We start from the raw sequence: 461,373 nt of genomic DNA, 5'->3' as shown, positions 1-461,373 counted from the left end.
TTAATTGATTTAATTAAGCCAAAAACAAAATAAAAAAGATTTTTACGAGTTATTTTTTCTATTTCTGCTTCAATTTTTATTCTTTACTCTGTTATAATTGCTTCTAAAGTTTAGCTTAATTATTTTATTGATTGGTTTCTGTCAGCTTCAGACTTTCACGAGACTTTGCATGGAAATTTTTGAGTTTGTTATGAATTCTCAAAACGATAGCACGCCTGGCTTTGAAATGATTTATGAATTAGCCTGCATCTTTGGAGTGTTCCGATACAGAAGAAGATGAAATAGAATAAGCTGCAGTCCGGTGAGGAGCTGTTGATCAAATCTGACAGAAAGGGCACATTCGTCCTGTTTTATCAGTTTCGATAAATAGTTTATGTCTACTTTCATGCACATATCCTCACAATCAATTGTGTTTATTTTAATGCATACAACCTCACAATCAAAGTTCCGGTGTCTCACTTCACCGCAATAAAACTGTATTTGACTGAAATCAAACACGGAAAGCGATAAAAGCCCATCAGATTCAAAAACATTATAAAGAATCAGGTGCTTATACACAATGAAGTAGTCCTCGATTAAGATATGCATGTTTTTGGTGTTCACAACATGGGTTTATTTGACGTTTTTAAAAACAAAGCAAAACGCTCTCAAAATTCCTCCGGATTGAGTTATTCGATAACTGACAACGTTCTATCAATCGATGATTTTACGGGAGAATATCACCAATCACCAAAAGGCAAATTCATTTTAGCGTGGAAAGATCAAAACGAAAACGGAAAATATATTTTATTGGAACGCGGGAAGATAAAACTTCAGGCTAAGATGAGACACCCCGGTAGTGGAATGGTTTCAAACTCCGGAGTGTTTATTCTAAGCGATTTGACCTCCAAGGGCATGTACGGGATATTCCATATAATAAATGCAGACGGAGAAACTCTGATCAAGCAAAGATGTAAGGCAAATCTGGGTCCTACCGGCATTTCGGATGACGGACGCTTTGCTGTTTGCCAGGCTTTAGAAAGCACCAGTAAGTCGGATAGCTGTAAACTATTTTTCTTTGATATAAAGAACAGAAAACTGTTATGGAAAAAATTGCCTGAGACGGTCGGAACTGAGCTTAACTGGGCAAAAAGCTACCGCTTTGACACTAAAAGAAAAGTCCTGTATTTGATACACGATAAGAATAGAGCTTACCGTTACACTTTCGAAGGGACTTTCATTGATTCCAAACAGTATAGACATGACTGCATCAATGCTGGAAGCGATATTGAGTTTCTCGAAGCCGTTAAAGAATTGAAAGTAGAGCTTTCTGAAAATACCGATCTCAAGGAATATGATGCACTTATAACTCCTCTAGAAAAAGGATTGAAAAGATTTTCTGACAAAGATACAAGATCAAAAATTCATAGGGTTTTGGGGGAAATCCTCCATTTACAGGGAAATGATGCCGAGGCAATAAAACATTTTGAAAACGCATTGAAACTTAATCCGAAGGTGGGAGTTAAAAGGACGCTCGAAAAATTAAAAAAGTCCCAGCATTAAAAACAGCTACATAGTTCTGTGTTTCAAGCCTTTGGACTAACTTCTTTATCAAACTGTCCTGCCTGACCAGTTAAAGCCGGCCTAAAAACAATCGGATTCTGTGTAAGCAAAAATATTTCCTAATTGGCTATTATTGGTTACAGTTGGCTACTATAACTCCGCGTCTGTTTCAACTGATGCAGTAGCTTTACCTTGAGCATATTTTTGTTGCAGGGCCCAAGTTTGTCGGGCTCTGGGATAAATACCAACTTATTATTATGAAAGGCCCGAAATTAAAAAAATTATTTTTAATCTAAGGCAACCCTTTAATATGCCCTTCTGAATTTGCAAAAATCACGAGTTTTTTAGTTTTCTTTTCTTAACTCTTGTGGACTTCCGTAGTACCCTTCAAAAGAGATTAACGTACATACATATGGAGAGGTTACCGGGAATCAGAGTAAAACATGGGTATGAAAGTTGAAACTGGTAAATTTAAACCTGAGCTCAAATAAAAGATGCACAAAGTAAATGAAAATTAGTAATGAGTTAAAAATTCTACTGACAAGTTTTATTAATGATATTTATAAATGCAGATAATTATAATTATTACTAAATTAAGTGGGGACTTCCGAACTCTATACAGATATGTCTGAAAGCTGTATGAAAGTTTATTACAGTAAGATGTATCGTTTGTTTTTTGAGCATATAATTTTTTGATATGTGCAGGGATTTTCGGAAACAGATCTGGAAGAATCAATATAGGGGTATTGAAATGGGTTTAAGGGGAGTAATGAGTTTCCTTTTTCTGGCCGGGATGGCGTTAATTTTCACTATGAATGGCAGCCTGGCCCGGGGAGAACTTACAGCGATTAATGTTATCCAGGGAGAAGGGCTGGCAAGTCCATTGATCGGGGAGAATGTTTCCGTAGAAGCAATCGTAGTCGGCGATTTCCAGGGCAAAGATAAGCTCAACGGATTCTATTTGCAGGAAGAAGACAGCGATGCAGATAACCTTCCGGAGACCTCAGAAGGAATCTTCGTCTATGATCCCGGAGAGCTGGGAAAAACAGAAAACATATCCGCAGGAGATACGGTGCAGGTTACGGGAGTGGTCGAAGAAACATCTTGTCTGACGCAGATCAAATTATCCGAAATTACGAAGTTAAATGAGACTGCAAGCTCGCATCAGGTTACTATTCTGCCAGTTACGCTGCCCGTGGCAGATACAAAATACCTTGAGAGATTCGAGGGCATGCTGGTTGAATTGCCACAGGAATTCGTCATCACTTCCAATGATCACTTTGCTCTTAATGGCGAAAAAACTCTATCTCCCTCCTCACGGTTACCAAACCCTACGAGTTTATCCGAACCCGGACTACCGGCCATTACCCTCCATGCCTTAAATCAGCGCAGTAAAATTATCCTCGACGATGGAAGCAAAAAGAAATACCCCGACCCCGGACCTTTCCCCCGGACGTTGCGTAGCGGGGATTCCGTTCAGGGTATTACTGGGATCCTGAGCTTTGGTTTCGGGGAATACAGGGTCTATCCCCTGAGCATACAGAATATTTCAGTATCAAACCCGCGCCCTGATAAGCCTGAACCCGCAGGAGGTACCGTAAAGATAGCCAGTTTTAACGTGGAAAACTACTTCAACGGTGATGGCCAGGGAGGAGGATTCCAGACTTCGAGAGGGGCTGAATCGCAAGCAGAATTCGAACGCCAGCGAGCCAAGATTTTCGATGCCATAACAGATATGGATGCCGATGTAATCGGGCTGATGGAGATTGAAAACGATGGTTACGGAGAATTCAGTGCCATCCAGGATCTGGTAAACGGCCTGAATGCCTGTGAAGGCAAACCTGATAATGTAACTTACTCATTCATTGATCCGGGATTACAGAAGCTAGGTTTGGATGCCATTTCAGTCGGGATCATCTACAATTCCCAGAAAGTAAGACCGGTCGGCACAGCAGCAACGATATCCACAGGGGCATTTTCGTCAAGAAACCGCCAGCCTCTGGCCCAGACCTTCGAGGAGATAGCTACTGGAGAGAGGTTTACACTGGTGATCAACCATCTCAAATCAAAGAACCCACCCGGACGGGGGCATGTGATAGATAGCGATGACAAAGATAAGGGAGACGGACAGGGTTACTTTAATGGCGTCAGGACAGAAGCTGCAAATGACCTGGTAACCTGGCTTGCCAGTGACCCGACACAAAGTGGCGATAATGATTATCTGGTCATGGGCGACATGAACTCTTATGCCCTTGAAGACCCGATTACCGCCATGAAAAACGCGGGCTACACCAACCTGGTTGCAGCTTTCGTTGGCCCTGATGCCTATACATATGCCTTTGATGATCAGTGGGGAACCCTCGATTATGCTCTTTCAAATACAAACATGACTCAGCAAGTCACAGGTGCAACAGTATGGCATATTAATTCCGACGAATCCCCTGCATTCGGTTACGGGGGCAAATGGAATAGTACTGATAAATACCGGTCCTCAGACCATGATCCTGTAATCGTCGGGTTTAACCTGTCCAGCAATGCAGGGTAATTCGACGAAATAATATTTCCCGGATGAAATTCAAAATACCGGAGGTCTGGAACGGGGTTCCAGAAGTTCCACAACCTTTACGGGGTGGAAATCAGGAAGTCAGGTTTGCGGTAATCGGAGCTCTGAAAATCGTTGGAGAAGCAAAAAGAATAACCACATGAAGTATGCGAAAAAAACCCATCCGTACCCTGGAAAAACCTCGCAGCATACGGGAGAAGTTGATCCGCGCTTACTTCGGAGTTAATCAAAAAATAAAAAAAGGTTTAACTCAGATCTCAATCAACTCGTAGTCCCTGCTTCCCATCCCGATTTTTTCGGCATATTCAAGCTGGTGGGTGCCGTCAACTCTGGGCCAGGTCCCTTTGAACTTATCAGCTCCTGCCTCATGGTTACACTGAAGAGCAGAGTCTGCAAGACCTTTTTGCCTGTTCACAAGATCGTAGCTTGCCTGGTCGAGGGCAACAGGGTCTTTTGAGGCAAGAATTCCTATATCAGGAACAATAGGTGCATCGCTCCAGGGCACACAGTCGCAGTCCGGGGTAATCCTGAGCAGGATATTGAAGTAGCCCACTCTGTTTTCCTTTCCTTTTACCGCCCCATATGCATATTCCGTCAGGTACTCGAGGAACTTAGGGATCTCGTTTTCCCAGTCTATATCAATTGCGCCTGCAGGACATACTTCCATGCACTGCCCGCAGCTTATGCAGGCTTCAACTTCAATCCTTGAGAGTTCACCTTCAAGAGCGGCTGCTCCTGTTGGGCAGACTTCGACACATTTCCCGCAGCCTATGCACAGTTCTTCGTTCACCTGCGGGCTTGTAGGGAAATGCTGGTCCTTCTTCCCGGCAGCAGGTGCACAACCCATTGCCAGGTTCTTGATCGCGCCCCCAAAGCCTGCCATGATATGCCCCTTGAAGTGTGACATCACGATCATGGAGTCGGCTGAAACGATATCGGACCCGATTTTCACGGCTTTGAAATGCTCCTGCCGGATCTCGACCTCTGCTATGTTCTGGCTCCTGAGCCCATCCGAAATAATAAGCGGAGCCCGAACCACGGAATAATCAAAACCGTGCTCAATGGCTGTTGTCAGGTGGTCAACTGCGTTATGCCTGCTTCCGGAGTAGAGAGTATTTGTATCCGTAACAAACGGTTTTGCTCCGGCTGCCCTTATTTTATCCACGACCTGACGGACAAAGACCGGATTGATGTAACCGTCGTTCCCGTATTCCCCAAAATGGACCTTGATTGCAGTCAGATCTTCTGCTCCAAGCAGTTCGACAAACCCTGCTTCGTCAAAAAGTCTCTGAATCTTGCTTATCTTGTTCTCACCGGGGTTTTTTGCCCTCAGGTCTGCAAAATATACTTTACTTGCCATTAAAGTACCTCCCTAAAATAAGTCGAATTATTACTCTTTACCCGTCCTGTGTAATCAAGAAAGCCTTTTTCATTTTTAGGTGTTGCGCTGTTAGGAGAAAAAAGAAAAAATAGTAAAGACCCTTGATTCTATTGCTTGCCCGTAAATTTCCTATACTTTTTTATATCCACTGCAATCTGCTTGAACTTCTCCTTTTCAAGTCTTTTCAGCCCGATTTCAGCTTTTTTTGACTGGAATATGAGTTCTTCAGTTAACCTGTGATAGCTGGCAAGCCTCTCCTCCGGAATAAGCCCGTCCTTTACCGCCTGAAGGACAGCGCAGCCCGGCTCGTCACGATGAGTGCAGTCCTTGAACCGGCAGTTGCGGGCTGCATCAACGATCTCTGAAAAAACTTTTTCAAGCCCTTCGGCAGAATCCCCAAGCTGGATTTCCCTGATCCCCGGGTTGTCTATAAGAACTGCTCCGTTTGGAAGCAGGAACATCTGGCGGACTGTAGTTGTATGCCTGCCTTTTTCATCATCTTCCCTGATACCCCCGGTTCTCTGGACGGTTTCACCAAGAAGAGAGTTAATAAGAGTGGATTTTCCTACACCTGAAGAACCTATAAGTGCAACTGTTTCTCCCGGGTTGAGGTAAGGGCTGAGCGCGTCAAGCCCTGTTTTCGAAAGGGCACTTAAGGGAATAACCGGCACGTCCCCCGCAACAGTCCGGATTTTTTCAACCAATCGGGCAGGATCATCCGCAAGGTCAATCTTGTTAAGCAAAATCACCGGGCTTGCTCCGGAAGAATATACAATGGCGAGATATCTTTCAAGCCTTCGAAGGTTGAGATCCTTCCCCGTGGCAGTTACGATGAAAATAGTATCAAGATTTGCAGCAATTACCTGCTCTCCGCCCCCATCCCCTGCTGCGCCTCTTGAAAGGCAGGTCCTCCTGGACAGGATATTCACAACCATGCGCGAGCCCATTTCCGGCTGGTCAAGCAAAACGATAAAATCTCCTACAACCGGCTGCTTCCCGATTCGCTGGAGGGCTCCGGAAATTCCCGCCTGTACGACAGCTCCCGGTACAAGGACCTCACAGATTGTTTTATGCCGGGATACGACTCTTCCGGCAAGATAGGAGCCCTGGTAGACAGAAAATGCCGATTCGAGATCTTCGTCCCAGCCTGGAATAGCCTTTATACGGTCATTACCTGAACTGTTTTCAGAATTGATATCTGAGCTATGATCTGGACTTTCTGCTTCGCAATGGTCGTTCATAAATTGACTATCAGTTTTACATGGTTAAGTCTTTTTCTTTTGATACTTTATCGGTTATCGGTCGATTCCGACCGGTTTCAACTGAAACTTTTTTCTTCACCAGCTGCAAATTTTCTTCGTCCGGACATTTGTCAATGTTTCAAACTCTTTTTATATTAAAATAGTAAGTTTAGATTGATGGACAATCCAGCAATTATCCCAATACTTATAATTTTGGCTGTCACAGCAGGAGCTCTTTTCTTCATCTCCTACCGGCTGGGAAAAAAAGTAAATCAGACTGGAAAATATACAAAGAGCTACGTGAACGAGAATGGAAATAAAAATGGTAATGAAAACGGAAAAGAGGATGCAATGGGATCAGGACTTGCCCTTGGCATGTCATTGGGTTTAATAATTGGCATTATGACGAACAATATAGCTCTGGGAGTTGCTCTCGGACCTGCTCTTGGAATGGCTTTGGGAGCAGCTTTTGGGAAAAAATGAGGTATAGAGTACGCGAAAAACAAATAGTACCATACATTCATGCCAAGTAATAAGATAAATATTGGAAACTTCTTAAAAGACCTCTCGCTCATTCTAAATTATTCTTATAATTCCAGCAGAACAGCCGGTTTCACTTTCATGTAATATTGGATATATAGCATTCAGTTTTGGATAGCTCCTCAAGATATCAAGCAAGCCCCTGAGAGTTATGAATCGCGGGGATATGAGCTAGGATGGGAGCAGTTACAACGTTTGATAAATCTGAAAAAGCTAAAAGAGTTTTATAAATAAACTATGCAATTGATAGGAAAAAGTAAGAAAATCTGGAGTAAGAATATGTATGAGTTCTAAATTATTTGGTGATTTAATATTGAGAATAAGCAGTTATGACAAATAAGGTCCATTTTTAATCGGATTTAGAATATTTTTATTAGCTTTTGCTCTAGTGTTTCGGGTTATTTTAGCTCAAATTTGGAATCCAACAATGAATGTTTTCAACCAAGTCAGGCAAGTAATGCTGAAAGGATACCTATCATTTTCGGTTCTGTAAAAGTGGCTGTGTGGAACCCTAGTTAACCTTTAAAACTAACACCGCTTTTTACAAATCGCCACGTGCCAAACATTTCATCGTGTTTTCCCAGTCCCATTACAAGATGGGCAACGAACCGATACAGTTTGTTTTGTACGATACGAGCGGCCTGGAATAAATTTAGGTTCTCTGCTTGGACCTCCGTGTAAGCCCGTATATACTGTTTTATACACGAACCGATCAGGTTCCTTTACCCATTTATACTCAGTCCGGGAGATTTGGTCCGTTCCACCACATTCCGGACAGTTCTTGAAGCTATTCTCAGATCCCATGAGTGAAAGATATTCAACCCATATATTATATTTTTATTCCTGGATAATTTTCTTTCTTTTTCTTACTCTTAAAGGTACAATCGATTCTGCCTTTACTTCTTCTTTAATAAAAGCATGAGTTTTTCCAGAATTGCACCCTTATCCATTACATAACATTCAGATTTTCTTAACTAATTGATGGTCTTATCAGAACTTTTGCATGTTTGACATTATGATCTGTTTTTTGACTGATTTCCTATCCTAATATAATTTTCTTATCTGTATCTACTGCTGTTGAAGTTTTCAGGAAGCTCCTTCGGAGCTTCCCTGTTCTTCGAAAATAATAATGACCCGCATAAGAACTTGTAAATCTGGTTGCTGTAAATCTAGTTGCATCAATTGCTATGATAGAGACATTTTCTCCATTAATTTAAGCTGAATATTTTAATTATAAATTCCCCCGTGCATATAATTACACTTCATCCAGGTATCTCTGCAGCTTATCCGCAAGTTTGCCAATATGAATGCCATCAACAAATGCATGATGAACCTGGACTGCAAGCGGCATCATAAATTTGCCTTCTTTTTCGTGATATTTTCCCCAATCAAATATGAGCTGCGCTTTTTCCCTATTTCCGAAATCCGTGTGTGAGATATGCGTAAATGTTATCCACTTACCGTTTCCTTAACCAGTTTTTCTTGGGAACTCTCTGGATGACCTGTAAGAGATCGGAGCCTTAGCCGAAGATACCGAAAGAAAAAGAAAAACTCTCTATGAGCCTTCGTCAGTATCTGAGATTTTTCCCTGGAAAATAATTTTAAACTAGCTCATAGTTATTTACTAACCAATAGTTATTTACTAACCAATAGTTATTTAATCACCAATAGTAATGATATACCTTAGAGTTACACAATTGCTGGAGTAAATGAAATGAAAATGGAATCTGTGAAATTAGTTTATTTTTCACCTACCGGAACAACAAAAGCGGTTGTTCAGGGCATTGCGCACGGTATTAATCCAGGCACTATGGAGTTAATTGATATTACCGGACCGGATGCAAGAAAACAACCATTGCAGACATCGGAAAATGAATTGCTTGTAGTTGGAGTTCCCGTTTATATGGGGAGAGTGCCGGCATTATTAATTGAATGGCTGAATGCAATTCAAGCTCATAATACACCGACGGTTTGTGTTGCGGTTTATGGCAATAGGGCATATGAAGATGCATTACTCGAACTAAGAAATATTGTAAAGGAATGTGGGTGTATTCCAATTGCCTGTGCAGCATATATCGGGGAACACTCATTCTCAAATTCCGAGACACCAACAGCACAGGGACGTCCCGATGAAGATGATTTGCGCCATGCAGAAGCATTTGGACAGAAAATACGTGAAAAACTGCAATCCGTTTTATCAATCTCTCAGGTTTCTGATGTGCATGTGCCTGGCACTTATCCTTATGGAGGAGTTACAAAATTGTGGATTGTTGATTTTATCGCAGTCAGTGATGAGTGTTCACAATGCGGAACCTGTGCAGAGGTGTGTCCTGTTGGTGCTGTTGATGCAGAAAATTCCCGTTTGATTGATATCGAAAAATGCATTACCTGCTGTGCGTGTATCAAAAACTGTCCGCAAAGTGCCAGATCGATGAAACCCGGGATGGTTAAAGACGCATCAGTGCGTCTCCATACGCTCTACAGCCAGCGAAAGGAGCCTGAATGTTTTATCTGATGAATATATCCCGAATATGCCCCGGTTGGTAAAAGCGGAAAATTGGAATACATTCAGTCCTTGAATCTTATAACTAACAGTCATAATATAAATATTAGTTTATAAATATTGATCAGGTGGAGTGGAACTATGGGAATCGCCGATAGAAGACAACGAGAAAAGGAACAGCGAAAGACCGAGATCATCGAGGCAGCCGAACGTCTCTTTTTTTCTCGAAGTTATGAAGATGTTTCCATGGAAGACATCGCCTGCGAGGTCGAACTGAATAAGGCTACTATTTATCTGTATTTTAAAAATAAGGAGACACTTTTCGCAGCCATTGTACTTCGTGGTGTCCGTATCCTTAAAGAAAAATACATGGAATGCATGGAAAAAGAGTTGCCGGGTATTGTCAAGGTAGCCCTGATGGGCCAGGCTTATTACCAGTTTTCACAGGAATACCCCGATTATCTTCGAATGATCCATTTTTACGGTTCTGAGCGTTTTTCCAGAGAAAACCCGTGTACCGCAGAGATCGGAAAGGGATACGGTACCTGCCGTCTGATGCTGCGGGATGCGATTCAGGAAGGTATCGATGACGGTACAATCCGGGCCGATCTCGATCCGTTCCTGACCTCGATGTACCTTATGATTTCCTTCATGGGTATTCTATCAATAGAAAATAAATGGAAACTGGTGATCGAGGCGGAGGGATTCAGCTACGAGCGGTTTGCCAGTGAGTTTTTCCGGTTCATCACTCCTGCTATCTCTTCCGATGAGAAATCGCACAAAATGGATGTCAAAGATTTCGCATCATTTGGATTCTTTTTAACCGAGCCTGTGGCACCTGAGAAGAAAAAGAGAAAAAAATCTTAAATTTTTTAGAGTTTTGAGGTTGAATTTTCTCACCTCTGTTGCATTTTACATTCTTGCTTCCCGCCTGCTCCATACGAGACAGGCGAGTTCAGCCCGAGATCATAAAAGTATACCAATAAAATTATCCGGAGGTGTAGCGGTTCTCTCTGCAAATGCCTCCGAAACAAAAAAGAAAGAAGAATAGAAGAAGGTCATAGAAGGATGAATAAAACTCTGAATCAAATACGAATCCGTCTTAAACTTCCATCCCTTCTTCTTTGAGGTAATGGTCAATCAGTTTCCTCGAAATGCTGATCTTTCCGGGCAGAGCAGGCAGCTCTTCTACCGAAAACCATTTTGCATCCTCAATTTCAAACCCGTCAGGCCGAATGTCCCCGGAATCATATTCTGCGGTAAAGCCGATCATGAGGGAATTCGGAAAAGGCCATGCCTGCGTTCCGAAGTAAGTTATGTTTTTTACTTTGAGCCCGACTTCTTCCCAGACTTCTCTGGCAACAGCTTCCTCAGCCGTTTCTCCGGGCTCTACAAAGCCGGCTATCAGGCTGTACACGCAGGGTGGGAAATTCGGGGACCTTGCAAGCAAAACTTCATGCCCCTTCCTGATAAGCACGATTATAGCAGGCGAGATCCGGGGATAGAAAAGTTCTCCGCATTCGGGGCATTCTTTTCCCCTCTCTCCGGGCTTCTGCAGGGTCTTTGTTCCGCACCTGCTGCAGAACTGATTTGTCCTGTCCCACTCCATTACCTGCACTGCCTTATTTACAAGCTCAAAGCACTCTTCACTGATCTCCGAATGTGCTTTTCTGAGGTCGAGGAACTCCATTCCCTCCGGAGCTTGCGTATCTGCAGGCAGCTCCACAGAGTAGCAGTGTATCCCCTCAAGAGTGCCTAGGTATTGTTCCCTTACAGCAGGAAACCCGAGTTCCCCGAAGTCCAGAAGCTTTGGAATAGCGCAGGGATTTTTCCTGACTTTGATAAGAATATCACGCCCCCGGAAAATGAACCAGAGAGCCTTTTCGGTCCTCCCGGCTGGCGGTTCTATGCCTACGATGAATTTCGGGTGATTGGGATTTTCCCTGTTTGTGAGGCTCATAATGCTCATACTATTGGATTTTGTTCTATATATGATTAGAGTAGCGTACGGTCTGAATTTCCCTGGTTAAAAAATATATTCACTATACAGGATCGTTCTTCCCTCATTCATATAATTTCTTTTAGCAGGGTGCCAGCAAGTCCGCGGGGGGCATTCCGAAATTTAAGGATAAAAATAGCTTACCGGATCAAAGGAAGGTTACTTAAGTTTTCCTCTGACCACCATCAATTCCTCAAATGAAATCTTTTTCGTTAGAACAACATCGACCTCAAATCCCGGTTTCTCCATCTTTTCCTTCACCGCTTCCAGTCCGGTAATTGAAGAAATCAGCACCAGAATTTTTCCTCCGGGTTTCAAGTAGTTTCTGACCTCGTCCAAAAACCGGTCAAGGGTTTCCCGCCCGCTGACCCCGCCATCAAAAGCATAATTCAGCCAGCCAGGGACTTTCTCTTCTTCGGATGTGGGTAGGTAGGGCGGGTTGAAGAGGATCAGGTCAAAAGAGGCTTCCCGGCTTCCCGGTTTCAGGCCCCTGAAAAGGTCGGTGCGGATTACCTCAACCCCGTTTGCTTTTGCACAGCTGGCGGCATGCGGGTTGATCTCGGTTGCAAGCACGCGAATGCCCTTAACATTTGTCCTGAGCACGGCTGATACAAAACCCGAGCCTGCCCCGATTTCAAGGACGTTCATGCCTGGTTTTGCCTCTTCAAGGGCGGCGTCGGCAAGCAGGAAGGAGTCTTCTGCAGGCTCGTAGACAAGGTCTGAGGCTCCGAGTTTTACCCGGGTGTTTTTGTACTCTATTTCAACCATGGCTTATCGGGATTTGAGGTCAAAAATCAGGTTTGCAACACTGGCAAGCTCTTCAGGAGTAAGGTTTTCAGCCCTTTTGTTCATGAAGTCATCCGGGAGCTGGTTTACGACCTCTTTGATGTCCGGAATTTTGAGCATGCTGTTTGTGTTCAGGATCGAATTTCTCAGCTTTTTTCGGCGCTGGCTGAAAACTGCAGCCACAAATTCAAGGAAGAAGGCTTCGTCCCGGACCTCGAATGGAGCAGGGCGGGGAACCAGCTTGACCACTGCAGAGTCAACTTCAGGGGCTGGCTGAAAAGCGCCTTTGGGGACTTTCATGAGGATGGAAGCATCGGCAAAGTAGTAGGTATCAACCGTCAGGCGGGAGTAGTCCTTACGCCCCGGAGGAGAGACCATGCGGGCTGCAAATTCGTACTGGTACATAAGGATTCCGAGCTTGAATTTGTGGTGCAGGAGCTTGAAGGTGATTTCCGAGGAGATGGAATAGGGGAGGTTTGAAACAACCTTGTCAAACTCGGGAAACTTGACTTTCAGGGCGTCACCTGCGATAATCTCCACATTTTCGACTTTACCGAAACGGTCGTGGAGGACTGAAACAAGGGCAGGATCGAGCTCGACTGCAATTACCTTTTTTGCCCGCCTTGCAAGTCTTTCGGTAAGGTTTCCAATTCCTGCACCGATTTCAAGAACCGTATCCTGCGGACTCAGCTCAGCAGCAGCAACTATCCGGTCCAGATAACCGATATCAATAAGGAAGTGCTGGTCAAAGGTGCCTCCTTTTATATTGTACTTTTTAAGAATAGAACGAACCAGGGCTGAAACCTCCTGAGTGGATTAAGTGCTTTTAATAGATAACATTTGGATAAATTCTTAAAATACTTGATAAATTCCCAAAATCTTGATAAATTCCCAAAATCTTGATAAATTCCCAAAATCTTGATAAATTTCTCAAAATGCTTAGATGAATTCCCAAAATACTTCAATAGCCCCCCAGAATACTTGGATAAATTCTCAAAAGCTAAACCTTCAGAAGTCAGATAGCCGGAAATAGGATTGAAAAAAAGAAAGGAAAAGGTTCACCGATCGCTCGGGGCCTGGCGGCGAGGGGGAGTGGTGAACAGCCTGTACTTGATGAAATCGTCCTTGAGTTCTTCTTCGATCCTGTGGGCAATGACTTTCGCAGGGTCATGAAGGCTCGGGATTCTCTCGCGGATATCCTGAAAGCTCTTGAAGTCCCCTTTCTTGCGTTCATCAATGATAGACCACATGAGTTTTTTCCCGATACCGGGAAGAAGTTCAAGCATATGCAGCCGGGTTGTGATGGAATGGGCATCGTTGAAAAACTTTACGAACCGCTCTTCTTTGTGCCTCACGACGGCTTCAAGGATGAAGGGCAATTCGAGGTTTGCTCCGGTAGTCAGGTCGGTATACCCTATCCTCTGCTTTACATGGTCTATTTTATCCCTGTCTCCGGGCCCGATATAGACTCTTGACTGGATATCAGGAATTACGCCGGCTTTTGGGACCAGTTCCATAAGAGTGAACTTTTTATCCCCTACAGCCTGCACGAGAGGCTTTTTCTGGTACGCTGACGTGCCATCAACGGATTTTCCATAGGGAAGATAATCGAGCACCCATACATATTCCTCCCTGTCCTGTGAACCCTCCATGCCTTTTCCGGATGAGCGCGGAGCTCTTTCTGACTGCCTTTCAGATTGTGATTTGCCTGTCGGCCGCCTGCCGCCAGAAGAAGGTCTTTCGGCAGATGATCTGCCAGTGTACGGTCTACCTGATTGCGACTTATCTACTTTCATCAGCACCCATCCTTAGATAATTATGAAACCCCATTGAGATCTGGCATTGTCCAGGGTATGCCATATCCGAGTATTGTCAGCCTTGATATACACAGCTTCTTTCACTCTGACCCGGTTCAGGCTCTTTCCCTACTACCGGACCTTTTGAACTATTCCCCGAACACCAGTTTCCATGAACTAAAGGTCGACCTGTATATCAGTATTCTCAGGTTCGGAATTTGGAGAACCATAGAATCCTCTGCACTAAATTCTTCAGGTCAGGGTTTTCCTTGATACTTTAAAGTACTCTAACCATATTTAGGGTACTTCCCTCATAAATAACAAGATAAACTACTATATAGCTTATCCTCTTTACTTTTTAATTATTCCATAGATGCAAATACACAGTTACTTTTTAATTATTCCATAGCTGCAAATACATAGTCAAGAATTTGATCCAGCTCTTCATTGCTCAGAGTATACTTTTCCTTCGCATAAATAGACCTGAGTTCGTCTCTGGATTGAGGCAAAATATCAGCTATCCGGATAGCAATAATAGGTTTCATTTTTTCAAGTTCAAGTAACTTATTCACGAGTTCTCTTGACTTTTCTCCACTGATTTTAGAGAACTGGTCTGCATGATGCAGGGCCTTTCTAAAGCTGTATGCTACCTCAAGCCCCTGCTCTCTGCGCTCTTCTGCGATCCTGGAAAGTATATCCTTGACCTCGGCCAATGTCAATAACTCTTCGTTGAGGACTTCCTTAACTATCATTGGAATACACTCTTTTAACTTAAAAATTTCAGGTAGTTTTGCTTCCTCTAGAACAACCTGTACTTGATATTTATTTGTGAACCCCTAATTTCTGCTGCAAGCAGTTTCTGCCTTTCAGTACCCGGCATGCGCCCGATAAGCCGGAACTGTTTTGAATAACGCTATCCTGAGCTATCTCAGCTATATGTTTTACAAATGATATATAATTATAGATGTTCCTTTACCGGGATAGAGACTGATTAAGAGACTAATTTTTAAAAAGCAGTTATTCCAGATCCCCCATAAGCGTGCCCTTTTAGCAGGTTTTTAAGGGACTTTATTTCGGTTGCATCAAACCTTAAACGGCGTTACACAGGTTGCTATTTGCCGGAATTTCCGGCAGGGTTTCAAACCTCCGGTCGGAAGCCTGAATACCTTAAATTTCGGAAGAAAAGGGAGATTAGGTTGTAAAACCTAACTGCCCAGAATCAGTACTTCTGCGGCTTCAGGTGCTGCGGAAGGGAAAAGACTTCCTTCATTGCGTTTCCGCTGCGGACTTCCAGCACATATGAGCGACCGCGCTGCCCGATAACCTTTCCGGTAGAGCCCTGGAACTTTGGATTTGGCATACCTTTCTGGACGCTCGGGTCAATGTCAATGTGGACCCTCTGTCCTTCTTCGAATTCCTGAATTGCCCTGCTTACAGGGGAAATTCCTCTTTCACGAACCGTCTTCTGTAATTTATACCTTGTACAGCGTTTTTCACCGTGGGAATTTGTCATCGCATGTTCCTCCGTTAGAATGCTCGATTAGTTTCTCTCTAATAAAGTTTCTCTTCAATAATTGATTTTCCTCTAAATAAGATGGATATTATTTAAATGAACCGTTCATTAAGCCACTCATTCCCTGTGGCTCGATCGGCTAATGAAACTGATTCAGATTGAAATCCAGATTGATTTAGATTGGATCGATTTGGTTTATTCAAAGTAGATTCAGATATTTGAGGCTTAAATTTCGACGTTAACCACATCGAGATCTTCCACAAGCGCCTGAACTCCTAAAAGCCCTGTAAGGCTCGGATTTGTCCTGCCTTCGTCCCCGGAAATCAGTTCCTTGACATAAAGCCCGCCTTCACAGTTTACAGTTATGCAGGCATACCCGTCATCTGTCAGCCTGTCAAGCGTGATGCTGTGCACGTACCTTTTCCGGACAAGATCTGCCCGCCTGTGGACCACACGCTTTGGAGTCTGCTGGGCAATCTCCTTGCCGTTCAAAGCCTCGAGGCAGGATTTAAGCTTTTCCTCTGAAACAGGCTCTTTAAATGTAACTTTAAGCTTATAAGTTTTATCCGCCTTGGAGCTTTTGAGGGTCTCAATCATGCCTTTTTCGACAAAACGAAGGTCCTTTACCTCAACTTTTCCTGCGGCATTTTCGTTAATTCGGACAGCAAGGGCTTCAAGGTCAGCGCTGCGCCTTACAGGAGACTTTGCTTCCACCACAAAAGGTCTGCCGCTTCCGAGCATCAGGGCATCTATATCCTCCCTGCCCGAGCCGTGAAAAGCCGTATCGATAGCCTCGAATACTTCGACCACAGGCCCTTTGATAAGCTCGTCTACGGACTCCTGATACTGTTTGCCGGTAAACCCACAGCTTTCACAGCCTCTGCCCTTACATTTCCTGCAGGGCCAGCGTGTCTGAGGGATCCCGCGGACTTTTTTGAGGTAGCGCCCGTAAACATAAACCGAACGGACCTGGAGCTCGAATTTGTTTGTTGCAAGGTCGAGGGTGATCACGATATCCGGGTTTTCAAAGTCCACTTCCTTTTCAACCTTTTCTGCAATCCGTTTGCCTACTTCCCGGTTAAGCTCGGTTTTCAACTGCTCGGCATAGGCAGTCCCTGCCTCAGCCCAGAGCATCTCTTCGTTTTCACTCAAAAGCCCGCTGACCTTCGTACCCACAAGGAAGGTGGAGTACTCAAGCCCTTCGAGAGCCTTTGCAGCCTCAGATGCCCAGTCGTCCAGTTTTTTGAACTGGTCCAGACAGACCCAACACTGCTCGTCTTCGCCCTCGATCCTGAGGGTTTTCCTTGCAAGGGCACTGCAGGGGACAAGTTCCTTTAAGAGGGAGTCATCATTTTCACTTTTGTAAATGCGGTCCCCTTCAAGGGCAAGGGCGAGTTTCATTGCCTTCCCGCGCTCTCTATTGCTGAGACCTGTAGATAATTTTGCAAACTGACGGCCCAGGCAGTGGTCACAGACAGGGCCTTCATGCAGAATCTTTTTTGAAATTTCAAGTACATCCATTTGGTTTCACTTTCTCTAAGCTCTTTGTTCGGGGAATAGACCTGGGAGTGGATAATTGAGATTAATTAAGAGTAATTGAGGGTTGAGATTGAAAGATAAGTTGAAAGCTGATATTGAGAGATGGCGTAGATATATTATGTTGACAGATTAGATAGATTGGTAGATCGGATTTGGATGATATTGACAGATTAAGTAGTATGGGCGGACAAGACTGAAAGATTACATTGAGGAGGATGCGCAAATTGAAGGAGTGTGCCCAAAAAGGAGCATCCAGAGAAGTTTCTAATCCGGATAAGTTTTTAATCCTGACAAGTTTCTTATCCTGATACAGGGAAGTGGGATATAACTTTTTGGATTAAAATCTGGAAAAAACGCAGCTCATTCTTCAGCCCTTAATTTTTCCCCTCCCGGAATTTCCCCTCTTTCCGCTTCGGCTCTGTCAAGTTCATTATGAATAAGGGTTATGCAGTGGTTGGAGTGAAGGGAAATGGGCCCGACCGAGATAATTTTTGCTCCGGCTTCAAGGAGTTGTTTTTCCTCTTCTTCCGTAACGCCTGTATGGTCGCCCAGGATAAAGACAGGGTCCCGGATTTCCCTGGCAAGCTCCCGGATATCCTCGCCGTCTTCTCGGAGGTAGAGGAGGGTTCTGCCTTCAAAGGAAGCCAGCAGGGTATTTAAGTCTCCATTCCGGATCCAGACTCCCGGAGTAGACCGGATGTCTTTTTCGGTTACGGTTTTCTGAAGGGCTTTCTGGATCAACGACCCGCTGCTTCTTTCGTCCGGGTTCAGATACCTCAGGTGGAGGCCTTCAAACCGGATAATTTTTCCGGGCTCAGGCTCTCCCAGAAGGAGCAGGTGCACGTTTACATCCCTGCGCATTCCGAAAGAGAGAAAAAGGGCAGAACTTACGCAGCGGCAGAGTATATCCATTCTTCCTGCAGACCCCGGAAGGTCGTTTAAAGAAAAATCGCCGCTCGTCTTTGCTTTATGCCCTATGATAACGATATCACGCATGCGGCAGTATATTACGTAAGGGATATAAAAGATGTATGCATGTTCACAGAAAAACACATAACGTAAAGTGTAAAAGAGATTGTATATAAGAATTCAAACCAGAATTAAAAATTCATAATTAGCCGACAAGAGAATTAAAAATCATAAATGACCGACAAGAGAATCAAAAATCATTAAGGATGGGATACGAATGAAGATACTCGCGATTTCCGACCCACATGGGGACTACTCGAAGATGAAAAAGATCATAGAAAAAGCCGGAGACTTCGACCTTGCCGTGGTCGTCGGAGACATTACCAATTTCGGGCCCGATGAGAAGGTAGACGAGCTGGCTGAGATGTTTGACAAGCCCGTGCTTGCAATTCCCGGGAACTGCGACCAGAGGACCATCCTCAAAGCCCTTGAAAATTCGAAAGCCGTAAACCTTCATGGAAAAGCCGAACAGATTGGTAAAATCCGGTTTATCGGGCTTGGAGGTTCAAACCCCACTCCTTTTAACACCCCCTTTGAGCTTTCCGAAGAAGAAATCGAAAAAGCCCTTGAAGGGATGGTCTGCTCTGCCGAAAACTCAGGAGAATGCGGGACAATAGTACTCCTGACCCATGCTCCTCCTCACGGAGCAAGGGACGAACTGCCTTTCGGGCATGTGGGCAGTAAAGCCATCCAGAAATTTCTGGGCAGGGTTGACCTGATCGTCTGCGGGCACATCCATGAAGCAAAAGGCAGTGAAAAAGTCGGGAAAACCATTGTTGTAAATCCTGGGGAAGCCTGCAAAGGGTCCTGTGCCCTTATAAGTATTGAAGAGGCAGGAAACAAACCCATTGAGGTTGAATTCGTGGAAGTCTGAAACAGATTCTTACCAGATTTTAATCTGCAAGATCGCAAATAATCAGGCTTAAAGGAGCCAGATATAAGTTAGGCAGACTTAAATCAATAGTATCTCAATCAAGCATGTCCGGTCAGGTTTTCAGAGGCATCGGGATAAGTTATTAGATATTTCCATGTGCTCTGAACCTTTTTCTCTTTGAGGAGTATATTCATTAGCAAGAACATCCTTACTATATAATTATATTTTGTTTTACATCATTTCAGATCAGATCTCCAGTATAAATAGAGTCAACGGATATCAAACAGGATATCAAACAGGATATCAAACGGGAAAATTATAGAACTCACTTTAACGACATTATTTTATCGCGTATGGAATGTGCAGCTAAAAAAAGACAAGAGGTTGAGCTACGGACGTAATTAGCGAGTTCGGTTTCGATCCGGTTTTCGTGGAATTCCTGACAAAACTTGCCATTGCCTTTTTGATAGGAATCATGGTAGGTGTGGAAAGGGAACACAGAGGCCTCGAACACGAGATTTTTGCAGGGGTCAGGAGTTACAGCATAACCTGCATAACAGGCATGCTGGTTGCTCTTGCAAGCGAATCGGCAGGTCCCGGTTTCGTTTACGTAGCCACGCTTTTCTTTGCAGTCATCTGTTCGATAATTACCTATTCCAAAATATTTCTCTACAGGCGGATAGGGGTTACAAGTCCTATTACCCTCTTCTTTATTTTCGTGATGGGAGTCCTTGTTGGCTATGACTACGGCATGTTTGCTATTGTCTCTTCAATAGTCGTAGCTTTCCTCCTGATCCAGAAGCAGCCTCTCCACCAGTTTGCAGGAAGCCTGACAAAAGAAGAACTGTATAATGCCGTACAGTTTCTGGCTGTCGCTTTCATACTTTATCCGGTAATGCCGGAAAAACAATTTTTCGGACTTGTAAACCTCAGGTCTGCAATTCTGATTGTAATTCTTGTTTCCCTTATCAGTTTTTTAAGTTATATCCTCCTGAGAAAATTCGGGGCAAAACGCGGCCTATGCTATTCGGGCTTTCTCGGGGGCTTTATAAACAGTGAAGCTACCACAGGAGCCCTCGCAGGGCTTTCAAAAAGGGCAGAAGCGATGGCCGATCCGGTCCTTACAGGCATTCTGCTCTGCAATATTTCCATGCTCATTCGGAACCTTATACTGGCCTTTATAGTTGACCCGACTGGAAAGACAACCCTGCTCATGCTCCCCCCCCAGCTTGTACTTATCGCTGTTTCCATAGCAATAGTCTTCAGGCACAGTAAGAAATTCTGCCCGACAGACGGAGGCGAGCTTAAGATCCAGTCTCCCTTCTCACTCGGTCAGGCATTTAAATTCGGTATTGCTTTTACCCTTATTCTTATCATAGGAAACTATGCCTATGACTTTGCAGGGACTCCAGGGATATACATAACCGCTCTCGGAGCTCTTGTCAGCAGCTCAGGAGTGATAGTCTCCGTAACTCTCCTCGCCGTTGGCGGAAATATCTCCTACGAAGTCGCAGCAAACACTGCAGTGCTCGCAAGCCTTGTAAGTACCGTAAATAAAATTTTGCTTTCAAGGATTTCAGGTTCTGAAAGCCTTTTTCTCCTTACCAGAAAAGCATTCGGAATTATTGCATTAACCGGAATCATTGCTCTGCTTTTATGGAACATCCGGTAAAATGAAGCAAAAGAGAGAGTAATGGATATTCAGGCGAATCAGTATCGGGCAGATTTTTACCTCTTTTCAAAATAAAGGATATTGAGTAATAGAATATAAAGTGCGGAATATATAATGGGAACGGACATCGATCCGTCAGCATAATAAATTTGAAGGATAGATGGCAGCTAATAAAAGTTTTAAACTCAGGATACTGGCAGTTTTTGTTATTGTCCTGCTTGTGGGCTTGACAACTGTGGCCCTATCTCAAGGGAAGACTACCGAAACCAAAGAGACGGACCAGAGCAGAGTCACTGAAGAAAATAAATATGAATCTCAGATGCATAATATTATCCTGATCAATAACGCTTTCAGTCCTGAAACAACAGAAATAGACCAGTGATACAGTTATATGGCGCAACCTGAACAAGCCAGAAAGAACTTTTGTCCTTGTAAGCGAAGACAAGCTCTGGGAAGATTTTTCCCTTGGTTATGGCCGAACTTTTGAGTATATATTTAAATAAACCGGAACCTTTGCCTTCAGCATTAAAGGGGAAAAAGACCTGAAAGGCACAGTTGTGGTTGGGGAATCCAGGGAAACTGCAGGAGCTTCACTCCCGGAAAAGGAAACTCGTCAGATACATGAGGGGGGGGGAACTGAACCAGAAGAGAAAGAAGAGGTAACTCCCGCCCCGACCGAGGAAATGACTCCCACGCCGAGAACAGAACAAACATAGAGTGCCGAAAACTCGGTATTGATACGCGGATCTGTCTTTTACCCGGAGACTCTTAAGTTTAACAAAGGAGAAACTCTGGTCTTGAAAAACCTTAACAGGCCTAAACAAACATTCGCGCTGGTAAGTGAAGAGGGACTTTTCGAGGACCAGATCATGGGTTATGGAAGAAGCTTCTCATATACCTTTGACAAAGCCGGAGACTACACTTTTAAGCTGGAGGAGATTCCTAATACCGAACTCACGATAGTAGTAAAATATCTGCTAAACTGAAGTTAGTTCAGGAAAGAATGGGGATCTGCTTTTCCAGAGGGGAACCATTTTTAGAAAATTTTACTTTTTCATATCAACCTGGAAAAATATATCTTACGGTATTGTGCGGGTTGTTTGAGTAATAAAGAATTTTGTAAGGTGAAAACTGTTTTATTCCACCCGGAATTGTAACCGAAGAAGTTTAAAATATCTATATATGCAAGCAAGGCACTTAAGTTCATTAAGAATTTTGCCTTGAAAACGGATAAATAAAAAGAAAGGTACAAAAATATATTTATATGTACCTGAACGTACATGAAAGGCTGAAAGCTTGAAAAGTCCATTAAAGCAGGAACTTAAAGTTAAATAACATTAGCTATTAAATAAACAAGAATAAAGAATTAATATTCGAAAGATTTAGAGATTTTAAAATTAAACATCAAAAAACTATTTTGGAACTTAGAATCATTTTACAGATTTCTAAATCCATAACCAAAAGAGATCGTGGGGAATAAAATGAAAACAAAAATCATTGTTCTGCTTCTAGTTTTAAGCGCAGTTTTGTTCTCGGGATGCGCTGGAAATGAACAAACCTCCCCGGAAGAAAACGTGACACCTGAAGAAAACGTAACCCCGGAGGAAATATCAACTCCAGAAGAAACTGAAACACCGGCAGTAACGGAAACCGAGGAAGAAATTGAAACCCCGGAGGAAAATGAAACAGAAGAAGTAACTCCGGTAGAAAATGAAACAGAAGAAGGGCCGACTATTAACACGTCCAATATAAGGAAAACTCCCTATACTATAAGGCTGGACAACTACAGAGCATATCCCACAAGCCTGGATATTAAACAGGGAGAAACTGTTGCCTGGCTGAATTATCAGGACAGTCCGAGAAGAGTCTTTACCCTTGTCAGCGAACAGGGCCTCTTTGAAAACGAGAGTTTGGTGTACAGGCGTTCCTTTGCCTATACCTTCAATGAAACCGGGGCCTACAACTTCACCGTTATCGGGCAGCCCAAAATGAATGTCGGCATAACTGTGAGTTAATCCTGAGGTAACCTCCTGAAGAAGTCTTCTGGATGGACTGACGGATAGAATAACTCAAAAGGTATTTACGGCTTTATCTGGGAAGGCAGCAAAACTTTCCAGTAAATTTACTTTTTTTAGCTCCTAAACTTTGCTCCTCATTTATATTTCTGAGACTTCTCTACCTCCCCTCCTGAAGAAACAGGATCTTGAGGCACGGCCAACCAACAAGCGGCCAATATGCCAGCCAATAAGCAGCAAATAGGTCAGCCAATAAGTGAGTTAGTCATTTTTCCGGAAAGTAGTTATTTCAGGTCAGAAATGGCAAAATCGCCTACAAACAAACTATTTTTTAAAATAAGGCTTAATATAAGAAAGTATTATTATTTAATGAGGATTATATTGGAATGGGAGTAAAAAAGGAAAACTTACACAGGGGGAAGTAATGGTGATAAAAAAGCTCATTCTGCTCCTCGTAATCCTGGCAGTGTTAGTGTTTGGCTATCTGAACTGGTGGGGAGGAAATCAGGAGCAGGGAGAAGAGGCACCGGGAGGTTCAGGCGATTCAGGCGGCACTTCAGGAGGAACACAGCCGCCTACAGTGGTGCAGACACCTGAAGAAGCAATAACGTCAGAAGAGATGGAAACACCTGCCGAAACGGAAACATTCGAGGAAGAGGAGACGCCGCAAGAAGCAGAAACGGCTGAAGAGGGAGGAACGCCTGAAGAAACGCTAACTCCGGGTATCGAGGAAGGAATTGAAGAGGAACAAACAGAAAACGTGACTGGTGAAGAGGAAGAACCCGGAATAGTGCAGCCTGCGGAAACCGAGCCAGAAATATATCTCGTAAGGCTCAAGAATTATCTCTTTATTCCCTCCGAACTGGAGGTAAATTCAGGGGACACGGTTGTATGGAGAAATTTCGATGAATCCGGCGTTTTTACCCTGCGCAGCAAGGAAGGGCTTTTTGAGGATCAACAGCTCGGATACGGAAATACCCTGAACTACACATTCACCGAAAACGGAAGCTATAGTTTCAGTGCAAACGGGTATCCGAACATGCAGATGACCATCACTGTAAAATAATAGCACAAAGTATAGCAACTTTAGATGATCTGTAGAACTATAGTGGAAGGGACAACAAAGATTTCGGTTCCGATCCCGCCTCCTGATGCAAATTTCCCTCCCTCAGCAGCACCGGTGTTCTATAACCCGGAGATGGAGCTGAACAGGGATATTAATGTTGCAGCAACTGCAGCATTCGTGGGGAGGCTTCTTTCGAGAAAAGACTTGAAGAGAGAGGAGGTCCGCTACGTAGATGCCTTCTCAGCGTCAGGAATCCGGGGGCTCAGGATTGCAGGGGAAGTAGGAATACATGCGACCATGAATGACTGGAGCCCTGAAGCCTTTGAACTGATAAAAGAAAATATAAGAATTAACGGGCTTGAGGAAAAAGCCCAGGCTACACGCAAGAACGCAAATGTCCTGCTCCATGAGCAGAAATTCCATATCGTGGATGTCGATCCGTTCGGGACCCCCTCGCCTTACCTTGATGCAGCCGCAACTTCGGCGCAGAGTATGCTCTCGGTTACTGCGACGGATACCGCTCCCCTCTGTGGAGCTCACCTGAACTCAGGGATAAGAAAGTATGCAGCCGTACCTCTGAACACGGAATACCACAGCGAGATGGGTTTAAGGGTCCTGCTCGGAGCCTGTGCAAGAGAACTTGCAAAACACGAAAAAGGGATGATGCCCCTGCTTTCCCATGTAACGCGGCATTATGTCCGCAGCTACCTTGAAGTGCTCCCGGGGACAAAACAGGTTGACAGGACCCTGAAATCTATGGGATTCAGCATCCACTGCCCAAAATGCGGGTTTAGGGGCCCTGTCTACGGGCTTGCCGTACATATCGAGAAGGAATGTCCTGCCTGCGGGGCCCTGACAAAAATTGCAGGTCCTCTGTGGCTCGGGCCCTTCAGGGAACCTGAGTTCTGCAATGAAGTGCTTGCCGAGCTTGAGACGCACCCTCTGAACACGAAAGATAAAGCAAAAAAAATAATTACATTCTGCAGGGATGAACTCGATATTCCCATGTTCTATGACCAGCATGTGATCTGTAAGGAACTCGGGGCTTCTGCAACAGGGATCGAGACTCTGATCGAGGCGCTTAAAGCCGGTGGATTTGAGGCTTCAAGGACTCATTTCAGCGGGACTTCGTTCAGAACAGATGCTCCCATTGCTGAAATAAAGAAAATAATCCAGGAACTCTCCGGCTGAAGCGAGTATCCCTTTGAAGCCCTGAGGTCGAAACCTGTTCAAATATTATATAAACTATAAAAGAATAATAAACGCCTGAACTCAGATCCGCAAATAAACCGTTAAAAAACTCAATGTGATATCATGTCCGACGATGATGCAGAAAAGCTGTTTTTGCAGGAAAAACCCACGCTTGCATTGCTATTTGTAGGTTCGATGGGAAAAACCTATGCCTCGGTTATTTCAAAGGAGATAGACTCGACCTTTGCCCACACTACGAGAATCCTTTCGAAGATGGAACAGTCCGGACTTATAAGATTCACATTTGAAGGACGGATAAAGTTTGTCGAACTTACGGAATACGGAAAGGAAGTGGAAACCGCCCTTAAAGAGTTCCGGGACATAATTGCAGCAGAAGCTCCTGCAAGCAAAGAAAGTCCAGAAACAGGAGACGAGGAACCGGCAGGAAAAGGCGGAGCAGAGGAAGGCAAAGAACCTGAAGAACAGGAAGAAGTAACCGAAATTGAGAAAGCAAAAGAGCTTGACCCTTTAAGTGTTGAGGTCCTTGAAAAGGTCCGGAATCTCAGAAATAAGATAGAAAGCCTCCACAGGGAAGCAGTTGAGAAAGGGCAGAGTAAGGAGATGGTTTCCAGAAAACTTGGCCCTTACAGCCGGGATGTTAAAAAACTGCAGAGCCAGATTGAAAAAGCTGAAAGCCCTGTTGACGAAGCAGTAGTTCTGGCTCTGGAAGAGACTGAAAGGCTCCTTGAGTCTTATCTGAAGAGCCCAAAACCGGAAAATGCGTAAACGGCAGACACAGGTAGAGAGAAAAGCGGCAGGAAGAAAATGAAAAAAGTAGTAACCCTTCAGCATCTTTATGGAAAAAACCGGGATAGAATGGCTGAGCTCCTGAAAAACCTGGTTGAGAACGAATTAAAAGACCTCGAGGTAAAAGTTGAAGTCTCCATTACCCCGGAAAACTGGGCAGAGTTCATTCTTGAGGGGGAAGATGAAGAGGTATCGGCAAATCTCCTGACATCAAGGTACGGAAGTCCTGCAAAAAAAGCCGAACCAGGGAAAGTATACCTGGGTTTTCTTCAGGCCTTTACGGAAGACGCTTTTATGGTCAACATAGGCGTCCCTTTGCGCGTTGAAGCGGAGGAACTCAAAGCCCTGGGCAGCGGAAAGCCAAAACAGCTTGCAGCAAGGTTTGGCCTTATCCCTCACCTGCCGATTGAGGTTGAGGTATCTGAGGCGAACAAAAAAATAAAAACCCGCTTCACTAAGAAACAGCTTGACCTCTGGTGGAGCTGGAAAAAAGCAAGCACTGACAGGGTTATCATTAATGCCGCCACCCGTTCGGAAATAAAAAATGCAGTAAAAAAGACAGGGCACGGCAGGGATATTTACGAAATCGAGCGCCTTGGCCTGCTTGAGCATGCAGTCGTGTGCCGCGAAAAAACCGATGGGCCCGGAATCGTGGCAGCAATAGGACCCCGGCTGAAATCCGAAATGGGAGTCGTAATCGGAGATTCCCGTTAACCATGTACCCAGGTTCAATTTTTATGATACAGTTTACGTAAAGAGAATCATTTCTTAAAAGATGGAGTTTATAATAAAAATAATTATGTAAAAATTGAAATATAAAAAAATAATTTATATTGTGATTTCAAAAAGACAGCGCTTGTGCCCGGTTCCATAACACTCGGTTTCCAGAACTCCACATTCGTTTCCCATTTTTTCTTTAAGGATGCCTTCAAGGATGCCTTCTCTGAGGGCACAGAAGGGTTTTCCTATTGCTGGCATATACCTGGCCTTGAAGTCATCTTCGACCTGAAGAGCAGGAGAATCGCCTATTAGCACCGAGACCCGGCACTCTCCGTGGAATTCCATAAAGACTGCAATTTCATTGAACAGAGCTTCAGGGGTGCCGGATTCAAAATTAGCAGAGAGGCACTTTCCAATGTCCCTCCCGATCATCCTGACAACAGGGGCATTATCAATCCCGTATGCTTCAAAACCAAACCGAAGCACGTGAAAGAGGGCTTCCATAAAACAGAACCTATCATTCCCATTTTCAGCAACTTTTTCCAGCAGGCTTCTGTAATGCTCCAGAAATGGCTCCCGAGAGCAGCCCATATACTGGGAAGTCAGGGAATAAATCTTCTTGCGACGGTCTTCAGGGTCCGAATTTTCTTCAACAAGCTCGCTTGCTCTGAGATTATTAAGATGAACGGAAATGGTTGATTTGGCTTTTGCCGTATATTTTACGATTTCGTCAAACGATTTTGGCTCTTCCCTGAGCAAATTCAGGATCTGGAGTTTAACGGGGCTGTCTATGGCTATGAGCCCTCTTTCGGTATAAAAGAATTCAGTTTTGGTCTCAGGTTTTGCCATAATATCTTTAGATAAGTTGTGTTTTGAATATATAAAACGTTCGCGTGACTACGAATAATCATGTTTAAAATATAATAATACAGGCATATAAGATTACAAATAAAGTGAGATGGGAAGGTAAGTAGAATCAAATAGAGTAAAGGGACGAAGTAAAGCGATGAAGCAAAGGAACAAATTAAAGCGAAACAGAGTTAAGTACCGATAAACTAAAAATAGGACTCCAGCTAAAAGATACAGGAAGAAAAGAGTACTCTTACATGAAGAAAAGAGTACTCTTACATGAAGAAAAGAGTACTGCAAAAAAATTTCAGGATTTTTCAAAAAACGTACTCCAGAAAAGAAGCATGAAATTCTTCAAATAACATGCACAAAGAAATGGAAGTATCTCTCAAATCACAGTGCTTTCATGTCAGAAAAAAGAAAAAAATGTCAGAAAAAAGAAAAAATATACCGGTCTGTTTACAGACCAATTTTTGAAAAAGCAATGGGGAAAACACATGGGACTATTAACACGGATGGAAACCGTATTCAAGTCAAAGATGAACAAAGTGCTTAACAAAATGGAAGACCCTCGGGAAACACTTGATTATTCCTATGAAAAGCAGCTGGAACTGCTGCAGAACGTAAAGAGGGGTGTTGCAGAAGTGACAACTTCTAAAAAACGCCTCCAGCTTCAGCGGGCAAAACTGATTCAGAGCAATGAAAAACTTGAGAGGCAGGCAAGGGATGCGGTTGCCGCTGACCGGGAAGACCTTGCAAGGATGGCTCTTGAGAGAAAAGCAGCCCTTCAGCAGCAGGTCGAGGGGATTGACAGAGAAATTGCAGAGCTCGAAAAACAGGAAGAAAAGCTCGTTGCCTCGGAAAAGCGGCTTTCTACAAAGGTAGAGATCTTCAGGACAAAGAAAGAATCCATCAAAGCCCAGTACTCGGCAGCCGAAGCCCAGGTGAAGATTAACGAGTCGGTCACCGGGATCAGCGAGGAGATGGCAGACGTGGGGCTTGCCCTTGAGAGGGCCGAGAATAAAACCGAAGAAATGAAGGCTCGCGCCGAGGCAATCGACGAACTTATGGAAGCCGGCACCCTCGAAGATCTCACAGGCAACAGGGACGACATCGAACGCGAACTCGCAAAAATCAGTGCCCAGACCAGTGTCGAATCCGAACTTGCAAAGCTTAAAGCCGAAGCCGGGAAGGGCTCCGAAAAAGAAAAAACAGGGGAAGAAAAGAAGGAGGTCTGAAGATGATAATCAGGATCATGGGAGAGGGACAGTACCGGGCACCCGAAGCCCTCTGCGATGAATTAAACAAGATAGATAACAGGATTGTAGTTCTTGTTTCGGAAGGAAAAACCCAGGAATTCAGAACAGAACTCGCAAAACTGATCTCCGAGATTAAGGAAAAAGGAGAAGCAATTGGCGCGGAAGAAATCCTGGAATCCGATATCATTGTCCCTCCGGAAGACCTGAGCCTTGAGGAAGCAAAAGCCATATTTACGGGTTCAGGGATTTTTGAGGACTGAGAGCTTTAAAAAGCTGCGATTTCCAGAAATATAAGATCAGGAATCTCTGTTTAGCCAGTCACCTGATTTTCAGCAGGCAACTTTCCTTAACCGGACGCCGGTCTTTATCTGAAGAACCATTCCTCTAACCAGGAGGGGCTGTTCTTTATCTGAAGAACCGTTCCTCTAACCAGCAGGGCTGTTCTTCTAACCGGAAGAAACTACCTTAACCTGAGCATCCTCCTATCCCGGACCCTTCAAAAAAATAGTTGACCGAATACCATGAACAGTTTCCGGATAATCCGGGTACTCCAGATAATCTGGAAACTGTTCCGGCGAATTTGTAATCCTATCGGCAAAAAAGAACTGGTAATTTGAATATCTGCATTACCTGACAATCATTACAGGGACTTTTGAGTGCCTGAGAACGTTTTCTGCCACACTGCCGATCAGAAACCTCTGGACTCCGGTCAGGCCCTGTGTGCCCATTACTATCAGGTCAATATCACTCTCCTCTGCATATTCAAGAATTTTTTCAGCCGGGACACCTTTCAGGTACACAGGTTCCACTTTAACTCCGGCTTCTTTTCCAAGTTTTTCTACATAACCGGTTGCAACTCCTCCTTTATTTGCAAGATATTCTTCAAATGCCTCAGTCCAGCCCATAACTGACCGGGCAGTTCCAGCGTGTTCGGTAGAAACAACATACAGGGCAGATACTTCAGCCCCTGTTGCCCTCGCAATATCGATTCCATAAGCAGCTGCTTTTTGAGCGTTTTCTGAACCATCCGTTGCAATCAGAATTTTTTTGAAAATATTTGCACTCATTTAACTACCCCCTTTATTTTTATAATTTAAAATATGCAGGTATTACTATTAAAATTTCATCCTGAACGAAACGTCAGTAATAAGGAAATTTAAAGAAAAAATAATGATCGACTTGCCCGAATTGCTGTCCGTTGAGTTGCTATCCGTTGAGTTGTTATTCGCCCAAGTTGCTATTTGCCCGGGTATACGGAACTATTGAATACATATTGTCCCAAATGTGGCAGTCTCCCTGGTAGGGCGGGAGTTCTATGGGAGTTGCACTGCAAATGCAACAGTCCACAGGGTTCAGTTCCGTGAGCTTGGATACAGCCACATGAGTCTTATTTCAGGTTGTTTCCCCAATTTTTTTCCTGAATTTAAGCGTAAATTTTGTGCCGTTACCTCTTTCAAGGTCTATACTTCCCTCAATCTGGTCCACAAGAGCATTTACAAGCTGCAGTCCAAGGGATTCCGTGTTCCTGAAATCAAGATCTTCGGGGAAGCCCTTCCCGTTGTCTGCGAAGATAAGAATGAGATTTTCACTGCTTCCAGATGCTTTAAGGAGGTTTTTAGCACCCGTGTTTTTGACGGCAGAAATTCGATCTGAGCTTTGAGTCACATTTATTTTTTCGCTGCCCACCCTCTCATTTATTGCTTCATTTATGCTCTCACCGGCCGTCTCATATGCATTTTCACCTGTCGTCTCATATACCTTTTCACCGGGCGTTTCAAATGCCTTTTCACGTATTATTTCAGGCATCTGTCCCCGGGCTCCCTCCCTTAACATGGAAATGTTGATCTCTCCTCCTTTCCCCGGAGAGAAGGCGTACTTCAGGGAGTTGGTAAAAAGTTCGTTGATTATAATGCCGAGGGATACTGCCAGATCAACTCCGAGGAAAACATTTTCCACATTAAGGTTTACCCGGATAGCGGAACTCCCGGTACTGTACGAATTGCAGAGGTCGCCTATTAGCTTGCGGATATAGGAGGAGAAATCAAGTACGTCAAGGTTTCCGGATTCATAAAGTTCTTCGTGTATAAGCGACATTGAAACAATCCGGCTTTCGCTTTCCTTGAAAGCTTCGATAACTTTTGAGTCGCTGAACTGTTCAGCCTGCAGGTCAAGCAGAGAAGAAACTATTTGCAGGTTATTTTTGATCCTGTGGTTGATCTCTTTTTTCCGGAGCTGCTCGGCTTTTGCAAGGGCTTCTTCTGCAGCTTTCCTTTCGGTAATGTCAATGACCACTCCCTGGAAATAAGTGGCATGACCCTCAGCGTCCCTCTGGATGTAAGTCCTCTCATCGACCCAGCGAAGTTCCCCCGTTTTTGTGCAGATCCGGTATTCCATCCTGAAAGCGTCGCATTCGCCTTCAATGCAGCGGTCAAGCTTTTCCTGAACGTTTTTTAGATCCTCCTTATGGACAATATCGCCGTAAGGGATCCTTCCGGAGGTGAAGTCTTCAACCTCATACCCGAACAGGGAGACATTTTCAGACACGAAATCCGCAGGCCATTTATCCTCGTTCCTCCATAAGAAAACGACAGCAGGACTGTTATTGATGACTATCCAGAGCACTTTCTGCACTTCAAGGGCAATTTTCAATGCCTCTTCACTTTCCCTGAACATGCTGCAGATACCCGGAATCATCCCCAAATCCTCCGAACACCCCGAAACCTCTCCTTTTTTCCTTTTGTAGATAGCTGTAAGCTCCTTTGGAATTACTTCTTCCAGCTCATGCATCGAATAACCCCAGGTTTTTCGATCAGGAAAGCGGGCATTTTTCCCGGTAAAAAGTTCACTGCAGTCCTGAAAACTCTGGCTGACATCTCTGAAATAAGCAGGGTTTGGAACATCCTCGAGCAGAGATTCCAAAAAATGTATCCGGCCCTGAATTTCGGTGTCAATCTCTTTACATTTCTGGACTTTTCGAATCAGAGAGAGGACATATCTCAAAAAACGTACTTCTTCAGGGGCAAACTCATCCTGCCTGGTTCTGTAAAGCGTTATGACCATGAGGGGTTTTCCCCGGCTTCTGATAAAAACACTGATCCCGCCGGCAAGCTCACCTAACCTGGAAGGCTGTCCGGTACATCCGATTTCCTGAATAGAAGGCGGATTTTCCGGGAGATGGATGCAGTAGTTAGGAAGCTTGAAAATTCTGCAGAATTCGGCTTTGAGAGCGGAAGCTACCATCTCCGCAGTCCGGTCCATCAGGGTTTCGGGAAAGGTCTCTTGCTGCTTTTCCTGCTTAAATAGTTTTTTCTTTCTTGCTGTCATAGAGGCAAGGTCCACTCCGTAAATATGCACATATCCATTTTCCACAGGATTAAAAGTGAATAAGTATTCTTTTTTATTCATTTTTACTTCAATGTTTAAAACTTCTTTCTTCCAGATCGCTTTTCGGACAAAAGGAAGAAATTGTAAAGGAAGTTTCCGGCCAATTCCTGTTCTCCAGATTTCAAGTTAAGGAACTGAGGCTTCATTTGCATAAAGTACAATTCCATCATTTCCAGCCCTCATTGCGGGATAAGGGCTTGTAGAAAAGAGATTAATCACCAATTGTGACCCACTTTCTCCGCTTTTTACTGTAGTAATTCCCATTACAAACTCTCCGTTTGCTACAAATTTACATGTTATTATGCATAGGTATTGATTAATCTGAATAAAAAGATTTCAGATAAGAGATTTTTATAAATAAAATGAAAATTCCAGTGCCCGAAAAATGGGAAAAGAATATTAATCTCTTAATGGAAAAACCATGCCGGATACTAATAAATTTTCATTTCCCCGTAAATATCCCGATTGTGGATGGCATAATGGAATAATTTTTATGGACTGATTCTTATCTTTACTTGGAAATGAAAACCAGGTGATATAACTTGTCAAAAAAACAGGGAATTATTATCTTGCTTCTCACAGCATCGCTTCTTGCTTCAGGCTGTATGGGAGACAGCGGAACGAAACTCTCAATTTCAGGCAACGATACCGAAATTAATGTAAGCATCTCCGAGCAAGCCGAGGGCAGCTGGTGCCCCGCAGGTTCTCAGGTCCAGATTAAAAATCCCACCACCGGAAAAGCCCTCAATATGACAGTTACCGGCACCGAAGAGTTCGAAAACGAAACCCTTTGCAAAGCTATGATAAAAACCGGAACCGAAGAGAACAACACCGGATACGAGTACATGTGGTCACAGGACAAAAACACCACAGTCTGGACAAAGTACGGCGAAGATGGAAATATATCAATAAGATACATCTACGCGGACGGAAAAAAGACGATCATTGATGGGGCGGGAAGGACACTTGAGTTCGGGGTACAAGCATAAGAAATAACATTCTACCCCTTCCCTTCGTTTACCCCTGAAAATCTTACCTGAAAATCTTACCTGAAAATCTTACCTGAAAATCTTACCTGAAAATCTTAAAAATTGCAGAACCTCTCCTGATGGAAATAAGGGACTGAGAGAAATACGGATTTAGTAATACGGGTTCGTAAAGAAAAGAAATTATGGAAGAAATAATAAAAACTAATCAAAAAGAAAAGAACAAAATAATGTCGGAATAAAAAAAAGTGGGTTGCCTGAATGTTGCCAGAAACGGCTGTTTCCATCTTTTTCATCCGAGCCCTCCCAGATCCGCCTCTTGATTTGGCAGGTAGCCGGATTGCTTTCCTGAAACCGCTGTTCCCTTGTTAGTTTCCGACACCCGCTTGAAACCAGTTCTCAGATTGCAAGAGGGTGGTGCGAATGTTGGCCAGAAGCCTTGTGGGCTCCCTTGTTTGTTTCGACACCGGTGCTGGGCGGCAAGAATGTTGGCCAGAAACACCTTTCGGGCTTCCTTGTTGGTTTCTGACACCCATGCCTTTTCTCTCGGGGTTCCAGACTTAAAGGTCTGCCCCAAGGATTCTCGCTTCGATAGATCCTTTTTCTGGACTCGGCTTTCCGATAGTCGTCCCGAGCAAAACGATCCAGCCAACAGGAAACAGTATCAGCAGAAGGCTATATGCAGCAATTGCTGTTACAATCGATTTTCCTGCAAGCTTCTTCAGAGCATCCATTGGTACTCCACCCCTGGCGTGGTTGTCTTTTTTTTTGCTTGCGTCGTTTCGATAGTTGGGCAATTTTTACCCAGTCTTACCCAATGTCTTCGATATTGTGCGTAGTACACAATAGCATACAATTCTATGCAAGTCCTAACTTATATAGATTTTCCAAAAATAATATTACGGTCTGTATATATTTTATACTGATTAACGATGATAGACTAAAAAGACAATTTTTCATGTTTTTTAATATTCTTTCATATATGTCCCGGCAATTCCCACAATCTCCAAAACATCCATGTATTTAAATGCTTCCCCATAACTCCCCCAGGTTGCCGCAATGTGTCTTTTTTTCCGGAAAAATTCTTTTTCCTGAAACCTTTAAACGCTTTGTTGCCCTAACCGTTAAGTATTCATGGCAGGCAATTCCGATGAGATAAAATCAAAAAATGAACCTGATGTTAAGAAAAAGACAAAAAGAGACAGCAAGAACATGCCAGATACTTTTACTGACACTACGGATAACCGGGGCTCAGGCCCTTCTCGCCAGGATTTCGAAAACCAGGCAAACGTTGTTATAGTTAGATACGGGGAACTTGCTCTTAAAAGCACAGGCGTTCGGAACTGGTATGAGAAAATTCTCATGAAGAACATTGCCGCAATGCTGGACTCAAGGAACATTCCATACTCCCTGCTGCGGAGAGAATGGGGCAGGATATTTATTGAGACGACAGATCCGAGAGCGGCTGTAGCGGCAGCAGATGTTTTTGGGGTTGTTTCAACTTCCCCCGCACTGGTAACGGAACCAGACCTTGAGAGTGCAGCCAGGACCTGTGCTCTTCTCGGAACAGGCCTCATTCGGGAAGGGGAATCTTTTGCTATCAGAGCGAGAAGAAGTGGAAACCATTCTTTTTCGTCAGCTGATATAGGGAGAAACTGCGGAGATGCTGTCTGGAATGCACTTGAACAGGAAGGAAAACAGCCCAGAGTGAATCTCAGTTCTCCAGATAAGGAAATTTTTGTAGAGATGCGCCAGAATCTGGCTTACGTTTACCTGGAGACGGTTAGAGGAGTAGGAGGGCTACCCCTTGGCACACAGGGCAGTATGGTAGTGCTTATGTCCGGCGGCCTCGATTCCCCTGTTGCTGCATGGCTGATGATGAAGCGTGGAGTAATGATCACCCCTGTCTACTGCAATAACTCTCCTTATGCAGAGGACGCGGCAAGGAAACGGGCTTTTGACTGCATCCTCCAGCTCCAGGCCTGGGCTCCGGGATACCAGTTCACAACTTATGAGATCCCTCACGGTCCGAATCTCAGGGCTTTTATCGGGACATGCGACCGAAAAAATACCTGTCTCCTCTGCAAACGCATGATGTACAGGGAAGCTTACGAAGTGATGAAAAAAGAAGGGGCAAGCGGGATTATTACAGGCTCGTCCCTCGGACAGGTAGCCTCCCAGACTGCTGCCAACATGCATGCCGAAATCTACCAGCTCGCTATCCCGATTTATCACCCATTAATCGCCTTTGACAAAAGCGAGATCGTGGATATCGCCCGCAAAATCGGAACCTATGAGATCTCTACAAGGCCAGCCGGAACCTGTACCGCAGTTCCGGAGCGACCTGAAGTTAAGGCGAACTTTGACCTTATTGTTCTTGAAGAAAAAAAGCTTGGGATTGAGACCATGGTTAGCGATGCTCTGAAGGCTGTAAAAATCCTCAAGCTCTGATTGGCGCCCCGGCTCTTGAAAAGAGAATTTTGGTATCGGATAAGGCCAGAATTCTCCAGCTTATTTTTAGGCCAGTTGACTTGCAAATAATATCCTGTTTAGTAATATACTTTGAAAAGTATATAAAATTGAAATGGTTTATATAAGATTTCTTACTTTTAATATTCTGGGCGTTATACTTCCAATGGAGTTCAAATCCAACCTCCAGTTCAATCCACAGGTTCAATCCACAATCACAGTTTTTATTTTATAGTTAACGCCCTTCTACTTATCAGAAATTGACCCGAAACATTCCAAGGAACTAATCATACCATACTTTACTATATTTTTCATGGTGAGGCGGAACTTTCTCCAAAACGAACTAATTTAAAAAATTATTTATTTTTACTCCTGCTAATCTATTCTATGAATAGTTTTTCCAGCTCAGATACAAAAGTTTCCAGAACAAGAACGATTTTGCTTTTATTTACGATTATAAGTTTCCTGTTGATGACTGCCGGCTCGCTGTATATCGATATGTTCCCTGATAATCCGGAAAAAGGCGAGTTTCTTATAAGCACGGCAGGTCCGGTATTCTGGTTTTTCTGCGGTCTGTGGCTCCTTTTTAATTTAGTCACTTTCCTGAACTCCAGGCGCTAGAGAATCCCTGCTGGAATTTCTCAGGCAGACATCCCGGAAAAGCTGGCATGAATAACTGATAATGTGAGTTAAAAAGAAGCTTGACGCATTCTTAGAACCGATAATGCAATTGAAAAGAAGCTTCCTGAGCAGGGAAAAAATTACTGAAGAGGTGCGGATTTATCTACAATATTCAGGCTCTCCATATAGTGTTGCGGGTTCGGACGTTGTTTTTACTCACCCAACCGTAAAACAGACTACGACCCGCAGGTATAACGTAGAAAGCCGAAAACTCTCCTCAAGGTAAAAATCGGTTTCTACTGGTTCCTTTCGCTTTTTTCTTTTGCCTTTTCCGACCTGTTTTTATAAAGAGCCATTTCTATATTGCTGATAAGGTCCTCTTCTTTGAAGGGTTTTGAAATATACCCTGCAGGTTCTGTTAGTTTTGCCCTCTCCAGAGTTCCGGTATCAATGCAGGAAGTAAGGTAAATAACGGGTACCGAAAAGCGCGAATTGATAACCCTGGCTGCCTCAATCCCATCCATACCCCCTTTTAACATAATATCCATCAAAACAAGATCAGGGTTTGTAAGCTCTGCTTTTCTTATAGCCTCTTCTCCCGAACTGGCAATTGTGGGAACGATATACCCTATTTTTTTTAATCTGTTTCTAAGGTTAAGAGCTACGATATTCTGATCTTCAACGACCAGAATCTTTGCTTTGTCCATTCTTTCACTCCGTTTTTTATCATCCCGTCTCCGGAAAACGTACTTAAATTTATAAATCAGTTAAACAATGTTTTATCGGATTAAATATTTAACCCTGTCGCAAATAAGCTCGGGTCTATTCTTTTTCTTGCCTGAAAAACAGATACGACCCGTACTGCCCGAAGAAATACTCATGTAACATTTTCATTTTTTAAAAAACGATGGAAAACAAAAGAGGTAAAAATGAAAAGCGGAATTCTTGAGAAAGGCTATTAAATTTTAGAATTTTTTAGGAAATATGTATCCGCCTTAGATTGGTTTTAGGCGGGTACGGGCTTTTGTGATATACGGAGGGGTTTTTATTCATCGACGCCGAAGAGTTATATTCGTCAACATGGGAGTGTTTTATTCGTCGCCGCCAGAGCTCTCAATCTCTTTTTTTTCGGCTCTGTGTTTATGGAGTGCCATCTCGATATTACTGTGCAGGTCTTCTTCTTTGAAAGGCTTGGAAATGTATCCTGCCGGTTCCGTCATTTTAGCCCTTTCAAGGGTTTCATCATCAGTGTAAGCTGTCAGATACAGGACAGGAATTTTAAGGCGGGCTTTTATTTCACGAGCAGCTTCAATTCCATCCATATCCCCTTTCAACATGATATCCATCAAAACAAGATCCGCATTTGTTAACTCTGCTTTTCTTATTGCTTCCTCTCCTGTGGATGCAGTACCGGGTACGGTATAACCCAGATTTTTGAGTTTATTTCTGATATTCAGAGCAACAATGTTCTGGTCTTCAACAACCAGAATTTTTGCTTTTTTCATTTTATCTCCCCTTTAACACTGGATACTCTTTCAGATGACTGGCAGGGCTCTTTAAACCAGATCTTGAACTTAGTTCCAGAACCATTTTCAAGTTCAATCGTACCCTCCAGTTGCTCAACAAGTATATTTACCAGCTGGAGACCCAGAGAGCTCGTGTTCCTGAAATCAGCATTTTCCGGAAAACCCAACCCATTATCCGAAACTACCAGTATGTACTGTGTATTTTTATCTACTGGACTCTTAGAATCCATATTATTGATGATATTACTTATACTTTTATTTTCATTATTTTCTTCTGTTCTGCAGAGACTGATGCAAACCTCACCTTTCCTGCCTGATGGAAACGCGTGTTTCAGAGAATTGGATACAAGCTCATTGATGATTATCCCGAGAGGAACCGCAGTATCCATTCCAAGGAAAATCTCTTCGATGTTGAGCTGCATATTGACGTCCCCTTTTCGGACAGTGTATGAGTGGAACAGGTCTGCAGTCAGTTTCTTAAGGTAAGCTGAAAAATCCAGAGTCTCGTTATCTCGGGACCTGTACAGTTCCTCATGAATTATCGCCATCGTAGCAACCCGGTTCTGGCTCTCCCGGAAGGCTTCAAGAACGTCGATATCGTTAAACTTCTCTGCCTGAAGTTCGAGGAGACTTGAGATTACCTGAAGGTTGTTTTTTATCCTGTGGTGTATTTCTTTTTTACGGATTTCTTCCGATTTTGTAAGAGATTCTTCAGCTTCTTTTTGCTTGTTAATATCATAGATTATCCCCTGGAGAATTCTTTTTTTTCCAGATGGATCGGAAACATTCTGGATAACCTCACGAACCCACCTTAGTTTTCCACCCCTGTGCCTTATCCGGTACTCATGCTCTATTAAGAGCCAGGGGTCGTTTACCAATCTCTCTCTATTCTCAAAAAGCCTGCCTACATCTACGGGATGAACAAGCTGGTACCAGCTGGTTTTTCCGGAGAGGAAGTCTTCTCTTCGGTAACCCGTAGTTTCTTCTGTATTGCCGTCTATGAGAATCAGAGCGAAGTCAAGTCCCAGCTGGAAGGCAATTCCTCGGAAGTTTTTCATGAAGGATCGATAGCGAGCTTCGCTTTCTTTCAGTTTTTCAGAAGCCAGTTTTATGCCTGTGATATCTTTTATTACACCTAAAGACCTTAGAATATTTCCGTCTTCGTTCCTCTGGTAAACCCCGCTGTCTTCCACATGGATATAGGTTCCATCCTTCTTCCTGAACCTGTACTCAATACGGAATTTATCGTCGGTTTTCTGAAATCTCCTTATTTCACCAAGGGTTCTTTCCCGGTCTTCAGGATGGATATGGTTTTCCCATGAAACGTAGTCGAATTTACTAAACTCATCTACTGTATATCCTGTGACATCCAGAATAGCTCCTGCCCACTTGATCATTTTCTCCCCGTGATCATGTTCAAACACTATCTGCCCGGTCTGTTCGGCAGCTATTCTGAACCTCTCTTCACTTTCCTGAAGTTTTTCCTGAACAGATCTCTTCTCTGTGATGTCTTTTATCACTCCGGCTGCCATATACACACAGCCTTTTTCATCTTTCAGGTAAACTCCTTCGTCCTCTACATAGAAGTAAGTTCCATCCTTCCTCCTGAACCTGTAGTTCTGGTGGAAATCCCCCCCATGCTGCAGACAATATTCGTGAACGTCCCTAATCTTTGGGAAGTCTTCCGGGTGGACCAGGTTCAACCACCCATCGACCCTAACTTTCTGGAACTCTTCCCTGCTATACCCTGTAATCTGGGGAATTGCTCCTGCCCAGTCAGTTTTGTCTTCCGCGTAATTATCATGATATAAAAGCATTTTAGTTTTTTCTGCAATCAAACGGTAGCGGTTCTCGCTCTTTGCCAGTTTCTCATGGGCAAGTTTTCGATCAGTGATATCTTTTATTACCCCAAGAACCCTGTATACGCCTCTACCCCCGGCTTTCAGGAAAACGCCGCCGTCTTCAAAACAGATGTAGCTTCCATCTTTTCTTCTGAACCTGTACTCTTCAAAGAATTTCCCTCCATTTTTAATGCACCTTGTATGGGCTTTTACTATTTTTTCCCGGTCATCAAAATGGATGTGCTGAGCCCATACTTTGGGAGTAAAACTCTGAAACTCTTCAAAACTGTAACCTGTAAGTTCTTCTATTGCTCCGGCCCAGGAAATTTGATTGTTCTCCGCATTATAATCATAAACAAGCTGCCCGGTCTGTTCCGTGCTAATGCGGAATCTCTCTTCACTTCTTTCAAGTGTTTCCCTGGCAAGTTTTCTTTCCGTAATATCTTTTATTACCCCCACGATTCGGTAAACCTGGGAAAGGTCATCCTGAAGATACACGCCGCTATCTTCTACATGGAAGTAGCTTCCGTCTTTTCTTCTGAACCTGTATTCTTCGAGATATTTTCCCCCGTTTTTCATACACTTTTCATGCGATTTCCATGCATTTTCGCGGTCTTCCGGATGAACGTTGTCTATCCACCCTTTCAGATCTACCCGACTGAACTCACCAGGGCTGTAGCCTGTAAGCTGCGAGATTGCTCCAGCCCAGTCAATTTTATTTGATTCGGCCTCATAATCATAAACGAGCTGTCCTGTTTGCTCGGCAGCAATCCTGTATCTCTCCTCGCTATTCCTGTAAGTTTTTTCAGCTTCTTTGCGCTGAGTAATATCCAGAATTACGCCCACAACTCCGGCAATCTCTCCGGAACTATCATCATAAGTGGCCTTGTGGAACAGGAAATCTCTGTTTACGCCGTCAGCGCAGATAACCCTGGTCTCGCAGTAATGATCCCCCCCACGATCAAGAAGTTCCCTGTCATGTTTATGGTAGATCTCAGCAAGCTCTTTTGGAACTCTCTTCTGAAACTCGGAGAACGACCCTCCTATGACCAGCTCCTTTGGAAGCCCCATGATTTGCCTGGCAAAACTCTCATTACAATTTACATAAGTTTCATTTCTATCCCTCTGGAATACAGGGCTTGGAATGTTGTCCAGAAGGGACTCCAGAAACTGGAGATTATTCCGGAGGGTTTTTTCAACTTTCGTTTTCTCGATTACTTCCCGTGCAAGTTTATCTTTTGCTTCTGCGCACTCAAGGGTTCTCAGTTCAACAAGTTTTTCCAGCTTCTCATGTCGGGACCTGAGTTCCTCTTCAGCCCGCACCCTGGAACTTATGTCAAACCCGTAGATGTCTATGCACTCGTCTTCCGGACGAGGATAAAGCATCAGAGTATACGTAGCTTTCTCTGTGCTGATTTCAAGATTTTCAGGCTTTTCCCGGGAAAAAATCCTTCTTATATCGTGCCTCAGTGCTTGAGGAAGCTCGTTTCCTTCTTTTATACCCCAGTGCTCAAGAAGAAAGCAGGCTGCCCCGTTGGCATAAATAACCTTGCCGTCCTTTTCTACTCTGAGGACGGGGTTAGGGTTCTCCGGAGGTAAAGGCTCTACTGTTTTTTCTTGCAGCTCTATTGAGGTTACCCTATCCAATTGCCCAGTCTCTTCCTTTTTCTCGGGCAAGCCGTTACATTTAATCTTCCAGTCCCCCATTTTTCACTTTTGCCTTAGTCTTCTGGATCACAGAGTGAGAACCACGTTTTAGCTTAAAAAAGGGTAAAAATAGCCTTGCGGATTTTCCCATTTTTCCGCTATTTACTCCCTTCAATCCGGCATCTCGGGATTTTATTGCAAAAAAAATATTTGTTGCTCTGTTATGTATCCATTATTTAAAAAGGATATGATGTAATACAGGATTTTGAAATGTTCGGATCTGTACGGCAAAAATACCAAATAGAGAAGTTCAATTGAAAGCTCTCCTTTAAAATAATGTATTATAGGTGGCCAGGGGGAGCTTCAACTTTCCCTGGCCATCTGAGGGGGTTATTCTAGCGTGGGATAACCACACTAATATTTAAAAAGAGTTATTTGTATTTAATTGTTTTCATTCTTTTGACAGTTAGTAAGAAATTTATGCAATAAAAGATGCCAGAAGAGCTTAAAACCTCATAAACAATATAAAAATATTTACAAAAATTGCAAAAAAAACTCCAATGTATGTAGACAAAATTAATTATTACTTACATAAATTTTAATCAATGAAACAGATATAAAAAAATAATTATACTCCATCCACTGAAAGCAGGTTTTAAATCCATTTATAATAAGTTGCTACTACCAAGCTAATCTTAAGTTCCCTCAAAATAAGCACAAAAAAAATCCACCCCCTATGATGTGCTCAATACCAGAAAAAAGATTTAAGGGTGTTATTCTGGAAAAAAAGATATTGTCAATTCTTTTTGCTGCAGCTCTTGCTCTCCATGCCTTTGCTGGGTGTGCCGCCGCCACAACCTTTACGGTTGATGATGACGGCCCGGGAATTACGCAACTATCCAGGCAGCTTTAAACGATGTCGTTGGTGGTGACATTATTGGTAACACTATAATAGTGCAGCCAGGGACATATCCGAACGATGAACGAATTCCGGTAAATGCGTCTGGATGATAAAAGAGCTTCCGGATATCCTTCCATCGGAGGGTTTACTATCCTGATGCGATCCAGGGTTGAAAGGTTGACTATCACAAAAGGAATCGATTTTGACACGGCGGAGGTAGATATCCAGAAAGGGAATGAAACTGAAGAACCTGAGGCAAGTGGGAACAGGAATTCTCTGTTGAGTATCGGGACTGTTACAGCGGGCCTCCCTGCCAGAGGAATTATTCTGAAGAGCATGAAGAAGTAGTCATTTCGAAGCTTTTATGAAAAAATTTCCAATCCTGTTCCATTTTCTTTTTTCAGGCATCTGAATTCCGTTTCATCCGGAGAAACGTATTCCATTAGCCTCTGGCAAAATGCATAGGATCTGTTATATCTTTTGCATTCTCCACACCTTGATGGCATATAATCCGTTGTTTTGCCTCCCTTACACTACATTTTAATTATATTTCACATTTAAAGAATATAACTTTTAAAAGTTATATATTTTACCCACACTTTAATATTTATTTTAATACGTGTATAAATTATTTTCATCCCTTTCCTGTTTTCCTTAAAATGCGGATCGCGTGAAGAACCGTTCTGGAATGTTCCCGGAAGGAACGCCATAATCAGGAACAAATACTGACCAGGTAGAGGGTTCTCCTTTGAGGCATGAGAATATGGGTTTTCCACAGGAGATAGTTTAAGAAAGTTCAGGGTTTATTTCAACAACCACACCAAGACCAGACCGTGAGGAACACCTTTCTCATTTTTGTGATATCACCCATTAATTTGCAAAGTGTTATATAAGATGTACAGAGAAATAGACAATGTACAGAATAAGGCATTATAGAACAAGGTTGGTGATTTTTATGGGTTTAAGGTCGTTGCTGACAGACCCTTCTAGGTGTACGGGCTGCAGGACATGTGAGATGGCTTGCTCCTTATATCACGAGGGTGAGTGCAATCCAGTGCTATCACGCATGAGGGTAGTAAAATACGAGGCCCTGGGGAGGAACTTTCCATCGGTGTGTTCCCAGTGCAATAAGCCCCAGTGTTTGGCAGCCTGTGACCAGGGGGCCATCAGACTGAACGAGAACACTGGAGCAGTTTTTGTTGAGGAATCCCTTTGCATAGGATGTCGTTCCTGTTTAATGGCCTGTCCTTCCATGGGCTTCCATCCTGTGAAAAAGGTGGCCTTCAAGTGCGATCTATGTGACGGAGATCCTCAGTGCGCCAGATTCTGCCCATCCGGAGCCCTCACTTTCCGGAGTGTGGACGAATTCCTCATGGAAAAGCGTCGAGAAATAGCAAATAAAGTAATTCTAACCACCGAGGAGAGATAAAGATGGTCGATGGTTGGACGGGCAGAAGGCTAAGAATAGACCTGAGCAAGGGTGCGGTTAAGGTTGAGGAGATCGAGAAATCTTATAGGGAAAAATGGCTTGGAGGTCGCGGTTTTAACTCCGAACTTCTATACCGTGAAGTGGGACCGGATGCGGACCCTATAAGCCCGGAGAACAAGCTGATCTTTGGCGTTGGACCATTAACTGGAACCTTCGCACCTTCGAGCGGCCGGACTACAGTAACCGCCAAATCACCATTAGGTGGGGGCTTTGGGGACGCGAATATGGGCGGCCACTGGGGTCCTGAGCTAAAGTTTGCAGGCTACGACCAGCTGGTAGTAGAAGGAAAAGCAACCAGACCTGTTTACCTCTGGATAGATGATGAGCATGTGGAGATAAGGGACGCCGGGCACCTCTGGGGCAAGACTATCCCGGAGGCGGACGCGATTATTAAGGAGGAGCTGGGATCAAAGGAGATCCACGTCGCTTTGATTGGTCCGGCCGGAGAGAACCTGGTCAGATATGCTTGCATCCTGAATGACATACATAGAGCAGCCGCAAGGGCAGGAATTGGCGCTGTAATGGGCTCCAAGAATTTGAAGGCAGTAGCCGTTCGAGGCACAAGACCTGTAACATTTTCCCGCCCGGAAGAGTTTTACCAGGTCTGTGCTGATATCCGCGAAAGACTGAAGCGAGATTTGATGGTTCAGATGCTCTATGATCAGGGCACCTGGCTTCTAACAATGCCCGCTAATTATGAACAGGGCTGGTTCTGCTGGCACAACTTTCAGAAAGGCTTCCATCCGGATGCCAGTAAGCTCAGTGGCGAAAACCATAGGGATAATTTCCTTTCTCACCGGGAAGGCTGCTTTGCCTGCCCTATATCATGCGGCAGGTTCAGTAAAATAAGGGAGGGCAAGTATGCAGGCGAAATCACCGGAGGACCGGAGTACGAGACTCTGACAGCCGTAGGGCCGCGCATCGGCCTCCTTGACATGGACAAGGTAGTGCATAATAGTAAGCTGGTCAATGAGCTGGGCCTGGATTCGTGTTCCTGTGGGGGAGCTATCGCCTGGGCTATGGAGTGCTGGGAAAAGGGCTTGCTGACCCAGGAAGACACGAACGGCCTTATACTTGATTGGGGAGATCAGACTTTAATCGACCGACTTATCAGAATGATCGCTTTCCGAGAGGGCTTTGGCAATATCCTGGCTGAAGGATCCAGTCGGGCAGCAGAGCTTATGAGCAGAGGTAAAGATTTTTCTATCTCTGTAAAGGGCCACGACATGTCCCAGGACGATCCTCGCGGGCTTGGCTTCGCCTTTGGAATAGGGTTTGCCACTGGCCGCAGGGGCGGTGACCATCTCCAGGGCCTGCCCTGCCTGGAGCTGACCGGTGCCTTTTATCCCGGCCTGGTAGAGAAGATCCTGGGAACAAGGGAAGCGGAGGACAGTTTGTCTCCAGTTAAAAAGCCGGAAATGGAGAAATATTCCGAGGACCTCAAAGCAGTAGGTGATAGCCTTACGCAGTGCACCTTCACACACAGCTGGTCTTTTGCCGTTCAGCCCGAAGACATGGTGCGGCTACTATCTGCGGCTACGGGCATGAACATCTCTACGGATGACCTGCTCAAGATCGGCGGAAGGATAGTACACCTGGAGAGAGCCTACTGGAACCGCCTCCTCGTAGGGTGTATGGAAGACCGGTGTCCAAAGAGGTTCACCCAGGAACCCATGCCTGACGGCCCGAATAAAGGCACGGTCTTCCCGGAGGCGGATCTGATTCCTCGCTACTATGATGTGCGTGGTTGGGATAGAAAGACAGGTTTTCCTCTTCCTGAAGTCCTTACGGAGTATGGTCTGGAGGATGTTACCGGAGACCTGGAGTCTTGCCGGGAAGAATACCGGAAAAAAGTGCAGATGGCAGAAAAACTGTAAAACACTTAGAGGCAGCCTGAACTCATGGGGTTAGGAAAAAATGCAGGTGACTGTTCGATACTATGGCTTTTTCTCTACAGTGACGAAGAAGCTGTATGAGACCCTGGAAGTAAAAGAAGGACAAAAGGTTAAGGATCTTATAGAAATCCTATCCGGGAGATACGGCTACAAATTCTCGCAACTTTGCTTCATCCGACCCCTTTACAGCGATAAGGAGTATGCGAATGTCTGTCTTAATGTCCTGGACCTGAATAATATCCAGAAGTTTCCCCGAGGATTGGAGACTGCCCTTAAAGAAGGGGACACGGTCTCTTTTGGTGTGATGGGAGGAGCTGCATGAGCCAGGATAGATGGTCCCGGCAGATCTTAATACCAGGTTTCGGGAATGAGGGGCAGCGTAGTCTTTCAGAAAGCCAGGTGGCTGTTCTGGGTCTGGGTGGTGTGGGTGGCCCTGCTGCCCTCTACCTGGCGGCTGCGGGTGTAGGGAGCCTGATTTTAGTCGATCGGGATGTTGTGGAGATCAGCAACCTTAACCGCCAGATACTCTTCTGCGTAGGAGACCTGGGTAGTCTCAAGGCAGAGGCAGCCGGTAAACGACTGCTATCTCTGAATCCCGACATGAAGGCTAAGGTCGTAGCCAAAGACCTGACAGAAAGTGATATGCTTACCCTGCTGAAAGGTTGTCAGTTCGTTCTTGACTGCTTCGATCGGAATGCTGATCGTCTGGCGGTCAACCGGGTTTGCCTGAGGCTGGGAATTCCTGCAGCCCACGGCTTTGCACAGGACTTCAGCGGCGAAATATTAACGGTGATTCCTGGCAAAAGTGCATGTTTGGCATGTGCACTGGACGAAAACTTTCCCGAGCTCGATATCACGCCTGTTATGGGAGTGACTACTGGCCTGGTCGGAACCGCTATGGCAGCGGCTGCTATCCTCAACCTGACGCAATTGGGAGACCCAGCAATCGGGGAGAGGATCATTTACGACCTGGCTTTCTCCAGGGTCCTGAAGATTCCCGTAAAGAAAAATATCCGCTGTCCTGCCTGCATGAATGTCCGGGCTGAAAGCTAAAAACTCTTCTTTACTTTTAGAAATATTAGAACTTTTTAAGTGGGTCGGTCAGGCCTTGCGAACGGCAGCCAAACCCTTCCAATCTTCCATGTCGAGCTCCGGCTTTTCGGCCCGATATTTCGCATACAGTGCTATTCCCACAGGGTCTTCAAGGATATCAACCTTGACGCCCCTCTTGCGCAGCATCTGTTCGTTTCCCGAGGCGTTTGTAACATCGCCGACAACCACGCAGTCGAATTGGCGCATATATGTCAACGTAGCGCAAATATCACATTGGCCGAGCGTTGTGAAAATCGTGGTATAGCTAAAGTCCTGCCGTCCCTCATCGCGTATGCCGAAGTTTCACCGTGGTTGTAAGGGGCGTTATCCTGCACAAGCGTATTATGCCCTTTTCCGACTGGCCGAGCGTTGTGAAAATCGTGGTATAGCTAAAGTCCTGCCGTCCCTCATCGCGTATGCCGAAGTTTCACCGTGGTTGTAAGGGGCGTTATCCTGCACAAGCGTATTATGCCCTTTTCCGACGATCCGGCGCGTTTTGTTATCAATGATTACGCCACCGATGGGACAGCCGCCTTCATCATAGCTTTTTTACGCAAGTAAAACTTCAATACGCATAATATTGTGGTCACTCATTTAACGAAGAATTTATCTTCAACTATCGTAGGGAGACTTTTCGTGGGTAAATATGCAATGACATTAAGCGCCTCTTCCGTAACAGGCGTGTCCTATGTAATGAAATGTTTCATAAGCTCTCCTTTTCAAATAACACCAGCACTATGCAAGATAATCATATTTATTTTGGAGCTAAATAAATAACTTGCCTGGAAAAAATATTGAGCATGGTATATTAAAATCACTAAGATGTTTCACGGGGCAGGGAAATGTATTATCCGACATTCCATGATCAGATGGTCATGACTCTGAAATCCATTTTTAAATCAGTCCATATGCATAAAAGATATAGTATAGAAAAGTAGTATTGATAATCACTATTAAAAGTTTTTAAGTGGACTCGGCGGGATTTGAACCCGCGGCCTTTACGTTGCGAACGTAACGATCTACCCCTGATCTACGAGCCCTTATTTTGAAAAGAGAATGATGAAAAAAGTCGGACACATTGTCCGGTTCTTTTTTCCCTTCTCAGATGCGGTAGGCTTCCTGAACCTGAACAGTCTCGACGCCGGAAACTTTTGCAAAGGCTTCTTCCGCAGGTTCGGTTCCGCCTTCTTCGTCGTTAACGATTAATGTTACAATCAGAGCCTTCAAGCCAAAAGCGATAGGTTCCTCAACAATATCTCCGTGAAGGTCTGCCCCTGCAGGAATTACGGCTTTTATTTTCTCTTTCAGCTCTACAAGGTCGGTGTCAACGCCTTCTGGCATAATCTTAATTTTTGCTGCAACATCACCCATTTCAATCCCTCTTGTTATCTATTATGGTTCCATGAACAAATTCAAACTGCTTTCAATATGAGCTTCTGGAGCTTCTGACACGCTTGCCAAAATCACGGAGCTTTAAATCCGCACTTCGGGCAGGTATATACGTTACCCTGCTGCCTGCAGCTTGTACATCTTCCGATCTCTGCTCCGCACTGGGGGCAGGGGAACTTCACGTAGCCTTTCTCCACAAGACGGGTTCCGCATGAGGTACAGTATTCAACTTTCTGTGATGACATTTTTATTCTCCTGAATTATTTCTATAGTGAACTGCAATGAATTAACCGGTAAATCAGGTACCTCCCTTAAGCTTCATGTCCTGCTTTTTTCGGCACCTGTGTTAACATCAACAAGTCTGATTAACTGAATGTAATGATGCTTTTTGGACACGGTTTGCTTCTCTCCCTAGTCATATACGATATACAATTTAAATATTCCCCTTTACCGCAGTACAGAGTACAGGCTTCCCGTATACCGCCTGAATCACCCTCTCAGGAAATTTCCCGTTAATAATTCTGCACTCCATTCTGTTTTTCAGAAGGAACCCGGGCAGGAAAGGGTCGATGCAGCTTTCATAATTTTCTGAAAAATCGTAGGCAAAAATCTCCCTGACCAGTTTTCCTTCTCTGAAAATTCCGTCAACATCCGTAACCTTGATGAAGAGGGCTCCGGTCTGCTTCGCAACCCAGGCAGCAATTGTGTCCGAAGTTACTTCCCAGGAGTGAGGCAGAGGATCTTCAGACTTCAGCAGCCTGTAGGGAAAAAGAATCGAAACTCCGTAATGTAGTTCTTTAATTGCATCCGTAACCCGAGCCCGGCTTTTGTCCTGCAGGTAGCAGGCGTATTGCTCCATGCCAAGCACAGCCATCCAGTGAGCTGCATCGTCTCCAAGCCCGAACCTCCTGTCAGCGCTCCTTACGGCGTCTGCAAATACCCCGCCTCCCGGTACGATAAGGATGGAAAAAAGAGGGCTTGCGGAAACCTGTTCCTCAGCAGCAGCTTCCGAAGATCCGGAGCCAAATTCTTTTACGAGCCTGTCAAGAAGCTCCGGGGCTTCACTGATCAGGCTTCCTCCCACTTTAATAACTACCCGCATGGCTTTCATGGAGATTTCTCTTTCGTTCAGGCTTTTTGGTTAAATTTTTCAGTTAAGGTTTTCGGAGAATAGTTTTCAGTTACGGCTAATTCATTAGGGAAAATTGACTCGAATTTTTAAGGGAAACAGATTTGATTTCTTAATGGGAACTGGTTCTCTGAATTTTACTTTTCGGACTTTTCGGCTGCCATCAAGCGAGCGGCAGCGTATGCCGGGAAAACCTTTGAGATTTCTTCTCCCCAGCGCCCGGAAACCGAAATGCATTCAAATCCGAGCCTTTCTGCAGCTTCCTTTATAAGGAATTCTCCCAGGCCCGCAGATACAATCCTGTTAAGCCCGTTTCTTTCCGCAACTTCGAAGATCGCTTCAGCCAGGGTAGAGACCTGTTTTTCTTTTACCTGCTCTGCAATCTCGTAGATTTCCCTGTCCCCTATCTCTGAAAGGTCTGCACAGACCACCCTTGCAATTCTGCGCATGGCATCCGTTCTGCCCCTGCCTGCTCCGTCAGCCGTCTCACAGGTGTATGCAGCTTCCTCGATTCTTCCGAGGATGAGGTAAGCATCTGCTGTCGTTGCAAAGAGCTCCGAGGAGGTCCTGCACACGCCTTTCTCAAGCTTTACCTTTTCAAGAAGGGCGGCGAGGTTTGTCCTGAGGGTGCCTGCGTATACAAGTTCGCTCCTGAGCAGGCGTTCAAAGTCCGTAAGCCCTGCCCTGTGTGCCCCAGATACGATAGGGATGATATCGCTTGTGGTACTGCCAACATCAACAAAAATACAGTCTCCGATCTCTTCTCCGATCAACCTCGCAGAAGCTGCCCAGTTTGCAGCAGCAAGCTCTCTCAGGGAATCGGCTTCATTCTGGAACCTTCCCTGACTGTTTATATACAAAATATTCTCAGAACCGAAAGCCGAATCAACGGTTTCTTTTATGAAACGGATGCCCTGCTCCTTGTCTTCAAAACAGTCCGCAAGCTCTCCTGTCATCACAACAGCTACCCCTTCAGGCTTCAGCCTTTGTGCAATCTCTTTTAAGACCTCAGGAAGCCTGGTGTTTTTCCAGAGAGGCAGGTAGTGAAGTTCCACAAGAGTCCCGTCCGCAGAAGCAAGCTTTGTGTTAGCCCCTCCAATGTCAAGCCCTATGATTTTTGAATTCATTTTAATTCCTTTCCCCGTATTTATAGTTCCGTAAATATTACACTTATAATTCTCCACACTTTTCCGTGTTTTAATTCTCCACAAGTTTCCTGTTATAACTCAATACACTTCCCCTGTTATAACTAACCATAATTCTTCTGTTATCGATTCCTTACGAAAAGCTCTCCAAGCATATCTTTTGAAAAATGATATTCCCCTTCGATCCGCACGGAATCTGGGAGTTCACCGAATCTATTCTTGAGAAGAAGATCGCCGATTTCTTCCTTCATGACCCTGCTAATCCCGAATAATGAAGCCGTAGGTCTTGGGTTCACATCAACGATGTACGGAAGATCCGAAAGTACGATATCCACACCCACATACCCAAAACAACCCAGACATTTTACCGCAGAGATAGCAGTTTCGTAGAGTTCCTCTTTTCTGGAGGTCTGGTACGGAGTCAGGCTGCCATTGTATTTTATGCCCGAGACTCCGATTATCTCAGAATTTTCGCCTTCCCGGTCCTTTTTCTCCCCAAACTCGATGAACTGGCGGTTTACAGTAAGTGGAAGCGGCTTTTTTCCTGCAATGAGGCTTACACTCAGGTGTTTTCCTTCAATATATTCGCTTGCGATGCAATCATTTGCAATGAAAGCTTCTGTCTTTTCGAATTCCTTAACAAGAGATGTTGCCTCTGCCCCGCACCCGAACCTTGGCTTTATGACGTACTTTTTGCCCTTTTCAGCTTTTTCCGCAATCCCGGGAGCTTTAATTTCGGCCTTTTTCAGGGCTCCTGTGCACAGGACTTTATCCGCACAGCAGGCTGCCGATTCAGGTGAACACCCCAGGTTTACGGTGTTTTCTTCAAGGATCCGGTTCAGCTCGGGAAGCATTCCGTCGGGGGCAATAAGCAGTCCGGCATCACATTTCCTTGCCTCCCTTTCAACTACCTGCCTGAAGTTTTCAGCCGTGGATTTCAAGGAAGTGCCTGCACCTATCTCCGTACCTGCAGACGGATAGTACACCTTATGCCCCACCCGGACAAAGCTTTCTGCAAGTGTTTTTAACATAGCTGCCCCTTCCGGGATAAGGGACTTTTCGATATCCGTACCGACAGCGAATTCTGCAATCAGGATTTTCATCGGAGAAGAAAAACCCGGTTATTTTATAATACTTTTTGTCTCCCGAGTTTCGCTTCCCGAGTTTCGCGTCCCGAGTTTCGCTTCGGGAGCACGAGGTCCTTTTCGCTCCACTTCGTTTCGCTCAAGAGGACTTACTTTTGGAGTAGATTCATAACTTCCTTTTCCGAGTTTCGCGTCCCGAGTTTCGCCTCGGGATCGCAGGAAATCGTAGATTTTCTGGGAGTTGCGATGTAATCGCAACAGCACGAGGTCTGTTTCGGCAGAATTGCGGCTCTGCAATGCGCGGTCTGTTTCGGCAGAGTTGCGGCTCTGCAGTACGCTGCCCTTTTCGCTTCGCTCAAGAGGGCCAATTTTGGGATAAAGTAGTGAGCTGCGCTCAAGCAGACTAAGTTATGGATTTGAGCAATAAGCTTTGCTCAAGAGGGCCAATTTTGGGTTATGGTAGTGAGCTGCGCTCAAGCGGACTACTTGATGGGTTTTTACAGTTAGTTTCGCTCAAGTGGACTAAATTATGGATCTATTTAACCAGTACAACCCTATTCACTATACTGAGTCGTTTTTGTCCCGCTTGATGCAGGAGAGCGGTCTTTCCCAAAAGACAAAAAGAAGAGAAAAAACAAGCATGAAATTCTTCAAATAACAGGCACAAAGGAATAAAGTACTTTTTAAATCACAGTACTTTCATTCCAAAAAAAATTGCAAGAATTAAAAGCTGGAAAGTAATAGTCAAATAAGGGCGCAGTGGAAATGCAGTCAGAACAAAATTCAATATCGACCTGAAAATTACCCTTTAAGCGTCTGATTTTATTGATTATCGCTGCGATCTCAGGACTTTTCTTTCTCCTTTATATTTCTTTCTTCTTATCGGGAGAAAGCCCAACACATGCGGGAGGAGGCATTATAGAAATTACAGATTAAAAAGGTTTAAAGAAGCGGGCTACGGAAAAATTAGCTAAGTAAACTGATGGAGGGAGTTGAAGGAAAAATGGGAAAGAGGTAACTAATCCTGTTACGTAAGTAAAGGTTTATATAATTTATATAGTTTATAGCATAAAAGGTAAATAAATAATCTTGATGGTGGCTGGTAAAATCAACAGCAGAAACCCGAATTCTCAGTCTTTGTTTGAAAATCCTTTTGTCAAAACTCTTGCTATTGCGGTTCTTATGGGCATATTCCTGGTTGATATGGGTTTAGGGGTATTTGACATATTTTCTACCAAATCAAGCCCCCTGCCGTCGGCATTTGTACTCATGATCTTTGCTGTTATGTTTATAGGAGGGATGGTCTTTTATGAGAGGCAGGGATTGGACACCCTGAGTTCCATTATAGGCGGGGCACTTGCAGGTTTTGGCCTTTCCTTCGTGTTTGTCTCCCTCGTTGGAGGTGTGCAGTTTGCTCTGGGAGGAGGAATTTCCGCAATTGGATGGGAACAGGTAATTTCGGCAGTTGCAGGCTGCATGATTGCAGGCGTCGTAATGCTTAAAGTACTATCTTATAAACTTCAGAACCACTTTTACTGATTTTTCTTTTTTTTACTTACTCAGGGAGATCGACTGTTCGATTGTCCGAAAAATATTTATAGAATTACAAACAATCACAGATCAAGGCGAGCGAACCGTTACAATAATTTCATGGGGATCGATAAATGAAGAAGTCCACTAAAAAGGAAAGTACGCATTCTAAAGAAGATAGCCAGACACAGGCTGAAAATTCCAAAGCCCGGAACTCTGGACCTTCTACTGAAAAAGCCGATGAAAAAACGACGGAACCTGAAAAAGAGCCTTCGGGTTCCGGCGCTGAAAAGAGTCAGGAGGCAGCCTGCAGAGAGGAAAACGAACTTCTCAAGGATCAGCTTTTCCGGCTTGCAGCGGATTTTGAGAACTTCAGAAAACGGACCGCCCGTCAGATGGAAGAAAACCAAAAAGCAGTGCTCGAACAGGTACTTCTTGACTTTGTCGAAGTGACGGATAACTTCGACCGTGCCCTTAAATCTGCACGGACTGCAGAAGACATGGGTTCGATTGTAAGCGGAATAGAGCAGCTTTCAAAGCAGTTTTTCTCTATCCTGGAAAAATACGGGCTCGAGAGAATAAAATGTGAAAAGGAAGGCGAGTTTGACCCTCACAAACATGAGGCTGTCCAGCACATAGAGACCTGTGAGGTTCCGGATAATACCATAGTCGAGGTTTACAAACAGGGCTATTCCCTGAACGAGAAGGTTGTCAGACCTGCTCTGGTTTCAGTTGCAAGAAACCCTGAAGAGCCGGAAAAATAAAACTGGTTAATTCAAAACCGGTGTATGTGTAAACCGAATTTGCATTTGCGCGGTTTAAACCGAACTTACATTTGAAATCTGCATTCAAACCCATACTAAATTCAATAATCCTTCTGGGCAGCTAATCTAATAAATAGAAACTGCCGATCAAGTAAAATAAGTTTATTAAGTTTTTTCCGGGCTCCTTGACCGGAAATTTAACTGATTAATCTGAAAAACAACCTGACAAGGTAACCTAACTAAATAATTTGATTGATAATTTACTATGAGGATATAATATGGCAAAGATACTGGGTATTGACCTTGGTACTACTAACTCGTGTATGGCAGTGATGGAAGGCGGGGACGCTGTCGTGCTCCCGAATGCCGAAGGCAGCAGAACGACTCCTTCAGTCGTTGGATTTTCCAAGAAAGGGGAGAAACTTGTGGGTCAGGTCGCAAAGCGGCAGGCAATTTCAAACCCCGAAAACACTGTTTATTCCATTAAAAGGCACATGGGAGAAGCCAGCTACAAAGTCACACTTCATGGAAAAGAATACACCCCGCAGGAAATTTCCGCAATGATCCTCCAGAAGCTCAAAACGGAAGCAGAAGCTTACCTCGGGGAGACAATAAAACAGGCTGTTATTACAGTTCCTGCTTATTTCAACGATGCGCAGAGACAGGCTACAAAGGACGCAGGTTCGATTGCAGGGCTTGAAGTCCTGAGAATCATAAACGAGCCCACAGCCGCATCCCTGGCTTACGGGCTTGACAAGGGAGATGTGGACCAGAAAATCCTTGTCTACGACCTTGGGGGCGGGACCTTTGACGTATCAATCCTTGAACTCGGAGGCGGAGTCTTTGAGGTAAAATCCACAAGCGGAGACACACACCTCGGAGGCGATGACTTCGATCAGCGCATTATCGATTACCTGCTCGCAGAATTTAAGAAAACCGAAGGAATCGACCTTTCCAAAGATAAAGCTATCCTCCAGCGCCTGAAAGACGCTGCCGAAAAAGCAAAGATCGAGCTTTCGGGGGTCGCCAGCACCAATATCAACCTCCCCTTCCTGACAGTCGGGCCTGATGGGGAACCAAAGCACATGGACGTTGACCTGACCAGGGCCCAGTTCCAGAAGATGACTGAGGACCTCCTGGAAAAGACCCTCGTATCCATGCGCCGCGCCCTTAGCGATGCAAAACTTACACCAAATGACCTTGATAAAGTGATCCTCGTCGGAGGTGCAACAAGGATGCCGGCTGTTGTCGAACTTGTGGAGAACTTCACAGGCAAGAAGCCCTACAAGAACATCAACCCGGACGAGGCAGTTGCAATCGGTGCAGCCATCCAGGCAGGAGTCCTGGGCGGAGAGGTAAAAGACGTCCTTCTGCTCGACGTTACCCCCCTTACCCTTGGCATCGAGACCCTCGGAGGCATTGCAACCCCGCTCATCCAGAGGAACACGACCATTCCGACCAAAAAGAGCCAGATCTTCTCAACTGCTGCTGACAACCAGCCCTCTGTCGAGATCCATGTCCTGCAGGGGGAGCGCGGAATTGCTTCCGAAAACAAGACCCTTGGCAGGTTTACCCTTGACGGCATACCCCCGGCTCCGAGGGGCATCCCGCAGATCGAGGTCGCCTTTGACATTGATGCAAACGGAATTCTGCATGTGAATGCAAAGGACCTGGGCACAGGCAAAGAACAGTCAATTTCCATCAAGAAGCCTGGCGGACTTTCCGATGCCGAAATCGAGCGCATGGTCAAGGACGCGGAACTCCACGCCGAAGAAGATAGAAAGCGCAAGGAAGAAGTCGAGAACAGGAACAACGCCGAAGCCCTTATCAATGCCGCAGAAAAGACTATCAAGGAAGCCGGCGATGTAGCTACTGAAGACCAGAAGTCAAAAGTCAATGCCGCAATCGAAGACCTGAAGAAAGCCCTTGAAGGCAAGGACGCAGAAGATATAAAGGCAAAGACCGAGGCTCTTCAGGAAGCCGTATACCCGATTTCAACAGCCATGTACCAGAAAGCCCAGCAGCAAGCTCAACAGGCTGCAGGCGAAGAGGGAAGCGCTGATGCAAGGGGTCCTGATGAGACCGTCGTTGACGCCGACTACGAAGTAGTTGACGACGAAAAGCGTAAGTAAATAAAGAAGAATTAACAGTAACAGAAGATGCCTGAGAATTCACAGGCCTGACCGGAAACCTGGGAACAGGTTCCGTCTCCTTTATTTTTTTTAAAACTACAGGGAATCCTGATGGCTACCACACGTGATTATTACGAAATTCTCGGATTACCTAAAGATGCCTCAGTCGAAGATATAAAGAAAACATACCGGAAGCTTGCACTGCAGTACCACCCTGACAGAAACAAGGATCCCGGGGCTGAGGAAAAATTCAAGGAAATATCCGAGGCTTACGCCGTTCTTTCAGACACGGAAAAACGGGCTCAGTACGACCGTTTCGGGCACGCCGGCATTGATAACCAATACAGTGCAGAGGACATCTTCCGGGGCGCGGACTTCGGCGGGTTCGGAGACATTTTTGAAATGTTTTTCGGAGGCGGCAGAAGAGGAGGGCCTATGGGCCCGAGGAGAGGTTCGGACCTCCAGTACGACCTTTATATAACCTTTGAGGAAGCTGCCTTCGGAGTTCGTAAAGATATCGACATTCCAAGGACGGAAAGGTGTCCTACCTGCTCGGGCACAGGGGCAAAAGAAGGTACAAGCCCGAAGCGTTGCCCTACCTGCGGCGGTACAGGACAGGTCCGCACCACCCGTTCAACTTTGGGAATGCAGTTCATAAGCACCACCACCTGCAGCACCTGTCACGGCAGAGGCCAGATAATTGAGTCCCCATGCCCGACCTGCAGCGGAGCAGGCAGAGTCCGGAGCAAGAGAACAATAACAGTCAACGTACCTGCCGGAGCGGACTCGGGCATGAGCCTCAGGCTCAGCGGAGAAGGCGATGCAGGAGAACCGGGTGCCCCTTCCGGAGACCTTTACATTATCATCCACGTGATGGAACACAGGCATTTCAAGCGGGTCGATTACGATGTAATCTCCGAGCTGCCAATTTCATTCACCCAGGCAGCACTCGGAGCGGATGTTATGGTTGATACCCTTTACGGCAAGGTCAAAATGAACATCCCCGCAGGGACACAGACTCATTCCGTCTTCAGGCTCAGGGACAAGGGTATACAGCGCCTTCACGGGCACGGCAAAGGAGACCAGCTCGTAAGAGTAATAATCAAGACTCCCACAAAGCTTACTCAGGAACAGAAAGACCTGCTCCACCAGTTCGAGTCCCTGAGCAAAGGAAAAAAGCCGGACGGCGAGGATAAGAGTAAAGCTGAAAAGCACAAAAAAAGCAAAGGGATTTTTGAAAAAGTAAAAGACGCCTTTGAAAGTTGAAAAAAGCTTCCGTCTAAATTTCAATTTTTCAGGTATTTTATAATTTTCTATTTTTCTTTTCCATTTTTCTATTTTTATTTTCCATTCTTCTATTTTTCTTTTCTATTTTTCTATTTTTCTTTTCCCGTTTACTTTCTGTTTTCCTTTTCTCTTTTACTCTCTATTTCTATGAAGAATTCTCGTTATAGAATTCCTTTTTTCTTTGTAAAATTCCCTTCTATCAAGATTATTTTCTACACCGGAAGCTTGAAAAGATTTATATATACCTGTTTAATTCTATGCTAAGAATCATATTTAATTCGCAAAAGCATAGGTTTGAAAAATTCTGGTTTGCAAAACGTTTAATATCCAGAGATGATAAACACGCGGATCAATTTTATTACAACAGATCATGTATCAGGCTGCATTTTACACTTCAGGATTATGCCTGAGATCTTCTTTTTGTTTATTTTACCTTTGTTTACTTTGTTTAATTTGACTACTTTCACTCCGGTTATTTTTATTTCTATTCTTTTCGTTCCATTCGTTTTAATCTGTCCTATGCTCATTGCTTCTGGTTCAATAATTTATGCAGTGATAGATTCATTAAAAACAGTTTTTTTGAAGGTGTTCCATGAAGGCTGTAATTATTGGTGCAGGGGAAGTAGGCTATCATATTGCAAAAGCCCTCTCCTCTAAAAATGATGTGGTAATTATAGAAAAAGATGAGGAAGCAGCAAAAAGAGCAGATGAGCTTGACGTGCTCGTGATTGAGGGGAACGGCGCGAATGCGGACATTCTTTCAAAAGTCCTGCAGAGTACTGACCTACTTGTGGCTGTCACGGGTGTTGATGAGGTCAACATTGTTACCTGTATGACCACCAAACTCATTACAAGAAACAAGCCCGGCTGGAAGGACACAAAGACCATAGCAAGGGTCAGCAATCCTGACTACATAGATTCCCCGGTTACGTCAAGGGCCCAGATTGGCGTTGACCTTATGATCTGTCCTGAACTTGCACTCGCATCGGAAGTTGCTGATGTGCTCTCAAGCCCATCTGCCATAGATGCGGAAATGTTTGCCGAGGGAAAAGTAAAGATGACTGAGTTTGCAATAAACCCTGGAAGCAGACTCGTGGGAAAGCAGATGCAGGACCTTCGGCTTGCGGACTGCTGCATTGTCAGTGCGGTTTTCCGTGAAGACCAGATCATAATTCCTCACGGAGACGACTTAATCAGGGAAAACGACCACATGGTAGTTGTGGGCAAGCCCGAAGCTATGGAAAACCTTGAAAACGTTTTCGGGAGCGAAGTACCCCACAGAAACAGAATTCTCCTTATCGGCTGCGGAACCGTGGGCTTCTATCTGGCAAAACTGATCGACAAAGAAGAGAACGCCGATTTGAGGATTATCGAGTACAGAAAGGGCCGCTGCATAGAAGTTGCCGAAATGCTGGAAAATGCCCTTGTGCTCAACGGGGACGGGACTGATGTCAGCCTTCTCAGGGAAGAGAATATTGAGGACATGGACGTTGTTGTTGCGGTTACGGACAGTGATGAAAAGAACCTGCTCTGCGCCCTGCTTGCAAAGCAGCTTGGGGCAAAAAAGGTAATTGCCAGAGCTGACCGCTCGGACTACCTGCCTCTTTTCGAAATGGTCGGAATCGACATGGCAGTAAGCCCCAGGGAAGCAACCGTAAACGAGGTTCTCAAACTTACCATGGGCAAAGGCATACAGACGCTCACGACTATCGAAGGCGAAAAAGCCGAAATCATAGAATACACGGCTTCCGAGAAGTCAAAGATTGTCGGCAAACCCTTAAACAAAGTAAAGTTCCCCAAAGGAGCTCTTATCAACATGGTCGTACGCGGAAAAGAGACTATAATTCCGAGGGGGGATTTCATTATCAACAACGGAGACCGTGTAGTTATTTTCTCGATGGCTTCTGCGGTTTCCGAAGTGGAAAAATTTTTCAGATAAGTTTTCCGGATAAGGAGTTTTTCCATGAATGATAAAGCTATTTTTAACGCCCTGGGGAAAATTCTGGTACTTCTGGCCCTTACCATGCTTTTTCCCCTTTTTGTGGCTTTTTATTACAGGGAACCCCCGGAGCCTTTTCTGATATCTACATTGATAACATTTCTTGCAGGTTTGCTCCTGACGCGCGTAAGTGAGAATGCCGATTGGCAGCAGAAGGAAGCGCTTGCAATTGTGGCTCTGAGCTGGCTTGCGGCAGCTATTTTCGGAGGGATACCCTTCCTTTTCGAGGGAGTCTCTTTTCTTGATGCTGTCTTTGAAACGATGTCGGGTTTTACTTCCACGGGTTCGACAATTCTTGTCGATATAGATAGCTATTCAAGGAGTCTCCTTTTCTGGCGGTCTTTTACGCAGTGGCTTGGAGGCATGGGGATTATTGTGCTTTTCATTGCCATCCTGCCAAAACTCGGTGTTGCCGGGCGCCAGCTTTTCCGGGCTGAAGCCCCGGGTCCCACCGAGGATAAGCTAAAACCGAGAATAAAAGATACGGCAAAGATCCTGTGGGCTCTTTATGTCCTTATTTCCGCTCTTGAGGTTGTAGCCCTGATGCTGGCAGAGATGTCCCTTTATGATGCCCTAACCCATACCTTTGCCTGTATGGCCTGCGGTGGTTTTTCCCCTTACGGAGCCGGGATAGAAGCTTTTGACAGCCCCCTTATCGAGTTTATCCTTACCTTTTTCATGTTTGTAGCCGGAGCGAACTTTGCCCTCTATTACCGGGCAGTCCGCATTGATAAGAACCTCCTGTACAGGGATGAGGAATTCAGGGCCTATGCTTCCTTTCTTCTGGGTTTTACAGGTTTGCTTGCCCTTGTCCTGTACAAAGATATGGGAGTTTCCTTTTTCAACTCCTTCCGCTACGCAGCTTTTCAGATCACATCGGTTATGACTGCTACGGGTTTTGCCTCTGTTGACTTTAATCGGTGGAAAGACTCCGCAAAGGTCCTGATCCTTGCAGTCATGTTTATAGGAGGTTGTGCAGGTTCTACCGGAGGTGGCATGAAGGTTGTGCGTTTCCTGCTGATGTTGAAATACGCAAGACGAGAACTCTTTAAATTTATTCACCCAAAGGTTGTAAGGCCCGTCCGCTTCAATGGAAGAGCAGTTTCTGATGACGTTTTGCAGTCGATACTCTCTTTTGTTGTGATCTACATCTCCGTCTTTGTCTTCAGCTCAATGCTCCTGACCCTGCTCGGGGTCGAGCTGATCAGCTCGGTTACAGCTTCGATCACGACCCTTGGAAACATCGGACCGGGCTTTAATCTCTTTGGCCCTATGGGAAACTTTGAGTCTCTTCTCCCACTGGGAAAAATTATCCTGATCAACAATATGTGGATTGGCAGGCTGGAATTATACACCGTACTGGTACTCTTTACAAGTGACTTCTGGCACTCCTGAACCGGAGATGTTCACAGACTAAAAAAACAACTGGCTCCGAACATATTCAGGTCCCCTGTTTTACAATTTTTCTGTTTTTCAGGTTGTTCGGGATTAATTGATTTATATTGACCTTGTGAACCTCATTTAAATTCACAATAAATATAAGCGCCTCCGCCAGCCTGTCTGGCGGCCCTGCACAAAAAGAAGGAAATACAGATTCGGAAGAGAAATAAAAACTGAAAAGTGAAAGAAAAATAAAGAATGAAATATCAGGCACTTTGACCTGTTTGGTTCTTGTCCTTTCTAACAGGCGTCCCAGGCAGCTGTAACTTTATAGCTTTTGTTTTTGTTCTTCTTTCCTTTCGATTTTTTGTATATTAAGAAGACCGCTCTCCTGCATCAAGCAGGACAAGAATGACATAGTGCAGCTAGTGACGTTGAATAACTTAGAGAAATCTATGAATCAGTCCTCTTGGGCAAAGATAACTGTAAAAACCCATCAAGTAGTCTGCTTGAGCGCAGCTCACTAATAACACAAAATTGGCCCTCTTGATCAAAGCTTATTGCTCAAATCCATAACTTAGTCTGCTTGAGCGAAGCGAAACAGACTGCGTACTGCAGAGCCGCAACTCTGCCGAAACAGACAGCGTACTCCCGAAGCGAAATTCGGGCTGCAGAGCCGCAACTCTGCTGAAATGAAACTCGGGTACCGGAGCAAAACCCGGTGGTACAACCGAGAATATCAATCGAGTAGAGGTGAGCGACCCCTTCTTTTGCAAGAGCTCAAATCTCAACCTCCTGACCGTCGATTAATAAGCTCTTAATCACGGCATTTCCGTATTTGTCAACAACAACCTTTACATCGACTCCTTCTTCCCCTGACCACTGTTGACGTTCGATCTCCATCCCCCTGCCTTCGGGAACAAAATAGCTCTCAATACCGTATTCAACCCTGAGTTCTTTAATGCGGGGCTCTTCAGTTATAAGCTCATCTTCGTTTTCTTCCCAGTCATAGATCAGCTGTTTTACCGTACCTCTGATATAAAGTTCATCATCGGGAGGATTCCTGTATATCTTTTTGGGTACCCCGTACCCCTCTTCCAGTGCCAGTGCAAGATATATCCGGTCATTATAATTAAAATAAGGATCTTCAGCCGGGACCCTGTCCAGGTCCAGGGTACTGATCTCGTAATTAAGGGTCACGTAGTCTCCCCTGAAAAGGTCTCTTGGGTCTACAGGCTCGGTTTTAAGCAGAATCTCCGTCCCGGTCCTCAGGGTATATTCTTTGAAAAGGATGAAACCCGAAAAGATCAGGAGCCAGAAGATTATCGTGAGATAAAAGATCTGCTTTTGTTTCATCCCTGGACCCTCCCGGTTCCTGAAAGAGCTGCAGCTTCACAACCCTTAAAGCTCAAACAGCTGCTTTTCATCATTCCCTTCATTGTTCCCCTCCTGAAAACTGGACTTTAAATTCCCTTCTTTTTCTTTCCAGTACAACACTTATGACCAGCAGGACAAGCCCCCCCAGCATGAAAAAGAGTGACCTTGGAAGCAGTTCCCAGAAGAAGTCAAAATATCTCGCAAAAATAAGGAGGACGAACCAGAACATCGTGGTATTGATAATCCCCATATTTTCGGTGCTGTACCCGGCATACAGGAGCAGGGTCAAAAGCCCGAGGAAAATAATATTGAAAAGGATCATGTAAGTTTTTTCCGATGCAGGGCTGTATATGGTTGTGAGCGTGATTCCTGCCATTAACAGAGGAACTACGGATATGCTTGCATCCGCCTGAAAACCTTTAAGCCTTTCTCGAAGTGGTTTTGGGAGCAGGACTGCAAGGAAAAGGATTCCAAGGATTGTGTAAATTACAGGAACGATTTTGTCAACCCGGTATTCTCCAAGCTCGAAAGTGTGCGCGAATAAGGCAAAGAGTGCAACCTGGAGCCCCATAAACTTAAACGAAGCTTCGGCATGTTTTACTTTTTCTGCCAGCCCGTGCAAAACCCCAAGGAAATAGATGGAAATGCCTGAGATAAGGTAGAGGTCCCAGATACTGATTAATTTACTAAAGTCAGTTCTCTCGAAGTACAGCAGGCTGACCCAGAGATAAAAGAGCAGGGAACAGAGCCCGGCAATTGAAGCGGACCGGTAGCCGTAGATCAGGGGAAAAACTCCAAGGATCCAGATAAGGACGAGGGTACTGTTGTTGGCATTGATATTGTAGATCTGGGCAATTAAAAAGAAGCTGGCTCCGAAGAGCAGGGCTGAGAGTAAAATAAGGGCAGAACCCAGCCGGGGATATTTCCGCTGCTCGTATTTTAAACGATAACCCGCATAATGTATGCCCACTGTACTTCCAACAAGCAGCAAAACCTTAACCGTATCCCCGATTTTCTCCCAGTTGGAAGCCACAAACAGGATGGCACCGATTCCGATTAAAATAGCTCCTATAGTCGAAAAGGCAACGATTTGTTTTTTTGACCTGCGCTCCCTCTTATACTCTGCAAGGTCTTCCTTCATCTTTTCTGCCTGAGCATGATCAATGGTGCCTTCATCCAGCCATTTCAGGATAAGGTCTTCATCGAACATATGTAAATAATATTAACAGGTTCTATATACTTTTTTTCAGGCACTTAAACCCGAAATTCCGGTTCTTGCTTCCTGTCCATATTTTCTGCTTTACTTTCAGCCCTTACTTTCAGCCCTTACTTCCTGTCCATACTTCCCATCGCGCTTGAAAATATGCCGAATCCTGTTTTTGTCCAGACTCCTTTTCTATCAAATTACGGTTCTCACATGGATTCTTGTTCTTATCCGGATTCCAGTTCTTATCCGGATTCCAGTTCTTATCCGGATTCCAGTTCTTATCCGGATTCCAGTTCCCACTTATTTTCTCCGTAACTCTTATATGTATTTGAAACCTTGAGGGCATTAGATTAGTTGCATATGAAACTATATTCCTAATCGCTTTTAACTCAAAAAAGACCCCTCAGTATCGAAAAATAGAGGATAAAATTATGGAAGATCCAAGAGAAATCTGCGGCCCGATCGCCCACATTTACCGGAGCCACCTGGCATACATGGCAAAGGAACTCGAGGCTTACCGGATCGGAAGCGGACAATTTGATTTTTTAATGGTGCTATACCGGAGGGACGGTATCTCTCAGGAAACCCTTGCAAGGATCCTGAAAGTCAGCAAAGCAACAAGCACAAGGGCAATCCAGAGCCTGGAAAAAGAGGGGTATGTGTACAGGCAGAGGGATAGAGACGACCTTAGGGCTTACAAGGTTTACCTGACCGAAAAAGGAAAGGAAATAAGAGAAGTGGTCCTTGAAAAGCTGATCTCTTTTGTGGATACTCTCCTTTCGGATTTCACCCCGGAAGAAAAAGAAATTTTCAGGCAGCTTGTCCAGAAGGCTGCATTTAAACTCCTTGAACCGGGGTTCGAACCTCCATGCCAGGAAAAGCCGGAAGACGCGAAATAAAAAACGAAACGGAAGCATAAAATATGGAAGAGAAGAGTGAATTTCTGGGAAAAGAGAGTATCGGAAAACTCCTGTTTAAACTTTCAACTCCGGTGATCATCGGGATGGTAGTGCAGGCTCTTTATAATGTTGTAGACACTCTATTCGTAGGGAGGGCATATGGAGTAGAAAGCGTCCAGGCCATAGGCGGGCTTTCGATAGCTTTTCCAATCCAGATGATAATCATGGCTTTTGGGATTGTCCTTGGGACAGGGGGCTCCTCCATTATCTCGCGCGCCCTTGGAGCAAAAGAGGCCAAAAAAGCCGAGAGAACGCTTGGAAATGTTTTTTCCCTGAGTCTGATCCTCAGTATACTTATTGCCATCCCCTTTTTCCTTTATCTGGATGCGATTCTGGAAATTTTTGGGGCAACTCCCGGAATCCTCCCCTATGCGCGGGAATATCTCGAATACATAATTGCAGGAGGGCTTTTCTTCGTCTTCGGAGTCTCGGTCCAGCACATTGTAAGGGCCGAAGGGAACGCACGCCTTGCAATGAATGCGATGCTGATAGGAGCTGGTATCAATATCCTCCTTGACCCGCTTTTTATCTTCGGCTTCGGAATGGGAGTGAAGGGAGCGGCAATTGCAACCGTTATCTCCCAGGCTGTGAGTTCCGGCTGGCTGCTGCATTACTGCCTTAAAGGCAAGGGAGCCGTGCACTTTAAAGCCGAAAACCTGAGACCGGACCCTGGTGTTATAACAGAAATAGGTGCTATAGGACTCGGGTCTTTTGTTATGCAGGCTTCGATGAGCCTTATGATGATCTTTGTGTACAATGCCCTTGCAAGCAATGGAGGAGATGTTGCAATTGCTGTTTTTGGCATTGTAATAAAGATTAATTCCTTTATCTTCCTGCCTCTCCTGGGCATGTCTTTTGGGCTGCAGCCGATTGTCGGGTTCAATTACGGGGCAAGGAAGTTCGAAAGGATAGTAGAAGCCGTAAAACTGGCTCTTATTGCGACAACGTCCTTCGGGCTCCTTGGCCTGCTTATCATCTATCTCTTTACAGAGCAGCTTCTCGTGCTTTTCAGCGCTGACCCCGAATACCTTGCTGTCGGGAAACATGCTGTAATGATTATGCTCATGGGGATGCCTTTGATAGGTCTTAATGTGGTCGCAACAACTCTTTTCCAGGCTCTCGGGCAGGCAAAACCTTCTTTCCTTCTCTCCCTCAGCCGGCAGCTCCTTTTCCTGATCCCGCTTGTGCTGATTTTGCCGAAGTATTACGGTCTGGATGGAGTCTGGGCAGCTTATCCCACCTCGGACCTCCTGTCATTTGTGCTCTCGGCATTTCTGCTTTTCAGAGTATACAGGACTTTTAAAAAACATGCAGCCCATTCGGGGATCGGTACAGGTAAAGAAATGGCGGTTTCCGGCGGGCTCGAATGAAGTCTGACACGCTGAACTAAGCAAAGACCTTCCCTTTTCCCTTTTCTTTTCTCCTTTTTCCTTTTAGCCTGCCATAGGAACTTTTCATTTTACAGATCAATCTTCAGAACCATTGTTTCAAAACCAGTTTGAACCCAAATTGCATAGTTTTTCTATCAAGCAAATCGAGGTGACACGAAATGAACTGCAGTGAATTGAAAGAGGGTCAGGTTCTTGTATGTGAAGAATGCGGGTTCGAACTTAAGGTAATAAAAGCGTGTGGAGAAGCCTGCTGCACGACCGAAGCTTGCTGTACAGGCGACATAACGTGCTGCGGAGGACCTATGAAATTAAAACAATAAGCAGAGAGCAGGACATACAGTAAATAAAAAAAGAATTGTAAAAGAGAGCGGAAGAAGAAAAGTATCTGAGTTTTTCTTTCGAAGCCGTATTGTTAAAGTGCTTTTTCCCTGCTGTCTTTTTTCTTTTTTCTTTTTTCCAGCAAGCCCTGCATCAGCATAATTGCTGCATACGAGCTGAAAAACCAGACTACAAGGGCGATTCCGAGAGACAGCCCCCATTTTCCGAGATGTTGCATGCAAAAGGTGGCTGTGAACACGCAGACGGTACAGCCCAGCATCCCTGCACTGGCTCCGAGGGCGATATCAGCTGCCTGCTCCGAGTTCTCGAAGTGCCCTGCCATAATCACAGCTGCAGCCATCACTGCCGGAAAAGCGGCAAAAATACCTGCAAAGGATTTCGAGGGCACGAGCTGGAGCACAACATAACAGGCAGCGACAGCCAGACCCCCGAAGACGAACCTCAAACCCAGGTCTCGGATATCGACTTTCATGATCGGCCCCGTGCTTCAGGACTTCTTTTGATTTTCATTGGTTAATCCTCTGTTGATTTTCTTCTTTGAAGATATTTTTCTTGACTGATTTATCCCTTTTTTAAAACCCGAACCAGGCGAGGTAAATCAGGGGAGCGAGCACCGCCCAGAGGAACAGGGCATAAGCAAGCCCTCTTTTCCACCCGTACCTGAGAATAAAATAGCTGGCGGCAAGTGCACAGCAGATGTCTGCTGCCATTCCCACCAGTGCCCCTTTCGAAAGCTGCTCGGTCACAGACAGCAGTTCACTGCCATTATATTCAAGGCTCAGGCCCACGACCGCTGCCAGGTACACTGCCGGAAAGGCAGCAAAGATTCCCCCTAACTTGCCCCCGAAAGTCCGGGCGATCAGGGTGGAAGCTAAAACCGCGCTTCCCCCGAACAGGAAGCGGAGGAATAAAGAAAAAGGATCGATGCCAAACATGATGATTCTGTCCCGGAGAGCTGAATGAACTGACTGACGGCTTTTACGGATATCAGGATACCAATGGATACCGGGATACCCATGCGATGAACTTTATTCTTCCCTGCCGTACTTTTCCCTGATCTCAGACTCTTTCAAGACTTCTAGCCCCAATTTGTCCAGAATTTCGGAGATCCGGTTTCTGTCCTCGCTTTTCATGGATTTCCGGTCAAAATAAGCAAATTCGGCATTTGATTTCTCAACCGCCTGCCGGATAAGAGACTCGTCCACGAATTCCAGCTGGTACTTCGGGAAATTGTGCCCGAAGGAGATCCCGGTTTCAAGCAAAAGCCCCGTCTGGCGCATGGCATAGTGCCCGCCTCCGAAACCTACTGCTGTCGGCACTTTTTTCAGGGAAACCGCAAGGATGGCTTTTGCAGCAACCTCCCCGGCTTCGGGGTCTACCCACTGGACTTCGGTGCTGCCGATCTCGGCATAGATGGAAGGGACCGAGAGTTCGGTCGGGCCGTGATGGGTCACTTCAAGGGTTACATCGTACTTCAGCCCTTTTTCCCCTGCAAGCCTTTTCATCTCGCCCAGGATCGATTTCATAGCAGCCGGGGAAGCAACGGCAAGGGATCTGGGCCTGCCTCCGAGCCTAGCTTCGTCCGAGGAGTTTCCGGTACAGTGCACGGTCAGGGAATTGATTTCCTCTTTGCTCCTGTGTTTGGAGGCGAAAATTATCAGGGAAGCCGGCAACCCCGCAGCTTCCAGTTTCTTATCAAGTCCATCCTGAAAGACATGCATTTCGTCAATATCTACAAGCCTGAATTTTCCATCCGCAGATTCTCTGGCTGCCGAAAATCCGGATTCCGGAGGGAGACGCAGGTTTTTCCATTCTCTCAGGTCCAAAAGATGAGTTTTGATGTTCTGGCTGGCAAGGTCGGGAGCAGAACAGATGATGGTGATTTTTGAGTTATTCGCATTTTCTGGATTTTTTTCTGGATTTATATCTGTCATTGTCGGATCAGTCCGGTTTTCTTCTGAATTTATCCTGAATCTATTCTGGACTTTCGTTCAGAAACAATTTCGTTCAATAACAATTGCCTTTAGAATTCGTAAAGATAGATAAAACCAACCCCAAAATTCCGGCTCTGACTAAAATTGCTGTTTTGTTTTTTGACTGCATGGTTTATTCAAAACTGATGCACTGCTCCCTGATTCATACATCCGCAGGGCCCGAACAGGTATACTTACGCACTGAGCAGTCCGACGAAGCATAATGAAAAGAACCACTCGTTTTATGGACGTCTCAACTCGTGTACTGAATGTTGATCTTTGCATGATATAGACCAAATTACAAACTGTAAGCCTGCTTCTTATCTTCAAATTGCCGATGCTACAGAACGTACAAACTCATACTATGGTAAACATCAGCACCAAAAACTGAATAAATAATTTTACAAATACTCTTCAATTTCCATATTTTGAGGGGCCTAAAACATCAAAAATATTTATGCACAGTAGCTAGCTAAAAGTAATTAATAAAAATCTAAAAGATCACTGAGGCCAATATTTTTGAAAGCAGGTGCCGTCTTGAAAGGGCTAAAGTTTTCAGTTTCAGATAACCTCAATTTAACAAAAAACACACATATTGAAAAATCTATTTATTACATATTAAATAAATAATTTATATTAATTAATATTATGCATAAAATATGGCTTATTTTTAGATTTTAAGGTTAAAAACAAAGTATTAACTAACTACAAAATATTTATTTTTTTAAATAGTATATTTTAATATACATTAATTTTTTATATAAGTATCTCCCTTTTTATCGAAGGGGTTTCTTCCCGAAAAGAAATGTTTTACATTTGTTTTATTTTTATGTTGAAAATATATCTAGTTGCCTCGAAAAAATGTATGCGTATTAAAAAATAAATTAAGAGATGTTTTCCATGGTACAACGCATTCCAATCCACATCAAAAGGCTGCTTTCAATTTTCATGATTCTTGTATTGCTCACACCGAATGTATATTGTCTTGAAAACACAGAGGCAAGCCAGGACGTAAGTTCCGAGGGTTCACAAGTTGATTCCGAGTCATACGAGGAAAATAATGAAAACATAGTAGAATCTGAGGAAGAAACGAGTGAAACAATTTCCGATCTTGATAGTGAAAACGCGGATGATGATACGGAAACTGTTTCTGAAGATACTATGTTAATTGCAACTACAGCTTCCGGAGATTATGTCGATATTTTTGAGGACACAAAAGCATATCTCAGTCCGACCCTGGAAAATGAAAACGATTACTTTGATACGAGCCTGTTCACCGGCTCTTTTGTTTATTCTTATCCGATTGAAACTTTAAAAGGAAGAGCTGGATTAGAGCCGGAGGTTTCTCTAACCTATTCCAGTGCTATGGGTTCTAAAGGAACATACGGTTCACTTGGAATGGGCTGGTCATTGAATGAGAACTGCATCATCAGGGATACCAGATATACCCCTGAAAACACAAATGACGACAGATTTATTCTTGTTTTGGACGGCTCAACATATAAACTCGTCTATGTGGAAAGTGACAACTCATATCACACCGAAACTGAAAGTTTTATAAAAATTGAAAAAAGTACGACCAGCAGCAATTCTTTTGGAGACTACTGGATCCTTAAAATGCCGGATGGAACAAAATATCGTTTTGGTTATAATAGTGATTCCGAACAAAGAAACTCCGTCGAATCAAGAAATTACGTCAGTAAATGGTGGCTCGATCTTATCGAGGACGTCAATGGCAACCAGATTAAATATACATATCTTGAAAATCCTGTAAGTGGTGAGGTCGGAAGCACATATCTTGACAGCATAACCTACAACGACAATCATGCAGTTATCGATTTTGAGTTCACGGAAAAACCACAAACCTTTAATTTATACGAGAATGGCAATAAAATATTAGAAAAGAGTTTGATTTCCAGTATTACAGTCACCAATGATGGTAGTACTTTGTGGATTTATAACCTAGAATACCAAAATACAAACTCAAAGTCATTTTTAACAAGTATTTCAAAGCATGGATTAAATGGTCAATCTCTTCCATCCGTTAATTTTGAATATAGTACAATAAGTGGATGGGAAAGTACCGGCACATGGAATCCGCCTACTGTTTTTTCATATGACGGAACAGACAGAGGAGTCCGTTTGGCAGACGTCAACGGAGACGGGTTAGTGGATATAATCAAGGGATACGGTTCTTCCAGTGGTAGCACATATGCCGCGTGGATTAATACTGGAAGCGGATGGGCAAGTACCAGTACATGGAATCCGCCTACTATTTTTTCATATCAGGGAACAGACAGAGGAGTCCGTTTGGCAGATGTCAACGGAGACGGATTAGTGGATATAATCAAGGGGTACGGTTCTTCCAGTAGTAGCACATATGCCGCGTGGATTAATACTGGAAGCGGATGGGCAAGTACCGGCACATGGAATCCGCCTACTGTTTTTTCATATCAGGGAACGGACAGAGGGGTTCGTTTGGCAGATGTCAACGGAGACGGGTTAGTGGATATAATCAAGGGATACGGTTCTTCCAGTGGTAGCACATATGCCGCGTGGATTAATACTGGAAGCGGATGGGCAAGTACCAGTACATGGAATCCGCCTACTGTTTTTTCATATCAGGGAATGGATAGAGGAGTTCGCTTGACAGATGTCAATGGAGATGGACTCATAGATATAATCACAGGATATGGTTCTTCCAGTGGTAGCACATACGCCGCGTGGATTAATACTGGAAGCGGATGGGCAAGTACCAGTACATGGAATCCGCCTACTATTTTTTCATATCAAGGAACGGACAGAGGAGTTCTTTTGGCAGATGTCAATGGAGACGGACTCGTAGATATAATCACAGGATACGGTTCTTCCAGTGGTTACACTTATGCCGCATGGATTAATACTGGAAGTGGATGGGCGAGTACCAGTACATGGAATCCGCCTACTATTTTTTCATATCAAGGAACGGACAGAGGAACTTATTTGGCAGATGTCAATGGAGACGGACTCGTAGATATAATCACAGGATACGGTTCTTCCAGTGGTTACACTTATGCCGCGTGGATTAACACTAACAAAGATTCACCGACTTTAGAATATAAAACACCTTATTTATTGAAAGAAATTCACCATTCAAGTGGTGCAAATACAACTATAAAATATGTACCTTCAACAATATTTGACAATACCGGTAACGATAATACTCCAGATTTACCTTTTAGTGTATGGGTCACAAGCAGTGTGACAAGAGATAATGGTATTACAGGCACGGGAAGCGTAGTTTCAACAACCGATTACACCTATAAAAACGGAATGCAGTACTTCGACCCACCGGAAGAAATCGAATTCAGAGGATTTGGCGAGGTCACCGTTGAAAACGAATATTCGATAGTAAAACACTTTTTCCATCAGGACGATGTGCTAAAGGGCATCGAACATCATACTGAAGTCCGGGACAAAAACGGAAACCTTTACAGTTCCTCGGACACGGAATATACTGCTCAGGAAATATACCCTGATGTCAACCTGATTTTGCTGGACTCGGAGTCCAAAACACAGTTTGACGGGCTTGTACAGAATCCGACAAGTTCAGCCGGCTGGTCATCTTTCATCGAATATGACGAATATGACGATTACGGGAACCCGCTTTCCATAACAGATTATGGGGACGTGAACACTACCGGAGATGGAAAATACTACCATTTTGAATATGTCAATGCAGTAAATCCGTGGATCCTCGGGAAAAAAACGCATGAATGGGTGGAAGACTCCGATCATGTAAAGAAGAGCGAATCATGGTACTATTATGACGAAACAAATGACAACAGTGCCATCAGCAAAGGGCAGCTCACTAAAACAGTATCATGGAACAATATGGGAGATAATCCCAATGTTCTGTACGATTATGATGCCTATGGAAACATAATCCGGATTACAAATCCGGAAGGGATTTCAAAGAACATAGGATATGATGCAAACCATTTATACCCTGTTTCCATTGAAAACTCCCTGGGTCAAAAAGAGCGTTATGAATTCAACGATCTTGGCAGGATAACAAAAATAACAGACAGTAATAGTGTTTCTACTGAATACGCCTATGATGATCTGCACAGGATAACAAAGGTGCTGAAGGTAAACGACACGACTGATTCTCCGTCTACAGAATATACATACTATCAGGACGGCGTAGCACCTGAAAAAATATTAACCAAAACAAAAGATTATGGTAGCGAAGCGAACAATTACGTCATTAATGGTTCTATATTCAGCAATTATAAACGTATCACAATTTCACCATCATCAGACGGAACCCTGACTGATTACCAGGTGAAGCTAAATATTAACTATGAATCCGAGATGCAATCCGATTTTGATGATCTTCGTTTTGTTGATGAAAATAGCATTCTGCTTCCATATTGGATCGAAGAAAAGGTTGATTCCAGTTATGCAAAAGTATGGGTAAAGGTTCCCGTAATCGATGGAATTGATGGTGCTACTATCAAAATGTATTATGGTAACTCATATGTTTCATCAGCAGAGAATGGCGATGATGTTTTTGAATTCTTTGATGATTTCGAAAGCGGTGTAATAGACAGTGATAAATGGAATGAAGTTGGCTCACCGACAATTGTTGACGATGACGGAGATAGGGTATTAAAGCTGACGCCAAACAACCACGTAAATACATTTAATAAGTTTTCCGGTACGGAGTACGTCGTCGGAGGGTTGATGAAGTTTTCGTCATTTGGCGACTATGGCCCACGTATGTCACTTGATGTCAAGCATTTCTCATACTTTATAGAATCATATGCAGATGGCACTGGATGGTCAGGTACAGCAATATTGCATAATCCGGGCTCAGGAAGTTTAATTACAGTTGCACAAGCCCGGCCATCATGGTCTACCGGAGTATGGAATAGATTCTCATTTTCTTCAACGAATAGTGTACAGAAATTGACTAGTGACAAACTCAACCTTTCTGGTACGTATGCAAACAACCTTTCAGGTTCGATATATATAACTACATGGGACAGCGGTAATGACGTTAGATTTTCATATTTATACGTCCGTAAATTCGCATCATCTGAACCCGCTGTTGTGGTTGAAGATAACGATCCCAGCTTCAATAATTATAAAACCATTACAATTTCACCATCATCAGACGGAACCCTGACTGATTACCAGGTGAAGCTGGATATTAACTATGAATCCGAGATGCAATCCGATTTTGATGATCTTCGTTTTGTTGATGAAAATGGCATTCTACTTCCATATTGGATCGAAGAAAAGGTTGATTCCAGTTATGCAAAAGTATGGGTAAAGGTTCCCGTAATCGATGGAATTGATGGTGCTACTATCAAAATGTATTATGGTAACTCATATGTTTCATCAGCAGAGAATGGAAATGATGTTTTTGAATTCTTTGATGATTTCGAAAGCGGTGTAATAGACAGTGATAAATGGAATGAAGTTGGCTCGCCGACAATTGTTGACGATGGAGGAGACAAGGTATTGAAGGTGACACCAAACAACGGTGTAAATACAATTAACAAGTTTTCCGGTACAGAATACATTGTTGAAGGGTTGATGAAGTTTTCGTCATTTGGCAACTATGGACCACGTATGGCATTTGATGTCAGGCGGTTGAACTATCAGGCAGCACATTTCCTGTACACTATAGAGTCATATGCAGATGGTACTGGATGGTCAGGTACATCAATATCATATTATCCGGAGTCAGGAAGTTTAGTTACAGTTGCACAAGCCCGGCCATCATGGTCTACTGGAGTATGGAATAGACTCTCGTTTACTTCAACGAATGGTGAACAGGGATTGACAGTCAACGACTTTGTCATGTCTGGTACATACGCAAACAACCTTTCCGGTTCAATAAACATATGTACATGGGACAGTGGCAATGACATTAGATTTTCATATTTATATATTCGTAAATTCGCATCATCTGAGCCCACTGTTGTACTTGAAGAAAAAAACTATGTCTCTACTTTCGACTCCACCGACTCATACGACGGCTTTGGTCAACTGATCCAGAAAAAGTATGAAGGGGAAGACGGCTGGATTATCCAGAATACCGCATACAATGAGCTGGGTCTTGTAGAAAGTGTTGAAGTCCCGCATTACTCAGAGCAATCCGGCTTATCCGTAACCTACGAGTACGATGCAACCGGACGGCCAACGGTTATCACCAATACTGACGGCACTACCCTGACATACGATTACGAACTTGACGACACCACGATTACCAACCAGAACGGAGTAGATAAAACACTAACAAGTGATGTTTTCGGGAATATTGTAAGGGTCCATGAGTTCAACGAAGGCGAAACTTACGTTACATCCTACAGTTACGATGCCCTGAATAATCTCATCGAGATTACGCCGGGCTTTAATGACCCTCAGGCTCCGCCCAGTGTTTATTTCACCTACGATTCCCTCGGCAGGAAAGTGGTAATGGACGACCCTGACATGGGCAGCTGGACCTATGAATACGACCTTAACGGCAACCTGATAAACCAGACCGATTCACGGGGAGTTTCGACAACCCTCAGTTATGATGACCTGGACAGGGTTACTGCAATAGATTACCCGAATGATGAGGACGTCAGTTTCACCTACGACCTTGAATTTAACGGTACGCTTTCCCGGGTAACAAAAGGATCCGCATCATCAAGTTACGACTACGACCTGCGCTACAGGGTAGAAAGCGAAACCTTAACCATTGACGGTACACCCTACACCACGTCCTATGATTATGACAGCATGGACAGGGTTACGGGAATCACCTACCCGAACGGCGAAGCCGTCAGCCTGACATACAATGCGCAGACCCTTCTTGAAAGCGTTGACGGCGTGATTGACGACCTTGAATACAACGCAAGGAACCAGATCACAAGAAAGGAATATTCCAACGGCGTAATCACAACCTACACCTACGACAGTCAAAAACTGCTGCTGGACAGAATCTATTCCGCAGGCCTCCAGGACCTCAACTACGATTTCGATAACGTCGGCAATGTCCTCGAGATCGCGGACAACACCCAAAATTCCGTAAAAACCTACGGATACGACGACCTTGACAGGCTGGTCAGCGCAGATATGTCGGTCAACAGCGTCCCGACCTACCAGAGAGATTTCACCTACGACCGGTATGGCAGTATCAGGCAGGTGGATAATAACGGCGTCACAATATCCTCTTATGGCTACTCTGCGACCCCGTCCCACGCACCTGCTACCTACAACGGAAACACCCTCGACTATGATGCAAACGGAAACCTGGTCGACGATGAGGATTTCATCTACGTCTACAACGATGCCAACCAGTTAAGCGAGGTCCGTTACTCCGCTAACAATTCCCTTGTGGAAAAGTACTGGTACGATGCAAGCGGCCAGAGAATCAAGAAACAGAACTCAGGTGGAGAATTCACTTACTACATCAACAAGTTCTACGAAATTGATAACGGTACATCCACAAGCTACTTCTTCCGCGACGACGAACGCGTAGCCAAACAAACATCCGAAAGCATGGAGTGGTACCTCTCCGACCACATAGGCAGCACTTCCCTGATGGTGGACGAAAACGGCCTTGAGATCGAACGCACCGATTACTTCCCATACGGACAGGTTCGGTCAGGCGGTCTGGAGAAATACGGGTTTACAGGACAGGAAAATGATGCCGATACAGGGCTGATGTACTACGGTGCAAGATATTATTCACCTGAGTACAGGGTTTTCGTTCAGCCGGATACGATGCTTCCTGATCCGTATAATCCGCAGGCGTTGAACAGGTATTCTTATGTGCTGAACAACCCGGTGAAGTATACTGATCCGAGTGGGCATATACCTGTAGATACACTTCTTGATGGGGCTTTTCTTGCATACGATGGAATAAAGTATTCACTTGATCCATCCGAAGAAAATTTGAGAAATTTAGAATGGAGTGCAGCGTCGACTGCATTACCATACGTGCCTGGACGATATGTAAAACCGGTCTTGAAATATGCACCAAACATAGTAAAAAATTCCTTGAAATTTGCAGATGAAGGCATTGAGGTTGCAGAAGCTACTGTTGAAGCTGAAAAAGTAGTTAGTAACGTCGTAGATACGCTAAAAGCTTCTGATAATGTTCCAGAGTCTTTAATGGCGGGAGAAGCAAACACATATGTATATTATGGTGTTCGAGACGGCGACAATGTCTATGTAGGAATTACAAATAACCTTGAAATAAGAAAAATACAACATCAAGCAAGATTCGAAGAATTAATTGCTTTAAACGATAAACCATTGACAAGAAAACAAGCAAGAGCTGTTGAGCAAGCTGAAATAGTGAATAATCCTGCGTTTGAAAACAAAATTAATAGTATCAGCTCTAGTAGAGATTTTTATGATGAAGCTGTGGAATGGGGACAAAATTGGTTAAAAGATCATGGCCTATGAGAGATGATGCGTAATGGATAATAAAAAACAAATGACTGATGAACTTCTTCCTATAAAAAGTTCAAGAAAAAAACCAAAAGTAGGAGATGTATTTGTAATCCAACCCAGAAAATCTCTATACTTTTATGGCAAGGTTATCAAAACAGATATTCAAGCCATAAATCCATTTCTAAAAGGAAAAAACACAGTCTTGATCTACAAGAAGGTTACATCTGAGTTAAAGGTGCCTGATAATTTAAACGTGAATACGCTTTTGATTCCTCCACAAATCGTGGATTTTGGAGGATGGACAAAAGGTTTTTTCTTTACAGTAGGAAATTTGGAATTAACAAACGAAGAAATAAACCTTGATTATGGATTTAAAGATACTCGTATGGCAACTGAATGCTATCGCAGTGAAGAAGGAGACGAATTAAATCATAAACCTTCAATAATAGGGATTTATGCAGTAGGAAGTTACGGTTCAGTAGCCTATAAGGTAACAAAAGCACTTGAAAAACATCCAGAACTTTTGGATGTTTAACTCTTCTTTCATTTTTACTTTAATACTTTATATTCATTTTTAAAAGTAATTAGATAGGCAACGTCACTGTATCAGCTACTCATCCGCGACGACGAACGCGTGGCCAAAGAAACATCCGAAGGTCTGAAGCGGCACCTCTCCGATCATATAGGCAGCACTTCCCTGATGGTTGATAGGAATAGCCGTGAAAAATTCAAAGTTTGTACGTAATGTAGTTAAAAATCCAAATGTAATTGCAAAAGTTGGTGATGAAGCTGTGGTGTTGCTGAAAGCTTGTATAATAATGGCAAGATTCTCTATAAAACACTTGATGAAAAATGAGTATGTTAATTTGTAGGAAAGTCAAAAATACTCATTTTTGATTTGAGTAACAATGCAGAAGATGTAGGCATGCTTCTTTATGATTCGCAAATTGAACTAGCAGGAGGCATATATGAATATGGGAAAAGTGAATAGCAAGCAGACAATAATAACATTCAAATGAATTCGGTTCATGAATATAGCATCATAACTGAAGAAATATTTTATACTGCTTTTTCTAAATTATATTCAATATGGGGAATTGATTATAGCAGTTAGAACTCGATAGTGAGCAGTCGATTGCACCATGATATGGGAGAAATACATGAGCCATAAACTGAGTAAATTTTTCGTTGACTTCTCTCCTTTTGACATGGAGATTATAACCAAAATTCCAATAGATAAACTTGTGAATATTATATGTAATTTTTATTGGGATATAGGGCATAAATCAATTAAAATCATTAGAAACCCAAGTGATTTAGAGACATATATAGATTACAGTCCAGATAAAAAGTTTGAAAAACTAGATGAAATAAGAAAGATTTCAGTTGCAACATACAAGAAAAAAGAAAATAAGCAAAAATTTGATTCCGTCATAATTCATTTTGAAGAAGATAAATCAAATAAAACCAAAATACTCTGGGAAACTAGTTTTGGTTTTAAAACTTGGAATACCATATATATAATCATTGCATTTTTCATTGGATTGGACTTTGCCGGAAAACAACATACAACGGGATTAATGGCAATGTTTTTGTTGTTGCTGATTCCTCTTTACCTAGCTATTTCTTTTAGGATCAAAAGAATTGAAAAACATCCGAGTGTTAAAAAATGCAAAAAAGAATTTGAGGAACTAATCAGGAAAAAAGAAAGGGAACTGTTTCCTGATGATTATTGAAACTTTAAGTTCTGTATTTTAAATTAATTTTAATACAGTTATTTATCAACTCGCAGCCTTTGGTAATTAGACTCCTTTCATGCATGCTTTGAACATAATGGACGTACTCTGACATTAGAATCAATTTTCAAAAATGGAAAAGTCCTGATTGAAACAAATTCTTACTCAGTTGATGTTCTTGTATGGAAAGGTATCCAAACTGGATCTACAACAATAGAGAAATAGAGAATCTGAACAATAATGAAAAACGAAGGTGAATATGACAATGAAGATGGATGAGCTTAGATTCATACCTAAAGAATTCGTATTTGCCGATATCTGGACTTCTGATGAAGTCCATACTCATTTATCACTTCATCAACTTTTAGATACTATAAAAGGATATGCTCCCGAATGTAACTATGATGAAAAAAAGAAAAGAATAATGCTCAGAAATAATTTTGCAATGAAGATAGTCACGACTAAATTTGCTACTGAAAATAAATTCTCATTGGAATTTTTTAGATATTATCATAGATTTTACGCTGTATATGTTATAATTGCATACATAGCTTCATTTGTTGTTCAATCTTATATTCCGATGATTGCCAAGTCGGGTTTTTTCGCCCTTGTAATATTCATGCTGCCGATTCCTATAATATGGATGGCTTTTGAAACTATTCGAGGGATTAAAGGAATAAAAGGTGTAGATTACTCAAAGGAAGCAGAAAGGGCTTACTCTGAAATACTTAATACAATAAAGGAAAAAGAAAAAGAGCTTGATATGATAGAGACCACAGATAATATTTGACTTCTTAAAAAATTGTTAAGTTGTATACTCAGTCCGAATCCTGATATAGTCATATTCAAATAACATTTTCTACGCCTTTGATCTCTTATTCCTCGTATTGATGTAGAGGGTAATAACCACCTCTCCAGAACCATCATAAATTTTATCAAAGGAAAAGATTAGTCTTCTTTTTTGATGACCTCTTCTTAATCCAGCGGATACGATGCTTTCTGATCCGTATAATCCGCAGGCATTGAACAGGTATTCTTATGCGTTGAATAATCCGGTGAAGTATACTGATCCAAGCGGACATTATATTGAGACTGCCATTGATGTAGCGTTCCTTGCAATGGACATTAACGATATTCGTGCCGGTTAATGCTGATAAATGGACATACATTGGTCTTGCTACTGATATCGCATGTGCTGCTCTTCCGGGTGTTACAGGCGGAAGGCTTGGAGTTCAGGCTCTGGAGGAAACAGTTACTCATACGGATAACGTTGGGGATTTGTTCAAGCTGCTGGATAAGACGGCGGATGCATATATTTCTCTTGATAAAAATCCAGATATCACAAATGCAATTTTGAACCGTTTTCATTATTTACGCTTACCCCGTAGAACCGTAAGGAGTTTTCAATATCTGAAAAATTTAACCCTTGAATTACCTGCTGTTGTATCAAAGATAGACGTGTTGAAAATTCCGGGATCCCGGAACAATTTTAGAATCGGACATTAAAGAAACGTTAACGCTTTGAAAGAATTAGCTTGAAATATAATCAAGTCAAAAGTTAGTGATATTATGGAGGAAGTTAAATATGGATTTTAATGATTGCACAAAATTTGCAAATGAAACGCCTGTTTGTTATCTTGCAACAGTAGAAGGAGACCAGCCTAGAGTTCGGGCTCTGGGGTTCTGGTTCGCTGATGAAAGCGGATTTTACTTCCAGACCGGAGCTATGAAAGACATGTACGGACAGCTTCGGACAAACCCGAAAGTAGAAGTATGTTTCTGGCAACCGGGAGAAGCAGCAGGGGCAATGATGAGGGTCGCAGGTAAAATAGAGTTTGTAGATGAACCGGAACTAAAAAAGAAGGTTCTGGAGGACAGGCCGTTTCTTAAAGACCTTGGTATGACATTTGACAGTCCGGAGCTTATAATTTTCCGCATCTCCAAAGGTGAAGCATATTTCTGGACAATGACAACCAATTTGGAGCCTAAAAAATTCATAAAATTCGGCGATTGAAATATTTGCCTGAAATAGTATTTTTGATTAATCACCATGCCAAAGCTCAGTGTTTTAACCCCTAAGGGCCATATTTTAAATATTCAGGTCTGGTTTTAAATATTCGGGTCCGATTTTAACTTTTGTTTCTTCAGCGCTTATATTTATATTTGCCAGTAGAGAAATATATAAAATCGGATTAATTTCTCTTAATCGGATATTCCATCATCACGGGTTTTTATATATATCTTTTTGCAACGTCCGTTATTATTTTTAGTACAATGCCTGCAAATATAACATATGTCCATATGTCTATATCTGTTCCGTCATAGAATGCTATCATTCTTGTCGCCTCAAACTTGTTAATGTCGCTTTATGTATGTACCTATGTTAAATAAATTTTTATGAGTATTTGCCTTGAAAGACGAGCCTTTCCCTCAATCAGGATAACTCCCGAATAGGTAGCCCGTTGAAGATCTTCGAAAATATTTCGATTCCTGCTTTAATGAATCTTGCCCACGAATCTGGAATGGTTTCCCACGACTGCACAGCGTATCTTTTTTTCACCACGGCGGCACAGCGGCACGGTAGAAACAACGACTTATAAAAAATGGACATCTCTTACCATTCTTTTAATGACCAATATACATATAAAGAAAGCATACCAAATTTTTTCCCCGAAGTGGTATTATGCTGGATATGCTCAGAGGTATCACGATCGATGACGTGACAACCCGGGACATGGATGATGCAATCCGGGTGGAAAGCACGGAAAACGGCGGCTGGCACGTCGTGGTCATGATTGCGGATGTTTCAAAGGTAGTTCACACGCATTCAGAGCTTGACCGAATTGCGATGTCCAGGGTCGAGACCAGGTATTATGCAAGCGGTAACAGCCCGATGCTGCCCCGGCGGCTAGCAGACGAGGAGCTATCCCTGTGGCCGGGGAAGTCGAAATATGTCCTTGCCGTGGATATCATCCTCGACGCGGACCTGTCGATCCTCGAAGCAAGGCTTTCACGGACTGCGATGACCAGCGAAGCCAAGCTCGCCTTCTCTGATATCCCCCGCATTCTCTCTGAGCGGGAGCACCCGCAGCACGCTCTCATCAAGCTCGCAAGCCAGCTCGCAAACGATCTTTTGACTCAGCGCCGCAACCGTGGAGCGCTGGCATTCTACGACCTGTGGCGGGGGTTTGTGACGAATGAGGAAGGATCGCTTCGGCAACTAAGACGCAGGGAGGATACTATCGGCTACGTCATCATCCAGGAGCTGATGATTCTCGCTAACATGGTCGTAGCAGAGTATGCGGTCAAAAATGACATTCCTATCCTTTTCCGCAACCATACGGCCCGGAGCGCTACCCCCGAGAGGGTGGACTTGCTGAAGCTGCTCGAAAGCATGGCTGTCATCCCCGAGATAAACATAGCTACCCTCAGGCATACCACGCACATGATGCTCAACAGAGCTGAATACGACCCCGTCATCCTGGGTCATTTCGGATTGAACCTGGGAGCTTATACCCACTTCACCTCGCCAATCCGGAGGTATGCTGATCTTGTAAACCACCGGCAGATCCGGGCGTACATCCGGAACGAACCCCTTCCTTATTCTAAAGAGGAGATTCGGTCAATCGCATCGCACGTCAACATGGTGCACTTCGAAAACGACAGGGCCAGAAGTGAGTACTTGAAGGAAAAAGCGTACAGGAAAGCCGAGTCGTTCATCCTGGAGGCCCGGATCGAGGATACGAGTGATAAAGAATTCGAGCACATCACCAAATTCCTGATCCGCAAGGGGGAAGACTGCCCCGAGGCCTACTGTGATGCTTTCCGAAAACGCCTTGGAAAGCTGCCTATCATCTGCGCAGAGCTGGTACTCCTGCAAGCCCCTGATGGCGAAAGATGGACAGGGCTTAAAAAAGCCCTGCTAGAGGAGATGGTAACCGCGCCTCACCGCGCAACCTCGATCTTCGATATCGCGCAACATATCCCCGGCTGGCAGGTGCCCGTATACGAAGTGACCGAAACTTCACGGGGCAACCTGCCCGTATTCACTGCCCGGAGCACCACAAAAGTCGGCAATAGAGAATACCGGTCCGCCGTATACGAGGACCTGACAAAGAAAGGCGCCGTGCAGCGGGCATCCGTAGACCTGCTCGCGGCCATCCTGGGCTTACCCGCTCCTGCCCTGAAGACCACAATAGCGGACCCGTCGGCAAGTAAGGAAGAGGTGACGATTAACACGTCGAAAGACCCGATTTTTGCCCTGCAGGAGTATTGTCAGGCAAAGAGACTCACCCTGCCAGCTTATTCGTTTGAGACAGAAGGGCCAATCAACAAGCCGACCTTTACCTGTACCTGCACCTTTGGCTCTTCGACCAGCACCGGACAGGCGGGAAACAAGAAAAGGGCCAAAAGGCTAGCGGCCAGAGCGATGATATACACTTTGGTGCCCAGAAATTGATCTTGAGTTTGAGGTTATAACGAGAAAAGCAGTGCAGCTGTGACGCCGTAGCTCTTTTAGTTTTGATTCTTGTTTTCGCGGGTCTTGCTCTCGAATAAATCGAATCATTGAGTTCGTCGAAATGTATGTCCTCTATAGATTTGCCGACACAACAAATTTATTGAACGACAGCGTGGACAAATGACTTCAGGATATCAACTGTTCTGTCTTTATTTACCCCCTGAAAATAGGCTTTTTTCCAATCTTCTCCCGTTATATTTCATACCTGTGTAAATCCGCGCTGTGTAAGGAATGTCTCAACCGTTCCTTCCTTGATACCGAACTTAAGAGTTTGTCCCAGATATGACACTTGATTCCAGAGATTCCTTCCCGCCTCAAGCTCGGAGTTCCCGCCATCTGTTTTTGAATACGGCTCCCTTACGGGGGCAGGAAAGTAGTTCCTGGATATCACCGGTCTATATGGGAGGAAGAGACAGGGGAATAAGGTTTGCGGATGTCAATGGCGACGAATTAGAAGATCTTCTCAGGGGTTATGTGGATGATGACGGTGATGTTTTTTGCTCGACCTGGATAAATACCGGAGATGGCCGGGAACTGAACAGTCCCTGGACAACACCGACATATTTCACGTATAATACTCATGACGGGGGTGCTCGCCTTGCAGATGCTAACGGAGACGGATTGGCTTACATAATCAGGGGTTGCAGAAGTGCCGGAACGGAACGATATGATGCTTATCTCAATACCGGTGAGGGCTGGATACAGGATAATTCATGGAACCCTCCAACTTACTTTGTAGATACCGAATATGATCAGGAACTGTTAATTGCTGACCTCAAGGGGGATGGACCGGTCGATCTCATTAAGTAAGGCTCTGCCTGGTTAAATACCGGCAGTGGATGGTAACAGGGTGATTCATGGGGATCACCTTTATCACTCAGGTCGTTACGTACCGGTACACGTTTGATGGATATTACCGGAGACGGTCTGGTAGACATTCTTAAGGGTTATTTTGGCAGTTCAGGATACGTTCACGATGCCTGGATAAACACGGGTGATGGCTGGGAACAGGATAATTCGTGGAATCCACCTGCACTGATAGCAAGCTATACTACCAACCAGGGAGTACAGTTTGCAGATTTGAATGGAGACGGGCTGGCAGACATTGTCCATGCAGAAGCACGTCTACAACGATGCCAACCAGTTAAGTAAGGTCCGTTACTCCGCTAACAATTCCCTTGTGGAAAAGTACTGGTACGATACAAATGACAAGAGAATCAAGAAACAGAACTTTGGTGGAGAATTCACCTATTACATCAACAAATACTGCGAAATCGATAACGGTATCTCTACCAGCTACTTCTTCCGCGATGACGAACGCGTAGCCAAAGAAACATCCGAAAGCATGGAGTGGTACCTTTCAGACCATATAGGCAGCACTTCTTTGATGGTTGATGAAACCGGGCTTGAGGTCGAACGCACCGATTACTTCCCATACGGCCAGGTTCGGTCAGGCGGGCTGGAGAAATACGGTTTTACCGGGCAGGAAAATGATGCCGATACAGGGCTGATGTACTACGGTGCGAGGTATTATTCGCCTGAGTACAGGGTTTTCTTTCAGCCGGATACGATGCTTCCTGATCCGTATAATCCGCAGGCGTTGAACAGGTATGCTTATGCGTTGAATAATCCGGTGAAGTATACTGATCCTACAGGGCATTTTGTAGATGTTCTTGTGGATGCAGCTGCATACTCCTGTAACCTGGTGACCAGGTCGAAAATTGAGACGGAAAAAAGATGCTTTTCATACAAGCAAAATATGTGATTGAATGGAGGGGGTTTCCTATTCCCAAATCCGGGGGATGGAGGGGTATGATATTATATTTGGGATAACTCCATTCAATCACGGGGCGTGTTTTTCTACTATTGGATGTTTCTATGCTTATTGCCTTGGTGTATTCAAGTCCTACTTTTCCACAAAGTGTGTCCATATGCTCAATAATACCCAACCCTGTCTAACCATTTCTATGTATTTATAAGTATCTCAAATTTATAATAAAGTAAAAAATTTTAACACGTTTATTTATATATGTTACAAAGTTGAATACTATAAGAGTTGGAATAACAGCGTTTTTATCTAAAGTTATCTTGCAATCAAAGAATCGTTATGAAAAACTTTTTATAATGTATAACTTTTTATCTGATGACCAGCTTCAAAATTAGCGATTCCCTCCTGGCAAAATATTGAAGCTGGTTAGGCTTCCTCTATATAAATCGGAATGAAAAATATACCTGTTTTTCAAAAAGATATATGTATAAAAACAAGAGAAAAGAGTGTGATTGAGAGTTTTAGGGGTGTGTTTCTCTCAATCACCGTTGCGTTCAAATCCTTTGGGAAGTGCATTTGAGAGTTTTAGGGAGTATCACTCTCAATCGCCATTGCGTTCTAATCCTTTGGGATTTATTCACAATTCTACTTTTTCAAACTAAGCAGAATCTATTTTTTGTAATGTTCCTCCTCATATAAGAAACTTACTTAAATTTCAGAATGAGTTTAATTTTTTTACACCCTCACTAATTTATTTTGGAAGGTTAACTAATTCTCTGGTATCCAGGTTAAAAATTGAGATGGGAATGTACTGCCCGGATCGCAGGCATCTGTACTATGTATATCCTACCCTCGCAGTGAGGAAAAAAAGAGATTTTACATCTGACATCGACAATCAACATATAAATTAATTTCTTATGTTGATTTTATGCACTCCATTCTTTATAATTAGAAATTTATGCTCCTTAATCAGATTTGATGTCAAACTATACTTACATAAATATAGAATTATATCTCTTATGTAAAAATGAGTAAGTTGAGTGCAGGAGTCTTATGGAAATGAATAGAAATACGGGGATAATGGTAGTATTAGTATTTGTTATTCTTGGAGGTGTTAAAGATTGGATGGATGAGAATTATATTCTTAGTGATACTTCAACTGTTTATCCATATGATCATGGCGCTCGGTTAATTGGCGCAGATGGTCATAGAATAACACTTCTCAACTACAAGAATGCAACTGACGTAACAAAAGACGAAGTTCTAAGCTTTATAACAAGCGATAAAACTGATCAGCATCCATACACTTCTCAGTATAAATGTGGTGATTTTGCTGAAGATGTACACAATAATGCAGAAAAAAGCGGAATCCGCTGTGGATATGTGTTGTTAGATGGAATCGATCATGTTTGTAATGTGTTTAATACTACGGATTATGGATTGATCTTTATTGATTGTACACACGGTACAACTATAATTCATTATAATTACGACAATCTTGAATGGAGTACAGTAGTAGAAGATTCTTCTTATGATTCGATTGTTAAAGTCGAAAAAGGGAAACAATACAAGCCGAAATCCATAACGACTGGAGAGTATTTTGACTCGATGGGCATTGTAACAGATTATACAATTTATTGGTAATGTTACCTTCAGTCTTCAAAATGACTTATTTATTTAGAGATGTTAGCTAATTCTATGGCAACCTGGTTGAAAATTGAGATGGGAATGTATTTCCCGGATCACAGGCGTCTGTACTATGTCTGTTCTTCTCCTCCGCAATGAGGAAATGAAGAAACAGTTTTATTGCAATCGTTAAAGAATAATATCAATTATTTTTTCTTTTTTTAAGAGGTATGATACAGTACTTTTAGGGGGAATACAACATTCAGCTTTACAAACATTCAGCCTGACATTCATTAAAAAATAGCTATTGTCTATCTTTCTCTTATAAATAGTGGTTTATAATGCTTAATTATAAGTGGGAATAACAACAATAACACTCAGCAGGATTGTGAAGATCAGGACTTCATCAAAAAGCTTGCCTGCAGGGGTATCGGCTTCAAATATTATTATATATAACTTATTTCGCCAGTTATTCTCAGGTGGCTTATTTTGCGTTTTGTCTATCATGGGATCCGACATTGTTAACATCCACCCTCACAGAAGAGGTTGATACGTAATCCGAATTTCCGAAGATGTGCTTATGATGCAGCACCCTGCAAAAAAGTCATGTTAACCTATGTTTCAAAAATCAATAAGTATTTTCTTGCAGTAGCTAATGTTACAGGTAAATAATCTGGTCTTTGACATGATCTCATAATTTGGGAAGATTTGAAGTTTCCGGTGCTCCTTTCAGGTCGTCCACCTTTACATGGGCGATACCCCTGGTTTCGCTCCGGGATCACAGGAAATCGGAGAGATTTATAAAAACGTGAACATCCGGGAAGGAAGCGGAAGCGTTGCAGGTCCGGAATTTGAGCATCAAAAAAGGTGTGACTAAAAAGGCAAAACTCAAAAATTAAGTGACTATACAAAACATTATCGTCCACAGGTTATTCTTGAGAAAAGTCCAGGTTGCGAATTGATAATCAAATGTGTTATTATTTAAAAATTTCAAACTCGCAGTTTTCAAATGCTCTTGTTTGTCCTTTTTACTTGTTTTTTCATATTATTGATTATTGCAATGTATTCAAATGATTCCGAAATATTTATCTATCTTAATGTAGTTTTATCTATTGGTAAATCAATTTTACTTGATTTGCCAACCGTTCTTCCTTGGGACCTAAAATTCGGAGAGTAATTTGCCATTTTAACTCTCTGAATAGGGAGTTGGGGGTTTAACCTCCATTAATTTCCTCCTTTCTTCCTTTTTCTCTATTTTTTCAATTTTTTATTATCCTACCTTATTTTAAAATTTATATTCTTCTAAAAAATAAGATACCTTAAAGCAGCGCATTCTTGTAAATCGTAGCGAAAACAGATATGAAAAGCTTGGTCAATATACCTGGCGATTTTCTCTGCTATTGGGTAATATACCTTGATTATGAATATTCAAATGCAATTATGGTCCAACCGGACCTGCTACAGGTATATCATAGTATATCATTTCTGCAAAAAGAATTATCATCAATATAAAAATTAAATCACCAAGAATCAACATAATTTTATCTTTAATATTATCAGTCACATCATTCTCTGTCTTTATTATTTCAGTATTTTCCGGACATTATGCAACTTTCATTTCAATTATATCATCATAAAATCCTAAAGTTACTAAAATATATTTTAATGAGTGTATAATAATATAAGGAACAAATATAAATATTATCATAATTGGTGCGCCTAATACTACTAACTCAAAAGACTGAGGGTCGAAAATAGCACATGTCTATCAGCCCTTTAGAAGCCCTACGAAGCATGAAAAACATGTCCGCAAGTAAGAACTGCTGAGGACGTTTGTGAGTTAGAAAGAAGCAAAAAAGGTTAAAACGGTAGAAATTTCAGTATAATTTCTCATTCATTTCTTCTTATTCCTTTTGTGAAGGGCCGCCAGTCAAGCTGGCGGAGGCGCTGATGTTAGCTACGGGTTTAAATGGGGTTTTCTGGTAATTTCAATCGCTTTCTTTTCTCTCTTTCCTTTCTCCTCTTTCCTGCCCTTCAAAATGAAATGTTCATTTGGAGCGCAGTCCGTTAATGATTTCTTCCAGGAGGAGGAGGGCGCCCGAAACTCCCATATATGTTTTCGGGATTATGTGGATGTAGCCTTCTTCCGGGAAGGCGATTTCGATGCCGGCTTTACAGCATCCCTTTGCTTTTAAAAGCTTAAGGGTAGGGCCGTCAGCTAAGGCAATGTCAGCCGATTCAAGGGAAGGGTCCCTCTCCCAGGCTTCGCAAAAGCCCTTTTCCTCCAGAAACATCCTGAGAGATTCTGCTGTTTCAGGGTCGCTTCCGGGAAGCAGTTTTACTGCAAGGGGAGCCATGCCCAGGTAGGAGTAAAGCCAGTGTGTAAGAGGGAAGGCAAGCGAGCTTTCTGCCCTGATTGAAAAACTGGCTCCTTTGGGAAGTCCTGAGTAAGAATGGAAGCGTGAAATCTGTCGGTAACTGGCCTGTCGGGCTCTCCGGACTTCCGCAAGGGCAGGTGCAGGGTCGATATCCAGGACAGTTGCAACTTCCCTCAACAGGCTTTCATTCGCATCAAACCCCAGGGGAGCCCCGAGAGGAGAGAAAATGGCAGGGGTCCCGAAGTGCTCCCGGTACCATTCTGCAATCCTTCTGCCATATTCGGGGAAAAGGACGATATTGCAGGCTGCATCGCCTGATTCCCTAATTTCGTCAAGGGAAGTTCCGGCAAGGAAAACGGTCCCCACTTCCAGGCCCAGAAAAGCCAGGAGCCGCTTCATTTCCGCAACCGATCCTTCCCAGTGTTTGTGGAGCAGGGAAAGCCCTATGAGGTTCACTTTTTTCTTTGATTCCGGGAGATGGAGGGGGCTTGAGGGAGACCTGATTTTCAGGTGTTTGAGCAGGGCAAGGGCAGTATTTTCAAACCCCCGGGCTGCGGGAAGAGAAAAACCCGGATTTTCCACCACAAAACAGCGGTCCTGCAGCCCTGCTTTTTTAATTACACTCTCCAGGTCGTCTCCCACAAGGCTTGCCCCAGGGGAATTAATCACCATAAGCAGGCCTTTTTCTTTTGCTGCTATTACTGTAAGCGCCCTTTCAAACTTTTCAAGGGAACCCCGGATGTAGTCTTCCCCGTCCAGGCAGGTGCAGGGGACCCTGGGCTGCCCGAAATAGAACTCGTCCTGGAAAGCCAGGGGGTCATGGGAACTTTCCCTGGGGAACTGCCTGTCCGAGAGAAAACTGTGGTATAACTTGCACCCTGTAGGCCCGTTGAGGATCACAGCCGCATCCCTGATTCCTTCTACCGCCAGGATTGAACCCGTAAAAGCGTCCGGGGAAAAAATCAATTTTCATCACCTCCGTCGTACTTCCACCCTTCCGTAACCGGCAGCCGCAGAAGAGTACTCCAGCGTTTTGCAAGTTCAAGCCCGCTCAGGAATCCTACCTGCGGAGAGAAGGGGATAGTATCGTAATGCACTCCGTCTTCAGGGACCGAAGGGGCATAATTCGAAAGGACCAGGTCCGGCATAAGAGTCCTGACATCCTTTGCCCTCTTTTCATCCGTATAATTTCTCTCCACAGGGAAGGCTTCGCAGGATAGGAAACCTGGGCTTCCCCTTCCGAAAAATGAGACCGAAATCCCAATTTTGACGATTTCCATCCCCAGATCCCGGATCGTATCCAGTATCCAGCCGATATCCTCGGTGTAGCTCACCAGAAGCACGCGCTTTCCCATGAGACGGGGAGCATATTTTTCAATCCCTGCTTTGTAAACCGTTTCCTGTTCCTTCAGCAGGAAAGAAGGGTCCTCTCCGGGAAGCAGACATGCTGCCAGGGCTTTTATCCAGAGGGAACTTTTCCGGAAACCCACAGGGAAGGGAAGCTCAAAAAACTCAAGTCCGAAACGCTCGGAAAGATACGCCTGTATGGCCCGGGTTTCGGGATCATCGCAGGCCAGCAGGTTTATTTCCGCTTTTTTAAAAGAACGAAGGGAAAGGGTGTCTGTCCCTTTTAAAAACCGGCAGTTTACCCTGTACCCCAGCTTTTTGAGCAGCCCTGCGATCGTACGGAAGTATTCCTCTTCCCGCAGGGAAAAGCTCCTTTCTCCGATAATATTGACCAGGCCTTTTTCGGGCTTTAAGGAAGGGTCAATCAGGTCAGCAACCCGTTTGTAACCCTCAAGCAGCCCGGTCGAAAAGTCTCCTGTAAGGACCCCTTCCACAGGGACTGGGATTACCCTTGCTCCGGAAAAACGGGATTCAGCTCTTGCACTTGCCCTTCCGATATCATCTCCTATGATTCCTCCGGGGCAGGTGCTCACTACAAAGACCGTTTGCCAGCCGGCTGAAAGGGCTTCTTCTATTTTCCTCTCCAGCATTTCAAGCCCTCCGAAGATGACATCCTCTTCCCCCATATCTGTTGGTAGGAGGCCCGGGACCTGCTTTTCCTCACCTGCAGGGACATTTATTCCACCTCCTTTTAAAAATGAGCAGGCAAGGGCATCGGCTGTGATATGGGTGCAACTTCTCGGCCCGTGCAGGACCGTGGCGGCATCGTTAACCTGAAAAGTCGCAGTCGCAGCCCCTGAAAAAGCACAGCCGTAAAGGGGTAGCCTGGAGGGAGGTGGTGCAGGGGGTTCAGGGAGTGGTGCAGATACTTCTTCGGGAGTTCCTGAGGACTTTGTTTCGGGAATTCCGGAAGGGATTTCTGCGGAAGGCCCGTTTTCCCGGTTGAGAGAACCAGGCTCGGTACCGGTTTTTTCATCGAGTGCAGAATCTGTGGAAAACGGTTTTCTGTTAGCCCGTTCCCGACTTCCCAGCACTAGAGCTTCAAGCTCAAGGTCACCGAGGGGGTTGGCAGGGTGGAGCAGGCTCCGGTCCTTTTCCAGGGTTTCAATATATCCTGCCAGCTCCCTGAAAATACCCGCAGGAGCAGAGGCAGGGAAAGCTTCGGCCAGGGTTTTTCCGACTTTTTCAGCCTGAGAAAAGACTTCGTCCCTGGGAATTGAAGCCAGCACGGGCAGCCCTACCGCCCTAGCAAAGGCAAAGACCCTTTCCTCTTCTGCGAAAAGCCCCCGCCCGTTGAAGATAATGCCTGCAACCCTGGGGGCTGCATCCTCGAAATTCCGGATCCCCCGGAGGATGTTGTTGGCTGCGTACAGGGCCATATATTCCCCGGAAGTCACCAGAAAAACCGCATCGGCATATTCTTTCCTCAGTGGGACTGCAAACCCGCCGCAGACCACATCCCCGAGTACGTCATAAAGAACGACATCAAAGAAAGAAGCCCTGAGTCCCAGGCGTTTTAAGACCTCAAAACTGCTCAGGATACCACGCCCTGCACACCCGATCCCGGGTTTCGGGCCTCCGGCTTCCACGCAGGCAGTACCTCCGTAGCCTTCAAAGACCAGGGCTTCGAGATGCTGCACTTCCATGGGAGTTGCACGTACATAGTCCAGCACCGTGGGGATGCCTGCCCCGCCAAGGAGCAGACGGGTGGAGTCGTGTTTCGGGTCGCAGCCGACCTGCAGGACCCGCTTTTTCGAATTAGCAAGGGCAGCCGAGAGGTTGGCAGAAACCGTGGACTTGCCTATGCCTCCCTTCCCGTAGAGGGCAATCTGGATCACTATTTTTCCCCCGCTGCCTTTCTTGAATTAAAAGGAAAAAATTCCGATAAAAAAGCATTAATTGTTTTTTCTGTTTTGAGGATCATATCTGGATCTTATTTGCTAGTAAGCAATTAAAGTTGTGCTTGACAACCATACCTCCATTGTTACCTACTGGTATGTCCGTTAAATGAGACAATAGCCCTGAACAATTTAGTTTGAGCAGGAGTTAACAACCAAAAATGGAATTGATAATTATAGTACCATTAACGGTTACAGGGGGAATTTTCCATGCCCACGGCAAGGCTCTTTAATCAGGCTAGATTACTGCCGAAGACTGGTCTTATTTTTCTGCAGGCCGGGAGAATTCCTGGTCTTCAAGGAGCACGAGCCCCTGCCTGGGGTGTGAATTTACTGCCCCGGGGGATAATGTCTCTTCCCTGTTTGCGATAAACCTGAAATAACCAAGCCCTATTAGAAAGACCGGATATATGATCTTCCAGGTAAATCCCGAAGCCAGAAAACTCAAAGACAGAAGTGAAAGAACCGAAAAGCCCCATTTCTGCCAGCCTGTTTCTGTTTTCCAGTAAGCAATTATGACGAAGCCGCAGAGGAAAATAAAGTTCTGGTTTACGAGCATCATCATAGCCGTAATAGGAATCTTGAAGAAATAACATCCTGTAATTATGGAAACGGACAGGGCGTATAGAGCCCCGAGGCTGGGAAGAGGCACGTTCCTTTTTGAGAGCTTTCCGAATACTGCAGGAAAAACCCCAGTCCTTCCAGCCGCATAGATCAGACGGCTTGCAGTAAAGTTCCAAGAACATGCATTTGCTGCAAGCACTACTAATATAAGCCACATCAGAAAATTTCCGCCTGGAATAAAAAGCACAAGACTGGAGAGCCCGGCAGCCCCTTTAAGGGAAAATCCCGTAGAACTGGCCCCTACGCTTATCAGGGCAAGTAAAACATAGACTGCAGCAACCAGAACAAAGCTTATCCAGTACAAACGGGGAACGTTTCTTTCGGGATCCTTTATCTCTCCAAGGGAAAAAGAAAGATTTTCCCAGCCCAGATAAGCCCAGAAAAGCAAGGCTGTAACATTCCACACTATGTTTGGCGCCACGTTTCCATTGCCGCTAAGAGTTTCTCCAGCAATCCTCAGCCCGGAACTGAAAAAATCGAAGTTAAAAACAATAATCAGCCCTATAAGCAGGAAAAGTGCTGTGAGGGCCAGATAGTTGACCAGGGTAATAGCTCTTATTCCAAAGAGGTTTGAAATAAACATCAGGCTTACAAGAAGGATCGCACAAAAGGTCCCTCCCAGTTCCGAGAGATTAAAAAACTGCCGCGCATATTCACTGCCAATAAAAGCAATAGCAGGAAGTCCGAAAAGGTAAGAACCGCTTACAAGATAAGAGACCGAATACCTGCCCCAGGGCCCGACTGCTTTTTCTGCGTAGCCGGCAAGCCCGGCTATCGAGGGAAATTTAAGACCAAGCCTTGAGCAGATCTGAATCCTCGGAATAGTAACGAAGGTAATAAGCAGCCATCCAAGGATTGCTTCATGGACGTTTCCCACGCTGAGAGCCAGGCCGGGCAATGCGAGGATTCCCGTACCTATGAGCATGCAGACTGCAAGCCCTATACCTCTCTTTAAGGTAATTGTTTTTTCAAGATCGGTCATTTTATCGTTACACTGACATTTTTGATTCTCGAGCAATAAATTACTATGTAAAAATAGTATGATTACTTACAGATAAGTAATCAATAGTTTTGGAAGAAATCAATCTTTCCACCCAAGATCGGCCTTAATTAGAGAAATTGACTTTGCAAGCGTCTTTCTTCCTTTAATGGTGGCCAATTGCCTGCTACCTATCAGGGTTCCAACGATCAGTTCTGCACGTGCATCTACAGGACCGGAGAAGTTAAACTCCCCCTGTTCCAGACCGGTTTTAAGAACTCTGGAGAACCAGTATAGTATTTCATCCAGTAGTAACAGGCTTTGCTTTTGAACCTTCTCCGGAAGTTCTTCATGATAGATGATTACCGAGCCCGGAGGGCAGATACATCTGCCTTCATCGAAGTCCCTCAATGTGTAATCAAAATAGGATTGAAGCTGCTCACGGGCTGAGCCTCCGGATTCCACTACCTGGGAAAAATTTGCAGCTATTTCCTTTCTGCTGTCTTCAAGCAAAGCCGCAACCAGATCTTCTTTTCTGGGATAGTAATTATGAATTGCGGCATTTTTTATTCCCAGCTTCTGAGAAATATCTCTATAACTAAATCCGTTATAACCCCTGGATTGAAGAAAAAGCCTTGCATAATAGAGTATCTGTTGATTGGTCTGGTTCATATTTTTCATAACAACGCATGTATCTGTTAATAAGTAAATTGATAGTGCTCATCTATATAATATCTTTTGGCGTCGGTTAATGGATTCTATGCATAAATTCAAGTGCTATTAACGGTGGTTTTTTCAAAGGGTCCGCTCAGATGTTGCATAAAAAATAGAATTTTTTGACATTTTGAATATTTCCTTGAAATTATTATTTTTGATTTTTATGTTTAAACCGGTACTTACTTATATGTAAGTAAGTATTTGAAATATTAGTAGATATCCATCAAATGATCGAATATTCAATGATTGAAACAAAAGGTGGCAAGTTGGCTGAATTTACTGTAAATTCCGCAGTCTGTGGCTTTGTTCACAAAATACGTGGAAGCAAAAAAGGAAACAAAATTATTGTTGACATAGATACTCCATGTGCAAAGGTAAAGAAAATTTCTCACATGGAAGTTCCCATGATGGAAATTCTGGATATCAAAAACAATTATGTTATTGATAGGGCACATGAAGCAGATTGTTCGTCAAATTGCCTTGTACCCTGTGCAGTACTCAATCTCTGCAGAATGGAGAGCGGTTTCCTTGCAAAATCCCTGGTAAAAAAAGCAGGCAGCATCAGTATAGAATTCAATGAAGTCTAAAATTATGTTTTAATGTGTTGATCAAAAACTGAGAATCGCTTTCCAAAAAATGATTTTGCTTAATTAAAAAAGGTGTAATCATGCCCCACATAATGGAATTAGTCGGAAAAGCAAGAGTAGTGGTGAAGGACGGAAAAGTCGTCGAAGTCAGCGAACCTGAAGTTGAATGGTGTCCTATCTTTGCCAAGTTGCGTGGAATTCAGAAGATAACTTCGGAAGAAGTCAGGAAGAACATGGAATTCAGGATCAGCGATTTCGGGATGTTTACCGACAAACGCAAGCTGGAACTCGAGGACTTTGTAGGGTTTGGAGCCAGCGAAATTATGATGACTGGTCTTCGCAGGGGTTTACTTAACACAACAGTAACAGCCTGTGAAGGTGCAGGAACCATTATTTCCAACAATCCTACCCTTGTCCAGGGTATGGGCGAAAGGATGTCCGGCCTTGTCGAAACCGAACCTATAGAAGGCATCATAAGAGGGATCACGGAACGCGGCGGAATTGTGCTTGACCCTTCAACTGCAAAACTGGACTCTATTGCAGGCGTGAAAAAAGCAGCCGAACTAGGGTACAAAAAAATCGCAGTAACCGCACCTTTCGGTGAAACCGCTAAAGAGTTAAGGAAGCTCGAAGCCGAACTGGGGCTTGATCTGATAGTAATTGGGGTTCATGTTACAGGTTTAAGCAAAGAGGATGTCCAGACCCTTGTTGAAAATGCAGACATCACAACCAGCTGCGCTTCAAAATATATGAGAGATCTTGTAAAGCCTCTTGCCCAGGTAGGAACAGCAGTGCCGCTTTTTGCCCTTACGCAGAAAGGAAAAGAACTTGTTATCGAAAGGGCAAAGGAGATAACAAGCCCGCTTTTGATCAATACCATGCCTCTGCCTGCACTGCCTGAAAACAAACAGCCCAGGAAACTGAAGTAAAACAGCTTTTCTGAAATAAAACAGCTTTTCTGAAATAAAACAGCTTTTCTGAAATAAAACAGCTTTTCTGAAATAAAACAGCTTTTCTGAAATAAAACAGCTTTTCTGAAATAAAACAGCTTTTTTGAAGCAAACCGGTAACAAGTCTGATGACATGGAGTAACTTTTTAGTTGAGGCCTAAATGGCCTCAATCAAAGTTGAACCGGCACATTCGTGCAAGCAAAGTGACTTCTTCACGTCAAAAAAAGATTTTTCCTTTTATTCCATTCACATTACCGGCACTCATATTCACAAATGAATCATTCAAAGGCTACTGTTCTTAAAGAGGAATTTCATGAGAATTATTTAATAACTGCACATGCAAAGTTCATATACCTAAGCGAATGTTGTATATCTGTGCATCTTTTTAAGTAACGTCTTTCGATGTCTGATGGGCTTAAGTTTTCCACAAGATTAAATCCTAAACTTGCAAGATCTTCGGCTAATCTCAATGAGTTGAAACCTCCTGTTTTTCTTGGTTCACCTACCTTTTCCAGATATTCCGTTGATTTTTGTAGTTGTTCAGACTGCTTATTGAGGTTAAGCTCATTAATATCTATATAATCGAAAACAAGGATGCTGCCAGAAGAAGTAATGTTAGCAATAGAACGCAGTGTTGTTTCCACTTCTTCCCGAGTTAAGTAATTAGTGACACCAAGCCAGCTAAAGAAGGTTTTAGCTTCAGGATCATAAGATGGTAAGTGAGTAAGTTCAGTTTCTAAATTTTGCTTAGTGAAATCAATTGGAACAAAATATAAATTTTCTGGAATTTTCCACCCCAACTCTGCATATCTTTGAAGCTTAAAATCTTGTGTTGTAGGCTGGTCAATTTCAAAAACTTTCAAATTTTCCATTAAATCTTGTCGTCGAAGTGCAAATGTATCCATCCCTGCACCAAGAATTACATATTGATTAACTCCCTGTCTGATAGTTTCTTCCAGGATATCTTCGGTGTATCGTGCACGGGTGACAATATTATTTGTTGCTGGTAAAAAAACCTCGGGGATAATCTGTTGTTCAATCTGTTCTCGCACATCTTCGGGAACTAAATCATAGGCTAAAAAGTCATCAAATATCTTGTCGGTAGCATGTATGCAGTGATAGGCACGCATGTAAGCTGTCCATAGTGAAGTATTGCTAACCTGGTTCTCGTTCATTTGATTCTCACCTTTTTTAGCTCATTTTCGAATACCAACTATCTATTTTCTTATCATCTATTCCGGGTCTTCCAGATCCCTTTCCAGGCTTGAGAAGGAGAGTAAAGGTTTTACTTAGTTTAAGGATTCCTCAGTCGATCTCGAAATCATGAACGATTTTACTTTTTGTCTTTAATACAAATTGCCATAAATTGCAGTTATCCTGCTCTTCGGATAGGCTCTTAGATCTCTGAAAAAATACTAAGACCTTCTGAAAAAGTCATTTAGAAACCTTATCTGTCTCACCAGGTAAGGTAAAAGAGATTCAAAAACCCATGGCAGGTACATGTGGTTGCAATGAAAAAGCCCTTTCTTTTCTCAGCTTTATTCCCTTATTTTTTTCGAAGGTTTTTCCTGTGAGGTTACGCCCTTAAAAGGAAAGTTATCTCGATTAAACATGTCTATAAATATAAAGAAAGTGATATGTATTCTGTACTTATATAATATCTCAAGCAGGCTGGTTTCTGTGAAGATTTCCAGCTTTGTTTGAAGAGATGTTCTTATGAATAGCAGTACAACAGTGAAAAATCTTGGCTCAGGGCTGGCAGTCATAGGCTTTGTCTTGCTTCTTGGATGTGGCTTTTATAGCTTTTTAACCACAGACTCCAGCCTGGTACTTAAAGTGTCAATCGGAGCAATTGTAGCAGGTATAGTACTGGTTTTATTGACCCTGATAAAGGAAAAAACGAGTGTCAAGGATAAGGAAACTGAAAGAAAATACTAGGTGAGCACATGATAATCGCAACCACGGATACGATAGCAGGAAAGGAGATCACACAAACCCTTGGAATGGCTCGCGGTAGTACCATTCAGGCCAAGCATATCGGCAAGGATATCATGTCAGGGCTGCGCAGCGTCGTAGGGGGTGAACTGACAGAATACTCCGAGATGCTTGAAGAGGCAAGGGAGAAGGCAATCAACCGTATGGTGGAAGATGCTGAAAGGATGGGAGCCGATGCCGTGGTAAATGTCAGGTTCATGACTTCCATGGTAATGGCAGGGGCAGCCGAGATACTTGCGTACGGGACAGCTGTTAAGATAATGGACAGGGAATAAAAGAAAGGGATGAGGAACGATCATTTTTCCTCAGATGTAAAACCTTATAATCTATTTTAACAGTACCATCGAGGTTTGTCTTTCTCTTTCAATTTATCTCTTTCAATTTATCTCTTTTAAATTATCTCTTTTAAATTATCTCTTTTAAATTATCTCTCTTTTAAATTATCTCTCTTTTAATTTTCAACCTGACGATCGTTTTCTGTAAGTAAAAAAGCCCTGATCTCTTAAGGTGTTCCGGGAAGAAACTCAAATGAAAGAAGCTCAAATACAATCAGCTCAAATACAATCAGCTCAAATGAAAGAAGTTCAAATGAAAGAAGTTCAAATTCAATCAGCGTGCCGGATAAAATCACAAAAAACAGGGAGAAATGTGGATTTTTACAGGGCTCTGCCGTGGCAAGCATGAGCCCTGCATTTTATGGAGATAAAGTTACCGGTTTGTTTTAAATTAATTCTACCGGACTCAGGCAATATGGATGTAAGAGTCCACAAGTTTCTTGATTTCTTCATTCTTGCCGTAGAGTCTCTCACTGAGCTGGTAGTCGTCAAGACTTTCAAGATATTTTACGGTGTCATTGATCATACCTTCAGTGAAGACATCGTACTGGGTGAAGATGTCCTTGTATTTCTTCAGGGCCTGGGCAGACTCATAGCAGGAAGCTGGGAGGTGTTCAAGCTGAGCAAGTCTGTCTTTGTGTTCTTCCTTGAAGATGTTCACGTCGATGTAAAGGTTCTTTGCAATCTCAAGAGCGTTGTCCATTTCAAATCCGTGGCGGATACCTACAGCAAAGGCTGCAAAGAGGAGGTAAAGGTCAGCAGAGGGGTCTGCAGCACGGAATTCAAAGGTAGACTTGTAGCTGTGGCTCCTGAAATCCTCGCAATAGTTGGGGTTGACATGAGCAATCATCTTGCTGCAGTCGTCAGAGAACCAGCCAAGAGGCACACGGATCAGAGCAGAGCGGTTCCTGTCTCCCCAGCAGATGTTGGTTGGGGCTTCCTGGTGAGGGACAAGGCGCAGGTAGGATGTTGGGATCCTGTTTCCAAAGGCGGTGATTCCTGCTGCAACGTCAAGAAGGCCGGCCATTGCACGCTTTGAGACGTCACTGACATCGCCGTTCTCGACCATGACACTCTTTCCGTCTTTCAGGAGTTTCATGTGGACGTGCAGTCCGCTTCCTGCTTTTCCGACAGTGATCTTCGGGGCAAAGCTGATGATCACACCGTACTGGTCAGCAAGCATCCTGAGCATCCACTTTGCAATAAGCAGGCGGTCAGCACTGTTTTCAAGGGTGTCGGTTTCGAATTCGATTTCGTTCTGCTCATAATAGTAGTTGTCATCAATGAAGTTCCCTACTTCAGAGTGGCCGTACTTGATTTTTCCGCCAGCTTCGGAGATGTACATCATTGCTTCCTTCCTGAGCTGGTCGTATTTGGTAAAGGGATTGGACTCGTGGTACCCTCTCTGGTCAACAGCCGGGAAACCCATGTTGACTTCACCCCTGTTGGCGATGATGTAGTATTCGAGTTCACCCATTGCCTGGAGTTCGTAGCCTGTCTTCTCGGTCAGGACCTGGGAAGCCTTCTTCATGACGGTTTCCGAAGCGCTTTTGAGGGGGGTTCCGTCCTTATCGAAGTAAGAACAGAGGATGTCCACAGTGGGGATTTCCTCAAAAGGATTCACGAAAGCAGTCCTGTATTTAGGGAGCACATAAAGGTCGCTTGTGTCTGCCTCGATGTATGAAAAAAGACTTGACCCGTCTACCCTCTCACCGGCAGAAAGTAAGTTGTCAAGGTGCTCTTCATCTCTGATCACGAAGGTAAGGGCTTTAAGTCTCCCATCGCCACCAACATAGCGGAAATTCAGCATCTTAATTCCGTTTTCCTTGATGAACCTTATAATGTCATCCTTAGTGAACTCGCTTGCTGGCTTATTGAGGTACTGTACCAGTTTGTTCGGATTCAGTTCTACATTTGATGTTTTCATAAATATCCCTTCTTTTGATTAAAAATGTCTGATTGGAGTATTCGAGTATTCAAAGCCTCATTTCAATACCGAATATTTATCAGGCTTAATGGTTGCCGTATCAAGCATGATCATGTGAATTTTGCCTGAATAGGAAAGTGATAACTTACTGCTGTCTATATAAAGTTTTTCATTTTTTTATTTTTTAAAAAAAATACTGCGTGTCGAAAATCAGAATGGGCTTGTGCTGTCGAACTCTTTTTGCCGAAAGAATGAACGGGTAAAAATGGAGGGGTTTTCCACCAAATATATTTAATTAATACAATAAATATATTGGATTAACATAGCTACAACAAATATTGTTTTGAGCTCGTGAGGAACAGCCAGAAATTTTTGTGTATTTTATTTTTGGTGTATTTTATTTCTAGAGAAAGTGATTCCAAAAGGGAGATGGAGGAAAAGTATGGAAACTTATAATATTCCGGAAATTGCAAGGAATGTTTTCGCTGTCGGGTCAAAAGACTGGAACCGCAGGATCTTCGATTCTTTAATCCCGCTGCCAGAGGGGACAAGCTACAATTCTTATCTCGTGATAGGTGAGAAAAAGACAGCCCTCATAGATACCGTGAATCCGGGTTTTGAAGAGGAATTGGAAGCAAAAATCAATATGGTTTCGAACCTGGAAAAACTTGATTACCTGATAATGAACCATGCCGAGCCCGATCATGCCAATGCAATTCGGTTTATCCTTGAAAAAGCTCCTGATGCCCTGTTTGTCACGACCGAAAAAGGAGTAAAGATGGCCAGGCTCTACCATGAACTGCCTGAGTCCCGTATCAAAGTCGTTGCTGAAGGAGATAGCCTCGAGCTGGGAGGAAAGACCCTTCGTTTCATAGAAGCCCCATGGCTCCACTGGCCCGAAACCATGTTCACATACCTGCCTGAAGATAAGGTCCTTTTCTCATGCGACTTTTTCGGGGCTCATACAGCTCAGGGGGTATACGATGAAGATATCGAGGAGCTTGTTTCTCTTGCAAAACGCTATTACGGGGAAATCATGATGCCCTTTGGGAAAATGGGGGCAAGAGCCCTTGAAAAAATAAAAGACCTCGAAATCGGAATAATTGCCCCAAGCCACGGGCCTGTTTACAAAAACCCGAAGCGAATCATGGGCCCGTATGAGAAATGGACTAGGGGAAAGACCGCGAATAAAGCCCTTATTGTTTATGTGAGTATGTGGGGCTCTACCCAGGAGATGATCCGGACAATTGCAGAAACCCTGCTAAAAGAAGGAGTGGATGTCAGGATGTATGACCTTGCAGCCTCGGACATAGGAGATGTTGGAAGGGAACTGGTTGATTCCCGAGCTCTGGTCCTTGGAGCGCCGACAGTTCTCGGAGGTATGCACCCTCTTGCCCTGTACGGCACTTACCTGGTAAAAGCCCTCAACCCCCCTGCAAAGTACGGGGTTATACTCGGGTCCTTTGGCTGGGGAGGAGGCGCACTGAAGCAGGCAGGCGAAATTCTGGCCCCTTCTAAAATGGAGGTTGTGGGGACTCTTCAGGTGCAGGGTAGAGCCAGCAAAGAAGACTTAAAAAAAGTTGAGGAAATAGGCCGAGAACTGGCTCGAAAAATGAAGACATAAATGCAAAAGTTAGTGGTTTAAGTTTTCTGGCTGGAGGGTCCTATTTTACTGAATTTGTCAGGCTTCTCCCGGGCAATCCGGCTCCGAAGCCTTGCCGAATCTTTTCAATAGCACGTTTAAATATCCATAAAGGGAAACGCCCAGAATTGCTCCCCATAAAGGCATAAGGCTTTCGGCCCCTGCCCATCCTTTTAGAGCTGTCAACAAACCCGCACTCAGCAGAGCTGTCAGCTGAGCTGCCTGCACCCGATAAGGATCCAAAGGAATTCCTGTCCTGTCTCCTGTTGATTTTATACTTCGGGAGCCAAGGACTGTGGGAACAAAAAGGAGAGCAGCTATCAGAATGAATAAAACAGATTGTACATCCGGAAAAGTGCCTTCCTGTCCTGCAGCCCGTAAGAAAGCAAATATTGAAACTACTAAGGCTGCCATTCCGAAAATGTGGTTTTGACGACGGGGTGCGGGGAATAAAGCGTCCAGAAAAAATGCCAGTGCAGCAAACAAACCGAAAGTCCAGTTTTCCTGCAGGGAAAGCCAGCCTGAAAGCAGAAATACTGCAAAAGAATCGGAAGCTCTTGAAGGCAGCCCCGTACTTCTGTTAACAATACGAAGGAGCAGGAGTTCCAGGATGAGGGCAAGCAGGATGGGTGAAGGAAAAAGCAGAAAGCCTGTGCAGCCCAGAAAAGCTGCAAAACAAGCAGAAAGCTCGTTATCCGGGTCCAGTTCCCTTGCAAAGGCCCAGGCAAAAAATACCGAGGCTCCTGCCCTTAAGCCGGAGTAAAAAGCTGCAAAAAGATCTCTTTCCAGGAAAAATTGAAAGCCTGAGATCCCCGAAAAGAACAGCAGCGTAATTATCACAATTGCCCTGTTTGTGGGATAATTAAAGTCTATCGAACGGGTAAGTGAACCTGGCCTTTCAACTGTCATTCCTGCTCCGCAAGCTGAAAACGCTTAATTTTTGCGTATTTTGTCCGAATTCAGAAGTACAATTTTGATTAATTTTTGCATACTTTATCCGAATTTAGAAATATAATTTCATCTAGTATATAATGTTTGAAGTTAAATATAATTCTGGAATATTATGGGAAGAGAAGCGGAGCTAAAAAGGAACCTGAGTTTATCCGAAATTACTCTGGTAGGAATTGGAAATATTCTCGGAGCCGGGATCTATGTACTCATGGGAAAAGCTGCAGGGCTTGCAGGCAACATGGTCTGGGCTTCCTTTCTGTTTGCAGGATTTACTGCTTCGCTTTCCGCGCTCAGCTATATGGAACTTTCTTCCATGTATCCTCGGGCAGGGGCAGAGTATGAGTTTGCAAGGAGAGCTTTTGGAGAGCGTACAGGTCTATTTGTAGGGTTGCTGGTCATCTATTATGTAGCAATTACCGCTTCTGCGGTTGCTCTCGGCTTTGGGAGGTACTTCAGTAATATTTTTGGAAGTGGGATTCTGATAGGGGCAATAAGTTTGTTTATTGTCCTGAGCCTTGTCATGGTTTACGGAATCAAGGAATCCGCCCGGCTGGCGATTCTCATGACCTTTATAGAACTTTCAGGCCTCCTGATAATTATTTACGTGGGGATTCCCTATCTTGGTACGGTAAATTATTTTGAGGCTCCGAACCTCTCGGGAATTTTTGAGGCTTCTGCCCTGATTATTTTTGCATTTCTGGGGTTTGAAGATATTGTGAGGTTATCCCAGGAGACAAAAGATGCGGAGAAAACAACTCCGAAAGCTTTGCTTATTGCCATCTTCTTCACCGTTCTCCTCTATATTTGTGTGTCAATAGCTGCCGTAAGTGTACTTGATTTTCGGGTTCTCGGAATTTCGGATATCCCGCTTGCTGAAGTTGCAGCTGTCGCTTTTGGGAAAAAGGCTTTTGTCCTTCTTTCCTGGATCGCGCTTTTTTCCACGATGAATACCGTACTTGTGGTTATGCTTGGAGGGTCAAGAATTATCTACGGTATGGCAGATTCGGGTTCGCTCCCGAAAGTCCTCGCACGGGTACACCCTAAACTCAAGACCCCCTGGACTGCAATTTTCGGAATTGCATGCTTTTCAAGCCTGTTTGTCTTCTTCGGAGATATAGCAACGGTAGCAAATATTGCGAATTTTATGATTTTTATTGTCTTTTTTATAGTCAACATCTCCCTCATAAAACTCCGATATACCGACCCGGAGAGAAGGCGCCCTTTCAGAATCCCTGTCAGCATAGGCCGTTTTCCCCTGTTTCCGGCTCTTGGGGCTCTGTCCGCGTTTTTTCTTTTTTCCCAGATCAGTAAAGAAGTCATGCTTTACGGGTTTTTCCTTGCAGGAATAAGTGCACTATTAGTGTTGCTTAAAACCAGAAAAAGGAAAGAGGAGCTTTTGACTGTCTGATTTATCTGATTGCAGTTTTTAATCGCAGTTTTCTCATTGCAGTTTTTCTCATCGCAGTTCTTCACGTTAATTTCTCATGAAAATAAACATTATTCTACAGTTGAGTGCAATAAAGGCGTTTTGGCCAGGTAAGAAAAAGAGATATAGAGGACTATTTAACCAAATAAAAGTTTATATGTGCTTTAATATCCAATTATTTCCTTAAAAATGGATTTTTTGTCTCATTTATTCGTTTAAGTTCTTATTTTACGCTTGAACAGCAAGCATATATTTCCGAAACATACGGACTTTTGTGGAAAATCTCAACGTATAAGTGGGATTCTAATGCTTTTAATAAGCGAAAAAAGAATATAGAGAGATTTAATTACCTAAAAAAGCCTAATAAAGCTTTTTTTAAAAATTTGACTATTTATAGTGAATATTTTTTGATTTTAGCTCTTTTTGGGTCTGAATATTCAACAAGAATTAGTTTTATATACATAAAATCCTATTTGGTTCGTTTTATTTCAGGGATTATCTATATTATTAATTGTAAATCTGAAAACTGAAATAAGTCCGGAATCTACTAAAAATTTATAAACAGAACTGTCTAAATATAACTCACCGGAATTATTACTCTATTCGTAATAAAGTTTCAAACCTGCTTACAAAGAATTTGAGGTTAAAAAGGGAGTAGATATGAGAAAAGAGCCTTATGAATTCCCGCTGGAGGATTTCATTCCAAGAGAAGACTTTAACAAGATCAAGAAATTCTCCCGGGATAAAGAAACACCATTCCTGATCATCGATCTTCAGAGAATAGAAAGAAGTTATGATGAACTTGTAGAGCACATGCCTTTTGCAAAAATTCACTATGCCGTAAAGGCCAATCCCATGGACAAGGTAGTGCTTGCTCTGAAGGACAAAGGTTCCAATTTTGATGTGGCAACGGTTTACGAACTTGATCAGGTGCTGAGGCTCGGGGTAGGGCCTGAGAGGATAAGCTACGGAAACACTATCAAAAAAGAAAAGGACATAGCTTATGCCTATGAGAAAGGAGTAAGGCTCTTTGTTACGGATTCAGAAAGTGATTTGAAAAAGTTAGCCAGAAAAGCTCCCGGCTCAAGGGTTTTTTTCAGGATCCTTACCGAAAGTGACGGTGCAGACTGGCCCCTTTCCAGAAAATTCGGCTCCCACCCTGACCTCATATACAAACTGATTCTGAAAGCTGAGAAACTCGGGCTTGAACCATACGGGCTTTCTTTCCATGTCGGTTCCCAGCAAAGAGATATCGGGCAATGGGACAATGCAATCTCCAAGTGCAAATACCTTTTTGAAGCAGTGGCCGAAAAAGGAATTCAGCTGAAAATGATCAATCTCGGAGGAGGTTTCCCCGCAAAATACCAGGCTCAAGCCAACGACCTTGAGACCTATGCCAGAGAAATTCGCCGCTTTTTACACGACGACTTCGGAGAAGAACTTCCCGAAATCCTTATCGAGCCCGGACGGTCTCTGGTTGCCGATGCCGGCATTATCGTAAGTGAAGTAGTCATGGTCTCCAAGAAGGCCAGATTCAACCAGTACAAGTGGGTTTATCTTGATATAGGAAAGTTCGGCGGCCTTATTGAAACCCTTGACGAATGCATCAAATACCCCATTTTCTGTGACAAAAAAGGCTGTGCAGAAGAGGTCATCCTTGCAGGTCCTACCTGCGACAGCATGGACATCCTCTATGAGCACCATAAATACTCCTTCCCCCATACTATGAGAGAAGGTAACCGCCTCTATGTCTTCACAGCCGGAGCCTACACCCAGAGTTACTGTTCTGTGAATTTTAACGGCTTTCCCCCTCTCAAAGCCTTTATTATCTAAAGGGCAGTTGCCCATTCTCTTTTTAAGCAACCGATGCGCTCCTGGTAAAGCAATGCAAATTGTAAGTCAGGAGCTCTTAGTTTTGCGAACCGAATCGATAGCCGGACCGAAAACGGATAATTATATGATCTATTTTTAAAATATATTTTTAATCAATTCTTAAAAAAATATTCTTAAGAAAGCCCCAGTATCTTCAGAAAAATCCTTTCAGCCCTGTGGTTGCAAAAGGTTTATTAAGTTGATTATAATATACTACCGATCGTTATAAAAGATCGTAGATTGAGAGTAATAGGGTTTCCTCTCAATCCAGGGTTGGATCGCGGTAGAGACCTCGAGGATAGGGACTCGAACTCTACCGTCTCTAAACTAAAATCATTTAATTAATCCAGTAATTTTTTAAGCAAAATTTACAAATAGACTTCCAAATTAACTTTTAAAATGACTTACTCTTTTTTATGACATATCTATTTTTTAATAAACCCTGTAACGCTCCCAAATTTCTAAATTTATTACATATTTTGAATTCGGCCGATACAGGTGAGAATACATGTGAAGAATTTTTTGCAAACTTTTAAAATCACTACTTTGATGTCTACAATATCCACTTTCATCTGTTAAAATTGAAAAATCAGTGACTATTCACCGGATTTGAGAATAACAAGATAAATTTCTACATAGTTATTTCAGTTATTGTTAGAATAGAGGACGAATCAATTCTATGGAATGATATACCGGTAAGATAGAATATGGTGTTTTGAGCAGGATATTCTTACCCTGATTTAATGATATTGAAAATTTGTTTTCCATCGTAATTTTCAATAGTCTCAAAAAAAAAAATCCCTGAAGGTTTTTTGGAGCGGTTATGATATATATGTCCACATGATTATAAAATAGATGTAGATTGAGGGTTAAAGGGTTTCCTCTCAATCTAGGGTTGGATCGCAGGTAGGGATTCCGAGAATAGGGACTCGGCCCCTACCAACTACTTCTGAACTAATGATCGTCTTTTACTGAAACCGATTTATTACTATTAACCATCCAGGACTATGCCAACACTCTTTAATTATTTTTTATATTCGCTCTTTCTTTTTCATAATGTCTTCAGCATAAATAAGCCTTATGATTGATCCTATTTTTATTTAATTAGTAGGAGGACACGTACCGGACAGCAAAAATACCGGGTAACCTGTTCATTAGTTATTGATGTTTTCGAATGAGCACGGTCGAGATATATAGTCAAACCTGGTTGATATAACAACCTGCTTGGTCTCTCTAATGTTTCATTTACCTTTTATATGGCTTATTTGCCTTTATATGGCTTTTTAGAGGTAAAGATAAAAAAGATAATTATGACCGGCTCGATCGTGCCATTCCTGGCTTGAGACAAAACAATTGCCTCGTCATGAAACAATTGCCTCGTCATGAAACTACTCGAGCCGAATCATTTTCCTTTATTTTGCCAGTACTTAATGAATACAGGAAGTATGTGATGGAAGTGCATATAGCCGGATTTTAAACAGGGCATCATTTTATGCCCTGTAAGAATCGTACCGCTGCACCATGCTATATGCATCCCTTTTTCCTGTTATTCATCATCAAGCGTCATCAGGAAAGCAACAATTGCTCTTTCTTCAGTATCATTAAGCCCGAGATTGCCCAGTTCATCAGTATTGACGTTCGCGGCAACTTCAGGAGCGGGCCATCCCTCTGATTCTACATCCCTTGTGTTATAGAAGTGTACAAGGTCTTCGAGATTGGTAAAGTATCCATTATGTGTGTAAGGAGCTGTCTTTCCGATGTTTCGGAGAGTGGGGACTTTCATTTTTCCCTCTTCACCCTCTGGATCGGTTATCTCGGTACGACCGCTTCCTCCCAGTCCAAGGTCTACATATGCACTCCTTAGAGGGTTATATACTCTTGGTATGCTATAAAATGGGTTATCAGGGTTTTTGGGTACACCCAGATTGTCATAAGTGAAGTCCGTAAATATCGGTTCACTTCCACTACTTATATGGCATCCTGAACACAGGGCTTTTCCATTAAATAATTCGAGTCCCAGTTGCTCTTCATCTGATAGGGTATACTCTCCTGCAAGATACTCGTCATACCTGGAACTGAATTTATTTACTTCTGCAGAATTTTCATAAACCGCGATCGCATCAGCTGCATAATCGAAAGCTTCATCTACATTATTCAGGGAACATGGTCCGTAGACTTCTTCAAAGAGACCTGCATAGTCCGATCTTCGGATACTCATAACCACGGTCCTTTTATTCGGGTTGTGCATTTCCAGAGGGTTCAGGAGCGGGCCTTTCGCCTGCTCTGTCAGGTTGTCCGCCCTGCCATCCCAGAACTGGCCTCCATAATAGATTATCTGGCCGCTGTCATCATAAGTATAGCTGAAATTTGGACTATACGTTGCATATGCAGCACTTGGTGCGTTTCTGTTCCCGAACAGTATTGGTATTACACCCTGTGAAACAGGAATGTCTTGATCAGGGTCAGTAAAACCAAAATCAGGATCGTGACAACTTGCACAGGACTGCCCTCTGGGCATTGATAAGCTTTCATCAAAGAATAGAAGCTTCCCTAGTTCCTCTTTCTGACTCAGCTGAACTTCTTCTGCTGAGGCAGTTACAGCTAATGCTGTTAAAAATAAAATTGAAATTAGTGTTGTTGTCCCAATTCGCATAATCTTAATCAGTAAAAAATCCCCCTTGATAAATTTCTCAGAAATTTCCTGAAGAACATGTTCTAAAATGGGATTTACTATATCTGATAATAATAGAAGTTTTATAGAAGTGTTCTCTGGAAATGGGCATATCACTTTTTTATGCTCGCCGACTCCAGACTGCACCAAACTCTATGACGTATCTAAAATTAAAGAGATATCGACAACCCTCAAGCTTTTTTATTCTCCAGGACAGATTTCATAAGGTTATCAAACCATAAGAAACCTGTAATAAATAGCATGTCTACATTATTTAATAATATCGAAAATTCTAGGAGAAGTTAAGCTCGCAGACTTTAACATAAAAATAAAACATTTTTGAAGTTTACATAATAATTATTTGTTTTTTATATTTGTGTTGAAATTTTTAATGGCATTGAAAGTTAGATTGCAACACAAAAATGTATCCAATTTAAAAATTTGAATTAAAAAAGGTTTTTTAGATCGGTTATGATATATATTACCGGATCGTTATAAAAGATAGGAGATTGAGAGAAAGGGTTTCCTCTCAATCCAGGGTTGGATCGCAGGTAGGGATCTCGAGAATAGGGACTCGACCCCTACCATCTACTTCTAAACTAAGATTAATTTTACGATAGCTAATTTTCAGCTAAGTCTTTCGTTTTTAGCCAAAATCCACTACTCTTAAAGTAATTTTCATTAAGACTTGCTCTTTTTTATAATGTCCTTATTTTTAATAAACCTTATGACCGTTCCTAAATTTCTGATATTCTTTAATTAGTAAACCGGCAGGCTGTGAATGTTCCGTTTCTTCAGCTACTTTCCGTTGAGCCTCTGCCCGGAAAAAAAGCTTGAAAAAAAGTATGCTATAGAAAGGAATTAAAGAACGGCAAAATAAAGCTGGAGAGGTGATGAATTTGGTTTTGCCGTTCTACAATAACTACGACTTTTCACAACTATTTTAATGTTTCCTTTAGCCTTATTGCCAGCAGGAAGATTAAGAGTAAAAGAAAAAAATACCGATTTTCTATTTTAACGACCCACTTCCTTTATAAGAACAAACAGGAAATTCGGGGGATAACAAACAAAATTAAATGTTAATGTTTCTCAAATCCCGGGGATTTTTTCCTATTCGCAGCCTTTTCCCAAAATCAAAGTACTCAAATAGATATTTAAATCACAATAATTTCCTGTTAAAAAGTGATATTCTTTAGCACTGCCCTTTAAGGGATGAGATAAAAGACAATGGTCTAAAAAAGAGCTTTAATCTTAAAAAAGAGTGTATACAGGCGAATTTTGTTTCTTTCTCCGCCTGCTTATTGGTGAAATATTTTACTTTTGCCGAAGATTTTTTTTCCTTCGTCTAAACCTTATTTCACCTTTTTATACCCATTTTCCTTTTACCTTATACCTTAAAGTGCTCTTTTGCCCATTCTGCACCGGCTTCGAGCATCTGCTTGTTGAACTCGATAACCTTTGGTTTGCCTGCGAAGTTTTCGGCAAGGGCTTCTTTGAAGGCTTCTTCTTCAAGGCCGGTTGCGTTCAGGCCCAGAAGGACTCCGAGCATAAAAGAGTTTGCGGCTCTCTCATCGCCTGCTTCCTTGGCTTTTTCGGTTGCAGGGACTGCAATTGATTTTACGCCTGCGGGGGTCTCGGCTTCGCCGATTGTAGAGTCGTAGAGGATGAAGCCTCCTTCTTTTACTGCCCCTTCGAATCTCTCGAGAGAGGGACGGTTCATGGCTATAAGGATATCAGGGGTGTAGACCGTAGGTGAGCCTATAGCCTGGCCTGAAATCACGACCGAGCAGTTTGAGGTTCCTCCGCGCTGTTCCGGGCCGTAAGAGGGGAACCAGGAAGCGTTGAGGTTTGCTTTGACTCCTGCCTGTGCAAGGATAAGGCCCATGCTAAGGACACCCTGCCCTCCGAAACCTGCAATCTTGGTCTGGATCGGGGCAAAGTCGGTCCTGGAGGGTTTTTCTCCGAATTCGGCTTCAATCCCGTAAAGCTTTTCAAGGGAACCGGTTGTGAAATCGCTGACTCCGCGGTGAAGGGGTTCGGCAGATTCGGAATTGTCCCTGAAGTTCCTGAGCGGGAATTCCTTTTCCATTTGCTCGTTAATGAACTGGATAGCCTGCTCTGCATCCATCCTCAGGTTGGTCGGGCAGGCTGCAAGAACTTCCACAAAAGCATAGCCTTTGCCGTCACGCTGGATCTCGAGCGCCTTTCTAACAGCTTTTCGGGCTTTTCGAATATGGGAAATATCGGAGACCGAGACTCTTTCGATAAAAACCGGAGCCTGCAGGTTGTCCAGGAGCTCACACATATGGAGCGGATAGCCTGCAAAGCGGGGGTCACGGCCTTCAGGGGTTGTGGTTGTCTTTTCCCCGATAAGGGTAGTCGGAGCCATCTGTCCGCCTGTCATGCCGTACACGGTATTGTTTACGAAGAAGACAGCAAGCTTTTCTCCTCTGTTTGCTGCCTGCAGCGTCTCGTTAAGACCGATCGAGGCAAGGTCCCCGTCGCCCTGGTAAGAGATAACTACAGCGTTTTCTTCAGCCCTTGAGACGCCTGTCCCAACAGCAGGAGCCCTACCGTGGGCTACCTGGATATTGCCTGCGTCAAAGTAATAGTAAGCAAAGACTGCACAGCCCACAGGGCTGATCATAACCGTCCTGTCCTGGATTCCGAGATCGTCAATTGCCTCGGCGATGAGTTTATGCAAAACCCCATGTCCGCAGCCAGGGCAATAGTGGGTGGCTGTTGGAGCTGCCCCTCCTTTGCGGGGGTATTCCGCGTACAGGGCTTTTGGCTTTCTGAGAACCTTTTCTCCGTCAATGATTTCTGCTGCCATTTTCATGCCTCCCCTGCTATCTTTCTGATTTTGTCCATAATCTGGTCGAGGGTGATCAGGTTTCCTCCCATGCGGTTTACCAGTTCCACGGGCTGCGAACAGCCGATTGCGAGCCTGATATCGTCTATCATCTGTCCGTTGCTCATCTCCACGGAGATGAAAGAAGCTCCCTTATCTGCAAGGGCTTTCAACTGCGCCTCCGGGAACGGGAAGAGAGTTTTTGGTCTGAAAAGTCCCACTTTTATACCTTCCTGCCTGGCAAGGTCTACGGCTGACCTGCAGATCCTGCTGCTTATGCCGTAAGAAACGAGCACGATTGAGGCATCTTCGGTCATGTATTCTTCGTAGTCAACCTCGTTCTGTTTAATCAGCTCGTACTTTGCCTGCAGCTTCTCATTGAATTGCCCGAGTTCATTGAAGTCCAGGAAGATCGAGGTTATCAGGTTAGGTCTGGTTTCAGCCGTACCGTTGACTGCCCAGCTTGTATCGATTTTTGGGTTAAGGGCTTTTTTCGGGAACTCAAGGGATTCGATCATCTGTCCGAGTACCCCGTCAGCAAGCACGACTGCAGGATTCCTGTACTTGAAAGCCAGCTCAAAGGCTTTCATGGTAAAGTCGCACATCTCCTGCACGGAGTTGGGGGCGAGTACGATATTTTTATAGTTCCCGTGCCCTCCGCCTTTCACGACCTGGTTGTAGTCCGCCTGCTCGGGTCCGATGTTCCCGAGTCCCGGGCCTGCCCTCATAATATCTACAAGCACACAGGGAAGCTCTGCGCCTGCAATGTAGGAAATCCCTTCCTGCATCAGACTGATTCCGGGGCCTGAAGAAGACGTCATTACCCTGTGCCCGGCTGATGCTCCTCCGTAGACCATATTAATTGCAGCCTCCTCGGACTCGGCCTGCACGAATTTCCTTCCAATCATAGGGAAGTATTTGGACGCATCGTGCAGAATTTCACTTGCCGGAGTAATGGGGTATCCGAAGAAACAGTCGCACCCGGCGTAAAGTGCGCCGACGACTATTGCGGAGTTACCTTTTACGAGTTGTGTTGCCATCTTTTTCTCTCCTTATCCTGCCTTATTCGGCTTCCTCCTTTTTCAGGGGTATATGGATTTCCAGTGCCAGGGGCTCGGGGCAGGTATAATAACAGCTTGCACAGCCTGAGCAACCCTCTCCCTTATACTTTACGTAGTGGTACCCCCGGGCGTTCAGTTCCTCACTCATGAAAAGCACGTCCTTAGGGCAGGCAAGAAGGCAGCGCCCACAGGCCTTGCATTCCAGAATGTTGATAACAGGGTACGGTTCTTTTTGATCATTTTTTGCCATATAGAATCCTCACGCTATTCTTCCAGTCCCTGTTTTTCTCCAGCCGGTATTGTATGGCAGACAGGAGAGCCTATCATTTTTAAGGGGCTTTCTGAATTCTTATAGGTTCTTGAATTCTTTTCTGTTCTTTAATTATAATATCCTCTTGAATTGCAGCAGCTTTTTGAGAGCAAATCCTAACTATATCTTCCTTGAGCAAACTTTTCAGAAAAAGTTTAAGGTACTTATTTCTTTCCTTCTTTTTCCTTTTTCTGATTTGATCGGTGTATTACTCTACAACTCCTGTTACTGGGTCTGGTCTTTATCCCTGATCTCGACCCTGCGGATTTTTCCGCTGATCGTCTTCGGGAGTTCGGGAACGAATTCCACAATCCTGGGATACTTGTAAGGAGCCGTGACATTTTTTACATGCTCCTGCAGCTCTTTCTTAAGGGCGTCGCTCGGCGTGTAGTCTTTTGTAAGTACGATGGTCGCTTTGATGACCTGACCTCTGACAGGATCCGGAACTCCAGTGATTGCACACTCGAGCACAGCCGGGTGCTGGATAAGGGCACTTTCCACCTCAAAGGGTCCGACTTTATATCCTGAGGTTTTGATTATATCGTCAGCCCTTCCCACAAACCACAGGTATCCGTCCTCATCCATCCAGGCCATATCTCCGGTGTGGTAGTAGCCGTCGTGCCAGGTTTCCTCTGTCCTTTCAGGGTCCTTTCCATAGTGTACAAAGAGCCCTACCGGTTTTCCGTCCTTAGTGTTGATGACGATTTCTCCTTCTTCCCCAACCTCGCAGAGCCTGCCGTCCCTGTCCATGAGCTCAATCTTATATCCGGGGGTGGGCTTTCCGATAGACCCGGGTTTGGGTTCCATCCAGGGGAAGGTCGCAATCGTTACAACGGTCTCGGTCTGCCCGAAACCTTCCATGAGTTTAATGCCGGTGAATTCGAGGAAGCGGTTGAAAACTTCAGGGTTGAGGGGTTCGCCTGCAACGACTGCATACTGTAGCGTACTGAAATTATAATGGGAGAGATCTTCTTTAATCAGGAAACGGTAGATCGTGGGTGGAGCGCAGAAGGTCGTAACCCCATATTTTGAGGCTTTTTCAAGCATGTTTTTGGCTTCAAACCGGTCATAGTCATAGACAAAGACCGCACAGCCGGCTATCCACTGCCCGTAGAGCTTGCCCCAGACGCATTTACCCCAACCGCTGTCTGCAACGGTGTAATGCAGTCCGTCATCCTCCACATTCTGCCAGTATTTTGCGGTAAGGATATGGCCGAGGGGGTAAGTGTTGTCATGTTCTACCATTTTCGGGAACCCGGCAGTCCCGGAGGAGAAGTAGACCAGGCAGATATCTTCGTTCTTTGTCGCACCCTCACCTGTTGGACGTTCGAAGATCGGGGAAACTTCCTCAAGTTCCTTTCTGAAATCAATCCAGCCCTCCCGGGCAACTCCTCCTACCATGGCTTTTTTGAGAGGGATATCCACACATTCGGCATGGGCTTCATCTACCTGTTCCGGGACGTCATCTTCGGAGATGCAGACGATCATCTTCAGTCCGGCTTTTTCGATTCTGTACACGATATCCCGGGTTTTCAGCATGTGGGTTGCAGGCACGGCTATTGCTCCGAGCTTGTGCAATCCCAGGATACAGTACCAGAACTCGTAGCGGCTCTTTAAGGTAAGCATCACATAGTCGCCTTTACCTATGCCGTGCTTTACAAAGAAATTTGCAGCTTTGTCACTGTAGTACTTCAGGTCTTTGAAAGTAAAGGTTTTCTCATTCCCGTAATCGTCACACCAGATCATGGCAAGCTTCTCAGGAGAAGCTCTTGCATAGGCATCAACCACGTCATAGGCAAAGTTGAAATTTTCAGGAACCAGGATTCTGAAGTTTTCCTGGAAATCCTCATAGGATTCGAAATCGGTTCTGGAAACAAATTGGCTCAGCAAGGAAGTCATTCTGGACACCCGTTTTAATTGATTTTCACATTTCTATAGTCTTCAGGCTTCAGGAGGCTGCATTTAATGTTCAGAAACTTTCAGGATTTTTCCCTTCGTATTGAGTTTCTTCGGATTTGACAAATTATTCAGGTCTGTGCAATATGGTTACATTGCAAATATGGTTACATTGCAAATATGGTTACATTGCAAATATGGTTAACATTGAGAATGCAGTTACACCCAATGTAATACAGTCACACTCATCGCAAATGTGGTTGCGTTGTAAATACAGTTACATTATGACTGCAAGGAACCTGGCGGGTTCTCCTCCCAGGGCTTCCATAGCGTGTTCATAGTTGGAATCGAAATAAATAGAGTCCCCTTCATTAAGAATGATCTCATTATGGTGGATGTAGACCTTCAGGCTTCCCTCGAGCACATAATTGAACTCCTGTCCCGGATGGGAGTTGGTTTCAGGTTTTGTTCCCCGGGGTTTGGGATCGACCGTAACAATGAAGAACTCCGCTTTCTTGTGGATGAATTTTTCAGCCAGGTTCTGATACCTGTACTGTTTTCTCCTCTCAACACTTACACCTTTTCCATCCCTTGTGACGGTAAAAATATTCATGCGAGGCTCTTCTCCTGTCAGAAGAGTAGCCATGTCTACCTGCAGCCTGTGTGCAATTTCAAAAAGTATGCTTGCCGAAATGTCCTCTGTTCCGCTTTCGTATTTCTCGTAGGTCTCAGGCGAGACCTGAAGATAATCTGCCATTTTTTCGACAGAAATTTCAGACAGTTCCCGCAATTCCCGGACACGGGCTGCAATTTCCTTTATTTTTTCCTGCATAATGAAATCTTCTCCGACTGAATTTATTTAAGAAACCTAACTTGAATATTTACTTAAAAACCTTTGCGCTCTGCCCAGGTTTTCCTGAACATGTGGGAAAAAAAAATTCTTCCAGAACCATTGAAAATTATCATTAATATACATTACCATTTGTTGTTACGGTTTACAGACTTTGAATTGTGTTTGATAATCACGGAAAATAGTTTATAATCGAGACAGAATGCGTAAAAAGAACTGGAGAACAGAAGGAAAAAAGAGAACAGAGAATAATGCTAGTGGGCCTTTTGGTGGATAATGGACTGTTTAGTGGATAGTGGACTGTTTAGTGGACAACGGGTCGTTTAGTGGATGGTGAACTGCTTGGTGATTAATTTTTTACCCAGTAAATGATTGTGAAACCGTTAACCATGAAGGAATCGTTGATCCGGGGGCGATCAACCCATACAACCCAAATAGTCTGCACAACCACGTCGTCCATCCAGTTCGTAGCTTATAACGCAGTAGCTCAACAACACAACAGGCTAACAACAAAATAACCTAACAACACAGTAGCCTAACAACAAAATAGCCTGACAAAACTGTGGCTTATACAATCTGTGGCTTATACAATCTGTGGCTTATACAATCTGTGGCTTATACGATCTGTGGCTTATACAACCTGTAGCCTGATAACCCGGTAACCCGTCCAACTCTCTACCATATATAATTCCTCAGCCCAATAACCCCATAGTTTATACACTCTATAGTCTGCTCAAGCCATAACCTGTCCAATCCTGTAACCTATACAAGCATATGCCTGAAAAAAATAGGCTTTTCTTTCCACATCATATTTATTGCTATTTTTTATCCTCTTTGATTTTTTATTCATTTTAATTTTTTATTCATTTTAATTTAAATCTCTTTTTTCTAATATTTCTTTAAACCAACAATTTTATATGCTTTCCTTATAAAAACTTGTTAAGTAAATTCCCGGATATTCATGGGGGCTAAAATGGCACAAACACAAACTTTCAGGCGAACCTGCTTTTTACTGGCAATTTTTATTTTGATTTCAGTTTCAGAGACTGGAACGGCGTCAGAATTTCGTGTTTGGCCGGGAGAATCCATCCAGGATGCGGTAGATGCAGCATCTCCTGGAGATATCATCCTTGTAGAGTCCGGAGAATTTAACGAAAGTGTCCACGTTAACAAGGAAAATTTAACTATTGAGTCAGCTTCCGGAAATCCTGACGATACCTTTATTGTGGGAGATACTCCCGCAAGTTACGTTTTTGAAGTTGTTGCCGACAATGTAAAAATAAACTATTTTTCGATAACTGATGGCCGATGTGGAATTTTTCTTAACAACGTTGAAAACTGTGTAATAAAGGGTAACAAAATTTCAAATCAGGAAGCAGGGATCTACCTGTTCAACTCCAGAAACAACCTGTTAATCAATAACATGGTATATTCAAATCAGGACTGCGGGCTCAAACTGCTGGCTTCTTCGGAGAACGTAATTTACGGCAATTACTTTGAGAACATAGAAAATGCCAGGGATAATAAATTCAATGTCTGGAATAAGAGCAAAGGCAATTACTGGAATGATTATGAAGGGACGGACAAAAGCGGAGACGGGATAGGAGATACCCCATATACCGTCAACTCAGAAACCGGGAGTATGGACTACAGGCCTTTAATGGAGTATATCCAGGCACCTCCGGTACTGCCCAAAGCCCGTTTCACTTCAGATTCTACAGAAGGTTATGCTCCCCTCGCAGTAAGGTTCAAGGATTTTTCCGAAGATGCCACCTCGAGGTTCTGGAACTTCGGGGACGGGAATTCCTCAAATTATCCGAATCCGCAGCATACTTATTCTAGTGAAGGCACTTATGTTGTCTCCCTGAACGCCAGCAACGAAAACGGAAGTGACTCGGCATCGGTAACGATATATGTTCGGGATGCTTCCGAACTGACCGGCCCCATGCTCCCGAAAGCCCAATTCATATATAACATCACAAGCGGACATGTCCCTCTTGTCATAAAATTTGTTGATATTTCCGAGAATGCAGATTGCATTGTCTGGTACTTCGGGGATGGCAAGACGTCCTGCTGCTCGGAGCCCGAGCATACTTTCTGCTGTCCCGGGAGTTATACGGTCTCCCTTGCAGCTACAAATGAAAATGGAACCTCTTCGGCATCTGTAGTCGTAAATGTCCTGCCTGCCGACAGCGTTGAAAGTTCGGATGGTATGGAAAACTCTGCAAACACAGGTAGCGGCTCTGATAAAAATGATGCATGCAATATCGTTAATGAAACATATGAAGGTGCATCAGAAAAAGCAGTGGACACGGAACTTACCGCCAGCCAGAAGAATACAGATAGTCTGGAAAATTCTATTGTAGAATATGCCAGCGGTACTGCGGATAAAATCGCCGATGCTGAGAATCTTATAAATTCAGAGGTAACTGAAAACTCCGAATCAGAGTCAAATGGCGGAGGCGAGGGGACCGGAAATGCCAGGATTATCCAAAAAGAGGAACTTGAAGCTATAAAAGATTCCGTTATCTCCACCAGCGGCTCAAAGATTCTCACGGAAACTGGACTGGCTCTGGAAAACGAAACGCTCAAGGTTCAGAAAAACATCGAAGATTTTGTAGATGATTCCTTACCAGAGTCCGTAGGGGACTCCTTGCCCGAAATGGAACAAAGAATTGCCCCCTGGATACCCTCTTTCCTCGGACTTGCCGGAATCGTTTTCATTGTTTCTTTAATGAAAAGAGGCAGAAGAAAACGAAAGTGATCCCTGACAAAGGAAGAGCATTCTCAACAACAGCCCACAATCAGGGCAACATAGTTGTCTTCGTGGTTTTTGATTTCTTCGTGCGTGGCATTTTTTAACCACTTTTTCCCCCCGTGAACGGCGTGATCCCCGCAAATGAAGAAAATGGTCCCTTTTTCGACATTCCGAAAGATCGCTTCAAGGTTTTCATCGATGGCTTTTGCAGCTTTTTTCATTTCCTCCCAGGTCTCTGCCCTGTGGGAGTAACGGTCAAGGGTCCTGAGATGCACTGCCAGAATGGCGGGCTTTTCCCTGAGGGATTGTAAAGCATACTCTGTTATCTGGCTGTCATAATCAAGGATATCCTCAGAGTTAGGGACCCCGTAAAAGTCCTTTATTCTGCCCCTGAAACTCTCGGCTCCTTCGGTCTCAATCACAGCCGCAACCTTCATCCCTGCCCTGTAAGCCCACTCCATGATGCTTCTGAGCTTCGGATTATCAGAGTTTTTTGCAGTCTCAGCATAGATATCCGCTGTCGAGTAGATGTGATGCTCCTCAGGAAGGTATCCCGTAAAGATTGAAGCGATTGCAGGAGACGTGATGTTTGCCGGAGACCTGCACTTAAACAGGAGCCCTTTTTCGGCAAATTCATGCAGGTTTTTCATCACCGGAGATAGATGCCGGTAAAGAGAATATCCAAGGCTGTCAACTACTATAATTACTGCTCTCTTGCAGTCTTTCTCACTTACGTATTCTTCGACCTCAGGAATCGGTCTTCCCGAAGGCGGAACCATAGGAACTTTCAACAATCTCGAGATTGTAGGGGCAATGTCAATGGTACTGCATTCCAGAACTTTCATGTATCTTCCCTATATGATATGGCATGACATTTATATTCATTTTCTGAACTACTTCCCGAATTGCGCCTCGGGAGTCCGCAGTCTGTTTCGGCAGAGTTGCGGCTCTGCAGTACGCTGCCCTTTTCGCTTCGCTCAAGAGGGCCAATTTTGGGATAAAGTAGTGAACTGCGCCCAAGCAGACTAATTTGCAGGTTAAAATCGGAAGCTTCACTCAAGAGGGCCAATTTTGGGATAGAGTAGTGAGCTGCGCTTAAGCAGACTATTTATGGGTTAAGAAGTGAACCGAGCTCAAGCGGACTAATCGATGGGTTGTAACGGTAGCCTAGCTCAAAAAAACCAATTCATAGATCTCTCTAACCTATTCAAGTCAATAGCTGCATCGTGTCGTTTTTGTCCCGCTCAACGCAGGAGAGAGGGCTTTCTAAAAAGACAAAAAAGAAAAGAAGATGAGAAAAGCCAAAAATAGAAGCTGTTATTAAATCTGTATGGATTAAGATAAAAAAGCCAGATAAGCTGGTGGTGACACTTTCCTGATACCTGGGTTGAAAAACGGTTTTCGGGACAGATGAAGCATTTTTCAGACATTCGGAAACAACATCAACCGATAACAAGGGAATATCACAATATTCCGGTTGAAGAAAAATGAGTTTGAGATGGGAATAAAATGGGCGCAACAGTGAAAGAGTTTTTTGAAGAATCTACCGAGGAAATACTTCCTGATGAAGGGTCTACTGAAGAGGAATTGCCGGGGGAAGAATTTTCCGAGCTTATAAAATATACAGTTCCTGGCTACATTTTAGGGCTTCTTGCAGGAGTTTTTCTGGATTTTCAGGGATATCAGCGGAGCGCTGCAGGGCAATGGCTTGTAAGGACTCTTGCCGGAGAAGGGGAAAGCATTTTTGAAGGAATCTTTTCCATCCGCCAGCGACTCCGAAAGGCTGAAGGGAGCATGGCAGAAGCTTATGGCTGGGGGAAGTTGTTCGGGATTGCCATTCCCTGGATAATTGACTTCGGGAGCAGGCTTGCCGGGATCGATGTTTATGGGGTTGAAGGCTTTTATATTCCGTATTTCTATGCCCTCAGTGACCAGATCGGAGCCAATATTTCAGGCATTCTCTTTCTCAAACGTACCGAAGGGTCATGGAAAGCGGGCTTTTCCAGATATGTCCGCCATCCGGTAATGCTTGCAAGTCTTTTTATAATCATAATTGTCCCTCTCGGGCTGCTTGGAGCAAGAATCATGGGGTTCAGCCCGACAACCCAGACCTTCACAGCCCTTGAGACCATTGCTGCAAATCTCTGCTGGGTCCCGCCCCTTGTTGGGTGGTTGAACGAGAAGTACCGCTGAATTTCAAGCAAAAACAGCAGTAGTGAGCACAAGCTATATATCGCATTACTACCACATATGTAGTATAACCACTACATATGGTGTGAGTATCTACCTACAGGGTAAATGTAAACAAAAACATGAACAAAAAGCAAAAATCGAAGGTGAAAAAATGAAGAAAGGTATAACCGCAATTCTCCTGGCCATACTGCTGATAGGTGCTTTCGGGGCAGCAGTTGCCAGTGCAGTTGTTTCGGATGATACGGGAACGACCTACGGACCCGGGTTAATGCACAGATGGGCTGCCAGATATACGGACTCAGGGTATGGTGCAGGCAATTACGCTTCTTGCCCTTACTACAGCGCAGACGGAACCGTAGAGCTTGAAGTTGAAACCATAGATGAGGCTCTTGAAATCGCACAGGCCAAAATTGATGAAGATATCACCGAAGACGACATATATCAGATGAACCGCTGGTGGATAGTCTCCTATGAAGACGAGGACGGTGTCTACGAGCAGGCGAGAATCGACGCAGTCACCGGTGAAGTATATACAGGATACGACGTTCCGGCAGGGTATCAGACAGGCGGCAGGTTTGGCCGAGGGTCCGGATACGCCCGTGGCTTCGGATACTGCATGGGGTATGGCAACTAAATTCCGACTATAACCCATCCTTTTTTATTTGTTTTAACTCCCCAGGTTGATTCTTCATGTTTTTAATTTTATAACAAATTCCCTTCCCTTTACCGGGTATTTTTTATATTTATGGTTGAAATCAGTATTTGAGAAAAAAAATCGATTGAACAAGGAAAAACGGATAAAACAGAAAATCTGGTCTTTTACGAGGTGAAAGTTTTGAACGGTATGGGGTACGGCATGTATGGCTCTTTCTGGGGCTTTTTCCTGAACCTTCTTATTATCCTTCTCATTGTAGGCGTGGTTATGGTGATGCTTAATAAATCAGGTTACACGGCTCCCAGGGATAACGAACGACTTGTTAAAATCGAAAAAGACATTGAAGAAATTAAAAAGACCGTCGAAGAGATAAAATCCAAACTGGAAGAAATCTAAAGTTTAATATGCTTGAAACGAGTTTCGGGAGTATTCCAGCCAGGAAATCGATGAACATATGAGGGTGCACCAGGTGACAAAATCACTTCAACAGATTGTGGACATAGGCGAGGCCCTCTCCCATCCGATCCGATTAAAGCTTCTCTACCTGCTGGCCGAAAGGGAGAGGTATGTGTATGAGCTTGCCAAGGATCTGGACCTCTCAAGGCAGGTGGTGAACCTGCATTTGAAACGCCTTGAAAAAGCCGGATTTGTTGAAAGTGACCTGCGGCTCGAAGATGATGACATGCGGGCCAAGAAATTTTACCGGTTAAAAGAGTTTGAGGTCTCTCTTGGCATGGAAGACCTGGAAAAGATTTTTGGATAATTAAGTTTCCCGAATCAGGTTTTTGACCAGTGTTACCTGGATCGGACTTTTGACCAGGCAGGTAGTTTTTACCTGACCGGATACCTCATCTTCATCCCTGGTGTTTCATTTTCCGAGATTTGAACTCAAATGGGTCACTCGAGGATTTCCTCATTTTCCACTCTCCAGGCAGGTTCGTTTATTGCAAGGAAGGTAAAGTTCACGCTACCGGTGTTATGGGTTGACTGAGTTGCATTTGCAGGGATGTAGACCATCTCCCCGGGCCTGAGGTCAACCGGCAGGTCTTCGATGTAGATTACCCCTTCCCCTTCGAGGACGTAGTGGATTTCAGGGTTTTTCATTCTGTGAGGCGCAAGAGCCTCTCCAGACGCGAGGATGGTGTGAGCGATGCTGTAATTGAGGTGCACATCCCTATCATACAGGTCCGGGTGAAAGAGATTGGTAATGTAAATGTTTCCTTCCCGGCTGAAGTGCTCGCACTCGTCAAGGTTTTTTGTCAGGATGTAGTCATCGGCATAGAACCCTGAGCCTACAAGGCAGTCCTCGCCGTCAGGCGAAACTCCCCTGATGAAGGCGTATTTAAGGGACGGTTCGGTTTCTCCGGGTTTTGGCCAGTAGTATGAAACCCAGCCTTCTCCCCCGTCGTTGAGAGCTGTTTCAATGAAGAGCCTACCAACAGGTTTTCCCATGGAGTCCTGAAGCCCACTCATGTTTTCCCCTTCCCCGCTCGTGTCGGGGGGATATACGAGACGGGTACCATCGGTTTTCCAAACAAAAATATAAAAGTCATCCATGAACCATTCACTCTCAGGCTGCCTGAACTCGGAAAATGATTCTTCTCCTTTTTCTTCGATAATAGCAGCAGCATCCCTGACCTTCGAAGCAATATACTCTTTCTGGATCAGGACTTCACTCGGGGCATCCCGGAGGTTTCCTGCCTGTTCTCCGGCAGCTGTCCCGATTACCTCGTCAGCCAGCGAGCTGCTCTCTTCATCTGCTACGGGTTTCTCTGAAATACATCCTGCAGATACCAGTATACAGGCAAGTAAAAAAAGAACTAAAATTTGTCTTTTTAACAGCTTCATTGATACACCTTTCTAATAACTGGAATCACTAATGGTTAAACAGTTTAATAGTCAAACAGTTTAACTTTTTTAATATATAAAAGTTAAGTTAAACGGTTTAGCTGCGTATTTTGAGGAATTCAAAAAAGTAGCCTTCTGGAGCTGCCTGTCCGTAACTTCTTAGTGTCTCTTAGAAAAAGGATAAAATGTGCCCAGGCATAAATTTAAGCGCTCCTCATTAATCGGTTGATATTCATGAGGTAGCGAATCTATTTTATTCAAGCCTATACTGTGACTGAATAACCCTTTAAAGTCTGCATTTTCTCTCTTTCGAACCTCATTTTATTTAACAGCCCAGATCCCTGAAGCCTTCAAATCTCTATATTTAAATAATTTTTAAACAGGCATATATCACAGGATGTCCAGATATTACTGGGGTTATTATGGCTAGTGGAGTTGGTGAGAAATTCGTGGTTTCGCCAGAGTACATTGTTGAAGAAATTCTCGGTTTGTATCGAGATATAAGAAATCTGCCTGATGAAGAAATCCTTTACGGGACCTCGAACCGAAACACCGAACTTTTTCGGAAACTGGAGTCTCTGATTAACCTGGAAATTGAAGACAGTGTTGCATGGGAAATCCTGAAGAAAAAAGAACTGGAGCCGGCATTTACTGAGATTAACAGGTTCAGGAACCTCTACACCGTGAAACTTGAAACCGAGCACGCAAACGAAATCCTTGTGAGTAACTCACCCGGGGCTGCCCTGGGAAACTTTCCCTTTTATGGGAATTATCTCAAACTGGTCCGCACGGAATATGAGGGCCTCGGGCTTTCCCCGGGAGACAGGGTTTTCTTTCTCGGAAGCGGCCCGCTTCCTCTGACCCTGATCGTCTTTTTCAGGCGGTACGGGATAAAAAGCGTTGGGATCGAACAGGACCCCACCCGAGCAGACCTGTCAAGAAAAGTACTCGAAAAACTTGGGCTTTCCGAAGCTATCACAATAATTAACGGAAATCATTTCTCGCTGAATGGAAAAGATTTGAGCTTAAGTCAGGAGATGGAGATAAAAGCCCTGATGATAGCCGCCCAGGCCGAACCCAAGAAAGAGATTTTCGAGCATCTTCTGGAGGTCATGCCTGCAGGAAGCAGAATCTCCTGCAGGATCTACGAAAAAGGGCTCCGTAAGTTGCTAAACGGGAACTGCCTTTTTGACCTTCCTGAGGGTTTTGAGGAGAAGGCAAGAGTATACCCCGAACCTCCGGTCTACAATACCGTCGTGCTACTTGAGAAAAAAAGATAAAAGCTTTACAGCCTTCGCTTTTTACACATTCAAGTTTTCTTTGTATTATTTTCTGAACTTTTATAGCAAAACATGTACCAAAAATAAAACCTGATTTTTATTTTTATCCGCTCGTTTTTCAATAATATTCTGAAGGCAATAACGTTTGTTTTTTTCTTTAGCTAATATCTCCGATTATATATTTTAAATCATACTACAGGAATGTTTTTATTAATACAGTCCATATATAATGCACAAATTTCGCAAAAGTATCTTGTGGAATTTTTTGCCGGGGATGATGGTTGGTGGCGTCTTTACTCAACGGTTTGCGTCATCTGATTTTTCCGGGATAAACCAGAATAACAAGGGGGATTTGTTTGACAAAAATAAAGCTATGGACACTTTTACTGGTTCTGCTCCTGACAGTTCTTGTTGGGTCAGCTTCTGCAGAATTAAATGGCGAGGAACAGCTTGGGAAAAAAATATTTTTTGACAGGATTTCGGATCCTGACAGCATGTCCTGTGCCGACTGTCATTCTCCGCAATACGGATTTACCGGACCTATCGCCGGTATTAACATCAAAGGTTCCGTATATCGCGGTGCTGTGCCTCAGCGTTTTGGAAACCGTAAACCGCCAAGTGCTGCGTATGCCACTTTGAGCCCGATTTTCCATTATGATGAGGATGAAGGACTATTCGTAGGAGGGAATTTCTGGGACGGAAGAGCCACAGGTGAAATGCTTGGAAATCCCGCCGCAGACCAGGCTATGGGTCCGTTTCTGAATCCGGTGGAACAGAACAATCCAAATAAGGAAGCTGTCCTGAAACAGATAGCCACATCGAAATATGCCGGGCTCTGGGAAAGTGTCTGGAGTGAACCTATAAGCTATGCGACCCCAGAAGAGATAGATATGAATTATAATAGGACTGCTCTGGCTATTGCAGCTTATGAGAATTCAAGTGAGGTAAACCAGTTTTCCTCCAAATATGACGCCTATCAGGATGGTATCGTCGAGTTAACGGAGGAAGAAGAATGGGGCCTTGAGCTGTTTAACGGTAAAGCCATGTGTAGTGCGTGTCATCCAAGTGAATCCGGTCCCTATAGTGATCACCCGTTATTCACGGATTTCACCTACGATAACCTGGGTATTCCCAAGAACCCGGATAATCCTTTCTACGATATGGATACGGTCTACCTTGATGACGGCTCTCCGATCAACCCTGATGGAGAGAACTGGGTTGACCCGGGGCTCGGAGGTTTCCTGGCAACAACAGGTTGGGCGGACCTTGCCGATGAGAATAAGGGCAAACATAAAGTCCCAACACTGAGGAATGTAAACCAGCAGCCTGGGAATGCTTTCCCCAAAGCATACGGGCATAACGGATACTTCAAGAGCCTGGAAGACATTGTCCACTTCTATAATACGAGGGATGTGGAGAACTGGCCAGAGCCTGAAGTTCCAGAAAATGTAAATACTGACGAAATGGGCGACCTGGGCCTGAACGAGTCGGAAGAGAAGGCAATTGTAGCTTTCCTGAAAACTCTCTCGGACGGCTACTACATCCCTGAATAACCCGAATCTTGTGCGTGCTTATCATAATGCATGCACTTAATTTTTTTGGGATTCTGTTTTTTGGGATTCTGTTTTTTGGGATTCTGTTTTTTGGGATTCTGTTTTTTGGGATTCTGTTTTTTGGGATTCTGTTTTTTGGGATTCTGTTTTTTGGGATTCTGTTTTTTGGGATTCTGTTTTTTGGGATTCTGTTTTTTGGGATTCTGTTTTTTTGGGATTCTGTTTTTTGGGATTCTGTTTTTTGGGATTCTGTTTTTTGGGATTCTGTTTGATGGAAAAAAAGTGCTGGACGGAAATTTTACCCTTCCAGCTTTCCTGTGTTCTACTTATTTCTTTTTTTGCCTGCACCTGAAATATTCCTGGATTTCTCTTCTGAAATCCGAAGATTGAAGGTGCTAGATTATTTTTATGTTGCCTTGTATTGTTCCATTACTTTCCGGTGCAGACCCTGACTATATAAGTTTTTGAGTTTATACCGTATTTATTGGCTGCTCTTAGTTTAACGGTGTAATTTCCTGCTTTTTTGTATACGTGCAGTGGGTTCTGCTTTGTTGAATATGTTCCATCTCCAAAGTCCCAGTACCATTTAGTTGCATATTTCGAACGGTCTGTGAATTGCACCGTGTAGATTACCTTGCTGTTGAAGTTTGCAACAGGACGTGGTTTTATTACCGGGAGAGGACACATGCATTTCCCAACAGGAACAGGAGTGCTTCCCACAGGCACCGTGGCTATTACAATGTTTGTAATTGTGTTAATTATTGTGACAGTATTGCTGATAACATTCGTCACATACACGTATGTTCCCACGACTTCAATTCCAGCAGGGTATTTGCCAACATCAACTGTGGCTACAACAGTGTTTGTAGCTACGTTAATTACGGAGACAGTATTGCTGATAACGTTCGTCACATACACATGTGTTCCATCAGGGTGCACTGCAATTCCAGCAGGATACTGACCAACATCAACTGTGGCTGCAACAGTGTTCGTAGCTGCATTAATCACAGAAACAGTGTTGCTGTTAATATTTGTCACATACACGTATGTTCCAGCCGGGTTCACTGCAATTCCGGAAGGATACTTTCCAACACCAACTGTGGCTGCAACAGTGTTCGTAGCTGCATTAATCACAGAGACAGTGTTACTGTTAATATTTGTCACATACACGTATGTTCCAGCCGGGTGCACTGCAATTCCAGCAGGATACTGACCAACATCAACTGTGGCTGCAACAGTGTTCGTAGCTGCATTAATCACAGAAACAGTGTTGCTGTTAATATTTGTCACATACACGTAAGTCCCAGCCGGGTTCACTGCAATTCCGGAAGGATACTCGCCAACATCGACTGTGGCTTTAACATCGTTTGTAGTTGCATCAATTACAGAGACCGTGTTGTTGTTTACATTCGTCACATACACGTTTGTTCCTGCAGGATTTACCGCAACTCCTCCAGCATCGGGACCTACATTCACCCTAGTTGTAGTGTTTGTGGATTCATTAAGTATAGAGACCTCGTTGCTGGTTCCGATTGTTCCCGGTACAAGGGTAATTGGTATAGTCTCGTTAGTTTCTGGTTCTGTTATGTTAATTTCCGGTAGGGTTAAATTAGCTTCGAGTTCTGTCAAGTTAGCTTCGAGTTCTGTCATGTTAGTTTCAGGTTCCGTTGTTTCTGGTTCCGTTACGTTAATTTCAGGCTCCGTTGTTTCTGGTTCCGTCAAGTTAATTTCTGGTTCTGTTACGTTAATTTCAGGTTCCGTTGTTTCTGGTTCCGTTACGTTAATTTCTGGTTCCGTTATGTTAATTTCTGGTTCTGTTACGTTAATTTCAGGTTCCGTTGTTTCTGGTTCCGTTACGTTAATTTCTGGTTCCGTTATGTTAATTTCTGGTTCCGTCGTTTCGGGTTCTGTTACGTTAATTTCAGGTTCCGTTGTTTCGGGTCCTGTTAAGTTATCTTCCGATTCTGTTGCGTTTTCACCTGGTGTTTCCCCGTTAACTGCGCTTACTGCTACGGTTGTTGCTGAGATTACAAAAATTAATGTGAAAACACAAAGTATCTTTTGTGTTATGCCAGATGTTTGTTCTCCCATTGTATACCCCCAGACTCTTGATCAATTTGATACAATTCAGATCTGGTTCTTGATCCATCCCTTCGACAGAGTCGCTGCGTAAATATTATTTTACCAATCAATCATCTGAATAATTTCTAAAAAAGATATTATTGGCAAAATTTTGTATTCATTTTGTATGGTCAGCGAAAGTGATTTCAAATTGTATCAGTAAAATATTATTATTTGAACAAATATAATATTTGTAGAAATATAAATACGAATTCTATAATAAAAAAAGTCTTGAATTATATAGCCAGACTCCTGTAGATATATCTGAAGTAAAAGTATACTTCACAGATTCTCCTGCTTTACGCAAAAGGAAACTAAATATTACATATCGATTCAATCAAACAGGAGGTTGAAAGTTCACATCGACTTTAGTAAAACATATTCGACAAATCAACAAATGTATTCTACAACTGCATATATTTCATGGAAACCGGGCTTTTTCTCACCGGGAATCTTATCTTTTCCTTAACTTTGATACTTATTTCCATTAACATTGATACTTACAATGCATTTTTTGAATTAGACAAAAAGAACTGCTCCAGAAATCTGGAGCTTCAAATGAATTATGGAAACAGGAATTATACTACAGAAGAATTCTTTTTTTCTTTGATTGGAATTTGGACCTCTGTCATCAGCTCTTCTTCCGGGACTTCGGCAGGGTCATTAAAGTATAATTCCCTGCTTGGTAGAATTGTTTCCAGATTATTTTCCTCCGTATAGGAGAAGATCCTGTTGTATGCTAGTTCAACTCCAGGGTACGGGCCCCGATAGACAACGGAAACAGCTCTCATAGCCAGCAATGTCTTTATTTCCATTTTCGGATCTTCCACCAGGACCCTGCCTGAAACCGGAAGGGCAATCTCGATATCTGCGCCTGTTTCTTTGTATTCCTCATCGTGACAGATGAACATTATCGGGCCTGTAGTTTTTACACGGTTCCTCTGGTTTTCAGGGCTGCTGACGCATGCACAGATTTCACCGATTAGCTTTCCTATAGTTGCCACAAAGTCCCCTTTTTCACGCTTGCTTAACACTCGTAGTTCGGGAATCTCTTTGATAACGGGTTCTGTAACTGACATTTTGAATATCTCCGTAACTTTTCCACTATGTTTGCAGGCGCCCTGCAAAATGCCCTCGATTTTCTGCAGCTGCTCGACTTTCAGCCGGACCTCATCAAGCCTTTTCCTGAAACAGGTCTCAATAAACTCAGGATCTTCTTTGCTTTCTGCGTCCAGAAGCATGGAAATTTCCTCAAGGGAGAATCCCAGGAAAGTAAAGGTCTTGATCTTCATTCCCTGCTCGATCTGGGAAACTGTATAGTAACGGTAACCTGTAAAGGAATCTTTTATTTCCGGAACGAGCAGCCCTTTCCTATCATAGAGCCTGAGCGCTTTCCGGGAGAGGCGGGTCATGAAGGAAAATTTACCAATTGGGATCTGATCGACTGACATCTTGCTCAACCAGTTAATTGCCCTGAAATTAGATAAACTGCCTCACTTTTCCCCGGGGTAAAGTTTGGTTTTATGAGGAAAATGTATTTTATTGGATATTGCAAGAAAGACATCATCTGAAATTCAGGGTATATTGCCGCTATTTTTAGGGGAACAGGGCAAATATCAGGTTATTAGGAGGAATAGAAGTTATGAGAAACACAAAAAATTCGAAATTTATCGGAGCTTGTGTTTATGGAGATCCTGCTCACAGCTTCCGGTTCTATTTCCCGATTTTACTTTTGCAACAACAGAGTTATCGTTTTCAGGAGATTCTTTGCGGCTCCGATCAGCGTCATCACCAGTACAAATCCAAGACCTGATTTTATAGCAAGCAGTGTACCGGAATTTAAGGCGGGATTGAAAGGAAAAACCATTAGAACAGCATATAACAGGACAGCTGAAGCAATACCGAGTGCTGTTTCTATGCCAAAGGGTATCCATTTGATCTTAATTACTAGATAGAGCAGGTTCGCGATAATTGTCAAAATGATAAGCAGGTTAAGGTATGGAAGAATTTCAGCAAATTCCGGTGAAAGCAATGGCACGATTTCAGAGGGCTTATCTCCTGAGATATTTACAACCACACGCACACTTGTCCAGAATAAATTTACCAGAACTAAAAATATCAGGTTCATGCCAATGATGATCGCAACTCTTAGAGCGTGTCTTAAAATTATTCTCCTTCTCTTTAATTCTTGATATTAGCGATTCTTTTAATCATTATTCTGATCATAGCCGCATATATCAATGCTTGACTTGATTCTGTTAATCCTTCGTAGTCTTTACTTAACCTTCGATATCTACCTAGCCATCCAAACGTCCGCTCTACTATCCATCTATGTGGAAGTACTTGAAATTCTTTGATATTATCTCTACGCTTAACTATTTCTAGTACCCATCCACATGTTATCTTGACCCACTCAATCAGTTTACCTGAATAACCAGCGTCAGCCCAAATAAGCTGTAATCGAGGGAATGCTCCATTAACTTGTTCCAGAACAAGTCTAGCACCATCTCGATCCTGGATATCTGCTGTATGAACCACAACCATCAACAGTAACCCTATTGTATCTACCAGAATGTGACGCTTTCTCCCTTTCACTTTCTTGCCAGCATCATACCCACGGACTCCTGGAGTTTCTGTGGTTTTAACAGATTGGCTATCTAAAATTGCAGCACTTGGCTCTGGTTCTCTACCATATGCAATTCTCAGTTCTATTCTCAGAACAGTATTGATATGTTCCCAAATTCCATAAATACGCCAAAGACGAAAGTAATGGTAAACAGTTTTCCAGGGTGGAAATTCGTGAGGTAGCATTCGCCAAGCACAACCAGAACGTAACAAATAGAAGATAGCATTCAATATTTCTCGATAAGAATGAACACGTTTTCTACCTCGATTTGTTTTGAGATCAGGAAAATAAGGATTAATTATTTTCCATTCTCTGTTGGATAAATCACTGGGATAAGGAAGCCTTATAGATCGTTTTGACATCGAAGAAAAACCAAGAGAAAAGGATTATTTAATTTTAAGACAGCCTCTTAGAGGCGATGAAGGCTGCTGGAGGCTGGCATTAATTTCCTTAAACTTTCCCCCATACCTCACCTTCAGCCTGGCCTCATAAAGATATATTACAAGAAAAATGAGTGCTAGCACACTGATAGCCATTATCATTGCAGGAAAGACCGTAACAAAAACATTCCCCATCAGAAGGCCAACTTCCGGCACCAGTATGAGCAGGATAATGGTTGCCATCACAAGTGCGAAAACTAGTGCTATAAGCACTTTTACTGCTTCTGTTAAACTTCCGGACCATTTTCTATTTTCAGCAGCAAGAGTTTCAATCTTCCTGGGGCCATTTGATCTTTGCTCGTCTCTCAAGTTATTCCTCTGTTCAGTACACATACCCCCTGCTTCATAAGGATGTTCACTCTTTAGAAGAACTAAGAAGATTCAACTTTAGTTCAAAATTTCATTAAGTCGATGCCAGGAAAAAAGAGTGAAATTGAAGAAGATTCCGAAAAACCCCGAATTTTTATTGATCGGTTACATGCTATTTACATGGACCGATCTACGGGATTTTCGAAATTTCCAATTCTATTTTTATTAGATTTAATCAAGACAGGATCCGTCTCTAAGGCGATCCTGGTTTTGATCCTGGTCCCGGTCACAGTCGCCGATACAGCTGGAAACCGCGCTGGATTGACAGGATCCGTCTCTAAGGCGGTCCCTGGTCTGGTCACAGTCGCCAGTGCAGCTGGAAACCACGTTGGATTGACAGGATCCGTCTCTAAGGCGATCCTGGTTTTGATTCTGGTCCGGGTCCTTGATCTGGTCCCTGTCCCTGAGCTGATCCGCTGCAGAGGCTCCTGTTGCGAGCAGAGCTAACAGCATCAAGAAAATAAAACCGGATGCTACAATCTTTTTAGTTGGCTTTCTCTTAAGATCCATATATTTTCCTCCTCATTTTTTACTTTGATACGAGAATACTCGTAATCAAAAAAGTATAGAGTGTGTAAAAATATAAAGATTCTTATAATAAAGATCCAAAAAAAGGTGAGTAAAAAAAGTTTAAAGCTTGATCATACTTTAATTTCTGCCATAAAACGTTATAACACTCTAAATTCAAAATTAACGTAGATCGTGTTATATATTCTCCAGATCCGATAGGGGTGTCATCTACCATTGCAGAGCTGCTATTTTTGAATAAAAAGCATTGATCTGGCTAGAAATCCCAAATCTGCTTCCGAAAACCAGAATTAACGATCTTGAGTCGTTTTTAGTCTCCTCAGGGCATCTGTTCAAGTCTGGGTCTGCCATCTTCAATCACTACGTAGGTAAGGCTGTCAATCATGTCCCCGCAGTCAAAGAGTTTACCATCATCTCCTACAGGCTCATGGGTATGCCCCATAATCAGATAATCCAGCCTTTCTTTGTTGATGAATTCTCTTGCTTTCTCATGGATCTTCTCAATGCGCTGGCGATAATTTTTGTCCTCAATTTTCAATTCAAAAGGAGATTTAATTAATTTTTGATACAGGTAAGGGAACCGGTCCACCAACCAGCCGTACAGCCAGTGCCCGAACATCTGCTGTAAATCAAATCGCCAGCCATGACAATAATAGATGTTGTTTGAAACAAAACTATCAGTAACCCGTACGGGGATTTTTACTTTTTTCCACAACTTATAATCATGGTTTCCCCAGACGATCGTGGTGGGAACAAACTCTGCTACCGAAAGTAACGCTTCATAAGTGCTTTTCATAGGTTCCGTGCTTTCGATAGTTTCAATGGGACAGCGCCACAAATCCAGGACATCCCCGCAGAGGATAAGTTCGTCTGCGTTTGCTTTCACCAGCTCAAAAAACTCCTTTATTTTCGAGTAGTTTGCATCTTCGTAACCGATGTGAAGATCAGATGCACAGTAGACTTTCATTTAAATTCCCCATTGCTTTCAATCTAAAGATTTGCCTTCCATTGCTAAACATAAGGATAGAGGAAAAAATAAGGATCAAGGAAAGGAGAAGTAAGGATACGGGAGAAAAATTTTGAAGGAAAAAATGCCCCTTCATGGCAGTACAATGCCTTCATTTCCTCCCGTGCACTAATATTCCTTTAAAACTCCTTTTCCGGTGAGATCACCTTTGGGTCATTTTTGGGGTCACTTTTGGGGTCACTTTCGAGGTCACTTTCGAGGTCACCTTTGGGTCACTTTTGGGGTCACTTTTCCTGTGTGTGCTCCGAAATCCAGTCCCCTATCACTTCTAAAGCAGTCGGGGAGATTGTTTCTTCAATATCCGCGTACTCGGAAGGAGACCCGGTCTGAGCGGTCTGGAATAAATGATTGAGCCCTGGCAACTCCTTTACCGTGTAATCTTTATTGCCTCCTGCTTTAAGAGCTTCCTCGATTGCCTGCAGGTTTTCTTCAGGCGGTACCTGGAGGTCTTTTTCGCCGTTTATTGCAAGTACCGGACATGTCACCTGCATTAAGGTCGGGCCTGGGTCATATGTCAGGAAAAAGCGCATCCAGGGAGAGATCAGGGTCTGGACCGAAGCGTTAACCCAGGTGTCAGAAGAAGCCTCAGAGTAGCCGGAATTCTGTTTTTCTTCTTCACTCATGTTTGCCGCTTCATCCATTATAAGCTTCCGAAGTTTTTCTGCGGCAATGGTATCATCCTGTTCCTCTTTTACCACAGAGTACATGCTTTTCATAAGAGCAATATTCAGGGTTATTGTTTCATTGTCTACCCCTTCTGCCCTGGAAATAAGGTCATTCTGGAGGTACAGAATCTCTTCTCCGGGAATGCCCGTACCTGCCATAAGCACTATGAATGCAACATCAGGTGACTCCACAGCCACTATAGGGGCAATCAAGCCTCCTTCACTGTGCCCTATAAGCCCGATCCGGGAAGGGTCTATTTCTTCGCGGCTTTTCAGGTAATCAATCCCTGCAAGCACATCCCCTGCAAAATCTTCGGTAGTGGCCCGCGAGAAGCTTCCGGTTGACCCTCCAACACCCCGGTCATCAACCCGGAGGACGGCAATGCCCCGGCGGGTCAGATAATCCGAAAGCACAAGGAACGGGCGGTGTCCCATAATCTCTTCGTCCCGGTTCTGGGCACCTGAACCCGTTATGAGAATTACTGCCGGAAACGGTCCCTCCGACCTGGGAAGAGTTAAAGTCCCTGCCAGCGTTACTCCTGCCGCTGTATTTTCATAAACGACTTCTTCCTCATCGTATGGATAGGGTTTAACAGGGTCCTGTTCTCTGCGAGTTTCAGGTTTTTCCTCAATACGGTCAAGCACAAGAGGAAGGGTTAATCCGGCCTGCTTCCATTCTCCTTCGAGAGTTTTTCCGTCCTCTTTAAGTGTCCCTTCAAAAACTCCCCCAACAGATTTCGCTCCCAAGCGCAGATTTCCATCCTTATAAGTAACTGTCTCTACAGGGATGCCACTAACTCCCTGGTCAAGGCTGTCCATAGTAGCATTAACAGAACCATCAGGCATGCTGGAAATATTAAACAAAAGTCTTAATTCGAGTCCTCCCTGAACCTCCAGACTTCCCATCCAGAGGCCTTCAACGTCTTCGATGTTTCCGATTTCCCCTCCAGATATGTTATCCTGCTGTGAATTCTCGGATTGTGAGAGACAGCCCGGGACAGTTACGGTCACAAGCAATAAGACTGCAAAGGTTACAATTTTACGATCCATTAAAAATTCCTTGAGATTCACTATAAGTCCCCATCTGTTTGTTTTTTACACCTATCTTTTGAAGAAACGCGATTTAACCCATCTGTGGCAAGAGCTGAGTCATCCTTTTTCAGGATGTCCAATTTTTACCTTCTTATTACTTTAATTCCTTTTTATCTGCTTTCTTACTTGATAAATTGAAACTATTTGTTTTTAAAAATCTTCCAGTTTCTTACTTTCGTAACTATTATAAATATCACTTTATGTTCCTGAATATATCTTAAAACAGTAAGCCTCCGAAAACTTATAGAGCCTTTCCCAGCAAGTTATTTAAGCAAATCAGGGGGTTTACCTGTCTTATGTTTCGGTGAAGAAAGGTGCCCATCTGGCAGTGTTGCTTGGCTGCATTCTTTACGGGATGACCGGCTTATTCCTTTCCCGGATTCACAACCTGCCCATAACTTCAATAATCTTTTATCGCCTGCTCTTTGGGCTTGCCTTTATTTTCACCTATCTTCTGACAACGAAAAGGCTTGGAGAACTGAAACCCGGAAAAAAGAAAGGGAGACTTCTCTTGCAGGACAGCTTTGTCCTTGTTAACATGTTCTTTTATTTCCTGTGCGTAAAAGAAACCTGTTTTTCCATAGCCATTCTGCTCGAATACACTGCCCCGATTTACGTAATGCTGGCCTCGCCTTTTGTTCTGAAAGAAAAGGTCGGAAAGGAGATCATTGCAGCCCTATTCCTTGCAATTACAGGCGTTTATCTGGTGATCCACCCGGAAGAGGGACTTGGAAACCTCGAGTTTTCCGGCAACCGTTTCATAGGGATCGCATCCGGGCTTTTTGCTGGAATGCTCCTTGCAGTTATCATTATGAACGTGCGGATCCTGAAAAAAGATCATTCCGAGTTTGCCATCGCTTTCTGGGGAACTGCGATCAGCTGCCTTCTGATGGCACCCTATGCTGTCGAGACCCCATTATCTTTACTCACCCCGAATTTCCCTGCTCTAATAATTTTTGGGACCGTTTCCGTGGGGATAGGGGGAGTTTTAACGACCATCGGATTTGCAAACCTTAAATCTCAGACCGGGAGCCTACTTGCTTTAATAGAACCGGTTGCAGGAGTTTTTTTCGATCTGGTATTCCTTGGAATCGCTCTTTCATCAGGTACACTTGCCGGATGTATTCTTGTGCTTGCCGCAGCTGTACTTGTCAGCCGCCAGAATTGTGATTCGGGAGCCCGCAATCCTGTTCGTTTCGCCACCCGAGTTTCGCTTCGTCACCCGAGTTTCGCTTCGGGAGCACGAGGTCCTTTTCGCTTCGCTCAAGAGGACTAAAAAAGACTAACTCACAGATATTCTGACCCGTACCACGTCATTCGCTGTATTATGTCGCTCCTGTCCCGCTCGACGCAGGAGAGCGGCCTTTCCCAAGAAGAAGGAAAAAAAGAAAAAAGTAGAGAAAACAAAAACGACTAATTGAGCCTGTAAGAAACTGACATTGAAAAGTGATCAAGGAATCGATAACTTCTGTTTCTTTTTTGCTTTTTTTGTTTATTTTTTCAGGGACTCCAGAAAAGCTGGCGGAGGCGCTGATAATTACTTGAATTGAAAACCAGTTTCCGGAGTTAAGGAAAGTATTCTCTTAATTGCAGTGCACCTTTGTCGGGCGATTATTCTCCAGACGACTGGCCGGCCGGGGTTTGGTGAGGCTCAGGGAACGAAAACTTAAAGCTTCCAGCACGGGACCCGGAATTGCTATACCAATCAATGATAACAGACCTGTAGCGTTCGGAAGAAGTGACGAAATAAAAAAGAAGATAGAATAAAAAAGTAAGATGAAATAAAAATGAAGGTTTACCTTCTGAGGATCATGGAACGCAGGCGATCGGCTGCGCTTGCGGACTTATCGGCAATGCCTCCTACCCTTTCAACAAGCCCCATAAGGTGGCAGACGCCTGCCCCTCCGATCTCGTCTTCGTGTTCGAAGATCTTTTTTAAGAGGGCTGTCTCAAGTACGTCCACATCGTGTTCCAGCTTTTCGACCTCAGGGACGATCTGCATGGTCTCTTTGATTTCTTCTTTGCTGAAAGAAGTGGCAAGAAGCTTGTAAAGCTCGCCCACAAGCTGGTCATATACCCTGGCAGTTTTCAGGGAGGTTGCCATGAGTTCCAGAAAACCTTCCTTGATTTCATCAGGGAGGTTTTTGCAGGGACGCAGGGTCATCCAGTAGGCTGAAGCCTGGGCAAAGTCAGCGATAGAGTCCTGCTGCTTGAGGAAAGAAAGGAGGTCTTTCTTGTTCACCGGCAGCCTGACGGAGGAGGGTATACTGGCCCTGATTTTCTGTTTGATTTTATCAGCGTCATGTTCCAGAATATCGATTTCTTCAGTACGCTCATCAAGAAGCGCCTGATCTCCGTTGCAGTAAGCTTCCATTGCTTCAGCGAGTTTCTCGACGGCAAGCACCCCTTTTCTGGCGTGCATTTCAAGGGGGACGAAGGGAGATTCTGCGACCACGTCGAGCACGGAACGGATGTAGTCTTTCATAAAAAGATCACCTCGAGCCCCACAAAGATTATTGCCGATGTCAGGGCAGCTATGGGGACTGTTGCTATCCAGGAAGAAATAATCCTCCAGATTACGCCAAGGTCAACGGCTGCAATACCTCCTGCAAGCCCCACGCCGATTACCGAACCTACAAGGGTGTGTGTGGTTGATATCGGAAGGGAACTGTAACTGTGGAGCAGGACAACCGACGCGGTTGCAAACTGTGCGGAAAAGCCGCGCGTCGGGGTGAGTTCCGTGATCTTTGACCCTATGGTTTCAACCACTTTATAGCCCCAGGTTGCCATACCTATTACCATGCCGAGACCGCCCATTACAAGCACCCAGATCGGGATTTCGGTTCCTGTTACCCCCATCACGTTAAGTGCGGCAGAGAGAGGCCCTACAGCGTTTGCGACATCATTTGACCCATGCGCAAATGCGATATAACAGGCAGTTATGAGCTGTAAGAATATGAATTTTTTCTCGACGCCAGGCAGATCCGATGCTCTGTGCAGGTAAAGGCTCCTTATTATAGTAAAGATCAGAAACGCAAGAACAGCTCCAAGAGCTGGAGATATAAACCAGCTGGCAATAATTCTCGTGAGTTCTCCCCAGTGGATGTCAGAAAAAGAGATGGTACCATTATAAGCTGCAACCAGCCCGAAGCCGAGTACCGAACCAACAATAGAATGGCTGGTTGAAACCGGGAGGTTATAAAAAGTTGCGAGAGTTACCCAGAAACTTGCGGCAAGAATTGCAGCCAGCATCCCCAGCACCACGATATCCGGGTGAATGCTGCTGATCATATCAATAGGAACGATTCCCTTCGCAATTGTTGAGGTTACCCGTTTTCCGAAGAACACGGCACCCAGGAATTCGAACACAGCGGCAATGACGATGACCTGCCTGATTGTCAGGGCTCCCGTCCCTACCGAAGTCCCCATAGCATTTGCGAGGTCGTTTGCCCCTATGTTCCAGGCCATATATAAGCCTGCAAGGATGATTGCTATGACAAGTAAATCCATTTTTCCTTACTCCGAGATTTTAAACTCCAAAACTGTTATAATTGTGACGATTTTTTGATTTATTCCACTTCATGCTTGATTTACGGAGTCTCAACGTGTTCTCCTAAATCCATGTCTCATCAATGTCTCTTATGGTATTCCAGACAATTTCATTATATTTTATGCTTTCCATATATTTTAGAGTACTCTATATAATCTATAGATCTATATATGCCTATTTTTAATATATTCTTATTTCTCTTTTCGATTGCGGAAATCTCTCTATAAGCAGTCTAACCTTCAGTGAGCCAATTTACAATGTCAGCACTTGAGTTCGATTTAAGCAGCTGGTACCTCGGAAGGAAATTCTATTTTTTACAGGAAGTGTATTGTGGAATGGAACGCCGTAAGGCGAGGAGAAATAGTGTCCGGAGAGCACATATTGTGATGACAACAAGGGCATTCCCAGATTTGAAATGCAAAGAATAGAAACCGTTATTGCATGGTTTGAACAAAGCGGAGCATTACAAGAAATGCTGTTAATCAATTTCTAAGAAATCCGATCCATACCCTGGTTTAAAAATTGAGAAAATTCAAAAGTTACCTGCAAAGCGGGCAACTGCGTAAGTTCAAATTATATAAGGGGCATTTTTAATTATATTAAGGTTATTTTTAATTATGAGTGCTTAATGCCTGACTACAAGTTCTGACTACGAATTCTGACTATTCTCTGCACACATATTTTACTAATGTATATAATAAATAATAAAGCCGCGTGCGATTACAAAAAAATCAATTTTTATGTAGCCGTAAACAGGCTAAAATGGAGATGAAAGAAGTGAAAGTCGCTGTTATTTCAACTGACGGAAAGGTTATCAATCAGCATTTTGGAAAAGCATCCCGCTTTTTTATATTTGAGATCGGCGGGGGCAAAATCCAATTCCTGGAAGTAAGAGAGTGCACACCTCTATGCGGCTCGGCGGATTACGGGAATCCGGAGGAGGTTTTGAATAAAACAATTTCTGTGATTTCGGACTGCAAGGCTTTACTTTGCGCCAGAATAGGAAGCCGACCGCAGGAAGAATTAAGGAAAAAAGGGATCGAACCAATAGAAGCTCCATATTTGATTGATGAAGCTTTAAGTAATCTCTCTATCGGGGAATAAACAGAGAGTCTAAACAGAGAGTCTAAACAGAGAGTCACGAATTTCCATCTTTAATGCACATTTTATTTTGCATGAAATCTTCATCACGCCTGGTTCCGGAAGGTTTCATGGGCAGTCCTGCAACCTATAGTGGATGTAAGATCAAAAAGAAGTAAATATTCCCTTTATAGCAGTCGATGAAATCCGCACGGAAGAACAGGTACGCCTTTTTAATTGAAAATGATTATGTGGATTTTGCTGCTATTGGCAGGGGCATGTTAGCCGACCCTGAGTTTGCCAACCACGTGATAAACAGCAAGCCTGTAAACAAGGTGTCAATTTCGTGATTTTCCTGGCTCCTTGCTGAATTCCCATTATAGGTAACAGTAGGGAGTAAAAAGTCTGGGTTAAAGAGACTAAATAAATTATAAATCCTGTTTTTATAGATTTGTCTTTTTTTATATATTTTATGAGTTAGAAAGTAATTAATTTTATCTGTGGTCGTAATGCAAATCCAGAGAAACATGATCTTGGCTCTACATTACATGGGGTTTTTAATCGGAAACTACATTGTCACTGAATACCCCCGATACACATGGATTTTTATTGTCTTATCAGCATTATGGGTATTTTTCTTTGAATGGGGACTTAATTATCTAAATAAGAGACATAATTTGGGAATTGAAATTCAGAGAAACACAATCGTACCTCTATACTACATGGCATTTATATTTCTAGACTACATTAAGCACCATCAGGACTCAGTGATACATCTATTCTTAATACCATCATGGACATTTTTCTTTGCACTGGGACTTGATTATTTGAACAGGAGATGCGATTCGAGGAAATCATATTATTTCTATTTGGCAGTTGCACTTTTGTCAAATGGATTCGTTGCTTTTGTTGTGGCCTGGATCATGGATACTATCGCTGCCGGAAAGGAAAGAAAAGAAGTTGAAAGAAATTTCCAAGAGAATTAAAAATATATATGAAGTTAAAACATGAAATGAACTGGATTTCGTTAGGCCTGAGTATGAAACTGAGAGAATTAATTCTCAAGAAATAAGGCAAAAAATCCTTAACATTTCTTATGTTAATTGGAAGAAACTGGGGTTTTTTAAAGGCATTTTGTATTATATGAAACAGAATGCCAAATCAGATAAACCGTTTACCCTTAACGCTCATGTTCTGGAAAGGTTAGAAATGTGGGAAGGTTGATGAAGACATGGAACGTGCTGGTTAAAAATATATACAGTTAAAAGAAATTATGTTTGGCCTGGTACACATGCTCTTTGTTGTTAATCATAGATTAATGCAGGGTAGATAGCAGAGAACCAGTAGATCCATAATACAATTGTGATCATGCTGATAAGTAATATTTTTGCAGTGTTTTTGGTGAATAATCTATACATTATTGCTGCAAGAATTCCTGAAGAAAACAGGACAAAAGGCGGTCTCAGTACATAAGGGAGATATTTGAAGAAACTGGACAGTATGTTTGTCTGAATTGCAAGAACATGATATATTACCATTGTTCCTACTATTACAGAGATTGCTACTATGATTTCTTTCAATTCTTTCTGTAAATTTTCTGTCATATGTTATCAAACGTTTTAACGACCTAAATAATTTATTTTTATTAATAACATTTCAAGTATGTGAGAGAAAGCACATTAAACTCTGAAATTAATACTTACTGTGACCAGGAAGAATCTTCCAATTGCTTATACGGAATGGAAGGAAATGGGATTCTCAAAAGGTACACTGCACGACATGAAACAGAATGCAAAGGCTGAGAAGCCTTTTACTCTTAATGCTCATGTTCTGAAAAGAGTGAATAAATGGGAAGTATCGGTTTCGGGCCAAAAGTAAAAATGTGTATGTTTTTACTGTAAAAATGGTAAAATTGTAAAAAATGTAAATTTTACAGTAAAATCGTAAAACGGAATCAATAGGAGTTGTAAGATTATTCATAACTTTACAGAAAAGTAACACTTTAAATTGTGTCAATAAGAACTGAAACATTTGATTCTTTCGTTAAGATAATTCTCTAAACGAATTGTGCTACTCAATTCCGATATAAATCCCCAGCTCCAATCAACTAATATAAAATCACTAAATTTTGATAATGTACAGAATATCTTTTGTGCGGATTCCTTATGGTGTTCATCATGTACATCTAATGTCAACCACATATTTTTTATAATGCTCTTTTCTTTGTCAGAGTCAAAAAATATAACTACATCATCACTATCACCATATGCCAGAGTATTCTGACATACTTCTCTATGACTGCCGTATCCTGTATAAACAATATCAAACTTGCAAGAAATGTTTTGTAGAGAAGAACAAAGTTTGCTAACAGATATGCGGAGTTCGGTTAAGGTAGTTGGATTTTCATCTCTAACATACATATCTGTCCAACCAATACCGTTATCAGCTTTGTGCTCTTCACTAAAATTAAGAATATTATTTATTTCTTTTTTGCAATAATTATAGTTCTGAACAGGCAGTATTTCTAATTGACAGTAATCATCTTCGTGAAAATAAATGCTTCTCATATTACAGCCACACTTTACCATTTGATTTCTGCTTTCTTATTGTGGAAAAATTTCTGTCGCTTGAAATATTTTTGTCGCTTTTTTGCTTTATGATTTTGTTATCGATTTTTAACGTCCTTAGAATTTTAGGAAAATAGCCCCGATTTTCAGTTTCTTGAAGCACTAAGTGACCATCAACTGTCATCCTGTGATTTCACTCCAAAACCGAATATGTTTAACTTTTGTATAGTCTATTTCCTCATGCCTTTTCATGCTGAACTCAATTTTTAGGTAAGTAAGCAGGTCTTCGCCATAATAAATATTGTCTGTTTGGTAAACTGAAAATACAGGATTACCCTTCTCTTCTGGTTCTGAGGAGATATATCTGTGCATAAATATGGGAATGAGCTTAGGTACCTTTTCCATCTCTTTTCTACAAAGTGCAATGGCTTCCAACTGATTGTTAGGTTTTAGCCCCCACCCTTCATACCAAAAATTATTGTGTTCAATGTCAAAGATCATGCCTTCAAGAGGCCAGCTCAACATCTTTTTAATTGAATTGACGTTATCTTCACTGAAGTTTCTCCAATTATAGAATCCTTTAGAGACAGGGAGAGCCGTTCTCAAAAAATCCTTAAGGTCCGGTGGAAAACGTATGTCATAAAACTGTTCGATATTATTGAATTCCTGTTCATCCAGGCCTTTTGAAAACGATACACCCTGTGAGGACAGTTTCTTGATTATCTCCGTGTAACACATGTCATATCTATGACAATATTTCATCTATAGTTATAAATTCTGTGATCTGTTGAATACTTTAATTTTTAAAATGTTGTGCATTATCTCTGCATTAGCGTACAAAAAATTCAAGTTACCATATCCCAAAAAATTAGTGTGAGGGGTGGGATTCGAACCCACGAACCCCTTTGTAAAAGTATCTTAGCTCATAGCCTTTGATATGTCTCGACAATCTTCGCATATTGAATGAAATACTTAATCTGCTTTTTGAGGGATACCATCCCCATAACTTTTGATATTTTTTCCAGACAAATCCACAAAAAACAAAGAAGAAAAGATACAAAAACAGAAAAACAGTCAGGTTAAAGGCGATAGGAACCTAAATCCTTTTATTACCCATCAAACGTGAACGATATGAAAATCTTTGGCATTCTTGGTAATCACCTTTGCAGTACTTTGATATCACTTCGGCAGGTAACTTACCCTTTTTCGGGGCAACTTTGCATGTGTAGGATTCGTTATCGGAATTTGGATTCACTGTTATGAGATAAGAACAATACATTCGAAACACCTCTAATATAATAATTTGAATTATCCGTACACACATAAAACAATATCTCTGCCGGAGTTTTAGTGTTTAATGTACCGGATGTTTACGTTTTCATAATTTAAAGCGAATCTGCTCCGGTGAATACACTTAGCTGAGAACCTAAAAACACCGGGAAGTACTAAACTCATTTTGTAAACAATACTCATTTTGTAAACAATATTAACCGAAAATTAAGGAATGGACGGTTTTTCTAACTTTCCATTTTTAACTTTTCTAAAAAAACTCTAATCTCTAGAGCACGCACCTGTAATTATAAATATCCTCTGATTTTATAATAATCACGGGATAACTTCATATTCACAACCAGAAGGGGAAATGGGGGATGGTAATAGATGAAAACTAAGGATAACTTATCCTTAACATTTTTGACTTCAACAGTCCTGCTTTGTTTTTTAATCATCGGTTCATTTGCTGCACTGGCATCCGGTGAACAAAACGCTTCGGATAACGGCTCATCGGCCAGTAATGAATTTCCGTATCCGCGTGGTACAGCTCCGGCATACGGGATGATGGGATGGGAGACAGGCACCCAATTTTTAACGGATAACGCTACGCTTGTCCACCTCGGATGGAGGACTTCCATAACGCCACAGCAGTTTGTTGATAACATTAATAGAGGCAAAGAACTGGGAATTTCGAAATATCTGGCAGCCACTAGCGGCCCGCAAATGGCTTCGGAAAGTTTCTGGAAAGATGTCAGGGATATGGGTGTTACTGATGATGATTTCTCTGGGGTCTATTTCCCTGACGAGGAAGGAAATCCTGCAACGCTTATCGCAATGTACACAGCTATGAAGCAATATTTCCCCAATGCTGTTGCCGGAGATTATTTAGGGGATATGGAGACCGGACTTGATGACGAAGAATTTATTCCGGGCCTGGATGTTAGTTATTTCACTACCTACACGAAATTTCATCCTGAACGCCCGCACGCCTGGGTATACGGGAATCTTATTGCCAATGCCCCTGACTGGAAAAATGCAGGAAAAACAGTATACGTAACAGCAGAAGCCTTTGGTCAGGCTATCGAGGTGAATGCTTCCGACCCGGATTTGAGCACTGCGAAAAAGGTGGCTGACCGTCATGAAAGTCAGATTGTGATGGGAATTTTGGGCGGAGCGCAGGGTGTTTTCTCATACGCTTACAAATACGCAGAAAATACTCCGAGCTATACAGGCTGGGCTAGCTTTAAGCCAAAATATGAACAGATCTGGCCCTGGATTATGGAAGGAAACCGGACACTTCTGGCAACAAACGTAACCAGCGGCAGAACAGGTATAACTTCGGACCCGGGAGGGAGAATCGATGCGGTTACGGCTTACATATTTACTGATGCGGACGGTAGAAAATTGGTTGCATCATCGAGCATGCTTGATTTTACTGAAGCAGATTGTACGGAAAATAATGCTACAATTACCGGCGTGCCGGGTGGAACGTATGATGTCCTGTGGGAGAACAGGACCGTGACCGTTACCGATGGGACCATCAAAGATACCTGGGAACCATATGAGTACCACTTTTACCAGCTAAGGAGGAATGACACCGGTACTGGATAAGCTCTAACTGTTACCAGCGGTTTCAGTATTCTATCACCAGCAGTACGGTTCGGTTTCTTTCACCGGGGGGTCAGCAGGTTACTATCTTTGCTGACTCTCAACTCTTTCTCTTCTGCTACTGATTATTTTCCCTTTTCTAGCTTTTAAGACAGATTACTTATCAACCAAAAATTATGCACATATACATATATTTTATAATACCAAATAAATAATATATGTTGCAAAACTAAATCAGAAATCTGTCAGACTTTTTTCAATGGTACATGTGGGGATTGCTTCACTGATACCAGTGAAGGGACACCGAATTCATGGTACTGGGACTTCGGGGATGGAGATATTTCAGACGGACAGAACCCGATTCATACTTATTTATCAGCTGGAAACTATACAGTCTGTCTGACAGTAAGCAATGTAAATGGTATGGATTCAAAGTTAGCTACAATAGGTGTAATATAAGTTCAATGAAAAAAGAATTCCAGCATAAAAGTAGTGGAAGAAGCAGTTACGGTAGCATAGTGGCGGTGCCGGAGTTCCTGACAGATAGGCAGATCCACCCATTAATTCATTTTTAATATCTGTCCTTTTTTCTATCCTTCTGCCAGTGTTTCTACGGAAAAGGTGGAATAGGAAAATCAACCGCTTTCTCTAATCTTTCAGCGGTGCTTTCGGACCTGGGCCACTAAACCCGTTTATTCTCTCGATCTTTGTCGTACGAACCGGAGTGAATTCGTTTTTGGGACAAAAAGTATTTTACCGATAAGTGCTCTCCTCAGCGTATTCACAATTGTGAAATCGGTTGAATATTCGAAGTCTCTGGGGCTGGCAAACAGAATAATCAACTGTCATCGTAGACGATCGGTATAAATGGTCAGTATAAACGGTCGGTATATATCCATGCAAAAAGAACATTTACATAATGCATGATCAAGCGATTTTCATGGATGGGAGACCTACTTCGTGGTTTTTTCCCAAACTGCTCCAACCTTAAAGGATACAGAAGCGGCAGCATGGATGAAATGTTATGAAAATTGAAGATTGCATGGAAGATTTCCAGATACCCCGGTACCTCCATTACATGGACAGTGCTGCGACCAGCCTTATCCCCGAGCCTGTCATAGCTTCCATGAACGAGTACGACCGGCATTACCGCGCTAACGTGGGCAGGGGGATGCACAGGCTCACAAGGGTTGCAACTCAGAGGTATCAGGACGCACATGATTCGGTCAGCAGTTTCGTTGGCGGAAAAGAGGGCACAACAGTCTTTACCAGGAACACTACGGAAGCCATCAACATGGTTGCAGCCGGACTGGACTGGCAGCCCGGAGACCGGGTAGTTACAACAATAGCAGAGCATCACTCCAACCTGCTTCCCTGGCTCAGGTTGCGCCAGAAAGGTGTTGAGGTCGTAATTCTCCAGCCGGGTCCGGGGGGCATCTTTGCTGCAAGGTCTTTCGATGAGGCAGTTACTGTTGATACAAAACTGGTTGCGGTCAGCCATGTTTCAAATGTACTCGGGACCGTTCAGCCTGTCAGGGAGATCGCTGCTATCTGCAAAGAGCGCGGAGCGCACTTTCTGGTTGACGGGGCACAGTCCGTACCTCATTTTTCAGTGAATGCTCAGGACATGGGATGTGACTTTCTGTGTTTTTCAGGGCATAAGATGCTGGGACCGACCGGTACAGGTGTGCTGTGGATGAAGGATGCGGTTATTTCTCCGTTTATGGTAGGAGGAGGCATGATTGATGATATAGATGCTGAAGGTGACACTGTCGAAGGATATTCCCTTGCAGCTGGTTATAAGCGCTATGAAGCTGGCACACCGAATATATCCGGAGCGATCGGGCTGGGACAGGCAGTGAAATATCTTGAAAGCCTGGGAATGGATGCTATATTCAGGCACGAACAGAAGCTAACCGAACGTTTTCTCGCAGGGCTTTCAGGGATAGATAATGTCACTGTTTACGGGCCAGAGGACCTGAAAAACAGGATCGGAGTTATCTCTTTTAACATAGGCAAGATCCATCCTCATGAGATAGCTTACCTGCTTGACGAAAGGGCAGCGATTCTGGTCCGTTCGGGAGACCACTGCTGCATCCCATTAATGAGGCATCTGGGGCTTGAAAACGGTACTGTGAGGGCAAGCCTTTATTTATATAATACTCTGGAAGAAGTCGACCTGCTTATTGAAACAGTCGAGGAAATCGCTCGTATGGTGTAAGGAGTTGGGTATAAGGATGTACAGCACGGTTTCCTGTATAAAATATGATAACGGGTCAATGGTCCCGTCATCGCATGATGTCGTAATGGAAGTGCCTCTTGCGGTTTTTGTTAACGGGCGCCATGCTCTGACCGCAATGGTGAGTCCTACAATGCTTGAAGAATTTGTAACAGGGTTTTTATACACAGAAAGGATCATCAAAAAACCGGAAGATATCGAATCATTGCGTATAGAAGAAAACCGAAAAGAAAAAGGTACAGATACATTGAGTGCCAGTGTACTGACAAAAGATCCGTTTTCGATTATGCTTTCGGGCAAAACCGTTCTTTCGGGATGCGGCGGAGATACCTCATACGTGGACGCTGACAGGCTTCCGAAAATCCAGTCGGATCTGGTCACTGATGTCTCAACAATAAAGGATATCATGAAAGAAACGCTGGTCTCGGACCTTCATACCAGAACAGGCGGCATACATATCGTAGGACTTTTCGGGCTGGATGGGAAGATCTGCATAATAGAAGATATCGGCAGGCACAACGCCTTTGACAAGGTAATAGGTTATGGACTGAAACACGGTGTTGACTTCTCCAGAACAATCGTGACCTGTTCGGGAAGACTTTCTTCGGAGATGGTAAGGAAATGTCTTATGGCCAATATCCCTGTTATCGCATCCCGAGGTGCGACCACCACGCTTGCCATAAGTATGGGGGAGCAGTCAGAGCTTACCATTATTGGTTTTGTCCGGAGCCGGAAAATGAACATCTACACAGGCACGGAAAGGATCAAAAATGAGGAGCGTTTTTAACCATGAGTCCTTAATGCTTTAGTAAGGGTCCTGCGTGCTTAACTGTAAATCTCAGTTCTCCTGGTGCTTATATTACCAATGCTTATTACGAATCCTAATGCTTATTACGAATCCTAATCTTATTACGAATCCTAATGCTTATTATGAAGCCTAACGCTTAACTAAGAGTCCTGCTAATTCTCCAAACGCAGGGCTTTCTGATGCATATAAACCGCGTACAATTTAAAACGTCTATTGAGGAATACTGATGAACGAGCCACTAAAAACAATAAGGGAAACAAAACCCCTGATTCATCATATCACCAACTGGGTAACTATTTACGACTGCGCCAATATGACAAGAGCTTTCGGTGCACTTCCTGTAATGGCACATGCCCCTGAAGAATGTGCTGACATGACAAAGATCTCGTCGGCTCTTGTACTCAATATCGGAACCCTGACATCCGAAATCATAGATTCCATGCTGTTTTCCGCTACCGCTGCAAACGAAAAAAATATCCCGGTGGTGCTTGATGCGGTCGGCGTCGGGGCTACGAAATTCAGGGATGAAATGGCTGCAAAAATCCTTGCTTCGGTCCATATTGACATCATCAAAGGCAATTACTCCGAAATTGCAAAACTTGCAGGCGAAAATGCCGAAACAAAAGGAGTTGAAGCAACCTCAATTAATGCCGACCCCGCAAAAGTTGCAAAAGCATTCGCAAAATCCGGACCTTACATCGTGGTAATGACAGGAAAAGAAGACATCATAAGTGACGGAAACAGGACCTTTATCGTAAAAAACGGGCATGAGCTGATGGGGTCAATTGTAGGGACCGGCTGCATGGCTGCCTCCATAATCGGTTTATTTGCTGCTGTTAATCGGGATTACTGTGATGCTGCAAGAGATGCTTTATGTTACTTCGGAGTTGCAGGAGAACTTGCAGCTGCAAAATCCAACGGGCCCGGAAGTTTTAAGGTCCACCTCTATGACGAAGTGTTCAACCTGTCAGATGAGAAAGTAAGGAGTAGGGAGACTGTCGAAGAAAGATGAAATTGAAAAATGGGACTTCCACAGGGTTTGATCGCAACATAACAATTTACCGGTTGGCTCCCAATTACTTTTACCAGCCGGCTTCGAATTACTTTTGAAACACGCACGCTAAACGGGCTGAAGCATTATGGACCAGAAAAACCCCAATCCGAAAAATTTCGATCCGAGAAATTCCAATCCGAGAAATTCCAATCCGAAAAATTCCAATCCGAGAAATCTCCCCCGGAAAATTTCGCTTTTAAAAGAGATCGACTATTACCTTGTAACCGACTCCGGACTCTCAAAGAAAGGGACTTTACCCGACGTAAAAGAAGCAGTTGAAGCAGGCTGCAAGATTGTTCAGTACCGGGAAAAAAACAAGAGCACGAAAGAAATGGTCGACGAAGCATCTGAAATCAAGAGTATTTGCGGTGATAGAGCAATATTTCTTGTAAATGACCGAATTGACGTTGCTCTGGCAGTTGATGCGGACGGAGTTCACATAGGCCAGGACGACATGCCTATTGAAATCGCAAAAAAACTCCTGGGCCCGGAAAAGATAATCGGCATCACCGTCCACAATGTCGGAGAAGCAATCGAAGCCGAGAAAAGCGGTGCAGACTATGTAGGTCTGGGCTCCATCTTTGATACCTCAACAAAAAAAGATGCAGGCAAGGGGATAGGCCCTGCCAGCATAAGGGAAGTTAAAAATGCAATAAAAATCCCGGTAGTCGCCATTGGCGGAATAAACAAGGAAAACTGCATATCCGTGGTTGAAAATGGGGCTGATAGCCTTGTTGCAATTTCTGCAGTTGTTTGCAGTGACGATGTAAAAAGGGAAACAAGAGAGTTTATTGATATTATTCGGGAAGTAAAAAACTCAAGCCGACAATAATCAGCCGGTTGATATATTCCCGGGTCTTCTGGAACTTGAATCTTCAATTTTTCTCTTCAACGCCGTGCAGGACTACTGGATCCCGCCTGTCAGCAGATAAAATACCTTTTTTGACCCGAAGAAGCCTCATGTTTCAAATTCCCATAATATAGAACGCCTCCGCCAGCTTGTCTGGCGGCCCTACCCAAAAAGCAGAAAAAGAGGCTCAAAAAAGTATTTTCCAGTAGAATTTAATTTGTTCGTTTCTGTTAGTGTCTTACCGACTTCATCGATAGTTTTCGCTTTATAAAATTTTCTACTCATTCCTTCTCTTTTTTTGTCTTTTTGGAAAAGCCCGCTCTCCTGCCTCTATTTACTTTACCATTGTTTTTAAGTTGGTCTGCTTGAGCGCAGCGAAAAAGACTGCGTACCTCCCGAAGCGAAATTCGGGAAGCGCAACTCGGGGAGCTAAACCAGGGTAGCCCGACTCGGTAGCCCGACTAAGGTTACTCAAACTTATTTTATGGCAGGCTTGATGGACGCCTGCCTGCTGGTCCTATCCCATTTCCAGGGCTCGTCAAGGATATTGACAGTAACGTTTTCTATCCCGTTAATGCTCAGGACCTTTCTCTTTACCTGATTTTTAAAGTATTCGATCATAGGACAGGCACTTGTTGTCAATACAAGGTTTACATCCACATCTGTCCCGTTCACGATGACTTCCTTGACAAAGCCCAGGTTGACGATATCTACTCCAACTGCAGGATCGATCACGTCCTTTAGCAGGGAATAAATCTGCTCGTCTTTTTTGAGCGGGGTTTTTTCTGAGGTCATAACGGCTACTGGCACGGGAGCGGTTGCTGCTATTTCATGAGCCTGTAACCGTTCCTCTAACCTGCTCATGCGGTCAAGCACCTGACTTATTACGGTAAGCACGGGGTCCGGTAGCTTATTGTGATCCAGCTGCTCTGAAGGTGCGGAAGGCTGTGGCGTTCCTGCAATCCTGGCAGGGACTCCGACTACGGTGGCTTCGGGTGGAACTGACCGAACCACAACCGAACCGGCACCTACTTTTGCCCCTCTTCCTATCGTAATCGGTCCGAGTACGATTGCCCCTGAGCCGAGAACCGCGTCATTTTCAACAGTGGGGTGTCGCTTTTTCTTCTCAAGGGCTGTCCCTCCGAGTACGACTCCCATGTATATGAGGACGTCATCCCCTACTTCGGCAGTTTCTCCGATTACCACTCCTGATCCGTGGTCAATAAATACTCGCTTCCCCAGCTTTGCTCCCGGATGAATTTCAACGCCAGTGAGCGCCCTTGAGATATGAGATGTCAAACGGGCAAGAAACAAGAGGTCTTTGTTCCAGAGCGAGTGCGCTACTCGGTGCATCCAGATAGCATGCAGGCCCGGATAGCAGCAAAGCACCTCGAGTGTTGACCTTGCTGCAGGGTCTTTTTCGAAAACTGTTTTTATATCTTCCCTGATTCCCATTTGAATCTTCCAGTATGGTTGTAAGTAGATCGGTCAAATAGTTCAGTCAAGTAAATCAGACAATATCTCAGTCAAGTAGCTCAGTCAATATCTAAGCCAAACAGATCAGTCAAACAGATCAGTCAAACAGGTCGGTGCTCAGATAACGCTCTCCCGTGTCAGGAAGGATGACAATAATCATCTTTCCGCTCATCTCTTCTCGGGATGCTACCTGCAAGGCTGCGTATGCAGCCGCTCCTGATGATATGCCTGCAAGGATGCCTTCTTCCCTTGCCAGCCTCCTGGCCGTGGCAATGGCATCTTCTGCGTTTACTTTGATAATTTCATCAACAAGGTCGAGCTGAAGCACATAAGGAATGAAGCCTGCCCCGATTCCCTGAATCCTGTGCGGGCCCGGTTTTCCACCGCTGAGAACCGGGGATTCTGCGGGCTCTACTGCAATTGCCTTGAAATTGGGTTTCCTTTTTTTGAGAACACCGGCAACACCTGTAATTGTCCCTCCCGTTCCCACGCCTGCTACAATCACATCCGCCTTGCCGTCCGTATCTTTCCATATTTCTTCAGCAGTTGTCCTCCGGTGAATTTCAGGATTTGCAGGGTTCTGGAATTGCTGGGGTAAATAGTAGAGAGCAGGATCTGCTGCTGCCATCTGCTCTGCTTTGTTGACTGCACCTTTCATCCCTTCGGATCCGGGGGTCAGGATGAGTTCTGCTCCCAGAGCTTTCAGCAGTTTTCTTCGTTCTACAGTCATTGTCTCGGGCATTACAAGGATGAGCTTGTAGCCACGGGCAGCACACACTCCTGCAAGAGCAATGCCGGTGTTCCCGCTTGTGGGTTCGATAATAGTGGTGCCCTCTTTGATTTTTCCCGCACGTTCGGCTTCTTCGAGCATTGCCAGTCCGATCCTGTCCTTCACGCTCCCCATCGGGTTAAAGGATTCCAGTTTAACCAGCACATCCGCATGCAGATCCTTTGTGATGCGGTTTAAGCGGACAAGGGGGGTGTTTCCGATTGTCCAGGTTATGTTTGAGTAGATTTGCCCCATCTTTTTCACCGTTTCATTTACCATTTTCCTGAAATTTGCCGTTCTCCGCAGTCCATGCCTGCCTGAATTAATCCTTCAATCATAAACTGATAAAAGGAGTGTGCAGGAAAATTCACAATTGTGAATTATATATGACCTCAGATATAAAGTTATCGAGCAGGCAGTATACTTCAATGAACTGCAAAGGAAAAAGCAGAAATAAAAAAGGCGCCCGAAGTCAGTACAATGGGTGCCGGACCGAGATGAAAGTTTAAAAATAGACTGATTAAATAGACTGATTAAATAGACTGATTAAATAGATTGATTAAATAGACTGATAAAATGGATTGATTAAATAGACTCATGAATAGACTTACAAAACAGACTAATTAAAGTGAACTTATTCAAAAACAGGATACTCATTTCTTTCAGTTTACTTTTCTTTTTCAGTTTACTTTTCTTTTTCAGTTTACTTCTCTTTTTCAGTTCACTTCTCTTTTTCAGTTCACTTCTCTTTTTCAATTCACTTTTTTTCAGTCCATTCTTCTTTTTCAGTTCACTTTTTAGTTTTCTTCTCTTCAACTGTCGGTTCTTCGGAAACACAGGTGCTACTGCAGCTGCCTCCAATTCCTCTTGCACTTGTACAGATCTTGCAGATCCTTGGGACAAAGTCGTCAACTTTGTTGTCGATTAAGTCCTGGGCAAGTTTTTCGATCAATTCTTTCGTCTCACCCTGGAACTCGATCCTGTATCCCCTTTTCCCCGAAATATACTGGGAAACTGCCGACGGGGCAATCCCCAGCAGCTTTGCGGAAGCTGCCTGCGACTGTCCTTTTTTTACAAGTTCGATTGCAAGACTGGCCCTTATTGCGGGGACCAGATCCCACACAATCTTCTGACACGGAGTTTCCATATTATCATCACTTATTGAGGTTTTACAATTGAGAACAAATATAACCCATGTACATATATATTTATTATCATTATCAAAAATAATAATAAGATCTCCCCGCGAAGCAATAATTTCAGGGCAACTGCTAAATTTAAGAGGTTTGGCTTTTTCTGGCAGGATATTTTTCAGGATAAAACTTAAATAGTCACAATTGTTAATATGAATCACAATTGTGAAGGTGTAGATGTGATAATTGAAAACAGAACCATTTACATGGACAACTCTGCTACGACTCCCGTAAGGAAAGAAGCGGTTGAGGAAATGCTCCCCTACCTGACCGAAAACTTCGGAAACCCTTCTTCCATCTATGAGCTCGGGAAAACCTCAAAACATGCGGTAGAAAAAGCAAGAAAAAGGGTCGCAGATGCCATAGGGGCTGAAGATAATGAAATCTATTTCACATCCGGAGGCACCGAGTCCGATAACTGGGCAGTAAAGGGGGTAGCCTTTGCAAACAAAAACAGAGGAAAACACATAATCACAAGCTCGATAGAACACCATGCAGTCCTGCATGCCTGTGCCTGGCTCGAAGGGCAGGGGTTTGAGGTAACATATCTTCCGGTTGACCGATACGGAATGGTTTCACCGGAAGATCTGAAGAATGCAGTCAGGGACGATACGATTCTCATTTCCATAATGCTTGCAAACAATGAAATCGGGACAATTCAGCCCGTCGAAGAAATCGGAAAAATCGCAAGGGAGAACAGGATATATTTCCATACGGACGCCGTGCAGGCGATCGGGCACATCCCTGTAGACGTCAGGAAAATGAATATCGACCTCCTGTCCCTTTCAGGCCATAAGTTCGAAGGGCCAAAGGGCTGCGGAGCACTTTATATAAGGAAAGGGACAAAAATCGAAGCTCTTCTCCATGGAGGGGCTCAGGAAAGGAAACGCAGGGCAGGCACCGAAAACGTGCCCTCCATCGTGGGCCTCGGAAAAGCTATAGAGCTCGCAACAGGCGAAATGGAAGAAACGAATAAGTCCCTGCTGGAAAAGAGAGAACGCCTGATTAAAGGCCTCCTGCAGATCCCGAAAACCCACCTGAACGGGCACCCAACAGAAAGGCTTGCAAACAACGTAAATGTCACTTTCGAATACATCGAGGGAGAGTCGCTCCTGCTGCTCCTGAACGCAAAGGGAATTTTTGCATCAACGGGAAGCGCATGTAACTCCACTTCTCTTGAACCCTCGCACGTGCTTACAGCCTGCGGAGTCCCGCATGAAATCGTACACGGTTCCCTGAGGTTGAGCCTCGGAAGGATGAATACCCTGGAAGATGTGGATAGGGTACTTGAGGTCGTCCCCGAGATTGTCCAGAAGCTCAGGAATATGTCGCCATTGACCCCTCAGGAATACAGGGATGTTTGAATAACCGGAATGCTTGAACAAAAAAATTAAGGAATATTGGAATGAAAATTAAGGGTTATTTAAACGAAAATTCGGGAATATTTAAACAAAAATTAAGGGATATATAAGCAAAAAGGAATCCGATAAGTAAACAGTTTTGGAAATCTGAAAATCAAAAACAGTACAAGAGGAAAATTCATGGATTACAGCGCTAAAGTGATGGACCATTTTTCAAACCCGAGGAACATGGGAAATATTGAGGACTGTGATGGAGTAGGAGAAGTAGGGAACGCAAAGTGCGGAGACATAATGAAGATCTTTCTAAAGGTTGAGGGAGACAGGATTGTGGACGTGAAGTTCCAGACCTTCGGGTGCGGGGCTGCAATTGCGTCAAGCAGCATGGCAACCGAACTTATCAAAGGAAAAACCCTGAAAGAAGCCTGGGAACTTTCGAATAAAGCAGTTGCAGAGGCACTTGACGGGCTCCCTCCGATAAAAATGCACTGTTCAATGCTTGCGGAAGAGGCAATCCATGAGGCGATCAACGACTATCTGCAGAAAAAAGGGCTTGAACCCTGGGACTGAATGAGTCTCGGCTGATTTGAGAAATGGATTCATTTTGAAAATCAGATCACTTTAGAAAAGGAAGCCACTTTAAAAAACGAAATTATTGCAGAAAAAAATTACTTTTAAGCTGAAATCACTTTAAAAAACGAAGTCGCTCTGGGAATTAAGTTATTTTAAAAATGAAATCACTTTGAAAACGGAATTATTATGGAAAACGGAGTTGTTATGGAAGACCGGTTAATTGCAGAAGAAATAAAAAAGCTCAAAGAAGAAAGAAACGCAATAATCCTTGCTCATTTTTACACCCGCAGGGAAGTACGGGAAGTTGCGGATTTCGTTGGGGATTCCCTTTCCCTCTGCAGGGAAGCAGTGAACTCAAAAGCTGATGTCATAGTTTTTGCAGGCGTCCATTTTATGGCAGAGTCGGCATCGATTATTTCTCCCAAAAAGTTAGTCCTTTTGCCGGTTCCGGATGCGGGCTGCCCGATGGCGGACATGGTTACCGTGGAGGCTCTCAGGAAAGAAAAAGAAAAGCACCCGGATGCAGCCGTCGTCTGTTATGTGAACAGTTCAGCCGCCGTAAAAGCGGAGTCGGATATCTGCTGCACCTCTTCAAATGCAGTAAATGTGGTAAATTCGGTTGAGAACAGGGAGATTATTTTTGTCCCGGACAAAAACCTTGGAGCCTTTGTATCCCTTCATACCGACAAAAAAATACACCTCTGGCCCGGGTTCTGCCATGTCCATGAGAACATAGGGAAAGAGGACATCGAAGAATTAAAAAACCTCCATCCTGGAGCGGAATTTCTTGCACATCCCGAGTGCAGACCTGAAGTCCTGAATTTTGCAGCCCATATCCTCAGTACTTCCGGAATTGTAAAGGAAGCAGGAAGGTCAGAGGCCACAGAGTTTATAATCGGGACCGAAAAGGAAATTGTTCAGAACCTGAAACGAAAATACCCGGACAAAAAATTCTATCCCGTATCAAAAAAGGCTGTTTGCTATAATATGAAAAAGGTCACCCTAGAGTCCATCCTGAACAGCTTCCAGAGTATGGAATATGAAGTCAAAGTCCCGGAACATGTGAGGACGAAAGCAAAAAAGGCTCTTGACCGGATGCTTGCGGTCAGCGGAACTTAACAAGAGAGAGGGAAGTTAAAGAGAGGAAGTTAAAGAGAAGAAAGGAGCCTCCTCTCTTATTTTTCAGTCCTGCTATCTTTTTTCCTGTAAACAGATATTTATTTATATAAGAATCACAATTGTGATGAGAGATTCACAATTGTGAATCTATGTAAAAAGCGGATTTGTCAGAATGGCAGAGTGGCTATGCTTCCGGCTGCAACCCGGAATTACGTGAGTTCGATTCTCACTTCTGACTTGAAAAATAAGGTCTTGAGGTAAGATAAAATGGGTAACAAAAATGAAAACCAAACTGGAGAAAAGGGGTTGAAGAGAAGAGCCCTTGAAAACCCGGGCATCTCAACTCTCGCGGTACATGCCGGAGCAAAACCTGACCCTGCCACGGGAGCAAGGTCAGTTCCGATTTATCAGACTGCAGCTTATGTATTCGATGATACGGAACATGCAGCCGACCTTTTCGGGCTCAGGAAAGAAGGCAATATTTATACGCGCCTGATGAACCCCACAACCGATGTCTTTGAGAAAAGGATCGCCGCCCTTGAGGGAGGGATAGGTGCCCTTGCGACCTCTTCTGGGATGGCTGCAATTACAACAGCCCTGCTCACCTTTACAGGCCCGGGGGATGAAATCGTTTCAGGCGATAAAATCTATGGGGGGACCTACGAGCTTTTCAATTACACATTTCCCAAACTCGGAAGGACCGTAAAATTCGTAGATTCCGGCAGTCCCGAAGAATTCAAAAGGGCTATATCCTCAAAAACAAAAGTCCTGTACGTGGAGTCAATCGGAAATCCCAAGCTTGACGTCCCCGATTTTGAAAAACTTGCAGAGATTGCCCATAAGGCAGGAATTCCCCTTGTCGTGGATAATACGGTAGCTCCGGTGATCCTGAGACCTATAGAACACGGGGCAGACATCGTGGTACACTCGGCAACGAAATACATAGGAGGGCACGGGACTTCGATAGGGGGAGTAATCATCGATTCCGGAAACTTCGACTGGAGCCCTGAGAAATTCCCTGAAATCTGCGACCCCGACCCCGGCTACCACGGGCTGAAATATAAGGAAGCTTTCGGAAAGGCTGCTTTTATTGCAAAAGCAAGGGTGCAGTTCATGAGGGATATCGGAGCCTGCCTTTCTCCTTTTAACGCATTCCTGTTCACGCTTGGGCTTGAGACTCTTCCCCTGAGAATGAAAAAACACTGCGACAATGCACTTGCAGTCGCCAGGTTCCTGCAGGCCCACCCGAAAGTTGCCTGGGTCTCCTACCCCGGCCTTGAATCCCACAGGAGCCATGAGCTTGCAAAGAAATACCTGAAATCCGGCTACGGGGCAATAATCGGGTTCGGGATCAAAGGCGGGACAGAGGCGGCAAATAAGTTTATCGAAAGCCTTGAGCTCTTTTCCCACCTTGCAAACATAGGAGATGCAAAAAGCCTCGTAATTCATCCAGCTTCAACAACCCATGAACAGCTTTCGGCAGAAGAGCAGAGAGCATGCGGAGTGACCGAGGACTTTATCAGGCTTTCCATAGGGATCGAGGACGAAAAAGACCTGATTTTCGATCTTGAACAGGCACTTTCTGAGGTATGAGATAGCATGGCGGTTTCTTCCGGGAATTCTTCCGTGAACTCTTCTAAAAAACTTTTTCCGGAAAAAAAAGGTCAGAGCATCGGGATAGTCCGCTCGATGAACTATAAAATCCCGGGGACCTTCGGCCTTGAGAGCGGAAAAACTCTTTCCGGCGTCAGTATAGAGTATGAAATGTACGGGAAGATGAATGCCGATAAGAGCAACGTTATCCTGATCTGCCACGCCCTTACAGGTGATGCCCACGCTGCCGGGTTTCATGAAGGTGACAAAAAACCGGGCTGGTGGGAGATCGTAATCGGCTCCAATAAAGCATTTGACACTGAAAAATACTGCGTCATCTGCTCAAATATCCTGGGCGGCTGTAAAGGCTCTACAGGCCCTTCCTCCATAGACCCCGAAACCGGAAAACACTACGGCATCTCCTTTCCCGTAATTACGGTCAAGGACATGGTAGATGCCCAGAAAAAACTGATAGAGAAGCTCGGAGTAAAACAACTTTTTGCAGTTGCGGGCGGTTCCATGGGGGGGATGCAGGTACTCCAGTGGACGGTCAGCTACCCCGAAATGGTAAGAAAAGCAATTGCAATAGCGACCACAGCCTCCACAACTCCGCAGCAAATCGCATTCGGAGCAATCGGCAGGAAAGCCATAACCGATGACCCAAAATGGAACGGCGGAGACTATTACGGAAAAAAGATACCTGCCGGGGGGCTTTCCCTTGCCCGTATGATAGGGCATATCACATACCTGAGCGACGCTTCGATGCAGAAGAAGTTCGGAAGGCTCCAGCGGGATACCGATAAATCAGGTACGAAAGCAGGTACTAAAGGCACGACGGGCATAGCGGATACAAATTTATCTGAGCTCTCCCCTGAAATCCCCTCCGAGCTCTCCCACGACTTTATCCCTAATTTCCAGGTTGAAAGCTACCTGAACTACCAGGGAGATAATTTCACAAAGCGCTTTGATGCCAATTCCTACCTGTACATTACGAAAGCCGTGGACTACTTTGACCTTGCAAAAAATGGCTCCCTTATAGAGGGCTTTTCCGGAGTTACTGCAAAATACCTTGTAATTTCCATCTCTTCGGACTGGCTCTACCCTCCTTATCAGTCTCAGGAGATCGTTTCAGCCCTTACCGCAAACGGAGTTGATGCCAGGTACGAAGAAATCAGGTCCCAGTACGGGCATGACGCCTTCCTGCTTGAAGAAGGACAGCTGAACTACCTGATAAGGAGTTTTCTCTCACATATCCTTGTCAGCGATGTCATGAACCGGAACTTCTATACGGTCTCGAGAGACGAAACCATCGAACACGCCTCAAAGCTCATGGTAAAAGAATGCGTAAGCCACCTGCCGGTTATCTCAGAAGACGGCAAACTCGAAGGCATAGTCACATCCTGGGACATCACAAAAGCAGTGGCATGCAAAATCAATGAACTGGACGAAATCATAACACGGGATGTCAGGTACGTATCAGAAGACGAAAGGATTGAAAAAGCGTCCTCAATAATGGAGGATTACTCAATTTCCGCACTCCCGGTCATTGATTCAGAGCACCGCATAATAGGCATTGTTACAAGCGAAAGCATAAGTGCCCTTATCGGCAGGTTCGGTTAACTGAAGGGAGATTTTGTTCCGGGATGACGGAATGATATCTTCCGCTTTCCTTGCCATACAGGATGTAAATGAGGCTCACCGGCTTAGAGTAATGAAAATTAAATAACAGATCGCGTCTACTGTTTATTTTTAAATAAGATATCGCGGCTTGAAATCCTGGTGTTCAAATCTGCTCCTTTCCTGGTGTTCAAATCTGCTCCTTATAACTCCACTCTCTACCTCGTGTCGTTTCTAGTACAAAAATTTGATTCGTTGCTTTTTCGATAATATTTCCGAGATCTTGATCTGAAAAAATGTAATTTTTGTAATAGTAGAATATTTTCAGTTTGCTTGGCAAAGCATAATGAGCTTGAAAACTTTTGGAAGTAAAGGTGAATAAAACAGTAATGGTATTCAAAGGGTTTTTTAAATGTGCTCAACATTTTGAATAACATAATCATTTACTCACCTTAACTGTAGAAATTTGCTTATAATTTACTGAAGTTTATTAAGGAGGTATAAGATGATTTGTGTATGTGGAGCAAATTGTGACGGATGTCCTCATCTGAATGACGAATGTGCCGGTTGCGATGCACTTGAAGGCAAGGTTTACTGGACTCAGTATATTGGCGCTGATATTTGCCCTGTTTACAAATGCGCCGAGGAAAAAGGTTATCAAAATTGCGGTGACTGTTCTCAAATCCCCTGTGAACTCTGGATTTCTTTAAAGGACCCTTCATGGAGTGAAGAGGAACATCAAAAATCAATTCAAGACCGGCTTTCCATTTTGAAAGGATCAAGGTGAACTTCAGAGCAGAATTCAAAACCATTCTAAAGTTCAATACGCAATGCAACAGCAGGCGACTTAAAAGGTTAAATGTTGGGTAAATTCCAATTCCATTTTGGTACTGTGGAATGATCATGTAAAATGAAACAAATTTGAAGTTGAAGTAAAAAGTGAGTCATCTGTATACGACATATAACTGCAATAAAAGAAATTAAAAAAGCGAAATAATTTTGGGATAAAACATAGTTAGACCGACTGTATAATTTCCTGGCGTTGTAAACGTATGGGTTGCATTCATGGCATGTTTTGACTTGGTAGAATCGCCGAAATCCCAATACCGGGAGTAGGTGCTTCGCCTTTAATTGTAGCTCTGTCTTTACTTGTGGCAGCGAATAACACCGTTAGAGGTGTTGTTTCAGAGTTACATTGGATGTAAATCCAGCTTATGGTTCTATGGGTCTAGCAGTGAGATCATACATATAGATATCACTAAAAAAAACACCATCAAGGGGTAATCTTTGGCGACTATCCTTCTTATACACAATCCTGTCTCCATAGATATCAGGATCTTGTGCACCTCCGCTAGTGGTAATCTGAGTCTCCTTCTGAGTGGAGAGATCGTACATGTAAATATTTATGTTTTCGTTGCGGAAATCTCCCCATACTATCTTATTACCATAAATAGCAGGATAGTATTGACTTGATTTATTGGTAGTAATCTGAGTCTTCTTGGAAGTGGATAAATCGTACATGTAGATATCGGTGGTGACATCTTCTCTGTGCCATTCTTGCCACACTATCCTGTTACCATAGACGTTAGGGAATGTTGCTTCTCCATTGGAGGTTATTTGAGTTTCCTTGGAAGTGGAGAGATCGTACATGTAAATATCCGGACTTATGTATCGAAGATCATGCCAGACTATCAAGTTACCTTGCATATTAATATATTGAGGTATTCCTTTTGAAATTATCCGAATTTCCTTAGAAGTGGATAGGTCGTGCACGTAAATACCTTTATTTCTAGTTCGATAATCCATCCACATTATCCTGTCACCATATATTTTAGGTCTCTGAGCGCGCCCGCTAGTGCTTATTTGAGTTTCTTTGGAAGTAGATATATTGTACATATAGATATCATACTGTCCATTACGATCATCTTGCCATACTATTCTATCACAGTAGAGTGAAGGATATGTCTGATTTGATTCATTAGCAGTAATCCTGGTTTCCCTGGAAGTGGAGAGATCGTACATGTAGATATCGTAGTTTCCGTTGCGAAGGTCTTGCCATACTATTCTGTTACCATAGATATCAGGATGGGATGCTAATTCGCTGGTTGTAATCCGGATCTCATTTTCTGTAAGTACAATTATTGTATCACTTTTTGAGGTAGTGCCATAAGCATTTCTTACTGTCAGGTTAACAGTATGGATTCCTGGCGTTGTAAATGTATAAACAGGATTTACATCGGTTGAGTCTGCTTTTCCATTACTGTCGAAGTCCCATACCCTTGACGTTGCATTTTGAGAAGTGTCATTAAACTGTACCGTCAGGGGAGCATAACCCTCGATAATGTTACTACTAAAATTTGCATCGGGGGCTTTTGGATCGATAACAACTATGTAATTTGGCATTGTCGCTGTACTATTACCCACAAAATTTCCTACGGTAAGATTTACTGTGTAAATCCCTGGTTTTGTAAATGTGTGGATTGCATTCGTGGTGTGAGATGTGTGGATTGCATTCGTGGTGTGTTTTGAATAAATGCCATCGCCAAAATCCCAATACCAGGAAATAGGTTCTTCGCCTTTACTTGTAGCTTTGCCAATAATTCTACCATAGAAAGACACCATTAGAGGTGCTTTTCCAGAGGTTACATTAGCATAAAAATCTGCCACTGGTGGCTGTGGGGGAGTTACAGTAATATAATTCGGTTTCGTTACCGCACTATTGCCTGCTTCATTTTCAACTGTTAAAGTAACGTTATACACCCCTGTCTTTGTAAACGTATGTGTTGCATTCATGGCATGTGTTGAGCAAATACCGTCACCAGTGTCCCAATGCCAGGAAGTTGGAACTCCGCCAGTGCTAGTATCGGTGAATAATACCGTTAGAGGTGCTATCCCGGAAGTCACATTGGATACAAACCCAGCTTGTGGTTCTATGGGTCCAGCAGTGAGATCATAAACATAGACATCACTAAAATAACCATCACCAGGGGGCAATCTTTGACGATTATCCCTATACACTATCCTATCTCCGTAGATATCAGGTCCCATTGCACTTCCACTGGTGGTAATCTGAGTCTCCTTCTGAGTTGAAAGATTGTACATGTAAATATTGTATTTTCCGTTGCTGTGGTCCTGCCACACTATCCTGTCACCATAGATAGCTGGAGACGAACCTAACGAGGACTGCCCACTGTAAGAGATCCTGCTTTCTTTCTCGGTTGAGAGGTTATACATGTAGACATCTCCTCTCCCCTTAGTAAAGTCTGAATTGCGACTATCCTGCCATACTATCCTATCACTGTAGATCACGGGATCATATGCTCTTCCGATAGTGTTGATCCTGGTTTCCTTCTTAGTGGAAAGGTCATAAATGCAAATACTATCTCTGCTAATGGAATTGTTATTTTTATCCATAATAGTTCCATTGCATCGAGAATCCTCCCAAACTATTTTGTTACCATATATCGAAGGGTTACTTGCAGATCCTCTTGTGGTTATCTGAGTTTGTGTATGAGTGGGAATATCGTACATATAGATGTCAGTCTTGTAGTTGCGCTCCGCAGCCCACACAATTCTATCACCGTAAATATCAGGAACACAATGGGACAAATTCTCTGTGATTAGTGAACTTGTAGAATTAAGTATATCATACACGTAAAGTCTGACCCTAACTGGATTCTCATTTCCATTATAAAGACAGTATACAATTTTATTATCATAGATAGCAGGACGTGCTACGTAATAATAATGTTCAGGCATGGTAATTATAGTATCATTTCCGGTTTTTAGGTCATAAAGATGAATTTTGTCCCAATATGACCACACCACTTTATCACCGTAAATAGAAGTCTCTCCATTTACTCCAATATCCTCTGAGAGCTTAATTTCCTGGGCAGCTAACGTTACAGCTGAGTTTGAAACCAAAAATACGAAAAATAATGCTATTAACACTAAAGGTATTGAATGTAACTTTTCCTTATTTGCCATTTATTTACCCTCACCGCCCCTCATTAAAAAAATATTATTACTTACCGTTTTTCAATAATTTTTACTATTTCCTTTGAATTTCAATCTGTGATTGACTGAATACTCTAAATATGACGACAATTTAGAGTTGTCAAAAACACAACGGCTAATTCAAATAAAAATGAAAAACACAATCAGTAATTGTAGTTAAAACAAAATAATTGCAAATAACGCCTGCCTAATGTAGATTCTATCCGGAAAGCAATAACTGGATGCTGAAAAAGTAAGTACTTTCCTTCAATTGTTTTTCTCTCTTTTCCCCCATATTGTTAATGATCAGCAATGTTGATGTAGTTTTCCAGTATTACATCCTTTATGGGGATTAATGTGGGGAATAAAATAATAAATCTAGCACTGGCTTTGATTTTTCTAATAAGCTTTACATCAATAGCAAATGCTGGCAAAGAGACTATGATCGTAGGTTCGAGGCTAACATTGAGTCCATCAATCTATGGCAACATTGTTACATGAGCTGATACTTTTGTTAACGGAGCTGCCATGTATAACTTGACTACTGGAAACATAACCGGACTAGGACATGCGGAAAGTAGCCCATCTATTCAAGGAGATAAAATTACATGGCGGGACGATGGAAGCGTGATAGTGTATAACATTTCCACTGGCAAAGAAATTAAAATCGTTAATGCAAGTACACCAGCGATCTATGGTGATAACATCGTATATGTAAGGTCAAAATATGAGAACGGTCAGCCTGCCGATTATCAAACTGCTCCGTATAATAGTTTATATTTATACAATCTCATCACCAACAAAGAAGTTCAATTAACTGATTATGAACATGCTACCTATGTTTTTTCCATTTATGAAGACAGGATTGTATGGGTACAGAAAAATAAAAACACGCGGCTTGGAAATATTTCTATATACGACATACCCACAAAGAGAGTAAGTGACATCAGCATAGATGGTAGATCAGGAAGTCCTGATATTTACGGAAACGTTGTCGTGTGGACAGAATATCAAAACGGATCAACGAACGTCTATATGAGGGATATTGCCAAACACAAGACTCTCAAGATTTATTCAAATTGCATAGGTGGTAAAGTAAGAAGTCCTGACATTTATGGAAACATTGTCATGTGGACAGAAGACCAAAACGGCTCAACGAATGTTTATATTCGGGATATTGACAAAAATAAGACTTCTCAAATTTATACCAATTGGACAGGATATTGTCTAAGTATATATGGGGATAGAATTGTGTGGATGAGTGGCTCTGGAAAAGGTGATAACTTCCATAGTGATATTTACATGTACAATATCTCAACTAATGAGACAACCCGCATTACTAACAACACTTATGCAAGAGAGCCCGCAATTTACGACGATAAAATTGTATACATTGACTCACGCAGTGATCCGGAATACCGGGAAGACAGAAACATCTATTTGTATAATCTTTCAGCTTGAAACTTAAGAAAAAGCCTTCTTTCGTTATAGAACGGAGTATAAAATCAGAAGACCCTGGACAAGTGATAATTGGAAGGTTTGGTTAACTAAAGGGGGATATTTACAACGCAGATAAAGAAGAAAAGAAAGTTTATGTTTTCGATATTCTCACAGCTGAACAGGCGCACAAGAAGTATGGAAGATTGTAAGCCGCTGTAGCTTTTATAAATACTTGATATGAAAAGCAAAGGCGACCTCAATCAAACCTTTCAATAACCTCCCAGGGATAATATACCCTTCAGCCATATGTGAGCTGTCTTTTTATGCTCTTTCTTTTTTAGATATCGTGTTTAAGGCCATCACGAAGCTGGAAATAAATATCAGAGCGATTATTCCGGAATTTAAAGGGTTATTTATAAATGTACTGGCAAAAGGACTGGCAATCGAATAATTCGCGGTACGCAGCCCATAGTAAGCCGATTCCAGAAGTAATGCTATAAGCGAGATTAAAAATGCTATCATAAAACTGCGGATTATAGTGTCAAGTCTCATTGTCTATCATCTTTTACAACTGCATTCTCAGATATAAATAAATTTATTTCAGTCGAATACCCTGTGAATTTTTTTTATTGCGAACAAAAACGGGCTTAAAATTATAGAGCTGAATATTGACCTGTACAACGTTATTTGCCTTATCACGTCGTTCTTGTCCCGCTCGACGAAGGAGAGCGGCCTTTTCCAAAAGACAAATAAGAAGAAAAAGATGATACAAATAACTTGAAAAATGCTGAAAAAGCTAAAAAGTGAAAAAAACCAAAACCCTGTCAAGGGGCAGATAAAAAGCTAAAACTATCTAAGAAACACTTCTTTTCAATATTTTCCCTTAGCCTCAATTTTCTCTCTTTTTTGCAGGGCCGCCAGACAAGCCGGCGGAGGCGTTAATATTTAATTGACTGACTAAAAGTTGGTGTCTCCTTAATCATAGGGGAATGGAAAACTCTAAAAGTTCACCCACCAAAATTAAACTGATTACACATAAAAATCCACGTCCTCCAGCACTCCGCCCTTAACACCCTCGGCACAATCGAGGAATACGCTAAAACCAGAGGCTACTTCCTTGAATCAACCCGCTTTTAAGAAACCGAAAAGCAGCCTGCTCTGGATTCTTTTGACCTCCTTATAATCATGGGCGGTCCCGTGGGAATCTACGACTACGCCAAAAACCCCTGATTGATAGTCGCAAAGCCGTTCATCAAGTTGAATGGAACCAAAACATCCATAGTCTTTTGATGAAGAGGTTGAACAATTTGGAATCGATGTACTAGCAAACGTATTTACCGCTGGATTTTTGAAAAAGAGTATAAGGAGATGGACCAGTTCTCAAAAAGGTATCCAGAGCCTGATCAGCGAATAAAAGAAAAATTGAGTCGGGTAACAATACCTGCTTCAACATGTGTTTGTCTTGTCTGTATACCATGGCTTTCGGAATTGACCAGAATTTCGTAATCTCCGGGGATGAGTTCGTCAAGTATATATTCACCCCGTTCATCCGTGACAGAGGCGATATCTCTATGAGACGGACTGCGGCCTGTGACCATAACCATGGCATCGACTACAGGTTCATTATTTGCATTTGTTACCCGACCGGCTATGGATCCTCTTTCCATCCAGCATTTCTCCTCTCGTTACCTCGTCTCTGATATTCCCATCTATATTTCGATACTTGCAGTCCTTTAGCTTCAAATCTTGCAAGATACCGAATTTATCTCAGGGGTTATTTTTCCACTGCTTTATGTTATCAAACACCGGCTTGGTTATGCGCGTAGCCGAGTTGCCCGAAGGGGAACCATTGGTATGGATGCCGACAGCATAGCGCTTGCCGTTTGTCAGCCACCAAACCGGGGATCCGCTTTGACCGCCGGCAGTATCGATATTGTAGACAATTGTTCTCACTGTGACCCATTTAATTCTGCGTGCGTGCCACCATTGAGTTCCCGAGGGTTTATCTCCCGGATAACCCGAAAGGTTTACCTTAAGTCCTTTAAGTGAAGACCGGTTTAAATTTGCATACCCGAAGTATCCAAGCCGGGTACCGTACTGGCAACTGCTTGGCAGGATGATTGCTCCATAGTCATGCGAGCGTTTCTTTTTCTTGGTCCAGCCTTTCACACTATGGAAATACGAAGAAGTGCAGGACTCGTAGGGACGTACAGAACCGTTCCTGCCGGGGATTACCTCTATACTCCTTGCCCATCCCCCACGGCTGTGCATGTACACAACATGCCCTGCGGTAATAACAGTGCGCGGACCGACAAGCCATCCCGTACCGATCCACCGGCTCCCATCTTTAGCTGTAATTTTCAAGGAACAGACGGCTCTCCATGGGAAAGCAGTGGTGTTTGTGATCTGCACACGGTCATCTTGTCCAATCACGACTTCCGCAGTGGTCCTGCTGAGATTGGGCTGCTGCCTCACCATTGCCACGGTAGCGGGATCGGCAAACTCTGCGTACCAGGCGTCCAGCAAATAGGTTTCGTCTTCCAGAGCCTCCACATCCTCCCGGTCCATTTCCAGAATTTTTTCGTCATAGCCTTCCTTCAGCCCGAATTCAAGCTCACTTTCCGTGATTGGAGGCATGCCTTCAAGCCCATATTCCGGAGCTTCCATTTCACCTTGATACTCTTCAGGTTTCCCGCTTGAAACTTCCATATGGTCTTCGAGTTCCTCGGTTTCTTCTTCAATCTCGTAATAGGCTGTTGTTTCCGGACCGGTTTCCAGGTCCAGCATTTCTTTCTCTTCGGAAATCCCCTTAAACCCTTCTTCAATATCTCCCAGATACTCTTTCGAAGAGATCGGGATTTCAGATTCCTTGGATATAGTCATTCCCCCTCTTATCCCTTATTTCAATTTGAAAATGTTTTGATTTGACAATTTTACTGCAGGCCAACCCTAATTACTGGCCCGATCCGATAAAAAAGATGAGATAGGTTTTAATTTGGCATTTTTATAATAATCATGATTTCACTTTTATCGTATATATTAAGGTAAGAACCAATAGTAAGTCCCCTGACATTATTCAAGTAGAAGCGACAGGAATACCGGGAAAAACTTATTTATTTATAAATTTTGGAAGTTTTGCACAAGAATTACATACGAAAGAGTGAATAAACTTTTACAAGAACCTTAAATCATAATTCAATAAAGCAAGTTACAATTCAAAAATTCGAAGCTGATCTTCCATGATAATCCACGTCCTCCAGCACTCCGCCCTCAACACCCTCGGCACAGTTGAAGAATACGCCAGAACCAGAGGCAATCCCCTTGAGTCGACCCGCTTTTACAAAACCAAAAACCCACCAGCTCTCGACACTTTTGACCTTCTCATAATCATGGGCGGACCCATGGGAATCTACGACTACGACGAAAACCCCTGGTTAAGAGACGAAAAAGCCTTCATAAAACAGGCAATCGAAGCAGAAAAGCCCGTGCTCGGGATCTGCCTGGGGGCGCAGTTGCTTGCTGACGTCCTCGGCGCCCGCGTCTATGAAAACGGGAACCGGGAAATGGGCTGGTTTCTTTTAAAGGCGGTCCGGACAGAAGAAAATAAACCAGAATTTCTCAAAGGGCTGCCGGAAGAGATCACTGTTTTTCACTGGCACTCCCGGACCTTTGACCTCCCTGAGGGGGCTGTACATCTTTTCCGGAGTGAAGGGTGTAAAAATCAGGGGTTTATTTATAAGGGCAGGGTTGTAGCGCTCCAGTTTCACCCGGAAATGAATGAAGAAAGGGTTGAATCCATGATCCGGCGGTTCGGGGAAGAAATTGTAAACGGGCCGTTTATCCAGAGAAAGGAAGAGATGCTCGGACAGGAGACATATCTGGCTGAGACAAAAAAATTCATGTTTGCGGTGCTGGATAAGTTTGAAAAAATAGCCGGGAAGGGAAAACTGGAATAAAACGGGATAAAGAATTACGTTCTTGAACACTTAGAAAAGATCCTTCATCCCTGAGATCAGGGCTGCAATATCTTTCAGGGCAAGGCTTTTCTTGAATCCTGTGGGGAGAGCGATATATTTCGGGTTCCAGGCCGGATTGAATTTTTCTTTATAAGCCCGCAGACCTTTGTAGTTATAAAGATAGTCCCCGTTGGCAAAGATCAAAGCCCCGACTTTGTGCCAGAGTGGGGCAAACTGTCTCTTTTCAAGGCCTGAAAGGGGAGCCATTCCGAGAGAAAAGTGTTTGTATCCGTTCTCTTTTCCCCAGAGGATGAGTTTGACAAAAAGGTAGTCCATTGCCGGGGCACTGGAATTGTAGCGCATAAGGTCGATGCTGAACTCTTCCGTATCCGCTCCTGTCCAGACGTTTGCAAAAGCCACGATCTCGTCTTCGTTCCTGACAATGCCAAGCGGAAAATTGCTGAGATATTTCTCATCAAAAAACCCGACTGAGAACCCCTTTTCTTTTCCGGTTTTCATTTCCAGCCAGGCATCAGAGACTTTTTTAAGTTCTGGGATGAGGATGATTACCTTTTCGGGCGGGATAATTTCAAACCAGTACCCCTTTTTTTCTACATTTTTCACGGCATAGCGGAAGTCCTTGCCGGATTTTCCTTCCAGAGTAAAGGAGTCCAGGGGGACTTTTGCTTCTTCCCCGATTTTGATCAGGGTCAGGCCAAGGTCGAGATAGATGGGGATGTATTTTTCGCTTATCTCGTAAAAGACGGCTCTTCCCTGGTGCAGTTTGCTCATTTCATAGAAGTCCCAGATCAGCTCTTTTATCTGGTCGCTCTCCCCGACCGGATCTCCCATAGCAATCCAGCTCTTTCCCGAGACTCCGTACATCAAAAATGCCTTTTTCCGGGCATCAAAAAGCAGGTATTTGTCTCCTGTAAGGGCAAGGTTTCCCCAGGTTTCCGGACTGGCTTTGAGGATAGCTTTTGCAAGCTCAAGCTCTTCAGGCCCGGGAAGGTGGATGTCTTTGGAAAAAGGGCTCAGCATTTTCATGACTCCGAAGACCAGAAGCATGAAAAAGATTCCCACGACAGCCCTTAAAAAGCTCGAAGCCTGGGAATTTACCCCGAACTGCCACCAGAGTTCGTTTGAGTACTCAACGTTTCTATAGGAAAACAGCCCGAGCCAGATGAAGCTTACAAGCACCAGAATTATGGCAATTATATTTTCCCTGCTGAAGGACTGGTGCAGAAGTGAGGACTTCCTGTAGAAGTGTTTCCTTGAGGGGAGCAAAAAGGCAGACAAAACCAAAAGCACCGCAGCCTCCTGGTAATTAAAATCTTTCAGGAGGGCAAAGATCCCGCCCAGTAAAAGGACTATAAGGGAGAGCACATAAGCCCCGTCGATCCTCTTCCAGAGCCCGTTTGCCAGAAGCAGGAGCAAAAAACCGATTATGCTTCCGAAAAACCTTGAAGCTTCGATGAGAGGAAGAGGGACAATGTATGGGAGTTCACGCAGGTATTCGGGGTTTGAAGGGAGAGCTCCGGAAAAGAGGAGAGAAATTCCTCCAAGAAAGATCAGGACCGAAAAGATCTGGGGAGTTACCTCCGAGAAGCTGGAATAAGTAACCTTTCCGGCTTTTTTCAGGAACTCTTTTCTAGCTTCAAATTCGCAGAAGATAAGAGCCAGGAACCCGAGCAGGAAAGGAAGGAAATAATAAACGGCCCTGAAGATCAAAAGAGGCCTTATCACATCAACCGTGCCGAAATAAGGTTTCAGCATAAAGAGCATCACGGTCTCGAATACGACAAGCCCTCCGGGGACCATGCTTATCAGCCCTGCCAGCTGGGCCAGTGCAAAGAATACAAGTACGTGAAGCAGGGTGAGCTGAGAATTTGAGGGCAGGAGGAAGTAGATTATGCTTCCTGAGAGCAGGTAGTCAGCTGAGGATAAAGCAAGCTGCAGGAAAGCAATTTTCGGTTCAGGGAACCTGATCCTGTAGCCTTTTATCTCAAAATCCCGTTTCCGGAATGAAAAAAAGAAATATGCAGCAAGAAGCAGCAGTAAAAGAATCCCGATGAGATTCAGCTGGACCGGGATCTCAGAGGAGTAAGCCGGAAGCTTTACAGAATAAAATGTGAAAAGCAGGCCTGCAATGAAACAAAACCCGACCCAGAAAGTGGAGACACAAAAAACTATAATTTCCCATATCTCAAGGAAAGTCAGCCCGTATATCGAATACAGCCTGTAGCGGAGAGAGCTTCCGGTCAGGAAATTAAACCCCGTACTGTAACTGATGGACGTGCTGATAAAAGAAGAACTGGCAGCCTGTTTATAAGAAAGGGGATGGTTGATATGGCGGGTTGCAAGGTAATCGTATCCCGTTAAAACCGTATAGCTCAAAATAGTGAAAAAAACGGCAATTCCTATATGGCTCAGGGGAACGCTGGCAATACTTTTCAGAATATAACTCGAACGCAGATGGTTCAGCTGCTGGTCCAGAGTCCATAAAGCCAGGGCAAAGATGATTCCCGGTAAAAGATAACTGACTACTTTAAGGGCTTTTTCCTGTATACTGCCGTTTTCTTTCATCAGGATCGAGCATCCTTTTACGTTAGAGATCAGAGTTCAGTATTTCAGTTCAAGACAGAGCTCAGGATTAAAATTTCTAATGTTGAACTATTCTTTTAAAGTTAATATATTTTTTGTCAGTAGCTGCCTGCTCACGCCTATAGTTGCTTAGGCAGAGTCGCTCCGGCAGAGTTGTGTTTCGGAATCACAGGAAATCAGCCTGGCCCGATAAAAAAAAAGAGAAAAAATAGAGAAGACAAAAGATAGGAAGTGAGAGTTGCTGATTGTACTTTTGAGTCCGAACGAGAATTCAAAAGATCGTCGGCACAAACTTCAGTCTAATCTCTCTTTCAATTCTGTTTTTCTTTCTTTTTTGGGAATGGCTACCAGACAGGCTGGCGGAGGCATACTATTTGTCCTGAAATTGAAAACTTTTCCAGGGGATGAATATCTGAATGGATGCCTGTCCCTGCGTGGAATTTTAATCCAGACTGAAAGAACTCGTAAGGGCGATGAGGAAAACGAGTATTCCCACTGAAAGGAAAATTATCTCTTTTATTGTAAGGGATTTTTCTGAAAGTTCAGGTGATTTTTCTTTCCAGTAAACGTTAAGGGAATTTAAAATCGGAATGAATGACAGAAAAGAGAGATGGGCAAGTAGCCAGATTGGTTCTTTCCATATGCTAGTAGTATTTATCCATATCCAGAAAATTATGAGAATTGCTGTTGGATAATTGACACGATGACCTTCTTTTTTAAGCATATCGGAAAACCTGTCGAATAAGGAAGACATGAAAAGAGGCATTAAGAGCGTTCTCCAGAAAGGCGAGACATCAAGATTATCTTTTTCTTTAAAAAATTTCCAGCTTTTATAATTCCAGTAAAACTCATAAAATCCCATTGATGCTATAGAAAAAAGTGCAAATTTCCAGACAGAAAGTACTCTGGAATAATTCTGCTTGTTCTCATTCATAATAACCCTTAACCCGATTTTTATTCAAGAATTAGTGTGCCCAATAAGATTATGAAAAAGAAAAATATTCCTGCCATTAGTAGAACTATCTGCCAGGCTGTAAGGAGTTTTTCAGGAAGTTCGGGAGATACGTCTTTCCAGTATACATTCAGATCGCTTAAAATAGGGGTGAGCGCCAAGAAAGATAGGTAGTAAGCCAGCCATATAGGACCTTCTGCATATGGGCAATATGTATTCAGAATGACCCATATAATTATTAAAAGCGGTGTTGGATAACTCGTCTGGTGGCCGTCTGCTTTAAGCATATCAGAAAACCTGTCAAATAGGGAAGACAGAAAAATTGGCATAAAAAATGTTCTCCAGAAAGGAGAAACTTCAAGATTGTCTTTTTCTTTAAGAAACTCCCAGCTTTTGTAGTTCCAGTATAGTTGATAAAGCCCTAAAGATGCTATAGAAAACAGCGCAAATTTCCATACCGGAATTACTCTGGAATATTCTGTTGTAGCCCTGGAATAATTCTGCTCATTATCAGGCATAAATAACCCTTAATTCATTTCCGGAGCCATATTTGGAACAGGTCCTTCTCTTGAGAGATCTTGCTCATGAAAGAATATGGTTCAAGCTATATATAAAGCGTCCGACTATATAAATTTTTGTCTTGAGTGATAAAAATTTAAATCCACCATTATTGGATAGAATCTGAAAAATAACTTTGTAGCTGAGAAAAAACAACTCCAGATAAAAATCGCGAAACCCCTGTTTAAAGTTTAGCTTACAGTTTTACTTCACTGAAGAGTAAGGAGCAGAAATGCTCCTTTTTCAAAATCAAAACTGCAGACATATTAAGTGCCATAAACGGTTGATTTAAGAGGCTTCTCTATCAGCATGCTTGAAAGGAATGAATCCTTTACCCTCTTCCCCCGCTTTTGCACTGCTTCTGGAAACTGATGTAACTGGTGTTACATGTTTTGTATCTGCTGGCTGCTTGCTTTCTGCTTTTTCACTTTTTCTGAGGAGCCCGAACTCCTTTGAAAGCATGATCATGACCAGTACCACCATAAGATATTCCGCAGCCGGAGAGGCAGACCAGACGCCATCGAGCCCGAAGAAAAGGGGAAGGACGAACAGGAGGGGGAAGAGGAAAACGAAGATCTTTCCAAGATTGATGAAAAGAGCTGCCCTGACCCTGTTTATTGACTGGTAATAGATGGAGCTGAGCAGTACGATTCCCTCAACAAGCAAAGAAAACATGCCAATATTCATTCCTCGCAGCGTGATTTCCAGAAGTTCGGAGTCGTCCTGGCTGAAGAGCTGCACAAGAGTCTCAGGGAAGAGGTAGATCAGCATAAAGCCGAAAGCTCCTACGAGGATACACGAAAGCATTGTCAGTTTCAGGGTCTTTGAAACCCTTTCGTAACCCCCTGCCCCGTAGTTGAAACCTATTATCGGCTGCACTCCAAGGGCTATTCCTTCAAAGAGCATGTAGAAAATTGAAAATACATACCCTATGATGCCGTAGGCTGAGACCGCAAGCTCGGAACCGTATCTGAGCAGCATGTAATTGTGTGCAAAGAGTACGAGAGCAAACGAAATCTGCATGGCAAATGAGGGAACCCCGGCTTTAAAGATCTGCAGGACTGTCCCGGTTTTGAAGCTCATGGACCTCAACCGGAGCTTAAGCTTTGTCTCGTTTCCGAAAAGGTAGCGCATAAGCAGGACTGCAGGCAGGACAAAGGAAAGTATTGTCGCAGCAGCTGCACCAGGCATACCCATTCCCATGCGCATGACAAAAAGGTAATCAAGTACGATATTTATGACCACCCCTGCAACCATGATATGCATGCAGAGCCTGGGTTTCCCGTCATTCCTCACCAGGGGGTCGAGGGCGATTGCAAGGACCATAAAGACCGAACCTGCAAAGATGACCCGGAGATATTCCCGGGCAAAGGAGAGGGCAGGCCCGTCGGTTCCGAGTAAACCTAGGGACGTTTCACAAAAAATCAACCCACCCACAGTAAAAATAGCTCCTGCAAGGAGGCTTAAGGGAAAAGCGTTATGCACAATCTCGAGAGCTTCCTTCTTATTTCCTTTTCCAAGTTTCAAAGCTGTAAGACTGGACGAGCCGATTCCGATAATTATACCTGCCCCGATTATGACCAGATAAGGAGGATAGGCAAGGGTAATCCCCGCAAGCCCCTGGCTTCCAACCGCATTTCCTATAAAGAAGCCGTCAATTATCTCCTGGATTCCGACAATGATGACGCCCACAACTGCCGGAAAAGTAAATTTCCAGAAAAGATTGAAAATATTCCCGGACCTTATTTCTTCATCGCTTACCATACCCTGAACCCCTCAGAATGCAAAGCCATTTTTTCAGGAGCTTTCGGAAAGGCTGCCAGTTCTTTGCGGTAAAGTAAAGCCTGAATTGTTTTATTGAAGAAATTGAAGATCTTTTTTTCAATTTCCTGAGCTATTTTTACTGTTTTCAGGTCGAAAAATCCACCCAATAGGAAATCGGGAATTTCATACTTTTTTGAAGCTCTGTATCCCTTCAAGGGGTTGTAAACCCTTAAAAGCCCGGGGTAAGAATCTTCAGCTATTACAAATAATTTAGACAAAGTCATCTTTCATCCTGACGAAGCTTCAGGAACATGCAAATTCACGAGATAGCTTCTATGTTGCAGTATTAATCAGAATGTTACAGAATGACAAAAATGCCGAATGACAAACATTCAGAATAACCGACATACGAAATGTCGCTCAAGCCGAATGCTATTTACACATATTCTGAGGCTGGTTTTGTGCTGCAGAGATGCAGTATCAACCCGTTTTACGAAGCTTCATCATTTTAATTGTAAAATAGGATTCAATTGAATCGAGAATCCTGTAGAATTATGCAACAAAGCAAGCAGAATCAACAAAGTAGATTCAATAATTAGATAGTCAGTGTGGTCAGCTAATTTTATATATTATACAATATTTAGATGATATTTATAAATTTACAGCCTTTTTTGTTTTAGTGGGTCGCCGGTTTCAGCCCGAAAAAACGGAGTTAATAGCTTCTTCTCAGATACCTTATCATAAAAAATCAAAATTGTTCTCCAGACCTTGCTGAGCTTTTAGAACCGGCAGTCCGTTATTAATCGGTTTATATTATTTCGGGTGAGCAAAGGGCATATGCAGCTCTTCCCCCATCCAATAAAAAGAAGTAATTAAAAACACTGCGAACAGATCGTCTTCGGATAACACGAAAACTCCAAACACACCGGAAAAAACACACTGGGAAATTCTGAGAAAAATGCAACGCACGAAATTAGAGAAAGCATGAAAATTAGCAAATATGAACAAAGGCTTAAGCCAAAAACTGACATACTTCCCAGGCAAAATATGGAGAAGTTTTTTCGCTGGCCGTACGTTTACTCAGGAGAGCACGAGCCAGGATTTTTTGAGGGGTATCAGGGCTCCCTTTCCCTGCATCTCTTTCTGCAGAGAATTGACCGTTGCCTTTAGGCGTCAACGCAATATTAAAGGCAGCGTTGACATCGGCATGGTCAACATGCCCGCAGTTGGGGCATTCAAACTGCTTGCTGCGTCGGTTACCTATATGTCCGCAGCGGCTGCACTTCTTGCTTGTCGCATGTGGATCAATATAGACTACCTCTACTCCCTGCAGCCTGGCTTTGTATTCAATAAATTGTTGAAGCTGATGAAAAGACCAGCTGTTCAGGGAGTATTCACTTGACCAGATGTGTTTTTTAGCTTTGCTTTCACTTTTGGCTTTACTTTCGCTTTTGGCTTTGCTTTCTCTCTCGGTTTTAATCTCTCTCTTGATCCTGATTTCGCTTTTGGTTTTGATTTCGTTTTTGAGGAACTTCTTGTTCATTTCCTTGCTTCGGTTTCTGCCTTCGTATTGACTTTTCTTTTTGTCCTCGCTTTTATTTTTCCTGCCTTTTTCCGCACTTGCGGCCTTGTTTTTGAGTTTCCTGACCCCTTTCAGGTTTTCGAGTTTAATCCCGCACCCGGAATACAGGGCAAGGTCCACAATCTTTCGGCTGATTTTATGGTTCAGGTCCTTTACAATGTTCTTTTCCCTGTTTTTCACAGCTTTCAGGCGTTTGTGTTTGCCCTTATTATTGTAGAGCCGCTTTTTTATGTTCTCGTATTTCTTATGCGTGTGGTAGCGCATTTTTCCGAACTTCCAGACCTTTCCGGACTCGGGATCTGCCACAACTGCAATATGCCCCTTGGTATTGCGGTCAACTCCTATATATCGCCCGGTACTTTCGGGTTTTTCGTCCGGGAAGACAACTGCTACATAGGCATAGACGTTATCTATTTCTATCTGGGAGATTTTCTTGAAGTTACTGGAAAAATGATAGTTCAGCAGGAGTTTGAGGCAGGGGATCTCCAGAATTTTTTCCTCCCTGTCAACGCTGACCGCCTTCGAAGGGACAATAAGTTTCACATTTTTTGCGGATTTGAGATCCCGGTTTCTGGAATATTTCCTTAGAATCTGGCCGGAAATCGTTGACTTCAGGCCTATGTGCCTGACATCCACGGGGAAAAGTGAATCTTTACCCGAAAATGAATCCTCCCCATGTAGAGAATCAGAAAAATAAGGAGCAGAAGAAAGAACTGAGGGGCCATTGGGAGGCTCAGAAGAGGAAATAGAGGGAGGATGAGAGGAGGCAGAAACCGAAGAAGGAGAAAGAGGAGAGGAAAGAGGAGAAACAGGAAAAGAAGCAGAAAGAGGAAGAGAAGAAGGAGAAGGGGGAAGTTTAGGGTCAGAAAAACAGGGTCTTTGTATCGGAGGCGGGTTACGGGTTCGATTTTGAGTCCGGTGTTCAATACAGAACTCAGCAACTTTTCGCGCCTTTCGGAGTTCTTCCGAAAAATCCCGATTGTGCTTGATTTTATAGGTCAGTAGCATCCGGGGTACTGCTCCACTTTCAATGTTTGTGATATGTCGTAAACAATATGCGTATTTTTTTAAAAAACTACAAATTATATATAACTTCTATATACATAAAATTATCCTAGATGTATTTAAACATTTTGTTAAAGTTTGCCCGAATAAGAGACAAGAGGATATTTCTACCTTCAAGCGAGGTTGAATGACTCCTCGTTAACTGGTTGATCTATTCCAGAACCCCGAGAGGAGATCTTTCAGTTCTGAACTCCCTGCGCCGCAATGGGCCTGGACAAGTTGTCAGCCAGATAAAAGCGGCTCAAAAAACGGCAGCGCAATTGAGAGAAATCTCGAAGGAAATGGACTCCTCAAAGGAAATGGACTCAGGACTGAAAGAATACTTTCCTTAAGCCCGGAAACGACTCTTCAATTCACAAATAAATATAAACGCCTCCGTCAGTTTGTCTGGTGGCCCTTCCCAAATATACAGATTTGATGTTTTAGGTTCTCGTTTTTACTCGCAAGCAACCTCAACAGTTTTACTTTTCGGCTTTTTTTCTTTATTTTCTTCTTTTTCTCTTCTTTTTCACGGGAAAGACCGCTCTCCTGCGTCTCTTTATTTTACCGTTGTTTTTAAGTTAGTCTGCTTGAGCTAAGCTTATTGCTCAAATTCATAAAATTAGTCTGCTTGAGCGCAGCGAAACAGACCTCGTGCTCCCGAAGCGAAACTCGGGATTCGAAAACCAGCTTATAAGGCGAAGAATAACAACCTGAAAAAGACAGAACCAACTAAAAAGATAAAACCAGCTAAAAAGACAAAACCCCGAATAGATAGAAAACTTATACTTAAAGCAACCTTATAATACATTTCATGAATCCTAAAACGGTCCTGCCCCTTATCCTTATCTTCACAGTTCTTTTCTCTGGCTGTACCGATTTTTACGGGGAAAAAACCTCTAAAGAATTCACCGAATTTTCCCTTGACTCCTCCCCTGTAAAGTATGTTTCCGTTAACGGAGTTGAGCTCGGATATAGGGAGTTCGGGTCAGGAGAACCTCTTCTGTTGATTATGGGTTTTGGGGGAAAAATGGATACCTGGAATGAAACTTTTGTATGGGAGCTGGCTCAGGATTACAGGGTAATTACATTCGATAACAGAGGAGTGGGATACTCTTTGGATTCGGGGGAAAATTATTCCCTTGAACTGTTTGCAAGTGATGCTGCAGGTCTGCTTGAAGCGCTTGAAATTCCGAAGGCAAATGTCTTCGGGACCTCAATGGGGGCATCGATTGCCCAGGAACTGGCCCTCAATTATCCGGAAAAAGTTGATAAGCTTATTTTTTCTTCGGCAGTCTACAGCGTTAATGCTCCCGGAGCCGAGCTTCTCAAAAATATGCTTGAGTCCTTTGCCGGCAATTCGGCAATGAGCCCCCCAATCCGGGAACAGGCAGATGCAAACCTGAGATGGAACGGAACCTACGAACGCCTGCCGGAAATAAAAAATAAAACCCTGCTTCTTGTCGGCACGGAAGATGAGTACACTCCCCCCGGAATTTCACTTGCAATGGCAGAGCAGATTCCGGAGGCAGAGGTTATTGTGTTTGAGGGGGCTAAGCACTCAGGAGAACGCTATTTCCCGGAGAAATATTCAAAGGCAGCCCTGGACTTCCTTGAAAAAGAAGAAGCGGCAGAAAATTGAAATCTGCTCCTGCTTCCGGAAAGATTAACGGGGAGACAGCTCGCCTCTGAATTTTCTATCCTATATCCCGTGAAGCACACCCAGAAGGGCTTCCCTGCTGACGTTTCCCTTCTGTATAACATAAGAGACATTCCTGTTAAGCAGCTCCTTCTCGTCAAAGCTCAGGTCTTTTGCGGTACATATGATGATAGGAATATCTACGGTCTCCGGATTTTCTTTAAGAGCCTTGATGACATCAAATCCCGAAAATTTCGGCATCATCAGGTCAAGGAGAACAGCATCAGGATGTCGGATTACGATTTTATCGATTGCTTCTCTGCCCCCGTATGCGCAGACGGGTTCGTATCCTTCCTGCTCAATAAAAGAACTGATGAGCTCTACCATAGCCGGCTCATCGTCTACAATCAAAATTTGAGGGGAAGAGTTTGAATTTCCTGTTACTTTTACCTTCTGCAGGCTGGAAAGGAGGTGATCTTTTTCCACAGGCTTGATCAGGTGGTCAAAAGCACCCCAGAGAATGCTGCAATTTTTGTCGTCATTCATAGAAATGACCAGGATAGGAATGCCGGAGGTTGCAGAGTCCTCTTTCAAGTTCTTCAGGATATCCCAGCCGCTGACCCCTGGCAGCATTATGTCAAGAGTAATTACAGAAGGCTTCAGTTTACGGGCAAGCAAAAGGGCCTCTTTTCCGCTGGAAGCCGAAGCAACCCGGTATCCTGCCTTGGAAAGCGTAATAATTAGAAGCTCCCTTGCCATTTCATCGTCTTCAACAACAAGCACCAGGGGCTCGTCTCCCGCGGCTTCCGCAGGCTCTACAATTACCGGAGTCTTGATTTCTTCAGGTGTTTCCGACATAAAGGTTTCTTTCTTTACTTCTGTCCTGGCGGTTGGCGGGGCCGTTTTTTCGGAAATGCTAGAACCATTCACACATATTTCGAGGTTTTTCCTGTACTTCAAAGGCAGTTCAAAAGTAAAAGTCGAACCTTTTCCGAGCTCGCTCTCGACCCAGACCAGGCCTCCGTGGAGTTCTACGAACTTCCTGACAAGGGCAAGCCCCAGCCCGGTCCCTTCATACTGGCGACTGATGCTGGAATCTACCTGTTTGAAGGGCTGGAAAAGGAGGTGCCGGTCTTCTTCGGAGATGCCTATCCCCGTATCCGAAATACTGACCCTGACAAAATCTCCCGCTCTTACGGCCTTAAACTTTACCGACCCGCCTTTTGGGGTGAATTTTATGGCATTGCTCAGAAGGTTGTAGATAATCTGTTTAAAACGGACTCTATCCGCATAGACCGAAAGCCCGGGGTCCACTTCATGCTTCATTGAGATGTCCTTTTTCAGGGCAAGAGCCGAGCTTACGGCCCAGGTGTCGCTAAATACCTCGGAAACGGAAAACATCTCCGGTTCCAGTTCCATTTTGCCGGCTTCAATCTTGGAGAGGTCAAGAATATTATTTATGAGGGTGAGGAGGTGCTTTCCGCTGTTAGCTATATTGTTGAGGAACTTTCTATTCTGCTCATTGAATTCTCCGCTCATCCCGCCGAGCATCACATCCGAAAACCCGATGATTGCAGTGAGAGGAGTCCGCAGTTCATGGCTCATGTTTGTCAGGAACTCGCTCTTGGCACGGTTGGCACTTTCGGCAGCAAGCTTTGCATGCAACAGCTCCTCTTCGGCTTTTTTGCGCTCGGAGAGGTCGATAAAGCTCTCTATAAGGTACTCTTTCTCTCCTATTTTTACAGGGACCACACTTTTCAGGACAGGTAACTTTTCTCCTTTTCCCCTGCTGATAAGTACCCTTTCAGACCTATCGACCGTCTGCCCCAAATCGGTTATAGGACACCTATTTTTCTCAGCAGGACAGACAAATTTATGGCAGACATGTCCTATCAGTTCACTTCTTGAAAGGCCTATTGCATCTTCAGCTGCCGAGTTTACTTCCACGATTTCGTGTGTTGTAACGTCTACCAGCAATATCCCGCAAAGGGCATTGTCAATTATTTTTTTCAACCTTTCCTGGCTTTCCTGCTCCATTTTTTCAGCTTTTTTACGTGAGGTGATGTCTCGAATAACAAACTGGACTTCCCTACTTTCAAGGCTAAGGGGAGAAGAACTGACCTCCACATCAACAACAGCACCGTCATGTTTCTGAACTTTCATTTCAAAACGTGCAGTTCCGGTTTCGAGCGTTGTTTTCAGGGCTTCCCGAACTGCAGGCAGATATTCTTCGGATACCAGGGAGTTCAGTGAGACATCTTCAAGCTCTCCGTCTCCCAGGCCGAAGGCTGAACGTCCTTTTTCATTAAGGTCCAGGACCTTTTCTCTGCTCAGAATCGCAATTGCATCATTTGATTGTTCAAACAGAGCCCTGTATCTTTTATCTTTCTCCCTGAGGGTCTCTTCTGCCTGTTCCTGAAACACCAGGGCATTTTCAAGTTCCAGCCAGCGCCGCAGGGAGAAAATCCCGAGAGCGAAGGTGAGATAGACCGAAAGAGTGAGCATCACCCCGAGTTCACGGTGATTGTATTCTTCAACAAAAAAAACGATAGACTCAAAAAGACCAAAGTAAGAGGCGAAGAAAGTGAAGAATAGACCCACAGCTAAAATGATTAACAACTCATCCGATTTTTTCCCAAACGTACCTCTGAAAAAATCTGACATTTTACAGTCCCCATAAAACAAAAAAATACTCCCACTTTCGGTTCCATTTCATGCGACTAACTGCTCTATAACCGATTTGAACCTCTGGATATCAATGGGCTTGGAAATGTAACCGCTGAATCCTGCTCTCAGAAACTTTTCTTCGTCCCCTCGCATGGCATGAGCTGTAAGGGCAATAACCGGAATCTCCCTTGTGGCAGGATCTTCTTTTAGAAATTTAAGTACTTCAGTCCCATCTATTCCGGGTAACTGTATATCTAATAAGATAATGTTTAATTTATTTTTTTTACTAAGTTCTATAGCCATAGATCCATCCACCGCCTCTAAGGGTTCATATCCGAATGAAACCAGTAGAGTCCTGACAAGTTCCATAATTAAAGGATTGTCCTCCACGACGAGTACACTTTTCATAGGCAACAACCGCTAAACAGTTCTATTTCAATTACGTTCTTAACCTTACGTGCATAGCCTCATTTACTGGAAAAAGCATTTTCCAAAAATAAAGAACTCTCTTAATAAAAGTAATATTTGTCAGTATATTTAACTTATTTATTTAAATAAGTTTCAGTATATTCCAGAATAGATAAATTAATAAAGTATTAAGGTTTCACCAAAACTGAAAAACTCCAGAATGAACTTCAATAAAAGCAGAATATAATTAATAAGAGTTGATTAAACTTTATAAGAGCAGAATAACCTCGATAAAAAGGGGAGCAAAGGAACACTAAAACAGGCTGAAGAACAATAGAACAGGCTTGGAAACAATATAAATGGGATAACAATTGCTGTCCCTCCCTGTTGACATTCCGGATTTTACCATCCATTTTTTATGCGAGAAGCACCTTTACGTTTTAAACCGGCTTCGAACTGATTTGCGTAAGCCCTTTTTCTTTACAGTTACCGTACTTTTCAGCTACCGATATTTTCCATTCACCAGAAACTACAGTTATCCGAAGAAAATACCCTCTGATCCAATATGTCTGACAATAATTTTTCCTGCAATCCCCCGGAAATCCTTTCCCCGGTAGGCGACAACGAAGCCCTTCTCGGTGCAATCAAGGGAGGAGCAGATGCTGTTTATCTCGGGGTTGGCGAATTTAATGCCCGCCAGGGTGCCAAAAACTTCACCATTGAAGGCCTGGAAGCAGCCGTTGACCTGGCCCACTCCCACGGAGTCCTTGTTTACCTTGCCCTGAACATCCCGATCAAACAAAAAGAGCTGCAGCATGCCCTTGAGATAGTGGACCGGGCATACGCAGCCGGAACCGATGCAATTATCCTGCAGGACCTGGGGCTTCTCAGGCTTTTAAAAGAGATCTACCCTGACCTTTCCCTTCATGCAAGCACGCAGATGACCATCCACAACAAAGAGGGAGTGGACTTTGCAACGGACCTTGGAGCAAACAGAGTGATCGTTTCCAGGGAACTGACCACTGCCGAAGTAAAGGATATTGTGGAACACTCAAAAGTGGGGATCGAGGTCTTCGTACATGGAGCCCTCTGCTATTCCTACTCAGGCAAGTGCCTCTTCAGCAGTTTCCTGCACGACCGGAGTGCAAACCGCGGAGCCTGTGCCCAGCCCTGCCGGCGCAGATACAGTTTCCTTGTAAACGGCAGGGAAATTGACGAAAGACACATCGGAGGCAGTTACCCCATAAGCTGTGCCGAACTCTCCACGCTCACAGGGCTTGAGGAGATAGTAAAGACCGGGGTCATAAGCCTGAAAATCGAAGGCAGGATGAAAAAACCCGAGTATGTAACCGCAAGTGCCGCAGCCTACAAAGCTGCGGTCGAAGGAATCTGCGGCCCCGGAGCTATCCCGACAAAAGAAGAACTTAAAGCAAAAGAAGCCGAGCTTGCAAAACTCTTTTACAGAGGCTTTACGCGGGGCTTCATCCTCGGGGAAAAAGGCGTTTCCCACCCCAAATACAGCTCAAACTACGGCGCCTTTCTCGGAAAAGTCCTGGACCTCTCCCGCTCAAAAGGAAATACAAAACTCACAGTCCGGCTTGAAGAAGACATCCAGGTAAAAGACGGCATAAGTATCTTCACGCGGGAAAGGATGCTCGGATCTGCAGTAACGGGCATTATCACGATTTCGGGGGAGCACGCAAAAAGTGCCGGAAAAGGCGAAAAAGTCGGACTCGAGATCAGCTCAAAGACAGGCAGAGCCGTCCAGCGAGGGGACGAACTCTACCTCACAACCGATACGCAGCTTCTTGATACTCTTCAGAAAACAAAACTGAAAGCTCTCCCCGTAAGCCTGAAGGCAAGGGCCGGAAAGGGGGAACTGTTTACGGTTGAAATCAGGACAGAAAACGGAAAAGCCAGCAGAGCAGAAGAACCTGCGTATGCGGAATTTACGGATGACTATATCGTCCAGGACGCCGAGAAAGCCCCAACAACAGTAGAACAGATAAAAAAAGCAATGGAAAGCCTTGGAGATACTCCTTTCGAAGCCGCCTCCATTGAGATCGAAGCTGACGAAAACATCTTTATCCCCGTCGGCGTGCTGAAGAATACGAGGCGAAAGGCTGCAGAGCTCCTGTTGGAAGAAACCCTGAAGGCAAAGAAAAGAAAGCAAAAATACCCCGACCTGGAAGGTTTTAATTACCTGTGCTCTTTAGAAAGTGATTCGGGGAGTAAAATTGAAGCAGGTATGAAAAGGACAGGGGCAGAGTCAAGAGGCCAGGCTTCAAAAAAACTCCTCCTGAGTGTTGAAGTGCAGAAAATCTCCTCTCTCATACAGGCAGCCGAAGCCGGAGCAGATATTGCTTATATCCCGGTCTCGCTGTTCGAAGAGCTGATGTCACCTAAAAACGAGGAGAAACTTGAAGACCTGAAAGCAGAAAGAATCGAACTTGTTTTCAGGATTCCCAGGATTACACATGACAGCGAACTGGCCGAACTGAAACCCCTCATCGAAAAAATAAGGGACGCCGGCTTCACTGTGGCATGTTCCAGCCTTGGAGCCTCCCGGCTTGCAAAAGAGCTTTCCATACCTTTTGTCGCCCAGAAGGACCTCAATATCTTCAACGCCTTTACTGCCAGCACCTTCTACAAGGCAGGCGCTTACAGGGCAACCCTTTCAAGCGAACTGAACCTGAGCGAAATAAAAAATGTCTGTGAAACCCTTCAGGCCTGCGGGAACTCAAGCCAGACCGAAATCCTAGTTTATGGCAGGGAACTGATGCTTATCACGGAAAATGACCTCTTAAAGCCCCTCGTTGACCGGAAAATCGTAAGAAAAGAGAGCGAAGTGCTCCTTGTTGACCAGAGCGGCTCCGAATTCCCCGTCCGGCGCCTTGGAACCCGGACCCTGATCTATAATTCAAAGGTGCTTGATATGCTGAAGTACGTCAAGAACATGAAAGGGTACGGTGTGGACGTTCTCAGGCTTGACCTTTCTTTCAACACCGATTCCGAGGTAAGGGAGATCACAGAAGCATATAAAGAAGCACTTGCAGGGAAAGAGGCAAAGCTGAAGCCTGTAAGAGGCGTCGAATATACGACAGGGCATTACTTCAAGGGAGTCTGAGTTAAGGAAATCTTTACTCTGACCGGGTACCACGTCGTTCGCTTTATCATGTCGCTCCTGTCCCGCTCGACGCAGGAGAGCGTTCTTCCCATAAACAAGAAGAGAAAAAAGAAGAAAAAGAGCAAAAAAATCAAATTGCGTGCGGCCAAAGGTAAAGAAAGAATAAATTCTACTTGAAGTACGCCCGTCTTAAAGCTCTTTTTTACTTTTTTTTGCAGGGCCGCCAGACAGGCTGGCGGAGACTTCCTGTAATGCATGGATTCAAAACCGGCTTCAAAAAGGTTAAGGGAAGTTTTATCTCAACCCAGAGCCTTTCTTATTTTTCCCATTTTCGTGAGGGTCGAGCATACGAGCTGTGATACCTCCTCATCCATACAGCTTCCTGCGGTCCCTGCCTGCAGGAGTTCGGGCTGCATCATCTCAAGCAAGATGCGGTATGAAGGTTCGGGGTGGGTTTCAAGGCCCAGGGTTTCGCGCAGGACCTCTATATCTTTGCTAACCTCCTTGAAGCATGCTCCGGAAAGGAAGCGGGAGGCTACGTTGAGGTCAAGGTATCCGGTTGCAAAACTCAGGTCGCTGGTAAGGGAGGGGAAATATTTTGCAAGCAGCCTTTCACAGGCCTCTTCACCAAGTTTTTCCCGGGCTTCTTTGAGAGCTGTCCCTGTACCTATGAATTCTGGAGGAAGGCCTATGGAGTAAAGGGCTCCGGTAAATTTGATAGCCCTAGGAAGGCGCAGGTCTTCTACAGGCATGCTTGTTTGTAGTTCTTTTCCGATGTCGTTGCGGCAGAGGCTTACTATACCTGAAATATCGGGAGCGCTCCGTGAGTAACCGCCGCTTCCCCTGTGCATAAGGCGATCCCGCTGCTGAGGGAGGAGGTCGGAAAGCCGGTTTATGGTGGAGGACAGTTCGCGGACGATGCGGCTGTACCTTGCCCCGAAAATTCCGATAAGGTTTACGAGTTCTTCTTTTTCTTCGGTGGAAAAGAGATCAGGAGTCTCGGGCAGCTTCTCTTTTGCAAGTTTTACCAGGGCTTCAGCATCTCCTTTTTCATGGCTGTACCTGACAGCTGACTGCAGGGTGATTGTCCCTACACCCCTGTATTGCCTGAAGAAATTTTCCGCATTTTTCAGGTCAAGGTGCCCCCTGAAGGGCAGAGTCCCGGCTCCGAAGATGATGCCTGTTTCGGTGTCGAGTTCGGAGTTCAGTTCGGAAATTCCATTTATGGCGTATTTGCAGGAGAGGGTGCTTGCCACATGCCCGAAAGAGAGGGCAGAGTCGGACTTTCCCAGGAAGACCCTGAATTTTTCGGGGGCTGCCCCAAAACGTTCTTTCCAGGCAAGAAGCGTGTTTTCGGCAAGTTCCCTTGCATGCAGAAGCGCGGGAGCGTCTTCTATGAGGGGAATTATGCGTGGGACCTCCATTGCAAACCCGAACTCTTTTTTTGCAAGCTCGCTTACGTCCACCATATGCTGCTGGGCATCAAGGATTTCCCTGACCGTACCTGTCATGGGATGCACGAATTCATTGATTGCCTGGACGTCCGAGTATTCAAGCGCCCCGTGGTTGGCTTCGGCAATGGACATCATGACCATAAGCTGCCTGAATCGGTTTTCCTGGACTGCGCTTGGGGCCCTCGGAGTGATAAAAACATCTTTTCCCGGCACAAGGTCTGTTTCTTCTATTAATCTGGATACGATCTGGACATTCTGATGATAGGGAGTTGCCTTTCCCTCATAATCCGGCATATACTCGTCACAGCCGAATACCACCGCAGCTTCAATGGCTTCCCCCGGCTCTTCCTGCGTGGAAATATACCTTGACGCAGAGTCCGGGTGCTGCGTGCACATGACTTTCGGATAAGTTGATTTTTTGCTCATGAAATTGAACCCTCACTGTTTTACAGGGCAAATTTTTAAATTTTATTTTTTCTTCTCGTTGGCAAGCGGGTCAATCGTCTTATCAGCCTTATTGTCAACCATGAAATGAACTCAAACTGATAGCGGAGAAAAATGTTTACTCCATGATAAATGTTTTCGTTGACAATAAGTTAACATTAAGGTATCGGCTTTGAAACTATTTGCTATATATGAAAAGCACAGCATAGGAAGAGTATCTAAAGTATATCGGTATCAAAAGGATACCTTAGTTTCCTTAAAAATGAATCCAGGAAAAAAACAAAAGAATCGATAAGACGAATCGATGATGAGCGTCAATGATAGGAATCATGATAAGCGCCAATGATACCGAAAAAAGTCTGAGGTAATAAAATGTACTGCGACCAGTGCCCTGAAGTTTTGAGTGGAAAAGGCTGTACAAAAAACGGGCCACGCAAAAGGCAGAGAGTAGAGCTCCCAAAAACCGAAAGCCAGAGAAAAGAAAGCGACTTGAGCCTTGCAACCCGGATAAAGGGTATGGTGGGAGTTTTTAAGAAAAAAAATTAAAAAAGCATTGAAAGGGGAAATAAGTCCATTAAATAAGTCTTCAACCGCCTTTTTGCCGACCAACTTTTTCTTTTCAGGACCTTTTCAGGACCTTTTCAGATGTTGTTCAGACTCTGACAGATCTGTCAGGTAACAGGCTCTGTCAGACTCTATTTTGCAGTTTCGGCTTCTTCGGGTTTTTACTCCTGTTTTTTCTTATTCGTCAGAAAGCCCGCTCTCCTGCGTCGAGCAGGACAAAAACGGTTCCGTATGGCGAATGACGTTACCCGGTTTAGAAGGATTTGTAATTCAGTCTTCTTGAGTGAAGCAAAGATTACCCTGTAATCTTCGAATTAGTCTGCTTGAGCGAAGCTTATTGCTCAAATTCATAACTTAGTCTGCTTGAGCGCGGCTCACTATTATATCCCAAAATTGGCCCTCTTGAGCGAAGCGAAAAGGGCAGCGTACTGCAGAGCCGCAACTCTGCCGAAACAGACCTCGTGCTCCCGAAGCGAAACTCGGGCAGCGAAACTCGGGCAACGAAATTCGGGATTACCAAAAGGAAGCGGAATTTAAAAAAGTAGAACCTGAAAAAGAAAATAGAAAACGGGCTTCGTTCTCATTGGCATCATACATGATAGAGCTTTTCTTCTCATATTCATACATAATAGGGGTTTTCTATTTCCTTGGATTTCCTTTTTCTCAGCTCCCCTTTTATCGCTTCATAGTATTTCATAGTGTCAGGAGTGACTGAAGGTCCAGTTTCTTCAATCGCCAGCAGGAAATGTTTCTGCCTGACATTTTTTGCGTGAAGGTCTTCCCGCAGCGCGTGCCGTCCTGCTTTTTTACACACAGCTGCAATGTCGGCACCTGTATACTGGTTCGTAAGAGATACGAGTTTTTCAATATCAACATCCTCTGCAAGCGACATATTTTTTGTATGGACCCTGAAAATTTCCCTGCGGGCTCCTTCATCCGGAACCGGGACAAGGATCAGCTCATCAAAACGCCCGGGTCTGAGGAGAGCAGGGTCTATTATGTCAGGACGGTTGGTTGCCCCTATCACCACAACAGCCCTGAGCTCTTCAAGCCCGTCCATCTCGGAGAGTAGCTGGTTAAGGATCCTGGCTGTAACCTGAGGCTCGCCTATGGAAGTCCCCCGGATGGGGGCGAGCGAATCAAGTTCATCAAGGAAAATAATGGATGGAGCAACCTGTCTTGCCCGCGTAAAGACCTCGGCAATCCTCTTTTCGGACTCCCCGTACCATTTGGAGAGAAGGTCACTGCCTTTGGCAGTTATAAAGTTAGCATCGGACTCATGGGCAATGGCTTTAGCAAGCAGAGTCTTTCCAGTACCGGGCGGTCCATACAGAAGCACGCCTTTAGGAGCTTCAACTCCTATATCCCTGTACGATTCCGGATTTTTAAGGGGCCACTCCACAACCTCTTTCAGAAGCTCTTTTACTCTGTCAAGGCCGCCCACATCCTCCCAGCTTACATTGGGGACCTCTATCAGGATTTCTCTTATGGCGGACGGCTGGACATCTTTCAGGGCATTTTCAAAGTCTTCTCTTGTGACCTGAAGGTCATCAAGAACCTTCTTTGGAATTTCGGGTTCGTTAAGGTTGATTTCTGGCAAAATCCGCCTCAGCGCACTCATGGCTGCTTCCCTGCAGAGTGCAGCGATGTCGGCCCCCACAAACCCGTATGTTATCTGGGCAAAATCCATCAGATCTACGTTTTCGGCAAGAGGCATGCCCCTTGTGTGGATCTGGAAAATCTCAAGCCTGCCCTCCGTATCCGGAACCCTCAGTTCGATCTCCCTATCAAACCTGCCCGGGCGGCGGAGTGCGATATCAAGGGCTTCAGGACGATTGGTTGCTCCTATGACAATCACGTTCTTGCGGGTTTTAAGTCCGTCCATCAGGGAAAGAAGTTGGGCAACAACCCTCCTTTCGACTTCTCCGGTTACTTCAGCCCTTTTAGGGGCAATCGAGTCAATCTCATCCAGAAAGATAATTGCCGGAGCATTTTTTTCCGCATCCTCAAAGATCTCCCGAATCGCTCTCTCGGATTCCCCGTAGTATTTGGACATTATCTCCGGGCCGTTGATGGAAATGAAATAAGCATCTGACTCGTTAGCAACTGCTTTTGCAAGTAGCGTCTTACCCGTTCCGGGAGGGCCTTGCAGCAGTATCCCCTTCGGAGCATCGATTCCAAGCCTGTCAAAGAGCTCAGGGTGCTTCAGGGGCAGTTCTATCATTTCCCTTACCTTGCTGATGGCGTCCTTGAGCCCACCGAGGTCTTCATACATGACAGTAGGGATATTTTGTTCAGGGATTATTTCCATAGCCTCCGGCAGGAGCTCTACCTGTGTCATATCCGTAATCTTAACGATCCCCGCAGGAACGGTAGATACCACCTGCAGTTTTATCTCTCCAAGCCCGAAAGATGATCCGAAGCCCTGCCCGAAAAAGTCCTGGAAGAAATCTTCAAACATGACCCCTTTCCCAAAATTTTCCCTCTCTCTGGACCTCCTGAGGCTTGTAGTGGAAATGAAATCTCCTTTTGAAACCGTGCGGTTCATAAATACGGCTTTGAGGGTTTCACTCGGGGCATAGATCTGCATACCCTTGGCCACAGGCGCTAGGGTTACATTCTTTGCCTCTTTCCAGTCTGCTTTCCGAATATCTACATATTCCCCTATACTGGTTTTTGCATTGGTGCGGATGAGTCCGTCCATGCGGACGATGTCAAGCCCTGCATCACTGGGATAGGGACGGCCTATAAGGGCAGAAGTTGATTTCCCGCCTTTGATCTCCACAACGTCAAAGGGCTTCAGGCCAAGTTTCTCCCTGAATCTTTCGTCGATTCGAACAATCCCTTTTCCGACATCCCGCTGATCGGCTTCTGCAACCTTAAGATTTATAATCGATTTATCCTCTCCAGTCAAATAACACCCTCCATCTCCTCAGTAAAGTATTCCCCTCATCAAAAGTATACGGTATTTTCTAAAAAACAATCCTGGTTTATGGTTTTTCAGGCTGGTCGGCTTCATTTGCTTACTTTCTTAGCCTCTTCGTCAAGTTTTCTCAAATTGGTAGGGATAGGATTCTCTTTAAGAAGTTTTGCGAAGTACACAAGATTATGTGCCATATATCTTACTGTCCGATTCGTATAAAGGTGCTTGTCTCCCCCTGCCTCTATATAACTGGGCCCGGGACCGGCATCCCCCACCCAGTAGCAGTCCACATTGGGAGGCACGGTACATCCGAGGTGCGTAAGGCTGAAGAGTATGGTTGAGCATACATCGTGTGCTCCGTCCTCGTTTCCCGTAACGATCACTCCTGCAACCTTTCCGTAAAGAGGGTACTGCCCTGTTTCGGGATCTCCTTCCATATATGTCCCATCCAGCCTCTCAATTACCAGCTTGGATACAGAAGAGAGCACCCCAAACCAGATGGGAGTCGCTATAACAAAGATATCGCAGGCTTTGATTTTTTCAAGGATAAAGGGCCATTCATCTCCGTTTCCTTCATCTGAAGAAATTCCGAAGGCTACTTTGTGGTCAACAATCCTTATGACCTCACTCTCAACCCCAAGTTCTTTAAAAATGGTCACAGCCTTGTCCACAAGCGCGCGGGTGTTCGAGACCTGAGGTGATCTTTTCAGTGTGCAGTTCAAAAAAAGTGCCCTCATCGCCATAGTAGATATGTTTCCAAATGCCGTTATATATACGGGGGCGCATAAATGTTCAGCAGTTTTATTCCTTAACTAATCCCTGCGGGACTACTGGTGGACTGCCGAATTCTTTCTCAAGCCACAATTTCTCCTTCTAATGTCATGCTTCACCTTTTGAAGCCATGGTTCGGCTTTTACCAGCCCCTATAGGTTTGGCAGCTTCCAATTTATTAAGGAACACATGGGAGAATAATGGAAGACGGCGACTCATAGATAAGCCAAGTCGAAAACCGGAAAGCTCGAAAAATAGGGATTAAAAAGAAAACAGATTAAAAAGAAAACAGATTAAAAAGAAAACAGATTATAAGAAAAACAGATTAAAAAGAAAAAACCTGAATGAGAAAAAGGAAAGTCCTTAAAGTTTAAGTTCTTTAGCCATTTCCTGGAAAACTTTTCCTTTATCTGTTGTAATGAAAACACCGTTCTCATGTCTGATGAGTTCTTTTTCCTTTAACATTTCAAGGTACTTCTGAGCAATGTTAAAGTTCAGATTTACCTCATACACGATATGTGTTTTCTTTGCCCCGTTCATCGCAACTCTTAAAATGTCTACTGCAATATCTGTCCTGCTTCTTCTCTTCAATACTAACTCCTCCCCCACTGTAGATTCAAAACAATCTTTGTAAGAGTCAACGCTTTCAAAATATATTAAAGCGTATCTTTTTGTAGGTAACAAAGATTCTAATCTTTATCGTTTCCCTTTCTATATAACAATATCAGTATTATATAAAGTATTAAGTTCTAAAATGGAAAGTTTAACCTGCGGTTACTATTCAATAATACAAATATGAGCTACTTCTATATAAAAAAAACTGATCAGTGATGAAAAATAATTTTACTAAAAAAAGATTAGTGGGCCCGCTGAGATTCGAACTCAGGATCCCCGCCGTGTAAAGGCGATGTCATGACCGACTAGACCACGAGCCCAGTTTGCTATTAGTGACATTTTTTAATGATTGCCTCACAAACAGTTGCTTGAAAAGCAACTCCAACATGTCACTAGTTATATATATGTCTTTTGTTCGAAGGAAGACTTCAGAACATTACTAGCAATGAAAAATCATTATATTTCCCCCAGTTATCCTTTCTTACTCCAGATCAAAAGCTGGCGTTTGGGAGACTGAGTTGAAGTATGATCTTAAGCGACATTTTAAGAATATAAAATGTTCTACTTTTGCAGGCATTCTTTCTGTACTTTTTAGAACAGAATTCTTACAAGCAAAATATATTTATACAAGATTAGCATGATGTAGTATGTGAGCGGGTCTCTCTTTTGTAAGATAACCCCAACCCCCCAACACCCCAATTCATACTCCCCAACCCGCTCATACTTGTTTTAACATTACTACTTATTTTGTCTCCTTATATTTTTTTCTTATATTGTGTTATTCATGATACTATCCAGAAGTTACTATTCTCAGGATACTGTTATTCGGTGGAACCGTAAAAACCGATCTATAAAACCATTCAGTTTAATCATTCAGTTTTGCCGGATTCAGGAGGACGTCAGGGTGATATCAGGTAATACTCCATTATCAATTGACCTAAAATTAGTTCCCTTGAGAGAAAATCGCTATCCTGGTCTATATACTGCCTTCCTGAACGAATTTCACTGCTATGGCCCAAAAATCAGTATTTGAACGAAGCTAACTGTTACAACCTGTCAATCAGTCCGCTTGAGCTCAGTTCACTTCTTAACCCATTAATAGTCTGCTTGAGCGCAGCTCACTACTATATCCCAAAATTGGCCCTCTTGAGCGAAGCGAAAAGGGCAGCGTACTGCAGAGCCGCAACTCTGCCGAAACAGACTGCGGACTCCCGAGGCGCAATTCGGGCTGCAGAGCCGCAACTCTGCCGAAACAGACCGCGGACTGTTGCACTTGCAGTGCAACTCCCAGAAAATCTCCGATTTCCTGTAACCCCTAATCAGGATTCGGATGGCTCAGATTTTAGCAAATTTAAGATCAGTACTATTATTTCTTACCTGTGTTTCTTCCAGTATCACCGAGAGCCCTGATATTCTTTGCAGGATTGTGCCTGTTTTCCAGAAGAAAACGATATTGGAGAACAGTTTAAAGACTTAGCAACAATTTGTCTGTAATTATAATATGTTATGAATAAAATCGAAAGCTATTTATAGTATGTAATGACTACTCATGCTAAGTGAGCGGGTCTCTTTTCCATAGTATAACCCCAAACCCATATTCCCCAACTATTCCCCCAACTATTCCCCCAACTCCCCAAGCCCGCTCACGAACTTTTCTCTCGGCTCTTTTCCAGGCTTTGTTCAAAAGTAGCATTATCACCATAACATTTCTTAATTTTGTTAGACTTTTCTCAACCTTGCCTTGCATTATCTCAACTTATCTTAACTTATTCTGCATGTTCTCATATAGGTACCAGGTTCAATGAACGGGAAATATCAGGAAGTCTGTAAAATCACTTTAAATTAGCTGTAAATTAGCCATAAATTAGCTGTAAATTAGCTGTAGATTAACTGTAGATTAACTGTAAATAGAACGAATAAAAAAAGAGAAATTTGCCTGTATGAAGCATGAAATAGGGAAGTAAGTAAGATATTATAAATATATTAAAAAAGTATTTATATCTAAAGTTACATACTAATATTTGTGAGCGGACTCCAGTCCAAACTTCCCAAGCACACCAACAACTTCTTCTTTCATTCAAGCCAACCTATCAGTTCCGCTCACATAAAACTTCAGTTTCTCTTTCGCAGCAGTTAAGCATACTTATAAGCTTCCGAATAGTCTGCCTGGCTGTAAGCCAGCAAAAAATCCGGGGTTCTGTATCCTTTTAAAACTCAAGGAGGGCAAAATAAAAAATCTAAACGTACCTGAGCTCTCCCAAAATAGGAAGTTTTAAGGAAAGTGTGGGCAAACAAAGAAGAACTTTTCCGGATTCTCTGACCCGGAAAAGAAAACTTGCGATTAGTACCTTATAATAATTCAAAAGTCGAAAAGTGTTTTCTGGTTTTTAGGCTCGGCTTTCCTAGCCACATTTCCTGCACTATCCTGCACTCCTTCGGAGGGTGGATCTTTATCAGATATCTTTTGTTTTGAAGGTTCATTGTTAGTCGAATTTTCCATTTTCAAAGGCGCAGAGAAAGTTCTCTGTTCTAAAGATTCGGAAAAGGGTTCCTTTTCCGGCAGAGGGGCGGAAAAAGAAAATAAGTTTTTTTCTGCAAGTTTTGGATCGTCAACCGGTAGATTCCCTGAATTTTCTTTTTTCTCTAAATTTTCTTTTTTCTCTAAATTTTCTTTTTTCTCTAAATTTTCTTTTTTCTCTAAATTTTCTTTTTTTTCGGGGACCCCAGATGAGGTGTCAAATCCCATGTTAAGGGTTTTCTGCTTTCTTTCCGAAGGCCGGAGATCCGGAGGATCAGATTTGCCGGCAATGGACTCCTTTTGAGGTTCTTCTTCCTCCTGAATCATAATGGGGCAGCTGAGGGTTCCCTGCTTGTTGTCCACTGCAGGGGCAGGTGTCTTAAAAAAGTCAGGCTCTTCAGTTTTATCCTTACTTTCATCGAGAAGCTTCTGTGCCTCGTCGTAAATTTTCTGCAACTTTTTGCTTGCCTTTGCACTTCCTGTGAGGTACATCAGCTCTTCAAGCTCAAGCCCGAGATTTGCAGTAACTTCAACTGCAGATTCTTCGTCCTTCAGCATGCGTGAATAAAGCCCGAGAAGGTTGTTCCTGGAATAATGCATAGACTCAAAGCTGTGTTCCCCGATTTTTGATGCAACATTGTCCCGCATATCCCGCTTCGAACGTGTCTGCCCTAACCTTCTCCAGAGTGAAGGCTGCTGGTATTTGATGAAGCCCGGGTACGGCTTTGTCTTCGAAAGGGCGGCCCCGCAGACCATAAGCATGCTGGCATACCTCCACATCCTGTAATTCTGGCGCTTTTTTACGCGTCCCAGATACATGTCAGCTTTTGAAAGGTAGTCAAACCCTGTCCTTATATCTTCGAGATTCCCGTCCTTACGGGCATACTGGATAGGCAAATTTTCATCGATCCAGTGCACGAGGTCTTCAGGACTTTCATCAAGCCCGTATGCCGATTCAAGCGCCTTTTTACAGTCAGTGCTTTTAAAGATCTTCTGCATCGCCTTAAAGATGTTCTCCTTTACATCCCTGCCTGCAGTCCCGATATCTTCAACTTCGAGCTTCTCTTTCCCGCTTGCTGCAGCCTGGAGGTCATTCATGGCACTCCTGAAGTCCCCTCCGGCATTTTCCGCAATCTGCAGGATAGCTTCCTGGCTGCAATAAACTCCCTCAGCCTCACAGACCTTCTTCAAAGCAGGGAGCATGGAACGGCTCTGCACGGACCCGAACTTTATTTCCAGGCAGAGGTTCCGGATCGTTGGTGTTAACCCGTAAATGTCATTTGCAATAAGCACAATCGGCTGAAGTGTGACTTTTATGATCCCGGCAATAGCCCTCATCCCACCCCTGTCTGCAGTCCCATGGATATTATCCGCCTCATCAAGGATGATAAGTCGCTTGCCTCCAAAAAGAGTGTTCATTGATGCTGCAGAGCCAGCAACCTTCTCAATAACCCCTGCAGTCCTCTGGTCGCTTGCATTGAGTTCGATAACATCCCATTCCATGTCCCTGGCCAGAGCATGAGCGCTTGATGTCTTTCCTATCCCTGCAGGCCCGTAAAGGATCACTGCCTTCTGCTCAGGAACCCCGGACTGCCATTCCTCAGCCCATGCCCTGAAATCCTGCACTGCCTTCTTGTTCCCCACGACATCTCCAAGAGTCCGGGGCCGGTATTTTTCAGCCCATTCGATTGCCGACATCATCTTAAACCATATCAATAAGTATAAGTTCTTATCCATAACCCTATCCATTATTATAAAGTTAGGGAGTTGGTAATAGTTTGAATTATAAGGAACTTAAAGACGACAAATATATTAAAGATTGGCTTTCCGGTATCGGTGCAAAGAAGACAACGAGAGAAGGATATACGGATAGTATGAGGGCTTTTACCGAATTTCTGGACAAAACCCCTGAACAAATTATTCTAGAATCGGAAGAAGATATCAGGTCCGGCAAGCTGATGAGAGAAAGGAGGATATTCAATGAATTGAGGGATTTCAGAGAAGACCTTGAATCATCTGGTACTGCTCCGATGTCTATTAAAGCCAGGTTAACAGGCGTCAGAAGTTTTTTCAACTTTTACAATATCACGTTGCCAGTTTTACCAAGATCCGCTACAAGTGCAAGACCTTTGATGGAGAACAGAGCCATACCAGAAAAGGAAGACATTCAAGAAGTACTTGAGGTAGCTGATACTTTAGAGAAAGCATTGGTATTGATGGGGGTTTCAAGTGGTCTTGCAGTGAACGAAATTTCAAACCTAACTGTAAAAAGATTCATGGACGGTTATGATAAAGAAACCGAAATAACAACTCTACATCTGATACGGGAAAAAGTGGGGTATGAATTTTACACTTTCTTAACTCCTGAAGCTTCCAGGGCGGTTTGGGCTTACCTGGAATATCGGGGCAGGACATCTGATAGCAAAGACAAGGTAAGGCAGAACCAGCTACTGAAACAAAGGGTAAGATACGATAGAAGAGGAAATCCTACAGGGTACTTGTTTATTAATCGTGCTATACCTAACGAATATCTGGAAATCAAAAACGAAAGAGAAGCCGAAGAATTAAGAAAGTTAACACCGAAGAGCATACAAAAAACATATAGAGAACTTAATGAAAAAGCAAGGAAGTCGAGTCCGTTCGGGAAACGGAACTTGGTGAGGTCTCACGGTATAAGGAAGTTTTTTAACAGTACAATGTTAGCGAACGGGGCTGAAATTTTCTTTGTGGACTTCTTGATGGGCCATCAAATTGACGGCACACGCGATGCATACTATCGGGCAGATCCAGTTGCACTTAAAAACAAATATGAAAAATACATTCCGTGGTTAACGATTAAAAAGGAACTGAACGTGTCTGAGTCTCCAGAGTACAAAAAGGTGATATCTGAGAATGAAATTCTTGCAAGGGAAACTGCAAAAGCAACTGTAGAAAGAGCTGAGCTGCAGGACCTCAGGAAAAAGATGGAGGCAGTTCCTCAAACCGTGGATGACCAAATTCAAAAACTTATGGAATCCAAACTTGAAGAACTTGTGGAATCCAGGCTTAATGATTTATTGAAAGGAGTAAAGTGAGCAATCACTTTATCATTTATTTGCCTTTTACTTTTTGACTCTTATATCCAAATATGCAATTTTTGATATTATTATGCAAAAAAATATATTATTTATCCATATTTCGTCAAGATAATCCATTTTATTATCATTTTATGCAAAAATATACAATATATAGCGTGGAATGTCCAAACTAAACCCTAATAGGGTTTATTTAGAGGAAATACTTTTATATTTCGTCAACCTATATTTACTGTGTGCAGTGCCTGACACTGCCGGGTATCGGATGTGACAACAAATGGATATAACATACAACGAAATGCGATCTAGGCTGCACGGAAAACGAGTTCAGTTTTGTGTTTCCGTAGACGGTGAGCTGTTTGATAAAATTGAAAAATCCCGAGGGTACATACCCAGAGCAAATTTTGTAGGAGAAATACTTAAGAAAAAATTTTCCGGAGAAAAAGAGCTTGAGTCTCTCTGAACTGGTCTGCCAACCAGTTCAGAGGGTATACTGTTTCCATAATTTTAGCGTTTCATAGTTGTCTATAATTCGTTATAAACAACTATTACCAACAATTAATGGCTCCGACTGCTTATAAAGCTTTCTGGACACAGTATACGCTCTCTTTTTTCTCCTCCTGCTTGGAGGAATAATAATGCAAAATTCAGTAGATAGTGTAAACTCTGGACAAATAAATGCAGAGTCAAGCGATTATATTCCAAAAACGTTTGAGTTAATGCTGAGGATTGAGGCTCTGGCCCAGGAACGGCTGACGCGAATATTAAAGGACATTGCAGACGGCAAAACAACACTTGACGCAGTGAAACGGCAACGGGGGCTGATTTAAACGAGATTAAAAATCAGAAAAATGGGCTCCCAGGTTCCAGACTGGAATCCAAAAACGCAACTCTCTTCATCTATAGGTAGATTTGCAGAGAATTTAAACTTTTCGGCTCACCCTTACAGGAATAGAAAATCCTATTTACTGTATGAGGAGATCTCAACGTGTGGGTACACATGGGGGGATATCGAATGTTCTGATTGTCCTATTCCTAGCCACTGTCCAAATCGGAGGCGGTTGAGGTGAGTTTGACAATTCCGGTGGCTGTCCTGGTTTATCATCGGGATACATTATTTTCTAGCTGGCAGGCCCTTGAGCGACAACAGGAGCTGACCACTGATCCAGAAATTCGTGAGAGGCTGGACCAGATTAATCAGATACTGTTTTCAGCCTGGGTAATGCTCAGATAGGGGGCATAAAAATGCCTTCTGATATTGATGATAAGCTTCGGGAACGATTCAATTTACTGCCTGAGAAAGTTGGAGATGGGACTAATCCTAATGCTCTCAGTCTAGATGAGGAAATTATTGAGGCTATCAGAGTAAACACCGATCTAGAATATGCCTTAAACGTTGATCCAGATACTGTAATTGATCCCGGGAATGCATATAGAAAAATAGCATTTAAATTAGCTCAAGCTGCCTTTGAACCTACAGAAATCAAAAAAATAATATCTGTATATGTTGGCGGGGAGACTTGGGAACAATGGAGTGAGGATGAACAGGAACAAATCATTACTACAAGTACAGAAGCTACAAGATTACTTGAGGAAGAAGCCGGTGAATCAACGAATGACGAATTTTCAAATCTTCCTATTAAGGTAAGGGAATTCACTGTGAATACATATGGAATCTATCAAGAGGTTTCTACTAAATCTTATGTGGGTGAAATCCGTATTTCTTCCACTCCTTGCATCATTACAGCGATAGGTGAAAATGTAGACAATGGGGAAATCCTCTACAAGCTTAAAATCAAGGATATCCGAAACCGTGAAAGGACCCTTTGGAAAACGACAAGTGATCTGATGAAACGGGCTGATGTTACAAAACTTCTTAAGGAAGGGATGCATTTTAAGGAAGCTGATGTTAACAATATCATAGAATATTTTGACATAGTCATAACCCGTAACCGTCACGAACTTCCTTCGTGTTTTGCAGCCTCTGTTAGTGGTTGGAAAAATGATTTTTCATTGTTCGTTGTTGGCAACAGGGGAATTACAGCAGATGGGGAAACTGAGGTATTGTCGCATAATAATCCCACTGCTGAACTGTATACACAGAACGGAGAACTTGACCTGTGGGTACAGGCAGTGAACCAATTAATTAAATATCCTGCTGTTCGTTTTAAACTATATAGTGCATGTGTTCCCCCGCTTCTCAAATGGCTAAACATTAAATCGTTTGTCCAAACACAGCAAACGCCATCAGGACGACTTAAAACAACTATGGGCTTGCTTGCAGCTTCTGTATGGGGAAATCCTGAAAAACTTCAATTAAATGCTGAGTCAACACCTGCAGGGATACAGAAAACCGTTGAATACTGTACGGACCTGCCTTTGTTTGTGGATGAAACGTCTATCACGGATAGAATTAAGGATTTAGTTTACTTAATTGCAAATGGTGTAGGTAGAAGCAAAAGTAATTCCGAAGGCGGCCTTGTAATGCCTTCCACTTGGTCTACTGTTTTGTTATCCACTGGGGAAAAACCCATTCTTCCTGAAAGTGCGTTAACTGGTCAGCAGGTGCGGGTTGTACCTTTAAGGGATGGAGTTTCAGAAAAATTGCCCGCTTTAGAGGTTAAACAAATTCAAAACGCCATAACAACAAATTATGGACATGTTGGGATCCTTTATTTACAGGAGCTATTTAAAGAAAAAGAAAATTTGACTTCTTTATTTAATTCTTTTTTTAGTAGCTTTCCAGTCGTTGAGGATATTACAAGTGATCGAGCCAAAGAGTATTATGCGGCCATAGCTCTTGCTGGATATTTGTTAGAAAGGGTTTTTGAAAAAATGGGTGTTGCAACTGAAAATTCTATGACAATTTGCAAACACTATTTCAATGAAAACGTAATATCAAACTGCTTCATCCCAGATCATATTAGAGCTCTCAGTGCTACATACTCATGGTTTAATGCAAATGAGGTATATTTCCAGGATGAGGACCCTGAGCATCCGCTTAACCATGAACGGTATGGATGGATCAGGGAGGATAAAAAATATGGTACTTGCATTTGTTTTATCCCTGACAAACTAAGCAAATATCTAAACACGGAAATAGGACCGAACACTTTTGAGGCCGTAACAGACGAATGGAAAACTCTAGACATTCTTATCCCTAAAGAGCAGACCGACAGCAAAACAGGCAATGTTGTAAAAATAAAGAAAAACCAAATTAGTGCTAACGGTGGAAAAAAGCAAGTAATTAAGGTACCTTTAGCAAGGTTTGAGGAGTATTTGAGGCTTGAGAAGGAGGATGAGAAGGCAGAGCCTACAGAGGATATTGAATTTGGCAATGATTCTGATAATGGAGTAGACAAGGTGACTGAGGCTCCTCAGATAAACGTAAATGCTCATCCATCTTCCGGAACAGGATTTAACCAAGTCTCTAGTGTTACAGCCGGATTAGATGAAAATATTATAATCCACACGAGTGGAGACGGTACCGGAATCTATGAGCTCATGAATGATCTCGGTCTTTTGGAGGGTGATCAGGGATGACCACTCTCTACTTAGATATTGAGACTGACAACTCCCCAGGCTATAACGGCCTTGATGTCTTCAATGGCAGAATTGTTACTATACAACTCCTCCTCCCCAATGGTAAGACCTACATCATAAAAGACCCTACTCAAATCGATATGGATAAAATAAAGCCTGCTCTTGAGAGCAGCCTCATAGTAGGACACAACCTGAAGTTTGACTGCAAATTCCTCAAGCAACAATTCGGAATTACTCTCAGATACGTCTATGATACTTATATTGCTGAGATAGCCTTATCGGGTGGAGTATACGCTTCTGTCAAGCAAAGGAAGATCCTTAAAATTGGTCTTGGTCTCAAAGATCTTGTGCTCCGCTATTGTGGGGAGCATTTGGAAAAGGAAGAACAGACGGGGTTCAGGTATGGAGTTGACCTTACCACTGAGCAAATTAAGTATGCTGCCTGTGATCTCAAATACCTTCCAGTTATTCATAAACAGCAGATTGCAAAAGCTAAGCAAATAGGGATTGAGAGAACAATAGACATTGAGATGAAATGTCTTCCTGCTATGGTTTGGCTTGAGCTTTCGGGTTTTAAAGTGGATGCAGACCTTATAAAACTTGCTGAAATAGAAGCCACTCAGTCAGTTAAGGAAACAGAGCAGTATATCCTTCGGGAGCTGCAGCCCTGCTGTGACAAGCCTTTGAACCTTAATAGCACTACTCAACTCCTGCCAGTATTGCAGGCTAGAGGCTTTGAGCTTGAGGGAACAGATGAGGACTCACTTGCAAAGTACAACGGAGACCCCTTAATCAAGAATATTCTTGAATACCGAGGCTTAAACAAGTTCCTGAACACCTACATACTGACTGCCTATGACTCTACTGACGAAAAGGGCAACCTAATCAGAGGCTATATCCATCCTGATGAAAGGACTTATGCAACCTTTAACCAGTATGGAACTGAAACCGGCAGGCTCTCAAGCGGGCAGGAGAACATTAAGAAGCTTCCTATTAAAAGCCTTAACCTACAAAACCAGCCTAGGAGAAAGTTTTGCATAGTAAAGGATTCAGACGGAAAAGAGGTTAGTTCCTACAATTGGAGAGACGTTTTCTGTGCTGAAAAAGGGCATAAGCTCGTTGTGTCCGACTATTCACAGATTGAACCTAGGATCATGGCTCAGGTGAGTGGCGACCCTAAGATGATTGCTGCTTACAAAGAAGGTAAGGACCTATATATACTGACGGCAGAGGCTATCTTCGGAATACCCTATGATCAGATCACGAAGGATAGCAAAGAAAGGGAAATTGCCAAGCAAATAACGCTTGGGCTGTGTTACGGTCTTGGTGTGCCTGGCCTCATCAAGAAGCTGAAAACTGACTCAAATATTGATATCACAAAAGCAGAAACAAGTCAATACATAAGGAAATTCAAAGAATCATACCCGGTAGTCTCAAATTTCCTATATCACATTGGAAAGAATGCTGTTAAGGATCTCATGGTTCGGAATGCTTGTGGAAGGGTCAGGAAGTTCCTTCCAGTAAGAACGGATGAAGAATGGAAGATCATAAACCAAGCAAAAAATGCTGTTATTCAATCCTTGAGTGCTGATATTACCAAGATTGCAATGGGAACCATTTTCCTGTTACTTGAACCAAGAGGTATAAAGTTTTGCAATACTGTCCATGATGAGATTATAGTAGAAGCTCCGGAAGAGATTGCAGAAGAAGTCAAAACAATTGTTGAGGAAGAGATGATTAAGGCTGCAAAAATCTTCCTGACAGATGTTCCCTGTAAGGCTGACCCTAATGTATGTGATAGGTGGAAGAAGTAAAAAATGTAGTTAAAACTGAATGGAAAAAGCCGGAGCTTTGTTCTTGATTGACCTTCAATGTGTTGCAGAAACCACGATAGGAGATGTCTGGGAAAAGGATTGAAGCCCATAAATTTATTATTTTTTATATTGTGTTGTTTTTTTCTTGCAGATTTTTCATATTATTTTGAGGATTTTTCTATTTTCTCTGTATTTTACCTTATCCAGATAAGGTATTCAATTTTTACTTTATCCAGCAAAAACAATGAATAGAGACTTTGTGGATAAGGTGGATAAGGTGGATAAGTGTAAAAAAGAGACAAAATTTTTGTGAGAAAAATTCCTGAAACACAGTATATTTTTTTTATAATTAAAGAAGAAAATAATTAGTTTTCTAAAATTTTTCAGATTTTTCTATTCTTTTCGGTGGAAAATAAAATATCAAATTCACCTTATCCACCTTATCCACCTTATCCAGGATGTACACTGTTATTGATTTTACCGGATAAGGTGGAAAAGTTATACTTTATCCACCTTGTCCAGGGAGAAAAACAATATCAGGAGATAGAAGATAAAGATAGATTATTATTATTATTATCATTGTTATTTATTCTCCTGTTATTGTTTTCTTTTACGTTTTTCATTTTTTTGATTCATGGATAAAGTGGTATTTTTTTACTTTATCTGGCTTATCCGCAAAGTCAAAATGCAGTTTAGCCTGGCTATAATCTCTTTTCTGTGCAATCTTCTCCGGGGAAAAAGAAAAATATGCTTTTCATTTTGTAAGCTTCTTGAGGACATACAGGATACTTCTTTTTTGACTCATTTTTCCTTTTTTCAGGTCCAATGTTTTTCTGGACAGGGAAACTGCATGTTTTGAGCACACGAATAGGAAATTCAAAGAATGAAACGTTTTTTCCTGCCCATAATTGACTTTTCAGAACGATTGCCTAGTAGTCCTATCTACCAAGCCAAAAAAATGGCTTAAATCGCTTTAAAATTACTTGGGAAAATATGTAAAAACCTTAAAATGTGCTAAACCCGCCTAGTCCGTTTTTTTGGCTGTTCGGGCGGGCGCGTTTTCTTGGCTTCTGATCAACCCATATATGAATATATATAGCGTCAATTTTAACCAATTTTTATTTACAATTATTTGTGTTTGTTTCACCGAATTTACTAATTTTGTTTCCATTTATTGATTTTTATTCTATGTATCAAATGCTTATTTTGCATATTATTGATTTTTATATGCATTTATATCTATTTATACACAAATATTGCAAAAAAATATATATACTTATATTACCTATACGCCTAGTATGCGAAAAAGATACGGGAGTGCTCCAAAACCAGAAAATAAGGTAGCGAAACGAGCGGTCATGTGTTTCAAATGCAAAAGGGTTTTTTTATCCGGTGCTGTTAAGCCATTATGCGGAAAATGTGGTTCACGCCGGATCATTGAATATTCTGCTGTCTCAGGGAGTATTGATGCTCTCCAGATCAGAGGAAGCATAGAGGAAATGATTTTGATGATCCGGAGGCATGAAGCCAGATTATTAAAATTTGAACAAATGTTGGAAATCCAAAAGTCAAGATTGGACGAACTCTCAAAGGGAATGAAAGAAACTTCTCTTTCCTCTACTCCTAAAAAAACCAGGCCCGGAGAACACCAAGGTCCTCTCAGAATGAAAACAGAAGAACTAAAACCAGAAACCAGTCAGGAGAAACGCTGGAGGGAATGGGATCAAAGCATGAAACAGAACCTAAAAAAAATAAATTCGCATTCTCTCAGATCAGTCTCAACAAGGACCTCAAAAAACCAAATGTAACCGGATCAAGTCCGGTAAACTCATTTTTCCTTTTGCCGCTGCTTCCATTTTCCTGACATGTAATACAGATTTTTGTAATTTTCAGACACTTCTGGGAGAGTCGGACTCTGATCAGCATATCTTTTTTTACTTGTTTTAGTTTGCACGTTGAATGATTCTAGGAGCTGTCTGGTCCTTTCGATTTCAGTGAGTACAGAGATCTTGTGCTGTGCTTCCAAAAGTTTGAGAAATTGTGCATAGGCTAGTTTCTGATCTTTTTCGTTTGCAGTGGGCAGAAACTCTTCTAAAAGAGTTTTTACCCTGTAATACTCCTCTTTGATAGCATCCAGGCTTTTTCCTTCTTCCAAGTCCACAGGGATAATTCCTTTTCTTTTCAGTACTTCTTCCCCTTCCCAGAGACCTGTTTGTTTTGAGCTTTTCTGGATCGGTCTCAATGTGAGATGAAATAGTATCAGTTGAAGTAAATTATACTTACTCACAACTATTTTCACACTTTCACTGTGAGTATTCCCCACGAAAGACATCTGGAGCCGCCCTCTACTATCGAATCCTAAATACGCTTTGGCTTTACAGAGTACAGATTGCTGATAGTGCCCTCCTCGCCTGCTTTTGAAATAAATAGCTGCAGGAGTAGAAGCTATGTAACCTCTTTTAGATAATTCAGGAGTGTTCATTCTCGTTCTCCTCTTTTTCTTTCTTCTCTTCCTGCTCTATTTTCACAAACAGCTCAGTTAAAGCAATGCCGGCCGCATCACTCGCTGATGAAAACAGCTTCCCCTTCCCTACATACTTAGCCAATTTGTTTTTTAAATAAGGGCTAATAGTGACTGTAATTCTGTCCTTGTTGCTCATATGCTTACTATAGTAAGCAAACATATATATACTTTTGAGCTGTATACAAAAGTGCATACTATAATATGCAAATAATACGCAATTAATGGAGTGAGGAAAAAATGAAAAATTTAAATTACGAAATGATTGAAATGCGTTTTTCGAGCAGCAGTTCAACATCTTTTAACACTCTGGAAAAAACGTCTACGTTCCTCCGCATCGTTTCAGATAAGTCTGTACCTGCAGACCATGAAGACAATTGTATAGTGGTCCCAAGGCAGGTCTTTGAATTTTTCTGTTCCATAATTGAAAACGGGAAAGTCGCCTCCGTTAATTCTCTATCTGCGACCCTCAAAGATGGCTCTGTGATTTTTTCTGGAAACATTTAAGAGGGGATGAAAATGGAAACAACTTATCGAATCTATCACGAAGAGCCCCCTGAGTACTTTGAAGAGTTAATACGAAAACAGGAGGCCACAAAAAAACTACTTCATGCACTATTGATTCAACCTGAGACAATCGAATCCTTTAAAATCCTTTATGGGATTGAAATTTTACCCGAAGTCGTAGAAATAACCAGAATTGATTTAGAAGGTTCCCCTGATCCAGAAGACGGCCCTGACCCAGTAAACGGTTTTGATGACGAGTTTGAGAGTGAATTTGAACTTGGAATGTATCAGCATTTTGAAGATAATACTGATTTAGAAGATGAAGGTGAACTGGAAGATTGCGAACCGGAAGACTTCTTTTTCAACGGTGTAGCGTTCAGAAGGTACGTTTTATTCGTTGCAAAACTGAACGAAAATAGCTCATATCAGATAGAATATGCCAGTGAGTTAGTAAATGAGCACATTTCTCTAGTCATTAGACCAACAGAATATAGTATTGATTTCACGAAGCCTATGTCTTCATAATATTCAGGAGGTTGGAAAGATGTCGGGTAATATCCCTAATTTTCCTCTTGAATCAATGTTCTTGGAATCGTGCAAAACACGTACGATTCCTCCACAAATTTTGAAAACTTTCAAAAAAATCAAATTTGTGACCAAGAAGAGCGAATCAAAGGGAGTGATATTAGAGTTGTCTGTTTTGGTAATTTGCATCCATCCTGATCAATACAAGAATATAATGAATGTATTCACCCGGAAAAACATGCGCAGAGATCAGAGCAAAGAGATCTGCCCCTAAGGAAACGTTTAAAAATTTAGTTTTTCAAGCCATTTAGGGCAAATTTTTTTAGTTTTTTCCTTATGTACCTGAGAATTTTCTATGAAAACGGTATGATTAGTGGGTACTAATCAAACTAAAAGATAACAGGTCAGACTATATAAAAACAAGACATGATACAAGATAAAAAACAAGACAAATTCGAAGGTCTAAGTTTGGTGGAAATAAAATGAAAATAAAAACCTCACTGTCTAAAAGAGGTAACTCAAATTCCTTCATTACAACTGTCCCAAGGAACTTATTGTTTCTTAGGGGAATCGACGTCACAAAAGGAAAAACTAAAGTTGTATGGGATATTGATTTAAAAACTGGAAAGTTTATTGTTGACTTTGAAAAAATTGAAGAGCAAAAAAGAAAATAAACAGGTAAATGGAATAAGGAAAATGGGTATTTACCAAGTTACTCATTGTTTAATAGAATTTATGTGGTTATCTACTTTTCATGTAACTTTTTATTTTCCTGTTCACATACTAGTACTGCGATTCTAAAGTATATTCCCAATCCTGGCTTTTGAATAGATCTATGGATCAATGAATTTTCCGTTAAGTAAGGGACTTATTTTGGAATCGATGCACTAGGTCGTACTTTTAACCTTTTAGAAATTAAATAACTCATTTTTTGTAATTATCTAGTCGTTTCAAATCATATAATTTTATATAAAAAGATTGCTAAATTTTTTCTTTAAATCACTGAACCTTTATAGAATGAAAAGTTATAACAATATTAAATCTCTTTAGGCGAAAAAACTTATAAAAGAAACAATTTGGTTTTGTCATCACATATAATAACATTTAGTACATTAATTATTAAAAATACAATATAGTTTAGAGAATAGACATCTTAAAAAAGGTGAAACCTAACATAGTTTTTGCATCTTCAGATACTCAAAAGAAAGTAAATGATTAGTGGTCTTTCCCATTTATCAGAAACTTGAATAATGGCATTAAGGGGCGGAGATGTCAAAGTCAATCCTAGATAAAGTAAAACAATCTCTTGAGTCCGCAGAAGACTTGTATCATAGGCTCATTTTAGTGGTTGGGAAGCCTGGATCGGGTAAAACCACCGTTCTTCGTGATGTTGCATCTCTATTTGATATCCCAATTATTAATGTAAATCTGGAACTTTCATCGAAGTTACTTGACTTGACAGAAAAACAGCGCGCTATTAGCCTCCCAAAAATTCTCTATGAAATTACCAAAACAGACAACTCTATCTTAATCCTTGATAACCTCGAGATACTTTTTGATAAAGAAATGAAACAGGATCCTCTGCGTCTCCTTGAGGGGATATCCAGAAATAATACCGTGGTTGCTTCCTGGAACGGGTCAGCAGAGGGAAAAAAACTTAGATATGCCGAAGCAGGCCACCCTGAATATCTGAATTACGACCATGTAGACACATTGATCGTGAGTATGGACGGCACGGCAACAGTCGATTTGGCAGAATAAACCAGAGAGGCAAAGAAAGCATGAAATATGGAGATCTTATCCAGTTTGACCCTATTGAATCAGTGGTTCAACTGCGTGATGCAGACAAATCAAGTGCTGCACGCCATTTAGTCAATACTTATGTCATTTCAGAAGAAATGGCGGAAAGGCTAATCGAACTTGTCATTCCACAGCTGCAGTTCGATCGGCCTGTAGACAATAAGGGGATACTTGTTGTCGGCAATTACGGTACCGGTAAATCACATTTGATGTCAGTAGTATCCAGTATTGCTGAAGATGCTTCTCTGCTGGAAGCCCTGCACCATGAAGGAGTATCCGATGCTTCAAGGCAGATTGCCGGTCGGTTCAAAGTGATTCGTACCGAAATTGGTGCGACAACTATGTCTTTGCGCGACATTCTGGTTGCCGAACTGGAAGAAAATCTTGACAAATTTGGTGTGGATTACATCTTCCCTGATATGGACACTATCAGTAGCCACAAGCGAGCTTTTGAGGAGATGATGTCTGCTTTTCATCAGGTTTACCCTGACAGGGGTCTTCTACTAATTGTTGACGAACTTCTTGATTATCTGCGTTCCCGTAAAGATCAGGAACTAATTCTTGACCTGAATTTCCTTCGAGAGATTGGAGAAGTCTGCAAAGACCTCCGCCTCCGCTTTGTGGCTGGTGTTCAGGAAGCTATTTTTGACAGCCCTCGTTTTGCTTTTGTTGCCGATAGCATTCGCCGGGTCAAAGACCGTTTCGAGCAGATCCTGATTGTCCGCAGTGATGTTAAATTCGTTGTAGCTGAACGTCTGCTCAAGAAAAATGCCGAACAACAGGCGAAGATTAGGGACTATCTGACACCTTTCGCGAAGTATTATGGAAATCTCAATGAACGGATGGATGAGTTTGTTCGCCTTTTCCCAGTACATCCTGATTACATCGACACCTTTGAAAGGGTAACTGCGGTTGAAAAACGCGAGGTGTTAAAGACCCTCTCTTTGGAAATGAAAAACATCATGGCCAAAGAAGTACCGATAGATCAACCCGGGCTGATTGCCTATGATCGTTACTGGAACACCCTGAATCAAAATTCCTCTTTCCGTTCAGTTCCCGAGATCCGGGCTGTGATAGACTGCAGCCAAGTCCTAGAATCCCGTATCCAGCAGGCTTTTACACGACCTCTCTATCAGCCAATGGCCCTGCGCTTAATCCACGCTCTTTCGGTGCATCGCCTCACCACCGGAGACATTTATTCCCCTCTTGGCGCAACAGCGGAAGAACTACGAGACAGTCTCTGCCTTTTTGAACCTATGATTGCCGAGATGGGCAGTGAAGAACCCGAAAAAGACCTTCAAACTCATGTGGAAACTGTCCTGCGCGAAATCCACAAGACGGTCAGTGGGCAGTTCATCTCTTTTAATTCAGAAAACGGCCAAGTTTACCTGGACCTTAAAAAAACAGACGACTTTGATGCTCTGATTGATAAAAGAGCCGAGAGCCTGGATGACTCCAAATTAGACAGCTTTTACTATGAAGCACTCAAGAGAGTGATGGAATGTCAGGACGCAACTTATACCAATGGCTATAAGATCTGGCAGCATGAACTGGAGTGGCAGGAACACAGGGCAGCACGCACTGGTTACCTGTTCTTTGGTGCACCTAACGAGCGCTCTACTGCTGTTCCACAGAGAGATTTCTACCTCTATTTCATCCAGCCGAATGATCCACCTCGGTTCAAGGATAAAAAAAAGAGTGATGAAGTATTTTTCCAATTGAAGACAACTGATGAAGAATTCCATATAGCACTCAAGAGCTATGCAGCTGCCTTGGACCTTGCAGGCACTTCCTCCGGCCATGCCAAAGCCACCTATGAGTCCAAAGCGAATGGGTTCCTGAAGAAGCTGGTTCAATGGCTGCAGAAGCACATGAATAATGCTTTCGAAGTAACTTATCAGGGACGTAGCAGGACTATGGTTGAGTGGGCAAAAGGAACTTCTATTCGAAGCCAGTCCCCTCACGAATCCATCAACTTCCGAGACATGGTGAATTCCATTGCAGGTTTTTGTCTGGCTCCACATTTTACAGACCAGGCACCCGATTATCCGTTTTTCTCAGTGCTGATCACAGGCAGCAACCGGCAGCAGGCAGCTCAGGATGCTTTGCGAGTCATTGCCAGGCAAAACCGCACCAAACAGGCAACATCTGTGCTGGATGCCCTGGAACTGCTGGATGGAGAGAGGATCGATCCTCATAGGTCCAGATACGCCAGTTACATTCTCGACGCATTCAAGACCAAGGGCCCCGGGCAAGTGGTAAACCACAGTGAGATAATTCTGGACGACCATGGGCTGGAATACATGAACCCCGAAGCGGCTCGGTTGGAACCGGAATGGGCAGTGGTAATCCTGACTGCGCTCGTTTATTCCGGGGACATAGTGCTTGCTATCCCCGGGGACAAATTTGACGCTACAAAACTCCAGAAACTGGCAGCAACTTCAATGGATGAGCTTATCCGATTCAAACATCTGGAACAGCCAAAGGAATGGAACCTTCCGGCGCTCAAAGCGCTGTTCGAGTTGCTCGGGATGACTCCGGGAAAGGCCCAGCTCATCGCCCAGGGTAAGGATGAACCTGTGCAGGACCTCCAGCAGGAGGTGGGAAAAATGGTCAAACGCATCGTCATGACCCAGCAGACCCTTCGTGACGGCCTCTCTTTTTGGGGCATGGATTTGCTTGTAGGAACTGACCTGTCTTCTAAGGCAGGTGGGCTGGACGAAGCAAAGAATTTCTTCGAATCCCTGCAGGCCTATTCAACACCTGGAAAACTCAAGAATTTCCGTTACAGTGCCCAGGAAGTCATGTCCCATGAAAAAGCAGTCAAAGCGCTGGACGAACTGAATTCCCTGCGTGAGTTCGTGATGGACTATGGCCCAACCGCTGCCTGGATCACCACAGCCGAATCGATACTGCCTGCAGACCATGAGTGGGTGGACCGTATAAAGACCACCCGGCAGGATATCCTTGACAGCTTAAAACAGGCGGATCTATCAAGGCTACCAGTCCAATCCAAGGATATTTCAGCAAAACTGCAGCAGCTTAAGAAAGACTATACTACCGCCTACATTGCTCTGCATACTAGGGCTCGTCTGGGAGTCAATGAAGAAAAAAGGAAAGTGGCACTCTTACATGACCCGCGTTTTAAGACACTGCTTAAACTGGCCGGGGTCGAATTGATGCCCAGGAAACAACTTACTGATTTCCAGAATATACTTGGTGATCTGAAGGAATGTTCTTATTTAACCGAGAAGAAGCTTGACTCTAACCCCGTATGCTCGCATTGCAACTTCCGTCCCTCAGTAGAAAAAGTCGAGATTGCAGTTTCTCAGGTTATCGATCAGATGGAGATCCGGCCCGACACCCTGCTCAAAGACTGGACCAGCACTATCCTGAGCAACCTTGAGGACCCAATCACCCGGGAAAATATGAGCCTTCTCAAGAGCGATGAGCGTGAACAGCTAGAAGCCTTCCTTAAATCCCGGAAACTGTCGATACCACTGGACAACGATTTTGTCAGTGCTTTACAGGAAGTTTTTTCAGGCCTAGTAAAGGTAACTTGCAAAATGCAGGACTTGCAAAATGCACTGAAGGTAACATCCAGTCCGGCCACCCCCGCGGAGATGAAAAAACGGTTTGAAGAATATATTGACCAGCTTACCAAGGGCAATGACCAGGCCAAAGTGAGGATAGTGATGGAGTAAGAGCATGAACAAGGATGAGCTGCTGGAGAAGCTCAATACTTTTGAGTGGAATGATTTCGAGCGCAAGAAGGCCCTTAGGGATGCTCCCAAAGACGCCTATAAAACCGTATCCGCATTTGCCAATACAGCAGGAGACTGGCTGGTTTTTGGTGTGCAGGAGAAGAATGGGAAGCTTGAAATTTTAGGTGTTGAGGAAATAGACCGTGTACAGAATAATTTTCTCAGCACACTTCGCAGCGGACAGAAACTTAATCGAGTAATTAAGGTTCATGAGCTAAAATACGAAGTGGAAGGCAAGCATTTGCTGGCTTTTTATATCCCGGAAAGCCCGAGTCATGAAAAGCCGATATATCTCAACGGTGACCCACGGCAGTCATATATCCGCCGGGGAGCCGGGGATGAACAGTGCACTCAGAGTGAACTTGAGCGTTTTTTGCGTGATGCTGCAGTACAGCGTTATGATAGTGAGACTATATATGATATATCTGCTGATCGCTGTTTTGATCAAGAAACTGTTAGCTGGTACCAGGCCCAGTTCTTTCGGCGTAACCCTGAACGCGATGAAATCAGCGATCCTATCGAGTTTTTGCTTAACTGGAACTATGTTGTAGAGAAGGACAACAAAATATTTCCGACAAGAGCAGGGGTACTGCTCTTTGGCAAAGCCAGATATGTGCGCCAGTTGCTTCCAAGGCCAGTGCTTGATTACCAGCGCATCGATACTACTTTTGAACTCTGGTCACCTGAAGAGCGCTGGCATGACTGCTATGTATTCGAGGAAAATATCTTCCAGACATGGCGAGGCCTTGTTGCACGCTATATGAGAATTGCAGAACATCCTTTTTCACTTGATCCTGATACTTTTCGCCGTATTGATGATCCTCCTGACTATATAGCCTTTCGAGAGGCGGCAATCAACCTTCTCGTTCATCAAAACTACGGAGACCACGGCCATAAAGCCTCAATCAAATTGTTCACTGACCGGACTATTTTCTGGAACCCAGGAGATGCCTTTGCTACCGAGGCTGAACTGCTTGACCCAACTGAAAAAGAGTTGAGAAACCCTTCCATCATCAAGGCATTTCGCCGGATCGGGCTGAGCGACCAGGCAGGCACAGGTATCCGGGCCATATACCGAAACTGGCATGAGCTGGGTAGGGTGCCTCCCAAAATCCACAACGACAAGGCGCGCAAACAGTTTGAGCTAATTCTCTTTAAAAAACCGTTGATTACTGAAAAAATGTTACAATTCCAGCATTCCCTTGGGGTTACGCTTTCGGCTGAGCAGGCTGAAGTAATGGCATTAGCTGTAGAACAGAAACGTGTTACCCTTGCCGACATCCGAGGACTTGTTGAAGGCAATTTCAGGGAGGCAAAAGCCGCAGCCGATTACCTTGTACATCAGCAATTACTTGAGATGCTTGATGATACTTTGTTTAAACTTCCCGATGACCTGATAAATCGATACGAAAAACTTACTTCAGCGGCTGTACAGGCGGGAAGTAAAACCCTTAAAGTCACAACGGAAGTCACAACGGAAGTCACAACGGAAGTTACCCCGGAAGTCCGATTAGTTAATGCTATCTTCGGAGAAATGACCAGGCAAGAATTGAGGAATGTTATCGGATTAAAAAATGACGAGCATTTCAGGAAAATGTACCTATTACCTGCTTTGAAAGCCAAACTTATCGAAATGACAATTCCCGATAAACCCCGCAGCAGTAAACAAAAATACCTCCTAACGGAAAAAGGCCAGGCGCTGCAGGCACAACTAATACATGGTGATGATCAAAAATGAGCACTCAGAAAACTCTGGTATTCGATTACAACCAGCCCCCCAAGGGAAACTCTGATCAGGTAATCTGTCTCGACATAACTTTTGAAAATGACGAGGAACGCCGCAAATACTTCACTGAAAAACTGCGCGAGAAGCTGCAAGACCCGGAGTTCCGCAAGATCGAAGGCTTCCCTATAGGTTCCGATGAAGATATTCTCGCTCTGAGCGATCCACCTTATTATACTGCCTGCCCAAATCCCTGGATTTCTGATTTTATTAAAGAGTGGGAGTCCCAGAAACCTGAGAAGCCTGCGGACTATACATATCATAGAGAACCCTTTGCAGCCGATGTGAGTGAAGGCAAAAATGATCCAATCTATAATGCTCATTCTTACCATACAAAAGTCCCGCACAAAGCTATTATGCGATATATTCTCCACTACACAGAACCCGGAGACATCGTTTTTGATGGCTTCTGCGGAACCGGGATGACGGGCGTGGCTGCACAGATGTGTGGAGACCGCAAGACTGTAGAGTCCCTAGGGTATCAGGTTCAGCCTGACGGGACAATTATGCAGCAGGAAACCAATGAAGACGGAAAAACCCACTGGATTCCTTTCTCAAAGCTCGGTGTACGTAAGGCAGTATTAAACGATCTCTCCCCTGCAGCGACGTTCATTGCTTACAATTATAATACTCCTGTGGATGTGAAAGCTTTTGAGAAAGAAGCAAAATGCATTCTGAAAGAAGTTGAAAAAGAATGTGGCTGGATGTATGAGACGAGACATTCTGACGGACAGATTGGAAGGATAAATTATACTGTCTGGTCGGATGTGTTTGTATGTCCAGAATGCGCAGGTGAAGTGTTATTCTGGGAAGTGGCTGTGGATAAAGAAGCTGAAGAGGACAGTAATAAATTTCTGTGCCCATACTGTTCAGCAAAATTGACAAAGCGAAATATGGACAGAGTGTGGACCACCGAATATGATTCAACTATTAAGGAGACTATCAGACAGGCTAAGCAGGTGCCTGTAATGATTAATTATTCAGTGGGTGGGAAACGGTTTGAGAAAGTACCAGATGAATTTGATTTCATGCTAATAGAGAAAATTGAAAACATTGAAATTCCTTACTGGTTTCCAATTGCAAAGATATTAAAAGGAGATAAAACAGGTGAACCGCTTCGCATTGGTATCACTAATGTTCATCATTTTTATACTAAGCGGAATCTGTGGGTTTTGGGATCTTTATGGAAGAATATTCTAACTAAGACTTTTGACCCTTTTTTAAAGCGCAACTTACTTAACTTTTTAACTGCCTCTCAGATAAACTTGGATAAAAGATATTCATTTAGAGAAAATAGAAAAGGTGGGATTATTAAAGGAACAATGTATATCCCGTCATTTTCGCAAGAGAATAATGTGTTCTCTGGAATACAGAATAAGTATTCTAGATATGTTTCCTTTATCTCACAAAAGAAAAAGTACGAAACTATATCTTGGATTGTTACAAGTAGTTCAAGTTCATCAATAAATTCTTTAGAAGATCTTTCACTAGATTATCTTTTTATTGATCCTCCATTTGGCTCAAATCTAAATTATTCAGAATTGAGTTATCTTTGGGAATCGTGGCTTAAGGTCTGGACAAACAATAAGTTTGAAGCTATTGAAAATAAAAGTCAGGGTAAAGGTTCCAGTGAATATCGTCAACTCATGACTACCTGCTTCAAAGAAGCCCATAGAGTCCTCAAACCAGGACGTTGGATGACTGTTGAGTTCTCGAACACGAAGGCTTCAGTATGGAACAGCATCCAAACTGCGCTAATGGATTCAGGCTTCATAGTGGCTAATGTCTCTGCTTTAGACAAAAAACAAGGTAGCTTTAATGCTGTAACAAACACAACATCAGTCAAACAGGATCTTGTAATTTCTGCCTACAAACCTAACGGCGGATTCGAGAAGCGTTTCCAAGAAGAAGCGCCCACCGAAGAAGGTGTTTGGGATTTTGTCAGGACGCATCTTGATTACCTGCCGGTCACAAAAAGCCAGGGAGCTCTTTTGCAGATGGTTCCTGAACGTGATCCACGTCTCCTTTTTGATCAAATGGTTGCCTATTACGTCCGCAAGGGATACCCGATACCAATTTCCAGTCAAGAATTCCAGCTCGGTTTGGCACAGCATTTCGTTGAACGCGACGGCATGTATTTCCTTCCAGAACAGGTTGCAGAATATGATCGGAAGAAGATGACAAAACAGGTATTCCAGGCAAAATTGTTCGTCTCAGACGAAGCTTCAGCTATCCAGTGGCTCCGCCAGCTTCTTAAAGAGAAGCCGCAGACTTTCCAGGATATAAACCCCTTATTCATGAAAGAACTCGGAGGGTGGAGTAAGAACGAGAAATCACTAGAACTTTCTACTCTTCTTGAGCAAAACTTCCTCAGCTATGATGGTAAAGGTCCAGTCCCGGATCAGATCCATTCCTACCTCTCCTCTAACTGGAAAGACATGAGAAATTTGGCTAAGGACGATTCGAAGCTGATCGCAAAGGCAAAGGACCGCTGGTATGTTCCAGATCCAAGTAAAGTAGGCGACTTAGAAAAATTGCGTGAGAGGGCTTTGCTCAAAGAATTCGAGGAGTACAGGCAAACTAAGAAAAAACTGAAAGTATTCAGGTTGGAGGCTGTACGTGCCGGGTTTAAGAAAGCTTGGCAGGAAAGAGACTATGCTACCATAGTTAGCGTGGCCGAAAAAATTCCCAATAATGTTTTAGAAGAAGACCCGAAATTGTTGATGTGGTATGATCAGGCAGTGACGAGGATGGGAAGTGAGTGAAATGCTTCTAAAAGAAATTGTTCTAAAAAATTTTAGAGGTTACCAAAATGAGCATCGAATACCAATAGATCAGTTAACAGCTTTCATTGGTAAAAATGATGCTGGTAAATCAACGATTTTCGATGCCTTAGCAATTTTTTTTGACCATTCATTAGGAAAGATTGATGCGAGTGATGTATGCGTACATGCAGACTGTTCGTGTGAAGTTATAATTGGCTGCGTGTTTACTGACTTTCCAGAAAAAATCACAATTGATGCAACCTCCTCCACTTCTTTATCAGAAGAGTACCTTCTGAATCCCAATAGAGAGCTTGAGATTCACAAGATCTATGAATGTTTTAATGGAGCAATAACTAAGCCTAAAATATTTGCAGTCGCTAATCATCCCACTGCGAATGGATGTAGTGGACTTCTTAGCAAAAAAAACGCTGACCTCAAAAAATTAGGAGATTCTGTTGGAATAGATACTTCTGTGGACAGGAGGTCAAACGTAGCTTTAAGGAAAGCAATTTGGGAAAAGTATGAAAACTTGCAGTTTCAAGTTGTCAAAGTACAGTTGGATAAAGAAGACGCTAAAGCAATCTGGGATAAACTCTTCAAATATCTTCCTGAGTATGCATTATTTAGAGCAGATCGTCCATCAACCGATGAAGACGCGGAAGTACAAGACCCATTGAAAGTTGCCATAAAGCAAGCGATACAAGAAGTTCAATCCGAACTGAATACCGTAAAAGATAAAGTCCAGTCACGTGCTCTTGATGTGGCAAGAAGAACAATAACAAAGCTTTCTGATTTTGATAGCGAACTCGCTTCCGAACTAACTCCTATTTTTAAATCAGACCCAAAATGGGATGGGCTTTTTAAATTATCACTCACTGGCGATGACGATATACCTATCAACAAAAGAGGAAGTGGTGTTCGAAGGCTTGTTTTATTCAGCTTTTTCCGCGCTGAAGCAGAAAGGCTGAGAGAAGAGCAGGGAAAAGGAAATATAATCTACGCTGTAGAAGAACCGGAAACAGCTCAGCACCCAGATAACCAACGAAAAATTATTGAGACACTCCAATCCATTGCAGAAGCTGATGGATGTCAAGTCTTGCTAACAACACATGTTCCGGCATTGGCCTCATTGCTGCCGGTCGATTCAATTCGTCACATTACACTTGATAATGAAAATGGACGGTCGGTTAGATTTGGCTCTAATGATGTAATTAAACAAGTAGCCTCTGACCTTGGGGTAATTCCAGATAGACGCGCTAAAGTAATAGTGTGCGTGGAAGGCCCCCACGATTTACAATTCTTCCGACGGATAAATCCTCTCCTTAGAGTTAACGATTCTTCCATCATCGATATATTTAATGATCCTCGGGTTGCTTTAGTTGTTCTTGGGGGAAGTACCCTTCAAGAATGGGTAAATCAACATTATTTGAAGAATCTCGGATTGCCAGAAGTGCATATCTATGACCGTGATGAGCTGCAGAGAAACGGGAAATACAAATATCAAGATGCAAGAGATGCTGTAAATGCTAGGAATGATGGTTCAATTGCATTTCTTACTAATAAAAGAGAAATGGAAAATTATCTCCATCTTGATGCAATAAATGAAGCATTACAGCCAGTAATTGGCACTCTTCTTACTTTCAACTTGACGGATGATTGTGATGTAGAAGGTGAGATAAAAACAGCTCGTAATGGTCAGGGAGTAATTCAACGAAGATCCCTCAAGCATTGGTTGAATGAAGACGCTGCAGACCACATGTCTTTGCCGCGTTTAATAGCTAGGAATAGTTATGACGAGATCCGAAGCTGGTTCCTCGAAATAGGTCAGAGAGTAAATTAAAAATGACAGATACATGGCAATACTCCACCATCCACAACTCCCCCTGCAAAATCATTGAAGAACAAACTCTCTGGGGCCAAACAGTCTGCAGGATCTGGCTGCCTAATCAGGATGCAGTGGTCAGGGTTTCACGTTCAACCCTGCGTCCCTTAACTTCCGAGCTTCAGCCGGAAATTGAAGCAAACCGCATTGTCTATGTAGCAGTGGCTGCTAAAGTGGCTGAAGTGCTCGAAGGAGGCTCGAATGCTGTACTTTTGGCTCCCATGGAATCAAATGTCATTCCTCTCCCACACCAAATTCACTCTTTGTCCCGTGCCATTTCCGGAGATAGAGTTCGCTACCTGCTGGCTGACGAAGTAGGCCTGGGAAAAACCATCGAAGCCGGGCTTGTGATTCGTGAACTCAAGCTCAGAGGGTTAGTCAGGCGCACACTTGTTGTTGCTCCCAAGGGCATTGCTACCCAATGGGCGGCTGAAATGCAGACCCACTTTAATGAGGAGTTCCAGCTCGTGTTTGGAGAAGACATCAGCACGCTGCAGCGCCTTGCTCCTGCAATTGGAGACAACCGTAACTCTCTCTGGTCCCTTTTCGATCAGGTAGTCGTATCCCTCGACTCCGTCAAGCCAATGGACAGACGGAGAGGTTGGTCTGCGGAAAAGATAGCAGAATACAATCGCAGCCGTTTTGAGGATCTGGTGACTGCTGGCTGGGATCTAGTTATCGTGGACGAAGCCCACCGACTGGGGGGCAGCACTGATCAGGTGGCCCGCTACAAGCTCGGCCGAGGGCTGGTGGAAGCCGCTCCTTATGTGCTGCTGCTCTCTGCAACCCCGCACCAGGGAAAAACCGATGCTTTTTACCGGCTGATGAGTCTGCTCGACAGCCAAGCTTTTCCGGATATGGAAAGTGTTTCCCGTGAACGAGTGGCTCCCTATGTGGTCCGCACAGAGAAACGCAGAGCTCTTGACTCCGAAGGCAAACCACTTTTCAAACCAAGACAGACCCGGATGGCTCCAATCAGGTGGGAAACCCGGCACCACCTGCAGCAGTTGCTTTACGAGTCTGTGACTAACTACGTCCGCGAAGGTTATAACCAGTCAATTCGGGAAAAAAAGCCGCATATCGGCTTTCTGATGATACTCATGCAAAGGCTGGTGGTCTCCAGCACCAGGGCTATCCGGACAACTCTGGAGCGACGGTTTGAAGTTCTGAAAACTAGCGAACTTCTGGCTTCCCGGCGGTTAGAAGATATTGAAAATGGCTCAGATAACCTGGAAGAGTTCTATGACATGGATGGACAGGAACTGCTCGATGAGCTTCTTAAGTCTAGGGTCTCTGCCCTGAAGAACGAAAGTAACCAAGTAGAATCATTACTTGAAGCTGCACGCAAATGCGAACAGGCTGGACCTGACGCAAAAGCAGAGGCCCTTATCGAATGGGTTTACCAGCTTCAGGCCGAGGAAAACGAGCCTGATATGAAGGTCCTGATTTTTACTGAATTCGTCCCTACCCAGGGAATGTTAAAAGAGTTCCTTGAAGCTCGCGGGATCTCCGTGGTCACACTTAACGGTTCCATGGATATGGATGAGCGCAAAAGGGTGCAGGATGCCTTCAGGAAAAATGCCCGGGTTCTGGTCTCCACTGATGCGGGTGGAGAAGGTTTGAACCTGCAGTTCTGCCATGTTGTAATCAATTACGATATCCCCTGGAACCCCATGCGGCTGGAGCAGCGGATTGGCCGTATCGATAGGATAGGCCAGACAAAGACAGTCCGAGCCATCAACTTTGTATTTGAAAATTCAATCGAGTTTCGTGTAAGAGAAGTACTTGAGGAAAAACTCGCGGTCATATTCGAAGAGTTCGGCATCGATAAAACCGGTGATGTGCTGGATTCTGCTCAGGCAGGTGAACTTTTTGAGGAAGTCTTTACCTCTGCGTACATGAATCCGGAAACAATCGAAGACTCAGTAGATCACACGGTATTCAGGATTCGTGATGAGATCCGCGAAGTCCGGGAGAGTTCTACTATTTATGGAATTTCGGAAGAGCCTGATATCCATGCGGCAGAACGCCTGCGTTCACATCCCCTTCCTCATTGGGTAGAAAGGATGACAGTCGGGTATCTTAACTCTCACGGCGGCAAAGCATCCCGCAAACGTTCCTGGTGGGAGCTCACCTGGCCCGATGGACAGGTCTTTCAGAAATGCGTTTTTACTCCGCAGGAGAATGAAAAGCTCAAAGATTCCAATAATGCAAATGATGCGAAGCTGCTCAACCTGGAGAATAGCCAGATTAGAGGGCTGGCTCTCAACCTGCCCCAGATCGCTGCCGGACAGCCCCTACCCTGTGTAGCTATAAATGGCCTGCCGCCCAGTATTTCCGGATTTTGGGGACTTTTTGAAGTGCGGCTCCAGGCTGGTTTGCAAAAGCACAGCCAGATCATACGGATTCCACTGGTAAGACGGCGATATCTCAGCATCTTTGTAACCGATAAAGGTAAGTTGTTTCTCCCTACAGCCCGCCACATCTGGGATGCTATGCAGACGGCAGAACCAAAAGTATTGCACTCCCTTGGCCACGAAGAGTCTCTGGAAGCTTATGAAAAACTCATTGAAGCTGCCGAGAAGGCTGGAGAAGAACCATTCAACTCCCTGCAGCAAGAACACCGTCTATCCATAGCTCGCGAAGAAGAGCGTGGGATGCATGCTTTTGGATCCAGAAGAAAAGCTATAGAGCGGGTTGGACTTCCAGAGGTCCGCCAGTATCGCCAGGCCCGCTGTGATGCCGAAGAAAAAGAATGGAGGAATGAACTGGAAATGGCAAAGCAGATTGTTCCGGAAATCAGGCCACTTCTTCTAATGCGGATAATCAAAGAAGGTGTTTGTAATCATGAGTAACTGGCGGGATACCATACTGAAAGAATTTGTTCCCAATGTCAGCAAGCTCACTCTGGTAGCTGATCCAGATGCTCTATTGACAGAAGAAAAGCTTGCACTTGAACTCAAAAATCTTGGGTTTGACCTGCTTGAATTCAATGACCCTGTTGAGTTCAGATACACATATGAATCAAAGTACAGGGTTAAATGGGATAATGGGGAATACATCGACCTTATAGTTGTCCTTCGCAAACCAGGCTCTGAACTTGAAAACCTTCCATATGATCTTCAAATGACGGCCGGAGGAAAGCTTGTCTTCAACCTTGGAGAACTTTTCCCCAATTTCAGCTACCTTGTAATCGAGAAGCTGGACCGCTGTTATCTTGACTCCCTGTTCGAGGCCCAGAAAAAATACTCACCTGATCGGATGGGAGACAACGCCAGTAAAGACTTCATTCTTAGTCATGTATTCGGCATTGAGCTGGAACACATCGGTAATGTGGTCGAACTGCTTCGTGCACTTCTCCGGTTCCACTATAACAAAATGACAATACCAAAACCTCTGTCTGACCGACTTGTCCAGGTGCTGAAACAACGTGTAGTTTTTCATGAATGGCCTCTGGAAGAGATTGTTCCTGACGAGAAGGCTTTCTTCGCATTCCTGCAGGAACGCTGGCCGGTTTTCCTCGACAGTCTTTCACCTAAAAAAGCATATGGGAAGTCTTCAGATACTGATTTCAAATATCCCGGTCCGGATGTTTTGCCCTTTGACCATCAGGATATTCGTGTTTACATTGACAATCTGTTTGTCGAAGGAAAACTCACTCCGGTTCAGAGGCCTGAAGTCAATTTCGAGGCACATTCCTGGATTAGAAGTGGAATAGCCGAGACAAAAACTGAATACGATGATCTCCGCATAAAGCGCCTTATAGAGCTTGTTGAAAAAGATGCACCACATAGGGATTCAAGGTACTCTGATTGGCTGGAATTCGCTATGAAGTGGGCCGAATTGGGGGCTCTCATTCACCAGGACTATCAGGCAAAGGAACGGAAGCAAACTCAACAAATTGGTATTAATTTCAACATGGTCTTTGCTGAATGGTTGGATGATTACTATGAAGGTTTGGCCAATCTCCCTCCAATGAATCTGGCCATGCTTCACCATGTCCCACGCATGCTTGCGAGGGAACTGGAAGATGAACCCGGCAAAGGAGTTGCACTGATTGTCGTGGACGGCCTCTCCTTTGAACAGTGGATAACCATAAGACAGATCCTTCATGAGCAGGACCAAAACATGGTAATGAGGGAATCGGCAACCTTTGCCTGGATTCCCACCATCACTTCAGTATCCAGACAGGCGATATTCGCTGGAAACATCCCCTACTACTACCCCTTATCGATCAATACGACGAACAAAGAGAGTAATCTCTGGCGGCAATTCTGGGAAGGAAATGGGTTGTCCCGACTCGACGTCGTATATAAAAGAGGGCTGGGAGAAGGTGATATTGTCAAAGCTATTGATGATACCCTGAACCCTGGAAAGACTAAGGTTATCGGTTTGGTAATAGACAAAGTTGACAAGATTATGCACGGAATGCATCTCGGTGCAGTTGGAATGCACAATCAGATCAGACTATGGTGCCAGGAAGGTTCCCTCAGTTCCCTTATTGGTTACCTCCTGGATCAAGATTACCAGGTATGGCTTACATCAGACCACGGTAATATTGAATGCTATGGTAAAGGAAAACCTTCAGAAGGAGCCATTGCCGAAACACGTGGTGAAAGGGTTCGAGTCTATCCGACTCCCGAACTTCGAGACTCTGTTGCCAGTTCATTTACTTTTGCTCTTAAATGGGAGCCAACTGGCCTTCCAAAAAACTATTTCCCTCTGGTTGCCGGAGGGAGCGATGCTTTCATCAATGAAGGAGAAAAGATAGTTAGCCATGGGGGCATCTCCATTGAAGAGGTTATCGTACCTCTGGTTAAATTTGAAAGGAAGACTCGTTAATGGGCAAAAGACATGAAAAAATCGGCATAAAGCAAGTTATCCGTCTTGAGTGGATGGATCATGTACTCAATATGCTCCTTGCCGGCATGGAACCTGACGCCATCAGAACCGAACTAAAAGACTACCTTGCCGATAAAAAACAAAGTGGTGGCATGGGTGAGAGAGGCGAAAAAACTTATTTGATGGCAATAGGTCCATTATCAGCCTGGTTTGATCCAAAACCCGAATTAGTTGATTTTCGCGATCATGCACTTATACTGGCATCCAAACTCCAACAAAAAGAGTGGATTCCCCTGCACTGGGCCATATTATCTGCTTCATATCCATTCTGGTTTAACGTTGCCACTCAAACTGGTCGACTGCTTAATCTTCAAGAGCAGATAACACAACGCCAGATATTCAATCGGCTTAAAGAGCAGTACGGAGATCGTGAAACAGTTTCTCGAAACGCTCGATATACGATTCGCTCTTTTGTTGCATGGGATGTTCTGAAAGACTCAGAGTCTAAAGGATGTTATGAGAAGTCCAATGTAATAGTTATCCAAGACATGGACTTGACTATTTTGTTACTTGAGGCAGCACTATACGCCGCTCCCGAGGGAAAAGGAACTTTTGCCATGATGATAAATTCTCCAGCTTACTTTCCATTTCATCTATTTCCGATAACTGGTGACTTTATCTCGCGGATTTCGCATCGTATCGAAGTGATTCGCTATGGGTTGGATGAAGAGCTTCTAAAACTAAGAGGAATAAATTAATTTTCCTCTATCTCGACTTCGTTTTTTCCACTTTGATAGTTACTGATTTATAGTTGTTCTTTTTTTAGGCATTAGACTGAAACAAACAGACCTCTTTTCTCTCTAAAACTTTCTGATGGACTTCCTAATAGATCAATGCTCTTTAATCATTATATCAAAAAGTAAGGGGTGAGATTTTATTCTTCACTCACCTGCAGTGCTTAAATTAACATAAAAAAGAGAAATAGTAGTATGATATCTTGTAGTTTTATATCATATATTACTACCTTCAGATAATCCCCTCCGTATATTTTATTGATTATTAAGAATGTTTTACGCCCATTCTCATACGGCGGGTATCTGTGGTTTCGTTTTCTGGTGGTTAATCTCCTTTAGTTACTCTGACCTACGCAATCGAGATAAGAACTCAACAGCATTAAATCTTTAGCTGTCCAGAGCGCATATTAAGCTGTAACGTCTTTTATATCTGACTTACACCCCAAGTGCGTATGGTACTATCATTAAATAAAGGTATTAGTTCTATAAAAATTTTGTGATGTTCAAGCTTTATACCGGAATTAACTTTACAACCAGACCTTAGGCGGTGAAAATTAAAACTTATCATAGCCTACAAAGATATAGTTACCAATAAGTATTTATTACAATAAAAAAGGAACTCATTCTTAACTTTATATGTTTTAATTTTTTTATTAAGTTTGCCACATGCACCCCTTTCAATTTTTTCCAGCTCCTTTTTAGAAAAAAAACGTAACATATAATTCATTCCTCCACCCTAAACAACGTTAACTGCCCAAAAGTTAGTCCTCTTGAACGAAACGAAGTGGAGCGAAAAGGACCGCGTACTCCCGAGGCGCAATTCGGGAAGGGCAAAATTAATTAATGTTCGTGTTTGTTTTTCTTTGAACTACTTCAAATCTTACCTATAAGTCTGGATAAATATGGAAAAGAACGGCATGTATGCCCTCCTTGAGGTCATCGAAGCACGAGCCCGGATGAACAGGGCAAGGGTAGCTATGGGAATAAGGGACCCGAGTCCTAAAACCCTTGAGAGTGCATGGAGAGCCCAGGAACTGGGATATGCACAGGTTGTCCTTGTAGGGGACAAAAAAGAGATTGACAGGATCGGGACAGAACTCGAGGTTGTGGATACTGATAACCCCGAAAAGGTCCTTTCCGAACTCCTGGTTTCAAGAAAGGTGGATGCAGCTATACGAGGTACTGCAAAGGCATCCGGTACCCTTTCTAACCTTAAAGAAGCCCTTGGCATGAAAAGGGTTTGCAGACTTGCCCTTCTCCTGACAGCAGACGGGGTACCCTTCTTCCTTGCTCCTGTCGGAATAGATGAAGGAAATACGATTACTGACAAGCTCCGTATGATTACCCTTGGCGCAGAGCATATAAGGAGACTGGGGGTCGAGCCTGCAGTAGGAGTACTTTCCGGAGGCAGGATAGGGGATATAGGAAGGGACAGGCGCGTTGACAGGACCCTTGCGGATGGGGAGTTTGTAGCAGGAAGGGCTCTGGAACTCGGGATTAATGCCAGACACTATACCATTCTGATTGAAGACGCCATAAAGGAATCGAACTTCATTGTTGCCCCTGACGGGATCTCGGGCAACCTTATTTTCCGAACCATCGCTTTCCTTGGCGGAGGCGACGGACTCGGAGCTCCGGTATTAATGGATGACTATGTGTTTGTGGACACATCAAGGGTAGGCGGGCATTTCACAAAAGCCATCATGCTTGCGAGTGCTCTCTCCTACCTTCATAAGGAAAGAAAAAAGGTGATTAACTGAAGACCATTGCAGAGAACTGGCCTCCTGTAAAAGGGGACTACGTCACAGGAAAACCGGATTCCAGAATTGCAGTCGTAACCCTCGCAAGCCACTTAGAGGCTTTCCCCGACGCAGCCATCTGGGGAAGTTCAAAGACTGAAAACCTGGGTGTGGAAAAAATAATCGTAAACGTAATCTCAAACTCCAATATCCGGTATGTGCTCGTCTGCGGGACCGAGTCAAGGGGCCATCTGGCAGGTCATTCCCTGCTTGCAATCCACGCAAATGGGATTGACGAAAAAGGTAGGATTATAGGTTCGCAGGGGGCAATTCCCTTTATAGAAAATATCTCCAGGGAAGCAGTCGAACGCTTCCAGAAACAGGTAACCCTTCTGGACAGAATAGGGTTGAATGACCCTGAAGAGATCCGACAGCTTGTTGAGGATTACAAAGATAATGTAGAAGCATACCCTGAAGAGCCCCTGGTTGTCTGTTCCCCGAGAAAGAGGCAAGCCTCTTTTGCAGTTCCTGCTTCGGGAGATGTAATTATATCCGGGGAACTTGTAATGGATTCGATTGCAGGAGTTATCTGCCTGGCAGAAAGCCTCTGAAGGCAGAAAGCCTCTGAAGGCGGAAAGCCTCCAAGCCTGCATAAGGAACATTCCTCCAACCGAAAAGATATTAGTTTGAAAATATATTTTTAATCGGTATGTTTTATATGTATATTTCGTAATTAAGAAAGTTAATTCGAGTCCTGAGATCACAAGAAAGAAATCGGGCATCCGGTTAAGCAAGTGGTCATAAGAAGTAAGAAAATTAATCATAAGAAGTAAGTATAAGAAGAAATGAATTTTGAGAAGTGTGGATTTTGAGGGCGTAAAGATGTTTAAGTTCCAGAAAGAACAGGAAATTGTTAACATTGCAGGGGTAAAGGTAGGCGGGCAGCCTGGAGAACTACCTACCTTACTCGCAGGGACTATTTTTTACAATAAACACGAAATAGTGGAAGATGCTGCAAAAGGACTTTTTGATAGGGCCGCTGCCGAGAAACTCGTAAACCTGCAGGAGGCGGGTTCGGATATGACCGGAAACCCCCATATGGTCCATATCTTTGCCACGACTCAAGAAAGCATCACTCACTACATTGATTTTATTTCAGATGTCTCGGATTCTCCTTTTATTATCGATTCTCCCGAAGGGGTCGTACGTGCACATGCGGCACGGTATGTGAGCGAAATAGGGCTTGCAGACCGGGCGGTTTATAACTCCATAAACATGAGCATAACTGCTTCCGAAATCGAGGCTCTTGCGCAGTCCGACATTGACAGTTCTATTATTTTAGGTTTTAACGCAATGGACTCCTCCCTCCAGGGCAGGATGGAAATGCTCGAGACAGGAGCAGGGCTGTTAGAAGAGGGTCTGCTCTCAATCGCAGACAGGTGCAGAATCGTAAACAAGCTAATAGACCCAAGCATCACTCCCATGGGAGACGGAGCCGGAATAGCCCTCAGGATGACCATTACCGCAAAAGCAAAATGGGGGCATCCTACAGGCTCGGGAATTCATAACGCTCCCTCAGCCTGGAACTGGCTCAACAGGCAGAAAGAAAAGGACCCGGTCCTCTATAAGATCTGCGACGTAGGTTCTACATGCCTCCAGCAGGCTGCGGCCGGGGACTTTATCCTCTACGGGCCGATAGAGTATGCCCGGTATGTTTTCCCTATGGCTGCAATGAGCGATATCATGATCGCAGAAGCCGTGTCTGACCTTGATATAGAGCCTTCAGGCAGGCATCCGATTAACCTGCTGGTTTAATTTGTTTGAATAACCGGCTTGATTTCCAATCTGACGGTGGATTACTGAGCCGCTCAGTCTAATGTCCGATGTCTGAAATGTCTGACCTTTGATGTCTGGCATGTCTGCAATACTGAATTCACCTGCCGGCTTTCCTTTAATTGCCGGTCTCCTTCTTTTTACTATGGTCCGCAACCAGTTGATTACTGACTAATTTCTCTTTTTTCGGCTGCAGTTGACTATATACTGGTGTTTCGGAATAAGAGTTGTCCGCAAACAGAACTTTTCTTTTTAGCTGCTATTCGCCAGTGGGATAAAGCGGCGTGCTGTGCTCTCGTAGTAATAAATAATCTGACTTTAAGGGAGTATATACGGTCAGATCTCGGTATATTTAAGCCTCTCAAAACCTTTCAAAAGTTTTGCAACCAAAAGTATTTACTTCCTAGAATTAGATACATTAGATGAAATTCCTTAAAATGGAAGATTCCCAGCGGATTAAGATAGGGGAGTAGTATAATGGCCATAATAAAGAATAAAACAAACCATACCATCCGTTTTGTAGCTTACCGGGCTGACGGGACCGAAATGGCTCAGAAAGCTACCAAGATTCCGCCAGACAACAGCCGTTATGTAAGCAAGGACTACGCAGGGGGCATTGACTGGTTCATCATTACGGCTTTCCTTCCGGAGAGCAGTATTCAGGATCATGTGGATGTGGACATCCTGCCGGCTGTCAGAGACGGGGACGATGCGCTTACATTTGCAAAAATAGGAATTGACGAGAAATTTGTGTTTGTAGAAGATGCCGATAAAAAAGAATTCCGTTTTTACCATGATGAGGAAGAACATGAAGGAGAGATTCACGGCTGGTAAGCTAATTGAAGTCTAACTAAAGCAGGCCTGATCAAAGTCTAACAAAGTAAGCCCTATATAAGTAAGCCGGTAGGTGGAGAGCCTCAAAATTCCGGCTACCCTTTCCTAAGTTCGTTTTCGATTTTTTATTTTTTACTTAAATGTCCCGGTCTTCCCCGGGCCGGGTACCGAACCTTTCCTCCCGCCCGCACAACTGATACAGATTCCTTTTCTGCGGTCCATGCACTGGCTGCATACTAGCTTTCCGCATAAAGGGCAGGTATGAAGTTTGGCCGGACGCCCGCAGATCGAACATAACCCCTCTACTTCCAAAATTTCGGCCTCCTGAATTTTCCCCGTAAAAATGGTTTTGAATAAATGTTGTTGAATAAATGTTGTTGAATAAATGTTGTTGAATAATATGACTGCATAAAAGATAGGTCTGGAGCATTATAAACGTTTCCCGGAAGCCTTATACGGATGCCTCAAGAGGTATATCTTCCGGCAGACGGTGCAGATCGGATACAGGAAAAAGTGAAACCCTGAAAAATCCCTAATCCAAAAAAAAGAAGAAAACGGAGGAAAAGACCTCCGTGAAAATAGAGCATCAAACGGTTTCAGTCAACTATTCCGCCAGTATTTGCGGAATGGACGGAACGCTGGTACCTGGCAAGATAACCCGTAACCTCCTTTTTAGGAGGTACAAAGGCAGCTCTACGCTTTTTTAGTTCTTCTTCAGAGACCTTCAGGTTAAGAACCCTTTCAGGGATGTTGATTTCTATAAGGTCCCCGTCTTTGACGAAAGCTATGGGCCCTCCTTCGCTGGCTTCAGGAGAAACGTGCCCTATGCATGGTCCGCGGGTCCCGCCGGAGAAGCGTCCGTCAGTGATCAGAGCTACGGATTCGAGCAGGCCCATGCCTGCAATTGCAGCTGTGGCTGCAAGCATTTCGCGCATTCCGGGCCCTCCCTTCGGGCCTTCGTAACGGATAACCACGACATTCCCGGGCTTCACATCCCCTGCGAGAATACCCTGCATGGCTTCTTCTTCACAATCATACACTTTTGCAGGACCCGTATGGACACGCATTTTCGGGTCAACTGCAGCCTGCTTGACAACCGAGCCGTCAGGAGCAAGGCTGCCTTTGAGAACTGCAATTCCCCCTTCGGCATGAATCGGGTTTTCAAGGGTTGCAATAATCTCCTTATTTAGCTTCGGGTTAACGATTTCAAATTCATTCAGGTTTTCCCCTATAGTTTTGCCGTTAACCGTAAGCTGGTCAAGGTGGAGCTTTGAGGCAAGCCTCTGCATAACTGCCTCGACTCCGCCTGCCCTATCAAAGTGAAGCATAAAGTTGGGACCTCCCGGTCTGAGGGAAATCAGATGCGGTGTTTTTCTGCTCAGTTCGTCAAAGGCTTCAAGAGGCAGCTCAAGCCCGAATTCATGAGCAAGGGCTGGAAGGTGAAGGGTTGTGTTTGTGCTTCCTCCCACTGCCATATCGACCATGATGGCATTTTCAAAGGACTTCTGAGTGACAATCTTTCTCGGGGTGATGTTCTCTTTTACAAGCTCAACAACACGCTCTCCGGATTCCTTGGCAATACGAACCTTTTTTGCGTCCACCGCATGGGCGGTTGCACAGCCGGGAAGGCTCAGCCCGAGAGCCTCGGTCATGCAGGCCATTGTGTTTGCGGTAAACATCCCGGCACAGGAACCTGCTCCTGCACAGGAAAGGTTCTCAAGCCTTTTAAGTTCGGCTTCGGAGAGCTTGCCTGCCCTGTAGGCTCCGACCCCTTCAAAGACCGAGATAAGGTCGGTGTATTTGTCATCAACATATCCAGGGAGCATTGGCCCTCCGGTCACGACAATTGCAGGAATATCAAGCCTGCCTGCCGCCATAAGATGTCCTGGCACAATCTTATCACAGGTAGGGATAAGGACCATTCCGTCAAACTGGTGGGCTCTGACCATCAATTCAATAGTGTCCTCTATAACCTCCCTGCTCGGAAGGGAATATTTCATACCCTCATGCCCCATTGCGATCCCGTCGCAGACTCCTATGGTATGGAACTCAAAAGGAACTCCTCCGGCGTTCCTGATTCCGGCTTTCACGGCTTCAGCAAGTTTATTCAGGTGAATGTGGCCGGGGACTATGTCATTCCAGGAATTGACAACCGCTATGAACGGTTTCTTCATTTCCGAATCCGTAACCCCGGTCGCTTTCAGGAGGGAACGGTTGGCAGCGCGTTCAGGCCCCTCTTTGATAATGGCACTTCTCATTGTAAGTCTCCTTGTGATCTTGATATTGAAAACTATCAGTGTAATTCATTATAATGTATAGATAGGAAAAAACTTCATAGTATAAACAGATTGGGGAAGAAAAAGCTGCAAAAAAGCTCCGGAGAAAAATATTGGAAATCCGAACATGGGGAGTCTGGCAAAAAAAGTACCGAGAAAGCCAATTGGAAAGAGTACCGATAGAAGCGACTGGAAAAAATATTGACTAAAGGCGGTGAAAAGGATACTGATTAATGGTAGCTGAAAATGGACAGATTAAAAAACATCTTTAAATGTGTTTTTTGGAAAGAATGCCCTCTTACTTGTGACATGAAAGGATAATTCCTGGATAAAAATATCCGTTTAAGCCACTAAAATTAGCATATGCTATCACAAAAAGGAGACTTAATATAATAGTATCCAAATATTTATATAGCCGGTCAGGAATTTTGAATTTAGCATAGTGAACGGACCTACCCGAGCTACATCTACAAGATCACACCCAAGAAACACACCACAAAAAATTTAACCACACCAGGGTAGCTCCCGTTCACCAGATTCCTTTTCCTGCCTGTATAACCTCTTCAGCCTGCATAGCTTTTTTCATTTTCATAGCTTTTTTCATTTTCATAGACTTTTTCATTTCTTTTAAAACCAGAAGTGAAATCCGAAGTTTCATTTTGGGACAGGGCAAAGTCTTTTCATGTATTGCTGGAATCCCGAACTTTATGTGTCCAGTTCTTCAGCCATCGAAACAATCCTGAAAGGTTCTTTGAAAAGCCTTAGAGGCCAGGAAGAAAGCTGCTTGTCCAGTTTGGGGCAGGGGAAATGCTGAAGAAGTTCCTTCTGGTTCTGGACTCGATGCTTGAGGGGGAGAAATGGAACCCTTATTTTAGAAATTTTGTTTTTCCATACGTTTTTTACAGGCCTGAAAAATATGGAAAATGGCTCAAAAATGCAGGTTTTTCGGCCAGGGAAGCGAAACTATACTCTAACGATATGGCTCTTAAGGGAAAAGAAGAGCTCTCTGGTTGGTTTACCTCAGCCTGGCACCCATTTTACACAGAAGGTGCCCTGGGATTTGAAGGAGGAATTCATAGATGAGCTTGCAACTCATTTTATCAAGCTTCACCCTCTGGAAAATAAAGGATATGTCCACATCCGGATGATATGACTGGAGATAGAGGCGGATGTTGAGAAGTAAAAGGAAAAAGGTAAAGACAATTTGAAGAAACTCCTGATAACCATCAACTAAAACAAAGAGAAACGGGAGAGGAAGCTGGCAAGAGGGCTGATGTAAACAAAACTAAGGGCAACGAAACTGAGGGCAACGAAACTGAGGGCAACGAAACTGAGGGCAACGAAATTAAGGTGAAAAAACTAAAGTAAACAAAACTAAGGTAAGAAAACTAAAATAAAAGATCTAAGGTACAAGCGATAGAAATAAGAATAACAGAAATACCTAAACTGATAGGAAAAGATAGTTTTAGGATCAAAGGAATCGCAGTAAGGTTCCCTCAAAACCTTACCGAGATCCTTTTATGGAGGTTTTATGTTTTTTGGACTATTTTTTCCACTCTAGCCTTTTCAGACTTTAGCCATTTTTTAGTTTTTAGCCATTTTTTAGTTTTTAGCCATTTTTTAGTTTTTAGCCATTTTTTAGTTTTTAGCCATTTTTTAGTTTTTAGCCATTTTTTTAGTTTTTAGCCATTTTTTTAGTTTTTAGCCATTTTTTTAGTTTTTAGCCATTTTTCAGGCTTGTGCCGTATTATGTATTCCGTATTCGCGGATGTTCACGGTACTGTATGTTTTCCTGAAACCCGCTTTAGCTTAATTTTTGGTCGGTTAACATCCGGATGGATGCTGTTATTCTTTTGTTGGGGTTCGTGAAGGGTTCATGACAGATCTTGCGGGTTCACAGTTTTTCTCCAGCCGGCTGTTTTTTTGGTGGTGTGGTAATGGAGTTTTCTGGCTGGCAGGTCCGCATCACAAATACGGAATACGGAATCTTATTACCTTTGAAGTAATATATATAGATTTCTATTATACTGCAAAAATGAATACGGGAGGCATATGCCGCTTTTGGACAGCGCTGTGATTTGTATATAAATACTTTTCGCCTTTGCCGAGTACCGTTAAACTGGAAACAGAACTTCCGGGATCAAAAAAACTGATATTTGATAAAAACGCAATTATATAAAAGTGAACGTAAACAAAAGGCAGACATGTACGGCAGATACACGGGCTGGAAAATTCGCATACAGGCGAAGACAGACAAATCTGTAATCCGACGTACCCTCCGGCGGATCTACAGTTTCCAGGGCATTATCCTGGAAGAGACTAGTGAAAACATCCCTGCACAGGCGGTTAGAAGAAAATGGACAGTGAAACTTCAGAAAATAGAGGAGAACTAGACACCTCTCCTCACATAGCAGATGCTGCGGACGGCGAAAGGGGAAAAGCCTTTCATGCAGTTCTGGAAAGGGAAGAAGCCCTGAAGACTATAATCAATAACAGTCAGATAGTTGTATTTCTCTGGAAAAACGAAGAAAAATGGCCTGCAGAGTTTGTTTCGGAAAATGTTGTGAACTTCGGATACACGGTAGAAGATTTCATCTCGGGCAGGGTACTTTACGGGGACATTATACATCCTGATGACCTTGGAAAAGTTGAAGAAGAGCTTGAAAAAAGAATACGGAGCGGAGCTCCGGATTTCAATATGGAATACAGGATTTTTACAAAAGCCAGGAAAATACGCTGGGTTAATGAACGGACCTTCATCCAGAGAGACCCGGAAGGAGCGGTAACTCACTTTCAGGGAGTGGTGCTCGACATCACCGAGCGGAAACAAAGCGAAGAAGAACTGGAAAAAGTCCTTAAGATGCAGGAGATGCTGACCACGGTGATCAACAACAGCCCGGCGGTAGCTTTTCTGTGGAGGGATGAAAAATACTGGCCTGCGGTTTTTGTCTCGGAGAATGTGGTACAATTCGGATATACGGTTGAGGATTTTATCTCACAGGGAGTCCTGTACGGGAAGATAATGCATCCCGAGGACCTGAAAAGAGTTGAAGAAGAACTCGATCGACGGATCCAGAAAGGGGAGGTAAGCTTCGATTCGGAATACAGGATTTTTACAAAAGCCGGAGACCTGCGCTGGATTAACGAAAGGACCTTTATTCAGAGGGATGGAGACGGGAAAGTGATCTGCTTTCAGGGGATAGTGCTGGATATAACCCCACGGAAAAAAATCGAAGAAGCCCTGAGAAAATCCCTCGAAATGCAGAAAATGCTGAAAACGATAATCAATAATAGCTCAGCAGTAGCTTTTCTGTGGAAAAATATGGAAAATTGGCCTGTAGAGTTCGTTTCTGAAAATATAACGCAGTTTGGGTACACCGTAGCAGATTTCACATCAGGTCGACTTCTTTACGGGGATATAGTTCATAAAGATGACATTAATTCGGTTTCCGAAAGTCTCGAACGCTCGATTCGCGAGGGATATGACTCTTTTGAGATGGAATACCGAATTTTAACAGGAGATGGTAAAATACGCTGGGTTGAGGAGAGAATGTATATCCAGCGCGATAGTGAAGGCATCCCGGTTCACTTTCAGGGGATAGTTGTTGATGTCACCGAAAGAAAAGAAGCGCAGGAGATGCTTGATATTCAGCGGGAACTCGGGATGTCCCTTAGCAGCACCCTGAACCTCAAGACTGTGCTTTCCCTTATCCTTGATGCCTGTCTGCAAATAAAAGAGATCGACGCCGGGGGCATTTACTTAAAAGACGAACTTCTTGACCAGATTAACCTTGTGGCGCACAGGGGGCTCTCTCCTGAGTTTGTGAAAAGGATTTCGACATACAGAGCCGATTCCCCGGAAGCGAAACAGGTCTGGATTGAGAAACCCATTTACAGATTGGATTTCTATGCTGAAGAGATGGCAGACCTGCTAAGAACGGAAAAGATCACCGCCGTTGCAGTAATTCCTATGAAGCACAGGGGTGAGATAATAGGCAGCCTGAACTTTGCATCCCATACGGTGAACAGGATTCCTCAGAACGTCCGCAATTTCCTGGAGAGCATTGCCCTTCAGGTAGTGAACTATATAGCTCCCATCCGCATAGAGGCATACCTTAGATAAAGGAAGCTGGATAAAGGAGGTTGTCTGAAGCCTGGACTACATCCGGGCGACGAAATCCTTATTTAAAATAATTTTTATAACTATTGCTGAATTGGGGAGCGAGAAAGCCCCAGGGCTATGACTTCAAGCTCTGAGCTTTAGATACGCAACTGCCGGTTTTTGCTCTCCTTTTTCCGGGGTTTGCTAATCAGACTTTATTAGACCGCTAGAGGGGGATACAGGTTGAAAGCAATAGTAGTCTATCTCAGTACTTCAGGGAATACAAAAGCTATGGCCGAGGCTATAGGAAACGGGATCGAATCAAAGAATGTGGATACAAAAGTTGTCAGTTTCTATGACGTGAAGCTCGAGGAACTCAAGGAAGCCGAAGCAATTGCCGTAGGTTCTTCGACTTTTTACTACAAAATGCTGCTGCCCATGGAAAAGTTCATGGATGAAACCCTTGTTGCCGCAAGCCCGCAGGGGAAGATAGGAGCCGCTTTCGGGTCTTACGGGTGGAGCGGAGAAGCCCCCATCTTGATAGCTGAAAAGATGCGGGAAATGAGAATGAATGTAATGGACCCCGTACTCCGTATCCTGCACAAACCCACTGACAAGGATCTGCAGGAATGCAAGCGACTGGGCATTGACATTGCAGAAAAAATGAAGCATAGAAGCAAAGGGGCGGAGTGAAAAGCAGCAATAAGGTAAAGATAGCAATAAAATAAAAGCTGCAAGCAAGTGAGAATAAAACTGTAGCCTTACTGGAGTAAGGATCTAAACCTTACGCCGAAAAGAGGAAAAAGGCTGAGTATAAAAGAAAACTTGACTTAAGAGAAAGCCCAGCTAAAAATGAAGACTTTTGAATTTCAAAAGTAACCTATCAAGGGCTATTAAAAAATGAGTGGCCTGGATTATTTCAGGGCCATTTCCACTCGTTTCTTAAATTCATCAGGATTTTCGGAAACCAGAATTACAGTCCTGAAAAAGCCCTTCTCTTTTCTGATTGCCACAGCTTTTGCGTGCTTTCCCGCAAAAATTAGCCTGCGGCCCCAGATTCTGACGCCCCACCCCATATACCAGGGGAATTCTTCCGTGAACTCTACCGAGCTGATCTCTGAAAAGGGAATGCTGTACCTGAACGGCGGAAAAATTGCAACCACACTGTCGGAACTTATCAGGAATCGCATGCCAAAAAAGCTCCACATTGCAGCGAGATAAATGAGAAGGATAAGAGGCAGAAAATGCCTTTCCTCAGGGTCAGTCCCAAAGCCGAAAAGCCCGGTTAGAGAAAAGATATAAAATGCCAGGATAAGAAGCAGCCCTGTAACCATAAGCAATCTTATTTGTTTACTGTAGGCTGCCTTCTGTTCGTAAAAGCCTATCATAGTCCTGCCTCCGCTGATCCTGCTTCATTTCTGGGATTTTTCTTCAATTTATCTATCCGGTTCATCATTTCGGAGGAATTTCGGTAACAAGGGCTGAATCCAGCAGCAGATCATTGAAAAGTTCGGTGCCGAACTGAATGGCTGAGGGCTCGTAGCTTACAAGGTTTTCTCTGTCAAAGTGCTTCTGGTTCTTCGGAAAAAGAGAAATCAGGAAAAACTTCTCTCCAACAGCAAGATTTGCAATCTTCAGTTCTCCCGAATACCGATAAAATTTCACATTATCAAGAGACATCATAAGTCGGAAGTCTTCTGTATAGTCTGTAGAGTACCTTTCAAGCACCGACTCCGACAAGAGAAAAGTGAATTCAGTCCCCTTTTTTGCAAGCTCCTGGCAGAGATAGATCAGCGGCTGGTGAAAGTAGGCTATGGCTTCAAGGACATGGCTGGACTTAGAAAGGTTTTCCACAGCTTCCGGGTCGAGTTCGAACATGCGGTCAAGGTCAGGCTGGATCAATTTACATTTCCCAAGTTCCCCCAGCCTCTTCCTGAAGGAAGGGGGGATTCCTTGAAGGTCTTTTTCCGACCAGTAATCAAAGTTATCTTCAAAAAGCTCTATTGTGCTGATCAGAGGCTGCATTTTTTCAACAAGGACCTTACCTATAAGAGAAAGAGTGTAGATCTTATCCTCCTGAACGACCAGGGACATATCTTTCAATTTTTTAATCTGGGGGAGGATAGAAGTGGAAGCTGCCTGAAGGGCTTCCGTGATTTCATCCATATTTTTAGGCCCGCTTTTCAGAAAAAGCAATAACTGTTTTCGCTTATCGGAGAGAAAAATCAGTTCTATCAGTTCCAGTTTCACCCTTCAGTCTCCTATGTTGTTATAAGGTTCAAAAGATTGCAGATAAGACTAAAAAGATTACAGCCACCAAAAATATATAAGTTATTACTTTTTCTCTCTTTCCACCTCAAAAAAGCAGAGTCTTTTAATAATCCCGGGTACCCGGAGTAAACACCGCCAAAAGGTCTAATCCGGTAAGTCCAAACTTGATAAGTCTGACCTGATAGGGCCAAGTTTGATGAATCTTACTTAATATGTCTAAACTTGATTCCGGAAAAGCATATAATCTTAATAAAACAGATTTTATGATATTAAAACAGATTTCGTAATATATAAAATTGACATATAAAATTACTAAAAGAAATTGAAGACTTAACATTTGCAGCTACATTGCTACACTTACAGTTACTTTTACAGTGAAAAAACTGATAGGGTTTACATGGAGTTCCCTGCCCTGATAGCTTTCGCTAATAGATATTAACGATTTTTCAAGCCAGGGAAACTTCAAGGCTCCTTAAACTCAAAGTCTAAGCTGGAGATTGTAATAACAAATAAGGGTTTGAAAGATCCGGAATCTTTCAACATTTCTTATCTGCATTGAAGAGTATAGGGAAAATCCCGTATAGGATAAAACCTGCGCTGAAAGGACTTCAGGCCGGAGCTTCCTTTGTCAGGATATAAGCAACCATTTCGGGGTTCAGCTTGCTTTCCCTTGAAACTTTTTCTTCGATTCTCTCAGCAGGTGTACCTTCCATCTTCAGTTCTCTGATCTTTTCAATCACTGAGGACGGGATACTGTAATATTCATTGATGTCTTTCCTGTGTCCCCAGACGTCACCCTCAATAAGCTGGACTCTCTGCATCTCAAGGAACATTTCTATGGACTTTGAAACCGTGCGCCTGTAAGATTTGGGTAGTTGAATAACCTCAATCTTCGGACAGGTTTCCACCAGTGCAAAAATGTCTTTGTTCGAAGGCCTGAAAGCCAGATGAACAACACGCTCATTAGGGTTAAGTGTAAAAATTTCTTCCCTAGAACTAACTACTCTAATTTTCATTATGTCTTCCCCCACTATAAAGTTCTTTTATGTTTTTACCTCATTATAAAGTACTTATACTTATTATAAATATTTGTCTACCACGCCCGCTAATTTTTAGGCAGTGCTCTGCATTTTCCGCCCTCTCTCATAACTCTAAAAGTTGATAGGAAAATTCCGGAAAGAGGATAAAAACAGGCCTGAAGTTTTCGGGATCAAGGAATCTTTAACCCATACGGTGAACCTCCCCGGAGAAGAATAAAGAAGAATAAAGAAGAATAAAGAAGAATAAAGAAGAATAAAGAAGAATAAAGAAGAATAAAGAAGAATAAAGAAGAATAAAGAAGAATAAAGAAGAATAAAGAAGAATAAAGAAGAATAAACGCAATTGAGATAAATTATTGAAACCATCCTGTAAACCTGGACTCATGATCTACTATTTTCAGGAGTTTTTCCTTTAACTTGAGATACAGTTCAACAGCTGCCCTGCCCTCAAAAATTGCAGGATACATGGCAGGGGCTGCTCAGGAAGTTTTTCATAAGATAGCTGCAGGTGCCGGACCAATTCCCAAAGTCCCCAGCCTCTCCAGAGCTTATCCAAAGAGGATCTCACGCTCCAGAAATCAAACCTGGCAAAACCTGGCAAAATCACAACTCTCCGGAGTGAAAGAAAATGAAATTTTCTCCACCCGGAATATATTTTGTCAGTCTGCTTATCCTGGAAAGACTCTCTGAAAATTATTGAAAAATTTCCAGTACTAACATTTTTACCACCTCAGTCCCTTCGCCCAGGTTTACATGTTCATGTTTGGGAGCAAGCACCTTTTTTCTCTGAATATTCTCAAGGGGACCTGTGCAGAGGAATGTACAGGGGATTATGCAGAAGACTGTGCTGAGGAGGATATCCTTCCGTATTTCAGCCGAAGAAGCACAAGAGATGAAAAATTGAGATGGAAAACTGGTAAGAAAGGGAACAAGTAGAAAAGGAGAATTGGTGGAAAAGAGAATTGGTGAAAGGAGAATTGGTGGAAAGGAGAATTGGTGAAAAGAGAAATTTGCAGAAAAGGAAGCTGGCTCCAAAAAGCCAGCAATCAGCCTGCCTCCTGAAAGGAAAAAAAATGGCTTAATGGAGGAAATAACCCTTATTTTCATTTCTCTTTCTGGAAGACCGTTGCCTCTATTTTTCCTGCCTTTCCGGCCCAGGAAAGAGAGCACATAGGACACTCAGGTCCGAAACCCGCGGCATTATACCCTGTCATCCCGCCTGCCGCGTTATTCACCCTGGAAAATCCGTGTTTCTTGAGGATGCTGCACCCCATACCTGACCTGTGCCCTGTGCTGCAAATAACTGCATACTCGGCTTCAGGGTCAAGTTCCCTGTACCTTTCCCTCAGTTCCTGGACCTGAATATTCAATGCATATTCTATATGGAAACTCTCATACTCGGAAGGAGCTCTGACATCCAGAATTACGGGAGGGTTCTTGCTTCGGACCCATTCATAGAGCTCAGGAATCGATATCTGAGGAACATGGGAAGCCCTCAATCCCGCGGTTGCCCAGGCAAACATTTCCCCTCCCAGAAAACCAGCAATCCTGTCAAGTCCCACCCTGTGCAGCCAGACCGCCGACTCTCTTGCATCTTCCTCATTATCTGAGACAAGCAGAATCTGCTTTTCCGGAGGCAAGAGCCAGCCTGCGTAGGTAGCAAAGTTACTCCTTAGGTCGATACACCAGGCGCCTGGGACATGCTCTCCTCCGAAACTATCATAATGGCGGCTATCAAGAACTTCTGTATCGTCCCTTCCGGCAAACCTGAAAAACTCTCCAGGAGGAAGTTCTTTCAGTGGCGGAATTTCTTTGAGTTTTGTGGGCCCTTTCCGGTTGATTTCGGAGCAACGACTGAAGTGGTCGGGAGCAGGAGGCATATCCGTTGTGAGGTCTTCTATGAACCTCTCCCTATCAGGGATCTGAAGGGCATAATTGTACTTGCGCTCATATCCGATCGTGCTTGAACGTTTGGCTCCCATCGCCCTTCCGCAGAGTGAACCTTCCCCATGTGCGGGATAGACCTCGCAGGAGTCAGGCAGAGAGAGCAGTTTTTTGTACAGGCTGTCGTAAAGCATGGACGCCAGTTCTCTTGCCTTTCCGGGAAAGAGGTCAGGTCTGCCCACATCCCCTACAAAAAGTGTGTCCCCGCAAAAAAGAGCCGCAGAATCCGGCCCTCTGGAAGTATCCGAAACCACATAACTGATATGTTCAGGGGTGTGCCCCGGGGTTTCCAGCACCCTTACAGTCATGTCCTCGATTTCGAACTTATCCCCTTCAACGAGCCCTACGTGTTCAAACTCACAGTTAGCAGCTTCAGGAGCGTAGATAGGTGCTCCCGTAAGCTCAGCAAGATCCATATGCCCGGAGACGAAATCTGCATGCAGATGGGTCTCCAGGATGTGAGTAATTTTCAGGCCTCTGGATTTCGCCTCTTTTATATAGACATCTACGTCCCTTTGCGGGTCAATGACCGCACAGCCTTGCTTTCCTGCAAGAATATATGAACTGTGTGCTATGCCTCTCACAAAAAATGGAGTTATTTGCATACTATTTTCCCCCGATAAACAGGTTGGCGGTTCACCAAAAGTTCTGTAAAATATGATTGACTCTGTATCATAAAAGATTATCTTTTCAATAAGGAAGATAGAATTCGCCAGCTATTTACGTGTTTTTTTCGGGTCATGCCCTGTTTCGATATTTTCTCGAACTTTTTTCCGAACTTTTTTCCGAACCTTTTTTTCCGAACCTTTGTTCGAAGTATTCCTTCCTGAAAGTATATGCCCGTTTAAAGAGAAACAATACTTAACTTTGCTAAATGTATTCTTGAATCCGATTCAAGTCCAATAGAATGGAATTTGGATCATTTTTAATATTGGGGGTGTCAGGCACAATGTTATTAATGGATATCATCACCTGGGAGCCGAAAGACTCTGAAAAGGTCAAGAGTTGCTACATGAACTACGAATACCCGAAGGATTTGAAAGTAATCGACGAGTGGATGGATCTTGCGGGCTACCGCATGTTCCTGATTTATGAGACTGACGACGAAAAGGTTTACGCGGCTGCAAACCTTCCTTTTATAGGGCTCTGCAGGTTTGAGACTTTCCCGGTCATGAAGGCAGAAGAGTACATGCAGATGGTCCAGGAACTTGCGGGAAAAGCCGGGGAAAAAGGGCTTGAAACTGCAGCTCAGGGCGAAGGAGCCGCAGGAGAAGAAATCCTGAAGCAAATAGAAAACCTTGAAAAGAGAATCTATCGCCTGGAACACCACTCTTTTATCCGGCAGGAAGACACGACCTGAACCCGGATGCATAATCCGGGAGGGGGCCGATTTCAGGAGCCGGGTGTCAACAGGGTAGGAGAGGAGAAGGGCCGGAAAGGGGCCTAAATGAACCCTTTCAAACTTATTTTTCAAGCGCACTTCCGAATTTGTCAGCCCCCATCCTGTAAATGTGCCAGCCATCAACAGGGTCTGCCCCGAAGTACTCATAGAACTCTCTGGCAGGGTTCCAGTCAAGCACTGCCCATTCCATTCTTCCGCAGTTCCTTTCTTCTGCAAGTTTTACACAGTGAAGAAACATTGCTTTTCCTATCCCTTTTCCCCGGAACTCGGGTTTTACGAAAATATCTTCGATATAGAGCCCCTGCCTTCCTACAAAGGTAGAGTAGTTGTGGAAAAAAACCGTAAAACCTGCAGGCACCCCCTCTAATTCGGCAAAGAAAACCTCGGCATAGGCTCTTTCCCCGAACATGGACTCTGCCAGGCTTTCTTCGGTGGCTTTGACCAGATGGGAGAGTTTTTCGAACTTAGCAAGGTCTTTGACAAATTCAAGAATAAGGGAAACATCTTCTTTTCGGGCAGTGCGGATACTCAAATCGGTTTTTGTCTCAGTTTCAACCATTTTTATTCCTTTTTTAAGTTGGTCGATTAATAGAATTTAGTAAAATCTGAAGAGGCTGTATATGCTTTATTTCAATATCCAAACGTGTAAACTATTAGATTGGAGATTATATTTTAATTTATTTTGTAGAAGTTTAATGCATTTTGTAGAAGGGAGCTTACCCTGCATGAGTCACGAAGACTAAATAATTATTTAGTAAAAAATTTTATTATATGGGGCTTTATAGGACTGACATATTATTAACACCCGAATAGCTGTCAGTGACCGAGCAACCGCCAGCGACTGAATATACCATTTCAATCTCAGCAATATTAATCAATAAAAAATGAGAGGACAGATGCAAACAACGGCAGATTCACATAGTACAGTTTCAGAGCATTTTATTCCTGTTTTCCAGGGTGGTCTATGATGCTTGACCCGGATGATTTCAAGCCGGTCACGCTTGCTGACAGGGCATTTTTCGAGCACCACTATGCGCTCTATCCGCAAACCCACAGCAGCAACACGTTCACAAGCATGGTCTGCTGGAACCATTTTACGCCTTACAGGTACGCTTATGTGAACGGAAATGTGATAATTTCGTGCACTACCGAAGGAGTTACCCGATTTCATCCCCCGATCGGTCCCAGGGACCCTGAACTTATGCGTGAGCTTATGCGACTGGCACTGGACGTGAGCGACGATACTCCCATTGAGCTTATTGATCCGGATACGGCACAGTGGATGAAGGAACTCGATCCCGGACTAGTGCTGGTGCCGGACCGGAACAATTTCGAATATGTGTACAGGGCATCCGACCTTGCGGAACTCCCGGGGAAGAAGTACCAGAAAATGCGCAGCCATGTAAACAGGTTCCGGAGAAACTGCCTTAACTCTGTCGAGCCGATGACTCCTCAAAACCTGAAAGAGGTAATGAAATTCCTTAAAAAATGGTCTGAGTGGAAGGGGTGCAGGAAAAATTTAGTTCTTGCCAGTGAGGTCGGAGCCGCTCGCTATGCGGTAGAACATTTCACCGAACTTCCCCTGCAGGGCCTTTTGATCAGGGTTGATTCCGAGATCGGCGCCATTTCCCTCTATGAGCGCCTCAACACGGACACGGCACTCATCCACTTTGAGAAAGGTCTCCCGGACTGCGAAGGGATATATAAGGCTATCAATGAGGAAACTGCAGCGGTTCTTGCAGGCGAGGTGGAGTACATCAACCGGGAAAGTGACCTCGGGGTAGGCGGTCTTCGAGAAGCAAAGCTGCGGTACCACCCGCACCACATGGTCGAAGTGTATTCGCTTAAACGCCCGAATTGCGCCTCGCCCGAATTGCGCCTCGGGAGTACGCGGTCCTTTTCGCTGCGCTCAAGAGGACTAACTTAAAAACAATGGTAAAGTAAGAGACGCAGGAGAGCGGTCTGTCCCAAAAAGACGGTAAAGAAGAAAGAAGAAAGAGTACAAATTTCGGAAAGTAAAAAATACTGCTAATGCCTGTAAATAAGAGAGAATCAAACAGATCAAAAAGATTGAAGTTTCTGTCTGATCTCTCTCAAATATGTATTTCTTTCTTTTTTGAGCAGTGCCGCCAGACAAGCTGGCGGAGGCGCTTATATTTACCTGTGGATTAAATACCGTTTTTCGGGTTACTGAGAAGTTTTTCGAGTAAGGGAGACTTTTTTTCCATAGTATTCAGATTCTCTTAATACCGGCCTGAATTCACCCGTTATTTTTTACCTCAGAAGGCCGGCTTGATTCCGGCAGGATGCAGAAAAGATAAATGAAAGTTTCATCTCCGTGTGCTCTGAATACTACTAAATGACCAATAAAGAACAGCCAATCCATTTGTGAAGGGAAAAAAAGGATTAAAAGAAGAAAAGGAATTGAAAGAAGAAATAGAATCGGAAGAAGAGGACATAAAAAAATTACTCTTCTGGCTTTACTCTTCTGGCTTCTTTTCTCCGAAAGCTTCTTTTACGATCTTAACTGCGCAGAGCTCGCCGCACATGGAACAGGCATCGCTTTCCGTCTTTCGGGCATCCCGAATTTTGCGGGCGCGGTCGCCGTCGATTGCAAGTTCGAACTGCTTTTCCCAGTCGAGGTCCCTGCGGGCATAGGCCATGGCCGTGTCCTGTTTCCAGGCACGTTCTCTCGGGCCTTCTTTTATGAGATCGATTGTGTGGGCTGCAAGCTTTGTTACGAGCAGGCCTTCTTTGATATCTTCGAGGGAGGGGAGGGCAAGGTGTTCGGAAGGGGTTACCATGCAGAGGAAGTCCGTGCCGTGCATTCCGGCAACTGCGCCCCCGATTGCTCCGGTGATGTGGTCAAAGCCGGGAGCGATATCGGTCACCAGGGGGCCGAGGAGGTAAAGGGGAGCTCCGTCGCAAAGCTCTTTCATACCCCGGACGCTAAGTTCGATCTCGTTTAGGGGTACGTGGCCCGGGCCTTCCACAAAGGTCTGGACATTGGCTGCTCTTGAGCGTTTTACAAGCTCTCCGAGAGTTATAAACTCCATGAACTTGGGGCGGTCGGAAGCATCGGCAATACAGCCGGGGCGCATGCCGTCTCCAAGGCTGAGGGTCATGTCGTACTCTTTTGCGATTTCAAGGAGATAGTCAAATTCGGCATAGAAGGGGTTGTCTTCCCCGTTGTGGAGCATCCAGGCAAGAGTAAACGAACCTCCTCGGCTGACCACGTTCATGATCCTGTCGCTCTGGCGCAGGCGTTCGAGGGAGTTTAAGTTGACCCCGGCGTGCACGGTCACAAAGTCCACGCCCTGTTCGGCATGTTTCCTGACAGCGTTGAACATGTCGTCCGAAGTCATTTCCACGACAACTTTCTGGGACGCTGCAGCCTGGTAGATCGGGACGGTGCCTACAGGGATGTTTACGGCTTTAAGGATGCGGGTCCGGATCTCATTCAGGTCCCCTCCGGTTGAGAGGTCCATTACCGCATGAGCCCCAAAGGCTTCCGCGGCTCTTGCTTTCTCGACCTCGGCATCAATGTCGATGCAGTCCCTTGATGTGCCGACATTGGCGTTGATTTTTGTGCTCATGTATTTGCCAATCCCGACAGGGAGGGTTTCTCGCCTGTTATTTTTCGGAATGGCTATCAGGCCCTTTGCCACGCAGGAACGGACAGTTTCGGCATCTATTCCTTCGGCTTTTGCCACGGCTTCTATTGAGGGGGTGACGATTCCCTTTTTAGCGTCTTCCATCAGCGTCATTGTTACTCCGTATGATGAGGGGGAATGGGGGTAAGTATAAGAATGTATCAGTTGTACAGAACGGTCCAGCTATAAGGATTAATTACGGGGATTAACTGCAATAGTCAGCTACAGCGATCAGCTACAGTGATTAATTTCAACGCTCCACTATTCCGATTAACTACAACGATTAAACGCAACGATCAATCTCTATGGCCCAGGGTTGCAAAGTAGAACAAACGGTATACTGATATATAACTTTTCATTTTGCGGAAAGCCACTCAATAATCTATAAATGGCGAAATATATAAATCATGTACGGGTACATTACATGATATAATGTGAATATTGTGTTTGATTTGCACATTACATTACACATTACATATGTGATGCGTATATTACGTGCATATTACTTGTATATTACATGTTTGCCTGAAAAGCAAAGAAAACTGGTGCAGGAATTGTATTTATAAAGATCCGTTATAATGAACTATAACGATCCATGATGATTATAACGATCCGGGTTTACGGAGCATGTACAGGCAAATTCTGTTAGAAAGACATAAAGAAATAAGTACAGAATAAATCGAGAAATAAGTACGGAATAAATCGAGAAATAAGTACGGAAAGAATCAAAGAAAGAAGCAAGAAAGAAAAACAAGAACGGAACTAAAAAGAAATCCTGAAATCTTTCCTCATTTCAGCTTTTATCCGTATCACAAAAATTCAGGTTTTTCACCATGACAGTTGTCGCATTTGCAGAAAAGAATAAGGCAGCAGCCCAGATAGCGAGCATCCTGGGCGATGGGGAAGTGGATAAAATTTCGGTAGAAGGGCTGCCTGCTTATGAGTTTAAATGGAAAGGGGAAGAATGGCTCGTGATGGGGTTGTCCGGGCACATCATGAACTATGATTTTCCTGAACAATATAACAAATGGAGTGAGGTTAACCCGGGTACGCTGCTCGGAGTTGACCCTGAAAAGTTCGTGACCAGGGCAGAGTATGCAGCTGCAATAAAAAAACTGGCAAAAAGGGCAGACAAAATTATCCTTGCATGCGACTATGACAGGGAAGGGGAAAACATAGGATTTGAGGCGAAGACCCTTGCCGAAGAGGTTACGGACGTGCCTGTTGCAAGGGCACGCTTTTCAGCCCTTTCCCCAAAAGAAGTCAGGAAAGCTTTTGAAAGCCCGGTAGACCCGGACCACAACCTTGCAATGGCTGCGGAAGCCAGGCAAATCCTTGATCTGAAAATGGGCGCGGCTTTTACACGTTTTGTCACGCTCTCGGTCCGGGAAAAAGCAAGGACAAAAGATGTCCTTTCAATAGGGCCCTGCCAGACGCCTACCTGTGGTTTTGTCTACGAAAGGGAAAAGGCGATCCGGGCTTTTGAGGCAAAGGACTTCTGGAAGATTACTGCGATTTTCGCAGCAAAAGGAGGAGACTTCGAAGGCACTCACAGGGCAGGAAATATCCACGACAAAGAGAAGGCAGCTGAGATCTTCAAAAGGTTAAAAGGAGCAAAAGAAGGGCTTGTCGTAAAGAAAACGGTAAAGGAAGCAAAGACCAGCCCTCCGAACCCGCTTAATACCACGGAGTTTCTCAAGCGGGCTTCAAAGTTCCTGGGTATCAGCCCGGAGGTTGCCCTTGAGGTTGCCGAACAGCTCTACCTTACAGGATTTACAAGCTATCCGAGGACAGAGACCAATAAATATGCAGACGACTTCGACTTCAAGTCCCTTGTCCTTGATTTTGCAAGGCCGAAAGAGTATAAGCCTTTTGCCGAGTCAATCCTCTCTGCTCCGATAGCTCCTAAAAACGGGGACAAAGACGCCCATGACCACCCTCCTATCCACCCTATCCGGGTGGCTGCAAGGGGAGAAATCAGCGCTGCAGTAAACATCCCGCAGGCGGCAGAGGTCTACGACCTGATAGCGAGGCATTTCCTGGCAAACCTGATGCCTGCAGCGGTTTTTGAAAAGACTCACCTTCACCTGCAGGTCAAGGAAGAGCCTTTCGACTCCTCAGGGACCGTGCTTAAAGATTCGGGCTGGCTCGAAGCCTATCCTTTTGAAAATAAAAAAGATAAGCTCCTCCCCTTTGTAGAGGAAAAAGAAAAAGTGGACGTAAAAAAGCTGAGCAACACCAAATCCAAAACAAGCCCACCGAAGAAGCTGACCGAAGCCGAACTCCTGACCCTTATGGACAAGCACGGGATCGGGACAAAAGCAACAGCTCCGACACATATCGAAACAAACAAGAAGCGCGGGTATTTCGAGACCAAAGGAAAAACCGTCTCGATCCTGGACACAGGTTTTACCCTGATGGAGGGGCTCTCCCTGACTGTCCCGATCCTTGTCAGGCCGGACATCCGCGCAAAGATCGAAGCTCTGATCCAGGAAGTGGAAGACGGGAAAAAAGAATTTGAAGCAGCCCTTGCCGAGGGTACGGCCCTGATCAAGGAGATGTACGCCCAGCTTGAGGCGAGCAAAAAAGAACTGACTTCAAGCATTGCTGGCACGATCAAAGACGAAGCCGCCCTCGAAGACAAGAAAAACTACATCGGGACCTGCAAGGCCTGCGGCCACGTACTCAAGATCGTTCAGACGGATACGGGGCGGTTTGTGGGCTGCACAGGCTATCCGGATTGCAGAAACTCGTTCCCTTTGCCGAAAACTGGAGCCCTCACGGTACTCAGGAGCAAGGAATGCAAAAAAGAAGGTGCAGCTGTCCTGAAGGTAGGCAATAAATACAACTGGGCTGTCGGCATAGGCCCCTGCTTTAAATGCGAGCTTGAAAAGGAATGCTATCCCCCCGAAACCGTAGGACCCTGCCCGGAATGTGACGGGAGCATGTTTCTGATCTCTTTTAAAGACAGCCGTTTCCTGGGCTGCACGAAGCGCTGCGGGTACACGCATTCGGTCCCGAAGGCCGGAAAACTGACCCTGCTCGATAAAACCTGTAAGACCTGCGGCTGGAAGCTGTTCCGGCTAAAAGAAGATGAAAGCCCGGAAGAGGATTTTTGTTTAAACCGGCGCTGCACGGAAGGCCAGAAATACTGGAAAAAAGCAAGCCTCAGAACCGAACCTCGGAGGCAGTCAAAAGCTCCTGCTACTTCTGCACCGAGGCCGGGAACAGGAAGAACACCGGAGGCAAGAAGTACGGCGAGAAAAACGGAAAGCTTGGCACCCGGTAGAGTTTCAAAACTATCCCCTGCTGCGGGCAGGCGGAAAGAAAGCAAGTGAAGGATTGTTAAAGAAGAGATCGGATACAAAAAGATCGGATATTAAGAAGAGATAAGATAAAATACTGAACATGGAAGGCGCGGAAACCTTGAAAGTGGGAAAAGGTGGGACTGCCTATCCATGTCATGAAATTAAAATCGATTTTTTGGATCTTCATTGCTTACATGCTTGATACTTTCCAAGAACTGCATTTCAGTAAAGTTTTTGAATTTCACTTTGAAGCCGTGTTTCGGACCTTATGGATATTTTTTGTTAAGAAAGAGGTCGTGGAGCTTAAATCTTCAAATACGCCCTTACAACAAGCCAGATAATAAACCATCCAATAGCTGAGAGCAAATTTTTCCTGAATTCTGTCTCCATATATTTACAAACACGATTATCATATTTAATTTTTTTTCTCTGTTTAAAAATCTTGAACGCCTTTAAATCTTAAATAGAAAATTTTCCGTTTTACACCGGAGATCCATTATCTTTATCAAGAGGCTATCTTTATAGAGATAAAGTTTGTTTTGTATATGGCAAACAGTTGTAAAAAATCAATGTTTATGAATATATATAAAAACCCAAACTTCACATCTAATGTAATATTTTTTATAAAGTTTGAAGCGGTCAGGAAGAGTGAGAGCTTTCATAAAGATCTATAAATAGCATCTTGAAGAGCAAAATCCGGAAAATAACTTTATACGACTTTATTCTTCCGATCTGATTATCTCAAGAACTTTTTTCTCCTTTTCCCCCAGAATTCCCACCGCCGGAATTCCCGTTATTGACATTGTTCCGTGTATGGAGCTGCCAGTAGCGGTCATAGAGAGTGATGATCAGGGTCAGGAGCAGGACGAAGAAGAGAGTGTTTTCGAGGTTTATTGAGCCGTTGTACATGGGGAGGAAGAAGTCAAAGAGGAGGACTAGGCCCAGGTTTACTATCGACATCACGATAAACTCCTGCATGATAGACTTCCAGTGTCTCCCGCGCCGGGACAGCCAGTGGCTAAGGGCTGTGTTAATCACGACAAAAACAGCTACACTAATAGATAGCTGGAGGCTATTTGCCCGCACACCGGGAAGTATCTGGGCAAAGATTATGGCAAGGAGGGATATCAGCGCTATTTTCTCGAGCACCTGTTTGTTAATGAGGAGTTCCCGCTCCCGCTTCACTTCCTCTGGCAGGGGAGCAAGAACCGGGGCAGCTGCCACGGGTAATGCTTCGATTTGCAGACCCGGGCGGGTGGGAGGCAGATCCCGGATTAGCCACCAGGCCAGGCCGAGCAGGAATATTGCATAGGCAAGCAGGATGAGGGCGTTTGAGGGATTGGCTTTGATCCAGTCGGTTGTGTCCATCTGGGCAACGTGGATCCAGTATTCCTGGGGAATCTTTATGAAAACCCAGATCAGGGCTGCGGCGGTTATCAGTTTGTTTTTTGTTAGCACCCTCGTGTCCCATTTCAGGCGGATGGCTTCATAGAAGATGAAGAAGTATTCAAAGGTATTGGGGAAAATAAGAAGCAGAGGACGCAGATGCACGAGTTCGAAGATCGCAACGCCTACCAGCCGGTAGTAGAAAAGGAAGCGGTCCAGTTTGAAGGCATATAGGTTCGACCAGTTGCGCAGTGTCGAAAGGTAGGTGATACTCAGGTAATAGATGTCAAGGGCTTTATCATAGCCCTGGTAGCCTTCAAGGGGCAGGTTCGTAAACAGCTGAAAGATCGTCTGGTCCACTGCATCAAGGATCAGGGAAGCAAGCACGCCGGGGAGAGGATATCGTGGAATGGAAAGCGGTATTAAAAAGCGGGCTATAACCACAGCCCAGAAGATCGCCAAATCCGAAGTTTCTACCATGAAGCCTGACCCCCGATCAATTTCAGCAATGTTAAGTTAGATCTGCTAAAGTAGACCCGTTAAAACAGATCTGCTAAAGTGAGCCTATTAATGGACCTATCAAAATAGATCTGTTGAAGTAGATCGCTAACTCAGACCCGCCATACCCCGGATGCAGGCCTGATTCACACCTTTTTTCTTCAGTTTCTTCTCCCACTCCCTACTGGCTAATTGCTGCCAGAAAATACTATGGGAATTGTAAGATTTTGTAGTGAGGTTGAATAATTCCTGTTTCAATAAAATATGAGCATATTTCTATAAAAGTATTTCATATTAAAATACTTGCTTTAAATGCATGGATGGCTGGCCTGAAACAGCTCCTTTCTTGAATGAAGCTTTTATATCCTCTTTTCCTGTTGAAAAATCTGTTTAAAAGGTTTGCTTTAAAATTAATGGTATTTGAGTGCAGAACAAATGTTCCTTGAAAGCCTTAAGATCCTAAAAATTAAGGATAAGGACATGGGGGATTCCACCCTAGTTGCGCTAGCAGAGTTGCGTTTCTACAGCCCGAGTTTCGCTTCGGCCCAAAATAATCAAACAATAAAGTAAGGAAATAATTGCAGACCTGAAATGAGCAGGGAAAATAGTCAGTTTGAGACTTTGTATAGAATTTTATAAAGAGCAAACTAAGAGAGTTTGTGTAGTTGGAATGAATCTCTATGACAAATCTGAATCTAGCACACTGGAAATTTAAGGAATGAATCAGATATAATGTCAAGGAATTTCGTTGCCGAGAATGGTTATCGGGAAAAGTGTAACGATCGATCAATTCCCAAGCTGAAATTTATAAGTTATATTTTCTTCATTCCTAAGTTAGTAAGCTGATTGAAATTTTTGTTTTTCTATTTTCAGTTGTCGTTGCTGCAGTTGTAGAGGAAAAAAGCAAAGTTGTCAAATATAAGCAAGCAGAAATATCTTCCTCGACATTGTTATACTCTTCTTTTAACACGTATCAAAAGAGTTTACTTAAGTTTTATGGCCAAATCATCAAACTATCAATCCAATAGTCCTATATATCTTAAAATGGCTCGAATTTGGATTTGGATCTACTTTCAGTTTGATGATTTGGCCATAAAGTATTTACGAAAGTAAGTTAATAGAAAAAAAGGAACATCTAAAATATGTTTAGTGGAGTTCAAATTATCTTTGGGAAGTCTATTTGAACTCCAGTTTACCCGAAGGCAAGGAAATTATAGCTTTAAGAGTCATTAAAGTTTGCCTGATCCTGCCTCCTGGAAAATGAACAGGAGTGAAATAAGTGATCAAGAACAAATTTAGAACAGGAATACTTCTTTTGGTAATGCTGCCGGCTGGTATGGTGTTAGTATCGGCTGTTATTGCACAAGAAAATAACAAATAAAGTATAACTGCAGAGGAAGCTTTTAAGCATGCAAATACGCATATGGTACATTTTATAGCAGCTGACGTACCAAACTTTAAAAATTGGACAGGGGTGTCTGTTATTTGAGCAAAATCAATAAAGAAATCGCTGTTTTTATTTTTTTTCTAGTTCTTGTAATACTGTGGGGATTATTTGCAAACTCATCAGCTGATATGAAAACACCAGTTGACACAAAGGTACCGGTTGATACGAAAACGCCATTCCAGGGAAAAAAAGTAGCTGGCTTTTTTATCGAATTTGAAGAGGGGACTACTGAGCCTGAAGTTAAAGACATTCTTGAAAACTACAACATGACTGTAAACACCATAGATTACAATTCTGATATTATGCCAGGCAGATACTACATGATATTGGATAGAGATAGAATAATGGACATAGAGGAATTGATAGACGAAGTAAATTTGACTATTCCTATAAAAAAAGGAAGTAATTATTTAGTGACGGTAACGGAACAAGCTATTGAGGATAAAAATTTCCTTGCAATACTGGAAAAAAACAATCTTCCGGTAAAAAAATCCGTCTATTGTTATATTCGTTTAGAAGATGAATCTGAGAATGGTAGTATTCCGCAGAAAGACGCATACCAAATTGCAAATGAACTTGAAAAGAATGAAAAGGTGCTGGCCGCATCTCCAGATACGAGAATAAATCATTTATTAATCGAATTTGAAGATGGAACTACTGAACAGGAAGTTAAATCCATTCTTGAAAAATATAATACGACTATGAACACCATAGAATATGACTCCAACCTTCAGCCAGAATGGTACTACCTGGTGGTAGATGCGGATAAAAGAATGGATGTAAGAAATGAATTGGGAAAAGATGAGAATTGGACTGATCCTATATACCATGATATCAAAAAAGGAAATCATTATATAATTACAGTAACGGAACAAGCTATTGAGGATAAAAATTTCCTTGCGATGCTTGAAAAAAATGATCTTCAGGTGAAAAACTCCGTTCTGTGTTGTATTACTCTCGGAAATGAATCTAAGAATTGGATTTGGGAGAGCGATGAAAGAAGAATAGAGAACGAGCTTAAAATAAATGAAAAGGTATTGACTTTATTGCGTTGCGGTAGTACCTAATGAGAGGCTTTATCTGGCTGTGCTTACCACCCGGCGAATTTGTCCCGGCAGGTTGAGACTCTGCAGTACGCTGTCTTTGGGGTTATAAAATATCCTCTCAACCCAGGGTTCATTTCTTCTGGATATAACTTCTCTTAATTGTGATGCTGGTTTGCAAATTATTTTTTTCTTGCCTTGCGGGCCGGCTCAGGTCCCTTGCAGCGGAGAGAAAGAAAACTGAAAGCTTCCAGTTCCTAGCGCCGGAACAGACCAATCATTAATCCGAGCTTACCAATGCTTTAAATAATTTCCAGAAAAACCCTGTTAAAGAAATATCCGGGGAATATGATCCATTCAAGGGGGTGACATGTATTCCCAGCGCATATGATAATCGAAGAGGTTCGGTAATAGTTGACACTGAGAAAGGAGTTTTACTTGTAAGCAGTTCGGGAGGCTACTATCGGCTTCCCGGAGGAAAACCGAAACGAGGGGAAGCAAGTATTCAGGCGGCGATCAGGGAACTGAGGGAAGAGACGGGGCTGCGGGCGTATGAGGTGAAATATTTGTTTAAATTTCATGCGTCCAAGATCTTCTGGATAAGGGCGAAAGGAACGCCGACACCGGAAAATGAGATACACCGCTTCGCGTATTTCAAGCCGGGTAAGGATATGAAAGTAAAGGTCTCCGACAACACAATAAAAATATTAAAAAAATATTATGATTGAATTCTGATCCGGATTCTTATTTAAATTCTAAGCTGGATTCTAAGATGACCGTGCCCCTTTCGAAGCTCTCGGTTTTGAAACGGGCCCGGTTTTAGGAAAGCAAAGGATCTCCAAAATTCATGAGGCTGGTTTGACCACAAGCTTAATCGCGGAACTTAATCGCGGAACTTAACCATGAAACTTAACCATGAAACTTAACCATGAAACTTAACCATGAAACTTAACCATGAAATTTCATTTCTAAATTTAGGGGAATGTTTAAGAAGGGCACAACTTTTTAATCTTCTTTTGTGTTTTTATTTCTGTTAATCTCTATTGAATGATATATTTTCGGCTGGTTCTGGTGTAGCTAAAACCTTTGCCGATTCTCACAGGATCTGATGAGGGTCCTTATAATATCCGCACAAGATCCGCACAAAAATCCGAGCTGATTTATCATGCACCCGAAAACCCGGCAAATCCTTGAAATTTTCGAGGAGATCAACAAAATTCCGCGCTGTTCGAAACATGAAGAAAAGCTTGCCCGCTGGCTACAGGAATGGGCAGCAGCCAGAGGCTTTGAGGTAAAAAACGATGCAATAAACAATGTCCTCATCAAAGTCCCGGCTACTCCGGGGTATGAGAGTTCTCCCGGAATTGTGCTGCAGGGGCACATGGATATGGTCTGCGAGAAGAGTAAGGACTCCAGACATGACTTTTCAAGGGACCCTATAAGGTGCGTATATGATGGAGACTGGCTGCGAGGAGATGGGACCTCAATAGGGGCGGACAACGGGATTGCACTTGCAATCGGGATGGCACTGGCAGAAGCCGGAAAAATGGGAGAGATAGGGCATCCTCCTCTCGAACTTCTTTTTACGGTTGACGAGGAAACCGGACTGACAGGAGCCAGCGGGCTTGACGAAGGTTTTTTTGAAGGCAGAATTCTGCTGAACCTGGACTCGGAGGATGAGGGAGAATTTATAGTCGGGTGTGCGGGAGGGCAGAATTCCCGGGTTACCCTGCCTGTCGAATGGGAGCCTTTTGACTATGGAAAGAAAGACGGGTTCGGACTCTTCAGGCTCTCTATTGAAGGGCTTGAAGGAGGACACTCGGGAGTTGAGATTCACAGACAGCGAGCAAATGGGATTCAGTTGCTTGCCAGGCTACTGGCAAGTCTCAATGAAAAAATTGAAAAAGAAAACCTCAGGCTTGTCTTTTTCAGCGGCGGGAGCGTCCACAATGCAATTCCTAACTATGCAGAGGCGTTTCTTGCCCTTCGCAGGAGTAAAAAAGAGGAGACTGAAGCTTTTATTGCCGAGTTTCAGCAAACGCTCAGGGAGGAGTATGCGGAATCCGATCCTGAAATCACCCTTGAACTTAAAGAGGTTGAGAATAGAGTTATCTTTGAGACTGCCGGAGGTAAGGTCACAAGAAAAGAATTGCCTGCAGACCGGGTCTTTTCGGCAGGGACTGAAGAGAGGCTTCTAGGAGTGCTCCTCGGGCTGCCGCATGGGGTCCACAGGCTCTCAGACACTATCCCCGGGCTTGTTGAGACCTCAAATAACCTGGCAGTAGTAAGGACGGGGGAAAATGAGATAAAGATTCTTTCGAGCCAGCGCAGTTCTGTTATGTCAAGGCTGGCTGAAATCACAGGAAAGGTGGAAACAGTTGTAAAGCTGGCAGGAGCAAAGGCCGAACATGAATACGGATACCCTGCCTGGGAACCGGACCTTGGGTCCGGGCTGCTTATGAAGTGCAGGCAGACTTATGCAGGGGCTTTCGGGAAAGAGCCGAAAATCAGGGTTGTGCACGCAGGGCTCGAGTGCGGGGTAATAGGCTCAAAATGCGAGTGCATCGAAATGATTTCCTTCGGGCCTACCATCAAAGACCCTCACACTCCGGCTGAAAGAATCTTTATTCCCTCGATTGAGAAGGTCTGGGTTTTCCTCGAAAAGCTGCTGAAGAGCTACCGCTAATTAAAAAATTACCTCACCTGTTATTTTGTGAAAAAGAGAAATTTTGTGAAAATGAGAAATTTTGTGAAAAAGAGAAACTGTCTTCCCGTTAACGCCTGCCAATCAGGGGTGTGCTCCAGCTCATTAGTCAAAATCGGCTGCTTCCGCAAGTCCGACTTTCCTGCGCCGGCATTTTCGCAATAACAAGAGGCCGTAAACGAATAGTACCGTAGAAAGGGAAAATGCCACCCATCCTGGGGGACCCGCCAGGAATGCCAGGCAGTTCCACAGCCAGTGGATAATGATTACGGGAATGATGGTGTCGAGGCGGACCCGCAAAACTGCCGTCCAGACCCCGAACATACCTGCAAAAAGAGCCTGAACTTCGCTTCCCCTGAAGTCTCCGGTGATTAAGCCGTTTAATATATGGACCGAACCGAAAAGAATCGCTGTGATCCACACCGCACGCCAGGTCCCGAATGAGGATGAGGCCCCGTGGAACAATACGCCCCGAAACATCAACTCCTCACTTATGCCTACCATCAGGGTATTGATGACCACGATCACAAATACCCTGGCTGGCGGCAGGCCTGTAAATAGAACAATCAGCAGCAGGATTAGAAGCGACAGAGCCGGTGGCAACAACAAACGCAAATCCCGTAAATTATCCGGGCCTTTCCACCCGACCTGAGCCCACCATTTCAAATAGGTAATAGCCAGGGGCAAAAAGATCACTGCACCCAGCACCCCAAAAGCTATCTGGTTTTTTATCAATTCATCAAGCTGCGTGGGTTGCCCCCCTACCTGCAGCAGGCCTATTCCCACTACGACAACCAGCCAGACTGCAAGTATTACCAGTGAAACAGACAAGGGTTTTCGTGATGTATTCATCTTTATCTTCTCCGATCCGACAATAAAAGATTCCGGTTCCCGGTCAAAGTTATGATAACTTGCCCGGTAGTATGTGAAAAACAAGCCACAAATAAGAGGAGAGGATAATTGATAATTCCAGATTTAATCTTTCTTTTCGTGTGATAACAGGCTTGATTTGTTGTTTGTGGAATTCGCTTCGTTCATATCTTTCAGACTTCCTCTCTGATCGTCCTTTACGTATGAACGTACCTTAATGAAATAAGCAAGAGCTGCGATAGGTAAGGCATATCCTATTCCATAGACAGCCAAGTTTGTTTCCGGGGGTTTAAAAATAACGCCCAGGAAGTTAACCCCCAGCACGACAACGGTAAGCCCCACCAGGTTCAGTTCCAGTTCCTCAATGTCATTTATCTCCAGCCAACCCGGTAAAGGGAGAGGCTGGATAAACAGCTGGTAGAGCCCGATAGATGTCAGGAAGAGTACCGTACCGACCAGGAAGAGATGTACTGTCTCCACAATTTCAACAATTATGTTCGCCTCCGGGCTTACATCTGTCATTCCGGTAACCAGTTCACCCATAAAGAGAACCAGATCTACGCCGCCTTTAATAAACAAAACACAGGCGGTAATTGCCAGCCCGATGACGGGAATCAGGACAAAGTATCTCATTCTGGCAATAAATTTCACAACTTTCATAAGCAGATCCCTCCTTCCTGGATTTCAGTTTTCCCAATCTCTGGATTCGATTCCTCTCATGGTTCATATTACTCATCAAGCTTTCAGACTCTACACAGGTTCAATCTTCTGGCTCTCCCTGGCCTCCCTCTTTTGAGGTTTCCCATTTTTCTGCTTTCAGTTCATTCTCGGAGTCCAGAAGGCTGAAGAGCTGGATGATATTTGCCACTAACCCTGTCCATCCGGTCTGGTGGCTTGCACCCACTCCTGCCCCGTTGTCACCGTGGAAGTACTCGTAAAAAAGGATATAATCACGCCAGTAGGGGTCAGTCTGGAATTTTTCGGTTCCGCCGTATACCGGACGTCCCCCCTTCTCGTCCCGCAGGAAGATCCGGGTAAGTCTGTCCCCGATTTCCTTAGCGACTTCAAGAAGATTCATCATCTTTCCCGAGCCCGTGGGGCATTCGATCCTGAACCCGTCTCCGTAGTACATATGGAACTGCAGGAGAGCCCGGATGATGAGGGCATTTACGGGGAACCAGATCGGTCCCCTCCAGTTTGAGTTACCCCCGAAAGTGCCGGTGTTTGACTCCGCAGGCTGGTAGTCTACCCTGTACTCCTGTCCGTTCAACCGGAAGATGTAGGGGTGCCTCAGGTGGAATTTGGAAAGGGAACGTATGCCGTAAGGGCTTAGGAACTCTTCTTCGTCAAGCATCTTCGAAAGGACTCTTCGGAGACTTTCCGGGTTGAGAAGGGAAAAGAGACTCCGTTCTGCAACTCCGAAATGTCCCGGACCCGTCGGATGGATAGACTTTGCAAGTTCAGGCATCTTCTGGAGGCGCTTCATGTTCAGGCTTACTGCACTAATAACCCTATCTCTCTGCCACTTTTCAGTCACAGTGGTCGCGCAGAGAGGCAAAAGACCAAACATTGAACGCACCTTCAGCCTTCTGGAACTGCCGTCAGGAAGCCTGAGGACATCGTAATAGAAGCCGTCTTCTTCATCCCACATCCCCGCGTCAGGTCTATTGATAGCCGCAGCAATCCACAGGAAATGTTCCAGGAATTTCTCAACCATGTCATCATAGACGGGGTCCTGAGAAGCGAGTTCCACAGAGAGCTCCACCATGTTCTGGCAGAAAAGGGCCATCCAGGCAGTTACGTCTGCCTGTTCCAGGTAGCCCCCTGTAGGCAAAGGTGAGCTGCGATCGAAGAATCCTATATTGTCCAGCCCCAGGAAACCACCCTCAAATACGTTTCTGCCGAATCGATCTTTCCGGTTTACCCACCACGTAAAATTCAAAAGAAGCTTCTGGAAGATGAGTCTTAGAAATTTGAAGTCCTCTTTCCTTCCCGTCGCCTTCTCGGTAAGGTGAAGGAACAGGGTTGCCCAGGCGTGAGCCGGCGGGTTCGCATCTCCGAAGTTCCACTCATAAGCTGGAATCTGCCCGTTGGGGTGCAGGTAGAACCCGCTAAGCATAATTTCCAGCTGCTCTTTGGCAAAGTCGGGGTCGACTACCGACAGTGCTATGGCGTGGACGGGGAGGTCCCATGCGGCGTACCAGGGATACTCCCACTTGTCAGGCACGGAGATTATGTTTTCATTGAGCATATGGAACCAATCTCGGTTCCTTGAGGGACGGCTCGAGGGATACAGAGGATGGGCATGGTGCTCTTTCAGCCAGCGATCAACATCATAGTAGTAGAACTGCTTTGTCCAGAGCATGCCGGCAAGAGCCTGACGCATAACATTTGCTTCGTCAAGGGAAACACCGGAAGGGCTCACTTCCCCGTAAAAGTCGTCGGCTTCCCTAAGGCGTTTCTCCATAATGACATCGAAACCGGCTGAAAAAATGGCTTCTTCCGGGGTATAATTTACAAGACGCAGGCGAAGGATTGCACTTTTACCGGCTTCCAGGATCATAGTATAGTGGGCTGCAGCTTTCGTTCCCTCCTTTTCAGGGTTTACTGCACCTTCCTGCCCGTTTATAATGTAGTTATGGAATGCATCTTTCACATAGGGTGTAGTATTCGGGGTACCGAAAATGCGCTTACAGCTTGTCTCATTTTCAGTAAAAAGGAGTTCCGGTTCACCTTCTGCGCAGAAAAAAAGCTCTCCCAGCTCAAGATGGGATACCCGGATAATTTGCGTACACCCAAAACTCTTTTCTGTCCGTAAGAGCGGTTTTGATACCTTCTCAGCCCATGCCCAGTTGTTTCGGAACCAGAGGGTGGGAAGGATATGAAGCTTTGCCTCTTCAGGCCCGCGGTTCCAGACTGTAATCCGAACCAGAATGTCTTCAGGGGTAGCCTTTGCATATTCCACAAACACATCAAAATAGCGGTCCTTATTGAAGATTCCAGTATCAATGAGCTCGTATTCTAACTCATTCCGGGATCGCTTTCTGTTGGTCTTCACCAGGTCAAGGTAGGGATAGGCTTCCTGAGGGTACTTGTAGAGATATTTCATATAGGAATGAGTCGGCGTACTGTCCAGGTAGAAGTAATATTCTTTTACGTCTTCTCCATGGTTACCTTCTCCATTGGTAAGGCCAAAGAGCCTTTCTTTAAGAATAGGGTCTTTACCGTTCCAGAGAGCAAGAGCAAGACAAAGTCTCTGCTTTTCATCCGAGATGCCTGCAAGGCCGTCCTCCCCCCAGAGGTAAGCCCTGGAACGTGCATGGTCGTGAGGAAAATAGTTCCAGGCGTCTCCTGACCTACTGTAGTCTTCCCGTACTGTCCCCCATTGTCTCTCACTGAGATAAGGTCCCCACTTCCTCCAGGGTACCTGTTTATCTCTCGCTTCAATCAAACGCAGCTGTTCAGAGTTCATACTTTTTCCCCTATTCTCCAAATTTGACTGCTATAGTCCGGAAGAAAACAGTTTTCAGCCTTGAAACGCTAGATCTGGATGGTCGGCTTTCAGTCAAAGTTTATTGTGCAGGAACCGACTCTTCTTCGGCAAAAATCTCACGTAGCTTTTCTTCCTGTTCGACAGAAAGGTTGGAAGCTATCATTTCAAAGTCCAGTCCCTTCACGATTTCAGCAACTTTATCCGTTACCGCGTCGCTGGTCATCAAGAAAAGGGCTGATGCGCCTTCTATCACTTTACTGCGAACAGATCGGATAAACTCATCCTTAATGCCCATATCGGACACGGACCCGGTGATTCCGCCCATTGTGGCACCAACAGCCACGCCAAGTACTGGAACTAAGAAGAGCAGGCCAAACAGCACACCCCAAAAAGCGCCGCTGAGTATACCTTTACTTGTCGCACTTTCCACCCGCTCTGTTTTCGGCTTCTTTTTTCCTCAGGCTAGGTGACTATAGCCGCATCATGAAGGGGGATCATTTGCCCCTTGCCTAAATTTTCAACCACACGAAGCACCTTTTCAGCACCGTTCGACCCGGATGCTGAGATCCATTAAGTTCTGCCTTTTAAGAATACTGCTTTCCAGGTATCTATCCATTAATCTTGGTGCTGTTAACCCCCCAGTTGAACCTTCGAGATCTCCCCCAAACTCGTTGTTCAATAATTGACTTTATATACATATTCTTTTACACATATCATTTTATGCTCATTGATTAATTTTATCGGGTCTACTGATAAGGATTATTTTAGGATTTGAAACTTTTTCATTTTTTTCTTGTTAATCTCATAATTTACTAAATTTTTATTATATCTGGAAATTGTCAGCTCATTTTCAATGTCAGCAAAATAAACGATATCTTCGGAAGTCAAAGATCGTAAATAAAAGACAAAGTCCTCTTTCCTGCAGCATGATCTCCTCCACTCCGGATGATGAAAAGCATTCCAAGTGATGAAAAATAGGAAAATGAATATTTTGCACCTTTAAATGTTCCCTGCACTCAAAAAATAGAAAATGAAATCCTCATCTTCTTCTTTTTCTACTAAAAATTCAGATAATGTAGAGGTCTGGTAAATACAGGTGAATAATCTCCTTTTTAGAGAGACTATCCTTGACTCAAATCCGATAAGCTCTCTTACAACGGCTCCGAAACCCATTCTCTCTTTTTTGTCCAGCTATGTTGTCTCCAGAGCGGTGGGATTTCCATCAGCGTCCTTCCACGGGAACGGCAGGTCAATGAGCCTGACTATTACTTTATTCATGACCGTTTCAAGTTCACGCCGGATTCGGATGTGAAAATCAGTGTTATCGAATACGATGACCAGGAGCTGCACTGATCCAGAGGTAAATTCATCCAGCTTATCCCACCATTAACAATTCTGCTCTACTTTCCAGTTCTCGTCGAGCTATTCCCGGACCGCAGGTACCATATGAATCATCCTTATAGATCTCCATATGCTCCCGGTATTTTTCTTCCTTTATTAAAGAACCCTGAAGGCCAAAAAACAGTTGCAGCATTATTAGTACGCACTACTGGTACGTATTATTGGTACGCACAATTGTTACAAAAGACCTATAAAATTTAAAATATATATTAATTAGAAGTATAATATTAAAATCAAGGTTTGATAAAGAAAACACAAGTTGACCAGTTTAATGTGAGTGGTATGGGAATGGTAGCAAATCCAGAAATACAAGTCTCAAAAGCTGACACGGCTCTGTCCGAGAAGCGACAACTGGTGGCAGGAGTTTTCGCCAGCAAGGCAGCTGCAGACGCTGCTATGGAGAAGATTAAGAGTCTCAGCTCCCAGCTTCGGATGGTAAACGCCAGCAATATCCTGGTCCTCGCTAAGGATGATAAGGGCAAAGTCGACATCAACATCATTGATATCGGTTCGACGTCCAGAGTGAATATTGCTGCTCTGGCTGAACGTATCGCAGAGGACATAATCACCATTGCTAGCAAGCCGGTAGGCAGCCCAACTGAGCTGAACGTACGGGCTACACATCTGGGTTATGCTCTAAACCCCGGCTCAGTGGCTATTGGTCTGTTTGTGGACCCGCAATATGCTGGAAAGGTCGAGGATGGCATAAGGAAAGCCGGCGCCCAGGTTCTTACTGTCGATGATTTGAAGCGGATAGGAGCAGGTTTTGGCGCGGCTGAGGGTACGAATGACCTGGCGGTTAAGGCAGCTGAAGTATCACAGGCAACTCCACAGACAGCACCACAGGCAGCTCCCCTGGTCCTGGACTGGCAGGAAGAATACGCATACTCACTGGGCTTGCAGGCACTTATCTATGGTTTCCCGTATGTCTATAACGCTATCACACGTTATAAGTGGACAAACATTCCCCAGGACCCAAAGCACGTTCCTTATGCGCCTGTCAATCATTTCTGGCACGCTAGCGAGCTTATAGATGCTACGTATCGTGACGGTGGCTGCCCGAACAACGACACACTGTACTCAATCGCCTGGGTAGATATCGGCAAAGAGCCAGTTATTCTCACCGTGCCCGAGGTCCCAGGTGATAGGTACTGGACATTTGAACTGGTTTCTTTTGCTTCGGACAACTTTGCCTATGTAGGCAAGAGGGTTGGCTCAAGAGCGGGCAACTATGCTCTTATTGGTCCCGGTTGGCGTGGTGATCTCCCCGAGGGTGTAACTGCCGTGACGCCGTCCTCCCCGACACCGTGGATATTGATCCTTGGCCGCACTCTGGCGGATGGCGTCGACGACCTGCCAGCTGTGCATGCTCTTCAGGCACAGTACAGGCTGACACCACTGAGTTTCTGGGGCAAACCAGAGGTACAACTTCCCGAAAGCTGCGACGTCTACAAGCCTGCTGTTGCTCTTGCCGGGTCCGAGGACCCGCTGGGGCCATGGAAGACGCTTAACGCCATGCTGGCTGAGAACCCGCCAGAAGCGCACCATGAGGTATTGCTCAAGCAGTTCGCAACAATCGGCATCGGACCTGATCTGGATGTAGAGCATCAGCCAGAGGTGGTTAAGAAGGCGCTACAGCGCGTGCTGGGAGTTGGCATACCGCTGCTAAGGCAGCAGTTCATGAGTGGAGTCTGGGCAGAGTTTGTCAACGGCTGGCGCTACCCTCCATCCAATGAGGGACGTTTTGGGGATGAGTTCCTGAAGCGTGCTGCAGATCAATCCCTGGCAGGAATTGCTGCCAACGACCCTGTAGAGGCAGTATACCTGGTCAACCTAACGGACAACTTTGGCGAGCCACTGACGAGCGCTCACAGGTACGAGCTAACATTCCCAGGGGGGTTTGAGCCGCCTGTGGATGCATTCTGGTCGATAACCGCCTACGGCACCGATTATAACTTAATCCCTAACCAGATTAACCGCTACTCCATCGGTAACCGTACACCAGGAGTCAAGAAGAATGATGACGGGGGAATAACCTTTTACTTCCAGGAAAAGTCCCCTGGCCCAGATAAGGAATCGAACTGGCTGCCAACTGGCAGTGGAGCGTGGTTTACTGTTCTACGGTTGTATATCCCACATCCCGAAGTGATCAATGCGGAATGGGAATGTCCGCCGATTACAAAACTAGGCTGAAAAGGACAAAACTCGATTCGATTAACTAAAACTAGAAATAGGGTGTTGAAATGAAATGGTGCTGATTGGAAAGGAAGAAGATGAGCGGGGTTGTGCCCTCGTCCTGAAAGATGGAGAGTCGGCCGAAGTTATTCACTTTGACAATTTGCGTGGCTTGCGATATTGCGAGGTATTTCTGATATGCGATACCGGATGGGGCTTCTACAATACATTGGGCCTGAATAACGAGAAGGATCCCAGAGACACATGCCCGGAATCAATCATGGTGAACTTCTCAACCGGGGCGGTGAAGGAGCAGTATAATGTTCCAAATGTGTCCTTAAACCCTCCACGTTACTTTGTGATTGATGGAGGGGATATACCTGTAGCACCGAAGGTGCGCGATTTCGACGGCTTGGAGGCACGGTGGATGGGTAATGTACAACCAGACGCCGCCTTTGGCAAGACGCCTTACATGCCGACAAAGGTTGAGCGCAAATCGGAGTTATTCTTTGAGAAAGGAAAGCCTGTTTTCATCCTGGATGACCCTACTGGTACAGCATGGGTCATGAAATCCTACACTGACTTTGTGGATAAAAATCTGAAGTATGAAAACCTCGAGACGCTCAACAAGAAGCTAAAGCTGCCGCCTGGATGGAGTTACAGGGTTAAGGTTCTGGATCAGGATCTTATACTTCGACCTTTTAAAGGCGTTGCACGGATAGTCCAGGATGAACTGCAAAATGTGTATGACGCACTCGATGAGGGAACAAGCAACTACAAGCCATAACCGGGGTTTAGTCCTGCATTTTTGAGTATAAAAATAAAAACGGGGAAGGAAACTTACTTTTTGTTCCTATTCCCCACCTCCTTCTAATCGAGAACAACTTTTCTGCCTTCAAGGCAGTTCCCTGAGCATTTTTTAAACTCTGGAAGAACCTTTTTCATTCAAAATTCAGTATTCAGGTGCTGTTTCCTCTTCTTCAAAGGCAGCACGCAGTTTGTCTTCTTTTGAGTCGGCTTTTGTGCACTAGTCGGCTTTACACATACATTCATTTGCATATATTATGTGTGTTGATTAGTTTTGTCGGGTCTGCCGAAAAGGATTGTTCTATAAAATAGAAGATGTTCTACTCTTTCTGTTACTCTTTCTGTTAATCTATTTCCCTTTATAATTCTCGTCCTTTCTGGAAATTGTTAACTCAGTTTCCCGGTCAGCAAAATGAATAATGACATCAGAAGAAGGCATTGCTATATTTGCATTTATCAGGGCTTTATAAATTGCCGTATTCAGTCGGTCTTCTGAAACCCTTGTCTCCACGTAATCCTCTATCCAGCACCTGGCTTTGAACTTCATTCCTGACCCTGTGAACTCAAGTAAGAGGACCTGTACAGGATTTTCATGCATGATCCAGTCTTCGCGCTTCACGGCTTCGATAATCAGGTCTCGTACATACTCTATATCCGGACCATAGGATACAACTACATCGGTTTCGACACGGTATATCTTATCAGGTATGGAATAATTAGTGATCAAATCCATTCCGATAATAGAATTGGGAATTACTACAAGCCGGTTGTCTCTTGTAAGAATGCGCGTTGACCTCCACCCAATCTCTGTCACGTCTCCCCATGTATCGAGTTTTTCGATTCGAATGCGGTCTCCGATTCTGAAGGGGCGGTCAATTAAAAGTACGATCCCGGTAATGATGTCAGCAAGAGTTGTCTGGGCTGCAAGTCCGATAATTATTCCACTGAGACCGAGAGCTGTAAGCGATGCGGTAAGTGCCGCTCCTGTTATCCCAAAATGTTTTAAAAGTATAATGATAGCTAAAAAACTGAAAACCAGCAGAAATATGTATTGTATGGAACGGATAATTCTCTGGTCGATCTCTTCTCTATCTCTAAGAGGCTGTCTTAAAATTAAATAATCCTTTTCTCTTGGTTTTTCTTCGATGTCAAAACGATCTATAAGGCTTCCTTATCCCAGTGATTTATCCAACAGAGAATGGAAAATAATTAATCCTTATTTTCCTGATCTCAAAACAAATCGAGGTAGAAAACGTGTTCATTCTTATCGAGAAATATTGAATGCTATCTTCTATTTGTTACGTTCTGGTTGTGCTTGGCGAATGCTACCTCACGAATTTCCACCCTGGAAAACTGTTTACCATTACTTTCGTCTTTGGCGTATTTATGGAATTTGGGAACATATCAATACTGTTCTGAGAATAGAACTGAGAATTGCATATGGTAGAGAACCAGAGCCAAGTGCTGCAATTTTAGATAGCCAATCTGTTAAAACCACAGAAACTCCAGGAGTCCGTGGGTATGATGCTGGCAAGAAAGTGAAAGGGAGAAAGCGTCACATTCTGGTAGATACAATAGGGTTACTGTTGATGGTTGTGGTTCATACAGCAGATATCCAGGATCGAGATGGTGCTAGACTTGTTCTGGAACAAGTTAATGGAGCATTCCCTCGATTACAGCTTATTTGGGCTGACGCTGGTTATTCAGGTAAACTGATTGAGTGGGTCAAGATAACATGTGGATGGGTACTAGAAATAGTTAAGCGTAGAGATAATATCAAAGAATTTCAAGTACTTCCACATAGATGGATAGTAGAGCGGACGTTTGGATGGCTAGGTAGATATCGAAGGTTAAGTAAAGACTACGAAGGATTAACAGAATCAAGTCAAGCATTGATATATGCGGCTATGATCAGAATAATGATTAAAAGAATCGCTAATATCAAGAATTAAAGAGAAGGAGAATAATTTTAAGACACGCTCTAAGAGGTACCTTGGATAGGTACCAGTTTGAAGTGATCGATATGAGGCGAAAAATAACATAAACTCCTATACTCCAGTAGAGAAGGAAGAAGAGGTCATCCACAAGTTTTGAATAGATACCTATGGACTCACCGAACAGACTTACTATCGCCTGCATACCCTGCAGAATAATATAAAGCAGCAGGAGATTTTCTAATAGGCGAAGAATTCTGTCGTCAACTCTTGTTTTTGTCCTTTTGATTGCCGGCCAAAGCAAGCGCTTCAGAACTAATCGGCTAACTATTATAGCTCCCGTCGTCAGTACCAGAATAATGGCCAGCCTCAGGAGAATTCTGCCAAGCGGAAGTATCTGTTCAATTTCAACCACTCACATTTCTCCCGGTCCCTAATTGTTCATGCCATAGAATTATCAGGTATATTCCTTCTTACTATTGTTAAGGACGTCTCAGTCCACCAGAAATCCATTTTCGCTTAAACCGGCGGACCAGTGCGAGCAAGACAATAACCGGCTAATCAGGTTGAATGGTCCACGTCACCGGATAAAGTTTGATTGGTTCATGCCTCCAGATAATGTATCCATCCCATATCCTTTACCTTCCCTCAGAATTATTTGATAAATTCTTGACAGTCATGTTGTCGGGGCTTGTAAGAGATTCTTCTACTTTCTTCCTCTCAAGGGCATCAGCAGGCAGCCCCGCTATTATGCGGGCATACCACTCACTTCCAGGGCCTGCCGTGGCTCCCTGGACAAAAACGCTTAGAAAAACAGTCGTGATCACGGCAAGACTTACAGTTTCGCTTCCCCCAATTCCCCCCGTTTCTTCCATAGCAGTTAATAGCAGAACAACGGATGCAAGGCCTCTGGGCCCAAACCAGCCCAGAAAAAGTACGGTTTTGGTATGCAATCTCATGCCTATCAGGGAGATTGCAACAGGTATCATACGGATAAGCGTAAGGCTCAGCACCGCATAGATAAATATTGGCCAGTTGATTGTAAAAATTCTTGTAGCCGCTATAATTCCGAATATGAAAAAAACTGCAAAACTAAGTATGCTCCCTTCAGCTTCCGTAAGGATGGCCTCTTCTTCCGTGGCTTTTATTTTACCTGCAGCTTGAGTAGTGATTAGACCACCTGTAAAAGCGGCAATGAATCCGCTGCCTCCTAGCAAGTCTGCTACAAGCCAGGAGATGATAGCCAGGGACATAAACCCGATTTTGCGGTAAAGCCCTGACATCCATCCGATCCTTACAGCTTTGCCGGAGAGCAATCCCCCTGCAAGCCCGATAACTGCGCCCACAAGCACCCCTATACCTATCTGTTCAAACGCCAGGACAATCAGAGTGCCTGCCGGCCACTTTAGTGCCTCCCCCCCTTCCAGTATCAGAAAAAAGAGGAAGAAAGGTATTGCACCCCCGTCATTAAGTCCGCTCTCCACATTAAGCGCCTGCCTGATTTTTGCAGGCACTTTTGTATTGTTAACTATCGCCTGACCAAGTCCTGCATCGGTAGGAGAAAGCATGGCCCCTATAAGACCTGCTTCTGCAAGTGTTATATCCTTCAAAAGAAAAGCAGCAACAATAGCCCCGAAAGCAATTGTAAGCGGGGTGCCAATTATAAGAAGCCGGCCTGGAAGTTTATCTTCGCGCATTAGTGCCTGCAGTTCAATTTTTGAAGCATCCGAGAACAAAGTCAGGACAAGTGCAAGCTCGGCTATACTGAGAATGAGAATGCTGCTTGAAGAGAGACTCACCAGGTCAAGCCCTTCCGGGCTGAGCAGCATTCCTGCTGCCACAAAGATCATAGGAGCTGTGACTACAGTGCCTGAAATCTTTCCGGAGACAAGGCCGGAGAGAAAGAGCAGCGCTGTAAAGGCAATGACAAAAATTTCAATTTCTGATGTCATGGAAGTTCCTTTTGTTTCAGGTTACACTCTCACTGTTTTATAGTCGACTGCTTCAGCCACCTGTTATTTCGTCTTTTGAGCTATTCCTTAAAGCACCCTTATCCAGGCCCCATCTTTTCAAATATCTTCATTCTTTTACTTTCCCGGTGCTGAAGAAAGTTTTTCTTGCTCCTGTGTCTCCCCTTCAGGCACTTCTGCCCTTTTCCCCAGTTCTCCCCCTATAAACATCAGCAGGATAAGGCCTGCCAGTGCTACTACCATAATCATGACCATTACATCCGGGTCTGTGAAGTTGAGCGTGGAAATTGCCAGGGCTGCCGAAAGGTTGCGCTGAGCAGTCCCGAGGGCAAGCACTCTCCGGATAGACTTGTCGGACCCTCCGAGGAAGTAGCCTATGACAAATGAAACAAGCAGAAAAACTACTGCCGCCATAACCGCTGTAGTCCCGATGACGTTAACGAGGTCAGAGAAGTAGACCACAAAGAAAGCCACGAAAAGGACAAGAAGGGAAAGATTGGTAGCCTGGGTCATCATGGGCAGGAGCCCATCGGCTACTTCTTCGTATCTGGCCCTGATGAACAGGGAAATTGCAAGGGGGAGGAGCATCAGAAGGATAAGGGACTTTGCTATATCCCAGGGGTTAATTGAAACCCCTGAGAGCAAAAATGGCAGGACTATCGGGACGTAAATAATAGTCACAACCATCAGGAGCACCATTAGCCCGACTGCGAATGCGGTGTCACCTTTCGCCACCTGCGCAAGTTTCGGAAGAAACGGAGCTCCTGCGGAAGTGCCTAGGAGGAAAAGCCCGATGGAAAGCCCTTTAGAAAGCGGGAAAATAAACAATACTCCAAGAGCGAGCAGCGGGACGAGTACAAAATTGGCTGCCAGCGAGAAAATAACCAGTTTCCTGTTCCTCAATGGGATGAGTATCTGCGGAACTGTGAGAGAGAAGCCCATGCCAAGCATGCTGGTGAGCACAAAGATCAGAGTTGCAAGAACACCAATGGTTTCAAGGAAATTCAAAAAGGAAACTGTCTCGACCATTCTTCTCCCCACATCCCTTTTCAGTCATGCCATCTGGTCAAGTGCCGCAGTGATTGCCAGGATCAGGGCAGCGTCCTGTCCCGGAGAAACCTCCACTCCATAGGTGTCTCTTATCCGGAACCATTTTTTCGAAACCTCTGCAACTTTTTCCCTTCCTTCCTTGATCTCGTATTCGTGATCCAGGATATTTCCCTGGACATCCATTTCGGGCCCATTTGCGACTTCAACCTTAAATCGGTCTCGGAGAGGTGTGATCAGGGCTTTTTTTATCGTTGCGGCTGTTTTTCCATCCGAATCCTGGATGTCCATCGTATCCTTTATCCTGAGAAGCTTCTCCTTGAGTTTATACAGTTCATTTCCCCGCACATCCTTGATAATCAGGGTATCGCGAATCCGGAGAGCTTTACCGTCAACATAGAATGCCCGCTCTCCGGCTTCATTTTCTATCCAGTAGTCATCTCCTATGGTAACAAGTTTTTCGCGCATTTTGTAGCGTTGTAAGCTTTCACCTTCATGGCCCCTTAGACCGCCCATGATTCGCCTCATCAAAATCACTCCCTTTGTTTTACTATATTCACTTACCTGCCTTGAGGTATCTATTCAGTGTCTATTTATTTTGTTATAGACCAGAGGAGGATGATACTGGTTAGCCTTTCAGCCGGAAACCGCAGTAATAATGGAACCTGCTTCCAAATCGGATCCGGGCTGCTGGCTCTTTGGATTATTCCAGATATGTTCCCCCCATCTGGATACAAAATACATAATATATACAATTATATATAATTATATTATTTATAATATACATGGGCTTTTCAAAGAAACAGACTGTATTAAGAGCATATCCGAAAAGTCAAATAAGTCGACACTGGCAATGTTAAAAATTACAAAAAATCAGTAATATCAATTGTCTTTTCCTGAGACGGTCAAAGAAAACTGTAATGACGCAGGATTTTTTTAAAGAACAAGGAAGATTTTTTTAAAGTACAAGGAAGTTACTGAATGGGATTTTGTATGTTGTTACGACAGCTGTACGTGGCAAGATGCTCCCCCCTATTATGGTTCCAAGTCAACAGTTCACAAATTCCATCTCTATCTGTGTGAACATGGTACCCATCAGGAAATCTTAAATGAACTTTTAAACAAAGGTTATGATTTGAAGAAAATAGATCCTTCCCATTGCTTTGCTGGTACGAAAGACGTTCCTGCTAAAAAGGGGGAAACATCGGTTACGATGACTACAAGAAAGTAAAAGGAGTAAAATTAAGCGTTTTAATAGATTTAGAAGGGCTTCCTCTCTCAATTATTGTTGTTCCTGCAAATGAGAATGACTAACTCTTTATGTACCTACACCTAAAAATTTTAAGATAAAGAGATCTAAAGGAAGGCTTGTAAACAGGCCTTCCAAAGTGGCAGCTGATGCAATATTAATGACACAGATAACATCAGAAAATATAATAGAAGAAGAGGAATAAAGTCCAATATACCAGTAAACGTAAGAAATAGAAAGAAAAAGAAGAGAGGAAGACCAATAAAAGTAGATTGGGACGATTTTAAAAAGAAAAGTGTAGTAGAAAGGTTTTTTAGCTGTATAGAGTCATGCAAGAAAGTATTGCCAAAGTATGAAGTCAAAGAAATATCATACCCTGGGGTCGTAATTTTAGCAGTAATAGTAAGGTTAAATCAAGTTTTGGGATGAGCTCGATATTTAATGGTGTTTAAAAAAATTTCTGTGTAGTCTGCTATTATATATTAAACTCGTATAATCTTATATATTTTTAAGTATATAAATGAGTAGATTATAAAATGCATACGGGGCTGAAGCAGTTGAATTGCAAAATCAGCAGCATAATCCTTTAACTAATTTGCGCGTGATTTTATACCTCAAGTGCGCAGCCCTGTTTATAATAACGTTCGGGTAATAGTGGGGGAATAGCTATTGTATATTTGATTATAAAGCACAGAATCGAAGACTATCCCAAATGGAAACCTGTTTTCGATGAAGATGCATCAAGGAGAGTAAAAGCAGGCTGTAGAGGCTGGCAGCTCTTTCACGGTTTGGATGACCCGAATGAAATCACTATCCTTTTGGAATGGGATACAAAAGAACACGCAACCAGGTTCATAGAATCCGAAGACCTGAAAAAAACAATGCAAGAAGCAGGAGTATCCACAAAGCCTGAAGTCCACTTTTTTGAGAAAATCGAGGATTTTTCGGTATGATTTGCAAAAGTTCAATGTGCTAGTGGAAGAAAATCCACTTTAATTGGTAATCAGTAAGGAATTTTCTTGCCTGTAGCTATTGATTTGACATGGAAGTGCTTTCAAGTACTTGAAAGTACTTTCATTTATTTGTGCCTGTTATTCGAAGTAACTGTATGAATTAATAAATATCAAGTATAACTCCAGCATCGAAAGAGACATACGTACTAAGAGCCTATCTGAAAAGCATGCGACTTAATATAACTTTATAATATGTCATTTATTGACTTTTTGGATGAGTTCTTGTTCGATTTCATAAATTCAATTAATCCACTAATCGATTTTGGGCTGGCTCAGATGTCTTATTCCCTGTTACATCAAACTTTATGGTAAATTCTGTCCCGTTGTTTATTTTTACTTCAAACTCTCCATCCGATTGGTCTGCAAGGGAAACTATGGGCTGGAATCCAGGTGTGATAAGATTTTCGATATCAAAGTCTTCGGGAATGCCAACTCCATTGTCGGAAGCGATTTGAGTGAAACCTGTGCTCTTACAGTCTTCATTTATGCAGTTTAGAGATTCTCCTTTTTCTTCTCTACATAGTTTAATTCGGATTTCTCCTTCTTGCTGCCGGGAAATTCGTGTTTAAAGGAATTGGTAACTAGCTCATTGACAATAATTCCTAATAGAACAGCAATATCCATATCAAAGAATACATTTTCCACCAAACCAGTCTATTTTTAGATAACTTTTAGGGTAAATAAATACTATATGCCAAAGCAGGTTCCACAATTTCTATACGTTGCATACACTCCACAGGCTATATACAAGCCCTTAATGCTTTTTAACTAAGCCAATTATAATTCTACTCTTTTCAGACTCGAATACACTTATAAAAAATTTTATCATTTTAAGAAAATATGTGTCTACGTGAATGTTTGATATGCATAAGTTGCGACACTTCTTATATCAAAAACGATACAAGTTAGGTTCTACTCGCATGGGTACATTAAATCAAAATCCTTAACGCACAATTTTTTCTGTTTCAAGTGAGGTGACCCCTAAATGATAATCAGCGCAGCACACATATATTCAAACGCGATACTTTACTAGGGGGTAATTAAAATGTTAGGCGATTTGATATATGAGGCGACGACCAAAGCGATAGGCACGCGAGTGATTGATGAAAATGGTACGATGGAGATAACACTTCAAGAACAAGGTAAAATTTTTGGGATTGAATGTACCGTCACAGTAACATTTGTGAACAAGCCTAGACATAATGGGGTAATGTATTCAGAAGGGTACGGAGTTTTGTTGACAAAGGATGGCGATACAGCCACTCTTACCTTATCAGGAATAACTATTCCGAAAGGGGCTCCTCCACTCGGTAGTGTTCGAGGGGTAGCGTTTTGTTGCACGCAGTCACCGAAACTCGGAGGTCTCAACAGCGTCGTCTGTATTTACGAAGCCGAAACGAACGATGGCATGATTTATAACGTGAAAGGCTGGGAATGGAAGTAAAGCATTCATCTACAGCTTTCCCAATCTGTTATCTATTTTTTTAGTTCCGGTTTTGCGCTTAAGTCTGTTTGCATCTGAAGTCTGGTACCTGTACCTAAAGTTGGGCTGAAAAGGCACTTTAGGTGCAAAGCTGATTTTCCGTATTTCCGAGTTAGTTAGACAGATTTGAGCTACTGAAAATCAAATAAGGGTAGCATACCGAAATTTATGTAAAATCTTGATCGACCCTTTACCTGCTTTCTTACCCAAATATGTCTTATGCAGTTGAGCTGAAAATCATAAGCAGAAAGCACTCTACTGTCTAAATCATAATTATTTTAGCGAGGCCGCATGCACCTGATTTCACTCCTTAAGTGAGTAAGTCCTACACAAAAACAGGTTTATTGTTGGTTCCGTTGCAAAAAAATTATGAGGGGAATTTACTGAAATAAGTAGAAATTTAGGAGTATATGTATGCCAGTAAATTCTTTCGACCATGTGATTTCTACAAAGCTGGATATTGTAGTCCTTTTCACCCAATTTCTTGTGGTTTTCATACCTTGTGCCTTCTTTAGCATTGAAATGAAACGTCTCAGAACACGGTCTTCCAATCATCTTTCATGCTAATCACGATCCAGCCACGTTCCTTTGCCATCTGTAGCGTCTTCTCGCTACCCTCGTCGTAGGCGTACTCGCGCTTTGCATCGTCATGGCGGAGCAGCAATGATAGAGAGCGGTAACCACTTTTCTGTGCCAGCCACAGCATATGCAGATCTCCATCCGAATTGCCGGCTACCAGGATGGGCTTGCGGCCAATATGCAGCTCGATATTTACCGGCTTGCCTGCTCCGTCGTCGATGGGATCGACCAGGCCTTTCTTGCGGAAAATTACCGGCCCCTCATCAGTCATCCGGGTCTCAAATGCGATGTTGCTGCCGATAACCCGTTCTCTTGGGATATTGTAGATCTCCTCCGAGACTGTACGCACAAAACTCATGCCGCCGCCGGACGCCAGGAAGACCTTAAAGCCGTTATCACCAAGGTAGCGCACAAGCTCAACCATTGGCTTGTACGTCAGGTCCCTGTACAGTACGTCAAAACGGGGATGTTTGGCGGTCTCCAGGAACTCTTTAGCCATAAGCATGAAGTCGTCCTGTGACATGCCGGCATGAGAATCAAAGACGATCTTCATCAGCTCTTTAATATCGCCGCCGGCATGGGGATCAATCTTGAGAAAGTAGGTCAGGTCTCCCGTTGCCGCTGCCTTAAAGTGTGGCTGGTCCAGAAGCGCAGGGTCTGCCTCAGCCAGTTGCTTCAGCCGGTCTATGATAAAGAAAACCTGAACATAGACGGGCTTCTCCACCCACATGGTTCCATCGTTGTCCAGGATGGCAATTCGCTCGGTCTCTGGCACAAAATCAGCACTCTCAGGATTTGTGACTGCGTTTACGTAATTGATGATTGCTTTCTTAGCCGGTGTTTCGTTCCATAATGAGAGTATTTCGGACATTATCAGTTCCTCTTACTTTATTTCAAATGAAATCATAAAATCCACCGCTCTTTGCTGCGGTGGAGACAAAATGCTGGAGTGTGCATTCACCGGTAAAGGCTGAAGCTTACTCTGTAATTTAACATCCTCCCCCTCCCGTATGGAACACATTCGACGCGATTGCCTATCCGACATCCTGCATGAGCGTTTCGCTCCCGCTTCGAACCGCCGTTGAATCGGAAGTCAGTTCGTATGGAAAGCTGGCAGAAGATCGACACACAGAGAGCAATTAATTGCACCAGCTCACAGCTCCCTATCCTATTATCGGGCCATCGGTCGAGTACTTGTAAGCAGCGCCTCCTCAACTAATGCCCGCTATCTATGCAGAAACCGGAGCGAGGCTCAAATGATGAGAGACTCCCGGAAATCCCGGATAGGCACTATCCGTTTTGAATTTCATCCTGAAAATCTGTTTTTGGTTCCGTAAAGAACAGTCTACTCATATTACTGAGCATTGCCTTGAAGGAGTAGAATGTTCCAGATAGAGGACTTCAACCATCAGGTGCTCCCGATCCCCTGCAAGAGTTTTTCCATTACCCGGTCCACGGTAAAACTTGCCGCTTTCTGACGTGGAGGGAATTCTTTAAATGTTTCCAGAAAGTCTCCTACCACACCCTGAGCAGGCACCAGCAAGAAGGCATGGTCGAGAAGCCAGTCGTAGTAAGTATTAGAGGTCTGGTCCGCCCTTTCATACGGGTCTGTACGCAGGTTGAATATTTTTGGTACACGCAGAGGGACAAAAGGTTCAGCCCAGATAAGGAGCGTACCGGCAGCACGCTGTTCCAAAAAGACCATTTTCCAGTTGTCGTACCGTAGAGCTACCATGTCTCCGTCGTCAGAGAAGTAAAAGAACTCGTTCCGGGGAGATTTTTCCTCCTTTCCGGTCAGGTAAGGAAGCAGGTTATAACCGTCAAGATGCACCTTGAAAGTTTTGTCTCCTGCTTTGTGGCCTTTTTTAAGCTTCTCTTTAACATCCGGTTCACCTGCTGCTGCAAGCAAAGTGGGCAGCCAGTCCAGGTGACTCACAATCTCGTTAGAAATTGTGCCTGCCGGGATCTTGCCAGGCCAGCGCATTACCTCCGGAACGCGGAAAGCTCCCTCCCAGCAGGAGTCTTTCTCGTTGCGGAACGGGGTCATAGCTGCATCGGGCCAGGAGTTCATATGTGGTCCGTTGTCCGTGCTGTAGATAACAATGGTATCGTCAGTAATGCCTATTTCATCCAGCAGGTCGAGAAGCACGCCTACCTGCCGATCATGCTCAATCATGGCATCATGGTACGCGGATTGCCAGCGCCCCGATTGTCCCCGTATCCTGTCCGGGATGTGAGTCCTGAAATGCATTTTTGTGGTGTTGAACCAGACAAAGAACGGTTTTTCCGCCTCATGCTGACGTTTGATAAAATCAATGGCTGCATCCAGAAATTCCTGGTCTACGTCTTCCATTCGTTTTTTGGTCAACGGGCCGGTATCCTCGATGCGGCCGTCGGCATAGCTGTGGATTACACCCCTGGGGCCATAGTTCTTCCGGAAATTAGGGAAGTCTTTTTCAGGTGGGTAATCGCGTTTTTCAGGTTCCTCTTCAGCATTAAGGTGATAGAGATTGCCAAAGAACTCATCAAAACCATGGTTGGTGGGCAGAAACTCGTCCCGGTCCCCGAGATGGTTCTTCCCAAACTGGCCAGTCGCATAACCCAGTGGTTTCAGCAGTTCGGCAACTGTAGGGTCTTCAGGCTGAAGTCCCACCTTGGCTCCGGGCATGCCCACTTTGCTCAGTCCGGTACGGAAGGCACTCTGTCCTGTGATAAACGAAGCTCTTCCGGCAGTACAGCTCTGCTCCCCGTAAGAGTCGGTAAACCTCATTCCTTCATCAGCAATCCTATCGATATTCGGTGTTCTGTATCCCATCAGCCCGTCGCTGTAGCAGCTGAGGTTGCTGATTCCTATGTCATCTCCCCAGATGACCAGTATATTTGGTTTCTTTTCTGCCATTCTTAACCCCCTGTGATTATTGCTCGTTTGATTGGTTGCTTGATTGGTTTTTTGATTGGTTTATTATCTCAGATCCTCACTTTTAAGCAGTTTTCCGATGCCGATGTAGCAAAACAGGATTTTTTTCCCTTCTCTACTCCCCTCTGTTCTTTTCAAAACCGCACAACATATCAAGACTGAGGCTGAAGCCTGTGTTTTACCCGGTTTCGGTCCTTCCTTTCAGTTTCTTTATTCCTTCGGCCGTGACAGCGTTTAAACTTGAGCCCGCTGCCGCAGGGACATGGGTCGTTTCTCCCGGCCTTTGCAAAAGCCTCTTCCAGAGCCAGAACCCGCATCACCTCCGCTGCCGGGTAGCCTCTGCGTATCAGGCCTGCAAGGATCTGCATAGGAAAGTCGATGTGCCGGAAGAAAGCTTTCCAGCCCTCACAGAGGTAGTTCAGGCCGGGTTCCCCGGGAGGAGTGGTAAGGAAGCGGTTTTTAGGACATTCCCCCCGGCAGGCAAAGAGTATCTCGCATTCCCGGCATACCCCCGGGAGAGTGTCGCGTTTGTCCTGCCCGAACCTGTGCTGCTTTTCCGAGAAGGCAAGTTCTGCTATTTCCTTTTCCATGATATTGCCCAGCAGGTAGTCAGGCTCCACAAAATGATCGCAGGAGTAGAGGTCTCCGTTGTGTTCCAGGGCAAGCCCCATCCCGCATGTTTCCTCAAAAACGCACATGCCTGAAGATAGCCCCAGCCATCGGCGTGCAGAAGCCTCAAAGGTCTGGACGAAGACCCTGCCCACATCCTTTCTCACCCACTCATCGAAAATGCGGCCCAGGAAATTTCCGAACTGATCGGGCTGTACTGAGCGTTCCGAGACCCTGTCCCCTTTCTGGTAAAGGGTACGTCCCTCTTCATTGATTCGTTCTACAACCGGAATAAACTGAATCCAGTCTGTTCCTGCTTCATCCCTGAGGAAACGGTAGACTTCCAGCGGATAATCGGCATTGACCCTGTTTACTGTTGTCAGGACATTATATTCCACGCCGTGCTTTTGAAGGAGGCGCAGCCCTTTCATGACCCTATCGAAACTCCCTTCCCCTTTTTTGTCCACCCGGTAGGCGTCATGCAGTTCTCGCGGACCGTCGATGCTGATCCCGATGAGAAAATTGTTTTCCTTAAAGAAGCGGCACCATTCGTCGTCCAGTAGCGTGCCGTTGGTCTGCATCGTATTTTCGAAAGCCATACCCGGTTTTTTGTACTTTTCCTGTAACTCGACGGCACGCCGGTAAAAGTCGATTCCCATCAGGGTAGGCTCACCCCCTTGCCAGGCAACGGTTACCTGCGGGCTGCGGTGATGGGCTGTGATGAGCTGCCGGATGTAGTTCTCCAGCACTTCGTCTGACATGCGGAACCTGCTGCCCGGATACAGCAGTTCTTTGTCCAGAAAGAAGCAGTAGGAACAGGCCAGGTTGCAGATAGCTCCTGTTGGTTTGGCCAGCACATGGATTCTGGGAGGTAGATAGTTTTGTCTCATCAGTATTTCCTTCTGAATCGGAATGACCGGGCTCAATATGCAGTGTGCTCCCGGTAAAGCCGTCCCGAATCTTTATCCGCAACGATTCCCGATTTGGCCTTTACCGTCTTGCCAGAGCCATGCGTATCTCTGCCTCACGGTCTTCGATCCGTTCGCGCTGACGTCAACTGCTACGCGAGAGACGGTGCCTGTAAAAGCAAAGGGAGGCTTGTAAATCTCGATGGTGGGAGACCCGGTGTCCTTGCCGAGGTAAGCCCTTCGCCTGGCTCGATCAAGAGAGGGATAGTTACAGGTATTTCTATCTGTCCTCCCACTTGCTTTGGAATTTTACAGTTAACGTATCCAAATAAAAATGGGAAGGGAAATTGACTTTCACTTCTCTCCCTTCACCCACCCTGTTCAAGGATGGTCTTTCTTGCCTTACAGCCAATTTCCGGGAATAGGTGTTTTCCCGGAGAGGCGTTTTTCTATCAAATTTTAGCGTGCCACGGCTACTTCTTCTTCGCCAAAGGCAGCCCGCAGCTTGTCTTCTTCTTCCTTGGACAGATTGGTAGCAATAATTTCAAACTTAAACTGCTTCATGGCATCTGCAACCTTATCCTCCACCATGTCACTGGTCATCAGAAAGAGAGCTGAGGTGCCTTCGGTTACTTTACTGCGGACAGACCTTATGAAATCTTCATCAATACCAACATGGGACATGGAACCGGCAAGAGCACCTATTGCGGCTCCAGCCACAAGGCCAAGTATAGGAATAAAAAAGATCAGCCCAAATAGCATGCCCCAGAATGCGCCGCTCAGTGCGCCTACCCCGGCCATGCTGGTTAACTGTTTCGTTTTTGGCTTCTTTTTTCCCTCAGGCCATGTAACTATGGCTGCATCATGCAGGGTAATCAGCTGTTTTTTGCTTAAATTTTCTACCGCCTCAAGAGCCTGTTCAGCCCCATCAGCGGTTTCGAACTTCAGAACTGTTAAAGTTGCTATAATTCAAACCTCCTTTTATGCGACATATTTGCTGGTTATTATGTTTTCACGTCAGTTATAGAGGAGAAAGCATCATCTCCACTATCGTTTTGTAAATCTTGAAAAAGCCGGGTTAATCTCGTCTTTATCTCTGGCTACACACTTTCTGCTGTCTCAACATGCAGCACAGCATAGTAGCCGGGAAGAGACTTACTTAAATCCCTCAAGCTTTTTGCAGCGGGGGTCAGGGAATAGCCAGTCTGTTACAGGAAAGCCCCTGGTATTATTTTCTTCATGCAGTGTGATCTTGCATATTTCGCATGCACTGATATCTTTCCATAGACTTCGCTGTCCAGAGTAGGCGAATCAATTAAAATTGTTTTTTGAATACCGGCGATTTCAACCTGAATGCTGAGATCTGTCAAATGTCTCTTTCATTACGAAAACCGCTTGCAGGCATCTACAGGTTAATTTCCGTACTGTCAACCCCCAATTGAATCTTCGAGATTTCCCCCAGGCTCGGTGTTCAATAATTTACTTTATATAATCGTTCTTTTATATATATTATTTTATGCATGTTGATTAACTTTATTGGGTCTGCTGAAAAGGATTACTCTTTTAAATTGAAGATGTTCTACTCTTTCTGCTAATCTTATTTTCCTTTTTAATTCTCGTCCTTTCTGGAAATTGTTAACTCAGTTCCCTGGTCAGCAAAATGAATAATGATATCAGAAGAAGGCATTGCTATATTTGCATTTATCAGGGCTTTATAAATTGCCGCATTCAGTCGGTCTTCTGAAACCCTTGTCTCCACGTAATCCCCTATCCGGTATCTGGCTTTGAACCTCATTCCTGACCCTGTGAACTCGAGTAAGAGGACCTGTATAGGATTTTCGTGCATGATCCGGTCTATTTCTTCTGCCTTTTCCCCTATCTCTCCTCCTATAAACATCAGCTGTATGCGGTCTGCCAGAACCTGCATCGAAGAGTCGATGTGCCGGAAGAAAGCTTTCCAGCCTTTACGGAGGTAGTTCGGACCGGGTTCCCGGCTCGAATTTGAGCTTTAAGATTCGGATAATTATCCGGGCCTGATTCGGGCTGCGTAAGGTCTGCCTGTATTTTCTGCCATTTGATATTCTCCTGTTGTCCCGTATCAGGACTTCCGGTCCTCCGCAAAAACTCCCTCCTCCCGTAAGCGGTGCACTGTTTGTACCACGACTGCAGTCAGCGGTACGGCCAGTATCATGGCCATGATCCCTCCTACGATACCGGCTGCGATCGTTACGAGGAAAACGACCAGCGGGTGTAGTTCGAGAGTTGTTCCCAGGACCCACGAATTTATGGCATTCTGCAGCGCCCCGTTGGATATGGTCACAGCCGCCGCGACAATCAGCGCCGTTTGCGCTCCCCCTGAACCAAAGGCGATAATCACGGCAAAGGCCCCGCCAATGAAGGCTCCTATGTAGGGGATAAATGAAGTAAAAAAGTACAGGACTAAAATTGAGCCCACCAGGGGCACCTTGAGGATGACCAGGGGAACGAGCACCACGACTGCCGTAATAGCTGCAGTGATTGCAGTACCCCGGAAATAGAGGCGTATGGAGCGGCTGGTATCGGCGACGATAGCCGTACCGGTCTCGGGTTTTAAGTTGAACTGTCGGGCCAGCCAGACCTCCATTTCAGGCCCGTCCCGCAGGATGAAAAAGAGGATGAACACACTGAAATAGGCTCCGATCAGGAATGCTGCGGCACTCGAAAACGTGCTGCTGAGAAGCCCTATGATGCCCTGGCCGAGTGCAGGCAGGGCATTGTGAGCTGTGGCGCTGATCGACTCCAGGGTCTCCTTCTCTACCTCGAACTGCAGCAACCAGGCCTGCAAGCTGCTCCATCCGGCATTGAGCTGGCTTACGATCTCGGCTCCCTGGTCAATGAAACCTCTGACCAGGATCAGAAACAGGATGGCAGCACCCAGAAATATAAGAAACATTGTCAGCACCGTGCCGGTATTGCGCTGAACATGCCGCCGTTCCAGCATGTCTACCAGCGGCCTGAAAACAATTCCTATCACCACCGCAACGAGTAGCGGGACGATGATACCGCTCACCGTCGCAATGATGCTCAGTATGGTGCTGGCAGCGAGCAAGATTCCCAGAAAGAGCCAGCTCATAATGCCTGCTCGACGCAGCCAGTACGGTGCGCTTCTGGAAAATTCGCTTTGAGAACCTTTGTCCGTGATGATTTCTCCCCCCTGCAAAAGAACTGGCAGTCCTCTGGTTGCTTTCCTGTTCTCTATTTGGTCTTTGCTACCTCGTCAGAGTCGTATATATGGCGGTTTAATGACTAGTTAAGCTGATTATTGCCGGGCCATGACCATCCGCATCCCAACTTCCTTATCCTCGATCAGTTCGCCGCTCACATCCACGGTCACACTGTAGATTTTGCCCGTGAATTTAAAGGGAGGCTTATAGTCGGGCGTAACCGGAGCTCCGGGGGCCGAACCGCAGGTAACACCGCTCGTTAGTCCAAGCATAAGCGGGGTCGTTACCGGAACCTCAGCCTGCCCGACCAGATTCCCGTCTATATAGAGCTGAGCCCTTCCAGGTGCGCCTTTTCCGCTGGCAACATCCGGCTCCCCGGTCACTTCAAACTCGAAACGGAGTTGATGCCGGCCCTCAGGCACCTTTTCACCGGATTCGACATGATAAAGAGCCCGAGCTACGTAGTTGTGTACCCAATGCAGCTTTCCGCCTTTCATATAGAACGAATAGCCGGCGTCAATACCCCCATGGGCAAGCAGGATCCCTTCAGCGCCTCCGGCAGGGATTTCCACATCGGCTGTGATGCTATGCGGGCGGTTGAGCACATTAACTGCTGCATTTGCTGGAATCGCCTGGGTTCCGGGATAATAAGTGTAACGCGTTCGATCCACTGCTATCTGCGGCCGCTCATCAGCAAGGCGCAGCACTCCCCTGGCATCGATAGGCAACACATTATATTTCCCTGCCTCTGCATACCAGGTAGCAATCATCTCGATCAACTTCGGCCGGTTTTCTGCAGCCACATTCTCGTTTTCTGTCCAATCCTTCTGAATATTGTAAAGTTCCCAGCCGGTTGCATCCAGCTCGGTTAACTTCTCTGCCGAAATCGGTTCTCCGAAGGGCTTTCCTGCTTCAGCGAACGAAGGGCCCGGCCACGGACATACTGCACGCCAGCCGTCGTGATAGAGGGAGCGGTGTCCCATCATCTCGAAGTACTGGGTATGGTGTCTGGAAGAAGCATTTGCATTCCCCAGGGTGTGTGCAAAACTTACACCTTCAATAGGCGATTGGGTTACCCCTTTAATAACCGTCGGGGTCTCGATTCCCAGGCATTCCAGAACCGTAGGGACCATATCGATAGCATGGGCGTACTGGGTGCGGACCTCGCTTCTGGCTCTGATCCCCCCTGGCCAGTGGACGATAAAGGGGTCGCTGATCCCTCCGCGATATGTCTCACGTTTCCAGCGGCGGAAGGGTGTATTTCCTGCCCAGGTCCAGCCCCAGGCATAGTGGTTGAAGGTCTCCGGGCCTCCCAGTTTATCCAGAAGGGCAAGGTTCTCCTCGAGTGATTCAGGCACGTTGTTGAAAAACAGGTTCTCGTTGACCGAGCCTGTAGGACCGCCTTCGGAACTTGCACCGTTGTCGGAAATCACCATGATCAGGGTGTTTTCGAATTCTCCGATGTCTTTCAGGAACTGCAGCAGCCTTCCAATATGGTAGTCGGTGTGCTCAAGGAACCCGGCAAAGACCTCCATCATACGGGCATAGAGTTTTTGCTCTTCAGGCGAGCATTCTTTCCAGGGCCTGACATCCGGGTCATGGCGGGAGAGTTTTGCGTCTTTCGGGACGATCCCCAGTTCTTTCTGCCGGGCGAATGTTTTCTCCCGGTAAGCTTCCCAGCCGTCATCGAATTTGCCTTTATATTTATCGGCCCATTCTTTAGGAACATGATGAGGAGCATGCATGGCTCCGGGACAGAAATACATGAAAAAAGGCTTGTTCGGAGCTATCTGTTTGGCATCGGCAACGAACTGGATAGCCCTGTCTGCCAGGTCCTCATTCAGGGTGTACCCTTCTTCGGGAGTTCCGGGAGGGTGTACGGGGTGGTTGTCGTAAACCAGTTCAGGATAATACTGGTGGGTTTCCCCTCCTAAAAAGCCGTAAAAGCGCTCGAACCCTCTTCCTAAAGGCCAGCGGTCATAAGGCCCTGCTGCCGAGATCTGGTCTGCAGGTGTCAGGTGCCATTTGCAGACGGCATAGGTATTGTAACCATGTTCCAGAAGCATCTCCGACAAAAAACCGTTCTCAAAAGGTATGTACCCGTTGTAGCCGGGATAGCCTGTCGAACCTTCGGTAATGCAGGCCATGTTATTCGAATGGTGGTTTCGTCCGGTCAGGATGCAGGTACGGGTAGGTGAGCAGAGCGCCGTTGTGTGCATATTGTTGTACAAAAGTCCTCCCTCTGCCAGGCTGTCCAGATTGGGTGTTTCGATAGGGCTCCCGTAGCAGCCGAGCTGTCCAAAGCCTGTGTCGTCCAGCACGATAAACAGAACATTTGGGGAGTCTTCTTTAGCTCTCCGGGGTTCCGGCCAGGCCGATTCGGACTGGTCAGCCGTCCGGCCTATGACCCCGGGGAAGGTGGTTCCGGGTTTGTATTCTTTTAATGGCATTTCTCCTCCTATCAGTGTAAGTATTTTCTGAAAAATACACAAAAATAAAAATACACAAAAATAAAAATGCTCAAAAAGAAAAATGGGGAAAGGAACCGACTTATTGCTCCTCTCCCCAAATTTCTTTTATTCAAGAATCTTTTATTCAAGAATCGCTATTTTTACTTTTCCGGCAATTTCCGAAAATATTTTACATTCCCGGAAAGACGGGGTTCCAGGCAAAACTCAGTGTGCTGGAGCTGCTGCTTCTTCTTCGGCAAACACTTCGCGCAGTTTGTCTTCTTCTTCCTTTGACAGGTTAGAAGCAATAAGTTCAAACTTCAGTCCCTTGAAGGCTTCGGCTACCTTATCCTGAACGGCATCGCTGGTAAGCAAAAAGAGAGCAGAGGTACCTTCTGTAACTTTACTGCGGACAGACTTGATGAAATCATCACTGATCCCCACGTCGGCAAAGGAAGCGGACAGCGCACCGATAGCTGCCCCGATTACCATCCCGAAGATCGGGACCAGGAAGATCAGGCCGAACAGCATGCCCCAGAATGCACCGCTCAGTGCGCCTACTCCGGTCATGCTGGTTAACTGTTTCGTTTTTGGCTTCTTTTTGCCCATAGGCCAGGAAACGATTGCTGCGTCCTGCAGGGTGATCAGCTGCTTCTTGCTCAAATTCTCTACCACTCCAAGTGCATGTTCTGCACCGCCAGCAGTATCAAATTTTAAAACGGTTAGAGTTGCTATATTCATGACCTCCTTTTATTTCAGATATTTTTCCGGTTCTTGTTTTTTGATGTAAACCTGTGTTTTAATGTCAGTACGCCAGAGAGGTGAAACTGTCATCTCCGCTACCGTTTTGTAAATCTTGAAATAGCCGGGGTAACATGTCTTCTTCTGCGACTTACACATTTTCTGCTGCTTCAGCAGCATAGTGGCCGAGAAGTCCTGCTCAAAGCTCACAAACCGTTTTGTGCCGGGGTCAAGGTAGTATAACTTCTGACAGGTAAATCCACAGTATACTTTTTTTCACCTGTCATTCCCATGTGTGTTTACACAGATATTGATATCCTGGCATAGCCAGAGCTATTCAGAGCGAGATGAATCCCATTTGAATGTCTTTCTGACTATTATCGGTTTGAACCTGAAGGCTTGAAATTCGTCAGGTGTTTTTTTATTATTCCTGAAAACTGCCATCCAGGCATCTACCGTAAATTTTGATATTGTTAACCCCAGAGGAACCTTCGAGACCACTTCCCCCAAGCTCGATGTTCACTAATTCGCTTTATATAATTCTTCTTTTATACATATTATCCTATGCATGTTGATTTATTTTATTTGGTTTACCGAAATGGATTGTTCCTTTCTGTTGAAAAATTGCGATGTAATTGCAACAATCCACCGCCTCCTTCTTGCTGAGGCGCTTATATCTATTATTATGAATTAAAAAGGAGCCTCGTGGGGTGAAGCAAAGTATTCTCTCAGCGTCTGGGGATTTTTTCCAGTTTATCGTTTATCCTGATTGGAGTATCGTTTTTCGGGTGCTTTTTATCCGGCTGGCAGTCCGGTACAGGCCACATGCGGGTCAGGGAAAGAAAACGGAAAGCTTCCGGCTCCGGCCACCGGACTGTCCTGCAACAGAAGTTTTCAGGTAAAAACAGTTCGGTTAACGAGAATAAAGAAAAAATTAGTAACTTTGGAAAAAATAAGTAATTTTTCGCTTTTTTGTTTCTTGCTATTTAAAGATAGAAAAATGTAAATCCTATCTTCTCCACTTTTTTATAATAATTTCGGATTTTTATTATGGCTTCGGATTTTAATTATGACTTCGGATTTTAATTATGACTTCGGACAGTTCAGAAATCCTGTAAACTGCAGGCGAACTATCTTCTTTTTAGAGGGGTTATCCCTCTCCAGATTATTTCCCAGGTTTCTTTTGTTTCCTGGCAGCGTTTCAGACCGCAGGTGCTGCATGAGATTTTTGTTCTTCCTCAGCGAATTTAACGGCTTCTGCCAGTTCCTCGCCTACCAAAGCCAGCAGCTCGGGGGTGAGCATGCCCTGAGAAACCAGTACTCCACCCTCATCTTTAATCGCCTGCTTGAGGTCTTTTGCCCAGAGGTGTTCGATGATAAGGATAGCAGCGGCTGTGCCTTCCGGAATCGCATCGGTAACCTCCATAATATCTTCCTCGGTGATTCCGTAGTTTTCCTGGGCTGCTGCCAGGGCTCCTTCCTCAATGCCTCTCCTGGCTCCCTCCTCACCTCCGGCTCCAAAGCCGAGGAGTCCGCCTACTACTGCCCCGAAACGCATTCTCTCCTTTTCGTCCAGCTGTGTAGCTTCCATAAACTTGGTGCTTCCATTTTCGTCTTTCCATACGAACAGCAGGTCGATGAGCCTGATAATTCCTTCTTCCATTACGGACTCAAGTTCACGCCGGATCTTGCCGTGGAATTCCGGATTATCGAATACTACTACTAAGAGCTGCATAGGTCCATACATTACTTCAGCCATTTGTTTTCCCCCTGTTGAAGTTTTCTTTCTTTCTCTTTTTCTTCCTCTGCTTCCCTGCCTTCCGTTTACCTTTCCGTTTCCCCGTACCCTATCATAAGGGAAGGGCTATCCAGATAAGCCGGGAAGCTCCTCACATTTCCGACGGCTATCTTACCTTTCCCATATCTGGAATTTTTCACTCGAAAAACAGTTTCAGCAGTATTGGCAATTCGATATATAAAATCCAGTTTATATAAAATTGAGCATATATAAAAATGCACATAAGATCAAAAAATGCCGGAAATAGGAATAAAGAAGAGCAAGTCAAATAAAAGGAATTTAAAAGAGAAAAGTGTAAGGAAAAACCTTCACTCTGAAATTTATTTCTCCTTCCCGTAGAGGCAGATGACTGCAAGGAGTCCTGGAAAACCAAGAACAACCCCGAATCCAGAAGCCTCTTCTCTTTTTTCAGTTTCGTTAGCCGGAGTTATCTCGGCTGTAGTTTCTTCCCCGGTTGTTTCTTCAGGAGTCTCAGTTACATTCTCTTCTGGAGTTTCGGTCTACAGGACCGGCTAACCTTCAGGGTTCTTTTTCAGGTCCGGTAGAATGGGAAAGTTGAACGTGCAGCGGCATTCCTCCGGCTTGCCGTTACAAGATTGCGATTTCTGGGAATACGTGTGTTGTTTCCAAAAGGTCAGCTTGCGGAACTGCTGCTTTTTACCCCTATAATCAAAGAGCAGGCAGTTCAGAAAGTCACCTTCGGTTCATACTCTTTTCCAGAATGAATATGGCTAGTGTGCCTCAGGACAGTATGTCCAAAGTAACGGCTGTTTCACTGTTCCGGAGGCTTTTCAACTTCTCCGGCTGCAAAGGTCGCAATCTCCTTCGAAAGCTCATCTCCCACAGTTAGCGTCACCACATTGGCGTTGTAACTGCTCATGCTGTTGATGACCTTTTCGCTGTAGATATTTTCGAGCAAGAGCAGGAGAGCCGAGCTGTCGGGCTTCAGGGCATTCCCGAGTTCTTCTAAGTTACCTTTCTTGATCGGGCGCCCGAGGTATTTCCCGGCAACGCCACCTACCACAGCTCCGCCCACGACCCAGGCCAGCACGCCTGCAGGACCCCCTATGAGAGCCAGAATTCCGCCGCCAACCGCTCCGATTGCTGCACCGAGAACCCCCCTGCCTGGCTCGTGGATGTGGACCTTTCCCTTTTCGTCATGTTCGACTACTGCCTGGGCAACTATTTCATAGTTGTCCAGTATGCCTTTAGACTTTACTTCCTTGAGGATTTCCTCTGCTTTCTTCTGTCCGTCAAAGGAAAGCGCCACAATATCATAAACTTTTGATGCGTCTTCTTTTCCCATTATATTATTCCCCACTCGTTTAGAAGTCTGAACATATAGTCCAGGCGGATTATATATATTATTCCTTTAATAAATACTATTCTACGATTAGATATCTCTTCATATATGCTTGCCTTCGCAAAACGTTGCTTTTGCTTTGAAGGCCCTGTCTCTTTTGAACAAAAAGGAGGTTTTTAGAGGAGAGATATAAAGTGGAAAGCAAAAGCTCTATAAAACGAACATGAAATTCTTCGATTAACAGGAGCAAAAAATGAAAGTACTTGAAGGCACTTTCATGCTAAATAAATAGAGTTCGGCAGTCGCTTGTTTCCGGGCCATGGGTCCGGAACTGTACCCAGGGATACGGTGCGGGGTTTTGAGATCTCAGGATTCATTTTTGCCTTCGTTTTCCCCTCTCTTAACTCTAGTCCCACTTGATTCCATCAGTTTAGCCATCCACCGTGTTTCCTCGGAACTTTCCAGAATTATCTTTACAACTATTGTAAGGGGCACGGCAATCAGCGCACCTGCAGCACCCAGTATGAAGGACCAGTAAAACAAAGAAAGAAATACGATAGTCGGAGATAATTTGAGACCTTTTCCTGCAATAGACGGGAAGAGGACATTCTCTACGAGCGCATTGATAATAGTGACGCCGACCAGGACCCCCAGTGCCCCTATAGCCCCGTATTTGAACAGGGCAAGGAGCATAGGTGGAATAGTGGCCAAATAAAAGCCAAGGTAAGGAATATAACCGAAAAGAAAGAACAGGAGTCCCCATAGGAGAGCAAAATCTATACCTCCGAGAAGGAGAAGTATGGCTGTTCCAATGCCTCCGAGCAAGTTTGTTTCAGTCCTCAGGAGCATGTAATTTATGACATTTCTGCTCAATTTGGTAAAATGCGAAAGATGGGCCTGTTGTTCTCCAACTTCTTTTTGTACCCTATCTGGCACACTTGCAGCATCCAGAAGTAAAAACGTTGTTGTGATAACGATGAGCACAATTGTTGACCCGGCACTTAGGGCTCCTGTAATAATTTCCCCCGACACATTGAAAGCAAATGCTGCAAGATTGCGCAGGACCGATTCCACGGAAAATCCAATTCTAGGCAAATATGTTGAAATACTGTTCACAATACTCTGAACCTGAATTTCGTAGTCCGGAATCTGGTTACTGAGCTGGAATAAAGAGTTTGCAAACAGAATCGCGGTTCCAACAATAATAAAAATGAAAAAAATGATCACCAGAAAAACGCTAACCATCCCCGGAACTCCTTTCCTCATGAACCAGCGAACAAGAGGGGCAAAGATCAAAAATGAAAAAAGAGAGAAAAAAACCGGCACCAGTACAGTCGAAATCGCCTTCATACCAAGTGTAAGGAGAATTGCAGCTGTGCTGTAAATCAGAACTTTGGCTGGTGTTGAAAGAGTATTTGCATTCATATTTACATCCCCCAATCTTTCTTACCCAAATTTTTCCTTTACTGCCGACTTTCGTTTTTTAATTTTTACAGGTCAACTTTCCTGTCTTGTTTTCTAATTTTCACGCACTTAGTTAAATTAAAAAGCAGTAACTTAACATCCTGGCTTTTCAGCTGCCTTTAAATGAAGAAATAAAGTAAAGATCCAACCTCAACCATTTTTTTAATTATGTATTGTGCTGTTGAACGGACACAATATAAGTATGAGATCCGGAATACATATAAATTAACATATATAATATCAGGATTAAGACTTAACTTTCAGGGCGAAAAAGGGGGATTTAATCGGCCCTTTTATCAGCTCAGGCGGCTCCAGAGCTCCTTCTCATCCGTTTGGTTTTTCCATTTTTCTTCTCCTGCTCTTCGCTCTACCCCTTCTTCATCATCTTCTGCTGGGTTCATCAATCTACTCAACTACTTCGTCTCCTCAAAATTGTCAGGGATGATTTTTTAAACCATGGCAAAGGGTGTTGAAAGCAGTTCTCCTGCGGCTTCAGGTACATAACCCGATAAAGAGAGATACGAATACAACAGTCGGAGATAATTTCGGACCCCTTCCTGCCATCAAGGGGAAGACAACGTCTTCTGTAAGTGTATTGATGACTGAAATCACTATGATTTTAATATGGACGGGCAATCATTCAGACTGTTGCCGCCGACTTCGGACCCGATTTCTTCTCTGCGGCTTTGATCACTTCTAACAGTTCTTCTCCGGTTGCAGCCAGCAGTTCGGGGGTGAGCATACCCTGGGAGATCAGAATACCTCCTGCGCCACGAATTGCGTTTTTCAGGTTCTTTGCCCAGAGATGTTCAACAACAAGAATAGCTGCGGCGGTGCTTTCCGGAATAGCGCCGGTTATTTCCAGAATATCTTCTTCGGTGATTCCGCAGTTCTCCCGGGCTGCTGCACTGGCACCTTCTTCAACGCCTTTCTTTGCTCCCTCTCCACTGGCGGCTTCATTCCCCGTGAGTCCTTCTATGACGTCAATTAAATGCATTCTTTCCTCTTCGTCGAGCTGTGTAGTCTTAAAAGAAGCAACATTTCCTTTCTCATCCTTCCCTACGAACAGCAGGCCAATGAGTCTGATCATTCCTTTTTCCATGACTGATTCAAGTTCCTTGCGGATCTTGCCGTGAAAGTCTGGATTGTCGAATACGATAACTAAGAGCTGCACTGGCCCAAGCGTTAATTCATTCATTTACCTATTCCCCCTATCCGGAATTCTACTTCCGCTGTCCCTTTTCTATGGATCTGCATTTCCCATGTGCCAGGTGTGCGGTCAATGAGATCTTTGCACATTTCCGATATTCTCTCAATCCTATCCGGAAATTCGCACCCAAAAAACAGCTGCAGTGATAGCAACTTAAATGACATATAATTTTTAAAATATATATAAATTAACACATATAATATTAAAATTAAGATTTTATTACAGCAGAAGAAAAAAGAATTTTACTGTCCCTATTCGCGGATTTGCCGATTCAAAAGTACTTTTTATTCCATGCTTTTCATCTCGCGTTTTTTCTCCCCTTTCTTCTTCCCTTTCTTCTCTTTCGTTCTTCCTTCTTCTCTTTCTTTTCCCTCTTCTTCTCTTTCTTTTCCCCCTTCTTCTCCTCTTTCTCCTTCCCTTTCTTCTCCTCTTTCTCCTTCCCTTTCTTCTCTTTCTTTTCCCCCTTCTTCTCCTCTTTCTCCTTCCCTTTCTTCTCCTCTTTCTCCTTCCCTTTCTTCTCTTTCTTTTCCCCTTTCTTCTTCCCTTCTTTTAATCCCCTTTGTTTCTAATTTTTTTCTCACTTCTCTATTATTGTATATCCCCCTGCATCTTCAGGGTCCATCAAACTGCCCAGTTATTTATAGCCTCAAACCTCGCACTTATAATCTTCAAAAATATTGTTATCTTGTATCAGGAGCCGGCAATTGGCACAACTGTACTGTAAGTAAGAAATAGTAAGTTCAGGATTTCTCTTGTCCAGGTTCCATGAATTTTACCATCCAGCTCATATCCTCGGAACGTTCCATGAGCATTTTCACGACCATTGTAAGAGGTACGGCTATAAGTGCTCCCGAGGGACCCAGTACATAGGTCCAGTAAATGAGAGACAAAAATACAGTTGATGGAGACAATTTCAGGCTTTTTCCCGCGAGGGATGGAAAAAGGATGTTTTCTACAAGTGCATTAATGAGCCATATACTGGCAAAAACGGCAAATGCCCCTGTAATTCCGTATTTGAACAGTCCTAAGAGCGTGGGTGGAAAAGCTGCAAGAAAAAATCCCAGATAAGGAACATAGCCGAAAAGAAATGTCAGGATACCCCAGAGAATTGCAAAATCTATACCTTCCAGATAGAGAATTATGGCGGTTCCGATGCCTCCAATGAGATTGATAGCGGTTCTTATAAGGATAAAGTCTACCAGTATGCTGCCAAATTGTTAGTTCGTGACAACAGGAGAGGATGCTTTTTAGCTTCCTTACGAACTTTACCCGGAGGAACTGCAATATCAAGCAGTAAAAATGTTGTTGTTATAACAATAAGTCCTGCTGTTGTCCCGGCATTTAAAATCGCTGTAAGGATTCCAGTTGTCAGGCTGAAAACGAAATTCGTCATACTTCGCAGTATCTCTTGCAGGGATAGCCCGACAGAGGGGAAATATTCTATAAGTTTTTCAAGATCTTTTGTCAATCCGACGTCAGAGTCCGGGTTCCAGTTGCTCAACTGGAATAAAAATTGTGTAACCAGGAGCCCTGTAGCAATAAAAGCGAGAATAAGTAAAAGAATTACAAGCCCGACACTAATTACTCCCGGAACTCCTTTTTTCTGGAGCCAGTAGATGAGAGGAGCCAGGATTAAAAAGGCAAAAACTGAGAAGAAAATCGGTACAAGTATAGCTGCTATCTCCCTCATCCCGATTGTCAGGATAACTGCAGCGATGCTGTAGCGCAAAATTTCGGGTGAGACTGAGTTCCTCATGTTCTTATCCGTGTTCATTTTTACATCTCCACGAAGTTCCTTTAGAGCCCTTTTGATCCATTTTTAAACCCATAGCCTATCATCCGTCCCCGTCCTGTTTCTCACACCGGATTCTCTCCTGGCATCTTTTTTGCACATCTCCAGTAGCGGCAATCCTTTACGTACGGGCATTTCCTTCACTTCCCTTCGTTCCGGCGTATTGCCCGGAAGTGAAGCTACTATCCGTGAATAACAGTCACCTTCAGGGCCTGCGGAAATCCCGTGGGTAAAAATACTTATGAGGATTATGCTAGTCCCGATAATTATGTCATCATCTGCCTTTTGCGTCATCAGCTGCCTTTTGCGTCATCAGCTGCTTTTTTCCTCCCCCTTCACCTTGCAAGGTCCCGTAAAGTTTTTCCATGTTCCTGAAAGGTTTCTATTGACGCTTCAGCCCGCTTGCCCAGCTCTCCCCCTATAAACATCAACAGGATGAAACCTGCCAGTGCCACTACCATAATCATGACCATCACGTCCGGGTCTGTGAAATTAAGCGCGGAAATCGCCAGAGCTGCCGAAAGGTTGCGCTGGGCTGTCCCGAGGGCAAGTACCCTCTTTGTAGCTCCTGCGGATCCTCCGAGGAAATAGCCGACGACAAACGAAATAAGCAGGAAAATTACTGCCGCAATAATCGCGATACTGCCGATAACGCCTATAAGGTCGGAGATGTAGACCACAAAAAAAGCCAAGAAAAGGACAAGCAGGGAAAGGTTGCTCGCCTGAGTCATCAGGGGCGGGAGTCCGCTGGCAACTTCCTCGTACCTGGCCCGGACGGACAGGGCAAGTGCCAGGGGAAAGAGCATCAGCAAAATGAGGGATCTTGCTATGTCCAGGGAGTCTATTGTAACCCCTGAGAGGAAAAGCGGCAGGGCTATCGGGACGTAAAAAATGGTTACCACCATCAAGAGCACCATAAGCCCTACTGAAAAAGCAGTGTCCCCTTTTGCCACCTGTGTGAGCTTCGGCAGGAAAGGAGCCCCTGCGGAAGTACCGAGAAGGAACAGGCCGATTGCAAGCCCTCCGGAGAGCGGAAAGATTAACAGAACCCCGAGAGCGAACAGCGGGACCAGTATGAAATTGGCTGCCAGTGAAGGATTGCCAGCCTCCCGTCACTCAACGGGGTAAGTATCTGTTGCACTGTCAGGGAAAAACCCATTCCAAACATGCTGGTAAGCACGAAGACCAGTATGGCAAGGACACCTACAGTCTCAAGGAAATTCGAAAAAGAGGTGGTTTCAACCATTCTTCCCCCCTTCTTCCCCCTTTATTCTAAACTTCTAACCTCAGCCGTGTACCATCTGATCGAGTCCTACCGTAATTGCCAGGATTAGGGCAGCATCCTGTCCGGGGGATACCTCCACTCCATAGGTATCTCTTATCCGGAACCATTTTTTGGAGACTTCTGCAACCTTTTCCCTTCCGGACTCGACATTATATTCGTGATCCAGGATATTTCCCTGGACATCCATTTCGGGCCCATTTGCGACTTCAACCTTAAATCGGTCGCGCAAAGGTGTGATCAGGGCTTGTTTGATCGTGGCAACTGTTCTTCCCTCTCCGTCCAGGATGTCCAGCGTATCCCTTACCCTGAGCAGCTTCTCCTTGAGTTTGTACAGTTCATGCCCCTGAACATCCTTGATTATCAGGGTGTCGCGAATACGGAGGGCTTTTCCGTCAACATAGAATGCCCTCTCCCCAGCCTCATTTTCGATCCAGTAATCATCCCCTATGGAAACGAGTTTTTCGTGCATTTTGTAGCGTTGTGCGCTTTCTGCTCTATGACCCCTGAGGCCGCCCATGATCCTTCCCATTAAAAATCACTCCCTTTGTTTATTGTATTCCAGTTTCGTCCCTTGCAGGTATTCTGTTTATCCCGGTATGGAATAGGGAAGGATAATCCCGGTCAGCTTTACAGCCCGGGAAACTATAGTAACACTCGAACCTTCTCCCCATTATGGTCTAAACTGGTGAATCCTCGAATATTTCCAGGCTCACCCCCCCTTTGAGTGCATAAATATATAGTACAATATATTCAAATTAGTTTATAATTTTAGTAGCAATGCATGGGCTTTTTTTCCGCTCGCATATTCGCTTTTTTCTGCTCACATGGCTTTCCTGTAAATTTCAATCACCTCTTCTTTTGAGAGTTCTCTTGGGTTTGTAAGGTGGCAGACGTCCTGCATGGCATTTTCCGCCAGCAGCTCGAGGTCTTCTTCCCTGGCTCCGAGCTCTTTCAGACCCGAGGGGATTCCAATGTCAGCTGCAAGCCTTTTGATGGCAGCTATGGCTTTGTCTGCGGCTTCTTCCGGGCTCAGGCCCTCAACTTTTTCTCCCATTGCCTTTGCAATATCGGCAAACCGTTCGGGACAGACTTCTTTGTTGTACATTTCCACATAGGGGAGGAGAATTGCGTTGCAGACGCCGTGCGGGAGGTCATATAATCCGCCGAGCTGGTGGGCCATGGAGTGCACATAGCCAAGGCTAGCGTTATTGAAAGCAACACCTGCAAGATATTCGGCATGGGCCATCATGTCCCTTATCCTCACATCTCCCCCGTGGGCAACAGCTTCGGGCAGGTATTTTGAGATAAGCTCGATTGCCTTGATAGCCGCCGCATCGGTGGTCGGAGTAGCCATGGTGGAAACATAAGCTTCAACTGCATGGGTAAGGGCGTCCATTCCGGTTGCAGCCGTAAGTGCCGGTGGCATACTTACCATCAGTTCGGGGTCGTTAACTGCTACATCAGGTGTGATGCGGGGATCAACGATTGCCATTTTGATGTGTCTTTTCGTGTCCGTAATAATTGTAAAACTCGTCATCTCACTTGCGGTGCCGGCAGTCGTGTTTACCGTGATAAGCGGAGGAACCCCCTTCGTAACCTTTCCGATGCCTTCGTAGTCGTTAATCTCCCCTCCGTTTTTAGCTACGATGCCAATAGCTTTTGCACAGTCCATCGGGCTTCCCCCTCCGACAGCAACGATCAGGTCACAGTTCTCATTTTCGTATATTATTGCCCCTTCCATAACCGAACTGTCTGTCGGATTCGGATCCGCTCCCGGAAAGATTGCTACTTTCAGCCCGGCGGCTTCAAGGATTTTCCGGATATCTCCTGCAAGCTCTTCTCCATGCCTGCTCCTTCCTGAAACGATCAGGGCTTTAGTACCCCCAAGCTCTTTTGCATGCTTGCCGATTTCTTTTACACAACCAGCCCCCATAAGGGCTACTTTCGGGTTCAGATAGGTATATGTCATGCTTCTCAACTCCTTTTAGCAACAACTTCGTTTAACAACAGCTTCGTTTAACAACAGTTTTCAAATCCCCCTAAATTTACTAAAAGTAAAATATTAATTGAAAAGGTTTCTTTTCAGGCAGCTAATAAAGTTTTGCATCGGAACAGGGTTTCTGAAAGCAACACTAGAAGTGCATAGGCAAAAGAAAAAAAGCTTTTTCAACTCATACTATCCGTACTTTCTAGAATTATTAATCATAAGGAATATTTATTCTACTTGTTTTATATATTTCACTATAATCTATATATATATTGACCGGTAATCGGAATTCGAACTTATTAATCAAAAATAAGGATGGGTGACCTGAACAGTTCTAAATCATATTGTAGATGGTAAGAACCAACAATATGGTAAGAACCAACAATATGGTAAGAACCAACAATATGGTAAGAATCAGTATTTTTGAAACTGACAGGTGTGTTCAAAATGCATTCAATTTGTTTTTAAAAGCTTATTAATTCGTAAATTTGCCGCATTCTCCGGACATCCATATACTCAGGTTTGTGAGTTTTAAAACATCAATCGGGCGATGGGGACAACCCGGATTATTGTTTTGCTTTCTTCGCCCGAATCAGTATTAAAATACAGATGAAAGAAAATCAGGAGGACAATATCCATGAATCAGGCAATAGATTCGCTCGAACCAGCTACCAGGACATTTGTAGAAAAAATAAACCGGGAAGGCGGAACGCCAATCTACAAACTCTCACCAAAAGACGCCCGTAAGGTTCTTTCCGATTTGCAAGCTGCTAAGGTGGCAAAATTAACTGCGGACATAGAGGATCTAACCATTCCGGTAGGGCCCGAGGGACAGGTTTCTATCAGGATAATAAGACCAGCAGGAAATAAAGAAATCTTACCGGTAGTCATGTACTTTCACGGTGCCGGCTGGGTCCTGGGGGGCAAAGATACGCATGACCGACTTGTCAGGGAAATCGCTGACGGAGTCAATGCCGCGGTTGTATTTGTCAATTTTACGCTGTCTCCGGAGGCAAAATATCCAGTACAAATCGAAGAGGCATATGCTGCGACAAAATATATTGCAGAGAACGGGAAAGAACTCAACCTGGATACTTCAAGGCTCGCGATTGCCGGCGACAGTGTAGGCGGAAATATGGCGGCAGCCGTTTCACTCCTGGCAAAGGAACGAGGCGGCCCAAAAATTGTTTATCAGGTACTCTTTTATCCTGTAACAGATGCAAATTTTGATACCCCGTCGTATCAGAAGTATGCGACCGACATCTGGCTTACCCGTGAAGCGATGAAGTGGTTCTGGGATAATTATTTGCCCGACAAGGAAGCGCGCAGGCAGCCGACCGCATCCCCATTACAGGCCTCGGTCGACCAGCTGAGGGGACAGCCACCGGCTCTCATTATCACCGATGAAAATGATGTACTCCGCGACGAAGGCGAGGCATATGCCCGTAAGCTGATGCAGGCCGGAGTTGACGTCGTAACCGTTAGATACCTGGGGACCATACACGATTTCGTGATGCTGAACGCCCTCGCGGGCACACCTGCAGCCTGCAGCGCAATCGGCCTGGCAAATGAAAATCTCAGGAACATTTTTTCCAGATCGTAATTCCGTAAAACCATAAAAAGGAAAAGGAAGTTATTGAGAAGAAAACTCCAGGTAAGAAGAACCAGGTTACATCCGACATGCAAAAATTTGACTTTGAATTTACGGTAAATTGCGATACTGTAGGGGACCCGGCCAGGATTTTCCAAACGTACAGCTATTTAATAAATAAACCCCAATAAATATACATGAGTGGGGTCAGACTTGGAGCAGATTTTCTTTCAACATACGAAGAAGGAACAAAAAGAGAATGGGTTATAGGCAACGGGCTTGGAGGATATGCTTCCTCTACGGTCATAGGGGCAGGAACCAGGACTTACCATGGCCTGCTTGTAGCAGCTCCGGAGAATTTTCCGGGAAGACTTTTGCTGCTTTCTTCCCTTGATGAGGAGATCTCAATCGACAAAGAAGTATATAAACTTGCGACCCACAAATATCCGGACAATATCTCTCCTGAGGGCTTCAATTACCTTTCCGAATTCATTCGTAGCCCATTTCCCCTCTGGGTTTACCAGGCCGGGGATTTTACCTTAAAGAAAAAAGTCTTCATGGTTCATGGCAGTAACACAACTTATGTCATCTATGATATAATTTCCAGAAAAGAGGGAGCTTTGCTAAAAATTTTCCCTCTGGTCAGCTCAAGAGATTTCAACCTCACTGCTCGTTCCGGGTATCTTTCCTTCTATCAGAAAGCCGGTCCTGCGGGAGTGGAACTGGCAAGCTCCAATGGTTTTACTTTCTCACTTTCATCAAACCTCCGGTATCACCCTGATCCCATATGGTACTTTAACCTGGAGTATGACTCTGAGAAGAAACGGGGACTTAACTTTCAGGAGGATATCTTCAATCCGGGTTATTTTGAAAGTAAACTCGAACCGGGGATTTCCCGCTTTTTTATCGCTGCCTCAACAAAAGATATTTCTTCTCTTACTCTCGGGCAAGTTGACAAACTCTATGTAAGGGAAGCAAATCGGCAGAATCTTCTTATTCTCGATTCGAAGCTTCTCGAGTCTTTCGCCCTTAAGCTTCTCAAGGCAACCGACTCTTTTGTGGTTAAAAACCACACTACAGGTGAAAATACGGTTATTGCGGGATATCACTGGTACTCTGACTGGGGAAGGGACTCCATGATTTCTCTGCCCGGCTTGCTTTTAATTCCTTATCGTTTTGAGGAGGCAAGGTCCGCTCTCAACAATTTCGCCCGGTACTGTCGAAGAGGTCTGATCCCCAATACTTTCCCGGCTTTCGGAGGAGATCCTATTTACAATACAGTGGATGCTTCTCTCTGGTTTATTCATGCTCTGGATCGCTATTTCGCATATACGCAAGACTTCCTTTTCCTCTCGGATATCTGGGATACGGTGAGCAGCATTATAGACAACTATTGTGCAGGTACGGATTTTGCAATCGGCATGGATTCCGATTATCTTATCTGGCAGGGGCCTCAGCTAACCTGGATGGATGCCAAAGTAGGGGAATGGGCAGTAACTCCAAGAGCAGGTAAAGCCTGTGAGGTAAATGCTCTCTGGTATAACGCTCTGAAAACCGCTTCTTACATGGGTACGCTTCTTGGCGAAGATATCTCCTCATATGAGACTCTTGCAGCAGGCGTTGCTTCGAATTTTGAAAACACTTTCTGGAACCCGGAAACTAACTGTCTCTTTGACCTCATACATCAGGATGAAGCAGGAAATCAGGTTAAAGACCCTGCAATCCGTCCCAATCAAATCTTTGCTGTCTCGCTTCCCTATACCATGCTTTCTCCTGAGAAAGAAAAAGCAATTGTAGACAGAGTTGAAAAAGATCTTCTGACACCCTTCGGGCTCAAAACTCTCTCAAGTGATCATCCCCTGTATAAAGGACAGTATCGTGGAGACGCTCTTACCAGAGATACGGCTTATCACAACGGGACAGTCTGGCCCTGGCTCCTCGGAGCCTATGTAAAAGCTTACCTGAAAGTCAATAATTCTTCGAACAGCAGTCTTGAGGAAATGCGTGTTCTTCTTGAAGGCTTTGATGCGCACCTTGAAGCTGCAGGTATTGGCACGATTTCCGAAGTGTTCGATGGGGACTCCCCTCACGCTCCCGGTGGTTCTATCGCCCAGGCCTGGAGCGTTGCAGAGATTCTCAGGGCATATGTGGAGGATGTACTCGGGATCAAACCTTGAAAGAGGAATTATATGTACTGCTTCTGATAAAACCGTAAATTAGATAAACGCAACTGATAAAAATTCGACTCATAAATCCGCAAATGATAAAATAGCCGGTAAAGCTCTAAATCGCTCGAGATAAGGCAAAAAATAAAGCAGTTTGTTTTAAGCAGGCTCCTCAAAACTGACCGTTTATACAATTGGATAAAGGGATTGTGCCGGTTCGAACCGGTGAAGGTACTTAACCGGTTAAAAAAGGATAGGAGTCGAAGAAGTTATAGCCTGATTTTTGTGAAAATCGAACGCTAATTAATTATCACCGGGAAAAATTTCTCGCTTTATCTGTTTCTCCGGTACTTCCAGCTCCTTTAAAAGAGAGACCATCGAATCTACCATTTTCACCGGACCGCATGTAAAGAACGTACGTTCCCGATAATCCGGAATAAATTTTTTGACCATTTCGGCATTGATTCTTCCTGTAACGCCCTTCCAGTCCGGCCCGGGTCTCGTGATAGTGTCAATTATTTTGATGTTCGGGTTCTTCTTCTGCGCATCCTCAAGCTCTTCTTTGAAGGCTATATCATTCTCACTGCTGTTGGAACAAAGCAGAATTATGTTAGCGTTTAACTTCTTATCGATCAGATATTTGATCATGCTCCGCAGCGGGGTTATCCCTATGCCGCCAGAGAGCATGCCTATATGTTCATACTCCTGCTGGAAGGTGAACTCCCCATAAGGCCCATTTATGGAAACCTGATCCCCCGGTTTCAGGCCTGCCAGAGCATTTGAGAAGGGATGACCTGTCAGCTTTTTGGTAATTTCAAGAAAGCCTTCGGTAGGGCTGCTGGACAGCGTAAAAGGTTTCTTCATCGGGTCAGAACCGTCATCAAGAGTCAGGACTACGTACTGGCCTGCAAGGTAGCTGAACCCCTGGGGCTTTTCAAATCTTATACTTTTTATATCAGGCGTCCTCTGGATGACCTCAATTACTCTGGTTTCAAAAAGCATTTTTTTCCTCAGCACCAATGGTTATCTGGAGTATTTTTTATAAAAGAATAATAGAAGAATATAAGCCAGTGTATAATAAAGTTTATCGGAACCTCCGGAACTGGCAATGAGCCCTCAGACTCTATACATATATTCTAAAAAAATAAAGGCAAGAAGTAAACGTAGATTTTGATTATGTTTTTATTTTAAAACCGATTTTACTCTTAAATAAGTAATAAGAAGAAATTCTGAATCTAAACATGTAAGTCCGATATCTATCCAGGCCTGGATGAGGATCGGTAAGTCCATCCTATCTCAAACGTTAATTTCCCGTGATCTTACTCTTTAAACCTACTCTAACAGCTGGTTGATTTTGCTGTAAAAATCTACTACTAATTTTATTGCCTCGTTCTCCACGTTCAGCTGGAAATTCGGACCCGTTTATTCGTTGCTTTTTCCAGGATAACCCTGACTCGATCAAATGTGCGACAACCCTTGATTCGCTGGAATGGGACCCCTTCCAAATGTTCAGAAGTTCTGTTTTATCGAAATGTATCCAATCTCTCTAACTTACTCTCAAATTCGTAAGTCGTATATATATTATGATTTTTAACTTTTATGTGAAATTCTACGGAGATTAAACATGAGAAGCGATATCATCAAAGAGGGACCGGAACGAGCCCCCAACCGTTCACTCCTGAAAGCGACTGGCGTTACGGATTCGGAAATGAAGAAACCGTTTATTGCAGTCGTCAATTCCTGGAATGATATAATTCCCGGCCATATGCATTTGAATAAACTTGCTGAGGCTGTAAAGGCCGGGATCAGGAATGCCGGAGGAGTTCCTTTTGAGTTTCATACCGTAGGGGTTTGCGATGGGATCGCAATGGGACACGAAGGTATGAAATACTCTCTTCCCAGCAGGGAAATTATTGAAGACACAATTGAACTTATGGTTAAAGCCCATCAGTTTGATGGTATGGTCCTTATCCCCAGCTGTGACAAAATTGTGCCCGGACACCTTATGGCAGCAGGCAGGCTTGATATTCCTGCAATTGTTGTAACCGGAGGACCGATGCTCCCCGGATATGTTGATGATAATTACAGGGATTTAATTTCAGTCTCGGAGGGAGTAGGAGCCTACAGCGCAGGCAAAATTACCGAATCCGAGTTTAAAAGGCTTGAGAACCTTTCCTGTGCAGGAGCAGGTTCCTGTGCCGGGATGTTTACCGCAAACACAATGGCCTGCATGACCGAGGCTCTCGGGCTGAGCCTTCCCGGCTGTGCAACCGCCCATGCAGTGGATTCAAAAAAGGTTCGTATTGCCAAGGAATCCGGAGAGCGCATTGTGGAAATGGTCAGGGAAAAACTGACCCCGAGAAAGATTGTCACTCACAGGTCCTTTGAAAATGCCATAATGGTCGATATGGCAGTGGGAGGAAGCACAAACACAACCCTGCACCTTCCAGCCCTTGCCCATGAATTCGGGCTTGAGCTGCCTCTTGAAGCCTTTGACGAATTGAGCAGAAAAACACCGCATCTGATCTCTCTCCGACCCGGAGGCCCAAATTTCATACTGCACTTTGACAGGGCAGGAGGAGTCGAGGCTGTCATGCAGAGACTTGCTTCAAAACTCCACCTTGACCAGTTCACAGTCAACGGCAAAACTATAGGGGAAAACCTGGACGAGCTTGAAATAGTTAACCCGAAGCTGAATAAGGAGATCATTGCGACCCTCGAAAACCCGATCCATGCCGAAGGAGGAATTGCAATCCTAAAAGGCAGCCTTGCTCCAGACGGCTCGGTTGTCAAACAAGCGGCAGTGGACCCGAAAATGCATGTCTACACAGGCCCTGCAAAAGTATACGACTGTGAGGAAGATGCCATGAAGAGTATCCTTGCAGGGGAGGTAAAGCCCGGAGACATTGTCGTTATCCGGTACGAAGGCCCTAAAGGGGGTCCAGGAATGCGCGAAATGCTTGCGGCTACGGCTGCACTTGGAGGAAGAGGACTTTTAGAATGCGTAGCCCTGGTAACTGACGGACGCTTCTCCGGCGGGACCCGCGGCCCCTGCATCGGGCATGTCTCTCCCGAAGCCAGCGACGGAGGACCAATAGCTCTTGTAAAAGACGGTGATATGATCGAAATCAATATTCCCGAAAGAGCCATGAACCTGAAGATTTCCGAAGAAGAGCTCGAAAAGCGTAAAGCTGCCTTTGTGCCCCCTAAAAAAGAGGTCACAGGTTACCTTGCCAGGTACCAGCGTGCTGTCCACTCTGCAAATACTGGCGGGATAGTGGATTAAGTTTCCAGATGATTTGATTTGAAGTACTTCATTTATGGAGGATTTTTCCTCTATTGGAGTTTTCTTCAATTGGAATTTTCTTCGATTGGAGTTTTCTTCGATTGGAATTTTCTCCGATTGGAGTTTTCCTCTATTCTTTTCTTTAATTTTTCTCGTTTCAAACGTTTGGTCGTCCTTCTTTACATGGTTGATATTTTTGAAAAAAACAAGTCTGACTCAAATTCTTGAATTCTGCCCCGTACAATGTCATTCGCTTTATTGTGTCGTTCTTGTCCCGCTCGACGCAGGAGAGCGGTCTTTCCCAAAAAGACAAAAAAGAGATAGAAGGATGAAAACAACAGATTATCAAGTAAAAGCTGCTGTAGGCGTTTATGAGTTTAAAAGAAGAAAAAAAGCTAAAACGGTACCAATTTCAGTATCATTTCTCATTCATTTATTCTTTTTCCTTTTGTGAAGGGCCGCCAGGCAAGCTGGCGGAGGCGTTTATATTTAACTGTGAGTTTTAGAGAGGTCCCCCAGATCAAGATATAAATTCGCTTGTTCATTTTTTGCGTTGCAGAAGAGAAAAGTTCAGTCCTGAAAAGAGGAGAATCAAAAAACAAAAGATCTTAGTTTCAGATATAGGAATAACATCAACTGATTAGTACAGGACCACCAAACGTTTTGAAGACTTTGATTCGGACAATGTCCGGGACCTGCTAATTATCCTCCGGGAAATGTTTAGGTTGAACCTTTTTTATATAATTGCAAATATAATACTAACTCGAGGGTAGACTGCCACGTGGGAGAGGTAATAGCTACCCGAGTCTTCGGAGGTGAACTTATAAAAAGAAGTCAGAGCGATGTTGAGGAATTTATAACCGGCAGGGGTATCGGATATCCTGCAACCAAGAGAGACATTATCAGGTTTGCTACAGGAAAGTCGGCAGAGAGTGATTTTCTGGATCTCCTGAAAGGGATACCTGAAATAGAGTATAACACTCCTGATGAAGTTACGAGAGAAATCGAACGTCTGGAAAGCCAGCGTACCAGAGAGTATACCAGACCGGAGTACTGAACTTACTGAGCAGGTTTTTTAACAGTACAAACTGTATTTTGAATAGTACTATTCAGCTTATTCAAATCAGCTGAATTATATAGGTTTTGGACAGATTAAAAGATCTGTACAAAATCCTTTCAATATTTGGATGCCCTGTTCTATCAGTAATTTATGATAATTTGAGTTACAACAGTTTATGAAAAATTTGAGTTACAACAGTTTATGAAAAATTTGAGTTACAACAGTTTATGGTAATTTGAGTTACAACAGTTTATGGTAATTTGAATTGCCGGTCACGAATAAGTATTTCATTGGAATTATCGTCGTGACGTTTCAGCAAATTATTAGCATCTTGTTTCTAGCCTTCCGGAACTCGCATTCTACCTTTACTTTTGTTATATTCCGTTTTTTTGCCTTTAAGAAATCGGCAACAGGATTAACATATGGCGACCGGTTGCCGTCTATGCCCAGCAGTGAAAATATTCTGACATCGTTTGAAACCCTGCACAATTCTGCCAGTGATTTCAGATGAAACTCAAGCTCATTGTATATTCCCCATCCCGGATAAAAATTAGTTTTGTTCAGCTGACTTGTGTAAAAATTTGTAGAAAGTATTAATAGGGAGAAAAAACCAATCATACTTCTGAATAGTTAAAATTAATTTCTATTGTTATTAAATTGAGCAATACTGAAGAGCTGATCCTGAAAACCAATTCCAGAAACCCTGTGGCTGAAAACGTGATAGATTTCAGGAGAGACTTGGAAACACTGCAAAATAAAATGAGGCGGAATCATGTGTACAACGTTAATTATTACCAGAGGAGCGAGCAAGGATGGCTCGATGATGGTAGCTCACTCCGACGACGATGAACTGGGAGATCAGAGGATTATTTATGTCCCTGCTCAGGACCATGAACAGGGAGCAATGCGACAGGTGTTTGAGGAACACTATCGCTACCCCCGGTTAGTAACATATGAAAGAGGGCCGAACTATGAACCGGCCACTCATCACGTTTCAGAATCTCCTAATCCGGTTCCGAACCTGACCGAGCCGATCGGCTACATTCCCCAGGTGAGGCATACCTATGCTTATTTTGACGGCAACTACGGGATCATGAACGAACACAACCTGATGATGGGGGAGTGCACCAATGGCGCCAAATACCAGCCTGATCACGTGACCGCTGAAGAAGCTGAAAAAAACGGTAAACATATACGGCTCTTTTACAGCCAGGAATTGTCAAGGGTTGCACTGGAACGCTGTAAAAAAGCCAGGGAAGCCGTCAAACTTATGGGGAAACTCCTCGATAAATACAGCTATTACTCAACCGGAGAAACACTGCTGGTAGCCGATGAAGATGAAGCCTGGGTTTTTGAAATGTGCGCCCTGCCGGATGAACAATACCATTCCGCCTGGGTGGCCCAGCAGGTCCCTGACGGAGAAGTCTTTGTAGCAGCCAACGAGTTTAGAATCCGCCAGATCGAAGATAATAGGAAAGACGTTATCTATTCCGAATTGCTAAAACCCGGACTGGAGTATCTGGGCTGGTGGAACCCGGAAGATGGCCCGCTGGACTGGCTTTCCTCGGTAAGTAATGGCGAATACAACCATCCTTATTACTCCCTGCGTCGGGTCTGGAGAGTTCTGGACCGGATCAACCCCGATCTGGCTTTAAACCCCTGGGTAACCAGAGGTTTTAAAGACATCAAGGACGGGAGTTATGCTACCGATTATCCCTTTTCAATAAAACCAGAGCACCGGCTTACCCTTCAGGATGTCTTTGCCCTGTACAGGGATCATTACGAAGGGACGGAGTTTGATCTGACCCAGGGTGTAGCCGCCGGGCCTTACGGTGACCCCAGCCGTTTCGTCGGTCCTTACGATGGGAACCAGAATAATGTTACGGAGAACCAGCACATGTACGGTGCATGGGAAAGACCGATCTCTGTCTTCTATCAGGGTTATACATATGTCAACCAGCTCCGGCCCAAAACCGCGGAAATCCCTGAAGCAACCCGGGGGCTTTGCTGGTTCGGCCCGGATGTGTCCTATACCACCTGTTTTGTCCCCTTCGCCGCACAGGCACTGGAATTACCCGAGCGATATCAGAGCGGGGACCCTCAGATATTTGACCCGAAAACAGCCTGGTGGGCCTTTGATTTTGTATCCAACTGGGCCAGGTTGAATTACCAGCGCATGACCAGAGCGGATATTCTGCCGCTGCAACAAAAAATTGAAACCGAAGAGGTCCAGAAAACAATTCTCCAGTGGGACGAATGCTGCAGGGGAAAAAATGATCGGGAAGCCAGGGACTTACTTACCGGGCTCGGGGAGAAAAACGCAAACGAAGTTGTAAAAAAGTGGCATAAACTGGGATACAGGCTGATTGCCAAATATTCCGACGGCTACTGTAACCTTTCTGACTGCAAGGAACCTCAGAATATCGGGTACAGTTCAGGATGGTTAGCTCTCACCAATTATAAAGACGGACCCACTTCCTATGAGATGAAGCCCTGAAATTCCGAATTTTTAATTATAGTTTACAACCCGGGGACAGACCCGCAACTCATAACTCATAAAAATAAATTAAATCGGGGAAACAACATGGGAAAATTGGAAATGGCATCGTGGCCCGTGCTATTCGTCTCGGATCAAATTCAGGCAGAAAATGATCAGGGCCTGTGGCTGCGTGAAATCCTTCGTGACCTTACCGAACAGCAGGATTGCTCGATTTTGCCTTCTTATGGATTGGGTGACGCTCATGACATCGTTCGTTCCAGGGAAGACCTCGGCACGATAGTGATTGATTGGGACCTCTCGGAAATGGGATACCTGCATGAGAAAAACGCATATTTAATACAAAAAGTGAAAAATACCAGATCTGCTCAGGTGTTGGTCGATTTCATCAGGAAAAGGAATAAAACAATACCGATTGTCCTGTTGACCGGGCGGATCTCCATAGAAAGCATCCCTGATGAAGTGCTGGAAAATATTAATGAAGTTGTATGGAAATTGACCGATACCCCCTGTTTTCTGGCCGGGCGAATCGCAAGGCAGGTGAAGGATTATACCGAGACTGTTTTGCCGCCTTTCTTCAGGGAACTGGTCCAGTATGTCGAAACCTACAAATATGCCTGGCATACGCCCGGCCATATGGGAGGACAGGGGTTTTTGACCAGCCCCTCGGGTACTGCCTTACATAAGTTCTTTGGCGAAAACGTCCTGAGGGCAGACCTTTCTATTTCCGTTCCCGAGCTCGGTTCACTCCTGGACCATAGCGGGGTCACGGGAGATGCAGAAAGCTTTTCCGCTAAAGTTTTTGGGGCAGACCGGACGTATTATGTACTGAACGGAACATCAACAGCCAATCAAATCATCTGGCGGAGTCAGGTGTCTCCGGGTGAGCAAACGCTCATGGACCGCAATTGCCATAAATCGCTTAACTATGCAATGATTATTACCGGGGCCAACCCGGAATACATGCATCCCCTGCGCAATGGGCTCGGAATCGTCGGGCCGGTGGATTTCAGTGTCATCTCTTCGAAGAAAACATATAAGATGGCGGCATTAACCAATTCGACATACGACGGCGTTTGCTATAACACCGGTTACGTTGAAGATCATCTTAAAAACGTGGAGGTACTTCATTTTGACGAAGCCTGGTATGCCTACGCAAAATTCCACGGAATTTATAACAAACATTACGGGATGTCTTTACCTCCCGGAAATAAACTGCTGTTTTGTTCCCAGTCCACCCATAAGTTGCTAACGGCTTTTTCACAGGCTTCCATGATCCATGTCAGATTGCCCGAGTCCATCAGGAATTCGGCAGAGGCACGGGAAAACTTCCACGACCTGTTTAACGAATCATATATGATGCACGGCTCCACCTCCCCTCAGTATTCGATGGTGGCTTCGCTGGAAGTGGCTACCAAGATGATGCTTGACAACGGCTCTGTCGTATTTGAGGATATTATTAAGGAAGCTATAGAACTTCGCCGGAAGATCGCCTGGGCTCAGGAGGATCTGGCCAGACAAAAAGACTGGTTCTTCAAGATATGGCAGCCGCCTTGCATTGCCAAGCGGAATAAGGAGGGCAGACCGGAGGTTCCGATTGAAAAACTGGCTAAAGACCAGAATTACTGGACTATCAAGCCGGCGGAGCCCGGGGAAACAACCTGGCATGGTTTTGCGGTTAAAGATGAATATGCCATGCTGGACCCGATCAAATTAATCTTTATCTGCCCGGGGATTGATATCAACGGCGATATGGACGGCACCGGGATCCCGGCTGCGATTGTTACCAATTTCCTTATCGCCAAAGGCATTGTTTGTGAAAAAACGGATTATTACTCCTGGCTTTTACTTAATTCGGCCGGCACCACCAAAGGAAAACAGGGTACTCTGGTGGCCGAACTTTTTAAATTCAAGAAACTGTACGATTCAAATGCGGCGCTGGCTGACGTATTCCCAGACATGGTTGCGACATACCCGGAGAAGTATCAGGACCAGAGCTTGAAAGATCACTGCCAGGCAATGCATGACTATATCAAAAGTAATGATCTCCTGAAGAAAATGCTGAAGGCTTTTGAAGCCAGGCCTGTGAATGATTTAATTCCTGCCGAAGCTTATCGTAGCATTGTAAAGCAGGAGGTGGAATCCGTAGAACTGAGCTGTATCGATCCCCAGGCGGCAACGCCTCGAACGGCTGGAGTGATGCTGGTCCCCTATCCCCCGGGAATTCCGGTCATAATGGGTGGAGAAATATTTGACAATCATGCCGAAGATATCCTGAATTACCTTATTGCCCGACAGGATTTCGAGAATGAATTCCCTGGTTATGAGAGCGATATTCACGGCATCGAAAGGACCGCTCCGGATGAAAACGGGAATAAATATTTTAAAACCTTACTGATAAAAAAATCAGAAATAAGCCTGGAGAGGTGAGAAAACCAGTTATAGGGGATTTCGGAAAACCCAATTTTTGACCGATCGTTCGTGAATGGTATATAAGCAACCGATTAGAGGGTATATAAGCGATCAATTAAAACAATCGGTTTCTCGAAATTCTCTATATAAAACAGGGTATAACAGTCAAAGCCGGTTATCTGATCTCAAAACCGGTTTTATCCTCAAATCAACAAAATTTCGGAACTGCCTTTTCTGATCCGAAATCCAATTATTCTCTGATCCGAAACTCGATTATTCCATGATCCGAAACTCGATTGATTATTCAAGTACGAAACTCAAGAAACAAACTTTAAGTTTTTGGGTTCGGCTGTAACATAAAAAAGTAATAGATAGATCCTGGACCTGCACTGCATAAGTCCGATATCTATCTACGCCTGCAAAGAAAGGTCTGCAGGTCTGTCTAATTTTGAATGTCAACTTCCCAAGATCTTCTTATTCAGATTTACTCTACCAGCTGGTTGATTTTATTATAAAAGTCTACTATTAAAGTTGCTGCCTCGCTTTCCATGTTCAGCTGGAAAGTTCGGATTTGCTTTCCCAGGGGTTTTTCCAGGATAACGCCTGATTCGATCAAAGGTGTGATAACCCTTGATACGCTGGAATGAGACAACCCGGTTTCCTCAGCTATTCCTGAAAGGTAGGTTGGTTCGTTCTGGTTTTTGATCAGGTTCTTAAGTACTGTCATCTGTGCGGTTTTTCCAAATATTTTTTCCATTGAATCCATAGATATCATCTCAGAGGTGGCTATTCTCTATAAGTGATTCTCAGTTTCATTAACCAACTACAGTTATAAATGTATCTATTTATTGAATAGAGTTGAAATCAATACAATGCACTATCAATATTTGGATTCACCGTTCTATCATACGTATGTGATTAGAATTGCCATGCATGGCTAATTTTTATTCGAATAATCGCCCGAAGTCTGAGCAACTTTTATCATCTTTTTTCCCATCCTTCTGGAATTCGTATGCTACTTTTACTTCTGTTGCCTCTCGTTTTTCGGACCTAAAGAAATCAATTACCGGGTCCGCATATGGGGACCGGCTGTCGTTTATGCCCGGCAGCGGAAATATTCTGATTTTTTTGAAATCCTGCACAATTCCGTCAACGAGTTAAGATGAACATCCGGCGACAGTTATCCTTATAATGCGAGCACATGGCCGGATCGAACGCTGTATCACGGAAAGGCAGCGAGGGCAGTTCACCCTTCAGATATCGCTTCGGCACCATGTCATTAGAAAAATCTTCCAGAAATTCCGCCATCGCTGATATCCTTATCCTTTCAAGCTCCTCAACCGGGCCGATTTCCTATCAGACATACCTATCCTAGTTTTTCCGGGTCTGGTCTAGTACGTAATCACGGGTTTCCCCGATCCTCTCTCGGATCTGGTCAGCGCTGAAAGAGTAAACAGGGTCGACGGATACGATATTTCCGCCGCGCTCCGTAAGTTCTGCGTTAAAGCTTGCAGGGCCGTCCCCGCAACCCAGAATTTTTCGCTTGAGATTGCAGGAGTCAGGCTAAACATCCCCGCATACTCCTCAAAAGACCTGCTCCAGGGTTTGATATCAGGATATATTATTGTCATGATATACGCACTACAAGTCATAAATATACAATGGATGTAATAACTATCCTTACCTGATTAAATAAAGCCTTAGGGAGCCGAACAAACTTGAGCTTAAAGTTAACTAAGAATAATTCTAAAAACCCGGGATTTATAAAGGCAAAATTCAGAAATTATACATGATGCTTTTTTCTCAACTTTCAAAGCCAGCCCTTTTGCTGAGTCCGGCGCATGAACCCTCTACCCCGGACCTGAAACTTTAATAAAATAATGCCAACCCCGGATTCTATATTTAGCCTCTTTTCGGACCGGTGAACCTTCTCCTGTTCCCCTCAAAAAATCTGCAGTACTCTTCAGGACACTGTTCTTCAGGACACTCACGGACATATTCCAGGACATCGCTCATTTTTGCGCTGGCCATTGAGACGGACGTATCCGCACTTCCGTAATAAATGCGAAGTTCGTCCTTCACCACAACCCATCCGCAGGGGAAAACAACATAATTGACATCTCCGCTGCGTTCGTAGAGTTTGAGAGGCCCGAAAACCCAGCCTTCAGACCTGCGGAGGACTTTTCTCGGGTCTTCAAGGTCAAGGAGAGCAAGCCCAAGCCGATAACTTATTGTCGGCGTTGTCGGGCGCACTCCATGGTACATAATTAACCAGCCGTCGGGTACATGTATCGGCTGCGGGCATAAACCTACCTTATAGGCATCCCACCATCCTCCTTCCCGGGCATAGAGAAGGACCTGATGCCCTCCCCAGGCTTCCATTTCTCTAGAAAAGGAGATCCACATATTCGCCTTCATACTGTGAATAGCAGGTACGGGCCTGTGTATCATTGCCCATTTCCCATTAAATCTTACAGGAAAAAGGGCAGCGTCTTTATTTTCAGGGGGCAGGGCAGGACCCATTCTCTCAAAATTGCGGAAATCCTCTGTAAAGGCAATAGCCGGCAAAGGGCCGGAGTCCGAAAAAGCTGTATACACTACAGCCCACTTCCCCAGCTCATCAATGTAGGTTATGCGCGGGTCTTCAATGCCGTATATCTCTTCAGGATAATTGATAGGATCCGGGACAAAGGTCGGTTCGGGGTCGATCTCCCAGCCATTAATTCCATTATTACTCCTGGCTACCGTAAGGTGAGAAATGCCTCTATGATCTTCGACACGCACCAGCAATAGTATTTTGCCGTCAACTATGGCAGCTGCAGGGTTAAAAACCGAATTAGCCTGATACGGCCAGTCTTCAATCGTAAGTATAGGATTTTTCTTGTGCCTTACAAACAATTCTCCTTGGTCCTTCCAGATAATATTATCCCCCCACTTTCATTCCAGATAGAAAATCATCCTCTGCGGTCCATTAGCTTATAAAAGCCCACTTTCAAATAATCGGTGATAACAAAAGCCACAAGTGCATAGATCCAGACAAAAATCGCCAGTTTCCATCCTATGGCAGACACATAGAATCCATATACTGCGAGAAGGGTTGCCAGCACTTTTGTGACCACTGCAGACCAGAAAAGGAGCTTTCCCGGAGGAGGAGACCAGAAATGTCCCCTGGTGCGGGCAACAAATATGGTCAGATGCCCGGCTACGGCAAGTTTCAGGAAGATAAAAGACTGCAGTACCCCCGGACTGAGGTAAAGAACCCTGGCTCCGATATAGTATATCAGGAACGAAGCGATCACACCTATGATTCCCAGAAATGTGGAAACTCTCACGACTTCTTGCATGTGCCATTTTTCCGGTTTCAGGGAATATTTCACATTATCATATGCAATAGTCATTATAGGGGCATCATTGAGAATGGCAAGTAAAACAATCATTACAGCGGTTACGGGATAGAAATTAAATACGATTATTGAAGTGGCAATAAAAAAAAGCACCCGGACGGTTTCGGCAATTCTATAGATAGAATAACTTTTCATCCTCTGGAATATCCTGCGGCTTTCTTTTATCGCGTTAATAATGATCGAGAGGCCTGATATTGTAAACACGATGTCTGCAGCGGATTTTGCAGCATCCGTAGCCCCTGAAACGGCAATTCCCGCATCAGCCATTTTCAGGGCAGGGACATCGTTTACTCCATCGCCTGTCATGCCAACAATATGTTCCTCCTTCTGAAGGAGGTCGACAATTCTGTATTTGTGCTCGGGAAAGACCTGAGCAAACCCGTCTGCTTTTTCCACAACTTCCTGAGCTTCGGAATCGGATTTTTCTACGAAATCATCAGCCGTAATTATGTTCGTGCCCAGGCCTACCTGGCTTGCTATCTCCTTAGCAATGGCGATATGGTCCCCGGTTACCATTTTCACGTTCACGCTAAGGGAGTTTGCCGTCTTTATGGTCTCCGCAGAGTCCTCATGCGGGGGATCATAAAGTCCCAGAAGTCCTGCAAACCTGTATTTTCCGTTCTCTTCCACACATACTCCCAGAGCACGATACCCCTTTGAAGCCAGAGAATCTACTTTTTCATTTACTTCCTGTCCTATTTCTTCTTTATCACCCGACATGTCCAGAATAACCTGGGGCGCACCTTTAGCAACTTTAAACTTCCCCTCGGGTCCTTCAACCGTAGCTTCGGTGTGCTTTATGACGGGGTCAAACGGCGTGAACTCCTCGATTTCATAAGTATCTATTTTTTCTTTAATCGATTCTTCAGCTTTCGCCTTCAGAAGGATTGCATTATCAATCGGGTCGTTGTCCTCCTCCCTTGAGGCCAGGGAGCCGTAGAGCAGGAGGTCACTTTCTTTAAAATTTCCGAAAGGCGCAAATTCGGACAACTTTAGCTTATTCTGGGTGATTGTACCGGTTTTATCGGAACACAGGACATCCATTCCGGCCATTTCCTCTATGGAGACCAGCTTGCTGACAATGGCTCCCTTGTTTGCGAGTTCGGTGGCTCCCACAGCCATTGAAACGGACATTACGGCAGGAAGGGCTGCAGGAATTGCAGCTACTATCAGCACAAGGGCAAACTGGAGGGTTTCCAGAAAAGCAGTGTGTCTGAAAAAAAACTCTATAATTAGAACGATCGCAACAATGCAGGCTGCAAGGACTATCAGGTAGTCTCCGATTTTGAGGACCGCTTTTTGGAAGTGGCTCCTGGTCCGAATCTCAGCTACCAGTTTGGTTGTCTCTCCAAAATAGGTATTCATACCCGTAGCCACAACAAGGGCGTTCATCTCCCCTTTCTGGATAACGGATCCCGAATAGGCAACATCATCGGATTTTTTTTCTACAGGCAGAGATTCCCCTGTGAGAGCTGATTCATCTACCTGCAGATAGTCTCCTTCAAAGAGCTTAAGGTCTGCAGGCACAACATCTCCCGAACGTACACGGACCACATCTCCGGGGACCAGTTCCCGTGCAGGTATCTCGGTCCATTCCCCTCCTCTGAGCACTCTGGCATTAAGGGCCATTTTCTGCTTAAGGAGTTCGATGGCATTGTCGGCTTTGTTTTCCTGCCAGAACCCCACAACCCCGTTTAAGAGCAGGAGCAGGGAAATTATCACGAAGTCTTCCCATCGATGGATAAAAGCTGAAATTACAGCTGCAATTTCAATCATCCAGGGAATGGGACCCCAGAAATAACCGAAAAATTTTCTAAGCGGGCTAACCCTCTTTTCGTAAAGTTCATTATAACCATATTGCTCAATTCGACTCTCAGCTTCCGATGAAGAAAGTCCCTTGTCACTGGAATCAAGTTTTTTTATGATTTCGCTTGCAGGTGAATCCTTTATTTCATCAACCTTGAGTTCCACTTTTTCTTTCATAAATACCCCCAACCCATGATTTCTCCTTAATCAAAAATATCCAAAATGCTTACAATGCCGAAATATGCCGAATTATATCGATTATTGAATTTACTTCATGTTGACTAAGAAACCCCGGAGCTTACGTATAATGGAAAACTCTTGACAATGAACCTTAAGTCAGCCCTGTTCCTCTTCCCCACAATAATATTCATAAAAAATTCGTAAAAAATGAAAGAGAAAAAGGAGTTCAGCGTTCTCTCTAACACAGAAAAACCCTTTGCCATTGAATTTTCTTGAGAGAGAATATTTTTCCAAAGCACGGTCTGATCAAATCTGTTTAAATGGAGAACTCTCCCCGTTTGACCGGCTTTGAATAGCCTGGATCTGAACTTGAAGATCAAATTTCTATCTGAGAATTTCATTAACTGCCCACGCAATCTAATTTTAAATTATCCTTTTTTTGTATCAGTAGACTTCTCCGCATTTCTTCCAAACCAGCTGCAATATTCATCGGTATAATGTTCCTCAGGGCACCCGCGGATATATTCCAGAATATCGTCTATTTTTGCACTGGCCATGGAGACAGATACTTCTGCACTTCCGTAATAAATTCGGATCTCATCGCCCACTAAGACCCAGCCGCAGGGCAAAATGACATCGTTGACGTCTCCACTGCGTTCGTAGAGTTCCCGGGGCCCGAAAACCCAGCCTTCTGACCTGCGGAGGACTTTTCTCGGGTCTTGAGGATCAAGGAGGGCGAGCCCAAGCCGATAACTTGTTTTATCTGTTGTCCGGCGTGCGCCATAGTACATAATCAACCATCCGTCAGGCACACGCATCGGATGCGGAGATAAACCTATCTTATGGGCATCCCACCATCCTCCTTCCCGGGCATAGAGAAGGACCTGATGCCCGCCCCAGTATTTCATGTCCGGAGAAAAAGAGATCCAGATGTTTGTCTTTGTACCTGTCATGCCGGATACTGGCCTGTGTAACAGGGCCCACTAGCCGTTAAATCTGACAGGAAAAATAGCAGCATCTTTATTTTCAGGCGGCATTATGGCCCCTATTCTCTCAAAATTACGAAAATCCTCCGTGAAGGCAAGAGAAGCTAAAGGACCCGAATCCGTAAAAGCCGTATAAGCTATAGCCCATTTTCCCATCTCCTCTATGTAAGTTATACGCGGGTCTTCAATGCCGTATATTTCCTCAGGATAGTTTGCAGGATCCGGGACCAGGGTTGGTTGAGGATCAATTTCCCAGCCGTCAATCCCGTTCTCACTCCTGGCTATTGTAAGGTGAGAAAAACCTCTGTGGTCTTCAACCCGCACCAGCAATAGTGTCTTATCGTCGACTATGGCAGCTGCAGGGTTAAAAACTGCATTAGCATGATACGGCCAGTCTTCAATCGTAAGTATAGGATTTTTCTTATGCCTTACAAACAACTCCCCATGATTTACCCAGGTCGTATTACTCCCTCCTTCCAGATCATATTTTATTTCTTCATTAAAGGCGGTACACGCAATTCCTTTTTCAAGGCTTGACCCCGCTCACGTATATTTATTAGAGCTAAATTATTAAATAGCTGTACGTTTTGAAAAAACGATTATAACCGCAACTATTGCCTCATCTTTGCATACTTTTGAAGTCCCGTTCATGAATATCAGGACTTACGTACCGGAGATCAAAAATAAGCACGATACGATATGTTTCTGCCTCGATCCGAAAGATCTGCGTTGAAACTTGGCGGGCTGCCCCCACAGCCCGGAATTTTTCAACTTGAAAAACGATTGTTTCTTTTCGTTCACATGAGTCCGATCTGCTTCATCAGCCCGACAAGGTCGTAGAAAAGCCTCTCTTCAACGATTTCCCCGTCTTTCCAGTGAGCAACTGTACAAAATTCCACTTTAAACTTCCTGTTTGTGGGTGGAATTTCTTTTCCATCAGTTCCCATCATGGGCCCCTTCATGGTGCCTGTGAACGTAGCTACTGAACAGGTCCAGTCTCCCTGACCAAAAAGCACCTTATACGGCCTATTCTCAACATGATTGTCCGGAAATGTTTTGAAAAATTGTACCGCTTCTTCGTGATGTGATTTTCTTCCTCTTGTCGGCTCCGGCTGACCCGGCCAGTAAACAGCAACCTCTTCAGCATGACGTTTCCCGAATGTGTCCCAATCCTGTGAATTCCATGCATCGTCCAGCGTAATCATCAATTCCAGGTTTTCCTCAACTGTCAATTCAATTCTCTCCCCATCACCCATTATTTATAACTGTTTGTCAATTAAATCCTCATTTTCGGCTTTGCTCCAAAAAATGCATAAAATCCAAAAACTGACAAAGCCTGGCTCGGAAAAACGAGGAATCAACAAGTATCCGTTAACAGTATCCGTTAACAGTATCCGTTAACAAGTATCCTTAACAAATATCCTTTACGGATATCCTTAACAAATATCCTTTACGGGTATCCTTAACAAATATCCTTTACAGGTATCCGTTATTTTATATTGACCATTTTTTAAATATTACTATTAATTATATTCTTCTACTTAGAGCTATTGTTGTAGTTTGATTTTATTCAATCCAAATTTTTCTATTTTTCCTAAAGGTCCTTCTTTTCTGGTGGTAACTCCAAAAATCAATATCAAATGGAAGGTACTTTCAGTAAACTGGGAAAATAGAAGGTAGCAAAAAATGAAATGAATTTTCTGTGTCCGCCTGCAGAAGAAGGAACAAATAATTACGGGCAAACAATTATAGGCAGACGGTTTGACGAATAGGCAAACGGTTTGGTAAATGCGATATAAACGTTTTAGTAAAACCTTGAATAAACGTCTTCAAAATATCTCATTGTTTTCGTCTTTTACCTTTAAATAGGTTTGAGGTATAATTATATTTTACATTTAGAATTGCCAGATGGTAATTCGATATGTATTTGCTTTGTATTTGAAAAGATACAGCGCAGAATATTCTGGGATTGAGTAATTTGTGACAGGGTAGTTTGAAAGACAGGCCTCTGTTAGCATAATTTAGGGGAAAACTGGTTAGCAGGCGGGATTTGTAATTGAATTTCTGACTGGAAGGCGTAGACTCTGTTGATTCCATTTAAATTCTGTTCAGACGTCTTTCAGGTTCTGTTCAGGTCTATTTGGATTCCACTCGGATTCTATTCAGATTCTGCTCAGATTCTATTCAAATTCTATTCAAATTATATTCGGATCTATTCGGACTATATTCCGATTCTGAGCAAATTCTGTGAAACCAGTTGATTGTAAAGAGGGTAGATAATATGGCTAAAGAATTGTATAAGTTACCACCATTGAAATACGGATACGCAGACCTTGAACCTTACATTTCCGAAGAACAGCTGCGCATACATCACGACAAACACCATCAGGGTTATGTGAACAACACTAACGCCCTTCTGGAAATGATGGAAAAAGCCAGAAAAGAAGGCACGGATTTTGATTATAAGGCAACTGCAAAGGCTCTGTCTTTCAATCTGAGCGGGCACGTCCTTCACGACTTCTTCTGGTGGGAGATGACTCCTGCAAGCAACGCAAGCAAAGAGCCTGTCGGCGAATTTGCTGAAGCGATTAAGGAAGATTTCGGAAGTTTTGAAAGGTTTAAAAAAGAATTTTCCCAGGTCGCATCAAGTGTCGAAGGCTCCGGCTGGGCAGCCTTAACTTTCTGCAATGACACCAAAAGGCTTGGGATCGTACAGATAGAAAAGCATAACGTAAACCTGGTCCCTGATTTCCCGATCATTATGGACCTGGATGTCTGGGAACACGCCTACTACATCGATTACAAGAATGATAGAGGCAAATTCATAGAAGGGTTCTGGAACATAATCGACTGGGAAGAACTCGACAAGTACTTCAAAAAGATTCAGAAATAATTGAAAAGACATTTTTCGACATAATTATGTTGGCTAGCATAGTTATGTTATTCCTTACACTTTTTTAAATGACATGTAAGCGGGAATGATACTTTTTTATTGGAATTTTATTGAAATGATTTTTTTCAGGAATCCTGTTTTCTTATATCTTATTCCCAGTGTCTTGTTCCCCTGTATTCTGTTTCCCTGTATCTTATTTCTTTCTCTCAATCACTCAAAATAGTTTTTGTCAAGCTTCTTTTCTGCTCTTCCGTAGTGGCTCTCATATACCTCGTATTCCCCGCTTTCCCTATCAAAAACAAACCTGTAAACCGTATCAAAATAAGGCCAATTTTTAACGTAAGGGTTTCTGGCATCGCTCAAAATCACGGTTACCTCCCCATCTTTTTCCGAAACCGAATATACAGGGTAGTCGATCGCCTGAGGCACTGAGTTGCTGTAGAGCTTTCCGGCTCTTTCGGCATAGGCGGAGGCATCCGGGATATCCCCGGTCACGGTTACTTTCTTGACGTAGAAGTTTTTTTCGACTCCTGACCAGTATCTGACTTCCAAGAGTTTATACAGGGTGTCATCATACGAATATGCTGCCAGGAATTTGCCAATCGATATCGGGTAGGTATCTTTGTAGCTGATCTCGGTCCCTTCTTCCCGGGAAATGCTATCTATCAGGAGGATTTTTGCAACAGGGAATATTGTGGTCCAGGCAAGAAGGACTATGATGAAAGAGGCATAGAATTTGCCTTCATGCCTGTTTACAAAACCATGGAACCCTTTTAGTCCATTTAATTTTTTCAGCCCGCTTAATTTTCTGTTCAATACGTCTCTGTTTTTAAGGCTGTTTCCGCTTTTAAAGCTCCAGCTGTCCCTGCCTTCGAAAGGCCATCCCTTGCTTTTAAGATTCCATTTGTCTCCGGTTTCAAGACTCCATTTGCCCCTGTTTTTCAGATATTCCGCAGCCACTATGAAGACAGGCAGCAGGGGTATGATATTTATTACGGGGTCGAAAGGATAGAGGGCTCTAAGGGCGGACTCATTTGTGCTGAACGGATAGAAGGGACGCATTTTCGCGATCGTAGTATAATCCAGAAGGATATGCAGGAAAAGCGCCTGAAACCCTCCGAATGCAAAAGCCCTGTCTTTGGTTCTGAGCCAGATCAGGAGTGCTACGAGAAAGGCAAAAAAAATAGAATGAGTAAATTCCCTGTGCCCCAGCAGATAGAATAGCTGGTTTCGCACCTCGTGACTTACGCTTCCGCTAATGAGCGCAAAGAGCGAATAGCTGAAATAGTCCAGGTCGGGGATTACAGAAAGGAGAACCAGACCAAGCTTCTTCTTCCCTTTTAAGCCCAGTACATGGGCAAGAAGCAGACCGATTCCAATATGGGAAATTGTGTTTACCATGAATCTACCGTGAATTATTCAGTATTATTAGCGGTATGTTAACGAATAAGGTTAAGGAAACTATATTTCTGGAATCACTTCAGTTCTTCTAAAAGCACTTCAGTTCTAAAGTACTTTAGATAGAGAAATTCCAGTACTATGTGCTCTTCTCCTGTATACTTGGCTCTTATTATATAAATTGAAGGATAATTACTATTTTGTCTGGAAAAAAGATAAAATGTAACTTGGAAGCTGTTTATGCTGTTCATTCTCATCCTGAAAACTGAGGAATCATTTAAAAGAGATCATCTAGAAAATTACTCAAAAAATTCGTCTAAAGAAAATCTCTCAAGAAGTGTCGCTTAAAATATCATCTGAAAAAGATCATCGAAAGGATTATCTGAAAAAGATCATCGAAAAGGATTATCTGAAAAGGATCACCTGAAAAGGATCACCCGAACCAGTTTCCATTAAGCTTCTCTTCCGCCCCTCCCTGGACACTTGCGTAAACATGATACTCCTCACTTCTTTTGTCAAAAGTAAACCTGTAAACCGAGTAAAAATAAGCCCAGTTTTCAACATAAGGGTTTCTTGCATCACTCAGGGTTACCGTTACAGAGCCGTAGTCTTCGGAAACCACATAAACCGGGTAGTCGATTTCCTGAGGAAGACCAGCACTGTAGAGCTTCTCGGCTCTTTCAATATAGGCAGAAGCATCAGGGATGTCCCCATTTACCGATATTTTTTCAACGTATTTGCTCTTCTCTATTCCTGACAGGTAGCTAACTTCCAGAACCTTGTAATGAGTAGAATTAAAAGAGTATGCGGTCAGGAACCTGCCTGTGGCTTCAGGATAGGTATTCTGGTAACTTATTTCGGCTTCTTCTATCCAGGAAATATGATTGATGAGGAAGGCTTTTGAAACTGGCATAAAAGCGAGCCAGACAAGGAGTACAAGGATCAATGAAGCATAGAGTTTATCGGCATTCTTACATATATAAACGTAAGAGTTGTTGTATCTGCCGTTTAGCCTTCCCCTGTGTTTCAAATTCCCTGCAATTACGATGAAGAGGGGCAGGAGTGGAAGCAAATTCAGCAGGGGGTCATAAAAATAAACTGCCCCTATAATGGACGAGTCTGTGCTGAACGGATAAAGAGGGCGCATTTTCCAGGTTGTGACATAGTCGAGATAAACATGGAGAAAAATGGACTGAAATCCTCCGCAGGTAAAAATCCAGTCTTTCGTTTTTGTCCAGATTAAAAGTGTAACCAGAGCAATGAAAAGAATTGAGTGCGTGAACTCCCTGTGTCCGAACAGGTAGAAAAGCTGGTTCCGGGACTCATGGGTCAGGCTGCTGCTGACAGCGAGAAACAATGAATACGGGATAACGTCCAGATCAGGGAGCACGGAGAGAAAAGCTACAGTATTCAGTTTCTTTCCTCTAAGGCCCAGAGCCAGTGCAATCAGAAAACCTATCCCCAGGTGAGAAAGTGTGTTTACCATAAGTCCATGTTCCGGGCAAGAACATTTTTTATTTTAATATTATGGATTAAATATATATTGCTTTTTTGAAAAATCGTATTCGGAAATTGCAAAGTTACCTCTACTTCCGGCAATAATGTAAAATAAAAAGCAACATGTTAAAAGATAAATTCAGAGATACAGGCAGAATTCCAGAGATGCAGGAAAAATATATATCCCTATTACAATAAAATGGACTGAAATGCTGTTTTTATAAAAAAATGAATTGATGAGAAGGATAGTGCTTTCTCAGGTCACTGAGACGAATTATTCATTGTCCCGGAATTCAGTGTCCTGTCAAAGAAATCAATCATCTCATCATATGCGTCCTGTGCAACGAAACTTTCGGAAAGTTCTCCGTCTTTGATCATGAAGCCGTGAGGTTCTCCCTGGTAAACTTTCAGCTCGAAATATTTGTCCGCTGCATCCAGTTCGCCGGCGTATCTGTAGATATCTGAGACATTGCTCACCTCATCCCTGGTCCCGTGAATGATAAGGATCGGGGCCTCAAGCTGGGCTGTCAGGTTTGCAGGCTCATAAGGCTGGGTATCGGTCCCGCCTGTGTAAGGAAAACCATACCAGGCAACTCCGGACCCGAACTCCTCTACCTGGGGCAGGAAAAGCATGGTATACCTGCCGCCCGCACAAAAACCGGTAAGGCCAAGTTTTTCAGGATCAACATCGTCCCTTCCTTCCAGGTAACTTACACTGCTTCTGACAAGGGCCTCCACTTCTGAATCCGGAGGTGAGCGGGAATAGGTCTGCCATTGCGGAGCAACCACAACAAACCCGTCTGCCGCCATCCTGTCCACCATCTCCTGGTATCCGGGTTCAAAGCCGTTAAAGGAGTGGATCAGCACCACAGCCGGATATTTTCCCTCTGCAGCCGGAGCAACCGTATAAGTTGGGTAAGCCTGGCTTTCACCTGTGATATTAACAGTCTCGTTCAGAATTTCAGTTGAAGTGTTCCCTGCCGCTCTGGGAACATCCGGGACATCGGGACTGGGTTCAGGAGAATCGGGCACAGGGACTTCAGGTTCGGAATCTTTCGAACCCGTGCAGCCTGAAATGCCGATAAGGCATACTATAAGCAAAAGCAAGAATAGTGTTTTCACAAATTTCATATAACCCCTCAAGCTTGCAGATGCCGGAAATAATGTATTCCGTGATATTGAATTACTGGAATCTCCAATGTTCAGGGACATCAAATCTCCAGAAATACCGAACATCAGGGTAGATATTACAAGAACTCATTATCCCCGGTATATATTGAATAGAGGAAAAATTATATGTCACGGGATATAAAACTGAAGGAACGAAATTTTCCGCGAAAGAGAAAAATAGAAAAGGACAGAGAAAACAGGGGAAAAAGAAAACAGGGAGACAAATCTAAAAAATACTTTAACAACAGGCTCCGGCTGCAGAGCTTACATTTCGACTATCCTCTCGATAACGTCCCTTTCGGAGCGGTAAACCCTGAACTTGGCCACCCTGCCTACCTCCAGCATGTTGAAATCCTCCCTGCTTGCCCTGTATTCCCTGACTTCGTCCTCGACACAGAGCCGCATTCGGACTACATACTCGATTTCCGGATACATGGTTTTAAGTTTGGTTTCTACAGACTCATTGATCTGGAGTTTTTCACTTTCAGGGAGCAGATCTCCGCAGGCTGCATCCTGAATCAGGACCCCTTCCGGGCCGCTCTGGAAAATGACAGTCCTCTCTCCCTCCCCAACTCCGACAACTTCTTTCTGGAGGACAAAACCAACACCTGCAACAGGGGACAAAAACCCCTTGACCGAGATGAAAATAATGGCGGCAAGGAAAATGATAACCGCTCTTTTTTTTCGGGTGTCGTCTATCTGGTTCAGCTTCAAGCAATCAACCTTGATGTTACAATCTGGTTACGAATGAAATCTAATCCCATTATTGCCCTCACAATCATAAATATTTTTTTCACATTTTTATTAATTTTTCATAATGGATAAGTGAGTCAAATACCAGATTTGACATAAACTTTTTGCAGTTTCCCAGCTTTCTGGATAGAGCCGGATACATGTCTTCAGGCAAGCATTTAAGCAGGAGACAAATCCCTTGTTTTAGACAGAACCCATACTTTACTTTCAGTCCCTCGGGACCGAATGGTTTACTTACCTCATGGTTTTAATAACTTCAATGGGATCTGCTGCCTTTTTTGCCGGCATAATAATCATCACCACTTTCGGGATTGATTTCAAGAAAGGTTTTCTCCTGTTCCAGCTGCTGCTCTGGACTGCCCTTATTACCGAGACCTTCAAGGCTCTGATAGCCTTTCCAAGGCCAGATTTTGTAGACAACAGGGTCCTCAACCTGGAATATGGAATCAAAAATACCTCGCCTTTTGATGTAAACGGAGAAACAGGCTTTTTCAAACTACCGGACAGGGAAGTCCTTGAGGCTTTCCGCCTTCAAGAACCACTCCCCGATTCTCCCTTCGGCTTCCCTTCGGGGCATGTCGCACTTACCACCGTGCTCTGGGGAGGGACATCCTGCGTCTTCAATAGCAGGACAGTCAGCAGGCTGGCTCCTGCAGCAATGCTGCTCGTGGCTTTTTCAAGAATGTACCTGGGGAGGCATTTTCTGGGTGATGTCCTGGGGGGAGCTGTCCTGGGTTTAGTTATCCTGATCGCCTTTACGCATTTCCTTAAAAGCCCTTTGAAAGAGGAATTTTTCAAAAAGGAGAGCTTTGAGCCTGTTTTCAGGCAGAAAAATCTCTTTATTTACTCCATTATGTTTGTAGTCCCTGTCCTGCTCGGAGCCCTGTCCCTTGTAAGCGGCGAAGTAACAGGCTTTTTCCTTGGCGCGAACACGGCATATCTCCTCATAATACGAAAAGGGCTCCCGGAAGATACCGGAGATGCAGGACAGCGAGCTACACGGGTTTTTATCGCACTAATGCTTTTCGGGGTATCCACCTTTGTTCTTGATCTCGGATTTACCACAGTGGGTACTGCCAGTTCCCTTGGAGCTACCCTCATAGAATTTTTAAAAGCCTTCATCCCTGCGCTTACCATATGGGTCTCTGCAGGTCTCTGTACAAAGCCTGACCTGTACGGAAGAGAAGAAGCAATCGAAAGCTATCCTGGGATCGAAAAACAGTCCGAAGAATGTTAAAAGCCCTGTAAATTGAGAGAACTGTAATTTTTGTGATCCTGTTTGAAAGACTCGGTATAGTGAATAATGCCTTACGAGTCAGAATGAAAAATAGTGATAAATCAGGAGCCAAGAATAAAATCTCAACCTTTCAGGGATGGGATTTTCCGACTCCTGATACAGAACTCATGGTACTGAGTTTTTATTTCCTGTGTTTCAGCCTGTATGCTACTGCCAGACCTGTAACTGCAAACCCTAACTCAAAAGCTGGAGAAGATTCTGTTTCCTCTTCTTCGTCCTGAGCTATGGGCTCTCCGGTTTCCATGTCCTCTTCATCCTGGGCCGTTTCGAGATCTTCTGAACCTTCTTCCCCTTCGGGTTCAAGGTCTATTATAATCTCATGTTCCGAAAACTGCGGAATATATACTGCAATTGAAGCTGTCCCGTTTTCGTATTGCCTGTAGCAGAGAGGGGTGCTTCCCCCTGCAAAGAGTTCGTCAATGTTGTCAGCTTCTTCAATTACCGTGCCGTCATATCTGAGCCTCAGGCGGTCGGGATTGGTCAGGTTAATGGTCTCATTGTCTACATTTACATAAATGACTCTTCCATCTGGAAGTTCGGATTCAACATTAAGGACAATGCGGTCCCGATCCCGGTCCCTCACTTGCAGGCCGACAGGGGCATAGCTTGTGACCGGAGCGTAATCCGAACCTGCACGGAGAGCTATCTCAGCTCCGAATCTTCCGGTTGCTATTTCCCCGTTAAGCACCTGATTCATGTAGGTATAATTATTACTGTACCTGTATCCGGTCTGCATCAATGAAGGCTGCATCGGACTTGCTCTGAACATTGCCACACTATCTTTTACAAGTTTGACTGTGATCTTATCGCCTGAGATTTCCGCTTCAGTCCCGTTAATAGACGCATTGGGATTTTCGGCAAGGGGGTTCCTGAAAAACAACAGGTATCCCTCGAAATTGCCTGAAGTAATTTTTATGGGAATTGCATTCTCAAGTCCGCTGGAAATGTTTTCTTCCAGGCTTGCCGTTACCCCCTCTGCAAGATTGTAAGTAACGGTTTTGTCTGCAAGAGCCCTTACCTGGAAGACCCCCATAGGGGAATCCTGAATCAGGATCTGGCTGTCAACACCCTGGTAAAAGGCTGTCGTTTCAGTTACCTGTTCGTCAAGGTACTCAAAGTCCGATATCTCAACCGAATCAAAGAGCAGGTCTCCTCCTACAGCAAAGTTTTCTATTGCCCCGCTTTCATTGAAGTTAAAAGTGGTAAAGTTCCCGTAGGCAAAATTTCCCTGCCGCATGAAATACATCCCGTAGCCTCTACCGGCTCGCATTGCCTGAACTGCTTCCTGACGCATCAGGAGCCTCTCCCTCGGGTTAAGGGTCATATTCAGCTGCTGCATATTCATTACCATGTAACTGGCAATTTCCTGTCCTGAAACTCCATACCGCTCTTCAATCTCCAGAATGGTGAGCTGCGTGTCCATATCTTCCGGAAGCTCAAGGTCAGAGATCGCGTCTTCAACCGGAATCCCGAAGGTGTCTGCGGCTTCTTCAAAGGTCATTGACCCAAAGCCATTAAACCTGCCGTCATACTGCGAAAAACCGTAACCCTGCATCATCATTCCATTGCCCATTCCTGCACCCGAATTGCCTCCACCTGAATTGCCTCCAGGTCCCATCTGGGCATATGCCGGTAATGCGATAAGGGCGGTAAGCAAAAATGCACATAACAATGATACTTCCAGATGTTTAATCTTCATTTTCGAATTCCCCCTTACGTAAGTAAATAGTCCGTATCTGAAATTAGTAAGCGCCTGAAATCCGGAACTATTCGGGAAAAAAAATACCCTTATATGATGATTTAGCACATCTTATAATTATTTTTTCATGATTTTTCATGAAATTCCCTCGAATGTCCTGTATGAAATATAAATGAATTAAAAGAGCATTTTCCCTTTCTTGAAAAGAGCTTTCCATCTCATCTCTCCGGCAGTTTACAAAAACTTTATATTGGAGAATTGAGCGTAGGAGATTCGGATTTTATTCCTGTGTTCCGGCTCAGGGATCATATCAAATCTTACAGGATATATTATGAAGATTGAAATTATATGAGAACTGAGATCTTCAGGTCAAACCGAAAAGTTAACTTATAAATGTACTTTTTGATATGATTGCAAAGAATTTCATTGAGGCTCCGGACTCTGTTCGGGATAAACGACCGGAGAAACAGGATAATTATTAAAAATATCCACTCCCAGGACAAAAAATAAAAATTTTTATATCATCGCAAGTTAATTTATACTGTACTCTGCAAGTAAGGAATAGCTTAAATAATGCTTTTAACTATTGAGCGTATTCACAATTTACTGGAGAAACAGCATACTGAAAACCGCAGCCTGCTGGTTGCAACTTGTGGAAAGGACCTTACAGCCTTTTCACCTGTGGAAAAGATTTCCCACGACAATATCTTAGAAATCTTATCAAAACAAAGAGGATGACATTCATGGACTTTGAAAAATTGAGACATGGGACCGAACTTATCAAAAGGGGCTTTGCACGGATGCAGAAGGGGGGTGTGATCATGGACGTTACAACTCCCGAACAGGCCAGGATCGCAGAAGAAGCCGGAGCAGTTGCTGTTATGGCCCTTCAGGCTGTCCCTGCAGATATCAGAAAGGCAGGTGGGGTCGCCCGTATGGCAGATCCCGAAATCGTCCAGCAGATCATTGATACGGTCACCATCCCTGTTATGGCAAAAGCAAGGATCGGACACTTTGTCGAAGCCGAAATCTTAGAGGCTCTCGGCGTTGACATGGTGGATGAGTCCGAAGTCCTTACTCCTGCCGATCCTTTCTATCACATAGACAAAACCCAGTTTACTGTGCCCTTTGTCTGCGGAGCGAGGAACCTCGGAGAAGCTCTCCGCAGGATTAACGAAGGAGCAGCCATGATCCGGACAAAAGGAGAAGCCGGAACAGGTGATGTCAGCCAGGCAGTTAAACACATGAAGCAGATCCAGGGTGAAATCCGGGCTCTTGCAGGCAAGACCAAAGAAGAACTGATAATGGTTGCAAGGGAAATAGAAGCCCCGATCGAACTTGTGGTCGAAACCTCCAAAATGCAGCGCCTGCCTGTCGTGAACTTTGCAGCCGGCGGAGTTGCCACTCCTGCCGATGCCGCGCTTATGATGCGCCTTGGTGCAGACGGGGTTTTTGTAGGCTCAGGCATTTTCAAAGCCGAAAACCCTGAAAGGATGGCAAAAGCAGTCGTCGAAGCCGTAAACAACTATGACAACCCTGTAAAACTTGCGGAGATATCAAAAGGCGTGGGTGCAGGCATGAAAGGCATCAGCGCAGATATGATCCCTATCCAGGAAGCCCTTCAGGAACGCGGATGGTAACCCGCCCGAGTCCCGTCTCAGGAGGACGGTGTCCTTTTCACTCGCTCCGCTCGCTCAAGAGGACTAATTTATGGGTCTTAGAAGTGAGTTTTGGTTGAAGCGGACTAATTTAAGGGTTATAGAAATTAGCTTCTTCCAAGAGGCTAAAATTCAATTTTTTTTAAAACAGATATATTCTTGCAGGTTTGTAAGAATAAAATCAATTTATTTTTTCAGGGTTTTTGATTCAAGAAATAGAGGATTAATTCCGGAAAATGGTGTTTTTCATGAAGATAGGTGTAATCGCTATTCAGGGAGCGGTTTCTGAGCATGTTGATGCTTTGAGGAGAGCCCTTGCGGAGAGAGGGGTTGAGGCTGAGGTCGTTGAGATAAAGCACAGAGGGATTGTTCCGGAGTGCAGTGGGATTGTGATTCCCGGCGGGGAGAGTACGACACTCTGCCGGCTGCTTGCGCGTGAAGGAATTGCAGAGGAGATAAAGGAGGCGGCTGCGAGGGGAGTTCCGATTCTCGGGACCTGCGCGGGGCTGATCGTGCTTGCAAAGGAAGGAGACAGGCAGGTAGAAAAAACAGGGCAGGAACTGCTCGGGATTATGGATACCAGAGTCAACAGGAACGCATTTGGGAGGCAGAGGGATTCCTTTGAGGCGGAGCTTGATGTGGCTATTCTTGACTCTCCTTTTACCGGTGTGTTCATCCGGGCTCCGGGAATCGTGAGTTGCGGGCCTGGTGTGCGCGTACTTTCCAGGCTTGAAGATATGATTATTGCTGCGGAGCAGGGAAATGTGCTGGCTCTTGCGTTCCACCCGGAACTAACCGATGATTTGCGCATCCACCAGTATTTCCTGGATAAAATATTCAACTGTTAAGGGGGGCATAAGGGGCAGGTTTGCGGTTTTGTTTCCGGCGGCTTACTCCATATTTCTTTTATCTCTTTTCCTTCTCCTGTCTATGTACCCTCCCCTCTGTCTCTTTTTCTTCTATTTTTTTCTCTGTTTTTTGATGCCTTCAAAGTTATATACCCATTGCAGCCATATTAATAAAAAAGATTCAATGACGGAGTGATGAGAATGGTCAAATTGAGCAATGAAATGGTTGAAGATTTTGCAAAAATGAAGGTTTTTCCCTTTGCAACCGCCTCCAAAAGCGGAGAACCGAATGTCGTACCAATCGGTTTTTGCAAGCTCCAGGACGACAGAGAGACTATCTGGATTGCGGACAATTTTTTCCATAAGACCCGCCAGAACCTTGAAGAAAACCCGAGAGGTTCAATCTATATCTGGGGACCCGAGGTCAAAGGCTGCTACCAGATAAAAGGGGATTTCGAGATTAAAACCGATGGGGAAGACTATGAGAAGATGTACAAAGCTGTCAAGAGCTTGGGAGACAGGTTCCCTGCAAAAGCCCTTGCCGTTATGAAAATCACGGACGTTTATGAGTGCAAATCCGGAGCAGGAGCCGGAAAACAGCTTCTCTGAAAGCCTTTTAGAGGCTATAAAAAAATTTTACTATTTTATCCTGACGCAGAGGATGAAAAATACACCCTCATTTTCTCTCTTTTTTTGACGAAATATTCTGGATAAAAGATCTTTTGATGCTTTTTATTGGAATTAGCCTAGTAGGGGCTATACTTTGTCCAAGCAGATCCGTTCATATAAAACCTATATTGAAATTCCTCCAATTAACACTTATATTATTTGATTTTCGAATAATGACTTAACTATGGATGAAAAATTGAAAATAACAAAATTCAGTAGAAATGTTTAAGTAAATATATTGAAACTATGAAAGTGATCTCACATTTCTTGAATGACAATTCTAATGGTGAAAAAAATATGGATGATCTAAATCTAAATAGTCTATTATTTAACCCGGATTCGTTTTTCAGCAGGAAATCGAAGAATGAAGTCAGTTTTAAGTATCCTGCCCTGATATTACTTGTATACTCGGCACCCGTAATAGCTTCAAGTTTCCTTGTCATGAATATGTTTAGAGAATCACTTTCTTCCGACCTTGGCTCATCCGGCTCATCTTTTTCTTCTATAGCAATATTCATGGGTGCCGCTGGAGGTGTCCTTGGGGGCTTGATTGGAACACTTTTAAAATGGCTTATACTGGCTGGGATCCTGTATTTAATATCATCTTTATTTCATTCAACGGGTTCTTTTAAGAGGACTATGGAGTTTGTGAGTTATGGGTTCGTACCACTAATATTTAGCGGTTTCATAAGCTTTATTGTATCGTATAAATTGCTATCTTCGGTAGATTTTTCATCGATTGGCTCGCAACTCATGGTGCAGGGCATAGAACAGGTCTTCTCAAACAATCCCTTCTATTATACATCTCAAATAATTGGAATTTTATGTGCCTTACTGGCTGCGTACATCTGGGTGTTTGCACTTTTACACGCCCGAAACATGTCAATCAAAAATGCTTCCCTTACTGTCGGAATCCCGGCAAGCCTGTATATTGTTTACCTGATATATTTACTGCTGTTTACTTCAGGGAGCATTTAATTCTGTAACAATAAAACAAAAGGAGTGTTATCATAGCCTGTAGGGCGTAATTCAAGCTACCGGATCCTCACTATCATGAAAATCATGGAATTCCATGAGTGCAAAATAAGAATATGGGCCGGAAAACAGCTTATTTGATGTATCTCAGAATGGCTTATAATATTTACGATTTTATTCTGACGTTGAGGATGAAAATACATTCTCATTGTCTCTCATTTTTTGGCTAAGTATGCCGGATAAAGGGTCTTATGATGCTTTTTTTTCTGACGATTTTTTTTCTTTTTATTGTGCTTTTTCATAAAAAAGACGACACTAATTATGAGAGGCATCACTGACTGTTAGAGACTTTGGTCGGAAAGATTATATGTCTGGACTTTTTAGGTTTTTTGGGTGATACTATGGAAACCTGGAAAGTATGTGTATTATGCATAATTATAGGACTGACAGCCGTTCCTGCGGTTTCAGCTAAAGGCGAATGTGCAGTAAACTCTAACACGGAAGGCACTTTTGTTTCTGTTGAAATAGATTATATTGTTAGTCCCTGGGTAGAAAATTCATCTGATACGGATGTCACTTTCTCTGTGCGGTCAACTCAATATATAACTCAGGGACAGACTATAACACACTACGTGGGCGTAGGCTCAGGAATAAATTATCTTGAGGTGGATTTGAATTGGGGAGATACGATTGATTCCCTGACTCTTAGCATCTCTACACCCTCGGGAAGTAAGTTGGAACCCTACCATGATAATTATGATGGAAGCGTAAATGGCAGGATACGCTTTAACATAGATTCCTCTCAGGGATATGTGGAACAGGGAACCTGGCAGTTCAAGGTTTACGGGGAATCGGTTAGTGGATCTGAAGATTACACCTTTAATGTTTACCAGTGTTAAGCTTCAAAAAAAGCTTACCATTTTCTTATTATTTTTTTTGTTAACAGCAACAGCTGGAGCTACGGAATATATAGTAAAGCCTGTTCCAAGTGACCAAGTCGGAGCTTCAGTTAATGGAGAAGAGGTAGTACTACTAAAGGATTTTACAGTCTACTGGCAGTTTCTACTCTGGCTGGCTATCATGCAGATCTTGTCGGTAGTAGATGTACTGATGCCTGCAAAACTTATTTTTGCAATCCTCGGGTTTCGGATTACGGGGCGTGCAGATGTCTTTGAGAACTCTAACCGCGCAAGAATCTACGAATATATAAAAACCAGACCCGGAGCTTACCTTAGTGAAATTATAGAAAAATCAGGAATAGGCAGAGGAGCAGCGCGTTATCACATCAAGATCCTGAAAGCCCATCACAAAATTGAAGCCTACAGTGATTCCGGGAAAACAAGATATTTCCAGAATAATTCCACTTATGGTGAAGAAGAAAAAAAAGTTGTTTCTGCGCTTCAAAATGCCACGAATCAAAGAATAATTTCAGAAATACAGAACGGTAACTGTAATACAAACCTGGCTCTTGCACGTGAAATCGGAGTTTCCGGGGCTACGATCAGCTGGTATGTGAAAAATCTTAAAGAAACAGGCCTCATAGACGAAACAAGAAGTGGAAGAAGTATAATTTACAGAGTAAATCCTTCATACGAGACTTTGATAGAAAAATATGGATGAAAGTCTTTTGCTTTTCTTTCAGGTATGTAACTATTCCTTAATCCTGATTGTTAGAGACTATTGACAGAAAACTTATAAAGAGTCGATAATATGTGAATTTTAGAGTTAAAATATGCTCTGGAACGATGTTGGGGAATGTATACAGATTACCGGTTCTGAGTATGCTGGTTGAATAACTCGATATATCTTTCAAAATCCCCCACCAGTCTGTTAATTTTCTTCATAATATTCAGAATCAGTTGAAAAATAAACAAACTTTACATTTGCAGGGGATTGTATGCCAGGAACACTAAAAATAATCTTATTCTTAACCCTTCTAATTTCAAGTATATCTACATGTTTTGCAGCTTCATCCGGAAATCTCAATGTAAGTGTTGAAGAAATTATACCCATCTCGCAGGCAGTGGAGCCTTATTTTGATAGCCTTGTAGAATCTTCAGGAATCAACGTCAACGAAGAACCATTGTTTCATGGCTTATGGGGTCCGGACGGCAGCAGATTGGTGATAGATGCATTTTTCAACCCCATGACAGGAACCGGGCTTTATGCAGTGTATGTACTGAACGCAGATGGAAGCGGAATCCGGGAACTGGCATCAACCCCGAATAATACGAAAGAAAGAAGCCTGAGTATAAGAGGAGCATATTGGTTAATAGGAAATCCCTGTTCTTGGAGTCAATGGAGTCCAGATGGGAGTCGGATCGGAATCTACACAAACATTTTCACGTTGAGGGACTTTTATGTGATTGCTGATCCGGATAACACATTGATCAAGACGGCAGGTGAGTGTAATTATACGACAGTTGATGAAATAAGGGAAAATATTCTGGATCTTGAGTGGCAAACTAATTTTATGTGGAATCCGGAAGGTACAAAGGCTCTTATAATAATGGATCAGGATCCTCGAAGTTATCAATTATACTTACTTGACCCGGACGGTTATGTGCTCCAGAAACTTACAGATACATCTGCATCTGATCGCGTAGAGACTGCACTCTGGAGTCATGATGGCAAAAAAATAACATATAGTATAACCAGCACAACTGGTCAGACTGCAGACGAAGAAACTGGTCTCTGGATTATAAACGAAAATGGAACGGAGAATGAGAGACTGACGGATAACGGGATAGCAATTGCCTGGAGTCCCGATGACAGCAGAGTGTTTTATATTGATGAAAATTTCAGTCTATATTCAGTTAAGATTGATGGAACCGATGAAGTTCAGCTTTCAACAAGTTTTGCCAGAAATGAAGATGTTTTTAGTTTCAGCCCTGATGGAAAAAGCCTTATATTTAGTACTGTAAACGATGGCAAGGCCACTATATCTCTAGCAGATTCTACAGGAAAAAATGTAAAAGTGCTTGAAGAGTTTCCAGGACATATTGTCATCAAACCCAGCTGGAGCCCGAAAGGAGATAAAATAGCTTTTACACAGGGCACGGACCTTTATACAATCAATCTTGATGGGACCGGAAAAAAGCTTATCTCATCCGCAATAAAAGACTACGAATGGCACCCTTCAGGAGACTTTATCAGTTTTGTTTCATCAACTTCTGTTTTTGTTGCAAGCCCGGACGGATCAACAAAAATACAACTTACTGAAGATGATAATAATTATAGGTTTCTGGCAGATAGGTATCGGAATGGCTGGAGTCCTGATGGGAGCAGATTGCTTGTGTCTCAAGGCGGGTTCAAAGGTTTATTCGTAATAGAACTCGAAGGATATGAAGATCCTCTCTCCATTGATTTCTTGACGCCCATAGAGGGAGAAAACTGCAAGCTAAGAGTTCGTTGCATGTCGGAACCTATTGCAAATGCCCTGATCACTCTTAATGAAAACGAAATTGGTTTTACCAACAACTCAGGCATTCTGAACTACAGCTGTCCTGCTGCAGGCAGATATGTGATAAATGCCAGCAAAGCAGGATACCGATCCGCAAATAAAGTTCTTATCGTAGAAGATACCTCCTCGGCATCTCCGGAAAAATCCGTAGTTTCTGAAACATCCTCTGTTCCGTCCTCTGATTCTGAAAATGAGGGAACTTCAGGATCTGTATTTCAGGTTTCGGGCTTCAGAGGGACTACTGTAGTCCTGTTCCTTCTGTTTTTCATCTGTAGGAGGAATTCTCTGTGAAGGTAGACCTGAGAAATATCGGGGTCATTGCCCAGAAAGAATTTGCAGATCAACTGTACAGCCCTAGTTTCAGGATGCTGCTCGGGATCTTTACCGTTGTTGTTCTTTCGATGAGCTTTATATCAGGAAAAGAAGGATGCGAGCTCTTTAATCAGGGTTTTGGTTTCATTGATATCTGGTTAACTCTTACCATTATGTTTTCTTGGATACTGACTTTTTTAAGTTATTCTTTTGAACCTGTAGTAAGTGCTTGAGGTCCAGGACATTCCTGCCTCCGCAGCTGCAGATGCCGTAAAGAATGTAGAGGGTGTGACAGCTCTTGATATTCGGGATCGGATTCTGTACGTACATACTGAAATGAAACTCCGTACAGAGATTGCAAAGGCCGTCAAAAATGTAGGCGGTACCGTATCCATGTTCGAGGAAGAAGAAATGAATCTGCAGAAACTGTTCCTCAAAATTATTGACGGAACATAAAAATCTTAGAGATATGTTTTTCCCATCTCAATTAGTCTTAGTCAGAGCTTGTTGTAAAAACCGAATAGAAAGCCAAACATCCGGATAGCCTGAAAACAGCTTATTTGATGTATCTCAGAATGGCTTATAATATTTACGATTTTATTCTGACGTTGAGGATGAAAATACATTCTCATTGTCTCTCATTTTTTGGCTAAGTATGCCGGATAAAAGGTCTCATGATACCTTTTTCTCTGACTATTTTCTTTCATTTTATAATACTTTTTCATAAAAACGGATAACACTAATTATGAGAGGTAACACTGATTGTTAGAGACTTTGGTCGGAAAGCTTATATGTCTGGACTTTTTAGGTTTTTTGGGTGATATTATGGAAACCTGGAAAGTATGTGTATTATGCATAATTATAGGACTGACAGCCGTTCCCGCGGTTTCAGCTAAAGGCGAATGTGCGGTAAACTCTAACACGGAAGATACTCTGGATTCTGCTGGAAAATATTATATCGTTAGCCCCTGGATAGAAAATTCTGATGATGCGGATGCCACTTTCTCTGTGCGGTCAACGCAGTACATAACTCAGGGTCAGACTATTACTCACAGCATAACTGTAGGCCCGGGAATAAATTATCTTGAAGTGGATTTGAACTGGGGAGATACAAGTGACTCCCTGACTCTTAGCGTTTACACCCCCTCAGGAAGTAAACTTGGAACATACCGGGATAACTATGACGGAAGCGTAAACGGCAGGATACATTTCAGTATAGATCCGGCCCAGGGATATGTGGAGCAGGGAATCTGGAAGTTCAAAGTCTACGGAGAATCGGTCAGTGGTTCTGAGGGCTATACATTTAATCTTTACCAGCACTAAGTTCGAAAAAAAGCTTATTCTCTGTTTACTTTTTTTTCTTTTAACAACAACAGCCGGGGCTACGGAATATATTGTAAGGCCTATTTTAAATGATCAGGCCGGAGTTTCAATTAACGGAGAAGAGGTAGTATTACTTGAAGATACCATAGAACCATACTGGCATTTTCTAATCTGGCTTGCTGTAATGAACATCCTGTCGGTAGTAGACATACTGGTCTTTCCTGCAAAACTTATTTTCGCAGTCCTCGGATTCAGGATTGCAGAGCGTACAAATGCACCCGGCAGCACTAAACGGTCCAGCATCTATGCTTATATCAAAGATAAGCCGGGAGTATACATGAGTGAAATTGCAGAGAAAATTGGCCTGGACAGAGGAACGGTAAAGCATCATATAAACACTCTAAAGACCCAGAACAAGATCGAAGCCTATAAAGATAGAGGAAAAACAAGATATTTTGAAAATAATTTCACTTATGATGAGGAAGAAGTAAAAGTTATTTCTGCCCTTCAAAATCTGACCAATCAAAAGATAATTTCGGAAATACAAAACGGGAAGTGTAACACAAATTTAGCTCTTGCACATGAAATCGGAGTTTCCAGGGCTACGATCAGCTGGTATGTGAAAAATCTTAAAGAAACAGGGCTCATAGATGAAACAAAAATTGGAAGAAACATAATCTATAAAATAAATCCTTCATATGAGACTTTGATAGAAAAGTACGGGTAAAACTCGGATAAAATATAGGTAGATATCCATAAACTTCGACAGGTACCGGCAAATATCTGCAAATATCTGTAAATATCCGTAAATACCTGTAAACGCCTGTAAATGCCTGTAAATGCCTGTAAATGTCGGCAAAAGTTGGTAGAATATAACCCAGTTTTAAAGTATTTGTTCTCAAAGGGCCTCTTAAAAAAAATCTCTCAAGCTTACTGCAGGTTTTTTTAGTTGCGGGATATCTCTTTAGCTGATCATGTTTTCTTGATTTTTCAACTCTCCTGTCTCGGATTAAAATCAAATTCGTACGTCTGGAGTAAATTCCCGGCGAAAAACTTGAAAGTCAGACTGCACGCTTAAAGTAAGCATGGATAGACTATTCTATATGTAGTTTCCGGCCAAGGTCTCTAACTATTTTCTTACGGACTCATTTCAGGTCTACGAATGTTTCTCGGGCTCTGATTGTTAGAGACTCGGGTCAGAAAACTTATAAAGAACCAATCAAAACTAGTTTTTGGAGTTCAAATTAACCTCCCGAACAGATTTGAGCCCCCTTGTGCCGGAGGCATGGTTATGTTGGCCCTGAGATTTCTCAGGGCTTCCCTGACCTTGCTTCTGAACAGCGTATTTTAACTTGAAATGGAGTTAATTAAAAGCAAATGGGAATAATACACTCATAAGATAAAGATACTGAACTCTGGCGTAGGTATATAATCTATGAGACTAAGAAATACATTTTTCATATCTACTATTCTTTTGTGCTTTCTATTCATTCCGCAAGTATCGGCAAAGGAAAATATCGACGTGTCGACAGCCGAGAACTTAAACTATGAGCTGCAAAAAGCTATTGAAAAATACAATCAGGTAGTGGAAGACAGAAACTCTTCACGGGATGACGTTACAGAATGTACGGATGAGATAGACCTGATCATAAGTAAAATTAATAATCTCGGAATGGACGTCGCTTTCGGCCAGACATCCGATGTGCATATAAACAATCAGGGGGAAACACTACCCGCATCCATATCTGCAGAGATTAAACCGTATATGCTTTCAAAGTCATACAGTTTTTCTTCAAATAACAGTACGGTTTTAGCTCAGGTCTGGGGAACAAATATAACAACTGCAGAATTTATGGAAAAGGTATATCCGGGATCATTGGAAGTGCTCCCCGAAGAGACTGTACAGCGCCTTAAGAACGAAAGAATGGTCTGGCCGGATCCGCAAAAAATACAGCCCGGGAAAAAACGAATGACATCAACAAGACTTACCGGGTTTGATTGTTTTTCTGCGAATCATTTTAAGATAATACGACAGTCAATATGATAAGCAAAATATAATCAAAAATGAATCCTCAAAAATGAGTTAGTGGATGAAATAAAAGAGAAAAATGAATGAGTATTTGAAATCCCGCCCGAGGGCGGAACTTGAAATTACTCTGCTACCGGAGCTTCTTCTGCGGTTTCGAGACCGAGAAGGGCTTTTATGGACCTGGTTCCGTATTCAACTACCTTGGCGTTTACCTGGACGATGTCGGGAGCAATTTCCTTCCCGCGCATCATCTTTCTCCTGCGCTGTCCTGGGAGCTTTGGAGCGTATCCAACACCTGTTGCAGTCAGGATTCTCTGTCTCCTGGGGCCCGGGAGGTCCGGCTTCATAACGAAACCGCTGCCGTCGCAGCCGCCAGTGATCTTGACTTTGTATCCGGCAAGCCCGAAAATGGCACCGTCAACAACGTCTCCGATTGCTTTTCCGATTAATGCGTTTGCTTCGGCGTCCTTAATGTCGATCTGGTAAGCACGCCCTTCTTTTGGGTCAGAAACTACAACTTTGAAATTTGCCATGTGAAATCCTCCAATCAGATTTATCTGTAATATTTCCTTTGCCTTATCTGCCTTCTTTTCCGAAGTTTATCCGAATTTACCTGAATTTTTCCGAATCCCTGCTGAATCCCGAATCTGCTGCCCTGCATATCAGGCATTACTTTGCCCAGAAAGGATTGTCTTTCCGTTTGAGTGTCAGGAAAATATCAAGAGTTTCCTTTTCATCGGTTGAAAGGGAGTCGTAGATTTCGTGCTCAAGAACCTTGGCATGCCTTTCAGGCACGTTAATATAGAGCACGTCTTCTTCTTTGATCTGTCTGCCTACGGTTGCACCTTCAATTGCCATTGCAACTTCTTTGCCTACTTTTGCAGAAGGAATGTTTTCCCCTTCGGACTGCAGACCTTTGATCTTGCCCACAACGTTTCCGTTTTCAAGCATGACATCCGCATTTGTCCGTACGACTCCGCCGAGCACTCTTACCCCGACTACTGCGGGTTTGCTCTGCCGGAAAACGCATCCCGGAAGGATCTTGAACTTTCCGGGGCGGATTATCGTTTCGAAAATCTTCTTCTCAGCCAGTTCCTGCTGTTCCTTTACGTATTTCTGGTAATCTTCAACCAGGCGGTAGATCACGTCACTTGTGAATACCTTTACCGTGCTTTCCTGCAGGAAATCTCTGGCGTCAGGGTGAACCTTAACACTGAAACCTATAAGCACCGAATAGAGGGGGTCTTCAACCGTCGAAGCCTCGACCGCGTCCCTGTGAGAAATATCTCCCACCTCAGCTTTCCTGATAGGGACTTCATCTTTCTGGAACTCGTGGACAAGAGCTTCAAGAGAGCCGAGAGTATCTGCTTTAATCATAACTCCGACTGATCCGGTATCAATCCTGACCTCATCGATCTCGGACTTTACCTGGGCTACAATTTCTTCAAGGTTTTCTTCCGTTGCAACCCTTATTGGAGAACCTGCAAGGGCACCGTCAAGGCCGGGAGCAGAGATTTTTACTCCGGCTGCGGCAGTGACTTTACTCACCTGCTGGAACTTGCTCTCGTAGCGGATTTCCGAAAGTTCCCTCGGCTTTAAAAGAGCCCTGACCTTTGTCTGAATAGGTTCGCCCAGGCTTCCGATAACAACCGTATCTCCTTTCTTTAATGTGCCGTCGTAGAGAATGACGTCAAGGGTTGCTCCAAGTCCCTTTTCTTCTTTTACCTCAAGGACTGTCCCTACACCAGGGTTCTTTGCACTGTACTGCAGGTTTGCCTCAAGGAACTTCTGAGCAAGGCCTAAAAGCACCATCAGGACATCAGGAATACCCTCTCCCGTAACAGCACTTACAGGGACCACGCCCAGAGTTTTCTGGAAGTTTGTGACCCGGTCGTAACGTTCGGCTGCAAAGCCCTGGTTATAGAGTTCGCCTATTACCTCGTAGAGCTTTGTTTCAAGCCGTCCCTGGATATCGGGGGACTGCTTTTTGAAAGTAGCTGCAAAAGGCATGTCCTTCTGTGAAGCCCAGCCGCCAATCCTGTCGATCTTGTTAGCGACGACTACAAAAGGAGTCTTGAATCGCTTTAAGATCTGCAGGCTTTCGTAGGTCTGGGGTTTGAAGCCTTCATTTATGTCAACAACGACAATCGCAAGATCGGCAAGGGCGCCTCCCCTGCTCCTTAAGGTTGTAAAAGCATGATGTCCCGGAGTATCGATAAAAAGCAGTCCCGGAACCATGAAACGGTCTCTTAACCTTGGGTCTCCGAGCTTGTTGACAATCACGTCTATAGGGACTTCGGTTGCACCGATATGCTGGGTGATAGCCCCGGCTTCTCCACTGACAATCGCAGTACCCCTGATCTTGTCAAGCAGAGTGGTTTTCCCGTGGTCGACGTGCCCCATCACGCAGACTATAGGAGTCCTTAGATTTTTCTTGTCGGTCATATACAAAACCTCTCTCATTCCCGCGTCTTATTTGCTGCAGGTCCAGAAGGGTCCGGGTTTCCCCGGAAGGACCCATTTAGCAGGTGCCGGATAAACGGATTCGTGCCGAAGTTAAGAGGCACGAAAAGGCTCTGGTACACCTGCATTACTCGTACAGACAGACCTCATCGACTCTGGAATACTTCCCGATTTCGGAGTCCTTGAAGTGAATTGCGATTTCCCTTGCAGCAGCTTCAGGAGAGTCGGAGGCGTGAACCACATTCCTGCCCACGTCAAGAGCAAAGTCTCCACGGATAGTCCCCGGAGCCGCATCAACAGGGTTTGTAGCCCCGTTTATTGCTCTCATAACCTTAACTGAATCCTTTCCGGCAACTACCATTGAAACGGAGGGGCCGGAGGTAATGAACTCGATAAGGGAAGGGAAAAAGGGTCTTGCTGCGTGCTCACCGTAATGTTCTTTTGCAGTGGCTTCGGCAATAACGTTCATTCTGAGGGCTACAATCTTTAAGCCTCTCTTTTCGATTCTGGAGATGACTTCTCCGACCAGTCCGCGCTGGACTCCGTCAGGTTTCACCATAACGTATGTCTGTTCCATATGCACACCTTGCTATATTTGAACTAATTCCGGCAGTTATGCTTTTTTCAACTGGATTTTGCCTTTCTCAGTCCACTCGGTGCGGCGCGGAAGCCTGCCAAGGGCGAAGTTGCTCATGCACTTGGAAGAGCACATGAAATATGTGGAGCCGTCTTTTTTAACGTAGAGTTTACCGGTACCAGGCTCCAGCATCTGTCCGCAAAAATAGCATTTCCTCTGTTCCATTTATTTTCACCGCGTGTCTTTTTACCTGGTAGTCAGTTTCTTTGCTTCTCTTGACGTTTCCAGAAGCATCAGAATGTCACCGATACGGACAGGGCCCACACAGTTCCTTGTGATTACACGACCCTTGTCTCTGCCTTCCAGAACCCTGCACTGGATCTGGCTGGCTTCACCATGCATACCTGTGTTCCCGATAACGTCAATAACTTCGGCAGCAAAGCCGCCTGTTGTGCTTTCTTCAGCCATAATCAGCACCCCATGTTATCAGGATTATTTAAGAGCTTCAAGTTTCTGAGCAATGTCCTGGACCATTTCAGCTGCTTTGCCTGCATCCACAATTGCCACGGTTGCACAGGAGACTCCAAGTCCGCTGGCTGCGCCAAGGTCTTTCTGGTTCTTGATGAAGATGTAGGGAGCTTTCTTCTCTTCGGAAAGAGGGCCGATGTGAGCAACGATCTCTGAAGGCTCAATGTCTTCGGCAATCAGTACAAGCTTTGCATTGCCTCTTTCGATTGCTTTTGTAGCTTCGTTTGTGCCCTTTTTGATCTTTCCGGTATCTCTGGCAAGTTCCAGAGCTTCAAGTGCTTTGTTTGTGAGTTCTTCAGGAACATCGAATTTAGCTAATTGTGCCATTTAAGTTTCTCCTTCGAAATTGCGGGTATCGCAATTTTTCATCAATCATAGGTTTTTAACACATATCTGTCAACATCGAAGCTTCAAATTCCTGAAAAAAGAACCTGAGATCCTTCAATGTGGAAAGTAAATGAGTTGAAACATAGATACTGCTAGCTAAATGCCGCAGACTGCACCTTAGAAGTACATAATCACCTATAAACTTTCTGCTTGAAAAGCCGGGCAACAAGCGGTACACTTATATAAACTCGCAAAGAGCGGAGTATATGAGAAAAATAAGAAAAGTCCGCCATCCGAACCGGATACGAAGCTGGGGGATAGGATTAAAAGCTGGAGCCAAAAATCGGATAAATGCGTCATGGTTATAAGGAATGTAAGGACTTTGATTCGTATGAATACAATTTACTACGAAGCCCATAACAATCTTTATCTTAACCTTACAAACCGCTGCAGTGCAGACTGCGTCTTCTGCATCCGCAACTTTGCAGACGGCGTTTATGGGTACGACCTGAGGCTTTCAAAAGAACCAACTACAGAAGAGATTCTCAAAGCCCTTGAAGAGCTTGACCTTTCAAATTACAGGGAAATCGTGTTTACAGGGCTCGGAGAGCCAACCCTCAGGTTCGATGTGGTACTGGAAGTCACCCGCTGGCTTAAAAGCCGGGGAATAAGGGTAAGGCTTGATACCAACGGGCATGCTGCACTGATTAATCCGGAACTGGACGTAATTTCCGAATTGAAAAAAGCAGGCATGGACTCTATTTCAGTCAGCCTGAATGCAGAATCCGAAGAAAAATATAATAAGCTCTGCAGACCGGTCCAAAAAAACGCTTACAGAGCAATACTCAATTTTGTAAAAAGGGCAAGAGAAGCGGGAATCTCTACCAGGGTTACGGTTGTTAAAATCCCTGAGATAAATGTGGAAAAATGCAGGCAGGTTTCAGAGGAACTCGGTTCGGAATTCCACGTAAGGACGCTGTCCGAGGCTGCAAGTAAAGAAATAAGGGAGAATAATTAATCAAGTCAGGATATTTTGGGGAAACTCCTTATTTCAGGAGTTATCCCGGCTTTACATCTTTCCCAGCTTTACATCTTTCCCAGCTTTACATCTTTCCCGGCTTTACAGGTTTTCTCAGTTATTCCCGGGTATGTCTTCCTCTTCAAGGTCCTCAAAGTCCTCAAGGTTCTCATTCATTTCGTGGTATTTGACGAGTCTACGTTTCAGGAAGTAAACCGTGCCTGCCAGAGCCCCAAGAAGGAGGGCAGCGGGAAACTTTACCGAATCAAACTTTTCCAGGACCTTTATGGAACTCTCTTCAGAAGGTAACTCCACCGAGCCCGAATCTTCTCCGGTGTTTGCATTCCCGCTCACGCTGCTTGAGGTAGCTGGAGCATTTTCTACCTTATTTTCAACGCCCCCGGTAACAACAGGCTCTTCTTCTACCGGCTGGATGACTTCTTCGGCGAGGGCAGTATCCGTTTCCTTTGCAGTTTCTTCTGGCAGGAAGCTTTCGTCTCCCAGCAGCAGGGCAAAGGCAGTTGAATTTCGCTCAAAAAGATATACTGCTCCTGCATCACTCCCTATCGCAATGGTTGTGCTATCGCGGGAAACGTCCAGGCTGTTAATATTTCCTCCGCAACTGTAGTTCCAGAGTTCTTCCCCGTCCATATTAAGGACATAGAGGTTGTCGTCCCAGCTTCCGGCTGCAATGAAGGAGGAGTCGGCAGATATCTCTACGGTATAGACATCGTCTTTTGCCTTGTAGTCCCATAGTTTTTCCCCGGTGCGGTTGAACAGGTAAATCTTGTCGTCAAAACTTCCTGCCGCAAGATACTCGCCGTTGGTCGTTAAAGAAACGCTGCTGACCCAGTAGCCCGGGTTGTGCATCCAGGAAAATTCCCCTTTGCGGTCAAAAAGATAAACATTATAATTAGATCCCCCGGCAGCCACATAGTAAGCGTACGGAGTCATACTCACGCAGTTAATCAGGCTTCCGGTTTTTCGGCTCCATATCGTTTTTCCCTCGCTATCAAAGAGATAAACGTAATTGTTGGCATTTCCGACTGCAACATAAGTCCCGTCTCTGGAGATGGCAATACTGCGGACAGCTGCCCCGGAATCAAAACTCCAAAGCAGTTTGCCTGCATTGTTCATGAAATAAACCTTCCCGTCTTCGCCTCCTGCTACCACATACAAACCATTGGAAGATACTGCAACGCTATTCAGGTTGCCTCCGGTTTTGTGAGCCCAGAGAAGGTCCCCATCCCGGTTAAAAAAGTACACTTTTTTGTCATTACTTCCTGCAGCAATTCGAGATCCGTCTGATGAAATTGATACTGTATAGACTATATCTCCAGTCTTATAATTCCAAAGTTGTGCCCCTCTGGAATCAAAGAAAGAAACGTTGTGATCAAACCCTCCAGCTACAAGATAGCTTCCGGTTGACGAAAGTGATACGGTATTTACTATGCACCCGGTTTCACATTTGCATAACAGGTCAAAAGCCTTGAGTTCCGAAAGGTTCACATCCCCGCCATCCAGAGCAAGAGGATCTGCTGCCTCCACCCCTGAAATAAGGCAGAAAAACAGACCCAATGCCAAAAATAACTTTGTTCCTGATGAATGATTCATATAATTTATAATGAAGTACTTTATTGCACATGAATTTTTTTGTTACAGTAGGCTGGCAGGATAAATTAATAAAATTTATTTGGTCCTGTTTACACTGATATAAGCAGTAATAATTAAAATATAGATATATTATCGGTATTGTTAAAACTCAAGAGCTTGGACGTAAATGTTTGATTCTCAATATCGTTAAAACTCAAGAGTTTGGGTGTAGATGTTTGTCTGATATGGCAGAAAAAAATTCGTAAATTCTGAAAAAAAGAACTACTTTATCCCGTATTCGGAAAAGGGATAGTTTAAGGTCGAAACAGAGAGTTTAAAGTTATATTTATAGTAGTAGCTGTAAGTCAGCCGGATGAATAAGTTTCTTCCTTATTCAGTTGCAGTTATCTTTCCGACTATTTGTTTTAATCTTTCCTGCTCCGGATATGGAATACAAAAAAGACTATAGGATGTGATTTTCGGTGGCGAGAGAAGTCTGGAACACCAGAGTAGGATTTATTCTTGCAGCAATAGGTTCTGCAGTCGGCCTTGGAAACATCTGGAGGTTCAGCTATATGGCGTATGAAAACGGAGGAGGAGCTTTCCTGATCCCGTATTTTGTCGCTCTTCTGACTGCAGGTATCCCACTTATGATACTTGAGTTCGGACTTGGAAGCAAGTTTCTTGGCTCAGCTCCAATTTCACTTAAAAGGGCAAAGAAAAGTTTCGAATGGATAGGCTGGTGGGGTGTAATTGCCAGCTTTATAATTACGACCTATTACTCCGTAATAGTGGGCTGGAGCCTTGTATACCTTTTAAAAGCGTTTACCCTCGGCTGGGGTGCGGACACGGGAGCCTTTTTCAATAATGAACTGTTACATGTCTCCGATTCTCCCTGGAACCTGGGGGGTTTTTCCTATCCGGTCCTTATAGGGCTGCTGGCGACCTGGCTGATTATCTGGGTTGTCGAAAAAAAAGGTGTGCAGGCGGGAATCGAGAGGTCAAGTAAAATCTTTATTCCCCTGCTCTGGGCTCTTTTAATCGTACTCGTGTTCAGAGCAATAACCCTTGAAGGCTCAATCAATGGAATAGAGTGGTACCTGAAGCCGGACTTCAGCAAATTAACAGACATAAAGGTCTGGCAGGCAGCCTACGGACAGGCGTTTTACAGCCTGAGTCTTGGTATGGCAATAATGATTACCTATTCGAGCTATCTTTCAAAAAAGAGCGATATAGTAAACAACGCTTTCATTGTCAGTCTGGCAGACGGAGCCTTCAGTTTCACAATGGGCTTTGCGATTTTCGGGACTCTCGGCTACATGGCTTATGCCAAGGGGCTAGGAATTGAAGAAGTGGTAGCCCAGAGCATAGGCCTTGCCTTTGTGGTGCTGCCAGAAGCCCTCAACATGCTCCCGGGATTAAAAGCCCTCACTGCAGTTGCTTTTTTCCTTTGCATTGTTATTGCAGCCCTTTCTTCCCTCATATCCCTCGTGGAAGCTTTTGCCTCCTCAATAATGGACAAGTTTGAGATGAAAAGGGGCAGGGCAGTTGACCTCACTATCGGCTTCGGGCTGTTCTTCAGCCTTATCTATGCAACCAAGGGAGGGATTTACTGGCTTGATATCATAGACCACTTTATCAATACCTATGGACTGATCATAGTGGGAATCCTTGAAACCGTTGCAATCGGCTGGATCTATGGTGCAGATAAGATAAGGGAATGGGCCAACAATTATTCGGATATCATGGCAGGAATCTGGTGGGACGCCTGTATAAAAGTGGTAATTCCGGTTGTCCTGCTGTACATCGTTTTTGTAGATACCCGGTCAAACCTGGCTGCACCCTATGAGGGTTACGATCCTGCGGCCATAATGATAGGAGCCGGAGTAATCGTCCTTGGAATTCTCATCTCTATCCTTACACCTTTTATCAACAGGGAGGTGAAGTAAAATGTTGCTCTCAACAGGCAGCTTTCTGATGGCTGTTTTCGGGTTCATAATCCTGTACGGAGGGCTGGGACTCTGCCTGAGCATAGCCCTGAGGAAAAGGATGCCCTGAAGATAAAAAGGTGGAGAACAGGATCATCAGGGTGGGTTTTTAGATAAAATAAAAGCCAGAAACCGTTTTTAAATTCAAATATTATTGGGCGCCTCCGCCAGCCTGTCTGGCGGTCCTTCCAAAAAAGCAGACCGAAACAAAAGGAAAGAAAAAAACAAAAAGAAACAGTAAATTATCAATTTTCCTGGTCACATTTAAATTTTAGTTTCTTACAGGTGCCCTCAATCGTTTTTATTTACCGGCTTTTGTACTTCTTTTACTTTTTTCTTATTTGTTTGAAAGACCGCTCTTCTTCGTCTGGCGTGATCGTAGTTTTATTTGCCGTCACTTTTCCCCTCCCTCCTGCAGAAAGGGGTACAGGGGCAGATAGTCAAACTCGCTCACGTTAACCTCATAAGGGTAATCGCAGATCCCATCCTTATCAAGGTCCGTGCAGTTCTGGCCGAATCCCGTGCCATCGGGTTTTGCCCAGAAATTACCTCCTATGTTTGGCCCTCCGATGATGTTCTTTCCCGAAGTTTTTGTGTTGTTCCAGCTAATATTCTGGTTACCATAAGCTGGTTCCAGATTCTGAGTGTTGTTGAAGAGATTATTATAGAAAGTATTGTTTCTGCAAAAGGACATGTAGAGCCCGAAATCCCTGTTTGATTCTATCAGGTTATCCCGGAAAAGATTATCGTTCGAATTCAAAAGGACAATTCCCTCTGCATTGAGAGTTATTATGTTGTTCCTCGCAGTGTTATTCTCGGAAAAAGAAGTGTAAATTCCATGATTATTTTTGGAAATAAGGTTGTCTATGATCAGGTTTGAAGCTGCATGGCCGTGGCCACCGGAATATATATAGAGCCCCTGATTCTCGTTCCGATAAATGGTATTATTTTTAAGGGAATTGTTGCCTGAACTATCCAGAACAATGCCTTCAGTGTTGGTTGAAACCATATTGCTGGTCAGTAAATTAGCTTCCGAATTTTGAAGGTACGCTCCCCGCTGGTTGTTTTCTACAGTGTTGTTTGTAATGTTGTTCCGGTCGGAAGAAACCAGATGCACCCCATAAAGGTATTCGGAGATTACATTGTTCTTAATCGTGTTTTCGGAGGTATTGAGCAGGTATATCCCGGATGCTTCTTTTCGTAAGGAGTGGGGCCTGGTTATGTAGAATCCTGAAACCGTAACGCCTTTTGAAGTCACTTTAATCACGGTCCCGGTCTTATTGGAAGCCTTTATAATCGTGCTCCCCGGATCGACCGATTCCGAAACAAGGCTTATGTTTTCCACATCCAGAAGGATATTTTCTTCATAAGTGCCGGGATATACAAGGACAGTACTTCCCGGAGTTGCAGAGTCCACAGCGGCCTGAATCGAGGAAAAATCCGCAACAGGTGCCCCACCCTTTATGAGCAATACTGGTCCGGGAGCTCTTACAAGAGGAATAGCATCGATTTTGCCGGTATTTTCAATATTGTAAGCAGAATCGCTAAGTCCATCGATATCAGAATCTTCAGCAGTTTCCGAAAAGCCGCTGCCATCAGGTTTTGCCCAGAAATTCCCGCCCAGATAGGGGCCCCCCATAAAATTCGTCCCCCTGGTTCCTTCTATATTCCAGGTATTGTTCTCGCTCCCTTCAAACTTTACATTTATTGAATTGTTGAAATAGTTGTCATACAGCCTGTTGCCATTGGAATCAGCCAGCAGGATTCCGCAGTCTGTATTTTCCCGGAGGCTGTTCCGGATGATTGTATTGTTTTCCGAAGACCCTATCAGGATGCCATAGTAACTGGCCAGCAGCTCATTATCACGGAGGATATTTGAGCCAGAATTCGACAGGTAAAGAGCAGGCCCGGAAGAAGAATTTGAATTGTATGCAGTATTGTTAAGCAGGAGGTTGTTATCCGAAGAGTTAAGGTATATTCCGGAATCTCCATTGATCTCCGCACTGTTATTGCTGAGGGTATTATTGCTCGAAGCCAGAAGCACAATCCCGAAGACACTTTCTGTTACTTTGTTGTTGCATAACCTGCACCCGGAAACTGAGTCAACGTATATGCCTGATGTATCTGATTCCGTACCCGCACCTTTCACCGTAAACCCACAAATTGTGACATTGTTTGCAGTCACCTGGAAAGTATTCTCATCAGGATTAAGAGCCTGAACCGTGACCTCTTCAGGGTTGATCGATCTTGAATAGATTTTCAGACCTTCCACAGCTACAGCCACGTTTTCTACATAGGTCCCCGGATAAACAAGAATGGTTGAACCCGGGTCGGCAGCCGAAACAGCCTCCCGGATTGAGTCGTAATCGGCATCCGATTCGTCATCTCCTACGCTTATGGCCACCGATTCCGGAGGTCTTGAAAGGGGGAGGTAATCGGTATTTTCTGGACCTTCGATTTCATAAGCTGAATCACAAATCCCGTCAAGGTCAAAATCCTCTGAGGTCTGAGAGAAACCCGTACCATTCGGATTTGCCCAGAAATTTCCTCCAAGAGACGGGCCTCCGACAATATTAGTGCCGGAAGTAAGCGAACTATTCCAGATATTTCCTTCGCTAATTCCGAGCCTTATGTTCATAGTATTGTTAAAATAATTATTATAGATCCATTCATCGTCTTCCTGGTCTGGAATAGAGATCCCGCAGTCTGCACTGGAGATTATCGTGTTATTGAGTATTTCAATGCCACGACAGGCATCTCCTAAACTAATGCCTATGCTGCAGTTTGAAATCTTATTGCCGTAAATGCCGGTTCCAACCGAGAATGAAAGTTCTATCCCGTGAGTGCAGTTCGTAATCGTATTATTTCTAATCTCTATTGCCCGATCATACGCATCGACTCCGCTGGAGCAATTAAAAATCGTGTTACCGGATACAACATCGCCCCCTCCGCAACAGGCAAAACTTATCCCTGTGCCGTTTGAGATTTTATTTTCGGCTATTAAATTATTCGATGCCCAAGGTCCCAGTAAAATGTAACCCTTTTCAATGATATTTCCTGTCAGATTATTTGTCCCGCTTCCTTCACCCGCAGCAATCCCATCATTGACAAACAGGTTTTTCGAGACAGTATTGTAACTGGAATTATCAAGGCGGATTCCTCTATAATTTTCAAACAGCACGTTTTCGGTAATAACGCAATTGCTGGCGTTTTCAAGTGAGATCCCGCATGGAGGCCGGTAGTGTTCGAATCCCCTGGCCTTAAAAATCTCCTCTGCTATAAAAGCAGGAACGTTTTCAGCAGCCGATTCTCGATTTGTACTCGCAGGTTCAGTAAAGTTTCTGGCAACAAAGCCTCTGGGATAGTTGGGAGGTTCTCCAGCTCCTGTTATATTAAAACCAGTGATTGTCACATTGTCAGCTCTTATGAGAAAAGCGCTTTTGTTTTCGTCCAGAGGTTCAACCAGCACATCAGGCTTTCCTGACTCCGACCTGACCGTAAGCCGGTTTGTATTTACAATAACATTTTCCCTGTATGTTCCAGGTTTAACTATAATCGTGTCCTCTGAAACCGAATTGTTTACAGCCTCCTGAATTGACCTGAAATCCGCTCCAGAATCGTTATCTACGGTAATTTCCTTTGCGGATACAGGACTGTAAACTGCAATTGTGATAAGCGCAATAGCTACTACTATAATTACTCTGCTTGCTCCCATTAATGCCCACATCCTCTTCCTACTCCCGATGAACCTGTTTCAAAAATTCATTTAATTCTGTTTTGAGAGCAGCCAGAATTTTCCTATCTTAGCAGTATTCTATTCCCAGTAAAATCCCGGTAAAATACCGGTCGAAAGGAAAATACGGATTTAACAGGTCCAATAAATCAATGCAAATGGGTGCTGTGAGACCCCCTTTCCCCGAACCTGTTGTTTTTATTAACCACAATCAAGCACGAGGATTTTTGCAGTACCCCTATAGAAGATGCTGGCATGCAAGCTGATATAATTATCTGACGGCAACTAAAAAAATACGGGAGATCGGAAGTTCGGGAAGAATATTCTATAGATGAAAGGTAAAGGTGAAATTAAAAAATATAAATTAGATATGTTTACAGAATTTAAATATTTAAAAAGTTTACAAAATTTAAAAGATTTAAGCGGAGTAATGGGCTTTAAATAAGAAATAGAGAGGAAAAAGGGTAAACTTCTCAAACCTTCTCAGCCCGGAAAACAATAGACCCTTTTTTCATGCCGTTTTCGGAATAGTTTGCCGGAATGTTAAGTACGACTTCAACATCTTTACCGGTGCCGTTTGAAATTACTTCTGAGAAATCAGGCCAGAAATGAGAGGAAAGATAGATACCTTCGGAAAAAACCGAATCCGAAGAGTTTACGATCTTAGCCGTAACTTTCACATCGCTTTTTCCTGTGTTTTTTATGTTCAAAACCTGCGGGTTACTTGCCTGCCCGGGGAGCAGGGCTCCGAAATCCAGGCTGCCCAGGGCAAGCTCTATGGAGACATCGGATTTTTTGTTTGCTTCAGGCGTCCCTATTATTACTGTAAGGTCCACTGAGGGCATTGAAGGGGGTTCGGCAAGCGGGAGATAGTCGAAGTCGCTCCCGTTGACGTTATAAGGCAGGTCACAGATCCCGTCCGAGTCCGAATCTTTACCAGTCTGTGAAAAACCGGTTCCGTTAAGGTCAGCCCAGAAATTTCCGCCAAGGTAGGGACCTCCCATAAGATTTTCTCCCGGAGTTTTTGTAGTGTTCCAGATATTTCCTTCACTGTTCTCGGCTTTCACATTTACGGTGTTGTTAAAGTAGTTATTGTAGATGCGGTTGGCAGTACTGTAGTCCAGCAGGATGCCTGATTCGTTACTGTAAGTTATCATATTGTTGAACAGCTCGTTATCGTGGCATTCCTCTCTCAAATAGATACCCTTGCTGCTGTTTGAAATTGTGTTATTATATACTCTGGCATCAAAGACGAAAATCAGGTAAATCCCGTTTTCACAGTTTGCAATCCGGTTGTCACGAAGGACAGTCCTCGCCTGGGTGTCATACATATCAATTCCGTTGCTGCAATTTACGATCTCATTCTTTGAAACGAGATTGCTTCCTCCGCAGCAGGCAATGCTTATCCCCCCGCCGTTTGAGAGCCTGTTCTGAAATATTATATTGTCCCAGCTGTGCGCGCCAATGATAATATACCCTCTGTCAATGGCATTGTTAATCATCATGTTCTTTTTGCTTCCTTCATCAAGCCAGATGCCGTTTCGGGAAAAGCTATTCTCCGAGATTGTAATGTTTTCGGAGCCCTGCAGATAAACTCCATAACGGTTTTCAAAAATATTGTTTCTTTCTACCGTACAGTTTTCAACCTGGTCAAGGCAGATCCCTGCCGGAGGACAACCAGCCCCGTTCCATCTGGAGACAAAAATCTCTCCTGCCCCGGAACCGTAAGCCTGTCTGGCTTCCGTCCCCGAAGTCCCGTTAAGTCTTCCCGAGCTTCTGGAGCTAAAAGAATTTGTGATCCCGGCAGCCTCAAAGGAACTGAAAACCTCACCTGACCCTGTTATGTTGAAACCGCTGATAGTCACGTTATCTGCTTTTACATGAAACACGCTGGAATTTTCATCCTCTGACCGGATAAGCACGCTGTCAGGGTTCTCAGGTTCAGAAGTGACTGTTATCCCCGAAACATTGACAATGATATTTTCCTCATAATCCCCGGCTTTCACGATTACGAGGTCCCCGGTTGTTGAGTTATTGACAGCTGCCTGAATTGAAGCTCCGGGTTCCACATAAATAACCTCCGCACTCCCGGCACCTGCAGAAACAAGAAGCAAAGCAATAGTCAACGTTGCACTCATCAGCCTGGTAAAACAATCTCCGCTAAGAATGATCTTCAGAACTACCCCCACCCAGATACTTTACACAGCCCCGCCGGTTCAGGATTGGATAAATTTTGAACCGAAAGTTCCTGTGCATAGTGACTATTAATTATAATGACTATTATTTATTTAATAATACTATCAAATTCATTACTATATATATCAACTGTTTCTTTGTTTCAATATGAAAAGGTGGCTACCAATCGTGAGATTTTGCAACAAAGATTAAAAAGGATCGCTCAGATATTCCGGTAAAAGATAGATAAAACACCGAAAAGAAAGCAAACAAATTCCCCTAAAAAGGCGGATTTGCGTATGTTGCTCCTAAATAAAAAGTTATTTCACAAGAGCATACATGCAATAATCAAAGAATCTGCCGTTCTTATAAACACTTTTCTTCATTATGCCCTCTAAAACAAATCCGGCTTTTTCAAGGGCTTTTCTTGAGCCTGTATTGTGTGCGTAAGGCTCGGCAAATATCCGAACAATATCATACTGTTCAAAAACTATCTGACAGAGTTCTTTTATTGCCCTGCTCATAATCCCTCTGCCCCAGAAAGGTTCGCCAAGCCAGTATGCGATTTCTGCACTCTTACGGTAAACATCGTTTTTAAAGAATATGGCAATGCACCCCACCGCTTCCCCATTCACAACAATCGCCCGACAGCATTGTTGTGTTTCATCGCTATAACCAAAACTCTCTACGGCTTTTCTGCAATCCTCCAGGGTAGAAGGAAAAGTATCCCTCATATTTTCTGCGACCTTTGGATTTTGGGAGTATTTGAAAAAGTTTTCAGCATCGGATTTTTCCCATTTTAGCAATTCAAAATCTATTTTAACTACATCCGGGGAGATAACATTCTTTTAATATGCTTATGTACCCGGTTCAAGGTGATCAAAGTTTTGAATCCACTGAGAAACCCAATAATCTACCTGGACTAAAATTATGGGAAAAATACGGCTAATGGAAAATAGTCCTGAAGCAATCCCAAAACTCAAAAACTGCTTTTATAGACCCTTTAGCCGGCACAATCAATCGAGAATATTTTTTAGGAACGGATGTTCCTGTTAAAACCATGGAAGTAACGAATTGCCCTTTCCATTTTTATCCCTCACCATTAATCCATCAACCTTTCCTTCTTCGTTGGACAGATAGTAGGATTTTGCAATCAACCTCTTCAGCGCGGGTGTTTCTTCCGTGAGATTCGTTGCGTTCCTGACCCCGTAATAAACTATGAAATAATCTTCTCTCTCTTTAAGGAAAGGTCTCTTGTAAACCAGAAAATATCCTGACGTTTCAGGACTTTCATACCCTGTTGCATTAAATGAATGAAGGCCAAAAGTAGGCCTCCAGGAATTATCAGCTTCACGCCTTGCAATTTCGTCATGAAGTTCTGTACTAATATTCAGTTCCTGCCGGAATTCATCACCGTTTTCTTCAAGATAACGATAAAGAGTATCTTCTCCTTTTACGAATTCAGACTCGTCGTCAAAATACCAGACAGTTATTGATTTTCCTCCGGAGTAATTCCCTACATTACAGTAAGGGGAAATCTCTGGAAAAAGTGATGTACAATCATGTGCATTTCTCTGCCAGCCTCCGGGGATGTACCATTTAGGCATTGCTTCTGAAGGTGGCAGTCCCGGGCCGATTGAAAGGATGTCAAAAATAAACCATAATCCGACAAGAGCAACTATAAAAAATATTAACACAGCTATCCTTTTACTCATTTTCTTGTGAAGCATTTGCTTGGCCCCGAATTTAAGAAAACAAACGTGTTTCACCCTCAGGCCTATTTTTTAGGTCTATATTTGAGTCTGCAAGGGGTCTTTGATTTCCTGATCTCCTGTGCAGTAAGAAAATTTCAACTTTTTTCGCACAACTGTATGATTTTTTTGTTATAAAGAATTTCTGACCAATTCATCTAACTATTTGGTACTCCCTGACTTTTAAATTCAAACGATCTATAAAGATTTATAATCTGAGTATAATATAGCCCAAGTTAAAATAAAACAATAAACCACCTAAAATAAAACAGCAAAATACCTTAAGGAAAGCCGCAAGAAGCAGCCTTACTCGATATTCTGTTCGCAGGCTGGTCCGGCGCAATCGAGGGAAATCTCACAGAGGCCGGAAGTCTCACAGATGCCTTTCCATACACCGTTGGGGTAGGCAAATTTGAGGAGGGGCGGATAGCCCGGACCGGGATGACGGTCGGGATTACTTTTCCGCATAGGTCGCAATCTGCAAAGTCTGGCTCTTCTTACAACATAACATATTTGAAAGAACAGGACATAGGGAAAATACAATGGGTCTTCAAACGAAAAAGGTAAAGAAAGAGCTCCTATGTGATGTGCTTCCGGAATTTTTTAAGTCAAGGGAATATGTAGAACTTGCATACCTCTTCGGTTCGACAGCAGAAGGCACAGAAGGACCGCTTAGTGATATTGATATAGCTGTGTACCTTTCCGGCAAACTTACAAAAGGAGAACGAATCGAAAAGCGCCTGGAACTGATGGGAGAACTTTCATCTCTCCTCCGGACTGATAATGTAGACCTTCTTGTGATGAATGATGCTGCACCCGTTATTAATTTTGAAGTCATAAGGCCCAATGTGCCGTTATTTGTCAGAAACGAAGACCTGAAACTGGATGTGGAGCAGCAAGTTATGTCAAGATACCTTGACCGGAAATACCATGAAGACTTTTTAAACAGGGAACTACTGAAAAGAATCAGGGAGAAGAGGAGCGTTCAGGATGTCAGTGGCAGATAAGATCTTTAGGAAATTAAACTTCATGCAGCGCTGCGTAGACTACCTGAAATCAATAGATCCCGAAAGTAAGGGCCTTGAAAGCAACTATGAGAAGCGTTCCGCAGTCGAGAGAAATTTTCAACTTGCAATTGAATGTGCCATTGACATAGGGGAAATCATCATCTCAAAAGAGGGGCTTGAAAGGCCTGAAGACTACAGGAGTGTATTCCGAATCCTGGGCAGGCACGAGATAATTCCGAAAGAGTTCGCAGAGGAATTTGCTTTTGCCGCCGGTTTCAGAAATATTCTGGTTCATATTTATGAAGAAGTGGATCTCGATGTGTTAAGAAAACTGCTTGCTGAAAACCTGAAAGACTTCGACACATTTGCCTTTTATGCTGCAGAATACGCAGAGAAACTTGGAGAATAAAGTAAATTTCAAAATTTTCTTCAGATTATAAGCTTCCACCTGATTGAATATGCAGGGTATGTGTGGGAGTACATTTAGAAGAAAGGACAGAGTGAAAATGAGTTATAATCCACGATAAGCAGAACGCTTATTCCTTACGTAAAAAATGGTTACAGTCTTTGTTTTGTGCACTACTTCATATATATCCTGTAATCTCCAATTCTAACACGATACAGATGTTCAGCCCCGTAAAGTTTTTTTGAATCCACAGGAAGAGGCACATCTGCAAGTTCCTCAATTTTTTTGAGGATATCAGGAAGCCTGTCTTCTGGCACTTTCCTTAAATCTTTTTCTACGTTGGACTTGAAATCGATGGTATAAGTTGCCATTGCTCCGACTTCACAATTTTCTTTTCATCTCTTTAAAACTAATAGTTTTCTCGTTACGTCTTTCTGCAACGATAGCAGATCGTGGAGATCTTCTTTCATTTTTTCATTTCTCTCTATCGGAAGAATAATTGCCGTTTTTTTCTCCATTTTCATTAACCACGTGTTCTCCATTTGCATCGGTCATATTATCACCTTTTTTAGAAATAACCGAAGTCTGCTTTATCCGGTTAATCTTCCTTTCAAGTATAACCCTTTTCATACACTAGTTGACTGCAAGTCGAATATTCTTGACAAAAGGGTGATTCCGGATAAGGTTACGACTTACTTATAAATAGAGAACGTGAAAGTATATTAGGAGTATTTTTGCTAATAACAATTAAACTCTAGGACCTGAGATGTCACATGACCGTCAAAACCACTTCAGTACCAACGGGCGAAAAAGAGAAAGATACAGCGTATTTCACAAAAATTCTAAGACAACACCTGCCGGAACTTTCAAAAGAATATAACATCAGCTATCTGGGGATTTTCGGATCTTATGTCCGCGGGGAACAGAAAGAAGATAGTGACCTCGATGTTCTGGTAGAATTTTCCAAAACACCTGACCTCTTTGAATTCATCGGGCTCAAACAGGATCTTTCGGATATGCTGGGAGTAAAGGTTGATCTTGTTATGAAAAATGCACTGAAACCCAGAATTGGAGAAATAATTCTTGAAGAGGTTGTGCAGGTATGACAGAACGTACTATCAGAGATTACCTGCAGGATATTCTTGATACCATTGAAAGTTTGTGAGCGTTTTATTGAAGGAATGGATTTTGATGAGTTCGTCTCCGACGAAAAAACCACTTTTGCCGTCAGGCACACCCTTGAAATTATAGGAGAGGCTGTAAAACATATTCCTGATGAAATAGGAAAGGAACATCCATCTGTTCCCTGGAGAAAAATTACAGGAACTCGCGATGTGATGATCCATGCTTATTTCGGTGTGGATCTGAATGTTGTGTGGAAAACAGCTAACGAGAGGTTGCCTGAACTGAAAAAAGATATTGAAAAGATACTGAAAGAAAAAGACTTCGAATGAATTTCCACATTTTTAACTGAATCACTTTTCAATAGCTGATTACTTCAAATTTTGGAATTTTTTTTAAATATTCATCTCTCGTAACTATCTTCTCTTCCTGAAGCAGCGTAATTGATGCTATCAGTTCATCACAAGTCCCAATAGTCTTGCATTCCGAAGGCATCCCGGCCGACAGGGAAGCAAAGACGTCATAGACCGATTCTTCAAGCTCCAGAACCTGAAAACATTCCAGAAACCTGAAAAAAAGCTGAACAAAAAATGAAGTAGCGGGCTACTTGAACCCGCATTTTTTGCCAAAATACACTGCCAAAATATACGTTTAAATAACGCTTACTTGCTTTTTTTATCTTTCTCACTGTCCTTTTCAATCACCGTTATTACATCACTCCCTTCAAAACTTGCCATGCCTGAAGAAATTCCATTATCATACTCCACTTTACCCACTAGAGTAACTGTAACTTCTTCTCCGGCTTCGAGGATGGCTTCGACTTCTTCCCTGTCAAATTTGAGCATCCTCTCAAGAATCAGATCCCCATCAAAGTCCTGAAGGTATTCGCTTTCATTGGTAACGAATTCATACTTCGGATCCGTAATCGCCGAAACTGCATCATTCAGGAGCACAGTGGATGCATCGATTCCGGCAACATCATACCCTTCAGGAAGTTCGATGTACGCAGTGACCCATTGTCCGCCGCTTCCCAGGTTCAGGGTGTCGGGGTTGATATCAACTGCTGCCACAATCGGAAGAACCGTGACCGTTAGCTGGTCCTGCCCTATTCCACCGTCATCGTCTGAGACATTGAGAGTATACAGTATAATCTCCGGCATCGAAAGAACTGAAACTCCCTGAGACCGTACCTGTGGAATTAGGGGGCTCGTTTTCTTCAGAGATAGAGCCAGGTTCAACAGGTCCTTCACCGAAATTCCATTCGGAGGTGTGGGTGTCAAGCCAGCCGGGGTCTGAGAATGTGGCGGAGAAAGAGACGAGATCGCCGGCTGTGACTTCAAGATTAGAACCGAAGTCTACAACTGATATGGCGTTATTTACAGTAACCAGCAATGTGTCATTTCCGAAATTCCCTTCTTCGTCAGTTACGGTTAAATTGACTGTATAGGCACCATCATCGGCGTAGGTATGGGAAGTTATAAGAGAACCTTCTTCTACAGAATCATCTCCAAAGTCCTATCCTCGCATTTTAAAAACTAATCAAATCCATAATTCACTGAAATTTTCTTATCCGAGATTCATCCCGAAAAACCGTACCCGTTTTTCCCATTAAACCGTGAATTCTATAGAACCAGATTTCTTTCCCGACCTCGCCTTTATATTATATATTATGATACTTTTGCGAACCCTGCCTACAGTATACATAGAAAAAATATGTATATAATTAATAAAATATTTGTCAAAGTTAAGTTCTGAAAAGAATAGATAAAGCTTTCGTTTTCTTACTATTATATTATAAAAAATAGAAATTTAATTTAAAAAATATTATGGGTAGCAATTATGTTTTCAAATCACAGGCATATAAATGGAAGAATATGGAAATTATTGCCAAGTGATGCAAATGATTAAACTGCCTCTAATCCAGGAAACAAAAAACAGTAACCGAAAAAAGTAAAATTCAATGAAAGTGCCTCCATTCCTAAGAAAGCACCTCACCAAAAACGAAAAAAAGAAAATAAATAAAGCCGCCTTTAAAAAGCAGCTTCGATTTTTACTTAATGATGTGCGTGTTGTTCCTCAATCATCTCTTTCTTATACCTGATATAAGCCTCATCAACTCCTTTCAGGCACCTGTAGCAGAGATCCACTTTTTTCTTGACAACCCCTTTTGAAAAATCCGGGATCTGCAGCTCCGCAGGGAAAACTCCTGTTTTATCTCCGCAGAGGGCGCATTTGCCTTTTCTGCATGAGTCCTTGCTTTTGCTTGCCGTTAAGTAAGTTTTCTGGGCGGAATCTAGGCAGGGCTCACAGAGGCCTTTCCAGACGCCGTTGGGGTAGGCGAATTTGAGGAGGGGGCGGATAACCCGGACCGGGATGACGGTCGGGATCGCACGCCCGCAAAGATCACAATCTGTCATTTCTCATACCTCCTTATAATGGTAATAGTACCATTGCTGCTTCCATAGCCAATTTTATGAAGGGGTCAGGCCAGATGCCCATTACCAGCACGCCTGCCACTGCAACCAGAAGGGCGGCTGCGTATGGGAAGGGAACGCTGACGGATTTACCCTCGGGGGGCAGGAAGTACATGTATTTCACAAGCCGTGCGTAGTAAAACAGTGAAAGAGCACTGTTCAGGATTGCAATTACTGCAAGCCAGATCATGCCTGCCTGGATAGTTGAAGAGAAGAGCACGAACTTGGCCATGAAACCTGCAGTTGGGGGGATGCCTGCAAGGGCAAAGACGAAAACCGTCATGGAAAGGGCTGCCAGAGGCATTCTCTTTCCGAGACCCCTGAAGCTGTCCAGATGGTCAGGGACATCGAGGTTGCCTTTCTTTTCCGAAGTAACCATCCAGACCACGACTGCGGCTGCAATAAAGGCTCCTGCTTTCATAAAGGCGTGGGCAAGGGCGTACATGATGCCCCCTCCGAGAGCCACCGGGGTCATGACGGCAAAAGCCATTGCGATGTATCCTGCCTGGGCCAGGGAGGAATAGGCAAGCATGCGTTTTACACTGGTCTGTGCAACTGCAACAATGTTTCCGAAGGTCATTGTTATAACTGCCAGGATGGTAAAAGCAAGCTGCCAGTCAGGCTGCAGGGCTGCAAGAGCCACAATGAAAATCCTGAAGGCTGCCACGAAACCCATCTTCTTGGACCCGGCTGCAAGCAGGGCAGAAACAACGGAAGGGGACCCCTGGTAGGTATCCGGAGCCCACATGTGGAAGGGCACAAGGGCCATTTTGAAGCCGAAACCTGCAATCAGCAGCACGACTGCGACAAGCCCGATCGGGTTTTCTATCAGGAGCCCGGGGTTTGCAGCAATCAGGGGGATGCTGGTAGTGCCGGTTGCTCCGTAGACAAAAGAAAGCCCGAAGAGCATGAGGGCTGCAGAGACCGAGCCGATCACGAAGTACTTCATGGCTCCTTCGAGAGACCTCGGGTTCTGCTTTTCATAGCCTGCAAGCGCATAGGTTGCAAGGCTTGCCAGTTCAAAGGCAACGAAGAGCACGATAAGGTCGTTTGCGGAAGCCACTATCATCATCCCGAAGGTTGCAAAGAGCATCAGGGTGTAGAACTCTTCGGTGTGGTCGCTGTTTTCATTGTACTTGATTGCGGCAATCGAAACGATCAGAGCAACTGCCAGGAAGACCAGCTTGAAGAACTGGGAGAGGGCATCGACATTAAGAGCTTCAGAGAAGATCGAATATCCGATCTGGAAGCCCTGCATTGTCAGGAGCCCGAAGCTTTTAACCGTCAGGAAGAGGGCTGCAAGGATTCCCAGGGTTGCCAGGTAACCCAGTACGTTCTTGGACTGAGGGGAAAGGAAGACTCCGGCCAGAAGTACGACAAGGCCGGTTGCAACCACTACGATTTCAGGCGCGAGATACATTAATTCGTTCATTTTCTCACACCCCCATGACAGCCGCCAGGCTGACTATTGCTTCCGAATTCTTAATCATCATATTAAGCACCGGACTCGGGTTCAGGCCGAAATAAAGCACGAGTAAGGCGATTACTCCCATTGAAAAAACCTGCAGGGTATTGATGTCCCCGATACTCCCGAGTTTCTCATTGTACACTCCGAACATTGCCCTCTGCATCGCCCAGAGGTGATAACCTGCAGTAATCACTATTGCCAGCAGGGCAATTGCCACAAAGCCGGGCAGGTTCACGAAGCTGAAGGTCAGGACCAGGAACTCGGCAATAAAGCCGGTCAGGCCCGGAAGCCCGAGCGATGCCATAAAGCCTACCATCATGATTACAGTGAGCATCGGCATCTTCCTTGCAAGCCCGCCGAGGTCGTTAATGATCCTTGTGCCTGTGGCAGTCTGGATTACTCCGGCAGACATGAACATGATGCTCATGATAAGCCCGTGGGAAAACTGCTGGAACATGGCGCCTGAAACCGACAGGGCAACAAGGCCGGCTGAACCCAGGGTAACAAAGCCCATGTGGCTCAGACTGGAATAGGCGATCATGCGCTTGAGGTCTTTCTGCCTCAGAGCCAGGAGAGCCCCGTAGACTATGCTGAAAGAACCAAGCAGGCCCAACATCATGATCATCAGGTTTGGGTTCCCGGTGCTTGGGAGCATCGGGAGGGAGATCCTGAAAAGCCCGTAGCCTCCGATCTTGAGCAGGATAAAGAGTACACTGCCTGCTGTCGGGGCTTCGGTATATGCATCCGGAAGCCAGGAGTGGAAGGGAAAGGTCGGCAGCTTTGCCAGGAACCCGAAGAGAATTGCAAGGAATATTCCGTCCCTCATCAGGCCGGATTCGAAGAACTGGAACTGTGCGATCAACTCTCGGATGTCAAAGGTCGGAACCCCTGTCTGGTGAAGGGCTGTGTAGAAGAGCCCGAAGATCCCGAGCAGCATCACCAGAGATGCAACGTGGGTGTAGATAAAGAACTTGTAGGACGCATGAGCCCGCTTTTCTCCTCCCCAGATGTTTACGATGAAGAAGAGGGGGACAAGGGTCAGCTCCCAGAAGATGTAGAAGACTACGAAGTCGAGGGCCACAAAGACCCCTATGACTGCAGCCTGCATGGTAAGGATCAGCCCGTAGAACCTGTTCGGGGATTCCCTGTCTTCTTTCCAGCTGAAGAGGATCAGGAGGGGGATAACGATTACATTCAGGAGGATGAGGGGCATTGAAATGCCGTCAATTCCAACCGAATAATTGATCCCGAGGAAGGGAACCCACGGAACGGATTCGTAGAACTGCATTGCAGCAGTGCTGCTGTCAAAGTTCAGATAGGCGTAAAGGGTAAGGCCCAGAGTCACAAGGGACCCGATAAGGCCAAGCCCTGCAGCCTGGTCTTTTGTTTTTGTGAAAAAGGTCACAGCTGCGAAAATCAGCGGCACCAGAATCAACAACGATGCGACCGGCAGCATCAGAGTACCTCCATTATCAATTTAATGAGTATTATCAGCAGGCTCACACCTGCGATTATGACGGTTGCATAGGTCTGGACAACTCCGGTCTGAACCTTCCGGAGTTCTTCACCGACTCCAACCGTGAGAATTCCGATTCCTTCAACGATACTGTCGACGATCACATCAACTACCTGTGTAAGGAAAGCGATAACTCCGTACACTATACCTATCGAGAAAAACTCGGTATAGATTTCGTGCTGGTAGTAGCGCCTGTAAAGCAGCCTGTAAATCGGGTTCTTCATGGAAGCTATAGGCCCGAGGCTGAATACTCTGAGGTAATAGATCACGAAAGCGATTGCAAGACCTGCAATGGCCATGATTAACGGGAGCCAGAGGATTAAGACAGGTTCATGCCCGGCTGCCTCTACAAGCTCGTATCCGCCTATGCCTGCAAGGTTTCCTATATTCAGGTCCACAAAACTGTTGGTAAAGGTTTCTTCAAGGAAATTCATAAAGCCGGTCCTTGTCAGCGAACCGAAAACAAGGGCAAAAAGGGCCAGTATGGAGAGGGGAACGGTCATAATGGAGGGGGATTCATGCCCGTGATAATCGCTTCTCGGCTTTCCTGCAAAGGTCATGAAGATCAGCCTGAAGATGTAAATAGAGGTCAGGAGGGCTGCAGCAATTGCGAAGATATAGGGGATCCAGTTCCCGCTGTGTTCTGCGAAAAGGTATGCATTTTCAATGATCGGATCCTTTGACATAAAGCCACTTGTCCCTATCGAGGTTCCGGGAATCCCGAAGCCTGCAAGGGAAAGGGCTGCGATGGCCATGGTTCCAGCAGTGATCGGCATCACCTTTGCGACGCCTCCGAGCTCTCTCATGTCCTGGGTGCCGACGGCATGGATTACACTGCCTGCACAGAGGAAGAGAAGGGCTTTGAAGAAAGCGTGGTTGATCAGGTGGAAAAGGGAAACTCCGACTGCTTCAAGTCCTACTGTAGCCCCAAGGCCCAGGGCAAGCATCATATACCCGAGCTGGCTGATGGTCGAATAAGCGAGCACACGCTTCAGGTCGTTCATTACAATGCCCATTGTGCCTGCAAAGAGTGCAGTAAAGCCTCCGAGGTACGCAATGACCATGAGGGTACCGGGGGCCGCGATAAACATCGGGAAAGTCCTTGCGACCAGGTAAACCCCGGCAGTAACCATTGTTGCTGCATGGATGAGGGCTGAGACGGTTGTGGGACCTTCCATTGCATCGGGAAGCCATACATGTAGCGGGAACTGCCCGGATTTTCCTACGGCTCCACCGAAGAAGAGCAGGGTGATAATAGTAAGGTGGCTTACCTCAAAGCCGAAAATATTCGCCTGCAGGGCCGAAAGCTGGGGGATATAGCTGAAGATTTCGTCAAAGCGAAGCAGATATACTCCTTCCTGGAAGCCGCCTGCAAGTTTCAGGAGATCGGAAGTAAGCACGATTATTCCTGTAAGGAACATTACGTCTCCGACCCTGGTTGTCAGGAAAGCTTTCTTGGCAGCAGCCGCAGCCGAGGGCTTTTCAAACCAGAACCCTATCAGGAGATAGGAACACAGCCCGACAAGTTCCCAGGAAACAAAGAGCTGCAGGATGTTGTCCGAGAGGATCAGGGAAAGCATTGCCGCGGTGAACAGTGCGGTTTCTGCAAAGTACCTTGCTTTTCCTGCATCATGGGACATGTAGCTGACTGCGTAGATGTGGATTAACAGGCTCACAAAGGAGACCATCGACAGCATAACTGCAGCCAGAGGGTCGATTAATATTCCGATGTCAAGCACTGCAAACCAGGAATAGGACTGACTTATGACCTCTTCGGGGTTTGCCAGCAGCCCGAGGGTAATCGCAAAAGAGATTACAAAGGAGGCGGCTATGGCAAGGATGGGAACGATTGCCCCTCCGGATGGCATTTTCTTGCCAAAGAAGAAGGTGATCGCAAAAGCCAGTGCCGGAAGCAGGGGGATCAAAAATGCAAATTCTTCCAGTGCCGTTTTTACCACCTCAGAATGTTAAGCTCATCAAGATTAATTTTGTCGTGCATTCTGTAGATTGCCATGAAAATCGCAAACCCGACTGCTGCTTCCGCAGCTGCAAGGGCAATTGAGAATATGGCAAAAACCTGCCCGTTCAGGGTGTCCGTATAGCTTGAAAAAGCTACAAGGTTAATGTTTGCGGAGTTCAGCATGAGTTCGATACACATGATCATCCTGATACCGCTCTTATGGGTCATCACGCCGTAAAGCCCGATTGAAAAGAGCAGGGCTGCAAGTCCCAGATAAAATGTTAACGGAATAGCAGTCATCTGTTGCCCTCCCCTTTTGCCATGTAGATTGCCCCTATAAGGGATGCGAGCAGGACAATTGACAGAACTTCGAAGGGCACCACATACTGGGTGAAGATCAACATGCCTATGCCCTGGATGTTGCTCGGGTCGGCAGGGTTCTCAGGGAGTTCCGAAACCGTATGCCAGGAAGTCCCGAAAGCTCCTGTCACTATTACTGCGACAAAGAGCAGTGATACAAGAAAAGCCAGAGGTCGGTTAATCCGCACGGGACCCACCTCCCAGATGGCGTTTTGTCAGCATGACTGCAAAGAGGATCAGCACTCCGATTGCCCCTATGTAGACCAGCACCTGGATAACTCCAAGGAACTGAGCATTCAGGAGGATATAAAGTCCTGCAACGCTGAACATGCACATGATCAGGGCAAGCCCGGCTCTGACGACGTCTTTTGCAATAACTACAAAGATTGCAAAGAAGACCATGACAAGCGCAAGGAGCCCGAAGACAGCCATTTCCAGAGCTGCTCCGATAGTTTCAAGTCCGATCATTTTTCATCACCTTCCTCGATATCTACTTCCCTTGCGAGTTTTTCAGGAGTCATGAGCAGGTCTTTATGAGTCCATTTCACCATGCCTTTGGTATATTCTTTCCCACTGGAAAGAGCGCCTTTGGGGCACTGGTCAATGCAGAGCCCGCAGAAAAGGCAGTGGCCTATGTCGATCTCAGGGAACCAGCGCTGTTTGCTGCTGCCCGGCGCAATCGGGGCTTTTACGATCTTGATTGCATTGTTAGGGCAGGTATTGGCGCAGATCCCACAGCCTATGCACTTGCTTTTGTCGAGGACCTGAAGCCCTCTGAACCTGTCGGAAAGCGGGCTTTCCACTTCCGGGCACAGCCTGGTTACGCGTTTTTTAGGGATGTTTTTAATTGCATATTTGATGTTTTTAAGAACCATATCTTAAGCCCCCAGATAGAGCCCAAGGCCCACTGCCCAGACAAGGTTCAAAAGGGACAGGGGCAGGAGTTTCTTCCAGCTCAGATCCACTACCTGGTCGATCCTGAACCTCGGGACAGCCCACCTCATTCCGATGATGGTCATCAGCACAAGCACGGTTTTAAGAAGGAAGAAACCTGTCGGGGCGATAAGGCCGAGCACCGGGTTGTTTGCAACAAAAGCCGGCACATTCCAGCCGCCGAGGAAAAGAAGTGCAACAAGGAAGGAGCCAAGGATCATGTGGATATACTCGGCAAAGAATCCGAGCCCGAAACGCATTCCGGTGTATTCGGTGATCCAGCCCGCGACCAGCTCTTCTTCAGACTCGTTCTGGTCGAAGGGAAGCCTTCCCATATCAGCCATAAGGGCAATAAAGAAAACAATGAATCCGATCGGCTGCAGGAAGATATTCCAGAGCAACCCCTGAGCGCTGGCAATTTCCACTATGTTCAGGGATCCGGTCATTATAGCAACACTGACAACAGTAATTCCGAGGGGCACTTCATACCCGACCATCCGGGCGAAGTTCCTGAAAGCTCCGAGCAGGGAATACTTGTTATTAGAACCGTAGGCAATCATGAAGATACCGAAAATGGTAATCGCAGACATTGCCTCAATATAAAGGACACTGATATCCATCTCGGTTACAGCCAGGGGATACTCAACCCCGTTGATGAAGACCGCACCCACCGGGATTGCGACAAGCATCAGGAAAACCGAGCTCATCATGAAAATGGGAGCGTTATCAAAGAGAAGGCGGTCGGCATTTCTCGGTCTCATATCCTCTTTGGTAAAGAGCTTGATTGCATCGGCTACCAGCTGCAGGAGCCCGAACTTGCCTACCCTTGAAGGTCCGTACCTGAACTGGATATCGGCTGAGAGTTTACGTTCAATCCAGACCGCACCCATTGCTCCAAGGAAAATGGCTCCTACAAGAGACAGGCCCACAAGTCCGCGGATCCAGGGGATAAAGGGGATTATGAATTCAGGGATTTCTATCATGATATTCACCTGTCTGCTTCACTGGTACAGCCGTCCATGCTGCCTGAAATAGCTGCAACGTCCGCAACTGTTGTGCCTTTGATCAATGGAGGCAGAGCCTGCAGGGTCGGGTAGTAAGGTCCTCTGACTTTTACCCTGTACGGCTTGTCGCTACCGTCGGAGATCATGTACATACCCATCTCGCCTCTCGGGTCTTCGACCCTGTGGAAGACTTCTCCTGCTGGAACTCTCATTACGGGAGTCCTTCTGCCGTAAGGGGTGCCTTCAGGGAAGAGGGGTCCGTTCGGGATCTGGTCAAGGCACTGTTCGAGGATGTAGATGCTTTCCCGCATCTCGTCAAGCCTGACCTGCACCCTGGCAAAACAGTCACCTGCAGTTTCCGTGCAGACCTTGAAGTCGAGATCCTTATACACAAGGTAAGGCTCGTTCTTCCGGATATCGAAGGGGACTCCCGTTGCCCGCAGCGCAGGACCCGAAACCCCGAGGCTCTTTGCGACATCTGCGGTCAGAACACCGACTCCGACGGTTCTTTCCCTGTAAATCCTGTCCGAATTGAACATTTCTTCGTAGTCGGAAATGACTTTCTTGAGATTGTTCAGAACAGGAAGGGCTTTTTCCTTGAAGCCTTCGGGCAGGTCGTCACGAACCCCTCCGAATTTCAGGTAGCTGTGAGTGACCCTTGCTCCTGTGACCATGTCAATCAGGGTAAGGATATCTTCCCTTTCCTTAATGGTGTACATGAACATGGAGACAAAGCCGATGAACTCCCCGAACTCTCCCATGCCGAGCAGGTGGCTCTGAAGCCTGGAGAGTTCTTCTAAAATGACCCTTATATACTGTGCTCTCTCCGGGGGTTCGATGCCTAACAGCTTTTCAGTGCAGCCCACAAAACATTCTTCGTTTGTCAGGGCTACAAGGTAGCAGATCCTGTCTACTATCGTGATTCCCTGGAGGTAGGTTTTGTTCTCCAAGATTTTTTCAATACCCTTGTGAATGAAACCCAGTTCCACATCAGCATCCATTACGGTTTCCCCTTTCAACCTCAGGTTTAACCTGAAAGGTCCGGGTTGCATGGGATGCTGGGGGCCCAGGTGTACGATCATTTCATTTGGTTCAAGCATTTCTTCCATTTTTCACCCCTCACACAAGGTTTCTTGCTGTCCTGTTCGGGAAACCCTTGTAGTCTTTCCGAAGAGGCCACTCTCCCAGCATATCTTCGGGGAGCACAAGAGGCTTCAGATTCGGGTGGTTTTTGAACTTGATCCCGAAGAGTTCGTAGGTTTCCCTCTCATACCAGTTCGCATTCCAGTATACCGGCACAATAGACTCTATTTCCGGGGAATCCCTGGGCAGCCTTGCTTTCAGCATAAGGACTACAGGGTGGTCATACGAAGCTATATGATACACCGCTTCCTGCTCGTTCCTCTGAGGATAGTCCACTCCGCAAACGGAACAGAGGTGGTCGAACTGAAGGGAGTCCTTGAGGTACTGGCAGACCTCTTTTGCTTTCTCCTTATCCACATATGCCCGGATACGAATAGGGGATTCGACCTCGGCTTCGGAAATTGCCTCCGGAAATTTCCCGGTTAATGATTCGATAATTGTTCTGGCATCCATTATTTTTCCCTCAAATAAACCTGAAATTCCTCAGTATTCCGTGCCCCGGTCTTTTTTGGCTTTAATCTTTTCCTGCAGTTCCACAAACCCCTGGATCAGGGCTTCGGGTCTGGGAGGGCATCCGGGAATGAAGACATCGATAGGAAAGAGTTCATCGATATTCTGCACCGTGCTGTAAGACTCATAGAAGGGACCGCCGCTGATCGAACAGTCTCCCATGGCGATAACCCATTTGGGAGCCGGCATCTGTTCCCAGAGCCTCTTTAAGGCAGGCAGGTATTTTTTTGTCACATAACCACTGATGATCATGACATCCGCATGCCTCGGGGAGTTCCTGGGGATAATCCCGAAGCGGTCAGTATCATAGTGGGCACAGCCCGTAGCGATCATTTCCACACCGCAGCAGCCCATTGGCTGGGTCATGAACCAGAGCGAGTTTTTTCGCCCCCAGTTGATCAGGTCCTGAGCCTTGGTTTTCTTGAGAAAGTCGCTGATCGCATTGGTGGTTGTTGTGATAACGCCGGGAATTTCTTCTTCCGGAGTTTCTTTTGTGTTGTTCGTTTTTGTCTCCTTCACTTCACCCATGTAAGGGCCTCCTTCTTCCAGAGATACACGTATCCGAAGAGCAGTATGAAGATAAATACAAACATCTCAACTACTGCAATTGAGGTAATCCCATGCCCCTTATAGACGGTAGCCCACGGGTAAAGGAAAAGCACCTCAATATCAAAGAGAACAAAAGCAATCGCATAAAGATAATACTCGACATTGAACTGGATCCTGGCAGTCCCTGTAGGAATGGACCCCGATTCGTATGTCGTGTATTTGCTGGCTGCCTTGCTCCTCGGACTCAGTTGCTTTACCATGAACATTGTCATGGGCGGCATGATCAGTCCCACGGCAAGAAATATTGCAACCGGTATATAGCTATCAATTATTCCAGACATCGTATCACCTATCAAAGTGCAGCAATCTGAAATTGCAGCGTCGCATGATATTGATTTTTTTAATTTTAAAGATGAGCGGACAAAAAAACAGTATCCGGACTTCCGGTTGTTTTGAAAAACCACTGTGGTCCGAACACAGGTCCTGCAGGGAATGCCCGTATCGGGTACCCTCTCTTCCTGCAGAAAGGGTTTCTGAATACGGACATTTTATCGCCGGGTTCTGAAAAATTTACTTTTCCGTTGCCCGGGGTTATGTAATAAATTGCCGAATGTCAGGGAAGAACCCTTCTTCCGGCATATAGATTCAATTGCCGTGAAAGTAGTATAATTAATAATTAAGATTCCAGGTAGCTATGCTAGTTCTGCAAATGAATCAGGGGTTATTTATAGCTATTTGCTAGATAATTAATATTATATAAATATTAAGTCTAAATAATTAAAAATCTCTTTTTAAAATATACATATGTTGAAATAAATCAGAGGAAAAGCCCTGACCTGATTACGAAATTATATATACACCATAAATATGTTATTATCTTTGAACGGCTAAAAAATCCTGACAATTATTCTTCCACAAGCACGAAGTTTTCTCCTTCATGGAAAGGAATTATATATATCCGCTAATTATTTTTATCCCCAGAAAATTCCCCTGGAATGCGGCATTATTAATAATGATAAATTCCGGGGATTCAGCGCTCCTGAGGCAACCTTTAAAATGAAAATAATAAGGAACTGAAAGGGCTGAAAATTTCCTGCATAATTAAGGGAAAAGCGGCATCTAATATCTTTAAATATACATTCGGGGCATCATACGGATAATGACCATGCTGGCCGAATAGCCATAGGCTAAGCGGTTATGATGCTTAATGGCTATGATGGTTGAATGGCTATGATAACTGGATAGCTGTACTGAATAGCTGTAACCGGATAGCTGTAACCGGATAGCTGTAACTGAATAGCCATGAGGGCTGGATGACTTATCCGGGATGCTTCAGTGCGAGCCCTTAAGTATTATTATATACAGGTAGCTGCCTGAAAAAGCCTTCTCCGGAAATCGGAATATTTCGAGGAAACCTGGGCTTTCCGGGCCTTTGAGCGCAACTTTACTCTATATTATATTCTGAAAGGGATAAATTCATAGTATACTACAGGTTAGATATTACAATCGGGGCATTATCCTCAGGGAAGCCCCTTTTTCCATCTGCCTTGAGGCAAGAACATGAGCGACACACTAACCAACACATTATAATAAGTCTTTTCACGATAGAAAAGCTGGTGGATCGCATGAAGATAAACGATAACTGTGTAGGGTGCGGCCAGTGCGCTTCTTTCTGCAAAAAAGGAGCAATAGAGGTAAGGGGAAGAGCATGGGCTACCGATGCCTGCGTGGAATGCGGGCTGTGCATCCCTTACTGCCCTGTAAAAGCCATCGAGGTACCGGCATGAAAACGATTGTCATAGGTGCAGGTCTCGGAGGGCTCTTAAGCGCTGCCCGGCTCTCCAAGGCAGGGCATGAAGTTGAAGTTTTTGAAAGACTCCCTATTACGGGAGGCAGGTTTACCAATCTTAATTACAAAGGGTTTCAGCTCTCAAGCGGAGCCTTCCACATGCTTCCTAACGGGCCCGGAGGCCCCCTTGCCCGGCTTCTCGGGGAAATCGGAGCTAATGTGCATATCATCCGGTCGGAAATGACCACCGTACGTGTGCCGCTCAAGAAAGGGAACCCCGATTATGCGAAAGGCTTTAAAGACATCTCTTTTAGTGATTTTCCCTCGCTTCTTTCCTATAAAGACCGCATGAAAATCGCTCTTTTGATCGTGAGCACAAGAAAGAACCGCCCGGCAGGAAGCACGCTTCAGGCCTGGATAAAGGCTCAGGTCAATGACGAATGGCTGGTGAAATTTGCCGATTCTTTCTGCGGCTGGGCGCTCAGCCTGAAAAGCGATGAAGTCCCGGTAGAAGAGATTTTTGAGATAATCGAAAACATGTACCGGTTCGGCGGTCCCGGCGTCCCTGTCGGAGGGTGCAAGGGGATTATTGACGCCCTTGAAGCCGTAATCCTGGCAAACGGGGGGAAAATCAATACCGGACAGGAAGTCTCAAAAATCCTGGTTGACGATGGAAAAGCTGTCGGGGTGGCCGCTGAAAGCAAAGAATATGAGGCTGACATTGTTATCAGCAACCTGGGGCATGCAGCAACCGCTTTGCTCTGCGGGGAAGCCCTCTCAGAAAAAATGCACGCAGATTACCTTAAAATGCTTGAGACCCTTAAGCCGTCTGCCGGCATAAAGATCTGCCTTGCCGCAGAAGAGCCCCTGATCGGACATTCCGGAGTCCTGTTAACCCCCTATACCAGGCGCATAAACGGGATCAATGAGGTTACTCAGGCTGACCCGAAACTTGCCCCTCCTGGAAAACACCTTACCATGTGCCACCAGCATGTAGCCCCTGAGAACGTAAAGAACCTCGAGGCTGAAATTCAAATGGGGCTTGACGATCTCAAAGAAGTTTTCCCCGGTAAAAAATACGAAGTCCTCCTTATCCAGTCCTACCACGATGAATGGCCCGTAAACAGGGCAGCCTCGGGTACGGACCCCGGGAACGAGACCCCTTTCATCGGGCTCTATGTCGTAGGAGACGGGGCGAAAGGGAAAGGAGGCATAGAAGTTGAAGGGGTAGCCCTTGGCGTCTCTTCAGCTATGAAAAAAATCCTGGGCTGAAAAGTCAAAAAGTAACAAACCAGAATCGGCAGGTGTTTTACCATTTCTCTGGAAAAACCTCCTTTCGTAACTTTCTCAAAAAACGTGTTCATTCCCGTGACCAATATTTGCAGGAACCGATGCGGATACTGTGGTTTTCGGCGGGAGCCCGGACAGCCCGGAGCCCGGCTTATGAAGCCGGCGGAGGCAATTTCGATTCTTGAAAACGGAGTTCGGGCAGGGTGTACCGAAGCTCTCTTCACCTTTGGGGAGTACGCTGAGGAAATGCCCGGATATGGCTTGATGCTTGAAGAACTCGGCTATTCCTCCACGCTTGATTATCTTCTTTTCCTCTGCGAAACTGCAATTGAGATCGGAATTCTTCCTCATACGAATGCAGGGGTTATGACCCGCTCCGAACTTGAGGCTTTAAAGCCCTTTAATGCGAGTATGGGGCTGATGCTTGAAAGCACGGCAACCCTGGAAGCCCATAAAGATTGCCCAGGCAAAATTCCGGAGCGCAGGCTTGAGACAATCCGGGAAGCCGGAAAGCTTCAGATCCCCTATACAACCGGCCTCCTAATAGGGATAGGAGAGAGCCGGGAGGATAGAATCGAGTCTCTTGGAGCAATCGCATCCCTGCACAGGGAGTACGGGCACATTCAGGAAGTAATCATTCAGAACTTCGCCCCAAAACCCGGGACACTCATGGAAAATTTCCCCGAGCCCACCGTAGAGGAAATGATGGACGCGGTAGTTCTTGCAAGGAGGATACTGCCGCCTGATGTATCAGTACAGGTAGCCCCAAATCTCATAGACCCGAAAGCCCTTATCGGAAAAGGAGTAACGGATCTTGGGGGCATCTCTCCTCTTACCATTGATTGGATCAACCCCGAAGCCGAATGGCCCGACGTAAGGGACCTGCAGAAAAAGCTAGGGGATATTTCGCTCAGAGAACGTCTGCCAGTTTACCCCCAGTATGTGAAAAGAGGGTGGTATTCGGAAAGGATTGGCAGCCTCATCGAGCGGCTCTCAGATAATGAAGGCTACAGGAAACAGCCCGAAACAGAGAACGCGGAGGATTTAGAAAAATGAACAGCAAAATTCCCGAAGACCTCATGGAACGCGCATATCAGGGGAAGAGCACGAAGGAAGACGCGCTTTTGCTCCTGGAAGTACCTCCTTTCGAACTTTTCAGGTTTGCAGATGAACTCCGCGACCTGGCAGTAGGGGACACAGTGACTTATGTCGTGAACAGGAACATAAATTTCACAAGCCGCTGTGTAGGGACATGCGGGTTCTGTGCATTCAGGACAAATAACGGTAAGGTCCTCAGCATCGAAGAAATTATGGAAAAAGTCAGAGAAGCCGCGAATGCAAACGCAACCGAGGTCTGTATCCAGGGGGGTCTGCTTCCGGATGTGGGCCTGGACTTTTACCAGGGAATTGCCGAAGCCATAAAAGCCGAATTCCCGGAAATGCATATCCACTCCTTTTCGCCGATGGAGGTCTACCACGCTTCCCGCATCAGCGAAATCCCGGTAAAAGAAGCTCTCCGGAGGCTCAAAAGAAGCGGGCTTGATACCATGCCCGGGACTGCAGCCGAAATTCTCTCTGACCGCGTTCGGAAAATAATCTGCCCTTCAAAACTCAAGACCGCAGAATGGGTAGAGGTGGTCCGGCAGGCACATGCAGCAGGCATTCCGACCACTGCAACCATGATGTACGGGCATGTTGAAACCCCGGAAGAGAGAATCGATCACATGCTGATCATCAGGGAGATCCAGAAAGAAACCGGAGGAATTACCGAGTTTGTGCCCCTGCCTTTTATGCCCTACAACAATCCTGTCGGGGAAAAGATGATTCGGGAGGGCCGGTATGCCACTCCGGGCCTTGAAGACCTGAAAATCTATGCAGTATCCCGTGTTCTCTTCCACGGGCATGTGGACAATATCCAGGCAAGCTGGGTGAAACTCGGGAAGAAACTTGCCCAGTTTTCTCTCCACTGCGGAACCAATGACCTTGGCGGCACCCTTATGGAAGAAAGCATCTCCAGATCCGCAGGGGCTTGCCACGGGGAAATGATCACTGTGGATGAACTGGAATGGATGATCCACGGAGCCGGCAGGATCCCTAAGGAGAGAACTACTCTGTACAGGGGAGTGCACGAACTGGCTTCGGGAAGCGCGCGAAGGATTCCCAGCTTCTGAATATGCTTTGAAAAAAGGGACAAGCAAAAGGAAATACATGGAATTTGGAAAGGAATGAACGGCATGTACATGAAAAAACCGGCAATTCCGGATGATGTCATTGAAAGGGTGCAGCAGGGAAAATGCACTAAAGAAGATGCCCTTCTCCTGCTTGAAGGAAACCCTTTTGAGCTTTTTGAGCTTGCCAACGAATTGCGAGCAAGCACGGTAGGCGGCGTTGTCAGTTATGTGGTTAACAGGAATATCTATATCACAAACAAATGCGTCGGAACCTGCGGGTTCTGTGCTTACAGAAAAGATGAAGGGTATATCCTGAGTATTGAAGAAATTCTGAAAAAAACGGAAGAGGCAAGAGAAGCCGGAGCTGTCGAGGTCTGCGTTCAGGGAGGGTACACCCCGGAGGTTGATATGGAATACTATCTTGAGGTAATAGAGTCCATAAAGTCCGGTTTCCCTGATATCTGTATACATGCCCTGTCCCCTATGGAAGTAAACTATGCAGCAAGACTTTCCGGCATGTCCGTGGAAGAGGCCCTGAAAAAACTGAAAAAATGCGGGCTTGATTCCCTCACCGGAACATCCGCCGAGATCCTGTCCGACAGGGTGAGAAAAATTATCTGCCCCGGAAAAATCACTACACAGCAGTGGGTCAACACCGTAACTGCGGCACACAGGGCAGGGATCTCCACCAATTCCACTATCATGTACGGACACGTAGAAACGCTGGAAGAGCGCCTTGACCACGTCTTTACCATACGCGAAATCCAGAAAGAGACCGGCGGCATTTCGGAACTCATCCCCATGTCTTTTTTGCCCTACAACAACCCCATAGGGGAAAAAATGATGGCCTCAGGAAAATTCACCAGCATAGGGCTTGAAGACCTCCAGCTTATAGCCATTTCTCGCATAATTCTGCATACCCATGTAAACAATATTCAGGCCACCTGGGTAAAGTTAGGGAAAAAACTTGCCCAGTTTGCTTTGCAGTGCGGAGCCAACGACCTGGGAGGCACGCTTATGGAAGACCAGATCTCAACAGCTTCCGGAGGCAGCTATGGAGAATACGTATCCCCTGCCGAGTTTGAGTGGATGATTAAAGGGGCAGGAAGAATCCCCATACAGAGAGATACCCTTTACCGGAAGGTAGAGTCAAGGTTACCTGTCCGTGAAGGCCTGTTCCCCGGGTATGAAAAATCAAAGATGGGGAGCAAAGAATAAATACCTGAATCAATAGGCAACAAGGAATAAACAACTGAATGAGTGAACAACAGGGAATAAAAACCGAATTAATGGGCAGCAAGAAATAAAAAATAAATAAGGAAGCTTAATTATAGAATTTCCCTGAACTATAAAAACGGAAATCTACAGGAGTCCAGATGAGAGCCGTAATCCCCTATAAAAAAGCCGGCGCAAAATCCAGGCTTTCCCCTGTCCTTAGCCTGGAAGAAAGGGAAGAGTTTGTAGAACTCATGCTGAATCAGGTAATAGATTCTCTAAAAGATGCCGGAATTGAAAAAATCGACGTCCTCAGCCCTTCTGTCTACGGACTCGAGGATATGACAAAAGCGAGAGTCCTGCTGGACGAAGATGACCTGAACGAAGCCCTCAACAGGTACCTTGCAGGTTCGGAAGAGCCTGTCCTGATCGTAATGGCTGACCTGCCTTTACTCTCTCCTGCCCACATAAAAGGGATTACTTCAACTGAAAAGGATGTATGTATCGTCCCCGGAAAAGGCGGAGGTACAAACGCCCTGTTTATAAATAACCCCTCCAGCTACAGGGTAAAGTATTATGGCTCAAGTTTTCTGACCCACTGTTCAATTGCAACGGACACCGGTCAGAATTTTGAAATCTATGACTCCTTCCTTGCAGGTACGGATATAGATGAGCCCGAAGACCTCGTAGAACTTCTCATCCACGGAAAAGGCCCAGCAAGAGAATACATCAGCCGAAAATTCCGCCTGGAAGTCAGCCGGGGAAGGGTTGGACTGGTCCCGCTTTAATCCCAGCAGTCTGAAAATTCTCCCTCCAGCCCTTCTGGCGGCTCTTTAATTGCAAAAGCCCTCGGAAGCTTTAATTTTTGGTCTTTTCATTTTCTTCTATTGACTTTTTTCTTCTTTTCAGTCTTTTTGGGAAAGCCGCTCCCCTGCGTCTCTTTATTTTACCATTGTTTTTTGTTAGCCTTCTTGAGTGAAGCTTCCGATTTTAACCTGCAAATTAGTCTGCTTGAGCGCAGTTTACTACTTTATCCCAAAATTGGCCCTCTTGAGCGAAGCGAAAAGGGCAGCGTACTGCAGAGCCGCAACTCTGCCGAAACAGACCGCGTACTCCCGAGGCGCAACTCGGGCGGGTCAAAATTTTTGATCCAGTAATTTTAAATAAATAATATGCTATTAGTCTATGAACAAGAAACCAAATGATTCTTTGACATTCTCAGTTTTTCCTTTTAAAATGGATGAACTCCGATTTTATAAACTCAGCAAAACCCGGGAAGGTTTAATTTCCTGAGAGGTGGGCCTGTGCGGTCTTTTACAGATGAAGAAAGAGAGATCATAAAAAGGAAAATCGTAGACCGGGGAAAGGACTGCTTTGCCAGGTACGGTATTAAGAAAACAGGCATTGAGGACCTTACAGAGGGTATGGGGATTGCAAAGAGTTCCTTTTATTCTTTTTTTAACAGTAAGGAAGATCTTTTTCTGCAGATCTTCAAGGAAGAAAAAGAAGCTTTAAAGGACAGCATACTTGAAAATTCCTTCCTGAAATACAGGACGGAACCTGATAAGGCTATCAGGGCTTATCTCCAGTATGTGCTGGATATCGTAGATAATCATCCGATCTGGAGAAAAGTTTTTATTGAGAAAGAGCACCTTGAACTTACAATTTCCCGGTCCTCGGAGGAAGAACTCAAAAGTATTCGCAGAGACAACGTGGCAATCATTCTTCCTTTTTTTGAAGAATGGGAAGAAGCCGGGCTTCTTATTGACAAACCCGCAAGGATTCTTGCAGAGACTACACAGGCAGTCCTTACCCTCATTCACTTCAGGAATGAAATTGAAGACGATGATTTTTCCGAAATCATGGACGTCTTTATTGACCTGCTGGCAGACAATATTATAAAAAAGAGTGAATAGGATCTCAGACAGGAGTTTGGACGTGCAAATAAGGTAACTGAAAGACAATTCTGTACTTAACAAGTTAGCATGGTAGCCAATAACTTTAAACTAGATAAATACAATAAATGTGGAAACTGATTCGAAATTATGAATTAAATTAAAAGGATACATATGAATTCGGACATTACTTTCCTTGAAAAGAAAGTTAAGTATTAAAAGATCTTAAGATATGAAAAAAGATTATTAACAGAATATAATTTCGAAAGCATAGTTATCAAAAAAGAGATATTCAGGAATTATATTAAATTTATTCGTTTAAATAATGTGGCATTATCTTGGCAAACCTTTCTATTCATGCTATATTATTTGCAAGAGACGATATCTGCGGTTAAAGATTATGATTTACCTTCAAAAGTTACAGGTGAGCTGGTGAGCATCAACATAAACAGATACAAATGTGGATACTGTGGTGCCTGTGTGGGAGTCTGCCCTAAGGGAGCACTCGAACTTGTGGAGACCTGGATTGAAGTAGATGAAAGTACGTGCATAAAGTGCGGGATATGTGATCGTATCTGCCCTGTGGGAGCAATTGAGGTAATGAAATGAAGGATAGCTATGATGTTCTCGTAATAGGAGCCGGGCCTGCAGGTTCCATTGCTGCAAAAACAGCAGCTGAAAAAGGGCTTGATGTGCTTTTAATCGAAAAGCGCCAGGAAATAGGTGACCCTGTACGCTGTGCCGAAGGCGTAAACAAAGAATATCTCAAAAAACACGTTGAAATTGACAACAGCTGGATCTGCGCCGACCTTAAGGGCTCCCGTATTTACTCTCCCAACGGCACAAAGGTCGAAATGGCAGAAGAAATCTCAGGTGGAGAGGTTGGGTATGTCCTTGAAAGAAAAATATTTGACCGCGCCCTTGCTGAAAATGCTGCAAAAGCCGGAGCAGAGGTCAGGGTAAAGACAAGGGCAACAGGCCTGATCATTGAAGACGACTTCGTGAAAGGGGTAAGGCTCATGCACCTGGGAAAAGAGTATGAGGTGAGGGCAAAAATAGTCATAGGTGCAGACGGGGTCGAGTCCAAGGTAGGCAGGTGGGCAGGAATAGATACCTCTCTGAAGCCCATAGACATAGAAACCTGCGCCCAGTACCTTATAGCAGGCGCGGACATAGATCAGGAATACTGCGAGTTTTACATCGGAAACGAGATTGCCCCCGGAGGTTACGTATGGATCTTCCCTAAGGGAGGAGGTAAAGCCAACGTGGGAGTAGGAATTCTCGGTAACAAGACCGGAAAATTCAAACCCAGGCCTGTCGATTACCTCAATAAATTCGTAGATAAAAAATTCCCCGATGTCAGGATCGTAGAAATGGTCTTCGGAGGAGTACCGGTCTCAGGAAGCATTGAAAAAACTTCCGCAAACGGTTTGATGCTTGTCGGAGATGCTGCACGCCAGTCCGACCCGATCACAGGCGGTGGGATCCTCAACGCAATGGATGCAGGAAAGATTGCCGGAGAGGCTGCTTACGAAGCCATATCCTCAGGGGACGTCTCCCTTGGGAAGCTTGAAGAAGTTTATGAAAAACGCTGGAGGGAAACAATCGGGCACGACATAGACATGAGCCTCATTGTAAAGAACTGTTTTATCAATCTCCAGGACGAGGATCTGGATGCCCTTGCCGATTCCCTCAAGGAAGTAAAGTTTGAGAGAATGAGACTTTTTGACCTCCTGCAGGCCCTCTTCAAAGCCAACAAAAAACTGCTCTGGGACCTTCGCGTACTTTTCAAAGACGCAGCAAAAGAAGTGATGAAGAACAGAGCATAATGCCTGAAAATCAGGCATTTCTACTCTTTTTATTATTCTTTTTTGGAATTTATTCTGTCTTTATTGGGATTTTTATTGTCTCTTACCGGGTTATTCCGAAACTTCAGCTGCTTCAAAAATCATTTGTTCCAGAATTCCGGCGTAAAGAGCACTATTACGGTATAGACTTCAAGCCTTCCGATCCACATGTTCGCGATCAGGATTAATTTTCCTAGAGGGGGGATCGGGTCAAAAGTTCCCATCGGACCTACCACATTAAGGCCGGGACCTATGTTCCCAAGGGTAGCTATGGAGGCAGTAGTTGAAGTTATGATATCCATGCCGAGTACCGCGAGGATAAGAGCACTTGACATAAAAATAAAGAGATAGATCACCACAAAAGAAAAGATAGAGTTTATAACCTCGTCCGGAACGTTCTTATTGTTGAATTTTACACCTCTTATGGCTCTCGGATGGAGGGACTTAAAAAGTTCCACTCTCCCGTGCCTGAGGAGCATGAGGATGCGCACGACCTTAATGCCTCCACCCGTAGAACCGGCACATCCGCCTACAAACATGATAAGGAGAAGCACCATTTTTGCCGAGTCGGACCAGAAGTTAAAGTCCGCTGTGGCAAACCCGGTCGTAGTCATGATGGAAACTACCTGAAAGATCGCAAGTCTGAAAGAGTCGAAAAACCCCGTATTAATGTCGCGATAGAGCAGGAGGGTTAAAAGTCCGGTTGCTGCAAGGGTTAGGGCTGTGTAGAAGCGGAATTCATCATCTTTAAGCAGGAAGTCCTTGTCAACATAAATTGCCCTGTAATGGAGGGCAAAGTTTGCACCTGAAACGAACATGAAAAAAGTTATTATGTATTCTACCAGAGGGCTTCCAAAAGCTTCAATACTCGCCCCATAAGGCGAAAAGCCTCCGCATGCCATTGTGGTGAAAGTATGGGTAATTGCATCATATAAAGAAAGCCCTGCAAGCAGAAGGGCAACGACCTCCGCGAATGAGATTACAAAGTAGACCATCCACAGGATTTTTGCAGTTTCTCTTATTCTTGGTTTTAGTTTATCCTCGGTAGGACCCGGGGCTTCAGCCCGGAAAAGCTGGCGTCCGGCAACTCCGAGTTTTGGCAGGACGGCGATGAAAAGCACAATGATCCCCATTCCGCCCAGCCATTGCATCATAGACCGCCAGAAGAGAATGCCTTTTGGGTGGCTTTCTATATCGGTAAGAATTGTAGAGCCCGTGGTTGTAAAGGCCGACATTGCTTCGAAAAGAGAATTGAGGGGAGAAATCCCGTCCAGCATGAAAGGAATTGCCCCGAAGATTGCAACTGCAAGCCAGCCCAGAGCAACGATTGCAAAGCCTTCTTTGCGCATCCAGTCTTCATCGGTTTTGTATGAAAGCAGGATTAAGCCGGTAAGGACGGTTATGACGATCGAAACAAGAAATGGTGTCAGACTTTCCCCGTAATAGTACGCGACCCCGAGAGGAACAATCATAAGCAGCCCGAGAAGCCTGAGTAAACCGCCAAGCACATAAAAAACAATCTTAATATTCATGCCGATCCTCTGTTTTTTGCAGCTATGACCCTTTCAATGTATTCATATTTATTCCTTACTTAAACAACTTCTCAACATGAGGAACCGCGGAAGAAAGGGCGAAAACGATTACTCTGTCCCCTTCCCATATTATGAAATCGCCTCTGGGGATAACAACTTCATCCTTATGAACTACCATGGTGATAATTGCCCCTTTGGGAAACTTGACCTTACTGAGTGATTTTCCCACGATTTTTGACTGCCGGGATGCGGTGTACTCAATAATTTCGGCTTTTTCGCCTTCAAGTGTTGCAAGGGTTTCTATGCCTTTTCCCATTGTGAGCTTGAGGACTTCATTTACGGTCGCTGCTCTCGGGCTTACTGCAATGTCGATTCCGACCATCTCGAAAAGAGGCACGTAGTCCGAACGGTCAGCTCTTGCAATCACTTTTTTGGCACCCATTTGCTTTGCAAGCAGGGAACAGAGCAGGTTTTTTTCGTCGCTGTCCGTAACCGCAACAACAACATCCATGTCCTCAATATTCTCTTCCTTCAGAAGGCTGACGTCAGTGCCGTCCCCGTTGAGGATAAGGGCATTTTCCAGCATCTCGGCAACTTCTATGCAGCGACTTTTACGGTACTCAATGACCTTGAGGTCCGCGTTTTCATCCTTATCGATAATTTTGGCAAGGTAAAAGCCCACAATTCCGCAGCCGATAAGAAGAATTCTGTTTCTGTGGGGCCCCTCACTCCCGAAAACGCTCTCCAGGTTTTCCATGGCTCTGGGCTTGCCCACGACTACCATGCGGTCGTTTGCTTTGATCAAATCGTCTCCGCGGGGAATGATTATTTCTTTTTCCCTGAAAATAGCACTGACAATGCAGCAGTCGTCAAGTCTGAGGTCCTGCATATGTTTTCCTACATACCTGTTGTCAGGGCGGATGGCAAATTCCATCATCTGAACTTTGCCCCCTGCAAACATTTCCGCATCTATTGCAGAAGGGTTTGAAAGCACCTCGGCGACCTCCGAGGCAAGCGCAAGTTCGGGACAGATCATGATGTCCACACCCACCTGAGCTCTGGAAGTGACAGGCACATCGATATAGTCAGGGTTGCTAACTCTGGCAATAGTCTTCGTTTCCTTCCAGCCGGGATGGGATCGTATGATCAGCTTTGCGGTCATGCAGGCAACGATATTAACTTCATCAACACCGGTGACCGCAACGAGAATATCCACATCCGGAAGGATGCTGGCAAGAATATCAGCATTTGCCCCGTTCCCTTCCACAACCTGAACATCCAGTTCATCCGCCCGCCTCAGGGCGTCCTCATTGTTTTCGATAACAATCACATCATGTGTGAGGGAAAGAAATTTTGCGATATGATATCCCACTTCACCTGCGCCGATAACCACTGCTTTCATAAGATTCCCTCGAAGAAAAGAATGTTCTCAAATATTACCCTGCTTGCTTAAGTATTCTTTGGAAAAAAGAAACCGTAAATGGGGGGATTTCTAAGAAATAGTATATTGTAACGTATAAATAGTCATCTAAAATCCTGAGAAACAGAAGCCTGAAAAACGGTTGTCCACCTTTACATTGTTGCTATCCTGGCAGAGTTGCACCAGCACAGTTGCGCCAGCACAGTTGCGGCTCTGCAGCCCGAATTGCGCCTCGGGACAGAAAAATCATAGATTTTTCTTGTAGTTGCGATGTAATCGCAACAGTACGCGATCCTTTTCACTCACTTCGCTCAAGCAGACTAATTTGCAGGTTAAAATCGGAAGCTTCGCTCAAGAGGATCAACTCAAAAAACAACGGTAAAGTAAAGAGACTCAGGGGAGCGATCTTCCCAAAAAAGACAAAAAAGAACGAAAATAAAAACTATTAAGTTACGGCTGCCTGAGACACCTGTGAGTAAGGACAGGAACCAAACATGTCAAAGTGACGGATATTTCAGTCTTTATTTCTCTGTCAAATCCGTATTTCTTTCTTTTTTTGCAGGGCCATCAGAAAAGCTGGCGGTAGTGCTGATATTTACCTGTAAGTTGAAAAATAGTTTCCGGAGTTGAGGAAAATATTCTTTCAGTTCTGATGAAATTTCTTCATTATTTTATTTCTTTTAATTGTCGCACTGGCTTTCAAGTTGTCATTTTCTGGCTGACAGACTGACCCAGGTCCGGTGCGGTGCAGGGAGAGAAAACTGAAAACTTCAAGCCCGAATACCGGAAGAGATCAAAAGGTTAATAAGGACCGCCTATATTCAGCAGGTTCCAAATCCCTCTCAGCATTCTGTTTTCAAATTGCTCCTATCATTTCCAGCCCCACGTAGACCATCAGAAGTACAAATAGGTGCTTTAAATATTCAGGGTTTACCAGATGGCCAACTTCTGCTCCTTTTCTTGCTGCAAGAAGCCCGGGAATTACAAGTAAAATCCAGTTAAAGAGATTGATATAGCCAAGAGAATAAGGAGGAAGCCCGGCCTCTCCCCAGCCGTTGATAATATATCCTACTGAACCTCCGAAAGAGGTAAAGAGCATGATTGCCGCCGAGGTCCCAACGGCTTTCCTCATGTGGAAATGCAAAAAAATTAGCATGACCGGAATCCCGATTACTCCCCCCCCGATCCCGAGGAGGCCTGAAAAAAAACCTATGAGAAGGCCGCCAAAGATATAAAATACCGGATTGGTGCGAATTTTCTCTTTTTCCTTTACAGCCGGAGTGGTATAAGTTTTCAGGGCTCCAAGTATGATCACGACCCCGAAAATTGTACTCAGGGTAGCGGCAGGCAGATAGGAAGCTACTGCTGCTCCCCCGAAGCTGGCAATTAAACCGGAAACTCCCATAATCAGAGCCGGTTTCCAGAGCACTGCCTGTTTTTTGTGATATTTGTGGGCAACAATTATGGCGTTTATCAGGATCACAAAGAGGCTTGTCCCGAGAGCCGACCTTATAGCCAGGTCTGGATCCATTCCGGTTTCCTGCAAAAGCCAGTACTGGACAGGAGACATAATAAAGCCTCCTCCTATGCCCAGAAGTCCTGAGATAATGCCTGCAAAGGCACCTGTAAAAATGAGGACGCCAAAATAAAGAGGGTCTGTAGGAGTCATTTCCATTTCAGTATTTTATTTTTATTTCCTGATATTTCCTGATTTAAACGTATATTTCCGGCTTTTCCGGCTGTTTACTACATAAAACTGCGAGTTTATTTAAGTTAACAGTATCGTACTGAAAATATGCAGGGCTGCCAGTGATGTTAATATGAAAAAATCCGGAATTTGCAGTAAGGTTGTACTTGAAAGGATAAATCATGGCTTAAAAGGGTAACTGTTTTTCTTAAATAATTTACCCCTGAAGTAGCCTGTCTTGCTGTCTGCATACCTGCACATTTGCAAGCGATCCCTGCTCACCCCTTGCTTACCTTTTGCTTACCTCTAACCCTTTCCCTGCGTAACAAATATTTAAAATGAGTTATAAGTTATTAGCCAGAAGCAGGTTTACAAACCATTTACCGGACCGGGTTATAACCTATTACCACAACCGGGTTATTGAGGCGCTTTTATGATCAAAATCGAGTTACACGGCACATACAACCTATATTATGCGATTCTTGGAATGCGAAACCCCATGAATTCCTGGCACCTGATGGACAGCAGTGAGCCTGATCAGGCAGGGAACTGCACGCTCGGGGAAAAAGACCTTAACCTAGCCCAGCGCCTGACCCTTGCAGGAAACGAACACGGCAAGTTTCTGAGGTTCGTCACGGTCTGCTTTGACCTCTCAGCTCCCCTCTACTGGTGGAAGGAGTTTGATACCTACAAATTTACGGAAAAGAACTCAACCTCAACAATGCACAAACTGACCAGCAAGGACCTGGCTCCCCATGACTTTTCCTTTGATAGGATGACAGAATACAGGCATGCCCAGATCCGGCACCTCAACGACCTTATCAAAGCCTACAAATCCCGGGAAGGGGACAGCGAAGAGGATAATGCATACCGAAAAACGGTTTTCAGGGAACTCGTCCAGGACCTTCCAAGCGCTTACATGCAGAAAAGGACAGTCATCACCAACTACGCCGAACTCCGGAACATCTACTTCCAGCGCCGCCACCACAAGCTTGACGAGTGGAGGGATTTCTGCGACTGGATGAAAAAAGAACTCACGTATGCCGAAGAACTGATCTGCATAGAAAAAGATGAAACAAAAAACTAAAATCTAATGTTTAAAAAAGAAGTCGCTTCGCAGGTTAACAATCCCTGCCTCATACTTCTTTTTTAAGCTGTTAGAAAAAATAACTTTTTGTTTTTTTATTGATTTTGTTGCTCTTTTAAATCTCTTTTTCTTCTATTTCTTCCTTCACTAAAAGCCTGAGAATACTTACGCCACAATCCTTACGCCACAATCCTTACACCACAATCTCAAAAGGATAAACTTCCTCCCACCTATCACCGGTAAACGAACTAATCCCTCCTTCTTCTACCCTCATTTGCATTGTGTCCCCTCCTAATCTGATTGTTATGAGGTCTCCACTTTCGTAATAATCACATTTGACAGAAGAAGAATCTCCATAGCGTAGGATGGCAGTACCGCAGTCATACAAAACGAGATAGTCATTTCCTGATTGGAATTTTCGCTTCATACAGGGGGTCTCCGTTATTTAGAACTTCTTACAGTGTATTTTTTAATTGTCTTCACCATAAGTCACGAATTTAATTTATACTGTTATTGTTATATATCTTTATTAATTTTTTGCTCTTGTATGTTTTTCCATCCTTATTTTCTGAAATGTAGTTCCTGCTGGCTAATCCTGAAATAAATCTCTCGAGAGCGTTGTTTACTTAGTTCCCAGCCGTCAATCTTGAGAACCGGGCATTTTCGCCTTTTTCAGGATTCAAAAAGAAGACTTGCAGCATAAAAACGCAAATATTATAGGGTTTCAAAGTGTATCCTCAGTTTCTTTCCCTTCACTTCTGTGAATTATCCGGGATAAGAAGGATACAAAACATGACCGAACTTGAAAAAACAGTTACTCTGGGGCGAGGGGTGGTCCTTGCAATTCTTATGGTTATAGGCTCAGGACTGCTTGGCCTGCCCGGACTGGTTGCGGATTCGGGGACAGCGCAGGAAGTTGTTTTCGGCTGGCTCCTGATTATTCTGGCTGCAATGCCTCTTATTCAGATCTGTGCAGGGCTCGGAAAGAAATTCCCCTGCTCAGGAGGCCTTTTCCATTATGCCCGCGAGGCTGTGGGAGAATGGGGAGGGTACGCAGTAACCGCCCTCGTCTGCGGGTCCTTCATTCTGGGAGAGCCTGCAGTTGCCCTCATTGGTGGAGAATACCTGCAGCACCTCTTTAACCTGCCTGATTTCGGGGTTCATCTGCTGGCTTTTCTCCTCATCACGGTCATGACCCTTATTACGGTTGCCGGGGTCAAGCTTGTCTCTTTTTTCAACTATGCAGCCGTAGCCATACTGCTGTTCCTGATTGCTGCCCTTACTTTCTATAACTTCAATTTCTTTTCCTCAGGGCTCGGGTTTTCGGTACAGGCTCTCCTTGAAGGGGTATCAGGCTTTGCAGGCTCCAGCTCCGGAGTTCCTGACCCTTACAATGTATGGAAAATCTCTGCCCTCCTCTTCTGGGCTTTTCTGGGCTGGGAAAATATGTCCTTTGGTCTTGGAGAACTCCAAAACCCGGAAAAAAACGTCAAAAGGGTTTTCTGGCTCAGTTTCGGGCTGACAATCTTCATTTACCTGATGCTGGCAGTCACAAGTATAGGGGCTGATGCAGCCGGCGTCCCCCTCTCCGGGGCGTCAGGGCTTGTGGAACTCGTTAAGTTCACCCCTCCGGGAAACCTGCTAATCTGGCTGATGGCAGTAGTCATAGTTGCCAATGTAACCTGCTGGAACTTTGCTTCAAGCCGCCTTATCTACGCATCCGGAAAAGAAAAAGTGCTCCCGGCCTACCTGGGAAAGCTCTCAAAAAGGGGACAGCCCATGGCAAGCATCCTGAGCATGTATACGGCTTTCCTGCTGGTGCTCCTGGGGACTTATGTGTTTAAAGTTCAGGTTTCTTCTCTGCTCATGCTCGTCAACCAGAACTTTCTCTTTCTCTACGGCTTTGTCCTGATTTCTTACTGGAAGACCGAAACAGGCTGGAGACGCTGGATATATTCGGGGCTTTCACTCGTGTCTCTCTCCTTCCTGGTCTCAGGGTTTACCTGGAGGATTCTCTACTCAGTTGCCCTTACAGGAATCGGGTATTACGGGTTTGTCAGGAAGACTGCGAGGCAGAAAGGTCAGGAGGAAAAAACCTCTTATAAGGCTTATTCAAATCTTTAAAATTCAAACCTTTAAACCCACTTTTAAACTCAACCTTTAAACCCACTTTTAAACTCAACCTTTAAACCCACTTTTAAACTCAACATTAAAACCTGAATCTGTAAATTCAGGTAATATCCATACTGTAAGGTTAATTTTTAGTAAAACAAAGTATAGAGTACTGTAAATCCGAATTAGGAAGACAGATAAAAATTCTTCAATCCGAAAAGGACCGTCCTTTATGTGAAGACCACATGGATTTTCCCAGCCACATTCAGCACTAAAAACTTTATTTTTGGGTGATCAAATCTATCCCGGGAAAATCCGGCTTTCCGGCTCAACGCTCTCGGTTACTTTTCTTCTTTTTTGAATTTTGGGGCAACTGGCCAGATAGCTGGCTAAAGATGGCTGGCATAGATGGCTGGTATAGATAGCTGGCTATGGATCGCAGGTTATAGATATCTAAATGACCTTATGTTAATTAAGAAGATGTAATTCTAGGGAGTAGAGGGGCGAAGTGTTTTGTGGGGATCATTGTGATGAATCAAAATATCACGAGTACGAATGAAGCAAAAGAAGCATCTGTAGCCGAACTCCTGGAGAAACTATCTTCAAGTGAAAGAGGGCTTACCGGTTCGGAGGCAAAAGAGAGGCTTCAAAAATACGGGCCCAATGAAATCACGGAAAAGAAGACGAGTGCACTTGTCAAGTTTTTGAGCTATTTTTGGGGACCTATTCCCTGGATGATAGAAATTGCAGTCGTCCTGTCGGGAATCCTGCACCGGTGGGATGACTTTACAATTATTCTTGCGCTACTGATGCTGAATGTAACTGTGGGCTTCTGGCAGGAACACAAAGCCGATAATGCTATTGAATTATTGAAGCAGAAACTGGCTTTGAAAGCTAGGGTACTCCGCGATGGCAAATGGCTTGAAGTATCCGCAAGCGAAATGGTACCCGGAGATGTAATCCGACTCCGACTAGGAGATATTTGCCCTGCGGATGCCAAACTCATTACAGGAGATTACCTGCTTGTCGATGAATCCGCATTAACCGGGGAATCTCTCCCTGTGGAAAAGCACGTATCCGATGTCACATACTCGGGTTCGGTTATCCGGCAAGGGGAAATGGATGCGCTGGTAGTTGCAACCGGCATGAACACCTTCTTTGGGAAAACTGCGAGGCTGGTAGAAGCGGCTAAAACCCAGAGCCATTTCCAGAAAGCTGTCATCAAAATCGGGGACTACCTTATTGTTTTTGCCCTTGTCCTTGTTGCCTTTACTTTCCTTGTAGTGCTCTTCCGCCATGAAAGCCTGCTTGAATTTTTCCAGTTTGCGCTTGTCCTGCTCGTAGCAGCAATCCCGGCAGCCCTGCCTGCAGTTCTATCTGTGAGCATGGCAGTTGGCGCAATCACCCTGGCCGGGGATGGAGCTATCGTAAGTAAGCTTGCGGCTGTCGAGGAAATGGCAGGAATGGATATCCTGTGTTCGGATAAGACCGGGACCATTACCAAAAACGAGCTTGTTCTGACCGAAATAAACCATTTTCAGGATTTTTCCGAAAACGATGTGCTTCTCTTTGCCAGTCTGGCTTCGAGGGAAGAGGACCGGGATCCGATTGATGACGCAGTTCTCGCCAGAACAAAAACCCTTAAGGATTTTTCCGAACTTGCCGGAAGCTACAGGGTACTTTCGTTCAAGCCGTTTGACCCGGTTTCAAAACGGACGGAAGCCGAAGTAGAGGACTCGGCTGGCAACAGGTTCCTGGTAACAAAAGGGGCTCCTCAAGCAGTTTCGGCTCTCATGGACAGCGAAGTTGCCATGATAGGTAAAGTTACCACGGATAGTAAGGTTACCACGGATGACGGTGAGAATACGGTAGGGTCTCAGGTTGAGAAATACGTTGACGAGTTTGCTTCCAGGGGGTACCGGGCTCTGGGGGTTGGCCGGACCGATGCTCAGGGAAACTGGCATTTTGCAGGGCTCCTTGCTCTCTACGACCCTCCCCGGGACGATTCTGCAGAGACCATCAGGACTGCACAGGACATGGGCGTGGACGTAAAAATGATTACAGGCGACCATCTCGCTATTGCAAAGGAGATTTCCAGGCAGGTAAACCTAAAGCAGGACATCATGCTTCCCACGTCCTTCCTGGATCTGCCCGACCGAAATGCAGAGGAAATAGTCGAAAATGCGGATGGTTTTGCCCAGGTGTTCCCGGAACATAAGTACCATATCGTGGAATTGCTACAGCACAGGGGCCACATCATAGGCATGACCGGAGACGGGGTCAATGATGCGCCAGCCCTGAAGAAAGCCGATGCAGGTATTGCTGTTGCCGGGGCTACGGACGCAGCCAAGTCCGCTGCTGACATCGTGCTGACAAAGCCCGGGCTTTCCGTCATCGTCAACGCACTAAAAGAGAGCAGGAAGATATTCCAGCGGATGAACAATTATGCCCTGTACCGAATTACCGAAACAATTCGAGTCCTGCTTTTCATAACCTTTTCAATTCTTGCGTTCAAGTTCTATCCCGTTACTTCTCTGATGATAGTTTTGCTGGCGCTTCTAAATGATGCCCCAATAATGACCATTGCTTATGATAATGTCAAATACTCCGATCTGCCGGAAAAATGGGACATGCGAATTTTGCTGAGTATGGCAACCCTTCTCGGAGTTATAGGGGTCATCAGTTCATTCGGGATCCTTTACATAGGCCTGCATATTTTCCAGCTTTCCCATGAAGTCCTCCAGTCTTTTATATACCTGAAGCTTTCCGTAGCAGGGCATTTAACAATATTTGTGGCGAGGACGAAAAGCTACTTCTGGTCGGTAAAACCAGCCAAAATCTTATTCGCAGCGGTAATAGTTACACAGCTAATTGCCACACTCATAACCGTGTATGGGTTCCTGCTTCCTGCAATGGGCTGGAAACTCGCCCTTTTTGTCTGGGGATATGCGTTGACTGCATTTGTTATAACAGATTTTATCAAAGTCCAGGCCTACAGGTTGCTGAACCATACCGGGATAAAGTTTCATGCATGAAATGGGCCGGAGTTTCTTCGGAACTTTCCGAAGAATCTTTCAGAGGGAAACTTTTAAATTCATTGCCTCATCAAAATAATGCAATAGTTTCCAGGCAAATTATAATAAATACAGGAGCCTGATCAGATGTCATTGATAAGTGTTAAAGACGCACCCGGAAAAGGTAGAGGCGTATTTGCACAGGAAAATTTTAAAAAAGGTGAAGTAATAGAAACCTGTCCCGTTATTGTTCTTCCTCCCGAAGAAGTGAATACTCTTGAGCTTACCCGGCTTTATAATTATTATTTCGCATGGGGAACAGATTCAAGAGCAGCAGCGATTGCCCTGGGTTACGGGTCTCTTTACAACCACTCATACACCCCTAACGCACAATATCAAAAAGATTTCACTAACGGTCTTTTAAAATACGTTTGTATAAAAGACATCCGGAAAGATGAGGAAATCACCATAAACTATAACTGCGACCCTGAAGACAAAACTCCGGTCTGGTTTGATGTTTCGAGCCGGAACTGATTTCCGGGTTTTAGATTCGGTGAAACAACTTTTACTCTTCCTATATTATTTTATTTTTTACTTTCTGGAATAAATCTACTTTCTAATCAATATGCCTCAATATGCTTTAATCTGCCATCGGCATGCTCAGTTCTTTTCGTCTTTGAATTTGATCTTCCAGTGCGTCCCGTCACAAAACGGCTTGTTCTTTGAAGCTCCGCAGCGGCAGAGTGTGTAATGCTCTTTTGATTGAGGGACCGAGCCGTCAGGGTCTTCCAGTTCGATATTCCCAACAACTTTATAGAAACTGTCCTTGCAAACAATAATTTCAGGAGGACGGGGGTAGTCCCTGTACAGCACCCCATCCCTGGAATAGCTCAGAGCTCCGGATGGGCAGCTTTTGATTATTTTCTCAATTTCCTCAGGGTCTGCAGCATCCGGGTCGATCCAGGGTTTTTTACCCTTCTTAAAAACGGAAGATGAACCTTTAATGCAAAATTCGGCATGGGCGCAGACTCCCCTGTTGTCATGAACGGTGATCTTCTTGCCTTTGTAATCTTTTACTTCATCAGGAACCCGGTTTTCCTCCTTTTCTCCCGAAAAACCGATTTTTTCATGGGCTCCGTCGCAAAAGGGTTTGTTTTCTGACTTTCCGCATCTGCAAAGAGCCATTATCGGTTTTGTTTCAATGAATTCGCCTTTTGAGTTCCTGAAGTTCTTCAGATTTTTTACAAGATACGGACCGTTTTTCATGACTTTTATTGAAGGTCTCTTCTCTTCGGTTTGTGAAACCATTTGTCCCATCCCCCTGTTATGAAATTAGCTTTTTCGGCTTAAGTATCTGCCCATTGCTTCTGGTAACGCATACGCCCCCGCTTTAGGGAAAAAAGAATGAGATTTGATATTTTCAGGTTGCTTCTTTTTAGAACCACAAAAGTTTAAGCATTCTTGTACAAGCATTTCTGTCAGGATGCAAATAGGATTAAAACTCTCTAAAATACTTACTTTCAAGTTTCTTCTTTAGTCTCAATTTTCTTTCCTTTTCTGCTTTTTTTTGGAAGGGCCGCCAGACAAGCTGGCGAAGGCGCGCGATGAATGTAAAATTAAAATACGGTTTCCGGATTCAAGGAAAGTATTCTTTAAGGGAGGAAGACGTTTCTCTTTTATTTATCTTTAAATATTCTTTTTCTTTCGGTATAGAACTAATTTCCCCGATTTCAAAAGGCTACCGGAACAGTTGCCTTGGAACAGTTGCCTTGGAACAGTTGCCTTTAATCTCTCATTTTAACTGAAAGCCTTTAATAAGAGTTATTCCGATTACAGTTCGAACCGATAATGATCAAACATATGAAAAACAGATCGGATGTGATTTTCTGATCACGGCGAATTTTCTCATTCTTTTACTTGGCCTTATCTTTCTGGTTAAGGGTTCAGATTACTTTGTAAAGTCAGCGTCAACGATCGCAAAAAAACTTGGCGTTTCGGAATTCGTTATAGGGCTGACCCTTGTTGCAGTCGGGACCTCTATTCCGGAACTTGCTTCTTCCATAGCCGCTTCTATCCAGCAGGCAAGTGGCATTGTAATAGGGAACGTTGTAGGCTCCAACATTGCCAACGTAGGCCTGATTGTGGGGATTGCTGCATTTCTTTCCCCCATGAAAACCGAGGTAGATATGCTCAAAAGAGACGGATATATCATGCTCTTTTCAGCTGTACTCTTCTTTGTTTTTGCATTCAACGGAGAATTGTCAATAATCGAAGCAGGGCTCTTTGTGCTGCTGTATATTGCTTATGTATTTTTCCTGTTTGAGGAAGCCGAAAAATATGAAGGAAAACTCCATTTCAAGGAGTTCATAACCTATTTTTTCAAATTCAAATATATAAACAGTGCAGTGCAAAAACTCAATGGAAACCGCAACAAAAACTCAGAGTCGGATAGAAGCACCGAGTCAGGAAATGGAAATGAACGGCTGGGGGGGGGCTTTGCAAAAGATATCTTTACCCTTGTGTTAAGCTGTGCAGCAATTGTAATCGGGGCAAAGTATTTTGTGGAAGAGTCGATCTTCTTTGCCGAACTCTTCGGGGTTCCGGACACAATCATAGGTACGACTCTGGTCGCAGTCGGGACTTCCCTCCCGGAACTGGTGGTAACGGTATCTGCAGCAAGGCAGGGTTACGGGAGTATAGCCCTTGGGAACGTGATAGGGTCGAATATCACAAACATATTTTTGATTCTCGGGCTTTCGGGGCTTTTCTACCCCATATCCGTTGCAGAAATAAGCCTGTTCTTTACAACCCCTGTCATGATAGCCATAAGCCTGGTCCTTCTCATCTTTATAAGCACAGGCTGGGAAATCAAAAGGTGGGAAGGAGTGGCGTTGATGATGTTTTATGCGGCTTTCCTTGTAGTTTTATTCTACATCTGAGTTTTTTTACTGGTTGGAGCCTTCAAAAAAGGCTCGAAAAACTCTTTTTTATTTCCGCGGAACCGAATGGTTTTCCGTGAGCGATGTAAATCTTTCCGGGTGCGATATCCATCAGTTTTTTGATGCTCTGTCGGGCCTCAGCCGGATCATCCACCCAGAAAGGAAGGGACGGTTTTTCGGAAGGGATTGATGGAAAGATAAGGTCTCCTGCAATTGCATCCCCGCTCTTCAGAAGGACAGATACGCAGCCCGGAGAATGGCCAGGTGTGTGGAGCTCGCCCCCGGATGCCGTACTCCTCGAGTTCCAGGGCTTCGTCAATAAGAATATCAGGTTCAAAAGCCGGGTAGCTGGAGGCTTTCTTCATACCGAAAAAGAGCCCGAGAACTCTTCCCGCAAATCCGGTAGGATGCAGTTTCCCCTGGTTCCCTTCACGGACTTTATCGGCATCCATGCGGTGCACAGCAACCTTTGCACCTGTTTTCTCCCTGAGGGCAGCAGCGCTCCCTGCATGATCAGCATGCCCATGTGTGAGGACTATGAGCCGGATATCTTCAGGCGAACTCCCGATCTCATGTAGTTTTTCAAGTATGGTATCTTCACTCCCCGGATATCCGGAATCGACCATGATGGTCCCTTCGTCTCTGATAATGAAAGCAGAAGTCATTTTCAGAGGTACAGGTATAATGTTTACAGAAATATCCATTTAAACCCCTTTAATCAGCCTGATAATCAATTTTACAATTTCTTTTTGATTTCGCTTCAATGAAGCTACAAATGGGGGCAATTAATTATGTTGCTTTCAGGATTTAAAGCTCCGGCGTAGGAGGATCTAACTTTTAATTTTGGAACAGTCCGGTAATAAACATAAGTAAACCTGAAAATATTGGAATTAAAAAATTGTCATTGAGGAAAAACCTGAAAGCTGCACGAGAATTGAGTTCTTTTACTGTCTGTAAATCCACAACGCTTTCCAGCAGCATTCCTCCGGTTGATCCGATAAGGGCCTGAGCAGGAGTTACAAAAAATAACGAGGCAAGGAAGGCAGCGATAATTCCTGCAAGAGTTCCTTCAACGGTTTTTTCTTCCGAGTAGGGCAACTTATGCCTGCCTATAGTAACGCCTGTAACGGTTGATACCGAATCTCCGAATCCCACTATTGCAATCGAAGCGTATACGATTTCTTCAGGGAAGAGTACGAGAGACGGAATTATTCCGCAAAGGAGCAGGATATTCCCTTTGAGAGGGATGTTCTGCTTTTCAGGTCTTCCCCACCTGCATAGAAAGGGCGAAAGCGAAGGCGGAAGAACATTCTTTGAAATCACAAAAGACGTTACCAGATAAAAAACAAGCAGCAAAAGCAGGATCCATAATGCCCTTTCTCCGGCTGCGTAGATAAGAAGAATAAAAAAGACTCCTGTTAGAAGGTGAATTAGCTGGCGTTCAATCTCGCCTTTGAGAGATGAATTTTCGTCCTGATATTCGCACCTGTCTCTTTCTGTATTTCCGGCTGCCATAAAATCACCTCGTCAGCTCCACCCTTGATTTCGATTAATTTCCCGGGTTGAAGCTCTGCAGGATAAAGGGAGAAACACGATCCGAAACATTAACCCAGCAATTCCCCGGTTCTTTCTTATTACAGGAATTATTTAGCAGATATAATAAAGGTGTGTTGGATAAATTTGCAATCACGCTCTGTTCCTGAAATGTTCTGGAATTTCCTTTAAACAACTCTTTTACAGAATTTTCGACTTTGGTAACCCTCTGGTAGTCCTGAAACCTCAAGAACTAAATCCTTCAAAAGCCAGTATTATAGGGAGATAAAATATAGGGAGATAAAATATAGGGAGATAAAATATAGGGAGATAAAATATAGGGAGATAAAATATAGGGAGATAAAATATAGGGAGATAAAATATAGGGAGATAAAATATAGGGAGATAAAATGCCAACAATCGTTCATTTTGATGTCCCGGCAGACGATCCTGAGCGGGCAAAGAAATTTTACGCCGAACTTTTCGGCTGGAAGTTTGAGAAACCTTTTGAGGCAATGGAATACTACCTCATCGAAACGGAAGACCTTGAAGGAAAAGCAGGTCCCGGAGGAGGGCTTGGGAAACGAGGAGCTCCGGACCAGAGGATCATGAATTATATCGGAGTCCCCTCGGTTGAAGAATACCTTTCGAAAGTGGAAAAACTCGGGGGTAAAACGGTGATGGCAAAGACTGCCGTTCCGGGCTGGGGGTATCTTGCAATTTGCACGGACACCGAGAACAATACCTTCGGGCTCTGGCAGGACGAAAAAGAAGCAAAATAATTCTTGTAAAGTAACTCCTGTATCTCAAGTTTTTTGTTTTCCTGATTAAGGAGTGACTTTGAAAATCAGAAGAGAGTAAACAGCATCGAGACGAAAAACAGCATTTATTGTTTCTTTTATGTACCGAGTGCCGCTACAGCTTAAAGTCCAAGTATTTTCCCGGCAGTTTCCAGTGTTGTTTTTAATTTCCGGTTATCAAAAGGTTTTTTGAGGTAGTCATCCGCCCCTGCCTTGAACCCTGCCTCCATGTCCTCGGTCAGGTCTCTGCCGGTTATAAGGATTATATAAATATTGCTTAGCCGGGGGTCTTTCCTTACTTTTTCACAGACTTCTGTCCCTTTCATTTTCGGCATCTCCCAGTCGAGAATTGCAACTCCTGGGGGTTCGCTACCTTCCAAAACTTCCCAGGCTTCACGTCCGTTACGTGTGGAAATAACTTCGTAACCCCATCTGGTCAACGTATTTTTAAGCCACAAATTGGAAATCGGTTCGTCTTCGGCAATCAGAACTTTCACAAGCCTGCCTCCTGTTGAAAACCGGAAACTGATCGTTGCCTTAACAGGTCTGGCTTTCCAGATACCTGATAAGAACCGGCTCAAGCTCTTCAAGCCGGACTCTAATTTCTTCAAATTTATCGGAAGCTAACTCCATCCGATCTTCTCTTCCGGCCTGTTCAAGGTCATAAGCAGCCTGGAAGACCCTGTTTGCCCCTATGTTTCCGGCTGCACTCTTTAAAATGTGGGCGCTTTCCCTGAGGGCTTCAGCTTCCCCTTTTCTTACAGCTCTATTTATGGAGTCCAGAAGTTCCGGCGCCGTCCCAAGAAAAATTTTAACCATCTCCTTTAAGAGGACCTCGTCGCCTTCTGTCCTTTCAAGCACTTCTTCCAGGTTGAAGACCCGGTTCTCCTGAAAATCAAAAGCTATACTTTCCCTGTCCGGGGGTGTTGACGCTCTTCTCTGAGTGTTTTTTCCCCGAATAATTCTATCCTTAGTAATCCTTTCCCGGGTAGTTTGTCCCTGAATAGTTCTGTTCCGGGTAATCTTTTCCTGAGTAATCTTTTCCTTAGCAGTTTTTTCCCGGGCGTTTTTTCCGACCCGGATATCTTCCAGGATATTCAAGAGTTTTTCTTTTTTCAAAGGCTTTGATATATAATAGTTCATACCCGCTTCAAGACATTTTTCCTTATCTTCTTTCAGTGCCCTGGCAGTAAAAGCTATTATCGGAATGTCGTGCCGTCTAACCCCTGAAGAAGGAGCCCTTATCCTTCGAGTGGCTTCCAGCCCGTCCATGCCTGGCATTTGGATGTCCATCAGCACAGCGTCAAAATCCCTTCTGGAGAGGGCATCAAGCGCGTCTTTTCCGCTGGTAACCAGAGTAAGCTTATGTCCTTTTTTCTCAAGAAGGCCCAAAATTAGTTTTTGATTTATAGGGTGGTCCTCGGCGAGAAGTACATTCAGGCTTTCTCCGGAAGTTATTCCATTCCCATAACTTTCTTTAGCTTCCATGCATACTAACAGGCTTTCTTCCGGAATGTTGTTTCCCTGCCCATAATTTTCCGAACTTTCCCCTCTTTTCACTCTTACCGTGAAGTAAAAAGTGCTTCCTTTCCCGACTTCACTTTCTACCCAGATCCTGCCTTCCATAAGCTCGACAAGCTGTGAGGAAATTGCAAGCCCGAGTCCGGTTCCTCCGTATTCCCTTGTGACCGAAGCGTCCGCCTGTATGAAGGGATCGAATATTTGGGAAAGTTTTTCAGGAGGGATTCCAATTCCGGTATCCCTTACTTTGAAAAGGAGCGTCATCTCTTCCGGGGAACCAGGGTTCGAAAGTCCTGAATTCCTTTCCGATGGCATGTATACCCCTACAGAAAGGGTAATTTCTCCCTTTTTGGTGAACTTTATCGCATTTCCGAGAATGTTAAACAGCACCTGTTTGAGACGTACAGGATCCCCTACGAAGGTTGACGGGAGGTCTTTTTCAATATGGAAAGCCAGTTTTAGTCCTTTTGAGCCTGCTTTTCCCGAAAGTAAGTTAATGATATGGGAAATGAGGCTTTCAAGCTCGAAACTGATCTGTTCGAGCTCGAGTTTATTTTGTTCTATTTTCGAGAAGTCAAGCACATCATCGATTATAGAAAGGAGAGATTCTGCAGAGGCATGGGCAAGCCGGAGGTATTCCCGCTGCTCATCCGTAAGGCTGGTTTCCAGGAGCATTTCAAGCATACCCAGAACAGCATTCATGGGAGTACGGATTTCATGGCTCATATTGGCAAGGAAATCTCCTTTCGCCCTATTTGCGGATTCTGCTGCTTCTTTTGCTTTAAGAAGCTGTTCTTCCATAAGTTTTCTATGCGTAATGTCCTGAAGTGTCCCGAACATCCTGATCGGGACCCCATTCCCATCAAGGCTGATTTCTCCCTGGTCATGTACATAGCGAATAGAGCCGTCAGGCTTTAAAACCCGGTACTCAGAATTGAACGGATGCTTTCCCGGTCCTGCGTTTCTTAACGCCTCCAGAATGCGCTTCCTGTCCTCAGGATGAATCCTGGAAACAACCGTTTCGAATGAAAACGTCGGACCGGGTTCATAGTTCCATATAGCTTTAAGTTCCTCTGACCAGTAAATTTCCCCTGTGTGGATATCAAAGAAATAACTTCCCAGATGAGCCATTGCCTGGGCTCTGGCAAGATTTGACTCGCTTCTTCTCATGGCATCTTCGGCAATTTTCTGGTCCGTTCTATCCATCGTTGTTCCTGTAACCCGTAAGAGTTTACCCTCGGGGTCCCGGTGCGCTCTCCCTTTAACCAGAAAATGACGTACAGTCCCGTCAGGCCGAAGCACATCGTGTTCGAACTCGTAACTGTCGGTCTTTCCGTTCACAACTGCCTTTATTACTTCCAGCATCCGTCTATTATCTTCAGGGGATAGAATTCTATTAGAAAGCTCGAGCAGACTGTCATGAGTCTGGAGAAATTCTTCCCTTGATACGCCTACCAGCCGAAAGAGGTTGTCGTCCCATGTCATGCTGTTGGTTAGGATATCCCAATCCCAGGTCCCCATCCCTGTGGCTTCGAGGGCCAGGTCGAGTCGTGCTTTTGCTTCCGAGAGTTCGAGGGTCCTGTTCCGTAATTCTTCTTCTACCTGTTTGAGCCGGGTAATGTCGACAAAAGAACCGGAAATTCCCAACGGAAGACCTTCCCTGTTCCTTATCAAACTAAGCGAAGCATGTACATAGAAAAATGTTCCATCCCTTCTTCTGGCTTGAAGTTCTCCTATCCACTCCCCTTTTTCTCTGCACTCTTTCTCTGCCTGCAGAAACTCAGCCGGAGAGTCCCATAGTTCCGAAACCTGCCTGCTCGGAAGCTCTTTCGTACTGCCGTATCCCCACATTCGGACAAAAAAAAGATTCACATAGCTCAGAGTGCCGTCAAAATCCATCGTTATGAGGCCGGTAACCGCAGAATCAGCTTGCCACTCAAGCCTGACCAGCTTTTTCTCTAAGTGCGACTTTTCCTGAGCCTCAGTTCCTTCCCTGTCGGCTCTTTTCTTTCCTCTGATCTCTTCGATACTTTCACCCTCATAACAGTCAATAAATAACCGTTTTTTTAAACCGCACACAGCAGCTTAAGAAAGGGTGCAGGCTCGTGCAAACTTAATTCCGGGTTTAAAGCCTGAATTTATAATTAATTTTTTTATTCGATATACAGCTCTGATTGCAAAAATATAATCAAATGATATTAACATGGCATTAAGATGACATGTAAAATATGACCTACTAAAATATGTGATTATTCGATATATAAACTTGTGTAAATATTAGCGAAACTTGGAGAGCATCCTCCTCCCGCAGAGCATGTTTCCGAAATCCTGACTGAAAGGGATAGAACTGAAGGGATGGAATGAAAAATGGATGGGCTTGAAAAAGAATGGACTGAAAAAAGAATGGACTGAAAAAAGAATGGACTGAAAAAAGAAAATCAGAAAAATAACTGAAAAAGAAAAAAGAACGGGATTAAAAGATTCTGCTGTAAATATAAAAGAAATATCCTTAAGATAATATTCATTTCCGATGGAGCTCTCAGTCCAGAAGCGTAAAGTACATTCTCCTGTTGCTCTTCCCTTTGTTCTGAAGTTTCTCGATCTTTATTCCCTTTATCTCTCCTGTGTTTTTCAGGTGCGTCCCCCCACAGGCTTCAATCGTGATGCCTTCGATTTCCACAAGGCGGACTTCGCTGATCTCTTTCGAAAAACCTTTGGCAAGTGTGGTGAGCCTTGAGAGTTTTTCTTCAGCTTCCCTGCGGCTGACAAGGTAGAGGTTTACAGGATGGTTTTCAGTTATTATTTTGTTTGCAATTTTCTCGTATTCAGCGAACTTGTCCCTGTCAAAAGCTTCAAGGCTGAAATCCACCCGGCTCTGGTCAAGCCCAAGCTGGTTCCCGGTGATCTGGGCTCCCGCCTCTTTTTCGATCACGTTTGCGATCACATGAGTTGCCGTATGCATGCGCATATGCCTGTAGCGCCGGTCCCAGTCAATGATTCCCTTTACCCTGTCCCCGGCTTTCAGAACAGAAGCTGCGTTTCCGTCTGCCGGAGTTATTTCATGGCTTATATCCCCATTGAACTTGCCGACATAGACAACCTCAAACTCAGCCCCGTCTCCCTCACGAACAAGCTTTCCGGTATCACTGGGCTGGCCTCCGCTTTCGGGGTAGAAAGCCGTGCGGTCGAGGACGACATACTTGTCGTCTGTCACTTTTTCAACGGTCGCTTCGAACTCTTTCAGGTAACAGTCAAGGAAGTAAAGTACTTCTGTCATTGGTAATCCTCTTTTCTCAAAAATATATTATCAGGTAAATTGATATTCCTTTAAAAGAGTTTCCAAATCTTGCGTTAAAAGGGGTCCTTAAAAGAATTATCGGAATACATTTAATACGGGTACTTATTCACCAATGTGTTGACTATCAAATGAGATATAAGTCGATATTTGACATATTCTTAACCGAATGTTATCCATGTATCTCAGGAACGGGCAATTTTTCTATATATGAATAAGCTTGAATCTGAGTGAGGGCATGTGCTCATATATATACTTTCTAGCCAAATCATCTAACAATCAAAGGTCAGGATTGATTTCAGATTCGAAAAGAGTACTAAAAAGGATAGTAAGAGGATATGGTCGGAAAAACTTATAAGGAGTTGAATACGAGAAATTTATGGAGTTCAAAAATATTTTCCATGTTCACATGAACTCCATAAATTTGTGTATTAAATCTGTATTGTTGGATTTGGAGAGAGAATGAGAGAGTATGAATGATAAAGATAGAACATTGGTGTTGTTTATTACTATAGCGTTGTACCTATTTCTGCTTCCGTCAGCAATGGCTTCGACCGAAGAACAGCAAACCAATCGGACTAAAGATGCTGCCCAGTTAAAGATGGAGGCTCTGGAGACTGAGCTGGGGGAAGAAGGAATGAAAGAAGTTGCGGATTATCTGGAGCTGCAGGCTTCTTTACCGGATGTTGTGAAGGCATCTCCTTATAGCTCGATTGCCTTTGCCGCGACTGATAACGAGAGTCAGGTTGCTTACCTGACTGCGATTGACGAATCTGATCTTGAGAAGGAAAATAAAGAAAAGTTAAAAGCCGATCTGCAGGATATCTGGAACAGGTATCCGGATAAGTTTGTGGTTGCTGATAATCTTGTACTGCGTGATGTGGCTAAGATTATGGATGAACGTTTAATTGTGAGTGTCAATCTTAGCGAAATCGGAGTTGATAGCCCGGATGATGGTAATGTAAGTAGTTCCGGAATGACAGAAAATGCGGGAACGACAGATGAGCAGGAAAAAGAATCCAACACTACTCAGGAATCAAACAGTACTTCTTTTATAAGTTCTTACTGGGTGCTTGCAATAGTGCTCGGGACAGTTATGTACGCAAGGAGAAAGTAAAGGCTTGTGACAGTTTTCTTAATCCTCTTATTTTTTTGTACTTCCTTCACCTTCATCTGCACCTCAGGCTGTCATCCTCCTGAGCCTGCTGCACCCCCTCTGTCCATCTTTTTCCCTCTTTTTCCATATTTCTTTCTGTTTTCCATCTTCACTCACTGTTTTTTACTCCACAGTGCACCTGCGAGCAAGAGGGCGATACATATCACAAAACCGGGGGCTGGTATACTTCTATCATCTTCGCTGCCATTTTCGCTGCCCTCCTCTGTGGAGTTGTCTGAATATTCGCGTGTTATCCAGACTTCCGGAGCTCCGTCCGGACCTGTTTCAGGGGAGTTATTCTTTACGGGTGCGTGGGAAGAAGACTGTAAAAATCCACTCTGCTGGCCGGCAACTGCAAAAGTTGCAAAACCTGGAGTTTCGGATTCAAAATAGAAGAATGCCTCATCTTCTCCGGTGATTCGGGAAGGAAGTTCTGTCCAGTTCGAATCCGAGTACCTGTAAAGTGAAACCGAAGCCGGTTCAATTCTTTTTTCGGAAATCCAGTCTTTTTCTACCCTGAAACTGACTGACGGGTTCTGAATATTCTCCGGGGAGGCAAACCCACTGTTGCCAGCCCAGATATTGAAGTGTCTGTAAACCTCGCCTTCCGGCAGGCCGGAAACCAGAACTGACTGGTTTTTCAGCATTTCCACGATAACCGTAACTTTTCCGGCGTTTTTCCTGGAATCAAATTCCACGGCTGTTACAGGGGTTGCATTTCTGGAAAAATCAAACAGGATATGCCTTCCGCTGGTAACGAAACTTTGCACCAGTTCCTTGCTTTCAACATTACTTGCGGGCTCAGGGGAGCCGCCTGCACCGCCTCCCCCGCTTCCTCCGCTACTCCCATCTCCTGAACTCTTACTGCTTCCCCCTCCCGAACTGCTGTTCCTGATTACGCTATCTTCATTTGTGTTCTCAGATGTATCCGTCTCTTCTTCTGCGGAAAAGGTGGTCAGGGTCCAGCTGTGCTGCAGGGTTGAAGAGCCGTTTGTTGCGGTAACTGTCAGGGTGTATTTGACCCGGACAGGGGTGGAAGTGTTGCTCTCTGTTGTGCCGCCTGCAAGTTCGCCGGTATTTATGGAAAGGACAGCGGAAGGCGCAAATTCGTTTGTTTGCAGCAGTGCTCCGTTTAGCAACCATCTGAAGGTGCAGTTTCTCGTAGACTTGATCCCGAATTCCAGAGTATTCCCGTCAATTGAGACCACATTCTGGGCAGGAGCTGCACTCCCGACCTCAAAACCTCTGGAGTAGGCTGCCAATCTTGCAATAAGGGGTGCAGAGTCACTGCCATAAGGGGCGTCCCCGATCCCGCTGCCGTCTGAGTCCTGACCCTTATAATCAGAGTAAAAGTTTCCAAACCGGCTCTCGTAAATCCCACCATTATACAGGTAGCGTATCTCTGCAGCCGTATTCCAGGTGTTTGAAAGCCCTGTTTCTCCTGAAGAACTTTCATTGATATTGACACTGTTTTCAAACTCGTTTCCAAGGATAGTATTCCGGGAAGAGTCTGTTAACCTGAGCCCTTCCGCATTATTCGAGATTTTATTTCCTGTGAGGGTATTGCCCGATGACTCTTCAAGCAGGACTCCAGGGCTGCACCCAGATATCTTATTGTTCGCAAGTGTGCAGGTGACTGCACTTTCGAGAGATATGCCAGCTCCTCCAGCCCCACCGTTTCCCCCAGAGCCTCCAGTTTCTCCAGAGCCGCTTATGCCAAAACCGCTGATCTTTGCAGCATTTGCAGTCACATGAATAACAGGTTCCCCGGAGTTTTCAGCTTTGAGAACAGTATCCTCGGGCTTTCCGGAAGCGGAGCTTATATTCAGAGCCCAGCGCACATCCACATTTTCCCTGTAAGTGCCCGGGTACACGAGAATTGTATCTCCGGGTCTGCTGCTGTTTATGGCATCCGATATTGAGGGGAAATCCCCTTTTCCGTCTGTTTTCACTGTAAATGTGGAGGGATCGGCTGAGGCCTGTTCATACATCCTGAGGGCGTCTACCAGCCCGTATCCAAAAACATTATCGTATCCGGGTTCCCCCAGGTCGGTTGATGAAGTGGAAAGCAGCCGTTTTATGTCCATAGCTGACTTTTCCGGAGCCGCGCTCCAGACCAGCGCTGCAATGGCCGCAACATGAGGACAAGAGGCACTCGTGCCGTAAAACTGCTCCGAAACCCCGTCTGTACCTGTGACATTTACACCATCGAGTCCTGAGATGTCTGTCTTGGGACGAATTTCGGGAGAAGGATAGTAAAGCGTAACCGGGCCAACGGAAGAGAAGTACTCTATATAATAATCTCCGGATTCCCTGGTCCCGACCGCTCCTACGGTTATCACTTCCGGGAGAGCCGGATGCCCGAAAATAGAGTCTTTGGAAACGATATTTGCAGCCCTGAGCGTTGTCCCGGTCCAGTAGTAAATGTAAAGCTCGAGCTCTCTGGCTTCCCCTGAAGTTTTTCGGACCTCGATAGATGCGTTAAGGGTATTTTTTCCACTATTTGTGTACATTATGTATTCAAGTGGGAGATTGTCCCCGTCCTGATAGACTTCGCTGGACGCGATGGTCTCCAGAGTATTCCCACCTTTAATGAAAAGGTCATAGTTATTTCCCGAATGTTCCCACCTGTCATCCCACTGGAGAAAAATCCATACCTTTCCCGAAGGCGGGATCACGAGCCGCAGGTTCTCTACTTCTCCCTGCCCGCGGCTGAAGTCGTGCCAGCCATTTCCGTTGTCATAGAAAAAACCCTGGTAATGGCTGTTTCCTGAATTTCCTGCAGAGCTTACGTACAGGAGGTCGTTCTCTTTTATGACCTCTTTTACGTGGTCTGCCACTATCCCGTCTTCAAAGAAGGGTTCGGCAAGCCAGCCTATATCATCGCAGATAACCGTGCACCCTTCGTCAACAAGGGCATCGACTGCCCTGTTGAATTCGAGCCTGTTATTTCCACAGTCGTGGAAATAAAGTTCTGCCCCTGGAGCGATATCGTAGACGATTTCAAGCATGTTAGTGCCTTCATTTCCCCCTACACTATTGCTCAGGACGTGCACGTCGGAAGGAAGATCCCCCGTTACCTGGACATCCCTCAGTTTGTCCACGCCGTCGGATATGATCCCGATTTTCATTCCTGTCCCGTTTACCCCGTAAAGTTCCCTGAGGCTGGAAGCGTTAAGAATCGAGTCTCCTTCCGTAACCGTATTTCCCTGCCTGACAAAAGGAGGCAGGACAGTTTGAATATTCCTTACCTCAGAAAGAGCAGCCAGTGTTTCAAGCGATTCAAGCGGGACCCACGCTACTGCAATATAATTTTCTTCGTCCCTGTCCTCAATCTCGCAGTACCCGTCAAGTATGCTGCTGTTCGCAAAAGGCTCCAGATAAACATACACGTAAACTTTTTCATCCGGATAAGAAGAAGCTTTGCTGGCATTCCCCCCTGAACCCGCAGCAATCTCCGGGTTTTCTCCCGAAGGAGTCGCCCTTCCCGAAACAGGGTCTTCCTGCCTCAACTGTCCCAGCTCGACCATGCGGGCTCTCAGAGTTTCAGCCGACTCTTTCCCGGACAGATAGTGCTCGTCACTCAGCTGCAGCAGGTCGCTTGAAAGTTTCTCCTGTGCAGGACTCAAGGGCTCTCCTGAATAACCCTGCCGTCCCGTATCCGTGGAAATACTGCTGTTTCCACTGTTGTTTTCTCCCTGAATCAATTCAGCTGCAGAAGCTCTCTGGATGTCTGAAATGCAGGAATTCAGGGTTCCTGACAGAACAACAAAGACCAGAAAGACAACGGATAAACACCATATCACTTTACTCATAATGACCAGCACGTCAATTTTTCAAATATCCGAAAAGCTCCTGATAGTTAAACAAAAAATACAGGTAACAGATAAACTCTCTGAAAAAGCTCTCGGCCCCCACGAAATTTTGCTCCCAGAATAAAATTAACAAACTGATGAGTTATAAATTCATAGGATTTTCTGATTAGACAAATTGTTAAGGTAAACTTTTAGGTATTTATCTAGAATTTAGGATCTCCCGAGTTTCGATTCGGCTTCCGAGTTTCGATTCGGGACCAGAAAAATCATAGATTTTTCTTTTAGTTGCACTGCAAGTGTAACAGCAAGAAGTCTGTTTCGGCAGAGTTGTGCCACCCGAATTGCGATTCTGGATCACATGAAATCGGAGATTCCATGGGGGTTGCGATGTAATCGCAACAGCCTGCCGCCCGTTTCGATTCTCTCAAGCAGACTAATTTATGGATTTTATCAATAAGCTCCGCTCAAGAGGGCCAATTTTGTGTTATAGTAGTGAGCCGCGCGCAAGCAGACTAACTTAAAAACAATGGTAAAGTAAAGAGACGCAGGAGAGCGGTCTTTCTCAAAATGGCAAATTAGAAGAAAAAGAAAAAGAAAAAAGAAGAAAACGAAAAGACCAAGAATTCAATCCCGAAAAAAGACCGGAAAACAGGGAAAATAAAAAGAGATAGGAAATTTAGATTGAAAAAGTAATTTCGGGGTTAAGGAAAATATTTCTCAGGTAGAGGGGGATTTCTCTGAAATTCCTCTCTGGACTGGTTTTTTCTGATAACATTATAAGTTCTGCAATCTCAGGGCAGGAGTTGAATTTTTACGCTGCTGTCAATTACGGCTACACTTGCCTGAAGTTCGGCTTCTTTGTTTTTTAGTTCTTCTTTGAAAACAGTTAATTTCTTTTCGGAACTCTCAAGTTCTTCTTCAAGTAGGCGGGTTCTTGCCAACAGTTCTGTTTCTTTGTGTTCGAGCTCGGCAAGTTTTCCGGTATCTGAGCCTGCAAGTTCGGCTTTTTTTGCCTCAAGTGCTTTCTGGGCTTCGATGTATTCTTTTTTCTTCTCTTCAAAGCCTGAAATTGCGGCTTTGACCTGTGAAAGAGCTTTTTCCTTTTTCTGGGTTTGTATGTCAAGGGCAGGGTCTTCAAAGACCTTCTGGAGCTCCGGGAAAAAAGAAGGGGCAAGGTTAGCAGGGGTTTCAAGGCAGATGTCAAGTTGTTGCTTTACATCTGGTTTTAGGGTATACCTGCCGCTTTCATGGAGTTTTTTTATCTTTGAGAGGTTGCCTGAAAATGGAAGGATAAGGGAGTTCAGGCCTGTTTCGGCTTTTTTGAGCCTGTCTCTGGCGATATCCAGTTCTTCCTGAAGGCTCTGCAGTTTTTGCCAGGCTTCTCCTTTTTTGAACCCTTCGAGAGCCTGATCGGTTTCGGCAATTTCATTTCGTAAAGCCTGGATTTTTCGGTTTTTCGCTTCGAATTCCAGATTTTCAGCCTTTATTGAAGCAGATAATCGTTTAATTTCTTTCATTTCTGTAGAAACCGCTTCAAGAGCTTCCATTTCCTTTTTATGTCCCTGGATCGTCCCTTTAAGCTTATTAAGGACCTGACCCAACCTGCCAAGGCTTTCGGTAACGTCTTTGGACTCCTGGGGAAAGACAGCTTTTGTGTATCGGAAACTCTGGCTCATGTGTTCAAGGCAGGTGTCCAGGTTCTGCACAGCTGTTTCTTGATACTCTTTAAGAGCCCTGAAGTCCCTGCTCTCAAGAACTCCGAATTTATCTATGAATACTCCTACCTGCTTTGTCACATTTTCCCGGTTGCTCTTCGCTCTTTTTACAGCCCTTATGTCAAAATTCCCCTCAACTTTTGCTTCCTGAAGCCTGGTATTGCTTTCTTTAAGCTCGGAAATCGCAGCTTCAAGCTCTTTGAAAAGGCCTGAGGCATCCTTTTCTATATCGGAAGATATTTTTTGAGAACTCTTCTCCAGCCATGCGGGCAGTTCCTCAAAACCAACTTCGCTGGTGGCAGTTTTCTCGCTGAAGCTTTCCTGTTTTCCCAAGAGCTTTTTGATCCACTTCAATTTAGGACTTCCTTAATTTGCTGAAGTTTATTATTATGGAGCCAGTAAATCTACAGGTTAATAGCCAGTAGAGGGTTAATGGTCAGTAAATCTACAGGTTAATAGCTGGTAAATTTACAAATCAATAGTCAGTAAATTTACGGATTAATAACCGGCGAATCTACAAATTAATAATTTTATTATGGTTCTAACCTTCAAGGTTTAATGATTAAAACCATTAATAATCTAATAAGATAAATAATTTGGTAAAGTTAACCCTTTGATGTGTTTTTGATGTATACTTCTTTAGTCTTCTTTAGTCCCCGTATATGTTAAAGTTTGTTCTATGGAATTCTCTTCCTGAGTAAAAAGGCGGGCTAAGAAAGCTGTCTTCGATAAAATACTTATAAAATCAATTTAACATATTTTATGCTGAATGTAATTCTAACCGGTATAGTCCGGACTACCAATCCCGGACCGATGTCATTAAATACGCCTACCAGATGGATAAAAAGCCTTTTCGATCTTTTGTACACCAGGGGACAAAAATCGAGGGAGATTAAAAATGGATAATGGAATAAGCAGTGGAATATTTGATCAGATAATCCCGTATACTGACATAACAGTATCCAGGCTGATTTTTGCAGTAATAGTGCTGATTGCAGGCTTTATTTCGGTAAAAATTCTTGTTCATATTTTCAGAAAAGGGATAAGGAAAACAAAACTACCTGAACTTACGACTCAGTTTCTGGCAAATTTTCTGGGCATCCTCCTGTACGTGATAGTTGTCCTGATCTTTTTGAAGAGCCTGAGTTTTGATGTTGATAGTTTTGTAGTGGGCCTTTCTGCGATCATAGGGCTGGTCCTGGGCCTGGGGATGCAGGACACCTTTACAAACATAACGGCCGGGATATGGGTTGCGGCAATCAGGCCAATTGATGCGGGAGAAGTGGTGATCGTAAACGGACAGACCGGAAAAGTAAAATCGGTAGGAATTATGTCAATAGAACTCCTGACTCCGGACAATCAGCTTATTACAGTCCCGAATAAGCTTGTCTGGGGAAGTTCCATTGTTAATATGACACGCATGCCTACAAGAAGAGCTTCTGTCGATGTAGGCATAAGTTATTCTTCAGATCTTGAGAATGCTATCAGGATAGCTCTTGATCTTATGAAAGGGCATCCTCTTGTTCTCCCTGACCCCGAACCTGCCGTTGTCACTACCGAACTTGCCAATTCTTCCGTAAATTTGCAGCTCAGGGCCTGGACAAACACCGGGAACTTTGCGGCTTTAAAAAATGACCTGACTGTCGGGATCTTTGAGGCCTACAGGAGAGAAGGAATTGAAATACCCTTCCCGCAGATGGACATACATGTGAAGGAAACAAAGGAATGAATAAAAAGGAATAGAAGGAAGTCTAGAAAAAGCATTGGACTAAAAATATTTGAGTAAAATCCATAACTGGATAAAAATCCATAACTGGATAAAAAGCAGAAAAATGCTGAAGAAATAAATGCTGAAGAAATAAATGCTGAAGAAATAAATGCTGAAGAAATAAATGCTGAAGAAAGACGCAGTTACATGCGTACTGCAGGGCAGGGCTGTTTCAGCAAAAATCCTGACAGCTCTGCCTCATAATGGACTTCTTTTGCAGAAATTACCTTTCGCTTTTTTTCCTTGTTTTCAGCAGGTTACATGGAACATTGCAGAGACCCTGCCTTCAATTTCATTCCAGCGCTCAATTGCCCAGGGAGTCGGGAAAAGTTCGATCCCGCATTTCTTTCCCACGAAAAAGTCTTCAGCTTCATCAGAAAGTTCCACAAAACCTGTCTGCCCGGTCCCTATGATGATTTTTTCTGTTCCTTCTTCATAGATATGCTCGGCTTCTTCAAGAGAGATTTTATGAGAAGTCCCATACTTTTCTTTTGAAAGCATTTTTTCTCGTTTTTCAACCCTGCCGTCAAGGCGGATGAGAATATCGTATTCAAAGGTCTCTCCTTCTACAGTAATAGAACCAAAACTTGTGGAATCAATCTTTGGTTTCATGGTTTCCTCCTGAAATTAAAACTGAAAACGAGATTTCATCTTTTACAATTGTTTCACATGCTTCCTATAAATAACAGGAAGTTTGCGATGCATAAACTCAAATAAGACAGTTAAAAAAATGCGGGAAACTTATTTATATTTATCGAAATATATTAAACATTATAACAATATTAAGAAAACGAAACTACACCCAGAGGTGGAAAAAAGATGGGACATTATTCGTTAGAAGATTTCATCATAAGGACGGGAGAAAGAGCCCCTGGGCAGGGAGTTTTTGAACTGGAACGGGAACAGCTGCTGAAGATATATCTTAATGGCGTGGTCTGGACCAGAATGGGATCCATGATGGCATATAAAGGAGGCATAAGGTTTTCTCGCGAAGATGCCCTCGAACGCGGGCCTGGGAAACTCGTGAAAATATCCCTGGCAGGAGAGGGGTTCAGCCTCATAAAAGCAGAAGGAAGAGGAAAACTCTACCTTGCGGATAGAGGGAAAAAGATCTCGGTTCTGAAACTTGAAAGCGACTCTATCTGTGTAAACTGCAACGACATCCTGGCTATTGAAGACTCTCTCAACTGGGATATCAGGATGATGAGAAAACTCTCTGGAGTGGTGGAAAACGAGATTTACAACGTAAAACTCGAAGGGACCGGTATGGTTGCCATTACCACCCACCATGACCCCCTTACCTTCAGGGTAACTAGAGAATATCCGGTCTTCACTTCTCCTAACGCCACGGTTGCCTGGTCAGGAAACCTCGAGCCGGAGATAAAAACCGACATCTCCCTGAAAACTCTCATTGAAAAAAGCAGTGGAGAATCCGTCCAGATGGTTTTCAGGGGAGAGGGCTTTGTAGTGGTCCAGCCCTGTGAAGAGGTTTATTCCCAGACTCAGCCCGAAAACAAAATTTCAAACGTATACATTAGCTGAATGTTAATATTTCAAAAGTAAATATTTACACTTAACTCCCTGGATTTTTTACTCCTGAAAATAAAGAAAGGTACAGAAAAATTGTGCCTTCATATATATTTTAAATCTCAGAAGCTTAAATCTTAGAAGCCCACGACTTGAGCTTTATCGCCACAGTTTGCCAAAATTCTGGCTTTTTCCTTTTTCTCACACTCCATTCCTTCTTCCACAGCTTCCCTGATGATGTATCCGGCTTTGTGAAGGATTGTATCCCCTATCTGGGGGTCTTTGTCCATGCTTCCGGTACAGGGGTAAGAGTGATGAGCGCCTGAAATGGTTTCTTTGTATCCTGAAGCATCAGTCCAGCCGAGCTTTTTTGCAACAAACCAGGTTGAACCGCAGGGGGCGTCCCTGAGTACGCCTGCTCCTATGAACATCCTTCCGTCAGGGCTCATTTCGACCCTTAGCACTGGCTTTCCGAAGCCAAGGTCCACGAAAGCATCTATAACAGGCTTTCCGGTCTTTTCAAGGGCACAGAAGGGTTTTGGAGCCTCAAATTCAACACCTGTGGCTTCAAGTTCTTTTCTGAGCTGCTCAAGGACCCCGGCAGGAGTCTTCTTTGAGTCTTCAGCGGGGGCGATTACGGCTTTTGCTCCCGTTTTCTGCACGACTTCGGGAAGGGCTGCAAGGAGGTCGGGATGGATCCCTATGGCAAGGATCAGATCGCATTCCGGAAGATTCGGAGGCAGGAACTGGGCAGGCTCTTCGATAAACGGAGGCAGGTCTTCCGGAAACTCATGGATTCCAACAAGAAGGTTTGCGTAAGATCTCCTTACCTGACGGCAGTGGTTGCAGAGCTCACCGCACGACACGCAGAAAGTTGACGGATTTATCAAATTCTGGATAACTTTTTTTCCGAGTTCGCCCGTATAAAGTACAAGGATTCTCATATTTTTGCTCCCCCTTTTAAGGATTCCAAAGTCATCATACAAATTCATTTTCTTTGTTTTGTAATGAGTCTCCCGTCTGTTTTTTTCTCTCTGAACGGGAAAAAATACCGGGAAAAAACCTGTTTTTGCGGGAATTGTTGATATGTTTTCAAAATGCATTTATGAAAGAAGGTGAGTAAGACCGCAGGCAGTTCTGACCGCAGGTGAATTTCACCTGTATCATCTTACTATACTCTATAATTATTTGTTTCAACCTATAAATAATGGGAGTTTCAGAATAGATATCAGTATCCACAACTATACTCCTTTATGAACGCTCCACGGCCCGAATTGCGCCTCGCCCGAATTGTGTCTCGCCCGAATTGCGTCTCGCCCGAATTGCGTCTCGCCCGAATTGCGTCTCGCCCGAATTGCGCCTCGGGAGTACGCGGTCTGTTTCGCTTCGCTCAAGCAGACTAAAGAATAGATCCATCTGATCCATGCAACCTTCTTCGCTTTATCATGTCGTTCTTGTCACGCTCGAAGCAGGAGAGCGGCCTTTCCCAAAAATGAAACAAAGAGAAGAGAAAAAAAGGTCTGAAAGCAAAAAACGACTGACGCCCCTGTAAGAAACTAACATATAAAAAGCATCAGGAGAGACGATAACACCTGTTTCTTTTGCCTTTTCTACTTTTTTCAGGGCCGTCAGAAAGGCTGGCAGAGACACTGATCTTTGCCTGTGAATTGAAAAACGGTTTTTGCGGTTAAGGATAGACTCTCTCAGTCGAGGACATTTTCTTCAATGTATTGTTTCTCTTTATTACGATGTCGTTTTGTAGGGTACTTTTTATCTGGCTGGAGGGCAGGCTCAGACCCGGTGTAGCACAGAGAGAGAAAAACGAAAGCTTTTTCAGCTCCGCGTGCCTGAATGGGTCAGCAATTGGGCGGAAACACCAGAATACTGCGAAAAAGTGAAATCTGCGGTAAAAAGGGAAAAGATGGAAAGAGAAGAGGAAAAGGGAAGAAAAATCTGAGCTTCAGTTTTCTTTCATTCTCCAAGCTTTAAAGCGCCGTGCGGGCACATCTTGATACACATGCCGCACTGGATGCATTTTTTTTCGTCCACACAGAGACTCCAGGTCTCATCAAAGGAGTAAACATTCATCGGACAGACCGAGATGCAGGCTCCGCATTCCACACATTCTTCTTCATCCCTGTGAATGGGGCGGTCCAGAATTGCAACTATTGCTCCTCTTGATTCGAGAGCTTTTTTAATCCTGTCGAACCTGGAATCCTTAACGTCCGCAATCAGTTCTCCGTAAGTCGAATCGATATTGGCGACCATGATATTAAGCAGGATTCCGGTTTCGATAATAGTCTCGGAGATAATGGGGTTTTGAATCCTTTCCGTAGGGATGCTAATCTTTATTTTCATGCTCAGTACCTCCTTGCGAGAAGCTTGCTTATATTGTCGCTCGTGATAATTCCGAGCACCCTCCTCTGGGTATCGATTACAGGCATTGCAGAAACACCGTAACGGTCCAGCCTGCGGGCTGCAAGGTCCACGGGTTCGTTCGGGGCGCAGGTAAGAACTTTTTTCGTCATTACGCTTTCTACGGAATCAAATATGTTTTCGGCGACGGCTTTTGAGATATCCCAGGCTGTCAGGATTCCTACCAGCTCCCCGGTGTCCGAAATCACTGCAAGGTGGTTAAAGGAGTTCTCCCAGATCTTCTTTGCAGCGTCCTGAACCGTCTGGTCCTTTTTGATTGTAACAATAAAGTCGGCCATGACGTCTTTTACGAGAGGTACTGCCTGGGTCTGTTTCATGGATTTTGCGGAGCCCTCACTGGAAAGTCTCTCCACGGGCATGCTAACAAAGAATTTTCCGTGCTTAACCCATTCCTTTAGTTCATTTGCAATCTTTCTGGCGTTCTTGAAGCTTGAGAGGGAGGAAGTTTGAACATCTTTTCCTTCAAGCTGCACCGAGCCTGACCTGAGTTCGGCATAGTTTACCTGCTTTATCGCAGGCTTATCCCTGCTGCCCACGGCATAGTCAAGAATATTCGTAAAAATATCCTCATCACGCACAGCAGTTGAGGCTGCGATTTTTTCATTCAGAATGGGTATGGGAATTCCGATTCCCATGTAAAGGGTTGTCCCGTAACCCGTAAAAGAAGCCGCCCTTAAATAATCGGGGCTCATTTCCTTAAGGTTTCCTTTGAGCATAAGGGTTCCAAAACCGCTGGAAGGAGAGTGCTGGGTCCCGTTCCCTATAACATAGCCCTGAGCTCCTCCAATAAAAATCCTTGTGCCTGTCCCTATAGTTTCGTATGTAGGGTCATTTGAGAGGGGAGAAAGCACTCCGGCTCCGGAGTAAGTTACGTTTCCGAAGTTGGGCAGAAGCTCTCCCATGTAGGTGTTCAGAATCCTTTTTGAACTGTTTGTTGCAGCGGCATATTTCTGGTAAGCGTTTCTGGGGTTGAGAAGGACTGCCTCGTTTAAGTCGTCAAGGGTGATTCTCGTATCAAGCACTTTTCTGGGATAGCAGTCTGTCCCATAAGAAGTTGCATGCACGTCGATTTCTTTTCCTCTCAAAAGGTCTTCAATAACGTGCGCTCCACCATACTGTATTCCCCTTGTATCCGAGATCTGAGCAGCCCCCAGGTAGGCGTCAACAGCAGCAATTCCGCTGTAAGCTTCCACATTGTTAAACCAGATTTTCTGGATCTTGATAGGGGGTTCGGAATGTCCGAGATTAAGCATCAAACCTGAAGAGCACATGGCTCCGAATGTGCCTGTTGTGACCACATCAACTTCTTTTGCAGCACCTTCCACGCCAAGGTTTTCAACAATTCCGACCATTTCCTCGGCTGTGACTACATTGACGCTTCCATCTTCAATTTTTTTATTGATCTCATGAACCGATTTTTCAACCATGCGGTTTTCCTCTTATTATAAATTAATCTAGATGGTAATTTTTGCCAGAATTATATATTACTTGTCATAATCTCACTCTCACAGGTAACGGTCCTTCCGGAAGAGGTGAAAAATTCTGGCTTTTCTTCATTTTTAAGACTACGTCCGTCATATTTTCAATCCAATAATTTATAGTCATATTTTAGAGGAATATATATTACTTGCGGTAATTCACAATCTATAATTCTCAGAACCTATTTGCTCGGAGACTATTTCCTTAGAGGCTATCTCCTGAATTATCAATAACCATTCACACCATATACAGATTGAATAATATGGAGTCCTTGAAGGTCAGAGGACGAGACTATTTTCAGTAAGTTTCTTATGCTTGCAGGATATTACCCGAGACCAGGTGATTTATTGACGCGTGTACTTGCTACCGGAACTTTTGACATTCTTCATCCGGGACATGTTTATTTCCTGGCCCAGGCGCGAGCTCTTGGAGATGAGCTCTTCGTCATTGTTGCCAGGGATTCCAATGTGACTCATAAGCCAAAACCGATAGTGCCTGAGGAACAGCGGCTTGAGATGGTAGATGCCCTTCGGACGGTAGACAAAGCCATTCTTGGCAGTGAAAAAGATATGTTCGAACCCCTGAAAGAGATAAAGCCGGATATCGTTGCCCTGGGGTACGATCAGCATTTTGACATTGAGCTTCTGGAAAAAGAACTTACTAAAAGAGGGCTCCCTGCAAAAGTGGTCAGGGTTCCTTTTTCAAAAGAGTGCCCCCTCTGCAGTACCGGGGCAATCATAAAAGCGGTCCTTAAACGGTATGGGTAACCTACCCCTACCGTCTTTAATTAAAAAACACTTTTTTGACCTTTTTTAGAAAGATTGCCGGAACCATGTTTATGCAAATATCTTTTCAAGCCTTTCAAGCGCTTCCCGGATTCTATCAATGGATGTTGCGTAGGAAATCCTGATAAAGTCCTCGCCTGAAGCCCCGAAAGCAATTCCCGGGGTCACTGCCACATGAGCTTCTTTCAGGAGCCGTTCAGCAACTTCGGTCCCGTTTCCGTACTCGCTCACATTGGCAAAGGCATAGAAGGCCCCATCTGGCTTCTTGCACTCAATCCCTATTTTATTCAACCCGTCGATAAGGATATCCCTGCGCATTTTAAAGCGGTCAACCATTGCTTTGACGCCATCCTGGGGACCCTGCAGGGCTTCAAGCCCGCCGTACTGAACAAATGTCGTGGCGCTGCTTACAGAGTGGGATTGGATCTTCTGCAGAAGCTTAAAAATCTCAGGAGGCGCTGTGAGGTATCCGAGCCTCCAGCCGGTCATTGCGTATGCCTTGGAAAAACCGTTTACAGTGATGGTTCTATCCTGCATCCCGTCAAAACTACCGATACTGATATGTTCCCGGTCATAGATGATTTTTTCATAAATCTCATCCGATACCACAAGAAGATCATGGTCAATTGCAAGATCGGCAATGCACTGCAGGGTCTTTTTCCCGAATACTCCGCCTGTCGGGTTGCCCGGGCTGTTTACAACAATGAGCTTTGTCTTGTCATTTATATACTCGGCGAAATTATCCGGCAGGAAGCCTTTTTCAGGGACTGTAGGCACCCAGACCGTATCTGCTCCCGAAAAACGGATGCAAGCATCATAAGTTACCCAGGCAGGGTCAAAGAGGAGGGCCTGATCTCCGTCGTCAAGGGCGCCCATCATTATTTCGAAAATCCCCTGCTTTGCCCCAGGAGTGACCAGCACGTCTTTTTCGGTCACTTCAAGATGATTTTCCGTCTTCAGTTTTTCGGCAATAGCTGTCCTCAGCTCCGGAATGCCCGCAGAAGGAGCGTAGTGGGTCTTTCCCTCATACATAGCCTTTGCCGCGGCATCGCAAATATTCTTAGGGGTATCGAAATCAGGTTCACCAAGGCTGAAATTGATTACGTCCGTACCCTCTTTTATCATTCTGGTTGCGATGTTGGAGATCCGGATCGTTGCGGATTCTTCTACACGCTTGAGCCTTGCGGATGTCATAGGGATGGTCCTGTTTGTTACATTTTTTGCTAGCTTATTGAAGCATCAAGGAACTTCACAGCCGCCGCACCAACTTTACTGCAGCTTCTACTGCCCTTTTAGCATAGTCGACACGTTCATGAGCAGCCATCCTGGTCATGCCCGGACCCGGAATTCCGAGAGTTACCGGCTTGTTGAATTCAAGGGAAAGATCCATGATCTTCCTTGCGGCATGCTGCATTACCACCTGGTCGTGGTCAGTCTCACCTTCGATTACCGACCCTATGGTAACCACTGCGTCAATGTCTTCCCTCTGGCAGAGTTTCTTGATTGCAAGGGGCATGTCAAAAACTCCGGGCACGAGAACAGTCTCTTTAACTGTTGCTCCCAGGAATTCTGCATGTTCTCTTCCAAGCAACTCCATCTGGTAGGTCAGATCCCTGTTAAATTCAGCTACAACAAATCCTAGGCTGATAGTCATTTAGTAAGGTCTCCAGTCTTGTTTTTAACTTAAAGTCGCTTCACATTCTCAAAGGACCAGCGTCCTCAAAACCCTGTCTCTGGCCGGTACCGGCTTCCCTGATAAGTTTTTCCGGCTTGAAGAGCAGTTTTATCACGTTTAAAGCATGTTCCCTGGTCCTTCTGTCCATGAGAAAAGCAAGTTCTTTCTCATCTTTTCCTTCATCCTCATGGACAAAGACCTCAATAATATGGGTATTGGTCATGAGCTGGGCCATTATAAGACCCTGAGACGCTTCATGAGCACACATTTTGTCTTTTTGCTGGGCACCGGGCATTCCAAGGGCCATTACGATATCGCAGCTTTCTTCTTCGATAAGCTTTTTGGCTGCTACCGGCAGGTCCTTTATCCCGGGCACTGTTACCCTTTTTATCTGTACGGATACGTTTTTCTGTATCTCGTCGATTGCCGCACGCCCCATATTGTAGCGCGCAAACGTGGTATCTGCAATTCCTATTGTGGGCATATGAATCCGATCGAAATTTAAATGTTAATGCTCTCTGGTTTTCCTGAAACGTTTATAGATTTTGGTCCTGGAGGATTCCTTAAAATCCTCTCATACCCTGTCGATAACACGCATTGCAGCTTCCGTACCTGTTCCTACGCTGTCAATGTGACCCCGCTTATTCAGCACGATTTCCAGCTGCTGGATAGTGGATAGGATATCCCTTGAAGTTACAATCCCCATATTTCCAATCCTGAAAATCTTGCCCTTCAGGCGTTCCTGCCCGCCAGCAATAATTATACCCCGCTTCTTCATATCGTTTTTAATGTCTTCCCCATCGATCCCTGCAGGGGCTTTCATTGCAGTGACAGTGTTGGAGTACTTGCTATATTCGTTAAGCTGAGGGAACATCTCTATGTTCATTGCGTCGACTGCTGCCCTTACCGCTTCGGAGAGAGCCCTATGCCTTTTGATTCTTGCTTCCATGCCTTCTTCCTTAACGATATGAAGAGCTTCCTGCATGGCATAGAATAGAGGAATTGCAGGCGTGTAAGGTGTTTCCGGCCTGGGCTTGTCTCCGCTCTTTTTATATGCCTTAAGATCATTATAATACGGCCTCTTCTTCATGCCGTTTATGGCCTCAAAAGCTTTTTCACTCACGGAAACAGCTGCCATTCCCGGTGGAGCCGCAAGGCATTTCTGTGAACCCACAATCGCAATGTCAACGCCCCATTCATCGACTTTGACTTCATCTCCCCCAAGGGAGGTTACGCCGTCCATGATAAAAATAGCATCGTGTTTTTTTGCAAGTTTACCGATTTCTGCAGCAGGATTCATGATACCTGCAGAGGTTTCGTTGTGGACAAGGGTGATGGCTTTTGCCCCTTCTTCGAGCTTCTCCTTAACCACTTCAAGGTCAACAGGAAGACCCCATTCAAACTCCAGGGGCACCACTTCGGCATAGATAGCGGCAAGGTCTTTGAAACGCTCTCCGAACTTCCCGTTTTCTATGGCAATGACTTTGTCCCCACTTCCGGCCACAGACCCGACTGCGGCTTCCATTCCCGCAGTCCCGGAACCGCTGAGCAAAAAGATGTCATTTTTTGTCTGAAAAACGTCAGCGAGAATCTGCCTGCAATCGGTATAAATTCCTGCAAATTCAGCACTTCGGTGGTTGATCATCGTTTTTGACATCGCCCTAAGGACTCTGGGTGCAACAGGTACGGGTCCAGGCATCATGAGAAGGGTATCTTCCAGATCCATGTATGCTATTCTCCACACTTTTTCAAAGATTTAATCAGCTTTTGCTTTTATTTTTTAAGGAAATTATGTAAACTTTCTAAATTTCAATCATGTAGTCCTGATAATCCAGGGTTAGTCCTGATAATTCAGGGTTATATATTCGAACACAGTATGCTATGAGGGTTCCGCATCGTCTCATGCAGGATGCCTTTTCGAGCACAATCGCCGTGTTTATTTGGTCATTTCAGACAGGTTAAGCACTGAATTCAATTAAGGATTCAGGTTTAAATGAATCCTAGTATATAATTCATGTGCTTTCCACGTCCCAGGCTCAGACTCGACATTAAGGAAAAAGGGCTCAGCTCATTAGCCCTGAAGAAGCTTCATCACGTCATGTTTTGTTACAACACCCACAACCGTTCCTTTTTCTACCACAAGTACGGCAGGGTTTCCTTCCAGTATATGCGAAACTACTGAGATCGATATTCCAGGGGATACTGTCGGGAAAGCCTCCCCCATTATCCCTGAGACTTTCAACTGAGAGATGGATTTTTTCCTGCTCTCGCCCATCAGTTTTACGATCATATCTTCCGAAATACTTCCAACCGGAATACCCCTATCAAGCACGGGAATCTGTGAAAAACCATGAATATGCATAAGGTTTACCACCTCTTCTACCGAGTCTTCGGGGGAGACATGAAGAACAGGAGAATGCATCAGATCCCGTATAATTATCTGTTGCTCCTTTTCGGCTTCCTCAAAAGCATCAAGGATTTTCCTGACCGTTGAAAGCCTGGGATCTACGTCTCCCGATTCGATACGGGCTATAAGAGGCTGGCTTACACCTGCCCTTTTAGCCAGGTCGCTCTGGGTAAGCCCAAGTTCATTTCGTCTTTTTTTAAGATCTTCAGGTGTTGGAAGCTGCATATATATTACCGATAGTAATTATGATATTTAATGTAATTGGTTAACATAATTCAAAGAGTTGATATATAAATGATTTTCGGAGCCAATTGTCTTTTTTCAGAAAAATCTTTCGAATCAGGTTATCAATAAACAATTAAATTTTAAAATGTCCAGGTCTAAGAAATAAAGCGTACAAATACAGTATAAAAAAATTAGGTTATTTTGCGAGAAAAAAGGGCAACTTGTCGAAACAAATTGATCAAATATTGAAAATTAAGAACAGAAAAATAAATACTATGTTAATAGGTTTAATAAAACCCATGGATGACTAAATAAATACTGACAGGTAAACAAATATTAAGCGTAAACGTAAGACCTGAAAAACCAAAAAACAACAGAAAAAAGTTAAAAAAATTTATACATATTCAGTTATTTTAGAGCATATTTAACCGGATTCAACTATGCTCAGCTACCGGATGTACCGGAATACAAGTCGGCTGATCGGGTCGTGTCTAAAAATGCGGAAAAATTGAATAAAAAAGAAAGATGTTCCCTCATTAACTGTTTGATATATTCAAGAACCCTTGAGGATATCTTTCGCTTTTCTTTCCCTGCGCTGCAATTAGCCCGAACAGACCTTCCAACCGGATACAGAGCGACCCAAAAACCGACAACACTATTAGAAACAAATATTGAAGGAAGCAGCCCTGAACCGAGAGAATGCCTTGATTTACCACGGATACGACTATTCAATTCGCAGATAAGTATAAGCGTCTCCTCCGGCTTGTCTGGCAGCCCTGCAAAAAAAGCAGAAAAAACAGATTTGAAAGAGAAACAAGACCGAAATTTATGCCATTTTGACCTGTTTTTTGTCTTTTCCGCTCATAAGCATCAGCAGCTTTCAATTTTCCTCCATCTCTTTCAAGCGAAACTCAGGTGCTGAAAAAGACATCCATTTATATCTTTAAGAATATATTCTTACTCGGGTTGGGTTACTGCAGTGTCCTTCAACGCAATATCCGGGTAAGATTGTTGCTTATCGGGCTCCCAGGTCAGGGGACTGATTTCAGTTGAAAACTAACATCAGCTTTCGGTTCCGGTCTTTTCAGTGCATTGCAGGATACTATGCGAGGCAGAAAGCCTGTCTCACAGTAATCTATCTTTCTTCGGACTCTACCGGTTTTCGATGAAGAACGGCCAGAAATCTTGCTTTTTAAATTACAGGGAGGTAGCCAGATGACAGCAGAACACAAAGGCGAAAGCATTTTACTTGTTGTTGCTCAGGAGCAGTTCAGGGATGAAGAATGCTTTGTTCCGAAGCAGCTATTCGAAGCTGCAGGGGCAAAGGTTACGGTTGCAGCCGAGTTTAAGGAAACTGCAAAGGGAACACTGGGAGGGACGATTAAGCCTGATATCAGGATCTCCGATGCCAGAATTGAGGATTATGATGCTATTGTAATTTCCGGGGGGCCGGGTTCGAGAAAGTATCTGTGGGACAATCAGTACCTGCGTGAACTTGTAAAAGAAGCCGATTCCCTTAAAAAAGTGGTTTCTGCGATCTGCATCTCTCCTGTGATTATGGCAAGAGCAGGGGTCCTGAAAGGGAAGGAAAGCACTGTTTTTAGTAGTCCGGATACCGTGAACGAACTTAAGGAGCATGGGGCTGTCTACCTGGACAGGGATGTTGTAGTTTCGGGCAGGGTAGTTACAGGACGGGATCCAAAAAGTGCAGAAGCCTTTGGAAAAGCCGTCCTCAAAGCCCTGAAAAAAGCCTGATCCCTCTGAAAAATCGAATGCTAACAATCAATTCTAACAATCGAATGCTAACAATCAATGCTAACAATCGAACCCTAACAATTGACATCATTAATTAAACGCTAACAATTGGACGCTTACGACCGAATGCTGACAACTGGAAGCTAACGATTGGAAGCTCTGGTCCACGGATTGTAACTACTCGATAGCAAAGCTGGTGCCCTGTTATGAATTCAGAACTCGAAGCTATACTGTCCTATCATCAGGCTAGCAAGCATGGCTTTAAGGCCTATGCTCCCGGTCCCCGATTCCTTGAAATGTCAATCAAGCCAGACCCTTTTCTCAACTATAAAGGAGCTCCACTTTTAAAGCTCGATACCTGGAGTGAAGAAGACATCAAGTCCGAACTTTTGCCAACATATGAACAGGCTTATTCTCCGGAGAAAACGGGGCCTTCGGGGCTGAACCGGAACAGCATTTCTCAGCTCTTTTTTGACAGCTTGGCCATATCCGTATGGAAAAAAACCGGGAATGCGAGCTGGGCACTCCGCATCAACCCTTCAAGTGGAAACCTGCACCCGACCGAGGCCTATATTATTTCCGGGCCGGTTAAGGAACTCCTGGAAAAACCGGCTGTCTGCCATTACGTGCCTTTGCAGCACGCACTTGAACTGAGAGCGGAATTTCCCCGGGAGACCTGGGAAAAGTTGAGCTCCGGCTTTCCGAAGGGCACATTTTTCATAGGACTGAGTTCAATTTACTGGCGGGTTGCTTGGAAATACGGCATCCGGGCTTTCAGGTATGCAAACCATGACCTTGGGCATGCTATTGCCGCCCTTACCTTTTCTGCAGCAGGGCTTGGCTGGAGGACAGGCCTGCTTGCGGACATGGGTTCGGAGGAAACAGGAAAACTTCTGGGCATTTCCGGGGGGAAGGACCCTGAAAAAGAAGAACCTGCCTGTTTGCTTGCAGTTTATCCGGCAGGAAAGGAATGTCTTTCGGGTAAGGTCACTCCATCTGCACTTGCGGATTTTGAAAAGCTCTCCTGGAACGGAGTTCCTAACCGTTTAAGTCCTGCACATGTGGAATGGGCAGGGATTGAAAAAGCTGCTTCAGCAACTCGAAAGAAAGAAACTTCCTATGTCAGGGAGAAAAAGCCGGAACTGAAACATGAAAGAAAAGCTGCAGGCTTATCCTCGGCAATTTCGGGCTCAGGAATCCATTCAGGCCTGGAGACAGTTCCTCTGCGCAGCGTGATTCACAGGAGAAGAAGTGCCCTTGAAATGAACAACAGTGCTTACATGGACGAAGCCAGCTTCTACGGCATATTGCGAAGAACCCTTCCCGAGAAAAATCCGGTTTTTGAGACACTTTCTTCCGGGCCCTTTGCGCACCTGCTCCTTTTTGTGAATAGGGTAAAGGGGCTTCGCGAAGGGCTTTATATTTTTCTGCGGAAAACCGGGGAGGCAGAAGAGTTTAAAACCACCTTCAGGCCGGATTTTCTCTGGGAAAAACCTGAAAGCTGCCCTTATGATCTTGAATTTTACCTGCTTGTGGAAGAGAAACTGCATCATTTTGCAGCCCAGCTTTCCTGTGCGCAGCGAAAAGCAGAAGATGCCTGTTTTACTGCCTGCATGCTTTCGGAGTTTGAAGAGCCTCTGAAAACAGAAGGCTCATGGATGTACCCTCACCTTTTCTGGGAATGCGGAATTCTCGGGCAACTCCTTTACCTGGAAGCTGAGGCTCGCGGTTTCAGAGGCTGCGGAATAGGGTGTTTTTTCGATGACCCTCTGCACGAAACTCTGGGACTTGAAGGGCTTGAGTATCAGGATCTCTATCACTTTGCAGTGGGCTCGCCTCTCCAGGAAATTGGGGTTTTGACTCTCCCTGCTTATAAAGGGTAACTCGGGAGAAATGTTTGCTTCCTTTCCCCTTTATCTTTTTCACTATTTCTTTTTACCCCTGATTTTTTTCCTTTTGAGTTTTTGCTCGTTACTTCTTACTCTGTCCCGTGTTTTCTTTTCTTTTGTCTTTCCTGAAAGCTGCCCTTCTTACAAGTCCCGGCTGCTTTGCAGGAGGCATCTCGCATCCTGAGCCCACGTCGCATTCGACCACAATTCCGCGGAGCAGGCGGCCCAGAATATCCGACCCCGTTACTATGCGCTTTTCTTCACCCCAGTAAAGAATAAGATCCTGGTCAATTACATCATCTTCCGGGTACTGCGGATATACCTTGAACTGCCGGATTACCTTCTCAAGCCTGGTTTTCGGAGACTTTACCACGACAGGGAAATGGCAGTAAGAAAGCGGAATAAAAGGCCCCTTCTTATAGACAGCATCCCGCAGGAAGCCGTCCGCATCCAGCACCATTACAGGCTCATCTGCCGGGTTGGTGATGACTACCCATTTTCTTCCGGAGGCTCCTATCTTCTGCAGGAAGGAGTCAGCAGGTTCCCGGTTAAATGCAGGAAAAACAGGGCGGTTATTCTCTACAGGGAGGGAGATTATGCTTCTCGGGTCTATTATGGAACCTTCGTCAGAAATATTGACGTCGTCTATCGAAAGAAAGTTCAGGGCTCCTATCCCTTCAAAGAGACCTATATCGGTTTTCCCGGACTCGATATGTTTTTCGAGCATAATCCTCATTGCCTGCTCCCTGAACAGCTCAAGTTTTTCCCTGCCCAGCCACCAGTCAAGGATAAGGGCTGTCGGTTTTGCCACCGGATAGAGCAGCATCTGGTAAAAACGGACAAGAGGCGTCAGCTTTGCCCCGAGCATAAGTGCGTTTCTTGAAAAGTAAGCCTGAGGGGCAATCTCTCCGAAACAGGTAATACCAAAGGTCGAAAAGAGAAAAGCTGAGGTCCCTGCCATTACGGAATCCGTAAGCAGGGCAATAAGGACATTTATTCCCACATTCCCCCAGAGCATGGTAGTAAGCAGGAAATTGGAGTCTCTTCGAAGCTGCAGGATTTTAATTGCATCTTTATTGTTTGCTTCGGCTTCAATCTCAAGCCTCAGTCTTCCAAGGCCGAAAATCCCTATCGTCAGCCCTGAAAATATAGCAGATTGCGTAAGGCAAAGTGCAATTAAGATCCAGGTAATGATTTCATTCATTGTAAGTCTATGACCTCTATAAAATCTGTATAAACCTAATCGAATCCTTAATCAGTTAATCTTTTATAAACTTAATCTCCTCACGTCAGGCTTAATTTCATCGCTTCAGGTCCGGTTCACCATTCCCCTGCCGCTAAACCTTTTACCTGCTATTAAGTTAAACTTACCCTGATATAACTTAATTTGTTTCATCTCTTTTTGACCGGTCGTTGACCGGCCATCTGTTCGGGTATTTATCTGGCTATTCATCTGGCTATTCGTCTGGCCATCCGTCTGGCTATTTGTCGGTCAGTTATTGAATCCTTTTCTGTCCGATAGGGCCTGCAATTGACGAGGATTTATTTTTCGGTTTAGATCAGTACCTTCAGAGCTTGCTGAAAAATCGGTAGAATTGTATAATATTTAAGAACAGGCAGGCAATAGTAAGTTTCTTGATTTAGTAAATCTCGAGTTAGCAAGTTTCCTGATCAGGTAACCCTACAAAGGAAAACATTATAAGGAGAGCACTACTGCTTAATATCACAGCCAGTGTATTAACCCTCGCAATCCTCCGGAATCCCAGACGGAAGACTACGCCCCTTCTGATCGTGATAAACATGGTAAAAGATACAAAAAATGCCGGATCATCTGCCAAAGCTCCGGGAATTCACCGTCCTGCCACCACTTATGGCACTGCCAATTCTGACACTGCCAATTCTGACACTGCCAATTCTGACACTGCCACGGAAAAACGAATTGTGCTCACTATTGCGATACTTGCCGGATTTATCACGCCTTTTGACGGTTCGGCAGTAAATATTGCCCTGCCTACAATTGGGGCAGAATTTCATATGACTGCGGTTGCCCTTTCCTGGGTTGCGACCGCATACCTTCTATCTTCAGCCGTGTTTCTTGTCCCGTTCGGAAAAATCGCAGATATCTACGGAAGAAAAAAAGTTTTCCTCTACGGCATTGTTATCTTCAGCTTTGCGTCCCTGCTGATGACAATGGTCCCTTCAACCGAACTGTTTATCGGAATAAGGGTTTTTCAGGGTTTGGGAAGTGCCATGATCTTCGGGACCGGAGTCGCCATCGTTACCTCCGTCTTTCCCCCGGGAGAACGCGGGAAGGCTCTCGGGATCTATATCACTGCAGTTTACCTCGGGCTTTCCCTTGGACCTTTCCTTGGGGGTTTGATGACGCAATATCTGGGCTGGAGGAGCATTTTCTTCGTAAATGTGCCTATAGGCATCATGGCAGTTGTCCTGATCCTCTGGAAACTGAAAGGGGAATGGGCCGAGTGCAGGGGGGAGAAGTTCGACCTGACAGGATCCGTGCTCTACGGAGCAGCGGTCGTTGCCGTCATGTACGGGTTCTCAACTCTCCCGGGCTTTAAAGGAGCTTCTTTCATAGCCGCGGGAATTCTCGGAATCATCGGCTTTGCCCTGTACGAGCTGAGAATCCCGTCTCCCGTTCTTGATATCAGGCTCCTTACAAAAAACAGGATCTTTGCCCTTTCAAACCTTGCTGCGCTTATCAATTACAGTGCAACCTTCGCAGTGGCTTTTCTCTTAAGCCTGGACCTGCAGTACACAAAAGGTTTCACCCCCGAGCATGCAGGTTTTATTCTGATAGCACAGCCTATTGTCCAGACCATGGTTTCCCCGATTGCGGGGAGGCTTTCTGATAGGATTGAGCCGCGGATTGTTGCCTCGGCGGGAATGGCTCTCACAGCGACCGGGCTTTTCCTTCTCATTTTCCTTACGGAAACGACGCCTATCTGGCATATGGTTCTCACTCTTCTCATACTCGGGGCAGGGTTCGGGCTCTTTTCTTCCCCGAACACGAATGCAATTATGAGTTCGGTTGATAAGAGGTTCTACGGTGTCGCATCAGGGATGAACGGGACGATGAGGCTCCTCGGCCAGATGCTCTCGATGGGCATTGCAATGATGATCTTTGCGGTTGTTATCGGTCCTGTGGAGATTACGCCTGAGTATTACTCCCGGTTCGTTTTAAGCCTGCACTACGCGTTTATTCTGTTTACGATTTTCTGTACTCTTGGGATATTCGCGTCTCTGGTGAGAGGAAAAGCCGGTCCCGCAGCTCGTGCCGTCACTCCTGAGGCAGGTAATAAAAAAGGGCGTTGAAAAAATAACCTTCATGGGGCTCTTTTTTGAGTAATCCGGCGTATTAGGGGGAATTTGCAGCCATGAAAAAGTATATCTCAATTTTATATACTTTATCTGACATTTTCTAATAAGGAATTTATAGAATCTATTATCTAGAATCTGTTATCTGGCATTTTTTTTCTTTTTGCCAGGCTTCCAAGTGATAAGTTGTCTTGAGCAAAACGCTCACCCACGCAGCCAATTTAATCTTGCCAGGGGGTTTGTATATTGAATATATTTAACCAGGACACGGATAAGGGAAAGCATGTTTCAGGAATTGACAGGGGTCAGGTCATGATGTACGGACTGAGCACCTGTGTATGGTGCAAAAAAACAAAGAAACTGCTCACCGATCTGGGGGTGGACTTTGAGTACGTTTTTGTGGACAGGCTCGACGGAGATGAAGAAAAAAAGGTTATTGCGGAAGTAAGGCGCTACAACCCTTCAACTTCTTTTCCGACGACTGTTATAAACGGGGAAAAGACAATTGTGGGTTTTAAAGAAAAAGAAATTCGTGAAGCTCTTGGCTTTTAAGGGGGGAATTCAGGTTGGAAGAAGATGAAGCTTCTGAAGAAGGCATATCCGAGGAAGAAGTAGATAAAGTCTACAGGCGCTTGAACCAGGAGGTCGAAAAGTCGGGCTATCACCTCAACCCCGACGTTGAGTTCACAAAGGAACTTGTGCGGGGACTGTTGGTTAATGAGAGACGTTATGGTTACTGGTCCTGCCCGTGCAGGCTCTCTGCCGACAATAAAGAAGAGGACCTTGACATAATCTGTCCCTGCTATTACAGAGACCCCGACCTGCACGATTACGGGGCCTGTTACTGTGCCCTCTATGTTTCGGATGAGGTCATCCGGGGAGAAAGAGAAGTAGAATCTATCCCGGAAAGGCGTCCTCCTCGCGAGGAAAGAGAAGCTGCAAGAGCCGAGGAAGCTGCAAGAGCGGAGATGATGGAAACTATGGAAATCTCAGGAAAGCTTTCAAAACCGGTATGGAGATGTAAGGTTTGCGGATATCTCTGTGCCATGGACGAGGCTCCGGGAATCTGTCCTATCTGTAAGGCAAGGAAGGAAAGATTTGAGCGGTTCATGTAATTTCCAGATGGAATTCTTTCTTATTTTTTAAAAAATGATGCAATAACAGGATTTTGTAAAAATGGGGTTTTGTGAAGTTATCGGCTGATAGTTACCTGCGAAGCAGGCTCTATAGTTCAGGTCGATATAAAAGGAGATTTAATACGAGGAATAAAAGATTAACGCAGATTTTATAGATACCTGGAATAAAAATGAAAAAAGCTCTTTTTTCTTTATTTTATGATAGCTCTTTTTTCTTTATTTTATGATCCTCCAAAATCAATATATAAACTGAGGCCTCTAAATGCTGATCTCAGGCATGTATAGATTATGAGATTCTCAATAAGTTCCAGCCTTCTTTTCATCATATTTCAGTACATCTGGCAGTGATTCATACACGATAACGAAAATTACAGATATAGGGATATATATGTCAAACTTTTCAAATTAATACACCCTGATGATAAGATTTAAGAATAGAATTAGTATACAATACAAATTGTGACTATGCATATTCAATGATCATAATATGTGATCACAAATGTCAATTGCAGGGAGCGTTAAACTGAGATCTGATCACAAAAGCTATTTTGAAATTCTCAATGAGTAAGATTAAAGCGAGTTTCGGTATTTTTGGATTTTTACTTTTGAACTTGTATGCTTAAACTGGGAAACAAGCAGTATGAGACTTCAAGCTGTACAAATAATTAACTTGTGGGGGGTTTCTATTACCATTAAATCAAAGAGAGATTATGACTTATACATTGAAGCAGACAGATTGGCTTTAGGAAAGAACTATAAAAGACCTAAACTAATAGGTGATGAAATATGGAAATTTCAGAGATTATTAAGAAAGGCGGAGTATTACAATAACTGTCAAAAGTCCTTGATTCATAAACTCTATTCAAAATACATATTTTTTAGATTCCACAGGATGAGCATCCATCTCGGATACAGTATTCCGATAAATGTTTTTGGTCCTGGATTATCCATAGCCCATAGAGGAACCATTGTTGTAAACAAAGATGCCAGAATTGGAGAAAACTGCAGAATACATGCCTGTACCAATATAGGATCTGGCAGAGATAGCGTTCTTCTGGCACCGAAAATCGGGAACTGCGTATACATCGGCCCTGGTGTCAAAATCTTTGGAAATGTCGAAATTGCTGATAATATTGCAATCGGAGCGAATTCTGTAGTAAACAAATCCTTCTATGAAAAGGGAATTTCGATTGCAGGCGTCCCTGCTAAAAAAATAAATAATAAAGGATCAGATGGAATGGTAATTACAGCTACAAAAACTATTTCAGTTCCTGCTCTACATGAAGCTGTTGAGCGCTCCACTGTGATTCAATAAATCAATTGATTACTATTCAAACGATTACTATTCAAACGATTACTATTCAAACGATTACTATTCAAACTGAGAAAAGCAGCTTCAATAAATTCTTAGCAGCTTTTCTTTAGAATTTTTCAATTCTTATCTGAGCCGCATAGTTTTCCTATTATTAGGCAGGATTTTATTTTCTTAACTGCTATGCAATTTATTTATATTGACGATAGTTTTATCCATTATAATAATGAATTAATGAATAAGGGGGTAATATTTATGGAAACGATGGACGCGATTCTCACCAGGAGGAGTATCAGAAAATATTTGCCAGAACCAGTTTCAAGGGGAATGATTGAGGATATTTTGAAAGCCGGAATGAGTGCACCGTCAGCAGGGGACGAACAGCCCTGGCATTTCATTATTATTGACAGGCGAGACCTGCTAGAAAAAATCTCGGAAATGCACCCTTATGCAAAGATGTTAAAGGATGCACCTGCTGCACTCCTGATCTGTGCAGACCAGAATGTTCCCAAATTCAAGGATTTCTGGGTGCAGGACTGCTCGGCTGCGAGCGAAAACATGTTACTGGCTGCTCATGACCTGGGGCTGGGAGCGGTCTGGATAGGGGTTTATCCGGCTGAAAAACTTGTCGCCGGAATCCGGGAATTATTTAAGATCCCCGAGCATGTGACCCCGTTTTCGGCAGTTGCAATTGGACACCCGGCTGAAGAAAAGCCCGGCAGGTCCAGGTACGAAGTCTCGAGAATTCACGACAATTCCTGGTAAAACCTCGATAAATACGGAGCAAGGGACAGATTGAGGTTTATTCTCCCGATTTTTTGTTTTTAAGTGCCTTTTAATTTTCTAAGGGCCTTTTATATACCCATTATCTGAAAGTGGAATATACTGGCAAAAATATCCTCTTATTATTCAGGAGCAGTTAACCTGAAAGACTAAATTTAACCGGAGAGACTTGATTTAACCGGAAAGAATCAATTTGAAAGACTCAATTTAACCGGTAAGACTTAATATACCAGAGGAGGGGATTTTATGGAAAAGAAGCTGGCATCACTACTTATTTTATTCATAATTCTTTTTGCAGTACTGCCTTTTTCGGCAGGTGCCGTTGATGAGGAAAGTGCGCTTAAATATACGAGCTCAGGAAACGTTTTCGGTGGTGGAGATTCCCTTCAGATCGACCCGGATATCCCGGGAGATCTGGTGCTTGGGGGGTCAAGGCTTGAGATAAACGGAAACGTTATGGACGATTTCATCGGAGCCGGGGGCGAACTGATAATTAACGGGGATGTTTCGGGGAACATCATAGCAATGGGAGGCTCGATCCGGGTAAACGGGAATGTTGGCGGAGACCTGGTAGCAGCCGGGGGGCAGATTTTCCTCTCGAAGGACAGCACGGTCGAAGGGGATATCATGCTGGCCGGAGGAGATGTAACTCTTAACGGGATTGTCAATGGAAACGGGTCGGTCTCTGCCGGGACCCTCCAGACAGGAGAGGACTTTGAGCTCAAAGGGAACCTTGAACTTGAAGCCGAAAATTACCCTTCTGACCTTGGAGATAAGATAGGAGGAAACCTGAGTATCGTACCCCAAACCGGAAGGCAAGACCAGTATGCAGGTGGAGATAAAGGTTTCAGCATCGTTTTCTTCCTTATAGGACTGCTGGCAACTCTTGCCCTGGGTTTTATCCTTATCTACACATTCCCGGATTTTGTAACCGAACTTGCGGAAATTGTAGGGGGCTCAGCGTTGAAAGCCGGACTGCTGGGCTTTTTGCTCCTGATTTTCATCCCGGTCCTCTCATTTGTCCTGCTACTTACAATTTTAGGGTGGAGCCTTTCTCTCCTGCTGATGCTGCTCCTGACTCTCGCAGTCCTTATCGCTACGGTACCGGTCAAACTTTTCGCAGGGGAGATGATTTACACTAAGGTCTTTAAAAAAGAAGCGGGGAATATGATATACTACCTCGCAGGAGCAGTTGTATTTTCAATATTGTATGAAATACCCTACCTTGGCTGGCTCATACAGCTTATTGCCCTGCTGGTAGGGCTGGGGGCACTCGGAATCTGGCTTTCAAAAGTTGCAAGGCAGGAAAGTTAAGCGGTTGACTGTAAAACAATCCGTCTTCCTCAAGTTTACGGAAGTTTAGGGAAGGACTTCTTCCCTGTATTTTGCACTGTCCTCTCAATCGCATATGACTAATTGACTAATGCTCAGATTCCGAAATGGCTCCCTTACTTAGTGAGGAATTCGTTCTCGTAAAACAGGCTCAAATTTCAAGTTTTGCGAACACATTTCATAATCGCAGTACTGTTCATTTAACATGTCTGAACCTGAAGAGTCGTGCTTCCTGAAGGGTTGTACTTCCTAAAGGTTGTACTCATTATACGCTCTCTACGCCGCAGTAAGGGATACAAAGCCCGTATCTTTTGTGACTCCTTATCATGGGCTGTAAAGAATCCGAAAGTGCCACTTGAGTACATAGTGGAAAAATCAAATAGGTGACAGCAGGGTGCAATACTGTCAAATCAGGGAAAAAGGTAACTAAGCTGGACCGAAAAAATATTTTCATTTTGTTCCAGCTCGTTTTTTATCTTTGTTGCATCTTCTTCCGGAATCCAATAAGTCCGGGGACCATCACTATAAAGAAAACGAATCTCACACCAGATAAATTTTTTCACCCCAATATCATATTTGTCCAGTATTGCAAGAAACTTTTCGTCCCGGACCGCTTGTTCGGAAACCGGAAGAACGTAATAATCTTCTTTTCTGATAACGTGAGCAGGAGTAGATATAGTCCAATTTTTTTTATTATTTTCTTTCATCTCTGTTACAAGTTCGCGTCTTATGTCACTCCAATTATCTTTGTCCGCCATTATGTAGTGATCCATATCGGAATGATTAGTGTCATATGTTAGTCTATAGTTCCGGGTCATGTTATAGTTTTGAAGAATGGCTTTTACTTCAGACTCGGAAATCCCGTCTTCAAATTGAATAGCCATGCCACCCACTTTTGATTCGGGATATTGTGTTTTCACATCCTCTACCGGCACTTTTACAAATAACCCCCAAAGAGCTACAAGAGTTAGAAAAACAACAAAAATCACGATTTTCTTATTGATTTTGCTCATTTTAACCACTCCGGAAGTTGTGGGGTTTAATCCTTCAGTTATACATGGTTAATTTCAGAACCAGAGGCTTCAGCAGTTTGTGTGTCAAATAAGAAAGAAAATGAATGATTATGAGTCGCCAGCAATCCGGTTATCCAATCCCTATCTTACTTCTTCCTTAATTTCCACCCTCCATACAGGCAGGTCAAGCTTCCCAATAACCCAAAACCTGGAATAGAGTTATTCTCATTCGATTCATTTCCGCCTGAGCTACTGCCGTTATCAGATTCGGAATTATTATTTTTTGAATTATTGAGTTCGACGGAGTTTATTTCTTCAGAAGCTGATAAATTCGTTTCTTCGACTCCTATATCTTCAGTTGAATTGGAGATTACCTTTATGCTTTGATCAGTTACATTAGAATCTATAAAGTGCCTAAAAGCAACTCCAATAGGATATTTGCCTACTTTCACTGTATCCGTAACCCTGCTTGCGGCAGTGTCAATTACAGAGACAGTGTGGCTCGCATAATTCGCTACGTATACCTTCGTTCCATCTGGAGTGACTGCAATTCCGCCAGGTGCCTTTCCTACAGGCACAGTGGCTGTGACCCTGTTTGTGGCCGTATCAATTATATCAACAGCACCTGTAAGTGAATTGCTGAGAAAATTTATCGCTACATATACCTGTTTTCCATCCGGGCTGACGGCAACTCCCTTAGGATTTCCTGTATTCACCGTACTTACAACAGCATTTGAAATTGTATCTATTATAGAAATACTGTTACCTGCAAGATTCGCCACATATACTATTTTCCCATCCGGACTGATTGCAACTCCCTGAGGAGAACTCCCTACAGGCACCGTGGCTATAACATTATTTGTTGCCGTGTCAATTACAGATACATCATTGCTGTGATCATTCGCCACATATACCGTTTTCCCATCCGGGCTGACTGCAATCCCAAAAGGAAAGTTTCCTACTTTCACCGTGTATGTGACCTTGTTTGTGGTCGTGTCAATTACAGAAACAGTGTTGTTGCTGAAGTTCGTCACATATGCCTTTGTCCCATCCGGACTGACTGCAATTTTTTGAGGATAGATTCCTACTTTCACTGTGGTTGTAACTTTGTTTGTGGTCGTGTTAATTATAGAAACCGTGTCATCATATGAGTTAACCACATATGCTTTCGTTCCATCCGGACTGACTGCAATTCCAGCAGGATGGGACCTTACATCTACTGTGGCTGTAACCCTGTTTGTGGCAGTGTCAATTACAGAAACATTGTTACTGTCGTAATTAGTAATGTATGCAAATGGAGCTGCTCCTGCGATATTCACCAGTATTAAACTCACAAATACTGTTATTCCAAAAGCTCTTATGAGAGTATGCTCCAAACATGCTTTATCACTTGTTATTCCTTTCATTTTGAGTTTCCCCTGTAGACTCTTGCAGTCGGGTAATTTCAGGATAAACCAATTATATGAAATATGCAAACTAAGTAAATCGACGCAGCTAAATGCATAATAGTCCCGGACATTACCTGCCGGTTAATATCAAAAAAATAACAAAAATTACAATGCACAGTGCTATGAGCTTATAATAACTTTAACTACTTTTTCCATAATCACCAATCCTTTTACTACTTATTTTAGCCTGATTTTTATTGTCAACCTATCATAAGCAGGGCATCAAAATATCAGTAGAATAATCACAATTATTTGAAATAGAAAGGAGAGAGTACTTTCTAACTCCATAAATCCCTCTTATCTAACTCCTTATAAGTTTTCTGACCATTCCCTCTAACTATCTGCTTTTCAGAATTTTTTCAAGTAAGAATTATTTCCTGATTCTGATTGTTCGATGGTCTGGTGAAAAAAAGATATATGTGAGCAACTGTTTTCACCCGGATTCAGGAATTTCTATAAAAAAGAAGTAGCACAGGCATAAGCACAGGCATAAATACATACAAAAAGGCTGTGCAGGCTGTGTGAGCTTACCGGATACCGGCTTTAGTTTCTCTGACTAATAAAAAATAAGAGGAGAATTTTTATTTACTCAAATTTCACAATAAATCTTCATCATGCAGCACACAGCCGATTGCATCCAGGTATTTTTCAAATCCAAGCCTTTCAAGGAGGTCTCCGAACCTCTCCCCGTCAAGCCCTTCTTTTCTGTAATACTCAAAAGTTTTTTCAAGGATTGAGAAAAGCTGCTTTTCGTCTGCAAGCTCAAGAAGTTTTGTCCCGGATCTGGACTGACGCCCGCCGTGCCCTCCTACAAAGATTGTGCACCCTGTTTTTTCTGCCCTGAGTGCGTCTTTCCTGCAGGCTGCAATACATGCCCCGCAGAGGATGCATTTTTCCGGATCTATAAGGGCTTTCTCGTCGATAACCGTTATTGCCTGCACCTTGCATGCCTTTTCACAGAGCCCGCAGCCGACACAGTATTCTTCGAGGAGTTCGGGTCTTACAGCACCCATTATCCCGAAGTCGTTTTCCTGCGGCCTTACACAGGCCGAAGGGCAACCGGTAACTGCAATCTTGAGCTTTTTGGGGACAGCTTCCCCAAAGTATTTTTCATCAATCCTGCAGGCAAGCTTCTGGCAGTCAATCAACCCGTTTCTGCAGACCTTATTTCCCTGGCAGGCGACAACAGCTCTTACCCGCTTCCCGGAAGAGCCGCCTGAAATCCCCAGCTTTTCAAGCTCGGAACTTGCTTCTTCCGCATCTTCGAGTTTGACAAAAGGAATCTCGATCTGCTGTCTTGAGGTTATGTGGATATAGCCATAGCCGTATTTCTCGGCTGCATCCGCAATTTCCCGCAGCTTTTCGGCGTCCACCCTGCCGCCCACGACTTTAAGCCGCATCGAAAACATATTTTCCTGCCTCTGAGGCAGAAAACCTTTGCTTTTGAGTGAAGATAAGTCTATTTTTTTCTCAGCCATCTGAAGTCACTTCACTTCAAGAGGCATTATAATTAATGTATATAAAAATTGTGACTGATTCTGCCCTCAACCCGAACCCTGCTCTCCAATGAATTCATCCCGTTCAACGCAGGAGACCGGTCTTTCCCAAAAGGAAAACAAAGAGGAGGCTAGAAAGAGAACAAACCAAAAACATTACTAAGAATGCGAAAACTACTGAGAACGCCGCAAGAAACTAGCAGGTGGAACCTACCGGGGAAGCTTACAAGAGAACAACGAAAAATAAGCAAAAGACCCGGCTTTGGAAATTCCGAAAGCATCCAGCAATTAATCAGGGACCACCAGATAAATCAAAAAGAGAAAAAGTCAAAAAAATCTGGGGGAAGCTCAGAGGAAAGAAAAGACATTGAGCTGTATGAGCGCCATATAAAGTCCTGTCCCTGCAAAAATGCTGAGCATTGCATTCCTTTTCCATAAATGGAGCCCTGCAACAACTCCTATTGTAAGCAGTTCGGGAATCCCGTACGGAGCTGCAAGCCACTGTACATCCTTCAGGCAGTAAATGACCAGAAGCAGGAGGATCATCGGCGGCAGGTTTTTTTCTATGGTTAAGAGCATTGCCGGGGGTTCTTTTGAACCGAAACACAGGAAAGGAAGACCCCTTGTAGCAAAGGTCGCAAGGGTTATTACCGCGATGGTTGCAAGCATTTGCAAAGTATCGGCCATCAGTTTTCCTCCTGTGAACCTTCCTGAACGGGCTGCGCTGCCGCATGGGCCTGCGTATGAGCGTGCGTATAAGCGTGTTTGTGAATCCGGCTGATTTCTTTATTTACCCGCAGGTTTCCCTGCCCGAGTTTTTCCCTGCCTATCAGAATCAGGGTTCCCAGAATAATCGAGATTAGCAGCATGTTTTCAGGGCTGAAGAGTATAAGGGAGGCGGCTCCTGCACCCAATGCGGCTACGAAGGGGAAGCGTACACTGGAATTGAAGTACTGTTCGATTGTCAGCACCACAAAGAGTGCGGTCAGCACAAAAGCCATACCCTCCAGATTGAGATCCAGCAGGGAGCCAAGCCCTGCCCCAAGCACCGACCCTGCTACCCAGTAGAGATGGTCAAGAGCTGAAATGTAGAAGTAAAACCTTGACTTTGACCCGCTTTCAGGTACTTCGGTTGTGGTCAGCAGGGCATAGGTCTCGTCAGTTAACGCGAAGATCAGGTAAGGCTTGACTTTCCCGACATCGGAGAATTTATCCAGCAGGGACAGCCCGTAAAAGGCATGCCTGAGGTTAAGGAGCAGTGTGGCTATCGCAAATTCAGTAAGCCCGGCTCCTGCAGCAAGTAAAGCTACTGCCAGAAACTGGCCTGCACCCGCATAAATGAAGAGACTCATAAGGAAAGCATAAATCCAGTGGTACCCGGCCCCATCAATAAGGAATCCAAAAGCCATTCCGAGGGGTATGTACCCGAGAAACACGGGAACCGTGGTCTTGAGGGCACTCAGGAAAAGGTCCGTATTCCCTCCTTTTATTTCGTGCCTCCTTACCTTCTTTTCAGTCATACTATCTCTTCTGTTGCCCTTTTGCCTCATTTGCCCGAAGAATGAAAAACAGAAATTGTATTTATTATATTTAAAGGTAATGAATAAATATAGCAGCTAGAATAAATATGGCAGTTCTTACTACAATATGTCAAAAGTCGATGATTTTTTATAAATTAAAGATTATTTAAAAGGTACAATAGAATGAAGATAAAAACACCGGTAGTTTATTGTTAATCTGCATATGCTCCGGTGCAGGATAAATGATTTTGATTGGATAGCCCATAAGGCTGACCATTGATATATAAAAAACATCATATTCAACTACATGAGGATTCTCCAGAGACTGAATGTTCTTATCCTGCTGGTCTTGATACTTATTATTGCATATATCCGGTATCTGACTGACTTTTATGTCTTTGAGGATCGGTCTCTGCTGGACTCCCTTCTTGTCTCTTTAATTGTGATTTTTCTGGCCTATGTAATAAATTCCCTTGCCATAAACCTCATCCTTAGAAGAGTTTCGACTACCAAAGACAGATATACTCTGCGAAAGGCAGTATCTATCTTTATCACAGTACTTGCTTTTGCTTCCCTTTTTGCAATCTGGGTTGAGAGGACGAGCACCCTGCTTATTGCCTATGGGATTCTGAGTGCCGGAATTGCAATTGCACTTCAGGACCTCCTGAGGAACATTGCCGGAGGAATTCTCATCATCATGTCCCGTCCTTTTAAAGCAGGAGACAGAATCCAGGTAGGAGACTGTACAGGTGACGTGCTGGATATAGGAAGTTTCAGCACCGCAGTTATGGAGATCAGGGAATGGGTGGATGCGGACCAGTACACTGGCAGGATCCTCCATATCCCGAATAGCTTTGTCCTTAACCAGACGATAAAAAACTATACGAAAGACTATTCCTTTATCTGGGATGAAATTAGGATTCTGCTAATTTACGGCAGTAACTGGAAAAAAGCCGAAGAAATAGCCCTTAAAACTGCGGGCCCGATTGTAGGAGAGTTCGAAAACCTAGCACAAACCGAGCTCCGTCTCATGGGAGAAAAGTATTTCATTACAACCTATGATGTGCAAACACAACTCTATACAAAGATGCAGGAAAACTGGATCGAAATGCGGTTAAGGTACGTTGTGGAGCCAAGACAAAGGAGAGCAATAAGCCACCGTTTGATCGCAAATATTCTTGAAGCTCTCGAAAAAGAGGAGGATATTATGGTAGGAACCGCAGTAGGGATCGACCTTATGAAGGCTCCGGACAAAGGATGATATTGAGACCGTTTCTCCCGGTTTTTTCTACACGTAAGATTTTGGTAATCTACAGCTGTATGATTGATATTTTCGGGTAAACCAGAATACGGACCGGCTCGAAATTCGTATCACCCGAACAGGGCAGCCAGACAGGCTGGCTGAGGCGCCCGATAGGCATCCGATAATACGTGATTAAAAACGGCTTCCAGGGCTAAGGGAAACATTTTTCGAACAGGCAGGAGTATTTCTTCAGTTCCTTTTTCTGGTGGAAAACCGGTTAAAAAAGCCGGTAAAAAATCCTGAGTGGAAGGAGAAATACAGAGAATATTATTTCCGACTTTCGGTTTAAAGAACTGCATAAACTAATGAACTCCATGAAACAGAGAACTGCACAAATAAGCTCAGAACTCGAAATTCTTACTGAAATCTACATTAAATTCGGAATCTCTCCGGGCTCCTGCATTTGACCTGGTATTTCTCCGGGTCGGGGCATCTGATTCACGGTTTTCCCCTACGGGAGGAAGGTTGAGGATATGGAGTTGGGGAGCTCTGATGCCATTTTTCAGAAATTCTATCCAGGCTCTTGTGTGCACATCGGATTCAAACTTGAATTCATCCCGCAGATCATTGACGTAAGCTTTCGCTCTTAACCTGGTATAAAAAGGGAGAGCTTTGTGGAGCAGGATTACAGGACTGCTTCCGGAGATGTAGACGTATTTTGAGCTCACGACCGCTTCCCGGAGGATCCTCATTGCAGTTTCCACATTTGACTCTGATGCGATATAGAGGTCTATTACAACCATCATTTCCGAAGCCCCGTAATTTCCACTGGCAACGGTTTCGTTGAAGATAAGGCTGTTTGGGGCTGTAACGGTGTTATCATCAGGGGTTACCAGTTTCGTTGCCCTTAATCCGATATCGGTAACCTCACCATAATAATCTCCGATGGAAATTTTATCCCCTATCTGATAGGGCTTTTCAAAAGTAATTACAAGTCCGCCAATCATGTCTGCAAAAAGGTCCTTGACCCCAAAACCGATGGCAGCACCAAGAAGCCCTGTAAGAAGGAGCAGTTCGGGCCCAAAAATACTGAAAATTTCCCTGAGGATGTAATAAAAAGCCAGAACATAAATTCCAAACTTTACCGCAGGGATAATCATTTTTACTTTTATCCTACCCTCACGGCTCATTTTTTCCGAGAGTTTTGATAAAAGGGCGGTAATAACCCTGCCGAGCACGTAGGCAGCGACAAGAATCAGGAACATGGTTACGATGGTTTGAGTATCTATTGACCTGAGGGTTTCCAGAAGCTGCTGACTGCCTGAATCTCCGTTTACCATTTACCACACCAGCCTCAGTTTTTCCATATAAGCAATTACACTTTGCAGGGCTTCGGGCCTGACCCGGTAGCAAGCACCTTCATCTTTGAAAACCAGTTCCCTGGTTAGGAGCCGGAAGAGAATTTCATCCGCCCTGAATTCGGACCCGATCATTTCGGCAATTTCGGTTTTTTTCAGGGCCTGGTATGAAAGGATCAGGCTTAAAACGAAAGCCTCTTCGTATTCAAGCTCTATATCAAATGAAAACTGCCCTACATCTTCAGGCTTTATCTCCGGATAATCAAGCCCGAGTTCCCAGATCCTCCATGCGATTCCCGGGTTACCTTTTGATTCCAGGTAGATCTTTTCAAATACCCTTTCTTCGGCAGTTTGTGTCTCTTCCTCATGAAGGAAGCGGTGCTTCAGGTAAGGCAAATTTATTTTCAGGACCGGGAAGAAGATTTTCCTGCCCAGAGAGGACAGTTCAAGCGGGTATTTTTCTATATATATGAGAGGCTCTTTTTTTGACTCTTCCCCGTTATCAAATCTGATTTCTGCTTTTCCATACCTTTTAAGGATAAAGGGCCTGAGATTTTCTTTCTCGAAAGCGGGGATGAAGATCTGTACCGGAAAATACCTCTCGATCCCGAAGACTTCGCTCAGGTATCTCCAGGAATAAAGGTTCCAGGTAGTAATGAATAGTTTTTCCTGAGAGCTTATCATGTCCAGAAACTCATAAAAGATGTCAAAACCGCCGGGCTTTCGCATATACAGATAGTGGCAGTTATCAAAGAGCACTACCCTTTTAGCGCCATCGGGAAGGGAAATCTCCTTTCTGTCCCGGACAATTTCGGAAAAAGTGATTCCTGTCGCCCTGTTCCGGTTTATCCTTTCTATTTCGCCAAGCAAAGTAGTCTTTCCGGCAAGAGTTCCGGCTACTATGGCTATATTCAGTTTTTTCCCGGTCTCATAATCAGCAATTGACGCCTGTATTTCTCCGATTTCTTCTCGCAGTCCGAGAATTTCACCGAAGCTGTTCTCTTCAGAGTCGCTGTGCTGAGTCTCCACTGTATCCCCGATTTTATATTCCCTGTATTGTACTTAAGAGATACTGCTAATATTTGTTCAAGAATTAAGTGCTTTTTCAGGAGCCGGACTCTTTAAAGAACTCTTTAAAGGACTCTTTAAGATGGTCAGAGGAATCTTCAGGGCGTTAATTCTAGAAAATAAATTCGGCTAGAACTTTTAAATATTTATAGCCATTTATAGAGTCTGAAATTTATTCTTCGAGATTTATTTCTCACTTAATTTTCACTATCGAATAACAAAACCCTTTCCGGAGAAATAGCTGTGGATGACTGGATGATTTCAACCCTTATCCTTTTCCTTGCCCTGCTTATAGTATATCTGCTCGTCAAATACATAAAATTGAAAGGCAGGGTAGAATCCCGTGCAAGAGACCTGTATGAAGCCTGGCAGACGCGAGAGATGGAACGCCAGGTCTCCGAAAAAGCCGATACTCTCTTTCGGACCTGGAAACTTGACGAGGAGAAAAAAATCCGCCAGGACGCCGTAAAGAAAAGCGAAGCCGTAATCCGCGGCAAGGTCACGGAACACCTTATCCCCTATTTCCCTGACTTCGAATACAACCCTAAGGATGCAAGGTTCCTTGGCACCCCTGTAGACTTCATCGTCTTTGATGGGCTTTCCGAAGGAGAAATGAATAAGGTGGTCTTTGTCGAGGTTAAGTCCGGAAAAACCGGCGCCCTTTCTCAGAGAGAAAAGCTTGTCAGGGAGTGTATCAATAGAGGAAGAGTTAGCTACGAGATCATCCATAACAGGGAATGAATTCCGAGAATTCCCTTATCCTTTTTGGGAAGGAAGAGTTCACAGGAAGAAAAGGACTTATCAATTACGATCATATTCCTTCTGTAGACCCAAAAACCTATTAAAATTCAAATACTTAACTTCCTGGGGGGTAAACAATGGCAGAAACAACAGATAACAGCAAACCTATGATATGGAAAGAACTTGTACTGGGATTCGCTGTAATCGAATCATGCATATATCATTCGATACGCACAGTACCTATCGTGACTGCAAGTAATGCCGAAGAGGCTCTTTTTACAGATAACCTCAGCAGACTTACCAAACTGGAAGAAGGCGAGACTTTAAAAGGCGTTCTTCAGGTTCCTTTCCCGACGTATGAAGTAACCGGGTCCGTACCGGTTGAAGGTGAAGAAATCAGCAGTGTCCTTCTTTTAGGATACGAGTATCCTGGTGTGCAGCTTCCTGACTGGATGGAGGTTCTTAAGAAGAAAGCAGCAAATCCGGAGAAATGTGTGTAAAATTTGAGCCATTTGAACCCGGGATGGAAAACAACAATCATCGATAGATCGGAAAAACGCCTGAAAAAACGTTTGAGTCCGGGAAAAGCAAAATAAGGTAATCCGGAAAAGAATCTCAGTTTTCTTTCTCTGCTCCTCACGGGCTGGAGTCCGTTTGTATATGTGAAAAAAATAGAACTGACAGAGAAAAGAACTCAAATAAACGAATAAAATAGAGGCTTGAAAAAAATATTTTTCAGATAGAATTCAATCCCGTTTTCTTTTTGCTCATTCCGGTTTTTTCTGTCTTTTTACCTGCTGATTTTTTGCTGGATCCTTATCAATCTTCTTGACAGTTTTACTTGCTGGCTTTTCTAGCCGGAAGCCGACAGAGGCCGAATTTTTCAGCAAAACGGAAGAATAATTTTAAAGCATGAGGACTACGCCGTATAGCTTTTTACTCCAGCTTTTCCCCCTCGACATAGCACCCAAAATATGTATTTTGTTCCACCTTTTTAAGGACACTGCTAATATTTTCCAGTGACGCTTCCATCTTTTCCATTCTCTTCTCTATCTCCTGCAGTCTGGCAAGAATTTCCTGATCCGTAGTCACAATTTCAACCCCTTGTAGATCTGCTAAAGTTAGCTTTCAGTATAACAGAAATTTACAGTGTGTATTCGAGATATATTCCATTGTATATTCAGTATATTCTGCAATGTTTTTAAAGTCAACGTAAAAATGGGCTAAGGGCTTATTTATATAAAGTCAGGTATATTTTTCAGGGAAATGAGAATAGAAAGGGGAAGGAAAAAACATGTTGAGAATTGCAGTAACCGGCAGTCCGGGGATTGGGAAATCAACAGTTGTAGCAAAAGCTGCCGAAAAACTTGCCGAGGAGCCGGGCTTTAGAATAGGCGGCATCAGGACTGCCGAAATCCGTAAAGAAGGGCATAGGGAAGGTTTCTCAATCAGGGACCTGGCGACAGGAAAGACAGGAATGCTTAGCCACGTTAAAGGCAGCGGACCAAGGCTTGGAAAATATCATGTCAACCTGGACGACCTTGAGAGGATCGGAGCAAGCGCAGTCAGGAATGCCCTTGCCTGTGATCTGATAGTCATAGACGAGATCGGACCGATGGAGCTTATATCTCAATCTTTCGTTTCTGCAGTTGAAGAAGTTCTGGAATCGGATAAACCTGTCCTGGCTGTGCTTCACCATTCAAGCAGGCATCCGCTTGCGCAGAGGATTAGAAAAGAGTTTGAAGTTTTAACGGTTGATAAAGGGAACCGGGACGAATTACCTGAAAAAATCTCAAATCGCTTCCTCAGGGAATCAGGCTGAAACCGATTATCCTTGCTCTGCTGGCCGCTATTTTTTCCGGTGAGAACCAAACTGTTGAGATATTTTTAAAAGCCAGGACATTATTATACATAACATATTATTTTTTATCGTCATGGTGGCCTGGCAATGAAAGACGACAATGAAAACGGAACCAGATCTAATAACGAAAAAGGAAACAAACCTGATGACGAAAGCGGAACCAAACCTAATAACGAAAAAGAAACCAAACCTAACGATGAAAGCGGGACCAAACCTAATAATGAAAGCCGAATCAAATGGGATATCGACACTTCAATACTTACAAATAAATTTATTCTAACTGAACTGCTAAAAGTTCTGGGAATTGCTTTTTTAGTTACGACTCTTATCGTATCCCTTATACTCCTGCCCTCAATTCTTGACGGGAATTTTTACTCTGATCGCACGAACCTTCTGGAGATGAAATACGCTCTGATGCTGGTTGGCTTGCTGTTCCTGTTGACCGCCCTCTTCATCTTCGCTTACTACGGGAACAAATACGAACTCACCTACCTGATGGATGAAAAAGGTGTTGAGACCCTTCCCCGGATCGGGCAGAAAAAGAAAAACAGCAGGATAAACCTTTTACTCATTATTCTGGGGCTTCTTTTCCGGAATCCGACAGCAGCCGGTACGGGCTTCCTGGCAAATGCCGGACAGGGGCAGCTTATGAGGTGGAAAAACGTAAAAAAAGTAACTTTTTTCCCCCGCAGCAATACGATTGTGCTGTCAGGCGGGTACGGCATCAAAAGTATCGTTTTTTGTACAGGAGATAATTACGGGGCTGTCTCGTCCAGGGTGAGGGCACACTGTAGAGCTTTCTGCCTCGTCAAAGAGAAGTAAGTTGCCTTTGATACGCAGGGAACGTTTGAGTACCCTGCTTTACTTCTGGGAGAGCAGGGCTAGCAGGATCACTAAAACTATGATCAAAAGTTTTGAGGCAACCAGAATCAGTTTTTTTCTCAATATCTTCTCTCTTTCGGATTTCACTTCTTTTTCCGGTTTTCCTGTTTGTTCCGGTTTTCCTGTTTGCTCCGGTTTTTTATCTTTTTCGGGGTTTTGCTCCAGACTTTCGGTCATCCTTCTCGTTCCTGATCTTTGTATGTTGATTTCTTTTTAAAGCTTGAATAATTTTTCTTTTTTTCCGGGTAAACCGTAACGAATATGGCCGGATTTTGTTCCGGAGCAGGAGCTTCATCAATTTCTCAGATATTTCTCAGATAAGGAGCAAACCGGTTTGCCAGTCATTGATTATTCTGATAGCTGTCCTCATTTCATCTACCTCGCCTTTTTTCTGGAGGAAATTGCACTGTTTGCCTATCAGTTCAAGTCCGACGTAAGGGTCCCGGGCTTCGAGAGTGACACTATAAAAGAGCTCAAGGGCATTTTTGTTTTCGACAAGCATTTTTTCTATTATCTTAAGGGCAACTCCGATCGGATCCTTCAGGTGGGTCGCATCCTTTATTCCCAGCAGTCCCTGTACATATTCATCGTTTTCATCGAAGGGAATGACTCCTGGAGTATCCATAAACATAATGCGTGACCCTGCGTCCACATGCTGCACGCCCTTTGTGTGGCCGGATATGGGGGAAGTGCTAGCTCTGTGCCTGCCGGTAACTCCGTTGATAACGGAGGATTTGCCCACATTGGGATAACCGAGGGTGCCGACAAGGATATCCTTCCCTTTTATACAGGCAGATGCAAGGATCTGATGCCTTAACATGGTTGTCCCGGACCTGTCCTTGCCGGATACAAAAACCGCGGGGGCAATTCTTGAGAGGCGGGCTTTGGTCTTCTCAAGTTTCTCTTTTGAGACGAGGTCGCACTTATTGATGACTATTATGAAAGGCTTCTTTAAGCGAATTATCTCTTTTTCAACCTCACTGTTTCGGGTCTCATCAGGAAACCTGGCATCTATGACCTCAAGAAGGACGTCGGCTTTTTTTATAACGTCCCTTACCAGAACTTTGTAGCTTGTCATCGGGCTGTGCTATGAGGGGATAAGGATATAAGGATATCTTTAAATCCGGGTGTCTTCAAATCTGGATCTCTTCAAATGGGAAACTTTTATCTCCATAACCCGTAACTTGATGAATGAAGTAAATACAAAACAATAAAGGAGCAGTTAGCAACCGATAAATCTACCAAAATCAGGCAATTTTTTTTCAGCTAATCTTTTCAGCTAATCTTTTCAGCTAATCTTTTCAGCTAATCTTTTCAGCTGCAGAGTTTCAGTTATCCCAGTACCTTCAGGACAGGTTCGACCGTCCTCTTTCGGTTTACCGGCAGTTCGAATATGAAAGACGAACCTTCGCCTATTTTGCTTTCCACATAAATATTTCCGCCATGCATTTCAACATACTTTTTTACCAGGGTCAGCCCCAGTCCCGTACCCTCAAAATTGCGGCTTAAAGAAGAATCGATCTGGATAAATGGCTTAAATATCTTTTCAAGGCTGTCCTCAGGGATTCCTATCCCCGTGTCTCCGACCTCGATAGTTACAAGGGAGCCTTCCTGTTTCAAGGTTACATTAATCGAACCGCCGGCAGGTGTGAACTTAATGGCATTACTTAATAAGTTCTCCATAATCTGTCGGAACTTACTGTTGTCAGCAGCGATCCATAACGTTCTGTTTTCGGACTGGTAATTTAATTTTATGTTCTTCTCCTGAGTTTGCCGAAGAAACACTGAGATTACTTTATTGATTGATTCATCTACGGAAAACTCTTCTACATTGAGATCTTCTTCTCCGGATTCTGCTTTTGATAAATCGAGTATGTCATTAATAATATCGAGAAGGTTTTTTCCGCTTAAAGAGATGAACTGGACATACCTGGATTGTTTTTCATTCAGGGGCCCTGCCATTTCTTCTTTTAACAGGTCAGAAAACCCGATTATGGAGTTCAGAGGAGTCTTCAGTTCGTGGCTCATGTTGGTTAAAAACTCGCTTTTTGTGCGGTTTGCCACCTCGGCAGCTGTTTTTGCATTTATCAGCGCCTCTTCTGCTTTTTTTCTAACGGTTATATCCCTTATAACCACGATATTTGCCGGCTGGTTCTGGTAGATTATTTTCGTACCAAGCCCTTCAATCCAGAAATGCTCCTCCGTTGAAGAGATTGCTTTGTAAACACTGAGGTAACCCCCCTGGTCATTGAGGACATTTATCTGGTCTTTAATTGCAACAGGCACTGATTCGGGAGCGAGGTATTTTGCAATGCTCGTACCTTTTATCTTTTCGAGCTGCGTATTAAACATTTTTTCAACAGCAGCATTTGCAGCTATTACTTCCCCTTCAAAGTTAAGGATAACTATCCCATCAAGAGTATTGTTGACAAGAGCACGGAAGTTCTCTTCGCTTGATTTCAGATCCCTTTCCGCTTTTTTACGTTCCGTAATGTCCCGGACATACACTATCAGCCTATCTTCATCGCCCAGTTTGAATGTTCGGGTTGCAATCTCAGCTGTAAAGAACGTACCGTCTTTTCTTTTGTTTATGCTCTCAATGATTTTATTCTCCGGGACTGCTTTACCGGTTATTATCCCCGGGATGTCTTGCATAAAGTCTTCCCGAAGAATATTATTCACATTCAGCTCCAGCATTTCTTCTTTACCGTACCCGAAGATTCGGCAGGCTGCCTCATTACAGTCAACAATTTTCCCGCTACTTGCCCCTATAATTATTCCGTCGATTGAAAGTTCCACAACCTGTTTGAATTTTTCTTCCGATTCCGCAAGTTCCCTTTCGGTCTTCTTGCTGGCAGTAACATCATAGACATTTGTAAAAAGAAGTTCCCTGCCTCTGATATTGATTGTATTGATATACATCTCCACATGCCTTATTTCTCCACTGGCAAGCTGATGGCAGGAATAGAAATGACCTTTCTTTTCGGAAAAAATCTGCTTGCTGATTTCTCTATTTTCTTTATTTCTTTCCAGGGAAGGTATACTAATATCAGTGATTTTTTTTGCAGTCATCTCTTCATACGTATACCCGTAGTAAACGCAGGCAGGTTCGTTTGCATCGGCAATACGGTAATTGATCGGGTCTATGAGAAGGGTGACAGCCGGGCTGTTATTGAAAAGCTGTTTATACCTGTTCTCGCTTTCCTGCAGGGCTTCATAATTATTTTTTATCCGGATTAAAGACTTTATCCTTGTTTTAAGCTCAAACCTGTTTATCGGCTTGTGAATAAAATCATCAGCTCCGCATTGAGTTGCTTTTATTTTGTTCGTTTTCTCAAAAAATCCGGAAATTATGATTATGGGTATAAACCTGTATTTAGGGTCACTTTTGAGTATGCTGCAGATCTCGTACCCGTCACTTTCAGGTAGCATCAGGTCTAATAATATCAAATCCGGAAGTTCGGCTTTCACAAGTTCGAGGGCTTCTTTTCCGGTATATGCAGGAATAGGAAGATACTCATCTTCGAGCTGTAAACATAGTAACTCTACCTGATCTTTCTCGTCATCAATTATGAGAACTTTTGGTTTATCGGAAGCGTACAATGCGATCATCTTGAATACCATTTTTCATGGTTTTTGCAACTAAACAGAAAAAATTATATAGATATATTAACTGTATAGACCTCAACTTATATAATTTCTTTTCCCAACTAAAATTAAAAAGTTCTCTATAACAACTTATTATAGAGGGTGGAGATTTCTCCGATTCCATGATATTTACGAAAATAATCGTTAGCTAAAGCCACTAAATTTTGTTTTTGATTGTTACATTTTTAAGAATTTTATGAATTATTTTTTAGTAAACAATTAAAGAGATAGGTAGAAACTTGATGAAAATAGTTATAAAAGTTTTGTACGGATTTTTCACATAATTTGCTGTTTTCAGTAAAACTTATTTAAAGTTGTTTGTCTAAAGCAAGCCTGATTGAGGCTTAAAGGCACGGTTGGAATTGGAACGGATAAAAAGTTGGGATTAAAAAATATTTAAGTTGAATTCAAAAAATGGACGGCTCCCGATCAATTATTTGCTCTATGCCTGAGTCCCGGAGAGATTTTTTTCATTTATCTTCCCCTGAGCCACACGGGCTTGAGCAGGTCTGCCCTTCAGATAAACAATTCTTAACTTCAGATAAATACTATTCTTAACCCCGAAAACCGTTTTTAATTCAGGCAAAAATAAGTACCCCCGCCAGCTTATCTGGCGGTTCTGCAAAAAAAGAGATGAGTAGCGGTTTTTCTAGCTCTTTTAATTTCTTTTTATGTTACTTTTAATTTCTGGCTTTTATTTTCTTTCTTCTTTTCTGCATTTTCAGGAAAGACCGCTCTCCTGCGTCAAACGGGACAAAATTCAAGAAGCGAAAATCGGAAACTAAAAATGAAATTCTGTTTTTTAAAGTTCAGTTTTCAGTTTTTTCCCAGTATTCCTCAGCTTCTTCTTCCATTTCTTCCAGCCTGTCGTAATAGTCCGGAAACTCGTTAAGGTGGGCCAGAGCAATCTTTCCTGTCATTATGGGATCGTCGTTTGTGACGTTAGTTGCGGGGTCTATGGTTCCGTGTTCCAGCTCTACATCCATGCCTCTGCGGAACTGGTCAACATCGAATTTGTCCCAGGTTAATCCCAGCTGTTCCCCAACTGCCTTTGCTTCTTCAGCGGTAAAACTTTTGGTTGTCAACATTATCACTCCGGTTAATGGTTTGATCTGTTTTTGTACTTAAGGTTTGTCCTGCACGATGTCCTTTTTTTGTTTTTCCTTTCACAGGAGGTTTTTATCCTAAGTAAAAAGGCACTTCCTGTCATTAAAGGATATTTTCCGGCATCAAAAGGTATTTTCTATCACTATGTTTATCATAGATATGAAATTATGAATGAGGGAACGACACATGTCAGAAAAAGATACTCTGTTTATAAGGCGTGCCATTGAGCTTTCCCTCGAAAGTGTGAAAAGAGGGGGAGGACCTTTTGGGGCCGTGATTACGAAAAATGGGGAAATCATTTCGGAAAGCTGCAACCAGGTCACCATACTTAACGACCCGACTGCCCATGCCGAGATCAGTGCCATAAGAGAAGCAGCCCGGAAACTGAACGCTCCTGACCTTAGAGGGTGCGATATCTACGCTTCCTGCGAGCCCTGCCCCATGTGCCTTGGGGCCATTTATTGGGCAAGGATAAATAAAGTTTTCTTTGCAAACACAAGGAAGGATGCCGATAATATCGGGTTTGACGACTCCTTTATATATAAGGAAATTTCACTCCCCCTCAGGGAAAGAAGCATCGAGTTCAGACAACTCCTCAGGGAAGAAGCTCTTGAAGCTTTCAGGGCGTGGGAAAAAGCCGAGGATAAGGTGAAGTACTGAGTCCTCCTGGTGAAATACCGGGTCTGCCTGATGCAGGGACGGACTTGCTTTCGTTTTTGAACTCTATGCAGAACTTCTGATGGATATAATTTCACAAAACCCCAGTTTTTCTGTTTTTTCATTTTGCCCAAATACTTATTAATATTTATTAATGTGTAGGCAAACTGATTTCTTTCATTAGAGCATAATTAATATGGGGCTTTTAATTTAATCGGGAAAGTTTCTATTTAGGGGTTGGCTCCATACGTTTTTGGAAAACTTTCCCACAGTATTATTAAAATGTAAATGTGTTAAAGTACTTGAGTTCAAACAGGGCTTATGAGGGGAATTTGGGAAATATGCCTGGAAATAAAAACAAATACATCCGCTGGTTTGAAGAGACCACGATCGAGGACGTCCCGCTGGTTGGCGGAAAGAATGCTTCCCTTGGGGAGATGTACAGGGAACTTACTTCAAAAGGTGTAAAGATCCCTAACGGCTTTTCAGTTACTTCTGAAGCTTACTGGCACATGCTGAAGGCAGGAGGGGTTCTCGAAAAACTGAAAAAAACAATGGAAGGGCTTGATACCTCGAATGTTTCAGACCTTGCAAAGAGGGGAAAAGCTGCAAGAGACCTGATTCTTGGTGCAGGACTTCCGGATGATCTCTGGGAGGAGATCAAAGTTGCCTACGATCGCCTCTGCGAGCAGTACGGAGAGGACACGGACGTGGCCGTAAGGAGTTCGGCTACAGCTGAGGATCTACCCACCGCTTCTTTTGCGGGGCAGCAGGAGACTTACCTGAATATTCGGGGGTACCCCGGGCTCCGGGATGCCTGCATACGCTGTTTTGCTTCTCTTTTTACGGATAGGGCCATTTCCTACCGCGTAACCAACAATTTCGACCACTTCAAGGTAGCCCTTTCCATAGGAATCATGAAGATGGTCAGATCGGACCTGGCTTCAAGCGGTGTGATTTTTACTCTTGACACGGAAACGGGTTTCAGGGATGTCGTTTTCATCACCGGAGCGTACGGGCTCGGCGAGAATGTCGTGCAGGGGCAGGTCAACCCTGATGAGTTCTACGTCTTTAAGCCTTCTTTCAGGGAAGGGTATAAGCCGATTATCCAGAAGAAGCTGGGAAGCAAAGAAATCAAGATGATCTACGGCAGGGGAGACTCAAAAGTCCTCACCCGAAACGTGGAGGTCCCTGAGGCTGAAAGACTGCGCTTCTGTATCAATGATGAAGAAGTGCTCGAACTTGCCGGGTATGCGATCGATATTGAAGACCATTATTCTAACAAGTACGGGGAATCCAGGCCTATGGATATCGAGTGGGCAAAGGACGGCATAACAGGCGAACTCTTCATAGTGCAGGCAAGGCCCGAAACCGTCCAGTCCCAGAGAGCAAAGGATGTGCTGGAGACCTATGTCCTTGAAGAGAAGTCCGAAGTCCTTGCAAAAGGCAGGAGCGTTGGGGATAAGATCGCATCCGGAAAAGCCCATGTGATCCCGGATGTTTCGGACCTCCCCTCTTTCAGACCCGGGGAGATCCTGATTGCGGATACGACCACCCCTGACTGGGAACCGGTTATGAAAACCGCAGCTGCGATTGTCACCAACAAGGGAGGCAGGACCTGTCATGCGGCGATTGTCAGCCGGGAACTCGGAATCCCTGCGGTTGTCGGGGCTGGAAATGCAACCGAAGTCCTCGAGACAGGCAGGGAAATTACCGTGAGCTGTGCCGAGGGAGAAGACGGACTTGTGTATGCAGGGCTCCTCCCCTTCCATAAAGATACCATGAGCCTGAAAGACCTGAAACGCCCCGGGACCGAGATTATGATGAACCTTGGAAACCCTGAAAGCGCTTTTGCGTATTCCATGATTCCTAATGACGGGATCGGGCTTGCAAGGCTCGAGTTCATTATAACAAGCTACATCAAAGTCCATCCCATGGCTCTTGTGCATCCTGAAAAAGTCAAAACCCAGGGGGAGCTCCAGGAGATCGACAGGCTGACGCGGGGTTATGAGAAAAAGGAAGATTATTTTGTCGATCAGCTTGCCAGAGGCGTCGGAATGATTACTGCGGCTTTTTACCCGAAGTCGGTTGTGGTCAGGATGAGCGATTTCAAGACCAACGAGTATGCAAGCCTTGTAGGGGGCAGCTACTTTGAAATGGATGAAAACAACCCCATGATAGGATTCAGGGGGGCTTCCCGTTACTTTGATGAACGCTACAGGGAAGGTTTCGCTCTTGAGTGCAGGGCTATGAAAAAGGTCAGGGATGAAATGGGGCTTACGAACCTTATTCTTATGATTCCCTTCTGCCGGACCGTTGAGGAAGCGAAGAAAGTCATTGCCGAGATGGAGAAAAACGGACTACGACGCGGAGAAAACGGACTCCAGGTCTATGTCATGTGCGAAATTCCCAATAACGTCCTGCTTGTAGACGAGTTCAGTGAATTTTTTGATGGCTTTTCTATTGGCTCAAACGACCTGACCCAGCTGACCCTGGGGGTTGACCGTGATTCCGAACTGCTTGCCGCAGAATTCGATGAACGGGACCCAGGGGTCATGAAGATCATGTCAATGGCAGTGCAGGGGGCAAAACGGAATAAAAGGCACAGCGGGATCTGCGGGCAGGCTCCGAGTGATTTTCCGGAGATTGCAGAATTCCTGGTAAAAGAGGGGATTGATTCGATTTCCCTTAATCCGGACTCTGTTATGAAAATCACCTTAAAGGTTCTCGAAACTGAAAAGGAGTTCGGAAGGCGCTGAAAAAGATCCGGAAAAAGATCCGGGACTCTTACGCCTTACTTTTTATAAGCTGGTCAAATTTCCAGCCGGTAAACGTCGGCGGCCCTTTATCAACAACTGCTGATCAGGGCTGTCAACAAGGAGCTACTGATTGGGGTTGCATACATTTGCAGGGTATATCTATACCGGCATTAAAAATATGATTTTACAGGAAAATCTATATATATAATGTAATAAATAGACATATCGAGTGTGAAAAATAAAAAGGAAGCAATTAATTATGCAGAAAATAACCGAAACAAAAATTGCTGGGGAGAAAAAAGAACCAGAGCATGTGCTTTTTTTAAAAAAATGTCCGGAGTGTCATTCCGAACTTCAAAACGATCTTTTCAAAGGATTTCAATACTGTACTGTGTGTGGGTACTGGACGCGAAAAGAAACTGCAAGACTTGAACCAATAATGATTATGGAGTGAGTTAAAATATGTTTAATTTTCCTTCAAAATGTGTCAGGTGCGGTACACCTCTTAAAAAACAAATAATTGGCTCGAATAATTTTTACTACTGCAGAAAATGCGGGTGTACGTCCTCAGTTACATCGGCAAGTGCCTCCACTCAAGCTGCAGTCCAGGAAACAGCTAACATTTAAGGCGCTGTTAAGAAAATTATTGATTTTCAAGTCCCTTAAAGGACTAAACTGATCTTGATATCCTGTGACGGGATATCTTAGATTTTTTTATTCTACTTTTTATTCTACTTTTTATTCTACTTTTTGTTCTACTTTTTATTCTACTTTTTATTCTACTTTTTATTCTACTTTTATTTTGTAACCTTTTACTTCCGGTTTTCCCTGTTTCCGGGAGAAAAATGAAATTTTAAGTAATTTGAAAAGAAAAAGGTATATGAGTCTTAAAATTCAATACGCAACATCAACTTTAATAGTACAACCCCGAAGTAACTTTAACACCAGAAACCTTCTCTGTTTGATCCGCATGGTCGAAAAAGAAATAGATTCATTATGCAATCAGTATGGCCTGAAGCCGACAAGCCTCTCTGACCTTATGCTGAAGGTCAATTTTCCCGACCCTGACATTGAGTACGGCTTTATCGAAGAAGAAAACGCTCTGTATCTTCCCCTTTATGAAGAACTGAATGCCTCAAGTTCTCTTTCCGGGATTGAAGGTGATTTTCAGGGTTACATCCGGTTCATTCTTGACCCTGAGAAAGCAAGTTCGGAATACCTTGCGGACTTTTTCAACAATCCTCTTGGTCTGAAGATCCGGAAGGCCTGGGAAGCGAGGGGCTTTATCCTGAAACCTGAAATCCGGGCATCCGAAGAGCCGGCTGCGGTTATCTCCGAGGATTCTGCCCTGCATGACACTTCCGGAGATGCTTCTTTTGCGGGAAAATCAGGATTTCCAGGGATTAATTCTTCCCTGGCAGCAAATGAAATCGAATTTTCAGGCGAAGCTCCGGTTGAGAATATATGTGCGGAAAGCGGAGAGAGCTCTGTCCTTTCAGACGCGGCTATTTCTCTTCTGCCCGGAATTTCATCGTTACCGAATGTGGATCTCTATTCTCTTACGCACAGCAAACTCTATCTCCCTGACCTGCAGGTCCAGCTTGAGGTCCTTAAAATCAAGGATATCACAAGGGAACTTATTTCCCAGCTAAGTGTGTTCGAGTGCAGGCTTTCAACCTATCCCAAGAGTATAACCCATATCCGTAAGAACCTCGAACTTATCCGGGAAGCGGTGAAGCTTGCAAATGACTCAGACTATATTCTGGAGCTGATCCGGAGGGGGGAGAGCAAGAAACTCGAGTTCAAGTCCACGCTGCGAATGAACCTTATTACCGGAAAGCCTGACTGGAACATCGAACATGCGGTGCTGAAAACGATAGTAGCTTACCTGAATACTGACGGTGGCGTTCTTCTTGTTGGCGTCTCAAACAGCGGGGAAGTCCTTGGAATCAAAAATGATGGTTTTCCGAATGAGGATAAGTTCCTCCTGCACTTCAAACAGTTAATAAAGCAGCATATAGGCCTTAACTACGCTCCCATGATAGAGTATGCCCTTGTGCCCGTAAACGGCAAAAAAATCCTGGAAATCGAATGCATAAGAAGTGATGAAGCTGTTTTCCTTAAACCGGATAAAAATGACGAAGAGTTCTATATCCGTATAGGTCCCTCAAGTGAAAGGCTCACAGGCAGTAAGCTGATCGAGTACGTGAATCGGCGCTATAAAGGAAAAACGGGGTGATCCCACCCTCAACCCTGTTCTCAACCCTGCTCAAAACTTTGCCTGAGAATTAAGTCCTATTTTCTTTTAGTTCCCGGAAAGAAACTTTGAACATTTAAGATTTGCAGATTTAAAATTTGAAGGTTTAAGATTTTCAGATTTAAGATTTGTAGATTTAAGATTTGAAGATTCAAGATTTGAAGATTCAAGATTTGAAGATTCAAGATTTGAAGATTCAAGATTTGAAGATTCAAGATTTGAAGATTCAAGATTTGAAGATTCAAGATTTGAAGATTCAAGATTTGAAGGTTCAAGAACTCTGGCCTCTCAAACCTGAAGGTTTCAAGCTTCCAGTCCGAATATATTTATTATTCCCGTGGAAGTCAGATCCACTGCGAGAGCCGCAAGCAAAAGTCCCATGAGCCTTGTGAAGACGAGCATCCCGTTATAGCCTATGAACTTGTGGAGCCTCCTTGAGAAATGGAAGACGATCAGGCAGATTAGGAATGTAACTATTATCGATATGAGCACAATTCCTTTTTGTTGAACGCCGTCTGCCATTCCCATAAGGACGATAACCGTGCTGATCGTACCCGGACCTGTCAGGAGCGGAAGCCCGATCGGAAAGACCCAGATATCTTCCCTTTCCTGGGACTGGGTAATTTCTTCTTCGGTAATACTTTCCCTTGAGACCTTTGCCTGCATCATGTCAAATGCTATAGTGAAAAGCAGAATTCCTCCGGCAACCCGAAGCGAGTCCACACTGATGCTGAACAGTTTCAGGATCATACTCCCGGTAATTGCAAAAAAGAGGGCAATCGAACATGCAAGAATTACCGCTTTTTTTGCGATATCATTTTTCTCCTTGCGGGTCATCTTACTTGTCAGGGAGATAAAAGTTACAACTCCGCCGATAGGGCTTACAACCACAAAAACGGATGAGAATACATAGATGAAAAAACCGAGGTTTTCGCTTAACATTTTTTCTCCTGCCCCCTTTTTTATATCTCCAATTTTTTATATATTTTGTCATGCTTGTAATAATTACCTTTTGAATTTCAGCAGATTTTTTGTATTTGTTTTTCTTAAAATTGAAGTATAAAGGTTAAAACAATATAATCTGTATACTCTTGATATAAAGTTTCCCTGAGGGTCGGCTTGCACGATACTTTGATGAAGAAGTAGGGAGATTACTCTCTTCAGGAGACGACTCTATATTAAGGATAACTCATATGGGATAACTAGTTGATGCCGCCTGTAAGCCTGAATAATGATAACGGTTTACAAGCTATATAATCAAAGGCAGTGGTTCGGATGACCGGAGAAAAAATTGATAAAAAAATCTTTGAAGAGCTTAATTTCATAAAGAGACAGCTCGCAGAAATTAAGGAGCATATGGTGGATATAGATATCCTGCTCACCGCAGAAGAAAAAGAGCTTATTTTCAGAAGCTTTGAAAATGAGGCTAGAGGAAGGCTTGTGCCGTTAAAAAAGCTTGAAGAAATGAGGCTTTGAAATGTTCGAAGTTTTTTTTGATATTCCTGCACAGGATTTTATGAAGGGAGCAGATGAGGGCACTCATTCCCGGGTCAGGGAAATCCTTGCAGAGCTTGCTTTTGATCCCGTGCCCCAGGGCGCAAAAAGAATAATCGAAAGCCAGGATAAAATTTTCCGGCTTCGGTCCAGGCATTTAAGGCTGCTTTATAGAGTGGATTACGAAAAATTAGCCCTTGTAGTAATTAAAATAGAACCCCTGAGCCGCATGTACCGATAAATTAAAAGCCGGGGTTTTACTGGCAATTTCTTCTCCAATCTTCCCTTTATCAATCTGCCCTTTATTCTCCATTTATCCGCCTTTATATGCTCTTCTTCTGTTGATCTGTTTTCATATGCTCTGCCTCTGTTTGTCTGTTTTCATATGCTCCGCCTCTGTTTGTCTGTTTTTATATACTTTGCTTCTGTTTACCTGTCTTATTCTCTGCCTCTCTCTATCTGCCTCTCTACACTTTGCTAGCCTGTCTGGTTTTCTTCTTAAATACCCCGACTGACAAGCCTAATTTTGATAAGAACGATTTTTGTATAATTAGAATTATAATTATAGTTGACTTATAGTTATGATGCTAAGTTGAAATTACAGGCTGATTTGTGAATTATAATTTAAGTAATCATACTTATCGGGGAAATTTCAGTTATAATTCCATTTGTGTAGGGGGGTCTGTACTGAACGACGAACCGGAAATTGAGATTACATCTTCCAGGACATCTCTGGGTTTGAAAGAAAATATTGAAGGAATTTTATGTTATTTTGTGACCTGGGTAACAGGGCTGATCTTCTTTGTGCTTGAGACTAAGAGCAGGTTTGTCAGGTTTCATGCAATGCAATCTTTTTTGACTTTTCTGGTTATTTCAATAGTTCTAAGTCCCTTGCAGGCCTTTTTCGACCCTGAACCCAATAGATTTCTCGATTATTTTCTGGTCAACCTCAACCCTGCGTTGTTTCTTTACCGTATCATATACACTCCCAGCATAATCACTGAGTATTTATTTACCGGGATGCTGGTTTTTAGCCTGATCCCATTTTTCCTGTGGCTTTTCCTTATGTATGAAGCATACAGGGGAGAAAGGTATAGGCTGCCTGTAGTCGGCCCTTTTACAGAAAAAGTAATCAAAAGTCTATATAAATCCTGAAGGGCTGATCCCGGAAAAAGGATCATTTTCAGCGGTCTAACAGAATAAATATTTATATAATTAAAAACTACTTTTTAATATTTAATGGAGTGATCCTGAATGGTACGTATAGTATCTTTAAATAGCAAATCGATGGCAAAAGTCCTCGGGCTTATGTATCTGATTCTTGCTGTAATCTTTTCGCCGTTCATTCTTCTTATGGCGAGTGCAGAGGGACCTGTCGGTCTTACCGAAAGTATACTTATAATGATAGTTTTTGTTCTCTTTTATGCAGTTGTAGGAGGAATCTTAGGGTTCCTCACCAGTGTCATTTATAATTTTATTTCAAAGAAGGTTGGAGGCATCGAAATGGAAATCGAAACTGTCTGAATCCGGGTTTCCAGAATGATGTAAAAGCCTTATTCTTTCATCATTTTTTCCTTTTCCTGTATTTTTTCCTTAATATCCGAAAAAAGCCGAAAGTTTAGTCTGCTCAATTTTCCGGACAGCTTCTTGTTGAAGTGATTCCTGTTGAAGTACCTCTTGTTGAAGTACCTCTTGTTGAAGTGCTCCATGCAATGTTTCTTGCAGTTCATCCTGTTCCTGCCCGGTTTTTACTTTTGCGCAGCTTCCCGAAAATTCCTCAATAGGAATGCCCTCATTTCCCTGAGCAAGCGAACTCCTGTAATACTTCATTGTCTTCTCCTGCCAGTTTCCGGGGAGAAGCAGAAACTTCATGCCTCTTTTCTGTTCGTTCCATTCCCAGACTTCAGAGTGATAGAAAACAGCTGCTAACTGGCTTGAAAGCTGGGCATACGGGACCTCTCGCCTTAGCCTGTACAGGAATTTGCCTACGCCTTCTTTTTCGGTTCCCAGATACAGCTTTGCTGCATTGTTTGCCAGGGCTTTCCATTCCATGTCCTGCATGAAATTCTGGAGTTTATCCAGGTGGCTGCAACTAACTTTGTCGATCCTGGGGAATCTGCCGTTTCTGAACTTTCTTTTTATGAAAATATTCCCCCGGCTATCTATCCGCCACGAAAAAACCTTTTCTCTTGTTCCAAGGGTGTGGGATACGGACCAGGAGGCAGCCATGGGGGTAAATCGGATTTTGAAATATAAAAAATTGTTTGTTGTCCGTGTAATCGTACCTGTACCAGGGCGAAAGAGCGAATTCAAAGCTCCCTTTTCAGGAAAGAAGGTTATAAAAAAGAATTTATACGGTTTACAAGTATTGTCTATTGGTTTAAAAGTATCATATATTTGTTTAAAAGTATTATATATTGAAGAAAATATATAATACAGGTCGTACGCAATGGACGACCAATTTTTGAATTAAAAAGAAATTATGCGGCTGCAAGTGCAGGTGCAGCTGCGGGCATTGTTTCAACTTCGGTCTTTCTGATCTCGACTCTGCGGAGCGGGTAGATGAACTTGGCCTGTCTGTAAATGGCTGCGGAGAGCCTGCCAAGGATTGCTTCCTGCATGAAGGTCTCGAAGTCGGATTCTGCTGCGCGCTTTTTGACGATCTCGACCATCATTTCCCTGATAGCCTGCATCTGGCTTGAGCGTGCCCTTTTGATGGTGAAGCAGGTCGGCTTTACGCGGATAACATAGCCGTCTTTGGTTTTAACATCGACATTGGCGTCGATCCTGGAAGTCTGCCTCTTAACGATTGAGCGGATATAGTCAGTTGTGAGTTCGTGGCCCATGAGGTCGGTAGTTGCAATGTCCCCGACGACGTTGCTGATCCTGAGAATGACCTTTGTGTTGTTCTTGGTCATGTCGTTGGTGAGCTCCCCAACAGTTGTCTCAACATTCCGACCTACGAGCAGGGAAGGGTCTCCTGCCATTGTGTTGCCTACGATAACCCTGTTTAAGTAAACAGGGGCTTCAATATTGTACCATTCCTTGGATTTCCATCCGTCAAGCTTTCTCTGTACTTTCTTTCTTGCCAAGTAATTCCTCCGAAGTATACTCGTTTTGTGTAGTTTTATTCTGCTTTGTCCTGCTGCCCTCAGGCAGTTTCAGGTTTTAGTCTTCCGGATGCTCAGGTGAGCCTTTCCATAATCAATGAGCGTGAAAGGTTTTTCAGGCGTTCCTGCACAGCCTTGCACTGCCGCAGGTTTCGCTCTTTTGCAACCCTCTCTTTGCAATACAAAAATCTCTGAGCCTCTTAGCGTTTCCGGACTCGGGCCCCATCCCATCTGCCGACAGCCACAGGCTCCTGATAGTCAAAAATATGACCGGAAATCGGCCAGAAATTCTCAGAAATTAGCGGATACTAACTAGTTAATGGCTCCACTATACACACCATTTCCATATATAAAGAAATCGGTCAGAAACACGTTCTGCCCTGTTGTTCGCACACAGGAAAAAGGAAAAAAGGAAAAAAGAGTTGAACATAATTGAAAAATTCAGGCTAAATTATAGGAAACGGATTCCTTCCGGCATCTTACCCGCTCTTTTCCTGAACTCTTCCGGCCAGTTCTCAGGGTCAAGCCCCTTCTGTGCAAGGAAGACCGCAGCCCATCTCTCAAGCCCAACCCCTGAACACCCGGACCAGAGCTCTTCTCCGGACTGCAGCTTTACGTTGAAGCCTTTCGGGTACTTGTCCCCGTTGATGCTTACGTTCTGGAACTCCAGCCATTCGCCGTTTTCCCCGCGGTAAGGCAGCCGGGCTTCGTAGTCAGTAGTCCCTACGGTATTCTCTTCGGCAAGCCCGAGCAGCCCCTCCTGAGCCATGAACCAGGGGGTAACCCTTGCTTTCCTCCACTCAATATCCAGGATATCATTGAAAATATGCATGTAGCGCTCGTGCAGCTCTTCCGCACACTTTACTACCTGTTCTTTTGTCCCTATCCAGACAATTTCTATCCTGTGGAACTCGTCAACCCTTTCAATCCCGTGGATCCCGCCGCTTTCGTACCTGTGCGAGGTCCCTGACCTGTCAAAGACCTTTACGGGAATCTCGTCATTCGGAAGCGTCTCACCTGTTACGTACATCCAGAAAGGCGGGCACTGGGCGTAACACATGCCACCTATGGGTTCCCCGATCTTTTCTTTAATCAGCTTTGTTGGCACCTCATGGGTAACCTTATAGTAATCTGCAACCTCTTCCCAGTAATCAGGATCCCTTGTCTGCGGAGGGCAGACGTAATAGATCTCAGGGTACACTCCCTTGGCATGCCCGGATTTCATCCAGACTTCCCAGGTTACCAACTTCGGGAAAATCATTTCCCTGTACCCGAGGGGTTCAAGAAGTTCGTCAAAAACTATTTTTTCGAAAGCCCTGAACACACTTGCGGACTGAGGCCCGTGGATCCACTGCCCGCGGCTCGCCCCTCTTTTGAGCCAGCCCTCCTTCAGCATCGCCTGGGTCGGGTCTTCGTTGAAGGGGTGCTCCATAGGCTCCCTCTGCCAGATCAGGTTCCAGTGCTCAGCCTTTGCCCCGTATCGGGCAGCTTCGATTTTCTCTTCAAGCAGGGTCAGGATCCGGTCCGGGACCCTGTTCTTCATCTCAGCTTCTCCTACTTCAAGCTCGAGCCTGATCCCTCCTTCGATGTTTTCCATGCCCTTTATGTAAGGGACCTTCAGCATCCTGAGCTCGTGTTCAGCCGGCATCTGGATGGTAAAGGACTCGACTTCAATTCCCCTGATCCCTATCCTGTACTTCTTCCCGAGCTCTTCGGAAAGCACTTTCTTCAGCCGCAGGACGGCATCATGGACCCTGACATACCTTCCTGACTCCAGAGTAAGCTCGATCCTGTCTTCCCCGAGCTTCCATTCCGTAATTTTTGCCCCCTGCCCTTCAGGAGCCCCTTTCGTAAGAAGAGTACGGTTTGCCTCTTCAAAAAGCGCAGCTACGTCCCCCTTTGAAGGAGTAGGGTCTGCACCTGTTTTAAAATATGCTCTGAGTTTGAACTTCAGTTCCAAGGTTTGAGCCTCTTTCAGTTATTTTATTTTGATAGCTGATTGTGAGTCTGGGAAGGATGTCAGCGGAAATTAAGTGCCTATTCCGGAGATAAGTGATCTGCAGGTGTCTATAATTCGGTTTAGAATTAGATATAGGTGCCTATAATGCCTGCAGTTTTTTATTTAGATAAGAAATGGAGAACTATTTAAATAATGAGTCAAAGTTGCTCCTGCATCCCGTAGCTGCCGGAGAATCGAGTTTTGATGAGATTGTTGCGTGATACCACATTACTTTTTATTCTTGACCCTGTCCGAAAAGTTGATTGAAAACGAAGTAAAAAAGAGAAAATAAAAGGAGACTTAAAAAACAGTTAAAAATATTCAATCTGCAGGCCAACTCCGACTTCCTTAAGCCTGCAAACCTTTGAAAGCTCGATTTTTGAATTTAAATCCGTACAGTGGCAAGCGTGGACGCAGCCGGGGTCAAGTTTTTTAAGGTATTCAAGGGTCCCATGCATCCGTTCTTCTGAGGGTTCCAGAAGATGAAAGCCACCTACTATGTCAAGGACCCTGCTGTCTCCACAGACTTCTTTTGCATATTCGGTAATATTGCAGATCCCGGAATGGGAACAGCCCGTAATAATTACGAGCCCTGCTTCTGCCCTGTATACGAGTGCCGTGTCGTCCGGAAGGAGGTCGGGAATTTTGTTCCCCTTGCTGTCCTGCACATATCCGACAGCTGCCTCTGCCTCAAAAGTGAAGTTCCTGGGGATTTCCCCAAGGAAAACGAGCCTCTCGCTCAGCCAGAGGGGAGTACTTGAGAGCTGTAGCCTGAAGTGCTCTGAAAGCTTTCTGGGAGTGAACAGACTTCCTATTTCCCCTATCCCTTCAATTTTTTTGCTTTCAAAGGCCAGGGGATGGGCAACGAGAACCGGAGACCTGCCGGGCAGCCTTTCTATCCCTGCTTCCGTGAATAAACGGATCAGAGGTCCGAGTCCCCAGCTGTGGTCCAGGTGCCCGTGGGAGAGGACCAGATAATCAAGGTCCAGAAGTGAAAGCCCCATTTTCAGGGCATTTGTAAGGAAGATATCCGAATACCCGGTATCAAAAAGAACTCGGATACCGGAATCCTCCAGCAGAAAAGACAACCCAGGCTCGGCAAAGAAATACCTGTCAATAAGGGTGTTATTATCAACAAGGACAGTAAGTTTCATACAGTGTTTATTTTACCTGCGGTCTATAATAGCATTATTACCAGATACTCGAAAAAAATATCAGGGATTGAGTTTAGCACTTCACGTGGTCACGTAAGGAGGGTTTTTAAGACTTTATTATTATTTAGGCGGGACAGTTGATTGTAAATAATGATCCTGTCTGCTTTGAACTTTTTACCTGGGCCGCAAACTAAAAATCAAATAGAACTGGGCCACTGTGAAGAAAAAATACATTTATCTATAAATTTCACTCCTTCCCAGGTTCAGCAACCCCAGTGAGCAAAACTCTCCCACCAAATCCCCCTCTCTCCTTCCTTTTCCTCTCCTGCACTCTCAGAACATCTTCAAACTCTCCTATTTCTGAAAGTGCATCAATAACCTCCTTTACATCAGCTAGTTCCTCAACACAGGGGTTTCCAGTAAATTCCAGGACTTCCTCCTGAAGTTTTTTAATGAGGTATCTAAGATATTCTTGGTCCTCATCAAGAACCCTGCACTCAGGAACCCTGTTTGAGCTTTTTATGATTTCAGGAATTTTGTCGCGGACAAGTTTGTCATAGGATATATGGTTGGTTTTTTCGATCATTTTGACTCCTTTACCTACTGTTTTTAGCGAATATTTACTTTATTCTGTTCCTTATGATCGCTTACAGATATTTTGCCTTTACTTCTTCCATATTAGGGACACCATCGAGATTTTTGTAATAGTTCTCAAGATCCTCTATCATTTTATTCTGAATCTTCCGGATATCGGATTCGTTGTTTATTTTTTGCCACAGGTAAAAGGAAAAAGCTATGTGGTTCAGGTCTTTACAGTGGTACATGAACCTTTTTCTCTCAAACTTTTCGAATGGGTTCGAAAGTATGCTCCTCTTGACACCATCTTTATCAGTAATCATTTCAAGGTTATTGAAAGGACAGTTAGCCCTATCAACACTGAGACCTTTTTCATGCCTGCCCAGATAGAAACTTGAGTAGAGGTTAGCGAGCTCATCAAGGCTACACTCTCCGGTGTGGTCGGTGCACTTCAGGAAAGAGAGCATGAAGATGATTTTGTATGAAAAAGAGTAGTCCCCTTTTTCCAGAAATTCGAAGAAATCTTCGTAAATGGTTTTATCATCATGCTCTCTAAGGCCTTTTTTCTCTCTTAATTCGCCTATCTTCTCAGGTTTGAAATACTGGAGAGTTTTTCTGCCGAAAGGAATTTCCACATCAGGCTCCACATATCCTTTCTGTATCCAGCTCTTCAGGGTTCCGGTTGAGATAAAAAGTTCTCTTGCGAGCTGTTCCGTGTTTATATAATCAGGGTATTCTCTCTCAAAGGTAAAGATATTGATTTTTTCTATCGCGCGTTCTTCCTCGTAAAGCCCTGCCAAGATCATCTCTTCAGGGCCAAGCTCATATTTTACTTCTGGATCTTTCAGGATATTTGCCCAGGGGACATATCTATCGATTCCGAAAATCCCGTGACAGCTCCAAGGTGTATTGAACGGGCCGTAATTGTCAACAACGTCGATTACGTAAATGGCCTCTTTTCCCGGAAACTTCCTTGTCCCTCTTCCAAGTTGCTGGAGGTAAAGGGCTTTTGACATCGTGGGTCTTGCCATAACAATAATTGAAGTCTTCGGAGAGTCCCAGCCTTCTGTAATCAGGGAACAGGTGCAGAGAAACTGGATTTTTTCATCTTCATATTCCCGAATGTAGTCCATTGACTTTTTGTCTTTTCCGCTTACAGCTCTTGCAACAATTCCCTGTTCTCTCATCCTCCTAGCAAGCGATTCTGCATGAGCAACCGATACGCAGAAGATAAGGCCGGATTTGAAGGGAAGCTTTTCCATGCTGTCATCATCCTCAAGGCTTGTGAAATATTTCTTGAGTACATCAACGATCAGCTGGTCCCTTGAGGGCACAATGAGATTCTTCTGAAGGTCAGAGACAACGTAGTCTTTTCCGTTGTACCTGATATCACTCAGGTCAAGGTTACTTTTTACTCTAAAAGCTTTTATAGGAGCCAGGATTCCTTTTTCAATAGCC

General features: G+C 44.1%; 409 protein-coding genes, 2 tRNA genes and 3 pseudogenes (1 of these 414 only partly in view). 197 read left to right on the top strand and 217 right to left on the bottom strand.

The window, feature by feature from the left end; all coding sequences use genetic code 11:
* The first annotated feature begins 606 nt into the window (after positions 1–606).
* The 3 genes from ACSAZL_RS08685 (at position 607) to ACSAZL_RS08675 (ending at position 4,248) form a co-directional block, all read left to right on the top strand.
* Positions 607–1,542: a tetratricopeptide repeat protein gene (locus ACSAZL_RS08685; protein WP_440948289.1), complete on the top strand. Its 936-nt coding sequence runs from the start codon at positions 607–609 to the stop codon at positions 1,540–1,542.
* A 751-nt stretch (positions 1,543–2,293) separates the two neighbouring features.
* On the top strand, positions 2,294–4,087 hold the full coding sequence (locus tag ACSAZL_RS08680; protein WP_440948288.1) for an ExeM/NucH family extracellular endonuclease: 1,794 nt from the start codon (positions 2,294–2,296) through the stop codon (positions 4,085–4,087).
* Positions 4,088–4,110: 23 nt separating this feature from the next.
* The gene (locus tag ACSAZL_RS08675) at positions 4,111–4,248 is read left to right on the top strand and encodes a hypothetical protein (protein ID WP_440948287.1); all 138 of its coding nucleotides are present in this window, start codon (positions 4,111–4,113) and stop codon (positions 4,246–4,248) included.
* A gap of 107 nt (positions 4,249–4,355) precedes the next feature.
* On the opposite strand, the gene ACSAZL_RS08670 is transcribed toward ACSAZL_RS08675, so the two are convergent.
* Together ACSAZL_RS08670 and rsgA are read right to left on the bottom strand one after the other, a co-directional pair.
* On the bottom strand, positions 4,356–5,465 hold the full coding sequence (locus ACSAZL_RS08670) for a DUF362 domain-containing protein (protein ID WP_440948286.1): 1,110 nt from the start codon (positions 5,463–5,465) through the stop codon (positions 4,356–4,358).
* A 128-nt stretch (positions 5,466–5,593) separates the two neighbouring features.
* Complete coding sequence (gene rsgA, locus ACSAZL_RS08665) at positions 5,594–6,727, bottom strand: ribosome small subunit-dependent GTPase A (protein ID WP_440948285.1); 1,134 nt, start codon at positions 6,725–6,727, stop codon at positions 5,594–5,596.
* 177 nt (positions 6,728–6,904) lie between these two features.
* Between rsgA and ACSAZL_RS08660 the strand changes: the two genes are divergently transcribed.
* Positions 6,905–7,210 (top strand): hypothetical protein, encoded by a 306-nt coding sequence (locus tag ACSAZL_RS08660; protein ID WP_440948284.1) that lies wholly within the window; start codon positions 6,905–6,907, stop codon positions 7,208–7,210.
* Positions 7,211–8,522: 1,312 nt separating this feature from the next.
* Here the strand turns inward: ACSAZL_RS08660 and ACSAZL_RS08655 are convergent.
* Complete coding sequence (locus ACSAZL_RS08655) at positions 8,523–8,663, bottom strand: CatA-like O-acetyltransferase (RefSeq protein ID WP_440948816.1); 141 nt, start codon at positions 8,661–8,663, stop codon at positions 8,523–8,525.
* 318 nt (positions 8,664–8,981) lie between these two features.
* Here ACSAZL_RS08655 and ACSAZL_RS08650 point away from each other — a divergent pair, with 318 nt between their 5' ends.
* Together ACSAZL_RS08650 and ACSAZL_RS08645 are read left to right on the top strand one after the other, a co-directional pair.
* Entirely contained in the window at positions 8,982–9,782 is an 801-nt protein-coding gene (locus tag ACSAZL_RS08650; RefSeq protein WP_440948283.1) for an EFR1 family ferrodoxin, read from the top strand.
* 129 nt (positions 9,783–9,911) lie between these two features.
* On the top strand, positions 9,912–10,637 hold the full coding sequence (locus ACSAZL_RS08645) for a TetR/AcrR family transcriptional regulator (protein ID WP_440948282.1): 726 nt from the start codon (positions 9,912–9,914) through the stop codon (positions 10,635–10,637).
* 235 nt (positions 10,638–10,872) lie between these two features.
* Here the strand turns inward: ACSAZL_RS08645 and nudC are convergent, their stop codons facing one another.
* The 8 genes from nudC to trmY all read right to left on the bottom strand — a co-directional run bounded on the left by nudC (position 10,873) and on the right by trmY (position 18,399).
* Positions 10,873–11,739 (bottom strand): NAD(+) diphosphatase, encoded by an 867-nt coding sequence (nudC, locus tag ACSAZL_RS08640; RefSeq protein ID WP_440948281.1) that lies wholly within the window; start codon positions 11,737–11,739, stop codon positions 10,873–10,875.
* Between the two features lie 189 nt (positions 11,740–11,928).
* On the bottom strand, positions 11,929–12,537 hold the full coding sequence (locus ACSAZL_RS08635; RefSeq protein ID WP_440948280.1) for a HemK2/MTQ2 family protein methyltransferase: 609 nt from the start codon (positions 12,535–12,537) through the stop codon (positions 11,929–11,931).
* A gap of 3 nt (positions 12,538–12,540) precedes the next feature.
* On the bottom strand, positions 12,541–13,245 hold the full coding sequence (rsmA, locus tag ACSAZL_RS08630) for a 16S rRNA (adenine(1518)-N(6)/adenine(1519)-N(6))-dimethyltransferase RsmA (RefSeq protein ID WP_440948815.1): 705 nt from the start codon (positions 13,243–13,245) through the stop codon (positions 12,541–12,543).
* A 368-nt stretch (positions 13,246–13,613) separates the two neighbouring features.
* The gene (locus ACSAZL_RS08625) at positions 13,614–14,351 is read right to left on the bottom strand and encodes a DUF655 domain-containing protein (RefSeq protein ID WP_440948279.1); all 738 of its coding nucleotides are present in this window, start codon (positions 14,349–14,351) and stop codon (positions 13,614–13,616) included.
* A 398-nt stretch (positions 14,352–14,749) separates the two neighbouring features.
* The gene (locus ACSAZL_RS08620) at positions 14,750–15,103 is read right to left on the bottom strand and encodes an RNA polymerase Rpb4 family protein (protein WP_440948278.1); all 354 of its coding nucleotides are present in this window, start codon (positions 15,101–15,103) and stop codon (positions 14,750–14,752) included.
* 467 nt (positions 15,104–15,570) lie between these two features.
* Positions 15,571–15,864, bottom strand: coding sequence for a 50S ribosomal protein L21e (locus ACSAZL_RS08615; protein WP_440948277.1), 294 nt, complete (start codon positions 15,862–15,864; stop codon positions 15,571–15,573).
* 225 nt (positions 15,865–16,089) lie between these two features.
* Complete coding sequence (locus ACSAZL_RS08610; RefSeq protein ID WP_440948276.1) at positions 16,090–17,385, bottom strand: tRNA pseudouridine(54/55) synthase Pus10; 1,296 nt, start codon at positions 17,383–17,385, stop codon at positions 16,090–16,092.
* A gap of 378 nt (positions 17,386–17,763) precedes the next feature.
* The gene (gene trmY / locus ACSAZL_RS08605) at positions 17,764–18,399 is read right to left on the bottom strand and encodes a tRNA (pseudouridine(54)-N(1))-methyltransferase TrmY (protein WP_440948275.1); all 636 of its coding nucleotides are present in this window, start codon (positions 18,397–18,399) and stop codon (positions 17,764–17,766) included.
* Positions 18,400–18,589: 190 nt separating this feature from the next.
* On the opposite strand from trmY, the gene ACSAZL_RS08600 reads away from it, so the two are divergent.
* From ACSAZL_RS08600 to ACSAZL_RS08555, 10 genes are all read left to right on the top strand, one after another.
* Positions 18,590–19,246, top strand: a complete 657-nt coding sequence (locus ACSAZL_RS08600) for a metallophosphoesterase (protein WP_440948274.1) — start codon at positions 18,590–18,592, stop codon at positions 19,244–19,246.
* Positions 19,247–19,676: 430 nt separating this feature from the next.
* Positions 19,677–20,918 (top strand): MgtC/SapB family protein, encoded by a 1,242-nt coding sequence (locus ACSAZL_RS08595; protein WP_440948273.1) that lies wholly within the window; start codon positions 19,677–19,679, stop codon positions 20,916–20,918.
* Positions 20,919–21,078: 160 nt separating this feature from the next.
* Complete coding sequence (locus ACSAZL_RS08590) at positions 21,079–21,300, top strand: hypothetical protein (protein ID WP_440948272.1); 222 nt, start codon at positions 21,079–21,081, stop codon at positions 21,298–21,300.
* 175 nt (positions 21,301–21,475) lie between these two features.
* Entirely contained in the window at positions 21,476–21,634 is a 159-nt protein-coding gene (locus tag ACSAZL_RS08585; protein ID WP_440948271.1) for a hypothetical protein, read from the top strand.
* An 18-nt stretch (positions 21,635–21,652) separates the two neighbouring features.
* The gene (locus ACSAZL_RS08580; RefSeq protein WP_440948270.1) at positions 21,653–21,904 is read left to right on the top strand and encodes a hypothetical protein; all 252 of its coding nucleotides are present in this window, start codon (positions 21,653–21,655) and stop codon (positions 21,902–21,904) included.
* Between the two features lie 495 nt (positions 21,905–22,399).
* Positions 22,400–22,933 carry a hypothetical protein gene (locus ACSAZL_RS08575; RefSeq protein ID WP_440948269.1) on the top strand — a complete coding sequence of 178 codons (534 nt, stop codon included), beginning with the start codon at positions 22,400–22,402 and terminating at the stop codon, positions 22,931–22,933.
* A 424-nt stretch (positions 22,934–23,357) separates the two neighbouring features.
* Complete coding sequence (locus tag ACSAZL_RS08570) at positions 23,358–23,999, top strand: cell surface lipoprotein (RefSeq protein ID WP_440948268.1); 642 nt, start codon at positions 23,358–23,360, stop codon at positions 23,997–23,999.
* Between the two features lie 24 nt (positions 24,000–24,023).
* Positions 24,024–25,190, top strand: a complete 1,167-nt coding sequence (locus tag ACSAZL_RS08565) for a tRNA (guanine(10)-N(2))-dimethyltransferase (protein ID WP_440948267.1) — start codon at positions 24,024–24,026, stop codon at positions 25,188–25,190.
* Between the two features lie 123 nt (positions 25,191–25,313).
* Positions 25,314–25,976, top strand: a complete 663-nt coding sequence (locus tag ACSAZL_RS08560; RefSeq protein ID WP_440948266.1) for a MarR family transcriptional regulator — start codon at positions 25,314–25,316, stop codon at positions 25,974–25,976.
* A gap of 39 nt (positions 25,977–26,015) precedes the next feature.
* Positions 26,016–26,711: a DUF2110 family protein gene (locus ACSAZL_RS08555; protein ID WP_440948265.1), complete on the top strand. Its 696-nt coding sequence runs from the start codon at positions 26,016–26,018 to the stop codon at positions 26,709–26,711.
* Between the two features lie 114 nt (positions 26,712–26,825).
* Here ACSAZL_RS08555 and ACSAZL_RS08550 read toward each other — a convergent pair whose 3' ends face one another.
* Positions 26,826–27,566, bottom strand: coding sequence for a V4R domain-containing protein (locus ACSAZL_RS08550; protein WP_440948264.1), 741 nt, complete (start codon positions 27,564–27,566; stop codon positions 26,826–26,828).
* A gap of 497 nt (positions 27,567–28,063) precedes the next feature.
* On the opposite strand from ACSAZL_RS08550, the gene ACSAZL_RS08545 reads away from it, so the two are divergent.
* Positions 28,064–28,804, top strand: coding sequence for a PspA/IM30 family protein (locus tag ACSAZL_RS08545; RefSeq protein WP_440948263.1), 741 nt, complete (start codon positions 28,064–28,066; stop codon positions 28,802–28,804).
* 2 nt (positions 28,805–28,806) lie between these two features.
* Entirely contained in the window at positions 28,807–29,085 is a 279-nt protein-coding gene (gene pspAA / locus ACSAZL_RS08540; RefSeq protein WP_440948262.1) for a PspA-associated protein PspAA, read from the top strand.
* Positions 29,086–29,451: 366 nt separating this feature from the next.
* Here pspAA and ACSAZL_RS08535 read toward each other — a convergent pair whose 3' ends face one another.
* From ACSAZL_RS08535 to ACSAZL_RS08520, 4 genes are all read right to left on the bottom strand, one after another.
* Positions 29,452–29,892, bottom strand: a complete 441-nt coding sequence (locus ACSAZL_RS08535; RefSeq protein WP_440948261.1) for a universal stress protein — start codon at positions 29,890–29,892, stop codon at positions 29,452–29,454.
* Between the two features lie 154 nt (positions 29,893–30,046).
* On the bottom strand, positions 30,047–30,205 hold the full coding sequence (locus ACSAZL_RS08530) for a hypothetical protein (protein WP_440948260.1): 159 nt from the start codon (positions 30,203–30,205) through the stop codon (positions 30,047–30,049).
* A gap of 12 nt (positions 30,206–30,217) precedes the next feature.
* The gene (locus tag ACSAZL_RS08525) at positions 30,218–32,194 is read right to left on the bottom strand and encodes a histidine kinase dimerization/phosphoacceptor domain -containing protein (RefSeq protein ID WP_440948259.1); all 1,977 of its coding nucleotides are present in this window, start codon (positions 32,192–32,194) and stop codon (positions 30,218–30,220) included.
* A gap of 141 nt (positions 32,195–32,335) precedes the next feature.
* Complete coding sequence (locus tag ACSAZL_RS08520; protein ID WP_440948258.1) at positions 32,336–32,473, bottom strand: hypothetical protein; 138 nt, start codon at positions 32,471–32,473, stop codon at positions 32,336–32,338.
* A gap of 278 nt (positions 32,474–32,751) precedes the next feature.
* Between ACSAZL_RS08520 and ACSAZL_RS08515 the strand changes: the two genes are divergently transcribed.
* Positions 32,752–33,198 carry a hypothetical protein gene (locus tag ACSAZL_RS08515; protein WP_440948257.1) on the top strand — a complete coding sequence of 149 codons (447 nt, stop codon included), beginning with the start codon at positions 32,752–32,754 and terminating at the stop codon, positions 33,196–33,198.
* Between the two features lie 557 nt (positions 33,199–33,755).
* Here the strand turns inward: ACSAZL_RS08515 and ACSAZL_RS08510 are convergent.
* On the bottom strand, positions 33,756–33,929 hold the full coding sequence (locus tag ACSAZL_RS08510) for a hypothetical protein (protein WP_440948256.1): 174 nt from the start codon (positions 33,927–33,929) through the stop codon (positions 33,756–33,758).
* 478 nt (positions 33,930–34,407) lie between these two features.
* Here ACSAZL_RS08510 and thiI point away from each other — a divergent pair, with 478 nt between their 5' ends.
* Positions 34,408–35,646: a tRNA uracil 4-sulfurtransferase ThiI gene (thiI, locus tag ACSAZL_RS08505; RefSeq protein ID WP_440948814.1), complete on the top strand. Its 1,239-nt coding sequence runs from the start codon at positions 34,408–34,410 to the stop codon at positions 35,644–35,646.
* A 398-nt stretch (positions 35,647–36,044) separates the two neighbouring features.
* On the opposite strand, the gene ACSAZL_RS08500 is transcribed toward thiI, so the two are convergent.
* Positions 36,045–36,263 (bottom strand): hypothetical protein, encoded by a 219-nt coding sequence (locus tag ACSAZL_RS08500; protein WP_440948255.1) that lies wholly within the window; start codon positions 36,261–36,263, stop codon positions 36,045–36,047.
* Positions 36,264–36,388: 125 nt separating this feature from the next.
* Between ACSAZL_RS08500 and ACSAZL_RS08495 the strand changes: the two genes are divergently transcribed.
* Positions 36,389–36,571: a hypothetical protein gene (locus tag ACSAZL_RS08495; protein ID WP_440948254.1), complete on the top strand. Its 183-nt coding sequence runs from the start codon at positions 36,389–36,391 to the stop codon at positions 36,569–36,571.
* Between the two features lie 10 nt (positions 36,572–36,581).
* Here ACSAZL_RS08495 and ACSAZL_RS08490 read toward each other — a convergent pair whose 3' ends face one another.
* From ACSAZL_RS08490 to ACSAZL_RS08480, 3 genes are all read right to left on the bottom strand, one after another.
* Positions 36,582–36,992, bottom strand: a complete 411-nt coding sequence (locus ACSAZL_RS08490) for a response regulator (RefSeq protein ID WP_440948253.1) — start codon at positions 36,990–36,992, stop codon at positions 36,582–36,584.
* A gap of 384 nt (positions 36,993–37,376) precedes the next feature.
* On the bottom strand, positions 37,377–37,790 hold the full coding sequence (locus ACSAZL_RS08485; protein WP_440948252.1) for a response regulator: 414 nt from the start codon (positions 37,788–37,790) through the stop codon (positions 37,377–37,379).
* Positions 37,787–41,299, bottom strand: coding sequence for a PAS domain-containing protein (locus ACSAZL_RS08480; protein WP_440948251.1), 3,513 nt, complete (start codon positions 41,297–41,299; stop codon positions 37,787–37,789). Before ACSAZL_RS08480 ends, ACSAZL_RS08485 begins: the two co-directional genes overlap by 4 nt.
* Positions 41,300–42,296: 997 nt before the next feature.
* Between ACSAZL_RS08480 and ACSAZL_RS08475 the strand changes: the two genes are divergently transcribed.
* The 6 genes and pseudogenes from ACSAZL_RS08475 to ACSAZL_RS08450 all read left to right on the top strand — a co-directional run bounded on the left by ACSAZL_RS08475 (position 42,297) and on the right by ACSAZL_RS08450 (position 46,637).
* Entirely contained in the window at positions 42,297–42,548 is a 252-nt protein-coding gene (locus ACSAZL_RS08475; RefSeq protein WP_440948250.1) for a hypothetical protein, read from the top strand.
* A gap of 565 nt (positions 42,549–43,113) precedes the next feature.
* Positions 43,114–43,209: pseudogene (locus tag ACSAZL_RS08470) on the top strand (hypothetical protein); the annotation flags it as partial.
* A gap of 102 nt (positions 43,210–43,311) precedes the next feature.
* Positions 43,312–43,629: a 4Fe-4S dicluster domain-containing protein gene (locus ACSAZL_RS08465; protein WP_440948813.1), complete on the top strand. Its 318-nt coding sequence runs from the start codon at positions 43,312–43,314 to the stop codon at positions 43,627–43,629.
* Between the two features lie 2 nt (positions 43,630–43,631).
* A complete protein-coding gene (locus ACSAZL_RS08460; protein WP_440948249.1) occupies positions 43,632–45,566 on the top strand; it encodes an aldehyde ferredoxin oxidoreductase family protein in 1,935 nt (644 codons plus the stop codon).
* Between the two features lie 40 nt (positions 45,567–45,606).
* On the top strand, positions 45,607–45,906 hold the full coding sequence (locus tag ACSAZL_RS08455) for a MoaD/ThiS family protein (protein ID WP_440948248.1): 300 nt from the start codon (positions 45,607–45,609) through the stop codon (positions 45,904–45,906).
* The gene (locus ACSAZL_RS08450; RefSeq protein ID WP_440948247.1) at positions 45,903–46,637 is read left to right on the top strand and encodes a HesA/MoeB/ThiF family protein; all 735 of its coding nucleotides are present in this window, start codon (positions 45,903–45,905) and stop codon (positions 46,635–46,637) included. Before ACSAZL_RS08455 ends, ACSAZL_RS08450 begins: the two co-directional genes overlap by 4 nt.
* Before the next feature lie 48 nt (positions 46,638–46,685).
* Here the strand turns inward: ACSAZL_RS08450 and ACSAZL_RS08445 are convergent, their stop codons facing one another.
* The 8 genes from ACSAZL_RS08445 to ACSAZL_RS08410 all read right to left on the bottom strand — a co-directional run bounded on the left by ACSAZL_RS08445 (position 46,686) and on the right by ACSAZL_RS08410 (position 51,822).
* On the bottom strand, positions 46,686–46,865 hold the full coding sequence (locus tag ACSAZL_RS08445; protein WP_440948246.1) for a hypothetical protein: 180 nt from the start codon (positions 46,863–46,865) through the stop codon (positions 46,686–46,688).
* 779 nt (positions 46,866–47,644) lie between these two features.
* Positions 47,645–47,716 (bottom strand) — tRNA-Ala (locus tag ACSAZL_RS08440).
* Positions 47,717–47,777: 61 nt separating this feature from the next.
* Entirely contained in the window at positions 47,778–48,047 is a 270-nt protein-coding gene (locus ACSAZL_RS08435; protein WP_440948245.1) for an elongation factor 1-beta, read from the bottom strand.
* Positions 48,048–48,139: 92 nt separating this feature from the next.
* Entirely contained in the window at positions 48,140–48,310 is a 171-nt protein-coding gene (locus ACSAZL_RS08430) for a zinc finger domain-containing protein (protein WP_440948244.1), read from the bottom strand.
* A 188-nt stretch (positions 48,311–48,498) separates the two neighbouring features.
* Positions 48,499–49,167 (bottom strand): amino acid kinase family protein, encoded by a 669-nt coding sequence (locus ACSAZL_RS08425; protein WP_440948243.1) that lies wholly within the window; start codon positions 49,165–49,167, stop codon positions 48,499–48,501.
* A gap of 164 nt (positions 49,168–49,331) precedes the next feature.
* Positions 49,332–50,321, bottom strand: coding sequence for a hydantoinase/oxoprolinase family protein (locus ACSAZL_RS08420; RefSeq protein WP_440948242.1), 990 nt, complete (start codon positions 50,319–50,321; stop codon positions 49,332–49,334).
* Between the two features lie 140 nt (positions 50,322–50,461).
* A complete protein-coding gene (locus ACSAZL_RS08415) occupies positions 50,462–51,442 on the bottom strand; it encodes an ATP-grasp domain-containing protein (RefSeq protein WP_440948241.1) in 981 nt (326 codons plus the stop codon).
* 131 nt (positions 51,443–51,573) lie between these two features.
* On the bottom strand, positions 51,574–51,822 hold the full coding sequence (locus tag ACSAZL_RS08410) for a hypothetical protein (protein WP_440948240.1): 249 nt from the start codon (positions 51,820–51,822) through the stop codon (positions 51,574–51,576).
* A 739-nt stretch (positions 51,823–52,561) separates the two neighbouring features.
* Here ACSAZL_RS08410 and ACSAZL_RS08405 point away from each other — a divergent pair.
* The 4 genes from ACSAZL_RS08405 to dnaJ all read left to right on the top strand — a co-directional run bounded on the left by ACSAZL_RS08405 (position 52,562) and on the right by dnaJ (position 57,116).
* A complete protein-coding gene (locus tag ACSAZL_RS08405) occupies positions 52,562–52,963 on the top strand; it encodes a heat-shock protein (RefSeq protein WP_440948239.1) in 402 nt (133 codons plus the stop codon).
* 125 nt (positions 52,964–53,088) lie between these two features.
* Complete coding sequence (grpE, locus tag ACSAZL_RS08400; protein ID WP_440948238.1) at positions 53,089–53,718, top strand: nucleotide exchange factor GrpE; 630 nt, start codon at positions 53,089–53,091, stop codon at positions 53,716–53,718.
* A 278-nt stretch (positions 53,719–53,996) separates the two neighbouring features.
* On the top strand, positions 53,997–55,850 hold the full coding sequence (dnaK, locus tag ACSAZL_RS08395) for a molecular chaperone DnaK (protein WP_440948237.1): 1,854 nt from the start codon (positions 53,997–53,999) through the stop codon (positions 55,848–55,850).
* Between the two features lie 111 nt (positions 55,851–55,961).
* Positions 55,962–57,116 (top strand): molecular chaperone DnaJ, encoded by a 1,155-nt coding sequence (dnaJ, locus tag ACSAZL_RS08390; protein ID WP_440948236.1) that lies wholly within the window; start codon positions 55,962–55,964, stop codon positions 57,114–57,116.
* 389 nt (positions 57,117–57,505) lie between these two features.
* On the opposite strand, the gene ACSAZL_RS08385 is transcribed toward dnaJ, so the two are convergent.
* Positions 57,506–57,664 carry a hypothetical protein gene (locus ACSAZL_RS08385; protein ID WP_440948235.1) on the bottom strand — a complete coding sequence of 53 codons (159 nt, stop codon included), beginning with the start codon at positions 57,662–57,664 and terminating at the stop codon, positions 57,506–57,508.
* Between the two features lie 65 nt (positions 57,665–57,729).
* Here ACSAZL_RS08385 and trkA (ACSAZL_RS08380) point away from each other — a divergent pair, with 65 nt between their 5' ends.
* Both trkA (ACSAZL_RS08380) and ACSAZL_RS08375 read left to right on the top strand, forming a co-directional pair.
* Positions 57,730–59,076, top strand: coding sequence for a Trk system potassium transporter TrkA (gene trkA / locus ACSAZL_RS08380; protein ID WP_440948234.1), 1,347 nt, complete (start codon positions 57,730–57,732; stop codon positions 59,074–59,076).
* 24 nt (positions 59,077–59,100) lie between these two features.
* Positions 59,101–60,531 carry a TrkH family potassium uptake protein gene (locus tag ACSAZL_RS08375; RefSeq protein ID WP_440948233.1) on the top strand — a complete coding sequence of 477 codons (1,431 nt, stop codon included), beginning with the start codon at positions 59,101–59,103 and terminating at the stop codon, positions 60,529–60,531.
* 765 nt (positions 60,532–61,296) lie between these two features.
* Here the strand turns inward: ACSAZL_RS08375 and ACSAZL_RS08370 are convergent.
* Together ACSAZL_RS08370 and ACSAZL_RS08365 are read right to left on the bottom strand one after the other, a co-directional pair.
* Complete coding sequence (locus ACSAZL_RS08370; protein WP_440948232.1) at positions 61,297–61,872, bottom strand: GDYXXLXY domain-containing protein; 576 nt, start codon at positions 61,870–61,872, stop codon at positions 61,297–61,299.
* 79 nt (positions 61,873–61,951) lie between these two features.
* Positions 61,952–63,103, bottom strand: coding sequence for a DUF2157 domain-containing protein (locus tag ACSAZL_RS08365; RefSeq protein WP_440948231.1), 1,152 nt, complete (start codon positions 63,101–63,103; stop codon positions 61,952–61,954).
* Positions 63,104–63,531: 428 nt separating this feature from the next.
* On the opposite strand from ACSAZL_RS08365, the gene ACSAZL_RS08360 reads away from it, so the two are divergent.
* The 3 genes from ACSAZL_RS08360 (at position 63,532) to ACSAZL_RS08350 (ending at position 65,770) form a co-directional block, all read left to right on the top strand.
* The gene (locus ACSAZL_RS08360; RefSeq protein ID WP_440948230.1) at positions 63,532–63,999 is read left to right on the top strand and encodes a MarR family winged helix-turn-helix transcriptional regulator; all 468 of its coding nucleotides are present in this window, start codon (positions 63,532–63,534) and stop codon (positions 63,997–63,999) included.
* A gap of 23 nt (positions 64,000–64,022) precedes the next feature.
* Complete coding sequence (locus tag ACSAZL_RS08355) at positions 64,023–65,429, top strand: MATE family efflux transporter (protein ID WP_440948229.1); 1,407 nt, start codon at positions 64,023–64,025, stop codon at positions 65,427–65,429.
* Positions 65,430–65,608: 179 nt separating this feature from the next.
* Complete coding sequence (locus tag ACSAZL_RS08350; RefSeq protein WP_440948228.1) at positions 65,609–65,770, top strand: hypothetical protein; 162 nt, start codon at positions 65,609–65,611, stop codon at positions 65,768–65,770.
* A 92-nt stretch (positions 65,771–65,862) separates the two neighbouring features.
* On the opposite strand, the gene ACSAZL_RS08345 is transcribed toward ACSAZL_RS08350, so the two are convergent.
* The 3 genes from ACSAZL_RS08345 to ACSAZL_RS08335 all read right to left on the bottom strand — a co-directional run bounded on the left by ACSAZL_RS08345 (position 65,863) and on the right by ACSAZL_RS08335 (position 67,723).
* Positions 65,863–66,261 (bottom strand): DUF3147 family protein, encoded by a 399-nt coding sequence (locus ACSAZL_RS08345; protein ID WP_440948227.1) that lies wholly within the window; start codon positions 66,259–66,261, stop codon positions 65,863–65,865.
* A gap of 100 nt (positions 66,262–66,361) precedes the next feature.
* Positions 66,362–66,724, bottom strand: coding sequence for a DUF3147 family protein (locus ACSAZL_RS08340; RefSeq protein WP_440948226.1), 363 nt, complete (start codon positions 66,722–66,724; stop codon positions 66,362–66,364).
* Between the two features lie 93 nt (positions 66,725–66,817).
* Positions 66,818–67,723, bottom strand: coding sequence for a D-aminoacyl-tRNA deacylase (locus ACSAZL_RS08335; RefSeq protein ID WP_440948225.1), 906 nt, complete (start codon positions 67,721–67,723; stop codon positions 66,818–66,820).
* A gap of 939 nt (positions 67,724–68,662) precedes the next feature.
* Here ACSAZL_RS08335 and ACSAZL_RS08330 point away from each other — a divergent pair.
* The 11 genes from ACSAZL_RS08330 (at position 68,663) to ACSAZL_RS08280 (ending at position 85,871) form a co-directional block, all read left to right on the top strand.
* The gene (locus ACSAZL_RS08330) at positions 68,663–76,216 is read left to right on the top strand and encodes a DUF2341 domain-containing protein (protein WP_440948224.1); all 7,554 of its coding nucleotides are present in this window, start codon (positions 68,663–68,665) and stop codon (positions 76,214–76,216) included.
* A gap of 13 nt (positions 76,217–76,229) precedes the next feature.
* Complete coding sequence (locus ACSAZL_RS08325) at positions 76,230–76,739, top strand: immunity 26/phosphotriesterase HocA family protein (RefSeq protein ID WP_440948223.1); 510 nt, start codon at positions 76,230–76,232, stop codon at positions 76,737–76,739.
* 625 nt (positions 76,740–77,364) lie between these two features.
* Positions 77,365–77,940, top strand: a complete 576-nt coding sequence (locus tag ACSAZL_RS08320) for a hypothetical protein (protein ID WP_440948222.1) — start codon at positions 77,365–77,367, stop codon at positions 77,938–77,940.
* A gap of 259 nt (positions 77,941–78,199) precedes the next feature.
* Positions 78,200–78,730 (top strand): hypothetical protein, encoded by a 531-nt coding sequence (locus ACSAZL_RS08315; RefSeq protein WP_440948221.1) that lies wholly within the window; start codon positions 78,200–78,202, stop codon positions 78,728–78,730.
* A gap of 323 nt (positions 78,731–79,053) precedes the next feature.
* Positions 79,054–79,446 carry a hypothetical protein gene (locus ACSAZL_RS08310; RefSeq protein ID WP_440948220.1) on the top strand — a complete coding sequence of 131 codons (393 nt, stop codon included), beginning with the start codon at positions 79,054–79,056 and terminating at the stop codon, positions 79,444–79,446.
* A gap of 79 nt (positions 79,447–79,525) precedes the next feature.
* Complete coding sequence (locus ACSAZL_RS08305; RefSeq protein ID WP_440948219.1) at positions 79,526–79,954, top strand: pyridoxamine 5'-phosphate oxidase family protein; 429 nt, start codon at positions 79,526–79,528, stop codon at positions 79,952–79,954.
* A 669-nt stretch (positions 79,955–80,623) separates the two neighbouring features.
* Complete coding sequence (locus ACSAZL_RS08300; RefSeq protein WP_440948218.1) at positions 80,624–82,399, top strand: RNB domain-containing ribonuclease; 1,776 nt, start codon at positions 80,624–80,626, stop codon at positions 82,397–82,399.
* 459 nt (positions 82,400–82,858) lie between these two features.
* Positions 82,859–83,269, top strand: coding sequence for a hypothetical protein (locus ACSAZL_RS08295; RefSeq protein WP_440948217.1), 411 nt, complete (start codon positions 82,859–82,861; stop codon positions 83,267–83,269).
* Positions 83,270–83,365: 96 nt separating this feature from the next.
* Positions 83,366–83,611, top strand: coding sequence for an FG-GAP repeat domain-containing protein (locus ACSAZL_RS08290; protein ID WP_440948216.1), 246 nt, complete (start codon positions 83,366–83,368; stop codon positions 83,609–83,611).
* Entirely contained in the window at positions 83,544–84,224 is a 681-nt protein-coding gene (locus ACSAZL_RS08285; protein WP_440948215.1) for an RHS repeat-associated core domain-containing protein, read from the top strand. The genes ACSAZL_RS08290 and ACSAZL_RS08285 overlap by 68 nt, the downstream gene beginning before the upstream one ends.
* Before the next feature lie 1,056 nt (positions 84,225–85,280).
* Positions 85,281–85,871, top strand: a complete 591-nt coding sequence (locus ACSAZL_RS08280) for a hypothetical protein (protein WP_440948214.1) — start codon at positions 85,281–85,283, stop codon at positions 85,869–85,871.
* Between the two features lie 327 nt (positions 85,872–86,198).
* On the opposite strand, the gene ACSAZL_RS08275 is transcribed toward ACSAZL_RS08280, so the two are convergent.
* A complete protein-coding gene (locus tag ACSAZL_RS08275; protein WP_440948213.1) occupies positions 86,199–86,381 on the bottom strand; it encodes a hypothetical protein in 183 nt (60 codons plus the stop codon).
* Between the two features lie 220 nt (positions 86,382–86,601).
* On the opposite strand from ACSAZL_RS08275, the gene ACSAZL_RS08270 reads away from it, so the two are divergent.
* Complete coding sequence (locus ACSAZL_RS08270; protein WP_440948212.1) at positions 86,602–86,730, top strand: hypothetical protein; 129 nt, start codon at positions 86,602–86,604, stop codon at positions 86,728–86,730.
* A 561-nt stretch (positions 86,731–87,291) separates the two neighbouring features.
* On the opposite strand, the gene ACSAZL_RS08265 is transcribed toward ACSAZL_RS08270, so the two are convergent.
* From ACSAZL_RS08265 to ACSAZL_RS08245, 5 genes are all read right to left on the bottom strand, one after another.
* Complete coding sequence (locus ACSAZL_RS08265; protein WP_440948211.1) at positions 87,292–87,417, bottom strand: hypothetical protein; 126 nt, start codon at positions 87,415–87,417, stop codon at positions 87,292–87,294.
* Positions 87,418–87,901: 484 nt separating this feature from the next.
* Positions 87,902–89,197, bottom strand: coding sequence for a nitrogenase component 1 (locus tag ACSAZL_RS08260; protein WP_440948210.1), 1,296 nt, complete (start codon positions 89,195–89,197; stop codon positions 87,902–87,904).
* Complete coding sequence (locus tag ACSAZL_RS08255; RefSeq protein WP_440948209.1) at positions 89,194–91,476, bottom strand: nitrogenase component 1; 2,283 nt, start codon at positions 91,474–91,476, stop codon at positions 89,194–89,196. Before ACSAZL_RS08255 ends, ACSAZL_RS08260 begins: the two co-directional genes overlap by 4 nt.
* Positions 91,477–91,798: 322 nt before the next feature.
* Positions 91,799–93,142: an APC family permease gene (locus tag ACSAZL_RS08250; RefSeq protein ID WP_440948208.1), complete on the bottom strand. Its 1,344-nt coding sequence runs from the start codon at positions 93,140–93,142 to the stop codon at positions 91,799–91,801.
* 99 nt (positions 93,143–93,241) lie between these two features.
* Positions 93,242–93,820 (bottom strand): TetR/AcrR family transcriptional regulator, encoded by a 579-nt coding sequence (locus ACSAZL_RS08245; protein ID WP_440948207.1) that lies wholly within the window; start codon positions 93,818–93,820, stop codon positions 93,242–93,244.
* A gap of 302 nt (positions 93,821–94,122) precedes the next feature.
* On the opposite strand from ACSAZL_RS08245, the gene ACSAZL_RS08240 reads away from it, so the two are divergent.
* Positions 94,123–94,443 (top strand): DUF6951 family protein, encoded by a 321-nt coding sequence (locus tag ACSAZL_RS08240; RefSeq protein ID WP_440948812.1) that lies wholly within the window; start codon positions 94,123–94,125, stop codon positions 94,441–94,443.
* A gap of 80 nt (positions 94,444–94,523) precedes the next feature.
* Positions 94,524–95,372: a methanogenesis marker 8 protein gene (locus ACSAZL_RS08235; protein ID WP_440948206.1), complete on the top strand. Its 849-nt coding sequence runs from the start codon at positions 94,524–94,526 to the stop codon at positions 95,370–95,372.
* A 342-nt stretch (positions 95,373–95,714) separates the two neighbouring features.
* Here ACSAZL_RS08235 and ACSAZL_RS08230 read toward each other — a convergent pair whose 3' ends face one another.
* Positions 95,715–96,569 (bottom strand): class I SAM-dependent methyltransferase, encoded by an 855-nt coding sequence (locus ACSAZL_RS08230; protein ID WP_440948205.1) that lies wholly within the window; start codon positions 96,567–96,569, stop codon positions 95,715–95,717.
* A 541-nt stretch (positions 96,570–97,110) separates the two neighbouring features.
* Here ACSAZL_RS08230 and ACSAZL_RS08225 point away from each other — a divergent pair.
* From ACSAZL_RS08225 to ACSAZL_RS08215, 3 genes are all read left to right on the top strand, one after another.
* Entirely contained in the window at positions 97,111–97,332 is a 222-nt protein-coding gene (locus tag ACSAZL_RS08225) for a hypothetical protein (protein ID WP_440948204.1), read from the top strand.
* A gap of 8 nt (positions 97,333–97,340) precedes the next feature.
* Positions 97,341–97,664: a YbjQ family protein gene (locus tag ACSAZL_RS08220; protein ID WP_440948203.1), complete on the top strand. Its 324-nt coding sequence runs from the start codon at positions 97,341–97,343 to the stop codon at positions 97,662–97,664.
* A gap of 253 nt (positions 97,665–97,917) precedes the next feature.
* Positions 97,918–98,073: a hypothetical protein gene (locus ACSAZL_RS08215; protein ID WP_440948202.1), complete on the top strand. Its 156-nt coding sequence runs from the start codon at positions 97,918–97,920 to the stop codon at positions 98,071–98,073.
* A gap of 57 nt (positions 98,074–98,130) precedes the next feature.
* On the opposite strand, the gene ACSAZL_RS08210 is transcribed toward ACSAZL_RS08215, so the two are convergent.
* Entirely contained in the window at positions 98,131–99,651 is a 1,521-nt protein-coding gene (locus ACSAZL_RS08210) for a glutamine synthetase family protein (protein WP_440948201.1), read from the bottom strand.
* Between the two features lie 442 nt (positions 99,652–100,093).
* Here ACSAZL_RS08210 and ACSAZL_RS08205 point away from each other — a divergent pair, with 442 nt between their 5' ends.
* Positions 100,094–101,275 (top strand): FprA family A-type flavoprotein, encoded by a 1,182-nt coding sequence (locus tag ACSAZL_RS08205; protein WP_440948200.1) that lies wholly within the window; start codon positions 100,094–100,096, stop codon positions 101,273–101,275.
* Between the two features lie 57 nt (positions 101,276–101,332).
* Here ACSAZL_RS08205 and ACSAZL_RS08200 read toward each other — a convergent pair whose 3' ends face one another.
* Positions 101,333–102,202 (bottom strand): hypothetical protein, encoded by an 870-nt coding sequence (locus ACSAZL_RS08200; protein WP_440948199.1) that lies wholly within the window; start codon positions 102,200–102,202, stop codon positions 101,333–101,335.
* Positions 102,203–102,356: 154 nt separating this feature from the next.
* Here ACSAZL_RS08200 and ACSAZL_RS08195 point away from each other — a divergent pair, with 154 nt between their 5' ends.
* Together ACSAZL_RS08195 and ACSAZL_RS08190 are read left to right on the top strand one after the other, a co-directional pair.
* A complete protein-coding gene (locus ACSAZL_RS08195) occupies positions 102,357–103,652 on the top strand; it encodes an APC family permease (RefSeq protein WP_440948198.1) in 1,296 nt (431 codons plus the stop codon).
* A gap of 678 nt (positions 103,653–104,330) precedes the next feature.
* Positions 104,331–105,503, top strand: coding sequence for a type III PLP-dependent enzyme (locus ACSAZL_RS08190; RefSeq protein WP_440948197.1), 1,173 nt, complete (start codon positions 104,331–104,333; stop codon positions 105,501–105,503).
* 1,585 nt (positions 105,504–107,088) lie between these two features.
* On the opposite strand, the gene ACSAZL_RS08185 is transcribed toward ACSAZL_RS08190, so the two are convergent.
* From ACSAZL_RS08185 to ACSAZL_RS08160, 6 genes are all read right to left on the bottom strand, one after another.
* Positions 107,089–108,360 carry a cytochrome-c peroxidase gene (locus ACSAZL_RS08185; RefSeq protein WP_440948196.1) on the bottom strand — a complete coding sequence of 424 codons (1,272 nt, stop codon included), beginning with the start codon at positions 108,358–108,360 and terminating at the stop codon, positions 107,089–107,091.
* A gap of 1,240 nt (positions 108,361–109,600) precedes the next feature.
* Positions 109,601–111,046: a 2-oxoacid:acceptor oxidoreductase family protein gene (locus tag ACSAZL_RS08180; RefSeq protein ID WP_440948195.1), complete on the bottom strand. Its 1,446-nt coding sequence runs from the start codon at positions 111,044–111,046 to the stop codon at positions 109,601–109,603.
* A gap of 2 nt (positions 111,047–111,048) precedes the next feature.
* Entirely contained in the window at positions 111,049–112,104 is a 1,056-nt protein-coding gene (locus ACSAZL_RS08175) for a 3-methyl-2-oxobutanoate dehydrogenase subunit VorB (protein WP_440948194.1), read from the bottom strand.
* Positions 112,105–112,126: 22 nt separating this feature from the next.
* On the bottom strand, positions 112,127–112,375 hold the full coding sequence (locus tag ACSAZL_RS08170; protein ID WP_440948193.1) for a 4Fe-4S dicluster domain-containing protein: 249 nt from the start codon (positions 112,373–112,375) through the stop codon (positions 112,127–112,129).
* Between the two features lie 285 nt (positions 112,376–112,660).
* Positions 112,661–114,334: an AMP-binding protein gene (locus ACSAZL_RS08165; RefSeq protein ID WP_440948192.1), complete on the bottom strand. Its 1,674-nt coding sequence runs from the start codon at positions 114,332–114,334 to the stop codon at positions 112,661–112,663.
* A gap of 274 nt (positions 114,335–114,608) precedes the next feature.
* Positions 114,609–115,163 carry a helix-turn-helix domain-containing protein gene (locus tag ACSAZL_RS08160; RefSeq protein WP_440948191.1) on the bottom strand — a complete coding sequence of 185 codons (555 nt, stop codon included), beginning with the start codon at positions 115,161–115,163 and terminating at the stop codon, positions 114,609–114,611.
* A 991-nt stretch (positions 115,164–116,154) separates the two neighbouring features.
* Between ACSAZL_RS08160 and ACSAZL_RS08155 the strand changes: the two genes are divergently transcribed.
* Positions 116,155–117,945 (top strand): PKD domain-containing protein, encoded by a 1,791-nt coding sequence (locus ACSAZL_RS08155; protein WP_440948190.1) that lies wholly within the window; start codon positions 116,155–116,157, stop codon positions 117,943–117,945.
* A 23-nt stretch (positions 117,946–117,968) separates the two neighbouring features.
* Here the strand turns inward: ACSAZL_RS08155 and ACSAZL_RS08150 are convergent, their stop codons facing one another.
* Positions 117,969–118,784, bottom strand: a complete 816-nt coding sequence (locus ACSAZL_RS08150) for an alkaline phosphatase family protein (RefSeq protein WP_440948189.1) — start codon at positions 118,782–118,784, stop codon at positions 117,969–117,971.
* A 664-nt stretch (positions 118,785–119,448) separates the two neighbouring features.
* On the opposite strand from ACSAZL_RS08150, the gene ACSAZL_RS08145 reads away from it, so the two are divergent.
* The 4 genes from ACSAZL_RS08145 (at position 119,449) to ACSAZL_RS08130 (ending at position 121,550) form a co-directional block, all read left to right on the top strand.
* Positions 119,449–120,132 carry a hypothetical protein gene (locus tag ACSAZL_RS08145; protein ID WP_440948188.1) on the top strand — a complete coding sequence of 228 codons (684 nt, stop codon included), beginning with the start codon at positions 119,449–119,451 and terminating at the stop codon, positions 120,130–120,132.
* A 151-nt stretch (positions 120,133–120,283) separates the two neighbouring features.
* Positions 120,284–120,766 carry a PepSY domain-containing protein gene (locus tag ACSAZL_RS08140; protein WP_440948187.1) on the top strand — a complete coding sequence of 161 codons (483 nt, stop codon included), beginning with the start codon at positions 120,284–120,286 and terminating at the stop codon, positions 120,764–120,766.
* Between the two features lie 201 nt (positions 120,767–120,967).
* Complete coding sequence (locus tag ACSAZL_RS08135) at positions 120,968–121,183, top strand: hypothetical protein (protein ID WP_440948811.1); 216 nt, start codon at positions 120,968–120,970, stop codon at positions 121,181–121,183.
* Between the two features lie 73 nt (positions 121,184–121,256).
* Complete coding sequence (locus tag ACSAZL_RS08130) at positions 121,257–121,550, top strand: ArsR/SmtB family transcription factor (protein ID WP_440948186.1); 294 nt, start codon at positions 121,257–121,259, stop codon at positions 121,548–121,550.
* Positions 121,551–121,684: 134 nt separating this feature from the next.
* Here ACSAZL_RS08130 and ACSAZL_RS08125 read toward each other — a convergent pair whose 3' ends face one another.
* Positions 121,685–122,635: a cache domain-containing protein gene (locus tag ACSAZL_RS08125; RefSeq protein WP_440948185.1), complete on the bottom strand. Its 951-nt coding sequence runs from the start codon at positions 122,633–122,635 to the stop codon at positions 121,685–121,687.
* A gap of 422 nt (positions 122,636–123,057) precedes the next feature.
* Between ACSAZL_RS08125 and ACSAZL_RS08120 the strand changes: the two genes are divergently transcribed.
* Both ACSAZL_RS08120 and ACSAZL_RS08115 read left to right on the top strand, forming a co-directional pair.
* Positions 123,058–123,915: a nicotianamine synthase family protein gene (locus ACSAZL_RS08120; protein WP_440948184.1), complete on the top strand. Its 858-nt coding sequence runs from the start codon at positions 123,058–123,060 to the stop codon at positions 123,913–123,915.
* A gap of 356 nt (positions 123,916–124,271) precedes the next feature.
* Positions 124,272–125,468 carry a cytochrome-c peroxidase gene (locus ACSAZL_RS08115; protein ID WP_440948183.1) on the top strand — a complete coding sequence of 399 codons (1,197 nt, stop codon included), beginning with the start codon at positions 124,272–124,274 and terminating at the stop codon, positions 125,466–125,468.
* Positions 125,469–125,504: 36 nt separating this feature from the next.
* Here the strand turns inward: ACSAZL_RS08115 and ACSAZL_RS08110 are convergent, their stop codons facing one another.
* The 9 genes from ACSAZL_RS08110 to ACSAZL_RS08070 all read right to left on the bottom strand — a co-directional run bounded on the left by ACSAZL_RS08110 (position 125,505) and on the right by ACSAZL_RS08070 (position 134,294).
* Entirely contained in the window at positions 125,505–125,816 is a 312-nt protein-coding gene (locus tag ACSAZL_RS08110; protein WP_440948182.1) for a hypothetical protein, read from the bottom strand.
* 81 nt (positions 125,817–125,897) lie between these two features.
* On the bottom strand, positions 125,898–127,559 hold the full coding sequence (locus ACSAZL_RS08105) for a beta-propeller fold lactonase family protein (protein WP_440948181.1): 1,662 nt from the start codon (positions 127,557–127,559) through the stop codon (positions 125,898–125,900).
* A gap of 608 nt (positions 127,560–128,167) precedes the next feature.
* Entirely contained in the window at positions 128,168–129,040 is an 873-nt protein-coding gene (locus ACSAZL_RS08100) for a MerR family transcriptional regulator (RefSeq protein WP_440948180.1), read from the bottom strand.
* A 275-nt stretch (positions 129,041–129,315) separates the two neighbouring features.
* Positions 129,316–129,666: a hypothetical protein gene (locus ACSAZL_RS08095; protein WP_440948179.1), complete on the bottom strand. Its 351-nt coding sequence runs from the start codon at positions 129,664–129,666 to the stop codon at positions 129,316–129,318.
* A 104-nt stretch (positions 129,667–129,770) separates the two neighbouring features.
* The gene (locus tag ACSAZL_RS08090) at positions 129,771–130,577 is read right to left on the bottom strand and encodes an IS5 family transposase (RefSeq protein ID WP_440945022.1); all 807 of its coding nucleotides are present in this window, start codon (positions 130,575–130,577) and stop codon (positions 129,771–129,773) included.
* Between the two features lie 24 nt (positions 130,578–130,601).
* The gene (locus tag ACSAZL_RS08085; protein WP_440948178.1) at positions 130,602–130,988 is read right to left on the bottom strand and encodes a hypothetical protein; all 387 of its coding nucleotides are present in this window, start codon (positions 130,986–130,988) and stop codon (positions 130,602–130,604) included.
* Positions 130,989–131,195: 207 nt separating this feature from the next.
* Positions 131,196–131,534, bottom strand: coding sequence for a hypothetical protein (locus ACSAZL_RS08080; protein ID WP_440948177.1), 339 nt, complete (start codon positions 131,532–131,534; stop codon positions 131,196–131,198).
* A gap of 337 nt (positions 131,535–131,871) precedes the next feature.
* Complete coding sequence (locus ACSAZL_RS08075; RefSeq protein ID WP_440948176.1) at positions 131,872–132,519, bottom strand: metallophosphoesterase; 648 nt, start codon at positions 132,517–132,519, stop codon at positions 131,872–131,874.
* Between the two features lie 284 nt (positions 132,520–132,803).
* Positions 132,804–134,294 carry an alpha/beta hydrolase family protein gene (locus ACSAZL_RS08070; protein WP_440948175.1) on the bottom strand — a complete coding sequence of 497 codons (1,491 nt, stop codon included), beginning with the start codon at positions 134,292–134,294 and terminating at the stop codon, positions 132,804–132,806.
* A 346-nt stretch (positions 134,295–134,640) separates the two neighbouring features.
* Between ACSAZL_RS08070 and ACSAZL_RS08065 the strand changes: the two genes are divergently transcribed.
* On the top strand, positions 134,641–135,612 hold the full coding sequence (locus ACSAZL_RS08065; protein WP_440948174.1) for a DMT family transporter: 972 nt from the start codon (positions 134,641–134,643) through the stop codon (positions 135,610–135,612).
* A gap of 368 nt (positions 135,613–135,980) precedes the next feature.
* Entirely contained in the window at positions 135,981–136,103 is a 123-nt protein-coding gene (locus tag ACSAZL_RS08060; protein WP_440948173.1) for a hypothetical protein, read from the top strand.
* 28 nt (positions 136,104–136,131) lie between these two features.
* Here ACSAZL_RS08060 and ACSAZL_RS08055 read toward each other — a convergent pair whose 3' ends face one another.
* Positions 136,132–136,821 carry a TIGR00153 family protein gene (locus tag ACSAZL_RS08055; protein ID WP_440948172.1) on the bottom strand — a complete coding sequence of 230 codons (690 nt, stop codon included), beginning with the start codon at positions 136,819–136,821 and terminating at the stop codon, positions 136,132–136,134.
* Positions 136,818–137,846, bottom strand: a complete 1,029-nt coding sequence (locus ACSAZL_RS08050; protein ID WP_440948171.1) for an inorganic phosphate transporter — start codon at positions 137,844–137,846, stop codon at positions 136,818–136,820. Before ACSAZL_RS08050 ends, ACSAZL_RS08055 begins: the two co-directional genes overlap by 4 nt.
* Positions 137,847–138,648: 802 nt before the next feature.
* Between ACSAZL_RS08050 and ACSAZL_RS08045 the strand changes: the two genes are divergently transcribed.
* From ACSAZL_RS08045 to ACSAZL_RS08035, 3 genes are all read left to right on the top strand, one after another.
* The gene (locus ACSAZL_RS08045; protein ID WP_440948170.1) at positions 138,649–138,990 is read left to right on the top strand and encodes a NifB/NifX family molybdenum-iron cluster-binding protein; all 342 of its coding nucleotides are present in this window, start codon (positions 138,649–138,651) and stop codon (positions 138,988–138,990) included.
* 176 nt (positions 138,991–139,166) lie between these two features.
* Entirely contained in the window at positions 139,167–139,316 is a 150-nt protein-coding gene (locus tag ACSAZL_RS08040; RefSeq protein ID WP_440948169.1) for a hypothetical protein, read from the top strand.
* 159 nt (positions 139,317–139,475) lie between these two features.
* Positions 139,476–139,952, top strand: coding sequence for a hypothetical protein (locus ACSAZL_RS08035; protein WP_440948168.1), 477 nt, complete (start codon positions 139,476–139,478; stop codon positions 139,950–139,952).
* 318 nt (positions 139,953–140,270) lie between these two features.
* Here ACSAZL_RS08035 and ACSAZL_RS08030 read toward each other — a convergent pair whose 3' ends face one another.
* Positions 140,271–140,570: a hypothetical protein gene (locus ACSAZL_RS08030; protein WP_440948167.1), complete on the bottom strand. Its 300-nt coding sequence runs from the start codon at positions 140,568–140,570 to the stop codon at positions 140,271–140,273.
* 100 nt (positions 140,571–140,670) lie between these two features.
* Between ACSAZL_RS08030 and ACSAZL_RS08025 the strand changes: the two genes are divergently transcribed.
* The gene (locus tag ACSAZL_RS08025; RefSeq protein ID WP_440948166.1) at positions 140,671–140,844 is read left to right on the top strand and encodes a hypothetical protein; all 174 of its coding nucleotides are present in this window, start codon (positions 140,671–140,673) and stop codon (positions 140,842–140,844) included.
* A 134-nt stretch (positions 140,845–140,978) separates the two neighbouring features.
* Here ACSAZL_RS08025 and ACSAZL_RS08020 read toward each other — a convergent pair whose 3' ends face one another.
* The gene (locus tag ACSAZL_RS08020; protein WP_440948165.1) at positions 140,979–141,554 is read right to left on the bottom strand and encodes a hypothetical protein; all 576 of its coding nucleotides are present in this window, start codon (positions 141,552–141,554) and stop codon (positions 140,979–140,981) included.
* Positions 141,555–141,713: 159 nt separating this feature from the next.
* Positions 141,714–142,271 carry a hypothetical protein gene (locus ACSAZL_RS08015; protein ID WP_440948164.1) on the bottom strand — a complete coding sequence of 186 codons (558 nt, stop codon included), beginning with the start codon at positions 142,269–142,271 and terminating at the stop codon, positions 141,714–141,716.
* Positions 142,272–143,192: 921 nt separating this feature from the next.
* Here ACSAZL_RS08015 and ACSAZL_RS08010 point away from each other — a divergent pair.
* The 7 genes from ACSAZL_RS08010 (at position 143,193) to thiE (ending at position 149,346) form a co-directional block, all read left to right on the top strand.
* The gene (locus ACSAZL_RS08010) at positions 143,193–144,416 is read left to right on the top strand and encodes a hypothetical protein (protein WP_440948163.1); all 1,224 of its coding nucleotides are present in this window, start codon (positions 143,193–143,195) and stop codon (positions 144,414–144,416) included.
* Between the two features lie 204 nt (positions 144,417–144,620).
* Positions 144,621–144,872 carry a PKD domain-containing protein gene (locus ACSAZL_RS08005; RefSeq protein ID WP_440948810.1) on the top strand — a complete coding sequence of 84 codons (252 nt, stop codon included), beginning with the start codon at positions 144,621–144,623 and terminating at the stop codon, positions 144,870–144,872.
* A 119-nt stretch (positions 144,873–144,991) separates the two neighbouring features.
* Positions 144,992–145,099, top strand: coding sequence for a hypothetical protein (locus tag ACSAZL_RS08000; protein ID WP_440948809.1), 108 nt, complete (start codon positions 144,992–144,994; stop codon positions 145,097–145,099).
* A 338-nt stretch (positions 145,100–145,437) separates the two neighbouring features.
* A complete protein-coding gene (locus ACSAZL_RS07995; protein ID WP_440948162.1) occupies positions 145,438–146,634 on the top strand; it encodes a cysteine desulfurase in 1,197 nt (398 codons plus the stop codon).
* 4 nt (positions 146,635–146,638) lie between these two features.
* Positions 146,639–147,439: a formate dehydrogenase accessory sulfurtransferase FdhD gene (gene fdhD / locus ACSAZL_RS07990; RefSeq protein WP_440948161.1), complete on the top strand. Its 801-nt coding sequence runs from the start codon at positions 146,639–146,641 to the stop codon at positions 147,437–147,439.
* 247 nt (positions 147,440–147,686) lie between these two features.
* A complete protein-coding gene (gene thiM, locus ACSAZL_RS07985) occupies positions 147,687–148,472 on the top strand; it encodes a hydroxyethylthiazole kinase (RefSeq protein WP_440948160.1) in 786 nt (261 codons plus the stop codon).
* A gap of 127 nt (positions 148,473–148,599) precedes the next feature.
* Positions 148,600–149,346, top strand: a complete 747-nt coding sequence (gene thiE / locus ACSAZL_RS07980; protein ID WP_440948159.1) for a thiamine phosphate synthase — start codon at positions 148,600–148,602, stop codon at positions 149,344–149,346.
* A 495-nt stretch (positions 149,347–149,841) separates the two neighbouring features.
* Here the strand turns inward: thiE and cysE are convergent, their stop codons facing one another.
* The 3 genes from cysE to ACSAZL_RS07965 all read right to left on the bottom strand — a co-directional run bounded on the left by cysE (position 149,842) and on the right by ACSAZL_RS07965 (position 152,756).
* Positions 149,842–150,819 (bottom strand): serine O-acetyltransferase, encoded by a 978-nt coding sequence (gene cysE, locus ACSAZL_RS07975; RefSeq protein ID WP_440948158.1) that lies wholly within the window; start codon positions 150,817–150,819, stop codon positions 149,842–149,844.
* A 118-nt stretch (positions 150,820–150,937) separates the two neighbouring features.
* Positions 150,938–151,864, bottom strand: a complete 927-nt coding sequence (gene cysK, locus ACSAZL_RS07970; protein ID WP_440948808.1) for a cysteine synthase A — start codon at positions 151,862–151,864, stop codon at positions 150,938–150,940.
* 535 nt (positions 151,865–152,399) lie between these two features.
* Positions 152,400–152,756: a transcriptional regulator gene (locus tag ACSAZL_RS07965; protein ID WP_440948157.1), complete on the bottom strand. Its 357-nt coding sequence runs from the start codon at positions 152,754–152,756 to the stop codon at positions 152,400–152,402.
* A 198-nt stretch (positions 152,757–152,954) separates the two neighbouring features.
* Here ACSAZL_RS07965 and nifS point away from each other — a divergent pair, with 198 nt between their 5' ends.
* From nifS to ACSAZL_RS07935, 6 genes are all read left to right on the top strand, one after another.
* Positions 152,955–154,166, top strand: a complete 1,212-nt coding sequence (nifS, locus tag ACSAZL_RS07960) for a cysteine desulfurase NifS (RefSeq protein WP_440948156.1) — start codon at positions 152,955–152,957, stop codon at positions 154,164–154,166.
* Positions 154,167–154,343: 177 nt separating this feature from the next.
* Positions 154,344–154,730, top strand: coding sequence for a Fe-S cluster assembly scaffold protein NifU (nifU, locus tag ACSAZL_RS07955; protein WP_440948155.1), 387 nt, complete (start codon positions 154,344–154,346; stop codon positions 154,728–154,730).
* A gap of 207 nt (positions 154,731–154,937) precedes the next feature.
* Entirely contained in the window at positions 154,938–155,852 is a 915-nt protein-coding gene (gene nadA / locus ACSAZL_RS07950) for a quinolinate synthase NadA (RefSeq protein WP_440948807.1), read from the top strand.
* A 267-nt stretch (positions 155,853–156,119) separates the two neighbouring features.
* Positions 156,120–157,445: an O-acetylhomoserine aminocarboxypropyltransferase/cysteine synthase family protein gene (locus tag ACSAZL_RS07945; RefSeq protein ID WP_440948154.1), complete on the top strand. Its 1,326-nt coding sequence runs from the start codon at positions 156,120–156,122 to the stop codon at positions 157,443–157,445.
* Between the two features lie 6 nt (positions 157,446–157,451).
* On the top strand, positions 157,452–159,065 hold the full coding sequence (gene metX / locus ACSAZL_RS07940; protein ID WP_440948153.1) for a homoserine O-acetyltransferase MetX: 1,614 nt from the start codon (positions 157,452–157,454) through the stop codon (positions 159,063–159,065).
* A gap of 502 nt (positions 159,066–159,567) precedes the next feature.
* On the top strand, positions 159,568–159,849 hold the full coding sequence (locus tag ACSAZL_RS07935) for a DUF3795 domain-containing protein (RefSeq protein WP_440948152.1): 282 nt from the start codon (positions 159,568–159,570) through the stop codon (positions 159,847–159,849).
* Positions 159,850–160,042: 193 nt separating this feature from the next.
* On the opposite strand, the gene ACSAZL_RS07930 is transcribed toward ACSAZL_RS07935, so the two are convergent.
* Together ACSAZL_RS07930 and ACSAZL_RS07925 are read right to left on the bottom strand one after the other, a co-directional pair.
* Positions 160,043–160,129, bottom strand: a complete 87-nt coding sequence (locus ACSAZL_RS07930) for a hypothetical protein (RefSeq protein WP_440948806.1) — start codon at positions 160,127–160,129, stop codon at positions 160,043–160,045.
* Between the two features lie 145 nt (positions 160,130–160,274).
* Entirely contained in the window at positions 160,275–163,049 is a 2,775-nt protein-coding gene (locus ACSAZL_RS07925; protein WP_440948151.1) for a PKD domain-containing protein, read from the bottom strand.
* Between the two features lie 546 nt (positions 163,050–163,595).
* Here ACSAZL_RS07925 and ACSAZL_RS07920 point away from each other — a divergent pair.
* Complete coding sequence (locus ACSAZL_RS07920) at positions 163,596–164,519, top strand: TolB family protein (protein ID WP_440948150.1); 924 nt, start codon at positions 163,596–163,598, stop codon at positions 164,517–164,519.
* A 1,382-nt stretch (positions 164,520–165,901) separates the two neighbouring features.
* Here ACSAZL_RS07920 and ACSAZL_RS07915 read toward each other — a convergent pair.
* Positions 165,902–166,165: a carboxypeptidase-like regulatory domain-containing protein gene (locus ACSAZL_RS07915; RefSeq protein ID WP_440948149.1), complete on the bottom strand. Its 264-nt coding sequence runs from the start codon at positions 166,163–166,165 to the stop codon at positions 165,902–165,904.
* A gap of 100 nt (positions 166,166–166,265) precedes the next feature.
* Entirely contained in the window at positions 166,266–167,381 is a 1,116-nt protein-coding gene (locus ACSAZL_RS07910; RefSeq protein ID WP_440948148.1) for a trypsin-like serine peptidase, read from the bottom strand.
* A gap of 356 nt (positions 167,382–167,737) precedes the next feature.
* On the opposite strand from ACSAZL_RS07910, the gene ACSAZL_RS07905 reads away from it, so the two are divergent.
* Positions 167,738–168,454: a type 1 glutamine amidotransferase gene (locus ACSAZL_RS07905; protein ID WP_440948147.1), complete on the top strand. Its 717-nt coding sequence runs from the start codon at positions 167,738–167,740 to the stop codon at positions 168,452–168,454.
* Between the two features lie 30 nt (positions 168,455–168,484).
* Here the strand turns inward: ACSAZL_RS07905 and mprF are convergent, their stop codons facing one another.
* The 6 genes from mprF to ACSAZL_RS07875 form a co-directional block, all read right to left on the bottom strand.
* Positions 168,485–171,040 carry a bifunctional lysylphosphatidylglycerol flippase/synthetase MprF gene (mprF, locus tag ACSAZL_RS07900; protein ID WP_440948146.1) on the bottom strand — a complete coding sequence of 852 codons (2,556 nt, stop codon included), beginning with the start codon at positions 171,038–171,040 and terminating at the stop codon, positions 168,485–168,487.
* A gap of 460 nt (positions 171,041–171,500) precedes the next feature.
* Entirely contained in the window at positions 171,501–171,992 is a 492-nt protein-coding gene (locus ACSAZL_RS07895) for a hypothetical protein (protein ID WP_440948145.1), read from the bottom strand.
* Positions 171,993–172,012: 20 nt separating this feature from the next.
* Positions 172,013–172,528 (bottom strand): hypothetical protein, encoded by a 516-nt coding sequence (locus tag ACSAZL_RS07890; RefSeq protein ID WP_440948144.1) that lies wholly within the window; start codon positions 172,526–172,528, stop codon positions 172,013–172,015.
* A gap of 328 nt (positions 172,529–172,856) precedes the next feature.
* Positions 172,857–174,332: an MATE family efflux transporter gene (locus tag ACSAZL_RS07885; protein WP_440948143.1), complete on the bottom strand. Its 1,476-nt coding sequence runs from the start codon at positions 174,330–174,332 to the stop codon at positions 172,857–172,859.
* The gene (locus tag ACSAZL_RS07880; RefSeq protein ID WP_440948142.1) at positions 174,326–174,616 is read right to left on the bottom strand and encodes a hypothetical protein; all 291 of its coding nucleotides are present in this window, start codon (positions 174,614–174,616) and stop codon (positions 174,326–174,328) included. Before ACSAZL_RS07880 ends, ACSAZL_RS07885 begins: the two co-directional genes overlap by 7 nt.
* A gap of 728 nt (positions 174,617–175,344) precedes the next feature.
* A complete protein-coding gene (locus tag ACSAZL_RS07875; protein WP_440948141.1) occupies positions 175,345–176,550 on the bottom strand; it encodes a zinc ribbon domain-containing protein in 1,206 nt (401 codons plus the stop codon).
* A gap of 1,222 nt (positions 176,551–177,772) precedes the next feature.
* Here ACSAZL_RS07875 and ACSAZL_RS07870 point away from each other — a divergent pair.
* Positions 177,773–178,600: an alpha/beta fold hydrolase gene (locus tag ACSAZL_RS07870; RefSeq protein WP_440948140.1), complete on the top strand. Its 828-nt coding sequence runs from the start codon at positions 177,773–177,775 to the stop codon at positions 178,598–178,600.
* Positions 178,601–178,660: 60 nt separating this feature from the next.
* On the opposite strand, the gene ACSAZL_RS07865 is transcribed toward ACSAZL_RS07870, so the two are convergent.
* On the bottom strand, positions 178,661–181,261 hold the full coding sequence (locus ACSAZL_RS07865) for a response regulator (RefSeq protein ID WP_440948139.1): 2,601 nt from the start codon (positions 181,259–181,261) through the stop codon (positions 178,661–178,663).
* Positions 181,262–181,309: 48 nt separating this feature from the next.
* Complete coding sequence (locus ACSAZL_RS07860) at positions 181,310–181,672, bottom strand: response regulator (RefSeq protein ID WP_440948138.1); 363 nt, start codon at positions 181,670–181,672, stop codon at positions 181,310–181,312.
* A 565-nt stretch (positions 181,673–182,237) separates the two neighbouring features.
* Between ACSAZL_RS07860 and ACSAZL_RS07855 the strand changes: the two genes are divergently transcribed.
* Complete coding sequence (locus ACSAZL_RS07855; RefSeq protein WP_440948137.1) at positions 182,238–184,799, top strand: DUF3656 domain-containing U32 family peptidase; 2,562 nt, start codon at positions 182,238–182,240, stop codon at positions 184,797–184,799.
* Positions 184,800–185,098: 299 nt separating this feature from the next.
* Here ACSAZL_RS07855 and ppcA read toward each other — a convergent pair whose 3' ends face one another.
* Positions 185,099–186,679: a phosphoenolpyruvate carboxylase gene (gene ppcA, locus ACSAZL_RS07850; RefSeq protein ID WP_440948136.1), complete on the bottom strand. Its 1,581-nt coding sequence runs from the start codon at positions 186,677–186,679 to the stop codon at positions 185,099–185,101.
* A gap of 390 nt (positions 186,680–187,069) precedes the next feature.
* Between ppcA and ACSAZL_RS07845 the strand changes: the two genes are divergently transcribed.
* On the top strand, positions 187,070–187,243 hold the full coding sequence (locus tag ACSAZL_RS07845; RefSeq protein WP_440948135.1) for a hypothetical protein: 174 nt from the start codon (positions 187,070–187,072) through the stop codon (positions 187,241–187,243).
* Between the two features lie 637 nt (positions 187,244–187,880).
* Here the strand turns inward: ACSAZL_RS07845 and ACSAZL_RS07840 are convergent.
* The 6 genes from ACSAZL_RS07840 to ACSAZL_RS07815 form a co-directional block, all read right to left on the bottom strand.
* Entirely contained in the window at positions 187,881–190,175 is a 2,295-nt protein-coding gene (locus ACSAZL_RS07840) for a CDC48 family AAA ATPase (protein WP_440948134.1), read from the bottom strand.
* Between the two features lie 101 nt (positions 190,176–190,276).
* Entirely contained in the window at positions 190,277–190,927 is a 651-nt protein-coding gene (locus tag ACSAZL_RS07835) for a flavodoxin family protein (RefSeq protein WP_440948133.1), read from the bottom strand.
* 391 nt (positions 190,928–191,318) lie between these two features.
* Positions 191,319–191,639 carry a winged helix-turn-helix domain-containing protein gene (locus tag ACSAZL_RS07830; RefSeq protein WP_440948132.1) on the bottom strand — a complete coding sequence of 107 codons (321 nt, stop codon included), beginning with the start codon at positions 191,637–191,639 and terminating at the stop codon, positions 191,319–191,321.
* Between the two features lie 177 nt (positions 191,640–191,816).
* Positions 191,817–191,890, bottom strand: a tRNA-Val gene (locus ACSAZL_RS07825).
* Positions 191,891–193,122: 1,232 nt separating this feature from the next.
* Positions 193,123–193,317: a hypothetical protein gene (locus ACSAZL_RS07820; RefSeq protein WP_440948131.1), complete on the bottom strand. Its 195-nt coding sequence runs from the start codon at positions 193,315–193,317 to the stop codon at positions 193,123–193,125.
* Between the two features lie 612 nt (positions 193,318–193,929).
* Positions 193,930–195,789: a replication factor C large subunit gene (locus ACSAZL_RS07815; protein WP_440948805.1), complete on the bottom strand. Its 1,860-nt coding sequence runs from the start codon at positions 195,787–195,789 to the stop codon at positions 193,930–193,932.
* Between the two features lie 77 nt (positions 195,790–195,866).
* Between ACSAZL_RS07815 and ACSAZL_RS07810 the strand changes: the two genes are divergently transcribed.
* From ACSAZL_RS07810 to ACSAZL_RS07785, 6 genes are all read left to right on the top strand, one after another.
* Positions 195,867–197,162, top strand: coding sequence for a tyrosine-type recombinase/integrase (locus ACSAZL_RS07810; RefSeq protein WP_440948130.1), 1,296 nt, complete (start codon positions 195,867–195,869; stop codon positions 197,160–197,162).
* Positions 197,163–197,800: 638 nt separating this feature from the next.
* The gene (locus tag ACSAZL_RS07805; protein WP_440948129.1) at positions 197,801–197,992 is read left to right on the top strand and encodes a hypothetical protein; all 192 of its coding nucleotides are present in this window, start codon (positions 197,801–197,803) and stop codon (positions 197,990–197,992) included.
* Between the two features lie 236 nt (positions 197,993–198,228).
* A complete protein-coding gene (locus tag ACSAZL_RS07800; protein ID WP_440948128.1) occupies positions 198,229–198,396 on the top strand; it encodes a hypothetical protein in 168 nt (55 codons plus the stop codon).
* A gap of 11 nt (positions 198,397–198,407) precedes the next feature.
* Positions 198,408–200,705 (top strand): DUF927 domain-containing protein, encoded by a 2,298-nt coding sequence (locus ACSAZL_RS07795; RefSeq protein WP_440948127.1) that lies wholly within the window; start codon positions 198,408–198,410, stop codon positions 200,703–200,705.
* A complete protein-coding gene (locus ACSAZL_RS07790) occupies positions 200,702–202,519 on the top strand; it encodes a DNA polymerase (protein WP_440948126.1) in 1,818 nt (605 codons plus the stop codon). The genes ACSAZL_RS07795 and ACSAZL_RS07790 overlap by 4 nt, the downstream gene beginning before the upstream one ends.
* Before the next feature lie 1,298 nt (positions 202,520–203,817).
* Positions 203,818–204,327, top strand: coding sequence for a hypothetical protein (locus tag ACSAZL_RS07785; protein ID WP_440948125.1), 510 nt, complete (start codon positions 203,818–203,820; stop codon positions 204,325–204,327).
* A 20-nt stretch (positions 204,328–204,347) separates the two neighbouring features.
* Here ACSAZL_RS07785 and ACSAZL_RS07780 read toward each other — a convergent pair whose 3' ends face one another.
* Entirely contained in the window at positions 204,348–205,001 is a 654-nt protein-coding gene (locus tag ACSAZL_RS07780) for a hypothetical protein (protein WP_440948124.1), read from the bottom strand.
* The gene (locus ACSAZL_RS07775; RefSeq protein ID WP_440948123.1) at positions 204,988–205,179 is read right to left on the bottom strand and encodes a hypothetical protein; all 192 of its coding nucleotides are present in this window, start codon (positions 205,177–205,179) and stop codon (positions 204,988–204,990) included. The genes ACSAZL_RS07780 and ACSAZL_RS07775 overlap by 14 nt, the downstream gene beginning before the upstream one ends.
* A 101-nt stretch (positions 205,180–205,280) precedes the next feature.
* Here ACSAZL_RS07775 and ACSAZL_RS07770 point away from each other — a divergent pair, with 101 nt between their 5' ends.
* The 15 genes from ACSAZL_RS07770 to ACSAZL_RS07700 all read left to right on the top strand — a co-directional run bounded on the left by ACSAZL_RS07770 (position 205,281) and on the right by ACSAZL_RS07700 (position 228,108).
* Complete coding sequence (locus tag ACSAZL_RS07770; RefSeq protein WP_440948122.1) at positions 205,281–205,547, top strand: hypothetical protein; 267 nt, start codon at positions 205,281–205,283, stop codon at positions 205,545–205,547.
* Between the two features lie 12 nt (positions 205,548–205,559).
* A complete protein-coding gene (locus ACSAZL_RS07765) occupies positions 205,560–206,072 on the top strand; it encodes a hypothetical protein (RefSeq protein WP_440948121.1) in 513 nt (170 codons plus the stop codon).
* Between the two features lie 482 nt (positions 206,073–206,554).
* A complete protein-coding gene (locus ACSAZL_RS07760; protein WP_148705384.1) occupies positions 206,555–206,746 on the top strand; it encodes a hypothetical protein in 192 nt (63 codons plus the stop codon).
* Positions 206,747–207,341: 595 nt separating this feature from the next.
* Positions 207,342–207,833: a BREX-3 system P-loop-containing protein BrxF gene (gene brxF / locus ACSAZL_RS07755; RefSeq protein WP_440948120.1), complete on the top strand. Its 492-nt coding sequence runs from the start codon at positions 207,342–207,344 to the stop codon at positions 207,831–207,833.
* 20 nt (positions 207,834–207,853) lie between these two features.
* The gene (locus tag ACSAZL_RS07750; RefSeq protein ID WP_440948119.1) at positions 207,854–211,576 is read left to right on the top strand and encodes a DUF6079 family protein; all 3,723 of its coding nucleotides are present in this window, start codon (positions 207,854–207,856) and stop codon (positions 211,574–211,576) included.
* A 4-nt stretch (positions 211,577–211,580) separates the two neighbouring features.
* Positions 211,581–213,374: a Fic family protein gene (locus ACSAZL_RS07745; RefSeq protein WP_440948118.1), complete on the top strand. Its 1,794-nt coding sequence runs from the start codon at positions 211,581–211,583 to the stop codon at positions 213,372–213,374.
* Positions 213,371–216,184, top strand: a complete 2,814-nt coding sequence (locus ACSAZL_RS07740; RefSeq protein WP_440948117.1) for a DNA methyltransferase — start codon at positions 213,371–213,373, stop codon at positions 216,182–216,184. Before ACSAZL_RS07745 ends, ACSAZL_RS07740 begins: the two co-directional genes overlap by 4 nt.
* Before the next feature lies 1 nt (position 216,185).
* Positions 216,186–218,024 (top strand): ATP-binding protein, encoded by a 1,839-nt coding sequence (locus tag ACSAZL_RS07735; protein ID WP_440948804.1) that lies wholly within the window; start codon positions 216,186–216,188, stop codon positions 218,022–218,024.
* A 2-nt stretch (positions 218,025–218,026) separates the two neighbouring features.
* Positions 218,027–220,921 carry a DEAD/DEAH box helicase gene (locus tag ACSAZL_RS07730; RefSeq protein ID WP_440948116.1) on the top strand — a complete coding sequence of 965 codons (2,895 nt, stop codon included), beginning with the start codon at positions 218,027–218,029 and terminating at the stop codon, positions 220,919–220,921.
* Complete coding sequence (pglZ, locus tag ACSAZL_RS07725; RefSeq protein WP_440948115.1) at positions 220,914–222,908, top strand: BREX-3 system phosphatase PglZ; 1,995 nt, start codon at positions 220,914–220,916, stop codon at positions 222,906–222,908. Before ACSAZL_RS07730 ends, pglZ begins: the two co-directional genes overlap by 8 nt.
* Positions 222,908–223,666 (top strand): hypothetical protein, encoded by a 759-nt coding sequence (locus ACSAZL_RS07720; RefSeq protein ID WP_440948114.1) that lies wholly within the window; start codon positions 222,908–222,910, stop codon positions 223,664–223,666. Before pglZ ends, ACSAZL_RS07720 begins: the two co-directional genes overlap by 1 nt.
* Before the next feature lie 938 nt (positions 223,667–224,604).
* The gene (mtxX, locus tag ACSAZL_RS07715) at positions 224,605–225,462 is read left to right on the top strand and encodes a methanogenesis marker protein Mmp4/MtxX (RefSeq protein WP_440948113.1); all 858 of its coding nucleotides are present in this window, start codon (positions 224,605–224,607) and stop codon (positions 225,460–225,462) included.
* Complete coding sequence (locus ACSAZL_RS07710; protein WP_440948803.1) at positions 225,459–226,052, top strand: tetrahydromethanopterin S-methyltransferase subunit A; 594 nt, start codon at positions 225,459–225,461, stop codon at positions 226,050–226,052. The genes mtxX and ACSAZL_RS07710 overlap by 4 nt, the downstream gene beginning before the upstream one ends.
* Before the next feature lie 271 nt (positions 226,053–226,323).
* Positions 226,324–227,256: a tetrahydromethanopterin S-methyltransferase subunit H gene (gene mtrH, locus ACSAZL_RS07705; protein WP_440948802.1), complete on the top strand. Its 933-nt coding sequence runs from the start codon at positions 226,324–226,326 to the stop codon at positions 227,254–227,256.
* A gap of 495 nt (positions 227,257–227,751) precedes the next feature.
* On the top strand, positions 227,752–228,108 hold the full coding sequence (locus ACSAZL_RS07700) for a hypothetical protein (RefSeq protein WP_440948112.1): 357 nt from the start codon (positions 227,752–227,754) through the stop codon (positions 228,106–228,108).
* A 132-nt stretch (positions 228,109–228,240) separates the two neighbouring features.
* Here ACSAZL_RS07700 and ACSAZL_RS07695 read toward each other — a convergent pair whose 3' ends face one another.
* Together ACSAZL_RS07695 and ilvD (ACSAZL_RS07690) are read right to left on the bottom strand one after the other, a co-directional pair.
* Positions 228,241–228,420: a hypothetical protein gene (locus ACSAZL_RS07695; protein ID WP_440948111.1), complete on the bottom strand. Its 180-nt coding sequence runs from the start codon at positions 228,418–228,420 to the stop codon at positions 228,241–228,243.
* Between the two features lie 284 nt (positions 228,421–228,704).
* Complete coding sequence (gene ilvD, locus ACSAZL_RS07690; protein ID WP_440948110.1) at positions 228,705–230,366, bottom strand: dihydroxy-acid dehydratase; 1,662 nt, start codon at positions 230,364–230,366, stop codon at positions 228,705–228,707.
* Positions 230,367–231,224: 858 nt separating this feature from the next.
* On the opposite strand from ilvD (ACSAZL_RS07690), the gene ACSAZL_RS07685 reads away from it, so the two are divergent.
* The 3 genes from ACSAZL_RS07685 to ACSAZL_RS07675 all read left to right on the top strand — a co-directional run bounded on the left by ACSAZL_RS07685 (position 231,225) and on the right by ACSAZL_RS07675 (position 235,179).
* Positions 231,225–231,467 carry a hypothetical protein gene (locus ACSAZL_RS07685; RefSeq protein WP_440948109.1) on the top strand — a complete coding sequence of 81 codons (243 nt, stop codon included), beginning with the start codon at positions 231,225–231,227 and terminating at the stop codon, positions 231,465–231,467.
* Between the two features lie 1,273 nt (positions 231,468–232,740).
* Entirely contained in the window at positions 232,741–234,507 is a 1,767-nt protein-coding gene (locus tag ACSAZL_RS07680; protein WP_440948108.1) for a PAS domain-containing protein, read from the top strand.
* A 222-nt stretch (positions 234,508–234,729) separates the two neighbouring features.
* Positions 234,730–235,179 (top strand): flavodoxin domain-containing protein, encoded by a 450-nt coding sequence (locus ACSAZL_RS07675; protein ID WP_440948107.1) that lies wholly within the window; start codon positions 234,730–234,732, stop codon positions 235,177–235,179.
* 221 nt (positions 235,180–235,400) lie between these two features.
* Here ACSAZL_RS07675 and ACSAZL_RS07670 read toward each other — a convergent pair whose 3' ends face one another.
* The 3 genes from ACSAZL_RS07670 to ACSAZL_RS07660 all read right to left on the bottom strand — a co-directional run bounded on the left by ACSAZL_RS07670 (position 235,401) and on the right by ACSAZL_RS07660 (position 237,773).
* A complete protein-coding gene (locus ACSAZL_RS07670; protein ID WP_440948106.1) occupies positions 235,401–235,874 on the bottom strand; it encodes a hypothetical protein in 474 nt (157 codons plus the stop codon).
* A 64-nt stretch (positions 235,875–235,938) separates the two neighbouring features.
* The gene (locus tag ACSAZL_RS07665) at positions 235,939–236,736 is read right to left on the bottom strand and encodes a helix-turn-helix transcriptional regulator (protein WP_440948105.1); all 798 of its coding nucleotides are present in this window, start codon (positions 236,734–236,736) and stop codon (positions 235,939–235,941) included.
* 629 nt (positions 236,737–237,365) lie between these two features.
* Positions 237,366–237,773: a DUF1699 family protein gene (locus ACSAZL_RS07660; RefSeq protein ID WP_048172568.1), complete on the bottom strand. Its 408-nt coding sequence runs from the start codon at positions 237,771–237,773 to the stop codon at positions 237,366–237,368.
* Between the two features lie 441 nt (positions 237,774–238,214).
* Between ACSAZL_RS07660 and ACSAZL_RS07655 the strand changes: the two genes are divergently transcribed.
* Complete coding sequence (locus ACSAZL_RS07655) at positions 238,215–238,487, top strand: hypothetical protein (RefSeq protein WP_440948104.1); 273 nt, start codon at positions 238,215–238,217, stop codon at positions 238,485–238,487.
* Between the two features lie 413 nt (positions 238,488–238,900).
* On the opposite strand, the gene ACSAZL_RS07650 is transcribed toward ACSAZL_RS07655, so the two are convergent.
* Positions 238,901–240,346, bottom strand: a complete 1,446-nt coding sequence (locus ACSAZL_RS07650) for an MBL fold metallo-hydrolase (RefSeq protein ID WP_440948103.1) — start codon at positions 240,344–240,346, stop codon at positions 238,901–238,903.
* 344 nt (positions 240,347–240,690) lie between these two features.
* On the opposite strand from ACSAZL_RS07650, the gene ACSAZL_RS07645 reads away from it, so the two are divergent.
* Positions 240,691–241,101 (top strand): DUF3303 domain-containing protein, encoded by a 411-nt coding sequence (locus tag ACSAZL_RS07645; RefSeq protein ID WP_440948102.1) that lies wholly within the window; start codon positions 240,691–240,693, stop codon positions 241,099–241,101.
* A gap of 103 nt (positions 241,102–241,204) precedes the next feature.
* Here the strand turns inward: ACSAZL_RS07645 and ACSAZL_RS07640 are convergent, their stop codons facing one another.
* A complete protein-coding gene (locus ACSAZL_RS07640; protein ID WP_440948101.1) occupies positions 241,205–241,702 on the bottom strand; it encodes an N-acetyltransferase family protein in 498 nt (165 codons plus the stop codon).
* A gap of 408 nt (positions 241,703–242,110) precedes the next feature.
* Here ACSAZL_RS07640 and ACSAZL_RS07635 point away from each other — a divergent pair, with 408 nt between their 5' ends.
* A complete protein-coding gene (locus tag ACSAZL_RS07635) occupies positions 242,111–243,070 on the top strand; it encodes a DUF2156 domain-containing protein (RefSeq protein WP_440948100.1) in 960 nt (319 codons plus the stop codon).
* A 553-nt stretch (positions 243,071–243,623) separates the two neighbouring features.
* On the opposite strand, the gene thiC is transcribed toward ACSAZL_RS07635, so the two are convergent.
* Positions 243,624–244,910 (bottom strand): phosphomethylpyrimidine synthase, encoded by a 1,287-nt coding sequence (gene thiC, locus ACSAZL_RS07630; protein ID WP_440948099.1) that lies wholly within the window; start codon positions 244,908–244,910, stop codon positions 243,624–243,626.
* A gap of 719 nt (positions 244,911–245,629) precedes the next feature.
* Here thiC and ACSAZL_RS07625 point away from each other — a divergent pair.
* A complete protein-coding gene (locus ACSAZL_RS07625) occupies positions 245,630–248,134 on the top strand; it encodes a DNA topoisomerase I (RefSeq protein ID WP_440948098.1) in 2,505 nt (834 codons plus the stop codon).
* 711 nt (positions 248,135–248,845) lie between these two features.
* Here the strand turns inward: ACSAZL_RS07625 and ACSAZL_RS07620 are convergent.
* A complete protein-coding gene (locus ACSAZL_RS07620) occupies positions 248,846–249,970 on the bottom strand; it encodes a hypothetical protein (protein ID WP_440948097.1) in 1,125 nt (374 codons plus the stop codon).
* Between the two features lie 1,503 nt (positions 249,971–251,473).
* Between ACSAZL_RS07620 and ACSAZL_RS07615 the strand changes: the two genes are divergently transcribed.
* From ACSAZL_RS07615 to pepD, 3 genes are all read left to right on the top strand, one after another.
* Complete coding sequence (locus tag ACSAZL_RS07615) at positions 251,474–252,502, top strand: UPF0228 family protein (RefSeq protein WP_440948096.1); 1,029 nt, start codon at positions 251,474–251,476, stop codon at positions 252,500–252,502.
* A 341-nt stretch (positions 252,503–252,843) separates the two neighbouring features.
* Positions 252,844–253,206: an NUDIX domain-containing protein gene (locus ACSAZL_RS07610; protein WP_440948095.1), complete on the top strand. Its 363-nt coding sequence runs from the start codon at positions 252,844–252,846 to the stop codon at positions 253,204–253,206.
* A gap of 437 nt (positions 253,207–253,643) precedes the next feature.
* Positions 253,644–255,164, top strand: a complete 1,521-nt coding sequence (gene pepD / locus ACSAZL_RS07605; RefSeq protein WP_440948094.1) for a beta-Ala-His dipeptidase — start codon at positions 253,644–253,646, stop codon at positions 255,162–255,164.
* A 123-nt stretch (positions 255,165–255,287) separates the two neighbouring features.
* Here pepD and ACSAZL_RS07600 read toward each other — a convergent pair whose 3' ends face one another.
* From ACSAZL_RS07600 to ACSAZL_RS07580, 5 genes are all read right to left on the bottom strand, one after another.
* Positions 255,288–256,034, bottom strand: coding sequence for a lysostaphin resistance A-like protein (locus tag ACSAZL_RS07600; RefSeq protein WP_440948093.1), 747 nt, complete (start codon positions 256,032–256,034; stop codon positions 255,288–255,290).
* A 123-nt stretch (positions 256,035–256,157) separates the two neighbouring features.
* A complete protein-coding gene (locus ACSAZL_RS07595) occupies positions 256,158–256,712 on the bottom strand; it encodes a YqhA family protein (RefSeq protein WP_440948092.1) in 555 nt (184 codons plus the stop codon).
* 100 nt (positions 256,713–256,812) lie between these two features.
* Complete coding sequence (locus tag ACSAZL_RS07590) at positions 256,813–259,524, bottom strand: MGH1-like glycoside hydrolase domain-containing protein (RefSeq protein ID WP_440948091.1); 2,712 nt, start codon at positions 259,522–259,524, stop codon at positions 256,813–256,815.
* A 100-nt stretch (positions 259,525–259,624) separates the two neighbouring features.
* A complete protein-coding gene (locus tag ACSAZL_RS07585; RefSeq protein ID WP_440948090.1) occupies positions 259,625–259,888 on the bottom strand; it encodes a DUF1269 domain-containing protein in 264 nt (87 codons plus the stop codon).
* Between the two features lie 541 nt (positions 259,889–260,429).
* Positions 260,430–260,561, bottom strand: a complete 132-nt coding sequence (locus ACSAZL_RS07580; protein WP_440948089.1) for a hypothetical protein — start codon at positions 260,559–260,561, stop codon at positions 260,430–260,432.
* An 80-nt stretch (positions 260,562–260,641) separates the two neighbouring features.
* Here ACSAZL_RS07580 and ACSAZL_RS07575 point away from each other — a divergent pair, with 80 nt between their 5' ends.
* From ACSAZL_RS07575 to ACSAZL_RS07565, 3 genes are all read left to right on the top strand, one after another.
* Entirely contained in the window at positions 260,642–260,857 is a 216-nt protein-coding gene (locus ACSAZL_RS07575; protein WP_440948088.1) for a hypothetical protein, read from the top strand.
* 329 nt (positions 260,858–261,186) lie between these two features.
* Positions 261,187–263,139, top strand: coding sequence for a DUF1254 domain-containing protein (locus ACSAZL_RS07570; protein WP_440948087.1), 1,953 nt, complete (start codon positions 261,187–261,189; stop codon positions 263,137–263,139).
* Positions 263,140–263,194: 55 nt separating this feature from the next.
* Positions 263,195–263,908 (top strand): hypothetical protein, encoded by a 714-nt coding sequence (locus tag ACSAZL_RS07565; RefSeq protein ID WP_440948086.1) that lies wholly within the window; start codon positions 263,195–263,197, stop codon positions 263,906–263,908.
* Between the two features lie 369 nt (positions 263,909–264,277).
* Here ACSAZL_RS07565 and ACSAZL_RS07560 read toward each other — a convergent pair whose 3' ends face one another.
* Complete coding sequence (locus tag ACSAZL_RS07560; RefSeq protein ID WP_440948801.1) at positions 264,278–264,787, bottom strand: mechanosensitive ion channel family protein; 510 nt, start codon at positions 264,785–264,787, stop codon at positions 264,278–264,280.
* Between the two features lie 286 nt (positions 264,788–265,073).
* On the opposite strand from ACSAZL_RS07560, the gene ACSAZL_RS07555 reads away from it, so the two are divergent.
* On the top strand, positions 265,074–265,880 hold the full coding sequence (locus ACSAZL_RS07555; RefSeq protein ID WP_440945022.1) for an IS5 family transposase: 807 nt from the start codon (positions 265,074–265,076) through the stop codon (positions 265,878–265,880).
* On the opposite strand, the gene ACSAZL_RS07550 is transcribed toward ACSAZL_RS07555, so the two are convergent.
* The 4 genes from ACSAZL_RS07550 to ACSAZL_RS07535 all read right to left on the bottom strand — a co-directional run bounded on the left by ACSAZL_RS07550 (position 265,870) and on the right by ACSAZL_RS07535 (position 269,407).
* Entirely contained in the window at positions 265,870–266,277 is a 408-nt protein-coding gene (locus ACSAZL_RS07550) for a hypothetical protein (protein ID WP_440948085.1), read from the bottom strand. The two genes, ACSAZL_RS07555 and ACSAZL_RS07550, sit on opposite strands and share 11 nt — an antisense overlap.
* 223 nt (positions 266,278–266,500) lie before the next feature.
* The gene (locus ACSAZL_RS07545; protein WP_440948084.1) at positions 266,501–267,814 is read right to left on the bottom strand and encodes a cation:proton antiporter; all 1,314 of its coding nucleotides are present in this window, start codon (positions 267,812–267,814) and stop codon (positions 266,501–266,503) included.
* A 135-nt stretch (positions 267,815–267,949) separates the two neighbouring features.
* On the bottom strand, positions 267,950–268,861 hold the full coding sequence (locus ACSAZL_RS07540; RefSeq protein ID WP_440948083.1) for a bile acid:sodium symporter family protein: 912 nt from the start codon (positions 268,859–268,861) through the stop codon (positions 267,950–267,952).
* A gap of 24 nt (positions 268,862–268,885) precedes the next feature.
* Entirely contained in the window at positions 268,886–269,407 is a 522-nt protein-coding gene (locus ACSAZL_RS07535; RefSeq protein ID WP_440948082.1) for an LURP-one-related/scramblase family protein, read from the bottom strand.
* Between the two features lie 1,398 nt (positions 269,408–270,805).
* On the opposite strand from ACSAZL_RS07535, the gene ACSAZL_RS07530 reads away from it, so the two are divergent.
* The gene (locus tag ACSAZL_RS07530) at positions 270,806–271,081 is read left to right on the top strand and encodes an antibiotic biosynthesis monooxygenase family protein (protein WP_440948081.1); all 276 of its coding nucleotides are present in this window, start codon (positions 270,806–270,808) and stop codon (positions 271,079–271,081) included.
* Between the two features lie 1,105 nt (positions 271,082–272,186).
* Positions 272,187–272,585, top strand: coding sequence for a hypothetical protein (locus ACSAZL_RS07525; RefSeq protein ID WP_440948080.1), 399 nt, complete (start codon positions 272,187–272,189; stop codon positions 272,583–272,585).
* Between the two features lie 571 nt (positions 272,586–273,156).
* Here the strand turns inward: ACSAZL_RS07525 and ACSAZL_RS07520 are convergent.
* The 7 genes from ACSAZL_RS07520 to ACSAZL_RS07490 all read right to left on the bottom strand — a co-directional run bounded on the left by ACSAZL_RS07520 (position 273,157) and on the right by ACSAZL_RS07490 (position 280,686).
* Complete coding sequence (locus tag ACSAZL_RS07520; RefSeq protein ID WP_440948079.1) at positions 273,157–274,074, bottom strand: HAD family hydrolase; 918 nt, start codon at positions 274,072–274,074, stop codon at positions 273,157–273,159.
* Between the two features lie 537 nt (positions 274,075–274,611).
* On the bottom strand, positions 274,612–276,102 hold the full coding sequence (locus ACSAZL_RS07515; protein ID WP_440948078.1) for an arylsulfatase: 1,491 nt from the start codon (positions 276,100–276,102) through the stop codon (positions 274,612–274,614).
* 170 nt (positions 276,103–276,272) lie between these two features.
* The gene (locus tag ACSAZL_RS07510) at positions 276,273–277,619 is read right to left on the bottom strand and encodes an anaerobic sulfatase maturase (protein ID WP_440948077.1); all 1,347 of its coding nucleotides are present in this window, start codon (positions 277,617–277,619) and stop codon (positions 276,273–276,275) included.
* Between the two features lie 477 nt (positions 277,620–278,096).
* Positions 278,097–278,438 carry a DUF1269 domain-containing protein gene (locus ACSAZL_RS07505; RefSeq protein WP_440948076.1) on the bottom strand — a complete coding sequence of 114 codons (342 nt, stop codon included), beginning with the start codon at positions 278,436–278,438 and terminating at the stop codon, positions 278,097–278,099.
* 808 nt (positions 278,439–279,246) lie between these two features.
* Positions 279,247–279,564 carry a hypothetical protein gene (locus ACSAZL_RS07500; protein WP_440948075.1) on the bottom strand — a complete coding sequence of 106 codons (318 nt, stop codon included), beginning with the start codon at positions 279,562–279,564 and terminating at the stop codon, positions 279,247–279,249.
* Positions 279,534–279,758 (bottom strand): hypothetical protein, encoded by a 225-nt coding sequence (locus tag ACSAZL_RS07495; RefSeq protein ID WP_440948074.1) that lies wholly within the window; start codon positions 279,756–279,758, stop codon positions 279,534–279,536. The genes ACSAZL_RS07500 and ACSAZL_RS07495 overlap by 31 nt, the downstream gene beginning before the upstream one ends.
* The gene (locus ACSAZL_RS07490; RefSeq protein WP_440948800.1) at positions 279,736–280,686 is read right to left on the bottom strand and encodes an AI-2E family transporter; all 951 of its coding nucleotides are present in this window, start codon (positions 280,684–280,686) and stop codon (positions 279,736–279,738) included. The genes ACSAZL_RS07495 and ACSAZL_RS07490 overlap by 23 nt, the downstream gene beginning before the upstream one ends.
* Here ACSAZL_RS07490 and ACSAZL_RS07485 point away from each other — a divergent pair.
* Positions 280,616–280,801, top strand: coding sequence for a hypothetical protein (locus ACSAZL_RS07485; protein ID WP_440948959.1), 186 nt, complete (start codon positions 280,616–280,618; stop codon positions 280,799–280,801). The genes ACSAZL_RS07490 and ACSAZL_RS07485 overlap by 71 nt on opposite strands.
* Positions 280,802–280,935: 134 nt before the next feature.
* Here ACSAZL_RS07485 and ACSAZL_RS07480 read toward each other — a convergent pair whose 3' ends face one another.
* From ACSAZL_RS07480 to ACSAZL_RS07470, 3 genes are all read right to left on the bottom strand, one after another.
* The gene (locus tag ACSAZL_RS07480; RefSeq protein ID WP_440948073.1) at positions 280,936–283,290 is read right to left on the bottom strand and encodes an arylsulfatase; all 2,355 of its coding nucleotides are present in this window, start codon (positions 283,288–283,290) and stop codon (positions 280,936–280,938) included.
* 225 nt (positions 283,291–283,515) lie between these two features.
* Positions 283,516–284,031, bottom strand: coding sequence for a DUF1269 domain-containing protein (locus ACSAZL_RS07475; protein WP_440948072.1), 516 nt, complete (start codon positions 284,029–284,031; stop codon positions 283,516–283,518).
* A 1,201-nt stretch (positions 284,032–285,232) separates the two neighbouring features.
* A complete protein-coding gene (locus tag ACSAZL_RS07470; protein WP_440948071.1) occupies positions 285,233–285,790 on the bottom strand; it encodes a DUF1269 domain-containing protein in 558 nt (185 codons plus the stop codon).
* A 384-nt stretch (positions 285,791–286,174) separates the two neighbouring features.
* Here ACSAZL_RS07470 and ACSAZL_RS07465 point away from each other — a divergent pair, with 384 nt between their 5' ends.
* Complete coding sequence (locus ACSAZL_RS07465; protein ID WP_440948070.1) at positions 286,175–286,345, top strand: hypothetical protein; 171 nt, start codon at positions 286,175–286,177, stop codon at positions 286,343–286,345.
* A 256-nt stretch (positions 286,346–286,601) separates the two neighbouring features.
* Here ACSAZL_RS07465 and ACSAZL_RS07460 read toward each other — a convergent pair whose 3' ends face one another.
* The 11 genes from ACSAZL_RS07460 to ACSAZL_RS07410 all read right to left on the bottom strand — a co-directional run bounded on the left by ACSAZL_RS07460 (position 286,602) and on the right by ACSAZL_RS07410 (position 294,852).
* Complete coding sequence (locus tag ACSAZL_RS07460; protein ID WP_440948069.1) at positions 286,602–287,135, bottom strand: DUF1269 domain-containing protein; 534 nt, start codon at positions 287,133–287,135, stop codon at positions 286,602–286,604.
* Between the two features lie 363 nt (positions 287,136–287,498).
* On the bottom strand, positions 287,499–288,557 hold the full coding sequence (locus ACSAZL_RS07455) for an AI-2E family transporter (RefSeq protein ID WP_440948068.1): 1,059 nt from the start codon (positions 288,555–288,557) through the stop codon (positions 287,499–287,501).
* 679 nt (positions 288,558–289,236) lie between these two features.
* Entirely contained in the window at positions 289,237–289,794 is a 558-nt protein-coding gene (locus tag ACSAZL_RS07450) for a DUF1269 domain-containing protein (RefSeq protein WP_440948067.1), read from the bottom strand.
* Between the two features lie 296 nt (positions 289,795–290,090).
* Positions 290,091–290,387, bottom strand: a complete 297-nt coding sequence (locus ACSAZL_RS07445; protein ID WP_440948066.1) for a hypothetical protein — start codon at positions 290,385–290,387, stop codon at positions 290,091–290,093.
* 159 nt (positions 290,388–290,546) lie between these two features.
* Entirely contained in the window at positions 290,547–290,948 is a 402-nt protein-coding gene (locus ACSAZL_RS07440) for an AI-2E family transporter (RefSeq protein WP_440948799.1), read from the bottom strand.
* Positions 290,949–291,001: 53 nt separating this feature from the next.
* Complete coding sequence (locus ACSAZL_RS07435; protein WP_440948065.1) at positions 291,002–291,580, bottom strand: AI-2E family transporter; 579 nt, start codon at positions 291,578–291,580, stop codon at positions 291,002–291,004.
* A 45-nt stretch (positions 291,581–291,625) separates the two neighbouring features.
* A complete protein-coding gene (locus tag ACSAZL_RS07430; RefSeq protein ID WP_440948064.1) occupies positions 291,626–291,892 on the bottom strand; it encodes a hypothetical protein in 267 nt (88 codons plus the stop codon).
* Between the two features lie 41 nt (positions 291,893–291,933).
* Positions 291,934–292,551, bottom strand: a complete 618-nt coding sequence (locus tag ACSAZL_RS07425) for a bile acid:sodium symporter family protein (RefSeq protein ID WP_440948063.1) — start codon at positions 292,549–292,551, stop codon at positions 291,934–291,936.
* Positions 292,552–292,637: 86 nt separating this feature from the next.
* Positions 292,638–292,844: a hypothetical protein gene (locus tag ACSAZL_RS07420; protein WP_440948062.1), complete on the bottom strand. Its 207-nt coding sequence runs from the start codon at positions 292,842–292,844 to the stop codon at positions 292,638–292,640.
* 40 nt (positions 292,845–292,884) lie between these two features.
* Positions 292,885–293,412 carry an LURP-one-related/scramblase family protein gene (locus ACSAZL_RS07415; protein ID WP_440948061.1) on the bottom strand — a complete coding sequence of 176 codons (528 nt, stop codon included), beginning with the start codon at positions 293,410–293,412 and terminating at the stop codon, positions 292,885–292,887.
* A gap of 291 nt (positions 293,413–293,703) precedes the next feature.
* The gene (locus ACSAZL_RS07410) at positions 293,704–294,852 is read right to left on the bottom strand and encodes an iron-containing alcohol dehydrogenase (RefSeq protein ID WP_440948060.1); all 1,149 of its coding nucleotides are present in this window, start codon (positions 294,850–294,852) and stop codon (positions 293,704–293,706) included.
* Between the two features lie 655 nt (positions 294,853–295,507).
* Between ACSAZL_RS07410 and ACSAZL_RS07405 the strand changes: the two genes are divergently transcribed.
* Both ACSAZL_RS07405 and ACSAZL_RS07400 read left to right on the top strand, forming a co-directional pair.
* On the top strand, positions 295,508–296,473 hold the full coding sequence (locus ACSAZL_RS07405; RefSeq protein WP_440948059.1) for an alpha/beta hydrolase: 966 nt from the start codon (positions 295,508–295,510) through the stop codon (positions 296,471–296,473).
* 185 nt (positions 296,474–296,658) lie between these two features.
* On the top strand, positions 296,659–298,638 hold the full coding sequence (locus tag ACSAZL_RS07400) for an amylo-alpha-1,6-glucosidase (protein WP_440948058.1): 1,980 nt from the start codon (positions 296,659–296,661) through the stop codon (positions 298,636–298,638).
* A gap of 291 nt (positions 298,639–298,929) precedes the next feature.
* Here the strand turns inward: ACSAZL_RS07400 and ACSAZL_RS07395 are convergent, their stop codons facing one another.
* Positions 298,930–299,628 (bottom strand): ferredoxin--NADP reductase, encoded by a 699-nt coding sequence (locus ACSAZL_RS07395; protein WP_440948057.1) that lies wholly within the window; start codon positions 299,626–299,628, stop codon positions 298,930–298,932.
* A 622-nt stretch (positions 299,629–300,250) separates the two neighbouring features.
* On the opposite strand from ACSAZL_RS07395, the gene ilvD (ACSAZL_RS07390) reads away from it, so the two are divergent.
* The 4 genes from ilvD (ACSAZL_RS07390) to ACSAZL_RS07375 all read left to right on the top strand — a co-directional run bounded on the left by ilvD (ACSAZL_RS07390) (position 300,251) and on the right by ACSAZL_RS07375 (position 307,899).
* The gene (gene ilvD / locus ACSAZL_RS07390; protein WP_440948056.1) at positions 300,251–301,912 is read left to right on the top strand and encodes a dihydroxy-acid dehydratase; all 1,662 of its coding nucleotides are present in this window, start codon (positions 300,251–300,253) and stop codon (positions 301,910–301,912) included.
* 781 nt (positions 301,913–302,693) lie between these two features.
* The gene (locus ACSAZL_RS07385) at positions 302,694–302,969 is read left to right on the top strand and encodes a DUF2795 domain-containing protein (RefSeq protein WP_440948055.1); all 276 of its coding nucleotides are present in this window, start codon (positions 302,694–302,696) and stop codon (positions 302,967–302,969) included.
* Between the two features lie 775 nt (positions 302,970–303,744).
* Positions 303,745–305,469: a dipeptidase gene (locus ACSAZL_RS07380; RefSeq protein WP_440948054.1), complete on the top strand. Its 1,725-nt coding sequence runs from the start codon at positions 303,745–303,747 to the stop codon at positions 305,467–305,469.
* An 87-nt stretch (positions 305,470–305,556) separates the two neighbouring features.
* Complete coding sequence (locus ACSAZL_RS07375) at positions 305,557–307,899, top strand: Orn/Lys/Arg decarboxylase N-terminal domain-containing protein (protein WP_440948053.1); 2,343 nt, start codon at positions 305,557–305,559, stop codon at positions 307,897–307,899.
* A gap of 466 nt (positions 307,900–308,365) precedes the next feature.
* On the opposite strand, the gene ACSAZL_RS07370 is transcribed toward ACSAZL_RS07375, so the two are convergent.
* From ACSAZL_RS07370 to ACSAZL_RS07345, 6 genes and pseudogenes are all read right to left on the bottom strand, one after another.
* On the bottom strand, positions 308,366–308,647 hold the full coding sequence (locus ACSAZL_RS07370) for a MarR family transcriptional regulator (RefSeq protein WP_440948052.1): 282 nt from the start codon (positions 308,645–308,647) through the stop codon (positions 308,366–308,368).
* Positions 308,648–309,272: 625 nt separating this feature from the next.
* Positions 309,273–309,533 carry a hypothetical protein gene (locus tag ACSAZL_RS07365; protein WP_440948051.1) on the bottom strand — a complete coding sequence of 87 codons (261 nt, stop codon included), beginning with the start codon at positions 309,531–309,533 and terminating at the stop codon, positions 309,273–309,275.
* A 250-nt stretch (positions 309,534–309,783) separates the two neighbouring features.
* Entirely contained in the window at positions 309,784–310,803 is a 1,020-nt protein-coding gene (locus ACSAZL_RS07360; RefSeq protein WP_440948798.1) for a glycosidase, read from the bottom strand.
* Positions 310,804–310,835: 32 nt separating this feature from the next.
* The gene (locus ACSAZL_RS07355) at positions 310,836–313,268 is read right to left on the bottom strand and encodes a plasma-membrane proton-efflux P-type ATPase (protein WP_440948050.1); all 2,433 of its coding nucleotides are present in this window, start codon (positions 313,266–313,268) and stop codon (positions 310,836–310,838) included.
* A gap of 431 nt (positions 313,269–313,699) precedes the next feature.
* Positions 313,700–314,695, bottom strand: a pseudogene (locus ACSAZL_RS07350) (glycosidase).
* A gap of 359 nt (positions 314,696–315,054) precedes the next feature.
* Positions 315,055–315,513 (bottom strand): ester cyclase, encoded by a 459-nt coding sequence (locus ACSAZL_RS07345; protein ID WP_440948049.1) that lies wholly within the window; start codon positions 315,511–315,513, stop codon positions 315,055–315,057.
* 1,025 nt (positions 315,514–316,538) lie between these two features.
* Between ACSAZL_RS07345 and ACSAZL_RS07340 the strand changes: the two genes are divergently transcribed.
* Positions 316,539–317,150 carry a superoxide dismutase gene (locus ACSAZL_RS07340; RefSeq protein WP_440948048.1) on the top strand — a complete coding sequence of 204 codons (612 nt, stop codon included), beginning with the start codon at positions 316,539–316,541 and terminating at the stop codon, positions 317,148–317,150.
* Between the two features lie 210 nt (positions 317,151–317,360).
* Here ACSAZL_RS07340 and ACSAZL_RS07335 read toward each other — a convergent pair whose 3' ends face one another.
* The 4 genes from ACSAZL_RS07335 to ACSAZL_RS07320 form a co-directional block, all read right to left on the bottom strand.
* A complete protein-coding gene (locus ACSAZL_RS07335) occupies positions 317,361–318,551 on the bottom strand; it encodes a metal-dependent hydrolase (RefSeq protein WP_440948047.1) in 1,191 nt (396 codons plus the stop codon).
* A 430-nt stretch (positions 318,552–318,981) separates the two neighbouring features.
* Complete coding sequence (locus tag ACSAZL_RS07330) at positions 318,982–320,034, bottom strand: metal-dependent hydrolase (RefSeq protein WP_440948046.1); 1,053 nt, start codon at positions 320,032–320,034, stop codon at positions 318,982–318,984.
* Positions 320,035–320,306: 272 nt separating this feature from the next.
* On the bottom strand, positions 320,307–321,176 hold the full coding sequence (locus tag ACSAZL_RS07325; RefSeq protein ID WP_440948045.1) for a dienelactone hydrolase family protein: 870 nt from the start codon (positions 321,174–321,176) through the stop codon (positions 320,307–320,309).
* Between the two features lie 303 nt (positions 321,177–321,479).
* Positions 321,480–321,929 carry a hypothetical protein gene (locus ACSAZL_RS07320; RefSeq protein WP_440948044.1) on the bottom strand — a complete coding sequence of 150 codons (450 nt, stop codon included), beginning with the start codon at positions 321,927–321,929 and terminating at the stop codon, positions 321,480–321,482.
* A gap of 298 nt (positions 321,930–322,227) precedes the next feature.
* Between ACSAZL_RS07320 and ACSAZL_RS07315 the strand changes: the two genes are divergently transcribed.
* Entirely contained in the window at positions 322,228–323,205 is a 978-nt protein-coding gene (locus tag ACSAZL_RS07315) for a phosphatase PAP2 family protein (RefSeq protein WP_440948043.1), read from the top strand.
* Positions 323,206–323,386: 181 nt separating this feature from the next.
* On the opposite strand, the gene ACSAZL_RS07310 is transcribed toward ACSAZL_RS07315, so the two are convergent.
* On the bottom strand, positions 323,387–324,964 hold the full coding sequence (locus tag ACSAZL_RS07310) for an MAST domain-containing protein (protein ID WP_440948042.1): 1,578 nt from the start codon (positions 324,962–324,964) through the stop codon (positions 323,387–323,389).
* Between the two features lie 573 nt (positions 324,965–325,537).
* Between ACSAZL_RS07310 and ACSAZL_RS07305 the strand changes: the two genes are divergently transcribed.
* The 11 genes from ACSAZL_RS07305 to ACSAZL_RS07255 all read left to right on the top strand — a co-directional run bounded on the left by ACSAZL_RS07305 (position 325,538) and on the right by ACSAZL_RS07255 (position 334,212).
* Complete coding sequence (locus ACSAZL_RS07305; RefSeq protein WP_440948041.1) at positions 325,538–325,702, top strand: hypothetical protein; 165 nt, start codon at positions 325,538–325,540, stop codon at positions 325,700–325,702.
* Between the two features lie 5 nt (positions 325,703–325,707).
* Positions 325,708–326,604: a pyridoxal 5'-phosphate synthase lyase subunit PdxS gene (pdxS, locus tag ACSAZL_RS07300; RefSeq protein WP_440948040.1), complete on the top strand. Its 897-nt coding sequence runs from the start codon at positions 325,708–325,710 to the stop codon at positions 326,602–326,604.
* 266 nt (positions 326,605–326,870) lie between these two features.
* Positions 326,871–327,470, top strand: a complete 600-nt coding sequence (gene pdxT / locus ACSAZL_RS07295) for a pyridoxal 5'-phosphate synthase glutaminase subunit PdxT (RefSeq protein WP_440948039.1) — start codon at positions 326,871–326,873, stop codon at positions 327,468–327,470.
* Between the two features lie 201 nt (positions 327,471–327,671).
* Positions 327,672–328,079, top strand: coding sequence for a pyridoxamine 5'-phosphate oxidase family protein (locus ACSAZL_RS07290; RefSeq protein WP_440948038.1), 408 nt, complete (start codon positions 327,672–327,674; stop codon positions 328,077–328,079).
* Between the two features lie 306 nt (positions 328,080–328,385).
* Complete coding sequence (locus tag ACSAZL_RS07285; RefSeq protein ID WP_440948037.1) at positions 328,386–329,117, top strand: YIP1 family protein; 732 nt, start codon at positions 328,386–328,388, stop codon at positions 329,115–329,117.
* Positions 329,118–329,503: 386 nt separating this feature from the next.
* Complete coding sequence (locus tag ACSAZL_RS07280) at positions 329,504–330,013, top strand: hypothetical protein (RefSeq protein ID WP_440948036.1); 510 nt, start codon at positions 329,504–329,506, stop codon at positions 330,011–330,013.
* Positions 329,997–330,734, top strand: coding sequence for a winged helix-turn-helix transcriptional regulator (locus tag ACSAZL_RS07275; RefSeq protein ID WP_440948797.1), 738 nt, complete (start codon positions 329,997–329,999; stop codon positions 330,732–330,734). Before ACSAZL_RS07280 ends, ACSAZL_RS07275 begins: the two co-directional genes overlap by 17 nt.
* Before the next feature lie 277 nt (positions 330,735–331,011).
* Entirely contained in the window at positions 331,012–332,868 is a 1,857-nt protein-coding gene (locus tag ACSAZL_RS07270) for a TolB family protein (RefSeq protein ID WP_440948035.1), read from the top strand.
* Positions 332,865–333,122 carry a hypothetical protein gene (locus ACSAZL_RS07265; protein ID WP_440948034.1) on the top strand — a complete coding sequence of 86 codons (258 nt, stop codon included), beginning with the start codon at positions 332,865–332,867 and terminating at the stop codon, positions 333,120–333,122. Before ACSAZL_RS07270 ends, ACSAZL_RS07265 begins: the two co-directional genes overlap by 4 nt.
* Positions 333,115–333,345 carry a hypothetical protein gene (locus ACSAZL_RS07260; RefSeq protein WP_440948033.1) on the top strand — a complete coding sequence of 77 codons (231 nt, stop codon included), beginning with the start codon at positions 333,115–333,117 and terminating at the stop codon, positions 333,343–333,345. The genes ACSAZL_RS07265 and ACSAZL_RS07260 overlap by 8 nt, the downstream gene beginning before the upstream one ends.
* A 357-nt stretch (positions 333,346–333,702) precedes the next feature.
* Complete coding sequence (locus ACSAZL_RS07255; protein WP_440948032.1) at positions 333,703–334,212, top strand: hypothetical protein; 510 nt, start codon at positions 333,703–333,705, stop codon at positions 334,210–334,212.
* A 93-nt stretch (positions 334,213–334,305) separates the two neighbouring features.
* Here the strand turns inward: ACSAZL_RS07255 and ACSAZL_RS07250 are convergent, their stop codons facing one another.
* A complete protein-coding gene (locus tag ACSAZL_RS07250; protein WP_440948031.1) occupies positions 334,306–334,500 on the bottom strand; it encodes a hypothetical protein in 195 nt (64 codons plus the stop codon).
* Positions 334,501–334,549: 49 nt separating this feature from the next.
* Between ACSAZL_RS07250 and ACSAZL_RS07245 the strand changes: the two genes are divergently transcribed.
* Positions 334,550–334,939, top strand: coding sequence for a winged helix-turn-helix transcriptional regulator (locus tag ACSAZL_RS07245; RefSeq protein WP_440948030.1), 390 nt, complete (start codon positions 334,550–334,552; stop codon positions 334,937–334,939).
* 795 nt (positions 334,940–335,734) lie between these two features.
* Complete coding sequence (locus ACSAZL_RS07240) at positions 335,735–336,256, top strand: hypothetical protein (RefSeq protein WP_440948029.1); 522 nt, start codon at positions 335,735–335,737, stop codon at positions 336,254–336,256.
* 107 nt (positions 336,257–336,363) lie between these two features.
* Here ACSAZL_RS07240 and ACSAZL_RS07235 read toward each other — a convergent pair whose 3' ends face one another.
* The 6 genes from ACSAZL_RS07235 to rpl7ae form a co-directional block, all read right to left on the bottom strand.
* Positions 336,364–336,774 carry a 30S ribosomal protein S6e gene (locus ACSAZL_RS07235; RefSeq protein WP_440948028.1) on the bottom strand — a complete coding sequence of 137 codons (411 nt, stop codon included), beginning with the start codon at positions 336,772–336,774 and terminating at the stop codon, positions 336,364–336,366.
* Between the two features lie 136 nt (positions 336,775–336,910).
* Positions 336,911–338,686, bottom strand: coding sequence for a translation initiation factor IF-2 (gene infB, locus ACSAZL_RS07230; protein ID WP_440948027.1), 1,776 nt, complete (start codon positions 338,684–338,686; stop codon positions 336,911–336,913).
* A 145-nt stretch (positions 338,687–338,831) separates the two neighbouring features.
* Positions 338,832–339,281: a nucleoside-diphosphate kinase gene (gene ndk, locus ACSAZL_RS07225; RefSeq protein WP_440948026.1), complete on the bottom strand. Its 450-nt coding sequence runs from the start codon at positions 339,279–339,281 to the stop codon at positions 338,832–338,834.
* A 36-nt stretch (positions 339,282–339,317) separates the two neighbouring features.
* Positions 339,318–339,506 carry a 50S ribosomal protein L24e gene (locus ACSAZL_RS07220; RefSeq protein ID WP_229391451.1) on the bottom strand — a complete coding sequence of 63 codons (189 nt, stop codon included), beginning with the start codon at positions 339,504–339,506 and terminating at the stop codon, positions 339,318–339,320.
* Positions 339,507–339,527: 21 nt separating this feature from the next.
* Positions 339,528–339,749: a 30S ribosomal protein S28e gene (locus tag ACSAZL_RS07215; RefSeq protein ID WP_011034384.1), complete on the bottom strand. Its 222-nt coding sequence runs from the start codon at positions 339,747–339,749 to the stop codon at positions 339,528–339,530.
* Between the two features lie 24 nt (positions 339,750–339,773).
* Positions 339,774–340,136: a 50S ribosomal protein L7Ae gene (gene rpl7ae / locus ACSAZL_RS07210; protein WP_440948025.1), complete on the bottom strand. Its 363-nt coding sequence runs from the start codon at positions 340,134–340,136 to the stop codon at positions 339,774–339,776.
* Positions 340,137–340,494: 358 nt separating this feature from the next.
* On the opposite strand from rpl7ae, the gene ACSAZL_RS07205 reads away from it, so the two are divergent.
* Positions 340,495–341,154, top strand: coding sequence for a TatD family nuclease-associated radical SAM protein (locus ACSAZL_RS07205; protein ID WP_440948024.1), 660 nt, complete (start codon positions 340,495–340,497; stop codon positions 341,152–341,154).
* 114 nt (positions 341,155–341,268) lie between these two features.
* Here the strand turns inward: ACSAZL_RS07205 and ACSAZL_RS07200 are convergent, their stop codons facing one another.
* Positions 341,269–342,738, bottom strand: coding sequence for a WD40 repeat domain-containing protein (locus ACSAZL_RS07200; RefSeq protein ID WP_440948023.1), 1,470 nt, complete (start codon positions 342,736–342,738; stop codon positions 341,269–341,271).
* Between the two features lie 491 nt (positions 342,739–343,229).
* On the opposite strand from ACSAZL_RS07200, the gene ACSAZL_RS07195 reads away from it, so the two are divergent.
* Both ACSAZL_RS07195 and ACSAZL_RS07190 read left to right on the top strand, forming a co-directional pair.
* On the top strand, positions 343,230–344,696 hold the full coding sequence (locus ACSAZL_RS07195) for a sodium-dependent transporter (protein ID WP_440948022.1): 1,467 nt from the start codon (positions 343,230–343,232) through the stop codon (positions 344,694–344,696).
* Between the two features lies 1 nt (position 344,697).
* Positions 344,698–344,805 carry a MetS family NSS transporter small subunit gene (locus ACSAZL_RS07190; protein WP_157860129.1) on the top strand — a complete coding sequence of 36 codons (108 nt, stop codon included), beginning with the start codon at positions 344,698–344,700 and terminating at the stop codon, positions 344,803–344,805.
* 324 nt (positions 344,806–345,129) lie between these two features.
* On the opposite strand, the gene ACSAZL_RS07185 is transcribed toward ACSAZL_RS07190, so the two are convergent.
* The 5 genes from ACSAZL_RS07185 to ACSAZL_RS07165 form a co-directional block, all read right to left on the bottom strand.
* On the bottom strand, positions 345,130–348,462 hold the full coding sequence (locus ACSAZL_RS07185; protein ID WP_440948021.1) for a right-handed parallel beta-helix repeat-containing protein: 3,333 nt from the start codon (positions 348,460–348,462) through the stop codon (positions 345,130–345,132).
* A gap of 479 nt (positions 348,463–348,941) precedes the next feature.
* Positions 348,942–350,606, bottom strand: coding sequence for a right-handed parallel beta-helix repeat-containing protein (locus ACSAZL_RS07180; RefSeq protein ID WP_440948020.1), 1,665 nt, complete (start codon positions 350,604–350,606; stop codon positions 348,942–348,944).
* A gap of 357 nt (positions 350,607–350,963) precedes the next feature.
* Complete coding sequence (locus ACSAZL_RS07175; RefSeq protein WP_440948019.1) at positions 350,964–351,449, bottom strand: GNAT family N-acetyltransferase; 486 nt, start codon at positions 351,447–351,449, stop codon at positions 350,964–350,966.
* A 246-nt stretch (positions 351,450–351,695) separates the two neighbouring features.
* On the bottom strand, positions 351,696–352,373 hold the full coding sequence (locus ACSAZL_RS07170; protein ID WP_440948018.1) for a hypothetical protein: 678 nt from the start codon (positions 352,371–352,373) through the stop codon (positions 351,696–351,698).
* Positions 352,374–352,675: 302 nt separating this feature from the next.
* Entirely contained in the window at positions 352,676–352,849 is a 174-nt protein-coding gene (locus tag ACSAZL_RS07165) for a hypothetical protein (RefSeq protein ID WP_440948796.1), read from the bottom strand.
* A gap of 87 nt (positions 352,850–352,936) precedes the next feature.
* Between ACSAZL_RS07165 and mntA the strand changes: the two genes are divergently transcribed.
* A complete protein-coding gene (gene mntA, locus ACSAZL_RS07160; protein WP_440948017.1) occupies positions 352,937–353,401 on the top strand; it encodes a type VII toxin-antitoxin system MntA family adenylyltransferase antitoxin in 465 nt (154 codons plus the stop codon).
* Positions 353,385–353,810 (top strand): type VII toxin-antitoxin system HepT family RNase toxin, encoded by a 426-nt coding sequence (gene hepT / locus ACSAZL_RS07155; RefSeq protein WP_440948016.1) that lies wholly within the window; start codon positions 353,385–353,387, stop codon positions 353,808–353,810. The genes mntA and hepT overlap by 17 nt, the downstream gene beginning before the upstream one ends.
* 170 nt (positions 353,811–353,980) lie before the next feature.
* On the opposite strand, the gene ACSAZL_RS07150 is transcribed toward hepT, so the two are convergent.
* Both ACSAZL_RS07150 and ACSAZL_RS07145 read right to left on the bottom strand, forming a co-directional pair.
* Positions 353,981–354,178: a type II toxin-antitoxin system RelE family toxin gene (locus tag ACSAZL_RS07150; RefSeq protein WP_440948015.1), complete on the bottom strand. Its 198-nt coding sequence runs from the start codon at positions 354,176–354,178 to the stop codon at positions 353,981–353,983.
* Positions 354,179–354,281: 103 nt separating this feature from the next.
* Entirely contained in the window at positions 354,282–354,437 is a 156-nt protein-coding gene (locus tag ACSAZL_RS07145) for a hypothetical protein (RefSeq protein WP_440948014.1), read from the bottom strand.
* A gap of 143 nt (positions 354,438–354,580) precedes the next feature.
* Between ACSAZL_RS07145 and ACSAZL_RS07140 the strand changes: the two genes are divergently transcribed.
* On the top strand, positions 354,581–354,913 hold the full coding sequence (locus ACSAZL_RS07140) for a nucleotidyltransferase family protein (protein WP_440948013.1): 333 nt from the start codon (positions 354,581–354,583) through the stop codon (positions 354,911–354,913).
* Positions 354,914–354,949: 36 nt separating this feature from the next.
* The gene (locus tag ACSAZL_RS07135) at positions 354,950–355,261 is read left to right on the top strand and encodes a HepT-like ribonuclease domain-containing protein (RefSeq protein WP_440948012.1); all 312 of its coding nucleotides are present in this window, start codon (positions 354,950–354,952) and stop codon (positions 355,259–355,261) included.
* Between the two features lie 330 nt (positions 355,262–355,591).
* On the opposite strand, the gene ACSAZL_RS07130 is transcribed toward ACSAZL_RS07135, so the two are convergent.
* The 15 genes from ACSAZL_RS07130 to fpoA form a co-directional block, all read right to left on the bottom strand.
* Complete coding sequence (locus tag ACSAZL_RS07130) at positions 355,592–356,089, bottom strand: hypothetical protein (RefSeq protein ID WP_440948011.1); 498 nt, start codon at positions 356,087–356,089, stop codon at positions 355,592–355,594.
* Positions 356,046–356,321 (bottom strand): hypothetical protein, encoded by a 276-nt coding sequence (locus ACSAZL_RS07125; protein ID WP_440948010.1) that lies wholly within the window; start codon positions 356,319–356,321, stop codon positions 356,046–356,048. Before ACSAZL_RS07125 ends, ACSAZL_RS07130 begins: the two co-directional genes overlap by 44 nt.
* A 662-nt stretch (positions 356,322–356,983) precedes the next feature.
* The gene (locus ACSAZL_RS07120) at positions 356,984–357,346 is read right to left on the bottom strand and encodes a F420H2 dehydrogenase subunit FpoO (RefSeq protein ID WP_440948009.1); all 363 of its coding nucleotides are present in this window, start codon (positions 357,344–357,346) and stop codon (positions 356,984–356,986) included.
* Positions 357,347–357,359: 13 nt separating this feature from the next.
* Complete coding sequence (gene fpoN, locus ACSAZL_RS07115; RefSeq protein WP_440948008.1) at positions 357,360–358,835, bottom strand: F(420)H(2) dehydrogenase subunit N; 1,476 nt, start codon at positions 358,833–358,835, stop codon at positions 357,360–357,362.
* 4 nt (positions 358,836–358,839) lie between these two features.
* The gene (gene fpoM, locus ACSAZL_RS07110; RefSeq protein ID WP_440948007.1) at positions 358,840–360,327 is read right to left on the bottom strand and encodes a F(420)H(2) dehydrogenase subunit M; all 1,488 of its coding nucleotides are present in this window, start codon (positions 360,325–360,327) and stop codon (positions 358,840–358,842) included.
* Entirely contained in the window at positions 360,327–362,345 is a 2,019-nt protein-coding gene (gene fpoL, locus ACSAZL_RS07105; protein WP_440948006.1) for a F420H2 dehydrogenase subunit FpoL, read from the bottom strand. The genes fpoM and fpoL overlap by 1 nt, the downstream gene beginning before the upstream one ends.
* Positions 362,339–362,647 carry a F420H2 dehydrogenase subunit FpoK gene (fpoK, locus tag ACSAZL_RS07100; RefSeq protein ID WP_440948005.1) on the bottom strand — a complete coding sequence of 103 codons (309 nt, stop codon included), beginning with the start codon at positions 362,645–362,647 and terminating at the stop codon, positions 362,339–362,341. The genes fpoL and fpoK overlap by 7 nt, the downstream gene beginning before the upstream one ends.
* The gene (gene fpoJ / locus ACSAZL_RS07095; protein WP_440948004.1) at positions 362,644–362,895 is read right to left on the bottom strand and encodes a F420H2 dehydrogenase subunit FpoJ; all 252 of its coding nucleotides are present in this window, start codon (positions 362,893–362,895) and stop codon (positions 362,644–362,646) included. Before fpoJ ends, fpoK begins: the two co-directional genes overlap by 4 nt.
* A complete protein-coding gene (locus ACSAZL_RS07090; RefSeq protein ID WP_440948003.1) occupies positions 362,885–363,175 on the bottom strand; it encodes an NADH-quinone oxidoreductase subunit J in 291 nt (96 codons plus the stop codon). Before ACSAZL_RS07090 ends, fpoJ begins: the two co-directional genes overlap by 11 nt.
* Positions 363,172–363,582: a F420H2 dehydrogenase subunit FpoI gene (fpoI, locus tag ACSAZL_RS07085; protein WP_440948002.1), complete on the bottom strand. Its 411-nt coding sequence runs from the start codon at positions 363,580–363,582 to the stop codon at positions 363,172–363,174. The genes ACSAZL_RS07090 and fpoI overlap by 4 nt, the downstream gene beginning before the upstream one ends.
* A gap of 3 nt (positions 363,583–363,585) precedes the next feature.
* The gene (gene fpoH / locus ACSAZL_RS07080; RefSeq protein ID WP_440948001.1) at positions 363,586–364,623 is read right to left on the bottom strand and encodes a F420H2 dehydrogenase subunit FpoH; all 1,038 of its coding nucleotides are present in this window, start codon (positions 364,621–364,623) and stop codon (positions 363,586–363,588) included.
* Between the two features lie 5 nt (positions 364,624–364,628).
* Positions 364,629–365,753 carry a F420H2 dehydrogenase subunit FpoD gene (gene fpoD / locus ACSAZL_RS07075; RefSeq protein ID WP_440948000.1) on the bottom strand — a complete coding sequence of 375 codons (1,125 nt, stop codon included), beginning with the start codon at positions 365,751–365,753 and terminating at the stop codon, positions 364,629–364,631.
* Between the two features lie 10 nt (positions 365,754–365,763).
* Positions 365,764–366,240: a F420H2 dehydrogenase subunit FpoC gene (gene fpoC, locus ACSAZL_RS07070; protein WP_440947999.1), complete on the bottom strand. Its 477-nt coding sequence runs from the start codon at positions 366,238–366,240 to the stop codon at positions 365,764–365,766.
* A 30-nt stretch (positions 366,241–366,270) separates the two neighbouring features.
* A complete protein-coding gene (gene fpoB / locus ACSAZL_RS07065; protein ID WP_440947998.1) occupies positions 366,271–366,825 on the bottom strand; it encodes a F(420)H(2) dehydrogenase subunit B in 555 nt (184 codons plus the stop codon).
* Positions 366,813–367,202: a F420H2 dehydrogenase subunit FpoA gene (fpoA, locus tag ACSAZL_RS07060; RefSeq protein WP_239451000.1), complete on the bottom strand. Its 390-nt coding sequence runs from the start codon at positions 367,200–367,202 to the stop codon at positions 366,813–366,815. The genes fpoB and fpoA overlap by 13 nt, the downstream gene beginning before the upstream one ends.
* 1,269 nt (positions 367,203–368,471) lie before the next feature.
* Here fpoA and ACSAZL_RS07055 point away from each other — a divergent pair.
* The 10 genes from ACSAZL_RS07055 to ACSAZL_RS07010 all read left to right on the top strand — a co-directional run bounded on the left by ACSAZL_RS07055 (position 368,472) and on the right by ACSAZL_RS07010 (position 377,035).
* On the top strand, positions 368,472–368,633 hold the full coding sequence (locus ACSAZL_RS07055) for a DUF362 domain-containing protein (protein WP_440947997.1): 162 nt from the start codon (positions 368,472–368,474) through the stop codon (positions 368,631–368,633).
* A complete protein-coding gene (locus ACSAZL_RS07050) occupies positions 368,630–369,907 on the top strand; it encodes a phytoene desaturase family protein (RefSeq protein WP_440947996.1) in 1,278 nt (425 codons plus the stop codon). Before ACSAZL_RS07055 ends, ACSAZL_RS07050 begins: the two co-directional genes overlap by 4 nt.
* 84 nt (positions 369,908–369,991) lie before the next feature.
* On the top strand, positions 369,992–370,981 hold the full coding sequence (cofG, locus tag ACSAZL_RS07045) for a 7,8-didemethyl-8-hydroxy-5-deazariboflavin synthase CofG (RefSeq protein ID WP_440947995.1): 990 nt from the start codon (positions 369,992–369,994) through the stop codon (positions 370,979–370,981).
* On the top strand, positions 370,978–372,096 hold the full coding sequence (gene cofH / locus ACSAZL_RS07040; RefSeq protein ID WP_440947994.1) for a 5-amino-6-(D-ribitylamino)uracil--L-tyrosine 4-hydroxyphenyl transferase CofH: 1,119 nt from the start codon (positions 370,978–370,980) through the stop codon (positions 372,094–372,096). The genes cofG and cofH (ACSAZL_RS07040) overlap by 4 nt, the downstream gene beginning before the upstream one ends.
* A gap of 63 nt (positions 372,097–372,159) precedes the next feature.
* Positions 372,160–373,314 carry a 7,8-didemethyl-8-hydroxy-5-deazariboflavin synthase subunit CofH gene (gene cofH / locus ACSAZL_RS07035; protein WP_440948795.1) on the top strand — a complete coding sequence of 385 codons (1,155 nt, stop codon included), beginning with the start codon at positions 372,160–372,162 and terminating at the stop codon, positions 373,312–373,314.
* A gap of 158 nt (positions 373,315–373,472) precedes the next feature.
* Positions 373,473–374,099 carry a 2-phospho-L-lactate guanylyltransferase gene (gene cofC / locus ACSAZL_RS07030; RefSeq protein WP_440947993.1) on the top strand — a complete coding sequence of 209 codons (627 nt, stop codon included), beginning with the start codon at positions 373,473–373,475 and terminating at the stop codon, positions 374,097–374,099.
* Positions 374,100–374,282: 183 nt separating this feature from the next.
* The gene (locus ACSAZL_RS07025; RefSeq protein ID WP_440947992.1) at positions 374,283–374,468 is read left to right on the top strand and encodes a hypothetical protein; all 186 of its coding nucleotides are present in this window, start codon (positions 374,283–374,285) and stop codon (positions 374,466–374,468) included.
* A 147-nt stretch (positions 374,469–374,615) separates the two neighbouring features.
* The gene (locus ACSAZL_RS07020) at positions 374,616–375,227 is read left to right on the top strand and encodes a TetR/AcrR family transcriptional regulator (RefSeq protein WP_440947991.1); all 612 of its coding nucleotides are present in this window, start codon (positions 374,616–374,618) and stop codon (positions 375,225–375,227) included.
* A gap of 348 nt (positions 375,228–375,575) precedes the next feature.
* Positions 375,576–375,815 carry a 4Fe-4S binding protein gene (locus ACSAZL_RS07015; protein WP_440947990.1) on the top strand — a complete coding sequence of 80 codons (240 nt, stop codon included), beginning with the start codon at positions 375,576–375,578 and terminating at the stop codon, positions 375,813–375,815.
* A complete protein-coding gene (locus ACSAZL_RS07010; RefSeq protein WP_440947989.1) occupies positions 375,812–377,035 on the top strand; it encodes a digeranylgeranylglycerophospholipid reductase in 1,224 nt (407 codons plus the stop codon). Before ACSAZL_RS07015 ends, ACSAZL_RS07010 begins: the two co-directional genes overlap by 4 nt.
* A gap of 119 nt (positions 377,036–377,154) precedes the next feature.
* Here ACSAZL_RS07010 and ACSAZL_RS07005 read toward each other — a convergent pair whose 3' ends face one another.
* The 4 genes from ACSAZL_RS07005 to ACSAZL_RS06990 form a co-directional block, all read right to left on the bottom strand.
* Positions 377,155–378,585 (bottom strand): TrkH family potassium uptake protein, encoded by a 1,431-nt coding sequence (locus ACSAZL_RS07005; RefSeq protein WP_440947988.1) that lies wholly within the window; start codon positions 378,583–378,585, stop codon positions 377,155–377,157.
* Positions 378,586–378,640: 55 nt separating this feature from the next.
* Positions 378,641–379,987, bottom strand: coding sequence for a Trk system potassium transporter TrkA (gene trkA / locus ACSAZL_RS07000; RefSeq protein WP_440947987.1), 1,347 nt, complete (start codon positions 379,985–379,987; stop codon positions 378,641–378,643).
* Between the two features lie 170 nt (positions 379,988–380,157).
* The gene (locus tag ACSAZL_RS06995) at positions 380,158–380,307 is read right to left on the bottom strand and encodes a hypothetical protein (RefSeq protein ID WP_440947986.1); all 150 of its coding nucleotides are present in this window, start codon (positions 380,305–380,307) and stop codon (positions 380,158–380,160) included.
* A 554-nt stretch (positions 380,308–380,861) separates the two neighbouring features.
* A complete protein-coding gene (locus tag ACSAZL_RS06990) occupies positions 380,862–381,674 on the bottom strand; it encodes a sulfite exporter TauE/SafE family protein (protein WP_440947985.1) in 813 nt (270 codons plus the stop codon).
* Between the two features lie 451 nt (positions 381,675–382,125).
* On the opposite strand from ACSAZL_RS06990, the gene ACSAZL_RS06985 reads away from it, so the two are divergent.
* Complete coding sequence (locus ACSAZL_RS06985; RefSeq protein WP_440947984.1) at positions 382,126–382,779, top strand: hypothetical protein; 654 nt, start codon at positions 382,126–382,128, stop codon at positions 382,777–382,779.
* Positions 382,780–382,972: 193 nt separating this feature from the next.
* Here ACSAZL_RS06985 and ACSAZL_RS06980 read toward each other — a convergent pair whose 3' ends face one another.
* A complete protein-coding gene (locus tag ACSAZL_RS06980) occupies positions 382,973–383,206 on the bottom strand; it encodes a hypothetical protein (protein ID WP_440947983.1) in 234 nt (77 codons plus the stop codon).
* Positions 383,207–383,571: 365 nt separating this feature from the next.
* Between ACSAZL_RS06980 and ACSAZL_RS06975 the strand changes: the two genes are divergently transcribed.
* From ACSAZL_RS06975 to ACSAZL_RS06965, 3 genes are all read left to right on the top strand, one after another.
* Positions 383,572–384,903, top strand: a complete 1,332-nt coding sequence (locus ACSAZL_RS06975; RefSeq protein WP_440947982.1) for an APC family permease — start codon at positions 383,572–383,574, stop codon at positions 384,901–384,903.
* Positions 384,904–385,421: 518 nt separating this feature from the next.
* Positions 385,422–387,926 (top strand): plasma-membrane proton-efflux P-type ATPase, encoded by a 2,505-nt coding sequence (locus ACSAZL_RS06970; RefSeq protein ID WP_440947981.1) that lies wholly within the window; start codon positions 385,422–385,424, stop codon positions 387,924–387,926.
* Positions 387,927–388,052: 126 nt separating this feature from the next.
* Positions 388,053–388,439: an SET domain-containing protein gene (locus ACSAZL_RS06965; RefSeq protein WP_440947980.1), complete on the top strand. Its 387-nt coding sequence runs from the start codon at positions 388,053–388,055 to the stop codon at positions 388,437–388,439.
* Positions 388,440–388,565: 126 nt separating this feature from the next.
* On the opposite strand, the gene ACSAZL_RS06960 is transcribed toward ACSAZL_RS06965, so the two are convergent.
* The gene (locus ACSAZL_RS06960; protein WP_440947979.1) at positions 388,566–389,213 is read right to left on the bottom strand and encodes a CDGSH iron-sulfur domain-containing protein; all 648 of its coding nucleotides are present in this window, start codon (positions 389,211–389,213) and stop codon (positions 388,566–388,568) included.
* Positions 389,214–389,791: 578 nt separating this feature from the next.
* Between ACSAZL_RS06960 and ACSAZL_RS06955 the strand changes: the two genes are divergently transcribed.
* Positions 389,792–390,844, top strand: coding sequence for a calcium/sodium antiporter (locus ACSAZL_RS06955; protein WP_440948794.1), 1,053 nt, complete (start codon positions 389,792–389,794; stop codon positions 390,842–390,844).
* 146 nt (positions 390,845–390,990) lie between these two features.
* Here ACSAZL_RS06955 and ACSAZL_RS06950 read toward each other — a convergent pair whose 3' ends face one another.
* Complete coding sequence (locus ACSAZL_RS06950) at positions 390,991–391,548, bottom strand: MBL fold metallo-hydrolase (RefSeq protein ID WP_440947978.1); 558 nt, start codon at positions 391,546–391,548, stop codon at positions 390,991–390,993.
* 133 nt (positions 391,549–391,681) lie between these two features.
* The gene (locus ACSAZL_RS06945; protein ID WP_440947977.1) at positions 391,682–392,359 is read right to left on the bottom strand and encodes a diacylglycerol/polyprenol kinase family protein; all 678 of its coding nucleotides are present in this window, start codon (positions 392,357–392,359) and stop codon (positions 391,682–391,684) included.
* 428 nt (positions 392,360–392,787) lie between these two features.
* Between ACSAZL_RS06945 and ACSAZL_RS06940 the strand changes: the two genes are divergently transcribed.
* On the top strand, positions 392,788–393,159 hold the full coding sequence (locus ACSAZL_RS06940) for a VOC family protein (RefSeq protein ID WP_440947976.1): 372 nt from the start codon (positions 392,788–392,790) through the stop codon (positions 393,157–393,159).
* Positions 393,160–393,299: 140 nt separating this feature from the next.
* Here the strand turns inward: ACSAZL_RS06940 and ACSAZL_RS06935 are convergent, their stop codons facing one another.
* The 3 genes from ACSAZL_RS06935 to alaXM form a co-directional block, all read right to left on the bottom strand.
* A complete protein-coding gene (locus ACSAZL_RS06935) occupies positions 393,300–393,674 on the bottom strand; it encodes a response regulator (RefSeq protein ID WP_440947975.1) in 375 nt (124 codons plus the stop codon).
* Positions 393,675–393,714: 40 nt separating this feature from the next.
* A complete protein-coding gene (locus ACSAZL_RS06930) occupies positions 393,715–396,777 on the bottom strand; it encodes a PAS domain-containing protein (protein WP_440947974.1) in 3,063 nt (1,020 codons plus the stop codon).
* 460 nt (positions 396,778–397,237) lie between these two features.
* Entirely contained in the window at positions 397,238–397,975 is a 738-nt protein-coding gene (gene alaXM / locus ACSAZL_RS06925; RefSeq protein ID WP_440947973.1) for an alanyl-tRNA editing protein AlaXM, read from the bottom strand.
* A 490-nt stretch (positions 397,976–398,465) separates the two neighbouring features.
* Here alaXM and ACSAZL_RS06920 point away from each other — a divergent pair, with 490 nt between their 5' ends.
* Positions 398,466–399,110: a hypothetical protein gene (locus tag ACSAZL_RS06920; protein WP_440947972.1), complete on the top strand. Its 645-nt coding sequence runs from the start codon at positions 398,466–398,468 to the stop codon at positions 399,108–399,110.
* A 152-nt stretch (positions 399,111–399,262) separates the two neighbouring features.
* On the opposite strand, the gene ACSAZL_RS06915 is transcribed toward ACSAZL_RS06920, so the two are convergent.
* Together ACSAZL_RS06915 and ACSAZL_RS06910 are read right to left on the bottom strand one after the other, a co-directional pair.
* Positions 399,263–402,964 (bottom strand): PGF-pre-PGF domain-containing protein, encoded by a 3,702-nt coding sequence (locus ACSAZL_RS06915; protein WP_440947971.1) that lies wholly within the window; start codon positions 402,962–402,964, stop codon positions 399,263–399,265.
* A gap of 791 nt (positions 402,965–403,755) precedes the next feature.
* The gene (locus tag ACSAZL_RS06910) at positions 403,756–405,012 is read right to left on the bottom strand and encodes a cell surface protein (protein WP_440947970.1); all 1,257 of its coding nucleotides are present in this window, start codon (positions 405,010–405,012) and stop codon (positions 403,756–403,758) included.
* A gap of 565 nt (positions 405,013–405,577) precedes the next feature.
* On the opposite strand from ACSAZL_RS06910, the gene ACSAZL_RS06905 reads away from it, so the two are divergent.
* Complete coding sequence (locus tag ACSAZL_RS06905) at positions 405,578–406,408, top strand: mechanosensitive ion channel family protein (RefSeq protein ID WP_440947969.1); 831 nt, start codon at positions 405,578–405,580, stop codon at positions 406,406–406,408.
* A 288-nt stretch (positions 406,409–406,696) separates the two neighbouring features.
* On the opposite strand, the gene ACSAZL_RS06900 is transcribed toward ACSAZL_RS06905, so the two are convergent.
* Positions 406,697–407,059 (bottom strand): Mth938-like domain-containing protein, encoded by a 363-nt coding sequence (locus tag ACSAZL_RS06900; RefSeq protein ID WP_440947968.1) that lies wholly within the window; start codon positions 407,057–407,059, stop codon positions 406,697–406,699.
* 207 nt (positions 407,060–407,266) lie between these two features.
* Between ACSAZL_RS06900 and ACSAZL_RS06895 the strand changes: the two genes are divergently transcribed.
* A complete protein-coding gene (locus ACSAZL_RS06895) occupies positions 407,267–407,989 on the top strand; it encodes an AIM24 family protein (protein WP_440947967.1) in 723 nt (240 codons plus the stop codon).
* Between the two features lie 122 nt (positions 407,990–408,111).
* Here ACSAZL_RS06895 and ACSAZL_RS06890 read toward each other — a convergent pair whose 3' ends face one another.
* The 4 genes from ACSAZL_RS06890 to ACSAZL_RS06875 all read right to left on the bottom strand — a co-directional run bounded on the left by ACSAZL_RS06890 (position 408,112) and on the right by ACSAZL_RS06875 (position 411,837).
* The gene (locus tag ACSAZL_RS06890) at positions 408,112–408,918 is read right to left on the bottom strand and encodes a DUF166 domain-containing protein (protein ID WP_440947966.1); all 807 of its coding nucleotides are present in this window, start codon (positions 408,916–408,918) and stop codon (positions 408,112–408,114) included.
* 307 nt (positions 408,919–409,225) lie between these two features.
* On the bottom strand, positions 409,226–409,390 hold the full coding sequence (locus ACSAZL_RS06885; protein WP_440947965.1) for a hypothetical protein: 165 nt from the start codon (positions 409,388–409,390) through the stop codon (positions 409,226–409,228).
* 555 nt (positions 409,391–409,945) lie between these two features.
* A complete protein-coding gene (locus tag ACSAZL_RS06880; protein WP_440947964.1) occupies positions 409,946–410,332 on the bottom strand; it encodes a 4Fe-4S binding protein in 387 nt (128 codons plus the stop codon).
* Between the two features lie 2 nt (positions 410,333–410,334).
* Complete coding sequence (locus ACSAZL_RS06875) at positions 410,335–411,837, bottom strand: L-aspartate semialdehyde sulfurtransferase (RefSeq protein WP_440947963.1); 1,503 nt, start codon at positions 411,835–411,837, stop codon at positions 410,335–410,337.
* A gap of 363 nt (positions 411,838–412,200) precedes the next feature.
* Here ACSAZL_RS06875 and ACSAZL_RS06870 point away from each other — a divergent pair, with 363 nt between their 5' ends.
* On the top strand, positions 412,201–412,656 hold the full coding sequence (locus ACSAZL_RS06870; RefSeq protein ID WP_440947962.1) for an adenylyltransferase/cytidyltransferase family protein: 456 nt from the start codon (positions 412,201–412,203) through the stop codon (positions 412,654–412,656).
* Between the two features lie 69 nt (positions 412,657–412,725).
* On the opposite strand, the gene ACSAZL_RS06865 is transcribed toward ACSAZL_RS06870, so the two are convergent.
* The 5 genes from ACSAZL_RS06865 to ACSAZL_RS06845 all read right to left on the bottom strand — a co-directional run bounded on the left by ACSAZL_RS06865 (position 412,726) and on the right by ACSAZL_RS06845 (position 416,981).
* On the bottom strand, positions 412,726–413,868 hold the full coding sequence (locus ACSAZL_RS06865) for a pyridoxal phosphate-dependent aminotransferase (RefSeq protein ID WP_440947961.1): 1,143 nt from the start codon (positions 413,866–413,868) through the stop codon (positions 412,726–412,728).
* Between the two features lie 55 nt (positions 413,869–413,923).
* Positions 413,924–414,328 (bottom strand): 6,7-dimethyl-8-ribityllumazine synthase, encoded by a 405-nt coding sequence (ribH, locus tag ACSAZL_RS06860; protein ID WP_015410966.1) that lies wholly within the window; start codon positions 414,326–414,328, stop codon positions 413,924–413,926.
* Between the two features lie 40 nt (positions 414,329–414,368).
* Entirely contained in the window at positions 414,369–414,833 is a 465-nt protein-coding gene (ribC, locus tag ACSAZL_RS06855; protein WP_440947960.1) for a riboflavin synthase, read from the bottom strand.
* 90 nt (positions 414,834–414,923) lie between these two features.
* A complete protein-coding gene (locus ACSAZL_RS06850; RefSeq protein WP_440947959.1) occupies positions 414,924–416,075 on the bottom strand; it encodes a pyridoxal-phosphate-dependent aminotransferase family protein in 1,152 nt (383 codons plus the stop codon).
* A 345-nt stretch (positions 416,076–416,420) separates the two neighbouring features.
* Complete coding sequence (locus ACSAZL_RS06845; RefSeq protein WP_440947958.1) at positions 416,421–416,981, bottom strand: CBS domain-containing protein; 561 nt, start codon at positions 416,979–416,981, stop codon at positions 416,421–416,423.
* 487 nt (positions 416,982–417,468) lie between these two features.
* Between ACSAZL_RS06845 and ACSAZL_RS06840 the strand changes: the two genes are divergently transcribed.
* The 3 genes from ACSAZL_RS06840 to ACSAZL_RS06830 all read left to right on the top strand — a co-directional run bounded on the left by ACSAZL_RS06840 (position 417,469) and on the right by ACSAZL_RS06830 (position 420,619).
* On the top strand, positions 417,469–417,903 hold the full coding sequence (locus ACSAZL_RS06840) for a hypothetical protein (RefSeq protein ID WP_440947957.1): 435 nt from the start codon (positions 417,469–417,471) through the stop codon (positions 417,901–417,903).
* Between the two features lie 293 nt (positions 417,904–418,196).
* Positions 418,197–418,736 carry a DJ-1/PfpI family protein gene (locus ACSAZL_RS06835; RefSeq protein ID WP_440947956.1) on the top strand — a complete coding sequence of 180 codons (540 nt, stop codon included), beginning with the start codon at positions 418,197–418,199 and terminating at the stop codon, positions 418,734–418,736.
* A gap of 206 nt (positions 418,737–418,942) precedes the next feature.
* Positions 418,943–420,619, top strand: coding sequence for a nitroreductase family protein (locus ACSAZL_RS06830; RefSeq protein WP_440947955.1), 1,677 nt, complete (start codon positions 418,943–418,945; stop codon positions 420,617–420,619).
* Positions 420,620–420,707: 88 nt separating this feature from the next.
* Here ACSAZL_RS06830 and ACSAZL_RS06825 read toward each other — a convergent pair whose 3' ends face one another.
* Positions 420,708–421,829, bottom strand: coding sequence for a DUF21 domain-containing protein (locus tag ACSAZL_RS06825; RefSeq protein ID WP_440947954.1), 1,122 nt, complete (start codon positions 421,827–421,829; stop codon positions 420,708–420,710).
* Positions 421,830–422,425: 596 nt separating this feature from the next.
* Here ACSAZL_RS06825 and ACSAZL_RS06820 point away from each other — a divergent pair.
* The 6 genes from ACSAZL_RS06820 (at position 422,426) to ACSAZL_RS06795 (ending at position 428,506) form a co-directional block, all read left to right on the top strand.
* Positions 422,426–423,958, top strand: coding sequence for an MFS transporter (locus ACSAZL_RS06820; protein WP_440947953.1), 1,533 nt, complete (start codon positions 422,426–422,428; stop codon positions 423,956–423,958).
* 249 nt (positions 423,959–424,207) lie between these two features.
* On the top strand, positions 424,208–424,513 hold the full coding sequence (locus tag ACSAZL_RS06815) for a glutaredoxin family protein (protein WP_440947952.1): 306 nt from the start codon (positions 424,208–424,210) through the stop codon (positions 424,511–424,513).
* Positions 424,514–424,527: 14 nt separating this feature from the next.
* Positions 424,528–425,076 carry a ferredoxin-thioredoxin reductase catalytic domain-containing protein gene (locus ACSAZL_RS06810; RefSeq protein ID WP_440947951.1) on the top strand — a complete coding sequence of 183 codons (549 nt, stop codon included), beginning with the start codon at positions 424,528–424,530 and terminating at the stop codon, positions 425,074–425,076.
* A 661-nt stretch (positions 425,077–425,737) separates the two neighbouring features.
* Entirely contained in the window at positions 425,738–426,412 is a 675-nt protein-coding gene (locus tag ACSAZL_RS06805) for a serine O-acetyltransferase (RefSeq protein ID WP_440947950.1), read from the top strand.
* A 252-nt stretch (positions 426,413–426,664) separates the two neighbouring features.
* The gene (locus ACSAZL_RS06800; protein WP_440947949.1) at positions 426,665–427,174 is read left to right on the top strand and encodes a nitroreductase family protein; all 510 of its coding nucleotides are present in this window, start codon (positions 426,665–426,667) and stop codon (positions 427,172–427,174) included.
* 264 nt (positions 427,175–427,438) lie between these two features.
* Complete coding sequence (locus ACSAZL_RS06795; RefSeq protein ID WP_440947948.1) at positions 427,439–428,506, top strand: hypothetical protein; 1,068 nt, start codon at positions 427,439–427,441, stop codon at positions 428,504–428,506.
* A gap of 428 nt (positions 428,507–428,934) precedes the next feature.
* On the opposite strand, the gene ACSAZL_RS06790 is transcribed toward ACSAZL_RS06795, so the two are convergent.
* From ACSAZL_RS06790 to ACSAZL_RS06770, 5 genes are all read right to left on the bottom strand, one after another.
* Positions 428,935–429,537, bottom strand: a complete 603-nt coding sequence (locus ACSAZL_RS06790; protein WP_440947947.1) for a UPF0228 family protein — start codon at positions 429,535–429,537, stop codon at positions 428,935–428,937.
* Between the two features lie 146 nt (positions 429,538–429,683).
* Positions 429,684–430,943: a YVTN family beta-propeller repeat protein gene (locus tag ACSAZL_RS06785; protein WP_440947946.1), complete on the bottom strand. Its 1,260-nt coding sequence runs from the start codon at positions 430,941–430,943 to the stop codon at positions 429,684–429,686.
* 638 nt (positions 430,944–431,581) lie between these two features.
* Complete coding sequence (locus ACSAZL_RS06780) at positions 431,582–432,463, bottom strand: 4Fe-4S binding protein (protein ID WP_440947945.1); 882 nt, start codon at positions 432,461–432,463, stop codon at positions 431,582–431,584.
* A gap of 366 nt (positions 432,464–432,829) precedes the next feature.
* The gene (locus tag ACSAZL_RS06775) at positions 432,830–433,168 is read right to left on the bottom strand and encodes a branched-chain amino acid transporter permease (protein ID WP_440947944.1); all 339 of its coding nucleotides are present in this window, start codon (positions 433,166–433,168) and stop codon (positions 432,830–432,832) included.
* Positions 433,168–434,001 carry an AzlC family ABC transporter permease gene (locus tag ACSAZL_RS06770; RefSeq protein WP_440947943.1) on the bottom strand — a complete coding sequence of 278 codons (834 nt, stop codon included), beginning with the start codon at positions 433,999–434,001 and terminating at the stop codon, positions 433,168–433,170. Before ACSAZL_RS06770 ends, ACSAZL_RS06775 begins: the two co-directional genes overlap by 1 nt.
* Before the next feature lie 307 nt (positions 434,002–434,308).
* Between ACSAZL_RS06770 and ACSAZL_RS06765 the strand changes: the two genes are divergently transcribed.
* Positions 434,309–435,262, top strand: coding sequence for a mechanosensitive ion channel family protein (locus ACSAZL_RS06765; protein WP_440947942.1), 954 nt, complete (start codon positions 434,309–434,311; stop codon positions 435,260–435,262).
* Between the two features lie 383 nt (positions 435,263–435,645).
* Here the strand turns inward: ACSAZL_RS06765 and ACSAZL_RS06760 are convergent, their stop codons facing one another.
* Together ACSAZL_RS06760 and ACSAZL_RS06755 are read right to left on the bottom strand one after the other, a co-directional pair.
* Entirely contained in the window at positions 435,646–436,584 is a 939-nt protein-coding gene (locus ACSAZL_RS06760; protein ID WP_440947941.1) for a mechanosensitive ion channel family protein, read from the bottom strand.
* The gene (locus ACSAZL_RS06755) at positions 436,585–437,631 is read right to left on the bottom strand and encodes a hypothetical protein (protein ID WP_440947940.1); all 1,047 of its coding nucleotides are present in this window, start codon (positions 437,629–437,631) and stop codon (positions 436,585–436,587) included.
* Positions 437,632–437,913: 282 nt separating this feature from the next.
* Here ACSAZL_RS06755 and ACSAZL_RS06750 point away from each other — a divergent pair, with 282 nt between their 5' ends.
* Together ACSAZL_RS06750 and ACSAZL_RS06745 are read left to right on the top strand one after the other, a co-directional pair.
* Positions 437,914–438,411, top strand: a complete 498-nt coding sequence (locus tag ACSAZL_RS06750; RefSeq protein ID WP_440947939.1) for a Holliday junction resolvase-like protein — start codon at positions 437,914–437,916, stop codon at positions 438,409–438,411.
* Positions 438,412–438,548: 137 nt separating this feature from the next.
* The gene (locus ACSAZL_RS06745) at positions 438,549–438,911 is read left to right on the top strand and encodes a hypothetical protein (protein ID WP_440947938.1); all 363 of its coding nucleotides are present in this window, start codon (positions 438,549–438,551) and stop codon (positions 438,909–438,911) included.
* Positions 438,912–439,347: 436 nt separating this feature from the next.
* On the opposite strand, the gene ACSAZL_RS06740 is transcribed toward ACSAZL_RS06745, so the two are convergent.
* The gene (locus tag ACSAZL_RS06740; RefSeq protein ID WP_440947937.1) at positions 439,348–439,503 is read right to left on the bottom strand and encodes a hypothetical protein; all 156 of its coding nucleotides are present in this window, start codon (positions 439,501–439,503) and stop codon (positions 439,348–439,350) included.
* A gap of 202 nt (positions 439,504–439,705) precedes the next feature.
* Between ACSAZL_RS06740 and ACSAZL_RS06735 the strand changes: the two genes are divergently transcribed.
* Together ACSAZL_RS06735 and ACSAZL_RS06730 are read left to right on the top strand one after the other, a co-directional pair.
* On the top strand, positions 439,706–440,233 hold the full coding sequence (locus ACSAZL_RS06735) for an NTPase (protein WP_440947936.1): 528 nt from the start codon (positions 439,706–439,708) through the stop codon (positions 440,231–440,233).
* A 126-nt stretch (positions 440,234–440,359) separates the two neighbouring features.
* Complete coding sequence (locus ACSAZL_RS06730; RefSeq protein WP_440947935.1) at positions 440,360–441,094, top strand: hypothetical protein; 735 nt, start codon at positions 440,360–440,362, stop codon at positions 441,092–441,094.
* A 39-nt stretch (positions 441,095–441,133) separates the two neighbouring features.
* On the opposite strand, the gene ACSAZL_RS06725 is transcribed toward ACSAZL_RS06730, so the two are convergent.
* The 5 genes from ACSAZL_RS06725 to ACSAZL_RS06705 all read right to left on the bottom strand — a co-directional run bounded on the left by ACSAZL_RS06725 (position 441,134) and on the right by ACSAZL_RS06705 (position 445,890).
* On the bottom strand, positions 441,134–441,331 hold the full coding sequence (locus ACSAZL_RS06725; protein ID WP_440947934.1) for a hypothetical protein: 198 nt from the start codon (positions 441,329–441,331) through the stop codon (positions 441,134–441,136).
* A gap of 136 nt (positions 441,332–441,467) precedes the next feature.
* Positions 441,468–442,232 carry a GTPase gene (locus ACSAZL_RS06720; protein WP_440947933.1) on the bottom strand — a complete coding sequence of 255 codons (765 nt, stop codon included), beginning with the start codon at positions 442,230–442,232 and terminating at the stop codon, positions 441,468–441,470.
* A gap of 254 nt (positions 442,233–442,486) precedes the next feature.
* Entirely contained in the window at positions 442,487–444,778 is a 2,292-nt protein-coding gene (locus ACSAZL_RS06715) for a PAS domain S-box protein (protein ID WP_440947932.1), read from the bottom strand.
* Positions 444,779–445,244: 466 nt separating this feature from the next.
* A complete protein-coding gene (locus tag ACSAZL_RS06710; RefSeq protein WP_440947931.1) occupies positions 445,245–445,388 on the bottom strand; it encodes a hypothetical protein in 144 nt (47 codons plus the stop codon).
* Between the two features lie 223 nt (positions 445,389–445,611).
* Positions 445,612–445,890, bottom strand: a complete 279-nt coding sequence (locus ACSAZL_RS06705) for a DUF5661 family protein (protein WP_048065696.1) — start codon at positions 445,888–445,890, stop codon at positions 445,612–445,614.
* A gap of 205 nt (positions 445,891–446,095) precedes the next feature.
* Here ACSAZL_RS06705 and ACSAZL_RS06700 point away from each other — a divergent pair, with 205 nt between their 5' ends.
* From ACSAZL_RS06700 to ACSAZL_RS06680, 5 genes and pseudogenes are all read left to right on the top strand, one after another.
* Positions 446,096–446,569: a nucleoside deaminase gene (locus ACSAZL_RS06700; RefSeq protein WP_440947930.1), complete on the top strand. Its 474-nt coding sequence runs from the start codon at positions 446,096–446,098 to the stop codon at positions 446,567–446,569.
* A gap of 338 nt (positions 446,570–446,907) precedes the next feature.
* The gene (gene ppsA / locus ACSAZL_RS06695) at positions 446,908–449,325 is read left to right on the top strand and encodes a phosphoenolpyruvate synthase (protein ID WP_440947929.1); all 2,418 of its coding nucleotides are present in this window, start codon (positions 446,908–446,910) and stop codon (positions 449,323–449,325) included.
* A gap of 259 nt (positions 449,326–449,584) precedes the next feature.
* Positions 449,585–449,779, top strand: a complete 195-nt coding sequence (locus ACSAZL_RS06690) for a hypothetical protein (protein WP_440947928.1) — start codon at positions 449,585–449,587, stop codon at positions 449,777–449,779.
* Between the two features lie 516 nt (positions 449,780–450,295).
* Positions 450,296–451,564, top strand: a complete 1,269-nt coding sequence (locus ACSAZL_RS06685; protein WP_440947927.1) for an AlbA family DNA-binding domain-containing protein — start codon at positions 450,296–450,298, stop codon at positions 451,562–451,564.
* 142 nt (positions 451,565–451,706) lie between these two features.
* Positions 451,707–451,880, top strand: a pseudogene (locus ACSAZL_RS06680) (pentapeptide repeat-containing protein); the annotation flags it as partial.
* Between the two features lie 5 nt (positions 451,881–451,885).
* On the opposite strand, the gene ACSAZL_RS06675 reads toward ACSAZL_RS06680, so the two are convergent.
* Positions 451,886–452,524: a MarC family protein gene (locus ACSAZL_RS06675; RefSeq protein WP_440947926.1), complete on the bottom strand. Its 639-nt coding sequence runs from the start codon at positions 452,522–452,524 to the stop codon at positions 451,886–451,888.
* Positions 452,525–452,857: 333 nt separating this feature from the next.
* Between ACSAZL_RS06675 and ACSAZL_RS06670 the strand changes: the two genes are divergently transcribed.
* The 3 genes from ACSAZL_RS06670 to ACSAZL_RS06660 all read left to right on the top strand — a co-directional run bounded on the left by ACSAZL_RS06670 (position 452,858) and on the right by ACSAZL_RS06660 (position 454,600).
* Complete coding sequence (locus ACSAZL_RS06670) at positions 452,858–453,058, top strand: hypothetical protein (RefSeq protein ID WP_440947925.1); 201 nt, start codon at positions 452,858–452,860, stop codon at positions 453,056–453,058.
* A 1-nt stretch (position 453,059) separates the two neighbouring features.
* On the top strand, positions 453,060–453,317 hold the full coding sequence (locus tag ACSAZL_RS06665; protein ID WP_440947924.1) for a hypothetical protein: 258 nt from the start codon (positions 453,060–453,062) through the stop codon (positions 453,315–453,317).
* Positions 453,318–454,330: 1,013 nt separating this feature from the next.
* On the top strand, positions 454,331–454,600 hold the full coding sequence (locus ACSAZL_RS06660; RefSeq protein ID WP_440947923.1) for a hypothetical protein: 270 nt from the start codon (positions 454,331–454,333) through the stop codon (positions 454,598–454,600).
* A gap of 69 nt (positions 454,601–454,669) precedes the next feature.
* On the opposite strand, the gene ACSAZL_RS06655 is transcribed toward ACSAZL_RS06660, so the two are convergent.
* Positions 454,670–455,305: a hypothetical protein gene (locus ACSAZL_RS06655; protein ID WP_440947922.1), complete on the bottom strand. Its 636-nt coding sequence runs from the start codon at positions 455,303–455,305 to the stop codon at positions 454,670–454,672.
* On the opposite strand from ACSAZL_RS06655, the gene ACSAZL_RS06650 reads away from it, so the two are divergent.
* On the top strand, positions 455,304–455,510 hold the full coding sequence (locus tag ACSAZL_RS06650) for a hypothetical protein (RefSeq protein ID WP_440947921.1): 207 nt from the start codon (positions 455,304–455,306) through the stop codon (positions 455,508–455,510). The two genes, ACSAZL_RS06655 and ACSAZL_RS06650, sit on opposite strands and share 2 nt — an antisense overlap.
* A gap of 46 nt (positions 455,511–455,556) precedes the next feature.
* Here ACSAZL_RS06650 and ACSAZL_RS06645 read toward each other — a convergent pair whose 3' ends face one another.
* From ACSAZL_RS06645 to ACSAZL_RS06620, 6 genes are all read right to left on the bottom strand, one after another.
* Entirely contained in the window at positions 455,557–456,168 is a 612-nt protein-coding gene (locus ACSAZL_RS06645) for a 30S ribosomal protein S3ae (protein ID WP_440947920.1), read from the bottom strand.
* Positions 456,169–456,301: 133 nt separating this feature from the next.
* Positions 456,302–456,448 carry a hypothetical protein gene (locus ACSAZL_RS06640; protein WP_440947919.1) on the bottom strand — a complete coding sequence of 49 codons (147 nt, stop codon included), beginning with the start codon at positions 456,446–456,448 and terminating at the stop codon, positions 456,302–456,304.
* Between the two features lie 189 nt (positions 456,449–456,637).
* Complete coding sequence (locus ACSAZL_RS06635; RefSeq protein ID WP_440947918.1) at positions 456,638–458,146, bottom strand: serine--tRNA ligase; 1,509 nt, start codon at positions 458,144–458,146, stop codon at positions 456,638–456,640.
* A 350-nt stretch (positions 458,147–458,496) separates the two neighbouring features.
* The gene (locus ACSAZL_RS06630) at positions 458,497–459,339 is read right to left on the bottom strand and encodes an MBL fold metallo-hydrolase (protein WP_440947917.1); all 843 of its coding nucleotides are present in this window, start codon (positions 459,337–459,339) and stop codon (positions 458,497–458,499) included.
* A 247-nt stretch (positions 459,340–459,586) separates the two neighbouring features.
* Positions 459,587–459,925, bottom strand: coding sequence for a hypothetical protein (locus ACSAZL_RS06625; RefSeq protein WP_440947916.1), 339 nt, complete (start codon positions 459,923–459,925; stop codon positions 459,587–459,589).
* A gap of 61 nt (positions 459,926–459,986) precedes the next feature.
* A protein-coding gene (locus ACSAZL_RS06620; protein ID WP_440947915.1) for a DEAD/DEAH box helicase crosses the window boundary here: on the bottom strand, positions 459,987–461,373 show its 3' portion. It continues 1,340 nt past the right edge of the window; 1,387 of the gene's 2,727 nt are visible here — the last part of the coding sequence; its start codon lies off the right edge, out of view; it ends in the stop codon at positions 459,987–459,989.

The organism is Methanosarcina mangrovi, from assembly GCF_052057765.1.
Taxonomy (GTDB): Archaea; Halobacteriota; Methanosarcinia; order Methanosarcinales; family Methanosarcinaceae; genus Methanosarcina.
Note: the sequence above shows the minus strand (reverse complement) of the source record. Positions and strands in the feature narration are given on the sequence as shown.

Bases quoted from the DNA above. Each gene is read 5' to 3' on its own strand.
- ACSAZL_RS06770 (WP_440947943.1), bottom strand. From the start codon at position 434,001: ATGACTGAAAAGAAGGTAAGGAGGCACGAAATAAAAGGAGGGAATACG.
- ACSAZL_RS06660 (WP_440947923.1), top strand. From the start codon at position 454,331: ATGGTACGTATAGTATCTTTAAATAGCAAATCGATGGCAAAAGTCCTC.
- ACSAZL_RS08335 (WP_440948225.1), bottom strand. From the start codon at position 67,723: ATGACAGATATAAATCCAGAAAAAAATCCAGAAAATGCGAATAACTCA.
- ACSAZL_RS07670 (WP_440948106.1), bottom strand. From the start codon at position 235,874: ATGATAGGCTTTTACGAACAGAAGGCAGCCTACAGTAAACAAATAAGA.
- ACSAZL_RS08225 (WP_440948204.1), top strand. From the start codon at position 97,111: ATGAATAGCAGTACAACAGTGAAAAATCTTGGCTCAGGGCTGGCAGTC.
- fpoB (WP_440947998.1), bottom strand. From the start codon at position 366,825: ATGGGTGAAGTGAAGGAGACAAAAACGAACAACACAAAAGAAACTCCG.
- fpoI (WP_440948002.1), bottom strand. From the start codon at position 363,582: ATGGTTCTTAAAAACATCAAATATGCAATTAAAAACATCCCTAAAAAA.
- ACSAZL_RS07315 (WP_440948043.1), top strand. From the start codon at position 322,228: ATGGGATCTGCTGCCTTTTTTGCCGGCATAATAATCATCACCACTTTC.
- ilvD (WP_440948110.1), bottom strand. From the start codon at position 230,366: ATGAGAAGTGCCATTATCAAAGAGGGGCCTGAACGCGCTGCCAACCGT.
- ACSAZL_RS06970 (WP_440947981.1), top strand. From the start codon at position 385,422: ATGAATCAAAATATCACGAGTACGAATGAAGCAAAAGAAGCATCTGTA.
- ACSAZL_RS08620 (WP_440948278.1), bottom strand. From the start codon at position 15,103: ATGATAGTTAAGGAAGTCCTCAACGAAGAGTTATTGACATTGGCCGAG.
- ACSAZL_RS08080 (WP_440948177.1), bottom strand. From the start codon at position 131,534: ATGGATCTTAAGAGAAAGCCAACTAAAAAGATTGTAGCATCCGGTTTT.
- ACSAZL_RS07455 (WP_440948068.1), bottom strand. From the start codon at position 288,557: ATGAATGCAAATACTCTTTCAACACCAGCCAAAGTTCTGATTTACAGC.
- ACSAZL_RS08295 (WP_440948217.1), top strand. From the start codon at position 82,859: ATGGGAGGAAGAGACAGGGGAATAAGGTTTGCGGATGTCAATGGCGAC.
- ACSAZL_RS06655 (WP_440947922.1), bottom strand. From the start codon at position 455,305: ATGGCTGCCTCCTGGTCCGTATCCCACACCCTTGGAACAAGAGAAAAG.
- ACSAZL_RS07925 (WP_440948151.1), bottom strand. From the start codon at position 163,049: ATGGCAAATAAGGAAAAGTTACATTCAATACCTTTAGTGTTAATAGCA.
- ACSAZL_RS07520 (WP_440948079.1), bottom strand. From the start codon at position 274,074: ATGTCCGAAATACTCTCATTATGGAACGAAACACCGGCTAAGAAAGCA.
- ACSAZL_RS08625 (WP_440948279.1), bottom strand. From the start codon at position 14,351: ATGAAAGTAGATAAGTCGCAATCAGGTAGACCGTACACTGGCAGATCA.
- thiM (WP_440948160.1), top strand. From the start codon at position 147,687: ATGAACGAGCCACTAAAAACAATAAGGGAAACAAAACCCCTGATTCAT.
- ACSAZL_RS07330 (WP_440948046.1), bottom strand. From the start codon at position 320,034: ATGGTAAACACACTTTCTCACCTGGGGATAGGTTTTCTGATTGCACTG.
- ACSAZL_RS06785 (WP_440947946.1), bottom strand. From the start codon at position 430,943: ATGAAAGGAATAACAAGTGATAAAGCATGTTTGGAGCATACTCTCATA.
- ACSAZL_RS06880 (WP_440947964.1), bottom strand. From the start codon at position 410,332: ATGAAAATAAAGATTAGCATCCCTACGGAAAGGATTCAAAACCCCATT.
- ACSAZL_RS07395 (WP_440948057.1), bottom strand. From the start codon at position 299,628: ATGCTTTTTGAAACCAGAGTAATTGAGGTCATCCAGAGGACGCCTGAT.
- ACSAZL_RS07770 (WP_440948122.1), top strand. From the start codon at position 205,281: ATGAAAAATTTAAATTACGAAATGATTGAAATGCGTTTTTCGAGCAGC.
- ACSAZL_RS08675 (WP_440948287.1), top strand. From the start codon at position 4,111: ATGAAATTCAAAATACCGGAGGTCTGGAACGGGGTTCCAGAAGTTCCA.
- ACSAZL_RS08170 (WP_440948193.1), bottom strand. From the start codon at position 112,375: ATGGCAAAAAATGATCAAAAAGAACCGTACCCTGTTATCAACATTCTG.
- ACSAZL_RS06830 (WP_440947955.1), top strand. From the start codon at position 418,943: ATGAATTCAGAACTCGAAGCTATACTGTCCTATCATCAGGCTAGCAAG.
- ACSAZL_RS07660 (WP_048172568.1), bottom strand. From the start codon at position 237,773: ATGAAAATTAGAGTAGTTAGTTCTAGGGAAGAAATTTTTACACTTAAC.
- dnaJ (WP_440948236.1), top strand. From the start codon at position 55,962: ATGGCTACCACACGTGATTATTACGAAATTCTCGGATTACCTAAAGAT.
- ACSAZL_RS08020 (WP_440948165.1), bottom strand. From the start codon at position 141,554: ATGGTAAAGTGTGGCTGTAATATGAGAAGCATTTATTTTCACGAAGAT.
- ACSAZL_RS08210 (WP_440948201.1), bottom strand. From the start codon at position 99,651: ATGAAAACATCAAATGTAGAACTGAATCCGAACAAACTGGTACAGTAC.
- cofH (WP_440948795.1), top strand. From the start codon at position 372,160: ATGTACATGAAAAAACCGGCAATTCCGGATGATGTCATTGAAAGGGTG.
- infB (WP_440948027.1), bottom strand. From the start codon at position 338,686: ATGACCGACAAGAAAAATCTAAGGACTCCTATAGTCTGCGTGATGGGG.
- ACSAZL_RS06805 (WP_440947950.1), top strand. From the start codon at position 425,738: ATGAGACTTCAAGCTGTACAAATAATTAACTTGTGGGGGGTTTCTATT.
- ACSAZL_RS07370 (WP_440948052.1), bottom strand. From the start codon at position 308,647: ATGGATTCAATGGAAAAAATATTTGGAAAAACCGCACAGATGACAGTA.
- ACSAZL_RS06780 (WP_440947945.1), bottom strand. From the start codon at position 432,463: ATGGCTGAGAAAAAAATAGACTTATCTTCACTCAAAAGCAAAGGTTTT.
- ACSAZL_RS08235 (WP_440948206.1), top strand. From the start codon at position 94,524: ATGCCCCACATAATGGAATTAGTCGGAAAAGCAAGAGTAGTGGTGAAG.
- ACSAZL_RS07945 (WP_440948154.1), top strand. From the start codon at position 156,120: ATGGGTAACAAAAATGAAAACCAAACTGGAGAAAAGGGGTTGAAGAGA.
- ACSAZL_RS07905 (WP_440948147.1), top strand. From the start codon at position 167,738: ATGATAATCCACGTCCTCCAGCACTCCGCCCTCAACACCCTCGGCACA.
- ACSAZL_RS08520 (WP_440948258.1), bottom strand. From the start codon at position 32,473: ATGGGAATTACTACAGTAAAAAGCGGAGAAAGTGGGTCACAATTGGTG.
- ACSAZL_RS07720 (WP_440948114.1), top strand. From the start codon at position 222,908: ATGGGCAAAAGACATGAAAAAATCGGCATAAAGCAAGTTATCCGTCTT.
- ACSAZL_RS07450 (WP_440948067.1), bottom strand. From the start codon at position 289,794: ATGAATGAATTAACGCTTGGGCCAGTGCAGCTCTTAGTTATCGTATTC.
- ACSAZL_RS06875 (WP_440947963.1), bottom strand. From the start codon at position 411,837: ATGGTTGAAAAATCGGTTCATGAGATCAATAAAAAAATTGAAGATGGA.
- ACSAZL_RS08245 (WP_440948207.1), bottom strand. From the start codon at position 93,820: ATGAAAAATATGAACCAGACCAATCAACAGATACTCTATTATGCAAGG.
- ACSAZL_RS07205 (WP_440948024.1), top strand. From the start codon at position 340,495: ATGGTTATAAGGAATGTAAGGACTTTGATTCGTATGAATACAATTTAC.
- ACSAZL_RS08425 (WP_440948243.1), bottom strand. From the start codon at position 49,167: ATGCGGGTAGTTATTAAAGTGGGAGGAAGCCTGATCAGTGAAGCCCCG.
- fpoN (WP_440948008.1), bottom strand. From the start codon at position 358,835: ATGAACGAATTAATGTATCTCGCGCCTGAAATCGTAGTGGTTGCAACC.
- ribC (WP_440947960.1), bottom strand. From the start codon at position 414,833: ATGCCCACAATAGGAATTGCAGATACCACGTTTGCGCGCTACAATATG.
- ACSAZL_RS08590 (WP_440948272.1), top strand. From the start codon at position 21,079: ATGGCAGCTAATAAAAGTTTTAAACTCAGGATACTGGCAGTTTTTGTT.
- ACSAZL_RS08645 (WP_440948282.1), top strand. From the start codon at position 9,912: ATGGGAATCGCCGATAGAAGACAACGAGAAAAGGAACAGCGAAAGACC.
- ACSAZL_RS07645 (WP_440948102.1), top strand. From the start codon at position 240,691: ATGTTATTAATGGATATCATCACCTGGGAGCCGAAAGACTCTGAAAAG.
- ACSAZL_RS08290 (WP_440948216.1), top strand. From the start codon at position 83,366: ATGGATATTACCGGAGACGGTCTGGTAGACATTCTTAAGGGTTATTTT.
- ACSAZL_RS06730 (WP_440947935.1), top strand. From the start codon at position 440,360: ATGAAAGACGACAATGAAAACGGAACCAGATCTAATAACGAAAAAGGA.
- ACSAZL_RS07150 (WP_440948015.1), bottom strand. From the start codon at position 354,178: ATGGCAACTTATACCATCGATTTCAAGTCCAACGTAGAAAAAGATTTA.
- ACSAZL_RS08435 (WP_440948245.1), bottom strand. From the start codon at position 48,047: ATGGGTGATGTTGCAGCAAAAATTAAGATTATGCCAGAAGGCGTTGAC.
- ACSAZL_RS07500 (WP_440948075.1), bottom strand. From the start codon at position 279,564: ATGCAGGTTCTGGCAGACCGCATACAGCTGATGTTTATAGGAGGAGAG.
- ACSAZL_RS08305 (WP_440948219.1), top strand. From the start codon at position 79,526: ATGGATTTTAATGATTGCACAAAATTTGCAAATGAAACGCCTGTTTGT.
- ACSAZL_RS08565 (WP_440948267.1), top strand. From the start codon at position 24,024: ATGATCTGTAGAACTATAGTGGAAGGGACAACAAAGATTTCGGTTCCG.
- ACSAZL_RS07410 (WP_440948060.1), bottom strand. From the start codon at position 294,852: ATGACATATACCTATCTGAACCCGAAAGTAGCCCTTATGGGGGCTGGT.
- fpoD (WP_440948000.1), bottom strand. From the start codon at position 365,753: ATGGAAGAAATGCTTGAACCAAATGAAATGATCGTACACCTGGGCCCC.
- nudC (WP_440948281.1), bottom strand. From the start codon at position 11,739: ATGAGCATTATGAGCCTCACAAACAGGGAAAATCCCAATCACCCGAAA.
- ACSAZL_RS06675 (WP_440947926.1), bottom strand. From the start codon at position 452,524: ATGTTAAGCGAAAACCTCGGTTTTTTCATCTATGTATTCTCATCCGTT.
- ACSAZL_RS08345 (WP_440948227.1), bottom strand. From the start codon at position 66,261: ATGAAAGTCGATATCCGAGACCTGGGTTTGAGGTTCGTCTTCGGGGGT.
- ACSAZL_RS07730 (WP_440948116.1), top strand. From the start codon at position 218,027: ATGACAGATACATGGCAATACTCCACCATCCACAACTCCCCCTGCAAA.
- ACSAZL_RS06725 (WP_440947934.1), bottom strand. From the start codon at position 441,331: ATGACCGAAAGTCTGGAGCAAAACCCCGAAAAAGATAAAAAACCGGAG.
- ACSAZL_RS07820 (WP_440948131.1), bottom strand. From the start codon at position 193,317: ATGCAAGGCAAGGTTGAGAAAAGTCTAACAAAATTAAGAAATGTTATG.
- ACSAZL_RS07845 (WP_440948135.1), top strand. From the start codon at position 187,070: ATGTACTGCGACCAGTGCCCTGAAGTTTTGAGTGGAAAAGGCTGTACA.
- ACSAZL_RS07600 (WP_440948093.1), bottom strand. From the start codon at position 256,034: ATGAATACATCACGAAAACCCTTGTCTGTTTCACTGGTAATACTTGCA.
- nadA (WP_440948807.1), top strand. From the start codon at position 154,938: ATGGAAGACCGGTTAATTGCAGAAGAAATAAAAAAGCTCAAAGAAGAA.
- ACSAZL_RS08180 (WP_440948195.1), bottom strand. From the start codon at position 111,046: ATGGCAGCAGAAATCATTGACGGAGAAAAGGTTCTCAGAAAGCCAAAA.
- pdxS (WP_440948040.1), top strand. From the start codon at position 325,708: ATGGACTTTGAAAAATTGAGACATGGGACCGAACTTATCAAAAGGGGC.
- ACSAZL_RS06905 (WP_440947969.1), top strand. From the start codon at position 405,578: ATGGATAATGGAATAAGCAGTGGAATATTTGATCAGATAATCCCGTAT.
- ACSAZL_RS08340 (WP_440948226.1), bottom strand. From the start codon at position 66,724: ATGTTTGGCATCGATCCTTTTTCTTTATTCCTCCGCTTCCTGTTCGGG.
- ACSAZL_RS07760 (WP_148705384.1), top strand. From the start codon at position 206,555: ATGAAAATAAAAACCTCACTGTCTAAAAGAGGTAACTCAAATTCCTTC.
- ACSAZL_RS06975 (WP_440947982.1), top strand. From the start codon at position 383,572: ATGACCGAACTTGAAAAAACAGTTACTCTGGGGCGAGGGGTGGTCCTT.
- ACSAZL_RS06760 (WP_440947941.1), bottom strand. From the start codon at position 436,584: ATGGTAAACGGAGATTCAGGCAGTCAGCAGCTTCTGGAAACCCTCAGG.
- ACSAZL_RS06980 (WP_440947983.1), bottom strand. From the start codon at position 383,206: ATGAAGCGAAAATTCCAATCAGGAAATGACTATCTCGTTTTGTATGAC.
- ACSAZL_RS07635 (WP_440948100.1), top strand. From the start codon at position 242,111: ATGCTTGACCCGGATGATTTCAAGCCGGTCACGCTTGCTGACAGGGCA.
- ACSAZL_RS08010 (WP_440948163.1), top strand. From the start codon at position 143,193: ATGAAAACTAAGGATAACTTATCCTTAACATTTTTGACTTCAACAGTC.
- ACSAZL_RS07190 (WP_157860129.1), top strand. From the start codon at position 344,698: ATGTTGCTCTCAACAGGCAGCTTTCTGATGGCTGTTTTCGGGTTCATA.
- ACSAZL_RS07475 (WP_440948072.1), bottom strand. From the start codon at position 284,031: ATGAATATAGCAACTCTAACCGTTTTAAAATTTGATACTGCTGGCGGT.
- ACSAZL_RS08600 (WP_440948274.1), top strand. From the start codon at position 18,590: ATGAAGATACTCGCGATTTCCGACCCACATGGGGACTACTCGAAGATG.
- ACSAZL_RS07515 (WP_440948078.1), bottom strand. From the start codon at position 276,102: ATGGCAGAAAAGAAACCAAATATACTGGTCATCTGGGGAGATGACATA.
- ACSAZL_RS08355 (WP_440948229.1), top strand. From the start codon at position 64,023: ATGGAAGAGAAGAGTGAATTTCTGGGAAAAGAGAGTATCGGAAAACTC.
- ACSAZL_RS07460 (WP_440948069.1), bottom strand. From the start codon at position 287,135: ATGGGAAAAGAAGACGCATCAAAAGTTTATGATATTGTGGCGCTTTCC.
- ACSAZL_RS07565 (WP_440948086.1), top strand. From the start codon at position 263,195: ATGGTGCTGATTGGAAAGGAAGAAGATGAGCGGGGTTGTGCCCTCGTC.
- cysE (WP_440948158.1), bottom strand. From the start codon at position 150,819: ATGGGAATCAGGGAAGATATAAAAACAGTTTTCGAAAAAGACCCTGCA.
- ACSAZL_RS07375 (WP_440948053.1), top strand. From the start codon at position 305,557: ATGGGAAAATTGGAAATGGCATCGTGGCCCGTGCTATTCGTCTCGGAT.
- ACSAZL_RS08270 (WP_440948212.1), top strand. From the start codon at position 86,602: ATGGGCGATACCCCTGGTTTCGCTCCGGGATCACAGGAAATCGGAGAG.
- grpE (WP_440948238.1), top strand. From the start codon at position 53,089: ATGAAGAAGTCCACTAAAAAGGAAAGTACGCATTCTAAAGAAGATAGC.
- fpoH (WP_440948001.1), bottom strand. From the start codon at position 364,623: ATGATAGAAATCCCTGAATTCATAATCCCCTTTATCCCCTGGATCCGC.
- ACSAZL_RS07880 (WP_440948142.1), bottom strand. From the start codon at position 174,616: ATGACTTTGTCTAAATTATTTGTAATAGCTGAAGATTCTTACCCCGGG.
- ACSAZL_RS06630 (WP_440947917.1), bottom strand. From the start codon at position 459,339: ATGAAACTTACTGTCCTTGTTGATAATAACACCCTTATTGACAGGTAT.
- ACSAZL_RS07090 (WP_440948003.1), bottom strand. From the start codon at position 363,175: ATGATCGGACTTGAAACTATCGGAGCAGCTCTGGAAATGGCTGTCTTC.
- ACSAZL_RS08485 (WP_440948252.1), bottom strand. From the start codon at position 37,790: ATGAAAAAAGCAAAAATTCTGGTTGTTGAAGACCAGAACATTGTTGCT.
- ACSAZL_RS07935 (WP_440948152.1), top strand. From the start codon at position 159,568: ATGATTTGTGTATGTGGAGCAAATTGTGACGGATGTCCTCATCTGAAT.
- mntA (WP_440948017.1), top strand. From the start codon at position 352,937: ATGGGTCTTCAAACGAAAAAGGTAAAGAAAGAGCTCCTATGTGATGTG.
- ACSAZL_RS08055 (WP_440948172.1), bottom strand. From the start codon at position 136,821: ATGAAAGACTACATCCGTTCCGTGCTCGACGTGGTCGCAGAATCTCCC.
- ppcA (WP_440948136.1), bottom strand. From the start codon at position 186,679: ATGAGCAAAAAATCAACTTATCCGAAAGTCATGTGCACGCAGCACCCG.
- ACSAZL_RS08330 (WP_440948224.1), top strand. From the start codon at position 68,663: ATGGTACAACGCATTCCAATCCACATCAAAAGGCTGCTTTCAATTTTC.
- ACSAZL_RS08140 (WP_440948187.1), top strand. From the start codon at position 120,284: ATGAAGAAAGGTATAACCGCAATTCTCCTGGCCATACTGCTGATAGGT.
- ACSAZL_RS08205 (WP_440948200.1), top strand. From the start codon at position 100,094: ATGGAAACTTATAATATTCCGGAAATTGCAAGGAATGTTTTCGCTGTC.
- ACSAZL_RS07700 (WP_440948112.1), top strand. From the start codon at position 227,752: ATGGCCATAATAAAGAATAAAACAAACCATACCATCCGTTTTGTAGCT.
- ACSAZL_RS07595 (WP_440948092.1), bottom strand. From the start codon at position 256,712: ATGAAAGTTGTGAAATTTATTGCCAGAATGAGATACTTTGTCCTGATT.
- ACSAZL_RS07365 (WP_440948051.1), bottom strand. From the start codon at position 309,533: ATGACTTGTAGTGCGTATATCATGACAATAATATATCCTGATATCAAA.
- ACSAZL_RS08325 (WP_440948223.1), top strand. From the start codon at position 76,230: ATGGATAATAAAAAACAAATGACTGATGAACTTCTTCCTATAAAAAGT.
- ACSAZL_RS06670 (WP_440947925.1), top strand. From the start codon at position 452,858: ATGACCGGAGAAAAAATTGATAAAAAAATCTTTGAAGAGCTTAATTTC.
- ACSAZL_RS06945 (WP_440947977.1), bottom strand. From the start codon at position 392,359: ATGGCAGCCGGAAATACAGAAAGAGACAGGTGCGAATATCAGGACGAA.
- ACSAZL_RS06720 (WP_440947933.1), bottom strand. From the start codon at position 442,232: ATGACAAGCTACAAAGTTCTGGTAAGGGACGTTATAAAAAAAGCCGAC.
- ACSAZL_RS08175 (WP_440948194.1), bottom strand. From the start codon at position 112,104: ATGGCAACACAACTCGTAAAAGGTAACTCCGCAATAGTCGTCGGCGCA.
- ACSAZL_RS07055 (WP_440947997.1), top strand. From the start codon at position 368,472: ATGAAGATAAACGATAACTGTGTAGGGTGCGGCCAGTGCGCTTCTTTC.
- ACSAZL_RS06950 (WP_440947978.1), bottom strand. From the start codon at position 391,548: ATGGATATTTCTGTAAACATTATACCTGTACCTCTGAAAATGACTTCT.
- ACSAZL_RS07860 (WP_440948138.1), bottom strand. From the start codon at position 181,672: ATGAAAAGTGTACTCGTCGTGGAGGACAATCCTTTAATTATGGAACTT.
- ACSAZL_RS06775 (WP_440947944.1), bottom strand. From the start codon at position 433,168: ATGGCCGATACTTTGCAAATGCTTGCAACCATCGCGGTAATAACCCTT.
- ACSAZL_RS07050 (WP_440947996.1), top strand. From the start codon at position 368,630: ATGAAAACGATTGTCATAGGTGCAGGTCTCGGAGGGCTCTTAAGCGCT.
- fpoC (WP_440947999.1), bottom strand. From the start codon at position 366,240: ATGGATGCCAGAACAATTATCGAATCATTAACCGGGAAATTTCCGGAG.
- ACSAZL_RS07785 (WP_440948125.1), top strand. From the start codon at position 203,818: ATGCGAAAAAGATACGGGAGTGCTCCAAAACCAGAAAATAAGGTAGCG.
- ACSAZL_RS08450 (WP_440948247.1), top strand. From the start codon at position 45,903: ATGAGCCAGGATAGATGGTCCCGGCAGATCTTAATACCAGGTTTCGGG.
- ACSAZL_RS08160 (WP_440948191.1), bottom strand. From the start codon at position 115,163: ATGCAGGAAAAAATAAAGGAAATTGCAGCCCGTGTCCGGGAATTGCGG.
- rsgA (WP_440948285.1), bottom strand. From the start codon at position 6,727: ATGAACGACCATTGCGAAGCAGAAAGTCCAGATCATAGCTCAGATATC.
- ACSAZL_RS07380 (WP_440948054.1), top strand. From the start codon at position 303,745: ATGTGTACAACGTTAATTATTACCAGAGGAGCGAGCAAGGATGGCTCG.
- ACSAZL_RS07435 (WP_440948065.1), bottom strand. From the start codon at position 291,580: ATGAACACGGATAAGAACATGAGGAACTCAGTCTCACCCGAAATTTTG.
- ACSAZL_RS07780 (WP_440948124.1), bottom strand. From the start codon at position 205,001: ATGAACACTCCTGAATTATCTAAAAGAGGTTACATAGCTTCTACTCCT.
- ACSAZL_RS08385 (WP_440948235.1), bottom strand. From the start codon at position 57,664: ATGAGCATAGGACAGATTAAAACGAATGGAACGAAAAGAATAGAAATA.
- ACSAZL_RS07795 (WP_440948127.1), top strand. From the start codon at position 198,408: ATGCCTTCTGATATTGATGATAAGCTTCGGGAACGATTCAATTTACTG.
- ACSAZL_RS06985 (WP_440947984.1), top strand. From the start codon at position 382,126: ATGATCAAAATCGAGTTACACGGCACATACAACCTATATTATGCGATT.
- ACSAZL_RS06865 (WP_440947961.1), bottom strand. From the start codon at position 413,868: ATGACATCCGCAAGGCTCAAGCGTGTAGAAGAATCCGCAACGATCCGG.
- ACSAZL_RS08145 (WP_440948188.1), top strand. From the start codon at position 119,449: ATGGGCGCAACAGTGAAAGAGTTTTTTGAAGAATCTACCGAGGAAATA.
- ACSAZL_RS08670 (WP_440948286.1), bottom strand. From the start codon at position 5,465: ATGGCAAGTAAAGTATATTTTGCAGACCTGAGGGCAAAAAACCCCGGT.
- ACSAZL_RS07215 (WP_011034384.1), bottom strand. From the start codon at position 339,749: ATGGCTGAAGAAAGCACAACAGGCGGCTTTGCTGCCGAAGTTATTGAC.
- ACSAZL_RS07540 (WP_440948083.1), bottom strand. From the start codon at position 268,861: ATGGTCGAGACAGTTTCCTTTTTGAATTTCCTTGAAACCATTGGTGTT.
- ACSAZL_RS08365 (WP_440948231.1), bottom strand. From the start codon at position 63,103: ATGTTCGATGAAGACCTTATCCTGAAATGGCTGGATGAAGGCACCATT.
- ribH (WP_015410966.1), bottom strand. From the start codon at position 414,328: ATGACTATCAGCCTAGGATTTGTTGTAGCTGAATTTAACAGGGATCTG.
- nifS (WP_440948156.1), top strand. From the start codon at position 152,955: ATGAATCACAATTGTGAAGGTGTAGATGTGATAATTGAAAACAGAACC.
- ACSAZL_RS08075 (WP_440948176.1), bottom strand. From the start codon at position 132,519: ATGAAAGTCTACTGTGCATCTGATCTTCACATCGGTTACGAAGATGCA.
- ACSAZL_RS06705 (WP_048065696.1), bottom strand. From the start codon at position 445,890: ATGTTGACAACCAAAAGTTTTACCGCTGAAGAAGCAAAGGCAGTTGGG.
- ACSAZL_RS07885 (WP_440948143.1), bottom strand. From the start codon at position 174,332: ATGGTAAGCGATGAAGAAATAAGGTCCGGGAATATTTTCAATCTTTTC.
- ACSAZL_RS08200 (WP_440948199.1), bottom strand. From the start codon at position 102,202: ATGACAGTTGAAAGGCCAGGTTCACTTACCCGTTCGATAGACTTTAAT.
- ACSAZL_RS07430 (WP_440948064.1), bottom strand. From the start codon at position 291,892: ATGACGCAAAAGGCAGATGATGACATAATTATCGGGACTAGCATAATC.
- ACSAZL_RS08475 (WP_440948250.1), top strand. From the start codon at position 42,297: ATGCGTCTGGATGATAAAAGAGCTTCCGGATATCCTTCCATCGGAGGG.
- ACSAZL_RS07290 (WP_440948038.1), top strand. From the start codon at position 327,672: ATGGTCAAATTGAGCAATGAAATGGTTGAAGATTTTGCAAAAATGAAG.
- ACSAZL_RS07245 (WP_440948030.1), top strand. From the start codon at position 334,550: ATGAGTGAAATTGCAGAGAAAATTGGCCTGGACAGAGGAACGGTAAAG.
- ACSAZL_RS07010 (WP_440947989.1), top strand. From the start codon at position 375,812: ATGAAGGATAGCTATGATGTTCTCGTAATAGGAGCCGGGCCTGCAGGT.
- ACSAZL_RS08490 (WP_440948253.1), bottom strand. From the start codon at position 36,992: ATGGACAAAGCAAAGATTCTGGTCGTTGAAGATCAGAATATCGTAGCT.
- ACSAZL_RS07765 (WP_440948121.1), top strand. From the start codon at position 205,560: ATGGAAACAACTTATCGAATCTATCACGAAGAGCCCCCTGAGTACTTT.
- ACSAZL_RS06665 (WP_440947924.1), top strand. From the start codon at position 453,060: ATGTTCGAAGTTTTTTTTGATATTCCTGCACAGGATTTTATGAAGGGA.
- ACSAZL_RS08220 (WP_440948203.1), top strand. From the start codon at position 97,341: ATGATAATCGCAACCACGGATACGATAGCAGGAAAGGAGATCACACAA.
- trmY (WP_440948275.1), bottom strand. From the start codon at position 18,399: ATGCGTGATATCGTTATCATAGGGCATAAAGCAAAGACGAGCGGCGAT.
- ACSAZL_RS06990 (WP_440947985.1), bottom strand. From the start codon at position 381,674: ATGACTCCTACAGACCCTCTTTATTTTGGCGTCCTCATTTTTACAGGT.
- ACSAZL_RS07855 (WP_440948137.1), top strand. From the start codon at position 182,238: ATGTCTGACAATAATTTTTCCTGCAATCCCCCGGAAATCCTTTCCCCG.
- ACSAZL_RS08545 (WP_440948263.1), top strand. From the start codon at position 28,064: ATGGGACTATTAACACGGATGGAAACCGTATTCAAGTCAAAGATGAAC.
- ACSAZL_RS07930 (WP_440948806.1), bottom strand. From the start codon at position 160,129: ATGAATGCAACCCATACGTTTACAACGCCAGGAAATTATACAGTCGGT.
- cofC (WP_440947993.1), top strand. From the start codon at position 373,473: ATGAGAGCCGTAATCCCCTATAAAAAAGCCGGCGCAAAATCCAGGCTT.
- alaXM (WP_440947973.1), bottom strand. From the start codon at position 397,975: ATGACAGAAGTACTTTACTTCCTTGACTGTTACCTGAAAGAGTTCGAA.
- ACSAZL_RS07220 (WP_229391451.1), bottom strand. From the start codon at position 339,506: ATGGAACAGAGGAAATGCTATTTTTGCGGACAGATGCTGGAGCCTGGT.
- ACSAZL_RS07275 (WP_440948797.1), top strand. From the start codon at position 329,997: ATGTTTACCAGTGTTAAGCTTCAAAAAAAGCTTACCATTTTCTTATTA.
- ACSAZL_RS08370 (WP_440948232.1), bottom strand. From the start codon at position 61,872: ATGAAACAAAAGCAGATCTTTTATCTCACGATAATCTTCTGGCTCCTG.
- ACSAZL_RS07895 (WP_440948145.1), bottom strand. From the start codon at position 171,992: ATGAATGAGAACAAGCAGAATTATTCCAGAGTACTTTCTGTCTGGAAA.
- ACSAZL_RS07405 (WP_440948059.1), top strand. From the start codon at position 295,508: ATGAATCAGGCAATAGATTCGCTCGAACCAGCTACCAGGACATTTGTA.
- ACSAZL_RS07310 (WP_440948042.1), bottom strand. From the start codon at position 324,964: ATGAAGATTAAACATCTGGAAGTATCATTGTTATGTGCATTTTTGCTT.
- ACSAZL_RS06625 (WP_440947916.1), bottom strand. From the start codon at position 459,925: ATGATCGAAAAAACCAACCATATATCCTATGACAAACTTGTCCGCGAC.
- ACSAZL_RS06850 (WP_440947959.1), bottom strand. From the start codon at position 416,075: ATGGATCTGGAAGATACCCTTCTCATGATGCCTGGACCCGTACCTGTT.
- ACSAZL_RS07355 (WP_440948050.1), bottom strand. From the start codon at position 313,268: ATGAAAGAAAAAGTGGAACTCAAGGTTGATGAAATAAAGGATTCACCT.
- ACSAZL_RS07590 (WP_440948091.1), bottom strand. From the start codon at position 259,524: ATGAACTCTGAACAGCTGCGTTTGATTGAAGCGAGAGATAAACAGGTA.
- metX (WP_440948153.1), top strand. From the start codon at position 157,452: ATGGCGGTTTCTTCCGGGAATTCTTCCGTGAACTCTTCTAAAAAACTT.
- mtxX (WP_440948113.1), top strand. From the start codon at position 224,605: ATGGAAAAGAACGGCATGTATGCCCTCCTTGAGGTCATCGAAGCACGA.
- pdxT (WP_440948039.1), top strand. From the start codon at position 326,871: ATGAAGATAGGTGTAATCGCTATTCAGGGAGCGGTTTCTGAGCATGTT.
- ACSAZL_RS08250 (WP_440948208.1), bottom strand. From the start codon at position 93,142: ATGACCGATCTTGAAAAAACAATTACCTTAAAGAGAGGTATAGGGCTT.
- ACSAZL_RS07485 (WP_440948959.1), top strand. From the start codon at position 280,616: ATGTCTACCAGCGGCCTGAAAACAATTCCTATCACCACCGCAACGAGT.
- ACSAZL_RS08285 (WP_440948215.1), top strand. From the start codon at position 83,544: ATGGAGACGGGCTGGCAGACATTGTCCATGCAGAAGCACGTCTACAAC.
- ACSAZL_RS08415 (WP_440948241.1), bottom strand. From the start codon at position 51,442: ATGAAAATCCTGATTGCAGAATTCGCTGTCGGTACGGATATCGAAAAG.
- ACSAZL_RS06700 (WP_440947930.1), top strand. From the start codon at position 446,096: ATGTCAGAAAAAGATACTCTGTTTATAAGGCGTGCCATTGAGCTTTCC.
- ACSAZL_RS06745 (WP_440947938.1), top strand. From the start codon at position 438,549: ATGGCAGAAACAACAGATAACAGCAAACCTATGATATGGAAAGAACTT.
- ACSAZL_RS07915 (WP_440948149.1), bottom strand. From the start codon at position 166,165: ATGGAAAGAGGATCCATAGCCGGTCGGGTAACAAATGCAAATAATGAA.
- ACSAZL_RS06715 (WP_440947932.1), bottom strand. From the start codon at position 444,778: ATGGTATTCAAGATGATCGCATTGTACGCTTCCGATAAACCAAAAGTT.
- ACSAZL_RS06965 (WP_440947980.1), top strand. From the start codon at position 388,053: ATGTCATTGATAAGTGTTAAAGACGCACCCGGAAAAGGTAGAGGCGTA.
- ACSAZL_RS08685 (WP_440948289.1), top strand. From the start codon at position 607: ATGGGTTTATTTGACGTTTTTAAAAACAAAGCAAAACGCTCTCAAAAT.
- ACSAZL_RS08455 (WP_440948248.1), top strand. From the start codon at position 45,607: ATGCAGGTGACTGTTCGATACTATGGCTTTTTCTCTACAGTGACGAAG.
- ACSAZL_RS07620 (WP_440948097.1), bottom strand. From the start codon at position 249,970: ATGGTAGAAACTTCGGATTTGGCGATCTTCTGGGCTGTGGTTATAGCC.
- ACSAZL_RS08195 (WP_440948198.1), top strand. From the start codon at position 102,357: ATGGGAAGAGAAGCGGAGCTAAAAAGGAACCTGAGTTTATCCGAAATT.
- dnaK (WP_440948237.1), top strand. From the start codon at position 53,997: ATGGCAAAGATACTGGGTATTGACCTTGGTACTACTAACTCGTGTATG.
- ACSAZL_RS08420 (WP_440948242.1), bottom strand. From the start codon at position 50,321: ATGAATTCAAAAATCATAGGGCTTGACATTGGAGGGGCTAACACAAAG.
- ACSAZL_RS06735 (WP_440947936.1), top strand. From the start codon at position 439,706: ATGTTGAGAATTGCAGTAACCGGCAGTCCGGGGATTGGGAAATCAACA.
- ACSAZL_RS08165 (WP_440948192.1), bottom strand. From the start codon at position 114,334: ATGACTTCCTTGCTGAGCCAATTTGTTTCCAGAACCGATTTCGAATCC.
- ACSAZL_RS07005 (WP_440947988.1), bottom strand. From the start codon at position 378,585: ATGAATATTAAGATTGTTTTTTATGTGCTTGGCGGTTTACTCAGGCTT.
- ACSAZL_RS08035 (WP_440948168.1), top strand. From the start codon at position 139,476: ATGCAAATCCAGAGAAACATGATCTTGGCTCTACATTACATGGGGTTT.
- ACSAZL_RS07865 (WP_440948139.1), bottom strand. From the start codon at position 181,261: ATGTCAGATTTTTTCAGAGGTACGTTTGGGAAAAAATCGGATGAGTTG.
- ACSAZL_RS06795 (WP_440947948.1), top strand. From the start codon at position 427,439: ATGGAAAAGAAGCTGGCATCACTACTTATTTTATTCATAATTCTTTTT.
- ACSAZL_RS06885 (WP_440947965.1), bottom strand. From the start codon at position 409,390: ATGGATCTATTCTTTAGTCTGCTTGAGCGAAGCGAAACAGACCGCGTA.
- cofH (WP_440947994.1), top strand. From the start codon at position 370,978: ATGAACAGCAAAATTCCCGAAGACCTCATGGAACGCGCATATCAGGGG.
- ACSAZL_RS06845 (WP_440947958.1), bottom strand. From the start codon at position 416,981: ATGCAGCTTCCAACACCTGAAGATCTTAAAAAAAGACGAAATGAACTT.
- ACSAZL_RS08090 (WP_440945022.1), bottom strand. From the start codon at position 130,577: ATGTCAAAACGATCTATAAGGCTTCCTTATCCCAGTGATTTATCCAAC.
- ACSAZL_RS06890 (WP_440947966.1), bottom strand. From the start codon at position 408,918: ATGAGAATCCTTGTACTTTATACGGGCGAACTCGGAAAAAAAGTTATC.
- ACSAZL_RS06900 (WP_440947968.1), bottom strand. From the start codon at position 407,059: ATGAAACCAAAGATTGATTCCACAAGTTTTGGTTCTATTACTGTAGAA.
- ACSAZL_RS08085 (WP_440948178.1), bottom strand. From the start codon at position 130,988: ATGTGTACTGAACAGAGGAATAACTTGAGAGACGAGCAAAGATCAAAT.
- hepT (WP_440948016.1), top strand. From the start codon at position 353,385: ATGTCAGTGGCAGATAAGATCTTTAGGAAATTAAACTTCATGCAGCGC.
- ACSAZL_RS08495 (WP_440948254.1), top strand. From the start codon at position 36,389: ATGCAATTGAAAAGAAGCTTCCTGAGCAGGGAAAAAATTACTGAAGAG.
- rpl7ae (WP_440948025.1), bottom strand. From the start codon at position 340,136: ATGGCACAATTAGCTAAATTCGATGTTCCTGAAGAACTCACAAACAAA.
- ACSAZL_RS06650 (WP_440947921.1), top strand. From the start codon at position 455,304: ATGGGGGTAAATCGGATTTTGAAATATAAAAAATTGTTTGTTGTCCGT.
- ACSAZL_RS07270 (WP_440948035.1), top strand. From the start codon at position 331,012: ATGCCAGGAACACTAAAAATAATCTTATTCTTAACCCTTCTAATTTCA.
- ACSAZL_RS08190 (WP_440948197.1), top strand. From the start codon at position 104,331: ATGAGAAAAGAGCCTTATGAATTCCCGCTGGAGGATTTCATTCCAAGA.
- ACSAZL_RS07790 (WP_440948126.1), top strand. From the start codon at position 200,702: ATGACCACTCTCTACTTAGATATTGAGACTGACAACTCCCCAGGCTAT.
- ACSAZL_RS07525 (WP_440948080.1), top strand. From the start codon at position 272,187: ATGTTAGGCGATTTGATATATGAGGCGACGACCAAAGCGATAGGCACG.
- ACSAZL_RS08615 (WP_440948277.1), bottom strand. From the start codon at position 15,864: ATGACAAATTCCCACGGTGAAAAACGCTGTACAAGGTATAAATTACAG.
- ACSAZL_RS06895 (WP_440947967.1), top strand. From the start codon at position 407,267: ATGGGACATTATTCGTTAGAAGATTTCATCATAAGGACGGGAGAAAGA.
- ACSAZL_RS08045 (WP_440948170.1), top strand. From the start codon at position 138,649: ATGGAGATGAAAGAAGTGAAAGTCGCTGTTATTTCAACTGACGGAAAG.
- ACSAZL_RS07815 (WP_440948805.1), bottom strand. From the start codon at position 195,789: ATGATGTCGGCAATCGAATGGGCTGAAAAATACCGGCCCCGGACTCTT.
- ACSAZL_RS08320 (WP_440948222.1), top strand. From the start codon at position 77,365: ATGAGCCATAAACTGAGTAAATTTTTCGTTGACTTCTCTCCTTTTGAC.
- ACSAZL_RS07910 (WP_440948148.1), bottom strand. From the start codon at position 167,381: ATGACTATATCCAAGGAATCTGAAATCCCGATCTCTTCGAAAGAGTAT.
- thiE (WP_440948159.1), top strand. From the start codon at position 148,600: ATGGACCAGAAAAACCCCAATCCGAAAAATTTCGATCCGAGAAATTCC.
- ACSAZL_RS06690 (WP_440947928.1), top strand. From the start codon at position 449,585: ATGCAGAAAATAACCGAAACAAAAATTGCTGGGGAGAAAAAAGAACCA.
- nifU (WP_440948155.1), top strand. From the start codon at position 154,344: ATGGATTACAGCGCTAAAGTGATGGACCATTTTTCAAACCCGAGGAAC.
- ACSAZL_RS07145 (WP_440948014.1), bottom strand. From the start codon at position 354,437: ATGAAAAGGGTTATACTTGAAAGGAAGATTAACCGGATAAAGCAGACT.
- ACSAZL_RS08650 (WP_440948283.1), top strand. From the start codon at position 8,982: ATGAAAATGGAATCTGTGAAATTAGTTTATTTTTCACCTACCGGAACA.
- ACSAZL_RS08030 (WP_440948167.1), bottom strand. From the start codon at position 140,570: ATGACAGAAAATTTACAGAAAGAATTGAAAGAAATCATAGTAGCAATC.
- ACSAZL_RS07995 (WP_440948162.1), top strand. From the start codon at position 145,438: ATGAAAATTGAAGATTGCATGGAAGATTTCCAGATACCCCGGTACCTC.
- ACSAZL_RS08105 (WP_440948181.1), bottom strand. From the start codon at position 127,559: ATGGGAGAACAAACATCTGGCATAACACAAAAGATACTTTGTGTTTTC.
- thiC (WP_440948099.1), bottom strand. From the start codon at position 244,910: ATGACGCTGATGGAAGACGCTAAAAAGGGAATCGTCACCCCCTCAATA.
- ACSAZL_RS07480 (WP_440948073.1), bottom strand. From the start codon at position 283,290: ATGCCATTAAAAGAATACAAACCCGGAACCACCTTCCCCGGGGTCATA.
- ACSAZL_RS07305 (WP_440948041.1), top strand. From the start codon at position 325,538: ATGCTTTTAACTATTGAGCGTATTCACAATTTACTGGAGAAACAGCAT.
- ACSAZL_RS08350 (WP_440948228.1), top strand. From the start codon at position 65,609: ATGAACTGCAGTGAATTGAAAGAGGGTCAGGTTCTTGTATGTGAAGAA.
- ACSAZL_RS07465 (WP_440948070.1), top strand. From the start codon at position 286,175: ATGACTGCAAGGAGTCCTGGAAAACCAAGAACAACCCCGAATCCAGAA.
- ACSAZL_RS08275 (WP_440948213.1), bottom strand. From the start codon at position 86,381: ATGTTAACAATGTCGGATCCCATGATAGACAAAACGCAAAATAAGCCA.
- ACSAZL_RS07170 (WP_440948018.1), bottom strand. From the start codon at position 352,373: ATGCTTCACAAGAAAATGAGTAAAAGGATAGCTGTGTTAATATTTTTT.
- ACSAZL_RS06870 (WP_440947962.1), top strand. From the start codon at position 412,201: ATGCTTGCAGGATATTACCCGAGACCAGGTGATTTATTGACGCGTGTA.
- ACSAZL_RS07505 (WP_440948076.1), bottom strand. From the start codon at position 278,438: ATGGCCGGGGTAGGCGCACTGAGCGGCGCATTCTGGGGCATGCTATTT.
- ACSAZL_RS07180 (WP_440948020.1), bottom strand. From the start codon at position 350,606: ATGAGTGCAACGTTGACTATTGCTTTGCTTCTTGTTTCTGCAGGTGCC.
- ACSAZL_RS08360 (WP_440948230.1), top strand. From the start codon at position 63,532: ATGGAAGATCCAAGAGAAATCTGCGGCCCGATCGCCCACATTTACCGG.
- ACSAZL_RS07650 (WP_440948103.1), bottom strand. From the start codon at position 240,346: ATGCAAATAACTCCATTTTTTGTGAGAGGCATAGCACACAGTTCATAT.
- thiI (WP_440948814.1), top strand. From the start codon at position 34,408: ATGCCAGATACTTTTACTGACACTACGGATAACCGGGGCTCAGGCCCT.
- ACSAZL_RS06800 (WP_440947949.1), top strand. From the start codon at position 426,665: ATGGAAACGATGGACGCGATTCTCACCAGGAGGAGTATCAGAAAATAT.
- ACSAZL_RS06835 (WP_440947956.1), top strand. From the start codon at position 418,197: ATGACAGCAGAACACAAAGGCGAAAGCATTTTACTTGTTGTTGCTCAG.
- ACSAZL_RS08215 (WP_440948202.1), top strand. From the start codon at position 97,918: ATGAAAGAAGCTCAAATACAATCAGCTCAAATACAATCAGCTCAAATG.
- ACSAZL_RS08155 (WP_440948190.1), top strand. From the start codon at position 116,155: ATGGCACAAACACAAACTTTCAGGCGAACCTGCTTTTTACTGGCAATT.
- ACSAZL_RS07735 (WP_440948804.1), top strand. From the start codon at position 216,186: ATGCTTCTAAAAGAAATTGTTCTAAAAAATTTTAGAGGTTACCAAAAT.
- trkA (WP_440948234.1), top strand. From the start codon at position 57,730: ATGAAGGCTGTAATTATTGGTGCAGGGGAAGTAGGCTATCATATTGCA.
- ACSAZL_RS07400 (WP_440948058.1), top strand. From the start codon at position 296,659: ATGAGTGGGGTCAGACTTGGAGCAGATTTTCTTTCAACATACGAAGAA.
- fpoK (WP_440948005.1), bottom strand. From the start codon at position 362,647: ATGACTGCTATTCCGTTAACATTTTATCTGGGACTTGCAGCCCTGCTC.
- ACSAZL_RS08555 (WP_440948265.1), top strand. From the start codon at position 26,016: ATGAAAAAAGTAGTAACCCTTCAGCATCTTTATGGAAAAAACCGGGAT.
- ACSAZL_RS08660 (WP_440948284.1), top strand. From the start codon at position 6,905: ATGGACAATCCAGCAATTATCCCAATACTTATAATTTTGGCTGTCACA.
- ACSAZL_RS07285 (WP_440948037.1), top strand. From the start codon at position 328,386: ATGAAAGTGATCTCACATTTCTTGAATGACAATTCTAATGGTGAAAAA.
- ACSAZL_RS08560 (WP_440948266.1), top strand. From the start codon at position 25,314: ATGTCCGACGATGATGCAGAAAAGCTGTTTTTGCAGGAAAAACCCACG.
- ACSAZL_RS08315 (WP_440948221.1), top strand. From the start codon at position 78,200: ATGACAATGAAGATGGATGAGCTTAGATTCATACCTAAAGAATTCGTA.
- ACSAZL_RS08375 (WP_440948233.1), top strand. From the start codon at position 59,101: ATGAATGATAAAGCTATTTTTAACGCCCTGGGGAAAATTCTGGTACTT.
- ACSAZL_RS06765 (WP_440947942.1), top strand. From the start codon at position 434,309: ATGAGGATTCTCCAGAGACTGAATGTTCTTATCCTGCTGGTCTTGATA.
- ACSAZL_RS07510 (WP_440948077.1), bottom strand. From the start codon at position 277,619: ATGAGACAAAACTATCTACCTCCCAGAATCCATGTGCTGGCCAAACCA.
- ACSAZL_RS08070 (WP_440948175.1), bottom strand. From the start codon at position 134,294: ATGGATCGTAAAATTGTAACCTTTGCAGTCTTATTGCTTGTGACCGTA.
- ACSAZL_RS08230 (WP_440948205.1), bottom strand. From the start codon at position 96,569: ATGAACGAGAACCAGGTTAGCAATACTTCACTATGGACAGCTTACATG.
- ACSAZL_RS07640 (WP_440948101.1), bottom strand. From the start codon at position 241,702: ATGGTTGAAACTGAGACAAAAACCGATTTGAGTATCCGCACTGCCCGA.
- ACSAZL_RS07345 (WP_440948049.1), bottom strand. From the start codon at position 315,513: ATGGGTGATGGGGAGAGAATTGAATTGACAGTTGAGGAAAACCTGGAA.
- ACSAZL_RS07535 (WP_440948082.1), bottom strand. From the start codon at position 269,407: ATGAGGCGAATCATGGGCGGTCTAAGGGGCCATGAAGGTGAAAGCTTA.
- ACSAZL_RS07835 (WP_440948133.1), bottom strand. From the start codon at position 190,927: ATGGCGATGAGGGCACTTTTTTTGAACTGCACACTGAAAAGATCACCT.
- trkA (WP_440947987.1), bottom strand. From the start codon at position 379,987: ATGAAAGCAGTGGTTATCGGCGCAGGTGAAGTGGGATATCATATCGCA.
- ppsA (WP_440947929.1), top strand. From the start codon at position 446,908: ATGCCTGGAAATAAAAACAAATACATCCGCTGGTTTGAAGAGACCACG.
- ACSAZL_RS06820 (WP_440947953.1), top strand. From the start codon at position 422,426: ATGGTAAAAGATACAAAAAATGCCGGATCATCTGCCAAAGCTCCGGGA.
- ilvD (WP_440948056.1), top strand. From the start codon at position 300,251: ATGAGAAGCGATATCATCAAAGAGGGACCGGAACGAGCCCCCAACCGT.
- ACSAZL_RS08125 (WP_440948185.1), bottom strand. From the start codon at position 122,635: ATGAAGCTGTTAAAAAGACAAATTTTAGTTCTTTTTTTACTTGCCTGT.
- ACSAZL_RS07415 (WP_440948061.1), bottom strand. From the start codon at position 293,412: ATGGGAAGGATCATGGGCGGCCTCAGGGGTCATAGAGCAGAAAGCGCA.
- ACSAZL_RS07555 (WP_440945022.1), top strand. From the start codon at position 265,074: ATGTCAAAACGATCTATAAGGCTTCCTTATCCCAGTGATTTATCCAAC.
- mtrH (WP_440948802.1), top strand. From the start codon at position 226,324: ATGTTTAAGTTCCAGAAAGAACAGGAAATTGTTAACATTGCAGGGGTA.
- ACSAZL_RS06825 (WP_440947954.1), bottom strand. From the start codon at position 421,829: ATGAATGAAATCATTACCTGGATCTTAATTGCACTTTGCCTTACGCAA.
- ACSAZL_RS07870 (WP_440948140.1), top strand. From the start codon at position 177,773: ATGAATCCTAAAACGGTCCTGCCCCTTATCCTTATCTTCACAGTTCTT.
- ACSAZL_RS06685 (WP_440947927.1), top strand. From the start codon at position 450,296: ATGGTCGAAAAAGAAATAGATTCATTATGCAATCAGTATGGCCTGAAG.
- pspAA (WP_440948262.1), top strand. From the start codon at position 28,807: ATGATAATCAGGATCATGGGAGAGGGACAGTACCGGGCACCCGAAGCC.
- ACSAZL_RS08570 (WP_440948268.1), top strand. From the start codon at position 23,358: ATGGTGATAAAAAAGCTCATTCTGCTCCTCGTAATCCTGGCAGTGTTA.
- ACSAZL_RS08050 (WP_440948171.1), bottom strand. From the start codon at position 137,846: ATGGATTTACTTGTCATAGCAATCATCCTTGCAGGCTTATATATGGCC.
- ACSAZL_RS07965 (WP_440948157.1), bottom strand. From the start codon at position 152,756: ATGGAAACTCCGTGTCAGAAGATTGTGTGGGATCTGGTCCCCGCAATA.
- ACSAZL_RS07775 (WP_440948123.1), bottom strand. From the start codon at position 205,179: ATGAGCAACAAGGACAGAATTACAGTCACTATTAGCCCTTATTTAAAA.
- ACSAZL_RS07340 (WP_440948048.1), top strand. From the start codon at position 316,539: ATGGCTAAAGAATTGTATAAGTTACCACCATTGAAATACGGATACGCA.
- ACSAZL_RS07140 (WP_440948013.1), top strand. From the start codon at position 354,581: ATGACCGTCAAAACCACTTCAGTACCAACGGGCGAAAAAGAGAAAGAT.
- ACSAZL_RS08680 (WP_440948288.1), top strand. From the start codon at position 2,294: ATGGGTTTAAGGGGAGTAATGAGTTTCCTTTTTCTGGCCGGGATGGCG.
- ACSAZL_RS07740 (WP_440948117.1), top strand. From the start codon at position 213,371: ATGAGCACTCAGAAAACTCTGGTATTCGATTACAACCAGCCCCCCAAG.
- ACSAZL_RS06940 (WP_440947976.1), top strand. From the start codon at position 392,788: ATGCCAACAATCGTTCATTTTGATGTCCCGGCAGACGATCCTGAGCGG.
- ACSAZL_RS08280 (WP_440948214.1), top strand. From the start codon at position 85,281: ATGGAAATGAATAGAAATACGGGGATAATGGTAGTATTAGTATTTGTT.
- ACSAZL_RS07680 (WP_440948108.1), top strand. From the start codon at position 232,741: ATGGACAGTGAAACTTCAGAAAATAGAGGAGAACTAGACACCTCTCCT.
- fpoM (WP_440948007.1), bottom strand. From the start codon at position 360,327: ATGCTGCCGGTCGCATCGTTGTTGATTCTGGTGCCGCTGATTTTCGCA.
- pglZ (WP_440948115.1), top strand. From the start codon at position 220,914: ATGAGTAACTGGCGGGATACCATACTGAAAGAATTTGTTCCCAATGTC.
- ACSAZL_RS08510 (WP_440948256.1), bottom strand. From the start codon at position 33,929: ATGGATGCTCTGAAGAAGCTTGCAGGAAAATCGATTGTAACAGCAATT.
- ACSAZL_RS06960 (WP_440947979.1), bottom strand. From the start codon at position 389,213: ATGGTTTCACAAACCGAAGAGAAGAGACCTTCAATAAAAGTCATGAAA.
- ACSAZL_RS08040 (WP_440948169.1), top strand. From the start codon at position 139,167: ATGAAATCCGCACGGAAGAACAGGTACGCCTTTTTAATTGAAAATGAT.
- ACSAZL_RS08460 (WP_440948249.1), top strand. From the start codon at position 43,632: ATGGTCGATGGTTGGACGGGCAGAAGGCTAAGAATAGACCTGAGCAAG.
- ACSAZL_RS07625 (WP_440948098.1), top strand. From the start codon at position 245,630: ATGACAGTTGTCGCATTTGCAGAAAAGAATAAGGCAGCAGCCCAGATA.
- ndk (WP_440948026.1), bottom strand. From the start codon at position 339,281: ATGGAACAGACATACGTTATGGTGAAACCTGACGGAGTCCAGCGCGGA.
- ACSAZL_RS07120 (WP_440948009.1), bottom strand. From the start codon at position 357,346: ATGACAGATTGTGATCTTTGCGGGCGTGCGATCCCGACCGTCATCCCG.
- ACSAZL_RS08430 (WP_440948244.1), bottom strand. From the start codon at position 48,310: ATGTCATCACAGAAAGTTGAATACTGTACCTCATGCGGAACCCGTCTT.
- cysK (WP_440948808.1), bottom strand. From the start codon at position 151,864: ATGGGGCAAATCTACTCAAACATAACCTGGACAATCGGAAACACCCCC.
- ACSAZL_RS07805 (WP_440948129.1), top strand. From the start codon at position 197,801: ATGCAAAATTCAGTAGATAGTGTAAACTCTGGACAAATAAATGCAGAG.
- ACSAZL_RS07890 (WP_440948144.1), bottom strand. From the start codon at position 172,528: ATGCCTGATAATGAGCAGAATTATTCCAGGGCTACAACAGAATATTCC.
- ACSAZL_RS08100 (WP_440948180.1), bottom strand. From the start codon at position 129,040: ATGTCAGTCGATCAGATCCCAATTGGTAAATTTTCCTTCATGACCCGC.
- ACSAZL_RS08575 (WP_440948269.1), top strand. From the start codon at position 22,400: ATGAAAACAAAAATCATTGTTCTGCTTCTAGTTTTAAGCGCAGTTTTG.
- pepD (WP_440948094.1), top strand. From the start codon at position 253,644: ATGCACCCGAAAACCCGGCAAATCCTTGAAATTTTCGAGGAGATCAAC.
- ACSAZL_RS07750 (WP_440948119.1), top strand. From the start codon at position 207,854: ATGAAATATGGAGATCTTATCCAGTTTGACCCTATTGAATCAGTGGTT.
- ACSAZL_RS07325 (WP_440948045.1), bottom strand. From the start codon at position 321,176: ATGAAATTTGTGAAAACACTATTCTTGCTTTTGCTTATAGTATGCCTT.
- ACSAZL_RS08015 (WP_440948164.1), bottom strand. From the start codon at position 142,271: ATGTGTTACACGGAGATAATCAAGAAACTGTCCTCACAGGGTGTATCG.
- ACSAZL_RS07130 (WP_440948011.1), bottom strand. From the start codon at position 356,089: ATGCCGGAGATTATACTGTATACTCTCAATGTCTCAGACGATGACGGT.
- ACSAZL_RS07185 (WP_440948021.1), bottom strand. From the start codon at position 348,462: ATGTGGGCATTAATGGGAGCAAGCAGAGTAATTATAGTAGTAGCTATT.
- ACSAZL_RS08150 (WP_440948189.1), bottom strand. From the start codon at position 118,784: ATGAAAGTTCTGGAATGCAGTACCATTGACATTGCCCCTACAATCTCG.
- ACSAZL_RS07685 (WP_440948109.1), top strand. From the start codon at position 231,225: ATGCTTGAGGGGGAGAAATGGAACCCTTATTTTAGAAATTTTGTTTTT.
- ACSAZL_RS06790 (WP_440947947.1), bottom strand. From the start codon at position 429,537: ATGAGCAAAATCAATAAGAAAATCGTGATTTTTGTTGTTTTTCTAACT.
- ACSAZL_RS07545 (WP_440948084.1), bottom strand. From the start codon at position 267,814: ATGACATCAGAAATTGAAATTTTTGTCATTGCCTTTACAGCGCTGCTC.
- ACSAZL_RS08120 (WP_440948184.1), top strand. From the start codon at position 123,058: ATGGCTAGTGGAGTTGGTGAGAAATTCGTGGTTTCGCCAGAGTACATT.
- ACSAZL_RS07235 (WP_440948028.1), bottom strand. From the start codon at position 336,774: ATGGCAAATTTCAAAGTTGTAGTTTCTGACCCAAAAGAAGGGCGTGCT.
- ACSAZL_RS08535 (WP_440948261.1), bottom strand. From the start codon at position 29,892: ATGAGTGCAAATATTTTCAAAAAAATTCTGATTGCAACGGATGGTTCA.
- mprF (WP_440948146.1), bottom strand. From the start codon at position 171,040: ATGAAAGAAAACGGCAGTATACAGGAAAAAGCCCTTAAAGTAGTCAGT.
- ACSAZL_RS07335 (WP_440948047.1), bottom strand. From the start codon at position 318,551: ATGGTAAACACAATTTCCCATATTGGAATCGGTCTGCTTCTTGCCCAT.
- ACSAZL_RS06915 (WP_440947971.1), bottom strand. From the start codon at position 402,964: ATGAGTAAAGTGATATGGTGTTTATCCGTTGTCTTTCTGGTCTTTGTT.
- ACSAZL_RS08610 (WP_440948276.1), bottom strand. From the start codon at position 17,385: ATGGATGTACTTGAAATTTCAAAAAAGATTCTGCATGAAGGCCCTGTC.
- ACSAZL_RS07745 (WP_440948118.1), top strand. From the start codon at position 211,581: ATGAACAAGGATGAGCTGCTGGAGAAGCTCAATACTTTTGAGTGGAAT.
- brxF (WP_440948120.1), top strand. From the start codon at position 207,342: ATGTCAAAGTCAATCCTAGATAAAGTAAAACAATCTCTTGAGTCCGCA.
- ACSAZL_RS07420 (WP_440948062.1), bottom strand. From the start codon at position 292,844: ATGGTTGAAACCACCTCTTTTTCGAATTTCCTTGAGACTGTAGGTGTC.
- ACSAZL_RS06920 (WP_440947972.1), top strand. From the start codon at position 398,466: ATGAATGATAAAGATAGAACATTGGTGTTGTTTATTACTATAGCGTTG.
- ACSAZL_RS08635 (WP_440948280.1), bottom strand. From the start codon at position 12,537: ATGGTTGAAATAGAGTACAAAAACACCCGGGTAAAACTCGGAGCCTCA.
- ACSAZL_RS07470 (WP_440948071.1), bottom strand. From the start codon at position 285,790: ATGGCTGAAGTAATGTATGGACCTATGCAGCTCTTAGTAGTAGTATTC.
- ACSAZL_RS08550 (WP_440948264.1), bottom strand. From the start codon at position 27,566: ATGGCAAAACCTGAGACCAAAACTGAATTCTTTTATACCGAAAGAGGG.
- ACSAZL_RS08300 (WP_440948218.1), top strand. From the start codon at position 80,624: ATGCTGGATATGCTCAGAGGTATCACGATCGATGACGTGACAACCCGG.